Source organism: Methanocalculus sp. MC3 (assembly GCF_054767395.1).
This window is the reverse complement of sequence record NZ_BAABMP010000005.1, coordinates 169,280-573,911: the sequence shown is the minus strand read 5'-3', so window position 1 is coordinate 573,911 and position 404,632 is coordinate 169,280. Positions and strand designations below refer to the sequence as shown.

Annotated in this window: 407 protein-coding genes, 12 tRNA genes, 1 other RNA gene, 1 pseudogene and 3 CRISPR repeat arrays (1 of these 424 only partly in view); of the genes and pseudogenes, 244 read left to right on the top strand and 177 right to left on the bottom strand. The window is 52.7% G+C overall.

The window, feature by feature from the left end:
- Positions 1-792: 792 nt before the first annotated feature.
- Positions 793-1,284 (top strand): MogA/MoaB family molybdenum cofactor biosynthesis protein, encoded by a 492-nt coding sequence (locus ACYUBO_RS11810; protein WP_460374775.1) that lies wholly within the window; start codon positions 793-795, stop codon positions 1,282-1,284.
- 56 nt (positions 1,285-1,340) lie between these two features.
- Here ACYUBO_RS11810 and cgi121 read toward each other — a convergent pair whose 3' ends face one another.
- The 7 genes from cgi121 to ACYUBO_RS11775 form a co-directional block, all read right to left on the bottom strand.
- Positions 1,341-1,913 (bottom strand): KEOPS complex subunit Cgi121, encoded by a 573-nt coding sequence (gene cgi121 / locus ACYUBO_RS11805; RefSeq protein WP_300331295.1) that lies wholly within the window; start codon positions 1,911-1,913, stop codon positions 1,341-1,343.
- A gap of 36 nt (positions 1,914-1,949) precedes the next feature.
- Entirely contained in the window at positions 1,950-4,295 is a 2,346-nt protein-coding gene (locus tag ACYUBO_RS11800; RefSeq protein WP_460374773.1) for an ATP-dependent DNA helicase, read from the bottom strand.
- Between the two features lie 119 nt (positions 4,296-4,414).
- On the bottom strand, positions 4,415-4,957 hold the full coding sequence (locus tag ACYUBO_RS11795; protein WP_300332124.1) for a 16S rRNA 3'-interacting factor aDim2p: 543 nt from the start codon (positions 4,955-4,957) through the stop codon (positions 4,415-4,417).
- A gap of 25 nt (positions 4,958-4,982) precedes the next feature.
- On the bottom strand, positions 4,983-5,789 hold the full coding sequence (locus tag ACYUBO_RS11790) for a serine protein kinase RIO (RefSeq protein ID WP_460374771.1): 807 nt from the start codon (positions 5,787-5,789) through the stop codon (positions 4,983-4,985).
- 5 nt (positions 5,790-5,794) lie between these two features.
- Positions 5,795-6,751: a tyrosine--tRNA ligase gene (locus ACYUBO_RS11785; RefSeq protein ID WP_460374769.1), complete on the bottom strand. Its 957-nt coding sequence runs from the start codon at positions 6,749-6,751 to the stop codon at positions 5,795-5,797.
- A 109-nt stretch (positions 6,752-6,860) separates the two neighbouring features.
- The gene (locus ACYUBO_RS11780; protein WP_460374767.1) at positions 6,861-7,883 is read right to left on the bottom strand and encodes a type II glyceraldehyde-3-phosphate dehydrogenase; all 1,023 of its coding nucleotides are present in this window, start codon (positions 7,881-7,883) and stop codon (positions 6,861-6,863) included.
- 95 nt (positions 7,884-7,978) lie between these two features.
- Positions 7,979-8,605, bottom strand: coding sequence for a hypothetical protein (locus ACYUBO_RS11775; RefSeq protein ID WP_460374766.1), 627 nt, complete (start codon positions 8,603-8,605; stop codon positions 7,979-7,981).
- Between the two features lie 98 nt (positions 8,606-8,703).
- On the opposite strand from ACYUBO_RS11775, the gene ACYUBO_RS11770 reads away from it, so the two are divergent.
- Positions 8,704-9,267, top strand: a complete 564-nt coding sequence (locus ACYUBO_RS11770) for a cysteine hydrolase family protein (protein ID WP_460374764.1) — start codon at positions 8,704-8,706, stop codon at positions 9,265-9,267.
- A 116-nt stretch (positions 9,268-9,383) separates the two neighbouring features.
- Entirely contained in the window at positions 9,384-10,580 is a 1,197-nt protein-coding gene (locus ACYUBO_RS11765) for a M24 family metallopeptidase (RefSeq protein WP_460374762.1), read from the top strand.
- Between the two features lie 11 nt (positions 10,581-10,591).
- Here ACYUBO_RS11765 and ACYUBO_RS11760 read toward each other — a convergent pair whose 3' ends face one another.
- Complete coding sequence (locus tag ACYUBO_RS11760) at positions 10,592-12,256, bottom strand: cache domain-containing protein (RefSeq protein ID WP_460374760.1); 1,665 nt, start codon at positions 12,254-12,256, stop codon at positions 10,592-10,594.
- 116 nt (positions 12,257-12,372) lie between these two features.
- On the opposite strand from ACYUBO_RS11760, the gene ACYUBO_RS11755 reads away from it, so the two are divergent.
- Positions 12,373-12,630: a hypothetical protein gene (locus ACYUBO_RS11755; protein WP_460374759.1), complete on the top strand. Its 258-nt coding sequence runs from the start codon at positions 12,373-12,375 to the stop codon at positions 12,628-12,630.
- A 37-nt stretch (positions 12,631-12,667) separates the two neighbouring features.
- On the opposite strand, the gene ACYUBO_RS11750 is transcribed toward ACYUBO_RS11755, so the two are convergent.
- On the bottom strand, positions 12,668-13,384 hold the full coding sequence (locus tag ACYUBO_RS11750; protein WP_460374757.1) for a DNA alkylation repair protein: 717 nt from the start codon (positions 13,382-13,384) through the stop codon (positions 12,668-12,670).
- A gap of 62 nt (positions 13,385-13,446) precedes the next feature.
- Positions 13,447-14,820, bottom strand: coding sequence for an MATE family efflux transporter (locus ACYUBO_RS11745; protein WP_460374755.1), 1,374 nt, complete (start codon positions 14,818-14,820; stop codon positions 13,447-13,449).
- A gap of 156 nt (positions 14,821-14,976) precedes the next feature.
- Here ACYUBO_RS11745 and ACYUBO_RS11740 point away from each other — a divergent pair, with 156 nt between their 5' ends.
- The 3 genes from ACYUBO_RS11740 to truA all read left to right on the top strand — a co-directional run bounded on the left by ACYUBO_RS11740 (position 14,977) and on the right by truA (position 16,896).
- The gene (locus tag ACYUBO_RS11740) at positions 14,977-15,168 is read left to right on the top strand and encodes a hypothetical protein (protein WP_460374753.1); all 192 of its coding nucleotides are present in this window, start codon (positions 14,977-14,979) and stop codon (positions 15,166-15,168) included.
- A 214-nt stretch (positions 15,169-15,382) separates the two neighbouring features.
- Positions 15,383-16,057 carry a CehA/McbA family metallohydrolase gene (locus ACYUBO_RS11735; RefSeq protein ID WP_460374791.1) on the top strand — a complete coding sequence of 225 codons (675 nt, stop codon included), beginning with the start codon at positions 15,383-15,385 and terminating at the stop codon, positions 16,055-16,057.
- On the top strand, positions 16,015-16,896 hold the full coding sequence (gene truA, locus ACYUBO_RS11730) for a tRNA pseudouridine(38-40) synthase TruA (protein WP_460374751.1): 882 nt from the start codon (positions 16,015-16,017) through the stop codon (positions 16,894-16,896). Before ACYUBO_RS11735 ends, truA begins: the two co-directional genes overlap by 43 nt.
- Here the strand turns inward: truA and ACYUBO_RS11725 are convergent.
- The 3 genes from ACYUBO_RS11725 to ACYUBO_RS11715 all read right to left on the bottom strand — a co-directional run bounded on the left by ACYUBO_RS11725 (position 16,828) and on the right by ACYUBO_RS11715 (position 18,527).
- On the bottom strand, positions 16,828-17,475 hold the full coding sequence (locus ACYUBO_RS11725) for a hypothetical protein (RefSeq protein ID WP_460374749.1): 648 nt from the start codon (positions 17,473-17,475) through the stop codon (positions 16,828-16,830). The genes truA and ACYUBO_RS11725 overlap by 69 nt on opposite strands.
- Before the next feature lie 110 nt (positions 17,476-17,585).
- Positions 17,586-18,167, bottom strand: coding sequence for a DUF2953 domain-containing protein (locus ACYUBO_RS11720; protein ID WP_460374747.1), 582 nt, complete (start codon positions 18,165-18,167; stop codon positions 17,586-17,588).
- Positions 18,168-18,527 carry a spore germination protein GerW family protein gene (locus ACYUBO_RS11715; protein WP_300333945.1) on the bottom strand — a complete coding sequence of 120 codons (360 nt, stop codon included), beginning with the start codon at positions 18,525-18,527 and terminating at the stop codon, positions 18,168-18,170.
- 159 nt (positions 18,528-18,686) lie between these two features.
- Here ACYUBO_RS11715 and ACYUBO_RS11710 point away from each other — a divergent pair, with 159 nt between their 5' ends.
- From ACYUBO_RS11710 to trpA, 7 genes are read left to right on the top strand one after another with little or no spacing between them, the layout of a single operon-like run.
- A complete protein-coding gene (locus tag ACYUBO_RS11710) occupies positions 18,687-19,898 on the top strand; it encodes an anthranilate synthase component I family protein (RefSeq protein ID WP_460374745.1) in 1,212 nt (403 codons plus the stop codon).
- Positions 19,895-20,470 (top strand): anthranilate synthase component II, encoded by a 576-nt coding sequence (locus ACYUBO_RS11705; RefSeq protein ID WP_460374743.1) that lies wholly within the window; start codon positions 19,895-19,897, stop codon positions 20,468-20,470. Before ACYUBO_RS11710 ends, ACYUBO_RS11705 begins: the two co-directional genes overlap by 4 nt.
- Positions 20,467-21,480 carry an anthranilate phosphoribosyltransferase gene (trpD, locus tag ACYUBO_RS11700; protein WP_460374742.1) on the top strand — a complete coding sequence of 338 codons (1,014 nt, stop codon included), beginning with the start codon at positions 20,467-20,469 and terminating at the stop codon, positions 21,478-21,480. The genes ACYUBO_RS11705 and trpD overlap by 4 nt, the downstream gene beginning before the upstream one ends.
- Positions 21,481-22,224 (top strand): indole-3-glycerol-phosphate synthase, encoded by a 744-nt coding sequence (locus ACYUBO_RS11695; protein ID WP_460374740.1) that lies wholly within the window; start codon positions 21,481-21,483, stop codon positions 22,222-22,224. It begins immediately after the preceding gene.
- Positions 22,215-22,787: a phosphoribosylanthranilate isomerase gene (locus ACYUBO_RS11690; protein ID WP_460374738.1), complete on the top strand. Its 573-nt coding sequence runs from the start codon at positions 22,215-22,217 to the stop codon at positions 22,785-22,787. Before ACYUBO_RS11695 ends, ACYUBO_RS11690 begins: the two co-directional genes overlap by 10 nt.
- Positions 22,784-23,938 carry a tryptophan synthase subunit beta gene (gene trpB / locus ACYUBO_RS11685; RefSeq protein ID WP_460374736.1) on the top strand — a complete coding sequence of 385 codons (1,155 nt, stop codon included), beginning with the start codon at positions 22,784-22,786 and terminating at the stop codon, positions 23,936-23,938. Before ACYUBO_RS11690 ends, trpB begins: the two co-directional genes overlap by 4 nt.
- Positions 23,935-24,738: a tryptophan synthase subunit alpha gene (trpA, locus tag ACYUBO_RS11680; protein WP_460374734.1), complete on the top strand. Its 804-nt coding sequence runs from the start codon at positions 23,935-23,937 to the stop codon at positions 24,736-24,738. Before trpB ends, trpA begins: the two co-directional genes overlap by 4 nt.
- On the opposite strand, the gene ACYUBO_RS11675 is transcribed toward trpA, so the two are convergent.
- Positions 24,689-25,204, bottom strand: a complete 516-nt coding sequence (locus ACYUBO_RS11675) for a helix-turn-helix domain-containing protein (RefSeq protein ID WP_300334324.1) — start codon at positions 25,202-25,204, stop codon at positions 24,689-24,691. The genes trpA and ACYUBO_RS11675 overlap by 50 nt on opposite strands.
- Positions 25,205-25,254: 50 nt before the next feature.
- On the bottom strand, positions 25,255-25,743 hold the full coding sequence (rimI, locus tag ACYUBO_RS11670; protein WP_460374732.1) for a ribosomal protein S18-alanine N-acetyltransferase: 489 nt from the start codon (positions 25,741-25,743) through the stop codon (positions 25,255-25,257).
- Between the two features lie 42 nt (positions 25,744-25,785).
- Here rimI and ACYUBO_RS11665 point away from each other — a divergent pair, with 42 nt between their 5' ends.
- From ACYUBO_RS11665 to ACYUBO_RS11635, 7 genes are read left to right on the top strand one after another with little or no spacing between them, the layout of a single operon-like run.
- The gene (locus ACYUBO_RS11665; protein WP_460374730.1) at positions 25,786-27,042 is read left to right on the top strand and encodes a DUF1015 domain-containing protein; all 1,257 of its coding nucleotides are present in this window, start codon (positions 25,786-25,788) and stop codon (positions 27,040-27,042) included.
- Positions 27,043-27,086: 44 nt separating this feature from the next.
- Positions 27,087-27,503: a hypothetical protein gene (locus tag ACYUBO_RS11660; RefSeq protein WP_460374728.1), complete on the top strand. Its 417-nt coding sequence runs from the start codon at positions 27,087-27,089 to the stop codon at positions 27,501-27,503.
- Entirely contained in the window at positions 27,500-28,492 is a 993-nt protein-coding gene (locus tag ACYUBO_RS11655) for a hypothetical protein (RefSeq protein WP_460374726.1), read from the top strand. Before ACYUBO_RS11660 ends, ACYUBO_RS11655 begins: the two co-directional genes overlap by 4 nt.
- Positions 28,486-28,992: a DUF7288 family protein gene (locus tag ACYUBO_RS11650; RefSeq protein WP_460374725.1), complete on the top strand. Its 507-nt coding sequence runs from the start codon at positions 28,486-28,488 to the stop codon at positions 28,990-28,992. The genes ACYUBO_RS11655 and ACYUBO_RS11650 overlap by 7 nt, the downstream gene beginning before the upstream one ends.
- Positions 28,980-29,345, top strand: coding sequence for a hypothetical protein (locus ACYUBO_RS11645; protein WP_300330180.1), 366 nt, complete (start codon positions 28,980-28,982; stop codon positions 29,343-29,345). The genes ACYUBO_RS11650 and ACYUBO_RS11645 overlap by 13 nt, the downstream gene beginning before the upstream one ends.
- Positions 29,323-29,757 carry a hypothetical protein gene (locus ACYUBO_RS11640; protein ID WP_460374723.1) on the top strand — a complete coding sequence of 145 codons (435 nt, stop codon included), beginning with the start codon at positions 29,323-29,325 and terminating at the stop codon, positions 29,755-29,757. Before ACYUBO_RS11645 ends, ACYUBO_RS11640 begins: the two co-directional genes overlap by 23 nt.
- 3 nt (positions 29,758-29,760) lie before the next feature.
- Entirely contained in the window at positions 29,761-30,522 is a 762-nt protein-coding gene (locus ACYUBO_RS11635) for a DUF7289 family protein (RefSeq protein ID WP_460374721.1), read from the top strand.
- A gap of 16 nt (positions 30,523-30,538) precedes the next feature.
- Here ACYUBO_RS11635 and eif1A read toward each other — a convergent pair whose 3' ends face one another.
- The 3 genes from eif1A to ACYUBO_RS11620 all read right to left on the bottom strand — a co-directional run bounded on the left by eif1A (position 30,539) and on the right by ACYUBO_RS11620 (position 33,079).
- The gene (gene eif1A, locus ACYUBO_RS11630) at positions 30,539-30,871 is read right to left on the bottom strand and encodes a translation initiation factor eIF-1A (RefSeq protein ID WP_460374719.1); all 333 of its coding nucleotides are present in this window, start codon (positions 30,869-30,871) and stop codon (positions 30,539-30,541) included.
- A 119-nt stretch (positions 30,872-30,990) separates the two neighbouring features.
- The gene (locus ACYUBO_RS11625) at positions 30,991-31,905 is read right to left on the bottom strand and encodes an aspartate/glutamate racemase family protein (protein ID WP_460374718.1); all 915 of its coding nucleotides are present in this window, start codon (positions 31,903-31,905) and stop codon (positions 30,991-30,993) included.
- Between the two features lie 136 nt (positions 31,906-32,041).
- Positions 32,042-33,079, bottom strand: a complete 1,038-nt coding sequence (locus ACYUBO_RS11620; protein ID WP_460374716.1) for a PDDEXK nuclease domain-containing protein — start codon at positions 33,077-33,079, stop codon at positions 32,042-32,044.
- A gap of 496 nt (positions 33,080-33,575) precedes the next feature.
- Here ACYUBO_RS11620 and ACYUBO_RS11615 point away from each other — a divergent pair, with 496 nt between their 5' ends.
- Positions 33,576-34,682, top strand: a complete 1,107-nt coding sequence (locus tag ACYUBO_RS11615; protein ID WP_460374715.1) for a DUF362 domain-containing protein — start codon at positions 33,576-33,578, stop codon at positions 34,680-34,682.
- Here ACYUBO_RS11615 and thiC read toward each other — a convergent pair.
- Together thiC and ACYUBO_RS11605 are read right to left on the bottom strand one after the other, a co-directional pair.
- Complete coding sequence (gene thiC / locus ACYUBO_RS11610; RefSeq protein WP_460374713.1) at positions 34,679-35,923, bottom strand: phosphomethylpyrimidine synthase ThiC; 1,245 nt, start codon at positions 35,921-35,923, stop codon at positions 34,679-34,681. The two genes, ACYUBO_RS11615 and thiC, sit on opposite strands and share 4 nt — an antisense overlap.
- A gap of 107 nt (positions 35,924-36,030) precedes the next feature.
- Positions 36,031-36,741, bottom strand: a complete 711-nt coding sequence (locus ACYUBO_RS11605) for a response regulator (RefSeq protein ID WP_460374711.1) — start codon at positions 36,739-36,741, stop codon at positions 36,031-36,033.
- 139 nt (positions 36,742-36,880) lie between these two features.
- Between ACYUBO_RS11605 and ACYUBO_RS11600 the strand changes: the two genes are divergently transcribed.
- Positions 36,881-37,423: a GNAT family N-acetyltransferase gene (locus ACYUBO_RS11600; RefSeq protein ID WP_460374709.1), complete on the top strand. Its 543-nt coding sequence runs from the start codon at positions 36,881-36,883 to the stop codon at positions 37,421-37,423.
- 75 nt (positions 37,424-37,498) lie between these two features.
- On the opposite strand, the gene ACYUBO_RS11595 is transcribed toward ACYUBO_RS11600, so the two are convergent.
- Both ACYUBO_RS11595 and ACYUBO_RS11590 read right to left on the bottom strand, forming a co-directional pair.
- Entirely contained in the window at positions 37,499-38,893 is a 1,395-nt protein-coding gene (locus tag ACYUBO_RS11595; protein WP_460374707.1) for a response regulator, read from the bottom strand.
- 157 nt (positions 38,894-39,050) lie between these two features.
- Entirely contained in the window at positions 39,051-40,874 is a 1,824-nt protein-coding gene (locus ACYUBO_RS11590) for a PAS domain S-box protein (protein ID WP_460374705.1), read from the bottom strand.
- A gap of 250 nt (positions 40,875-41,124) precedes the next feature.
- Between ACYUBO_RS11590 and ACYUBO_RS11585 the strand changes: the two genes are divergently transcribed.
- Positions 41,125-42,216, top strand: a complete 1,092-nt coding sequence (locus ACYUBO_RS11585) for an iron ABC transporter substrate-binding protein (RefSeq protein WP_460374703.1) — start codon at positions 41,125-41,127, stop codon at positions 42,214-42,216.
- Positions 42,217-42,401: 185 nt separating this feature from the next.
- Positions 42,402-43,544, top strand: a complete 1,143-nt coding sequence (locus ACYUBO_RS11580) for an iron ABC transporter substrate-binding protein (protein ID WP_460374701.1) — start codon at positions 42,402-42,404, stop codon at positions 43,542-43,544.
- Positions 43,545-43,583: 39 nt separating this feature from the next.
- On the opposite strand, the gene ACYUBO_RS11575 is transcribed toward ACYUBO_RS11580, so the two are convergent.
- The 3 genes from ACYUBO_RS11575 to ACYUBO_RS11565 all read right to left on the bottom strand — a co-directional run bounded on the left by ACYUBO_RS11575 (position 43,584) and on the right by ACYUBO_RS11565 (position 46,179).
- The gene (locus ACYUBO_RS11575; protein WP_460374699.1) at positions 43,584-44,339 is read right to left on the bottom strand and encodes an ABC transporter permease; all 756 of its coding nucleotides are present in this window, start codon (positions 44,337-44,339) and stop codon (positions 43,584-43,586) included.
- Positions 44,336-45,283 (bottom strand): efflux ABC transporter ATPase subunit, DrrA-related, encoded by a 948-nt coding sequence (locus ACYUBO_RS11570; RefSeq protein WP_460374697.1) that lies wholly within the window; start codon positions 45,281-45,283, stop codon positions 44,336-44,338. Before ACYUBO_RS11570 ends, ACYUBO_RS11575 begins: the two co-directional genes overlap by 4 nt.
- Positions 45,284-45,417: 134 nt before the next feature.
- Positions 45,418-46,179 (bottom strand): 4Fe-4S binding protein, encoded by a 762-nt coding sequence (locus ACYUBO_RS11565; RefSeq protein WP_460374695.1) that lies wholly within the window; start codon positions 46,177-46,179, stop codon positions 45,418-45,420.
- 324 nt (positions 46,180-46,503) lie between these two features.
- On the opposite strand from ACYUBO_RS11565, the gene ACYUBO_RS11560 reads away from it, so the two are divergent.
- Positions 46,504-47,655: an iron ABC transporter substrate-binding protein gene (locus tag ACYUBO_RS11560; RefSeq protein WP_460374693.1), complete on the top strand. Its 1,152-nt coding sequence runs from the start codon at positions 46,504-46,506 to the stop codon at positions 47,653-47,655.
- A gap of 43 nt (positions 47,656-47,698) precedes the next feature.
- Here the strand turns inward: ACYUBO_RS11560 and ACYUBO_RS11555 are convergent, their stop codons facing one another.
- Positions 47,699-48,673 (bottom strand): radical SAM protein, encoded by a 975-nt coding sequence (locus ACYUBO_RS11555; RefSeq protein WP_460374692.1) that lies wholly within the window; start codon positions 48,671-48,673, stop codon positions 47,699-47,701.
- Between the two features lie 325 nt (positions 48,674-48,998).
- Between ACYUBO_RS11555 and ACYUBO_RS11550 the strand changes: the two genes are divergently transcribed.
- The 12 genes from ACYUBO_RS11550 (at position 48,999) to ACYUBO_RS11495 (ending at position 62,131) form a co-directional block, all read left to right on the top strand.
- Positions 48,999-50,069, top strand: coding sequence for a FecCD family ABC transporter permease (locus ACYUBO_RS11550; RefSeq protein WP_300331567.1), 1,071 nt, complete (start codon positions 48,999-49,001; stop codon positions 50,067-50,069).
- Positions 50,066-50,899, top strand: coding sequence for an ABC transporter ATP-binding protein (locus ACYUBO_RS11545; protein ID WP_300331570.1), 834 nt, complete (start codon positions 50,066-50,068; stop codon positions 50,897-50,899). The genes ACYUBO_RS11550 and ACYUBO_RS11545 overlap by 4 nt, the downstream gene beginning before the upstream one ends.
- Positions 50,883-51,518: an FmdE family protein gene (locus ACYUBO_RS11540; protein WP_300331573.1), complete on the top strand. Its 636-nt coding sequence runs from the start codon at positions 50,883-50,885 to the stop codon at positions 51,516-51,518. The genes ACYUBO_RS11545 and ACYUBO_RS11540 overlap by 17 nt, the downstream gene beginning before the upstream one ends.
- 93 nt (positions 51,519-51,611) lie before the next feature.
- The gene (locus ACYUBO_RS11535; RefSeq protein WP_460374689.1) at positions 51,612-52,520 is read left to right on the top strand and encodes a glycine betaine ABC transporter substrate-binding protein; all 909 of its coding nucleotides are present in this window, start codon (positions 51,612-51,614) and stop codon (positions 52,518-52,520) included.
- A gap of 31 nt (positions 52,521-52,551) precedes the next feature.
- Positions 52,552-53,673 carry an ABC transporter ATP-binding protein gene (locus ACYUBO_RS11530; RefSeq protein WP_460374687.1) on the top strand — a complete coding sequence of 374 codons (1,122 nt, stop codon included), beginning with the start codon at positions 52,552-52,554 and terminating at the stop codon, positions 53,671-53,673.
- A 13-nt stretch (positions 53,674-53,686) separates the two neighbouring features.
- A complete protein-coding gene (locus ACYUBO_RS11525) occupies positions 53,687-54,322 on the top strand; it encodes an ABC transporter permease (protein ID WP_460374685.1) in 636 nt (211 codons plus the stop codon).
- Positions 54,316-54,936 carry an ABC transporter permease gene (locus ACYUBO_RS11520; RefSeq protein WP_460374683.1) on the top strand — a complete coding sequence of 207 codons (621 nt, stop codon included), beginning with the start codon at positions 54,316-54,318 and terminating at the stop codon, positions 54,934-54,936. The genes ACYUBO_RS11525 and ACYUBO_RS11520 overlap by 7 nt, the downstream gene beginning before the upstream one ends.
- Before the next feature lie 111 nt (positions 54,937-55,047).
- Entirely contained in the window at positions 55,048-56,214 is a 1,167-nt protein-coding gene (locus ACYUBO_RS11515) for an META domain-containing protein (protein ID WP_460374681.1), read from the top strand.
- 487 nt (positions 56,215-56,701) lie between these two features.
- Positions 56,702-58,768, top strand: coding sequence for a formate dehydrogenase subunit alpha (gene fdhF / locus ACYUBO_RS11510; RefSeq protein ID WP_460374679.1), 2,067 nt, complete (start codon positions 56,702-56,704; stop codon positions 58,766-58,768).
- A gap of 5 nt (positions 58,769-58,773) precedes the next feature.
- Positions 58,774-59,928, top strand: a complete 1,155-nt coding sequence (locus ACYUBO_RS11505) for a Coenzyme F420 hydrogenase/dehydrogenase, beta subunit C-terminal domain (RefSeq protein WP_460374677.1) — start codon at positions 58,774-58,776, stop codon at positions 59,926-59,928.
- A 266-nt stretch (positions 59,929-60,194) separates the two neighbouring features.
- Positions 60,195-60,701, top strand: a complete 507-nt coding sequence (locus tag ACYUBO_RS11500; RefSeq protein WP_460374675.1) for a hypothetical protein — start codon at positions 60,195-60,197, stop codon at positions 60,699-60,701.
- Between the two features lie 329 nt (positions 60,702-61,030).
- A complete protein-coding gene (locus tag ACYUBO_RS11495) occupies positions 61,031-62,131 on the top strand; it encodes a helix-turn-helix domain-containing protein (protein ID WP_460374673.1) in 1,101 nt (366 codons plus the stop codon).
- 146 nt (positions 62,132-62,277) lie between these two features.
- Here ACYUBO_RS11495 and ACYUBO_RS11490 read toward each other — a convergent pair whose 3' ends face one another.
- Both ACYUBO_RS11490 and ACYUBO_RS11485 read right to left on the bottom strand, forming a co-directional pair.
- Positions 62,278-64,344 carry a histidine kinase N-terminal 7TM domain-containing protein gene (locus ACYUBO_RS11490; protein ID WP_460374671.1) on the bottom strand — a complete coding sequence of 689 codons (2,067 nt, stop codon included), beginning with the start codon at positions 64,342-64,344 and terminating at the stop codon, positions 62,278-62,280.
- A gap of 117 nt (positions 64,345-64,461) precedes the next feature.
- On the bottom strand, positions 64,462-65,637 hold the full coding sequence (locus ACYUBO_RS11485) for an AAA family ATPase (RefSeq protein WP_460374669.1): 1,176 nt from the start codon (positions 65,635-65,637) through the stop codon (positions 64,462-64,464).
- Positions 65,638-66,642: 1,005 nt separating this feature from the next.
- A CRISPR array of direct repeats spans positions 66,643-68,617; the repeat unit is 37 nt; unit sequence GTTGCAATCCTTGTTTTGCTGGAACACCTTCTGCTAC.
- 303 nt (positions 68,618-68,920) lie between these two features.
- On the opposite strand from ACYUBO_RS11485, the gene cas10 reads away from it, so the two are divergent.
- From cas10 to ACYUBO_RS11450, 7 genes are read left to right on the top strand one after another with little or no spacing between them, the layout of a single operon-like run.
- Positions 68,921-71,344, top strand: coding sequence for a type III-A CRISPR-associated protein Cas10/Csm1 (gene cas10, locus ACYUBO_RS11480; RefSeq protein ID WP_460374667.1), 2,424 nt, complete (start codon positions 68,921-68,923; stop codon positions 71,342-71,344).
- Positions 71,345-71,854: a type III-A CRISPR-associated protein Csm2 gene (gene csm2 / locus ACYUBO_RS11475; RefSeq protein WP_460374666.1), complete on the top strand. Its 510-nt coding sequence runs from the start codon at positions 71,345-71,347 to the stop codon at positions 71,852-71,854.
- Between the two features lie 5 nt (positions 71,855-71,859).
- Positions 71,860-72,600: a type III-A CRISPR-associated RAMP protein Csm3 gene (gene csm3 / locus ACYUBO_RS11470; protein WP_460374664.1), complete on the top strand. Its 741-nt coding sequence runs from the start codon at positions 71,860-71,862 to the stop codon at positions 72,598-72,600.
- 16 nt (positions 72,601-72,616) lie between these two features.
- On the top strand, positions 72,617-73,555 hold the full coding sequence (gene csm4 / locus ACYUBO_RS11465) for a type III-A CRISPR-associated RAMP protein Csm4 (RefSeq protein WP_460374662.1): 939 nt from the start codon (positions 72,617-72,619) through the stop codon (positions 73,553-73,555).
- A complete protein-coding gene (gene csm5, locus ACYUBO_RS11460; RefSeq protein WP_460374660.1) occupies positions 73,552-74,700 on the top strand; it encodes a type III-A CRISPR-associated RAMP protein Csm5 in 1,149 nt (382 codons plus the stop codon). Before csm4 ends, csm5 begins: the two co-directional genes overlap by 4 nt.
- Positions 74,694-75,899, top strand: coding sequence for a TIGR02710 family CRISPR-associated CARF protein (locus ACYUBO_RS11455; protein WP_460374658.1), 1,206 nt, complete (start codon positions 74,694-74,696; stop codon positions 75,897-75,899). Before csm5 ends, ACYUBO_RS11455 begins: the two co-directional genes overlap by 7 nt.
- Complete coding sequence (locus ACYUBO_RS11450) at positions 75,896-76,600, top strand: CRISPR-associated endonuclease Cas6 (RefSeq protein ID WP_460374657.1); 705 nt, start codon at positions 75,896-75,898, stop codon at positions 76,598-76,600. The genes ACYUBO_RS11455 and ACYUBO_RS11450 overlap by 4 nt, the downstream gene beginning before the upstream one ends.
- Here ACYUBO_RS11450 and ACYUBO_RS11445 read toward each other — a convergent pair.
- The 6 genes from ACYUBO_RS11445 to ACYUBO_RS11420 all read right to left on the bottom strand — a co-directional run bounded on the left by ACYUBO_RS11445 (position 76,533) and on the right by ACYUBO_RS11420 (position 83,058).
- Positions 76,533-77,300 (bottom strand): CRISPR-associated protein Csx14, encoded by a 768-nt coding sequence (locus tag ACYUBO_RS11445; RefSeq protein WP_460374655.1) that lies wholly within the window; start codon positions 77,298-77,300, stop codon positions 76,533-76,535. The genes ACYUBO_RS11450 and ACYUBO_RS11445 overlap by 68 nt on opposite strands.
- Positions 77,301-77,433: 133 nt before the next feature.
- Positions 77,434-78,883: direct repeats of the CRISPR family, unit length 37 nt; unit sequence GTTGCAATCCTTGTTTTGCTGGAACACCTTCTGCTAC.
- A 261-nt stretch (positions 78,884-79,144) separates the two neighbouring features.
- On the bottom strand, positions 79,145-79,453 hold the full coding sequence (gene cas2 / locus ACYUBO_RS11440) for a CRISPR-associated endonuclease Cas2 (protein ID WP_460374653.1): 309 nt from the start codon (positions 79,451-79,453) through the stop codon (positions 79,145-79,147).
- Positions 79,453-80,442, bottom strand: coding sequence for a CRISPR-associated endonuclease Cas1 (cas1, locus tag ACYUBO_RS11435; RefSeq protein ID WP_460374652.1), 990 nt, complete (start codon positions 80,440-80,442; stop codon positions 79,453-79,455). Before cas1 ends, cas2 (ACYUBO_RS11440) begins: the two co-directional genes overlap by 1 nt.
- Before the next feature lie 1,399 nt (positions 80,443-81,841).
- On the bottom strand, positions 81,842-82,504 hold the full coding sequence (locus ACYUBO_RS11430; RefSeq protein ID WP_460374650.1) for a hypothetical protein: 663 nt from the start codon (positions 82,502-82,504) through the stop codon (positions 81,842-81,844).
- Positions 82,504-82,659: a hypothetical protein gene (locus ACYUBO_RS11425; protein ID WP_460374648.1), complete on the bottom strand. Its 156-nt coding sequence runs from the start codon at positions 82,657-82,659 to the stop codon at positions 82,504-82,506. The genes ACYUBO_RS11430 and ACYUBO_RS11425 overlap by 1 nt, the downstream gene beginning before the upstream one ends.
- A 66-nt stretch (positions 82,660-82,725) precedes the next feature.
- Positions 82,726-83,058 (bottom strand): hypothetical protein, encoded by a 333-nt coding sequence (locus tag ACYUBO_RS11420; RefSeq protein WP_460374646.1) that lies wholly within the window; start codon positions 83,056-83,058, stop codon positions 82,726-82,728.
- A gap of 85 nt (positions 83,059-83,143) precedes the next feature.
- On the opposite strand from ACYUBO_RS11420, the gene ACYUBO_RS11415 reads away from it, so the two are divergent.
- Positions 83,144-83,392: a hypothetical protein gene (locus ACYUBO_RS11415; RefSeq protein ID WP_460374644.1), complete on the top strand. Its 249-nt coding sequence runs from the start codon at positions 83,144-83,146 to the stop codon at positions 83,390-83,392.
- A gap of 102 nt (positions 83,393-83,494) precedes the next feature.
- On the opposite strand, the gene ACYUBO_RS11410 is transcribed toward ACYUBO_RS11415, so the two are convergent.
- On the bottom strand, positions 83,495-84,373 hold the full coding sequence (locus ACYUBO_RS11410; RefSeq protein ID WP_460374642.1) for a proline iminopeptidase-family hydrolase: 879 nt from the start codon (positions 84,371-84,373) through the stop codon (positions 83,495-83,497).
- 80 nt (positions 84,374-84,453) lie between these two features.
- Between ACYUBO_RS11410 and ACYUBO_RS11405 the strand changes: the two genes are divergently transcribed.
- From ACYUBO_RS11405 to ACYUBO_RS11325, 17 genes are all read left to right on the top strand, one after another.
- Complete coding sequence (locus ACYUBO_RS11405; RefSeq protein ID WP_460374640.1) at positions 84,454-85,119, top strand: SdpI family protein; 666 nt, start codon at positions 84,454-84,456, stop codon at positions 85,117-85,119.
- Positions 85,116-86,588 carry a RecQ family ATP-dependent DNA helicase gene (locus tag ACYUBO_RS11400; RefSeq protein WP_460374638.1) on the top strand — a complete coding sequence of 491 codons (1,473 nt, stop codon included), beginning with the start codon at positions 85,116-85,118 and terminating at the stop codon, positions 86,586-86,588. Before ACYUBO_RS11405 ends, ACYUBO_RS11400 begins: the two co-directional genes overlap by 4 nt.
- A gap of 76 nt (positions 86,589-86,664) precedes the next feature.
- Entirely contained in the window at positions 86,665-88,026 is a 1,362-nt protein-coding gene (locus ACYUBO_RS11395) for a TrpB-like pyridoxal phosphate-dependent enzyme (protein ID WP_460374789.1), read from the top strand.
- The gene (locus ACYUBO_RS11390) at positions 88,023-89,129 is read left to right on the top strand and encodes an ATP-NAD kinase family protein (protein WP_460374636.1); all 1,107 of its coding nucleotides are present in this window, start codon (positions 88,023-88,025) and stop codon (positions 89,127-89,129) included. Before ACYUBO_RS11395 ends, ACYUBO_RS11390 begins: the two co-directional genes overlap by 4 nt.
- A 70-nt stretch (positions 89,130-89,199) precedes the next feature.
- On the top strand, positions 89,200-90,729 hold the full coding sequence (locus ACYUBO_RS11385) for a class I adenylate-forming enzyme family protein (protein WP_460374634.1): 1,530 nt from the start codon (positions 89,200-89,202) through the stop codon (positions 90,727-90,729).
- Positions 90,726-91,250, top strand: coding sequence for a hypothetical protein (locus ACYUBO_RS11380; RefSeq protein ID WP_300329895.1), 525 nt, complete (start codon positions 90,726-90,728; stop codon positions 91,248-91,250). The genes ACYUBO_RS11385 and ACYUBO_RS11380 overlap by 4 nt, the downstream gene beginning before the upstream one ends.
- A gap of 3 nt (positions 91,251-91,253) precedes the next feature.
- Positions 91,254-92,651, top strand: coding sequence for an ABC transporter ATP-binding protein (locus ACYUBO_RS11375; RefSeq protein ID WP_460374632.1), 1,398 nt, complete (start codon positions 91,254-91,256; stop codon positions 92,649-92,651).
- Positions 92,652-92,654: 3 nt separating this feature from the next.
- Positions 92,655-93,443 carry an energy-coupling factor transporter transmembrane component T family protein gene (locus ACYUBO_RS11370; protein ID WP_460374630.1) on the top strand — a complete coding sequence of 263 codons (789 nt, stop codon included), beginning with the start codon at positions 92,655-92,657 and terminating at the stop codon, positions 93,441-93,443.
- 21 nt (positions 93,444-93,464) lie between these two features.
- Complete coding sequence (locus ACYUBO_RS11365) at positions 93,465-94,028, top strand: RAD55 family ATPase (RefSeq protein WP_460374629.1); 564 nt, start codon at positions 93,465-93,467, stop codon at positions 94,026-94,028.
- Positions 94,029-94,396: 368 nt separating this feature from the next.
- Positions 94,397-94,798, top strand: coding sequence for an IS200/IS605 family transposase (gene tnpA / locus ACYUBO_RS11360; RefSeq protein WP_460374627.1), 402 nt, complete (start codon positions 94,397-94,399; stop codon positions 94,796-94,798).
- 1 nt (position 94,799) lies between these two features.
- Complete coding sequence (locus tag ACYUBO_RS11355) at positions 94,800-95,843, top strand: RNA-guided endonuclease InsQ/TnpB family protein (protein WP_460374625.1); 1,044 nt, start codon at positions 94,800-94,802, stop codon at positions 95,841-95,843.
- Positions 95,844-95,868: 25 nt separating this feature from the next.
- Positions 95,869-96,138 carry a PIN domain-containing protein gene (locus ACYUBO_RS11350; RefSeq protein WP_460374623.1) on the top strand — a complete coding sequence of 90 codons (270 nt, stop codon included), beginning with the start codon at positions 95,869-95,871 and terminating at the stop codon, positions 96,136-96,138.
- Entirely contained in the window at positions 96,113-96,322 is a 210-nt protein-coding gene (locus tag ACYUBO_RS11345; protein ID WP_460374621.1) for a hypothetical protein, read from the top strand. Before ACYUBO_RS11350 ends, ACYUBO_RS11345 begins: the two co-directional genes overlap by 26 nt.
- Positions 96,323-96,730: 408 nt before the next feature.
- Complete coding sequence (locus ACYUBO_RS11340; RefSeq protein ID WP_460374619.1) at positions 96,731-96,970, top strand: antitoxin VapB family protein; 240 nt, start codon at positions 96,731-96,733, stop codon at positions 96,968-96,970.
- 52 nt (positions 96,971-97,022) lie between these two features.
- Entirely contained in the window at positions 97,023-97,349 is a 327-nt protein-coding gene (locus ACYUBO_RS11335; protein ID WP_460374617.1) for a type II toxin-antitoxin system VapC family toxin, read from the top strand.
- 161 nt (positions 97,350-97,510) lie between these two features.
- Positions 97,511-97,957, top strand: coding sequence for a hypothetical protein (locus tag ACYUBO_RS11330; protein WP_460374615.1), 447 nt, complete (start codon positions 97,511-97,513; stop codon positions 97,955-97,957).
- A 64-nt stretch (positions 97,958-98,021) separates the two neighbouring features.
- Positions 98,022-98,591 carry a DUF6155 family protein gene (locus ACYUBO_RS11325; RefSeq protein WP_460374613.1) on the top strand — a complete coding sequence of 190 codons (570 nt, stop codon included), beginning with the start codon at positions 98,022-98,024 and terminating at the stop codon, positions 98,589-98,591.
- Between the two features lie 220 nt (positions 98,592-98,811).
- On the opposite strand, the gene ACYUBO_RS11320 is transcribed toward ACYUBO_RS11325, so the two are convergent.
- Both ACYUBO_RS11320 and aspS read right to left on the bottom strand, forming a co-directional pair.
- Positions 98,812-99,723: a methionine synthase gene (locus ACYUBO_RS11320; protein WP_460374611.1), complete on the bottom strand. Its 912-nt coding sequence runs from the start codon at positions 99,721-99,723 to the stop codon at positions 98,812-98,814.
- 3 nt (positions 99,724-99,726) lie between these two features.
- Positions 99,727-101,019, bottom strand: coding sequence for an aspartate--tRNA(Asn) ligase (gene aspS, locus ACYUBO_RS11315; RefSeq protein WP_460374610.1), 1,293 nt, complete (start codon positions 101,017-101,019; stop codon positions 99,727-99,729).
- Between the two features lie 113 nt (positions 101,020-101,132).
- Here aspS and ACYUBO_RS11310 point away from each other — a divergent pair, with 113 nt between their 5' ends.
- Together ACYUBO_RS11310 and ACYUBO_RS11305 are read left to right on the top strand one after the other, a co-directional pair.
- On the top strand, positions 101,133-102,479 hold the full coding sequence (locus ACYUBO_RS11310) for a PAS domain-containing protein (RefSeq protein WP_460374608.1): 1,347 nt from the start codon (positions 101,133-101,135) through the stop codon (positions 102,477-102,479).
- A 2-nt stretch (positions 102,480-102,481) separates the two neighbouring features.
- Positions 102,482-103,030, top strand: a complete 549-nt coding sequence (locus ACYUBO_RS11305) for a DUF7504 family protein (protein ID WP_300332631.1) — start codon at positions 102,482-102,484, stop codon at positions 103,028-103,030.
- Positions 103,031-103,032: 2 nt separating this feature from the next.
- On the opposite strand, the gene ACYUBO_RS11300 is transcribed toward ACYUBO_RS11305, so the two are convergent.
- Genes ACYUBO_RS11300 through ACYUBO_RS11290 form a run of 3 tightly spaced genes read right to left on the bottom strand, consistent with a single transcriptional unit; the run spans position 103,033 to position 106,722 of the window.
- Positions 103,033-104,832: an MASE3 domain-containing protein gene (locus ACYUBO_RS11300; RefSeq protein ID WP_460374606.1), complete on the bottom strand. Its 1,800-nt coding sequence runs from the start codon at positions 104,830-104,832 to the stop codon at positions 103,033-103,035.
- Positions 104,819-105,469, bottom strand: a complete 651-nt coding sequence (locus ACYUBO_RS11295) for a response regulator (protein ID WP_460374603.1) — start codon at positions 105,467-105,469, stop codon at positions 104,819-104,821. Before ACYUBO_RS11295 ends, ACYUBO_RS11300 begins: the two co-directional genes overlap by 14 nt.
- A 38-nt stretch (positions 105,470-105,507) precedes the next feature.
- Entirely contained in the window at positions 105,508-106,722 is a 1,215-nt protein-coding gene (locus ACYUBO_RS11290) for a hypothetical protein (RefSeq protein WP_460374600.1), read from the bottom strand.
- Positions 106,723-106,781: 59 nt separating this feature from the next.
- Between ACYUBO_RS11290 and ACYUBO_RS11285 the strand changes: the two genes are divergently transcribed.
- The 3 genes from ACYUBO_RS11285 to ACYUBO_RS11275 are packed head-to-tail and all read left to right on the top strand — an operon-like array spanning position 106,782 to position 108,868.
- The gene (locus tag ACYUBO_RS11285; protein ID WP_300332791.1) at positions 106,782-107,624 is read left to right on the top strand and encodes an MBL fold metallo-hydrolase; all 843 of its coding nucleotides are present in this window, start codon (positions 106,782-106,784) and stop codon (positions 107,622-107,624) included.
- A gap of 51 nt (positions 107,625-107,675) precedes the next feature.
- Positions 107,676-108,221, top strand: coding sequence for a pyruvoyl-dependent arginine decarboxylase (locus ACYUBO_RS11280; protein WP_300332793.1), 546 nt, complete (start codon positions 107,676-107,678; stop codon positions 108,219-108,221).
- A gap of 44 nt (positions 108,222-108,265) precedes the next feature.
- Entirely contained in the window at positions 108,266-108,868 is a 603-nt protein-coding gene (locus tag ACYUBO_RS11275; protein WP_460374595.1) for a DUF2179 domain-containing protein, read from the top strand.
- Positions 108,869-108,870: 2 nt separating this feature from the next.
- On the opposite strand, the gene ACYUBO_RS11270 is transcribed toward ACYUBO_RS11275, so the two are convergent.
- Entirely contained in the window at positions 108,871-110,043 is a 1,173-nt protein-coding gene (locus tag ACYUBO_RS11270; RefSeq protein ID WP_460374592.1) for a HEAT repeat domain-containing protein, read from the bottom strand.
- Positions 110,044-110,117: 74 nt separating this feature from the next.
- A complete protein-coding gene (gene cofD, locus ACYUBO_RS11265; protein ID WP_460374589.1) occupies positions 110,118-111,023 on the bottom strand; it encodes a 2-phospho-L-lactate transferase in 906 nt (301 codons plus the stop codon).
- Positions 111,024-111,094: 71 nt separating this feature from the next.
- Here cofD and ACYUBO_RS11260 point away from each other — a divergent pair, with 71 nt between their 5' ends.
- The 6 genes from ACYUBO_RS11260 to ACYUBO_RS11235 are packed head-to-tail and all read left to right on the top strand — an operon-like array spanning position 111,095 to position 118,555.
- Entirely contained in the window at positions 111,095-113,458 is a 2,364-nt protein-coding gene (locus ACYUBO_RS11260) for a sensor histidine kinase (protein ID WP_460374586.1), read from the top strand.
- 41 nt (positions 113,459-113,499) lie between these two features.
- Entirely contained in the window at positions 113,500-114,732 is a 1,233-nt protein-coding gene (locus ACYUBO_RS11255; RefSeq protein WP_460374583.1) for an HD domain-containing protein, read from the top strand.
- Entirely contained in the window at positions 114,729-115,280 is a 552-nt protein-coding gene (locus ACYUBO_RS11250) for a UbiX family flavin prenyltransferase (RefSeq protein WP_460374580.1), read from the top strand. Before ACYUBO_RS11255 ends, ACYUBO_RS11250 begins: the two co-directional genes overlap by 4 nt.
- Complete coding sequence (locus tag ACYUBO_RS11245) at positions 115,273-116,517, top strand: UbiD family decarboxylase (RefSeq protein ID WP_460374577.1); 1,245 nt, start codon at positions 115,273-115,275, stop codon at positions 116,515-116,517. Before ACYUBO_RS11250 ends, ACYUBO_RS11245 begins: the two co-directional genes overlap by 8 nt.
- Positions 116,517-117,698 (top strand): aconitase X, encoded by a 1,182-nt coding sequence (locus ACYUBO_RS11240; protein WP_460374574.1) that lies wholly within the window; start codon positions 116,517-116,519, stop codon positions 117,696-117,698. Before ACYUBO_RS11245 ends, ACYUBO_RS11240 begins: the two co-directional genes overlap by 1 nt.
- Before the next feature lie 47 nt (positions 117,699-117,745).
- The gene (locus ACYUBO_RS11235; RefSeq protein ID WP_460374571.1) at positions 117,746-118,555 is read left to right on the top strand and encodes a methyltransferase domain-containing protein; all 810 of its coding nucleotides are present in this window, start codon (positions 117,746-117,748) and stop codon (positions 118,553-118,555) included.
- An 8-nt stretch (positions 118,556-118,563) separates the two neighbouring features.
- On the opposite strand, the gene ACYUBO_RS11230 is transcribed toward ACYUBO_RS11235, so the two are convergent.
- Genes ACYUBO_RS11230 through ACYUBO_RS11210 form a run of 5 tightly spaced genes read right to left on the bottom strand, consistent with a single transcriptional unit; the run spans position 118,564 to position 123,329 of the window.
- Positions 118,564-119,121, bottom strand: coding sequence for a DUF6691 family protein (locus ACYUBO_RS11230; RefSeq protein WP_460374568.1), 558 nt, complete (start codon positions 119,119-119,121; stop codon positions 118,564-118,566).
- A 10-nt stretch (positions 119,122-119,131) separates the two neighbouring features.
- Positions 119,132-119,656 carry a YeeE/YedE thiosulfate transporter family protein gene (locus tag ACYUBO_RS11225; protein WP_300334129.1) on the bottom strand — a complete coding sequence of 175 codons (525 nt, stop codon included), beginning with the start codon at positions 119,654-119,656 and terminating at the stop codon, positions 119,132-119,134.
- 29 nt (positions 119,657-119,685) lie between these two features.
- On the bottom strand, positions 119,686-121,056 hold the full coding sequence (locus ACYUBO_RS11220; RefSeq protein WP_460374564.1) for an MBL fold metallo-hydrolase: 1,371 nt from the start codon (positions 121,054-121,056) through the stop codon (positions 119,686-119,688).
- A gap of 15 nt (positions 121,057-121,071) precedes the next feature.
- Positions 121,072-122,850 carry an SLC13 family permease gene (locus tag ACYUBO_RS11215; RefSeq protein ID WP_460374561.1) on the bottom strand — a complete coding sequence of 593 codons (1,779 nt, stop codon included), beginning with the start codon at positions 122,848-122,850 and terminating at the stop codon, positions 121,072-121,074.
- Between the two features lie 44 nt (positions 122,851-122,894).
- Complete coding sequence (locus tag ACYUBO_RS11210; protein ID WP_460374558.1) at positions 122,895-123,329, bottom strand: metal-dependent transcriptional regulator; 435 nt, start codon at positions 123,327-123,329, stop codon at positions 122,895-122,897.
- Between the two features lie 614 nt (positions 123,330-123,943).
- On the opposite strand from ACYUBO_RS11210, the gene ACYUBO_RS11205 reads away from it, so the two are divergent.
- From ACYUBO_RS11205 to ACYUBO_RS11180, 6 genes are all read left to right on the top strand, one after another.
- The gene (locus ACYUBO_RS11205; protein ID WP_460374555.1) at positions 123,944-125,122 is read left to right on the top strand and encodes a HEAT repeat domain-containing protein; all 1,179 of its coding nucleotides are present in this window, start codon (positions 123,944-123,946) and stop codon (positions 125,120-125,122) included.
- A 79-nt stretch (positions 125,123-125,201) separates the two neighbouring features.
- Entirely contained in the window at positions 125,202-125,915 is a 714-nt protein-coding gene (locus ACYUBO_RS11200; RefSeq protein WP_460374552.1) for a DUF432 domain-containing protein, read from the top strand.
- A complete protein-coding gene (locus tag ACYUBO_RS11195) occupies positions 125,916-126,875 on the top strand; it encodes a mechanosensitive ion channel family protein (RefSeq protein ID WP_460374549.1) in 960 nt (319 codons plus the stop codon).
- Positions 126,865-127,368 carry a HEAT repeat domain-containing protein gene (locus ACYUBO_RS11190; RefSeq protein WP_460374546.1) on the top strand — a complete coding sequence of 168 codons (504 nt, stop codon included), beginning with the start codon at positions 126,865-126,867 and terminating at the stop codon, positions 127,366-127,368. The genes ACYUBO_RS11195 and ACYUBO_RS11190 overlap by 11 nt, the downstream gene beginning before the upstream one ends.
- 7 nt (positions 127,369-127,375) lie before the next feature.
- Positions 127,376-131,272, top strand: a complete 3,897-nt coding sequence (locus tag ACYUBO_RS11185; RefSeq protein ID WP_460374544.1) for a DNA-directed DNA polymerase II large subunit — start codon at positions 127,376-127,378, stop codon at positions 131,270-131,272.
- Positions 131,273-131,319: 47 nt separating this feature from the next.
- Positions 131,320-131,402 (top strand) — tRNA-Leu (locus ACYUBO_RS11180).
- Between the two features lie 75 nt (positions 131,403-131,477).
- Here ACYUBO_RS11180 and ACYUBO_RS11175 read toward each other — a convergent pair.
- From ACYUBO_RS11175 to ACYUBO_RS11165, 3 genes are all read right to left on the bottom strand, one after another.
- Complete coding sequence (locus ACYUBO_RS11175; protein WP_300333139.1) at positions 131,478-132,107, bottom strand: RloB family protein; 630 nt, start codon at positions 132,105-132,107, stop codon at positions 131,478-131,480.
- Position 132,108: 1 nt separating this feature from the next.
- Positions 132,109-133,368, bottom strand: coding sequence for an AAA family ATPase (locus ACYUBO_RS11170; RefSeq protein ID WP_460374540.1), 1,260 nt, complete (start codon positions 133,366-133,368; stop codon positions 132,109-132,111).
- A 180-nt stretch (positions 133,369-133,548) separates the two neighbouring features.
- Positions 133,549-133,863, bottom strand: coding sequence for a hypothetical protein (locus tag ACYUBO_RS11165; protein ID WP_460374537.1), 315 nt, complete (start codon positions 133,861-133,863; stop codon positions 133,549-133,551).
- Between the two features lie 198 nt (positions 133,864-134,061).
- On the opposite strand from ACYUBO_RS11165, the gene ACYUBO_RS11160 reads away from it, so the two are divergent.
- Together ACYUBO_RS11160 and ACYUBO_RS11155 are read left to right on the top strand one after the other, a co-directional pair.
- Positions 134,062-135,378: an ATP-binding protein gene (locus tag ACYUBO_RS11160; RefSeq protein WP_460374534.1), complete on the top strand. Its 1,317-nt coding sequence runs from the start codon at positions 134,062-134,064 to the stop codon at positions 135,376-135,378.
- Positions 135,379-135,570: 192 nt separating this feature from the next.
- Entirely contained in the window at positions 135,571-136,740 is a 1,170-nt protein-coding gene (locus ACYUBO_RS11155; RefSeq protein WP_460374532.1) for a response regulator, read from the top strand.
- Between the two features lie 34 nt (positions 136,741-136,774).
- Here the strand turns inward: ACYUBO_RS11155 and ACYUBO_RS11150 are convergent, their stop codons facing one another.
- Together ACYUBO_RS11150 and ACYUBO_RS11145 are read right to left on the bottom strand one after the other, a co-directional pair.
- Complete coding sequence (locus ACYUBO_RS11150) at positions 136,775-140,137, bottom strand: response regulator (RefSeq protein ID WP_460374529.1); 3,363 nt, start codon at positions 140,135-140,137, stop codon at positions 136,775-136,777.
- A gap of 64 nt (positions 140,138-140,201) precedes the next feature.
- A complete protein-coding gene (locus ACYUBO_RS11145; RefSeq protein WP_460374526.1) occupies positions 140,202-144,668 on the bottom strand; it encodes a PAS domain S-box protein in 4,467 nt (1,488 codons plus the stop codon).
- A gap of 192 nt (positions 144,669-144,860) precedes the next feature.
- Between ACYUBO_RS11145 and ACYUBO_RS11140 the strand changes: the two genes are divergently transcribed.
- Positions 144,861-146,465 (top strand): PAS domain-containing protein, encoded by a 1,605-nt coding sequence (locus ACYUBO_RS11140; protein WP_460374523.1) that lies wholly within the window; start codon positions 144,861-144,863, stop codon positions 146,463-146,465.
- Positions 146,466-146,509: 44 nt separating this feature from the next.
- Here ACYUBO_RS11140 and ACYUBO_RS11135 read toward each other — a convergent pair whose 3' ends face one another.
- Positions 146,510-147,001 carry an AraC family transcriptional regulator gene (locus tag ACYUBO_RS11135; protein WP_300330552.1) on the bottom strand — a complete coding sequence of 164 codons (492 nt, stop codon included), beginning with the start codon at positions 146,999-147,001 and terminating at the stop codon, positions 146,510-146,512.
- A gap of 96 nt (positions 147,002-147,097) precedes the next feature.
- On the opposite strand from ACYUBO_RS11135, the gene ACYUBO_RS11130 reads away from it, so the two are divergent.
- Both ACYUBO_RS11130 and ACYUBO_RS11125 read left to right on the top strand, forming a co-directional pair.
- The gene (locus tag ACYUBO_RS11130; RefSeq protein WP_460374519.1) at positions 147,098-148,516 is read left to right on the top strand and encodes an RNA-guided endonuclease InsQ/TnpB family protein; all 1,419 of its coding nucleotides are present in this window, start codon (positions 147,098-147,100) and stop codon (positions 148,514-148,516) included.
- Positions 148,517-148,710: 194 nt separating this feature from the next.
- Complete coding sequence (locus ACYUBO_RS11125; protein WP_460374516.1) at positions 148,711-149,112, top strand: cupin domain-containing protein; 402 nt, start codon at positions 148,711-148,713, stop codon at positions 149,110-149,112.
- Positions 149,113-149,143: 31 nt separating this feature from the next.
- On the opposite strand, the gene ACYUBO_RS11120 is transcribed toward ACYUBO_RS11125, so the two are convergent.
- Together ACYUBO_RS11120 and ACYUBO_RS11115 are read right to left on the bottom strand one after the other, a co-directional pair.
- Complete coding sequence (locus ACYUBO_RS11120) at positions 149,144-150,004, bottom strand: class I SAM-dependent methyltransferase (protein WP_460374513.1); 861 nt, start codon at positions 150,002-150,004, stop codon at positions 149,144-149,146.
- A 164-nt stretch (positions 150,005-150,168) separates the two neighbouring features.
- Positions 150,169-151,371, bottom strand: coding sequence for a hypothetical protein (locus tag ACYUBO_RS11115; protein WP_460374511.1), 1,203 nt, complete (start codon positions 151,369-151,371; stop codon positions 150,169-150,171).
- 97 nt (positions 151,372-151,468) lie between these two features.
- Here ACYUBO_RS11115 and ACYUBO_RS11110 point away from each other — a divergent pair, with 97 nt between their 5' ends.
- Both ACYUBO_RS11110 and ACYUBO_RS11105 read left to right on the top strand, forming a co-directional pair.
- Entirely contained in the window at positions 151,469-151,714 is a 246-nt protein-coding gene (locus ACYUBO_RS11110) for a hypothetical protein (protein WP_300330563.1), read from the top strand.
- Between the two features lie 37 nt (positions 151,715-151,751).
- Positions 151,752-152,015 (top strand): hypothetical protein, encoded by a 264-nt coding sequence (locus ACYUBO_RS11105; protein WP_460374508.1) that lies wholly within the window; start codon positions 151,752-151,754, stop codon positions 152,013-152,015.
- 50 nt (positions 152,016-152,065) lie between these two features.
- Here ACYUBO_RS11105 and ACYUBO_RS11100 read toward each other — a convergent pair whose 3' ends face one another.
- Both ACYUBO_RS11100 and ACYUBO_RS11095 read right to left on the bottom strand, forming a co-directional pair.
- Positions 152,066-153,055 (bottom strand): BMP family lipoprotein, encoded by a 990-nt coding sequence (locus tag ACYUBO_RS11100; protein ID WP_460374505.1) that lies wholly within the window; start codon positions 153,053-153,055, stop codon positions 152,066-152,068.
- Positions 153,039-155,105 carry a C13 family peptidase gene (locus ACYUBO_RS11095; protein ID WP_460374502.1) on the bottom strand — a complete coding sequence of 689 codons (2,067 nt, stop codon included), beginning with the start codon at positions 155,103-155,105 and terminating at the stop codon, positions 153,039-153,041. Before ACYUBO_RS11095 ends, ACYUBO_RS11100 begins: the two co-directional genes overlap by 17 nt.
- Before the next feature lie 165 nt (positions 155,106-155,270).
- Between ACYUBO_RS11095 and ACYUBO_RS11090 the strand changes: the two genes are divergently transcribed.
- The gene (locus tag ACYUBO_RS11090) at positions 155,271-156,017 is read left to right on the top strand and encodes a hypothetical protein (protein WP_460374499.1); all 747 of its coding nucleotides are present in this window, start codon (positions 155,271-155,273) and stop codon (positions 156,015-156,017) included.
- 60 nt (positions 156,018-156,077) lie between these two features.
- Here ACYUBO_RS11090 and ACYUBO_RS11085 read toward each other — a convergent pair whose 3' ends face one another.
- Positions 156,078-157,289: an ISL3 family transposase gene (locus tag ACYUBO_RS11085; protein ID WP_460372181.1), complete on the bottom strand. Its 1,212-nt coding sequence runs from the start codon at positions 157,287-157,289 to the stop codon at positions 156,078-156,080.
- A 107-nt stretch (positions 157,290-157,396) separates the two neighbouring features.
- Here ACYUBO_RS11085 and ACYUBO_RS11080 point away from each other — a divergent pair, with 107 nt between their 5' ends.
- Positions 157,397-158,134 carry a hypothetical protein gene (locus ACYUBO_RS11080; protein ID WP_460374496.1) on the top strand — a complete coding sequence of 246 codons (738 nt, stop codon included), beginning with the start codon at positions 157,397-157,399 and terminating at the stop codon, positions 158,132-158,134.
- A gap of 113 nt (positions 158,135-158,247) precedes the next feature.
- A tRNA-Ile gene (locus ACYUBO_RS11075) sits at positions 158,248-158,321 on the top strand.
- Between the two features lie 87 nt (positions 158,322-158,408).
- On the opposite strand, the gene ACYUBO_RS11070 is transcribed toward ACYUBO_RS11075, so the two are convergent.
- On the bottom strand, positions 158,409-158,741 hold the full coding sequence (locus ACYUBO_RS11070; protein ID WP_460374494.1) for a type II toxin-antitoxin system PemK/MazF family toxin: 333 nt from the start codon (positions 158,739-158,741) through the stop codon (positions 158,409-158,411).
- Positions 158,742-159,246: 505 nt separating this feature from the next.
- Here ACYUBO_RS11070 and ACYUBO_RS11065 point away from each other — a divergent pair.
- The 3 genes from ACYUBO_RS11065 to ACYUBO_RS11055 all read left to right on the top strand — a co-directional run bounded on the left by ACYUBO_RS11065 (position 159,247) and on the right by ACYUBO_RS11055 (position 161,579).
- Positions 159,247-160,275 carry a hypothetical protein gene (locus ACYUBO_RS11065; protein WP_460374491.1) on the top strand — a complete coding sequence of 343 codons (1,029 nt, stop codon included), beginning with the start codon at positions 159,247-159,249 and terminating at the stop codon, positions 160,273-160,275.
- Positions 160,276-160,290: 15 nt separating this feature from the next.
- Positions 160,291-160,600, top strand: an RNA gene (gene ffs / locus ACYUBO_RS11060) — signal recognition particle sRNA.
- A gap of 13 nt (positions 160,601-160,613) precedes the next feature.
- Positions 160,614-161,579 (top strand): malate dehydrogenase, encoded by a 966-nt coding sequence (locus ACYUBO_RS11055; RefSeq protein WP_460374489.1) that lies wholly within the window; start codon positions 160,614-160,616, stop codon positions 161,577-161,579.
- 17 nt (positions 161,580-161,596) lie between these two features.
- Here ACYUBO_RS11055 and ACYUBO_RS11050 read toward each other — a convergent pair whose 3' ends face one another.
- The 4 genes from ACYUBO_RS11050 to ACYUBO_RS11035 all read right to left on the bottom strand — a co-directional run bounded on the left by ACYUBO_RS11050 (position 161,597) and on the right by ACYUBO_RS11035 (position 164,182).
- A complete protein-coding gene (locus ACYUBO_RS11050; RefSeq protein WP_300333236.1) occupies positions 161,597-161,857 on the bottom strand; it encodes an elongation factor 1-beta in 261 nt (86 codons plus the stop codon).
- Positions 161,858-161,859: 2 nt separating this feature from the next.
- Entirely contained in the window at positions 161,860-162,021 is a 162-nt protein-coding gene (locus ACYUBO_RS11045) for a zinc finger domain-containing protein (protein WP_300333234.1), read from the bottom strand.
- Positions 162,022-162,329: 308 nt separating this feature from the next.
- Positions 162,330-163,427 (bottom strand): transposase, encoded by a 1,098-nt coding sequence (locus tag ACYUBO_RS11040; protein WP_460371484.1) that lies wholly within the window; start codon positions 163,425-163,427, stop codon positions 162,330-162,332.
- Positions 163,428-163,585: 158 nt separating this feature from the next.
- Positions 163,586-164,182 (bottom strand): uridylate kinase, encoded by a 597-nt coding sequence (locus ACYUBO_RS11035; protein WP_460374486.1) that lies wholly within the window; start codon positions 164,180-164,182, stop codon positions 163,586-163,588.
- A 50-nt stretch (positions 164,183-164,232) separates the two neighbouring features.
- Between ACYUBO_RS11035 and ACYUBO_RS11030 the strand changes: the two genes are divergently transcribed.
- The gene (locus ACYUBO_RS11030) at positions 164,233-165,933 is read left to right on the top strand and encodes a phospholipase D-like domain-containing protein (protein ID WP_460374483.1); all 1,701 of its coding nucleotides are present in this window, start codon (positions 164,233-164,235) and stop codon (positions 165,931-165,933) included.
- Here ACYUBO_RS11030 and ACYUBO_RS11025 read toward each other — a convergent pair.
- Both ACYUBO_RS11025 and ACYUBO_RS11020 read right to left on the bottom strand, forming a co-directional pair.
- A complete protein-coding gene (locus ACYUBO_RS11025; RefSeq protein ID WP_460374480.1) occupies positions 165,930-166,253 on the bottom strand; it encodes a transcriptional regulator in 324 nt (107 codons plus the stop codon). The two genes, ACYUBO_RS11030 and ACYUBO_RS11025, sit on opposite strands and share 4 nt — an antisense overlap.
- Positions 166,250-166,486, bottom strand: coding sequence for a winged helix-turn-helix domain-containing protein (locus ACYUBO_RS11020; RefSeq protein ID WP_300334521.1), 237 nt, complete (start codon positions 166,484-166,486; stop codon positions 166,250-166,252). Before ACYUBO_RS11020 ends, ACYUBO_RS11025 begins: the two co-directional genes overlap by 4 nt.
- Positions 166,487-166,554: 68 nt before the next feature.
- Here ACYUBO_RS11020 and ACYUBO_RS11015 point away from each other — a divergent pair, with 68 nt between their 5' ends.
- The gene (locus tag ACYUBO_RS11015) at positions 166,555-166,914 is read left to right on the top strand and encodes a hypothetical protein (protein WP_300334520.1); all 360 of its coding nucleotides are present in this window, start codon (positions 166,555-166,557) and stop codon (positions 166,912-166,914) included.
- Here the strand turns inward: ACYUBO_RS11015 and ACYUBO_RS11010 are convergent.
- The 3 genes from ACYUBO_RS11010 to ACYUBO_RS11000 form a co-directional block, all read right to left on the bottom strand.
- On the bottom strand, positions 166,911-167,102 hold the full coding sequence (locus ACYUBO_RS11010) for a hypothetical protein (RefSeq protein WP_460374477.1): 192 nt from the start codon (positions 167,100-167,102) through the stop codon (positions 166,911-166,913). The two genes, ACYUBO_RS11015 and ACYUBO_RS11010, sit on opposite strands and share 4 nt — an antisense overlap.
- Before the next feature lie 43 nt (positions 167,103-167,145).
- Complete coding sequence (locus ACYUBO_RS11005) at positions 167,146-168,660, bottom strand: SLC13 family permease (RefSeq protein WP_460374474.1); 1,515 nt, start codon at positions 168,658-168,660, stop codon at positions 167,146-167,148.
- Between the two features lie 122 nt (positions 168,661-168,782).
- Positions 168,783-169,301: a HEAT repeat domain-containing protein gene (locus ACYUBO_RS11000; protein ID WP_300334702.1), complete on the bottom strand. Its 519-nt coding sequence runs from the start codon at positions 169,299-169,301 to the stop codon at positions 168,783-168,785.
- Between the two features lie 134 nt (positions 169,302-169,435).
- Between ACYUBO_RS11000 and ACYUBO_RS10995 the strand changes: the two genes are divergently transcribed.
- On the top strand, positions 169,436-169,822 hold the full coding sequence (locus ACYUBO_RS10995) for a hypothetical protein (protein WP_460374471.1): 387 nt from the start codon (positions 169,436-169,438) through the stop codon (positions 169,820-169,822).
- 4 nt (positions 169,823-169,826) lie between these two features.
- On the opposite strand, the gene ACYUBO_RS10990 is transcribed toward ACYUBO_RS10995, so the two are convergent.
- The 4 genes from ACYUBO_RS10990 to ACYUBO_RS10975 are packed head-to-tail and all read right to left on the bottom strand — an operon-like array spanning position 169,827 to position 172,731.
- Positions 169,827-170,663, bottom strand: coding sequence for a metal ABC transporter permease (locus ACYUBO_RS10990; RefSeq protein WP_460374469.1), 837 nt, complete (start codon positions 170,661-170,663; stop codon positions 169,827-169,829).
- Positions 170,626-171,396, bottom strand: a complete 771-nt coding sequence (locus ACYUBO_RS10985; RefSeq protein WP_460374466.1) for a metal ABC transporter ATP-binding protein — start codon at positions 171,394-171,396, stop codon at positions 170,626-170,628. Before ACYUBO_RS10985 ends, ACYUBO_RS10990 begins: the two co-directional genes overlap by 38 nt.
- The gene (locus tag ACYUBO_RS10980; protein ID WP_460374463.1) at positions 171,393-172,313 is read right to left on the bottom strand and encodes a metal ABC transporter solute-binding protein, Zn/Mn family; all 921 of its coding nucleotides are present in this window, start codon (positions 172,311-172,313) and stop codon (positions 171,393-171,395) included. The genes ACYUBO_RS10985 and ACYUBO_RS10980 overlap by 4 nt, the downstream gene beginning before the upstream one ends.
- On the bottom strand, positions 172,297-172,731 hold the full coding sequence (locus ACYUBO_RS10975; protein WP_460374461.1) for a metal-dependent transcriptional regulator: 435 nt from the start codon (positions 172,729-172,731) through the stop codon (positions 172,297-172,299). The genes ACYUBO_RS10980 and ACYUBO_RS10975 overlap by 17 nt, the downstream gene beginning before the upstream one ends.
- 108 nt (positions 172,732-172,839) lie before the next feature.
- Between ACYUBO_RS10975 and ACYUBO_RS10970 the strand changes: the two genes are divergently transcribed.
- Positions 172,840-173,841 (top strand): YbgA family protein, encoded by a 1,002-nt coding sequence (locus tag ACYUBO_RS10970; protein ID WP_460374458.1) that lies wholly within the window; start codon positions 172,840-172,842, stop codon positions 173,839-173,841.
- On the opposite strand, the gene ACYUBO_RS10965 is transcribed toward ACYUBO_RS10970, so the two are convergent.
- Positions 173,834-175,063 (bottom strand): MiaB/RimO family radical SAM methylthiotransferase, encoded by a 1,230-nt coding sequence (locus tag ACYUBO_RS10965; protein WP_460374455.1) that lies wholly within the window; start codon positions 175,061-175,063, stop codon positions 173,834-173,836. The two genes, ACYUBO_RS10970 and ACYUBO_RS10965, sit on opposite strands and share 8 nt — an antisense overlap.
- Positions 175,064-175,206: 143 nt before the next feature.
- On the opposite strand from ACYUBO_RS10965, the gene ACYUBO_RS10960 reads away from it, so the two are divergent.
- Positions 175,207-175,827, top strand: a complete 621-nt coding sequence (locus ACYUBO_RS10960) for an HD domain-containing protein (RefSeq protein ID WP_460374452.1) — start codon at positions 175,207-175,209, stop codon at positions 175,825-175,827.
- Here ACYUBO_RS10960 and ACYUBO_RS10955 read toward each other — a convergent pair.
- Complete coding sequence (locus ACYUBO_RS10955; RefSeq protein WP_460374449.1) at positions 175,824-176,414, bottom strand: MerR family transcriptional regulator; 591 nt, start codon at positions 176,412-176,414, stop codon at positions 175,824-175,826. The two genes, ACYUBO_RS10960 and ACYUBO_RS10955, sit on opposite strands and share 4 nt — an antisense overlap.
- Positions 176,415-176,551: 137 nt before the next feature.
- Between ACYUBO_RS10955 and ACYUBO_RS10950 the strand changes: the two genes are divergently transcribed.
- Genes ACYUBO_RS10950 through ACYUBO_RS10940 form a run of 3 tightly spaced genes read left to right on the top strand, consistent with a single transcriptional unit; the run spans position 176,552 to position 180,554 of the window.
- Positions 176,552-178,759 (top strand): Yip1 family protein, encoded by a 2,208-nt coding sequence (locus ACYUBO_RS10950; protein WP_460374446.1) that lies wholly within the window; start codon positions 176,552-176,554, stop codon positions 178,757-178,759.
- The gene (locus tag ACYUBO_RS10945; protein WP_460374443.1) at positions 178,756-180,267 is read left to right on the top strand and encodes a PKD domain-containing protein; all 1,512 of its coding nucleotides are present in this window, start codon (positions 178,756-178,758) and stop codon (positions 180,265-180,267) included. The genes ACYUBO_RS10950 and ACYUBO_RS10945 overlap by 4 nt, the downstream gene beginning before the upstream one ends.
- Positions 180,268-180,308: 41 nt before the next feature.
- Positions 180,309-180,554 (top strand): DUF5654 family protein, encoded by a 246-nt coding sequence (locus tag ACYUBO_RS10940; RefSeq protein WP_460374440.1) that lies wholly within the window; start codon positions 180,309-180,311, stop codon positions 180,552-180,554.
- A gap of 14 nt (positions 180,555-180,568) precedes the next feature.
- Here ACYUBO_RS10940 and asnB read toward each other — a convergent pair whose 3' ends face one another.
- The 10 genes from asnB to ACYUBO_RS10890 are packed head-to-tail and all read right to left on the bottom strand — an operon-like array spanning position 180,569 to position 190,575.
- Positions 180,569-182,395 (bottom strand): asparagine synthase (glutamine-hydrolyzing), encoded by a 1,827-nt coding sequence (gene asnB / locus ACYUBO_RS10935; RefSeq protein ID WP_460374437.1) that lies wholly within the window; start codon positions 182,393-182,395, stop codon positions 180,569-180,571.
- A 31-nt stretch (positions 182,396-182,426) separates the two neighbouring features.
- Positions 182,427-182,864, bottom strand: coding sequence for a carboxymuconolactone decarboxylase family protein (locus ACYUBO_RS10930; RefSeq protein ID WP_300333100.1), 438 nt, complete (start codon positions 182,862-182,864; stop codon positions 182,427-182,429).
- Between the two features lie 6 nt (positions 182,865-182,870).
- On the bottom strand, positions 182,871-183,809 hold the full coding sequence (locus ACYUBO_RS10925; RefSeq protein ID WP_460374434.1) for a methanogenesis marker 7 protein: 939 nt from the start codon (positions 183,807-183,809) through the stop codon (positions 182,871-182,873).
- Complete coding sequence (locus tag ACYUBO_RS10920) at positions 183,806-184,390, bottom strand: methanogenesis marker 17 protein (RefSeq protein ID WP_300333105.1); 585 nt, start codon at positions 184,388-184,390, stop codon at positions 183,806-183,808. The genes ACYUBO_RS10925 and ACYUBO_RS10920 overlap by 4 nt, the downstream gene beginning before the upstream one ends.
- A 6-nt stretch (positions 184,391-184,396) precedes the next feature.
- A complete protein-coding gene (locus tag ACYUBO_RS10915) occupies positions 184,397-185,641 on the bottom strand; it encodes a methanogenesis marker 15 protein (RefSeq protein ID WP_460374431.1) in 1,245 nt (414 codons plus the stop codon).
- The gene (locus ACYUBO_RS10910; protein ID WP_460374429.1) at positions 185,638-186,087 is read right to left on the bottom strand and encodes a methanogenesis marker 5 protein; all 450 of its coding nucleotides are present in this window, start codon (positions 186,085-186,087) and stop codon (positions 185,638-185,640) included. Before ACYUBO_RS10910 ends, ACYUBO_RS10915 begins: the two co-directional genes overlap by 4 nt.
- A 2-nt stretch (positions 186,088-186,089) precedes the next feature.
- Entirely contained in the window at positions 186,090-186,548 is a 459-nt protein-coding gene (locus ACYUBO_RS10905) for a methanogenesis marker 6 protein (RefSeq protein WP_460374426.1), read from the bottom strand.
- Positions 186,545-188,071 (bottom strand): methyl-coenzyme M reductase-associated protein Mmp3, encoded by a 1,527-nt coding sequence (gene mmp3 / locus ACYUBO_RS10900; protein ID WP_460374423.1) that lies wholly within the window; start codon positions 188,069-188,071, stop codon positions 186,545-186,547. Before mmp3 ends, ACYUBO_RS10905 begins: the two co-directional genes overlap by 4 nt.
- A gap of 1 nt (position 188,072) precedes the next feature.
- Complete coding sequence (atwA, locus tag ACYUBO_RS10895; protein WP_460374420.1) at positions 188,073-189,689, bottom strand: methyl coenzyme M reductase system, component A2; 1,617 nt, start codon at positions 189,687-189,689, stop codon at positions 188,073-188,075.
- 46 nt (positions 189,690-189,735) lie between these two features.
- The gene (locus ACYUBO_RS10890; RefSeq protein ID WP_460374417.1) at positions 189,736-190,575 is read right to left on the bottom strand and encodes an HAD-IC family P-type ATPase; all 840 of its coding nucleotides are present in this window, start codon (positions 190,573-190,575) and stop codon (positions 189,736-189,738) included.
- A gap of 43 nt (positions 190,576-190,618) precedes the next feature.
- Here ACYUBO_RS10890 and ACYUBO_RS10885 point away from each other — a divergent pair, with 43 nt between their 5' ends.
- Both ACYUBO_RS10885 and dapF read left to right on the top strand, forming a co-directional pair.
- Positions 190,619-191,548, top strand: a complete 930-nt coding sequence (locus ACYUBO_RS10885; RefSeq protein ID WP_460374414.1) for a ribose 1,5-bisphosphate isomerase — start codon at positions 190,619-190,621, stop codon at positions 191,546-191,548.
- A 108-nt stretch (positions 191,549-191,656) separates the two neighbouring features.
- Positions 191,657-192,481, top strand: coding sequence for a diaminopimelate epimerase (gene dapF, locus ACYUBO_RS10880; RefSeq protein ID WP_300328936.1), 825 nt, complete (start codon positions 191,657-191,659; stop codon positions 192,479-192,481).
- 553 nt (positions 192,482-193,034) lie between these two features.
- On the opposite strand, the gene radB is transcribed toward dapF, so the two are convergent.
- Complete coding sequence (gene radB, locus ACYUBO_RS10875) at positions 193,035-193,709, bottom strand: DNA repair and recombination protein RadB (protein WP_300328939.1); 675 nt, start codon at positions 193,707-193,709, stop codon at positions 193,035-193,037.
- Positions 193,691-194,869, bottom strand: coding sequence for a nickel pincer cofactor biosynthesis protein LarC (gene larC, locus ACYUBO_RS10870; RefSeq protein ID WP_460374410.1), 1,179 nt, complete (start codon positions 194,867-194,869; stop codon positions 193,691-193,693). Before larC ends, radB begins: the two co-directional genes overlap by 19 nt.
- 46 nt (positions 194,870-194,915) lie before the next feature.
- On the opposite strand from larC, the gene ACYUBO_RS10865 reads away from it, so the two are divergent.
- The 3 genes from ACYUBO_RS10865 (at position 194,916) to ACYUBO_RS10855 (ending at position 199,336) form a co-directional block, all read left to right on the top strand.
- A complete protein-coding gene (locus ACYUBO_RS10865) occupies positions 194,916-197,324 on the top strand; it encodes a CDC48 family AAA ATPase (protein WP_460374407.1) in 2,409 nt (802 codons plus the stop codon).
- A 35-nt stretch (positions 197,325-197,359) separates the two neighbouring features.
- Complete coding sequence (locus ACYUBO_RS10860; protein ID WP_460374404.1) at positions 197,360-198,607, top strand: sodium-dependent transporter; 1,248 nt, start codon at positions 197,360-197,362, stop codon at positions 198,605-198,607.
- A gap of 117 nt (positions 198,608-198,724) precedes the next feature.
- Positions 198,725-199,336 carry an SIS domain-containing protein gene (locus ACYUBO_RS10855; protein WP_460374401.1) on the top strand — a complete coding sequence of 204 codons (612 nt, stop codon included), beginning with the start codon at positions 198,725-198,727 and terminating at the stop codon, positions 199,334-199,336.
- On the opposite strand, the gene ACYUBO_RS10850 is transcribed toward ACYUBO_RS10855, so the two are convergent.
- From ACYUBO_RS10850 to ACYUBO_RS10835, 4 genes are read right to left on the bottom strand one after another with little or no spacing between them, the layout of a single operon-like run.
- Positions 199,333-200,568, bottom strand: coding sequence for a BaiN/RdsA family NAD(P)/FAD-dependent oxidoreductase (locus tag ACYUBO_RS10850; protein WP_460374398.1), 1,236 nt, complete (start codon positions 200,566-200,568; stop codon positions 199,333-199,335). The two genes, ACYUBO_RS10855 and ACYUBO_RS10850, sit on opposite strands and share 4 nt — an antisense overlap.
- Before the next feature lie 7 nt (positions 200,569-200,575).
- Positions 200,576-201,235: a thiamine phosphate synthase gene (gene thiE, locus ACYUBO_RS10845; RefSeq protein WP_300334247.1), complete on the bottom strand. Its 660-nt coding sequence runs from the start codon at positions 201,233-201,235 to the stop codon at positions 200,576-200,578.
- The gene (gene thiM / locus ACYUBO_RS10840; RefSeq protein WP_460374395.1) at positions 201,225-202,031 is read right to left on the bottom strand and encodes a hydroxyethylthiazole kinase; all 807 of its coding nucleotides are present in this window, start codon (positions 202,029-202,031) and stop codon (positions 201,225-201,227) included. The genes thiE and thiM overlap by 11 nt, the downstream gene beginning before the upstream one ends.
- A 59-nt stretch (positions 202,032-202,090) precedes the next feature.
- Positions 202,091-204,514 (bottom strand): PAS domain S-box protein, encoded by a 2,424-nt coding sequence (locus ACYUBO_RS10835; RefSeq protein ID WP_460374392.1) that lies wholly within the window; start codon positions 204,512-204,514, stop codon positions 202,091-202,093.
- 138 nt (positions 204,515-204,652) lie between these two features.
- On the opposite strand from ACYUBO_RS10835, the gene ACYUBO_RS10830 reads away from it, so the two are divergent.
- The 6 genes from ACYUBO_RS10830 to ACYUBO_RS10805 are packed head-to-tail and all read left to right on the top strand — an operon-like array spanning position 204,653 to position 208,634.
- Positions 204,653-205,888 carry a COG1361 S-layer family protein gene (locus ACYUBO_RS10830; RefSeq protein ID WP_460374389.1) on the top strand — a complete coding sequence of 412 codons (1,236 nt, stop codon included), beginning with the start codon at positions 204,653-204,655 and terminating at the stop codon, positions 205,886-205,888.
- 7 nt (positions 205,889-205,895) lie between these two features.
- Positions 205,896-207,098 carry an ABC transporter permease gene (locus tag ACYUBO_RS10825; protein WP_460374386.1) on the top strand — a complete coding sequence of 401 codons (1,203 nt, stop codon included), beginning with the start codon at positions 205,896-205,898 and terminating at the stop codon, positions 207,096-207,098.
- Between the two features lie 4 nt (positions 207,099-207,102).
- Positions 207,103-207,771 carry an ABC transporter ATP-binding protein gene (locus ACYUBO_RS10820; RefSeq protein ID WP_460374383.1) on the top strand — a complete coding sequence of 223 codons (669 nt, stop codon included), beginning with the start codon at positions 207,103-207,105 and terminating at the stop codon, positions 207,769-207,771.
- A 7-nt stretch (positions 207,772-207,778) separates the two neighbouring features.
- On the top strand, positions 207,779-208,003 hold the full coding sequence (locus ACYUBO_RS10815) for a type II toxin-antitoxin system HicB family antitoxin (RefSeq protein WP_300334634.1): 225 nt from the start codon (positions 207,779-207,781) through the stop codon (positions 208,001-208,003).
- Complete coding sequence (locus tag ACYUBO_RS10810) at positions 207,897-208,145, top strand: type II toxin-antitoxin system HicA family toxin (RefSeq protein WP_460374380.1); 249 nt, start codon at positions 207,897-207,899, stop codon at positions 208,143-208,145. Before ACYUBO_RS10815 ends, ACYUBO_RS10810 begins: the two co-directional genes overlap by 107 nt.
- Positions 208,146-208,181: 36 nt before the next feature.
- On the top strand, positions 208,182-208,634 hold the full coding sequence (locus tag ACYUBO_RS10805; RefSeq protein ID WP_460374377.1) for a hypothetical protein: 453 nt from the start codon (positions 208,182-208,184) through the stop codon (positions 208,632-208,634).
- Positions 208,635-208,788: 154 nt separating this feature from the next.
- Here the strand turns inward: ACYUBO_RS10805 and ACYUBO_RS10800 are convergent, their stop codons facing one another.
- The 7 genes from ACYUBO_RS10800 to ACYUBO_RS10770 all read right to left on the bottom strand — a co-directional run bounded on the left by ACYUBO_RS10800 (position 208,789) and on the right by ACYUBO_RS10770 (position 212,256).
- Entirely contained in the window at positions 208,789-209,430 is a 642-nt protein-coding gene (locus tag ACYUBO_RS10800; protein ID WP_460374374.1) for a type 1 glutamine amidotransferase family protein, read from the bottom strand.
- A 262-nt stretch (positions 209,431-209,692) separates the two neighbouring features.
- A complete protein-coding gene (locus tag ACYUBO_RS10795; RefSeq protein ID WP_460374371.1) occupies positions 209,693-210,061 on the bottom strand; it encodes a HEPN domain-containing protein in 369 nt (122 codons plus the stop codon).
- Positions 210,062-210,064: 3 nt separating this feature from the next.
- Complete coding sequence (locus ACYUBO_RS10790; RefSeq protein WP_460374368.1) at positions 210,065-210,631, bottom strand: hypothetical protein; 567 nt, start codon at positions 210,629-210,631, stop codon at positions 210,065-210,067.
- Entirely contained in the window at positions 210,632-211,372 is a 741-nt protein-coding gene (locus ACYUBO_RS10785) for a TIGR04255 family protein (RefSeq protein ID WP_460374365.1), read from the bottom strand.
- A gap of 125 nt (positions 211,373-211,497) precedes the next feature.
- Positions 211,498-211,570: transfer RNA gene (locus ACYUBO_RS10780), tRNA-Asn, on the bottom strand.
- A 36-nt stretch (positions 211,571-211,606) separates the two neighbouring features.
- Positions 211,607-211,906: a hypothetical protein gene (locus ACYUBO_RS10775; protein ID WP_300332225.1), complete on the bottom strand. Its 300-nt coding sequence runs from the start codon at positions 211,904-211,906 to the stop codon at positions 211,607-211,609.
- Positions 211,907-211,986: 80 nt separating this feature from the next.
- The gene (locus tag ACYUBO_RS10770) at positions 211,987-212,256 is read right to left on the bottom strand and encodes a hypothetical protein (protein ID WP_300332228.1); all 270 of its coding nucleotides are present in this window, start codon (positions 212,254-212,256) and stop codon (positions 211,987-211,989) included.
- Between the two features lie 210 nt (positions 212,257-212,466).
- Here ACYUBO_RS10770 and ACYUBO_RS10765 point away from each other — a divergent pair, with 210 nt between their 5' ends.
- From ACYUBO_RS10765 to ACYUBO_RS10740, 6 genes are read left to right on the top strand one after another with little or no spacing between them, the layout of a single operon-like run.
- Positions 212,467-213,096: a hypothetical protein gene (locus ACYUBO_RS10765; protein WP_300332230.1), complete on the top strand. Its 630-nt coding sequence runs from the start codon at positions 212,467-212,469 to the stop codon at positions 213,094-213,096.
- Positions 213,097-213,113: 17 nt separating this feature from the next.
- A complete protein-coding gene (locus ACYUBO_RS10760) occupies positions 213,114-214,244 on the top strand; it encodes a M24 family metallopeptidase (protein ID WP_460374360.1) in 1,131 nt (376 codons plus the stop codon).
- Positions 214,241-215,116 (top strand): type II methionyl aminopeptidase, encoded by an 876-nt coding sequence (gene map / locus ACYUBO_RS10755; RefSeq protein ID WP_460374357.1) that lies wholly within the window; start codon positions 214,241-214,243, stop codon positions 215,114-215,116. Before ACYUBO_RS10760 ends, map begins: the two co-directional genes overlap by 4 nt.
- A 44-nt stretch (positions 215,117-215,160) precedes the next feature.
- Complete coding sequence (locus tag ACYUBO_RS10750; protein WP_460374354.1) at positions 215,161-216,447, top strand: ATP-binding protein; 1,287 nt, start codon at positions 215,161-215,163, stop codon at positions 216,445-216,447.
- Positions 216,444-217,172 carry an MBL fold metallo-hydrolase gene (locus tag ACYUBO_RS10745; RefSeq protein ID WP_460374351.1) on the top strand — a complete coding sequence of 243 codons (729 nt, stop codon included), beginning with the start codon at positions 216,444-216,446 and terminating at the stop codon, positions 217,170-217,172. Before ACYUBO_RS10750 ends, ACYUBO_RS10745 begins: the two co-directional genes overlap by 4 nt.
- Before the next feature lie 35 nt (positions 217,173-217,207).
- Positions 217,208-217,477, top strand: coding sequence for a DNA-directed RNA polymerase subunit L (locus ACYUBO_RS10740; RefSeq protein WP_460374348.1), 270 nt, complete (start codon positions 217,208-217,210; stop codon positions 217,475-217,477).
- Between the two features lie 120 nt (positions 217,478-217,597).
- Here ACYUBO_RS10740 and ACYUBO_RS10735 read toward each other — a convergent pair whose 3' ends face one another.
- Positions 217,598-218,209, bottom strand: coding sequence for a translation initiation factor IF-2 subunit beta (locus tag ACYUBO_RS10735; RefSeq protein WP_460374345.1), 612 nt, complete (start codon positions 218,207-218,209; stop codon positions 217,598-217,600).
- An 89-nt stretch (positions 218,210-218,298) separates the two neighbouring features.
- On the opposite strand from ACYUBO_RS10735, the gene purL reads away from it, so the two are divergent.
- Entirely contained in the window at positions 218,299-220,374 is a 2,076-nt protein-coding gene (gene purL / locus ACYUBO_RS10730; protein WP_460374342.1) for a phosphoribosylformylglycinamidine synthase subunit PurL, read from the top strand.
- On the opposite strand, the gene ACYUBO_RS10725 is transcribed toward purL, so the two are convergent.
- Together ACYUBO_RS10725 and ilvC are read right to left on the bottom strand one after the other, a co-directional pair.
- Entirely contained in the window at positions 220,371-220,859 is a 489-nt protein-coding gene (locus ACYUBO_RS10725; RefSeq protein ID WP_460374339.1) for a flavodoxin family protein, read from the bottom strand. The genes purL and ACYUBO_RS10725 overlap by 4 nt on opposite strands.
- Positions 220,860-220,907: 48 nt before the next feature.
- Positions 220,908-221,900 (bottom strand): ketol-acid reductoisomerase, encoded by a 993-nt coding sequence (gene ilvC / locus ACYUBO_RS10720; protein ID WP_300334496.1) that lies wholly within the window; start codon positions 221,898-221,900, stop codon positions 220,908-220,910.
- A 123-nt stretch (positions 221,901-222,023) separates the two neighbouring features.
- Here ilvC and mptA point away from each other — a divergent pair, with 123 nt between their 5' ends.
- The 6 genes from mptA (at position 222,024) to ACYUBO_RS10690 (ending at position 227,942) form a co-directional block, all read left to right on the top strand.
- Positions 222,024-222,959, top strand: a complete 936-nt coding sequence (mptA, locus tag ACYUBO_RS10715; RefSeq protein ID WP_460374336.1) for a GTP cyclohydrolase MptA — start codon at positions 222,024-222,026, stop codon at positions 222,957-222,959.
- Between the two features lie 486 nt (positions 222,960-223,445).
- Entirely contained in the window at positions 223,446-224,813 is a 1,368-nt protein-coding gene (gene frhA, locus ACYUBO_RS10710; RefSeq protein ID WP_460374333.1) for a coenzyme F420 hydrogenase subunit alpha, read from the top strand.
- An 8-nt stretch (positions 224,814-224,821) separates the two neighbouring features.
- The gene (frhD, locus tag ACYUBO_RS10705; protein WP_460374331.1) at positions 224,822-225,301 is read left to right on the top strand and encodes a coenzyme F420-reducing hydrogenase, FrhD protein; all 480 of its coding nucleotides are present in this window, start codon (positions 224,822-224,824) and stop codon (positions 225,299-225,301) included.
- A 136-nt stretch (positions 225,302-225,437) separates the two neighbouring features.
- Positions 225,438-226,202: a coenzyme F420 hydrogenase subunit gamma gene (gene frhG, locus ACYUBO_RS10700; RefSeq protein WP_300332169.1), complete on the top strand. Its 765-nt coding sequence runs from the start codon at positions 225,438-225,440 to the stop codon at positions 226,200-226,202.
- A 13-nt stretch (positions 226,203-226,215) separates the two neighbouring features.
- Positions 226,216-227,082, top strand: a complete 867-nt coding sequence (frhB, locus tag ACYUBO_RS10695) for a coenzyme F420 hydrogenase subunit beta (RefSeq protein WP_300332165.1) — start codon at positions 226,216-226,218, stop codon at positions 227,080-227,082.
- A gap of 80 nt (positions 227,083-227,162) precedes the next feature.
- Positions 227,163-227,942, top strand: coding sequence for a hypothetical protein (locus ACYUBO_RS10690; protein WP_460374302.1), 780 nt, complete (start codon positions 227,163-227,165; stop codon positions 227,940-227,942).
- A gap of 41 nt (positions 227,943-227,983) precedes the next feature.
- Here the strand turns inward: ACYUBO_RS10690 and ACYUBO_RS10685 are convergent, their stop codons facing one another.
- Positions 227,984-228,466, bottom strand: coding sequence for a DUF2124 family protein (locus ACYUBO_RS10685; protein WP_460374299.1), 483 nt, complete (start codon positions 228,464-228,466; stop codon positions 227,984-227,986).
- 124 nt (positions 228,467-228,590) lie between these two features.
- Here ACYUBO_RS10685 and ACYUBO_RS10680 point away from each other — a divergent pair, with 124 nt between their 5' ends.
- The 10 genes from ACYUBO_RS10680 to ACYUBO_RS10635 are packed head-to-tail and all read left to right on the top strand — an operon-like array spanning position 228,591 to position 235,753.
- A complete protein-coding gene (locus ACYUBO_RS10680) occupies positions 228,591-229,073 on the top strand; it encodes a Na+/H+ antiporter subunit E (protein WP_460374297.1) in 483 nt (160 codons plus the stop codon).
- A complete protein-coding gene (locus tag ACYUBO_RS10675) occupies positions 229,070-229,333 on the top strand; it encodes a monovalent cation/H+ antiporter complex subunit F (protein ID WP_300332529.1) in 264 nt (87 codons plus the stop codon). Before ACYUBO_RS10680 ends, ACYUBO_RS10675 begins: the two co-directional genes overlap by 4 nt.
- A gap of 5 nt (positions 229,334-229,338) precedes the next feature.
- Positions 229,339-229,644, top strand: coding sequence for a monovalent cation/H(+) antiporter subunit G (gene mnhG / locus ACYUBO_RS10670; RefSeq protein WP_300332531.1), 306 nt, complete (start codon positions 229,339-229,341; stop codon positions 229,642-229,644).
- The gene (locus tag ACYUBO_RS10665) at positions 229,641-229,886 is read left to right on the top strand and encodes a Na(+)/H(+) antiporter subunit B (protein ID WP_300332533.1); all 246 of its coding nucleotides are present in this window, start codon (positions 229,641-229,643) and stop codon (positions 229,884-229,886) included. The genes mnhG and ACYUBO_RS10665 overlap by 4 nt, the downstream gene beginning before the upstream one ends.
- Positions 229,883-230,158: a hydrogen gas-evolving membrane-bound hydrogenase subunit E gene (gene mbhE, locus ACYUBO_RS10660; protein ID WP_300332535.1), complete on the top strand. Its 276-nt coding sequence runs from the start codon at positions 229,883-229,885 to the stop codon at positions 230,156-230,158. Before ACYUBO_RS10665 ends, mbhE begins: the two co-directional genes overlap by 4 nt.
- Positions 230,155-230,586 (top strand): MnhB domain-containing protein, encoded by a 432-nt coding sequence (locus ACYUBO_RS10655; protein WP_300332537.1) that lies wholly within the window; start codon positions 230,155-230,157, stop codon positions 230,584-230,586. Before mbhE ends, ACYUBO_RS10655 begins: the two co-directional genes overlap by 4 nt.
- Positions 230,583-230,960, top strand: a complete 378-nt coding sequence (locus ACYUBO_RS10650) for a cation:proton antiporter subunit C (protein ID WP_300332541.1) — start codon at positions 230,583-230,585, stop codon at positions 230,958-230,960. Before ACYUBO_RS10655 ends, ACYUBO_RS10650 begins: the two co-directional genes overlap by 4 nt.
- Positions 230,957-232,465: a monovalent cation/H+ antiporter subunit D family protein gene (locus ACYUBO_RS10645; RefSeq protein WP_460374291.1), complete on the top strand. Its 1,509-nt coding sequence runs from the start codon at positions 230,957-230,959 to the stop codon at positions 232,463-232,465. The genes ACYUBO_RS10650 and ACYUBO_RS10645 overlap by 4 nt, the downstream gene beginning before the upstream one ends.
- Position 232,466: 1 nt before the next feature.
- Entirely contained in the window at positions 232,467-233,957 is a 1,491-nt protein-coding gene (locus tag ACYUBO_RS10640) for a proton-conducting transporter transmembrane domain-containing protein (RefSeq protein WP_460374289.1), read from the top strand.
- Complete coding sequence (locus ACYUBO_RS10635) at positions 233,954-235,753, top strand: proton-conducting transporter transmembrane domain-containing protein (RefSeq protein WP_460374285.1); 1,800 nt, start codon at positions 233,954-233,956, stop codon at positions 235,751-235,753. The genes ACYUBO_RS10640 and ACYUBO_RS10635 overlap by 4 nt, the downstream gene beginning before the upstream one ends.
- A 23-nt stretch (positions 235,754-235,776) precedes the next feature.
- Here the strand turns inward: ACYUBO_RS10635 and ACYUBO_RS10630 are convergent, their stop codons facing one another.
- Complete coding sequence (locus tag ACYUBO_RS10630; protein WP_460374282.1) at positions 235,777-236,919, bottom strand: TIGR04083 family peptide-modifying radical SAM enzyme; 1,143 nt, start codon at positions 236,917-236,919, stop codon at positions 235,777-235,779.
- A gap of 196 nt (positions 236,920-237,115) precedes the next feature.
- Entirely contained in the window at positions 237,116-237,271 is a 156-nt protein-coding gene (locus ACYUBO_RS10625; protein ID WP_300330472.1) for a hypothetical protein, read from the bottom strand.
- Positions 237,272-237,412: 141 nt separating this feature from the next.
- On the opposite strand from ACYUBO_RS10625, the gene ACYUBO_RS10620 reads away from it, so the two are divergent.
- Genes ACYUBO_RS10620 through ACYUBO_RS10605 form a run of 4 tightly spaced genes read left to right on the top strand, consistent with a single transcriptional unit; the run spans position 237,413 to position 241,041 of the window.
- Positions 237,413-239,191, top strand: a complete 1,779-nt coding sequence (locus tag ACYUBO_RS10620) for a Na(+)/H(+) antiporter subunit D (protein ID WP_460374279.1) — start codon at positions 237,413-237,415, stop codon at positions 239,189-239,191.
- A gap of 50 nt (positions 239,192-239,241) precedes the next feature.
- On the top strand, positions 239,242-239,661 hold the full coding sequence (locus ACYUBO_RS10615) for a hypothetical protein (RefSeq protein ID WP_460374276.1): 420 nt from the start codon (positions 239,242-239,244) through the stop codon (positions 239,659-239,661).
- Between the two features lie 26 nt (positions 239,662-239,687).
- On the top strand, positions 239,688-240,404 hold the full coding sequence (locus ACYUBO_RS10610; RefSeq protein WP_460374274.1) for a YkgJ family cysteine cluster protein: 717 nt from the start codon (positions 239,688-239,690) through the stop codon (positions 240,402-240,404).
- Positions 240,405-240,456: 52 nt separating this feature from the next.
- Positions 240,457-241,041 carry a YIP1 family protein gene (locus tag ACYUBO_RS10605; protein WP_460374271.1) on the top strand — a complete coding sequence of 195 codons (585 nt, stop codon included), beginning with the start codon at positions 240,457-240,459 and terminating at the stop codon, positions 241,039-241,041.
- Positions 241,042-241,125: 84 nt separating this feature from the next.
- Here ACYUBO_RS10605 and ACYUBO_RS10600 read toward each other — a convergent pair whose 3' ends face one another.
- Positions 241,126-241,398: a hypothetical protein gene (locus ACYUBO_RS10600; protein ID WP_460374268.1), complete on the bottom strand. Its 273-nt coding sequence runs from the start codon at positions 241,396-241,398 to the stop codon at positions 241,126-241,128.
- 117 nt (positions 241,399-241,515) lie between these two features.
- Here ACYUBO_RS10600 and ACYUBO_RS10595 point away from each other — a divergent pair, with 117 nt between their 5' ends.
- Positions 241,516-242,427 (top strand): HdeD family acid-resistance protein, encoded by a 912-nt coding sequence (locus ACYUBO_RS10595; RefSeq protein ID WP_460374265.1) that lies wholly within the window; start codon positions 241,516-241,518, stop codon positions 242,425-242,427.
- A 9-nt stretch (positions 242,428-242,436) separates the two neighbouring features.
- Here the strand turns inward: ACYUBO_RS10595 and rbcL are convergent, their stop codons facing one another.
- The 4 genes from rbcL to ACYUBO_RS10575 all read right to left on the bottom strand — a co-directional run bounded on the left by rbcL (position 242,437) and on the right by ACYUBO_RS10575 (position 247,058).
- Positions 242,437-243,729: a type III ribulose-bisphosphate carboxylase gene (gene rbcL, locus ACYUBO_RS10590; RefSeq protein ID WP_300330492.1), complete on the bottom strand. Its 1,293-nt coding sequence runs from the start codon at positions 243,727-243,729 to the stop codon at positions 242,437-242,439.
- A gap of 86 nt (positions 243,730-243,815) precedes the next feature.
- Entirely contained in the window at positions 243,816-246,011 is a 2,196-nt protein-coding gene (locus tag ACYUBO_RS10585; RefSeq protein WP_460374262.1) for an elongation factor EF-2, read from the bottom strand.
- Positions 246,012-246,033: 22 nt separating this feature from the next.
- Entirely contained in the window at positions 246,034-246,624 is a 591-nt protein-coding gene (locus tag ACYUBO_RS10580) for a 30S ribosomal protein S7 (protein ID WP_460374259.1), read from the bottom strand.
- Positions 246,625-246,629: 5 nt separating this feature from the next.
- The gene (locus ACYUBO_RS10575) at positions 246,630-247,058 is read right to left on the bottom strand and encodes a 30S ribosomal protein S12 (protein ID WP_460374256.1); all 429 of its coding nucleotides are present in this window, start codon (positions 247,056-247,058) and stop codon (positions 246,630-246,632) included.
- Between the two features lie 166 nt (positions 247,059-247,224).
- Here ACYUBO_RS10575 and ACYUBO_RS10570 point away from each other — a divergent pair, with 166 nt between their 5' ends.
- The 8 genes from ACYUBO_RS10570 to sepS all read left to right on the top strand — a co-directional run bounded on the left by ACYUBO_RS10570 (position 247,225) and on the right by sepS (position 254,892).
- On the top strand, positions 247,225-247,629 hold the full coding sequence (locus ACYUBO_RS10570; RefSeq protein WP_460374253.1) for a 6-pyruvoyl trahydropterin synthase family protein: 405 nt from the start codon (positions 247,225-247,227) through the stop codon (positions 247,627-247,629).
- 2 nt (positions 247,630-247,631) lie between these two features.
- Entirely contained in the window at positions 247,632-248,246 is a 615-nt protein-coding gene (locus tag ACYUBO_RS10565; protein WP_460374250.1) for a 7-carboxy-7-deazaguanine synthase QueE, read from the top strand.
- A complete protein-coding gene (queC, locus tag ACYUBO_RS10560; RefSeq protein ID WP_460374248.1) occupies positions 248,247-248,918 on the top strand; it encodes a 7-cyano-7-deazaguanine synthase QueC in 672 nt (223 codons plus the stop codon).
- Complete coding sequence (locus ACYUBO_RS10555; RefSeq protein ID WP_300333625.1) at positions 248,915-249,418, top strand: NUDIX hydrolase; 504 nt, start codon at positions 248,915-248,917, stop codon at positions 249,416-249,418. Before queC ends, ACYUBO_RS10555 begins: the two co-directional genes overlap by 4 nt.
- 69 nt (positions 249,419-249,487) lie before the next feature.
- On the top strand, positions 249,488-250,765 hold the full coding sequence (gene prf1 / locus ACYUBO_RS10550; protein WP_460374245.1) for a peptide chain release factor aRF-1: 1,278 nt from the start codon (positions 249,488-249,490) through the stop codon (positions 250,763-250,765).
- Entirely contained in the window at positions 250,765-252,432 is a 1,668-nt protein-coding gene (gene argS, locus ACYUBO_RS10545; protein ID WP_460374242.1) for an arginine--tRNA ligase, read from the top strand. Before prf1 ends, argS begins: the two co-directional genes overlap by 1 nt.
- Positions 252,413-253,309 (top strand): 4-demethylwyosine synthase TYW1, encoded by an 897-nt coding sequence (gene twy1, locus ACYUBO_RS10540; protein ID WP_460374239.1) that lies wholly within the window; start codon positions 252,413-252,415, stop codon positions 253,307-253,309. The genes argS and twy1 overlap by 20 nt, the downstream gene beginning before the upstream one ends.
- Positions 253,306-254,892, top strand: coding sequence for an O-phosphoserine--tRNA ligase (sepS, locus tag ACYUBO_RS10535; protein ID WP_460374236.1), 1,587 nt, complete (start codon positions 253,306-253,308; stop codon positions 254,890-254,892). Before twy1 ends, sepS begins: the two co-directional genes overlap by 4 nt.
- Before the next feature lie 56 nt (positions 254,893-254,948).
- Here the strand turns inward: sepS and ACYUBO_RS10530 are convergent, their stop codons facing one another.
- The 4 genes from ACYUBO_RS10530 to ACYUBO_RS10515 are packed head-to-tail and all read right to left on the bottom strand — an operon-like array spanning position 254,949 to position 259,961.
- Complete coding sequence (locus ACYUBO_RS10530) at positions 254,949-255,653, bottom strand: ABC transporter permease (RefSeq protein WP_460374233.1); 705 nt, start codon at positions 255,651-255,653, stop codon at positions 254,949-254,951.
- Positions 255,650-256,582, bottom strand: coding sequence for an ABC transporter ATP-binding protein (locus ACYUBO_RS10525; RefSeq protein WP_460374230.1), 933 nt, complete (start codon positions 256,580-256,582; stop codon positions 255,650-255,652). Before ACYUBO_RS10525 ends, ACYUBO_RS10530 begins: the two co-directional genes overlap by 4 nt.
- A gap of 38 nt (positions 256,583-256,620) precedes the next feature.
- Positions 256,621-258,888, bottom strand: coding sequence for a DEAD/DEAH box helicase (locus tag ACYUBO_RS10520; RefSeq protein WP_460374228.1), 2,268 nt, complete (start codon positions 258,886-258,888; stop codon positions 256,621-256,623).
- Entirely contained in the window at positions 258,885-259,961 is a 1,077-nt protein-coding gene (locus ACYUBO_RS10515; RefSeq protein ID WP_460374225.1) for a ribonuclease H-like domain-containing protein, read from the bottom strand. The genes ACYUBO_RS10520 and ACYUBO_RS10515 overlap by 4 nt, the downstream gene beginning before the upstream one ends.
- Positions 259,962-260,105: 144 nt before the next feature.
- On the opposite strand from ACYUBO_RS10515, the gene ACYUBO_RS10510 reads away from it, so the two are divergent.
- Genes ACYUBO_RS10510 through glgP form a run of 7 tightly spaced genes read left to right on the top strand, consistent with a single transcriptional unit; the run spans position 260,106 to position 271,524 of the window.
- Complete coding sequence (locus ACYUBO_RS10510) at positions 260,106-260,885, top strand: TIGR01458 family HAD-type hydrolase (protein WP_460374222.1); 780 nt, start codon at positions 260,106-260,108, stop codon at positions 260,883-260,885.
- Positions 260,886-260,924: 39 nt separating this feature from the next.
- Complete coding sequence (locus ACYUBO_RS10505; protein ID WP_460374218.1) at positions 260,925-262,379, top strand: hypothetical protein; 1,455 nt, start codon at positions 260,925-260,927, stop codon at positions 262,377-262,379.
- A complete protein-coding gene (locus ACYUBO_RS10500) occupies positions 262,361-263,506 on the top strand; it encodes a glycosyltransferase family 4 protein (RefSeq protein WP_300329842.1) in 1,146 nt (381 codons plus the stop codon). Before ACYUBO_RS10505 ends, ACYUBO_RS10500 begins: the two co-directional genes overlap by 19 nt.
- Before the next feature lie 18 nt (positions 263,507-263,524).
- Positions 263,525-265,417, top strand: a complete 1,893-nt coding sequence (gene glgB / locus ACYUBO_RS10495) for a 1,4-alpha-glucan branching protein GlgB (protein WP_460374215.1) — start codon at positions 263,525-263,527, stop codon at positions 265,415-265,417.
- Positions 265,414-267,819, top strand: coding sequence for a DUF3536 domain-containing protein (locus ACYUBO_RS10490; protein ID WP_460374213.1), 2,406 nt, complete (start codon positions 265,414-265,416; stop codon positions 267,817-267,819). Before glgB ends, ACYUBO_RS10490 begins: the two co-directional genes overlap by 4 nt.
- Positions 267,816-269,306 carry a 4-alpha-glucanotransferase gene (gene malQ, locus ACYUBO_RS10485; protein WP_460374211.1) on the top strand — a complete coding sequence of 497 codons (1,491 nt, stop codon included), beginning with the start codon at positions 267,816-267,818 and terminating at the stop codon, positions 269,304-269,306. Before ACYUBO_RS10490 ends, malQ begins: the two co-directional genes overlap by 4 nt.
- A 49-nt stretch (positions 269,307-269,355) precedes the next feature.
- Positions 269,356-271,524, top strand: coding sequence for an alpha-glucan family phosphorylase (gene glgP / locus ACYUBO_RS10480; RefSeq protein WP_460374208.1), 2,169 nt, complete (start codon positions 269,356-269,358; stop codon positions 271,522-271,524).
- 122 nt (positions 271,525-271,646) lie between these two features.
- On the opposite strand, the gene ACYUBO_RS10475 is transcribed toward glgP, so the two are convergent.
- Positions 271,647-271,805 carry a hypothetical protein gene (locus tag ACYUBO_RS10475; RefSeq protein ID WP_460374205.1) on the bottom strand — a complete coding sequence of 53 codons (159 nt, stop codon included), beginning with the start codon at positions 271,803-271,805 and terminating at the stop codon, positions 271,647-271,649.
- Between the two features lie 186 nt (positions 271,806-271,991).
- Here ACYUBO_RS10475 and ACYUBO_RS10470 point away from each other — a divergent pair, with 186 nt between their 5' ends.
- The 11 genes from ACYUBO_RS10470 (at position 271,992) to ACYUBO_RS10420 (ending at position 282,480) form a co-directional block, all read left to right on the top strand.
- Positions 271,992-272,723 (top strand): ABC transporter ATP-binding protein, encoded by a 732-nt coding sequence (locus tag ACYUBO_RS10470; protein ID WP_300334093.1) that lies wholly within the window; start codon positions 271,992-271,994, stop codon positions 272,721-272,723.
- Entirely contained in the window at positions 272,708-273,820 is a 1,113-nt protein-coding gene (locus tag ACYUBO_RS10465) for a SufB/SufD family protein (RefSeq protein ID WP_460374202.1), read from the top strand. The genes ACYUBO_RS10470 and ACYUBO_RS10465 overlap by 16 nt, the downstream gene beginning before the upstream one ends.
- Position 273,821: 1 nt before the next feature.
- Positions 273,822-274,478, top strand: coding sequence for a protein-L-isoaspartate(D-aspartate) O-methyltransferase (locus ACYUBO_RS10460; RefSeq protein ID WP_460374199.1), 657 nt, complete (start codon positions 273,822-273,824; stop codon positions 274,476-274,478).
- Positions 274,465-275,070 carry a cyclase family protein gene (locus ACYUBO_RS10455; protein WP_460374197.1) on the top strand — a complete coding sequence of 202 codons (606 nt, stop codon included), beginning with the start codon at positions 274,465-274,467 and terminating at the stop codon, positions 275,068-275,070. Before ACYUBO_RS10460 ends, ACYUBO_RS10455 begins: the two co-directional genes overlap by 14 nt.
- Complete coding sequence (locus ACYUBO_RS10450; protein WP_300332687.1) at positions 275,067-275,672, top strand: hypothetical protein; 606 nt, start codon at positions 275,067-275,069, stop codon at positions 275,670-275,672. Before ACYUBO_RS10455 ends, ACYUBO_RS10450 begins: the two co-directional genes overlap by 4 nt.
- A gap of 34 nt (positions 275,673-275,706) precedes the next feature.
- Positions 275,707-276,963 carry a phosphopentomutase/phosphoglucosamine mutase gene (locus ACYUBO_RS10445; RefSeq protein ID WP_300332689.1) on the top strand — a complete coding sequence of 419 codons (1,257 nt, stop codon included), beginning with the start codon at positions 275,707-275,709 and terminating at the stop codon, positions 276,961-276,963.
- Entirely contained in the window at positions 276,963-278,177 is a 1,215-nt protein-coding gene (glmU, locus tag ACYUBO_RS10440; RefSeq protein WP_460374193.1) for a bifunctional sugar-1-phosphate nucleotidylyltransferase/acetyltransferase, read from the top strand. The genes ACYUBO_RS10445 and glmU overlap by 1 nt, the downstream gene beginning before the upstream one ends.
- Before the next feature lie 6 nt (positions 278,178-278,183).
- Complete coding sequence (locus ACYUBO_RS10435; RefSeq protein WP_460374191.1) at positions 278,184-279,347, top strand: sugar phosphate nucleotidyltransferase; 1,164 nt, start codon at positions 278,184-278,186, stop codon at positions 279,345-279,347.
- Positions 279,348-281,096 carry a glutamine--fructose-6-phosphate transaminase (isomerizing) gene (gene glmS, locus ACYUBO_RS10430; protein ID WP_300329932.1) on the top strand — a complete coding sequence of 583 codons (1,749 nt, stop codon included), beginning with the start codon at positions 279,348-279,350 and terminating at the stop codon, positions 281,094-281,096. It abuts the gene before it with no gap.
- A gap of 70 nt (positions 281,097-281,166) precedes the next feature.
- Complete coding sequence (locus ACYUBO_RS10425) at positions 281,167-282,144, top strand: histone deacetylase family protein (RefSeq protein ID WP_460374187.1); 978 nt, start codon at positions 281,167-281,169, stop codon at positions 282,142-282,144.
- A gap of 48 nt (positions 282,145-282,192) precedes the next feature.
- Positions 282,193-282,480, top strand: coding sequence for a DUF2098 domain-containing protein (locus ACYUBO_RS10420; protein WP_460374184.1), 288 nt, complete (start codon positions 282,193-282,195; stop codon positions 282,478-282,480).
- Positions 282,481-282,483: 3 nt separating this feature from the next.
- On the opposite strand, the gene nikR is transcribed toward ACYUBO_RS10420, so the two are convergent.
- Positions 282,484-282,912: a nickel-responsive transcriptional regulator NikR gene (gene nikR, locus ACYUBO_RS10415; protein WP_300329923.1), complete on the bottom strand. Its 429-nt coding sequence runs from the start codon at positions 282,910-282,912 to the stop codon at positions 282,484-282,486.
- A gap of 189 nt (positions 282,913-283,101) precedes the next feature.
- On the opposite strand from nikR, the gene ACYUBO_RS10410 reads away from it, so the two are divergent.
- The 10 genes from ACYUBO_RS10410 to ACYUBO_RS10365 all read left to right on the top strand — a co-directional run bounded on the left by ACYUBO_RS10410 (position 283,102) and on the right by ACYUBO_RS10365 (position 288,812).
- On the top strand, positions 283,102-284,337 hold the full coding sequence (locus ACYUBO_RS10410; RefSeq protein WP_300329920.1) for a translation initiation factor IF-2 subunit gamma: 1,236 nt from the start codon (positions 283,102-283,104) through the stop codon (positions 284,335-284,337).
- A complete protein-coding gene (locus tag ACYUBO_RS10405; RefSeq protein ID WP_460374179.1) occupies positions 284,301-284,714 on the top strand; it encodes a type II toxin-antitoxin system VapC family toxin in 414 nt (137 codons plus the stop codon). Before ACYUBO_RS10410 ends, ACYUBO_RS10405 begins: the two co-directional genes overlap by 37 nt.
- A 9-nt stretch (positions 284,715-284,723) precedes the next feature.
- Positions 284,724-285,305 carry a DNA-directed RNA polymerase gene (locus ACYUBO_RS10400; RefSeq protein WP_460374176.1) on the top strand — a complete coding sequence of 194 codons (582 nt, stop codon included), beginning with the start codon at positions 284,724-284,726 and terminating at the stop codon, positions 285,303-285,305.
- Positions 285,292-285,498 carry a transcription elongation factor subunit Spt4 gene (gene spt4 / locus ACYUBO_RS10395; protein WP_300329911.1) on the top strand — a complete coding sequence of 69 codons (207 nt, stop codon included), beginning with the start codon at positions 285,292-285,294 and terminating at the stop codon, positions 285,496-285,498. The genes ACYUBO_RS10400 and spt4 overlap by 14 nt, the downstream gene beginning before the upstream one ends.
- Positions 285,498-286,001: a GTP-dependent dephospho-CoA kinase family protein gene (locus tag ACYUBO_RS10390; RefSeq protein ID WP_460374173.1), complete on the top strand. Its 504-nt coding sequence runs from the start codon at positions 285,498-285,500 to the stop codon at positions 285,999-286,001. The genes spt4 and ACYUBO_RS10390 overlap by 1 nt, the downstream gene beginning before the upstream one ends.
- Positions 286,002-286,029: 28 nt before the next feature.
- Entirely contained in the window at positions 286,030-286,323 is a 294-nt protein-coding gene (locus ACYUBO_RS10385; RefSeq protein ID WP_300329905.1) for a 30S ribosomal protein S24e, read from the top strand.
- 2 nt (positions 286,324-286,325) lie between these two features.
- A complete protein-coding gene (locus ACYUBO_RS10380; RefSeq protein WP_300329903.1) occupies positions 286,326-286,481 on the top strand; it encodes a 30S ribosomal protein S27ae in 156 nt (51 codons plus the stop codon).
- A 7-nt stretch (positions 286,482-286,488) separates the two neighbouring features.
- Positions 286,489-288,057: a bifunctional N(6)-L-threonylcarbamoyladenine synthase/serine/threonine protein kinase gene (locus ACYUBO_RS10375; RefSeq protein WP_460374169.1), complete on the top strand. Its 1,569-nt coding sequence runs from the start codon at positions 286,489-286,491 to the stop codon at positions 288,055-288,057.
- Positions 288,054-288,602 carry an RdgB/HAM1 family non-canonical purine NTP pyrophosphatase gene (gene rdgB / locus ACYUBO_RS10370; protein WP_460374787.1) on the top strand — a complete coding sequence of 183 codons (549 nt, stop codon included), beginning with the start codon at positions 288,054-288,056 and terminating at the stop codon, positions 288,600-288,602. Before ACYUBO_RS10375 ends, rdgB begins: the two co-directional genes overlap by 4 nt.
- A gap of 63 nt (positions 288,603-288,665) precedes the next feature.
- Positions 288,666-288,812 (top strand): 50S ribosomal protein L40e, encoded by a 147-nt coding sequence (locus ACYUBO_RS10365; protein WP_460374166.1) that lies wholly within the window; start codon positions 288,666-288,668, stop codon positions 288,810-288,812.
- Positions 288,813-288,836: 24 nt separating this feature from the next.
- Here the strand turns inward: ACYUBO_RS10365 and ACYUBO_RS10360 are convergent, their stop codons facing one another.
- Positions 288,837-289,496 (bottom strand): putative phosphothreonine lyase domain-containing protein, encoded by a 660-nt coding sequence (locus tag ACYUBO_RS10360; RefSeq protein ID WP_460374164.1) that lies wholly within the window; start codon positions 289,494-289,496, stop codon positions 288,837-288,839.
- 15 nt (positions 289,497-289,511) lie between these two features.
- The gene (locus tag ACYUBO_RS10355; RefSeq protein ID WP_460374161.1) at positions 289,512-290,279 is read right to left on the bottom strand and encodes a sulfide-dependent adenosine diphosphate thiazole synthase; all 768 of its coding nucleotides are present in this window, start codon (positions 290,277-290,279) and stop codon (positions 289,512-289,514) included.
- A gap of 113 nt (positions 290,280-290,392) precedes the next feature.
- On the opposite strand from ACYUBO_RS10355, the gene htpX reads away from it, so the two are divergent.
- The 3 genes from htpX to ACYUBO_RS10340 all read left to right on the top strand — a co-directional run bounded on the left by htpX (position 290,393) and on the right by ACYUBO_RS10340 (position 292,476).
- Complete coding sequence (htpX, locus tag ACYUBO_RS10350; RefSeq protein WP_460374158.1) at positions 290,393-291,274, top strand: zinc metalloprotease HtpX; 882 nt, start codon at positions 290,393-290,395, stop codon at positions 291,272-291,274.
- Positions 291,275-291,351: 77 nt separating this feature from the next.
- Positions 291,352-291,422, top strand: a tRNA-Gly gene (locus ACYUBO_RS10345).
- A 58-nt stretch (positions 291,423-291,480) separates the two neighbouring features.
- A complete protein-coding gene (locus ACYUBO_RS10340) occupies positions 291,481-292,476 on the top strand; it encodes a cache domain-containing protein (RefSeq protein ID WP_460374155.1) in 996 nt (331 codons plus the stop codon).
- A gap of 133 nt (positions 292,477-292,609) precedes the next feature.
- On the opposite strand, the gene ACYUBO_RS10335 is transcribed toward ACYUBO_RS10340, so the two are convergent.
- Together ACYUBO_RS10335 and ACYUBO_RS10330 are read right to left on the bottom strand one after the other, a co-directional pair.
- Positions 292,610-292,837 (bottom strand): hypothetical protein, encoded by a 228-nt coding sequence (locus ACYUBO_RS10335; RefSeq protein WP_460374152.1) that lies wholly within the window; start codon positions 292,835-292,837, stop codon positions 292,610-292,612.
- Positions 292,838-292,988: 151 nt separating this feature from the next.
- Positions 292,989-293,234: a hypothetical protein gene (locus ACYUBO_RS10330; protein WP_460374149.1), complete on the bottom strand. Its 246-nt coding sequence runs from the start codon at positions 293,232-293,234 to the stop codon at positions 292,989-292,991.
- A gap of 192 nt (positions 293,235-293,426) precedes the next feature.
- Between ACYUBO_RS10330 and ACYUBO_RS10325 the strand changes: the two genes are divergently transcribed.
- A tRNA-Val gene (locus ACYUBO_RS10325) sits at positions 293,427-293,500 on the top strand.
- A gap of 580 nt (positions 293,501-294,080) precedes the next feature.
- Here the strand turns inward: ACYUBO_RS10325 and ACYUBO_RS10320 are convergent.
- A pseudogene (locus ACYUBO_RS10320) lies at positions 294,081-294,461 on the bottom strand (IS1634 family transposase); the annotation flags it as partial.
- A gap of 18 nt (positions 294,462-294,479) precedes the next feature.
- Between ACYUBO_RS10320 and ACYUBO_RS10315 the strand changes: the two are divergent.
- On the top strand, positions 294,480-294,635 hold the full coding sequence (locus ACYUBO_RS10315; protein ID WP_460374792.1) for a hypothetical protein: 156 nt from the start codon (positions 294,480-294,482) through the stop codon (positions 294,633-294,635).
- A gap of 125 nt (positions 294,636-294,760) precedes the next feature.
- Positions 294,761-294,901 carry a hypothetical protein gene (locus ACYUBO_RS10310; RefSeq protein WP_460374146.1) on the top strand — a complete coding sequence of 47 codons (141 nt, stop codon included), beginning with the start codon at positions 294,761-294,763 and terminating at the stop codon, positions 294,899-294,901.
- A 224-nt stretch (positions 294,902-295,125) separates the two neighbouring features.
- Positions 295,126-298,894: a CRISPR direct-repeat array (repeat unit 32 nt; unit sequence ATTTCAATCCACGTGCCCACGGGGGGCACGAC).
- Between the two features lie 194 nt (positions 298,895-299,088).
- Here the strand turns inward: ACYUBO_RS10310 and cas2 (ACYUBO_RS10305) are convergent.
- The 3 genes from cas2 (ACYUBO_RS10305) to cas4 are packed head-to-tail and all read right to left on the bottom strand — an operon-like array spanning position 299,089 to position 301,075.
- Positions 299,089-299,379, bottom strand: a complete 291-nt coding sequence (gene cas2 / locus ACYUBO_RS10305; RefSeq protein WP_460374143.1) for a CRISPR-associated endonuclease Cas2 — start codon at positions 299,377-299,379, stop codon at positions 299,089-299,091.
- 3 nt (positions 299,380-299,382) lie between these two features.
- Positions 299,383-300,417 carry a type I-C CRISPR-associated endonuclease Cas1c gene (gene cas1c / locus ACYUBO_RS10300; protein WP_460374140.1) on the bottom strand — a complete coding sequence of 345 codons (1,035 nt, stop codon included), beginning with the start codon at positions 300,415-300,417 and terminating at the stop codon, positions 299,383-299,385.
- On the bottom strand, positions 300,401-301,075 hold the full coding sequence (cas4, locus tag ACYUBO_RS10295; protein ID WP_460374137.1) for a CRISPR-associated protein Cas4: 675 nt from the start codon (positions 301,073-301,075) through the stop codon (positions 300,401-300,403). Before cas4 ends, cas1c begins: the two co-directional genes overlap by 17 nt.
- A 144-nt stretch (positions 301,076-301,219) precedes the next feature.
- On the opposite strand from cas4, the gene cas3 reads away from it, so the two are divergent.
- The 6 genes from cas3 (at position 301,220) to ACYUBO_RS10265 (ending at position 308,034) form a co-directional block, all read left to right on the top strand.
- Positions 301,220-303,457, top strand: coding sequence for a CRISPR-associated helicase Cas3' (gene cas3, locus ACYUBO_RS10290; protein WP_460374134.1), 2,238 nt, complete (start codon positions 301,220-301,222; stop codon positions 303,455-303,457).
- 100 nt (positions 303,458-303,557) lie between these two features.
- A complete protein-coding gene (gene cas5c, locus ACYUBO_RS10285) occupies positions 303,558-304,223 on the top strand; it encodes a type I-C CRISPR-associated protein Cas5c (protein WP_460374785.1) in 666 nt (221 codons plus the stop codon).
- On the top strand, positions 304,220-305,983 hold the full coding sequence (gene cas8c, locus ACYUBO_RS10280) for a type I-C CRISPR-associated protein Cas8c/Csd1 (protein ID WP_460374132.1): 1,764 nt from the start codon (positions 304,220-304,222) through the stop codon (positions 305,981-305,983). Before cas5c ends, cas8c begins: the two co-directional genes overlap by 4 nt.
- Positions 305,984-305,986: 3 nt before the next feature.
- Positions 305,987-306,853 carry a type I-C CRISPR-associated protein Cas7/Csd2 gene (gene cas7c, locus ACYUBO_RS10275; protein ID WP_460374129.1) on the top strand — a complete coding sequence of 289 codons (867 nt, stop codon included), beginning with the start codon at positions 305,987-305,989 and terminating at the stop codon, positions 306,851-306,853.
- A 672-nt stretch (positions 306,854-307,525) separates the two neighbouring features.
- Positions 307,526-307,792, top strand: coding sequence for an AbrB/MazE/SpoVT family DNA-binding domain-containing protein (locus ACYUBO_RS10270; RefSeq protein ID WP_460374126.1), 267 nt, complete (start codon positions 307,526-307,528; stop codon positions 307,790-307,792).
- Positions 307,786-308,034 (top strand): type II toxin-antitoxin system RelE family toxin, encoded by a 249-nt coding sequence (locus tag ACYUBO_RS10265; RefSeq protein WP_300330282.1) that lies wholly within the window; start codon positions 307,786-307,788, stop codon positions 308,032-308,034. The genes ACYUBO_RS10270 and ACYUBO_RS10265 overlap by 7 nt, the downstream gene beginning before the upstream one ends.
- 408 nt (positions 308,035-308,442) lie before the next feature.
- Here ACYUBO_RS10265 and ACYUBO_RS10260 read toward each other — a convergent pair whose 3' ends face one another.
- Both ACYUBO_RS10260 and ACYUBO_RS10255 read right to left on the bottom strand, forming a co-directional pair.
- Positions 308,443-309,570: a Fic family protein gene (locus ACYUBO_RS10260; protein ID WP_460374124.1), complete on the bottom strand. Its 1,128-nt coding sequence runs from the start codon at positions 309,568-309,570 to the stop codon at positions 308,443-308,445.
- A gap of 153 nt (positions 309,571-309,723) precedes the next feature.
- Positions 309,724-310,743, bottom strand: a complete 1,020-nt coding sequence (locus tag ACYUBO_RS10255) for a hypothetical protein (protein ID WP_460374122.1) — start codon at positions 310,741-310,743, stop codon at positions 309,724-309,726.
- A 226-nt stretch (positions 310,744-310,969) separates the two neighbouring features.
- Here ACYUBO_RS10255 and ACYUBO_RS10250 point away from each other — a divergent pair, with 226 nt between their 5' ends.
- The gene (locus ACYUBO_RS10250) at positions 310,970-311,836 is read left to right on the top strand and encodes a tetratricopeptide repeat protein (protein ID WP_460374120.1); all 867 of its coding nucleotides are present in this window, start codon (positions 310,970-310,972) and stop codon (positions 311,834-311,836) included.
- A 9-nt stretch (positions 311,837-311,845) separates the two neighbouring features.
- Here ACYUBO_RS10250 and ACYUBO_RS10245 read toward each other — a convergent pair whose 3' ends face one another.
- The 3 genes from ACYUBO_RS10245 to ACYUBO_RS10235 all read right to left on the bottom strand — a co-directional run bounded on the left by ACYUBO_RS10245 (position 311,846) and on the right by ACYUBO_RS10235 (position 314,605).
- On the bottom strand, positions 311,846-312,265 hold the full coding sequence (locus tag ACYUBO_RS10245; RefSeq protein WP_460374118.1) for a rhodanese-like domain-containing protein: 420 nt from the start codon (positions 312,263-312,265) through the stop codon (positions 311,846-311,848).
- Positions 312,266-312,329: 64 nt separating this feature from the next.
- Positions 312,330-313,034 (bottom strand): glycerophosphodiester phosphodiesterase, encoded by a 705-nt coding sequence (locus tag ACYUBO_RS10240; protein ID WP_460374116.1) that lies wholly within the window; start codon positions 313,032-313,034, stop codon positions 312,330-312,332.
- A 5-nt stretch (positions 313,035-313,039) separates the two neighbouring features.
- Positions 313,040-314,605: a beta-ribofuranosylaminobenzene 5'-phosphate synthase gene (locus ACYUBO_RS10235; protein WP_460374114.1), complete on the bottom strand. Its 1,566-nt coding sequence runs from the start codon at positions 314,603-314,605 to the stop codon at positions 313,040-313,042.
- Positions 314,606-314,692: 87 nt separating this feature from the next.
- Between ACYUBO_RS10235 and ACYUBO_RS10230 the strand changes: the two genes are divergently transcribed.
- From ACYUBO_RS10230 to ACYUBO_RS10205, 6 genes are all read left to right on the top strand, one after another.
- Positions 314,693-315,139: a PPC domain-containing DNA-binding protein gene (locus tag ACYUBO_RS10230; protein ID WP_300334645.1), complete on the top strand. Its 447-nt coding sequence runs from the start codon at positions 314,693-314,695 to the stop codon at positions 315,137-315,139.
- 118 nt (positions 315,140-315,257) lie between these two features.
- Positions 315,258-315,512, top strand: a complete 255-nt coding sequence (locus tag ACYUBO_RS10225) for a FeoA family protein (RefSeq protein ID WP_460374112.1) — start codon at positions 315,258-315,260, stop codon at positions 315,510-315,512.
- Positions 315,513-315,514: 2 nt separating this feature from the next.
- Positions 315,515-315,754: a FeoA family protein gene (locus ACYUBO_RS10220; RefSeq protein ID WP_300334705.1), complete on the top strand. Its 240-nt coding sequence runs from the start codon at positions 315,515-315,517 to the stop codon at positions 315,752-315,754.
- Positions 315,751-317,751 carry a ferrous iron transport protein B gene (feoB, locus tag ACYUBO_RS10215; protein WP_460374109.1) on the top strand — a complete coding sequence of 667 codons (2,001 nt, stop codon included), beginning with the start codon at positions 315,751-315,753 and terminating at the stop codon, positions 317,749-317,751. Before ACYUBO_RS10220 ends, feoB begins: the two co-directional genes overlap by 4 nt.
- Before the next feature lie 3 nt (positions 317,752-317,754).
- Positions 317,755-318,195 carry a hypothetical protein gene (locus ACYUBO_RS10210; RefSeq protein WP_300334579.1) on the top strand — a complete coding sequence of 147 codons (441 nt, stop codon included), beginning with the start codon at positions 317,755-317,757 and terminating at the stop codon, positions 318,193-318,195.
- Positions 318,196-318,459, top strand: coding sequence for a hypothetical protein (locus tag ACYUBO_RS10205; RefSeq protein ID WP_460374106.1), 264 nt, complete (start codon positions 318,196-318,198; stop codon positions 318,457-318,459).
- On the opposite strand, the gene ACYUBO_RS10200 is transcribed toward ACYUBO_RS10205, so the two are convergent.
- The gene (locus ACYUBO_RS10200) at positions 318,456-320,210 is read right to left on the bottom strand and encodes a serine hydrolase domain-containing protein (protein ID WP_460374103.1); all 1,755 of its coding nucleotides are present in this window, start codon (positions 320,208-320,210) and stop codon (positions 318,456-318,458) included. The two genes, ACYUBO_RS10205 and ACYUBO_RS10200, sit on opposite strands and share 4 nt — an antisense overlap.
- A 144-nt stretch (positions 320,211-320,354) precedes the next feature.
- Between ACYUBO_RS10200 and ACYUBO_RS10195 the strand changes: the two genes are divergently transcribed.
- Complete coding sequence (locus ACYUBO_RS10195) at positions 320,355-320,825, top strand: peptidylprolyl isomerase (protein ID WP_460374101.1); 471 nt, start codon at positions 320,355-320,357, stop codon at positions 320,823-320,825.
- Positions 320,826-320,829: 4 nt separating this feature from the next.
- On the opposite strand, the gene ACYUBO_RS10190 is transcribed toward ACYUBO_RS10195, so the two are convergent.
- The 3 genes from ACYUBO_RS10190 to ACYUBO_RS10180 form a co-directional block, all read right to left on the bottom strand.
- Positions 320,830-321,663 (bottom strand): ATP-binding protein, encoded by an 834-nt coding sequence (locus tag ACYUBO_RS10190; protein ID WP_460374098.1) that lies wholly within the window; start codon positions 321,661-321,663, stop codon positions 320,830-320,832.
- The gene (gene cooS / locus ACYUBO_RS10185) at positions 321,653-323,620 is read right to left on the bottom strand and encodes an anaerobic carbon-monoxide dehydrogenase catalytic subunit (protein ID WP_460374095.1); all 1,968 of its coding nucleotides are present in this window, start codon (positions 323,618-323,620) and stop codon (positions 321,653-321,655) included. Before cooS ends, ACYUBO_RS10190 begins: the two co-directional genes overlap by 11 nt.
- Before the next feature lie 186 nt (positions 323,621-323,806).
- Positions 323,807-323,879: transfer RNA gene (locus tag ACYUBO_RS10180), tRNA-His, on the bottom strand.
- A gap of 180 nt (positions 323,880-324,059) precedes the next feature.
- Here ACYUBO_RS10180 and infB point away from each other — a divergent pair.
- Together infB and ACYUBO_RS10170 are read left to right on the top strand one after the other, a co-directional pair.
- On the top strand, positions 324,060-325,835 hold the full coding sequence (gene infB / locus ACYUBO_RS10175) for a translation initiation factor IF-2 (RefSeq protein WP_300329219.1): 1,776 nt from the start codon (positions 324,060-324,062) through the stop codon (positions 325,833-325,835).
- 69 nt (positions 325,836-325,904) lie between these two features.
- The gene (locus tag ACYUBO_RS10170; protein ID WP_300329216.1) at positions 325,905-326,306 is read left to right on the top strand and encodes a 30S ribosomal protein S6e; all 402 of its coding nucleotides are present in this window, start codon (positions 325,905-325,907) and stop codon (positions 326,304-326,306) included.
- Between the two features lie 9 nt (positions 326,307-326,315).
- Here ACYUBO_RS10170 and ACYUBO_RS10165 read toward each other — a convergent pair whose 3' ends face one another.
- The 4 genes from ACYUBO_RS10165 to hypB all read right to left on the bottom strand — a co-directional run bounded on the left by ACYUBO_RS10165 (position 326,316) and on the right by hypB (position 328,497).
- Complete coding sequence (locus ACYUBO_RS10165) at positions 326,316-326,795, bottom strand: DUF2240 family protein (protein ID WP_300329213.1); 480 nt, start codon at positions 326,793-326,795, stop codon at positions 326,316-326,318.
- Positions 326,792-327,214 carry a hypothetical protein gene (locus ACYUBO_RS10160; RefSeq protein ID WP_300329211.1) on the bottom strand — a complete coding sequence of 141 codons (423 nt, stop codon included), beginning with the start codon at positions 327,212-327,214 and terminating at the stop codon, positions 326,792-326,794. The genes ACYUBO_RS10165 and ACYUBO_RS10160 overlap by 4 nt, the downstream gene beginning before the upstream one ends.
- Positions 327,215-327,363: 149 nt before the next feature.
- On the bottom strand, positions 327,364-327,741 hold the full coding sequence (locus ACYUBO_RS10155; RefSeq protein ID WP_460374091.1) for a 30S ribosomal protein S8e: 378 nt from the start codon (positions 327,739-327,741) through the stop codon (positions 327,364-327,366).
- 105 nt (positions 327,742-327,846) lie between these two features.
- Positions 327,847-328,497 (bottom strand): hydrogenase nickel incorporation protein HypB, encoded by a 651-nt coding sequence (gene hypB, locus ACYUBO_RS10150; RefSeq protein WP_300329205.1) that lies wholly within the window; start codon positions 328,495-328,497, stop codon positions 327,847-327,849.
- A 50-nt stretch (positions 328,498-328,547) separates the two neighbouring features.
- On the opposite strand from hypB, the gene ACYUBO_RS10145 reads away from it, so the two are divergent.
- The 5 genes from ACYUBO_RS10145 to ACYUBO_RS10125 all read left to right on the top strand — a co-directional run bounded on the left by ACYUBO_RS10145 (position 328,548) and on the right by ACYUBO_RS10125 (position 330,901).
- Positions 328,548-328,823, top strand: a complete 276-nt coding sequence (locus ACYUBO_RS10145) for a signal recognition particle subunit SRP19/SEC65 family protein (RefSeq protein WP_300329202.1) — start codon at positions 328,548-328,550, stop codon at positions 328,821-328,823.
- Entirely contained in the window at positions 328,820-329,473 is a 654-nt protein-coding gene (locus ACYUBO_RS10140) for a histidinol phosphate phosphatase domain-containing protein (RefSeq protein WP_460374087.1), read from the top strand. The genes ACYUBO_RS10145 and ACYUBO_RS10140 overlap by 4 nt, the downstream gene beginning before the upstream one ends.
- A 100-nt stretch (positions 329,474-329,573) precedes the next feature.
- Positions 329,574-329,822 (top strand): H/ACA ribonucleoprotein complex subunit GAR1, encoded by a 249-nt coding sequence (locus ACYUBO_RS10135; protein ID WP_300329196.1) that lies wholly within the window; start codon positions 329,574-329,576, stop codon positions 329,820-329,822.
- Entirely contained in the window at positions 329,810-330,817 is a 1,008-nt protein-coding gene (locus ACYUBO_RS10130; RefSeq protein WP_292733884.1) for a transcription initiation factor IIB, read from the top strand. The genes ACYUBO_RS10135 and ACYUBO_RS10130 overlap by 13 nt, the downstream gene beginning before the upstream one ends.
- 12 nt (positions 330,818-330,829) lie before the next feature.
- Positions 330,830-330,901, top strand: a tRNA-Ala gene (locus ACYUBO_RS10125).
- 35 nt (positions 330,902-330,936) lie between these two features.
- Here the strand turns inward: ACYUBO_RS10125 and ACYUBO_RS10120 are convergent.
- The 3 genes from ACYUBO_RS10120 to iorA form a co-directional block, all read right to left on the bottom strand.
- Positions 330,937-331,173 carry a ChaB family protein gene (locus tag ACYUBO_RS10120; protein WP_460374083.1) on the bottom strand — a complete coding sequence of 79 codons (237 nt, stop codon included), beginning with the start codon at positions 331,171-331,173 and terminating at the stop codon, positions 330,937-330,939.
- 104 nt (positions 331,174-331,277) lie between these two features.
- Positions 331,278-331,859, bottom strand: a complete 582-nt coding sequence (locus ACYUBO_RS10115; RefSeq protein ID WP_460374080.1) for an indolepyruvate oxidoreductase subunit beta — start codon at positions 331,857-331,859, stop codon at positions 331,278-331,280.
- On the bottom strand, positions 331,856-333,625 hold the full coding sequence (gene iorA / locus ACYUBO_RS10110) for an indolepyruvate ferredoxin oxidoreductase subunit alpha (RefSeq protein ID WP_460374077.1): 1,770 nt from the start codon (positions 333,623-333,625) through the stop codon (positions 331,856-331,858). Before iorA ends, ACYUBO_RS10115 begins: the two co-directional genes overlap by 4 nt.
- 172 nt (positions 333,626-333,797) lie before the next feature.
- Between iorA and ACYUBO_RS10105 the strand changes: the two genes are divergently transcribed.
- Positions 333,798-333,871, top strand: a tRNA-Ile gene (locus ACYUBO_RS10105).
- Between the two features lie 63 nt (positions 333,872-333,934).
- Entirely contained in the window at positions 333,935-334,396 is a 462-nt protein-coding gene (locus ACYUBO_RS10100) for a hypothetical protein (protein WP_300331238.1), read from the top strand.
- Between the two features lie 6 nt (positions 334,397-334,402).
- Here ACYUBO_RS10100 and ACYUBO_RS10095 read toward each other — a convergent pair whose 3' ends face one another.
- The 4 genes from ACYUBO_RS10095 to ACYUBO_RS10080 all read right to left on the bottom strand — a co-directional run bounded on the left by ACYUBO_RS10095 (position 334,403) and on the right by ACYUBO_RS10080 (position 336,649).
- Entirely contained in the window at positions 334,403-334,939 is a 537-nt protein-coding gene (locus ACYUBO_RS10095; protein WP_460374074.1) for a hypothetical protein, read from the bottom strand.
- Positions 334,940-335,023: 84 nt separating this feature from the next.
- Positions 335,024-335,857 carry a CPBP family intramembrane glutamic endopeptidase gene (locus tag ACYUBO_RS10090; RefSeq protein WP_460374072.1) on the bottom strand — a complete coding sequence of 278 codons (834 nt, stop codon included), beginning with the start codon at positions 335,855-335,857 and terminating at the stop codon, positions 335,024-335,026.
- A gap of 470 nt (positions 335,858-336,327) precedes the next feature.
- Complete coding sequence (locus ACYUBO_RS10085; protein ID WP_460374069.1) at positions 336,328-336,528, bottom strand: peptidylprolyl isomerase; 201 nt, start codon at positions 336,526-336,528, stop codon at positions 336,328-336,330.
- A complete protein-coding gene (locus ACYUBO_RS10080; protein WP_460374066.1) occupies positions 336,521-336,649 on the bottom strand; it encodes an FKBP-type peptidyl-prolyl cis-trans isomerase in 129 nt (42 codons plus the stop codon). Before ACYUBO_RS10080 ends, ACYUBO_RS10085 begins: the two co-directional genes overlap by 8 nt.
- A 117-nt stretch (positions 336,650-336,766) precedes the next feature.
- Between ACYUBO_RS10080 and ACYUBO_RS10075 the strand changes: the two genes are divergently transcribed.
- Entirely contained in the window at positions 336,767-337,978 is a 1,212-nt protein-coding gene (locus tag ACYUBO_RS10075; protein WP_460372181.1) for an ISL3 family transposase, read from the top strand.
- A gap of 225 nt (positions 337,979-338,203) precedes the next feature.
- Here the strand turns inward: ACYUBO_RS10075 and ACYUBO_RS10070 are convergent, their stop codons facing one another.
- A complete protein-coding gene (locus tag ACYUBO_RS10070) occupies positions 338,204-338,806 on the bottom strand; it encodes a superoxide dismutase (protein ID WP_460374063.1) in 603 nt (200 codons plus the stop codon).
- A 357-nt stretch (positions 338,807-339,163) separates the two neighbouring features.
- On the opposite strand from ACYUBO_RS10070, the gene ACYUBO_RS10065 reads away from it, so the two are divergent.
- The gene (locus ACYUBO_RS10065) at positions 339,164-339,859 is read left to right on the top strand and encodes an FkbM family methyltransferase (protein WP_460374061.1); all 696 of its coding nucleotides are present in this window, start codon (positions 339,164-339,166) and stop codon (positions 339,857-339,859) included.
- An 85-nt stretch (positions 339,860-339,944) separates the two neighbouring features.
- On the opposite strand, the gene ACYUBO_RS10060 is transcribed toward ACYUBO_RS10065, so the two are convergent.
- On the bottom strand, positions 339,945-340,889 hold the full coding sequence (locus ACYUBO_RS10060) for a transglutaminase-like domain-containing protein (protein ID WP_460374058.1): 945 nt from the start codon (positions 340,887-340,889) through the stop codon (positions 339,945-339,947).
- A gap of 497 nt (positions 340,890-341,386) precedes the next feature.
- Here ACYUBO_RS10060 and ACYUBO_RS10055 point away from each other — a divergent pair, with 497 nt between their 5' ends.
- Genes ACYUBO_RS10055 through ACYUBO_RS10045 form a run of 3 tightly spaced genes read left to right on the top strand, consistent with a single transcriptional unit; the run spans position 341,387 to position 346,956 of the window.
- Complete coding sequence (locus ACYUBO_RS10055; RefSeq protein WP_460374055.1) at positions 341,387-344,224, top strand: type I restriction endonuclease subunit R; 2,838 nt, start codon at positions 341,387-341,389, stop codon at positions 344,222-344,224.
- A gap of 6 nt (positions 344,225-344,230) precedes the next feature.
- Positions 344,231-345,445 (top strand): restriction endonuclease subunit S, encoded by a 1,215-nt coding sequence (locus ACYUBO_RS10050; protein WP_460374053.1) that lies wholly within the window; start codon positions 344,231-344,233, stop codon positions 345,443-345,445.
- Entirely contained in the window at positions 345,442-346,956 is a 1,515-nt protein-coding gene (locus ACYUBO_RS10045) for a type I restriction-modification system subunit M (RefSeq protein ID WP_460374051.1), read from the top strand. The genes ACYUBO_RS10050 and ACYUBO_RS10045 overlap by 4 nt, the downstream gene beginning before the upstream one ends.
- A 189-nt stretch (positions 346,957-347,145) precedes the next feature.
- On the opposite strand, the gene ACYUBO_RS10040 is transcribed toward ACYUBO_RS10045, so the two are convergent.
- From ACYUBO_RS10040 to serA, 5 genes are all read right to left on the bottom strand, one after another.
- A complete protein-coding gene (locus ACYUBO_RS10040) occupies positions 347,146-347,676 on the bottom strand; it encodes a Panacea domain-containing protein (protein ID WP_460374049.1) in 531 nt (176 codons plus the stop codon).
- Positions 347,639-348,502, bottom strand: a complete 864-nt coding sequence (locus tag ACYUBO_RS10035; RefSeq protein WP_460374047.1) for a hypothetical protein — start codon at positions 348,500-348,502, stop codon at positions 347,639-347,641. The genes ACYUBO_RS10040 and ACYUBO_RS10035 overlap by 38 nt, the downstream gene beginning before the upstream one ends.
- A complete protein-coding gene (locus ACYUBO_RS10030; protein ID WP_460374044.1) occupies positions 348,474-348,668 on the bottom strand; it encodes a hypothetical protein in 195 nt (64 codons plus the stop codon). The genes ACYUBO_RS10035 and ACYUBO_RS10030 overlap by 29 nt, the downstream gene beginning before the upstream one ends.
- Positions 348,669-349,161: 493 nt before the next feature.
- Positions 349,162-349,235 (bottom strand) — tRNA-Val (locus ACYUBO_RS10025).
- A 110-nt stretch (positions 349,236-349,345) separates the two neighbouring features.
- The gene (gene serA, locus ACYUBO_RS10020; protein WP_460374041.1) at positions 349,346-350,932 is read right to left on the bottom strand and encodes a phosphoglycerate dehydrogenase; all 1,587 of its coding nucleotides are present in this window, start codon (positions 350,930-350,932) and stop codon (positions 349,346-349,348) included.
- Between the two features lie 119 nt (positions 350,933-351,051).
- On the opposite strand from serA, the gene ppsA reads away from it, so the two are divergent.
- The 7 genes from ppsA to ACYUBO_RS09985 are packed head-to-tail and all read left to right on the top strand — an operon-like array spanning position 351,052 to position 359,353.
- Positions 351,052-353,349 carry a phosphoenolpyruvate synthase gene (gene ppsA / locus ACYUBO_RS10015; protein ID WP_460374038.1) on the top strand — a complete coding sequence of 766 codons (2,298 nt, stop codon included), beginning with the start codon at positions 351,052-351,054 and terminating at the stop codon, positions 353,347-353,349.
- Positions 353,327-354,424: a tyrosine decarboxylase MfnA gene (gene mfnA, locus ACYUBO_RS10010; RefSeq protein ID WP_460374035.1), complete on the top strand. Its 1,098-nt coding sequence runs from the start codon at positions 353,327-353,329 to the stop codon at positions 354,422-354,424. The genes ppsA and mfnA overlap by 23 nt, the downstream gene beginning before the upstream one ends.
- Positions 354,417-354,968, top strand: a complete 552-nt coding sequence (gene hpt, locus ACYUBO_RS10005) for a hypoxanthine/guanine phosphoribosyltransferase (protein ID WP_300330672.1) — start codon at positions 354,417-354,419, stop codon at positions 354,966-354,968. Before mfnA ends, hpt begins: the two co-directional genes overlap by 8 nt.
- Positions 354,946-355,896 (top strand): diphthamide biosynthesis enzyme Dph2, encoded by a 951-nt coding sequence (gene dph2 / locus ACYUBO_RS10000; protein WP_460374032.1) that lies wholly within the window; start codon positions 354,946-354,948, stop codon positions 355,894-355,896. Before hpt ends, dph2 begins: the two co-directional genes overlap by 23 nt.
- Entirely contained in the window at positions 355,893-356,489 is a 597-nt protein-coding gene (locus ACYUBO_RS09995; protein WP_460374030.1) for an METTL5 family protein, read from the top strand. The genes dph2 and ACYUBO_RS09995 overlap by 4 nt, the downstream gene beginning before the upstream one ends.
- Positions 356,490-357,641, top strand: coding sequence for an MFS transporter (locus ACYUBO_RS09990; protein WP_460374027.1), 1,152 nt, complete (start codon positions 356,490-356,492; stop codon positions 357,639-357,641).
- 38 nt (positions 357,642-357,679) lie between these two features.
- On the top strand, positions 357,680-359,353 hold the full coding sequence (locus ACYUBO_RS09985; RefSeq protein ID WP_460374025.1) for an ABC1 kinase family protein: 1,674 nt from the start codon (positions 357,680-357,682) through the stop codon (positions 359,351-359,353).
- A gap of 85 nt (positions 359,354-359,438) precedes the next feature.
- On the opposite strand, the gene ACYUBO_RS09980 is transcribed toward ACYUBO_RS09985, so the two are convergent.
- The 7 genes from ACYUBO_RS09980 to ACYUBO_RS09950 all read right to left on the bottom strand — a co-directional run bounded on the left by ACYUBO_RS09980 (position 359,439) and on the right by ACYUBO_RS09950 (position 364,401).
- Positions 359,439-359,714 (bottom strand): ferredoxin-thioredoxin reductase catalytic domain-containing protein, encoded by a 276-nt coding sequence (locus ACYUBO_RS09980; protein ID WP_300329969.1) that lies wholly within the window; start codon positions 359,712-359,714, stop codon positions 359,439-359,441.
- Positions 359,715-359,726: 12 nt separating this feature from the next.
- Positions 359,727-360,422: a phosphoribosylformylglycinamidine synthase I gene (gene purQ / locus ACYUBO_RS09975; protein ID WP_460374023.1), complete on the bottom strand. Its 696-nt coding sequence runs from the start codon at positions 360,420-360,422 to the stop codon at positions 359,727-359,729.
- Positions 360,422-360,664, bottom strand: a complete 243-nt coding sequence (gene purS, locus ACYUBO_RS09970) for a phosphoribosylformylglycinamidine synthase subunit PurS (RefSeq protein WP_300329977.1) — start codon at positions 360,662-360,664, stop codon at positions 360,422-360,424. Before purS ends, purQ begins: the two co-directional genes overlap by 1 nt.
- Entirely contained in the window at positions 360,661-361,377 is a 717-nt protein-coding gene (purC, locus tag ACYUBO_RS09965) for a phosphoribosylaminoimidazolesuccinocarboxamide synthase (protein WP_300329980.1), read from the bottom strand. Before purC ends, purS begins: the two co-directional genes overlap by 4 nt.
- Positions 361,374-362,357 (bottom strand): 7,8-didemethyl-8-hydroxy-5-deazariboflavin synthase CofG, encoded by a 984-nt coding sequence (gene cofG, locus ACYUBO_RS09960; protein WP_460374783.1) that lies wholly within the window; start codon positions 362,355-362,357, stop codon positions 361,374-361,376. The genes purC and cofG overlap by 4 nt, the downstream gene beginning before the upstream one ends.
- A gap of 31 nt (positions 362,358-362,388) precedes the next feature.
- Entirely contained in the window at positions 362,389-362,868 is a 480-nt protein-coding gene (locus ACYUBO_RS09955) for an RDD family protein (RefSeq protein ID WP_460374021.1), read from the bottom strand.
- Positions 362,869-362,946: 78 nt separating this feature from the next.
- Positions 362,947-364,401, bottom strand: a complete 1,455-nt coding sequence (locus ACYUBO_RS09950) for a SulP family inorganic anion transporter (RefSeq protein WP_460374018.1) — start codon at positions 364,399-364,401, stop codon at positions 362,947-362,949.
- A 218-nt stretch (positions 364,402-364,619) separates the two neighbouring features.
- Between ACYUBO_RS09950 and ACYUBO_RS09945 the strand changes: the two genes are divergently transcribed.
- Entirely contained in the window at positions 364,620-365,048 is a 429-nt protein-coding gene (locus tag ACYUBO_RS09945; RefSeq protein WP_460374015.1) for a universal stress protein, read from the top strand.
- 24 nt (positions 365,049-365,072) lie between these two features.
- On the opposite strand, the gene ACYUBO_RS09940 is transcribed toward ACYUBO_RS09945, so the two are convergent.
- Genes ACYUBO_RS09940 through ACYUBO_RS09915 form a run of 6 tightly spaced genes read right to left on the bottom strand, consistent with a single transcriptional unit; the run spans position 365,073 to position 367,864 of the window.
- On the bottom strand, positions 365,073-365,429 hold the full coding sequence (locus tag ACYUBO_RS09940) for a putative zinc-binding protein (RefSeq protein WP_460374012.1): 357 nt from the start codon (positions 365,427-365,429) through the stop codon (positions 365,073-365,075).
- Between the two features lie 2 nt (positions 365,430-365,431).
- Positions 365,432-365,839, bottom strand: a complete 408-nt coding sequence (locus tag ACYUBO_RS09935) for an arsenate reductase ArsC (protein ID WP_460374010.1) — start codon at positions 365,837-365,839, stop codon at positions 365,432-365,434.
- A gap of 53 nt (positions 365,840-365,892) precedes the next feature.
- Positions 365,893-366,291: a putative zinc-binding protein gene (locus tag ACYUBO_RS09930; RefSeq protein WP_460374008.1), complete on the bottom strand. Its 399-nt coding sequence runs from the start codon at positions 366,289-366,291 to the stop codon at positions 365,893-365,895.
- 2 nt (positions 366,292-366,293) lie between these two features.
- Positions 366,294-366,530, bottom strand: a complete 237-nt coding sequence (locus tag ACYUBO_RS09925) for a thioredoxin family protein (RefSeq protein ID WP_460374006.1) — start codon at positions 366,528-366,530, stop codon at positions 366,294-366,296.
- Positions 366,527-366,787, bottom strand: a complete 261-nt coding sequence (locus tag ACYUBO_RS09920) for a hypothetical protein (RefSeq protein WP_460374005.1) — start codon at positions 366,785-366,787, stop codon at positions 366,527-366,529. Before ACYUBO_RS09920 ends, ACYUBO_RS09925 begins: the two co-directional genes overlap by 4 nt.
- Before the next feature lie 6 nt (positions 366,788-366,793).
- A complete protein-coding gene (locus ACYUBO_RS09915; protein WP_460374002.1) occupies positions 366,794-367,864 on the bottom strand; it encodes a permease in 1,071 nt (356 codons plus the stop codon).
- Between the two features lie 255 nt (positions 367,865-368,119).
- Between ACYUBO_RS09915 and ACYUBO_RS09910 the strand changes: the two genes are divergently transcribed.
- The gene (locus ACYUBO_RS09910; RefSeq protein ID WP_460374000.1) at positions 368,120-368,521 is read left to right on the top strand and encodes an ArsR/SmtB family transcription factor; all 402 of its coding nucleotides are present in this window, start codon (positions 368,120-368,122) and stop codon (positions 368,519-368,521) included.
- A 270-nt stretch (positions 368,522-368,791) separates the two neighbouring features.
- Here the strand turns inward: ACYUBO_RS09910 and ACYUBO_RS09905 are convergent, their stop codons facing one another.
- A complete protein-coding gene (locus tag ACYUBO_RS09905; RefSeq protein WP_460373998.1) occupies positions 368,792-369,949 on the bottom strand; it encodes a Fic family protein in 1,158 nt (385 codons plus the stop codon).
- A 198-nt stretch (positions 369,950-370,147) separates the two neighbouring features.
- On the opposite strand from ACYUBO_RS09905, the gene tnpA (ACYUBO_RS09900) reads away from it, so the two are divergent.
- Both tnpA (ACYUBO_RS09900) and ACYUBO_RS09895 read left to right on the top strand, forming a co-directional pair.
- Positions 370,148-370,549, top strand: a complete 402-nt coding sequence (gene tnpA / locus ACYUBO_RS09900; protein ID WP_460373997.1) for an IS200/IS605 family transposase — start codon at positions 370,148-370,150, stop codon at positions 370,547-370,549.
- Position 370,550: 1 nt separating this feature from the next.
- Positions 370,551-371,594: an RNA-guided endonuclease InsQ/TnpB family protein gene (locus ACYUBO_RS09895; RefSeq protein WP_460373995.1), complete on the top strand. Its 1,044-nt coding sequence runs from the start codon at positions 370,551-370,553 to the stop codon at positions 371,592-371,594.
- 181 nt (positions 371,595-371,775) lie between these two features.
- Here the strand turns inward: ACYUBO_RS09895 and ACYUBO_RS09890 are convergent.
- The 3 genes from ACYUBO_RS09890 to ACYUBO_RS09880 all read right to left on the bottom strand — a co-directional run bounded on the left by ACYUBO_RS09890 (position 371,776) and on the right by ACYUBO_RS09880 (position 373,482).
- A tRNA-Ser gene (locus tag ACYUBO_RS09890) sits at positions 371,776-371,859 on the bottom strand.
- Between the two features lie 31 nt (positions 371,860-371,890).
- The gene (locus ACYUBO_RS09885) at positions 371,891-372,799 is read right to left on the bottom strand and encodes an RNA-guided pseudouridylation complex pseudouridine synthase subunit Cbf5 (protein ID WP_460373993.1); all 909 of its coding nucleotides are present in this window, start codon (positions 372,797-372,799) and stop codon (positions 371,891-371,893) included.
- Positions 372,796-373,482 carry a uroporphyrinogen-III synthase gene (locus tag ACYUBO_RS09880; RefSeq protein ID WP_300334046.1) on the bottom strand — a complete coding sequence of 229 codons (687 nt, stop codon included), beginning with the start codon at positions 373,480-373,482 and terminating at the stop codon, positions 372,796-372,798. The genes ACYUBO_RS09885 and ACYUBO_RS09880 overlap by 4 nt, the downstream gene beginning before the upstream one ends.
- 62 nt (positions 373,483-373,544) lie before the next feature.
- Here ACYUBO_RS09880 and ACYUBO_RS09875 point away from each other — a divergent pair, with 62 nt between their 5' ends.
- Positions 373,545-374,765 (top strand): tripartite tricarboxylate transporter permease, encoded by a 1,221-nt coding sequence (locus tag ACYUBO_RS09875; RefSeq protein WP_460373991.1) that lies wholly within the window; start codon positions 373,545-373,547, stop codon positions 374,763-374,765.
- Here the strand turns inward: ACYUBO_RS09875 and ACYUBO_RS09870 are convergent.
- On the bottom strand, positions 374,762-375,688 hold the full coding sequence (locus tag ACYUBO_RS09870; protein WP_460373989.1) for a calcium/sodium antiporter: 927 nt from the start codon (positions 375,686-375,688) through the stop codon (positions 374,762-374,764). The genes ACYUBO_RS09875 and ACYUBO_RS09870 overlap by 4 nt on opposite strands.
- Positions 375,689-375,742: 54 nt before the next feature.
- Between ACYUBO_RS09870 and ACYUBO_RS09865 the strand changes: the two genes are divergently transcribed.
- Entirely contained in the window at positions 375,743-376,609 is an 867-nt protein-coding gene (locus ACYUBO_RS09865) for an NOP5/NOP56 family protein (RefSeq protein WP_460373988.1), read from the top strand.
- Positions 376,606-377,232, top strand: a complete 627-nt coding sequence (locus ACYUBO_RS09860) for a fibrillarin-like rRNA/tRNA 2'-O-methyltransferase (protein ID WP_460373985.1) — start codon at positions 376,606-376,608, stop codon at positions 377,230-377,232. Before ACYUBO_RS09865 ends, ACYUBO_RS09860 begins: the two co-directional genes overlap by 4 nt.
- A gap of 20 nt (positions 377,233-377,252) precedes the next feature.
- Here the strand turns inward: ACYUBO_RS09860 and ACYUBO_RS09855 are convergent, their stop codons facing one another.
- From ACYUBO_RS09855 to ACYUBO_RS09845, 3 genes are all read right to left on the bottom strand, one after another.
- Positions 377,253-377,477 (bottom strand): type II toxin-antitoxin system HicA family toxin, encoded by a 225-nt coding sequence (locus tag ACYUBO_RS09855; protein WP_460373983.1) that lies wholly within the window; start codon positions 377,475-377,477, stop codon positions 377,253-377,255.
- Complete coding sequence (locus ACYUBO_RS09850; protein WP_460373982.1) at positions 377,446-377,679, bottom strand: hypothetical protein; 234 nt, start codon at positions 377,677-377,679, stop codon at positions 377,446-377,448. Before ACYUBO_RS09850 ends, ACYUBO_RS09855 begins: the two co-directional genes overlap by 32 nt.
- 66 nt (positions 377,680-377,745) lie before the next feature.
- Entirely contained in the window at positions 377,746-378,072 is a 327-nt protein-coding gene (locus tag ACYUBO_RS09845) for a nucleotidyltransferase family protein (protein ID WP_460373980.1), read from the bottom strand.
- A 374-nt stretch (positions 378,073-378,446) separates the two neighbouring features.
- On the opposite strand from ACYUBO_RS09845, the gene ACYUBO_RS09840 reads away from it, so the two are divergent.
- Both ACYUBO_RS09840 and ACYUBO_RS09835 read left to right on the top strand, forming a co-directional pair.
- The gene (locus ACYUBO_RS09840) at positions 378,447-379,172 is read left to right on the top strand and encodes a DUF1614 domain-containing protein (RefSeq protein ID WP_460373979.1); all 726 of its coding nucleotides are present in this window, start codon (positions 378,447-378,449) and stop codon (positions 379,170-379,172) included.
- 10 nt (positions 379,173-379,182) lie between these two features.
- A complete protein-coding gene (locus ACYUBO_RS09835; protein ID WP_460373976.1) occupies positions 379,183-379,401 on the top strand; it encodes a hypothetical protein in 219 nt (72 codons plus the stop codon).
- A 494-nt stretch (positions 379,402-379,895) separates the two neighbouring features.
- On the opposite strand, the gene ACYUBO_RS09830 is transcribed toward ACYUBO_RS09835, so the two are convergent.
- Together ACYUBO_RS09830 and ACYUBO_RS09825 are read right to left on the bottom strand one after the other, a co-directional pair.
- Positions 379,896-379,968: transfer RNA gene (locus ACYUBO_RS09830), tRNA-Gln, on the bottom strand.
- Between the two features lie 191 nt (positions 379,969-380,159).
- Positions 380,160-380,897: a thymidylate synthase gene (locus tag ACYUBO_RS09825; RefSeq protein WP_460373974.1), complete on the bottom strand. Its 738-nt coding sequence runs from the start codon at positions 380,895-380,897 to the stop codon at positions 380,160-380,162.
- 389 nt (positions 380,898-381,286) lie between these two features.
- On the opposite strand from ACYUBO_RS09825, the gene ACYUBO_RS09820 reads away from it, so the two are divergent.
- The 3 genes from ACYUBO_RS09820 (at position 381,287) to ACYUBO_RS09810 (ending at position 385,952) form a co-directional block, all read left to right on the top strand.
- Positions 381,287-382,384, top strand: coding sequence for a transposase (locus ACYUBO_RS09820; protein WP_460371484.1), 1,098 nt, complete (start codon positions 381,287-381,289; stop codon positions 382,382-382,384).
- 410 nt (positions 382,385-382,794) lie between these two features.
- A complete protein-coding gene (locus ACYUBO_RS09815) occupies positions 382,795-385,212 on the top strand; it encodes an MEMAR_RS02690 family S-layer glycoprotein (RefSeq protein WP_460373973.1) in 2,418 nt (805 codons plus the stop codon).
- A 557-nt stretch (positions 385,213-385,769) separates the two neighbouring features.
- On the top strand, positions 385,770-385,952 hold the full coding sequence (locus tag ACYUBO_RS09810) for a hypothetical protein (RefSeq protein ID WP_460373971.1): 183 nt from the start codon (positions 385,770-385,772) through the stop codon (positions 385,950-385,952).
- A 24-nt stretch (positions 385,953-385,976) separates the two neighbouring features.
- On the opposite strand, the gene ACYUBO_RS09805 is transcribed toward ACYUBO_RS09810, so the two are convergent.
- Positions 385,977-386,141, bottom strand: coding sequence for a type II toxin-antitoxin system HicB family antitoxin (locus ACYUBO_RS09805; protein ID WP_460374781.1), 165 nt, complete (start codon positions 386,139-386,141; stop codon positions 385,977-385,979).
- 41 nt (positions 386,142-386,182) lie between these two features.
- Positions 386,183-386,308: a hypothetical protein gene (locus tag ACYUBO_RS09800; RefSeq protein WP_460373970.1), complete on the bottom strand. Its 126-nt coding sequence runs from the start codon at positions 386,306-386,308 to the stop codon at positions 386,183-386,185.
- 59 nt (positions 386,309-386,367) lie between these two features.
- On the opposite strand from ACYUBO_RS09800, the gene ACYUBO_RS09795 reads away from it, so the two are divergent.
- The 3 genes from ACYUBO_RS09795 (at position 386,368) to ACYUBO_RS09785 (ending at position 392,601) form a co-directional block, all read left to right on the top strand.
- On the top strand, positions 386,368-387,906 hold the full coding sequence (locus ACYUBO_RS09795) for an AMP phosphorylase (protein WP_460373968.1): 1,539 nt from the start codon (positions 386,368-386,370) through the stop codon (positions 387,904-387,906).
- A 28-nt stretch (positions 387,907-387,934) separates the two neighbouring features.
- A complete protein-coding gene (locus ACYUBO_RS09790) occupies positions 387,935-389,317 on the top strand; it encodes a peptidase associated/transthyretin-like domain-containing protein (protein ID WP_300331974.1) in 1,383 nt (460 codons plus the stop codon).
- A gap of 80 nt (positions 389,318-389,397) precedes the next feature.
- Positions 389,398-392,601 carry a VWA domain-containing protein gene (locus ACYUBO_RS09785; RefSeq protein WP_460373967.1) on the top strand — a complete coding sequence of 1,068 codons (3,204 nt, stop codon included), beginning with the start codon at positions 389,398-389,400 and terminating at the stop codon, positions 392,599-392,601.
- Positions 392,602-392,626: 25 nt separating this feature from the next.
- Here the strand turns inward: ACYUBO_RS09785 and ACYUBO_RS09780 are convergent.
- Positions 392,627-392,698 (bottom strand) — tRNA-Arg (locus tag ACYUBO_RS09780).
- A 157-nt stretch (positions 392,699-392,855) separates the two neighbouring features.
- On the opposite strand from ACYUBO_RS09780, the gene ACYUBO_RS09775 reads away from it, so the two are divergent.
- On the top strand, positions 392,856-393,296 hold the full coding sequence (locus ACYUBO_RS09775) for a dCTP deaminase (protein WP_460373965.1): 441 nt from the start codon (positions 392,856-392,858) through the stop codon (positions 393,294-393,296).
- Positions 393,283-394,242 carry a DUF128 domain-containing protein gene (locus ACYUBO_RS09770; RefSeq protein ID WP_460373964.1) on the top strand — a complete coding sequence of 320 codons (960 nt, stop codon included), beginning with the start codon at positions 393,283-393,285 and terminating at the stop codon, positions 394,240-394,242. Before ACYUBO_RS09775 ends, ACYUBO_RS09770 begins: the two co-directional genes overlap by 14 nt.
- Positions 394,243-394,291: 49 nt before the next feature.
- Here the strand turns inward: ACYUBO_RS09770 and ACYUBO_RS09765 are convergent, their stop codons facing one another.
- On the bottom strand, positions 394,292-396,376 hold the full coding sequence (locus tag ACYUBO_RS09765; RefSeq protein ID WP_460373962.1) for a tubulin/FtsZ family protein: 2,085 nt from the start codon (positions 396,374-396,376) through the stop codon (positions 394,292-394,294).
- 237 nt (positions 396,377-396,613) lie between these two features.
- On the opposite strand from ACYUBO_RS09765, the gene ACYUBO_RS09760 reads away from it, so the two are divergent.
- Both ACYUBO_RS09760 and ACYUBO_RS09755 read left to right on the top strand, forming a co-directional pair.
- Positions 396,614-397,600 (top strand): 5,10-methylenetetrahydromethanopterin reductase, encoded by a 987-nt coding sequence (locus tag ACYUBO_RS09760; protein ID WP_300334264.1) that lies wholly within the window; start codon positions 396,614-396,616, stop codon positions 397,598-397,600.
- An 80-nt stretch (positions 397,601-397,680) separates the two neighbouring features.
- Positions 397,681-398,613 (top strand): galactose-1-phosphate uridylyltransferase, encoded by a 933-nt coding sequence (locus ACYUBO_RS09755; RefSeq protein WP_460373959.1) that lies wholly within the window; start codon positions 397,681-397,683, stop codon positions 398,611-398,613.
- Between the two features lie 107 nt (positions 398,614-398,720).
- Here the strand turns inward: ACYUBO_RS09755 and ACYUBO_RS09750 are convergent, their stop codons facing one another.
- Positions 398,721-399,563 (bottom strand): F420-dependent methylenetetrahydromethanopterin dehydrogenase, encoded by an 843-nt coding sequence (locus tag ACYUBO_RS09750; protein ID WP_460373957.1) that lies wholly within the window; start codon positions 399,561-399,563, stop codon positions 398,721-398,723.
- Positions 399,564-399,709: 146 nt separating this feature from the next.
- On the opposite strand from ACYUBO_RS09750, the gene ACYUBO_RS09745 reads away from it, so the two are divergent.
- From ACYUBO_RS09745 to ACYUBO_RS09710, 8 genes are all read left to right on the top strand, one after another.
- Entirely contained in the window at positions 399,710-400,114 is a 405-nt protein-coding gene (locus tag ACYUBO_RS09745; protein ID WP_300328403.1) for a Tfx family DNA-binding protein, read from the top strand.
- A 530-nt stretch (positions 400,115-400,644) separates the two neighbouring features.
- Positions 400,645-401,658: a 50S ribosomal protein L3 gene (locus tag ACYUBO_RS09740; RefSeq protein WP_300328406.1), complete on the top strand. Its 1,014-nt coding sequence runs from the start codon at positions 400,645-400,647 to the stop codon at positions 401,656-401,658.
- 7 nt (positions 401,659-401,665) lie between these two features.
- Positions 401,666-402,415: a 50S ribosomal protein L4 gene (gene rpl4p, locus ACYUBO_RS09735; protein WP_300328409.1), complete on the top strand. Its 750-nt coding sequence runs from the start codon at positions 401,666-401,668 to the stop codon at positions 402,413-402,415.
- 1 nt (position 402,416) lies between these two features.
- Entirely contained in the window at positions 402,417-402,665 is a 249-nt protein-coding gene (locus tag ACYUBO_RS09730; RefSeq protein ID WP_300328412.1) for a 50S ribosomal protein L23, read from the top strand.
- A gap of 10 nt (positions 402,666-402,675) precedes the next feature.
- Positions 402,676-403,389, top strand: a complete 714-nt coding sequence (locus ACYUBO_RS09725; RefSeq protein WP_300328415.1) for a 50S ribosomal protein L2 — start codon at positions 402,676-402,678, stop codon at positions 403,387-403,389.
- A 6-nt stretch (positions 403,390-403,395) separates the two neighbouring features.
- Positions 403,396-403,809 carry a 30S ribosomal protein S19 gene (locus tag ACYUBO_RS09720; RefSeq protein ID WP_300328418.1) on the top strand — a complete coding sequence of 138 codons (414 nt, stop codon included), beginning with the start codon at positions 403,396-403,398 and terminating at the stop codon, positions 403,807-403,809.
- A gap of 5 nt (positions 403,810-403,814) precedes the next feature.
- Positions 403,815-404,282, top strand: coding sequence for a 50S ribosomal protein L22 (locus ACYUBO_RS09715; protein ID WP_300328422.1), 468 nt, complete (start codon positions 403,815-403,817; stop codon positions 404,280-404,282).
- A protein-coding gene (locus tag ACYUBO_RS09710) for a 30S ribosomal protein S3 (protein WP_460373952.1) crosses the window boundary here: on the top strand, positions 404,282-404,632 show its beginning. It continues 366 nt past the right edge of the window; 351 of the gene's 717 nt are visible here — the first part of the coding sequence; the start codon lies at positions 404,282-404,284; the stop codon falls past the right edge of the window. The genes ACYUBO_RS09715 and ACYUBO_RS09710 overlap by 1 nt, the downstream gene beginning before the upstream one ends.

Genomic DNA, 404,632 nt, shown 5'->3' with positions numbered 1-404,632 from the left:
GGATGAAATCCGGAGTGATAAGCGGATGGTAAGCGGGATTTTCTAACCCCCTCCCTATCATTTCGAGTGGAGTTTTTTTGGGGGGAAAAGAGGGGATGAGAAGTAAGATCATAGGCAGATAGGTAAACTGGGGTTTTTATGTCCTTTTTTTCCAAAAAAAAGGAAAATAACCGCTCAGAAGAAAATTGATATAAAAACAAATAACAGAAGAAGCCATTTTCATATTAGACATTGATACTATATAAACATACTGAAATTGTATTCAACTATACAATTTTATTTTATTTATAAATATTCAACTAAATTAAATCCAGCACTTTTCATAACACCCATAATGATCCCTCTCTTCCACTCTGTCCATCCTCTCCCCCCCTCTCCCGTTATTATCTCCAGTGGAAACAAAGGGGTACCCCTAACCTACCCTCCAATTGGCAATCATCTCCATCGAATTTCCCCTTCTTTATCTTCACTTTGGCTCATCGAAAAAAATAACCCCGAATATGGATTATTTCCCCTAGAAAGTTTATTAATTGGGTTTTTTTCCGGGTATGTCTGACAATTGGAGATCAATTCCCTCAGATAATGAACCCCTTGGTTTCCACTGGAGCTCCACCCGGAACCCCGTTTCCACCATGGATAGATACGAGATCCAGGGCGGTTTTCGGGGTAATAAGATGGAACTCTCTATGAGATGTATCAACCCTCCCTCCTCCCTCCTCCCTCCCCCCCCCAATGCTGGTATCAGTCCTTCATATCGAAGATCAGATAACAACCCACGATCCATTCTCTCCTATGAGCAGTCATCATGAGAAAGCGATCACCATCACCGGAGCAGTGATCACCGTATCGACCACCAGGAAAGAGGCAGATGATACATCCGGCAAAACCGCAACCGACCTCTTTTCAGGAGCCGGAATACCGGTATCCTTCTACCGGATCGTCCCGGATCAGGACGAGGCGATCAGAGCGGCACTTGATGAGGCACTCCTGAAGGCAAACTGCATTGTCTTCACCGGAGGCACCGGCCTTACACCCGATGACCGGACGATCGAAGCTGTCGCTCCACAATTTGAGAAGGTGATGGATGGATTTGGCGAGATCTTCCGGCAGAAGAGTATCGCTGAAGTTGGAACCGCAGTCATTCTCTCACGGGCAACAGCAGGAGTGATCCAGGGAAGGGCGGTCTTCTGCATCCCGGGATCCACAAAGGCGGTCCGGCTTGCAGTTGAAGAGATCATCATTCCCCAGATCCGGCATATCATCTCACATGCCGGACCCAGGTGATATCCCCGGATAGCCCGTCTCTCCGGCTATACCCGGAATATAAAAATTCAAAAAAATTACTTCAGGATGTTCAGAAGAGCGGTTCTCTCGATCACCAGATCGGCGATCCGCTCTCTTCCGACCGTTCCAATCTCTTCATCAGTGATTGAATAGAGCTTCTGGAGGGCCGGGATCCGGCCTGCCGGGATCTCACTCTCATCCCGGCATGGCGTGATCAGATCCCCGATCATTCTCCATGCCTCCTCAGAGGGGGGCACCATCCCGATCCAGGCGAGCATCGCGCCTTCATGAAGCCCAAACCCCATCGCAATACTCGTCTGCCGCTGGCCTGATGCATAGAGGAGCACCTCCATCTCAAGGCTCCGTGCGGTCATTGAACCCTCTATTTCGGCACGGAGAGCCTGCCGGATCGCCTCTTCTGCGTGTCTTTTTCCGGCCATCATCTCCGCGTTCATGCAGATGATCCGGACATCGGCCTGATCAGCTGCTCTCCTCAGTTCTGCAAGATGGCCGGGAACCGATGCAATCTCCATCCGGGCCATCCTCACCTCATATTCCTGATCCGGGTTCTGCGCAGGCCCCTGCACTGTGGCTCCTGCTTCATCTCCCTGCATCTTATCCTGCGTCATATGATCCCCTCTGATCCCCTTCTCTTTCATGACCACTCAGCTCTCCCAGTAATCGAGTATCGTCTGTTGTCCGCTCTTCCTTTCATCATCGCTTCCTCCCCTCTCTTCTGCATCCTTTCTTCTCCTTCCTCTCCCCTTCTCTCTCCCAAAACCTTCTTCCCGGGATAAATCGCCGTCATCTCTGCTTTTTTTTCCGGTTCCTTTTTGGATCTGATCGATGATTGATTCTGCGGTCTTCTGACCGATGATCCGTGCAATCTTCGGAGCACCCGCATCAGCAACCTCCGCCGGGGTGGTATACCCGCTGTTGAAGAGTGAGCGTGCACGCACACGGCCAATCCCCCGGAGCTTGATTAAGGGAAGAAGCTCCTCTTTGACACCGTGCCGGATCCTGATCTCGAGATCAGCGACATCCTTTTTGAGAGCGGGCATCTCCCGCCTGGAGATCTCACGGGCACCGTGGACGAGCCACCCTATCCCGTCAACGAGGCCGTGGATATCTCCGGGGCCGATAGAATACCGCTCGGCGATCATCTCGATGGGGACCTCATTTGTCCAGTCCAAAAGGACAAGAGCGGTTTTTATCGCCTGGAAAAACTCCTCATACCCGAGCCAGGGGAAGGAGTGCTCACCTTCGCCAATGAGGATCTCGTCTCCCTGCTCTTCAAGCACCCGCTCGATTATCTCATGATCGGCTGATTTCAGGAAGAGCCGGAACATATCAGGGGTGGCTGAGAGGAGATGAAGAATCCCAAATGCAGTGACCGTATCCTGTTCATGGAATGCAGCCTGGATCATCACCGAGGATCTGGGATCAAGGTAGAGCTTTGAGGTGAGTTCCCCAAACTCCGTTGCCTCGATCCGGTTCCCCAGATCAACAACCATCCCCATCTCCTCAAGTTCCGTTGTGACACGGCTGCATATTCTGGTGAGATAGTTCAGGTTTCTATGCCGTACCGCATAGAAACTGCCCTTGAAGAAGGAGAGGATCGCATCATTGTCTGTTGCCTCCCTGCTTGCGACCAGTGCCAGGATCCGGGAGAGGAGTGTTGATTTCTTTGCACACTGCGAATCGATCTCTTCGGCAGGTGCGGTGATGAACTCATCGAAGAGCTCTTTGACGGCAGGCTCGCTCTTTCCGATTAAGACCGCCTCGCCATAGGGATCAAGCCCCGGCCTCCCTGCACGCCCTGCCATCTGGCGGTACTCGCGGACAGGTATTGCGACCTGCCCCTCTCCCGGGACGAACCGGTGGAGGCTGTTGATGATGACACGCCGGGCAGGGAGGTTCAGCCCGGCAGCAAGGGTCGGGGTGGAGGCGATCACCCGGATCGCACCTTTCCGAAACCCTTCTTCCACCAGCCTTCTTGCATCCCGTGAGAGGCCGGCATGGTGGAAGGCGGCCCCGTTCCTGATACAGAGTGCCAGTGCCTGTGCAACCCCGGTGTCGTCGGTTCCAAGGATCTGATCGGCAATATCGTTTAAGACGGGCTCCTCGAGCCGGAGGGCAGATGCGATCCGCTTGGCAGCACCCTCTGCATTCCTCCGTGACGAGACGAAGACGAGGGCCTGGCCCCCCTCCTGGATTGTATCGAGGCAGAGGTTTGTATCCGCATCCTTCTTCAGAGAAGGAACATTCCTCTCGCTTCCATCAAAGTGTATCTGCCCCTTGAAGTAGACGCCCTCCCTGAGATCAACCGGCCGCCAGTCTGACTGGATGAGCCCGGCCGAGAGCCAGCCCGCCAGCTCTTCAGGGTTCCCTATTGTTGCGGAGAGTCCGATCACCTGGAGATCGGGATTTCTGTTCCGCATCGTGGTGATCACCATCTCAAGGGTTGCCCCCCGCCCCTCATCCCCGATCAGGTGCATCTCGTCGATGACGAGGAGGGTGATCCGGCTTACCCATCCTGTCTTATTCCTGAGGAGCGAGTCCACCTTCTCGGAGGTGGCAACGATGATATCAGATCGCCCAAGGAGCTCATCTTTCCTGTCAAAGTCGCCGGTTGCGATCCCGACTCTCACCCCCTTCCCCGAGAAGTCCTCGAACTTCTCGCTGGCAAGGGCCTTCAGCGGGACGACATAGAGGCATTTTCCACCTGATGCAATCTGGTGGTGCATCGCCATCTCGGCAACAAGAGTCTTTCCGCTTGCGGTAGGAATGCTTATAATAAGGTTTTTTCCAAGAAAGAGCCCCTCCTCAACGCAGGCTTGCTGTGGCGGGTAGAGGGATCGGATTCCGGTTGCGTAGTACTGCTCTTTCAGAGCGGGTGGGATCGGGAGCGAATCAAAAGCAACCTCGCGAACCCCTTTATTTCCATTGGAAACCTCTTTTCGCACACCGATCACTTCGAAATCTTTATCAGGGCATTGCGGAAATCCCAAACACTTTCCCCTGAAGGCTCCATTCGCAATACTATCCCGAAATAATCATTCGTTTCTGCAATGCATCCAGTATTGCCGGGCACCCAAACAGGTGCCGGTAACACCGATTCGTACAATCGTCAGTAATAGTAACTGATCAGATCCTCTTTCGCCTCTTTCTTCCTCCGTTCAAGGAATGCAAAGACATTCGCATGATCGGATCCCTCAACGAGCATCTCGATACCCTTCCGGGCAGTCTGAACCGGCTCCGGGAGCCCGATAATACCAACTGTCTTTCCATAGATTGAGATGGAAGTCTGGGTCATATTCTCTATCTGGCCGCGTGCCTTACCGTCACGGCCGATGATCCGTCCCCTGATCCGGTTCATCTTCTGGGGTGTATCGGCGACATTCGAGAGATCGATGATATCAAGGAGGATATCCTCATCATCAAAGAGGTGGAATGCCCGCTCCGGAGAGAATCCCCTTCCAAGAGCCCGGACCACTTCTGTTGCCCGGAGTACGCCGACTGCGTCTTCTCCCTCGATGGTGACCAGTCCTTCTGTGCTGTCGATTGTGATCGCAACTTCGGCCTTCTCTTCGATGGCTTTGCGGGTTGCTCCGCCTTTTCCAATAATGACACCGATCCGATCGGATGCCACTTTCAGTTCCTGCATTGTCATGGCTGATTCTCTTTATGGTTAGTTTTTATGGTGTGAAGAAATCTTCACCGACGATCCCCCTGAGGATCTCGTGTTCATCGAGTATGGTGCATCGGTTCCCAAAATACCTGTTGATGTTCTGGATATCCCGAAAGAGGAAACGGTGGGCGGATGGATGGTCCGGTGTCACTGCCTGGCCCATATCGATGAGCCAGAGCCGGCCGCCGCCGCTTAGGATATTGTACTCTGAGAGATCCCCGTGGACAAGCCGTGCCTTCTGGTAGAGCCGGGTGATGAGATCGAGGCACTCTCTGTATGCTGCCTTTGGATCGTCAGGGGGATCAAGCCTGAGCTGGGGATAGGGAACCCCGTCTTCACCGAGGAGCCCCATGATCAGGATATTCCGGTCAAAGGCGATCGGCTCCGGAACAGGAAGGCCTGCTTCCTGCGCCCGGTTGAGGTTTGAATACTCCTTCTTTGTCCAGGCAAAGATGATATTCTTCTTTGTCTTCCTGATATTCGAAAAGCGGGGGTCACCCAGGATATAATCGCTCATCGCATTGAAGTTCCCGGTCCTGATCCGGTATATCTTGATGACGCAGTCTTCTCCCTCTCCCCGCCCTGCAGCGAAGACATTCGCTTCTTTTCCTGTTGATATGGATCCGCCGATGGCGGTGATCACCTTTTTGTTTGCGAATTTGTAGAGAGCAAGGAGGGTGACATCATCAAAGACCTCATCAAGGACCTTCCGCTGATCATCATCCCGAATCCGGATCCCAAGTTCCGAGAGCTTCCGATCGAGCATCTCGATCCGGTCATCAGTCTTCTTTGTCTCCTCTCCCCGTCTTCCCATCGTCTCTATCCCCGCTTACAGCTCATGATGAACTCATATGCCGGTGCGAGCACCTCGACGAGCCCCTCTGCACAGGCATTCTTCAGATCCATCGCGTGGATCTCCCCGGCCGCATATGCCGCCTCAAGTGAAGCAAATGTGTCAAATTCACGGTCTCCGCCATATTTCTCGGGCCGTTTTATCTCCACATTTCCGAGGCGGGGGAAGATATGGTGGCAGAAGATCTCGATGATCGGGTTTTCTGCGGTCTCAGGGGGGCAGAAGGCCTTCCTGATCTTCTTCCTGATCTCATCCTCGGAATCTGCAACAGAGACGACATTTCCGGCAGACGAGGACATCTTCTTCCCGTCAAGCCCCTGCACGATCGGGGTATGGACACATACCGGGGGTTTCCTGCCGATGGCACCGAGATGTTCCCGGGCGAGCATATGGATCTTCCGCTGGTCGATCCCCCCGACTGCGGCATCGACATCCAGTGCGGCAATATCGACCATCTGCATGATCGGGTAGACCATCTGTGAGACTGTCGGGTTCTCCATGGTCCGCCCGACCTCATCCATACTCCGCGTTGCCCTGTTCAGGGTCACCTGCTGGGAGAGTTCAAGCACATTGAGCTGGTATTCCGGGTTCAGCTGGAGATCGGTTCCGATAACAAATTCAGCACCTTTCAGTCCGACCGCCTCGATACATGACCGGTTATACTCGGCAAGCTCTCTCACCTCTTCAAGCGTTCCTTTCCGGTTCAGGAAGGCATGGAGGTCTGCCAAAAGGACGATCACATGGAATCCCGCCTCTTTCATATCGATCAGCTTATTGATGGTGACGAGATGGCCGAGATGGATCTCCCCTGATGGTTCGTATCCGGCATAGACCCGCTTCACTGGTTCTGCAAGGGTGCTCCGAAGCTCCTCTTCCGTGACGATTTCAACGGTATTCCGTGCCACGAGATCATATGGATCCATAGCATACTATTGACACTCTGAGGTGTTTAAGATGGTGGGAAAAAGAGTGTGGGAACGGTATGCTCCGCTCCCCTCTGGGTGGCCGCCTTCTCTCCTCTCCGGGACTGTTTCACCTGATCGGCGTGAACCCGAGTGAGTGGTTCGTGAGCGCGATCGACTCTTCAGGAACCGTAATCGTTCCCATCATCGCCCGGATACAGTCGATCGTCTCAACAACAACATCCGCCTCCTGGTGGATCGCCTGGAAGAGGCAGAGATCGTCTTCGTCAACTGAGATCGAGCCTTCAAAGACCCCGTTCTCCCAGAGATCCGATCTCGGCCGGCCGAGATCCATCACATACTCCTTCAGTTCAGCCGTGGAGGTGATACCGGTCTCTCTTCGCACCAGCCCGATCCTCGGATTCTTACTGATCAGCTCGATGATCCGCTCCCGTGTCCCCGGCCGCTTCAGATCCATCTGTACAACATGCATATGCATCATCGTCGTCGGGACGATGAGGGCGGTGGTGGTGATCCTGATATCCGGAAGTACAGACTGGACATCGGGTCCGTGGTGGGAGGGGATCGTGACCGGATTTAAGACGATCGCGTCGATTGGGCCCCGCTTGATATCACCGGGATCGCCGCCGCGCCGGATCATCGTTGCTCTTACCTTTTTGACACCGTACTCACTGTCTACAAGCCTGATGATCCGGCAGAGCCCTGTTGTATTGCAGGAGACGACACGGGCATAATCCCGCCCGATTGCGTCCTTGAAATTACATGACGAGGAGAAGGAGAAGCCTGCCACTTCATGATCCTCGCCGCCCTGCCAGATCGCCTTGATTCCCGCCTTCTCATAGAGGGCGCGATTCTTTGCCCCGATTCCGCCCGGTGTTGCGTCCACGACGATATCGCAGGCAGAAAGCATCTCTTCAACCGTTCCCGCAACCGGAATACCTGCTTTTTCAAAGGCTTCCTTCTTCGAGAGATCGGCTATATACAGGGGAAATTTCCGTTCTCTTGCGATAAATGCCTCGGCAGAGGGTTTTGTCTTTGAAACCCCGATGACCGTCATATCCGGCTGGCAGGTGACTGCATCGGCGACACGTTTGCCGATTGTTCCATACCCGTTGATGGCAACCCTGATCATATTCATCCATACTGGTTCTGAAAATATTAAAGTACCCTGTATTGAGCTTCAGGCTCAAACCCCTGTCACAAACCCCGGTGGAGATTGAATTCCTTCTATTGGGACTCTTCAGCTTCGCCCAGAAATTCGTTATAGAAGTCATCAGAGACGAGTTCGCAGTTACCTTCCGAATCGACCGCAAGCAGGGTGTCAAAGACGATCCATGCCTTTGTCTTATGAACGGGGTTTGTCCTGCAGAACCCTTCCGATCTGAAGAGGAAGGGGATCCCTTCCGGCGTCCTGAAGTGAATGGCATCTGCTTTTAGGGGATAGAAGGATATTCCATCCTCTTCGAGGCAGGGGATCTCGCCATACCTGAGCCCGTCGATATCAACGAGAACAGCATCATCAAAGAGTGTCAGGAGATCCTGCCTGATCACTGAATCGATCTGGTCGATTCCTGCCTCAGAATCGGGGCTGTAGCGGCTTCCCCGTATGAAAAGAGCAATTCCACCCTCCCCGAGATCGCTTCTGTCCTCGAGGCAGAACCCGCCGCAATCGAGGGTGATCGGGAGGGCATCGGTCGATCTCAACCGAAGATCGGTGAACCAGAGCCGGACACCGCGGGTGGTGGTGCAGTCATATTCATAGGCAAAATCGATCACCTGTGTTCCCTGGAATGTCCCGGTGATCTCGTCTATGATCTCCTCGTTTTCGGGGGCAGCCGCCTCATCTGTCGTCACGATTCGCACCTGATACACTCTCTAACCCTCCAGCACATCAAGATGCCGGATGGTGATCCAAAAGGATATCCCAATCAGCTGACAAAAACCAGATCATCATGAAGAAGACTGCACTGTTGATCATCGATATGCAGAATGATTTTGTGGGGGATTCTGCTATTCTCCGTGTCGCAGGGGCTGATGCGATCATTGCACCCCTCAGATCCATCCTGAACCATTTCAGGGAGCAGAAGCTCCCGGTGATTCATATTCTCCGCATCCACCGCCCCGGCGGATCCGATGTCGAGTCTTTCAGGAGAGAGATCTTTTCGAAAACCCCGTTTGCGGTTGCCGGGACAAAAGGAGCAGAGGTGATCGATGCAATTGCCCCAATTCCAGGCGAACATATCCTCTCAAAGACGCGAATGAGCGGTTTTCTCGGAACCGATCTCGATCTCCTTCTCCGCTCTCTTGACGTTGAAAGGGTTGTTGTTGTCGGGATACAGACGCCAAACTGCATCAGGACGACTGTCTTTGATGCAATGGCATATGGATATGATACCGTCCTCGTCTCAGATGCCGTTGCCGCGGCAACACCGGAGATTCACGTAACAAATCTCCGGGATATGGCGGCGATCGGGGTCTCGATCATAACAACCGACGAATGCCTGCGGATGATCTGATCCCACGATTTCCCCCTTTGTCCCTTCTTTTTCAGATCTTCATTCAGATGAGTTGTATTGAGCGGTGATTCTGGTGCGGCGTGACACTCAAGTAGTCACCCCGCATACATAAACGCATGCAGGCGAAGGTACCGGTATCGGAAGAAATAGACCGTATTAAGCGTTTCAGACAGCGAATGGAGAGTGATTTCCCGGACTGGGAGATGGCGGCATTCTTTGGAAGAGTCAACCAGTACTACTTCTGCGGCACTATGCAGGACGGCGTCCTTCTGATACCCCGTGACGGTGATCCTGTATACTGGGTGAGAAGGAGCTATGAACGGGCACGGGCAGAATCCCTTTTTCCTGATATCCGTTCGATGCAGAGTTTCCGGGATCTGGCAAAAGAGATGGGGAAAGTCCCGGATACCTGTCATATTGAAGCTGAACTGGTACCAATCGCACTCCTTGAGAGATTCAGAAAGCATATTCCCGCAAAAAGCTTCGCCTCTCTCGATAAGCAGATCGCGTATGTCAGGGCAGTGAAGAGTCCCTATGAGATCGCACTCATGAGAAAGTCGGGTGAGATCCACCGGCATGTCCTTGACGATATCGTCCCTTTGATCCTTCGGGAAGGGATGAGCGAGGCGGATCTGGGGTGCGAGCTCCATTCCGCCCTGATTGCAGAAGGACACCACGGGATCGTCAGGTTCTCGATGTTTGGAAACGAGATCGTCCTCGGCCAGATCGCATTTGGCGAACATTCCCTTGCCTCCACCTCGTTCAATGGTCCCGGCGGGGCAGTCGGGCTCTCAGCCGCAGTACCACTCCTCGGATCGCGTGACCGGAAGCTTGGGAAGGGCGATCTCGTCTTCCTTGATGTCGGATGCGGGTATGAAGGCTACCATACCGATAAGACAGCCGTCTACCAGTTCGGCGCCCCCCTACCGGAGCGGGCAGTTGCAGCACACCAAAGATGCCTCGCTCTCCAGCAGGAGATGGCGTCCCTCCTCCGCCCCGGTGTCATCCCTGGAGACATCTACCGGACGGTGATTGCGGATATTCCTGAGAAATACCAAAAGGACTTCATGGGGTATTCCGGCCGGCAGGTTCCCTTCCTCGGCCATGGGGTCGGGCTTGAGGTCGATGAGTATCCGGTACTGGCAGAAGGGTTTGACGAACCGCTTAGTGTGGGGATGGCGATCGCACTTGAGCCGAAGATCGGGATCTCCGGTGTCGGCATGGTCGGGGTGGAGAATACCTTCCTGGTCAGGCCCGGTGGTGGCGAATCGATCACAGGTCTTTCAAAAGGGTTGATTGAGGTGGGGTTTTAGCCCTGATCCTCTTATGCACCTGCATAGATCCCGGATCCGATGAGCCAGTCAGGACCAGCCGGAACCACGTAACAGAGTTTTAAGCTTTCAATGCCGGTTGCGGGGCTGGTATAGGTGACATACACAAACCCGCCGCCAGCCCGTGCGACTTCAATCTCCCATTCTATTGCATTGACCCCGTAGCTGTCCTCAAAGCCAAGCCGTTTTGATCCGATCAATTCAGGCTGGTAAGGGAGGGCAAGGGTGGTGCCATCGAAGCCATATGCAAAGATATAGGCGTCGCCGAGCCCGAATTCGCCCTCCTGATCATTGAAGTCCATAAGCGCCTGCTCTTTTCCATGGTCTCTGGCATAGTCCCGTGCATTGTGGACACGGAGCACCAGGTCATCACGATCGGCTTTATTGAATTCTGCCCTGACTGAGGGGAGGTAGATCCCTGAGCCAACCCACCAGGTATCATCGACGGGGAGCAGATATGAGAGTTTCAGCTCGTTCTGTAAGCCACGTTCCGGGTTTGGATAGATATAATATACAGCTCCTCCTCCGGTCCCGGCTTTCCTTGTCATTTCGCTGATATAGAGGATACCGTTTGGATCGGTGTTTGCAAGACGGTTCTCGCCGATGAATCCCGGCTGGAAGGGGAGGGCGAGGCAGGTGCCGTCATCTGCATAGGAGAAGATGTAGAGCTCTCCCCTGACAAAGTCGCCCTCCGGATCATTGAATGCCGCAAGTGCCGCTTCCCGGCCGTGTTCACGGCCATATGCGGCTGCTTCTGCAACAAAGGTCTTCATTGCATCGATCTCCTCCTCGGTCCGGGGCGTGATCCGATCGCCGTTCTCGTCGACCCTCTCACTGCCCGCGTTCCATGTGATAACAACCCTCCATTCGGCCCCGTCAACCCCGGCGGTTCCCCAGAGAGCGGTCTTTGTCACTTGCTCCTGCCAGTTCGTGTCCCAGAAGGTGTAGGTTGTCTCTCCGGCAGGATCAGAGACGATTCTCTGGAATGCCTCCTGAAGTCCGGGTTCCTGGTATGCGGGATCAGTAAAGAGGTTCCTCCCGATCTCTTCTGCGGTTGCATCATAGATCACCCGTCCGCCTGTCTCTGTAACCCAGATATCGTATGGTGTCCCGGTAAGCACCGGGTCGATCTGCCGAGAGATCATCTGCTCGGGGCGGTAGGTGATATCGGTATAGCCGAGATATTCTCCATCGGCTGAAAAGATCGGGCTGCTCTGTGAGATCCCGTAGAACCCTTCGACGAGCCAGAAGACATCGGAGACGATTTTAACCTGTTCGGTATTTGCCCGTTCAACCTCCGGCTGGTATGCCCAATCCAGGCCGGCAAGATCGGCATACTGCTCGGGAACGGCGGCGATGACGATTCCATCAGGTGCGATCACAACCGAGGAATGGGCATATACATATTTCTGGAGCGATTGTTTCAGGAAGTCCAGTGCTTCAGGAGAATCAAGCCCGAGTATGGCGAGCTGATCTGCGTTCTCTGTGGTTGTCAGGGAGAGACTATTCAGCTCTTCGTTTATTGAGTGTATCGATTCATCCAGTATCCGGCTCATCTCATCATGATGAACGGCATCTTCATCCACCCCGCCGAGACATCCGCAGATACAGACAAGAAGGATGATAATCGGGAGTAGCAGTGCATTCAATGGTCGCATAGAAGAGTATTAGTTACACCCTTACTAAAAAGGCGATTGGTGTGCAGTTCCCGTTCCCGGAGAGGGAAATATTTATGATTTGAATGGTTCAACCCTGATATTACCAAGTGAGAGAGATGTCGCGACGGAATACGCGTTTTTCACGGGATATCCTGTATCAGGAAGAATATTTCGGGGGCTTCCCGGATGCACCAGAGTACCTGGCTGCAAAAGATCCGGAGAGGTACAATCGAAAACAGAAACGAAATGAGAAGGCGCCGAAGAAGTCCCCGCTGCGGGTAAAAGGCGATCCCCTCCCTGAAATCGATCTCTTCCCGGCGAAGAAGAAGATACGAGGTAAGTCTGAAAGTTTTGATTCTGATCGATTCTTCTGAGATTATTGTAAGGAATTAATAGCAGGGCTTCTGATCCCTACTTCCAGTCCTTCTTCATCGCCTCTCTTCGCATCTCCTGCGGCATCAGCTCGATTGCGTACCGGAGAGCCGTCCGGGGCATCGTCCTCTTCTTTGCCTGGACATAAGCGAAGACTTCGTCCCGGTGCTTCCTGCTCTCCTCTTTCAGCAGCCACCCGTATCCTTTCTGCACCAGATCCTCGCAATCCTCAAAGAGGAGATCTGCGATCCGGAACGCTTCTTCGAGGAACTCTCCCTTCTTTGCAGGGACGATCAGGGAGACGGCGGCAGCGCGCCTGAGCCATCGGTTCTCATATTCTGCCCATTTGTAGAGCTTTTTGATGCAGTCCGGGTACTGCACCAGGAGATCGCCGACGGTATGGTTGCAGAAGGTGTCGCAGGTTGCCCAGTTTGTCACATACCTCTCGATCCAATCTTCGAAGATGACCAGATCCGCGGGCTCGAACCGGTCACTGAAATGTGGAAGCCATTCGGATGCTATGAATGATTCCTCAAGGTAGCCTGAGGAGAAGAGGTCTTCGCAGAGGGAGAATACCTCATCTTTCCCAAGTGTTTTCAGGGCAGGGAGATGGGATCTCGCAATTTTTGCAACCTCAGCCGTCTTCATGCCGTAGGAGGTGACCTCCTCCTTAAAGAACCGTTTCCCACTCTCTGCGAGTGCCGGATCCGCTCTCTCCCTGAGGGTGGATCGGATCTCTTCAAGCATGGTATCCATACCAGAGATCTCCATTTTCAGGCAATAGAGGTTCCTCTTATTGCATCATCCGGACAACCCCCTCATTGATACCTGATCAGCCTGGTGATGTACCGGTGTGCCCAGAAGAGGGCAAAGAGACCCCCGCAGGTGTTCCCGGCAACAACCCCCCACCAGACCCCCACTTCTCCATAGGAGAGCGAGATGCCGAGGATCCAGATGAAGACTGCGATAAAGACGATGTTTCGGAAGAACTCAAGGATCAATGCCGATATCCCTCTGCCTGTTCCCTGGAAGATGGCGGAAGAGAACATGCCTGCCGGGACAAAGGGGAAGAACCAGCAGATGGTCCTGAGAAATGCCGTGATACCCGGTGCGAGATGTGCACTTTCAGCTGAATAGGTGAAGAATACTGCAAGGTATGGTGCAAGCAGCCAGGTGGCGGCAGTCAGGACGAGGGAGATGAGAAGGCCGTATCCCAGCGCAATTCTCTGGACAGAGCGCAGCCGCTCGAACTGCCGTGCTCCATAGGATGCCCCGGTAATTGATATGAGGGCAATCGAGATACCAATCAGCGGGATGATCGAGAAGAGCACCACCCGCCATCCGGCAGTATAGACCGCCACCGCATCGTTCCCGGTCGTGGTCACCAAAAGGGCGTTGATCAGGATCGCCACCGCCGACATCATCACGAACTGGAGGCTGCCGGGGATGCCGACTTTGATGATATCCATTGATATCTCCCGCTCAGGCCGGATCTCTGATCTCCTCAGGGTGACATAGGTGGAGCGCTCGATAAAGAGCCAGTAGAAGATCAGGCCCGATACCAAGAGGATCGAGATGAGGGTTGCCCACGCAGCACCAGCAACCCCAAGCCCCATCGGGTAGATCAGGATCGGGTCGAGGATACAGTTGATCACAGCCGATGCACCCATCGCATACATCGTCTTCTTTGTTGACCCTTCTGCATTGAAGATCGCATAGGAGATGGAGGCAAAGAGGAGGAACGGAGTTCCTGCAAAGACGATCCTCGCATACTCGGCAGTCAGTGCCGTTGCATCCCCGGCACCAAGAAGTGCGGCAAGCGGTTCTGCCCGGAAGACAAGAACAGGGGTGATCAGGGCAGCGATGATCAGGATGAGGCCGATCCCCTGCATCGCTGCCCGGTCAGCACCTCTCCGATCTCCTGCTCCGATCCGCCTTGCTATGGCGGAACTGACACCGGCGCCAAGCCCGTTCCCAAGCCCGATCAGGATCAGGAAGAGCGGCGTGACAAACCCGACTGCGGCGAGTGCATCTTCCCCAAGACCCGCCACCCAGATCGCATCGACAAGGTTGTAGATGGACTGGAGGAGCATTGCGATGATCACCGGGATTGAAAGAGCAATGATTGCCTTCTTCGGATCGCCGGTGAGGATGGAGACTCCCTTATGGATGGACTGATCGGTGGGGTTCATAGTATCATGGAATTATAAAATTTGTCTTTAACTGTATTCATCTCAAGACAAATAATCTCTCCGAAACCAGAATCCTGCATATCATATCATCTCACCACATTTTCCCAATGTGAACTTCCGGGAAACCTTTTTGATGAAGTATACAAAAGAACCTCTATGGATAGTCCGCCCCGATGGGTGCTTCGATTCATGACGATCCTGGCTGCATGCATACCAGCCTTTGCATTCGGCACTCTTCTGAACCTCCCGATTCCGGCAATCATTCTTGCTGCACTGGGGTGTTACATTCTGGGCGATATCATCATTCAGATTCCAAAAGGGACCTATCAGCGCAGGCGGAGGGTGTGAAAGATACAGGTGTGATCCGGGCATGCAGCTGAAGAGCATCAGCTCTGGTGTCCGGGATGCCCCGGTGCTCCATTTAATAAATCCGATTTGACCTGCATTTTCCCGGAAAAGAGTGCAATAGAGGGATTATGTTTTTCTTTTCAGGGATCACCTGCCTGATTGGCAGGAATAGATGGGTTTCTTTATCTTGGCGTGAGAATAGTGAGTATCAATGATGCTCCGGTGTGACCTCCATATTCATACCAATCATTCGCGTGACGGTGAGAGCCGTGTTGAGGATATCCTCAGGAGGGCTGAAGAGATAGGCCTCGATGCGATCGCAATCACCGATCATGATACCGTAACTGGTGCCAGATATGCCCTTGAACTGAAGACACCAGTCATTATCATCCCCGGAATTGAGGTCTCGACAAAAGAAGGGCATCTTCTTGTCCTCGGGGTGACCGATCCGATTCCTGCCGGATTATCGGTCCGGCAGACGATTGCGATTGCAGAGCAGATGGGCGGGGTGACGATCCTGCCCCACCCGTTCCATATGTGGCGGCATGGGGTCGGGCTGAAGCTGAAAGATGCTCTTGCCCTTGTTGATGCTGTGGAGGCATTCAACTCGCGGTATATCGTCGGTGCAGCAAACCAGAAGGCGGCACGGCTTGCCAAAAGGTTCGGGAAGCCCTGTATCGGAGGGAGCGATGCCCATCACTGGCGGTATGTCGGGTACGGCTCAACGCTTATTGATGCCGAACCGACAGCGGAGTCGATCCTACACGCCATCTGCGAGGGGAAGACCATCGCCTCCTGCCGGATGACGCCACTCCGCACTTATACCCGCCAGTCCCTTAAAAGCACATGGAGGAGGTTGCAACGGCGGATACCGAACCTTCGCCGGTGAGAATCGCTCTTCGGATAAGCTATCCCGGGCGGCGATTCTCAGGCTCACAGCAGCAACCTGATACCAGGACTGTTGAGGGGGTGTTCATCGACACCTGTCTCCGCCTGGGCCTTTTTGAAGATTTCCGTTCTGCGGGATTCGTCTCTGCCGGGAGGACCGATGCGGGTGTCTCGGCACGGGGGCAGGTGGTCGCGTTCACAACACCCTGTCCTGAGCGTATCGTCTCTTCATTAAACCGGATGCTGCCTTTCGACTGCCAGGCAACAGGCTGGGCGGAGGTTCCTGATGATTTTAATCCCCGGTACCAGGCAACAAGCCGGACATACCGCTACCTCTTCGCGGAAGAGGGTCTTGATCTGCATCAGATGGAGGCGGCGGCATCCCGTTTTGTCGGTCTCCATGATTTCCGAAGAATTGCACGGGTGGAGGAGGGGCGGGATCCGATGCGGCGGATCCTCTCAGCAGGGATCTTCAGGGAAGAAGATCTGATCATCTTTGAAGTGAGTGGAGAGAGTTTCCTCTGGAATATGGTCCGGGGGATGGCAACCCTCCTCCTGGCAGCGGGTGCAGGGGTGATCCCCCCGGAACGGATCAGCACCCTCCTTACTGAAGAAGGGAATCGGATCCCGGCAGCCCCTCCTGATCCACTGATACTCTGGGACGTGGACTGCGGCCTTCTGTTTCATCCTCTCACCAGATCAGAACGGGCAGATCAGAAGCTCAGGAATGAGGCCGTCCGACTGCGGATCGAAGAAAAAATGGTTGGGTGGTTAGGCGGGAACCGCCTGGATATCCTTCGGAAGGAGGAGATTCACGATAAACTGCGGCACCTGTTGTGATGTCCTCACTGCAAGGAAGAAGTTTGCCGTTGCCGGGTCTGAGAGCCCTCGATAGGTGAGGTATATCTGGAAGTTCGTGTCGACGACGGTGATACCAAGCGTCTTCACAACCGCACGCCGCTCTGATATAAGTTTATTCTCTCCTACATCGAGTTTTTCGGTCTGCCCGCCAACTGCGATCAACATCTCATTCTGGGTGGAGAGGGCGACCATATCGATCCCGCCGACGTTCACGGTCTTTCCAAGCGGGAACCAGACATTATAGGTGGTGGTGTAGGGGTATGACTGTCCCTCCACCGGTGCATACATCGTCACGTTCAGGGTGGCGAAGACTGCGATCACACCGATGAGGAGGATCAGGATGAGCACGCCGATGATCTTCAGCTTATTGCTCTTCTTCTTCTTCTCAGGCTTATCCATATACCGGATCTCATGGATCGTCTCCTTCTCATGTCTGACCGTTGGTTCCGGAGCGGGTTTTGGTTTTTCTTCCGCAGCGGGTGCCTGGGTGCTGACAGGAGTAGTCAGGGGATCCTGAGTCACCTCCGGTTCATTTGTCTTCTTTTCATCATCTGTCATAGTGTATCACACACATGTGAAAAGAGGCGATCAAAATATTTAAAAGATATGGGTAATGGCAGTATCTGCAATCAATGATAATTGAGTGGCATATATGCGGTCAATGACCGCTATCTCTTCACAAATGGGACAAATGCAAGCACCAGATGTACAATCGATCGTATCCGGATACGGACCCGGACATTCGCTGACCATCCCGCATATGCAAAATCAGGGGTAACATTGAGGTGAATCCGGGTTGTCCGGAGTGCACCCCGGAGGGCAGCAGCCCAGCCGTAGAGCTTCCCCGTCTCACCGGCATCGCCTGTTCCGATCCTGCCGGAGATCCAGACCGAGTCGATTGAGATTGGAAGCTTCAAAAGGGCAGAGAGGGGAAAACCGGTTTTTCCCTCTGCTTCCTTCAGAATGTCGCTGCCTTCATCATCTTCCCCATCTGCTGCCTGCTCCTCCTCTTCACCTGTTGTCTCCTCTGCCTCTTCCGGGATGATATACGTGTACACGAGCCTCTCAAAGAGCCGGAGCTCAAGAGTCCGTTTTGGGAGGAGGAGGAGGGTGATCGGGCCGAGGCCCCCCCCGGCGTACCATCCATCAGGGCTGATCGATCCGGTCAGGGTGATACAGAACGAGATCAGGACGAGTGTTGCTCCCCCTCCGATGCATGCGAATGCGAGGAGTATGGGGTAGAAATCCATTCACTCTTTCTTGGATCCCCGGATCGCCTCGATCACCGAGGGGAGGGATTCTGCGGCAGTCGAGATCGCCTGTGCGACCTCACCCTTCTTTCCCAGAGTAAAGATCTGGATTCCCTCAGGTCCCGGAATGTCCTGGTGAATGACCATCACCGCTACCGGGGTGACGCCCGCTCCTGCACCTCCGCCGGAACCAACACCATCTTCGGCTTTCCCTTCCCCTCCGCCAAATCCAAATCCAACTGAAGAGATGGTGAAGATCGAGCGGTTCCCCGAGATGATCGGATTTGATACCAGGATGTCCGAGGAGACCATCGTCCTGAGGTGCTCCAGGATTGCATCAAAGACATTTCTCTCTGTCATGGTAGTGAAGTATAACCAGGTGATTATTAAGGATGTGTGTCAGTCTATTGGACAAATGTGATCAACAATGTATAAATATATACAGAACTTACCAGAGTATATGCAAACAGAAGTACACAAGACGGTGATGCCATCGGACTGGCAGCCGCCGCACCCGGATTGTTCCTCTCGATAAAGGAAGCAGATCCGGTTGCGGTCTACCGGGCGCTTGCCGATGGCCCCGGTTATATTCTCGAATTCCCCGGCCTTCCGGTAATGGTCGGGATTGGATCTGAAGTACTGGATTGTCCGGGTGATCCTTGTGATACTCTCAGGGCAATGGCAGCCGATCCCCCCTTCTCCCCTGTCGGATATCTCAGGTACGAAGGAGGGGGCAGGTTCCTCTCATGCCGTGATGCCGTCTCAATCGATCGAAACGGGATCACGCTCTTCTCACGTGATATGGACGAAGAGGCAAAAAGCCGGATCCAGATGATGGCCGAAGTCCTTCTATCGCGTGATCTCTTCTCTCCTCCACCACCACCAGGTGATCTACCAACAGCATCGAACACCACAATGGAGCGCCCTCTCTTTACAGATGGCGTCAGGCAGCTCAAATCCCATATCGTTGATGGTGACTGCTATCAGGCGGTCCTTTCAAGGAAGATCCAGCTCCCATTCACTGGCGATCCCCTCAGGATCTATTCCGCTCTCCGGTCACAGAACCCCACCTGTTATGGGTATTTCCTCGATTTCGGTGATGAACAGGTGGCAGGAGAGAGCCCGGAGATGCTGGTTGCAGCCAGCGGGAGCACCCTCACCACCGTCCCGATTGCAGGTACACGGCCGCGGGGCTGCAACCCGGATGAGGATGAAGCGCTCGCAGCAGATCTGCTTGCCGACAAAAAAGAGCGGTCAGAACATCTTATGCTCGTTGACCTTGCACGGAACGATATCGGGAGGGTCGCAGCGTTTGGATCTGTCTCTGTTCCCCGGTATGCGGAGGTGGCGAAGTACCAAAAAGTCCAGCATATCGTATCAACGGTGACGGCAGAGGCAGCTCCCGGAGCTGATGGCTATGATGCGCTCCGCTCCTGTTTTCCCGCAGGCACTGTAACGGGAGCCCCGAAGAAGCGTGCAATGGAGCTGATCGCAGAACTGGAGCAGGAACCCCGTGGGATCTATGCCGGTGCAGTCGGGTATGCCGGGAGATCGGCATTCGCATTTGCAATTGCAATCAGGACCGTTGTTGTCAGGGATGGTGTTGCATCGGTGCAGGCGGGGGCCGGGATCGTCGCAGGATCTGATCCAGATCGCGAATTCGATGAGACTGCAATCAAGGCCGAAGCCTGTCTCCGTGCCATCGACTCAGCCGGGAAGGAATCAGCATGAAGGTCGTAATCGTGGACTGTTTTGACAGCTTCAGCTATAACCTCCTCCAGCTTGTGGGGAGCCTCGGAGCCGATCCGGTGGTGATCCCCGCAGACCGCTCATGTGCGTCTGTGGAGAAGGAGGAGCCTGATCGGATCATCCTCTCACCGGGACCCGGAAAACCGGGGGATATGGCACTCCCGATGGAAGTCCTTGCCACCCTCTCAAAGACGGTGCCGACACTCGGCGTCTGCCTCGGGCACCAGGCGATCTGCTCTGCTGCCGGCGGGCGGATCATCCATGCCCCACGCCCGGTGCATGGGGAGGTCTCGGAGATCTCCCATAATGGTTCCGGGATCTACTCCGGTCTTCAGAACCCGTTTCCGGCTGTCCGGTACCATTCTCTTGTTCTTGATGAAGGTTCTCTCCCGGAGGATCTGATGATCACCGCATACTCCCTTGACGATCACCTTCCGATGGGTGTCCGGCACCGCCGATTTCCGATCGAAGGGGTGCAGTTCCATCCCGAGAGTCTCCTCACCGGGATGGGAAACCGCCTCATCGCCGCATTCCTTGATGGAGGGATCGCATGATCCAGGAGGTCTGCGTTGCGATGGCAGAGGATGCCCCCCTGCCCCGGGGAGGACTCGGCCTTGCCTTTGATGATCTCATCTCGGGGTTAGCAACACCTGCACAGGCAGGAGCGTTCCTCTATGCACTGAGGAACCGCACCCTGACGGGAGAGGATCTCGCCACCTGTGCATCGGTGCTCCTCTCCCATGCGAGAACGATTGTGATCCCCGGATCAGATCGTGCGGTTGATACCTGCGGAACAGGCGGCGACCACTCGATGACGTTTAATATCAGCACCGCCGCCGCATTTGTCGCGGCTGGTGCAGGGGTTCCTGTCATAAAGCACGGGAACCGTGCGCAGACAGGCAGGTCAGGTTCTGCGGATCTCCTCACCGCACTCGGTGTCTCTATCGATGCTTCTGAAGAACTGGTGATTCGATCCTTTCATGAAGCAAATATTGCCTTTCTTTCTGCCCCGAAGTACCATCCCGCCCTGAAGACCCTTTCGGGGTTGCGTTCAGAGCTTGGATTCAGGACGATCCTCAATATCTCAGGACCCCTCTGCAACCCGGCAGGCCCGATCAACCGGATCATTGGTGTCGCCGATCCCGCCCTCCTCGGTCCGATGGCAGAGGCGCTCCAGGCACTCGGGGTTAAGAAGGCGCTGATCGTCTCGGGGGATCAGCTGGATGAGCTCTCCCTCACCGGGGAGAACCGGATCTGCGAGCTCTCTTCGGGTCAGATCGATTATTATACGCTGAATGCAGCCGATCTCGGACTTGCTGAAGCGCCACGTAATATGCTTCGTGCGGAAAGCCCGGGAGAGAGTGCTGCGATCATCAGCCGGGTGCTTCACGGCGGCGAGGGGCCTGCACGGGATATCGTCCTCCTGAATGCTGCGGGGGCGATCCTTGCCGGGGAAGGATCAGCAACCTTCTCCTCTGCCCTGAAAATGGCAGAAGACTCAATCGATTCGGGAAGGGCTCTTGAATCACTCAGGCTTCTTGCGGAGATCAACGGGGGTGCCTGAATGATCCTGGATGCACTTATCGCGTCATCACACCAGCGGGCTGCCAAACTACCGGATACGTTTCCGCGGGATTTCTTCCCTGTCCGGAGCCTGAAGCGGGCGCTCCTCTCCCGATCGCCTGCGGTGATCGGTGAGGTGAAGTACGCCTCGCCGGGGGGACCAACGGGTGCAACCCTGCCTCCGGGACGGCTTGCGGCAGCAATGGCGGCGGGTGGTGCGGTTGCGATCTCGGTTCTGACCGAGCCGACGGTCTTTGCCGGTGATCCCTCCTTCATAGGGGAGGTCAGGCGGCATGTAAGCCTCCCCATCCTCAGGAAGGATATCCTGGTACACCCGCGCCAGATCAGGGAGAGCAGGGCACTGGGTGCGGATGCGGTTCTCCTGATCGCTTCAGTGCTCGGGGACGACCTCCCTGCATATGTCGATTACGCGATCGAATGCGGTCTTGAGCCACTTGTCGAGGTCTTCTCCGCCGGGGAAGCAGAAGATGCCATTGCCACACGGGCCTCACTCATCGGGATCAATAACCGCAATCTCAGGACACTTCAGATCGATCCCGGCACTTCTGCCCGGATCGCCCCGGCAATCAGGGCAGCAGGCAAAATCCCGATTGCAATGAGCGGGATATCGACCCAGGCCGAGGTTCTGGAGGCGATGAAGACCTGTATGGGTGTATTAATCGGGACCTCGATCGCGTCAGCTGCGGATCCAAGGGAGGCGACGGAGGTGTTTGCATGTACGTGAAGATCTGCGGGATCACCTCTCCCGCCGATGCCAGGCTTGCGGTATCTGCCGGAGCCGACGCGATCGGCATACTCCTCTATACCGATTCACAACGATCAGTTACCACGCGGAGGGCTGAGGCAATTCTTAAGGCGATTGCCGGAAGGGTGGAGACGGTCTGCGTCACCACCACAAGGTCACCTGCCTATCTGCGGGAGATCTGCCGCCTCTCACCGGATGCGATCCAGACCTATCATCAGCTGAATGTACCGGATCGGTTCATCTCTGTCTCGGGCTGGGATGGGATCAGCCTGCCTCCTGAAGATGCCGACCGCCTCCTCCTTGATGTCTCGCATGGCAGGGGTGTTATGCTTGACACTGTGGTTGCGGAAGCAGCGATTGAAGAAGCAACGGTTCCTGTGTTGGTATCAGGCGGGCTCACGCATTCATCTGTTGCGGGCGTGATACGATCGCTCCATCCTGCCGGTGTCGATGTCTCAAGCGGCGTTGAATCATCTCCGGGCGTGAAGGATATGCACCGGGTGCAGGCATTTGTTGCTGCCTGCCGGGGGTGTTCACCATGAGGTTCGGGGAGTACGGGGGGAGGTATGCTCCTGAGATTTTGATCGAACCCCTCAGGGAGCTTGCTGAATCATATGCTATCTTCAGGGAGGATTCCGATGCACAGGCAGAGCTTATAGCACTCCTCACCCGCTATGCCGGGAGAGAGACACCGCTCTACATCTGCAGGAACCTCGGGAGAGAGACGGGGGTCGGAATCTGCCTGAAACGGGAGGATCTGCTTCATGGAGGTGCCCATAAGATTAACAACACACTTGGCCAGGCGCTCCTTGCGAAGCGTTCCGGAAAAGAACGGCTGATCGCAGAGACCGGTGCAGGCCAGCACGGGGTGGCAACCGCCATGGCGGGAGCAGTCCTCGGCCTCCCGGTCGAGGTCTTCATGGGTGCAGTCGATATGGAGCGGCAGGCGCTGAATGTTGCACGGATGGAGCTTCTGGGTGCCACTGTCACCCCGGTATCAGGCGGATCTGCCACCCTCTCCGATGCCGTTGATTGCGCGCTCCGGAACTGGGCTGCCACCGCAGAGACCTCGCATTACCTGATCGGATCCTGTGTCGGGCCTGACCCGTTTCCGACACTGGTCCGCGACTTCCAGTCTGTCATCGGCAGGGAGCTGTATCATCAGTCGCTTGCACTGGAAGGAAGGCTCCCCGATGCAGCTGTCGCCTGTGTCGGCGGTGGATCAAATGCGATCGGGACCTTTTTCCCGCTCCTTGATACCCCGGTCCGGCTGATCGGGGCAGAGGCGGGGGGCCGGAGCCTCAGCCCCGGCGATCATGGCGCCTCCCTCTCCTGTGGAACCCGGGGGGTGCTCCATGGCGCCTTCACCTCGGTTCTCCAGGATGCAGAAGGACTGATCTCCCCGACGCACAGCATCTCGGCAGGGCTCGATTATCCGGGCGTCGGGCCCGAACATGCCCATCTCCGTGATATCGGCAGGGCAGAATATGTGACGGTTACTGACAACGAAGCCCTCTTGGCATTCCGGCTCCTCTCAAGGAAAGAGGGGATCATCCCGGCACTTGAGTCTGCACACGCGGTTGCTGCGGCACTCCGGCTTGCAGAAGAGATGGATCCCGGAAGCCTGATTGCAGTCACCCTCTCGGGACGCGGGGACAAGGATCTTGGCACTGTCACTGGAGGCGGGGCATGAGCCGGATCGAAGAGGCATTCAATAAGGGGGACTCTCCCCTCCTGATCGCCTGCACCGTGGCCGGTGATCCGACCCCGGAACTCTCGCTTGAGGTGATTCTGTCGATGATCGAATCCGGTGCCGATATGATCGAGCTGATCATTCCAAACACAAACCCGGTTGCCGACGGTCCCGTGATCTCGCGTGCCCATGAACGGGCTATCAGGGGTGGGATTGGCATCGAAGGTGTCTTCTCTCTTATCGGTGCAATCAGGAGAAAGAGCGATATCCCGATCTGCCTGATGACCTATGCAAACCCGGCAATTGTCAGGGGAGAGGCAAAATTCCTCTCTGATGCCGCGGCTGCAGGAGCAGACGGGATACTGATTGTGGATATGCCGCCTGAGGAAGGAGGTCTGCTCATCTCCCAGAAGAAGATCGATCCGATCTTCATCATCGCACCGAACACACCGCCGGAACGGAGAGAGATGATCGGGGGGATCGGGCGGGGTTTCCTCTATCTCGTCTCGGCACCCGGTGTCACCGGAACACGGCAGCATCTTCCGGATGATCTGGGGGATCGGGTCTTGGAGGTGAAGAAGAGTACCGTGCTGCCGGTTGCAGTCGGGTTTGGGATCGGATCGGCAGAAACCGCCCATGAAGCAGCAGCAGCCGGAGCAGATGCCGTGATTGCCGGATCGGTGATCTCCGGGGCGATCGAGAGGAACCCGGATTATCCCGCTCTCTTTGTGGGAGAAGCCGTGCGGGAGATCAGGTCCGGAATTGCCCGCCACCGATCCTCTCGATCCGCCGGGCAATGATGTTCGCAGCATCGATGACGGTATCGGGATGCGGTTTCAGAATAGCGACGGGGATATCGACGATCTTCTCGATGATGGAGGCGATGATCGGGGCACAGATGATCCCTGAGGCCCCATCTTTCTTGGCTTCGACCGCTGCCATCATGCACTCGTCTATCGAATTTGCGGCATATCCTTTCAGGATCACCTCTTTTCCTCCGATTGATACCCGTGCTCCCTCGATCTCGTCAAGGAGGAACTTTGCCGCAACAACGGCGATGAATGTCCCTTCATGCGGCTCAAGGGCGGCAACGATCCGCCGGACTGTCGAGAGCCGGGGATCCCGTTCCCCTGAAGCGATCTTATAGAGTGTTGCGGGGGGTATGCCGGTCTTCTCGGAGAGCTCCCGGATCGTCATATCCCTCCTCTTCAGCTCCTCGTCAAGCGCTTCTGCAAAATCGGTCTCAAAGATCCGGCGTGAGAACATAACAAGTAGGATCTCTTCTCCGGGAGATAATAAGGATGCATCCTGACAATTTATGTGGAGAACCATCTCATCATGACGAGGCCGTCTTCGCCATCCTTGTAATAGCTGTCATAGCAGAAGATCTCCTGGTATCCGAGCCTTTTGTAGAAGGTGATCGCATTCTGGTTTGAGATCCTCACCTCGAGCTGGATGGCTGCGGCTCCTTTCTGGCGGAGGTCATCCTCGATCCAGCGGAGCAGTTCCCGGCCAACCCCCTTGTGGCGGTACTCATCTGCCACAGCGAGGGTGCAGAGATGCCCATAGATCACATCGCCGGTATCCTCGATGCCGCCACCGCAGAAGCCGATGATCTTCCCGTGAGCAACTGCCACAAAGAATGAGGAGAGGTACAGCTCCATGGCTTCACGAATACCGCTCTCTCCCCAGGGATCAGTGAACGCCATCACTTCAAGGGGGACGATCGCGGGGATGTCGCCAGGGTTTGCCCTCCGGATCAAAAAAGTGATCCCATGTTCCGGATGAAAACCTGCAGTCACCATCTTTCAATAGAGTATAGCACCTACACCTACGTGGAGTTTTCCATGGTTTCCATCTATCCGTTCAGAGCCCTCCGTCCGGCAGCGGAGGAGTCTGCCGCTATTGCATCCGTTCCCTACGATGTTGTCAGCAGGGACGAGGCGGCGGCATGTATATCAGAAAATAACCTGAGTTTTCTCAGGGTGATCCGATCCGATGCAGAACTCCCGGATCTCAATCCCTATGATGATATGGTCTATGCCCGTGCCCGCGCGGTCTTTGATGAGATGCAGGCAGAGGGCCTCCTCAGGCAGGATTCTGCAGAGAGCTACTCGGTGTACCAGGTGGAGGATGAGGGCCGGGTTTTTACCGGCCTCGTCGCATGCATCGGGGTCTCCGAGTACCAGAACAAGGTCGTGAAACGGCATGAGCTGACCCGTTACGATAAGGAGGAGGATCGGACACGGCATATCGATGCTGTCGGTGCCAATACGGGGCAGGTCTTCCTGCTGTACCGTGATACAAAAGGTATCCACGATCTGATCGCCTCACAGGCAACCGGAGAGCCGGTTGCAGAGACGAGGACGAAGTCGGGTGCGGTGCACCGGATCTATCCGATCACCGATCCCGATCTGATTAAAAAGATCACCGTAACCTTTGCAGATGTGCCGTCCCTCTATATTGCTGATGGCCATCACCGGGCAAAGAGTGCCGTCAATGTCTATGAGCGTAGGAGTGAACGCGGGGATGCTCATCTGGAAGCCAGCCGGTTCATGGGCATCCTTTTTGCCCATGATTCCGTCCTGATTCATGGGTATTCCCGGCTCGTCCGTGACATAGCCGGGATGACGGAGGATGCCTTCCTCCAGAGGCTCGGGGAGATCTTTTCGATCCGGGAACTGGATTCTGTGGATACGCTGGCATCTTCCATTCCTCCGGCTTTCGATTTGGCGGATCAGCATATTATGCACCTCTATATCGGCGGCCGGTTCTATGAGCTGACGAGACCGGTTGCTCCCTCGGCAGATGCAATCGCAAGGCTCGATGTATCGATCCTCCAGGAGAAGGTCCTCTCCCCGATGCTTGGGATCACCGATCCACGAGGCGATGAGCGGCTTGCGTTTATGGGTGGCGCCCTTCCGATTGCTGATCTGATCGCCGGGGTTGATTCGGGCGAGTATGCGTTTGCGATCCTGATGCAGCCGATTGGCGTTGATTCGATCTGCGATATTGCAGACAATGATATGATTATGCCGCCGAAATCGACCTGGTTTGAACCAAAACTCCTCTCCGGTCTTGTGATCCATGGGATTGACAAGTAAGGGAGGGGAGAGTATCCCATATTTTTTCCCAAAAGCTCTTACGGTTGGAAAGAGATGAATCTCTTGTGCTCCGGCTGTACCTTCTGACCATCACCATACTGCTGATCTCTGCCACCGGCTGTGTCATGGCTCCCGGAGGAGACGCTCCGTCTGATCAAATGGTTTATGAAGCGCCACCCTCCTTCCAGATGCGGATCAGCCTTGACGAAGCCCTCACCCATGCAGAGCCGCCGGTGTACCTGATCATCGGCCGGGATCTCCTCCCCGATGGCATGGCCGCCTCCTGGCTCATCCTGGCAACCGATCCTGAGGGAGGCTTTCTCTTCCTCTTTGTAACAGCGGACAGGGCAGATTCTTCCCGGTGGGAAGGGATGGTTCCTGGGGATCCAATCGATCCGGAAGCATTCCCATACCCGGATCGTCCAGCTGATCAGGTGGTCTTTTGGGAGGAAACGGGATGAGGGATGATGCGGTTGCGACCTTTGATTTTCTCGTTGGTTTCACCATTTTCATCATCGCATTCATCTTTGTTGCAGCGATGATCCCCCATACGCTCTTCTCGGTCCAGTCGAGCAGGATCGATTATGATGCGGTTGCCTACCGGACCGGGGTGATCCTGACTGAAGATCCCGGTATGCCCGCCTTATCAACGTTTCCGGTCTGGGAGCAGAAGGCGATCCCACAGGATGTGATCCGGATGGGGCTCTCGGTTGAACCGGGGTCTGCCCATATCCTCTCGAAAGGAAAGGTGGAACGGTTCTTTAATGATACGTTCTTCACTTATCCGGATGATTACCGGAGATCGCTTCTCTTCGGCGATTATCCGTACTCTTTCAATATCACCCTGACGATGCGTAACGATCCACCCGTTCGCTCGATCGGCCCCGCCCCGCCCGAGTCGTACGGAGCGGTGCGGAGGGTGGTGGTGGTGAAGGAGCCGTCACTTCTCTTTGTGAGTGATTCTGTTCCCGATCACAAAAAATTCCGACATGAAGGGAACGAAACCCCTGACCAGAGGTTTACCGTAGAATTGCCGATGATTGAGCTCCTGGATCGATCGGTTGATCCCCTCTTCAGGATCGATCCGAGAACCGATCCGATCCGGATTGAGATTTTGAACTTCTCCTATTACCTGAATTCATCGGCAACAGAGGCAAGACTGCACCGGGTGGAAATAACCCGGGATGGTGTCCCGATCACCTTTCCGGCATATGAGATCCGGCTGGATGGGATCCAGACAACCCTCCCGGCAGACATCTCTGATTCACTCAACTTCACGCTCAATCCCGTGCCTGAACCGCCCTGGGGGAGTGATCATATGATAGGAATCACCTTCATTTTTCAAGACGATCCCCCGGCTTCATTGATGACAGGGACTCATATCTATGATTACCGGAATGCAACCTTCCCTGATCCGGGGCAGGGTATTCTCGAGGTGGCGGTATGGTAGGGGATGGTGGATCTCTCTATACGATCGAAGGGCTGGCAGCAGGGCTCCTGATGATTGCAACCGCAGCAATTGTGCTCCAGTCCGTCTCTGTCTATACGCCCGGGGATACCCATATCGATGATATGCTCCTCGAGCAGCTCGGTGCCGATGCACTGGCGGTGCTGGATATGCCGGTTGAGCCGGGTGGGGAGACTGAACTGGAGCAGCTGCTGTATTCATGGGATGCTGCAGGTTTCCATAATGCATTCTATCCGCTTCTCAGGGAACGATCGTTTGCCCCGGATGATCCGGTTCAGTATGCTGCCTCGATCTCGTACCGTTTTGCTGCTGATGATAGTGTGAACCAGTTGCCTTTCACTGAAAGTGCCTCCTATACCGGCTATGATCCGGCAATCAGGGTGACACGATGGGTGCATCTGGATTCCGGGCATACTCTTCCCCCACCGGTTCCTTCCAGAGAGCAGATGGTACTTCTGGAGGTGATTCTGTGGCGGGGCTGAACGATAACGGGCAGTGGATCGTCCTGATGGGATTTCTGATCAGCATCGCCCTCCTCTTCCTGATGGTGATCATCAACCAGGCGACACTTGTCGGGCAGACAACGGCAGAAGGGGTGCTCGAGTTCCCAAAGCATGAGATCCGAGATCTCAGGGGGGAAGTCTTCAGGGCAGGCGGAGAGATGAATGACGTTCTGTATGATGATATCCGGGTGATCTCATTGAAACGGAATCACGCGATTGTATCTGTCAGTTCTTTAAAAGACTCGGTAGTATTTGGAGATACAACCGCCACGATGGTGACCATACGGTTCAATAACGGAGTATGTGTATATGAAGAGACATTCCTCGTCTGATGCGGTTGCGAATCTCATCGGCTACATCATCATCACCGGCGTTTTGATGGTGCTCCTCGTCTCGGTGATGATCCTTGCAAACGATGCCCTTATGGTGAAGCCTGCCGAGCGGTTTACCTACCACAGTTATGTGGATATCGGGAACGGGATGTCGGTTCGGATCGTTGATATCTATACGATTGCTCCGGTGAATGGATCAATTGTCTCGGATATTGATATCCCCTATGATGTCCTTGGAGAAGGGTATATCATCACGGTCCGGCGCCAGGGGGTGGATCAGGAGATCCTGATGAAAGGCGATCGGATCGAGACGGTGATCTCGCTTGCCGGGATCGGGGCAACAAAGGCCGTCCGCGGAACGACGACCGGAGGGGGCGCAAACCGGGTGATCTATGATTCAGGGGGTGTCTGATTGATGAAGAATGATGATGGGGTTTCTGAAGCGATCGGATTCATCCTGATCTTCTCTATCGTGGTGCTTGGAATTGCAATTGTTGTCCTTTATGGCTTCCCCCTCCTCATTGCGGGCCAGGGGAGCGCTGATATGAGGAATATGGAGCAGACGATGATCGTGCTCCAGAATGATCAAAAATCGATCAGCTACAAGATGGTTCCCTACAAGGAGACGGCTTTGCAGGTGCAGGGTGGGATGCTCTTTGTTACCGGAGAGTCCGGAGTATTTACCGTTTCATATCGTAAACCCGATAATTCTATCGAAATTCTTCCTCTCTATGAGGTCGGGCAGATCCGGTATGTATCTGATCTCGATTCCACCCGGATTGTGATCGAGAACGGCGCCGTCCTCACCCGCCCCGAGCGTGGCAGCGGTTCAGCGATGCTCGCGGAGCCACGCTGGTACTATGATGATCCATCGAATACCCTGATCCTCTCCATCATCAAGATAGAAACGGAGAAGGAACGGGCGCTATCAGGTGTCGGAAGGATCGAGATGAAGAGCGATCCTGAGAAGAAGGTCACGAATGGATATGATGCTCAAACCGGCTCTATTGAGATCCAATATTCCCCTCTCTCTCCGGAACATGACTATTCGGTTGCCTGGGAGAATTACCTGACCGGGAGGCTTGGAATGGTGCAGAATAGTGAGAACGTCTATACTCATCCATCTGCTTCGAAACTCGTCGTTCAGGAGACGGTTATTACCATAACAGGTTTTTAGGTTCAAAAAAAGGAGTTCAGAGGTAGTTATGTGCCCTGAGCCAGTCCACCTGGGGTTTGGTGTAGCGATAAATGATGTCGGCCTTTTCATCCTGGAATGACCATGGGATGACGATCAGGATATCACCTTCGCGGATCCAGACACGCTTCTTGATCTTGCCTTTGATCCTACCCATCCGGGTGATCCCATCGCCACACCTGACACGGATATGGTTTGACCCAAGCATCAGGTCTGCAATAGCAAACTGTTCTTTTAAGCGTCTGTTCGGAATTCGTACACGTACGACCCCTTCTGGTTCTCCGGTTCGTTTATTGTTATCAGTCAGAAAATCTACCTCTTTATCCCCCACGTTAGAATATCATAATGGTAGCCACCAGGCATCCGGCACGCGAGTATCTGCTAAAGTATGGATTCCGGAGTTACTTAAAGTATTGCCCCCATCAAAGAGAAGGGAGGGGTTGCTTCTCTTCAGGCAGGAGTATGATTCAATGCATACCTCACCGCAGCCTCTGCATGGATCCTGGTTGTATCAAAGATCGGAACGTCCACATCCTCCTGCCGGATTAAGAGGGGGATTTCGGTACAGCCAAGGATGATTCCTTCTGCACCCTCATCGATAAGATTGCTGATTATCCTCTTGTACTCTTCCTTTGATGCCGGATTGATATAATCCACACAGAGCTCATCGAAGATGACGTTGTTGACGATCTCCTGATCTGCCATATCCGGAACGAGGACAACAAGGCCGAACTCTTCTCTCAGCTCCTCCTTGTAAAATTCCGCTGACATCGTCTTCTTTGTGCCGAGCAGACCGACGGTTGTGATATTCTTCTCCCGCACCCTCTTCCCCGTCTCATCGATGATGCTGATGATTGGGATATCGACTGCGGCTTCGATGGCAGGGATTGTTGAATGCATGGTATTTGAGCAGATGATGATGCAGTCTGCACCGCCGCGCTCAAGCCGCTCTGCGGCATCGACCATAATCATGGTGAGCCCCTCCCAGTCTCCTTCATCGGCGAGCCGTTCCTGCTTTGAAAATTCCCCAAACTCGATCGAGTAGAGCAGTATATGAGCCGAGTTCTGCTCGCCGTATTCGTCCTGTACCATATGGTTCATCATCCGGTAGTATTCAGCAGACGAGACCCAGCTGATCCCGCCGATCATGCCTATAGTCTTCATTTTCTGATCCTGCGGGTGGAGGATTACAGGCGTATCCTGAGGGGAGGGGGCAGAGGCAGGAGCAACACAGCCCGACACAACGAGGGTGAGGACGAGAGCAAGGAGGAGCACGTGCACGGAGAGCGGAAGGAGAGATCGGGCTGGAGGGGTGTGCCGGGCCTGTGATTGGGAGTATGGTTTACAGTGATCACTTCGAATCATCAGGGTACCTCAGTGGTATATATCAATTAGTCTAATTCAATAATGTCATATTAACCCGGTATAACCCTATCCCCCCTCCACATTCGGTCGCTCCGAAATCAAGCGGATTGCCGGACATCTTCGTTGTCACTCTCTCTCATGCACTATGCTCCTCATGCTCTCCAAGCTCCTCCTCTAGCTCGTCTACTGTCGGCAACCGCCCGGACATCTCCCTGGGGAGCGATGACGTCAGGGTGTATCCTGCAACCCCGATTGGTCTGGCCATATCCCGCAGGGCATATTCGGCGATCACGCGATTCTTCGCCTTGCAGAGCACAATCCCGATGCTCGGATTATCTGATGGATGGGCAAGGAGATCATCGACTGCCGAGAGATAGAAGTTCATCTTTCCTGCATACTCCGGGATAAAATCACCAACCTTCAGATCGATCACTACATAGGAACGGAGTTTCAAATGGTAGAAGAGGAGATCCAGATAATAGTCCTGGTCAGCTACCTCCAGATGATACTGGTTTCCAACAAACGCAAACCCCAGACCGAGTTCCAGAAGGAACTCGCGGATGTGTTCGATCAGCCCTCGCTCCAGTTCGGTCTCCCTGATCTTCTCTCCCATCTGTAAAAAGTCAAAGATATATGGATCTTTCATCGTCTGGAGGGCCAGGTCAGACTGTTCCTGAGGGAGCGTCGCAGAAAAGTTCGTTACGCCCTTCCCCTCCCGATTGATCAGACGGTTCTCGATCTGGTGTACGAGTACGTTCCTTGACCAGCCGTTTGCTATAGTCTTCTGGATATACCACTCCCGATCCGCCGGTTGGGTAAGCTTGTCAAGGATCACGCAGTTATGGAACCAGGGTATTTGTGCAGCAACCTGCTGCACAAATTCAGGATCGGGCCATGCCTCTGCAAATGAGCGCATATATTTCAGGTTTCTGGGAGAGAATCCTTTTATATCGGGAAACTCACCTCTGAGGTCATCAGAGAGCCTGTTGATCACCTTCGCACCCCATCCCTCCTGTCCCTGCCTCACCAGGATATCCCTCCCAATCTGCCAGTAGAGAAGAATCAGTTGCTGGTTAACTGAGAGGGCCGCCTTGATCTGCGCATCTTGAATCAGCAACTTCAGTCTTGAGAGAAAAGCCGGATAATCAGCCGGGAGTGTATCACTCGATGGCAAACTCGATCCTCCGCAAGATAGCTGGCTTGATCTCCAGGAGCTCGATTCTGAACTGGTAAACCGTTGAAAAGATTCTTCTCATGATGCACCTCTCTCTATTGAATGACTATTCAATCATTTTTACATCCATCGGATGAATAGCATGCGGTTATCGTTGTATTATTATTGGATTTACTATATCAACCGCACCTATTTCCAAAATGGAAATAACTGCATCAAAAATCAATACTTCTGATCTTTCCTTTAGATATCTTAAAGATAATTTTCTCGAATAATATGCCTTAAAAATTAAAAATGGTCGATAATTTTACGTTTTATGTGTATGAGTAGTACCATCTTATAGATACTATTAGATTTTTTGGAGGTGGATAATGGAAACGGCTCATGTTTTCAGCCTATCTTTTTTCCTTCCCTTCCAACCCGAACTGTTTCCAGAATGGAAATACTTCCCCCCCATCCCCAAGTATCTTCTCCCATGAACGCCCCACCTTTTCACATGGCTGTTAAGGTGTGGTTCGTCTCTTCTGAGGCGGGGTGTTGTGGCGAGAGCCTCCAGGCAAAGTGCCTGCGGCTCCTTGATGAGGCAGGGCTGAATGAGATAATCCCCGAGCAGGGGCTTGTTGCCGTGAAGACGCATTTCGGTGAAGAGGGGTGCGACAGCTTCGTCTCGCCCCTCTATATCCGGCAGGTTGTTACGAAGGTGAAAGAGGCGGGAGGTGTGCCGTTTGTGACCGATACAAACACCCTCTATCCCGGGGAGAGGCATGACGCCGTCTCCCATCTTGCGCTTGCCATCAGGCACGGATTTGGGTCCGAGGTGATCGGCGCCCCCGTCTTCATCGCAGATGGCCTGCGGTCAAAGAACGATGTCGTGGTGGGGATTCCCGGCGTGCACCTGAAGGAGACGCGGATTGCTGCGGGGATTGCTGAGGCCGACTCCCTGGTCGTCGTATCGCATCTGAAGGGCCATTCGATGGCAGGATTTGGTGGGGCGATCAAGAACCTCGCGATGGGCTGTGCATCGGCAGCAGGAAAACATGATCAGCACAGGACGTTTCCGGCAGTTGTCAGTTCTGAAGAGTGTGAAGGCTGTGGTGGATGCATCTCCGTCTGCCCTGAGAAGGCGATCACTTTTGATGGAGCCGCTGTTGTTGATCCCGATTGCTGTATCGGGTGCTGGAACTGTGTTGAGGTCTGCCCATCAGGTGCGATTCATTTTGATTACGAGCGTGATGCAGAACAGTTCTCAGAGCTCCTCGCCGAATATGCCCTCGGTGCCGCCTCTCTCTTCCCGGAGAAGGTGCTGTACCTGAACTTCCTTCTCAGGATCACCCCGGACTGCGACTGTGTACCCTTCAGCGACCGGCCGGTCGTCCCGGATATCGGGATACTCGCCTCGGCCGATCCGGTGGCAATCGATGCAGCCAGCCTCGATCTGATCGATGCCCAGCAGGGGTTTGCCGGAACCCGGCTGGCAACGCACCATGCTCCGGGTGAGGATAAGTTTGCAGGAGTCTGGCCTGAGATCCCGATCAGGACACAGATCCGGCATGGAGAGCGGATCGGCCTTGGTACACCTGAGTATGAACTGATCCGGATCTAATCTCCACGGGAGAGATACTCCCGCATAATCTTTATAGCGCAATAATCGCCGCACATCGAGCAGGGGCCGGCATCAGGAACCCGTGCACTGAGCCCGTCGGGATCGATAGCCTGTTCGATCTGTCCCTTCCAGTCGAGCTCTGCCCGGCATGCCGAGAGTGCTGCATCGAGATCATCTGATCCCAGCCTGACGGTATCGCCGATATGGGCTGCGATCTTAAAGGCGATCAGCCCCTCCTTCACCTCTTCCCCGGTCGGGAGGCCGATATGTTCGGCAGGGGTGATCGCACAGAGATAATCCGCACCCGCAGAGACTGCAACGGATGCCCCGATTGATCCTGCGATCTCATCGTGGCCGACTGCCCTGTCGGTGGCAAGGGGCCCTGCAACAAAGAGGGGATAGGGGGATGCATCCTTGTAGAGCCTGACACAGACGGGGATGCGGTCGATCCTGAGATGGCCGCCGCAGCCTTCGACGATCACCTGGACGCCATGCTGATGGCACCGGTCTGCGATATCGATATTCTGCTTCCGCTCAACCGCGGCGGCGGCATCCCCGCCATCCACGATACTCCCGCCCCGCATGGTATTTCCGAGTGAGATGACGATCTCATGCTTCCGGGCAATCTCCATCACCTCGTCGAAATATTCGAGGAACGGATTCTCGCGTCCCGAATGGAGCATGTATGCGGCGGTCATGGATCCGCCTTTTGAGACAACGCCGAGTACCCGCTGGCTCCTTCCGAGTGCTTCGAGGGTCTTTTTGTCAGTCATATGGAGGACACACGAACTCACTCCTTCTGCTGCATGGCTTCTGAATGTATCAAGAATGAAATCCCCATCAAGGCAGTCGATCCCCCCGGCATCCACGACTGCCTGATAGATAGGAACGGTTGTCAGGGGAAGTGCCGTCTCCTTCAGGATAGCGGCCCGGATCTCCCTGATATTCCCTCCCATCGAGAGATCGGTTAAGGTGTCCGCTCCATATCGTTCGGCAACGGCTGCCTTCGCGAGCTCGGCTGCGAGATCCGATCGAACCGTTGAGGTGCCGATATTGACATTTACTTTTGCAGAGAATCCCTTGCCAATCCCAACAGCCCTCTTCCCTCCAACCATAACAGTGGCACTGCCATGTGCGATATGGTGTATGAGAGGATCCGGATCGAGCCCTTCTCTCTCTGCTGCGGCTTTTAAGGCCGGAGGTACCTTTCCTTCTGTTGCATCTTCAATAATAGTCCCCATCTGATGAAACTCCGGGCTTTGCTGGTACTATGTCTGATTCCAATCAACAATGAAGGTGTGCATGGGAGGTTGCCGGTTCTCTGAAAAAAGGTGTTTAGCAGGATAACTTATTTAATCTGACCCTTATTCTGGTTTTTCCTCTCCAACCGTATCTTCTCCTGAATCTTCAGGGAAGCAGCCTGTATCTGATCATGGTAGTCTGTCTGTGTTCCATTCACACACATCTCCCTGCTCAGTCCGAGTGTGTGGAGGATCGTCGTCACCTCGTTTAAGATGTCATCCCGGGTGATAGCCGGAAGGATCATCCCGTCGAGAACAGGTGCATCCTTTATACCAGCACTCACCCGCTCATTCTCCAAGGAGTGCTTATGCAATGCCATCTCGATGGTGGTCTTCAGTTCCTGTTCGCGAACCGGTTTTAAGAGATAGCCATATGGGCTGGTCTTTTTTGCTTCATTAATATAATGGTCATCTGAAAAAGCAGTCAGGTACACAACCGGAACACTCTGGTGTGCCAGTATCTCGGTTGCGGCATCAATACCGGTCTTCTTCCCGATAAGCTTGATATCCATCAGGATCAGATCGGGGTTCTGCTCCTTTGCCTTCTGGACTGCCATATCCGCGTTTGAAGCAATCCCGCAGACGGCATATCCGAGATTCACCAGGGTCTTTTTGATGGCCATTGCAGTGATGGCTTCGTCCTCAACGATCAATATCCTTTTAGTATTCAATTGCCGCCTCCTCTCCTTTGGAAGGATCAGAACAGATGTCTGGTATGGAACAGGGAGACGCTCCTCTTTAATAAACGTTGTGCTCACTCCAGGTCCTCTGGTGGGATCTATTATTCGCAATCCGATCAGCCTGGGCTGATTCTCCCTTCTTCTCTTCCACCTATCGAGTACGGGAAAGCCACTCCTGGGATACTATCAAAGAAGAGATCATATATACACTATTCCAATGTCATTGCCGCGGATACATACAGATCGTCTGGATCTCATCCCTGCAACGGTTGAGATCCTCAGAGGCGATCAAAATGACAAGGCAAACCTTGCTCGTCTCCTCAATGCCCATATCCCTGCAGGTTGGCCGCCACCGCTCCTTGATGCGGAGACACTCTCTGCATTCATAACCATACTCGAAGAGGAGCGTGATCCATTCTTCATCTGCTGGTACTGGGTACGGGATGAACCGGGCCACAGGATGCGGGATTTAATCGGAAGTGGGGGGATTGCTTCATCACCGTGCTCAGGTGACACTGTTGCCATTGGATATTCAATACTTGATGAGTACCAGGGCAATGGATATGCCACTGAAGCCTTGAGGGGATTGATACCGGTTATCTTCTCGATGCCCGGCATACGCCAGATCATCGCAACCACCTATCCGGATCTCATCGGATCGATCCGTGTACTTGAAAAGAACGGTTTTATCAATGCTGGTACAGTCCGATCAGGGGAAGGCATTGAGGAAGGATCTGAACTCTACATCCTGAGGAGATGACCTGTTTGGGTAAAGATGATGGGGATTTGGAGAAGAAGATCCAAACTCCATTACCAGAAACCGGGGAGACCTGCTTCATCCTGATATTCTGAACCGCCCTTCAGGAACACGGATCTCGAACCTCGCCCCTTCTCCGGGAATGCCGGTTTCATGGATGGTGATATCGGTGATTCCGAGGATCTCGCGGGAGAGAAAGAGCCCAAAACCGGTATTTTTGCCAAAACTGCGGGCAAATATCTTCTCTTTATAATCTGCCGGGATGCCTTCCCCATCATCCTCCCAGACTATGACGAGTTCACCCCTCTCTCTCCTGCAATGAATTTTGATCCCTGTTGCACCCCCTGAATGCCGGATTGTATTATCATAGAGGTTGTAGAAGACCTTCTCTGCCATCTGATCTGCATAGATCGATCCCTCCTGGCAGTCATTTGTGATTGGAATGTCGCCTTGTGGAATCTTTCTTATCATATCATGGAGTGAAAGCCACGCAGGTTCCTTCACGCCGAGCTCCTCGTACTGGTCGGTAAAATCGATCTGCCGCCTGATGTTCTGGGATGCTCCCATAATCCTGTCGGTATAGTCTTTCTCCTCGGGATCGCCCCTCTCATCCACGCTACACTGCAGTATTCCAAGGTAGCCGATGATCATGGTGATCTCGTTTAAGATGTCATGGCGGGTGATACTCGAGAGGATCTGGAGTTTCCGGTGTGCAAGAGAGAGGGCTTCTGCTGCCGCCTTCTCCTCGGTGACATCCATCCCGAAGATGATGGCACCGTCTGGTTCTCCCAACTCATTATAGACGGGGCATCCCTTCAGGTGGAAGATCCTCCCGTCCGGAAGCGTCACATCACCCTCCTCGATCCTGCCGGTCTCGATCGTCCTGAGCACCGGGCAGTCCCCGCACCCAAAGGCATTCTCCTGCCAGATCTCATGGCAACGGGCTCCGATGAGATCGTCAGGCTTCCTTTGGGCAGAGGCTGCTGCCACCCTGTTTGCGTACCGGATGGTATAATCGGAATTGATATAGGTGAGCATCACCGGCATCGCATCAAGAATGGTCGCCTTCTCCTCCTCAGACCGCCTGAGTTTCTTCTCCATGGCATGCTTGTACAATGCCATCTCGATGGTGGTCTTCAGCTCCTGCTCCCGGACCGGTTTCAGGATATACCCGTATGGCTCGGTCTTTTTTGCCTCTCTGATGTAGTCGTCATTTGAGAAGGCGGTCAGATAGATGATCGGAATTTCACTTCTGGCTTTTATCTCAACTGCCGCGTCAATGCCGGTTCTCCTGCCCGCGAGCTTAATATCCATCAGGATCAGATCAGGCATCTCTTCCATCGCCTTTTGGACCGCGAGCTCTGCGGTCTGGGCAATCCCGCAGACAGAATATCCAAGATTTGTCAGATGCTTTCTGATTGCCATCGCGGTGACGGCTTCATCCTCAACGATCAATATCCTGGCAGTACTCATCAGTCTCTTCTCTCCAATGAAAACCCCTAAATGAATTTACTATTTATGATGGATCTTTTTTTATAAAAGATCTTGTGATCAGAGATCGTTGCTGGTTTTTCCAACCGAATGGTGAATAGCATTATTCATGTACTGGAATTGGATGATGGAATCATGATCATGCCGCTTTCTCAAAATGCCCTTTCCTGACCCTGATCTCAAATCGTGCACCCTTGCCGGGTATCCCGTTCTCGGTGATGGTGGTTCCGGTGATCCCAAGGATCTCCCGGCTGAGGAAGAGGCCAAAACCGGTGTTCTTACCAAATCCACGTCCAAATATCCTCTCTTTCATCTCCTCCGGAACACCTGTTCCGTCATCCTCCCAGATGATCAGCAGATCCCAGTCATCTGTCTCGCAGTGGATCAGAATCCCGGTTGCTCCTTCTGCATGCCGGAGGGTGTTGTCATAGAGGTTATAGAAGACCTTCTCGATCATCGGATCTGCGAAGACCCGGACTTCCTGACAGTCATTTTCGATTGGGAGTTCTCCCTGGGATACTTTGTTGATCAGGCTGGTGAGCTGAAGCCATCTGGGCTCCTCGATCCCGAGGTTCTCGTACTCCCGTGTGAACTCGATTGCACGCTGGATGTTTTTGGATGCAGTCTTAATCCGATCGAGATAATGTGCCTGTGTTTCATCGACACTCATTCCTTCTGCGAAATCCAGGAAACCGAGGACGGTGGTGATATGATTGAGGATATCATGGCGGGTGATGCTCGAAAGGATCTGGAGCTTTTCGCTGGTCAGCCTGAGTGCATCCTCTGCTTCCCTCTGCCTGGTGATATCCATCCCGAACTCGATGATCCCCTCGAAGTTCCCGTCATCATCATAGACCGGGCAGCCCTTCAGATGGAAGATTCGCCCGTCCGGGATCTGCACCTCTCCCTCCTCGATCCTGTTGCTCGCCAGTGAGCTGAGCACCGGGCATTTATCGCAGGATTCTGTCCGCCCATGCCAGATCTCAAAGCAGTGGTGCCCGATCAGATCCTGCTGGCTTATGCCAACTGCGTCTGCCGATGCCCGGTTCGCATACCGGACGGTCAGGTCGGGATTTAAGTATGCGAGCATCACCGGCATCGAATTGAGGACGGTGGATTTCTCCTCTTCCATCTGTCTGAGCGCCTCTTCTGCGGCTTTCCGTTCGCTGATATCACGGACCACCGAGAGGATGAGCGTTTCATCCGGATGCCTGATGACGCGTGAGCTGACCTCAACCGGGAACGTTGAGCCATCTTTTCTCTTATGATCGGACTCGAATATGGAATGCCCCCACTCCAGGAGCTCCTGCATTCTATCCGGTGCCTCGCGGATTGCCTTCTCCCCGGCGATATCGATGACGGTGAGCCCGAGCAGCTCTTCCCTTGTATAGCCGAGGCTCTCGCATGCCCGTCCGTTCACCTCGTTGAATTTTCCGGGCATGCCGTCTGCATCGATCTCATGGAGGAAGATCGCATCGCCTGCCGCCTCAAAGAGTGCGAGGTACCGATCCTTTGTGTCAGTGATGATCTGCTGCGCTGAATACAGCTCATCGACATGGGATCTGATCTCCTCTTCAGATGCCAGCAGCTCTTCGTTTGTTGCCGTCAGCTCGTCATTTGACAGGCTGAGCCGAGTGGCAAGCTCGGCTCTCTGCATCGAGAGCCAGGTGATCACGCCTGCGATCAGGATGAATAAGAGCACCCTGATGGCCGCCCCCTGCAGAAGGGCGGGATCGGCGGTTGTTGCGGCAAAGAGGATAAAATAAAGTCCGGCAAGCAGGATGGAGAAGAGAAGCCCGCGTTTGTAATAGTAGACACACGCGATGATGATCGGGATATAGAAGAGGTTCTGGTGGATGATGAACCAGCCCGTTGAGAGGGAATAGAGGGTGATGATGATACAGATCGCTGTCGTTAGAGTGAGGGCGATAAAAGGTATGCTTTCTTTCTCTTTGATTGCCATTGGGCTTCCAATCCTGTGGTAAAGCAGTGTTTGCGGTTCTCTGGCTTAATATCTTCCCTTTAACATATGGTTTATATTGATGCAATCTTGTGAAGTTGGGAGGTTCTTCATACAAAAAAACTCATACTATTACCTTATTTTGTAATATTTGACGATCTTCGGGATATTTTAAAATATATCCGCACCAAACTAAATATTAATGGATAATACTAAGATTAACTTTAGTTGTGGCTGGACACCTCTCCTGTGTATGGTGATCCTGCTCATATGCGCAGCAACCGGATGCGTTGCGGATGCATCCCCGGAAGATTCACGGATAATCACCGACCAGTACGGGCGTGAGGTCTCTGTTCCGTCTGATGTGAAGTCTGCCCTCTGTTCTGGTTCAGGCTGCCTCAGGTACCTCGTCTACCTCCAGGCAGAGGATCTGGCTGTCGGTGTGGACTCTGCCGATAAGGTGCAGGAAGATGCCCTCGGCAGGCCCTATTCGATTGTTCATGCTGGGATGTTTGAATCTCTGCCGCTCTTCGGTGAGGCGCGTGGCAGGGACGATCCCGAGAAGATCGTTGCTCTTGGCCCTGATATCGTCTTCAAGACCACCTCTTCAGGAGTAGCGGTCGGGACGGCTGAAGCAGAGGCGCTCCAGCAGAGGACGGGAGTGCCGGTGATCGGGTTTCAGTACGGATCGGTCCGGACAGAGGCTGACCTGCTCCTGATGTACAACTCCCTCCGCCTGATGGGCAGCGTGATCGGACGGGAAGAACGGGCAGAAGACGTGATCGACTTCATTGAGAAAGAGATAGCCGATCTGGAGGAACGGACACGTGATATTCCGGTATCTGAACGCAAACGGGTTTATATTGGTGGTATCGGGAACAAGGGTGCCCACGGTATCATCTCAACCGAGCCTGCATATGGGCCATTTGAATGGGTGCATGCGGATAATGTGGCTTACGGACTTGGTACTGACCACGCCGATGTTGCCAAAGAAGCCCTTGTGGACTGGGATCCTGAGTATCTCTTCATTGATCTCTCTTCAACGCATCTTGGAGAGGGTAATGCCCTCGATCAGCTGAAGACCGATCCGGCACTTGCCGGGCTTTCAGCTGTCCGGAGCGGAAAGGTGTATGGCGTACTGCCCTACAACTCATACACGACAAATTACGGAACCGTGATTGCTGATGCGTACTTCATCGGATCGGTTCTGTACCCGGAGCAGTTTGCAGATATCGATCCGATTGAGAAGGCTGATGAGATCTATTCCATCTTCGTCGGAGAGCCGGTATTCTCCCGGCTGAACAGCCAGTATAACGGGCTTGGTTTTTCGCAGATCCAGCTCTGAACCATACCCCTCTCTTCTCCATAACGGGGGATTATCCCCCGGCCCTTCTCTCACCGTGACCCTCGAGTACTCTTTCTTCACCCGATTTGTTAAAACATCACATAATTTGATTATTTTTGTTCTATTCAAGACCAAATAGGTGTGTTTAAGTAAGCGTATCTCGTATCCTCATACGATGTGGTGTTATGAATAACCGTATTCTTATTATTTTCTGTGGGGCGGTGCTTCTTTCCCTCCTTGCAGTTGCCGGATGTACGACAGATGCCCCGGCTGCCGGCTCTTCCGAATCGGAGATCACCGTCACCGATGGATTTGGGAGATCTGTTACCGTTCCTTCCCCGGTTGAGAGTATCCTCTGCTCGGGATCAGGCGGTGTCCGGTATGCGGTATACCTGGAGAGTATTGACAGGATCGTCGGCGTAGACAGCCAGGATAAGAATTACCGGGAGTTAGAGGGGAGGCCCTATGCTCTCATTCATCGCGATTATCTGATGACCCTCCCCCTCTTTGGGGAGCTGCGGGGAAAGGATGATCCCGAGAAGATCATTGCACTCAACCCTGATCTCGTCTTCAAGACCGGATCAACCGGCACAAGCTACGCTACAAGCGGTCCCGAAGCAGATATGCTCCAGCAGAAGAGCGGTGTGCCGGTGGTTGCGTTCCCCTACGGCTCTCTCAGAAATGATGCCGAGAAGGAAGAGATGATAATTGCCCTCCGCCTGATGGGAACGGTTCTTGGCAGAGAGGATCGGGCTGAAGCGGTGATCGCCTATATCGAAGATACCCTGGCGGATCTCGAATCACGTACCGGTGATATCCCTGCCGCAGAACAGAAGCGGGTCTATGTCGGCGGTGTCAGCAGTGCCGGAAACCAGGGTATCATCTCAACCGAGCCTGCATATCCCCCATTCCTCTGGGTGCATGCGGATAATGTCGCGGGGGGCCTTGGGATTGGACATGCCGATGTTGCCAAGGAGGCCCTTGTGGACTGGGATCCCGAATATCTCTTCATCGATGTGAATACCATGACCGCGGATGATGAAGGCGCCATCGGGCAGCTGAAGCATGATCCGGCATTGAAAGGGCTCACTGCCGTGAAGGAAGGCAGGGTCTATGGCGTCCTTCCCTACAACTTCTATAATGTGAATCACGGAACTGTGCTTGCAGATGCGTATTTTATCGGGAAGATTCTCTATCCCGACCGGTTTGAGGATATCGATCCGGCAGAGAAAGCAGATGAGATCTATTCCTTCCTGCTGGGAGAGCCGGTCTTTGAGCTCATAAACAGCCAGTATGGAAACCTCGGGTTCTCACAGATACAGATCTGATCCCCTCTCTTCTTTTTCCACTCAGGACTCTGGTCTCTCTCAGATCCGCCTGCTTATGGTTCGTGCATGAAGCCTGATCGCAAGTATGGTAAAGAGTAAAGAGAACACCGCCAGTGCCGCAAAGTTGACGAACAGTGGAAAAGTCTCTGTTCCCATGATGCAGTATCGGGCGATATTGGTGAAGTAAGTGAGGGGTGAGCAGATCGCAAGCACCTGCCCTGCGAATGGCAGCTGCTCCACCGGGATGAAGACGCCGCTGATGAAGATGAGCGGGAACTTCAGGAGTGATGAGAGCATCATGATGTTTGATGGCACATTCGTCGCCGGTGTCGAGAGGAGGAGTCCGAGCGCCGAGAAGCAGATCGAGGCGAGGATGATCCCGGCTGCGAGTATGAAGGGGTGGAGAGGGATGATCCCAAGGATCACCCCGATTCCAATCGGGACTACGGCGATTCCAATCCCGAAGATAACAGAAGCAAACATGTCGCCTGCGATCAGGGTCTTCATTGTCACCGGGCAGGCGATCAGCCGCTCTAAGGTCCGTGCCTGTGCTTCCCAGGGCTGGATCACCGGCGAGACAGCGGTTGCCGTGAAGAAGATCGTCATCGCCAAAAGCCCCGAGATGAGAAAAGGCATCGACAACCCGCGGTTTCCGGCTGCGAATGCGAGGAAGAGGAAGAGCGGCATGAAGAGGCCGAATATCACAACCGGCCCTTTCGCATAGTAGATCCGGATATCCTTCTTCGCAATCGCAAAAGCCCGTTTTGCCTGTTCGGTGATGCTCTCCGGGTTCATGCGGAATCAGCTCCCGTGAGCCTGAGGAAGGCTTCATCCAGTGTTGGTGCCAGTGTCCTGAGCATCTGGATCTTAACTCCCTTTTCTGCTCCGTATGCGGAAATCGCGTGGATTGCGGAATCGACATCCCCTGTCATGATCACCCACTTGTCCCCCTCCCGCCGGGCGGATTCGATCCCGGGGAGAGTGGCGAGATCCTCAGCCGATCCGGCAGGATCGAAACTGACCTCGATGGTATGCAGCCGTTCTATCGCCATCTTCAGCCGCTCGGGCGAGTCGATGGCAGCTATCTGCCCCCTCCGCATGATCGCGATCCGGTTGCAGAGCCGGTTTGCTTCTTCCATGTTATGGGTCGTGAGGAAGATGGTGGTGCCGCCATCATTCAGCTCCCTGAGCATGCCTGTGATCAGCTGGGTGCTCTGGACATCAAGGCCGGAGGTCGGCTCGTCAAGGAAGAGGAGATCCGGTTCATGGAGGAGTGCCATGGCGAGGATCAGCCGCTGTTTCATCCCTTTTGAGAAGCCCTGCACCTTCTGATCGCGCCGTTCAAGGAGGCCGAGGCTTTGAAGGAGTGTTTCTGCACGCTCTTCCGCATAACGCCGCGGGACGCCATAGAGCTCTCCCATCAGCATCAGGTTCTGCCAGGCAGAGATGTCGGTATAGGCATTTGCGGTTTCAGGCACCACCCCGCACCGCTGTTTTGCCCGGATCGGGGAGGATACGATATCGTGGCCGAAGATCACAGCAGATCCCCCGTCCGGCTGCATCACCCCGGTGAGCATCCTGACAGTCGTCGTCTTTCCTGCACCATTTGGGCCGAGGAATCCGAATATCTCTCCTCGTGCAACCGAGAACGATATGGAATCGACCGCAACGATCCTGGAGAAGGTCTTCCTGAGATCGGTTGCGGTGATTGCGTCTTCATGATGATCTGCTTCTTTCACACTCACTTCTCTCCGGCTGAATTGCTTCTCTTTCTATTACTATTAAAAGAAAAGGAATGTATCCATAAAATATGTCAGGGTGATGTACAGGCATGATGCCCGCAATGCAGGTATCCCTGAACCCTTCAGGGGATTTACTTCCCCCGTATCGAGTATTGTATAACTCCCTCAGGGCAGACATCGGCACAGGTTGCACAGAGGATGCAGTCGGGATCCTCCATCTTCCCTTCCCGGACCATGTGGTGAACATCAAGCCCCATCGGGCATCTCTTCGAACAGGTGTTGCAGTCGATACAGAGATCCGCATCTGCACTCAGCTGAAGAGCGGGCCAGCCTGCAAGGTTCCGGATCTTCCGCCCGGCAACCATGATGCCGGCAATCGGGCAGAAGATGTGGCAGGTTCCCCGCTTTCCGGTGAGGAAGGCAATAATGAAGATTCCTGCAAAGATCATCACGACCATCATGAGGATCTCGACAGATGTGACCGAGATACCGTTTACCGTTCCATACAGGGGATCCACTCCCTTTATTCCACCTGCTGCGAGGAATGCCCGGGCGATCGCTGCAATCCAGAGCACCGTGACACCGTACTTGACCCAGTTGGGCCATCCCTCCTTTACGGTCTTTTTAATGAGGGGAGATCCGAGCTCCTGGCATGCACCCATCGGGCAGAGCCATCCGCACCATAGCCGTCCGGCAAAGAGGGAGAGGATAAAGAGGATAATATAAAGCAGGAAGGCACCCGTGACTATTCCCTCGGATGCACCCATCATGATGACTATCGGGGAGATATAGAAGATCGTGACAGGGATGAGAAGGAATGTGATGATGAGGATCCATCTACGGATGTCTGGGCGTGAGGATTCTTTTTCTTGTAACTGGTCTGGTTTTGCCATTGTTTTTCCCTTCAGGAATGTGGAATGTTCCGGGGCTTATATTCTCCCATACATTCATTATGCCATCTCCAGGTTTGTACTTCCGGTGTCCCGCAGATAGTGTGGGCAGCAGATAGGAAAGGGTCAGGGCGCAGGGAGTGCCCTGCCTGCATCCGGAAACTCTCAATCGGGTTGGAATCTCCACTCATGATGCTCTTCTTACCCTGCATCAATTCTTTCGATTATTGTGTTACTCTTTTTAAATTTTATTTATTTTGATAATACTAAAAATCAAATAGGTATGTTTAAGTTACGTCATACGAGATCTCAGTATGGTGTGATGTTATGAACAATCGAATTTTTGGTATCATATCCGGAGTGCTTCTCGTTGCACTCCTCGCAGCGGCTGGTTGTGTCGGCGAAGCCGTCCCCTCCGCTGATCAAAAGGCTGAGCAAAAAGAGATGACCCTGACCGACGGCTTCGGCCGGATCGTGACGATCCCGCAACCCGTAGAGAGTGTCCTCTGTTCCGGCTCCGGCACGCTCCGGTACCTGGTGTACCTCCAGGGTGAGGATCTGGTTGCCGGTGTCGACAGCATCGAGAAGCAGGGAAGGGATGTTGAAGGGCGTCCCTATGCGCTTATACACCGGGATTGGCTCCAGACATTACCGCTCTTTGGCGAGTACCGTGGAAAGGATGATCCCGAGAAGGTGATTGCAATCGGCCCTGATCTCGTCTTCAAGGGCGGATCAAGCGGTACTGCATATGGCACAAGTGCAGCCGAGGCAGATACCCTCCAGGAGAAGACCGGCATTCCCGTGGTGGCATTTGCATATGGTTCGCTGAGGAACCAGGCTGAGAAGACAGAGATGTACACCGCCCTCCGGGTGATGGGCAAGGCGATCGGACATGATGCCCGTGCTGAAGAGGTGATCGCATACATCGAAGCGGCGATGGCAGATCTGGAAGCACGTACCGGCGATATTCCGGCAGCCGAACAGAAGCGTGTCTATATCGGCGGTGTGAGCGCTGCCGGTGCCCATGGCATCATCTCGACCGAACCGGCATACCCGCCATTCCTCTGGCTGCATGCAGATAATGTCGCATCGGGCCTTGGAACCGCACATGTCGATGTGGCGAAAGAGGCGATCGTGGACTGGGATCCCGACTATATCTTCATTGATGCGGGTACAACCCGGATGGATAATGAAGGCGCTGTCGGGCAGTTGAGGGATGATCCGGCTCTCAAGGGGCTCTCTGCCGTGAAAGAGGGACGGGTCTATGGAGTGCTTCCGTACAATTTCTATAACACTAACTATGAAACTGTCCTTTCAAATGCCTACTATATTGGCAAGGTGCTCTATCCCGACAGGTTTGAGGATATCGATCCTGTAGAGAAGGGTGAGGAGATCATGGCCTTCTTCGTCGGAAAACCGGTCTTTTCCGAGCTGAACAGCCAGTTCAACAACTTCGGATTCCATCCTGTATCGATCTGAGAAAAGATCCTCCTCTCACCCATCTTTTCGTGCAATGGTGTCTTCAGTGGTTCTCTTCTTCCTTCGGATCCGATTCATCAGGGAGCGTACTGCTGTAAAAAGTGCCGCGGGCGCCCCGGTATGACCTGATCTCTTCTGCCTTATCGAGATCCCGCAGAATCTTTGCCACCTCGCCGCCGGACATGCCGGTGAGTGTAATAATATCCTCAATTGTCGAGGGGCGGCGGGAGAGCATCGCGCTGATCATCTCTTTCTCCTCCCCCAGTACGCCCGCTGATCCCGAAACCGGCGGTGAAAGGTTGATGATCTGAGTGATCTCTTCTCCAAGGAGCAACCGTATCCTGTTGAGGTCGGTTTCAGATGCCGCCTGTACCCAGCTCTCCGGGGCGGGGCGGTCGAGCGTGTTCAGCTGTACGCGATCGGGATTGATCGTTTTGATTGCGTCACTGAGCAGGGCGAGCTCTTCATCTGTCGTATTGATCTTTGGAATGATGAAGACCTCAAGCCAGATCTCCCCCCGGTACTCCCGCCTGAACTCTTCCATCCCTTTGATTATTGCGTCGATCGAGAGGGATGGATGGGGGCGGTGGATCGCTTCAAATGTCTCCTGTTTTGCCGAGGTGAGTGTGGGTATCACCCGGTCTGCTGCCATCAGCTCTCCCCTCACATCCGGCCGGGTGAGGAGGCTCCCGTTTGTGAGAACACTGATAGTGTATGCAGGAAACTCCTCTTTTACCATAGCAATCACGTTTCCAAGCGAGAGTGAGAGGGTCGGCTCACCTGATCCGGCAAAAGTGACCGAGTCGAGATCCGGGCTTGTGGAGAGGAGGCTCCTGAGCTCTTCCATCACCTCGTCTTCTGGGATGAATGCGGCCCGCTGAACCGTCTGCATGGTGGTCTCCCCGCATTCGCAATAGACGCAGTTGTATGAACAGGTCTTATACGGGATGAGATCGATCCCAAGCGATCTGCCGAGCCGGTGCGATGCTACCGGGCCAAAGATATGCCGATATTTCATCTGCTCCTCCTGCCTCTGGTGACTTGGGGTTCTCCTGAGATAACTGCTTCTTTTGCTGCATGGTATATACCGGCCTTTCGCCATTTTTTCACCAAAATATGCTAATTATTGCTTATTTTCCAGTAAATGCCGTATGTTGGTTACAGAGACATACTCGATTCATAACAAATTCAAAAAGGATATTCTTATTTAGTCCTTTATCCTACATTGATCTGAGGGAGTATAATGAATATTAAAATTCGTATTAAATTACTCCATAACCAACCAGCCGGACTCCGGGGCATCTCCGGCACAATACAGGCAGAGATCAGGGGTGGATAATCCATTGCATTTCGCAGATGGCGAGCTCCCCGAAGATTACCTGAAATATACCCACCGGAAGGTTCTCTGGATACTTGGTGGGATTCTTGCCCTCTTCTTCATGCTCATCCTCTCGATCTCGGTCGGGGCCGTCCAAATTCCTCCCTATGAAGTCTTCATGACCCTGATCGGCCAGAACCTCACCGATAAGTGGGATCGGATCATCTGGAATATCCGTCTCCCCCAGGCGCTTGCGGCGATCATCTGCGGAGCAGGGCTTGCGGTTGCCGGGGTTGCGATGCAGTCGATCCTGAGAAACCCGCTTGCCTCGCCTTTTACGCTCGGTATCTCAAATGCGGGTGCGTTTGGTGCGGCGGTTGCTATCATCTTCCTTGGAACCGGAAGGATGACCTCGACGACTGCGGGTGCGGTGATCATCAATAATCCCTATGTAACAACCATCTGTGCCTTCATCTTCTGCATGCTCGCAACCGTTGCGATCATCGCGATCGCAAAGATCAAGGCTTCATCGCCGGAGGTCGTGATCCTCGCCGGGGTCGCTCTCTCCTCGCTCTTTACCGCAGGGGTGATGTTTCTTCAGTACTTCAGCGATGACGCCCAGCTTGCCGCGGTTGTCCACTGGACATTCGGCGATGTAGGGCGTGCCGGATGGCCTGAAGTCTACCTGATGGGGGCGATTGTGATCGTTGCATGTATCTACTTCATCGCAAACCGCTGGAACTACAATGCGATGGATGCCGGTGACGAGACAGCAAAGGGGCTTGGGGTGAATGTCGAGCAGCTCAGGAATGTCGGCATGATCGTTGCTGCCCTTGTCACAGCTGTCCTCGTCTCGTTCCTCGGCGTGATCGGTTTTGTCGGGCTCGTCTGCCCGCATATGGTCAGGCGGATCATAGGCGATGAGCAGCGGTACCTGATTCCGGGATCGATTGTGATGGGAGCCCTTCTCCTCCTTGTATCTGATACCGTTGCCAGGCTGATTGTCGCACCCTATGTCCTCCCGGTTGCAATCTTAACAGCGTTCATGGGTGCTCCGGTCTTCATCTACCTGCTGCTGCGGGGGTATCACCGATGATCCTCAATGTTGATGAACTGAAGTTTATGTACCGGAACAAGGGGATCCTCGACGAGATTGCATTCTCCATCAACGAAGGCGAGATTGTTGCGATCCTCGGCCCAAACGGTGTCGGGAAGACAACACTCCTCAAATGCCTAAACCGGATCCTTGTTCCGAAGCAGGGTGCGGTCTCTGTCTGCGGCGATATGATTGATTCGCTTGAACTGATGGAGATAGCACGGCGGATCGGCTATGTTCCCCAGCGGGTGGAGACCGGCAGATTAACCGGCTTTGATGCCGTCCTCCTTGGCAGGAGGCCGCATATCGGCTGGAATGTTTCTGAGAAGGATCTCAGGATCGTCGAGGCGGCATTCCGGACATTTGGGATCGAGCGCCTCCGCCTCCACTACATCGACGAGATGAGCGGTGGCGAACTTCAGATGGTCGCCATTGCACGGGCGTTTGTCCAGGAGCCGAAGATCCTTCTGCTGGACGAGCCGACGAGTGCGCTTGACCTGAAGAACCAGATCGAGATTTTACATCGGATCACCCATATCGTTACAGAGCACAACATTGCTGTTGTTATGACGATGCATGACCTGAATACGGCTCTTCGGTATGCAGACCGTTTCATCCTTTTAAAGGATCAGTCTATCCATACCTGTGGCGATAAGAATGTTATCACCGCAGATGAGATAGAGGCGGTTTACGGCGTCCCGGTGATGATCGGGGAGCTTGAAGGGGTTCCTTGTGTCATCCCCCGGTGCCTCTGCAATGGAAATGGGAATGGAAAGAAAACGAAGATACCACAGGACGAAGAAGGTAGTACTTATGTGCGAAACTCATGATCACCATCATTTTGACTCAACCGGGAAATACCCGGCATTTGAAGAGTGTGTGACATTCCACGGCCATTCATGCCCCGGACTAGCAACGGGGTACCGTGCCGCCCTTGCCGCAATGCAGGCGCTTTCTGTTGCCCGCCCCTATGATGAGGAGCTTGTGACGGTTGCCGAGACCAATGCCTGCGGTGTTGACGCAATCCAGCTTGTGACCGGCTGCACTGCCGGGAAGGGAAACCTGATCATCCATGATTATGGCAAGCATGTCTTCACCTTCTATTCGCGTGAGAAGAACAAAGGGGTCAGGATCCTGATCAAAAACCGCGATGCGCCAGACAGGGAAGAGATGGATACCCTGCGGAAGAAGGTCTTCTCCGGCACTGCGACTGAGCCGGAAGAGAAGCGGTTCTATGAGCTGATGGCAGAGGCAACCGAGGCAGTCCTCTCAATTCCGCAGGACGAGATGCTCACCGTCACCGAGGTTTCGTTCAATCCGCCAGAGAAGGCCCGGATCTTTACCACCGTCATCTGCCCGGACTGCGGTGAGCCGGTTGCGGATGCAAAGATGCAGACGGTGAACGGCAAGACTGTCTGTGCCACCTGTGCTCTGCCGAAAACAGATTAAAATCCCTTTTTTCCCACGTTAAATGGCCGGATGTTTGTTCGGCGATATCAAAAAAGTCTATATGCTCTCCTCTCCTCTCTCTCCTGTGGTCTGATGTCTGGAAAAAAATTCATGTATGTGGGGTTTGCTGCTATCCTGATCATTGCCTGCTTTCTGGCAGGGTGCATGGGATCTGATGGTACCGGTAAAGAAGAGACGATTGTCATCGGCGGGAAGCCGTTCAATGAACAGTATATCCTTGCCAATATGATTGCCCTTCTGCTTGAGGAAGAGGGATACCAGACAGATATCAGGTCCGGTATGAATGACGCAACCCTTTTTGAGGGGATCAAAAGGGGGCAGGTGGATGTCTATGTCGAATATACCGGTACTGCCTACTCACAGCTGTTGAAGCTTGAGCCGCCTGAGAGCTGGGAGCCGGATTTCGTCTACCAGCAGGTGAAGGACGGCCTTGCAGCAGAGGGAATTGACGTTCTCTTCAGGCTTGGCTTCAGGAACGACTATGCAATCGCAGTCAAAGAGTCATATGCCGAAGAGAAGAATCTCAGAACCATCAGCGATCTGGTGCCTCATGCCGGAACGCTCGTCTTTGGATCCGATCTCGTCTTCCATGAACGCGAAGACGGTCTTCCGGGGTTGAAGGAGGTCTATGGTCTCACATTTGCGGATGTCAGACCGATGTCGCCGACCCTGATGTACGAAGCGATTGCAAATGATCAGGTGCAGGCGATCCCGCCATATACCACCGATTCACGGGTTGATCTCTATTCCCTGAGAGTACTTCAGGATGATAAGGCGGCGCTCCCTCCCTATGAGACGATGCTTCTTCTGAGATCAGATCTCGCATCAGATGAACGGCTCGTCTCTGCCCTCTCTCTGCTCGATAACCGGATCGATACTGATGAGATGAGGGCATTAAATGCCGAGTTTGATAATGACAAGCGTGAAGCCAGGGATATCGCCCGTGACTATCTCAGGAGGGAGGGATTAATCTCCTCCTGATTTTTTTGCCATATCGATCCAGGGAGCTGGTGTGACTCTGAAACGGCCGTTTGATCGTATCGAAACGATCGATATCCACGGAGTTAGGAAGAGGTTTGGTGAGACGGTTGCAGTTGATGGGATCAGCCTTGATATCAGGGGTGGCGAACTCCTCATCCTGATCGGGGGATCAGGGTCAGGGAAGACGACCACCCTCAGGATGATCAACCGGTTAATCGATCCGGATGAAGGGACGATCGCAATCAACGGGATTGATACCCAGACGATCGATGGGATTGTACTGCGGAAGAATATCGGGTATGTGATCCAGCAGATCGGCCTCTTCCCCCACATGACGATCCGTGAGAATATAGGTCTTCTCCCTACAATTGAGGGGTGGAGCAGGGAGGAGATCGATTCGCGTGTTGCAGAACTCCTTATCCTCGTCCATCTCCCCCCTGATCAGTTCATGGACCGGTATCCAAAGGAGCTCTCAGGCGGCCAGCAGCAGCGGGTCGGCCTTGCCCGTGCCCTTGTAATGAACCCTCCCCTCCTGCTGATGGATGAGCCGTTTGGAGCGCTTGATCCGCTTCTCAGGCGGCAGCTCCAGGATGAGTTCATCGGGATCAAGGAGGATATCGGCAAGACGATCGTCTTTGTGACCCATGATATCAATGAGGCGTTCCGGCTCGGTGATCGGATCGCGATCATGCATGAAGGGCAGATCGTCCAGCTTGGTACTCCGCGGGATCTCATCCTCAATCCGGCAGACAAAATGGTCTCTGATCTCGTCGGATCTGATCGCCTCTTTGGGCATATCGCATCACTCACCGTATCGGATATGATGGTTCCTGCTTCTCCAATTATATCAGGAGAGATGGAGGTTCAGTCGGCAATCGGGGTGATTGTACAGAGCGGATCAAAGATCGCCGTTGTGAGGGATAGAGCCTCCTCCTTCTCTGTTGCGCAGCTCTCCACCCTTCTCCAGATGAGGGATGAGGTGAAAACGGTTCTGGAAGCAACAGATCCACCATTCTTCCTCTCCATGGATGCATCTCTCCTCTCTGCCCTTGAAGAGATGAAGGCCGCCTCCGTCTCTCTGGGTCTTGTGATGAAGGATGGGGAGCCGGCAGGGCTGCTTCTGCCGGATGATCTGATCAGCCGGCTTGTCTGAAGGGGTGGTTCTGGTGATAGATGAGATCACGGCTGTCTGGATCACCTACAACCTCACCGAACGGACAATAGAGCATCTCTGGATCTTCTCTATCGCGCTTATCGCTGCGATCGTAGCGGGTGTTGCAATTGGCTTATTCATCTACCGGCGGAGGCGGTATGCCTCTCCCGTCTTCTCTTCCCTAAATGCGGTTGAGACATTCCCCGATGTCGCACTCCTCGTCCTGCTCATCCCGCTTGCCGGGATCGGCACTGTCCCGACGATCATCGCCTGTGTCCTGTACTCGATCCTTCCGATCGCACGGAACACCTATACCGGTCTCATCTCTGTGAGTCCTGATCTCCTTGAGGTGGGCCGGGCAATGGGCCTTTCCGAACGATTCATCCTCCTCAAGGTCAGGTTTCCGCTGGCATTTCCGATGATCGCCGGTGGGATCAGGATCGCGATCGTCTTTACAATGGGGATCGTGACTCTCGGCGGTATCTTCGGGGCAGGGGGCCTTGGTGCCCCTCTCCAGACCGGGATCAACCTGATCCGGCCGGATATCATCTTTGTCGCCGGGATCTGGGTTGGGATCCTGGCGGTGATCCTGGATGGCATCGCCGGTGGAATTGAGGCTTCGCTGAAGAGGAGGTTTGGATCATGGTGAGCGGCCTCCTGCTGACCCCGATCTTCCAGCATATCGTTCTTGCCTATACCGCACTCTTTGTGAGTATCGCCCTTGGAATTCCGCTTGCTATTCTCGCGTTATATAGCAGGACACTCCAGAAGATCGTGATGACGCTGGCAAACCTGATGCAGGCGGTTCCGACCCTGGCGGTTGTGGCGATTGTGGTTCCCTTAATCGGGATCGGGTTCTGGCCGGCAATTGTTGCGATTATCCTCCGGGCGCTCCTCCCGATCATCAAAAATACCTGGATCGGCCTCTCGTCTGTTGATCCGGTGCTGATAGCCTCGGCTGAGGGGATCGGCCTCTCGGAATGGGAGATCATCCGGTATGTCAGGCTCCCCAATGCCTATCCCGCCATCTTTGCCGGGGTGAAGTTTGCGGCGATCCTGGCAAACAGTGTCGCGATCCTGACAGCGATGATCGGGAGCGGCGGACTTGGATCGCTCGTCTTTGAAGGGCTTGCCGGGGTGAATATGATGAAGATGCTCTCCGGTGCCCTGCCTGCGATCGGGATCGCTCTCTTCCTTGATGCGTCCTTCTCATGGATGGAGAGGCGGCTTCTGCCGCGATCCGGACAGAGTGGATTGGAGTGAGTTCTTCTCTCTCCTGGCTTCCCTCTTTTTGAAGATACCCTGATTTTCATTGATGCGAAAAAAGTTGAAGTTTACGATGAACTTTTCATCTTCACCGCCAGATCAGATCATATGAAGTTACTTCCGATACTTGCATGCCTCTTCCTGGCAGCGTGCCTGGCGGTTGCCGGATGCGTCGGGGATCAGCAGGCGCCATCCCCGGATGGTAAAGCCGTTCTCGCTCTCCCCGGAACAGAATGGGAACTGACCGCGATTGCGATCACCTCGGTGAACCTTGTCGAGGGAACAACTATCACCCTCGTCTTCGATGAGGAGAGCCTCGGCGGCACTGCCGGGTGCAACCTCTACTTCGGCGGCTACACCCTTGATGAGTACAGGATCGCCGTTGAGGGGATCGGCTCCACCGAGATGTACTGCGGAGAGGCGGGTGTGATGGAGCAGGAGCAGCTCTACCTCACGCTCCTCGGGGAAGCGGCATCGGTCCGGATTGATGGCGATACCCTCACCCTCTCTGATGCAGACGGGGTGCCGAGCCTGATCTTTGCGAAGATTCCTGAGAAGGTGCCCATCGCCGCTGCCCTGCCGGGAACGGCATGGGAGCTTGGGACGATCGGATCGAAAGATGGAACCGCCTCGTCAGTTCTGAGCGGGACCATAATCTCCCTCGTCTTTGATGAGGAGACACTCAGCGGCTCTGCCGGATGCAACCGGTACTTCGGATCCTTTGAGGCTACCGGTGACGGAATCGCAATTGGAGCGATTGGATCGACGAAGATGTACTGTGGTGAAGCAGGGGTGATGGAGCAGGAGCAGCAGTACCTTGCATCACTTGGCGAGGTCTCATCATTTGAGATTGGATCAGAAACCCTCACCTTCTTTGATGAAGAGGGAAATGCCAGGCTTGTCTTTCATCCAAAACCCAATGAAATAACCCTTGGGAACGGAAAGTGGATGCTCGAATCGATCACCGAAGATGGAACCGTGACAGAGGTGCTTCCAGACCGTGCAGTGACCGCAATCTTTGATAACGGTTCTGTCGGCGGCACCGGAGGCTGCAACAGTTACTCGGCAGCATACGAGGTTTCTGAAGATGGAAGACTGAGGATCGAGCCGCCGATCCAGACACTCGTCTACTGTATGCCTGAATCCGTGATGGATCAGGAGAGCAGGTACTTCTCACTCCTGACTGAGATGACGAAGTATGAGATTGAAGAGGATCGGCTTCTCCTCTCATCATCAGATTGCGGGATCATACTCTCGTTTACCCTGATTGTGTAACTCTGCTCCGGATGGATCAACACAATCGATCATTCCTTTTTTCTCGAAAATTATAGCGCTATTACGTGTTCTTTCACTTTATCCCGCCTCGCCGCATCTGTGGATATTTTCACAATCCATTGGTTTTCCGGAGAATGCAATCTGCCCAAATAACCCGCATTGATCGTTGAATAAAGGCGCCATCCAACGCGCAGTACCTGTTTGGTTTATATGCTGTCAAAACATGGCTTATAAGTGTTTTTATTATCTTTAAATAGACCTCAAAAAAGCGATACCTCCATGAAATGGTCTTCTCATGATCTGATCTGCTCCCGGATGGAAAGTGCCCCTCTCCTTACGCCGCCTCTCCTGCTTCCTCTGCTGCACCCTGTAAAATAAGTTAAATATGTTTAGTAAACCTGAATACCGCCTTTAAAATTGCCCGAATGACAAATCAACAGCTTTAAGCTCTGAATCTGTCACCTCTCACATATCCGAGGTAAAACCTATGGAAATGAAGTATGTACCAACGACCTGCCCGTACTGCGGGACAGGCTGCACATTCAACCTCGTCGTCGTTGACGGCAAGGTAACGGGCGTTGCCCCCTATCAGCGTTCCCCTGTCAATGAGGGAAAACTCTGTCCAAAGGGTATCTATGCCCACGAGTTCGTGAACCGCGAAGATCGTCTGAACACCCCGCTGATCAAGAAAGACGGGAAGTTCGTCGAAGCCGGCTGGGACGAGGCATATGACCTCATCGCCCAGAAGCTGAAGTCGTACAAGCCCGATGAGATGGCGGTCCTTGCCTCCGCGAGAACCTCGAACGAGGACAACTACGCGATCATGAAGTTCGCCCGTGGTGTCTTAAAGACCCGTCACATCGACCACTGTGCCCGTCTCTGCCACGCCTCGACCGTTGCCGGCCTTGCCGCGACATTCGGCTCCGGTGCAATGACCAACTCTATCGGTGACATCGCCGACTCGAAATGTGTCTTCATCATCGGGAGCAACACCTTCGAACAGCACCCGCTGATCGGCCGGAGAGTCATGCAGGCAAAGAAGAACGGCGCGAAGATCATCTACGCCGATCCCCGTCTCACCCCGACCGGCAAACAGGCTGACCTGTACCTGCAGTTTAGATCCGGCAGCGATGTCGCTATTCTGAACGGTCTGATGCAGGAGATCATCAGAAATGGCTGGGAAGACAAGGATTTCATCGCCAACCGGACAAAAGACTTCGAAGCGATGAAAGAAGTCGTGATGAAGCCCGACTACAGCCTTGAGAACGTCTCGAAGATCTCCGGCATCCCGGTCGACCAGCTGAAGACCGCCGCCGAGTGGATCGCGAAATCCGGTGCCACCGCAATCCTGTACTCGATGGGTATCACGCAGCACACCACCGGTGTGGACAATGTCAAATCCGTTGCCAACATCCAGATGCTGACCGGCAACCTCGGCAAAGCCGGTGCCGGCGTGAACGCGCTCCGTGGCCAGAACAATGTGCAGGGCGCCTGTGATATGGGCTGTCTGCCAGTCGTCTTCACCGGGTACCAGAAGGTCATCGATGAAGCCGCCCACAAGAAGTTCTCAGACGCCTGGGGATTCCCCGATGGCATCTCAGCACCTCAGAACGGGTATGAAGTCACCACCATGATGGATGTCCTAACTGAGAAACCCGGTGAACTGAAAGCGATGTACATCATGGGCGAGAACCCGATGCTCTCCGACCCTGACCTGACACATGTCGAACACGCAATCAAGAGCCTTGACTTCCTCGTCGTCCAGGATATCTTCCTGACCGAGACCGCCCAGCTTGCCGATGTCGTGCTTCCGGCGACCTGCTATGCAGAGAAGGACGGCACCCAGACCTCGACTGAGCGGCGTGTCCAGATGTGGCGGAAAGCCCAGGACCCGCCAGGCGATGCAAAACTCGACTGGCAGATCCTCGCCGAACTCTCGGCAAAGATGGGATATGCAGCACAGTTCCCCTGGCAGAGTGCTGAAGATGTCTTCACCGAGATAGCGAAAGTCACGCCATCCTATGGCGGTATGAACTACGAGCGTCTCCGCAAACCCGAAGCGCTGCACTGGCCCTGCCCGGCAGGCGACCACCCCGGCACCCCGATCCTGCATATCGGCAAGTTCTCACATCCCGATGGGCTTGGTGTCTTCTTCCCGATCGAGTTCAAGTACCCGGCCGAAGTTCCGGATGCCGAATACCCGTATATCTTCACAACCGGCAGGAACCTGTTCCACTGGCATACCGGTTCGATGACCCGGCGTTCAATCTCGCTTGAGAGCGAGGTTCCAACCGGCTGGATCGAGATCAATACTGAAGATGCAAAAGATCTCGGTGTTGTCGACGGCGAGATGGTAATTGCCAAAACCCGCCGTGGCGAGATCAAGGTGCCTGCCCGCGTGACAAAGGAGATTATGAAGGGTGTGATGTTCATGCCGTTCCACTTCGCAGAATGTGCGGCAAACATCCTGACCAACAACGCACTTGACCCGATCGCAAAGATTCCGGAGTTCAAGGCCTGTGCTATAAAGATTGAGAAGATACAGGAGGCCTGATTACGATGGTAGCAAAAGGCGATATGCTCTATGCATGGGCATCAACAGATGAAGGTGTCAAAAAGGGTGAGTGTGGCGGTGCGGTCACAGCACTTCTTAAATATGCACTTGAGAGCAGGATGGTTGATGGCGTTCTTGTCGTAAAGAAGGGATCTGACATCTATGATGCAACGGTTGAGATCGTGACCGATCCGGCTGAAGTTGAGAAGGGGTCCGGATCGCTTCACTGCGGAACACTCCTCCTCTCGAAGATACTGACAAAATATCTCGAGGGAGCAAATGGCATGAAACTCGCCCTGCCGGTGAAAGGGTGCGATACGATGGGTATCCTTGAACTCGCAAAGCGGGAGAAGATCAATCTCGACAACCTGATCTTAATCGGCCTGAACTGTGGAGGCTCGGTCTCTCCGGTCGATGCAACGAAGATGATCAGAGAGAAGTTCGGGACGAATCCCGCCGATGTCGTGAAAGAGGAGATCGACAAGGGCCAGTTCATCATCATCAAAAAAGATGGTTCTCACCAGGGTATCTCCATTGATGAGCTGGAAGATGAGGGATATGGCCGGAGGAGCAACTGCCGCCGCTGCCTCTACAAAGTTCCCCGCCAGGCGGATCTTGCCTGCGGGAACTGGGGTGTCATCGGTGACAAGGCCGGAAAGGCAACCTTCATCGAGGTCTGCTCTGAGAAGGGAGCAAACCTTGTTGAAGAAGCAACTGATTCAGGCGCACTGGCAACCGCCCCGGCTGATCCGAAGGGGATTGCGATCCGGAGCAAGGTTGAAGGCGCAATGCTGAAGCTCGGTGAGAAATGGAGGAAGAAGAACTTCTCGGCACTCTCAGGAGATCTCTGGGATACCATAAAGGAAGAGACCTCCCGGTGCATCAAATGCTACTCCTGCATCGAGAACTGCCCGGTCTGCCTTCCAATTGAAGCTGAACTGAAGAAGGCAACCACGATGGTCCCAACCGGCCAGGTTCCGCCATCCCCCATGTTCCACATGCGGAGGTTCGCCCATATCTCTGACTCCTGTATCAACTGCGGCCAGTGCGAGGAGCTCTGCCCGATGGATATCCCGCTCGCCCTCCTCTCCCATGCGGTCAGGGCGGAAGGGGATGCGACATACAATTCGAAACTAGGGTCTGCCCCCTATAAAAACTAATATTTTCTGTGCGGAAAACAATGGCACGATCCGGGGAGGTTTATCATTTCCTCCCTCTCTCTGGTTTTTTTGTTCTTCTTCCTTTTCTTACGCTTTGTCGTTTCTACCTTGATTCAGAGAGAACTCTCCTCATAAAACACTCACGCCCCGCAGACTCCGCTCATCCCCATTGCCCCTGTTTCTGACATAGTATGTGCCGGAGCAGGCGGGGGGTGGGCTGCCTCTTCTTGTGCAGAAGCCCCCCCTGCCCGGCAGGAGCCACCACAATGGCAGTAGATTTCGAACAGATACGGAGCAACAAGACAGCGGTCCGGGACCTTCCGGCACCGCTCGTTGATACCGCGGCCCTTGAGGCTGTGGTTGCGCATGTACTTGAGAACAACCCCTTCGGCTGTGTGCCGTACGAGTCCGGCGGCGAGACGATCGCGGGCGTGGTCCGGGGCCGCGAGCAGTATACCGCCCGGATCGTGTACCTTGACGGAGATGGGAAAAAGGTCGGCGCAGCAAACGTCACCGCCGGGACAACCGCCGGGATGAATGCGGCAGCTGCTGCCGTCCTCGCAGATGCAGCACTCACCGCCGCAGTCGGCGGGACACCGGAGCGTGACCAGAACAAGGATTCGTACTCCTGCCAGCTGAAGTGCCGCGATCCAAATGGCGAGAACTATACCCTCACATTTGGCAGAAAGGCCGTCCGGCTGACCGGCTACGATGATGCGGCGATCCTCGCAGCAGTCGAGGACTGGGCAGACGAGATGGCAGCCCTGAGCTGAGTGGAGTGGAGAGGGGAGAGGGATCTCCTCACTTTTCCTCTTTGAGACGATTATTTTCTTTCTTTTGTGTAGAAACTATTGATTTTGAATGGGCAGCATCTCCTCTGGTATGCCCTTTTGCAGGTGGAGAGTGGGGAATTTTATTCCGACGGAGATGAGGAATTTTATTCCGATGAAACATGTGATGTATGCTTTCATACATTCGGGATAACGGAATTCTGTCTTGATTCTCTCCTTTCGGGAATAGTATTTATATCCTGATGTGTAAGTTTACTCTACCTGATTAATTATAATTTTTGTAAACTAAATCAGAAGATAGGGGGTAGGTGATGATGGTGTCAAAGGCCATAATCGGTGAGCGGATCAGGGCTGCGAGGAAACTGTCGGGCCTTTCGCAGCAGGCGCTTGCCGACCAGGTGAAGGTCTCGAAGATGGCGATCTCCAAGTATGAATCCGGTGATGTGATACCCGGCTCCGGGATGCTGCTTGCCCTTGGAAAAGCTCTTGGCGTGAAGGTGGAGTTTTTTCTAAGGCCAGTATCCGTAACACTGAGGCTGCCGCAGTACCGGTGCAGAAAGGCCCTTACAAAGAAGGAAGAGGCGATGATCCTCGGGAGGACAGAGGACTGGCTTGAGCGTTACCTGACAATCGAGCGGATCACCGGGGCAGAGGCAGGCCTTGATCTGTCTTCTCAGGATGAATGCAGGATCCGGAATGTTGAGGATATCGAAGCTCTGGCTCTGTCAGTCCGCACAAAATGGGATCTTGGTCTTGATCCGATCGAGAATGTGATGGATGTCCTTGAGCAGCATGGGATTAAGGTTGGTGTTCTTGCTGCGTCAGAGAAGTTTGATGCCCTGACCCTCTGGTATAATCATCATCCGGTTATCATTGTGAACAAAGAGATGCCGGGAGATAGGCAGCGTTTCAGCCTTGCCCATGAACTGGGCCATCTCCTTATGCAGCTGGAATCTGATTTAGGTACGGGAGCAATTCCAGAGAAGGTTGACGAGATGGCGGCAAACCGGTTTGCCGGAGCATTTCTGGTACCTGAAGAGGTGGCAGTTCGTGAACTGGGAAGGGAGCGGACACGGCTGGATCTCCGGGAGCTCTATCTCCTGAAGCAGAAATACGGCCTGAGCATGGCCGCATGGATCTACCGGGCACTCGATCTTGGGATCATCACGCGGGATGGAGCAGACCGGCTCAGGAGAGAGCTCAGCATACGCGGATGGCGAAAGATAGAGCCGGGGAAGCAGATCCCATCCGAATTCCCAACACAGATGAGGCTTCTGCTCCTGCATGCCCGAAGCGAACGGATGATATCGGAATCGAGGTTCGCCGAATTGATCGGAGATGACGGGATAGAAGGTACTGACTGGATTTGTTCAGGGGAGGTAAAAACGAGAGCGGGGGAGATGTGTGGGTGAGAAGAGAAAACGCTGGCTTCCGCGAAAAGAGTGTGAGAAACGGATAGTGTCCTGGGAGGGGATGGAATGAGCCGGGAGCTAAATCAGATTATTATTATGCTCTCTCGATATCCATCCTTTCTCACTTAATTCAGAGATTCTGATGGTTATTCCCGCCGGTACCCATCCCGTGGCACCAGGATCTCAAACCGTGCCCCCTCTCCATACACCCCGGTCTCGGTGATGGTAATCCCGGTGATCGCAAGGATCTCCCGGATGATGAAGAGCCCGAATCCTGTGTTCTTCCCAAAGCCCCTCATGAATATCTGCTCCTTATCGCCATCGGGGATCCCGGGGCCGTTATCCTGCCAGCTGATCAAGAGGGCGCTATCAAGGGGGGTGCAGCCGATTGTCACGGTGGTTGCCCCCTCTGCATGCCGGATGGTATTGTCCATTAAGTTGTAAAAGACCTTCTCGATCATCGGATCGCAATAGATCGAGTGTCCCACGCAGTCGCAGGCAACAGCGATATCTCCGCTCCTGTTCATCTCTAACAGATTGTGTACCGGGAGCCAGATCGGCTCTTTCACCCCGAGCTGTTCGTACTCGCGGGTGAAGGCGATCTGCTTCTCGATCACATCGGCTGCATCGTGCACCCTGCCGAGATGCCGGGTGAGTTGGGGATCGTCGCTCAGATCTCCGGCAAAATCGAGGAATCCCTGGATCACCATGATCTGGTTTAGAATGTCGTGCCGGGTGATCCTGGAGAGGAGCTGGAGCTTCTTATTGGCAAGCCGCAATGCCTCTTCTCCCTGTTTTCTTGTGGAAACATCTGTGTGGGTTCCAAGAGCCCGAACCGGTCTTCCTTCCAGATCCCGCTCAACGATCATCCCGCGGGTGAGGAGCCAGGTAACTCCTCCATCTTTTCTGAGTGCCCGAAACTCCAGTTCATAGGTATCACCTGTGCTGATCTGGCGCCTTATTTCAGCATCAATGAACTTCCTCTCTTCCGGGTGGATAAGTGAGAGGAATGATTCGTATGATCCTTCGAATTCTCCCGGCTCGTATCCGAGCATTGTATAGTAGACGGGACTGAAAAATGTCTTCCCGGTGCGGATATCCCACTCCCATATCCCATCGTTTATCGCGTTGATCGTGCGTTTATAGAGATCATTGACCTCGATGAGGTCCATCTCGGCCTTCCGCTCCCGTGTTATGTCCTGCAGAAGGATCAGCCTGCCCTCCGTCTCACCGGAGGGGCTTGTGAGGAGATCCACTGTCCCGGTATAGAAGCATACTCCGGTATCTGTCTCTCTCTGGAGGCTTGCTGTTGCCTTCTCTTCTTTTGTGGAGAGCTCAAGAAACTCCGGCCAGCTGCCAGCCGCCTCGTCTATCCGGATGCTTCTGGTTGGTCCTGTATTCAGTGAAAAGTATGCGGCGGCGGCTGGATTTGCATCGATGATATACCCATCCCTGTCAAGGACGAGCATCAGCTGGCTCATCCTGTCGATGAGGTGGCTCCGGGCGACCGGGATGATATCGAGGAACCGGTACCGGAAGAGTGCAATCGTGAAGAGGAATGCACTAATCCAGAAGAGCGGTGCGGACATGTTGATTCCCGGAACAGGAGTGATCCCGAGGACGAAGAGGTAGGTGATGACGCTTGGTATGATGAGAGCCGCAAAGAGGAGGATCGTCTGTATCTCAATGAGGGTATGCCTCTTCCGGCTCTCGTAAAAGAGGATTGCATAGCCTGCGATCAGGAGTGCGAGCGAGAACCCGGAATAGAGATGGAAGAATGCAGATTCTGTATACCCGAGGACGGGAACCGGGCCGGCAGAATCCAGTGAGAAGTTATACCGAAAGAGGGTGTGCCAGGGGCTCGTCAGGGCAAGGATCGTGGCAGCCACCGGAATGGCGAGGACGGCAAGTGCAATTCCTCTCCTGATCCATTCGGTCTTCCTGACGTACTCGAGGATAAGCCATATCTGGAGAACTGCGATATACGGCAGGAAGAGGAAACGGAGGTTATGAAAGAGAATTTTGTACTGGAGGGTCTCTGAGAGGAGCTCGAGTGTATTTACAGATGCAAATCCGGTTGCTGCGATCATCAGGAGGGTATAGGGGAGTGCTATCCGGATTCCCGGAATGAGCCTGCTTCCATAGAGTGCCAGGGCAGCTGTACTGATCGCAGAGAAGATGAGCATCCAGATGATGAGCGAATGGGTTTCCATGGTCAGATCTCCCCGTTTCTACGTAGGTTATGGGGTATCGGCGTATATAAATACTCATATTGCTGGAAAAAGCTAAAACCGCCATTTCCTCACATCTGATGGCGATTGTGAATGATACTACTCATAATTCCCGAGGATATTCCGTGCAATCCATACCCGGAAGACAGAGTCGAGTATGCCATATCTCCCCTCGCCGGGCTTGTCGATGGTCATGGTATTGGTGAGATCTCTCATCGAGGCGGTGAGCGAGGATGATTGCGTCTCCATATCTGCCGCTATCTCTTTCAGCCTCCGGGTCTTTGCGGCAGAGAGGTACTTCAGGATATCCTGCTGCTGCCTGCTGAACTTGCAGGAGTACCGTGATTCAAACTCGCTGTCGAACTCATCAAGCATGGAGGAGAATGCGAGTTCTGTGTCGTCTGAGGTGATCGAACCTTTCCCTTCAAGGATGGCATGCTGGTACAGTAAGAATCCCATCTTCTGGAAATAGAATGGGAAACCGTCAGTGTAGCTGTAGAGGGTATGAAGGGCATCGCCAGTGATTGTGATCTTCTGCATCAGGAGCCGGGAGCGGATGTACCTGCTGACTGCCTCCTCTCCGATCGGCTCGAGCCGGACTTTTGCGGCCATCAGGTAGAGGGGAGAGTCCGGCTTCAGGAAGACCTTGTTCAGGAGTGCAACTGAAGATCCCGAGAAGATGTACCGCACATCCGGCCGGCTGTCCATATGGGTCTTGAAGAGGCTGAAGATTGCGGGATTGAATCTGCTCAGCTCCTGGAACTCGTCAAAGGCGATGACGATCTGCTCTCTGCTCTCATCTGCCAGGTTTCCGATGAATGCAAAGGTCTCTTCGATGAGCTCGGATTCGCTCACCTCGCTCTCCCGGAACCGGAGGTATATCTCTCCGATATGCTCGATACTGCCTCCGATCTCCGCAATCGAACGGGTGGCACGGGTGATTGTAGCCTTGAAGATATCAGAGAACTTCCGTGCAAGCCCCTTTGCCCGGTGCTTCTCCTCATAGGCTTCGACCATTGCCCGTGAGGTGATCCTGAAGAAGTCGGCCGGGTGGGTGATCATCCGGCAGTTCACCTGGACGAAGAGGACCTCGTTCCCGATGCTCGTCCTGAGATTTTTCAGGAGCGAGGTCTTCCCGATCCGGCGTGGGCCGATGATGACGTTATGCTGTGCCCGGGAGAGGAGATCGAGCCTGATCCGGCTCACCTCCTCATCCCTGCCGATGAAGTAGGGGGGCTCGACCTCGCCCCCGACGATGAATATCTGTTCAGCCATGTGATCTGATCCTTTGGTTTTGGTGGGTGTGTCTGGTTTTCACGATAGTGGATTCTGGCGATTGAGGGAGTTGGGGGGGTTTTCAGGGATATGCATGATAATTGCATGGAGTATGTAAAGTGGTGATGCGAGGGGAGTGAATGTGATTTCAATTGTCTCTAGGCTGTCGGGGGAATTGGAGAGGGAGGGGAATTTTGCGGATCAGCTTACGGGGTACCTGTGGGGTACCTGTGGGGTACTTGTGGGGTACTTGTGGGGTACTTGTGGGGTGTTCATCCTGTCTGGTAGTGATGAAATGGCGGTTTAGGTGAGCTCAATTCTCTCTAAAATGTCGAAATAATTGGAGAAGGGGGGATACTCTTACCGGCTCAGCCTGCGGGGTACTTGCGGGGTACCTGCACGGTGCTTTCGCTAAAATTATCGTGTAATTTGTGGTTTTTCCCTCCTGTTAGGTGGTGATAAAAGGAGCGATTATAAGGGTTCAATTGGCTTTATGAGCTTTAAAATTGGAATATGGAGGATTCTTTTACCCTCTCAGCCTGCGCGGTACTTGCACGGTGCTTGCACGGTGCTTGCATGCTACTTGCATGGTGCTTTCGCTAAAATTATCGTGTAATTTGTGGTTTTCCCTCCTGTTAGGTGGTGATGAAATTGGCGTGAATACGGGTTTAATTGGCTTTAAAGGGCTTTAAAAATGGAATATGGGGGATTCTTTTACCGGCTCAGCCTGCGCGGTACTTGCACGCAACTTGCACGGTGCTTTCGCTAAAATTATCGTGTAATTTGTGGTTTTCCCTCCTGTTAGGTGGTGATGAAAGTGGCGTGAATATGGGTTAATTTGGCTTTAAGGGGCTTTAAAATTGGAATATGGAGGTTTCTTTTACCGTCTCAGCTTGCGCGGTACCTGCGCGGTGCTTGCATGGTGCATGCATGGTGGTGTTGGGCTGGGTTGCGGGGCGTGTGCCCCGTAGGTTGGGATCAATGATGAGAAAATTTCGAAACGGATTTGCAATCCTTGTTTTGTTGGAACACCTTCTGCTACATGACTACCTGGAACGGCTCGGAGATGAGAAATTTCAGTTGCAATCCTTGTTTTGCTGGAACACCTTCTGCTACAAGAACTTCTGTATGGTGATGTAAAGATAAATCATATGGTTGCAATCCTTGTTTTGCTGGAACACCTTCTGCTACAGAGAAGAGGATATTTAAAGAGCTGTCTAAAGTGACGTTGCAATCCTTGTTTTGCTGGAACACCTTCTGCTACAAGATCATTCGGATGCATCAAGGACACACTCCGACAACCTGTTGCAATCCTTGTTTTGCTGGAACACCTTCTGCTACGAAACAATATACAATGATACAAAAGCCGCATTGGTATTGTTGCAATCCTTGTTTTGCTGGAACACCTTCTGCTACAAGAATACGCTCCAATTTATTCAGAGATGACAAACATCAGTTGCAATCCTTGTTTTGCTGGAACACCTTCTGCTACACCCCGCTGAAGACCATCCTCAGGAAATTATAATTTTTGTTGCAATCCTTGTTTTGCTGGAACACCTTCTGCTACAAAGATCATCGAGGATCAGGGCAGGCGCATAGAAGCGTTGCAATCCTTGTTTTGCTGGAACACCTTCTGCTACTAAAGAGCTGATCGAACTGAGATCAGAGTTAACCAGGTTGCAATCCTTGTTTTGCTGGAACACCTTCTGCTACATATTCCATGTAGTCCTTCCCACAGGGGAGGAATGCCGTTGCAATCCTTGTTTTGCTGGAACACCTTCTGCTACAAAACGTTCCTGACTTGATTAAGCCGGAAAAGTATAAGTTGCAATCCTTGTTTTGCTGGAACACCTTCTGCTACTAAAGAACAGATGAATGGATTTGAAGATATGTCCGTCGGCAGTTGCAATCCTTGTTTTGCTGGAACACCTTCTGCTACTAAAACGCATTCTGATTATCCTGAAAGAAAAAACGGAGTTGCAATCCTTGTTTTGCTGGAACACCTTCTGCTACCAAAGGGTTATGATCGTATTGTAAACCGGGAAACACTGTTGCAATCCTTGTTTTGCTGGAACACCTTCTGCTACGAGTTTTGTTTTTGATAACGTTGATGGAGAAAGACATGTGTTGCAATCCTTGTTTTGCTGGAACACCTTCTGCTACTGAAACAGAAAGGCGGACTGCTAAATGACATTTGAACTTGTTGCAATCCTTGTTTTGCTGGAACACCCTCTGCTACAACCTTTGTGGATATACATCAAAGGTGCGATCCAACTTGTTGCAATCCTTGTTTTGCTGGAACACCTTCTGCTACATACCGCTAGTAGAGAAGTACGCCTTTGTTTTGAGAGTTGCAATCCTTGTTTTGCTGGAACACCTTCTGCTACTGTTTATACCGAGATCCACATCAAGTTGAAAGGTGTGTTGCAATCCTTGTTTTGCTGGAACACCTTCTGCTACGAATCGAGGAAGATAGTGCAATCTCAGTTCCCGATAAAGTTGCAATCCTTGTTTTGCTGGAACACCTTCTGCTACTCCTTTTAGCCATAGTAGGTAATACACCCTTACAGGTAAGTTGCAATCCTTGTTTTGCTGGAACACCTTCTGCTACAATGATTGAGTCAGTTCATGCAATGGATAAGGGAGTGTTGCAATCCTTGTTTTGCTGGAACACCTTCTGCTACGAGCTGGGGGGAAGGCCTATCCAAACGAGATGATGAATGGTTGCAATCCTTGTTTTGCTGGAACACCTTCTGCTACTAACTCCCTTTTTCCGTCCGTGAATTGGTGATATCGTTGCAATCCTTGTTTTGCTGGAACACCTTCTGCTACTGGAGAATACCACACCTATCATGGTGTTGGAAGCGGCGTTGCAATCCTTGTTTTGCTGGAACACCTTCTGCTACGATATCAATTTACGATGATGCTCCCGGCAACGAAAGTGTTGCAATCCTTGTTTTGCTGGAACACCTTCTGCTACAGGGTCAAATTTTGTCCTTTTCGCCTATAATCTTTTCTATCGCTTCCGATTTTTCAGACTATATAAAGCGGACGAGCCTGGTATCTTCAATATCCTCATATATCGTTCAATTCTCCGAAAATAACGCTCCCCTTGCACAATCTAATAATCCGTTTGCTTATTTGTTATCCTCCCACTCAACTCTCACCACACATATCCAACTACTTCATCTGTTCCAGTGGACTCACACTCTCCCCTTCAAGTGATGAAATGGTAGCAGATAATAATCGAAACTTATTACATGCCTGAATACAATCCGGAACTGTGGAGCCTAAATTACAAACATTGGTCTATGCCGCCCTCCTCCACGATATCGGAAAGTTCTATCAGAGGACGGGGGCGTCACATGGAGATGAATTTGGGGGGCTCACGGCTAAGGATCATGGTTTCAGTGGCGCGCACGCCAAATGGTCGGCTGATCTGATCCGGTCGGTTTTTCAGAACAATGAGATTGAGGATCTTGTCCTTCACCACCACGCACCTGAGCAGTCAAAAAACCGGGAAATGACAACAATTCTCCAGAAAGCCGATTGGATCTCAGCAGCAATAGATCGAAGCAAACGGGATCTGGGGGAGAAAGGTGATCCAAAGAAAGAACACCTCTGGAGCATCTTCACCCAGGTATCACTCAGGGGAAAGGCACAGGCTGCTTCATTGAAGTGGCATCACCGGTTGGGAATTCTCTCTCCAACACGCGATCTTTTCCCAACAGATGAACCCGATCCCTATCACTGGAATAATGAAGCGGCATATGATCGCCTCTGGAAGGAATTTGTCGATGAGTTATCGGCGGCGGGAAAGCCGCCCCACCCGACAACCCTTCTTGCCCTTCTCCGTAAGTACACCTCAACCATTCCCTCGGCAGCGTATGTTGACTACCCGGATATCCCGCTCTATGATCATGCAAAGACAACGGCAGCACTTGCCTCATGCCTCTGGCTTTCAAAAGAAGCATCTCCATTCCTGCTTGTGCAGGGTGATCTCTCGGGAATCCAGAATTTTATCTTCAATGTTTCAACGCCGGAGGCCGCCCGGAAAGGAATGGCAAAGCGGCTGAGGGGCAGATCGTTCTGGCTCTCGCTGCTTGCGGATGCTGTTGCACAGGATATGATCAAGACCTCGGCAGTATGTGAAGCAAATGTCCTCTGGAATACTGGTGGGAACTTCCTGCTCGTTCTTCCAAACAATCCCCGGACTAATGAAGCTGTGGAGAGGCTCTCTTCCTCTGTTAATGAGGGCCTGCTGAAAGAAACTGATGGCGGGCTCTATCTCGCTATTGGAACCCTCGCTGTCTCAGAAGAGGAGATAAAGGATTTTGCCGGATGCCTTGAACGCCTCCATCTTGAAACCTCCCGAAAGAAACTGAGGAAGTTTTCAGAATGTAATCTCACAGCAGAAACATATGGAGAAGCCCGAGATATCGAGGGTTTCTGCCCGATCTGTGAGCACACTCTGTCTGATAACCATTCCTGCCCGATGTGTAGGCAACATGAAGATATCGGCCGCGATCTGGCTCACGCGAAGTTCTTTAACAGGGGTAAGAATCTTGACTTTGGCTTTTCCGAGTATGGTCTCTCCTCGTCATATGCCCTGACAGATCAGCCAATCCGGGAGCCGGATATCTTTACTGCTGCAATCAACAGTACGAATTTCCTTGTGAGCGGTGTGTATGAGCGAAGTTTCATTCTCCTTGGCAATAGCGTTCCGCTCCATAAGCATCGTATTCTGACCTTCAGCGAGATGGCACAGATTGCCCGTGGCGATCAGAAGCTTGGGCTGATTAAGGCGGATGTGGATAATCTCGGAAAAATCTTTGCACTCGGGCTTGAGAGGGAGAAGCGTTCCATATCAAGAATCTATACTCTCTCATCGCAATTTGAGTTTTTCTTCAGCGGGTACCTCAATGAACTCTGTAAAGAGTATGGCGTTTATGATGATCTCTGTCCCGAATGCCGATCAGATGCCCGTGAGATCAATATTGAACGGGAGGTTGAGGATCAGGAGAGCGGGGATTCGAGAACTGTTACCTGGACTGCTTATGACTGCGATGATCCCTGTGAGAGATGCCAGCGGTATTTCATCCCGACGCTCTATATTACCTTCTCAGGCGGGGATGATCTCCTGATCATCGGGCCATATGATCATATCATACGGTTTGCTGACCGTCTCAGGAAGGAATTCTCCGAATTTGTCTGCAAAAACCCGGATATCACCCTTTCAGCAGGTATCGTTGCCGTTCCACCACGAATGCCGCTTGCCCATGCGGTGAAGGCAGCAGATGATCATCTCGAAGAGGCAAAGAAGGTATTAGGAAAGGACAGGGTTTCGATCTTCAGGGAATGCCTTCCATGGTCTGATCGGTCTTCTGAAAAGGGATACTCATCCCTGCTTTTACAGGGAGAGTCGATGGAGAAGGCATTGGCTGATGGATCTATCAGCCGGAGTTTTCTGCATAATGTACACAGCATATGGGAGATGGCATTTACAAAATGCGACAATATCCATGAAAATGATAAGAAAACCGCAGAAAGAACAAGGATTAAACGCTATCTTCCGTACCTGAAATACCAGATTGCACGGAATGTGAAGAGCAGTGAAAAGAAACGGATCGAAGAGATGCTTGTCCCGTCATTTGGATGGGCACGGTTTCCGATTCAATGGACGATGATGAGAACCAGGAGGAAGTAAATGTCACGTGATTTGTATAATAATCAGAACCAGAGGCAGTCAGGATCGAGGAATTATGGATCAAGTACAAGAGATGACTATTCTCAACCTGCATTTATGGAGGGCATTAAAAACGTCGTCAACCTCTCTGATCTGAAGGTCGATGATATTGCCAAAGAGAATGGTATCGCAGAGCTTGCCGCAAGAGAGTTTAAAAAAGCTCAAAAAGAACTCAAAACAACGCAACTAAGGAAATTTTTCAGTCAGGCAAAGTCAATCGAAGCAAACCTGAAGGAGAAAGGGTGGGATGCTGTCAGTGCAGAGTTTGCGATGCTTCGTCCAATCCTTGCTTATGCAAAGGGGAGAAAGGCAATCCCAGACTCATTCTATACGTTCATGACCCTCTGTATGGGTAAAGTCGTGGCTCAGGATGGGAACGAGGAGCTGACAAGGAAAAATTATACGCGTTTTATGCAGATCCTGGAATCGGTGGTTGCATACCAGAAATATTATGAGGATAAGAGGGAGTGATTGGAATGGTTGAATTTGAAGAGAATTACCGGATATCCGGAGAGATCGTTTGTAAAACCGGACTGCATGTCGGTGGTTCAGCAGATACGCTTGGAATCGGAGGTTCAGACAGCCCTGTCATTCTTGACAGGCTCAGGAAAATTCCGTATATCCCTGGCTCCTCACTCAAAGGAAAGATGCGTTCTGCTCTTGAGCTGAAATATTCGGACAGGTGGCTCGATAAGAGCGGTGGTGAGGTTCATGGTAGTAAATGTACTGATTCTGGCTGTGATCTCTGCACTACATTTGGCAGAGGTGCAACAGATAAGATCAAATCCGGTCCAACCCGCCTGATCGTCCGGGATGCATATCCTACCGAGGAAACCACTCACTCATGGGAGGATAAGGAAGGGATTGCCCATGGTACAGAGATCAAAGGTGAGAACTTCTTAAACCGGATCACCTCAATGGCCACTCCCCGTTTCATTGAGCGTGTGCCAGCAGGTTCGATATTTGCATTTGAGATGGTCTTCTCGGTCTATTCACCAGATGATCGTGCCCGGCTGAAGCTTGTCCTTGAGGCGATGACTCTCCTTGAGGACAGCTATCTTGGAGGAAGCGGCACCCGTGGCTATGGGAAGATCGAATTTCAAAATCTTTCCCTCCAGGTAAAGACGCCGGATGCGTATCGTGAAGGAAAAGATTGGGAGCAATCTTCGGTTGCAGAAGGAAAGATGACAGCACGCGAGATCCTTGCATCCCTCTGAGCCAGGAGAATTGGACATGCGTGCAGTCTATCTGAGACCGCGATCGCTCTTTCCGGGCTCGCTCCCCTCAAATTCCCTCTTTGGTGCAATCTGCCATGCAATGGCTGACCTGGGGGGGCCGGTGGATGAGCTCATTGCAGAGTATGCCTCCTCCCCCCCGTTCCTCATCAGCTCGGCATTTCCTTTCATTGAAGGGGATGGGAAAAGTGGAAAGATCCATTTTCTTCCAAAGCCTATCCAGCCGATCACAAAGCTGCCTGATCCAGAGCTGTTTGATGCAGCCAGGAAAGTGAAGAAAATATCGCTTCTGTCTGCTCCTCTCTTCTCGGCACTCTTAAGTCAAGAGATGACAGCCGATGCCCTCGTAAAAATAATCGATAAGTACATCATCAGGTATGGAATGTGTTATGATGGAGAGGAAAACCGGGATTTTAAGATCGAACCGGCTGAGATTCCACATAACAGGATCAACCGCCTCTCATCTGCATCTGAGGCATTCTTTGCAACCAGTGGGTACCGGTTTAAAAATGCCGGCCTCTATTTCCTGATTGATATGAAAAACCAGAAGTGGGAATCTGAGGTTTTGGGTGCTATACGCCTGCTGGAGGATCGCGGTTTTGGGCCGAAGATCTCCTCCGGAGGTGGGCAGTGTTCAGTATCTGTTGAAGATTGTGATATCCTTCCGAAGACAACGGGCAATCGTATTGTGACACTCTCCCGCTACTCCCCATTGAACTTTGGTGATCTGGGAGCAGAGACATATTATGAGCTCTGCCGGATCAGGGGGAGAAGTGCCGATGGAGTGATGAAGAAACCGGTGATGATGCTTGGAGAGGGTTCAGTTTTCCCTGATACCGGAACCCCGTTCTATGGCAAAATCGTTAGGGTACGGGATGAACCCCCTGTTGTTGAGTATGGATATGCATTCCCCATCAGGTTTGGAGGTGTTGCATGAAGCTCGAATTAAAGACCGTAACGCCGGTGCATATTGGTACCGGTGATAAGTATGGCGGTGCTGAGATCTATCGATCTGGCTCTGGTTATATGAGGACTTCGATCTCGGATATTGCCCGAAACCTTGAGGGAAGGGCATATGAAGAGTTTCTATCGGGCCTTGAAGAACCTGGATTCATGCTGGATGAGTTCCTTTCCCGCCATCCCGGTGTAAAGCCAAAAGAGCGGTATCTATTGAAATCTCCTGAAAAGGCCATATCCGATGAAGTCCGTGAGTGTATTAAAACCGGCTTTGATATCCCCTATATTCCGGGATCAAGCCTGAAAGGGGCAATCCGAACCGCCCTGATATGGAAGGCATGTAAGGATGATCCGATGTTTCCCCCGGACTCATGGGGGAGGCAAAGGCCGAATAAGAAGTGGATCGGTGCGGAATATTTCAGTAGTATCCTGAATCTGCATCCAAGAAAGAATGATCCAAAATACGACCTTCTCAGGTTCCTTGAGGTTTCCGATTTTATGCCGGTGACACCTCATATGTACCTCTACGAGTTGAAGACCTGGTCTCTTCAAAAAAATCGAGGGATGATACAAAAGCCATTCAGCATCTACTGCGAGACACTGTGGGCACGTTGCGAAGGGACGATTACGTTATCCCCGGATATCGCTCATGCACTTAACCACCGCGATTATACCCTCCTACAGAAGAAGCTCCCGCTCCTTGGTATTACTGAATCTGATCTGGCAGGAATCGATGATCCTGTACGACACGGGAAGGCTGAGCAGAAAGTGATGACACACCTGAAGAAGATCATGAAGGAGTTTATCGCCGCAGCACTTGAGCATGATCTGGCACTCTGCTTTGAAAATGGGGGTGAAGAGTTGCAAAAAGTGATTCAGAGAATGCAGGGTGAGCACCAGAAAAAGGATCTGATCAGGCTTGGTTTTTCGATTGGGACTACATATCAGACGGTGATGGATCTCATTGAAAAGCGGGATGCCGAACTTGCCGCTGATCTGATTACCGCTATGAAGCTTGGACGATATCCGCGTAATAGTGACGGTGATTCCGTATCTCCACCGTATCCAAAGAGTATCGAGTTTATCACTTCCAAAATGGAGATGCCTGGGTGGGTTGAATGGTAACCCTCTTTATGACAGTCGGCACCGGAGTGGGCGAAGATCGCCTTGAGCGGATGCGGAATCTTGCCCATGGGCTTGCGCATGGTATTGCATACCTGAAAGCCGATCAGCTGGTATTCTTTGGATCTCAGGAGAGCCATCCGATGATCGAGCATATAGGGGAGTGCTATGTCCAAATACATGGTCATGATCTTCCCCCCCATACCTGGGTGCAGTTGAAGAATATCGATTCATTTTCTGACTGTTTTGAACAGATACGTGATGAGATCAGGAAGAGGGAAGGCGAAGAGATCCGGATTGATTATACATCCGGGACAAAGACGATGACGATGTCGGCGGCAATAGCATCAATGCTGCATCAGAAACCCCTGACGTTCATTAATGGGAAGAGAGGGAGTAATGGCCTTGTCATCCTTGGAACAGAGAGCGTCTCCGAACAGTCCCTTTATCTTGCATATAATATTGTCATTCGGGATATGGCGGTTGCGGAGTTTAATGCGTACCGTTTTGATTCTGCAATTGCCTCATTGAAGAAGCTGGTTGCAGAAGAGGATAAGAAGGAACTCCTGATAATTGCCGAGGCATACCGGCTCTGGGATCGGTTCGATCATGCCGGAGCAGCGGCTCTCTTTGACAAAATTCATGATCAGAAGTTCAATGATAACAAGGGTTTTGTCAAGCAGCTCCATACGGCAACTGATCCAAAATACCGGTACAAGCTGGTTTTAGCCGACCTTCTGAATAATGCAGGCCGCAGGATTGAGGAAGGAAAATATGATGATGCAACCGCCCGGCTCTACCGTGCCGCCGAGCTCGTCACGCAGATCCGCCTTCTTGAATATGATATCGATGATATCAATGGAACAATCAGGCTTGACCTGCTTAAGAAAAAGAAGATGAATCCCGAATATTATGCCCGATGCGAAGGCAGGGCCGATCCCGAAGGCCGTTTAAGGCTTGGAATCCGGGATAAGTTTGGGCTTCTTGAAGCACTTGGCTGGACCCGTGCGATGCGGATCTATGAATCGATTGCTGATGATCTTACCAAAAGGAACAGCTCAATTTTGGCGCATGGGATCACATCTGTTTCTGAAGATGATGCAAAGCGCCTGTATGAAAAGATCCTTACTCTCTCTAAAGGTTCCTGTGGAGATAATGACATTCCGCAGATGATCCGGCGTTCAAAATTTGAGAAACTATGACATTCCCTGTTCTCTATTGCGTCCTGAAGACCGACCGGCCTGTTATGGAGAGTGGAGCAATGCTCCGGGGGTGTGTTGCAGGCAGGCATCCGGATCGCCCAATACTTCATCATCATGCCCCTGCACTCATCTACACATATCCGAAGGTACAGTACCGGGTGATTGAAGGAACACCTTCCATTCTTGGAATTGCTGAAGGGGCAGAGGAGGTGAGATCCATTGTCGGGGAGATCGATGAGCTGACTCTTGGACAGAACAGGTACCGTGTTGACCAGAAGGTGACCTATGATATCAAAGGGTCACTCTATCCGGTGCGTGATCTCAGGTCATACCGGTTTACGTCTCCCTGGATCGCCCTTAATGAGAAGAATTACGAAAAATATCAGTTGGCAGAGGGATGGAAGGAGAAGAAGGATCTGCTGAACAGAATTCTCATTGGCAATATCCTCTCGATGGCGAAAGGGCTTGATATTGTGATCTCACGTGAGATCCGGGTCCGAACGCATCTTGATCCAGTAATTATCCATTACAAAGGTCTTGCGATGACCGGGTTCACCGGGGAGTTCCAGGCAAATGTCGTCATCCCTGAATTTTTTGCTCTTGGAAAAGGGGTTTCCCAGGGATTTGGGACCGTTATCCCTGATCGTTCCAGTCCCGTTTCCCGAGAAGGATCGAGAGGAACTTCCGGCCATAGGGAGTGAGGTTCTGCTCCTGCCCACTCTTTTCAAGAATGCCATGCCGTATCAGCTGTTCTGCGTCACTATAGGCAAGCCGCTCCCCGGTGCCAAAGCATGTCCTGACAAGGTATCCAATATGATCAGTAGGATAGGGAAGTGTTGGTATTCTTACAACCTGGTATGAGGTTCTGGATGGGAAGAGGATTTGATCAAAGTTTTCGCGGTGCTCTTCATACATTGCAATCCCCTCTTCGCGTGATTGCACCTCGCCAAACATCCCGATCTCACGCCTGTATCGTTCAAGAAGGGTGTTCATATGCTGAATTTCAGGGTTGACAACTGAGAAAACACCGTCTGCACCAAGGATCTGTCCGATGAGTGTCAGTACAACTGACATATTTTTCCTGCCCCCGGTGATATTCAGGTAAATCGTATCGCACTTATGCTCATCTCGTTCCTCACGAAAGATCCTGGCTGCCTCTGCCATGAATCGAAGTGTATCATCCTCAGATGCGACATCATCAAAAGGTAGGATCACAGGGTGGATTCGGAGCCACTGGTATCTGAGAGAGAGACCAGCATCGAGAAACTTGGTCCCTGCAAGGACAAAATCATCCTGAGTGGCAAGTATTACAAGATCGGATATAGGTTCCCCTATGCCGTCGATGAAGCTGCTGACGGCGGGGGGGCTCATACCGACAGGAGCGATGACTGCTGTCTTCATATGAATAGTCCTTTCTCTCCCCTTCCATGATGAATGCTTCCTTTTTGGTGGGGGAGGAGAGGAGCCTTGTTTTGGTGGAACGCTTTTTGCTACAAGTTTGTACTGGCAGACGACGAAGATCCAATTGAGTCGTAGTTGCATCCTTGTTTTGCTGGAACACCTTCTGCTAAGGCACGTAAACACTCCTCATTAGTGTCTCTCCAATAAAGTTGCAATCCTTGTTTTGGTGGAACACCTTCTGCTACTGAAATTGAAATCGAGCTTATCTAAGCTTGATTCGCGTTGCAATCCTTGTTTTGGTGGAACACCTTCTGCTACTATATGGTGGTATACAAGAGAACCGCCCGCATCTCGGGTTGCAATCCTTGTTTTGCTGGAGCGCCTTCTGCTACTGCGTTCAGGTGCCGGGGTTTCGGGTGCCGGGGTTGTTGCAATCCTTGTTTTGCTGGAACGCCTTCTGCTACGACTGTTAGATCGGGTGCTCCTCGGAACACCACCAAACGAGTTGCAATCCTTGTTTTGCTGGAACGCCTTCTGCTACTTTATCTCAGGTGGTAAAGTAAAATGCGTGAAATGCAGTTGCAATCCTTGTTTTGCTGGAACACCTTCTGCTACGAAGCTATCAAGAAGACGATTAAGCGTGAATTACCGTTGCAATCCTTGTTTTGCTGGAACACCTTCTGCTACAAACTGTACACATATCTTATCGAAACAGATAAGGGATCAGTTGCAATCCTTGTTTTGCTGGAACACCTTCTGCTACCTTTTTGGAGCAACACATGGATTATTTTAGCGCACTTAAGTTGCAATCCTTGTTTTGCTGGAACACCTTCTGCTACAAACAGATAAGGGATCGTATGAAGTGCAGTGGGAAGAAGTTGCAATCCTTGTTTTGCTGGAACACCTTCTGCTACATTAAGAGAGAGCTTCCTAAAGAGCTTCACAAATTCCTGTTGCAATCCTTGTTTTGCTGGAACACCTTCTGCTACAAGAGCTTCACAAATTCCTTACGATCTCAATCAATACGTTGCAATCCTTGTTTTGCTGGAACACCTTCTGCTACACGGAACAGTGGGACGGTACGAGTTGGACTGCAAAAAAGTTGCAATCCTTGTTTTGCTGGAACACCTTCTGCTACGATAGACAAGGGTTGATGCTGAGTGAACCGCGTGATCTCGTTGCAATCCTTGTTTTGCTGGAACACCTTCTGCTACTCCTCCAAATCGACCTACCTTCAAGTTGATTCGATTTGGTTGCAATCCTTGTTTTGCTGGAACACCTTCTGCTACAATATTCATGAATCAAGCGTGCCGCTATAGGTGTATGTTGCAATCCTTGTTTTGCTGGAACACCTTCTGCTACGATTGGGCGTATCCTCAGGACGTGTTGGATGATGACGAGTTGCAATCCTTGTTTTGCTGGAACACCTTCTGCTACGATAATCCGAGGTTCGATGAAGAAAGATTTAGGAAGTTGCAATCCTTGTTTTGCTGGAACACCTTCTGCTACTTGTTGTTTGGAAGTGCGAATCGTGCGAACATAAATGGTTGCAATCCTTGTTTTGCTGGAACACCTTCTGCTACAGGGTCAAATTTTGTCCTTTTTGGCTATAATCTTTTCTATCGCCTCCGATTTTTCAGACTATATAAAGCGGACGAGGTTTTCTCGCAATTTATTGTCCATTGAGGGATTTAAATCCAATACGAACATATTCATTCCTGATACCTCCTCATCACCAGTCCACCAGATCTTCAAGATGCCATGCCTCTCCACCCAAGCTCCACCCCACCTTCATCCCGCGTTCCAATCCAGTCTTTGATTCACCTATTGCCACCACTCACCCCTTATAGGATCACAAATGCCTGTTTCCTGTAGGTATCCTCATTAAATGTCCTTCCAATGACTATCTTCTCATTAAGGCATGAGTCACAGAGGGAGAAGAGCAGGACACTGTCAGCTTCAGTCTTGTCATCTGATGGATAGCCTCCAAATATCCCTTCAATTCGTGAGCCGAGCTTTTTCATGCGGGGAGTTGATAACTCTCCAAAGAAGATGCTCTTCTGGAACCGGGTCAACCCATCATCCATACAGGCGTCTGCAATCTGCTGGCGGAGTTTATTGGAGGTTATGTCGTAAAATACCCAGACGAACATTACCGCCACCGGTGGATGTAGGGTGTGAAGGTTTTCCCCTCATTGATCGTGTGTACGGCTGATCTCATGGTATTCAGAATCAGCTGTGTAAACGTCGTATTGATCCCATTGAGCTCCCGCTCTCCGGTGAGCCGCCCGATGACCTCCCCGATGATTACCTTACGTGAATCCTGTGTCAGGAATCCTTTCTCATCGAGATCGGATGAAGAGATCCGACCTCTTACAGCAAGGGTTATTATTGCCCGATCAATGACTGGCTGGCGGAATTGCTCGATAACATCATACACAAAGGGTGTCTTGCCATACCTGTCGGCATGGAGATAACCGATTCCGGGTTCAAGCCCTGCAATCAGGCATGCTTTCTCGACTTCGTGGTAGAGGATGCCATACCCATAATTCAGGGCGGCATTGAAGACATCACCTGCGGGGCGGTGTGTACGTGACCCTTTGTATACATCTTCCGGGAGCACATGGGTTAGAGCCTGGAAGTACCGCCGTGATGCTTCTCCCTCGATTCCCCGCAGGTGGGGTGCATCAGCTGGAAGGGTTCCTGTTTGTTGAAGGTGCGCAGCAGAAAGCGCAATAACCTGTCCTTCGTCGATAAGTAAGCCATCGTTCTTACGGCGTCCAATAGCTTGCAGAAGCAGCCCCATATTCTGTATCTTTGCAGAAATAATCCGGGAAATGAAGTGATATGCCTGCTCTCCTTGTGAAAAGAGAACCTGATTCTTTCTTGTTGCTGCTGTTCCAGTACCAGCACAGGAGATGAACCGGCAGATGGGTGTTCCATCACGCCCAATAATGGCAATATCTGTTCCACTCTCTGCCGCAAGGCTCAATGCCCCGGTTGTGATCATTGCTGCATCAGTAAGAAGGATCTGCCTGAGATCAACTGCAGGAAATTCCTTTGATTCACCCTCGGATTCGACTACAAATCTGTTTTGCTTCTTTCTGACAACTGCTCCATAACCATTAATTACACAGTACATATCGATCACCGGCTCCTCTAAGTCGAGCTATGAGAAATACAGTGTTCCAGATTGTTCATAAATGAATGTCCTATACTCCATTCTTCAGTACAGGTGCTTATTCCCTCTAATCAGACTTCATTCTCAAATTCGAATGGTCTTCTTAAAGCAGAGATAACCAACGCCTCTGTCTGGGAGTCCTCATTTCCAAATGACATCGGTTCTTTTAGTTCTACTATTTGCTCTATCAAATACAGAATTGCCCTGATCTGCGATTGGGGGTTGAATTGGGGTTTTCTTGTTTATGCTGTCAAATAGCCATCAAATACAGAATCGCTTGGATCTTCGATTGGAGGTTGAATTGGGGTTTTCTTGTTTTTGCTGTCAAATACCTGTCAAATAGCCATCAAAACAGAATCGCCTGGATCTGCGATTGGGGGTTGAATTGGGGTTTTCATGCTGTTGCTGTCAAATACCCGTCAAATAGCCATCAAATACAGAATCGCCTGGATCTGCGATTGGAGGTTGAATTGGGGTTTTCATGCTGTTGCTGTCAAATACCCGTCAAATAGCCATCAAATAGAACCACAATACAAGTTGGTAAGTCCTGAATTTTGTAAGTGCTGAAGTTCGGAAGTCCGGGAGTCAGGCAAACGTGATGATGAAGAGGAAATATGTGCCGGAATATTTCCTTGCAACAAGGATTCCTCTTGAATTTTGAAAAGGAGTGAATGTGGGCGAATTAATGGTTCATCTAAAACTACCCGGCAACTAAAACTGGTCACGGTGCGAGGGTGAAAACCGGGATCAGATGTGCGAAAATATCGCTCCGAAATGCCCATGCAACAAGGAATTCTTTTTGATTTTGAAATAGGTGGTAAATTGGGCAGAAAAGTGGTTGAAGTGAAACTACCCGGCAACTAAAAACGGACTATATTCTGTGGTTGAAAACCTGGATGTAAATGTGGAATTGCCGCCTGGAGATTTCTCTGCAACAAGGATTATCGTTAAAATTTGAAACCGGGGAAACTGAGCGGGAATAATGGTTTTAGTGAAACTACCCGGCAACATCAAATGGGCTACATTGTGGGGTGAAAACCGGGATCAGAGGTGCGAAAATATTGCTTCGAAATGCCCCTGCAACAAGGAATTCTTTTTGATTTTGAAATAGGTGGTAAATTGGGCAGAAAAGTGGTTGAAGTGAAACTACCCGGCAACTAAATGGCAACGAAAAACGGGCTGCATTGTGTGGTTGAAAACCGGGGTGTAAATGTGGAATTGCCGCCCGGAGATTTCTCTGCAACAAGGATTATCGTTGAAATTTTAAACCGGGGAAAATGAGGGGAAATAATGGTTTATGTGAAACGACCCGGCAACTACTCGGCAACGAAAACCGATACTCTTCGTAACTCCCCCCCCCTCACCTCGCCTCCCCGATCCCCGGCAGGTGCCGGTACACCGCCTCCCTGACCTCGGCCGACGGCCGGCCGGTGCGGGTGGCGATGGCGGCGATTCTGTGGTTGATGATGCTGATGGGATCAGATCCCTCAAGGAGGAGGCCCCGGGCCCAGGCACGGTAGCGGGCGGCCGCCTTCTTTCTGCTGTCCGGATCTGCACCTAATTCGCCTGCTGCACCTACACTCGCACCACCCCATTCGCCCGTGATGTCGGCAAACTCGCGGCTGATCTCATCCCGGAGCAGGTTTTCCTGCTCGTGCCTCCGGGCGTTCCTTTGCTCGGCTGCCGCCTGGAAGGTGGTGTTCGCCTGCCTGAGCTCCTGCTCGATGGCTTGAATCTCAGCCCTGACGCGGTCGAGATCCTGCTGTATCAGGGCGTACCGGATGCCGGCCATCTTCCCGGCCATAGCTTTTTCTTCCTCTCCGGCAGCTCCATATGCCCCGTTTGCCCCGCCGATACCGGATGTTCCGGCTGTTAGCGCAGTTCCGCATATCCCCGATGCCCCGGTGAAGTACTCGGTGAAGAGCCGGGAGGCGAGTGCCGAGATGGATCGGCCTTCTGCATGGTAGGATTCGAGATAGGGATGGAGATGATCGGCAAGTGAGAGGGATTTCGTGAAGGCCATCAGCAGATCCCCCCTGCAAGGGTCTCTCCCGCAGATGGCTCATCTTCCGCAACTGGTTTCCCTTTCAGATGGCGTTCTTCCCAAAGGATGGCTTCTATGCCCGGAATATCATTTTGAAACCCTGAAAACTCGTCTATCACATGTGTTCTTTGCATACAATCCCGTTTGCAGAGATAGATAAAAGGCATTAGCCGTGCGGGGTGTGAGTGTTTTTTCCAAGATCAAAAAAACGGGTCAGAGGGGGTGGGCACCCACCAGACAACAACTGCTATCGTGTTATTCGTGTTGGCTATTCTTCGGTTTTCATAGCGTACACTCCTTCTGATGGAAAACTCTCTTCTGTTCAGTCCGTTTCTGCTCCCTTCAGGGTCGCCCTCCCCGGTATATAGAGCCTCACCGTGCATGGTGTGAGTGTTTTTGTGGCTTCCCGGGCAGAAAAAAGCAAAGGAAAAAGATCGTATTATTGTTGTGAGCAGTACTAGTACAAGAGATAGGTAACCCCCCCTGTCACCTTTCATGCATCTTCCTCTCATCTTTCTGCCATCTGCTCTCATCACCACCTCTTTATCTCCCTCTCGCCTTCCTCAGTGATGCCGGATATGGACATTTATATATACATAAAAAACTGTATCTCTGACTATGGCACTCGCTGAGATGCTCACACCGGTTTCTATCGCCATTCAGCTGATTATCGTTATCCTCGGATGCTATGCGGGGTACAGACTGAAGATAGAGGCAGGATACCTCTTTGCCCTTGCATTCCTGCTCTTTGCAGTCTACGATATCACCTCGATGATGGGATATGGAGATGACATGCTCTCGATCATCAATATCCTCGCCTCCCTCTCAGCACTCGGGGGCATCTACCTGCTCGTGAAGCGGGCATAAATCTCTCCTTTCTCTCTTCCTTCCTTCCTCCCTCCCTCTCTCTCTCTCTCTCTCTCTCTTTTCTTTCTGCCCGCTCCTTTGTTCTTTGATCTTCCGGGCTTCCTACCGATCCGCCCCCTCAAGAAACGCCGAGAGCACCGCCATGAACTCCTCTTCCGCCTCAAGGAAATGCATGTGCGATGCACCGGCAAAGATCTTCATTACCGCTCCGTCTGTCAGATCGCAGAAGTCCCGGACCGTCAGGGGTGTCGCCTCATCAAACTCGCCGCAGGTAAAGAGCACCGGCAGCCGGAGCAGTGGCAGGACGCTTGTCAGATCCTTCTCCCGCAGGCTCCCCCGGACCGTGAACTCGGACGGCCCCCACATCGCCAGGTAGATCGGGGCCGCCATATATTCGAACATCCGGTTCAGGCAGTCCGGCCAGGGATCCATCCGGCAGAGGTGGCGGCGGTAGTACGCCATCATCGCCTCCTGGTATGCGGGCGAGTCATAGACCTCGCATGACTCGTGCATCTCGATCACCGCCCGGACATCCGGCGGCATCCCGGCGAGCAGCCGCCGCTGGTCTGCCTCCCAGCGAGGCGAGGAGATCAGGGGGCCGGCAAGTGTCAATGAAACAACCCCCTCCTGCCCGTACCGCTCGATATATGCAGCCACCAGCATCGCCCCGAATGAATGGCCGAGGAGATGCACCCGCCCCGGTGCAAGCGCTGAAATGACCGCATGCAGCTCATCGGCGAACCGTTCAAGCGACAGAAGCGAATCATCAACAGGTGCGGGTGAGCGGTATGAACCGAGCTGGTCATAGAAGATCACTGGCCGGGATTGTGCCAGCGCAACGAATGGCTCAAATGCATCACAGCTCCCCCCCGGCCCTCCGTGAATCAGGATGAGCGGGCAACCGGGCTTATCACTGCCTGCAATACAGTACCCGACACTGCCGCCGGGAACTGAAATAGTGCCTTTTATTCGGGTATCCATAGGAGTTCATCTTCCTTTCTCCTATACAATTCTTGAGTTGCGATCCCTTCGGCTCAAAAGAGACAGCATCTCTTTTGAAGGTGTGCGATCAATACAATGATATCATCATGGAGACGTACCGGATCGCCATCCTCGCACTCATCGCCGCATCACTCCTCATAGTAGTCCTCATCTATCCGGCAGCACCGGACCAGATCCCAACCCACTGGAATATCGGGGGCGAGCCTGACGCATGGTCAGATAAGGCATTTGGGCTCGCAATCATCCCGGCAATCCTCCTCGCAACCGCCCTCATCTTCGGAGCCATGCTCAGGTACCTCGGTTCAGGCGACACAAAGACACGGCGGGCAACCGGCTGGTTCATCGTCCTCATTCTCGCCCTCCTCTTTGCAGTCCAGATCTTCCAGAGCCTCACCATCCTCGGCTCTGCAATAGACCCGGCGTTCTTCTTCCCGGTCCTCTTCGCCCTCTTCTATCTCGGTATATCGATCATCCTCCCCCGGATCATGAAAAGGAATAAAATGATGGGGATTCGGACCCCCTGGACGATGAGGAGCGACGAGGTCTGGGTACGGACACACCAGAGGAGCGCAAATATCTTCCGTATCGCCGCAGGACTCACCCTCTTTGGCGTATTCTATCCCGATTCTATCTTCCTCTTTGTTCTTGCCCCCGCCATCATCGCTCTCCTCTGGTGTGTACTCGTCAGCTATATCGAGTACAAAAACCTCAGGGAGATGCCATGAAGGCAGAGACTTCCTGCCAGAAGACCCTTGAAGCATTCTTTGGCCACACCACATTCCGGCCCAACCAGGAGAGGATCGTCGAAGATCTCCTTGCAGGCAGGGACGTCCTCGCCGTCATGGCAACCGGCGGCGGCAAATCCATCTGCTATCAGCTCCCAGCCGTCCTTCTCGGCGGCACCACCGTCGTCGTCTCCCCACTTATAGCCCTGATGAAAGATCAGGTCGATGATATGAACCGGCAGGGAATCAGTGCGGCACTCCTCACCTCGAACCAGACCTATGACCAGAGAAAGGCGGTCGAAGCCGAACTGACAGACGGATCGATCACGATCCTCTATGTCTCACCCGAGCGCCTCGCCCTGCCGGCATTCCAGGACCTCCTCCGGAGAATCAACCCGAAGCTCTTTGCAATCGACGAGGCGCACTGCATCTCCCAGTGGGGCCACCAGTTCAGGAAAGATTACCGTTCCCTCTCCCTCATCCGCGATCTCTTCCCAAAAACCCCGATCATCGCCCTCACCGCAACCGCAACCGAAGAGGTGCGGGATGATATCATCACCCAGCTGCATCTCAGATCTCCCAAAAGGTATGTCGGCGGCTTTGATCGGGAGAATATCGCCTACACGGCAATCAATGAGAAGCGAGAGTCCGAACGTATCCGCCTCCTTGCACTCCTCATCTCCCGGCACTACAAAAAAGCCGGGATCGTCTACTGCCGTTCCAGAAAAGCAGCAGATGAGATCGCACACGAACTCAGGAGACGCGATATCCGGGCACTCGCCTACCATGCAGGACTCTCCGGAAATGATCGCTCCCGTACCCAGGACTCTTTCCTCAAAGGCAGGACAGACATCATCTGCGCAACTGTCGCCTTCGGGATGGGGATCGACAAGCCTGATGTCCGGTTCGTCGTCCATTTCCATCCTCCAAAGGATATCGAGTCCTTCTACCAGGAGAGCGGGCGTGCAGGAAGAGACGGAAAACCCGCAGAATCCCTCCTCTTCTACTCAAAACAGGACTTCGCCATCTCAAAAAAACTGATAGATAAGGAGTACACAAGCCACACCGATCTCTCGATTAGAATCAACAAACTCAGCACCATGCAGGCATGGTGCGAGAGCGCCGGATGCCGCCGCCGGAGCCTCCTCGACGTCTTTGGCGAAGAGTATCCGGCGATGAGCTGTGGAAACTGCGATATCTGCAGATCTGCAACCATGAGCCTTGAAGATCGAATAACAAAAGGCATTGAATCCATATCCGGCCGTTTTGGGATTGATACCGCCGCAGCCATTCTCACCGGGTCGTCAAAAACAGCTGCCCATGCCTCTCTTCCGGCGTTTGGTATCGCTACCGAATGGACCGGTGATGAGGTGAAAAATGCAATTCACGCCCTCATCCGGGATAAAAAGCTCATGCTCTCTAAAAACATGCGGGTAAAGACACAACTGAAGAAGAAGAGACTGGGCTGATCAGAGATACTTTTATTACTCTGATGTACATATTCATACATTACAGAACAATGATGTGTGTAATTGGAGGAATATGATGCAGACCAAGATCTACCTTGATGAGGAGAGCCTCCCAAAGACCTGGTACAATATCCAGGCGGATCTCCCCTCACCCCTTGACCCGCCGCTTCACCCGGGAACCGGAAAGCCGGCAGGCCCTGAAGACTTTGCCCCCATCTTCCCGATGGAGCTGATCGGCCAGGAGATGAGCCAGCAGAAGAATATCCCAATCCCGGAAGAGATCAGGGAGATCCTCCAGATCTGGAGGCCGTCCCCCTTAATCCGGGCTCACCGGCTTGAGAAGTTCTTAAAGACACCTGCAAAGATCTACTACAAGTGGGAAGGTGTCAGCCCCGCAGGCAGCCATAAGCCAAACACCGCTGTTCCCCAGGCATACTACAATATGAAGGAAGGGATCGAGCGGATCGCCACAGAGACCGGCGCCGGGCAGTGGGGTTCCGCTTTAGCCTTCGCAACGAGCCTCTTTGATCTCGAATGCACAGTGTACATGGTCAGTTCGAGCTACTACCATAAGCCCTACCGGAAATCAATGATGGAGGTCTGGGGCGCAGAATGCATCCCAAGCCCTAGCCCGAAAACCGCATCAGGCCGGGCAATCCTTGAAAAAGATCCAAATACCTCGGGATCGCTTGGGATCGCCATCTCAGAAGCAGTCGAAGACGCAGCCACCCATGCAAACACCCACTACTCGCTTGGGTCTGTCTTAAACCATGTCTGCCTCCACCAGACGATCATGGGGCTCGAAGCACGCGAACAGCTTGCGATGGAAGAGCTGTACCCGGATGTCGTCATCGGGAGTGTCGGCGGCGGATCAAACTTCGCCGGGATCAGCTTCCCCTTCGCAGGCGATATCCTCACAGGAAAGGCAAAAGATACCGAGATCATCGGTGTCGAGCCGGCTGCATGCCCGACACTGACACGGGGGCTCTTTGAGTACGATTACGGCGATGTCGCAGGGCTCACCCCGATGCTGAAGATGTACACCCTCGGCCATGATTTCATACCTCCGGCACTCCATGCAGGAGGGCTCCGGTACCATGGCGACTCCCCGATCGTCTCCCGCCTCGTCCATGACGGGATCATCACGCCGCGATCCTATCTCCAGAACGAGGTCTTTGAAGCGGCCATCACCTTTGCACGGACAGAAGGGATCATCATCGCCCCCGAGGCAGCCCATGCGGTGAAAGGCGCAATCGATGTCGCCCTTGAGTGCAGGAAGACAGGGGAAGAGAAGACGATCCTCTTCTGCAACTCGGGCCACGGCCACTTCGATATGACTGCATATGATGCCTACCTTGCAGGTGATATCATCGATTACGACTGCCCCGACGACCTGATCAGGGAATCGCTTGCAAACCTCCCGAAACAGAGAGGATGACAACGACAATCGGGCTTCTGATCAATCCGATCGCAGGGATGGGGGGGACCGTCGGGCTGAAAGGAACCGACGGCCTCTCGGGAGAGGCACGTGCACGGGGGGCAACCCCCCGTTCCACCATCCGGACAAAGGAGACCCTTTCCCTGCTCAAAAATGACACACTCTCCTTCCTCACCGCCTCCGGTGCAATGGGCGAGGATGCACTCAGGGAATGCGGGATCAAAGCGTTTACCGTCCTCCACGAATCCGGTGACCCGACCACGGCAGAGGATACGCGCCGTGCAGCAGCTGCATTCAAAGAAGCAGGAGCAGACATAATCGTCTTTGCAGGCGGTGACGGCACCGCACGCGATATCCTCGGGGCTGTCGGAAGAACGATCCCGATCCTCGGGATACCGGCGGGGGTGAAGATGTACTCTGGCGTCTTTGCAAACGATCCGGTTGCAGCCGCCGCACTGATCCGTGATGCCGGTTCCCTCCCGCTCCGTGATGCCGAGGTACTGGATGTCGATGAGGAGGCATACCGGGACGGCCGCCTCAGCACCCGGCTCTATGGGATCGCACGGACACCGTACCGGACAGGCTATGTCCAGAACGCAAAAGAGACGGTCTTCACAACCGAAAACGAAGATGAGGATCGGCAGGAGATTGCTAACTTCATGGCAGGCGTCCTCGCCTCCCCCCGCCCCTTCATCCTCGGCCCCGGCTCGACGACAGAGGCGATTGCAGATGCGATGGATCTGGAATGCACCCTCCTCGGCTTCGATGCCTATTCTGCCGGAAAACTCGTCCTCCGTGACGGGAATGCGAACTCACTGCTTGCATTTCTTCGGGAGAACCCGGAAACCCGCCTCATCATCAGCCCGATCGGCTCCCAGGGCTTCATCATCGGGAGGGGCACCCAGGTGATCACGCCTGAGATCCTCGGGATCATAGGAGATAAGAACCTCATCGTCGTCGCAACACCCGGCAAGCTGAGGGCAACGCCCAGGCTCCATATCGATTCAGGGGATCGGAATCTTGATGCATCGTTTCCCGATTCGATCCGCGTGATCTGCGGGTTCGGGCTTGCGGAACGGAGAAAACTCCACCGATCAGCCTGATCAGAACCGGCTCTTTTATACCCAAATTGTACAAATATATACATTATACTACAATAATGGAGAATTTAACGTGCCAAACATCACCGCATTTCTTGACATCGGGGCGGCCCGATCCGATAAACCCGCCCTGATCGTCCCCACACGGGGCGAGTCCTATTCAATGCGGGATCTCCTGGATGCCACCTCTTCTCTCGCCTCGCTCTTCACCTCGCTTGGTGTTTTGAAGGGGGACCGGATCGTCATCTACCTGGAGAGCTCCGCCGAGTACCTGATCGGGTACTCTGCGGCATGGCGGATCGGGGCAGTCGCTGTCCCGACCGGCCGGGTCTATACCAGGGATGAGCTTGCCTATGCGGTGGCAAACTCCGGTGCACGTCTTCTCATCACCGATCCGGAAGGGGTGAAGGTGGCAGAAACCATCCCCGGCATCACCATCATATCAACTCGCGATGCACCTGAGGGCACGGTTCCCTGGCCCGTGCTGCGGGAGGCAGTACCAGTATTCCCCCCCGTGAACTGCTCGCCCACCGATCTCTGCCAGATCCAGTATACCTCCGGTACCACCGGAAGGCCGAAGGGAGCGATGCTCACCCATGGCGGATGGATGGCGGCCCTCGATGCCGAGGCAGAGGCGCTCGCCCTCACACCGGATGATGTCTATCTCGGCATCTACCCGATGGGCCATGTCGGCATATCATGGGGAATAGCAGCACTGAAGGCGGGAGCCGCCTTTGTTGTGATGGAACGCTTCGAGCTCGAAGCCTACCTCACGCTGACAGAAGAATACCGGGTCACCGTCCTGGCAGGGATGCCGCCGGTGATCCACTCCCTCCTCACCTCGCCACCCGGAACAGAAGAGCGGCTTCTCTCTGTCAGGGAGATCATCTCAGGCGGCGGCCCCCTCCATCCCGAGGTCTGGAAGCCGTTCCATGAGCGGTTCGATATCCCGATCATCAATGCATACGGCCTCTCGGAGACGATCGTGATCGGGACCGGCACCGCGATACGGGCAGCAGACTATCCGTTTGCAGACCGGTTCCTCTCGGTCGGCCATCCGGTCGGGTACTCGGAGGTCAGAATCGTCGATTCCGATGATCCCGAAAAGATCCTCCCTGTTGGAGAAGAGGGGGAAGTTGCCCTCCGTGGCCCCGCAGTCGCCCTTGGGTACTATGGGATGGAAGAGGAGACCGAAGAGGCCTTCCTCAGATCAGGCTGGTTTTTGACCGGCGACATCGGGTTCATCGATACAGAGGGCCGACTCTCCATAACGGATCGCAAAAAGGATATGATCATCATGTCGGGCTGGAAGATCTACCCGACCGAGGTCGAGGATATCCTCCTCCGCCACCCCGCCGTTGCCGATGCCGCCATCTTCGGGGTCCCGGATCCACGAAGGGGCGAGATCCCGGTAGCAGCAGTCGTCCCAAAGGAGGGGAAAACGATCACGGGAGAACTGATCACCGAATACTGCCGTTCCCATCTTGCAGGATACAAGGTGCCGAGGGAAGTGATCATCACCGATTCCCTTCCAAGGATGAATGGCTGGAAACTGATGCGGAAAACGCTCAGAGAAGAATATACCAGAGAGAGATTATCATGAAATCAAGAGATATAGCACTTGTCGGTATCCTGCTTGCAGCAGGAGCCATTGTACGGTACATGTCGCTCGTCATACCGGGCCCGATCGTCGCGAACCTTGTGATCGCGTTTTACTCGCTTGCGATCATCCTGGTCGTCCCAAAGATCAGTGAAGCTCTTGGGATAGGCGTCATCGCCGGCCTGATATCGGCACTGATCAGCCATTCGATCTTCCCGCCCGCAAACCTTATATCCGAGCCGATAGGCGCAGTCGTCTGTATACTGGTCTTCATGGCGCTGAAAGACAGGATGAAGCTGGCAGCACCCGGGATAACCGCCCTCGTTACGACACTCGCCTCAGGCTTCTCCTTTGTCGGAGTCGTCGTCATCCTGCTCCTCGCAGCACCGGGAATGCTCGCACAGGCAGTGACCCTCACCGGCTTTGTGATGGCAGTCGTCCCGATCGTCGTCATCACCGCAATAGTGAACGGGATCATCGTCTCGATGCTCTACCCCGCCGCCTCACGGGTTCTAGAGAGGTAACTGATGATCAGGATCGATCACTTCAGCTACACCTACCGGAACAGGGAACACCCGGTACTCCGGGATATCTCCCTCTCCCTTCCGGAGGGTTCGATGACGCTTGTCACCGGCCCCTCGGGTGCGGGCAAGACCACCCTTTGCCGGGCAATGTCGGGTATCCTCTCCCATATCTATACCGGCACCTCCGTCGGATCGATTGCGATTGCCGGACGGGATATGATGGAATATGATGGGATCGAAGAGCTCTCCCATACCATCTCGATGGTCTTTGATGATGCCGACGCACAGCTGATCTTCACCACCGTCGGGGAAGAGGTGATGACGAGCCTTGAGAACAGCGGCCTCTCAAAACAGGAGGCAGAATCCGAACTCATCAGGATCCTCGATCTCCTGGAGATCTCCCATCTCGCAGATCGTGCCCCCTATACCCTCTCGGGAGGGCAGAAGCAGAAGGCGGCGCTTGCCGCAACCCTTGCCCTCGGAACACAGTTCCTCATCCTTGACGAGGCGACCTCTGAGCTGGATGAGGAGGCACGCACCCTGATCTTCTCCATCCTGCGGAAGCTTGCAGATGATGGGAAGACGATTGTCCTTGTCGAGCATATGATCGATGAGGCGGCAGCATATGCAGATACCTGCGTGCTGGTGGAGGATGGGACGATTACCGCATCAGGCACCCCGGAAGAAGTCTCCCGGATCATCCGGGATGCTCTTCCCCCGATCACCAAACGGCCCCGGAAGGCAGGTGGTGCACCCCTCATCGAAGCAGAAGGGCTTGTCCACTGCTATGGTGATCTCCGTGCAGTCGACGGTGTTGACTTCACGCTCCATAAAGGCGAGATCATCGCAATCGTGGGGGAGAACGGGTCAGGTAAGACCACCCTCGTGAAGCATTTCAATGGCCTGTTGAAACCGACTGAAGGAACCCTCACCATAGCCGGGACACCCTGCAACGGCCACTCCATTTCGGTCCTCTCCCGGCACACCGGCCTCGTCTTCCAGAACCCCGATACGATGCTCTTTGAAGATACCGTCAGAAAGGAGATCGCATTTGGGATGAAGAATATCGGGAAAGACCCAAACTCCATCGGGGAGGTGCTGGAAGAGGTCGGCCTCACCGGAAAAGAGGAGACCAATCCCCGCCACCTCTCGCGGGGTGAGCGGCAGCGGCTTGCCCTCGCCTGCGTCGTTGCGATGGGACAGGAGGTCTTTGTCCTTGACGAGCCGACAACGGGACTGGATCTTGCAGAATCACTCCAGATCATGGAAATTCTGATGCGGCTCTCTGATGAGGGGCACGGGATTGTGATGATTACGCATAATCCAGGGCTTGCAACGGCATTTGCAGATCGGGTACTGAAGATGAGCAACGGGAAATTCATCGCAGCAACGGAGGGATAAAAGATGCAGGAAATTATGCAGTATATACCCGGAAACGGGATATTCCACCGGATACATCCGATCACAAAACTCCTCTTCACGGTGATACTCGTCATCCTCGCCGTCATGACAAGCGACCTCCTGCTGCTTGGATTCCTTCTCGTTGTGGTCTTCCTGGCCGCATGGGCAGGGGGGCTTGGGCGGGGTCTCACTGAACAGATTCCGTTACTCCTCGTCCTCGGCGTGATGCTCGTCCTCTTCACGGTGCTGACGATGCCTGCGGGCGAGGTGCTCTTCCCGCTTATTCCGGCAGCAGTACCGATCATCGGAGGCGCCCTGCCGGTGACTGCCGGAGCCCTCCTCTTTGGAACCATCCTCTCGCTTCGGTTTGCGGTGATGCTTTTTGCATTCCAGCTCCTCGTCGTCTCTACAAAACCAGCAGAGCTCGTCACCACGCTCCGGCAGCTGAAGATGCCGATCGACTATACCCTGATGTTTCTGATAGCGCTTAGGTTCATCCCGACCCTCCAGAGGGAAGGTATCCGGATCAGCGAGGCGCAGCTTGCCCGCGGGTATGCACCCGGCGACGGGCTGATGGGAAAAGTCCGGGGGCTGAAGCCGGTGATCCTTCCCCTCATCTTAAATTCTCTTGGAAAGGCTGATACCCTCGGGCTGACCATCGATATGCGTGGATACCGCCGTGGGAAAGCCGAGACCGGAGCAATATCGGTCGGCGCCCTTGACGGGCTCGTCCTCTCTGCCGCTCTTGTACTTGCGGCAGGCGTGGCGGCGATCCAGATCATCGGACTATAATAGAATGGAGGAATTGGTAATTTGAGAGCAAGCGGTGTTCCCGGACTTGATCCGGTTATCGGCGGCGGTTACCTGGCAGGGAGCCGGATCATCATGGTCGGATCCCCCCTCTCCGGGATGGATGCCCTCGCGGCCCAGTTTGCGAGAGCCAATGCCGGGGTGTACCTCATCCTTGATGAAGAGATGAGGGATGGGATGATCCCCGCAGCCGGCCTCTCTATTGAGGATCTCGCCCATGATATCCGGGGGGATGCCGCGGTTGTCGATTCTTTCTCGACCCTCATCCTTGACCGGGGTATTGCCCAGGCACTCCGGCTCCTCACGACCGCAACCGCTGCCTTCAGGAAGGATGGCGGTTGCCTCCTCTGCACGATGTATGAAGGCATCCATACCCCCTATGAAGAGGCACTCATCTTCAGGCATGCGGATATTGTCATCAGGCTGACAGCCGAGATCCACCAGTCCCAGATCGAACGCAGGCTCCAGATCATGAAGTACCGGGGCATGCGGATCCCTGACCGGACGGTTCCCTTTGTGATCACCGGGGACGGTATCGAGCTCTCGACGACGTCAAGAGTGGTGTAAAATCTGAAAGCACTTGTTTCTGCTTTCATTCTTTCACTACAGTAATCACTTAATAGATCATAGGTTAAAATGAACGAGAGGCTTCTGTGAGACTATATCTTGATGTATGTTGTTTATGCAGGCCGTTTGATTCACGGAACCATCCCAGAATAAATATGGAGATGGAAGCAGTAATTGCAATTCTTAACCGGTGCAGGAGTGATTGGAATCTCATATCAAGTGACATAATTTCATATGAGGTTCTTCAGATACCGGATCAGAAGCGGTTACGATCATAGCAGCAGAAAGCCCACAACTTTAGTCGTGGGATGAATGCGTCAATGCCGAACCCCAAACAATATCTATTGTCCTCGCATATAATTATATAGATGGCAAAAGAACGGTGGACGCACTCGAATACAACGGTATACAACATCGGATACCATATCATATGGTGCCCGAAATATAGACGTAAAGTGCTCCAATCCCCGGTATCTAACAGGTTAGAAGTTCTTCTCAGGGAGAAGGCAGATGAGATCGGAGTTGTCATCGAAACAATTGAGATAATGCCCGATCACCTCCATTTATTTATCAAAACAAAACCTACTGCAAGTCCACACTGGATCGTACAGCAGTTCAAAAGGTATACATCAAGGATACTCCGACAGGAATTCGAACCGTTGAGGACTCGTTTGCCGTCATTGTGGACTCGCAGCTATTATGTTGAATCGTGCGGGCACATCTCCGAAGATGTCGTGAAAAAATACATCGAAGATCAGAAGCGGAATTAGCATGATCTTAACCTACAAACTCCGACACAACCGCGATCTCAGCGATGAATTAACGAAAGCGTTCGCTGTAGCGGAGTTTGCTGTTAAAAATCCAAAATGTCGTTCCTCTGCTGCAGTCAAGGGGATTGGGTTAAAATCAGCCATCTCAAACCAGATCCTCAAAAAGTACGGAAACCAGAAGACAATCAAACGGGTACGGAACGTCAATCTGGTTGTACCGGGGCAGTCAATCAAAGTGGATCGGGATACTCGAACAATCCGGGTCGTCCCTTTGAAATTGACTCTTAACTACCAGTTTCCAGAGTTCGAGAAGATTAATCAGATCGAGATTGATGCCGAATACGCATATGTGTCCTGTACCGTCATGGAAGAACCGGAGATGATGCCCAGACAGTTTATCGGGGTTGATCGGAACACAACAGGGCATGTGGCGGTAGCGGCGAACCCCGATACCGGGAAGATTGAGAAACTTGGCAAGAAAGCACTCCACACGCACCGGAAATACTCCGCGATCCGAAAACGCCTTCAGAAACAAGGAAAGTTCCGCAAACTGAAAGCGAACAAAGATCGTGAGTCCCGTATCGTCAAGGATCTGAACCATAAGATCAGTCGAAAATTGGTTGATATGGCAAAAGATCAAGACGCAGCACTCGTATTTGAGGATCTGGACGGTATCCGCAAAACGAGGAAACAACACCGTTCGTTCAAATACGCCCTGCACAGTTGGTCGTTCTATCAACTACAATTGTTTGTAGAATACAAAGCCAAGCTGCTCGGCGTTCCTGTCCTCTACATTGATCCAGCATACACCTCGCAAGATTGCTCTCGGTGTGATGGAAGAGGTCAACGGCGAGGAAAAGAGTTTAAGTGTCCGGTCTGCGGGCACGTTGATCATGCCGATGTGAATGCAGCATTCAACATTGCACTCCATCAAAAAGGCATGGTTGATCGTGTACAGAAAGAGATGTACACGATGGGAGCACTGATACCCCACGACGCAATGCTTGAAGAATGCCGAGCAACGTCAGAACCCTACGTGCTTTAGCCGTGGGAGTATGTCAGAGTGTGTCATGGATATTGTCACATATGCGAGTGAAATTATCGAATGGGATGATAGTCTGGAAGATCGGGCCAGTGAAATAATGGATCATGGTATTGATGCAATGGATGCTTTGCATGTCGCATGTGTTGAGCGTGCCGATGCTATTCTTGTGACAACTGACAACTCACTCATAAAAAAAATCAAGAGGTCGCAACCATTATGTACTACTGTGCAGGTATGTAATCCAGTTGACCTGATGTTGGAGGTGAATAATGATGAGGACGAAGACTCTCCATGAAATTCATACTGAGGGTATGGAGGCGCTCCTGAGAACCCTTGGTCCTGTTGACATGATCAGGTTCCTGATGATGTTTGATCAGGGAGAGGGAGACTATACAAAAGAACGGAAGAAATGGTTGAAAATGGATCTTCATGAAATATCTCGTGAGATCAGGGATCTCAAGAAGAAGAAAATCATCTAATATGGTTCTTCTCCATATTTCTGAAGGTCGTACATATATAAAGTGGATAATAATATAAGGATAGGCTCAAATCGCCAACTTTTGACCAATATGCATAAGTAAAGGACGTACTATTTTTCTACATTCATATCAGTAACTCCATCTTCAGGCTTTACGATTATTGGTGGTAACGAGTCAGAGATTGGCCTCATGTTACCTTGGAGCGGCTATAGTGATGAATATCAGAACCCCTCCCGCCGCGCCGATACCCGCACCGCACCAGGTTCAATCACTCCTGATGAATCCGGGTGTTGCATCGGGATCTCGAACGGGATCAGTCCCACGCTCCTAAGAATTCAGGAAAACCATGAAGATCAGAATTTTGGTGAAGAGTCGTTTTTATATGCACATACATACACATACACAGATATGGGAACTAAAACAATAAGCATCAGTGATGATGCCTATGAGCGTCTCTCCAGATTGAAAGGTGGGACGGGAATGAGTTTCTCAGAAGTAATCCTCAAATTTACTCCCCCCAGGAAAAAGCTCTCTGAAATACTCAAAGAGCTTGGTCCAAATCAGGAGCTTGCAGATTCGATTGAAAAGGCCTCCCGTGAGATGAGAAAAGCCAGGATGCGAGAGGTCGACTTTGATGCCGGTACTTGATACCTCATTAATCATTGATCTGATCCGACACAAACCCGAGGCGCTCAGGGTATTGGAAACAATTGAGAAGGAAGGTCTGACTCCTGCAACAACATCGATCACCATTCTCGAATTGTATAGAGGTGCTTACCTATCATCATCCCCGGAAAAAAACCTGGAAGAGGTGGAGGCGATCACACAGCATCTCATTACCGAGAACATTAATGACGAGATATATAGGATCTTTGGAGCTCTGTCTGCAAGATTGAGGAAGGAAGGCAACCCGGTTGGAGATTTTGATGAGCTAATCGCCGCAATATCACTTGGATATGATAGTGAGATTGTGACGCGGGATCATCATTTTGAAGGTATTCCGGGGTTAACGGTCAGGAGATACTAACGGGTTGTATATACCAGATAGCCTGATGATGGCTCGCATCCAAAAAACCCAAACGGATCCACGAAGAGCCGGATTTTGAGTCCAATACTTGAGAACAGAGTGACATATATGTATGAATAAAGAATGTTTATAGTACCGAATAAGTCAGGGATTTCATTATTATGTCCTCTGAAGATTTCGAAGGCGAAAATGATGCTATCAAATCATATAACAAAAACCTTCTTGCCGAATTCAGGGAGTATCTTACAAAAAAGGAGCTTACTCCAAGAACCATTGAAAAACATCTCCAAAATGTCGATTTTTACATAAATGTGTTTCTGCTGTACTATGAAGAGCAGGATGCCCGGGATGGTGTCACTGAGATTAGCATGTATCTGGGATTCTGGTTTATCAAAAAAGTTCACTGGAGTGGTATTTCAGCAATAAATGAGAATGCTTCGAGCCTTAAGAAGTTCTATCAGTTTATGTTTGAGAAAGGTGAGATTACCAAAGAGGAGTTCACTGAACTGAAAGAAACAATAAAAGAGGAGAAGCCGGAATGGATTGCAACTATGGAGAGATACCTTGATGAAGATATTGAGGATATGGATGAAGTATGGGGCTTTTAGCGCCAGAGTATCATCAATGACGTGTCTGAAAGCAGGACGAATTCAGTAATTATCAAACCGGGCTATGACAGAACTGAAGAAAATGGCATGGAGCGATGTAAAGAACGTTCTTTCAGAGAAAGAGAAGAAGGAACTGATAACATTAATAGGTGATCTTTACAGGCTGAATAAGGATAATAAAACGTTTCTCCACTCCCGTTACCCAACTGGAGAGGCGTCTCTTGAGCCTTACTGTAAAAAAATCTCAGATGCACTGTATCCCCCCATAACAGGGAGGAGGAGTGTGAATTTCTCTGCTGGAAAAAGGGTTATATCCAGTTATTTTAAGGCAACAAACGATATAGTCGGGAAATTAGAACTCATGGCCCATTATGTTGAGATGGGCACAAAGTACACTGTCGACTATGGTGATATGTGGGAAAACTTCTATCTCAGCCTTGAAAGAATGTTTGAGAAGATTACAGAAGAGCTTGACTCACAGCCTGATGGTATAGTCGATCATTTTCTACCCCAACTTGAAAAAATTGTTGATATGGCATCAGGCATGGGGTGGGGCTATTATGACACCCTGGTTGAGTTACTGTGTGATTTTTGTGATAGGAATGGGAGAGAACTGTCATTGTTCGAGGACTGAACAATCTGATGAAGGATCATTAAATGTCTGCATGTTTTCGCACAAACCAGAGAACAGGGGAGAGAATTAATCCTTTATCCTGGATAATGGGACGTAGGCATCTTTGCTGCGGCTTCTCCAGATCCTGAACTCTTCTTCAAGCCTGCGTCTCTTCTGATCCCCGTTCATCTCTGCAGGCTCCGTGTTGACGTGTTCAGGTGATGAAATCAGCATCCCCGCCCTACAGGTACTCTCTCCGTACCAGCTGTACAGCCTCGCACATCCGGGAGAGTTTGGCAAATGCACCCTCCGGCGTATGCATCCGAAGCCCGCAGTCCGGGTCGATCAGGATCGTATCATGCGAGAATATATCGACACACCGCTCGATCCTCTGTTGTATCAGTTCAACTGGCTCCACCTCGTGGTCAGAGGAGGCGACACACCCGCAGCCGACCATCTTTCCTTTAAGGTCTTTACCAGTGAAGATCTCAAGATTCTCAGGCTGGGTCGCTGCCTCGATATCAAGGATCGCGATCGGCAGCCTGAGGAGGTGATCGATGATCCCTGCAAGCGGTCCGCAGACATGGAGGCAGACCGGGAGATCCACCTTTTCTGCGATGATTCCAATCGCCTCTGCCCCTGTTCCGATATCGGCAGCTCCTGTTGAGAGGATCGGCTCATCGATCTGGATGATACAGACCCCTTCTTTTGCGAGTGCCTGTCCTTCTGCGGCAAGGGCATGCGCAATATCGATCACAAGCTCCTCCCGGTTCCGGTATGCGGGCGTCTGGATCCGGAGGGCATGGGCAATTGACGAGGGGCCGGTGAGGATGCCTTTCACCCTCTTCGTTTTCGTAAGCGCATACCGGGTATCAGAGACGGTGATCCCGGTTGGCGCTGCCTGCACAGACGAGATGACGGAATCATCCCGTATACCGGGCAACTTTCCCGTGAATGCCTGGATCATCCCCTCCCGGACCTGCCCGTCGGAGATGATATCGATCCCGGCACGTATCTGCTCGGAAACAGCAAACCGAACCGCATGCTTGTAGGGGTCGAGGACTGCTGAGAGTCCTGTTCCTTTCACTGCGGGGAAGCTTCCGACAACGGTTGTCGGGAGGATCATACCGGGATCGAAGACAGGCGAAGACATGGCTTATGGGGTGACACGGTGGCGATCCCGTGGGAAGAGGACCGCTTCACGGATATTCTGGAGATTGCACATCGTCATGACGAGCCGCTCGGCACCAAGCCCCCAGCCGGCATGCGGCGGCATCCCGTACTGGAAAGGCTTCAAATAGAACTCGAAGCCTTCGGGGGAGAGTCCCTTGGACTTGATCTGCGCAACCAGCTGGTCATAGACATGGCACCGCTGTGCACCGGATGAGAGCTCCATCTTCGGGTGCATCAGGTCGAATGCATTGCATATCGAAGGATCGGCAGCAGAGGGCATCGCATAGTACGGCCGGATGGCGGTCGGCCATTCGGTGATGAAGTAATGGGTGCCCATCTCCTCGCCTACCGCCCGCTCAGACGCAGTTCCGAGATCATCGCCGTATGCGATCGGCTCTTCCATCTTTCTGGCCGCAATCTCGATTGCTTCTGCATAGGGGAGGCGGGGGAGCGACTTCTCAGGCACCTGGAGATTTGGGATTCCGAGGAGTTCAAGCTCGGCAGTGCAGTTCTCTGCAACCGAGGAGTAGATCTCGTGCATAAGCCTCTCAAGGAGCACCATCACATCATTATGGTCGGCAAAGGAGACCTCGACATCGATCGAGGTTGCCTCATTTAGGTGCCGGACGGTGTTATGCTCTTCAGCCCGGAAGATCGGGCCGATCTCAAAGACCTTCTCGCAGCCAGCTGCCATCATCATCTGCTTGTAGAGCTGCGGGCTCTGGCTCAAAAACGCCTCCTTCTCAAAATATGCGATCGGGAAGAGTTCGGTGCCCCCTTCGGTTGCAGCTGCCACCACTTTCGGGGTAGTGATCTGGAGGAACTCCTCCCTGAAGAGGAAGCTGTGGGTTGCTTCCATCACGCGGGATCTGATCGAGAAGATTGCAGCGATCCTCGGCCGCCTGACATCGAGGAAACGGGCATCGAGCCGGGTATCGATCTCAGCAGGCACCTTCTCGGCGACATCAAGGGGGAGCGGGGAGGCCGCCTTTGCGAGGATCTCAAAACTTTCGGGGACAAGTTCCCGGCCGCCGGGCGCCTTTTCGGTTGCCTTGATGATCCCTGAGACGCGGACCACAGACTCCCGTGATACCTCTTTGATTGCAATTAATACCTCTTCGGGAACTTTCTTCTTTGGAACCGTCACCTGCATGATCCCGGTCCGATCCCGGATCAGGAAGAAGGCAAGGCCCCCAAGATCCCGCTCTTCATGAACCCATCCGGCGATTGTGGCACGCTCAAGTGTGGGCGTTACGTCTCGTATTGGTATGCGCATAAAATCCAGTACTGGTACTTCGTGCAAGGTGAAGAGGTTTGTGCCATCAGGGATGCAACCCGGCAATTACAGGGTTAAATATATCTGCCTCTCTCCCAATCATCGATCGATATATGATGACTGCCGATCTTGCCCTCTTTCACCAGACGATCATCGAGCGGATGAATGCCCTGGTCACCTTCCTCGCGCCGGATGGAACGATCCTCTTCTGGAATGTTGCTGCCGAACAGATTACCGGCTATCCTGCCGGGGAGGTGGTCGGAAAGAATGAGGTCTGGAAGCGCCTGTATCCGGATCCCGGGTACCGGAAAGAGATCACGAAGCTGATCACGGATGTGATCGAGGAAGAGGCATATCTCCGGAATTTTGAGACGCGGATCATCACAGAGGATGGCAGAGAGAAGCATATCTCATGGAACACAAGCGAAGTCAGATCACCCGGGGGCACCATCACCGGGTATGTGGCTGTCGGGGTGGATATCACCGATAAGGTTCAAAACAAACGCCAGCTCCGTGAACGCGAGGAGCTCTTCCACGGGATCACATCAGCAGCCTATAACGGGATCATCCTCCTGGACGAACACGCAATCATTACATACTGGAATCCGGCGGCAGAGCGGATATTCCTGTATCAGAAACAGGAGGCAAGAGGCAGCACAGTCATCGACCTCCTTGCGCCGGATACTGACCGCAACAGATGGCAGTCGGTGCTTGCAAAGATCGGCTCCTATGAGCTTGATGCCAGAAGAAAGGATGGCAGCCTGATCCCGGCCGAACTCAACATCTCACGGGTCACGATCAAAAACCGTCCTCATATCATCATCCTGATCCGTGATATGACCGAACAGAAGCGATCAGAGTCGCAGATGCGGCTCCTCTCGACGATCGTACAGACCTCACAGGAGGCGATCGTCAGCGTCTCCGTCTCCGGCACCATACTCTCATGGAACAAAGCAGCAGAAGAAATGACAGGTATTCCGAAAGAGAACGCCCTTGATGCGCCGATTCTGGATCTGATCCGGCTGAAGGAGGGAGAAGATCGGATTGCTGAGGCGATCTCACAATCGGATCATGCGTTGGTCTCCGCCATCCTGCCGGACAGCCGGGGAATGGAGCATGACGTGATCATCTCTGTAACGCCGCTCTCCGGTGGTGAAGGCTTCTCGCTTCTCATCCGGGATATCACAGAGGTGAAGAAGGCGCAACGGACGATGATCGCGTATATCAGGGAAGCAACAGCCCGTCTGAAGATGCCGGTTGAGGTTGTGCATGAGAATATCGAGGATATCCTCGGGATGTTCGATGATGATACCATTGATTGTGATAGTGCCGCCCTCAGGCTGAGGGTGCAGATGACCCACCTGGCACAGATTGCAGAGACGATCCGGGAACTCAATGCCGCCCTCACTGGTGAGGGCACAGATATTCCTGAGGCATACCGATTGTTCCTCCTGGAGTGACCATGTCAGATGCAAAAGCTCCTCATCTGATCGAAGAGGGGGAGATCTATCTCCTCCTTGCAGAGCCAAAAGATATGAAGAAGGCCTCGATCCAGCTGGCTGGTGAGATCACCGCTGCCGGCTATGCCGCGATCGTGATCACCACTAACCAGCCCTCGCCGATCCTGAGAATGCTCTACAAAAAAGCCGGAATCGATCCACAATCAGTCTGGTATATCGATGCGATCACCCGGTACTCCCTTGGAAAGGAGCCCGACTCCGATCCGATGACGACCTATGTCAACCACCCCTCAAACCTGACCGATATGGGAATTGCCGTCACCACCATCCTGAAGCAGATGGAAGGGAAAAAAGCCTGCATCATCCTTGACTCGGTATCGACGATGCTGATCTACCTCCCCACCCAGAACATCTCAAAATTCATGCATTTCGTGACGAACCGCCTCCGCCTCGCCGGGGTGGCAGGGGTCTTCCTTGCAGCAGAGAAGGGGCTTGATCCCGATCTCCTGATGCAGCTCTCCACCTTCGTTGATACTGTCCTTGAGGATTAATGTCAGGAGATCCTCCTGAATTTTTCCGTGGGCACATTTATCTCAAACCTGGCCCCCTCTCCGTAGGTTCCGGTCTCTCTGATTGTGATCCCTGTGATCGAGAGGATCTCGCTCACAAGATAAAGTCCAAACCCATGGCTCCTTCCAAACGCAGGCCTGAAGATCGTCTCCTTCTTTCCGTCAGGAACACCCGCGCCATCATCTTCACAGATGATCCTGAGTAGATCTGCGCTCTCCTCGGCATACCACCTGATGTATGTGAGCGTCTTTCCATGGATGAGTGCATTTCCAATGAGATTTTCGAAAACGCGGGGCAGCATTGGATCCGCATAGATCTCGTAGCCGGCAAGTTCATTCTCAATTCCAATAACCACGTTTTCTTTGTGATCAGCACGGTACTGCTCGAGAATCTGCTCAAGCGACTGCCATGTGGGCGCATCAATCCCCATGTCCTGGTAATCACGTGAAAACTCATTCTTCCTCTGTATCGCCCGGATCTGTTCGCGAAGGCCATTGATGTACCGGATGGTATCCGGCGGCATACCTGTTGTATCGATCAGGTACAGGTACCCTTCGGCGGCTGTGATATTGTTTACAATATCATGCCGGGTGAGGCTTGTCAGTAGATTCAGCTTTTTATTGGCGAGATGGAGTGCTTTTTGATCTTCGACTGATCTGGTGATGTCTGTAAAAATGGTGGCAAATCTATCTTTCTTTTCAGAGAAGACAGATATCTTGAAGTACCGGTTCAGATGCGGGAGATACTCCTCAAAGGTGATTGGCTGTCCATTATCTGCAACAGTGGCGTATCGCTTCAGGAATGGCGGCTCTTCCAGTCCATAGAGATCACGGGATGTTTTACCGATCGCATCTGCTGCCGGAATGGAGAGGCTCTCTTCAAATGCCGGGTTCACCTCAAGGATCCGGTAATCAACAGCATTCCCCTCATCATCCCTCATGATCTCATGGAATGCAAACCCTTCGGTCATCGCATTGAAGAGCCCCCGGAACTTCCCCTCGCTCTCTGCGAGATCACGGTACAGGATCTCAAGCGGACGCCTGATCCCGGTATCTACAAGTGCGAGGTAGATGAGGGCAAACGAGATGATCTTGAAGAGATGGCCAATGAGATTCGAGAGCCCGTAGACATCGATGTAGAAGGTGAATGCAAGTTCTGCGATAATGGTTGTTCCAAGCGCTGCGATCATCAGGTGAAGTATCCGGGGCTCGAAATATGCCTTCTTCTGGTAGAGGAGTAGTACTGTGGCGGCGAAGAGGATCGAGAGGAGGTATTCCATATAAATCTTGAAGGGTGTCAGCCCGCTCCCCTCGATGAAACAGTCAGGGAATACCCCAGGTGAGAATATTGACCAGATGAGGGCGGTGACGAGGGCCAGATAGATCCCGAACTGAATTTTCGGGTTCACTCTTCTCGGGATAAGTACCGCTGCGATCAGGAGTGTTGCCGCCTCGAGGCTCCGGGCTGCTATCCAGAGCTGTGTTGGGAGGTTCGCATCGTACCCGGCAAAGATATTCATCCCCTTAAAAGCGAGGGTGTGCAGGAGATCAATACCCACGATGAAGAGGTATCCGATCCCAATGAAGAGGAGGTAGCTGTTCTCGATCCGATCCCGTGCCGTCCACGCGATCATAAAGATGAGGCATCCGATAACAATCGAGAAGAGCTCGGCTATAGTATGGAAGAGGAGGTAATTGACAAGCGATGTCAGTGTTGTTGCAACCAGAAAAATGAAGAGCGTGAGGAAGAAGAATCGCAGGCGCCTATCGTCAGATGAGCCCATGAGCCCTGCACCACTCCTCTTCCTGTGCGATCAGTTCATCCATCTCTTTGATATCCTCATCCCACGCTTCACAGGAATCACCCGATGGTGTTACGCACTGGGCATTGATACCCTCATAGATCTGGCGGAGCACCCTGAGGCGGCGGCGGTGCAGGGAAATCTCATGCCGCTCCTCCGGAGATGCCGTCCCCTTCATCTCTTCTGCAACCTTCTCATCCTCGGAAAGCTCGGTAAATATCTGCTGTATGGCCTTTGTGAAGGGCTCCATCCGGATCGGCTTTTTAATCCACCCGCAGATATGGGGTCCATAGGCGAGCATCTCAGAGGGGAGGAAGATCTTGCCGGTCATAAGGACAATCGGTATTGTTCTGTATTCCACATTAGAGTAGATCTCCCTGAGGGTATCCCACCCATCCATCGGTTCCATCATAATGTCGAGGAGGATCATGTCCGGCCTGATATCGACGAGGGTATTGAGGCAGGCTCTCCCCCCGTCCGCGGTGATGACAGTATACCCGCACCGTCCCTCCAGCACCTCGGTTATGATCCCCCTGAGCACCTCGTTATCATCGACAAAGAGGATCAGGGGATGTCCGTTCTTTCTCCTGGGTGGCATGCTCCCGGATTCGGTTGCCATGACGATTCATTCTCCTCTCTTCTTTAATAAAGCATTGCTCATGATCCGATCCCGGCGATCCGTTCAATGAGCGGCATCAACCGGTTGACAAAGAGTGTTCCATGATCGATGAGTTCACGGATGAGATTGAGAATGCCATCGATGGTGATGCCATCAGGGAAGATCTCGCCCTTTGGAGGTGGTGGGAGCGGGGTCATCTCCGGGGTCGGCAGGGGTGTGGGGCTCTCTGTTCCTGGTGGTGTGGTGGCCGGGGTGACTGTTGGCACCGGGGTGGGCAGATCGGTTGGTGCCGGAGTCTCTGTCGGGATGATCGTGACAACTCCTGCGGGATGGGCGAAGATCGCACCCTCCCTTACATAGCCGTCAGGACCGCACTGGGTGATCTCGAGGAGCGGCGCAGTTACTCCGGCGGGCACCACTCCGGTGACGGCAACAGAGAGGCCGAGGTTCTCGCGTGCCGGATAGGAGAGTTCAAAACCCGTGATGGTATAGAAATAGCCGCTCCGGGGGTTTCGTGGGATTTCAGCTCCCCCCTTGTGGATGCTGACCGCCCATGTAGCATTTATTAAACGGGTCTGGAGCCTGAGCGTATCACTTGTTGGAAACGTGATGTGGGGGATTCTGTCGAAGTAGAGGTATGTCCTGAGCGTTGTGGTCTCTCCGGGATTAAGGAGTCCGGTAGGGGTGGTTGATCGCTCAGACACCGTGAACGCCGAGAGATCCGGAGGGGATGGGGCGGCGACCACCGGATCCGGTGGTGTGCCTGAGGGGACGCTTCCGACAGGATATGCCGTCTGTGCGATCAGGTACTCATTCTCCCCGCGGAGCGTATAGGAGCCGTCGAGCTGGCGTACTGAGAGTATGGTGATCTTCCCCGGCTCAGCCAGCTGGGGAACGGTGCCCGATACGCGGATAGTCAGGGCGATATCGTCACCGGATGGATACGAGAGTTCCCATCCCGGGATCATCTCCCTGCTCTTACTGCTCTGCCTCAGGGTGCTCACGCCACCCGATCGGTGCATATCAACCGTCCAGCGGGGATTTGTGAGACCTGTCCTGAGTTCCAGTGTGTCTTCTGATGGGAACGAGCGTGGGTCAAGGCCGGGAAATGTGATGAAGATCTCAAGCTCCAGCTCCTCACCATAGACGGGGTACCCTTCCGGGACCCCCTCGGCCCTCTCCACAAGGAAGGCTCCGGCAGAGGAGACCAGAAGGAGCAGCAAGGTAATGCAGAAGGCTCCTCGTCTGAACATACCCAGACATCATCGCCGTGATGAAAGAGGCTTTCGTTTCATACAACAAAGTTTCGTACATGCATCTGACGGTACTCATAGAGAACACCACCTTGATTGACCGGTACTTCCGGAGTGAACCCGGACTTTCATTGTATATTGAGGATGGCGATACCCGCATCCTCTTTGACTGCGGGTATTCGGATCTCTTCATCGGGAATGCCGCTGCAATGGGCATCGATCTCCTTGATCTTGATGCAGTCGTCCTCTCCCATGGCCATATCGATCACACCGGCGGCCTGCCGCCCCTTGCTGCACTTCATATCAGGGCAGGAATCGAGGGGAAACCAGCCAAAGAGCCTCTCTTCATCACCCACCCGGCAACCTTCGGGAGGAAGAAGGCAAAAGAAGGCGGAGATGCCGGCTGCCCGGTCTCCCCTGAGTATCTCTCAATGTTTGGGGAGGTGAAGATCTCCGTCTCTCCGCAGAACGTCTCAGATCGGATCACCTTCCTCGGCGAGATTCCAAGGACTGATCCAAAACAGATAGCACAGAGCAGCGCCTGTGTCAAGACCCAAAACGGGTGGGTACCCGATCCTGTCATCGAGGATTCGTGCCTCGTGTACCGGGGAAGTGAGGGGCTTGTACTCATCTGCGGCTGCACCCATGCAGGGATCGAGCATACGGTTGCATACGCGCGGAGTGTCTGCGGGGATGATCGGGTTGCAGCAATCATCGGAGGTCTCCACCTCTATTCGGCAACACCTGCCCGGATCGATGAAGTCTCCCGATGGTGTGCAGAGTCGGACATTGGCGTCATCTTTCCCTGTCATTGTACCGGGCTTCCTGCAACCATTGCACTCTCTCATCACCATGCAATCACGCCCATCGGGGTGGGATCATACCTCTCATGGGATGAATAATGCGGTTTTAGCCGGACAAAGTTTAAACTCTCTGCAGTTCGAATGATGCATATGGTTGTTCCCTCAAAGGTATTCTTCACAAAAGGGGTGGGTGTCCATAAAGACAAACTCGCCTCATTTGAGCTTGCACTCAGGAAAGCCGGGATCGAGAAGTACAATCTTGTGTATGTCTCGAGTATCTTCCCACCAAACGCAACGATCGTCTCCCCGGAAGATGGTCTCAAAGAACTCAATGCAGGCGAGATCGTCTACTGTGTGATGGCACGGAATGAGACGAAGGAGCCAAACCGCCTGTTATCATCTGCAATCGGACTCGCACTCCCAAAAGATGCAAATGAGTACGGGTACCTCTCAGAGCACCATGCCTATGGTGAGACTGCGTTTGTCTCGGGTGAATATGCAGAGGATCTTGCCGCAACGATGCTTGCGACCACCCTTGGGATCGAGTTTGATCCCGATAAGGCATGGCAGGAACGGGAACAGATCTATAAGGCGAGTGGAAAGATCATCAAGACGACCCATATCTGCCAGTCTGCAGAAGGTGATGCGGATGGTAAATGGGTGACCGTCCTTGCAGCCGCTGTCTTTGTCCTCTGAAGCAGGATAATCAGCATCCAACTTTTTTAGAAGGTGGTCAGAATATGGAGATCATAGGCATTCCTCTTACAGATCTCTACACCTGGGTTCTCATCCCCATCTTCATCGTCATCGCACGTATGTTCGATGTCAGCATGGGAACCCTCCGGATCATCTTTGTTGCACGGGGGTACCGGTTCCTTGCACCTGCACTTGGGTTCTTTGAGGTGATCATCTGGCTCCTTGCCATCGGGGAGATCATGAAGAACCTGAATAATCCTGCCTGTTATATTGCCTATGGGCTTGGGTTTGCGCTTGGGAATTATCTGGGCATCATCATTGAAGATCACCTCTCCATCGGCCAGGTGATCGTCAGGGTGATCACAAACCGGGATGCATCACAGCTGGTAGATGCATTAAAACAGAAGAATTTCGGTATCACCTCGATCAATGCCGAAGGTGTAACCGGGGATGTCAAACTGATCTTCTGTGTCATCAACCGTTCCCGGCTCACCGAAGTGATCGAACTGATCAAACACTTTAATCCAAATGCCTTCTACTCGATTGAGGATGTCCGATCGGTAAAAGAGGGGATATTCCCCCTTGAAAAACCGGGTTTTCTCAGTTCACGGCTGAACGCGATGAAGGTCCGGAGAAAACAGAAGTAGCCTCACCTTCTTTTGATCTGCTCGATCGCCTCGAATGCCTCACGGCGTACAGAAGGATCGCTGTCATGGAGGAGATCAGTCAGCGGCTCATGTGCCTCGAAGCTCCTGATCTCACCAAGGATCACCGCGGCACGTTTTTTGACCGAGGGGTCCTCGTTCTTCAGGTACACGATAAGCGATGGAATCGCAGGCTCTCCGATCCCGGCCAAAATCTCCATTGCACCTTCACGGATACGGAGATCGCTGCTCTCGAAGGCGGCGGTGATCTCCGGGAGTGCCATTTTTCCAAAACCGGAGAGTGCGGCAATAGCAGCATTTCTCACCTCGGGATCGGTGTCTGCGAGTGCCCCGACAAGATGTGAGACGGTATTCATATCCCTGATTCCGCCGAGGATCCGAACACCGGACCGGCGCATCAACGGGTTTTCGTGATGCAACAGCTCGATTACCTCTGTCCGCCCGGCAGATCCAATCCCAATCAGTGCCTCTTCGGCATAGGGGGATATTCCCCTCTCCGGGTCTCCCAGTGCCACAATCAGCGGTCCAACGGCGGGTTTTCCGATCCTGATACATGCGAGGATCGCAGCATTCCGTACCCTCTCGACAGGATCGGCAAGGAGTCCCAGTAGAACCGGTATCCCCTGTTTCTCAGGAAGATGCCCGAAGGCTTCTGCGGCTGCCGCCCTGACTGACTGATCGGAATCGCTGAGGGCTTTTGTGAGTGCTTCCCCACGCTCTGGTGCGTTTATTCTGGCGATCGCGCCGACTGCGCCTGCCCTGATATCCACGGAGGGGTGATCAAGTGCCGCTGCAAGGGCAGGAAATGCCGGCTTTCCGATGAGGGTGAGTGACCGGATCAGCTCTTTCCGTACATCTGTCCGGGCACCATCCAGTGCGGCAATCATCGGACCGATTGAAGGCTCCCCGATCCCGGCAAGCCCTGATCCGGCAGTTCTCCTTACTCTCCAGCTCTCATCATCGAGGCAATTGATCAAAAGCGGGATTGCCGGTGCGCCGATTCCGCTGATCGAATGAACCGCAGTGATCCGCACCTCGGGATCGGAGTTGCCGAGTGAATCATCCAGTGAGAGCCGCGGAAGATGTGACTCATCCACGCTCTCTGTTCTCTCCTCTTTCTGTTCATCACGTGATCTGAGCCATCTGAATAAACCCATGGTAGCACCTCTCTGAGAAGGTATCGTCTGATACAGGGTATAAAACTACCTTTTTGGTTCCCTAAAAAGCTGCCCTACCTCTGACCCCGGATGATCGAAAGCAGATCCCAGGCAAGGGATTCGCTCTGTTTCTGCGATGTCATCATCGTATTGAGCCGGAGGCTGCCCGGAACTTCAATCTCGTCATTGAGATCCTGGATGAAGAGATCAACGACATCACCATATGCTTCACGCGTTCCCCGCGAATCGGGAGTCTTTCCCCAGGCTTTCATCAGTGCCGCAGCCGGGCCGGATACCGGCCGGCTCCCGATGAACGGGCTGATTGCGATGACAAATACTTCGCTGAGTGCATCCCTGACCCCTTCACACTCAAGGATCGGCCCGATGCTTGTCACCGGGTTTGAAGGGCCGATGATCACGGAATCACTCTTCTGAATCGTTTCGATGACGGCATCGGTTGCAACAGGCGGGATCGTACACTCACGGATGATCCCCGAGATTTCGACATTGCCCCGGTGGGTTACCCAGTACTCCTGGAAATGCATGGGGCCGTTCTCTGTTGCCACATGGGTTGCAACCGGGGTGTCACACATCGGGAGCACAGTGGCTTCAACACCAAGAGCAGCAGCGACCTTCGCTGTTGCTTCGGTGAGTGTCTTTCCCTCCCGAAGGAGGTTTCCGCGTGCGATATGGATGCCCCGGTCCCGGTCGCCGATTGTGATTGATTCGGGCATCCCGATCCGCTCCAGGTACCGGTTCGTCTCAAGGCTATCGCCCCGGATCCCCCACCATGTCTCTGTGTTTAAGATCCCGGCAAAGAGGTACAGTACGGTATCGATATCGGGGGAGAGGTGGTTTCCGGAGATCCAGACATCCTCGGCTGTATTGACGATGACAGAGAGTTCGGAATCATGGAGCACCTGCCGCATGCCCCGGATCAGCTTCGGGGTTCCGGTGCCCCCCGAGAGGAGAGTAATCATACAGATGATCTCTTCTTCAGAAGTGAAGAGCCTTTGCGGGTGATCCAATATAGGCAGGTTTTTCGTATCATATGCCCATTATCGATGATAGGAATCCTGTTGTTATGGAAGGATATCCCGCTCCTTATCTTACGTTCTTTGCCGAAAAAACAGAGGATCTCGTCTATCGGCTCAGGCTCCCGCGCCGGGGAGAGCCGGAGGTACTCTTTATCTCGGGATCTGTCCGCACTATACTCGGCTACACTCCCGAAAATTTCTCCGATGATCCCTCCCTGCTCAGGCACCTCCTGACAGATGATGATCCCGGCTTCTTCAGCGAGTTGTCCCGGAAAGATGGTGAGTGTACATACACCCTTCACCTCAGGGCAAGGGATGGATCTATACGGGTGATCGAGACGAAGAATGCCATGATCACCGATCCAGAGACCGGAGATCTGATCATTGAGGGTATCGGAAGGGATGTAACTGAAAGGATCGGGCGTGAGAAGGAGATTGTATCAAGGGATTGCATCCTTGAAGCAGTCGGGTATGCGGCATCCGGTTTCCTCTCACAAGGAGACTGGGAGAGCCGGATACAGACTGCGCTCAGGAGGCTTGGGGAGGCGGCGGATGCCTCGGGCGCCTATCTCTATATGCTTGACCGGAATAGTAAGAATCCGGTTGCCTGCCTGAAAGGTGAATGGGCTGCTGAAGGAATCCGTTCAAAAAACCCGGATCAGCTTGATGCCTCGATCTATGGGGAAGGTTTCGACCTCCTCCGTGGCGGAGATGTGATCTTAGGATCGGTAGCCGATCTCGGATCCATTGGAGAACTGGTCCGGATCGCATCTCCTGATACACATTCGGTTCTGGTCGTCCCGATCATCGTCCATGGGACCCTCTCCGGATTCATCGGCTTTAATGAATGCCGCCATGCACGGGCCTGGAGCCAGCAGGAGATCCAGGCGCTTGAGACTGCGGGCAGGATAATCGCAGCTGCAATTATTCGTGATGCCGATCACCGGGCACTTGCCGAAAGCGAAGCCCGGTTCCGGGGTATCTTTGAGCACGGCCCTGTGGGCATTGTCCTGGCAGGCCCCGATTATATGATCATCGAAGCAAACCCCGCCTTCTCCCGGATGATCGGGTACTCAAGGGACGAGCTCTTGTTCTTCTCTTTCAGGGATATTACGCATCCTGATGACATTCCCGGAAACGAACGCGGGATTATGGATCTGATGCAGGGGAAGCTGCCGATCTACCGGATGGAGAAGAGGTACATCAGGAAGGGCGGGAGCGCCTTCTGGGCGGATGTGACAGTCGCACCCGTTGCCACACCGGATGGAAGAGGCTATATCGCAATGATCCGGGACATCTCACTCCGGAAGGAAGCAGAGCAGAAGCTTGCCGAGAGCGAGGAGATGCACCGCTCGTTCCTCCAGCATTTTCATGGTATCGTCTACCGGTTTGTTGAAGGAGAACCCGTCTTCCTCCATGGTGCCGTCACCGGGATCACCGGATACCGCCCAGACGAGATCGGCACCGGCAATCCCTCATGGTCATCGCTGATCCATCCTGCCGATGCACCGGATATCATGAGCCGGTACGATCATCTCTATGCCTCCCCAGGCGAACATTTCAGTGCAGATTACCGGATTATTCATCGGGATGGCAGTATCCGATGGGTGCATGAGGTGATCAAACACAGGATCGGAGAGACCGGCTGCTCCATCATCGAGGCATCGATCTTTGATATCACCAGCAGGCGGGAGATGGAAGAGGAGCTCTCCCGTTCAAATGAGAAGCTCAACCTCCTCCAGAGCGTAACACGCCATGATATCTTCAACCAGCTCAACAGCCTCTCCGCATACACGGAACTGATGAAGGATCTGATCACCGACCCACAGGCATCCGAGTATTGTGCAGGCCTTGAGGCAACCATCGAGCGGATCCACAGGATCTCTGCATTCACCCAGGATTACCAGAGGGTCGGGGTTCATGGGCCTGCCTGGCAGGATCTCCGGATGGTGATCAACCGGGGATTTGGTACAAGGAGCCCGGATGGGATCACGCTCGAGAACGAGGTATCGGGATACGAGATCTATTCTGATCCCCTCCTTGAGAAGGCGATGTACAACCTCGTCGATAATACGATGAAGTATGGGGGGAACTCGGTATCCCGGTTCCGGGCCTCGTGCCGTGAGGCCGAAGGGGATCTCTGTATCTGTCTCGAAGATGACGGGGATGGGATCGATTCATCACTACAAGCCCATCTCTTCGAGTATGGGGCGGGGAAGGGTACCGGTCTTGGTCTCTTCCTGATCAGTGAGATCCTCTCGATCACCGGGATCTCGATCAAAGCTGCCTGTGGCACTCTTGGGGGTGCAGCCTTTGAAATCCGGGTTCCGCATGGCAGCTGGCGGGGAGGGGTATATAATACCTCTCGTGCCTCATAGATCTCACTATGCATACACAAGGGGCACCGGCTCCAGGATCCATGCGATCCAAGATGATCAAGGATCCGGTCCATGGGGATATCGAGGTGGACGATCCGATCCGCCTCCTCCTTGATACTCCCGCCCTCCAGCGGCTCAGGATGATCCGGCAGCTCGGCTTCTCATTCCTTGTCTATCCGGGTGCAAACCATACCCGGTTTGAGCATGCACTCGGGACAATGCATCTGGCGACACGCCTCTGTAACCATCTCTCTCTAGATCAGGATGACTCCCTCCTTCTCCGGGCATCTGCCCTCCTGCATGATATCGGCCACGGGCCGTTCTCGCATGCGATCGAACCGTTGATGGAGTCGATCTGCGGCCATGGCCATGATGCTGTCGATGATCTGCTTGAAGAGCCCTCTGCCGCATCAGCACTTGCGGCAAACGGCCTTGATCCCGGTGAGGTTGCCGCCGTGATTGGGGGTAATCACCGGCTTTCGGGAGCGATCCACGGGGAACTTGATGTCGACCGGATGGATTACCTGCACCGGGATGCCCACTACACAGGCGTTCCCTATGGTGCGGTTGATTCCCACCGGATCATCAGGAGCACGGTCCTGACGCCATCAGGCCTTATCCTGGATGATTCCGGCGTCCAGGCAGCAGAGTCGCTCCTGGTTGCACGAACCCTGATGCGGCCTGCCGTCTATTTTCATCATGTATCCCGGATAGCTGAACGGATGTTCCTCATTGCCGCACATGAGCATTGCGTAAGTGGCGGTGACCCGGACCGTCTGGTGGCAATGGATGATTCCGAATGTATCCAGGCGTTTCGGGAGTCAGAAAGCGGGATTGCACAGGAGATGATCCATCGTCTCCTGACCAGGAATCTCTACAAGCGGGCCGTGTATGTCGGGGTTGGCTCAATCAACCGTGCCCGTATCCCCCAGCCGGATCTGAGCGCCTCTTTTACGCTGGCAGAAGAGATAGCCTCACATGCCGGTGTTGCATCACATGAGGTCTGTGTGGATATACCCGGTTTTCCCACCGATATGGTGATGGGAGTGCTGGTGCAGAACCGGCATGATATCGTCTCGCTTGATGAGATATCGCCTCTGATCCGGGGGATGAATGAGATCCGGCGATCGCAGTGGCGGCTTGGCATCTATTGCCCCGGGGAGCACCGTGAAGCGGTTGCTCTCGCAGCAGCCGGGGTGCTTTCGATCCGTCCGGCAACAAAACAAGATAAGCTTCCAATAGAAACAGAAGATGAGAGGGGAGAGGTACCATGAAGGAACTGGTTGTCGGGGTGACCGGCGCAAGTGGCATGATCTATGCAGAACGGCTTTTGATGGAACTTGAGAAACAGTGCCGGGTGCACCTGGTGGTGAGCGGAACCGCGGAGACGATTGCAGCCCTTGAAGGGATCTCGTTTTCGAATGTCAGGGTTATCCGTGAGGAAAATTCGGATCTGGCAGCGGCGATCGCAAGCGGATCATTCCGGTTCGATGGAATGGTCGTTGTCCCATGTTCGATGAAGTCTCTTGCCGGAATCGCACATGGGATCTCGGATACCCTGATCGGAAGAGCCGCAGATGTCTGCCTGAAGGAACGGCGCCCGCTGATCCTTGTGCCGCGGGAGACGCCGTACTCGCGGGTGCATCTCCAGAATATGCTCGCAGCCCATGATGCCGGAGCAGTTATTCTCCCCGCATCGCCACCATTCTACCAGAAGCCGGAGACGATCGAGGATCTGGCGGATATGATCGTCTCGCGGATTCTTGACCACCTTGGAATCGAACATTCGATCGGGTCCCGATGGAGTGGATATCATGCGTGAATTTATCGAGAGCCTGCGGGAAGCGGGTCTCCTGAAAGAGATAGATGAGGAGGTGCAGACGACCTTTGAAGCGGCACAGATGGCATATCAGACAGACAAGCCGATCCTCTTCCATCATCTCAGTGGAGGGCATCGTGGTGTGATGAACCTCACTGCAAACCGTGAGACCCTGGCGCTAGCCCTCGGAATGGATCCAAAGGGCATGGTTCCGAAGCTTGCCGGGTGCCGGTATGACGGTGCAGTGATCGATGAGGGTTCACTTGCGACATCCGCACCCGATCTCGGCGATATCCCGGTGATGACCCATTTCCCAAAGGATGCGGGTGCCTATATCACCGCGGGAATTGTCTTCTCCTCCTTCGGCGGGGTGGAGAATGCTGCCATCCACCGGATGCTCGTTTCCGGAAAAGACCGTCTTGTTGCCAGGATCGTTGAGGGGCGGCATACCTATCAGCTGATGAAGGCAGCCCATGCAGCAGGCGGGAAGCTTCCCATCGGAATTGTAATCGGTGTTCATCCGGCTGTGACATTCGCCTCATGCACCCGTGTTCCTACCGGAAAAGAGCTTGCCTATGCCTCGGAACTGCTTGGCGGCGGGATCGGGGTGAAGACGCTTTCAAACGGCGTCCGCGTGCCTGATGCCGAGTATGTCCTTGAAGGATACCTGACAGCAGAGACTGCCGCTGAAGGGCCGTTTGTCGATATCACCGGCACCTATGACCCGGTCAGGAACCAGCCGGTGATCGAGATCACCGGGGTTGCCGCAAAACCCGACCCGATCTATCACGGGATTCTCCCGGCAGGTGCGGAACACCGCCTCCTGATGGGCGCTCCCTATGAGCCGCGGATCTATCAGTCGGTTGCCGGGGTGACGAAGGTGAAGGATGTCCTCCTGACACGGGGCGGAGCCGGATACCTCCATGCAGTGGTGCAGATCGAGAAGCAGACGGAAGGAGACGGGAAGAACGCGATCATGGCGGCGTTTGCCGCACATACCTCGCTGAAACATGTGGTCATCGTTGATCCCGATATTGCGATCCATGATCCAGAGGATGTCGAGTTTGCGATAGCAACCCGTGTCCGGGGCGATTGCGACATCATGGTGATCTCAGGTGTCCGGGGCTCGTCGCTTGATCCGTCCCGGATTGCAGATGGCCTGAATGTGAAGGTCGGGGTGGATGCAACAATGCCCGTTGGGCGGGAAGACGAGTATATCAGAGCAGGATGGGATGCATAATGGAGCTTGACAGATCAGATGAAGAGATCCTTTCAGGGGAGTTTGGAGAGACACGGAGGGTGATGCTTGAGATCTTAATCGCCCTCGGAAAGATATACGATGCAGAGCGGCTGATCCCGGTATCGAGCGTCCAGGTGAGCGGGGCATCATACAAGACGATAGGCGATGCCGGTCTTGAATGGCTGGAGGGGCTTGATGCCCGTGCAGTTGTTCCTGCATTCTTAAACCCGATCGGGATGCCGAGGGAGCAGTGGAGTGAGATGGGGATCGATGGCGTCTTTGCCGGGAAGCAGGAGGAGATCCTGAATGCCTACCAGCGGCTTGGGATCCGGCTCACCTGCACCTGCACACCATACTATCACCAGATCGTGCAGTACGGCGATCATCTTGCCTGGTCCGAGTCGTCTGCGGTTGCCTATGCAAACTCGGTGCTTGGTGCCCGGACGAACCGTGAAGGCGGCCCCTCGGCTCTTGCTTCCGCATTAATCGGGAAGACCCCCGAATATGGCCTGCATATCATGAAGAACCGCCTGCCGAATGTGATCGTCACGCTTGACGATCCGGCTGCGGCAAAGGAGTGGGGTCCGGCAGAGTACGGGGCGCTTGGATTTGTTGCCGGAAAAGAGGTTGGAAACCGTGTTCCGTTCTTCCGCGGACTGCGGCCAAACCGTGACCGGCTGAAGGCGCTTGGAGCGGCAATGGCGGCAACCGGTGCTGTTGCCCTCTTCCATGTCGAGGATATCACCCCCGAGGCACGGGTACCGTTCTTCAGGAAGTCGTTCTCGGTGGATGAGAAGGAGACGATCGAGATTGCCGTCTCTGACATAAACGCCGTCTTCTCGGATATCGAGGTGAATGCGGTTGCAGTCGGCTGCCCGCACCTCTCGGAAGACGAACTGCGGGTATTAGCGGATCTCCTCGCCGGGAAGAAGGTTAAAAAGCCGTTCTTCGTCTTCGTCTCGCAGGAGATGCTGAATGAGCACCGTGATCTCGTCACCACCATCGATCGTTCAGGCGCCCATGTCTATGCAGACACCTGCATGGTCGTCTCACCGGCAACCGATAAGCTCGGCTCGGTGATGACGAACTCAGGGAAAGCATTCTCCTATCTCCCGGCGATGTGCGGGGTTCTTCCCCGGCTTGGGACGATTCAAGACTGTGTCCGGGTAGCCACAGAATAACCTCTCCCAATATACCTCTTTTATCAGCTTTTGGGTTAATCCAGACTATGGATAGAATGAATAGTCATAATTCAGAAGAGAAAGCCTATCCTCCTGCACCACCGGAGGCGATCGCACGGGAAGTTATCATCAGGCTCGGCCTCAAAGGGCATGAACGGGTGCTGCATATCGGATCAGATGACGGCACCCTGACCGCTGCCATCGCCGCCTGCCTCCCGAGGGGGAAGGTGACGGGTATCGAGTCCTCTGTTGCTCTTCTTACTTCATCAGAGGTGGCATATGGAAAGAACAGGTACAATAATGTCGTCTTTCAGAAGGGAGAGCTTGCCGATATGGCATACCAGTCCGAATTCGATTCCATCATCTGCCTTGATGCACTGAACCGGGCTTTGGATCCAGCCCGTGCAATCGGCTCCATCAGGAATGCACTTGCAGATGGCGGCCGCCTCCTTCTCCAGGTGGAGGGAACCGGCCCATCAGAGGAGATGCTTGCCGGGATACAGGTAATCATCTCCGATCCCGCATGGAAACAGTATTTTACCGGCGATTCCCATCAGTTCCTCCTCTTCGGGAAAGATGAGGTGGCAAGGCTCGCCGAGGCAGCGGGGATCACCCTCTCACGGGCCGATCTCGCCCGCAGGGTGGTTCTCCTCCGGGATGCGGGCGCACTCTCCCGGTGGATAGAAAAGAGCTGGCGGCCCCTGATCGGGCAGGTGCCGGGGGAGCGGAGGGAGGAGTTTATCTCAGCACTGGCAGAGAGATACCATGTCCTCTATCCGCCATCAGGTGACGGCTCCTTCCAGATCCCGGTCTCCCGGATCACCCTTGAAGGGAGGGTGGAGCAGGGCTCCACCTGATCTCTTTTTTAGAACCCGATTGCCTGGAGCAGGTACAGCACTCCCACAATCAGCACTGCGACAACCGGAACGATAAATGCCGCCCGAACCCCGAGCAGTTCCGGTATCGTCTCTGCCGGGAAGACGCCTTTATTCAGGATCATCCTGTCTAGCCGGGGATAGAGCCGGGCGAAGATCCCTGCGCCTATTACTATTCCGATCATCCCGACGAGTGCATCAAGGGCACCGGAGCCGACCGCGGCTGCTGCGGTGCCTGGGCAGTACCCGAGGACGGCGAAGCCGGCACCAAAGATCAGGCCGCCGATGATGGTGGCACCGGCTGATCCCAGTTTTGTGTGCAGATGGACAAGTCCTGCCGCCTTCATTACGTAGACACCGATCATTCCGACGAGGATCGCGGTCATCATGATCTTCACAACCGTGAAGTCGGTGAGGAGGAGCTGGCCGAGGATAACATCATAGGTGGCAACCCCTCCTTTCTGGAGGAGGAAGCCGAAGATGATTCCGAAGAGGAGCCCGAGAAGTACCTGGGCTTTTTTATTGGATCTCAGTTCATCAAATACCATATCTGCCACCTCAGAGGAATGCGAACCCATAGATCATCCCGGCGACAAGGATGCCGCCGATGAAGAAGAAGATCACTGCCACCCAGCTGGCAAGGCCAAGCTGAAGTGTGCCGGATATACCGTGGCCTGAGGTGCAGCCGCCTGCCCACCGGGCCCCAAGCCCCATCAGGATGCCCCCGAGAAGCGCTACTCCCGCCCTGAGAAGGGCATCTGTTCCAAATGCCCCTGCAAAGAGCGGCGGCACCGTCAGCAGGGAGAAGGCACCGGAGAGATATGCGGATATGAATCCCCCGATCAGAATCCCGATCACAATAATCCACTGCCAGTCAGCAGTCGGCGTGATCTTCTGGTAATATGCCATCGATTCGGCCTTCTCACGTGAAATTGCCGTCTCCACCATCCCGGCGGTCTTTGCATATGCAGTCGATGCCCCGAGGGGCCGGTCAGAGAGGAGGAAGGTGATCCAGATGAGGACCCCGATTCCCGCTCCGACAATATAGGGCGACCATGTCGCCGCTGTAAACCATTCGATCATCTTTCATCTCCCGTCTGATCTCTCTTCCTTTACGGAACCTGTGCAAACCCGGAACGGCTGTATGCGGTATAGCCGCCGCCGAGGTTCATCACATGGCTGATACCGTTCATCTTCAGGATGCTCGCGGCAATGCTCGCCCGCTGCCCGCCCCGGCACATGACGATGTAGTGCTTTTCCTCCTTCAGCTCTGTATAGCGGGTCCTGAGATCATGCCAGGGGATATGAATTGATCCCTCTGCATGGGTGTGATCCCACTCCTCCTGTGATCTGACATCGATTAAGGTCGCCTTGCCGCTCTTCACCAGTGTATCTGCCTCTTCAGGCGGGATCACCGGCACCCGTGAGATCGGGAATGCTCCTGTTCCCCAGGCAAGCATCCCGCCTTCGAGGAATCCGCTGATGGTGTCAAACCCGACACGCCTCAGCTGGAGGGCGGCTTCCTCTGCCTGCTGCTTTCCCTCGACAACCAGAACAATCTCCTGATCCGGAGGGAGCACCCAGCCCGCCTGTGTGGCAAAACTCCCGGTGAGATCAATATGCCAGGTCTTTGGGATATGCATACCAGAGAATGCGGGATAGCTCCGGACATCCAACAGCAGTGCACCACCCTTGATCTTCTCGGAGAAATCCTTCGGTTCAATGGGGGCGGGCTGCCTGAGATTTCGCATCAGCTCCGGCCCCTTCCTGTTGATCTCGGAACAGCGGGCGAAATGGTCAGGTGCTGCGGGCATATCCGAGGTGAGGGCACGGATGAACTCCTCTTTTGTCTTAATCAGGAGGGCGTAGTTGTACTTCTTCTCATACCCGATTGTGCTCGTCCGCTTTGCCGCCATCGCCCTCCCGCAGAGAGAACCCATGCCATGTGCCGGATAGACCTCAACCTCGTCGGGGAGGGCCATGATCTTTGTATGCAGGTTGTCATAGAGGGAAGATGCAAGTTCCTCTGCCATTCCGGGGAAGAGATCCGGCCTCCCGACATCCCCGACAAAGAGGGTGTCGCCCGGGAAGAGGGCAACCGGTGTCTCGCCACGGGCGAGATCGGTGGCGATGTAGGCGATATGTTCAGGGGTATGGCCTGCGGTATCGATCACTGCAAACCGGATATCTTCAAGCTCGATTGTATCGCCTTCGGCAACAGGGGTGTGCGGGAAGGCACAGTTTCCGGATTTAGGTGCAAAAATTGCAGCACCGGTCAGATCAGCGAGATCGAGATGGCCCGAGACAAAATCCGCGTGCAGGTGCGTCTCGAGGATATGGGTGATCTTCAGGTTGTTCTGCATTGCATACCCGATGTACCGTCCGATATCCCGTGATGGGTCGATGACGGCACATGATTTGTTCCCGGCAACGATATAGGAGCTGTGGGCGATGCCGGGAGTAAAAAAATGCTGGATGATCATAGGCGCTTCAACTGCCTATGCGATGAGGAGGTAAATGAGTGTTGTGGCGATTGCGATAAAGATCACTGTCATCACACTGCCTGCTTTAAGATAGTCTTTTGTGCTGTATCCCCCGGGACCCATCAGGAGGGCGTTTACCTGGTGGGTCGGGAGGATGAAGGAGTTCGAGGCACAGACTGCCACGAGGAGTGCAAGGGCGGTCGGCTCGATCCCGGTTCCGGAACCGGTGAGCATCACGAGCGGCACCAGCAGGACGGTTGCGGCGACATTTGAGATGATCAGTGAGAGAAGGGTTGCAAGCACCGCAACTGCTGCGAGGATAATTATCGGGTGGGTGCCGATGAGCGCTTCTGTGAGAGATCCTGCGATGAGAGCGGCCGCTCCGGACTTCTCCATCGCTATCCCAAGGGGAATCAGCCCGGCGATCAGGACAACCGTCTTCCATTCAATGGCGTGGTATGCCTCATCGATCGAGAGGACACCAGTGATCACCATTCCCGCAGCACCGGTAAGGAGTGCAAGCGAGAGGGGAACACCGGTCATGGTCAGGGATAATGCGAAAGCAAAGATAAGAACCGCGAGTGTGCCTTTGCTATGTCGCATCTCCTCGCCTTCGGGATGGGTGAGCAGGATCAGATCGCGGTTTCCGGCAAGAAGCCGGAGTGTGTCCCATGAGCCGAAGGCAACGATGGTGTCACCGGCGGCAAGCGGGATATCCGAGAAGTCGACACGGTTCTCGGTCTCTCCGCTGACATGGAGGATCGGCTCAATTGAGAACCGCTGCCGAAACCCGATCTCACGCGGGGTCTTCCCGATGATGGAAGCCTTTGGCCGGACGGTCAGTTCTGCAAACCCGAATCCCTCGCCATCCAGGATCTCTTTCAGCCTGCTGTCGTCGACGGTGGGGATACAGCCTGAATCCTCGATAAACCTCTCAAAGTTCTCAGCAGATCCGAGGAATGCCAGCTCCTGGGAAGGCTCGAGACGGGTTGAGCGTGACGGAGCGACTGTGATATCCTTGTAGGTCCTGACCGCGAGGAGATCGAGCCCGTACCGGACCTTGAAGAATGCCTCTTCACGGGTCTGCCCGATAAAGGGGGATTTTGGAGGGAGCGTGCAGGTACGCACCGGGTGGTCGATCTCCCAGATCTCTGCCACGGTCGGGCCAGGTCTCTTCTCCTCCTTCTGCGGGAGGATTGCGTTCCCAAAGAAGGCGAAGAGTGCGACCCCGGCGATTAAAAGGACAAGGCCGATCGGGGTGACGGCGAAGAGGCCGAAGGGCTCTGCACCTGACTGGCTGAGAAGGTCGTTTAAGACGATCAGGGGGCCGGAGCCGATCATCGTGATGCTCCCACCGAGGATGGCGGCAAATCCCATCGGCATCATCAGCCGGGATACCGGGATCTTTGTCTGTTTGCTGATCCTTCTCATCGCCGGGAGGAAGAGGGCGGCTGCCCCGATATTCTGCATCACCGAGGAGAGGAGGCCGACTGTGATACCGATCGTCGAGCTGACACGCCGCTCTTCTGTTCCGGCATACCGGACGATCGAGCGGGCGAGTCTGGAGGTGATACCGGTCCTCTCGATCCCATAGCCGAGGATCATCACCCCTGCCATCGCCATAACCGCATTTGAGGCAAAGCCTGATACCGCTTCCATTGGTGTGATGAGGCCAAGCCACGCAAGAGCAATTGCAGCGCCGATTGCGACAAGATCGATCCTGATACGGTCACTCACAAAGAGGATGATCGTGACAAGAAGGACAATCCCAACAAGCAGGATGCCGGTATCCATTGAGAACAACTGGTAATACGGTGGATAGAATAAAAAAGGTTGCCTCAGGCACGGGAGAGCCGTGCTGCTGTCAGGTGGCGTCTTAAGGTTTCTGCTGCTTCGGTATCTGAACCAAAGCAGTCGAGGAGGGAACGGATCTGCTGGATCGTTTCCGGATGCAGCTCGTGCTCCATGAAACAGGCGTCCTTCTCGGCAACAGATTCAGGAACTTTCAGGAGCAGAAGAAACTCCTTGAGGGTCTCATGACGGAGATGAACCGATCTTCCGATCGACTCGCCTTCCGGCAGGAGGACAACCCCTTCGTATCTCCGGTACTCAATTAAGCCGAAGGAGTGGAGTTTCCGGAACATCTCAACAACGGTTGATGGCCTGACTCCGAGTTCATGGGCGACATCTTTTGTCCGGGCATATCCCTTGGTGCTCGTGACCCGATAGATTGCCTCGAGATAGTCTTCTGCCTTTCGTGAGAGGTTCTTCACGTTACATCCTCTGTTTCTGAGAGGTATAGAATGTTCGCCTCCCTGGTGCCGGTGCTGCATATACAATAATCTCCTGAACTGGTGATATATCTGGTATTTGGTTGATAAGTATGTCGACCGAAAAGTATTCGGATTAAGCGTAAGAACCGGGATATAAACTCAAAAGGGAGAACGGAGAAGAGTGCCCGGTGGCTGGTGCATTCAGCATATCATATCGGGGCACCTGGATGAGGTTTTGGTAACCATTGGCTGAAGTGATGGTATTCCATTGAATAGCCCGGACAGCAGGGCCTCCGCAAGCCTTCGTCCGGGAGGGTATGATCTTCTTCTTTTCTTCACCTCCTGTCTGTTCTGTCCTGCGACCCCGCCAGATCCCCACTACTTCCCCATATGCCGGGGACTGCGGGTCGCTATTCTACTCTCTGTAGTTTGGGAGAGATGAGGTGATCCCAAACATGATTGGTTTTTTCCCAAATCTCCGAATGATCAGTTGGTGAAACGCCTGCTCCCGAACGGGTGATGGCTCCTCCCTTCCGATTGACCCATGCTCTCCCTGATCATTGTTTTGTGGCCCTTTCGATGGACATATATCCCACAATGCATGATAGAAAGGTATGGATCAGCCCGGAGATCGGAATCTCCAGATCACCATTGTTATCCTTGCCCTCCTCCTTGCCTCAGCAGCAGAGCTGATCTTTCATGCCGGATATGGTGTTGTAACGGCCTATACTCATCTTTATTATATCATTATCATCGTCTCAGCCTTCTATTTCAGGTACTATGGTGTGGCCGCTGGCGGGTATCTCGCAGTCGTGCATCTCTACGCGGAGTTTGTGCTGACAGGAACGGTGACGACGGATGCGGTTCTCCGTGCGGGTTCCTTCATCACTACAGGGGTTCTCTCAGGGTATCTCTTTTCGACATATATCAGGCAGGGCCATGTCAGGGAAGTGCTGGAGGATAGCATGTACCGGGTGCGTGCGATGATGGTGAGCGAGGGTGATATCGTGAAGATGAGAAAGGCGGTTGATCTCCCGGCTCTTCTGAATGTCCTTGCTCATGGTGAGCTGGATCAACGCTATCTGGCAATCGATGCCCTCGGCCTCCTCCGCGACCCCCGTGCGATCGAGCTCCTTGTTGAGACCCTGAAAAGCGATGCATATTCGGGGCTCCGGTGGAAGGCGGCAGAAGCGCTTGCCCGGATAGGTACGCCTGCTGTTGGTCCCCTGATAACGCTCCTTGATGATCCTGATGAGGATGTCCGGTGGAAGGTGGCGATCGCTCTTGGGGAGACCGAAGACCCACGGGCTGTTGCACCCCTCCTTTCACTTATTGATGATCCGGATTCCTATGTGAGGAGCAGGGCCGCGCTTGCCCTCGGCACGATTGGCGAACCTGCTCTTCCCGGTCTGCTTGCCTTCCTGTCATCCCCTGATCCGGCGAAAAGGGCAGCTGTTGTTGTTGCACTTGGGGGAATCGGATCAGATCAGGTGATCCCGCCCCTCATCGATGCCCTCTTTGATCCCGTCGATATGGTCAGCCTTGAAGCGGCAATGTCTCTCGCAAAGATCGGCTCCCCGGTAATCCCCCTGCTCCATGGTGCCCTTACATCTGCCTCTCTCAAAGATCGGCGTTCTCTTCTGCTGGATCGGGGCCTTGCTGAAGCCATCACCGGGATCTATGCGGATGCAGATTCCAACCAGCGTATGCAGCTTGCATCTTCTCTCGAAGAACTCGCCGATCCAACCCTCTTACCTTTCATTGAAGAACTGATGGCTGGGAAATCAGAATAAATGCCTATATTGCCTTTTTTTTGAGAAATATGCCTGATATCGGTAACCTTTATTGGCTGGGGAATACCAGATCTCTCCTGTGTACGGGAAATACGGGTATGAATATTGTGTCGAGAAAGAGGATCTGAAGGTCTGTTTCTCAAAAGACGATGATTTTCTCCGGTACCACCGCAACCTCGGCGGATCGATTGTGGAGCGGATCATCGCCTCTGAATCCGGGACGGTGATCATCAACCCCGTGGAGCCTTTGAACCTGCCTGATGAGGTAACCCGGTTCCTTGAGATCCGGTTCGAGCCGATCGAGATCGAGCCGGAGGCAACACGCAGGATTTATGTCACCTTTCCGATCGAGATCGCGGTCTTCCTCATGAAGAACGATGCGTACCGGTGCATTGATATCTTCTCAAGGCTTCCGCAGAAGTACTCTCTCTATGGACCGACCGATTCCGGTGTGATCACCCGGTATCATTGGAGTAAGGTCTTCTTCAGGCGCCCCGATCCTGATCCAAGCCTTTATGGAGTCGTTGAGCTGGATCTGATGAATACGACAAAGAACTGGGTAGAGGTCTCCCGTGTGGTCTTTGAGAGCTATGGGATGAAGATCTATTATGATCAGGATCTCGTCTCATTGAGTGCCGGTTTGAAGATTGTCAAGCCGAAACTTGCCTATACCGCATTTGAGGACAAGCCAATCCGGACCGGTATGCAGAAGTCGATCGAGCTGTATTACTCCCGGAAACTCTCTGTCGTTGATAATATGGCGTACTATACAATGGAGGAGGGGCTGGTCTAGATGAGTGCCATTGATGATACGGTCGAAAGTACCGGGTCGGTCTTTGATCTGCTTTCAACATCTGTTCTTGGGGAGATCACCCTTCTCGACATCCTCTGGGTCGCAATCATCGCCATTGCCGGTGTTATTATTGTGCGCATCGTCAGGATGTGGCTAAAACGGAGTCTGGGTGAGAAGATGCCGAAATCGGATCTCGATCTCGCGATCACCCTGGTCTCATACTTTGTCTATATTGTGGTGATCCTCACTATCCTCCCCTATCTCCACTTCGATCTCTCCGGCCTCTTTGTTGCAGGAGGTATCATCGCAGTCGCCATTGCGTTTGCCACCCAGAATATCGTAGCGAACCTGGTATCTGGAATTTTCCTGCTCTTTGAGCGGCCGATCAAGATCGGTGACAATGTCTCCATCGGATCGCTGACCGCAACAGTCCAGAAGATCCAGATCATGTCGACGATTGTCCGGACATATGATGGTACCTATGTCAGGGTTCCAAACTCCAAGCTCTTCACAAGCGATATCACAAACCTTGTGATCCACCCGGCACGCCGGTTTGATTACACGATAGGTATCCGGTACCAGGATGATGCAAAGAAAGCGATCGCAATCATCAAGGGGATGATCGAGAAAGAGCCGTATGCCTTGAAGAGCCCCGGACCATCTGTCTATGTGGACAAGCTCGATGAATCGAGTGTCAATATCGTGGTAAAGATCTGGGCGCCATCCCTCTTCTGGTGGGGGCTCCGGACAGAGCTTCTCTGGAAGATCAAGGTTGAGCTTGAGAAGAACGATATCCAGATCCCCTTCCCGCAGCAGGAGGTCTGGTTCAATAATATCCTCAAGACAGATATGAAAGCAGTAAGAGGTCCCCCCCCGATAAAGGATATTCCCTTCCAGGAGGGGGCGGAGCCCGATGCAGAGATCGGAAAACCCAGGCCCGGGGATACCCATGACTGGTAGGATAGCGATCCTTGAACTGAAGAAAACGGTCGGTGAGCCCGATCTTGCTGCCCGGCGATCAGCAGAGGAGGCGCTTGCCGCCCTTGGCCCTGATGTGGTACCGGAGATCGCGAGCGCACTTCGAGAGGCTCCGCAGACGATGCGGTGGTACCTTGCACGGGCGATCGCCCGGATGGGTATTCCAGCATTTGAGCCGGTTCTTGAGGCGATCAGGAGTTCTGATGATCCCGAGGTGCGGCGGTATCTGACTGCATCGATTGCGGCTATGGGTGAAGCGGCAATACCGCTCCTTGTCAGGCTGCTCGTGGATGATGATGTCGCAGTCCGCGGGGCAGCGGCACTGGCACTCTGCCGGATTGGTGGACCCGCAATGCCTGCATTGAAAGAGGCATCTGAGGGGGATGATCCACTCCTTCGGAACTCAGCCGGGCTCGTCCTCTTCAGGATGGGTGAAGAAGGGATACTTACGCTTCTTTCAGAAGACGAGGAGTAACAGAGCCATGGAGCTTCCAGCGATGTCGCCAGCGATGGAAGCCTATCTTGCTTCCCTGAACCGTCAGCTTGAGGAGGCCCTCTCGATAGCAAAGGAGGCACGATCACGGGGTATTGATCCCGCAATAACCCCGGAGATCCCAATCGCGAGCGATCTTGCCGATCGGGTTGAAGCACTTCTTGAGATCCCCGGTGTGGCGGCACGGATCCGTGAGCTTGAATCCGGGATGTCCCGTGAGGAAGCAGCTCTTAAGATCGGGGATGATTTTGTTGCCCGGAAGTTCGGCGAGACATCGCGTGAGGAGGTCGTTGATCACGCGATCCGGTGTTCGATGGCGCTCCTGACTGAGGGTGTCGTCTCTGCTCCCAAGGAAGGGATTGCGAAGGTGGGGTTTGGCAGGAACGATGACGGTACCGAGTACCTCAAGATCTATTATGCCGGGCCGATCAGGTCCGCCGGTGGTACTGCACAGGCACTCTCGGTGCTTGTCGGCGACTACGTGAGGCAGGCGCTTGGGATCAACCGGTATATCCCGCGCCAGAATGAGATCGAGCGATATATCGAGGAGATCAGGCAATACAATAATATCCTGAGCCTCCAGTATTCACCGACAGACGCAGAGCTCCGGCTGATCATCGGGAACTGCCCGGTCTGTATCGATGGCGAGCCGACCGAGAAGGAAGAGGTCTCGGGGTACCGGAACCTTGACCGTGTTGAGACAAATGCCGTCCGCGGCGGGATGGCGCTTGTTATTGCAGAAGGGCTCGCCCTGAAGGCCCCGAAAGTCCAGAAGAATGTCAGAAAAATGAAGATGGAGGGCTGGGAATGGCTCGATCAGCTCGTTTCAGGTGCGAAATCAGGTGATGATGAGGTAGTGAAGGGGATCAAGCCCAAAGACAAGTTTATCCAGGATACCATCGCCGGCAGGCCTGTCTTTGCCTACCCGATGCGGAAAGGCGGGTTCCGGCTCCGGCTCGGCCGTGCGAGAAATACCGGGCTTGCCGCAGGCGGACTTCATCCTGCAACGATGCACATCCTCGGAGAATATCTCTCCCCCGGTACCCAGATGAAGGTGGAACGTCCCGGAAAGGCGGCAGGGATTGTGCCGGTCGATTCGATCGAAGGGCCGACGGTCCGGCTCAGGTCAGGTGAGGTGCGTCGGATCGATTCCGAGAAAGAGGCAAAGGCGGTTGCAAACGAGATCGAGTATATCCTTGATGTGGGTGAGCTCTTAATCAGTTACGGGGAGTTTCTTGAGAATAACCATCCCCTGATCCCTCCCTCCTACTGCGAGGAGTGGTGGCTCCAGGAGGGCGGCCCCCGGCATCCCGCACATGAGATGGAGGCGATCAGCTTTGCACTGAATGGTGCATATCTTCATCCCGACTATACCTGGTATTTTGATGATCTTACCCAGAAGGAGTTCTGCCGGCTCGCTGATCTTGTGGTGGAGCGTGGACGGATGGAAGATGGCGTACTGAGAGTACGCCATGATCCCGAGGTGAAGGGGCTGATCGAGGAGACGCTTGTTCCACACACGTTGGAGGGGGATGAGATTGTTCTTCGTACCTGCTATTCATTCCTCGCCTGCCTCGGACTCGGCCTTGATCTCTCGCGCCGCCCCGGCTGGGAGAGCCTGCCTGATTGCACAAACGGCCTTCCCTGTGCGGCTCACCTGAGCGGGTTCAAGCTTCGTTCAAAGGCAGGAACCCGGATCGGCGGCAGGATGGGCCGGCCCGGAAAATCCGCCCCAAGGAAGATGAAGACCGCACCGCATGCCCTCTTCCCGATCGGAAACGATGGCGGTGCCCGGCGTTCTTTCCAGGGTGCGGGCGCAAAGCGGCGGCAGGAGACGATGGGGGATGGGGATCTCTATATCGATATCGAGACGCAGGGGCAGATCTCAATTGAAGTGGGTGAGCGGCGGTGCACCGTCTGTGGTGAAAAAACCTTCTGGAACCGGTGTGCCTGCGGAGGCCACACAGTGCCTGTTTTCCGGTGCGTTCACTGCAACAAGGAGGTTACAGACGGTGACCGCTGTCCCCGGTGCGATGCCCCCCTCAACTGCAACTTTGAGGTTGAGGTGAATATCAAAAAGGAGTATGAATCGGCGCTTACCACTCTCGGGATGGTTCAATCAGACCTGAAGCTCCTGAAGGGCGTGAAAGGGCTGATCTCCCGTGAGCGGTCGGTTGAGGCGATTGAGAAGGGGATCCTCCGGGCGGTCCGGGATCTCTTCGTCTTCAAGGACGGAACCGTCCGCTATGATATGATCGATCTTCCCCTCACCCATTTCCGGCCATCCGAGATCGGGGTGTCGCCTGAGAGGCTCCGTGAGCTTGGATACCTGAAGGATTATGAGGGGAGGGATCTGGTGGATAGCGAGCAGATCTGTGAGCTGAGGCCCCAGGATATACTCGTCTCAGAGGATTGCGGCGAGTATCTCCTGAAGGTGGCAGGGTTTATGGATGATCTCCTCGAGAAGGTGTACGGCCTGCCCCGGTTCTATAATGCAGAGAAGCCTCAGGATCTCGTCGGCCAGCTCTTAATCGGGCTTGCTCCGCATACGAGCGCGGGTGTGCTTGCCCGGCTGATCGGTTACTCGAAGGCACTTGTCGGGTATGCTCATCCCTTCTTCCATGCGGCAAAACGGCGGAACTGTTTCCACGGCGATACCGAGATCGAGGTGTACGGGCAGTCCGGCTGGAAGAAGATGCCGATCCGGGAGTTTGTCATTGAGAATTTTGATATCTCCCAGCCGGGATGCGACCGGCTTGGGACCTTCTATTCAGATCCGGCCTCCCCCCACATGCTGATTGCAGTGGATACGAACGGAAACCAGAAGATGCGGAAGGTCACCTCGGTCTCGGTACACCGTGCCCCGGCACATCTCATCCTCTTTGAGACAGAACGTGGAAAAAAGCTCGCGGTAACCCCGGATCATGCGATGCTTGTCTGGGACTGTGCGTATCTCCGAAAGATCCGGGCACTTGAGGTGAAGCCGGGGGCACGGGTGCCGGTGCTGGAAGGGGGAATAGTGATTGCAGATACGATCAAGACTGCTGAACCTGTTCCCTGCCTTGATGACCGGGTGTACTGTGTGACGGTGGCAGATGATCACACCCTCCATGCAAACGGGATCTTCTGCGGCCAGTGTGATGGTGATGAGGACTGCGTGATGCTGCTTCTGGATGGCTTAATAAACTTCTCGCGGTCGTTTCTGCCGGAGACACGGGGCGGCTCGATGGATGCCCCCCTTGTCCTGACGAGCCGGATCGATCCGAGCGAGGTCGATAAGGAGACGCTGAACGTGGATGTGATGAGCCGGTATCCGCTCTCTGTCTATGAAGCATGCCTCACCTATACGGCACCAAAGGAGCTTGAGCGCGTGGTGGATCACGTGGAGCTTCGGATCGGCACCCCCGGCCAGTATGAGGGGTTCTCATTCACCCATGATACGACCGATATCTCGGCAGGGCCCGCAACGACGATGTATACCCGGCTTGGGTCGATGGTTGATAAGCTGGATGCGGAGCTTCTCCTTGCGAAGATGATCCGGGCCGTGGATGAGGACGATCTCGCAGAGCGTGTCCTGACAACGCACTTTATCCGCGACATGATCGGGAACTTAAATGCCTTCTCAAAGCAGGGGTTCCGGTGCGCCCGGTGTGGGTCGAAGTTCCGGCGGATGCCGCTTGCCGGGAAGTGCCGGTGCGGAAACAAGATCATCGCCACCGTCTCGGAAGGATCAGTGAAGAAATACCTGGCGGCATCGCTCTCGATCTGCGAGCAGTTTAAGGTCTCCGAGTACACAAAACAGCGGATTGCCGTGATCGACGCCTCGATCAACTCGACATTCGGGGAAGAGGTGAAGCTCCAGCTGGGGCTTGCGGATTTTATGTAGATCGAGGAATGTTTTTTGCATTGGAGCGCAAATATATGTCCTTCAGTGCGAGTGTTACCGAGAGGCCAAAGGTGATCGACTCAAGATCGATTCCCGTAGGGGTTCGCAGGTTCGACTCCTGCCACTCGCATCAGGATATCAGGCTCGATTCTTACCAGGTAGCAGTGTCTGCTTTTAGACCTCCCAACTTCTCAATTTGAGAGGGTTATTCTCTTATAGAATTAATAAATAGCACGATTTCATCGACATTAGTATATGGGTTTGTCAGGGTGGAGAAGAGGTTCGATCCGTTTTCCTGATGATACTGCCTGAGCCTTCGAGCGTTCTCCAATGCCTGATGCTCATTCCCCATTAAATTCTCAAATATATTCTCGACATTGGGTTTTGTGTAATCCTTTTCAAACACACGGAGTTTAGCTGTTGCCTCTTGTGATCCGAGTGAATCCTGAAGATACCGATAATGGAGCAGGAGCCACACTTCAAAATCCGGGTTAGAATGGATTAAATGCATATGGGATCTCAGTGGTTTATGTAATTTCAGCTTATTTCGAGCATTATCTATCTCCGAATCTGAAAGGGTATCTACATCAAATACACAAAATATCCTGTCCTGGCCATTTAGAGGGGGTAAATGTGTTTGAATGTAACCCTCGGCATATTTGATATATTGGGATGGAGATTTGATGTTTGGTTGTACCGTCACGATTCTGATATTCCTGTTTCCATGAATATTCCTCTTCTTTAACTCGAAATAATTGAGTTCTGTCTCTCCATCAGAGAAGATGATGACAAGGGTTCGTAAAGGGCGCTGCTGAGATCTCCGCGTATGTGCCACATTATAACCCCCTTTCCATGATATCCGGCACTCCCCCGTATCTTCCGGAAAAATAGTTCTTCTCTATTGACCGATCCAGCCTCTTTTCGTAATCAAAAAGGGAATACAGATCGGTATTTCTGGTATTCTTCTTCTTTTCAGTAAACCAGATCTGTTCCCTTCGGAAGATATCGGCTGATAAAAGCCGCGTATTATGGGTAGTTACAATCAACTGTGAATTCATCCTGTTGATCTTATTGCTATGGAAGAGACGGAAGATGTACGTGATTAAATCCGGGTGGAGCCGTGTATCAAACTCGTCAATAATAAGGACTCGCTGATGATTCTCAAATGCATCCCGGAATAATCCAAGCAGGTTAAAGAAGATCTGGGTTCCAGCAGATTCAAATTCAGAGAATGTATTTGTGATCTGATGGCCGTCATCCCGGGTATGTACGCTCTTTAATTCTGATGTCATTATAGCTCCATCAGGAAGAGGTTTTTTCGTATCTTTTTCAATGAATTGAATGACGATATCGGGAATATCTGTTCTCTTCAGGGTTTTTATAGTGCCTGATACATCATGAATATCAAAATCGGCAAAGTTTAGCAGATTAATTATTTTATCCTTATTCTCCTGTGATCTGTTCATATAGTTAATCGTGTATCGGTCACCAATATCCATGATGGAATCCAGATAATTTAAATTCTCATTAAACCACTTAAATGCCGGTCCAAAGGGTTTGTATTCATTATTTGCTTTTGAGAGGAAGAGGACATTATTTCCTGTGTGGCGAAAAAGCCCCTGTTGCTCATCATCATCCTGGTATGCCTGGAGATCATTTTGATTCCGGATAAAGATCGTCTTTTCGCTTTTTCCTTTGAAATACACGAGTTCCTCGGATATTATTTCATCTGCATTATAGGAGAATGAATAGCGGTATTCCGTTTCATCGATGATGAAGTTAAGTGAGAAAGTTGTTGGTTTCTCTGCATACTCAGAATTCAGGATGAATGGAAAATATGGGATTTTATCTCCTTTATTGAAATTTCGGGACATACGAACAATAAATTGCATCAGGTCAAGAGCGCGGATCTGGTTTGTCTTTCCCGATGCATTCGCTCCAAAAATGACAGCGCTTTTCAGTAATTTCGTTACCCCCGTAACTCCATCAACCCGGATTAAGTTCTCCGCCTTCTTCCTCTCTTTCGAAGGTACCATGCTAAATGTTGTCTTTTCAGAGATGGAACGGAAGTTTTCCACACTATATTCTATCAGCATATACTATACTCAGATCTCCTGAAAGATAATGGTATTGGTAGATTATACGATTTTTTCGTAGAATCTCTCAATATTCTAACGTCCCTGAAAACCCATGCATTTGCCATCATATTGTATTATCTATCCAAAATGCACTTCTCTCTCCAAAACTGTGCAATGATGAAAGGATCAGGTGATCGATCATTTCCGGGTATTCTCCAGCAACTCCAAAAGCTCCATACAGTAAAACCCCTCTTTCTGAAACTCTGCGACATCTTCAATTTCACGGGCAACAACGCCGGGCGAGACCTGGTAGGAGAGCCCCTTCACTGCGGGTAGTTTTGCTTTTAATGACGTGAGAATGGAATATGCCTCGGAGCGGGTGAGTGCCGTGTTCATGATCTCAACTGCAAGATCTGCCCCCTCGGATATTGCGAGGAGATCGATCTCGTCGCCCCGGCGGTTCCACCATGAGCCGACTGCCGGTGATAAAGAGGAGCGAGAGGTTCTGTGCATAAAGGTGTTCCATCAGCCTGAGCTCTTCTCTCCTGCCCTAGAATTTGATAATGATTATAATTACAATTATTATGGGTATAATTATTGTTGGGGGTTTACCGAGGAGCGACTTATAGTATACTATAACAAAAAGCCTGAAAAACTTTCAGTATACTATAAGTTTTATCATCCCCCGGCACAATAGTATCGTAGAGGTGCATGATGCAGGAGCTGTCAAAACTCGCGATCCTTGAGATCCTCGGGGAATGGAACTACTGGGATCGGGACTTTGAAACATATGTGCAACGACCGGCATATCGTTCCATCCTTGAGCGGTACAGGAGATCGAAAGAGATCGTCGTCCTGACAGGAATACGGAGGAGCGGAAAATCAACGCTTTTGAAACAGGAGATGGAAGCACTTGCAATGAGCCGTGATAAGAAAGAGCTCCTGTATATCAATTTTGAAGATCCCAGGCTCTCTGAAGATGCAGATCCACATACCCTCGACCTGATTCTTGAGACATACCGGGAAGCGATCAACCCTGACGGCGAGGTCTTCCTCTTCCTTGATGAGGTACAGTATGTTGACCGATGGGAGAGGTGGGTTCGAACAGCCCATGATCTTAAGAAGGCAACGATCTATATTACCGGATCATCATCAAAGCTCCTATCCGGCGAGGTGGCATCATCGATCAGCGGGAGATATCTTCAGATTGCCGTCTATCCTCTCAGATTTTGGGAATTTCTCTCTTTCAATGGCATTGAATGCCGGACTATCGCTGATTACTCAACGAAAAGGAGAGAGATTAATCAGCTTTTTGATAATTACCTTAGATATGGTGGTTTTCCAAAGGTCGTCCTTGTTGATGAGGATCTGAAGAAGGAAGAGCTTCTGTCGTATTTTAACACGATCCTTTTGCATGATATTCTGGCACGCTATGGTCTGAAAAACTATGATATGCTGAAGAAACTCGTTGAATACATCCTGACAAATGATACGAAACAGAACAGTGTGAACAGTATCAGTAAGGCGCTTTCGTACAATTATGCCACCGTATCCGATTATGTCGATTACCTCAAAGCAACCTACATGATAGCGGAGCTTCGAAATTATGATCACTCCCTGAAGAAACAGCTGAGAAGTGATGTGAAATATTATTGCATCGATACCGGTTTTGTCAATGCAGTTTCTTTCCTCTTCTCCGAGAATATCGGCCGTTTATACGAGAATATCGTCTTCAATGAGTTCGTCCGCCGGGGGCAGGGGACAGGTCTCTTCTTTCTGAATGAAGGGGGGTATGAATGCGATTTTATCACGCAGGAGAAGGGCCGGATCACCGGTGCATACCAGGTCTGCTATGAGCTGCATGACAATAATATGGAACGGGAGGTCGCCGGTCTCGTCATGGCATGCAGAAAGTTCGGTCTGACGGAAGGGACGATCATCACCGAACACCAGCAGAAGACGATTGAAGTGGATGAAATGAAAATTGAGGTCGTTCCGGTGACGGCGTTTCTGGTGGGTTTTAGGTGATACTGTGGTTAAACTGATAAATATTTTTTAGAATGTGGCTGTTTGCTGGTGAAGTGGTCGGCTGAAGAACTAAAAACGAACTCTTAAAACAGGAATGGCTGGAGAAATAAGAGGAAAATGATCCTACGCCCACATTTCCTATCATATACACCATATCGGAACAGTTATGGTCTTATACCCGTATTTTCTTATATGCCGCCTGCCGGTAAACCGGTTTTTCGGATCCTCCTCGTGGATGACGAACCCGCTCTTCTGGATGTGGGAAAGCAGTTTCTCGAAGAATCCGGAGACTTTTCAGTAACCTCCGCAAGCAACGCAGAGGAAGCTCTCTCCCTCCTCAGGGAGCAGGATTTCGATGCGATCGTCTCGGACTACCAGATGCCGGGGATGGATGGTATCTCGCTGCTCCAGTATCTCCGGGAGATGGATAGCTCGACTCCCTTCATCATCTTCACCGGGAGGGGAAGGGAAGAAGTGGTGATCGACGCCCTAAACTGCGGCGCAGATTTCTATATCCAGAAAACCGGGGGATCAGCTGCCCTGTTTGCAGAGCTCCGGAAGAAGATCGAGTACGCGATTGGGAAGAAACAGGCAGAAGACGCACTCTGGAGAAGTACTGAGATATTCAGGACATTGGTGGAACAGTCAAACGAAGGGATCATCATCGTGGATTTCAATGCACGAATCCTCTTTGCAAACCCCCGTGCATCAGATATCATCGAGAGCGATCCGGATATGGACACAACCGGCAGTATCAATGCCCTGGATTTCATTATCTCCCCTGACGAAAGGGAGAGTGCCGTTGAAGCTCTTGCTAAAATCCAAAGCGGGAATGAGCCTTTTGATCTGAAGTACCGGATCAAAACACTCAAAGGCAATGAGAAGGTTGTGGAATGTGTCGGGAATCTCATTGAATTTGGTTTTATCCCGGCAATTCTCCTCTCTGTCAGGGATATATCAGGACAGATCAAGGCTGAAAATGCACTCAAAGAATCCGAAAAGAGGCTGAGAATGCTCTTTAAGCATACCCCGGTCTCACTGGCAGTCGTCTCCCTTGAAGGCGGGGTCTTTCTGGATATCAATGATATGTTTGAGGAGCGTTTCGGGTACTTGCGGGATGAGGTGATCGGAAAGACTGTGGAAGAACTTGATCTTCCTGTACCCGGTTTTGAATGGGATGCCTTTTACTCGGCAGTCAGGGAAGGCAGGCAGGTCAGGGGCATGGAGCTCTGCTGCCGGAGACGGTCCGGCGAGATCTGCATCTGCCGCCTCTCTTCATCATTTGTCACGATAGATGACAGGCCCTGCATACTCTGTTCAGTTGAGGATATAACCGATATCAGGGCTGATGATGCGGCGTAAGAGAGACTGAGAAAGGTGGGCTCCGGGCCTCCGCCTATCCCTGCCGCCATCCCCCTTCAGGCACCAGCATCTCAAACCTTGCTCCTTTCCCATATTCCCCGGTCTCGGCAATCATAATCCCGGTGATCGCCAGAATCTCCTGTGAGAGAAAGAGCCCAAGGCCTGTATGCTTCCCAAAACCCCGCTCGAAGATCCGCTCCTTCTGGTCGTCAGGAACACCCGGCCCATCATCCTCCCAGATGATGTCGAGCCGGCCATCCCGCTCTTCGCACCGGATCTCCACCCGGCTCGCCCCTTCGGCATGCCGGAGGGTATTCTCCATGAGATTTTCGAAGACCTTCTGGATCATCGGATCGGCAAAGACGGCGGTTTCATCAGAGAGATGCCGGATGATGGGTAGCCGGCCATCATCAATCACCTCGATTAAACTGGCGATCGAAAGCCAGGTGGGTGCCTGCACCCCCAGGTTCTCATACTGGCGGGTAAACTCGATCTGCCGTTCGATCGATTTGACCGCCTTCTCAATATCAGCGAGGTACATATCCTGCTGCTCACCCTCTTTCTCTCTCTTCAGCCAGATATAGCCGTCAATCACCATGATCTTGTTCAGGATATCGTGCCGGGTGACACTGGAGAGGATCTGGAGTTTCTTGTTGGCGGCCTGAAGCGCCTTCTCCTCTCTCTTTCGGCCGGTGATATCGATACAGGAGCCCATCATAGCGATAGGAGTTTCAGAAGCATCACGGACAAGGCTTGTGGCAAGCTCAAGGATGATCTCTGATCCATCTTTTCTGGTTCCGGACACCTCACCCGACCAGCTGCCGTTCTTCTGTATTGATTCAGCTATCTCCCGGCCACTAGCTTCAGCCGTCCACAAGGAGAGGATAGACCGGCCAAGTACCTCGTCCTGATCAGAAGCCCCCCACATGGCGATGAATGCGGGATTGGCATAGGTGATATCTCCGGAGAGATTGGTGATGACAAGGCCGTTTAATGATGCGCGAACGGCGGCATCCTTTAACAGAAGCTCTTCTTCAGCGAGCTTTTGTTCGGTGATATCTTCAAATATTGTGGCAAACCTGCCCTCCCCTGTCCGGTATGCCGAGATGATGAAGTGCCTCTTCAGGGGTTGGAAGTAGGTTTCAAAGATTACCGGTTCTCCAGACCGGACCACACCTGCATACTCTTCAAGATAAGGCGGATCACCGGCACCGTATATCTCCCGCCCTGTCTTCCCGATGGTATCCTTCCACCTGACTCCAAGTACCCTCTCATACGAGGCATTGATCTCAATGATCCGATAATCTTCTGGTTTCCCATCCTCGCTGTAGATGAGTTCGTGGAGGGCGGATCCCTCGATCATATTCATAAAGAGGGACTTGAACTTCTGCTTGCTCTCCAGAAGCGCCTTCTCTGCCTTTTTTTGTTCTGTGATATCATGGAGGACTTCGATTAAAAGCTCGATCTCGCCGTTCTCATCAAGGACCGGGTTGCTTGTACATTCCATGAACCTCCCAAGCTCCGGTACATACCGCTCGACTGTCTCCTGCTTCTTCGAGAGAACCGCCTGTGTGGTGGCACAGAGTTCACAGGGGCTGCTCCGTCCGATGATCTCATAACATCTCCTGCCCTGAATCTCCTCAGGTCTCAGGCCCAGGATCTCGTATCCTGCCTTATTGTACCTGACAATGGTATGATCGGGGAGCTGGAGGCCGACGATATCGGGGATGCCATCCAGCATCGCTTCGAGAAGCCTTTTGTTCCTATCCGCTTCAAACCCAGCTCTCTTCATCTCTGTCACATCGCGGCCCACAATGAGGATGGCAGTGGCAATCCCGTCGCTGTCACGGAGGAAGGTCATGGTATTATTCACCCAGATGCTTGATCCATCCTTTCTATATGTCTCAAGATCAAGGCTGACAACACCAACCGGTTCTCCGGCAGCCTCACGCTCCATTGCCTCCTGGAATGTCCGTTGGGCAACTATCAGGGATTCCGGTGCCAGCACCTCCCCAAGAGACTGTACTACAGCCTCATCCATAGAAAACCCTCTCAGGGATTCAACAGACGGGCTGACATAGGTAAACCTGAGTGAGAGATCGAGAATCGAGATCGTCTCGGTCATATTCTCGGTGATCAGCCGGTACAGCCGTTCGCTCTTCTGTAATGCTTTCTCTGCCTCCTTCTGCTCTGTTATGTCGGTATGGGTGCCGAGGAGGCGGAGAGGCCTCCCCTCTCCATCCCGGCTGACGATCTTTCCCCTGGCAAGGATCCATCTCCATCTGCCCTCTTTTGTCTGCATCCGGAACTCCAGGCGGAAACTCCCTCTTCCTTCCCGGATATGGTTCTGGATATGCTCTTCAGCCCGTTCAAGATCCCCGGGGTGAAGGAGCGATCTCCACGTTGCATAGGATCCCGGTAGCTCATCCGGTTCATACCCAAGCATTGTATACCAGCGTGAGCTGAAGAAGGCGTCTCCCGTGTTATAATCCCAGTCCCAGATCCCGTCATTGGCAGCATCCAGCGTGAGCCTGTACCGCTCCTCGCTCTCCTGAAGTGCCTCTTCTGATCGCCTCTGTTCTGTGTTGTCCCGGATGGTCTCGATCGCCCCGACGATATCCCCGCTCTCATTATAGAGTGGGGATGCCTTGCCTGCAAGGACAGCATACCTTCCCAGCGGCCGTGGCAGGGAGGTCTCTGCAATCAGTACATCCCGTTCCCGTGTGACTGATGCATACTTTGATCGCAGAAGCTCCTCATCAGAAAAGGAGATGAGATCGATCAGCAAGGGGCGGCGTTCCCCGTAAAAGGGGATTGCATATTCATAATTGCCCTTCCCGATCATATCGCCTGCAGGAACGCCGGTCATCTCCTCAATCGCCTGGTTCCATGCGATCACAATACCTTTGGAATCAATAGCGAAGGTGGGGTCAGGGAGGAACTGTATGATATCATAGAGCCGCTTTTCTGTCTCTTTAGCGAGCTTCTCAGCATTCTTATGGGCAACAGCGGAACGGATCATATTGGCAAGCTCGGCAAACTGGGACTTTGGATCGCCGCCCTTCTGGAGGTAGAAGTCCGCACCGCTGTTTAAGGCCTCGATCACAACATCCTCCCGGCCTTTTCCGGTGAATATGATGAACGGTATTGTATTGGCCGACTGCCTCAGGTGTTTGAGAAACGCGATCCCATCCATCCCCGGCATCTGGTAGTCTGAGACGATCGCATCAAATCGGTGTTCATCCATGAGCCGGATCGCCTCCCCGGCACTTCCTGTCGTAGTGACGGCGATATCTCCTGTCCGCTCAAGGAAGAGCTGCCCTATATCGAGGAGCGAAGGCTCGTCATCTACATAGAGAACAGAAATTGGTTGTACCTCAGCCCCGGTGGATGTCATCTCTACTCTATGATGAGCATTAAGGGTGAAAATACCTTCTCACCGATCAGGCTCTAAAAGAAAATCAGGACCTTGCATCACTTTTCTGCCAGGCCCCGGCAGGCACCAGCATCTCAAATCTCGCTCCTTTTCCATATTCACCGGTTTCTTCAATCGTAATTCCGGTGATTGCCAGGATCTCCCGTGAGAGGAAGAGCCCAAGTCCTGTATTCTCTCCATACCCCCGCTCAAAGATCCGCTTCTTCTGGTCCTCAGGAACACCTGCCCCGTCATCTTCCCAGATGATCGCAAGCTGCCCGTCCCGCTCTTCGCACCGGCATCCGACTCTTGTTGCATCATGGGCATGCCGGATGGTGTTATCCATCAGGTTGGAAAAGACCCTCTCGATCATCGGATCGGCAAGTACCTGGTATCCGGTGCAATCAGCAATAAGAGGCAGCTCTGAACCGGATATCGGAGAGAGGAGATCGTCAATAGCATGCCATGCCGCCCTCTCCACACCGAGCTCCTGATAGGTGCGGGTGAACTCAATCTGCCGCTGGATATCACTCCCTGCTCTCTCTATCTCACCCAGATACTTAGATAGCCTTGGATCATCAATCTCCATCTTTGTCAGATCGAGATATCCCAGAAGAGCCATGATCCTGTTCTGTATATCATGGCGGGTGATACTCGCGAGTATCTGGAGTTTCTTGTTTGCCATCTGCAGGGCATCTTCTGAGAGTTTTCTTTCAGTGATATCGGTATCTGTTCCCCAGTATCCAATAAGGCGGCCTGAATCGTCCTCAATTGGAATGCCGCTTGTGCTGACCCAGATGGTCTCACCATTCTTTTTATGAGCACAATTCTCAAACTCTGTGAAGGTCTCTCTTCTGGCAATGATCCCCATTGCTCTCTGTTTGAATCCCTCACGCTCTTTCTCTGGATGAAGCTCGTAAAAATGCATTCTTCCAACGATCTCTTCTGGCTTATACCCGGTTATCGCCTCCGCCTCCGGACTGATTGAAGTATAGAGGCCTTCTGCATCTATCTCCCAGGTATAGGCACGGCTCTGGTTTGCCATGATCGAAAAGCGGTATTCATTCTTCTCTTTCTCTTTTTCCGCTCTCCTCCGCTCTGTCACATCCGAGATCGTCACAATGATCCTGCCATCTGTGAGAAATACTGCATGAAATTCGATATCCTTTATCGTGCCATCCTTGCAGGTGACCTTAAATTCACGGCTCCTGACCTCCCCTTCTTTATCACTTTCCCATGTTGCGATCACTTCATCCCGGTAAGCAGGATCCGGGTATGTCCTGAGGAACCAATCCCCCACAGTCGGAATCTCTTCAGCAGAATATCCGGTGATCTCCTCAACTCCCCTGTTCATGCGGAGTATCGTCCCGCCTGTATCAAAGATGATCACTCCAAGCGGGAGGCTCTCAAAGAGCCCTTCGATCAGGTCAAGCTGGCTTTTGAGGGCTCTCTCCATCTCCTTTCGTTTCGTGATGTCACGTGATACTCCGAGTATTCCAACAGGCTTCCCCTCCTCATCCCGGAGCAGCCGTGTCGAGTTCTCAACCAGTATTGTCGATCCGTCCCTGCAGTATTCTTCAGTCTCAAATGATACGGTTCTGTCCGGATCAGCGGTACCTAATGCTTCGGCTTCCATCTCCTTATTAAACCGATCCCGAAGTGCTGCATATGATGCAGGAGTCATCACCTCTTCGATAGTCTGTGCGAGCGACTCCTCCACGGTGAAGCCCTTCATCAAGAGAACCGAGGGGCTGATGTACCGGAGCGAAAAGTCCATATCAAAGATCCAGATATTATCAGCGGTATTATCTGCGATGAGCCGGTACTTCTCCTCGCTCTCTTTGATCCTCTCTTCAGCCTCTTTTCGTTCGGTGATATCTGTTGCGATCTCCATCCGGACAATGCGTCCGTCAATCCACTGAATTGCCACATCCCGGCATTCGTACCATCGTCCATTTACCGTATTTTGGAACTGCCAGATGTATACCCCGGCAGGTTTCCCGTCTTTATCAAGCAATTTATCATTTGTGCAGAACGGACATGGACCATCCTGGCCGTGTTGCAGGGACTTCCAGCAGATAGCACCTTCTACATTGCCCCAGGCATTTCGCCCGTGTTCGTTCTGAAAGAGAACCTCATATGTCTCCATGTCAGCAATATAAATGAAAGCATCAATGCTGTTAATGACGGTTTTCAGGCGATCATTGGATTGTTTGATGAGTTTCTCAACCTCTTTCCGCTCGGTTATATCCCGTGATACCCCGATAATACCAGTCGGCTGCCCATCATGATCGCGGAGGAACCGGATCGCATTCTCAACCAGTATCGTCGATCCATCCTTCCGGTACTTCTCAAACTCTATGTGAATCGTCCTCTCCGGATCTGCCTTTCCTGTAGCTTCAAGCGCCATCTCCGCGGCAAATTGTTTCTGTACCGATTCAAATGACCCGGGCGTCAGCATCTCCTGTAAGGACTGCCCCATCACCTCCTCCGGGGTATATCCCCGCATCTTCAGGACAGACGGGCTGATATACTGGATTTTGAGGTTGAGATCAGCGATCCATATCGTATCTGCGGTATTATCTGCGATGAGCCGGTACTTCTCCTCACTCTCTTTGATCCTCTCTTCAGCCTCTTTTCGTTCGGTGATATCCCGGATAACTCCCTCAATTCCTGCTGGTTTTCCGGAACCATCATAGATCTGGCGGCAGGATACTGAAACAGGGAGGAAGCTTCCATCTGCCTTTTTGAGCGTGACCTCATAGTCCCGCACTCCTCCCTCCTCTGCAATACGCCTTAAAATCTCCTTCCGCTCTTCAGGATATACCCAGAAATCAGAAGCAGGCTTGCCCATCATGGTATCCGGTGTATCATACCCAAAGATTCCGGCTGCCGAGGGGCTCAGCATCGTGACAATTCCATCTGCATCGGTTCTGTAGTAGATATCCTGGAGATTCTCGATGATGCCACGGAACTTCCCCTCACTCTCCTGAAGTGCCGCCTCCTCCTGTTTGCGGCTGGTGATATCGGTTGCGAGTCCCATGATGCAGGGCTCACCCGCAATAGTTACCCTTGATGCATGCACTTCGGCTGGGTAGATCGATCCATCCTTCCGCCTGTGCCGTGTTTCAAAGAACCTCTCCTCAGTGAGTGGTGTTTCCTGCCAGATCAATCGTTTATCATCTCTTTTATCTGCATCGGGGTCGATATCCGCGACATTCATCGAAAGGAGCTCTTCACGGCTGTACCCGGTGCTCTCTATCGCCTTCTGGTTGACATCAAGGATTGCTCCGTATTGATCGTGGAGGAAGAGCATCTGGCTTGCCCTGTCAACCAGTGTCCGGTACTTCTCCTCGCTCTTGCGGAGAGCCTCCTCTGTCATTTTCTGATCGCTGATGTCATGAAGCCGCTCAATGACGAGTTCCAGGTTTCCATCTTCCCCGAATACGGGGTTGCTTGTGCACTGGAAGTACTTCTGCATTTCGGGGACGAACTTCTCGATTGTCACGGCTTTTCCTGTAGCAACCGCCTCTGTTGTTGCACAGATCTCGCAGGGCTCATCTCTTCCGATCAGCTCATAGCACCGCCTGCCATCCACCTCTTCAGGCGTCAGATTGAGGGCATCGTATCCGGCTTTATTGTACCTGATAATGGTATGATCCGGCCGTTGCAGTCCGATGATATCCGGAACACCATCCAGCATCCCTTGAAGGAGCCGCTGAACGTCAGATATTTCAGAATTCGAACGCTTCATCTCTGAGATATCCCGAACCCATTCAAGGAAGAAATCGACGTTTCCATCTGCATCCAGAACCGGTATCACCCGGAGATCGATCCATCTGCCATCGGGGAGGAGCACCTCCCGATGAACCGGCTCCTTTGAGGCAAGAACCTCTTTTGCCTGGCAGTCCGGGCAGATGTCATCATAATCCCTGTATGTCCTGTAGCACTTTGTCTGTACCTGCCGTTTTTCTTCCGGTACAGCCCCAAAGCCCATCCAGTTGCTGTAGAGGATCGTCATCTCAGGATCGTGGATTGAGATCATATCCGGAACAAGGCTCATCACCCTCTTGAACCGCTCCTCACTCTCCCTGGTTGCCCTCTCTGCCCGGTGGAGATCAACCGCCCTCCGTACTTTCCTCTCAAGTTCGGCAAACTGGGATCTCGGATCCCCTCCTTTCTGGAGGTAGAAGTCTGCACCTGCATCAAATGCTTCGATGACGACCTCTTCCCGTCCTTTTCCGGTGAAGATGATGAACGGGGTTGTGTCGCCCCTCTCCCTCAGGGCCTTTAAAAATACGATCCCGTCCATGTCGGGCATCTGGTAATCAGAGACGATTGCATCATAGGATTGCGTCTCCAGCAGGCGAAGTGCATCAATTGCCGTCTCCTGTGTATCGACCCGGATCCCGGCGCTCCGCTCAAGAAATGCCTTTCCAATCTCAAGGAGCGCCGGCTCGTCATCCACATAGAGGAGTGAAATCGACGGATCATCGGATCCGGGGGATTGCATATCCTTGAATTGGTACCAAGAACAATAAACCTTCTTCAATGAATTTCCAGCCAAGTGGTTGATCCACATCCCTGTCCATACAGCCTTCCCGGTAGCACCGTGGGAACGCTTCCTTCACCCTTCTGAAAATCACTGTCCCTCCATCCGAATCAATGGAAATAATTATTGTCTCCATTCTCCTAATGACACAATATGCCGATCCCGGGTGAGATCTCCTCTCTCATTGAGACTCTATGGAAGCGGGAGATGCACCTGCCTGTTGATCCAAGGGTGGCGCTTTTAGCTGTCATCTGCTCCACCATTCTCAGCATTCTGCTGAGCATCCTCCTTCTCACCTCAGGCTTCTCAGATATTGCCCAGATCCTCTTCTTCATCCCGATCATCCTTGCCTGTCTCTTCTATCTCCGGCAGGGCCTCATCTACTCGATTATATTAGCGCTTCTGTACCTGATCATCCTCATTTCGGCAGCGGGTATCGATCATCTCGTAAACGGTGTAATCCGGGTTCTCATCTTTATTATCGTCGGCGCAGTCGTCACCTTCCTGATGGAAGGATGGATGGTAACAGAGCGGGGGCTCCGGGCACGGACCCTCGAGATAAATGCGATAAACGAGGCGCTCCAGAGGAAGAACGAGCAGCTTCTTGCACTTGAAGCCGAGATGCAGGCAAACCGTGAGCAGATCCAGCGGATGCAGCGGGAACTCCTCGAGACAAATGACTTCCTGAATAACCTTATCTCCTATACCAATGCCCCGATCGTCGTCTGGGATGCAGAAGGTACAATTACCCGGTTCAACACGGCCTTTGCACGACTCTCCGGTATCACTGCCGAGGAGGCGATAGGATCCGATCTCAGCATCCTCTTTTGCTCCGACACCTGCGAGTCTGCGATGGATCTGATCCAGGCGGCGAGTTCAGGCTCATCCTCCTGGGAGGCATGTGAGATACCGATCCGTACACGAAACAAGGATATCCGTGCCGTTATCTGGAATTCCTCAAATATCCTTGCAGATGACGGGAAGACGGTGATTGCCACTATCGCACAGGGCCAGGATGTGACTGATCTGAGGAAGACCGAAAAAGCCCTCGATTCAGCGAACAAGCAGCTAGAGATCCTGATGAACCTCACCAGAAACGATCTCAGGAAGGTTGCCCTGCTTCTGATCATCACTATTGCCACCTACATCTTCCTCTATGACTTCGTCTTCAGGATCGTGCAGGGGGGGCTCACGCTGGATAACATATTCTTCGGCCTTGCGGGCCTCTTCGCGGGTATCCTCGCCATCGGAGTTGCCCTTATTGCGGTTGTGAAAGCTGTCCTGATGGTGATGAGGAAGCGGGGTATGGTGATCCCGGAGATGCCGCAGATCTTCTCTGAGAAGAGTGTGGAACGTACACCCGGCGGTGAGGAGCCTGGCATGTCCCTGACACAATTCCTCACGCGAACCGAGGATAGTACTCTTGGACGGATCATCATCTACCTGATCATCGCAGAGTTTGGCATATTCTCGTCACGGACGATCGCTGCAGTAACAGCCGAGGCAGGGCTGACCTTCTTCATCATGTATGTCGGAGCCTGCTTCATCTTTATCAGGCTCGTCTACACAGACTATCTCGTCGGGTTGAGGCATTTCGGCATCGTATTCCTCCTCGGACTGATCCTCTCACTGATCCTCGGTCATTTCTGGGGAGGAATCCCGCTTGAGATCCTCTTCTCTCCCGAATACTTCGGATCAGAAGCCCTTGTCGCACTGATCACCGGGATCTCGCTCAGCCTGTTTATGTCAAGTAAATAGGGGATTGAAGGTTTTAACTTCTCAAAAGCTCTTCTTAGCCTGCCTCATTTCACGCCAAGGCAGATCTCAACACGATGGAGCTTCTCCGGATCTTCGTCCGGACAGTTGAGATAGTGCTCATATCCCGGCCTTGAGAGATCGAGTTCGACATTATTCTCCCCAAGCCATTCTGCCAGTGCACACCAGACGGGACCATACTCCTCAGGCCCGGTGAGTTCGGCCTTCATAACTGCATACTTTCCTCCGGGGAGGGTCTGCTTCCGTACCTCTCCCTCCGTGGGGATCTCTGTTCCGGGGGGGATCGTCATACAGACATCGACCCTCAGCTCTTCCGGCGGAGTGGTGTCGGGGTCATTGTAATAGGCAGATAACATCTGAGTCTCCGGCGAAATCAGCTGCTTTTCGCCTGCCCATCCGCAGAGCGTACCAAACAGCTTTTCAAAAACGCTCGCATTTCCAAGATAATTCCCTACAAATGTGACCGATGCGACCTCTCTCGCATCGATCTCCTGAATTTCCGGTGTAGATACATTCATCTAAAAGGGCGAGGAGACCCCGGCATTCATGCCGGGGAGGAATCGCCCGGAATTGAAACATAACGTATAAAATATGGTACAACCCATACCGATATAATGGCTATTCGAACGGTGTCAAACTATCTGCGACTGTCACAACGGCAGTATCACATTATCGACACACTCGCATACTATTCAAAGAATTTGTACAATGTTGCATTGTACAATACCCGGCAGCATTACTTCGAATATTGCGAAAATGCTCCGATCTTCCAAGCGGTTCGACCGGATATTGCTGCAAACGTCACCATCTGTATCGGTTCCTTTCTCCCCTATACCCGGAAAAAAGACTTTCCCTACAAAGATGTCTCAAATTATGTCCTGTCCCGCCAGAATGAGAACTATCCGCTGCTCCATAGTGATGTTGCGCAACAGACGATTAGGAGTGTTGAAGAAGCGTACACCTCGTATTTTGCACTCATGCGGATGTACCACTGTGGTGAACTCAGCAGCCAACCACGATCCCCGCGCTATCTGGACAAAAATGGCAGGTACAAACTGGCATTTCCTGCATCGCATATCACAATGCGGAATGGATATGTCACTCTCGGCATGTCACGGATGTTTAAAAAACAGCATAGATTAACCGGGAAAGAACTGACATTCAAAATTCCGCCACACATTCAACCAAACCAGATCCGTGAGGTGACCATTGTGCCACACCATAACGGGAAGGTATACACGATCGAATTTGCGTATATGGTTCCCCTTCAACCAACACGTCTTAATCCTGACCATTATCTTGCGATTGATCTCGGCGTTACCAATTTTGCAACAATCGTTGACACTGCTACCGGGACTGCCTCGATTATCGATGGTACGTATCTAAAATCAATCAACCGGTGGTACAACAAAGAAAACGCCCGATTACAATCGATTAAAGATAAACAGGGATTAACCGAGGAGTTTACGCACCGCCAGTCACGCCTCCTCATCAGACGAAATAACAAAATCGATGAGGCGATGAACCGATTTGTCGCTTATCTCATCAAATTTGCATGTGATCACGAAATCGGTACCATTATTGTGCCAACATGGGATGGGATCAAACAACAGATCAACCATGGTGCTCAAAACAACCAGAATTTCGTCCAGATTCCCTATGCGAAATTTCGACGGAAATTACAGGCAAAATGTGAGATATTCGGGATACACTTTGACGACTCCCATGATGAACGGTACACATCGCAGGTTGATGCCCTGGCACTCGATCCGATCCAAAAACCATGGTATGGAAGATGCCGTCGGATCAGCCGGGGACTGTATCAGAGCAGTTCCGGTACCGTGATCAATGCGGATGTCAATGGTGCGTTAAACCATTTGAGAAAAGTAGCTGGTGATTCGGTTATGACACCGATAATCAGTAGCGGTCGCGTCAACCGACCGGTACGAATAAGGCTCAACTACGAGCAACCTTCGTGCACATTAAATTGCAATGTCTGTGGGAACACCGCTATTGCAAGCCCCGCCGTTTAGGGCGGGGTAGTTGACTCAATAACACCTCACTGTGTGTCATATCAATCTTCTCCACGGGATGCAATAAATCCCCAACCGCTGAGTGTGAAAGTGAACGTAGCAGGTAATTGCCATCTCCAAAACCCTGATATAATCCCCACACCCAGTGGTAACTGAGCGGCTTTGCCGTACAAAAAAGATTGGAGGAATACGATATGAAGAAAGGATTTGCAGCAGATATTGAGACAGAGACCGTAAAGAACACTGATTTCAGGAGAGTCCTGTATACCGGGAAGTACAGCCAGCTCGTGCTGATGTGCCTAAAGGCTGGCGAGGAGATCGGATCAGAGGTGCATGATGATATTGATCAGTTCTTCCGCTTTGAAGAGGGTGAAGGAAAGGTTGTCATCGATGGTGTTTCACATGCAGTCAAAGACGGCAGTGCCGTGGTTGTTCCTGCGGGTGCAGAACATAACGTGATCAACACCTCAAAGACAGCTGATCTGAAATTATACACCATCTACTCCCCGCCGGAACACCAGGATAAGACGATCCATAAAACAAAGGCAGAAGCAGAAGCTGCCCACGAGCATTTCGACGGGAAGACGACCGAGTAACTCTATTTTCAACAACCCCTCGTTTTTTTGTTTACCTGTTTGAATGCACAAGATCCGTCTTCTCCCACCAGATCCTGACACGGGTCGAGTTGCCGGGAATGATGATCGTGCCGTCATCCGGAAGGGTATGTCTCTCAAGGTATCTCCTGATCAGATCCTTCTGGTCATCAATCTCTGCAAAGAATCTCCCGGAAAAGTGTTCGACCGCCTCTTCAAGGGTCTCGAACCGGTTGATATGCCGGAAGGGGAATGACTCGATATGTGGGTAGATTCCCATCGAGTAGAGGACATTATAGAGGATATCGCATTTCGGGGAGGGCACATACTCACATCCATGAAGTTGTGGCCAGAGATCACGTGACATCGCATCCCAGGAGGTCTCGCCCGCAAACCAGTAGATCGCGATATATTTTGATGCAGCCTCCTCAATCTTCTGAATCGCTCCGCGAATGTCGGGGAGATCAAGAGAGTAGGAGGCAAAGACAATGTCGTATGGCGGCTCCAGATCCGCTTTCACATGGACATCCTCCCATCGCTTGTTGATGAGGGTGATATTGCCGCACTTTTCCTCCCCGATCTTCTCGGTAAAGACCGCAGCCATTCCTTCAGATGGCTCAACCGCGGTAAGATGCGCCACCTGCTTTGCAATCGGGATGGCTATTGCCCCCGGTCCCGAGCCGATATCGAGGACCCGCGAATCCGGGGTCAGCGGGAGTTCCTTCAGGGTTTTGTTGATCCGCTCGCCATTGTTTTCGTGCGCCATCGCATAGAACCTGCGTGCGGCATCCTTTGCATCCCAGAAGCTCGCATCGTTCTTCTCCATGTTGGTCGCATGGTGCTCTCTCTGCTGTTCTCTCCAGATCAAATTCCAGTCGATTGTCGTGGGCTGCATCAGGTATCACCGGCATACAAAAAGGATGGCAGGAGCTTTGAAATGGCATAGATTACTCTGCCACCGTTCTCCTATTAATGTAATTAGTTATTGTATGCATTAAGTATTACGAAAAACATCTCTAGTTTTACAAAACCGCTTTGCGAATGGTGAGCCGTCTCCCTTTATACTATCCCAAGCAGCATAGACGCCCCTATTCCGATCATGAAGATGCCGATTACAAGCCTCACCGGACGGTTGTATCGGTACCTCAGTGCCTCCACACGGTCAGGGGATGTACCGGAGTAGACGATTCCAAGGGCGATTGCAAGGGGGAGCACGAAGATGATATTGTAGAGGATCAGGTATGGCAGCCCCTCTGCAAAGGTCATCCGATCAGAAATCAGTCCAAGGATCGCAAGATAGATCCCGCCTGTGCAGGGGAGCTCGACGAGGCTGACGAGTGCCCCAAGCGCAACTGCCGAGGGGATGGTGGCACGCCGAATATTCCTGCTGATCTTCTCTTTTACCGCTTCCGGAATCGAGAGGGAAAAGCCGTTCTGTTTCAGCACCAGATCCATAATCTGAATGAAACCGGCTCCTATCACCACAAGAGCGGCGATGGTTAGGACCGGTCCTGAAATCCCAAGGCTATGGACGAACCCAAGGAGTGCGAGCCCGGCAACAAGGTATACGGCAAAGACAACCCCGATATAGGTGAGCCCGACAATAAGCAGCCTTCGTCTGTCATGGAGGGAGGTGAGGTATGCGAGGAGGATAAAGAGGACGGCGAAGGCACAGGGGTTGATGCTGTCGACAGCCGCCGCTGCTAGTACTGAGAGAACAGTCACCTCAAGCCGCCCGGAAGAGCCGGGAGCCGGTGCAGTAAGGTTTCCGGTGCCCTCTGTTCCCCCGGATGGGTGATCCGGGATCACGGGGCCCGCGAAGGCGATCGGCTTTTTGGCATCAGCAACGAGATCTCCCTCATGCCTCAGGTACGGTAGAAGGGAGATGCGGATCTCCTCCTCTCCGGAGAAGGTCATGTTCCCGAGAAGAAGGAGGGGAATGATATATGATCCGATGGAGCGGTTCTGGATGGTATCATGGAAGAGATCCAAGTTCGTCCTGTTGTATGCGATCTCAATGGAGAGGAGACGAACTTCCGGATATTCATCGGCAACCGCCTCCACCAGAGGTTGCATGCGGGTACAGCTTGCGCAGGTGATGCTATGGAAGAAGATCGCATCAATCGTCTCAACAGGTGTATCTGTCGATTGAGGTTTTGGAATGGCATCAGCTGCTGTACCGGTGGCAACAAGGAGGCAGAGGAGCATGAAGGTGATGGCGGGGATTCGAAGAGAAACACCCCCCCTCTTTTCACGCATCATCTTCTGTCTCCATTCATTGTCTCCGTATAGGGAAGATCTCTCTTTTTGTTTTGATGTGAAGAACTAATAAATACCTCTTCATTGGTTACCTGTATTCATGAATGAGTCTCTGAAGCAGTATGGGATCTGGGCTGCAATCATTCTGGTTATTCTGCTTGTTGCGGGAATCTCCTGGCAGGCGGGGTCCCAGGCAGGATATGCAGGGGGATTTGTAGATGGAATGGATTCGGCAGAAGATGTCTACAACTCTGCTATCAGTACAAAATGTAAGAACTGCTTATTCAAATGCAATTATGCAGAAAACAGATTTGAATGCCTATCTGATTGCGATCTGATCTGTTGAGGAATGAATAAATAGCTTGCAGGTATTCTCACTTCCAATGGATGAGCAGACAAAAAAGTATGGAGCCCTGGTTGCAGCAATCCTGATTGCTATCGCAGTCGGGGTGGTTTCGTACCAGGCAGGTGTCCAGTCGGGCTATTCTGCCGGCTTTGAAGATGGCGAACTCGCAGGCGCAGCTGTGCTGAATCTACCCGGCTCCACCACCTACAATAAATGCCTGAATTACTGTTACGTAAACTATGCAGACAGGCAAACAATCCTCGATTCCTGTCTCCAGAACTGCGAGATTACGTACAAATGAATGAGCCGGGGGGAATGCCTGCTTCTCCCCCGTCGTATTTTATTCTCTCTTCAAACGTCTTCTTTCCCGAGCAGATACTCAGCCTCTCTTTCGGCTGCTTCTGAATACCTATCTTCAATAAGATTGCTAAGATCCTGGTAACGCGGGTTTATGATGAGTGCTGAGCCCCCATCCGAGAGGCCGATCACGTCTGCACTCCGAACCAGCCTTCCCGAAAAGGCAGCTTCAATTTCGAGATAGACAACATGATCGACCCGTTTTACAACAGATGCGATCACTGTCCGTGGTGCCAGCTCAGACTGGTCGGAATCAACCCCGATGATGAAGAGGCCCGGCAGGTCTTTTGCGGCAGTGATCGCCCCCGGTCCGGACCCCCCGGCAACCGTGAAGATCAGATCGGTTCCCTCTGAATACATACTGCGGGCAAGATCCCCTGCTTCATCCGGCATCGTAAAACCGCTGTCGTCATCGGCCAGATAGATGATTGATACCTCTGCATCAGGATTCATGCTATATACTCCATCCATAAACCCGTCGGTGAAGGAGCTTATAACCGGGGCATCCTTCGCAGCGATCACACCGATCTTATTGGTCTTTGTCTGGTTTGCTGCAAGCACCCCGGCAAGATAGCTTGCCCCGTACATTGAGAAGGAGACCGAACGGATGGCGTCCCCCCGAACAGATCCGGCATCGATGACGACGATCGGCGTCTCCGGATACTTCTCTGCAACGCTCTCTGCATACCCGCCCATCAGATCTCCGAGAATCAGCACCAGATCCGCCCTCTTTCCCTCCTCGCCGATCACCGGATCCTGCCTAAATGATCCATCCCAGAGTATCTCACGTGAGATGAAATCAATGTCATCACGTGCCCGGATCAGCCCAAGGTATGCGGAATCGAGGTACCCGAAATCTCCTTTCTCCCCGATATAGACGAAGGTTACAACCGGCCTCTCAGGGCCCGGAACAAACAACAGCAGAGCCCCTGCAATGCAGATAAGGATGCCTGCAATGATAATTGAACTATAGACTCTCTTCATGCAAAAAGAACTCCGCAATGGGTATATTCAGGTCAGTTGTATTCCCGGCAATGATCCGGGGGTGCGATCCTGATACCCGGTCGTACGTCATCTCGTAGAGTCCCCGGAGGGTCTGGTCAGGATGCTGAACGATTATGTCTGTCATGCTCATCGAAAAATCATTTGAGAGCCATTGCCTGAGGGTGATGTCATACTCAGCCCCCTTCGACGGCTCATGGTATGATGCTCCTGTCATGAAGATAACACCCGGAACATCAAGGCCGATGCCCATACTCTCTCCATAACAGGCTTCAACCACGATCAGGATACGGGAGAACCTCTCCTGTTCCATCATCTCCCTGAGCGTCTCCTGGAACCGCGAGCTTGTGAGATGATCGCCATTTGGGAATTCGAGGAATCCCGGCCCTCCATGACCTGTAATATACAGGAGCAGGTTGTTCTCTCCATCACTATCCAGTCCGAACGGGATCTCAGGGCTGCTCTCTCCAAGGAGGAATGATACAAATGCGTCAGAGGTGATCGGGTTCTGTGTCACCGTTGCCGGGATATAGATGTTCTCACCCCCAACCCGGTGATAGAGTTGCCCTGAATCGGGGTTCATCGCTAAAAATGGCACATCTTCCTGGCTGATCACGACGATATTCTCCTCGGAAATCCCGTTCTCAAGGAGCAGCGAGTACATATATGCGACATCTGCCTGGTGCCGGTAGTTCTCCCAGTCTGAAGAGGTGGTTACCAGGACTGCACGGGGTTCCTTTCCCTCCTCCAAAATGAAAGCCTTCTCTCCTTCAATCATTGTCTTCGGCATCTGCACGGCTCTTTTTACGCCAAAAGATCCCGGAATATAGGTATTTGAACGGAAATCAAGATCTTCAACCCGCCAGTGTACATACCAGGTAACAAGCGGCTCTCCGGGTTGATCCAGGTGATACTCAAGCGGCCCCGATGCGCCATTCAGGTCGGGAAGCCGCCCGGATCGGATCATCCGGATCGCAGCTGCCGCACCCTGCCGATCCCATCCGTAAATGCCGTCCTGTCCCGAAACGACCGCTTTCATCGCTTCTGCCGGAGATTCGGATGGGACAGCCTCCATCCGGGCAAGGGCGGCAACGGCGAGGATGAGGGAGTCATAGGTATGGGCGGCATAATCGTCAGGCATTCTGCCAAAATGCTCTTTGTATGCGACAAAGAACCCGGTCTTCCGGTCAGCTGTCGGGCTGATCCCTTCGGTTCCCTCCGCCAGTTCTCCTGCTGCCTCAAGGAAGGTGCCTGTCCTGACTGCATCGGTGAAGATAAGGCGGGGAGAATTGTCTTCTTCATCCATGATCCGGATCACCTCTGCGGCATCTGACCCACGGGCAGCGACGATGATATACTCGGGATTTGAGAGGCAGGCAGCAGCTACCGCCTCACCGGGATCCCCTCCCCTCTCGAAGGGAACTGTTGCTGTAAGCCCGATCCCGGACTCGATGGCATAAAACGCAGCCCAGTCCTGGAATGTCTTCCCATAGGTACTCTCCTCGTACAGCAGAGCCGCAGATCCAACTCCTTTCTCTTTTAAGATAGTGAAAAGAATCCGTGTCTGGGCACGATCCCCTGTCGTTGTCCGCCAGATATACCCAAACCTCGAGAACATCCTCAGAAGATCCCCGGATGTGGCGGAGGGGGTGATCAGGAGCTTCTTTGCCCTGATAAAATCCGGTGCGATCAGGAATGCCTCGTCACTGGTGGCTGGACCGATAACCACCCTGATTGACGGATCCCCGATCATCTGCCTGGCAGCCGCCATGACCGGCACCTCGGCCGTATCGATAAAAACGAGTTCAATCCTCCGCCCGACACCCTCCCGGTTCAATCCCGCAACAGCCCACTCAAGCGTCTCGAAGTACCCCGAATCATCATCACCGGAACCGGGGAGGAGGACGCCGACCCTGTATGGCTGGGCAGACTGCCAGGAGAGATATCCGCCTGCTGAAACGAGGAGAAACAGGAAAAATATCACTCCTATCCGGCATTTCCGGGATGAGAGGCATGAAGTGATAGTGGACATTCGTTATTCTTCATGTAACGGCAAGGGATATAGCGGTATCCAACCCCGAAACCTCTATCCAACCAAAACGCCGCATCCCTGCGGCCTCATGATCCTCCCCTGTCTTCTCTCAGAAACAGGCAGAACCAGAACCTTTATTCTTCCCGATATCCTCATCCTATCTGAATGAAGACGATCTCCCTCCTTGTAATCACAGTCTGCATCTTCTGCCTCCTTGCCGCCGGCTGCACCGGCTCACCCGAATCACTTGATTCTTACCAGAGCAGCTACTCCTACGAGGCTACACTCAGCTTCACAGAACCGCTCTCTAATGTGACGCTCCTCCTCCCGTATCCTTCACCGGGATTTAATCCCCTCCTTTCTGACTTCTATGGCATGCCTGAGGATTGGGAGGCTGAGGTGATCACCATCAATGGCACACCCTTCCTCTCGATCACAGCAGACAGAATGATTCCCGTGTACCGTGGAATGCCGATCGCAATCGAGCCGGGCGAGGAGAACCTGCCCCCGACGCTTGCCCCATCAGATCGCTCCAGCGAAGAGACACCGATCCTGATGCCGGAGAGTTTCGGAATCCGGTATGATCCCGGCAGGACGGTCCGGACGAAGCATCCTGAAGGGAGCGAACCGCTCCTCCCCTTCACCCCCTCTGAAGGTGGATGCACCATTCTGGGCATGGGCAGGGATCCCTCCCCCTGTACTGCAATCATAAGCCCTGTGTATCTCTCCTATGAGTCCACTCCAGACACAAGCGTCGAGGTCTGGGTTCGGTTCTCAGGCAGCAACGAGTGGTGGAGCCTGGGGTGGAGCGGGAATAGCTACTCCCAGCTCTCGTCATTACAACTCAGAGGCCCGTATGACGGGTGGAATGAGATGCAGGGGGATATGGTGACTGGAACCGGGAGATACTAAATCTCTCTTCCGGCAGCCCTTTCCCCCTCCTCTTTCTGAAAACTATGCCTCTTCGCTATTTCATGTGGGTAGTTTGAAATCCAGCTTCCCCAGTTTCAAGTAGATTGTGGCCATCAGATACTTCGTTGATCGATATCCCCTTGCAGCTGTTTTTGCTGACTGAATCAAGCTATTTAACCCCTCCAAAAGACCGTTCGTTACGCGATATCTGAAATAATTCACAATACCATTCCAGTGACTCTTCAACGTTTTTGCAACCTTAATCATCGGGTCTAACTTACTGTGGGTTGCCCAGAAATACCAACGTTTGAAGTAGGCTTCTGCAGATTCCTGACTATCAAGTGACCAAAGCATTTGAAGCGAGAGTTTCAGATTATAGGCTCGTGATGTCTTGAGATTCATATCTTTTAAAGAACCAAGCTGTTTTTGTTGTTTTACAGTCAGATTATGCGGATTCTTCAGCCAGATGTATCTGGTCTTCTTCAATGCTTTATTGGTCCCTTGTTCTTCACGTCGTACGTCATCCAAGCCACTGTTCACCAACTTCATGATATGGAATTTATCGTAGATTATTGCAGAATTCGGGAAATTCGTTCGTATTCCCTTGATATAGGCAGGTGACATGTCACAACAGATGCTCTCAATCATTTCAGGATCACCATGATGAGCAACAAAGTCCAGGTAAAATGATGTGAGAGCATCTGAACTCCGACCTTCACACACATGGATGATCTTTGATTGGTCAAGATCCGCAACTACAGTGATGTACTTATGACCTTTTGCACTGGACTTATCATCAATTCCAATGGATACTATATCAGAGAAATCCTCGTCCTTTCGAGCTTCTTGAACATAATAGTGGATAACACGCCATATTCGTGTATCATGTTCATCGATCAGTTCAGCAACGTTTGCAACAGGCATATCCTCAGCCATGAGCAGGATCATCGCATCCATCAGAAGCGTAAAGCCACTCTGCTTCCTGGCCCAGGGAACGTGTACCTGGTGGACTCCACACGATTCACAGATCACTCGAGGTACGCGGCAATGGAGATACGTCTTGTTTTGAAAGAAGTTGAGATGACGCCAGATCTTTTCATTGGTATCATGAACCGGCTTTCCTCCGGAACCACACTTAGGACAGTCGAATTTTGAACCGGTGACAAAGTCTATCCAGATATCCAATCTTCGTTCATTTTTGTCAAATTCCACCCGTTTGACCATCCATGGTTCCTGAATATTCAGAGCCAGAGTGAACAGTTCCTCGTGCATGATTCAAACCCCGATTAGCAAATTGTTGAATCAAACCCTATTTAAAACCCACACTGATTAGCGAAGAGCCAAAACTATTATTATGTCAGCGGCAGAGAGAGGAGCGTATGAAAACTCTGTCAATTATTCTCTGCCTCTTCCTCCTTCTTGCCGCTGCAGCTCCTGCTGTTGCCGCAGAGCAGGGGGGGAGGCCGGATCAGGTGGCGGGCGCAAAGGGTCCGCCGGATGACACGGGGAACCAGTCTGTGGGGCCTCAGTCTGTAACGCCAGCACATGCCGGTCCTTCGGTGGAATCGCCGGGTGCAGCAGTCAGTGTGAGAGTTTTAGCAAATACTTCCCGCCGTCCGGAGAATCCGGCAGAACTGAGAGAGATGATCCGGGTCCGGCAGGAAGTACAGGCAGAAGAGATGCAGGGGCTCCCGTTGCAGGCACGGGCACGGTATGCCCATGAGAATCAGGTCAGGAATGCCGTTTTTGCCCTCCTTGCCGCTGAGAACATGACCGGCATCGGCCCGTTCGTTGCCGAAGTTGCCCGCGAATACAATGCCTCGGTGAATTCCCAATGGGGAGATGAGGTGGCAATGGAGCAGAGATCCGGTATCATGCTGGCGCTCTTCGGCGGTGACAGGGAGGCGGCTCAGCGGATCAGGGTACAGGCAGAAGAGAATGAGCGGCGGATAGCAGAGGTTCAGGGCATCATCCTGACAAGCTCTTCAACCGATCCGGCGCTCTCAGCGATCCTACTTGAACAGCTCGGCCAGATGGAGGAGGAGCAGCTCCGCCTCATGGAGAGGGTGATGGTAGAAGAGCAGAAGAGGGGATTCTTCAGCTGGATCTTCGGCTGAGAAGAATCCATGGAAAGGCAGGGCAATCCCCCATCATACATCTTTTTTAGTCTATGGGTCAACAGATACTGGTACATTGCCACACCTGTTCTCTGGTGATGTGATCCAGAACAGGGCCTGTAGCTTAGTTGGTTAGAGCGCCCGGCTCATAACCGGGCGGTCATGCGTTCAAATCGCATCAGGCCCATCTCTTTGTAAATGGTTCTCATGTAGATCCTGTTTCATACCAAAAACAGATCAAACCAGCCTAATCTACAAAAAAAGGCAATAATTGTCAGGCTTTAAGGATCTCGATTATTCGATTGATAACGGATATTACTGCTTGATCATTGAGATGCCCAGCCCTATAGAGGATCAGATCGGAACTTGCGGAAAATAGCCTATTTGGACGGATATTACTTATTCTGTCAAGTGATCCTTCTGCAAAGTCTGAATCATTGATGCGGATGGTATGGCTATCTCTGATCTGTTGGCTTGTAATCTGGCATAGGATGATATCTTCCCCGCCAGGTACAGCAACAACAAGGGCTGGTCGGCGCTTATATGTAGAGAGATCCGAGAAGGGAAATGGGACTATAACGACATCGCCCTTTACAAATCGCTCCAAGCCTCGTCCTCCTCAGGCAGAAGCCAATCTTTCCTTAGTAATGCCTCACTTACGGTGACAGTTTCCGGAATGTTTCGTCGACTCCGGGATTTGAGAAAACGGATGAAGTCAAGGACTTGATAGTACTTACCTGGAGGAAGACCGTTTAACTCACTTATTATCTCTTCCCTTGTCTGGCTCATTGCAACATCACTTCAGGTACCGATCATCTGGCAGCTCTACTTATATAATTCTCTCCCGAATCTGACTTGTCAGAAGACAGGAGCATAACCATTTCAATTTCAGCAAAGTGGTGATTATTTGAGATAAAAAGGTCTAATCTTTAACAGGAACGGCGCGCATACAAAACCCCTCCGATCCCTCTTCGCATAACTCCCCGGATCATGGGTTGCCATAAAAAAACTGCATTTTTCTTCTATTCTCCATTCAATCCGGAGTAATCGTGCATCCACCTCCAATCCACAAGACGCTGATCCTTTATCTTCTCCCGCTCCAAGTGGGGTGTATGAAGTGCCCGGTTTGTGGTGATGACTGCGTCTCCGATGCCTTTGACCTGATCAATACGATGGAGACGATCTTCTCGCCCTGTCCCCGGTGCAGGGGCAGGCATCTTGACAAGAAGATTCCTCCGCCAGATTATATCCCTCCCGATACCTGCTCATGCGGGAAGCGGTTCATTGACGATGTCTATGCGGTGATGTATAGGATTGGTGTTGAGGAAGGGGATCTCACCGGTTCCGAGCCGCTGAAAGAGGTCGGCACACCACTTATCCATCCTGGCTTTGTCCTGCATGAGGCGCCATACCTGCCCCGCCACTCGCTCGTCCTCCTCACCGATCAGCTCGGGAAAAAAACCGCAGAACGGATCATCGCCGAAGTGCCGGAGGTCAGGGGGATTATTCAGGATAATCATATCATACCCGGCATCACCGATCCCGATTCGGATCTTCCTCCAAAGACGCATACCCTCCTTGCAGGCTGCGATGTCAGGGCAAATATCTTTGCAACCCAGGTCGGCCCGATCGTCATTTACAAACAGTCATCAATGATGCATATCGAATTCCCTCGGCCAATCAATCCAAAGATCATCTCTGTGGATCGCAAGGTCTTTACAAAACGGCCGAAGGTCTTTGTTGATGCCTGTTGTGGAGCAGGAACACTCGGTATTGCTGCCGCACGGCTCGGTGTCAGGCACCTGATCTTCAATGATGCCTGGTATGCTGCTGCCTTCTGGACCGCATTCAATCTCAAGGTGAATCATGCCTACCTTGGGATTGATGATGTGGAGATATTCGAGAGTTATACTGCGATGGCGGATACGCCGGTGAGGAGTGAACCCCGTCTTGTTGCAACCGCCCGTGGCGGAATCTCGGCAGAGGTCTATCAGGGCGATTTCAGGCATCTTTCTCCACATATCCCCGCAGAAAATGTCCTTGCGGTGATCGATCTCTTTGACAAGGCCTCCCGTGAGATGGTGGAGGATACCATCACGGCCTGGAAGGCAAAAAACCATGGGGATGTATTTATCCCATAAAAAAACCAATATTTTACGGGAACTAGCCTGGGTGGTTAGACGTCACCTGTCACCCGAAACCGTCGACATGCGGGGGGCGAAGTCTGAGGAAGGCTGAGGCAGCTTCCGGGAAGCAGTATCTTCCGACGTAGAAGCCTCGTCCTATGAGGTCAACGGCCAGGGACCAATCCTCCGGAGGGGGGTGAGGCCTGTTGCTGCGGGTACCGGTTCAGGCCCGGAAGGGAGCAGACTTACCGCAGACGTCTGGCGCCCATGGGGTGGCGGGGTGGAGAAGGGGGGTCTGTGGAACGGCGGTATGTGCTGTCGACCGATGACGTGTTCCCAATCTGCTGATTTCTATGGTGAAAGTAACGATCATCGGAGCGACAGGCCAGGTCGGTTCATATGCAGCTCATGCGATATCACAGATTCCGCATGTGAAAGAGGTGAGCCTCTTTGGCCGTGATGGAAACCAGCTGTTTCTCGAAGGGCTGGCCCGCGATCTCAAAGACTCATTTGCGGCACGCGGAACCAATACCCGTATCTCATGGAGTTGTGATGAGAAAGACCTCCGTGGATCTGAGATCATCATACTGGCCTCGGGTGCTGCCAGAAAGTCCGATCAGAACAGGCTCGATCTCGCAGTCGATAATGCACGGATTGTCGCAGGATATGCGGAAAAGATCGGTAGGAACGCATCGGAAACACTTCTCTTTGTCGTTTCAAATCCGGTCGATGTCATGACCGCAGTTGCCCTCAGGTACTCAAATCTCCCGCCACACCGGGTATTCGGGCTTGGAACGCATCTTGACTCGATGCGGCTGAAATCCTGTATTGCAGAGTTCTTTAACGTTCACGTTTCCGAAGTCCACACACGGATCATCGGAGAACATGGCGATTCGATGGTGCCTCTCTGGTCTGCAACAACGATCGGCGGTATCCAGATTAACAACCTGCCTGCATTCTCGCACATCCCCAAAGAGGAGATGATGGAGCGGGTAAAGACGAGCGGATCGCTGATCATCCGGAACAAGGGATCAACCGTCTACGGTCCGGGCGATGCGATTGCCACTATCATCAGGACAATCGTCGAGGACGAACACCGGATATTGACCGTCTCTGCCTTCATCAGGAAAGAGGTGCATGATATCGGGAGCGTCTGTATCGGTGTTCCTGCACGGATCACGCGGGGTGGAGCATTTCCAGTGCCTATCAACCTATCTGACGATGAGCTGGAGGCATTCAGGTTCTCAACCGAACAGATCCGCGAAGTTACGCATCATGTCTTCAAGACTCTTGAAGAAGATGAAATACGACCCGTTTAATCTCTTTTAAAAAAAGTTTAGATCATCCGGCTGAGATCGACGATCTCTGCACGGTCGATTCCGGGGATATCATTGAACTGTGATTCAATCCCTTCTGTTGCACCTTCTTCATCCTGGATGACCGTTGCAACCTTTAATGCAACAAGGCCAAACCCGATCGGCTCGTCCCTGATATCAGAGACGCCCGGTATCTTCTCACGGATTGCAAGTTTTAATCCTTCGAGATCAACATCGGTCGATTCCGGCATTACTCTCAGAATAACTGCTACTGCTCCCATCTTCAGGGCCCCTGGAATCCGCACTTCTGGCAGACATATGGTATGCTCTGAAGTCTGCACCTGGCACACCGGCGGATAACCTCGGAGCACTCTGGACATTTAAATTCGGTAGCACCTCGCTCAGCGAGCGGGGCATGGCATGATGTGCACTTTACTGTTGACATAGTCGGACTCCCTTATATGGTTGGGATCAATCGGTTATAATCCCTCTGTCCGGGCGGGGATATGAGCCCATCAAAACAACACCCCTCCTGATTTGATGGGATGAAATTCTGGGTCATTTGTTCCGTCAGATCTCCATAATGAGCCCTGAATATATCATTCAACTGCTCAATATCCCTGCCCTTGTCTTGAACAGCGATACGGTTCCACTGCCAGATTACCCAAAAACCCATTGAAAAGACAAAGCTATCGCTCTCTTTATTCCCCTCTCACCAAGGGGTTTGCCTCTTCTGACTGCAGGAATCAGTCCTCAGAATAACGTACTCAGGTGTGTCGGGTTCTTCACCCCGGCACGCAACCCCGTCAGGAGGAGCATTTGATAAACAACAAAGTTGAGGATTATATAGAGTTCCCGGCTTTCATGCTGAATCCTCCTGAGGTGAAAGGTAACTGATGCCTTCATCCGGGCATGTACCCGTTCACACTCACCACGGCTTCGCATGATTGCTGAGAATTCAGGGTCGAGAAGATTCTTGTTTCGGAAATGCATCCCGACCTGTTCCACTCTTCCGTTCTGGAAGAGGAATCTCAACTGTTGAGCCAGGGGAGCGTGGATATCTCCCCCTGCTCTCCAGAGCTTGTTGACCCAGTGTCTGATTCTCTCAACATTTCCTTCATTCTGGAGAACTGCTCCCTCCCGGATATCGATACAGGGTCGGGCATTCAGATGATACCAAACCTGAGCATGTGCTTCAAATGAGTCATATCCTGCATCAAGCAGCACATTGATGAGCCGTGGATTCAATGTCTTCACCCGTTTAAGAAGAGGTAGAAGATGAGATGGATCAGCATCGGTTCCATACGAATAGACCATTGCAAGAGGGTATGGTCCCAGATGGAAGATATGCGCTTTATCCATCTTCACCGAGTAGTGCGGATGAAACGGAGCATATTTGTCGTACCGGGAAGCTTCAATCGGAGTTGAATCAATGATACCTACCATCTCATTCTGTGCCCAGAGAAGGATTGCCTCGCCGACAAGGTGCATGAGCCGTTTCATCCCCTTGACTCCGAGACGGTATTTCACGAAGTAGTGGAGTGTTGCTGAATTGGGTATGATGTACCCATCTTCGCCCAACTCTGCCCCAAGATGAAAACAATCCTCGTCTGTCAGGAGAAGAATTGTCCGGGCATAGGATTGTTTCCTGAAACACTTGATGATAAGGAGTTTCAGCAGGAGATGAACCGGATAACGGAATCTGGTGCTTCCTGTGGGGTAGTATTCTCGTTCAATGGTCTGTGCAATTGTGTGCAGATGCGATGAACTCAGGAATTCTGAGATAGAGGTTCCCTGTTCAATCTCTTTAATTCGACCTGCTTTTTCCGAGAACTCAATGCTGGAGTCCATGAGCCAGTCGTACGCTGAGTATATAAACCTGACTGAAAACCCCTCTTAGGGGCGCAAAAAAGGTGAGAAGACCAGGAAAAATGAGGGAAATAACGTATAAATTGATGGGATTTTTCAGAAGAGCGCAGAATGACGGAAAAATGGGGAGGTTTTATAAGTCAGATCGGTGGTTTGATGGGCTCGATATAAGTGCCCTTCGAAAAATCCCCGGAAAGTGCCTCTCGGAGCCTCCCCTCCTTCCGGCCGTTCACAACAGCAGCCCTCACGTTATGCTCGAGGATGAAGGGAAGGAAGGCAGTATCAACAGTATCGGTTGCGATGGGGTCTGTGACGATATCAATCTTTTTTCCATCCAATAGCAGTCCATCAACAGATTTGAGGACGATCAGGGGAAGTCCTGATCGCCATGCAACCCATGCGGCAATGGTATCGGATGTCACATCCCACGTATGCGGAAGGGGATCTTCTCTTCTGAGAAGGCAGTATGGCAGGAGGACCGATGGTGTGTTGATCTCCCCCGGTTGATCAACTGCGGGGATGCCAAACGATGCGATTCTGTGGCCATACTGCTCCATTGCCGAGATTGCCATCCAGTGCGCGGCATCGGGTTCGGGATCGATCAGCCGGACTGCATCGGCTCCCGCTCCCCCGCCTGGAACGATCAGGAGCCTCTTCCCAGACTCAAGAAGTGTCTGCACCAGTTCCGGCAGTATATCGGCGAGGCTTCCTCCAACCTTCACCACATACCCATCCATATGAAGAATAAAACCGTGACGGCAATAAAGGAATAGATCGAAAACTCTTCATGCGCTCACCTCTCCTCCTTCTCCTCTTCATTCTCCTTCTCATCCCTGCTGCCGCCACCGCCGGGATCACCGTTACTGCCTTCTGCCCGGATCCATATCTCCCCAATGATCCCGATGAATTCATTCTCCTCACCGGGCAGGGGAGCCTGGAAGGCTGGACGATCACCGATGGCGAAGGGACACTCGGCTTCCCGCCGGGTAGCCGGATCGATGGGGATCTCGTCCTTGCCCGCCAGGCAGAGGCATACAAAACCACTCATGGTGTGTACCCGGATTTTGAATGGGAATATTCAACAGACGCGGTCCCGGTTCTTATCCACAACGGCCGCTTCATCCTGGCAAATACAGAGGATGAGCTAGAGCTCTGGTATCGTGGCAACAGGCAGTTTGAGATCGCCTGGCCACGGGATGTAAAGCCGCGTGAAGGGCAGATCCACCGGATCATCGATGGCGTCTGGAACCCGCGCCCGTTTCTGATCGGGCAGAGCGACTTCTCGCCGATCCATATTGAAGGCGTCTCTGCCACCCTCTTCGTCTCCCCAGACTCAGCCTATGAGGTGATGGAACAAGCGATACGATCAGCAGAACGCTCAATTGAGGTGAGCGTATACGAATTCACACATCCGGGCATCGGAGAGCTCCTCATGGATGCGCAGAAGCGGGGTGTCGTGATCCGGATTCTCGTGGATGGATCTCCGGTCGGCGGCGTCTCCCCGGAACAATCTGCCCTCCTGACTGTCCTGAACCAGAGTGGAATTTCTGTCGATTATATGGGTATCTCTGGTGGTGAGAGATCGAGGTATCGATTCCTCCACTCCAAGTACCTTATCATTGATTCCGAATCTCTCCTCATAACGAGCGAAAATATCAAGGAGAGCGGGATGCCTCTCCCCGGATATGCCGGCAACCGGGGATGGGGGGTCTGGATACACGATGACCGGCTTGCAGACTATTTCGGGATGGTCTATTCCGAAGACAGCATCGGGAGGGATGTCGTTCCGATCTCCCCCATGCGGAACGCAGAGATTCCGGCCCCGGGTACATCCGATGCCCATACACAACGCTACAGCCCCCTCTTCATCGAAGGTGCAACCGTAATCCCGGTGCTCTCGCCAGATACATCCCACCTGGTCCCGGAGATGATCGCGGGAGCAACCCAAACAGTTGAGATTCAGCAGGCATACATACGGAACTGGACAAAAAATGCACCAAACCCCTGGCTTGATGCGGCAATTGATGCTTCGGAACGGGGGGTGAATGTCCGGATCATCCTTGATGCCAGCTGGTTCAATATTGAGGGTGATGCTGATAATGATGAGATGGTGGCATTCATCAACAGGCATGCGGAAGCAGCAGATCTCCCGCTTGAAGCACGGTTATATCTGGGAGATCGTGCCGGAATCACGAAGATCCACACCAAAGGAGTGATCGTGGATGGCAACTCCGTTCTTGTATCGAGCATCAACTGGAATGAGAATTCTCCCATGAACAACAGGGAGGCGGGGGTCATCATCAGGCATCCTGATGCCGCCGCATACTTCCTGCGGATCTTTGAAGAGGACTGGAAGAACGAGTATCGCCCGGCGGGGCAGATCGCCCTCCCCCTCCCTCCCGGTGACTGGTCAAAACCGGCAATCGCTATTGCTATCCTGCTCTTTTTTTCGGGAATTATCCTGGGAAAGCGTATCAGAAAAGATTAGGGTAATTTTTTCTTTTTCTTTGTACAATAGCAGATATCACAGATGGTGATAGCGGAAGACTTCTCTTCGTTCATCACGGCAAATGCCCATCTGTCAAGCATGGCAGCGATATCATCAGAGAGTTCAATCTCTTTGGATCCACGCTTCCTGCTGAGGTACTGTGATATGGCGGCGCGGGATATCCCGAGACGGCGGGAAACTTCGCTCTGCCTGACACCCTGTTCGTTCACAAGCCGGTACACAAGCTCCGCCCTCATGCGGGGAAGCACGTTCCGTGCCAGTTCGTCACAGTGGGTGATGTCGCAGAGCTGCTTCTTCATGCCGTAGCCCTCTGGCTATCAGCAACCCTGCACTCATAGATGATCTGCCGTGCATCCCGGAAGTTGAATTTCTCAAGGATCAAACCCTGTTCCTTGAGACGCTTCAATGCATACCGGACTGTACGGGGTGCAAGGCTGCTCTCTTTGACGATATCCTTGTGTGTCATTGAACCACCCTGCCGGAGAAGGTGAAGAACCTTCTGCGAGGATGGTGGCAGCATATGGGGGTGCATAGCAGTATGTTAACGCTGTTAACATATCAACCTATCGCTTCATAAGAGATCAGGTAGAATTTTCTTGAATGGCTTATCCATCGGAAAAGAAGGCAGGGATTCTTATTGTTGGTTCTCTTCTGGTGATCCTTCTCTTTCATCTCACTATCCAGGGAGCAGGTCCAGCGTTCTTCTCCCATCCCTATGATCCCGCTCTTCCTGATGGGAAACTGGTTGTGTATTCAGGAATAATAGATGATATCAGGACCACCTGGAGCGGCGGCCATACAATCATCATCCTCTCGGATGTAAAAGTCTTTATTCCGGGGGGAATTGATCCCCCTCCCCTCAGGATTGGTGATCCGCTCAAAGCATATGGTCTTCTCTCGACCTATGATGGTGAAAGAGAGATAATCATTCGGAAGGGATCTGACCTCATCCCCGGTTAACGGGGTTCGGACTCGAAGATATCGGCATTTTTTTGTGTATCGAACTTCAGGCTGCCGAAACCCTGAATCTTTTTCTTCTTCCCCCGTTCGCCTTCGATATCGGTATCAAAACCCTTCTTCTGCTGCCGCCCCTCGACGCCGGCTCCGGCAGAAAGGCTCTCATCGTCTTTAATCGTAATACGTGACATATGCAGGCTATTGATCTCTCCATAGATAAGGGTGCTGGAGAGATCAGGGGTTTACTGCCCATGCCGGGAGATCAGGGCTGAACCCGATCGCCCAGATCACAACCGTGAAGAGGAAGAATGTCCAGAAGACGACACCCATCAGGTTCAGCGCCCATCCTGATTTGAAGAGTGTCTTCATATCGATATACCCTGTTCCATAGGCAACTGCATTTGGCGGGGTGGCAACCGGGAGCATGAATGCAAGGGAGGCACAGACCGCGGCAGTCAGCATCAGCATGTAGGGGTGGATTCCCATTGAGACCGCTGTTACGGCCATGATCGGCATCATCACCGATGCAATGGCGGTATTTGAGGAGACCTCGGTGAGGAGGGAGACTGCGATTGCCACGATCAGCACGATTGCAACGATCGGGAGGAGCGAGAGCATCGTGAAGGAGTTGACGATCAGCTTTGCAAGGCCGCTTGAGATAAATGCAGCAGATAAACAGAGGCCTCCTCCAAAGAGGATGAGAATGCCCCAGGGGATCTTCTGTGCCCATTCCCAGTTCATGGTGAAGATCCCCTTCTTCATGTCTACTGGAAGGAAGAAGAGGAGGAGTGCTCCAAAGATTGCAATCACCGTATCATTGATTCCGGGGAAGATCTGGTCAAGGCCGGGGATTGTTGTGCCTCCGATCACCTTGGTGGAGGCAAAAATCCAGCTGAATGCAGTGAGGAGGAAGACGAAGAGGGTCCATTTCTCACCTTTGCTCATCGGCCCGAGCTCTTCCATCTCCTGTTCGATAACGTCCTTTGCCTGGGAAAGTTTCTGTGGCAGGTGGCGGTAGGGGACTTTAATCAGCCAGAGCCAGACGATCGGTATGAAGATCGCGGCAAGAGGGACACCGAACTTCATCCAGGTGAAGAAGTCGACTGTCGGTGCCAGGGGGAAGAGAACCTTCATCTGTGCGATGAAGATCCCGTTTGGCGGCGATCCGATGATGGTGGCAATGCCTCCAATGTTTGCGGCATAAGCAACTGCAATAACAAGGCATCCTGCAAAGTCACGCTGCTCTTCGTTCATCTCATCAAGTTTGGCATTCACCGCGGGCATCACGGTTGCAATGATCGCAATGGCGATTGGGATCATCATCATTGCGGTTGCGGTATTTGAGATCCACATCGAGAGGAATCCGGTTGCAACCATGAATCCAAGGATGAGCCTTCTTGGGCTTGTTCCAACGATATTGATGATGGAGAGTGCGATCCTCCTGTGCAATCCCCATCTCTGCATCGACATCGCGATGATAAACCCGCCGAGGAAGAGGAAGATGACAGGATCTGCATACGGGGTTGTTGCTTCACGTATCGAGAGGACGCCAAGAAGCGGGAAGAGAACGATTGGAAGAAGTGCTGTTACTTCAAGGGGAACTGCCTCTGTGACCCAGAAGATTGCCATCAGGAGTGTGACGGCAGCAACGTATCGCGCCTCAACCGGGATAACTGCCGGATCTACTGGTGCAAGGAGTAGTGCGATAAACACCAGTATGCCAATAATCTTCCCGATCTCTTTCTTCATTCCTTCAACATTAAGGAGTCAGAGAATATTAGTATTCCTTTTTGGAACCTCCCCGTTCCGGGAGTGGTGTGGAAGGTAAAATAAGCCTATATGGGAGATAAAATAGAAAAATAGTGTTACTACTACTTTTTCGATTTGTTCTCTTTCATCATCTCCAGTGCCTCGAGAACGGCTTTTCGCACCCCCTCATCCTCTTCATCCTTCATCATCTCAAGCGCTTTTTGTGCCGCATCGCCTCCGATTCTGGAAAGTGCCTTTGCTGCCTCCTTTCTGACTTTTCGTTCAGCATCATTCCTCAGGAGATCGGAGATCGGCTCCACTGCCTTTTGATCACCGATCCCGGCAAGTCCGATGACGGCACCAAGCCGGTTCCATTTATCCTCATGTTTCAGCAGTTCGATTAAGTGGGGCACCGCCTCGGGATCACCGAGCTTTCCAAGTGATTTTGCTGCCAGCCAGCTGACATCCACATACTCATCAGACAACGCCTCAATGAGGGGGCCGACAGCCCGGAGATCCCCCTCTTTTCCCAGCGCCTCAGCTGCCCGCCACCGGAAATTCAACGTTCCTGTCTGGAGAAGCGTTATCAGCTGAAAGAAAAGCTCTTCTTTTTTGGTTCCCTCTTCATCCATCTCCGCCATCAGTCACACACCTAAACGGCACTTTCATCCATGCCTACATAAAGGTGTTGATCCCTTCTGCCCCGGAGAAGAAGATGCAGGTTTTGATTGTGGAATCGTGACTCTCATAAGGTTCAGGTTCAAACCTATTGGCTATGGAGACGAAGAGAGATGGTGAATGCAACACTTTTGCAGTTGCGCCAGGTGAGAAGGTCGATATACTGGAGCTTGAGGAGCTTGGCTCCCGGTATGGTATTGATATGTATCTCTATTTTGAGGAGGATCTCGCCCGGAACTCAACACTTCAGAAAGATATGGAGGATTTTAATGCGGTCCCCGAGTATGAGCGCCCCTTTATACTGCTTGATAAGTTTATTGCCTTTGCTGCCAGCCAGGATCCACAATTCCGGGAAAAGCTGAAGGAGCTGCCACTGATCCTTGAGGTGATCGCGTGCGGGGAGATGACTATTGCAGGTGCAGATCACCGGTACATCACCACACTGATGCCATTTCTCCAGGATATGGAAGCACTTGAGATCTGATCCCTCAGTGCAATTGGAGGTGCCGCCCGGCAAGGGCGCCTCCATAGATTGCAGCCCCGAGAATGATGATCGTTGCGCCTGAGGGGAGGTTGGATGCATAGGAGAGGGCGATCCCGATAAGGACCGTTACGACGCCGATCAGCACTGCTGTTATCATCATCGTTTTGAGGGATTGCGTGTACAGGCGTGCAGTTGCCGCGGGAAGTGTCAATAATGCAATCACCAGGATGATCCCGACAACCGAGATGAGGGGGACGATTGTAAGTGCGATTAAGAGGAAGAGCACCAGTTTCAGCGCAGACACCGGCAGCCCCATCACCGCTGCATATTCGGGATCGAAGGTGACTGCCACAAGCCGGGGGAAGAGGGTGATCACAACTGCCAGTATCACTCCAAGCAGGAGTGCCATCAGGAAGATGTCTGTTAATGGAACAAGCAGGATGTTTCCGAAGAGATAACTGAAGAGATCCGGGGGATATCCGGGTGTTATCGAGATGAAGATTATACCAAGCGCCATACCGACTGCCCAGACTGCGGCGGTGATCGTATCAGTCTCCTGCATCTCGCGGACATTCAGGTACCAGAGAATGCAGGCTGCACCGATGGTGAAGATGACCGCACCGATCAGGGGGTCGATGCCGAGGAAGAATCCAAGCCCGACTCCCCCGAATGCAGCATGGGAGATACCTCCGCTTGTTGCTGCCATCCGCCTGACCACAACAAAGCTCCCGACAATGCCACAGGCAATAGCGGCAAGAATACCGGCTATAATGGCATTCTGGAAGAATCCGAGCCCGAGGATCTCAATCATCCCGGCCACCCCGATGATCGCGGAGGACACGATGGGGAACACCGTGGGCGATCAGATCAACCGGGCACCCGTACACCGACGTGAGCATATCTTCGGTGATGGTCGCATCCCCATGCGTATACAGCCGACGGTTTAAACAGGCGATTCTGTTCACCTGCCCGGATATCGCACTGATATCATGGGTGACTATGATCACGGCCATCGTTTCCCGGAGTTTCCCGATCAGCGAGAAGAAGAGCTCTTCTGCCGGAGCATCGATGTAGACGGTCGGTTCATCGAGGATGAGGAGGCGCGGATCGCCTGCAAGCGCCCGTGCAATAATTGCCCGCTGCTGCTGGCCGCCCGAGAGATCGGCAATCGGGTGATCTGAAAGCCCTGAGAGTCCGATCAGATCCATGGACATCTCCATTGCCTGGTAATCCTCCTCTGAATATCCCGACAAAAACCTCCTCTTCTGTGGGAGACGGCTCTGGAGGATCATCTCCGAGACGGTGATCGGAAAGGAGAAGTCGAAGGTATGGAACTGCGGGACATACCCGATCAGATCCCGGCCTTCCGAAGGCGGGTGGCCGAAGATACTGATGCTCCCGGCTGCGAGTGGGAGGAGGCCGAGGATTGCCTTGAGGAGGGTGGTCTTCCCGCCGCCGTTTGGCCCGATAATGGCGGCAAAATCATGCTCTTCCACCTCCCAGGTGACATTTTCGATGGCAACATGCCTGCCATAGCAGACTTTTACATCATTCAGAAGGAGGGCAGCTGTCATCTGTGGCCTCCCTGAAGTGCTTCTGCAACCCTGATAAAGTTCTCAAGGTATGCCTCTGGCAGGGGATCGATTACAACTACATCTCCGTTTATCTCGGCAGCAATGACACGGGCGGATCTCTCAGGGAACTGCGGTTCGATGCATACGATTCTGATTCCATCTTCAACAGCGATTCTGACAACCTCCTGTATCTCCCTTGCTGTCGGCTCCTTCCCGCCGATATGAACCGCAACCTGCTCGAGATCATATTCACGGGCAAAGTATCCCCATGCATCATGGGTTACGATGAACCGGCGGCCTGGGAGGGCGCCCAGTATCTCACGCACCTCTGCATCCACAGAAGCCGTTCTCTTCTGGTATTCATCGAGGTTCTCCTGATAGATCGCCTCCCCCTCCGGATCGATTGCGATGAGGGTACGTGCGATTGTTTCTGCCATCAGGGCACCATTTGTGGGCGAGAGCCAGATATGGGGATCTGCCGATTCCGTTGAAAGATGGTTCTCCTCATGCTCATGCCCTGCATCTCCTTTAATTAAGTCAATTCCTTCTGAGAGATCAACAACAAGCAGGCCGGGGTTCTGGGATGAGAGGCGGCTGACAAGCCGGTCTTCAAAAGGAAGCAGCCCATAACCGACCCTGAAGAAGATCCGGGATTCTGCGATAGACACGATCTGTCCGGGTGTCGGCTCGAAGGTATGGGGTTCGGTTCCAGGTGGTACAATTACGGTTACGGCGATCCTGTCGCCCCCGATTGCAGAAGCGATCTCTTTCATCGGAAGGATCGTCACCGCTACCGGAATCCTCCCATCCTCTTCATCACTCGTCGTCTCTACACATCCGGAGGAGAGGCATGCAATGAGGATCACCACAATGGCAAGAATCCCCGGATACCACAGGGAATCATTCTGCAGGCTCAATGCAACATCCCTCCTCATGCTCGATCCGTCCGCATACCGACATCATCGGGTGGCCAAGTGAGGCGCAGATCCGGTTCACCGCATCTCTTGAGACATGATATTCAAACCTCTTCACCTCGGCACAGGCTTCACCGGGGGTAAAACCATAGTGGGAGAAGAGGAGTGCCAGTATTCTATGCCTTCTCATGATGAAATGTGCAATATGCTCCCCTTTTTCTGTAAGGGTAGCTCCTGCATACGGCGTATGGATCAGAAGCCCCGCCTCTGCCATCTCACGGATCGCCTTGGTTCCGGTTGATGGCGATATGCCAAAATTATTGGCAATATCTGTTGTTTTTACGCATCCGCCAGATTCAAGGATGTATTTCAGGTACTCTGCCTTCCGTGGCGATACCTCATCTTCTCCCTGGAACTCCATATCTGGACTTTGGTTTTGGGAAAATAAAAGTTTCGGTTGGGTAAAAATCTTCCCGACTGCTGGGTATATATTTGTCCGTGTTCAGTAAGGGGTGAGGATTTCTGGATTATGGGAGTGAAGAGAAGCTTTTGGAGACCGGCCCTTGTTGTCAGCCGGTGTATAGAATTTGATCCTGTCAGGTACAACGGGGATATGATAGGAAGTCCACTCGTCCGTTCTATGAAGCCGGTAGTCACCTTCATTCCGGTCTGCCCTGAGGTTGAGATCGGGCTTGGCATCCCCCGTGATACGATTCGGATCGTAGAACAGAATGGCAAACTGCATCTCATCCAGCCATCCACAGGACGGGATCTGACCGAACTGATGCAGGGATTCTGCCGGGGCTTCCTTGATGAGATCCCGCCTGTTGATGGCTTTATCCTGAAGAACAAGTCCCCGACCTCAGGAATATCCGATGTGCGGCGGTATCCCTCCGCAGAGCCGTCCTCTCCCATAGGTAAGGGTCCGGGTTTCTTCGGGGGCATGGTACTGGATCGCTTCAGCGGCTATCCGATCGAGGATGAGGGGAGGCTGAGGAACCGGAGGATCAGGGATCATTTTCTCACACGGATCTTCCTTCTGGCCGATCTCAGGCATGTGGAAGAGATCGGATCCATGAAGGCGCTCATCCGTCTCCATACAGAGAACAAGCTCCTCTACCTCTGTTACAGCCAGGTGTTGCAACAGAGGCTCGGCCGGATTGTTGCGAATGCCGGGAAAAAGCCTCTCCCCCTTCTCATTAAGGAGTACAGGGAGACTCTTCTCGGCGGTATGAAGGCAGGACCCCGGTATACTGCCGAGATCAATGTGATCCTCCATGCATTCGGGTACCTGAAAGACTCATTATCCAGGGACGAGAAGGCATTCTTCCTTGAAGAGCTTGATTCGTACCGGAAGGGCAGAGTGCCGGTCTCTGTCATGAAGACGCTTCTTGCGGCATGGATTCTCAGAAGTAATGCCCCGGCACTTGCCGGACAGACATGGTTTGCACCATTCCCCGATGAGTTCATGGTCCTTGATCCGGAGGATACCGAGCGGGGGCGGGATATGTGGGAGTCGGAGATCAGCTGATCCGGGTCCCCACCAGGTAATGGCGGCGATGGCCGGTGATCCGCACACGGCATCTGGTTCCGATCGGAAGGGTCTCACCGATGATCACCGGCCGGTATGCAGAATCCCGTGATGAGACTGATCCTTCCTGCACAACTTCTGTGACGAGCACATCCAGCTCTTCTCCGATGAATCCGGAATAGATCCGATCGAAGATCTCCCCGGCAATCGCAGTTGCCAGCCGGGATCGGTCTTTCTTGAACCGATCCGGCATATCAGCCCTGCTGGCAGCCGGTGTCCCCGGCCGGTTCGAGTACCGGGTGATATTGATCTTCTCAGGCTCAATCACCCGGAGGAGATCGATCGTCTCTGCAAAGTCTTCATCTGTCTCACCTGGAAACCCGCAGATGATATCGGTTGAGATCCGGGCAGAGGGGAACCTTGAACGGATTGCACGGACAATCGCAATCACATCATCGCGGCAGTACCGCCGCCCCATCTGCCCGAGAACCGCATCTGATCCTGATTGCACCGGGATATGGAAGAATAAGAAGATCTGATCGTTTCTGCAGGCATCAAGGACATCATTGAGGATCGGCATGAGGGTGTCCGGGTTCATCATCCCAAGCCGCACCCGGTACGATCCCGGCACCCTCCCGATCGCCTCCAGCAGTCCGGCAAGGCTCTCCCCCCGGTCCATCCCCCATGCAGAGAGATCCTGTGCTGTCAGCTGCACCTCTACAGCACCCTCTCTCACCAGTCCTTCAAGCTCATTGACAATCTCTTCCAGGGGATGGCTCAGAAGCGGCCCCCTTGCTTTCCGGGTGATGCAGTACGTGCAATGGCCCGGACATCCCTGTGCCACCTGGAGGATGGCAGGGTTCCCGGAGGGGTAAACTCCCGTCTTCTTGAAATGGCCGTGAATGGTATCCGGATCGATCACGAATCCCCCGCAATCCGGATCGATCTTCGGGAGGCAGCCGGTGACGAAGAGGTTCCGATCCCGGCATTCGGCAATCCTCTTCCTCATCTCCCGTTCTGTTTTTTCGATTACAATACAGGTATTTATGAGAATGCAGTCTGCATCATCGGGAGACGGGGTAATAATACACCCTTGTGACTCCAGAATGATCCTGATCTTCCCTGTATCGCCGTAATTATAGGTGCACCCGTAGGTCTCGATGTAGACTTGTTTATTCCATATCCCGGTGATTGAATCCGGCTGTCCTTCTGCGGGTTGCATATCTCCTCTATCAGATCGGTGCGGACCTACAAAAAAGAGATGATACCGGATCATCCGGCTCCCTATCATCTCCGCTGATCCCGCCCATGCCCGGAGAAGTCTATATCTCTTCCGGGGATAAGGTTGAGATGAGGTGCAGGAGAATGCAGCAGAACACCCTCTCCGGAGATGGTTCCATAAGTGGCAGGCTTGAGAGGATACGCGTATTTGCCGCAAAATACACCCCGGATCAGGATCATGACGAGCAGGTGATGAAGAATGCCCTCATGCTCTTTGACCAGCTCGCCCCCCTGCACGGCCTATCGGGAGAGGAACGCTTCCTCCTCCAGGCAGCAGCCATCCTGCATGATATCGGGTGGAGCCAGCCGGACGCGGCCCATAACAAGACCGGAGCCCGGATGGTCCGGGCAGACACCTCCCTTCCCCTGAAGAGGGATGAGCGGGAGATAATAGCTCTGCTTATCCGGTATCATAGAAAAACTCCGCCCTCCCTCCGGCAAAGGCGCTTTGCTGAACTGAATCAGGGAGACCGGGAACGCGTGCAGAAGCTCGCCTCCCTCCTCAGGATCGCAGACGCCCTCGATCGCTCACACCAGTCTCTTGTCGATACCATCACCGCCACGATAGGTGGGGATGAGGTGATCCTCCACTGCTCTTCACGGAGCAAGGGGTACCCTGAATGCGAATATGCACTGGAGCGTTCAGATCTCTTCACCGCCCTCTTCTCCCGCGAGGTGGTCATCGACTGGAGGGTAACTCCTTAACGGGAGAAACGCTCTGCCACCCGTTCAAGCCAGGACTTTCTGAGTTCCCGCTCCCGGAGATCCTCTTCAAGCTCCCTCACCTGTGACCAGAGTGTTCTCAGTTCCGATCGCGAGAGGGCGACCTCTTCCCGGAGATTTGCGATCTCACGGAGGATCAGGCCGGTATCTGCTTCCATGCCGTCACGGATTGCGCCAAGCCGGTGATCGATTGCGTTTGTCCTCTCCCCGGCCAGCCGGGAGGCGATGGCGATCTCATCCAGCAGATCAGATCCCTGTGGGGATGGTGGCAGGGTTGCTGATCGCACCCCTCCATGCTTCTTCTCTCTCTCCTCATCCATCCCGATCTCGTGAAGGGGCTTTCCACCACGGAGAACTGCCACAATCCCCTCATGGCTTAATCCCTGTGATGTCAGATCGGCGATCACACGGAACCGTTTGAGGGCACTCTGTTCATAGATCCTGACTTTTCCGATCGTCCGATGCGGAAGAAAGTCATTATATTCATCTGCATACTGCCGTACCAGGTCTTCTGACAGGGAGAGAAGGCTTGCAATCTCCGGTATCCTGATCGAATCGTCATCAGGCAATGATATCACCGCTCATACTCTCTGTTGGAGGAGTACAAACATAAACCCTTATCATTCAGCCGTGATCAAAACAGGGGCGGATGATAACCGGGGAGAAAGGACTTATCTGTGCATTGAGTATATATAATAATTAGATAATGGAAGGCGACAGCGCAGCACAGGGGAATCAGCCGGGTCACAGGTTCTCCGGTGTCTCAATCAAGAATGAACCCTTCACCGTCTCGGCAGCTCGCGGCATCCTCCGGCTCGAGCCCGAATCAACAACAGGAAATGTTCGGGAATTTTCCCGTGATGCCCTCTTCGATGCAGTCCCCGAGATCGATAGCGAAGGCCTTCCCGCCCTTGCCCTTGCGATCAACACGTCGAACGGTATCCGGCGTATGGTCCTTTCCTTTCCCGAATGGGCAGGGGGTACCCAGGGCCGTGACAGGCTTGAAGCCCTGATCCGGGCGATTATTCAGGGAAAAGGTGATTCGCCTGCGGGTATTGCCTCGAAGAATGATCAGATCTTTTCCGGTGTTCTGATCAAGGGTGAGCGGTTTGCTATCGGGATTGACCCCTCCGGGATCACGTTAACATCCGGAGATGGAAAAGGGAAACGGTCCGGTTTCCCCCTCTCTGCCATTACCGGGGTGGAGTTGGAACCCGGAAATGGAGATTCCCCCTCCCTCGCCCTTGAGATCAGCACATCCGGTGGTATCAGGCGGATGATCCTCTCCTTCCCGGGTGATGCCGGAGGATCATCCGCACGTGACCGGGCGATCAGCATGATCCGTAATATCAGGGGGAACAGTGCCCCCGGACAGGAGATCCCTGCTCCAAAAAAAGCTCCTGCCACTCCCTTTTGTTCAATCACCGGTATCACCATCAAGGATATCCCCTTCAGATCCGATCTCTATCTCGACCGGATCTGCCTGATCCCGGAAGCAGGTGAAGGCGCACCCCGTGAATTTCAGAGATCTGATCTCTTCGATATCGTCCCTGAGTTTACACCGGACGGCCACCAGTCTGCGGTCCTTGCCATTGCAACCGGAAGTGGCATCCGGCGCCTGATCCTCTGTTTCCCTTCAGAGAAAGGGGGTTCATTTGAGCGGGACCGGTTCATTGTACGGGTTCAGGAGATCATCGACGGGACAGCCGGGAGCAGGCCCGAGACTCTTTCAAAGAGAGGACGGGCTCCTGCAAAAACAGAATATCCGATATGCCAGAGATCCGAACTCCTGATGGATAATGAGCCAGTCGGCCTTCTTCTCACCTCAAAAAGGCTCATCATCTATGAAGGTGACGGCACCTCGGCGTCGGTGCGGGAAGAGTTCCGTTCATCACAGGTCCTTGATGCATCCCCCACAATCGATCTCTTCGGGATGCCGGCAGTCACCATTTCGCTCATCTCAAGGGAGAAAGAGATCTTCCACCGGATCATCGTCTTCGAGGAGGAAGACGAGCGTGATACCTGGATTGCGTATCTCACCGCGGATGAAACCCCTCCCCCCATGATCGAGGGGGAGTATGATGATCTGGAATCGGCTGGTCGTGAGTACCCGGACGAGATAGTGGATGAACCCGAAGAAGAATCGGAGGAAGAGGACGAAGAGGAGGAAGAGATTCCTCCACCTCCAAAAGACGATCAGAAACCGCCACCTCCTGTATGCCGGTGCCCGGTATGCGAGACGATCATCGCTCCGGGAAGCCCGTGGTGCGACACCTGCGGCGTACGCCTCTCCCCTGACCATGACTGGAGGGGACTCTCGGAATATGTGCTCCTGACGACGGAGGACGACCCCCTTACCCCGCGCCCGAAGCGGGAGCATGGCCGTATCCTGACATTTCTCTTTGCACCGTCCGGTGCTGCGAGGTTCCAGGATGATCCCCTCCCGCTCCCGCTCACCTTCTTCCTCACCTCGATGCTCGTCTGTATCCTCGGCACCATCGGGATTATCAGCTTTCTTGCAGGGCGTGCCGGAGTTGATCCCGCCCTCTATCCGGTCATCTCGGAGCTGATCACCGACCCTGCGACAATGGCAGTCTTCACCATCACAACCCTGATCGCAGCAGGAGCAGCGGTTCTGATCGCCGCGTTCCTGGCATTTCTGATCACCGGGAGGGTTGAGGGGAGTTTCGGGAGGCTGCTCCGGATAACGCTCTACGCTGTACTTCCTTTTGGAATAGTGGGGCTTCTTCCTGTTGCAGGTCTTTTTATCGCCGGCATATGGTCGATTCTTGTACTCTCGGGCGCACTCAGGAGCACGTTTGACTTCTCGATACCTGCCTCCCTCTTTCCCCCGGTTGCCAGTTACGGTGCCGCTCTCTTTGCGGGCATTCTCCTCTCGGGAGGGATTCTATGAGGCGTTCTCTGCTCCTCTCCTTTCTCATTCTGGCCTTCTTTATATGCGGAACAGCATCTGCTGTGAATGTGATGATCGCAAGCGATACCACATCCGTCGTCGTTCCAGGCACCATCACCTTCACCGGATCGGTCTTGGGAAACGAGACAGACGTGAGTGAATGGTCATGGCAGTTTGCAAGGGTGGGTGATCCCTCGTCTGCAACGCGGATGGTCGGGAGTGGCAGGGTGGTGACAAAGACCTTCGATCGTGCCGGTACCTATCGTGCAGTCCTCTATACGATGGTTGACGGACAGAACTTCCAGAGCAATCCCTATGACGTGATGATCTATGAGAGTGATTTTGTGCCGGTACCGGAGTTTGAGGCATCTCCTGTAACCGGAACAGCTCCCCTCACCGTCATCTTCAGGGATACGTCACAACACCTTCCGACAAACTGGCACTGGACATTTGGTGATGGGGCAACGGGAACCGGCCAGACAGTGGTACATACCTACACAGAGCCGGGATCCTACTCGGTCATCCTTGCAATCGAGAACCCTGCCGGAAGGTTTACAAAGACCTTCTCAAATCACATCACCGTCACCACTCCCCCGGCCGCCCTCTTCTCTGTTGACAGGACAAGCGGCGAGCTCCCGCTCACTGTTCAGTTCACCGATGAATCAACCGGAGGCATCACCTCATGGCATTGGGATTTTGGTGATGGCTCAACCTCAACACTTCAGCACCCCTCGCATACCTACACCAAAAAAGGAGAGTACACGGTTACCCTGAAGGTCGAAAACAGGCATGGAACGGCAACCACCGAAAAAAACAACTTGATCACACTTGATAAAAATCCGGTTGTGGACTTTGGTGTTGACCAGCAGAGGGGAGGAGCTCCCCTCACTGTCCGGTTCACCGATCTCTCCGGCGGCAGCCCGAACCAGTGGCGATGGGATTTTGGTGATGGACGGAGTTCCATCCAGCAGAACCCAACCCATACCTATACCCACCCCGGAACATTCCGGGTACAACTCACCGCATCAGGAACGAATGTTGCGGGATCGCTCACCCGGACCGGGTATATTGTTGTACGGGATCAGCCGACTGCTGCCTTTGATGCCGGGAAAACATTTGGAAACGCTCCCCTCACCATCCGGTTCTCGGATCGTTCGATCGGCGGCCCTGAAGAATGGCGATGGGAGTTTGGCGATGGTTCCGGCAGTTCAGAGCGGCACCCGAGCCACACCTACACAGAAGAAGGCACCTACTCTGTTCTGCTGACGATAAAAAATTCAGATGGATCAGACTGGCACCTGGAGGAGAACTATATCACCGTCCTGAAACCGACACCGGCTCCTGCGGCTATGCTGATGGCTGATCCGGCAGATAATGGCAGTCAGGACGGTGCAGAAGATCCCATCCCCTCCCCGACGCTCAATATCTCGCTTGATATCCCGATCGTGCAGCCACGGGATCTCCTTCGGGAATATTTCAATCTGATAATGGCTCTTCTTGGAAGATAATAGCAGGAAAAACTATCATCATCCCGGTATCATTACAGCCTATGAGCATCAAAACCGAGGTTATTGAGAAGGTTGGAGCCCTGATGACTGTTGCATTCGGGCTTGTTGCGGCACTTGCCTGGAACTCATCGATCCAGGCCCTCTTTCGGGAAATCTTTGGGACTGCGGATAATCTCGCTGCAATGTTTGTGTATGCAATCATTGTAACGGTGATCGCAGTTATCGCCACCACCTGGATAGCCCGCCTCCAGGCAGCAGCCACCCGTGAAGAGGAGGGCAACGACTGAACCTGCAAGCCTGATCAGGCAGGCGGCCTGTTGTCAAAGAACATCACAAGCCACCGCTCGACACAGGCGAAGCGCCAGAGATCTGTTGAGTATGGCGCCTTCCCGTATAGGAATGCCTCGAACTCATGGAGGAGACAGTCAGCGTCCCAGTAAGGCCGTGATCTGAACCGATCAGTTGTAAAGAGTGCAAGGATCTGATCGGCAAGCACTTCTTTCATCCAGATGGCTTCCGGTGTCGAGAACCCCATCTTATCCCTCCGGTGCACGATCTCATCCGGTACAAGACCAGAAATTGCCTGCCTGAGTACATGTTTCGTCTCGCCATCTCTTACCTTCTGGTCAAGGGGGAGGGAGGCGATATATTCAACGAGCCGGTAGTCAAGGAATGGCACACGCGCCTCGATAGAGAATGCGCTTGCATTCCGATCCTCGTAATGGAGGAGTGCAGGCAGGTTCGTCTCGGAGATCTCACGTCTCAGAATCTCAGAAAGCGGCCCATGATATCGGTCGATTACCGGATAATCCCCCCGGATGCATGCCCTTCTCCTCCGCCTGACCGCAAGCTGGGATCTTGCATCCAGGAAGAACGGGAGGTGCCGCCTGAGGGCATGGAACCATGCGGTGATTGCAGCAAGCGGTTTTCCAGATGCCCAGAGCTCCTTTCCAAGCGAGGGGAGATACCCGATATATCCGGCAAGCTCCTCATCCGCACCCTGCCCGTCGAGGACGACTTTCACATGGCTGCTTGCAGCCTGCATCACACAGTACTGGGAATAGCAGGTGAGTGAGCCAAACGGCTCGTCCATCATGTAGAGGAGCCTGGCGAGATCTTCCTTCAGGCAGGCGCCATCCGGGAAGATCCGATCGTTTGATGCCCCGGTCGCATCAAGGATGATATTCATATACCGGCTCTCGTCAGATGCCGGATCATCGAAGCAGGCAGAGAAGGTCCTCTGCCGTTCGCCGACACTTTCAGGCGATTCCCTTTTGATCAGGCGGTTGATCAGGGCTGTCACCGTGGATGAATCGATCCCGCCGGATAGGCATGTGCCAACCGGGACATCTGATCTGAGCCTGAGCCTGACCGCATCCTCAAGCAGTACAAGGAGCTCTTTTGGGGCGGCTGTATTGATCTCATCTGTTGAAACTGTCTCGGAACTCACGGTGAGCTCGAAATAACGTATCGCCTCTCCTGCTCCCTTTGGCGAGACGGTGATGAAATGTCCGGGCGGGATCTGGAATACCCCTTCAAACATCGTCTTTTCAGTGTGATCGTGAACCCCCCATGCGAGGAATGTCCGTACCATCTCGTCATCGGGCCTCCTCCCGACCTCAGGGTGGAGGAGAAGTGCCTTAATCTCGGATCCAAACAGTATCCCGCCGTTTATCGGCGCATAATAGAAGGGCTTGATCCCAAAGCGGTCACGGGCACAGAAGAGGCTTTCATCATGGGTATTGTAGATGGCAAACGCCCACATGCCATTGAACCGGGAGAGGCAGTCTGCACCCCACTCCTCGTATGCATGGAGGATCACCTCGGTATCCGTCTCTGTGGAGAACCGGTGGCCGCTTCGGATCAGCTCAGCTCTCAACTCGATATAATTGAAGATCTCCCCATTATAGACGATCCAGAGGGTACCGTTCTCATTAGCCATCGGTTGGATGCCTGAATCAGAGAGGTCGATGATCTTTAAGCGGCGATGGGCGAGCGAGACCCTCCCCGATGTATAGATGCTCCCGCCATCAGGTCCCCTGTGCCTGAGGATCTCGCTCATCCTCCTGACCAGATCCTTGTCAGGGGATCCGGATCCAAAACGGTAATCGCCAGCTATTCCGCACATGAGAGAACCTCGGGAAAGTATATGGGATGGATCACTCTTTTTTCTGCTTCTTTGGAACCCCGGAGAGATCGCATGATGCATCGCAGGATCCGTTTACGACCCGGTATGCATCTGCCAGTACTGCGGCATTGGCGAGGAGTCCTGCGATCAGCACCGCCTCAAGGATCTCCTCCCGTGTTGCGCCTTTGGACTGGGCTGCCCGCATGTGGTACTCGACACAGTGGCTGCATTTCAATGCTGCACCAACAGCCATGCTGATCAGTTCGACCACTTTTGGATCGAGTTGGGAGAGCTGCGTGACTGAGCCTTTGTAGAGGAGATGTGAGATGAGTACCTCGGGCTTCTCGCTCATCCGCTGGAATATCAGGGGGACTGTGCCATACTCCTGCTCGATCTGTTCGAGCCAGCACCGTGCGGTCTCCTCTGATCCATCCTCTTTGATATGCTGAATAATATCCTCGAAGTCCATCTCCATCTACACCACGATATGAGTCTCTGAAAAAGGTTTGATCTGCACCAATATGTAATCACGCATTCGTGATGGTGAAATCCATGCGGTATCGCCGATCGTCACATCCTCCTCAACAGGAAGCGATCTGATTGTATCATGATACCGATCAAAAGGCAGTTTTATCCGAAGTCCGGTGAGCTGGACGGTGACCGGTGTCGGGGAATAGACCTGATGAATATCGGGTATTCCGTCTTCGATCACCTCTTTCAGCCGTGCGGGAGAGACCGAGAGGGGGTCATGGGTGATCTCGTCCCGGATCTGATTTAATACCCGTGCAGTCTCTTCGACGACCGCATCAAGCCGTCCGATATCCGCTTCGGTCCGTGTCCTGTGCATGAACCTGCCGAGGTTGCCGACATAGCCTGCTGCCGGGGGATCGGTGATCCGTTTCAGTGCCTCGAGCGGGGGTGCCCCGGTCAGGATGATCGGGACATTCACGCCCCTCCTGAGTCCGTTGAACTTCTGCTCGATACAGGTCTCGAAGTTGCCGAGGACATAGATGGCAAGATCGTGTTCATTGATCACATCCCGCTCCTCATCATTCAGCTGTGAGATCCGCTTCCCAAACCCGCGTGCCAGGCCGACCATATTCGTCTTGGCGCCGACAGTCCTGAGATATTCGGCAATGTCGCAGGCGGAATGGGGGAGGTGATGGATCTCAAGGCTCGGGATGACGACGGCTATCTCACAGCCGACAAGCGGCGACTCGGCCACCTCTCCGGCGAGCGGCTTTGTGAATGCGGTGAACCGTCCGATATCATCTTTTGGGATGAATGCCTGAAGCACCATCTCCTGTGCCATCTCATGTTTCTGGACGATGTATCCGCCGAGATCCTCGATATAGTCAATAACCTCGTCATGCCGGTACACGCCGCCCGTATAGGTGATCGGAACAAGGATCATGCCATCTCCTCCCCGATCAGCTTAAACTGTGCAGATACCAGATCCCCGACGACATGTTCGGGGAGCGTATTCTCACTTGCGGCATAGAAGAACTGCCGTTTTCCATAGGATTCCCTCCGTACTTTAAAGCCCTCGGGTGCGATTACGGTCATCGCGTAGATTAAGTCACGGAGCACGGTATCGGCACGGTTCACAATCTCGATCTTCTCGAAATCCTCTGGGATCTCCACATCCGAGATGATGATGGTGAACCGATCGGGCTGATCGACATTATCATGCCCGAAGATCTCATAGAGGCGGGTGAGGAATTGTGCGAGATAGGTCTCGTCCCGGATGGAGATGACTGTATCATTCCCCTGCACCTGGATCGATCCGATATCAGAGATCCGGACGGCAGCACCCGCATCCCGGATCGTTCCGACAGCAACAAAGATCGGTATCCTCGGATCGATGAAGATCCGGAGTTTTGAGATGACCGCTGTGAGGTTGTGGTCTGAGAGGACGGTCTCGGTGATCTGCTTGTAAAAATCCCGGCCTGTCTCTTCAAAACATTCGACCTCAAACGCATCCAGCAACGTCATGGCAATTCACTCCTTCTTCCTGTCAACAAACCCGGATGCAAGGAGTGCGGCTCCCGTGGCACCGATATACTGCGAGTGGTGCGGAACGACGATCTCGGTCTGGAGGAGCTCTCCCATTGCCCTGACAAGACCCTGGATCAGCGAAGTACCGCCAACCATGATCACCGGCTCCCGGATATCAACCTCCTGAAGCTGCTGTTCGAAGACCTGCTCGGCAACCGAGTGGCAGGCAGCTGCTGCTACATCTTCGGGTGTGCTGCCTGCTGCAAGGGCATTCACCAGGCTCTGCGTTCCAAAGACGATACAGTAGCTGTTCATCGGAACTCCGGCTGACATCCCTTTCATTGCAAGGGGTCCAAGCTCGGTGATATCGATACCGAGCCGTTTTGCGGTCATCTCAAGGAACCTCCCGCTTGCTCCGGCACAGATCCCGCCCATCGTGAAGGTGCCGGGGATCCCATCCATCACCGAGATTGCCTTGTTATCCATTCCTCCGATATCAATGACCGTTGCGGGGCCGTGCTGGGTGTCAGCAAGATAGACGGCACCCTTTGAGTTGACGGTCAGCTCCTCCTGGATGAGATCGGCATTGAGGTGTTTCCCGATCAGAAACCGTCCGTAGCCGGTTGTTCCTATCGCCTCGATATCATTTATGGTGAGTCCGGCTTCGGCGAGTGCTGCCTCAACAACCAGATCCGAGGATCGCAAAACCTCGGTTGTCGGCTCCCAACCGGTTCCGATGATCTCGTTATCCTTCATCACGACACATTTTGTCGTGGATGATCCCGAATCGACGCCCATTGTGATCCCGGTCTGTTCCTCACGTGCGAGGAGGGCACGGCGGCGTGCTATCGTTGTCAGCGCCTCCATCCGTGTCAGAAGCGTCCCTGAGGTCGTCCGCTCCGTAAATGAGTACGAGACGACTGGCAGGGTGGAGTTCAGATGGATATATCGCCTGAGCTCGGTCCTGACGATTGCAGCTTCGGCACACCTAAAACAGCTCCCGATGAAGACCGCATCGGCCTCCACCTTACCGGTGACAAGTGCCTTTGCCCTTGCAATGGCGAGCTTCAGATCCGGGCTCTTCACATTCAGCCCAAATGCATCGAAATCCCGTCTCAGATCATTGAGCGAGATGTCGGGATAGAAGACTTCAGCATCAACTGCCCGTGCAGCTTCAGCGATCTCGTTCTGGACGCCGGAATAGTCGGCACCGCAGGTGAGCTGGGCGATACGCACCGGCCTGCTCATGCCTTTTCACCCCCGAGTTCTGCGAGGAATGCCTTGATGGAAGCGACAAAGGTGACTCCCTCTTCTTTAGTCTTTGGGTATGAAAGCTCGAGGACTGGTATTCCCTTCTGTTTCAGGAGGAATATCAGCAGCTCGTTTGTCCGTGCACATCCCATGCAGCCGAAGGCAAAGTCGGATTCCTCAATGATGATGGCCGCTTCTGCCTCTTCGATCAGGGGTCCGTACAGCGACATCCGCCCCCGTACTCCTGAGGGCACCTCAACCGCTGCCCAGTGAAGACCCTTCTTAGGGTCTTCAGGCGTGATCTGGAGGGGCGGGGAATCGAAACCGCCTGCCTGGATATGTTCGCGTACTGAGAGTGCAGATCCAAGCGGCTTATGCCCAAATCGTGCAACGAGGTCCGAGAGCATCAGGCTTGTTGCCGGATAGATGAAGACCTTTGCCATACTCAGGCCTCCTCCTTGATGATGGATGAGAGCTCCTCAATATCGAGGGGTGGCTCCCGTTTGAAAGGCTGTGCAGTCTTCTTTAGATCTTCTGGCTTCATGGTATCCGTCTCTTTCAGTCCGTATGAAATAAATCGCGAAAGTCCGATCTCGTATTCATGCCCGAGGTATCCGGGCCTTGATCCCCCGAGGTTCGCCCTGCATCTCCGCGGATCTCCCGGAGGAAATCCCCTGTCCTTGATGAAGATATGGAAGGGATCCAGCTTCCGGAGGCGTTCAACCACCCTCGCAACTTCGTCCGGCGTCCCGGTAACCTGCACCCCGAAACAGGTCTCCTTGATCATAATGCCCATCGCAACCTCGTAGGCGGCGATAGCAAGATCCTGCGGGGTGGTCGTTGGTGATTCGACGAAGACATATTTCGTCTCGGTGCCGACATACTCGGGATTGTACTCTTTCATCTCTTCACCTCCCTGATATAGACGGGCATTCCTTCCTTGAGCTTCCCAAGCTTCTCCAGATCGTGCATGGTTCCGATGATGTTTGTTCCCTCAAAAGGCTCAGCAGTCGGGCCGAACTCGGCATTCTCCGAGTCACGCACCCCGACAAGCCCGGCCCCTCTCCGGGATGCATTTGTCATCCCAAGCGAGCGCTTCGGAACAGAACCAACAGGTATATTCTCCGGGATGATATTGATCTTCTCGGGGATATCCGGTTCAAACAGCCAGACATCATCAAAACTGAAGAAGAACGGGAGCATCCCGATCGAGTACCTCTTCAGCCCTGTGAACCTGCGGAATATATCGACGGTGCGGGGGGCCATCTCATCAAAGAGCGTGACATCGATGACATCATTCTGATCCATCGTTGTGACGGTGACCTGCTTCTCTTTCAGCACCAGAAGGGTGGTGCCCGGCTCCTGGCTGATGACAACCCGTGTGCCGGTCTCTGAATCGGCATTCACTGAGATGCCCCGGTTCTCTGCATATGCGAGGGCATCTCCAAGATACATACCCAGCAGATCGAACCGCTCAGGCTCACAGATAACAGCACATGATTCTCCTTCTGAGATCAGCCTGATGAGTTCGATCCCATGGGTCACCTGCCCGATGACGGTGTGGTGCGGACTCGTTGCCACATCATCACGGTAGATATAGATCGCACCGGAGAGCTTCCCTTTCGTCCGGGCGGTTACCGCACCTTCACGCCGGGGGGCTTTCTGTTCGAGCCTGATATCCAGGCGGCCGAGATGCGCATCCATGCAATGGGTGGATGTGGTCCTCTCTGCACGAAAGACCCCGGATTGCAGGGAGAAGAGGAGGTGATCCACAGAATCTGCAAACGCGGTATTGATATCCTCTTTTGAATAGCCATCAGCCCGGATGCGGATATGGGAGATGATCTCCATCTCCTCTTCAAGAGGGATGGAGAGATCGGTTGTCGTAATCGTATGGGTGCTATCAGCCCAGCTGATCATCCGCTCGATCCCGGTGATCCGATCCCCGGTGTCAAGCCTGTCGATTGCACCACGCCCGGCAACAACACGGCCGATGATCCCTCCGCCTTCTGCTGCACCGTGATCTGCCTGGTGCTCTTTTCTGGATACGATCAGGTAGGAGCGTTGTGTTTCATAGCCTCCACACCCGATCAGGATATCTCCGCGTGCATACCGGGAAGGACGGCGTGAAGGTTTGAAATCGGATGGAAAAGGCCCAAATGCCGCGGCGTACCGGTCAGACCAGTGGAGAGCCGGGTTGAAGGATGCATCATGCGGATCGGGAAGGCTCACGCTGCCATCCGGGATCTCGGCAACAAACTCCCCTTTGGTGGTGGTGATCCGGAAATGGCGTGTCACCTCTTCAGAGACGACACCGGGCCTGATGATTGCAAGGGATAATGCCGGGTTATGATCGGGAAGGATATCCTTCAGGCATGCTCCATCATCTGCCTGGATTGCCGTGCCATCCAGAGTGACCCTGACCATGCTATTCTCCCGCGATAGCCTTGTTCATGATGTCGCGTTCTTCTGCGGTGAGAAGATCCATAATCTCCTGTGTCGGACCGATAGCAACGATCTTGCCTCCACGCATCAGTGCGGCGCGATCGCAGACCTCCTGCACAAACTCCATGTCATGTGAGACGATAACAAAGGTTTCGTCCATCTCCTCACGTGAGTGAAGAATTGAATGCTTTATATCGACTTTTGTGATCGGATCCATGGTTCCGGTCGGCTCATCGAGGATGATGATCTTCGGCTCACGTATCAGGACCTGTGCCAGCGCAACACGGTGGCGTTCCCCTTCAGAGAGGGAATCAGGCTGCCGGTTCAGGATTGCCCGCCCCTTCTCTTCAGTGAAGCCTGCCATCTTCAGGGTGATCATCGCCTTTCTTATGGCAAGCTCCTTTGGAAACTCAAGACCGATCGAATCTGTCAGGTTGTCAAGGACGGATCTGTGCGGGAAGAGGTCGTATTCCTGGTGAAGGAGGCCGATGTACATCTTGGCACGGCCACGGAACTGGTATCCCGGACGGGTCATATCGACCCATTCATCACCGATCTTGATATCGAGCCTGCCGCTTGTAGGCTCAAGGATCCCCGAAATAATCCGTGAGAGTGTCGTCTTTCCTGCACCGCTTGTCCCGATGATGCCGAAGATCTCCTTCTCCCGGATCTCAAAATCGACCCCGTCAACGGCCCGGATCACACCCCGGTCAACGGATATATAACGCTTCTTTAAATTTTCAGATCGAATGAGGGCATTACCAAACTCAGGTGCTGCAAAGACCTCGTCATCATGGTGATCTTTCATGAAGGTGGCGATAACCTCTTCCGGGGTTCCGGTGGCGGTGATCTCGCCGTCTGCAATGAGGATCGCACGATCCGCGACATCCTTGATTGCCTGGGCAAAGTGGGAGGTGATGATCATCCCCATAGATGCGGAGCTTGCAGCCTCTTTCAACATCTCATGAACGACACGAGCCATCTTCGGGTCGAGGGTTGCGGTTGGTTCGTCAGCGAAGAGGAGGAAAGGTTCTTTTGCAAGCTGGCGCGCAAGAACCACGCGCTGTTTCTCACCGCCGGAGAGATCACGGGCAATATGCATCATCCGGTGCGAGAGCCTCACCTCATCGAGGAGATCAGCGGCCCGTGATACTGCTTTTCCTGAGGGATAGCCGGTATCTTCGAGTGCCCTGAGGACATTCTCGATGACACGGTCGTTTCCATACAGCGCAAATGTCCGCTGGAACATAATCGCGGTTCTCTGCATCAGTTGGCGTTTTAATGAATCATCATCATTCCAGAGATCCACATCTTTCTCCTTCAGGGTTCCTGCCTTACAGCGGGAACAGGTGGATTCAGCCTTGCTTGCAAGCTCAATCCGACCGCAGGAATCACACCTCGAGATGTGGTATATGACCCGCCCCCCAGTCGGCGGTTGATCGATTCCACGGATAAGGTGAATCAGGACGGTCTTTCCTGCACCGCTCCTGCCGATGATACCGACGGTTTCACCTTCTGAGATCTCAAGATTGATGTTATTGAGTACTCTCGTGCCATTAAAGTCCATGCAGAGGTTTTCGACTGAGATAAAGGGTTTCATGAAGCAGCCTCTTGAGTAGTATGTAGAAGAAGGAGCATATTAGTCTTTATATGTGAACAGTCTTCCCGGGATCTGATCGCAAAATCTCTTCAATAATACAGATTACTTCATGGAGTTCATGAATCGTATAGTTGGCAGCAGCTTCCAGAGCTTCAATCCGCTCTCCCGGCTGCTGCTCCGAAAGGATGGCAATATCCGCCTCCCTCATCGCCCGGAGATCATTGATCCCGTCTCCGACCATCAGGACGGTATCATAATTGTCTTTTAATCTCCGTACGATCTCCGCCTTCATCGTCGGGGTGGCAACGCCGAAGATCCGGTCATGCGGGATGCCGAGATAATCTCCCATCCGCTCAAGTTTTGATCCCCTGTCCCCTGAGGCGATGAAGGTGGCGATCCCCATCTGGTGGAGCCGGGTGATCGTCTCTTTCGCACCGGGAAATGGGCTTCCCCCGGCTGTTATTGCGAATTCGATCATCCTGCTTCTGACATTGAGGATCACGCCCGAGTTGATCGCTATCACCGGCTTGATGTGGCTGCACCGGTTCCAGACACTGCGTATCGTCTCCTGGAGATCGCCAACAGCGGCATACTCTTCGTGATAGAGGATATCGGCCACTTCATCCTGGGTGATCACGCGGCGCCCGCAGGATATGCCAAATTCAATTTTTTTCCTGCAGAGAAATGCAGAGAGAAGCTCGTCTTTGTCTGCTTTAATGACATCCTCGGAGTGTACATGGAGAAGCACCAGGATTCGATCGGGATCATCAAAGGTGAGAGTGGTTGTCTCTATCTCCTCGATGATCTTTCCTGCTGCAATCTCTTTTGCAACCCGGTAGGTACGGAGGAGCGTCCCGGCACTGTCAAAGACTACTGCGATCGTCATCCAAAAGCCACCTTTATCAATGATAAGTACCGTCGATTGATATATGCCACTGATCAGGACAGCAGATGCCATCCGCTCGATGGAGATACGGGGTGCCGGACGGATTGCGCGTGCAGCAGCAGCAGCACTCAGGGACCATGCCGGGGCAACAGAAACAACAGTGAAGGCTGCTTTTTGTGAAGAGATGAACCGGGCAGCAGCCCTCCTCCGTTCCACCCGCCCGACAGCCGTCTCACTCCCCAATGCGATTCATATCGTCATGCGGGGCCTTGAGGATGCAGCAGATGTGGAAGATGCGCGCGGTATTGTCCAAAGAAATGCAGATGCCTTCATCCGGTCCTCAGAAGAGGCTGTTTCGATGATCGCCACAATCGGTGCGAACCAGATCAGGGATGGAGATGTGATCCTCACCCACTGCAACTCAGAGGCGGCACTCGCCTGTATCATCGAGGCGAAGCGGCAGGGAAAAGAAATTGAGGTCTATGCGACCGAGGTCAGGCCCTGGAACCAGGGTCTCCTGACAATCAGGGTACTGAACCAGCATGAAATCCCAACACACTATATCGTCGATTCAGCTGTCCGCGCCTTCATCAATGATGTCGATATAGCGATCGCCGGAGCGGATGCAGTCTGTTCCGATGGGAGTGTCATAAACAAGATCGGGACCTCCCAGATCGCCCTTGCTGCACACGAGGCACGTACCCGGATGATCGTTGCTGCCGAGACCTACAAGTTTGCACCCCGCACCCTCGCCGGGCATCCCATCCCGATCGAGGAGCGGCCGGGCTCTGAGGTGCTTGCTGAAGATCTTGCATCTGAGCTCCCTTTTGTAAGAGTTCGAAATCCGGTCTTTGACATAACGCCGGCAGCATATATCGATGCAATCGTGACGGAAACAGGCCTGATCCCTCCGTCATATGCCCCGTTCATCATCAGGGATCATCTCGGATGGGATCTTTCGATGATCAGATAAGACGGTGTCTGAGGTATCCGGATGCCGGATCACCCTTCGATTCCGTGGATGATACATTTTATAGCTCCCCGGACAAGGTAAATGAGAAGATTACATGAGGAGATGTTCATGGGAGTACAATTTGTAAAATTACAGGGAAATGGCAATGATTTCATCCTGATCGATGAGATGGAGAACGAGATCATCCCTGAAGAGATGAAAGCCGCTTTTGCGATGCTCTTCTGTGACCGCCGGTTTGGTATCGGGGGCGACGGTGTCCTCTTCATCTCAAAGTCCGAATCTGCGGATGTCAAAATGCGCCTCTTCCAGCCCGACGAATCTGAGGCAGAGATGTGCGGAAACGGGATCCGCTGCCTTGCACGGTATGCATATGATCAGGATTACATCAAGAAGGAGAGCACGGTCGAGACGCTCGCCGGTATCATGCCGGTTACTCTTGGATACCAGAATGATGAGTTCTATGCAACGATCACAATGCCAACCCCGGCATTTGCAAGGAGCAAAATCCCCGCAACCGGGACAGGCGAAGATGATTACTCGGAGCATATCGGCACCTATCAGGTTTATGCCGTCAATACCGGTGTTCCCCATGCGGTCGTCTTTGTCGATGAGATCGGGGCGATCGATCTGATGAAGCTTGGACCAACCATCCGGAACCATCCCACCTTCCCAAAGGGTGCGAATGTCAACTTTGTCGAGAAGGTTGATCAGAACCTCCTCAGGATCAGGACATTCGAGCGGGGTGTTGAGGCCGAGACCTGGTCATGTGGAACCGGTGCTACAGCATCTGCGGCGGTTGCCCACAAGCTCGGTTATGTTAAGAGCGATTGCATCGTTGAGACGAAGGGTGGTCCGCTTAGGATCCGCTTTAATGAGACGGTCACAATGACCGGCCCCGCCGAAGTCGTCTTCATCGGGATGATCGAGCTCTGAAGAAAGAGGTATATTCGCTGATTCCGGGAGATCCCGGGATTATACTTTTTTTCGGCTCGTTGCTGATCCGTGTTGTTTATTAATAGGGAACAGGTCATCATCGGGCCATACGGTGTTTTAATCATGCTTTGTGATCTGTTGATTCAGGCGTAGAATATGCCTTCATAAAACCGGTTCATGGAGAAGAAACCGTGCAAATTCCCACCGCCCTGTCCCCGTCCGCATGTGCTTCGCAGGGAGGTTGTCATGGGTGGCCCCGCACATGCAGCACGTGAGGGGGCGGGAATGTTTTGTGGGCTGCCAGAGGAGATAAAAACCCGGTTCTGATGAATCGCCTTTCAGGTTGCTCTGATAAGCAAGGTTTTATCATCTCTGTCAGCCTCATTCTTCGACAACCCGCCCCCAGATACCCGCGCCGCACGTGCTTCAATCACCCCTCATGCCTGGATGTTGTGTCGGGATCAATCCCCCGGCCTCTCTATTCCCCTGAGGAAAAGCCGGATCTCTAACATCCTGCATGAAATAGCCAGAAAGCTTCTTTCCGCATCCGCACTCAGCAGGAACGAATCCCATCTTCTGTAATGGCAAAATCAAATGATTCCCCTTCCGGGCGGGATCGATGCTTCATGACGATCGCCCGGCGGGTGCTGTCTCTCCGTTCGATCCTGATGATCGCCTTTGAGATATGTGACAGGGTCGTTCCGCCGAGACCGGAGAATGTGCCGGTTGACGGATCCATGTACACCTGGTTGGTAATTAAGACCGGAACCTGGTTTTTTCGCGCAATTGCCAGAATCTCGATCATCTGTTTCCCAAGCATCCGCTGCACATCGCCCCGTTTCTCCAGTTCTGATCTGTAAAGGGCGGTTGCCGAATCCATCACGATTAAACCGATCCTCTGTTTTGTGAAGATCTTCTGTGATTCAATGATCATCAGCCCCTGTTCGGCAAAATCGATCGGCTCATACAGGTAGAGACGGGTGGCAAGTTCCGGTGCGGCATCCTCGCCACCGCAGATCTGGACGAACCGATCGGGTGAGAATCCTTCGGTATCAAAGAAGATGACCCCGGCACCCTCCTTCAGGGTGGCAACCGCCGCTATGATGGCGAGCGTGCTCTTGCCGCTCCCCGGCTCCCCATAGATCTGGGTGATCATCTGCCTCTCAAGGCCGCCACCGAGGATCCGGTCCAGATCCGGGCTGCCTGTGCTTACGCGTCCTGTCTCCACCCTTCCAGCTCCCGGTATGCGATCTCCTCGGCTCTCCTCTTCAGATCCCGGATGCTCAGCCCATGCCGCTCAGCGGCGGTGGCAACAGCATCGAACTCTGCTTTTACGGAGATGATCTTTCCCTGTGAGTACCCGATCTTCACGGGAATCTCGTCTCCTTCCGGTATCCGGATGGTGATCACCAACCGATCCGCAATGAACCGGTGAACCGACGGGATGCACCGGACTCCGAGCGTTCCCAGCTCTTCTGCCATGACTCCCGCAAGCCGCTCAGAATCCTCCCTGCGGCAGATCACCCGGATCAGATGGCCGGGCCTACCCTTCTTCATGATGATCGGAATGGCTGATGCATCCCGTGCACCCTCGCGGTGGAGACGGGCGATCGTATAGGCGATCACCTCGCCATCGACATCGTCGACATTCGTCTCCAGGATATCCACCGTCGGGAGGCTCTCACTGCTCTCAAGGATCATCACCCTGAGGACATTCGGACGGTCTTTTGGGTCTCGTGTACCCGCACCATACCCGACTGCGGCGATGGTGCCGTTCTCGTCTCCTCCCGGAAAGGCTGCCGTGAACTCTGCGAGAAGTGCAGCCCCCGTCGGGGTGACCAGCTCCCCGGTCTCTTCCTCCGTCCTTCTGGTGAGAAGCCCTGAATCTTGAAGGATATATGCGGTTGCCGGTGCCGGAACCGGCATGATCCCATGCAGAGACCTGACCGTCCCCCTGCCAAGCGGGATCGGGAGGACTGCGACAGCATCCGGTGCAAGTGAGAGGAGGGCGGTGCATGCCCCGATCACATCCGCAATCGCGTCATCCGCTCCGACCTCGTGGAAATGGGCATGGTCACCATGGACGCGGGTCTCTGCATCATGGATTCTTGAAAAGATCCGCGCCGCCATCTCCTTTACCCGGGCTGTCGCATCAGCCTCCCTGAGGCGGGTGAGGACCTCATCCAGCGTCCGGGTACTCTCCCCCGCATGCGTCCTCAGGTATGTTGCCCCGATACCACACCGCAAAACCAGTGATATCTCCGGTTTTCCGACAAGTGAGGCCATTGCCCGGATCACCGCCTCCTCATCAGCACCAGCGGCAAGGAGGGCTCCTGTGATCATATCTCCCGCAGCACCATTCACCGGGTCAAAGAGGATCGTCCGCATCGAAAAAACACTACTTATATGTCCGGGCACCGTTGACAATAAAGTAATGCCTGAAGTGTACCTGAAGGTCGATTCGGCCTATCCTGAAGATCTGGGTGGAGGGAAGGCACGCCTCGATCCAGAGACGATGCTCGCACTCCGTGTCTCCCCCGGCGATCTGATCAAAGTCGAGGGGAAGAAGGAGACGCTCGCAAAGGTCTGGCGTGCGATGGCGAAAGACTGGGATCAGCAGAAGATCCGGATCGACAAATTCACCCGTGAGAATGCCGCCGTCACCATCGGCGATCGCGTGAAGATCTCGAAAGTGGAGGCGGTGATCGAGGCAAAAGAGGTGGTGATCGCGCCGCCCGAGAACCTGCCCCCACACCTGACCATTCATATGGAGCATGCCGCACAGGGTCTGATCAACTACCCGGTTTCGATCGGCGATGTAGTTCCGATCCGTGCGATGATGATCCCCCAGCTGATCGAGTTCAAGGTGATCTCCCTTGAACCAGAGGATGCTGTAATCATCACCAGAAATACCACCATCACCGTATCCGACAAGCCCGTTCCCGGATTTGAGGGGCTGAAGCGGATCAGCTATGAGGATATCGGCGGATTAAAAGACGAACTCCAGCGGCTCAGGGAGACGATCGAGCTCCCGATCCGCCATCCCGAACTCTTCAAGACCCTTGGGATCGAGCCGCCAAAGGGTGTCCTGCTGTATGGGCCTCCCGGCACCGGAAAGACCCTGATCGCACGGGCTGTTGCCAATGAGTCGGGTGCGAACTTCATATCGATTGCAGGGCCCGAAGTGATCTCGAAGTACTATGGCGAATCCGAACAGCGGCTCCGCGAGGTCTTCGAGGAGGCAAACGAGAATGCACCCTCGATCATCTTTATCGATGAACTCGACTCAATTGCGCCGAAACGCGAGGATGTGACCGGCGAGGTGGAGCGGCGGGTGGTTGCCCAGCTGCTGACGATGATGGACGGGCTTGAGGAACGCGGGCAGGTTGTTGTGATCGGCGCAACCAACCGGCTGGATGCGATCGATCCCGCCCTCAGGCGCCCCGGCAGGTTCGACCGCGAGATCGAGATCGGGGTGCCGCCGCATGCAGATCGCCAGGAGATCCTCAATATCCATACCCGTGGCATGCCGATTGACGAAGGTGTCAGGATCGATCTGATTGCCGGCCGGACACATGGTTTTGTCGGGGCTGATCTCGCCGCCCTCGCACGGGAAGCTGCGATCCGGGCCCTGAGACGGTATCTGCCCGAGATCGATCTCGAGCAGGACTCGATACCGCAGGAAGTACTTGATAAACTGAAGGTGACCGCGGATGATTTCCGCGAAGCACAGCGTGAGGTCTTCCCCTCAGCGATGCGTGAGGTGATGCTGGAGGGAACCAACATCACATGGGCCGATGTGGGCGGCCTTGCTGCTGCACGGCAGGAGATTCGGGAGGCAGTCGAGCTTCCCCTCACCGACAGGGAGAAGTTTGAAGAGCTTGGGATACAGTCTCCAAAAGGTATCCTTCTCTATGGCCCTCCTGGTACCGGGAAGACCCTGATCGCAAAGGCTGTTGCAACCGAGTCGGGTGCGAACTTCATCCCGATCAAGGGACCCCAGCTCCTCTCCAAATGGGTTGGGGAGAGTGAACGGGCGGTTCGTGAGATCTTCAAGAAGGCCCGGCAGGTGGCACCTTCGATCATCCTCTTTGATGAGATGGATGCCCTCACCCCGGCTCGCGGGGGCGGGGATTCCAATCATACCATCGAGAGTGTTTTAAACCAGATCCTAACCGAAATCGACGGGATCGAGGATATCCGCGATGTGATCGTGATGGGAGCAACCAACAGGCCGGATATTGTCGATCCCGCCCTTCTCCGGCCCGGCAGGTTCGATCGGCTCGTCTATATCGGGGAGCCTGATGAAGAGGATCGGAAAAGAATCCTCTGGATCCATATGAGGAGCATGCCGATTGAAGGGGGAACGATTGAAGAGCTCATCACTCTCCTTGAAGGCTGTGAATATGGCTGCATCGAGAAGATATTCGAGTCAATTGGAGAAGGAAAAGAGATCACAGCTGATGCAGTCAGGGAAGCTGCATCTGAGATGCCGAAGAAGGAAGGGGCAGGATTGAAGAGGAGCGAGATCCGAAAACTCATCCACGATCTCGCCTCCCGGTTCAATCAGCAGTCCCCTGATCCGGCACGTGATGCGATCATCGCGGCGGTTGCAGCCCGGACTGCCGGATATGTCGGATCCGATCTCGAAGGGCTCTGCCGTGAGGCAGGAATGCTTGCGATGCGGGAGGGGGTAACAGTCGTCTCCACCCGCCACTTCGAAGCTGCTCTGGAGAAGGTACGGCCGACGATGAACGAACGGCTGACTGAATACTACTCCCGGATACAGCAACACTTCAAAGGCGGGCTTCCCCGGCAGTCACAGCCGGTCGAATATCAGTAACACTCTTATGATACCGGGGAGATACCCCTCTCCCTATGTCTGCTGAAGGGATAGAGGAACCACAGGAGCACTGGTCATCGGGCCTTGGATTCATCCTCGCTTCCATTGGTGCTGCGGTTGGTATCGGAAATATCTGGCGTTTCTCCACTGTTGTCGGGCAGAACGGTGGTGGAGCCTACCTCATCCCGTTTCTGCTTGCCGTCTTTCTGATCGCCCTCCCCCTGATGGTGATTGAGATCAAGGCGGGCCGTGCCCTTGCCGCCGATGTTGTCACGGCTCTGGAGAAAGTGCATCGCCACCTCTCAAAGGCCGGCTGGCTCCTGATCGCAGTCGGGTTTGTTGTGCTGAGCTATTATCTTGTTATCACCGGCTGGACGCTTGCGTTTGTTATCTTCTCACTGATTGGAACCGATGGAAGGTTCGCATCATTTACTGCCGGATACCTGCCGGTCCTCTTCTTCATCATCTCAGCCCTCCTGACCGGAGGGGTGGTAGCGCTTGGGGTCAAAGAGGGGATCGAACGGGTGACCCGGTGGCTCATTCCGATCAGCTTCTTCATCTTAATCGGCCTTGCCATCTATGCTGCCACATTGCCGGGTTTTGCCGAGGGACTCGCATTCTTCTTCACCCCGGACTTCTCGGTGCTTGCTGATCCCACACTCTGGGCGGCCGCATTCGGGCAGTCGTTCTTCTCATTATCGGTTGGGACCGGAATCCTCCTCACGTACGGTTCATATCTGAGACGATCGGTTCCCATCGCGAGATCGGCAGTCTATATCACCATAGCCGATCTCTCGGTTGCGATACTCGCAGGATTGATCATCTTCCCGATCGTCTTCACATTCGGCTTCTCTCCGGCAATGGGTGCAGAACTCACCTTCACGATCCTGCCCGAGGCATTTGCACTGATACCATTTGGCGCAATTATAGGATTCTTGTTCTTCCTCCTCCTCTTCTTCTCTGCCCTGACAGCAACGGTATCGATGATCGAGATGCCCCTTGCCTCTCTTGTCGCCAGAAAGGGCTTCTCCAGAAAGAAGGCAAGCCTTCTTCTTACCGGAGGTGTAATCGCAATCGGCCTCCCCTCGGCTCTCAGCTACTCGGCGATGAAGCTCACAATAGGTGGCATCCCGGTGCTGGATCTTCTTGATGAGACGGCTGGCTCATTTGGCCTTCCCCTGACGGCACTGTTCATGGCAGTTGCATTCGGCTGGATACTCGATCCCCATCTGCTCAGGGAGAAGGGCGGGCTGAAAGGTTTCATTCCGCATCTCATCCTTTGAATATGCAGGTATCTGATCCCCCCGGTGCTGCTGATCACCCTGATCCTCCTTGGCATCGGGATGGTCAGGGGATGACCGATATCCTCTTACCCCGTCATGATCCAGAAGTGATCAGATATGACAGGGGATAGCGTGAATATATCGGATTATATGCTCAGGACGGCGGAGATGATCATCCGTGTTGCCGAGGTGATTGACGAGGAGGAATCACGGCAGTTCATCTCCGAGATCCTCTCCGGAAGGAGGATATATGTCACTGGCGCCGGGAGATCCGGGCTTGTTGCCAAGGCGTTTGCGATACGGCTGATGCACCTTGGGTTCCCCTGTTATGTGATCGGTGAGACGATTACCCCTGCCTTTGATTCCGGCGATATGCTCGTTGTTTTCTCCGGCTCCGGCGAGACGAAATCGGTGGTGAGCGCGGCTGAGAAGGTGCGTGAACTTGGAGGGTGGTCCTGCCTTATCACCGCAAATCCGGACTCACAAGCAGCCGGGTATGTTGATCTGGTCATCGATCTCGGTGAATCGTCCGGAAATAGTGCTGATCTTCCACCTGAGTATGAGGTGAGGCAGATCTCCGGACAGTACCGCTCGGCGTCGGTTCCTATCGGGAGGGGATCAGCCTTTGAGATGGTTGCGCTCGCCCATTCGGATGCAATCATCTCCGCCCTGATGGAAGCCCGCCACCTGGATCCCGGTGAGGTCAGGCTCCGTTTCTCGAATATCTAAATTTCCCCTGTTTTTGCAGAGATTGATTCCGCAGCTGCATATGCGGTTGAGAATGCTGCCTGAAGGTTATATCCCCCGGTATCGCCGTCGATATCGAGCACCTCTCCGATAAAATAGAGATCTGGAAGAAGCCTCGATTCCATCGTTTTGTTGTTGATCTCCTCAAGTGCAACGCCCCCGCGGGTAGCCATTGCAACGTCAAATCCGCCGACCGTTTTGATCTGAAATATCCAGCCTGTGAGGAGCGAAAGGAGTTCTTTCCTCATCTTTTTTGTGAGGTGGGCCACTGTACTGTCCGGAGACAGCCCCGCCTCTTCGGTGAGCCGCTGGATGAAGCGTGCAGGAAGGGGTAGTTCTGAGAGGATCGTCTTCACAAGACGCTTCCCATATGCCTGTGTTCCATGGGTGATAAGAGATGCGATCGCCTCCCTCTCTTTTTCCGGAAGAAATGCGATGCTGAGGCTGTCGCCATCCCTGATGTACCGGGATGCATGCAGGATGGCGGGGCCTGAGAAGCCATTATGCGTAAAGAGGAGATCCCCTGTCACTCTCCGAACAATCTTTTTCTCCCTGAGGACCGAGACCGTGATATCATCAAAGGAGATCCCGGCGAGATCTGAAAACGGATACTGGTCCGGGTGTACCGGGGCAAGGGCGGGTCCAATCCCAATGATCCGGTGGCCGAGGGATTCGGCAAAGCCATACCCGTCACCTGTTGATCCGGTTGATGGGTATGATGCACCGCCGGTTGCAATGACGAGGTGATCGACCAGCACCTCCTGATCGTCTGTCCTGATCAGAAAGCTGCTCCCTGAGCGCTCCACGGCACGAACCTGGCTGTTCTGCCTGAAGATCACCCCGTTCTCCCGGCATGCGGCCATCAGTACAGAGAGGATATCATCTGCCTTTTCTGATACAGGGAATATCTTCTCGTTCTCATCTGTATAGAGTGGGCATCCCCGATCTTCGAAGAACGCGATCAGATCCCGGTTCGTAAAATTCCTGAGTGCTGGTTTCAAAAAAGTCCCGTTCTCACCGTAATGTTCTTCAAAACTGCGGATATTGCCCGCATGTGTGATATTGCACCGCCCGGATCCGGTGATTAAGAGTTTCCGACCTGCCTCCCTCTTCTTCTCAAAGAGGATGATCCGGCTTCCCTCTGACTTTATCGTAGCTGCACAGAAGAGTCCTGCCGGCCCGCCTCCGATAATGCCAATCACAGGCCGGGCCATTTTGCAATCACACCTTCTGTAGAACGGGTGGTGTCCTGCCAGGATTTTTTGCCACTGCAATCTGCCGCTTCAGTTCTGCTGCTGCTGCTGCTACATCTTCCTCTCCGACAACCGCAGAGATGACGGCGGCCCCGTCTGCCCCCGCACCGATCACAGATCCGATATTCTCCCATGTGATCCCGCCGATTGCGACAAGTGGGAGGCGGGTTGCGGCACGGATGGCGCCCAGTGTTGAAAGGCCGTGCCCGCATCCGGCATCATCTTTTGAGGTGGTGGCAAAGACCGGGCTGAGTGCAAGGTAATCGGCACCTGATATCTCTGCCTGTATCGCCTCATCAACCGATCCGACAGAAGAGCCGATGATAAAGTCCCTTGGAACAATCCGTCGGGCTTCGGATATCGGCATATCCTGCTGGCCGAGATGAACTCCGTCTGCTCCGGTTGCAAGAGCGATATCAAGCCGGTCATTCATGATGAAGCAGGCACCGGCATCCCTGGTCATGGCCAGAATCTCTGTTGCTGTCCGGTAGAGGGATGCAGCATCCATCCTCTTGTCCCTGAGCTGGATGATATCCGCTCCGCCCAGAAGCGCCATCCGGGCGAGTTCGGTATGGGATCTCCCCCTCCCGATCTGCTCGTCGGTGATGACGTAGAGATCATATGCCACGGTACTGCTCCACCTGTGCCTCAGCCGATACCGTCTCCGGTGTCAGTGATGCGAGTTCGTCAAAGAGTGCGGTTCTGAATGAGTATGGTCCCGCAGATTGCCTGGCTGCCCGTTCCCCGGCAAGCCCGAATGCGATGAGTGCAGCGGCGGCGGACTTCACCGGATCGTCGCCTGCGGCTGCAAACGCCCCCACAACAGATGCTGCCATACAGCCGGTCCCCGAGAGCCGCTCCATCATCGGGCTCCCGTTTAAAATCAGGTATGCCTCACCATTCCCGCAGACGATATCGGTCTTTCCGGTCATGGCAACGGCTGTGTTCCACCTCCCGGAACACCGAAGGGCAACCTCAATGGGATCACCCGTACAGCCGCCCGAATCAACCCCCCTGACAGAGCCGCCGCTTCCGGCAAGGACACCGATTTCACCGGCGTTTCCTTTCAGGATCGCAACCCTGCATTCATTCAGAATCCTCTCTGCACTCTCTGTCCTGAGTGTTGTTGCACCGACTCCGACCGGATCAAGGATCACCGGGATGCCATGTGCATTTGCGGCTTTCCCTGCGGCAACCATCGCATCTACCTGTGCGGGTGTAAGGGTTCCGATATTGAGGACAAGGGCGCCTGCAATCCCGGCCATCTCGGCAACCTCTTCGATTGCGCCTGCCATCACCGGTGCTGCACCGATGGCAAGGGTTGCATTTGCGCAGTCATTGATTGTGACGGTATTGGTGATATGGTGAATGAGCGGACGGGTTGATCGAACCCTGCCAAGGAGTGCTGCTCCGTAATGATTCATGCTGGTATATATTGCCTGCCGGAAGAGAAAAGTGATATGGAAGAGAGGGGCGGATTCTTCTATCCGATCTTCCATCTGCCTGCCGGAACCAGGATCACAAACCGGGCACCCTCGCCTTCGATCCCTTCCTCATGGATCGTGATCCCGGTGATTGCCAGAATCTCCCGGATCAGGTAGAGGCCATACCCGCTGTTTTTTCCGCATTTATATTCAAAAATTCGCTCTTTCATGGTTTCAGGGATGCCTGCTCCATTATCCTGCCACAGAATCCTCAGGTTGCCATCGCTCTTTTCGCATGAGATCGTGATCTCTGTTGCATCTTCTCCATGCCGGATGGTGTTGTCCAGAAGATTTGAGAAGACCTTGGTGAGGAGGGGATCGGCGATGATCGAGACGTTCCGGCAGGTGTTTGTGATCGGAATTTTGGATCCGGCGAGAGGTTCGAGCGAGGCGCTGATCTCCTGCCATGCCGGTCCGCTCGTTCCGATCTTCTCGTATTCCTTCATAAATTCAAAGGATTTTGAGATCTGTGCGAGGCAGAGTCCGATCTTTTCGAGATACTCAGCTATCCCGGTTTCAGGTTCCCTCCTTCTGATCAGTTCGATATACCCGTCAATGGCCATCATCTGGTTCCTGACATCATGGCGTGTGATACCGGCGAGGAGGCGGATCTTTTTATTGGAGAGCTTCAGTGCCTCTTCCGATCGCTTCTCCATGGAGACATCACGGTTGACGACGATCGCACCCTTGAGTGTTCCGTCATCAAGGATCACCGGTGCGGTATAGTTGTATATGAGGCGTTTTTTGTCGTCAAAACAGTCGATCTCGAGAAGTTCATCGGTGATGGTGACCCGATCCTGTATGCTCCGGGCTAGTGCCCAGTCTTCTGGTGCGATCTCCTCGCCAGACGGGTACCTGCGGGCTTTGAAGATCCCATACTCTTCTATCCCCACGTGGGGTTCAGCACCCCAGATGGCAACCCCTGCCGGGTTCCCCATGGTGAGCTTCCCCTCGCTATCTGCAAACCAGAGCCCGATCGGGAGGATCTCCATCACCTTTGAGAGGATATTCTCGCGGATCAGTAATTCTTCTTCAGCACGCCTCCATTCGGTGATATCCACAAGTGAGGCGACGGAAAGCCGTTCTTCTGGTAAAACCCCGATTGAGATGAAGATGATCCGCTCCTCCCCGTTCCGCCTGATAAACCGGAACTCGTAGCTGAGTGGAGCGTCACCATTCTGGTAGCGTGCATGATGATACTCCATTATCCGATCGATATCCTCTGGATGGATGAATGCAGTGGGTTTTAATTTTCCTTCGATCTCAGCAGCCGTATATCCGGAGAGCTCCTCAAAGAGGGAATTGACTCTTAGGATGGTCAGATCCTGCCCGAAGATGGCAAGTGCAGAGCCGGTATTCTCGAAGATGCCCCGGTACCGCTCCTCGCTCTTTCTGAGTTTTTCCTGTGCTGTGATCGCCTCATCCAGATGCTGGCGGATCTCCTCCTCTGTTGATGCCAGTTCCTCATGCATCGAGAGGAGTTCGCGTTCCTGATTCCTCTGCTCGGTGATATCGCGGATCGATTCGATGGCACCCGCCACCTCTCCTTTATCATCATAGAACCGTGATGCCGTTGCCCAGAGGACTCTCTTATTTCCCTTCATCCGGGCGGAATCGGTCTCGATGATCGCACTCTCACCCCTCTTTTGGATCTCCGGGTAGTGCCCCTGTATATTGTCAAGCTCCCCTTTGAGGATATAGTCGATGAGAACGGGCCTTCTCTCTCCATAGAAGAGGAGGGAGTATTCGTAATCTCGTTTTCCGATGACCTTATCCGCTTCGATCCCGGTCATCTCCTCGATGGCCTTGTTCCAGGCGATAACAATGCCATCCGAATCGATCGCAAATGTGGCGTCAGGGAGGAAGTTGATGATGTCTGAGAGCCTCCGCTCGCTCCTCCTGATCTCCTGCTCCCGTATCGAAAGCTCCTCGAAGCTCGATCTCAGCTCTTCTTCATTGGCGGTGAGCTGTTCATATGCGGCATTCAGTTCATCAAGGCTCTCGGCGATCTTCTTCTCAGCTCTCCTTGAGGCAACAGCCATCTCTATCTGGTGGGAAAGTTCTGCAAACTGGGCACGGGGGTTGCCGCCTTTCTGGAGATAGAAGTCGGCACCATTGTTCAGTGCCTCGATAACGATATCCTCTCTTCCCTTTCCGGTGAAGATGATGAACGGGAGAGTCGATCCGGCCTCCCGGAGCTCCTTTAAGAGAGTAATCCCGTCCTTTGACGGCATCTGGTAATCAGAGACGACTGCGTCATAGTCGCCATCCATAATAATCTCCATCGCCTCAAGAGAATCTTCGAGGATATCGACCGAATACCTGCCTTTCTCTTCGAGGAAGAGTTTTGTCAGGTCAAGGAGTGCAGGTTCGTCATCGATATAGAGGATACGGATCGGGGAGCTGGCGCCAGGATCGGACATGAACTACTTTGAATATCTATCCTTCTCGAAGTTAAGGAGATCGGTTCTGATTTATTTGTACATGGCTCTCTCCGGGAGGGTGAAGAGAGCTATTATATATACCGGGGGTCGTTTTTCATGGTAATGAGGATTCTGTTTATGGCGCCTGTACCAATTCCCCTCCGCCTTTGTATGCTCCTTCTTCTTCTGAGTGCCCTATTAACAGGGGTTGCACAGGCTTCCGGGCAGTCCGTTATTATCACCGATCACACCCTTGTCCCCTCAGTCGTGATGCCGGGCGATCAGGCGATTGTGTATGTTACGATCATGAATGCAGCTTCCACCTCAACCCAGACAGAGTCCACATACCTCTCATCAGTCTATTCTGTGAGTACATCGGAAAGCCAGGATGTTTACCTGGTGATAGGAAGCGTCTATTTTGATGGCCGGGGGGATATCCGGGTATTGGAAGGGAACTCGGCCTTCACAGGGGTGCTTGGACCCGGACAGTCGATGGATCTGGTATTTCTGATTCAGGCGCCGGAGAAGAGCGGGATCTATTTCCCCCAGCTCCGTATCAGGGTGAGGGGCGGGGAGAGCGTCATCTACCCGATCCCGGTGAATGTGAATATGCCGATCTTCTCGATGAAGGTCCCGGTGATCGAGGTGTCGCAGGCGGCACTTCCTTTTGTCAGGCCCGGTGAGACATTTGAAACAGGGCTTGCTGTTGCCAATACCGGGCAGAGTGCTGCACAGGAGATCACGGTTATCGTTCAATCCGGGGATCTGATGATCGCCCCTGTCGGGCCTGCATCATCTTTCATGCCCGTGCTTGCTCCCGGTGCGGAGATGGTGATCCCACTTTCGTTCCGGGTCAGCAAAGAGATCGCACCCGGCCTCTATGAGCTGCCGGTTGTGATCGGCTACCAGCAGGCCGACGGATCGACTGTGTCAATCACCACTGCCTGTGCAGTCGATGTCCGTGGAGCATCATCTCTTGCAGTCTCTGCGGTGAGAACGGATCCAATTACCGTTGATGCGGGTGAGCCATTCGACCTGATTGTCCGCCTCGAAAATACCGGAACCGGACGGGCAGAATCTGTTGTGGCGTATCTCGATGCCCCCCTTTCAGGGCAACGGGAGACGTTCATCGGCTCGATCAGGCCCGGAAACGATGCCCCGGCAGTCTTCCGGCTGACTGCGGCTGAAGGCGGCGAGATCCCCGCGTCTCTCACTGTCGGGTATTCGGATGATTATGGCGATCACCGGATGGAACAGCCGCTTACACTGGTCGTCAGGGAGCAGGGGGTTGCAGGTGCCCTTGTTGCCCTTGTCATTCTCGTGCTGATTGCAGGAGCAGGGTACTATCTCTATTCACAACGGAAGAAGGAGTGAATCACTCATGCTTTCCGGAGCACGCGTCTCCATATTTCTTGCCTCACGGGCGATTCTCCGTGGGGGAAAGGTGGGGACGCTTCTGAATATCCTGATCATCGCGATGGTCTTTACGAATATGATTCTCCTCTCCGCAATCATCGGGGGGGCAGTGAACCTCTTCCATGATCAGACGATCGATTATGTCACGTCTGATATTGTGATCCGCCCCGAACGTGATGAGCGAACCCTCTTCCATGTGGACGAACTCCTCGATCGCGTGAACCGGGTGCCGGGCGTTGCCCGGGCCTCGGCACGCTACTCCATCGGGGGTACCCTGAGCCATAAGGGCTCGATGGTGAGCATCCCGATCACCGCGTTCAATCCCCGCGATGAGATGGAGGTCACAAAGATCCATGAGCATATCGTTGAGGGTGATTTCCTCTCGCCTGCCGATGACGGCATCCTTCTCGGCCAGTTTGTAGCAGGCCATGAAGATCCCGGCCTTGATTTCTTTGAGTCGCTCGGCGGGGTGAGGGTTGGGGATTCGGTAGAGGTGATGTTTGCAAACGGGGTTTTGAAGACATACCGCGTGAAGGGGATATACTCGACAAAATCCTACCAGGCCGATTATATGGCATTCATCTCGTGGGAGGAGATGGATGCTGTACTTGGTACCCGGAATACCGAAGCCACCGAGGTGCTTGTCAGGGCACAATCAGGAGAGGATCTTGATCTGGTGAAGCTCCGCCTCCTTCAGTTCGGGGTGCAGGAGCGGGTGGAGACCTGGAATGAAGCGATGACACAGGTGATTGCCGATTCGATGGAGACGTTCTCGATCATCGATAAAATCTCGCTTGCCGTCAGCCTCATCATCGCGATTGTTGTGATTGGGATCGTCTTCACGATCAAGACGATCAACCAGCGGCGGCAGATAGGCATCCAGAAGGCAATCGGGATATCCAACCGGATTATCATCGGGAGCTATGTTGCACAGGTGCTCTTTATCTGGCTCTTCGGCTCACTTGCCGGGATGGTGGTCGTGAACCTGCTCCTCCTCTACTTCTCGGCAAACCCGCTTGAGTTCCCTGATGGCGATGTGGTTCCTGTCTTTGAGATGGCAACGATGCTTGAGAATGCCGGATGGCTTGCAGGAGCCTCTGCACTCGCAGGCTTTCTGCCGGCATGGCGGATCACACGGGAGAATACGCTTGATGCGATGAGGGGCTGATTTCGTGATTGAGGTGACAGATCTCCAGAAGACATACAGGATGGGGGACGTGCTCGTACATGCATTGAACGGGGTGAGTGTCACAATCGCCAAGGGGGATTTTATCGGAATCACGGGAGCATCGGGGAGCGGCAAATCGACGCTCCTCCATATGATCGGCCTCCTCGATCTCCCGACAAGCGGCTCTGTCACCATCTCGGGAGAGGATGTGACCGCCCTCCCTGACTATCAACGCACACTCTTCCGGCTGGAGTGGCTTGGGTATGTCTTCCAGGAGTATGCCCTTATGCATGATCTGACGGCATTTGAGAATGTGGCTCTCCCGATGATGGCACGAGGGTTATCTGAAGACGAGATCCGGGATCGGGTTCTGCATATGCTCGACCAGGTCGGGCTTCGTGCCCGTGCCGATCATCTCCCAAAGGAGCTCTCGGGCGGGGAGCAGCAGCGGGTTGCCGTCGCCCGGGGCCTCGTGAATGATCCTGAGATCCTGATCGCTGACGAGCCATGTGCGAACCTTGATTCAGAGAACTCAAAGGCCGTCCTCGACCTCTTTGCCGAGATCAACCGGGAGCGGGGGCAGACGGTGCTGATGGTCTCACATGAGGAGTGGCACCTGCCGTACTTTGATCGGATAATCCGGCTGAAGGATGGGAAGATTGTGGAGGGGTAGTGGGAAAATGCAAAAAGAGCTTACAGCCATTATTCAAAAGGAGGGCGATGGCTATGTCTCATTCTGCCCGGAATATGACATTGCAAGCCAGGGTGGTACTGTAGAAGAAGCCCAAAATAACCTTCATGAGGCTTTGGAGCTCTTTTTTGAAACCGCATTCCCACAGGAGATCCAGTCACGGTTCCACGGGGAGATCTACATCACACGGATGGATGTGGCTTTTTTTGGTTAACTTCGTACTATCGGGAAAGGACGTCTGCACCATTCTTGAAAAACATGGTTTTTCAGAAGTCAGGCAGAAGGGAAGCCATATAATTATGCAGAAAACTCTTCCCGGTTCTACAATTACGTTACCTGCCGTTTGCGCTGATTGATCATATTTATCTCCTTTCTCGATTCTATACAGATGTATGGAAATGAAAACAATCTTGTGTGCTGGTATTCTTCTGGCAGCCGTGTTGTTCTGTGGATGTACCACCAGCTCCGATCAGAGCACTGTTGCAGCTGATATCCCGACTCCAAACCTTATCGGGGATTGGACCGGCACGATGACCGGGTATGTGGATGGAATCGGGTATACCGACTATTCCGGGTATACCCTGACTCTCAGGATCACTGAACAGAAAGACCGGGTATTTTCGGGAGAGGCAACCTTTTCTGAGCAATTAGGATGGGAGAGTGTTCCATTTGCCGGGGTGATCGGCCGTGACGGCAGGACAATAAGCATGGTCCAGAGTGGGGGATCAGATGGAGACGGGGGGTATTCTTCCGGGTACCTTACCGGTCCTGATGAGATGGAAGTCATCTACTCGGTTGTGAGCAACCCCTTCTCCATTACAATCGATGTGCTGAAAAGGAGTTGAGAGAGACTCTCCTTATTTTTTATTCCTGATCGGACTATCCACTTACCAGGACAACAAAATCCCCTTCTGATATTCAATCCACGTGCCTGTGTGAGGGAGTCCTTCCTATATGGTGTGCAGGTGAGAGGTTCAGCTGCCTTCCTGATTGTGCTCGTTACGGGGCTTTGGCTCTTTGTGAGAGCGATTCCATGAGTGCGTAAAAAAACCCGGGTTTTCCTGTCGTGAAGAGCCCGTGCCATGCAGCAAGGGTTTCCGGGCTCATCACATCCAGTCTCCTGAATATGTGGGTGGCAAATTCAACTGGTGCAAAGCTGCCTGCCGTGATCAGGTTTCCGTCTGTAACCGCAGGTTCGTTTACGTAATATTGTTCGCCATGATAGCCGGGGCAGAACATTTTGAGTGCCGCTTGATCATTGCTGGTGTGGCTGCGTTCATCCAGCAGCCCGGCATTGGCAAGGGCCATCGTAGCCCCGCAGATTGCGGCAACAACCACGCCTTCATCGAGCAGCATCCGGACCTTTTCAAGTATCGGGCCCTGCACCGGGTCAAGCCAGGTGTCTGCACCGGGCAGGAGCACCAGATCTCCGGCCCCGGGCCGGATATCCTGAAAAAGAACCTTCGGCACCATAGGCAGCCCGCCCATCGTGGTTACCGGATCCATTGTCCTCCCGCAGAGGACAAGATCGTAACGAGAATCCGGATCCTTCAAGTACCGCCCGGAATGGAGTTCGGCAAGAACGTGTCCACACTCCCAGTCCGCGAGCGTGTCTGTGATATAGAGAAAGATTGCAGCCATTGTTATCTCATTATCTCCCCTGCATTAAGAGTTTGGCTTTTCTCACGATATGGGACAATATATGTGCCTGCGTGGGGCACGACTTTTTTTGGGGTGAGGGAGGGTTGAAGGGATGTGACGAAAGCTCCGCCACTGACGCCTGTAAGCCCATTAGATTGAGGATATGCTGGAGTCGGGAACCCCCTGCCCAGCAATCTCTTCATCATATCTTGAAATATCCCAAGTTGCAGGGCAATGGCGAGAGGTGGTTTCAATTGCCTTATCACTTGAGCGAAATTACGACCTTTTCAGCGAGTTTTAGGGCTGACTGAACCTTTTGTGGATTTGCATTATATGCTGGATCATCATAGTCGCTTTCATTTCTCCATTGTCTGAGATGGGTGAGATGTCGGGCGATCTCCACTCTCCCGGTATCCTTAAGAAAATCACGGAGGAGAAGATGATCCTTGTCATTGTCAGCCGGTGAAAATGAAAAATTATCTTTAGCGTAGTATTTTGCATGGCAGAAGGCAGCATAATATGCCCTGCTGATTGCACTTCGGTAGCCAGCTTCCGGGGGTATTTTCTGGTCATTTGCGCTGGCAAATAAAAATTTAGCCACTTCGATATAATGAGACCACTGAAATTGCATTTATTACACCGTTGGAGGTCGGAAATCTGTTGTGACGATAAACCAGCCCGTCTGATCGGTTAAGGCCTTTTCATACATGCTGCATATGCTGTCGATTTTTTCCATTATGTCAGCATCATAGTGGGATTGGCGAATACAAAGGGTCAAATATTTGTCATCTATTTCGGGATCAGAGTAGAGTTCAAGTGTAACCTGGGCAGTGTTGCCAAAAGTCTCTTTTGTCAGCATGCATGCATAGAGCACCACGTCATAAAGCCCGATATTCTGACGGAGATAGCTGGCTACCTCTCCGGGGTTTGGGAAGATAAATTCAAGGTACTGTTGCAATGATAGGAGCGATTGCTCAATATCAAGAGGGAAGGTTGTACTTTCCCCGGGATAGGATGATAAAAACTGGTCTTGATTGAATATTTCACAGAAGCTCATACAGGTATGGCCAATGTATTTTTCTAAAAGCTGTTGAAGGTGAATTCTCCATGAGTATTCATCTTTATTCAGGTAAGAATCACTTGTGCTATGCCATATTGTTCGCGGTGCATGATATTGATTGATTAACCAACCACTCTCCATCTAATTGCCCTCCAGCTCAAAGCGTGTTCTCATTTTATCGGTAATACTCCCTTCGAATATCTCTCGCACCTCTCGGTGTGCATTTTCGAGCCATTCATCCACTTCCTCATGAGAAATCATCTGCCGTTTTGCCAGATAGTAATCTGTTGAGAGAATAAATGTTGAGTGCCCCTGTCTCTCCTGAATTCCACGTGTAAGTTGGAGTCGGCAGATATCGCGCATATTGGCATAGGGAAATTCGCATCCAACGATAAAATTGACAAAATCTTTTGGGAGTTTCTCTCCAAGAAATGGATGAAAATTAAAGTATTCACTAAGTGAACCTCCATCTTGAGGAATCTCGATTTTATCTAGGTATAATAGGCCAATCCGGTCTATTCCTGTAATGGTTGTGATCTTCTGGATTGTATTGAATGCCATTTGAATACTGGGGAGGAATACTGCCCATGATGGATATGGTTGCAAACAGTGAATAGAGAGAATACGGTTTCCTATATGAAGCTGGATTCTGGGCTTTTCAGATTGGAGTGTAACACGCTCTATTGGTATAATTTTATGCCCGATATTATCTTCTTTTGCTGTTATCTCAAGTTCCTGGACCTTATGTATTTCTTTGTGAGGGAATGCATCTTTCACTTTCTCATAAAGTTGATCTGCAATGTCCTTTGGCCATTGCGTATCTTGTTGGAATCGAAACTCACAGACCGCTTCGATAACAGGGGGATTGCGATATGAAACCATTTCAATTCTCGTGATTTAAGTGTAGTTTTAGGTAGTTATCTTGACCTGTACCTGATTTGGATTATCGATGGGATGGATAATGAACCTTTTGAAAAGAAGTATGAGTCATCCTCAGGATGAATTGACGCCGCCAACAGGACTCGAACCTGTGACATGCTGGTTAACAGCCAGCCACTCTACCAACTGAGTTATGGCGGCACTCAAGTTGCCTAATTACATTGCCAGTGCCAGAACTTAAAGATTGTTAACCAATCCCCGTTTCATATCCTCGAGAGCCCGGATGAATGCATCCAGCTCGTCGGGGATGCCCTTCAGCATCTCCTTCATCTCAGGAGTCGCATATGCCCCCGTGGAAGACGCGCGAATGTACCCCATCTGCTCGAGGACGCGGAGGGAATACCGCACCCGGTGCTGCGGCTGGTTCAGCACTTCTGCGAGCTTGATGATCCCGATCGGCTCATGCTCGACAACCGCACGTGCTATCATCAGGTGCCGTTCAATCAGTTCAATCTCGTCACGGAGCTTTTCAAGCATGAGCATCCCTCACTGTCTGCACGATCCCTCTCTCCCATTCATCTCCCAACTCTGTATATTCGTTCCCAATCCTCTTCCACTCAGGAACTCCCATCTGAATCAGGTGATTCCACGGGTTTTGCGTGAATCTCAAGCCATTCCTTTGTGGCGGTGTAGTGCTTCTTCGTAAAAAATCCTGACAGGACTGCGATTATCACGAGGACGATCAGGACCGGATTTTTGTATCCGGCCTCTGCCGGAACAATGAAGAAGATTGCAACCGCGGCCGCAGCAGCAAATAAGAAGATATTGAGAAGTATCACGACGGTAATATACTTGATCTTGAAGACCTGTTTTGCCGATTCTTCCATATGCAGGTATATGGTCTTCACAGAATATATGCCCTGCCACTCTGTGGCATGCAGGATGCAGGTGAACAGGAACACTCTGCTGCCTGTGGCCTCACTTGTATGGAACGCTTCCTTCTCCCGGAAAACCCTTCGGGGAGATTTCTGGCGGTAAACCGGTTGAATTGAGAAGATATTGATTTATAGTGATAATTACTACTCTTCTGTCAGGATATGCGGGGACATTCTTCTGCCTGGGTGACACTTCTGCTCATCATTCTGGTACTGGCAGCCCTCAGTACCGCAGGGTGCCTCTCTGATGATGATCTCGATTCCCTCTGGGATGACTGCATGCAATCCATCCCTCCCCACCGTGCATCCCTTGACAACTACCTCCTCGTCTATACCATAGGAATCGATCTCTGGAATGTCGAGCTTGCCGGAGATACCCCGAATCCACGGACGCTCAGGACACAGATTGCCCGCGAAGAGGCCTTCCTGGCAGAACTGTCAGATAAGCACTGGGTGCTCACCGGGGCAGTCAGCAGGTTCTCGGATTATGCCCGAACCCTTGAAGGGAGCCGCGGCGAATGGGCTGTCGGGGTTGCCTCTGATCTTCGTCTCTATGATGAAGAGATGTGGAATACGCAGAATACATTCAAGGGGCGTCTTGCGGCATTAAGCCAGTATCTTGATCTTGCAGACAGCGGAAGAGGAGATACGGCTGAAGCGCTCTCGTACCTTGAGAGTGCCAATTCGCTCTCAATAAATGCCGGAGCTTCGATTGCCCGTGCCGATGCCGCCCGGAACCGTGCCGAATCACAGTATGCCGATGCCCCCTTTCCGAAGATACATCTTCTCTGATTGCAAATACGTATAGAATGGATGCTCTCGATCAGGCTCTGGCAACTACCGGTTCCAGGGCATATGCCGCATATGGCACCTCATCAGATGCCAATGTACGGTACCTCACCTCATTTCGGACGAGCGATCCGGTCATCTATATGAAACGCCTGAATGAAGAGGGCATCATTGTTGTTCCTGCAATGGAGGTGGAACGGGCTGCCCTTGAGTCGCCATGCACCGTCATAAGCCGGGCAGATGCAGGTTTTTTTGATATTCTGAAGGAAGAGCCTGATCCCCTGAAGGCAACGGGCCGGGTGATAGCTGATCTGGCAGGCGGCCCGATTCTTGTCCCGCCCGAGTTTCCCCTCGGCCTTGCAAAGGCGATTGAAGCGCACCAGCCGGTGGATGTGGAGATGGATGCCCTGTCCGCCATGCGGTCGCAGAAGTCCCCATCCGAGATCGCGATGATGCGTGAGTCGCAGGCAGCAGCAGAAGATGCGCTCGAAACAGCGCTTGCCCTGATCAGGAGGTCAAAACCCACAGGAGAACTCCTGGTGACCCCGGAAGGAAAGATCCTCACTTCAGAAGATGTCAGATATGGGGTTCATTCCACACTCCTGAAACACGGGTGCAGGGGTGTTGATACGATCGTCGCCTCGGGCAGTGAGACATCTGTGGTGCATCTCCGGGGAACCGGTCCAATTGCAGCCAACGCTCCAATCATCATCGATATCTTCCCGCAGAATGAAGAGACCGGATACTTCGCCGATATGACGAGGACGGTTGTCCGGGGAGAACCAACTCCTGAGATCCGGGAGATGTATGCCGCGGTATCTGATGCAAAAACGCTTGCCTTCTCCCTCCTCCGCGCAGGTGCAGATGGTTCCACTCTCTACCAGGCAGTCGTCTCCCTCTTCGCAGATGCAGGGTATGGGACAGAGCCGGATGGCTTTGTCCATAGCCTTGGCCATGGTGTGGGACTTGAGGTGCATGAAGCCCCGTCCATCAGCTCACGGGTTAGTCCGCTTGCCGCGGGCAATGTCGTCACCATCGAACCCGGCTTATACTATCCCGGGATCGGCGGTGTTCGGATTGAGGATATGGCACTTGTCACAGATGGCGGCTATGAACGAATCACCCGGTTCCCGGAGGTCTTCTGCATATGAACGATGAGATGATAGATCAGTACAAACAATCCGGCAGGCTCGCGAAGAAGATCCTGCAGAACGGTGCACGCATGATTGTCCCGGGCGCAACCCTTGCCGGGGTCGCCGATTGTGTCTGTACCATGATCCATGAGGAAGGGGCAGGAATTGCGTTTCCTCCAAACCTCTCCCTGAATGAAGCAGCCGCACATGATACGGCAGGCCCCTCCGATGATCGCATTTTTGCAGCAGGCGATCTGGTCAAGCTGGATATCGGCATTCATATCGACGGATGTATCGCAGATACCGCACTCACCGTCGATCTCGGGGATCATCCCCTGCTGGTTGAGGCATCACGTGTGGCACTGGACTCAGCCCTCTCACTGGCAAAACCCGGTGTCCGTGCAGGTGAATTAGGGGCTGCGATCCAGGAGGCGATCGTCTCACGCGGATTCCAGCCGGTTGCAAACCTCACAGGCCACGGACTTGATCTTTACTCCCTGCATGCTTCCCCATCTGTTCCAAACATCGGATCCGGTGGCGGCACTCTCCTGAAGGAGGGGATGGCAATCGCCATTGAGCCGTTTGCCTCGACCGGCCATGGCCGCGTCACCGAGGGCTCAAGAGCCGAGATATTCTCCCAGATCGCAGTAAAACCAGTGAGAACCCCCGCCGGAAGAAAGATCCTCGAAGAGATACGGGATCGCCGCGGCCTCCCCTTTGCCCGGAGATGGCTGAAAACTGATCGCGCCGATCTCGCCCTGACCGCACTTATCAGGCAGGGTGTGCTCCGATCGTACCCAGTTCTCCAGGATGTTCCGGGGTCATTTGTATCCCAGGCAGAGCATACGATCATCGTCACTGAAGATGGATGCATCATCACCACGAAGTAGAGATACTCTTATTCCGATTCCCAGACAACATATAAGGTTAAGATATGGAGATGGCTGATCACACCACCCTCCGGCTCATGGAGCTCCTTCTCACCGCAGAGATCGTCAACCGTGAGGAATCCCTCGGCATTGCAGATCTTACCCCTGCATGCCGCGAGGCGTTTAGCATCGGCAAGAACGGACCGGATCTCAAAAGGCCGTTCATTGTGAGCAACAGCCTGGCAAAGCGAGCTCTCGGCATTGAAGAGGCTCATACGTTTGTCTCATCGAATCCTTTCATCGGGTTCGATGACTTCGGCCAGCGCCTCTCGGTGACCGCACTCGATCCGGCGGCCCGCTGGTTCCTTGACCGTGGTGGCAGGGATCTGGCAGCCTCAAATCCGGTTCTTGCCTTCTATTATGAGAAGAGCGGGGCCGGTGAGATCAGGTACGGGGATGCCTCTGCCCAAAATCCGCTCTATGAAGACAGCCGTGCGTTTCTCCAGCCACGGATCGATGCCATGAAAGCCGAATCCGAGGAGATCCGCGATGCACTCGGGCTTGTTGCAATCTATGCCCCTGAAGAGATCGAAGAGTCATTTGAGACCTTTGTTGCCACCCCGGAACAGCGTGAAGTGATCGAAAAGATCAGGGTTGCGCTGAAAAACCGCCAGTTCCTGAAAACCCATCAGATCTACCAGGTTGGCAGGCTCCTCTTTGTCGGACCCCCCGGAACCGGAAAAACCTCGTTTGCACTCTCGCTTGCACGTGAGCTGCATATGCCGATCCTCGAGGCCCGCCTCTCGATGATCACCTCCCAGTACCTTGGAGAGACATCAAAGAATATTGACAGGATCTTTGAGATAGCAAAACGGCTGTCTCCCTGCATCCTCTTCATTGATGAGTTCGATTATGTGGCACGCACACGGGATTCAGATGATCACGGTGCGATGAAGCGGGCGGTCAATACGCTTCTGAAGAGCATCGACCAGATCAGCCTGGTCAAATCAGAAGTCCTCTTCATCGGGGCGACAAACCACCCGGGAATCCTTGACGAGGCTGCCTGGAGAAGGTTCGATGACGCAGTTCCCTTCACCATACCAGACGCATCCATGCGGGAGGCGATCCTGCGTACGATCACCCGGAGCCTCCGGATTGTTCCCGATATCCCGCTCCTCGCAGCCAGAACCGAGGGCTTCACTGGTGCCGATCTCCGCCTGATGATAAAAGAAGCAGTTATGGCCGCTCTCATTGAAGGGCGGGACGAAATTACCGATATTGATATCGAACAGGGGATGCTCCTTGTGGACCGGAGGAATGCGCTTCGGAAGACCGGATGGATCGGGGCATGAGGGTCACCTTCCTTGGAACCGGTGACGCCATCGGCACACCCAAGATCGGGTGCAACTGCGATCACTGCATTCAGGCATGGAAGGAAGGCAGGGAGCGGCTCAGGACATCCCTTTTGATCGAGACGGGTTCACACCACCTGCTCATCGATACCACCCCTGACCTCCGCAGACAGCTCCTGTATGCCGGCTCTCCCCATATCGATGCCGGAATCTGGACTCATGGCCATTACGACCATTTCATGGGATTTGGGGATTTTTATCGGATTCAGAAACCGCCTGCCATGTATGCGGCACCGGAAGTGCTCGACTATTGCAGCAATGTTTTTTCATTCCTCCCTTCACCGGGGCATCCAGTATTACCCTATCAGCCATTTGCGCTCTTCGATCTCACGATCACCCTCTTCCCGGTTGACCATCCCGGCGCTCCGACATATGGTGTAAGAATTGAATCAGGTGATTCTGTCCTCGTCTATTCGTCAGATACGCGCAGGGGGATCCCCGACGAGAGTATCGATTGTATGAGGGATGCGGATCTTCTCATCCTTGATGCGATGGCGCCGTCGCACCTCACGATCTCAAAACATATGAACTACACCGATGCGCTTGACCTCGCAGATGAGTTGAAACCAAAAGAACTCAGGTGCGTACACCTGAGCCACATGGTCTCATGGGATCAGCCGTATTCGGCATATGATATGGAGACCTTTGATCTCAGCCTCCGCTAATGGCTATATAGTCTCCCTGCCAATTGATATACAGTATGAACATAAAAATTCTTGAGCTTGAAAAAAATAAGGTTAAAATGGTGTTAGTTTCAGAGAAACACACCTTTATGAATCTTCTGACCGATGAGATCCTGAAAGATCCGGCCGTTGATGTTGCCAAATACCAGATCGAGTACCAGTTCTCTGACCCCGAACTCCTCGTCACAACCGACGGCAGTAAGGATCCTGTCACAATCATCAGGGAAGCATGCGAGCGGATCAGCCGCTCCTGTGACGAACTGCTGACACAGGTACAATCTGCATAAGGTGTTCTTTTCAGGAGAAGTCTTCGATACCATATCCGGATCTGATGCTTTGGAGAGAGCATTGGATCCCGGAAAAACTCTCTTTTACGTATTTTGGGTTGAAAAAAAAGACCTGGCGCATTACACCCGCTGGGTGAATGCAACCTGACCTGATATCTTTGATATCTTGACTTTGATCTTCTGCCCCGGCTTTCCGTTGGTGACATAGAGGATATATTTACCCACCTTGGCAACCCCGTCACCACGGCGGCTGACCGACTCGATCTCCACCTCGATCTCCATCCCTTCTTCGAGGCTGGTTCCCTTCACCTCGGTTCTGGCACGCCGCTTTCTCACCGGACGGTGACTGCCGCAGGCATCACACCGGAGCATCTGGATACGATCGTCCTTGACAAGCCGGGTATCGGGCCGCCCGCACTCGGAACAGATGACATAATCGTCGATGTAATTCCTGACGATCGCTTCAAGGACATCTGTTTCAAATTTGCCATTAAAGATTGCACGGTTTCCGTCAATCTTACCGGCAGTTCCAAGCTCCCCGAGCATGAATTTCATCACGTGATCGGGTTCCCGGTTCAGTGTCCCGACAATATCCATGAAATTTTCAAGGATCGTCGTCTTTCCTTCGGGGTATGATTTGACCTGTGGCACGACAAACCGCTCCCCCGTATCCGACGGTTCGGTGATGCCGGTATATGCCTTCTTCAGGAGATCCTCGTAACTATCGACCATGCAGAGTATATGGGGGTCATAGTGCTAAAAAGTGTAGTATGGGCAGGGAGAGTGATCCTTATTTCTTCTCTAAAGATGACCTCTAAGGAATGCTGTCCGCCGAAGATCTCACGATCATCCGCTCACGCCTCGGACGGGATATCACCCCCCTTGAGGCGGTCGCTTTTGAGAACCTCTGGAGTGAACACTGTAGCTATCGCTCAACACGGGCTCTTCTGAAGACTCTCCCGACAGAGGGGAGAAACGTCATCATCGGGCCGGGAGACGATGCTGCTATCGTCAGATACAATGAGAAGACCGCGCTTGCGATCGGGATGGAGAGCCATAACCATCCAAGCTATGTTGACCCCTATGATGGTGCCGCAACCGGTGTCGGGGGCATTGTCCGGGATATCATCTCGATGGGTGCCCGCCCGATCGCCCTGATGGATCCCCTCTGCTTCGGAACCCTCGATTCCGAGAAGACGCGCCACCTCTTTGAGCATGTCGTCTCCGGTATCGGGGATTACGGAAATTGTATCGGCGTGCCGGTTGTCAGGGGAGATCTCATCTTTGACGAGAGTTACCAGGGCAACCCGCTTGTCAATGTTGTTGCTGTCGGTGTCGTTGACCCCGAACATATCATCACCGGCAGGGTGCAAAAGCCCGGTAACCATCTCATCCTCTATGGCTCCCGGACGGGCCGCGACGGGCTGGGCGGCGCCTCCTTTGCCTCGCGGGATCTGAGTGAGGATTCGGAAGCAGAAGATCGCCCGAGCGTGCAGGTTGGCGATCCCTATACCGAGAAGCTCCTCATCGAGGCGACGATGGAGATGTGCGCAACCGGGAAGGTGCTCGCCTGCCGTGATCTCGGCGCGGCCGGGTTTGCCGGTGCGTCAAGCGAGATGTCAAGCACATTCGGGGCCCGGATCAGTGCAGATCGAGTCCCTCTCCGTGAGACCGGTATGAATGAGATTGAGATCATGCTCGCCGAATCACAGGAGCGGATGCTTGCCGAGGTCGCACCGGAGGATGTGGCTCTGATCGGGGCGATCGCCGAAAAGTATGATCTTGCCTGGGCAGATGTCGGAGAGGTGATCGCAGAGCCCCGTTATATCATCGAATTTAATGGAAGAACCGTCTGCGATCTCCCGATCGATCTACTCGTAGGCGGCACTCCCGCCTGCCGATGGGAGACGAAGGCATATAGTGCAGAAGAGCCTTTCCGCCGCCCTGAAGAGGATCTCCGCACCCTCTGCCAAAAAGTGCTCTCCCACCCCGAGTGTGCGGCAAAGGACTGGGTCTTCTCGCAGTACGATCATGATGTCCAGCTCAGATCCGTCTCTCTCGGTCCCGATGCTGCGGTGCTCCGGCTTGATGGAAGCGGCCTCTACTTCACCAGCGGCTGTAATCCCCGGCATATCTATCTTTCACCGCGTGATGGGACAGCGAATGCCGTTCTTGAGAATGCTTCAAACCTTGCCTGTTATGGATCCGATCCGCTCTGTATCGTTGACTGCTTAAACTTTGCAAGCCCGGTGCACCCGGAGATCAGCTGGCAGATCGAGGAATCGATCATTGGGATGGGGGAGATGTGCCGCCGTCTTGATGTCCCGATCGTCGGCGGGAACGTCTCCCTCTATAATGAGAGTGATGAATTTGATACCCGGATAAAGCCCACCCCGATGCTCGGTATGATCGGAAAGGGCGATCTCCGCACCTTCACCCCGCCACAGGAGGGTGCAACCCTGGTTCTTCTTGGAACAACCTCCCCTGATCTCGGCGGATCAATTCTTGATTGTGTCACCGGATGCGGTGGCCCTGCTCCTGCAACCGGGGATGTGGAGTTGGTTGTAACAGTCCGTGATCTCGTCCGGAAAAATGCGCTGGGTGCAGTAACCGACCTTTCCCGTGGCGGGCTTCTCACTGCACTTGCAAAGATCGCCCCCTGCTCTTCGGTCTCAATAGAGGGCGATCCGGTTGCAGCACTCTTCTCGGAATCCTATGCCCGGTTCCTGGTGGCAGTTGATGATCTGTCTGTTCTACAAGGAACTCCGCATACGGTTCTTGGAACCGTCGGCGGCGATGCGCTCAGGATCAGATCCGGTGATGAAGAGATCGTCCTCACACCATCCGACCTGCGGGAAGCGTCGCGCACTATCACGGACCTGATGCGGATCGATTAGGCTTCCGCCAACTCAGTGACCGCCTGTACAAGGGCGGCCATCTCTTCTTCATTTCTGCCGCCTCTCATTGAAAAGCGAACATGGAAACTGCCGGCGACATCCATTCCGCGTTCCTTTGCATGGGTCTCCATGAGCGTGAGCGTCTCGCCGGGAGTGCTCCGTGAGGTGCAGACGAGCACCGCCTTCTTCCCCGAACAGTTCTTCATTGCCTGTATCATTGCGTTTGCAGCAGGTGACGGGCGGGATGCCCAGACCGGAGATCCGAGTATAGCGAGGTCATAACCGGATAGATCGATTGCATTCGGATCGATTGCGGCAATGCCTCCCTTTCGGGCGCGGGGAGCGCCAAGCAGGTACATTGTTGTCTTTCCGTATCCGGCAAGATCACGGACCCTGATCAGTTCGGCTCCTGTGGCTTTTGAGAGTGTTTCCATCACAGAATGGGTGTTGCCGGTCTCGCTATGGTAGATGCAGAGGATCTTCATACTCTGCGTTATGGGATCTGGTACTATAAAAAATATGGAAAAAGAAGATTAAAGATTCTTGAACTGGGGCATATCCTTTCTCAGTTCTGCCCCGATATGCTCGATCTCATGCTCTTCATCGGCACGGGTCAATGCATTGAAGACGGGCCTGCCCACCATATTCTCAAGGATCCACTCTTTTGCAAAGGTGCCGTTCTGGATCTCGGAGAGGATCTCCTCCATCTCCATCCTGCTCTCGGGTCCGATGACACGGGGTCCGCGGGTGATATCCCCATACTGGGCGGTGTTGCTGATGTATCTGCGCATCTTGGTGAATCCACCTTCGTAGATGAGGTCGATGATCAGTTTCGTCTCGTGGAGAACCTCAAGGTATGCCATCTCCGGGCTGTACCCGGCATCAACGAGGGTCTCATACCCTGCCCTGATCAGCGAGGTGATACCACCGCAGAGAACTGCCTGTTCCCCAAAGAGATCGGTCTCGGTCTCCTCGCGGAATGTTGTTTCGAGGACCATGGCACGGGTGGCACCGATGCCTTTTGCATAGGCGAGCGCAAGTGCGCGGGCATTACCCGAGACATCCTGGTACACTGCGATGAGTGCGGGAACGCCCATGCCTTCGGTGTAGGTTCTCCTGACCATGAATCCGGGCCCTTTTGGAGCGACCATGAAGACATTCACCGTCTCCGGCGGGACGATCTGGCCGAAATGAATGTTGAATCCATGTGAGAAGACCAGCGATGCACCCTTTTTGAGGTTCCCTGCAATCTCTGACCTGAAGACAGCCGCCTGGCTCTCGTCAGGGAGGAGAATCTGGACCAGATCGGCTTTCTTTACTGCCTCGGCAACGGTAAGGACTGTAAACCCGTCTTTCTTCGCCTCATCCCAGCTCTTGCCGGGGCGGAGGCCGATGATAACATCGAGTCCGCTGTCACGAAGATTCAAAGCCTGGCCGCGGCCCTGCGAGCCGTAGCCGATCACGGCGATCGTCTTTCCTTTTAAATGAGAGAGATCGGCGTCTGCGTCATAGTACTTCTGGACCATAGCTTTACCATTACGTAATGCGGTGCGAGCCTACATAAATATATTATACTCAGGCTCATACCTGACTGTACTTTTATAGCTCGATCTTCTGTGAAGAAGATATAATGATAGAGGTCTTTTCGCATGGAACTGTCTGATATTCAGTCCACTATCCCCGATATCCGGATCAACCTGAGCCGGGTGGGTGTCAGGAATGTACGAAAACTCGTGGAAGTAGCACGTGTCGGGAAACGTCCGGCGATCTTTATATCGAAGTTTGATATCTTCGTTGATCTCCCCGGCTCCCTGAAAGGTGCAAACCTCTCACGGAATTTTGAAGTGATCGACGATGTGCTCCAGGAGGCAATCGGTGGCGAGGTGAAAGAGATTGAGGAGGTCTGCAGCAGGGTTGCACGGAAACTCCTTGATCGCCATGAGTACGCCGAGAGAACCGAGGTCCGGATGGAGAGCGCCTACATGGTGAAGAGGGAGACGCCGGTCACCCAGACACAGTGCCATGAAGTGGTTACGGTGCATGCCCGTGCGATTGCCCAGCGGACAAGCCGCCAGCCGATCATCAGGAAGAGCATCGGGGCAGAAGTGACCGGCATGACCGCCTGTCCCTGTGCCCAGAATATCATGAAGGATCATGCCATGATGGTGCTTGAATCACTTGATATGGAAAAGGACAAGATAGAGAAATTCTTTGACGAGGTTCCAATGGCAACCCACAACCAGCGTGGCAAGGGTTTCCTCTGCATCGAGACAGACGACGATCAGCATGTTCCGCTTGAAGATGTGATCGATGTCCTCAAAGATTCCATGAGCGGCAGGATCTATGAACTCCTCAAACGTGGTGATGAGAGCTACGTGGTGATGGAAGCTCACAAGAACCCGCGATTTGTCGAGGATTGTGTCCGGGTGATGGCAAAGAAGGTGGTCAGTACCTTCGGCCATCTTCCCGCTGATGCCCGGATCACCATCCGCCAGACAAACGAGGAGAGTATCCACCAGCATGATGCATATGCAGAGCGGCATGCAACCCTTGCCGAGCTGTATGCAGAATTAAATTGTGAATAATCCGTAAAACCGGGCATGGGCGGGTGATATTTTTTACCCTCTCCGGAATCATTCTCTCTTCATATATTGAAGAGAGATCCGCTCTTTTCCCCTCGGGAGTATATCTGCTATTCTTATAAATGCCATATTCATTGGTATTAATGCATAATGGGTAAGTTATTTATAATGCTCTTCTCTTTATCTCCGTCAGCATATGGTGGGATATACCGTAAAAAAAGCGCATAAGTAATTTTTAACAAAAAAGCGGGGATATTCTTGTTATTTTCGCCGGGTTCCGGCACTTTTGCTATAATGCTAAAAATTGTAATACTATTTGTTATTTTATCGATATACTTTAGAATTTATTGGAGTGTACTATCACAAACTATAATTAACGATATCGTTCTAATTCACTTTAGCGTACTTTCATGTACGTGTCATTAACCGCACAGGATAAATATTGACGTATAGCAGATCGACCACCACATTTTGGATGAGGCGATAACATTGTCGAAAGTAGTAGAAATTTCCCCAACCACAAGGCATGAAGGCCATTCCAAGCTCGTCTTAAAAGTCAATGATGACGGCATTGTCGAGCGCGGAGACTGGCTCTCCATTACTCCTGTCAGGGGTGTTGAAAAGCTTGCCATCGGTAAGACGATGGAGCAGGTTCCAAAGATCGCATCACGTGTCTGTGGTATCTGTCCGATTGCACACACCCTCGCAGCAACAGAAGCGATGGAAGCATCGATCGGATGTGAGATCCCAGAGGATGCATATCTTCTCAGGCTGATTCTCCAGTGCGCAAACAGGCTGCACAGCCATGCACTGCATAACATCCTGACCCTGCCGGATATGTACTTACCCGGAACAGACACAAAGATTAACCCCTTCACACCAGAAGAGCCGGTCAGAAGCGTTGCAAAACGCCTTCAGACTCTCCGTATGGTCGGCCAGACGATCGGCGAGATCGTCGGCGGCGAAGCAATCCACCCATCAAACCCCCGTGTCGGCGGTATGTACAAGAACATTACCCCACGGGCAAGGGCAAAGGTTGTTGATCTTGCAAAGATGGCACTCCCCCTTGCACGCGAGCAGATGGAGTTCATGATTGCAATCCTCAGGAACTACCAGAAGCGTGACTGGGCAGAAGTCGGTGGCAAAGAGATTCCTATTCCAAAGGATCTCGGATACCACAACCAGGGATACATGGCAGCAGACCCGTGTTACGGAAGCAGCTCACTGGACGAATGCCCCCGCTGGTTCCCCGAGCGCTGGACTGAAGTCCGGCCATGGGACTGGTACATGGGTGAGGAAGAGATCACACTCGAAGACCCATCATACCCGGTCGGCGGCACCACAAAGGCAGGCACCAAGGCCTGGCCACAGATGGAAGCCTGCACCGGTGTTCCGCTCTATGACGGCCAGCCCGTTGAGGTCGGTCCCCGTGCCCGTCTGGTTCAGTTCAAGAACTATGACGAGAAGGGTGCAATCGGCCTGCAGATCGCACGGCAGATGGAATACATGGATGCTGTGTACAAGATGATTGAGGCAGCAGACGCTATCGACTGCTCGGCTCCGGTTGTAGCAGATGTCATCCCGCAGGGTGACGGTTCCATCGGATGGGCAGCAAACGAAGCCCCGCGAGGCTGTGACGTTCACCTTGCAAAGGTCAGGAATGGCAAAGTCGAGTTCTTCTCGATGCTTGTCCCGACCACCTGGAACTTCCCCACCTGCAGCCGTGCACTCACTGGTGCACCCTGGCAGCTCGCCGAGGTCATCATGCGTGCCTATGATCCCTGTGTCTCCTGTGCAACCCACATGATCGTCATAGACGAAGACAAGAGGCTCGTTGCAGAGAAACTCCTCGAGTGAGTGCGTTCATGGATGAGCTGTACCCCGAGATTGTCATCGCCGGCTGCGGCAACATGCTGTTTGGTGATGACGGCTATGGACCGGAAGTTGTGGAGCGGTTGAAGGAGATCTCTCTCCCCGACAATGTGAAAGCGGTTGATGTGGGCCTTGGTGGCCCCCATTTCTGTTTTACCATGCTCGACAACGAAGTCACTAAAAAGCTCATTATCATCGATATCGTCGATTTTGGTGCTGAGCCCGGAACGCTTACAAAGCTCCGGATCGAGGATCTGCCTCCGGGCAGCTACCGTGATGCCCATTCTTGGGATCTTACTGAACCTCTGCACCGGCTGAAGGATAAGGTGGATATCACCGTAATCGGGTGCCAGCCAAAGAACGTACCCGCCCCCGATGTTGAAATAGGCATTTCAACTGAGGTCGAGGATGCTATACCCCTGACGATTCAGGTTGTATTGAAGGAAATAGGGGTGAACAATGGGAATACTTGAATCCCTGAAGGCCCTGTTATTCGGTAAACACGACGTCGGTGGGGAAAAGCAGGATCAAAAACCGGCTGATAAACCGGCTGACGTAATTGTCGAAAAGAAGGCGTCAATCATAAAAGAACCAAAGGAGGAGAAGCCAGTGGCTGATAAGATTACTGTAGGACACGTGCACATGAGCGGTTGTACCGGGTGCCTTGTGTCCTTTGCAGATAACTATGAAGGATTGTTAACAATTCTTGACAAATATGCGGACCTCGTCTACTGTCTCACATTAGCAGATGTCCGGCATATCCCAGAGATGGATGTAGCCCTCGTTGAGGGATCTGTCTGTATTCAGGATCACATTGCAGTCGAGGAGATCATCGAGACCCGAAAGAACGCGAAGATCGTCGTTGCACTCGGTGCCTGCGCCTGCTATGGCAACATCACCAGATTCTGCCGTGGTGGCCAGCAGAACCAGCCCCAGCACGAGTCGTATCTGCCAATCGGTGACCTGATCGATGTGGATGTCTACATCCCCGGATGTGCACCGACCCCGCAGCAGATCAGAAACGTCTGTGTTATGGCGTACCTGCTGCTGAAAGGAAACGATGAGCAGAAGGCGCTTGCAGGTGCATACCTGACACCCATGATGAACCTTGCAAAGGCAGGCACAGAAGCCTGCGGATGCGACATCATGACCCAGGTGATCAACCAGGGTCTCTGCATGGGCTGTGGCTCATGTGCAGCAGCCTGCCCGGTACGTGCAATCACCATGCAATATGGCAGACCACAGATCGAGCGCGATCTCTGTATCAAATGCGGAGCATGCTATGCCCAGTGTCCACGGAGCTTCTTCAGCTTCGATGTGGTCAACCAGTATGAGGGTATCATGGAAGCAATAGATGCTGCTATGCAGCCCTGAGGAGGGAGAAGAAATGGTACTTGGTAACTACAAACAGGCTGTTGCTGCACGCAGCACAGACCCCGATATTCTCCGCAAATCACAGGACGGCGGCATTGTCACCCAGCTCTTTGCTTATGCACTTGATGCTGGCATCATTGACGGTGCGATCGTCGCAGGTCAGAGCGATGAGCCATTCAAACCCGAGCCGATGGTTGCGACCACCCGTGAGGAACTCCTCGCAGCACGTGGCACCCGCTACTCCATCTCCCCGAACATGTCACTCATCAAAGAGGTGACCCGGAGCTATGGACTTGACAAGGTCGGTGTTGTTGGCACCCCCTGCCAGATGCAGGCACTCAGGAAGGGACAACTCTATCCTGTCGGCCTTCGTGATGTCGCGGACAAGATTGCACTCGCAGTCGGTATCTTCTGCATGGAGAACTTCCCCTACCAGGGTATTCTCCAGCTCGTGGAAGACCACGGTGCGACCGCTCTTGAAAACGTCTCAAAGCTTGATATCGGAAAGGGCAAGTTCTGGATCTACACCGAGCGCGGTGCAACCGTTCAGCTTCCGCTGAAGGTCACCCACAAGTACGAGCAGCCAGGCTGCCACGTCTGCCTCGACTATGTCGCAAACTTAGCTGACATCTCAACCGGCTCAGTCGGAACCCCCGACGGCTGGTCGACGGTCTTCGTCAGGTCAGCAAAGGGTGATGACATCTGGGCAAAGGCGATCGCAGCAGGCGCATTCGAGACAAAGCCGATTGACTCCGTCAAGCCAGGCCTCGAACTCGTCACAAAGCTCGCAACCGAGAAGATCACAAAGAACCAGAAGTACCTTGAGTCCCGTGCAACAGAGTACGGTGTCGGAAAGGCGCTTCGGAACCCATACATCTAATCTTTTTTTTTGCTTATCCCCGCTTCTGTCACAGGAACAGAAGAAAAGGGGTTTAAAGATACTGCATCTACATATCAGCAATGGCAGATGATATCGTTGAAGAAGATGCTGCTCTTCCAAAAGATCCCGTTCTTCAGGAAGAGCATGTTCCGGATATGCCTGTTTCAGAGGAAGTAACAGATGCCGGTGGAGATGAGGCTCCCGATGTACCTGAGAACGGAAGCATGGTCCCCGAAGCATTCATCCGCGATCTGAAGGCATTTGGCGAGAATATCAGAAAGAGCCCGGCCCTTGTCGAGCAGATCCGGGATGTCTTCGAGTATCATCTTGTTGATATGACCGATCGCCGGACATTCTCCCGGATCGTCAATGCCCTGACGATGATTCTTGGCCACAGTTCAACGATGGTTGTGGCAACAGCCTGCCATATCAATGCCGCTGCCTTCTTTGGAGATATAAAAAAGCAGGCGGGTGAGGGGGAGGAAGAGACCGAAGCAATTGCCGTTCTCCAGCATCTCACTGCGCTCTATGGAAACCGTGTGCAGGAGGCATATGCCCTCTCCGTCGGATCCCTTGATGAAGACTGGTTCACAGCGGACATCAATACATTCAGGCGGGAAGGCGAGCAGAGCTGGATGATTGAACTCCGCCTTGCCCAGTACAACGGGACGATCGCACACCTGAAGATGACCCCCGAATCACTCTTCCAGCTGACCCTGATCATGATGAACGAGGTGAAGAAACTCCCGGCAGAAGCCTTTGATCAGGAGATGATCGGGAGGTATGGGGATGATATCCAGTCGTTTGCAAAACGGTTCTCTCTTCAAAGAGACGATGGCGCCCCTCCCGGATATGCGTGAGAGGGATCACATTTCCCTCTCCCAAAATCCGCAAACACTTTTTAATCGGTTCTGGTAATTGTCACCGGGTCGATCTTCGCGTCGATCAGAAGCTCAAAAGAGATCTCCGCAAGCCACCCTGACTTCTCAAACATACTCTGGAAACAGACGCCTGCCACAGGAACGCCATGCTGTGTAACGATGGCCTTTGCCTCCTCAATCGTCACCGGCACTCCCGGCATGGCAAGGCCGCCCATCAGGACGATGATTGCCGGGTGCACTGCCGCACCCTCTCCCGCCTGCATGCCGACACCGGAGACGGGCTTTAACATACGGGCACTCTTCTCATCAAAGAGCGGAACAAAGAGATGTTTCAGATTCATATCGCGCGTTGCAAAGGCGAGCAGCTCGACAAACGGGGTGCAGGTTCCGGCACAGCCATAGTAGACGATCTGCGATCCTTCAGGGAGGCTCTTTTCTTTCAGGTACTCCTTAAAGGGCCTGAGTATGCCTGGGACACCGCTTAATGTGGTTATCGTGGTCATAGTCTTTCTCCGAGAGAACCATAGGAAACACAGGTTTATAAATACGATTCTCCAATGTAAAAGAAACGATTCTTCCGGAGGGTTTGGAATATCTTCAGAGAATAGGCGGTCTTCACCAGGAAAAATGATCGTGATCTTTATGATCCTTCTGATCTTCTGGTATATACTGTCCGGTTACTTCGATCTCTTTCATATCGGGGCCGGGATCATCTGCTGTGGGATTGTGACACTCATATCGGGGGATCTGATGCTGCGATCTGATCGGAGCCTCATCCAATCAGGACGGGTTTTCATCAGTTTCATTCTGTTCCTGCCACGGCTGATGGTGGAGATCCTCTATGCGAACCTCGATGTTGCATACCGGATTCTGCATCCGAAGATGCCGATCGATCCCGACATCCTCATTGTTGATACCAAATTCTCAGGCGATGTGCTGAGGACTGCATTCGCAAATGCAATGACCCTTACACCAGGCACCGTTACTGTGGCTGTTGAAGGAGGGCGTTTTACTGTGCATGCACTGGTCAGGAGCGTTTCAGAAGAGGATCTCCTGCAGAACCGGAGTATCCAGAAGAGGCTTTCAAGGATATTTGGTGAAGGTCCATGATCGATATCTTCCTGGCAAGCGGGATCATTTTGATCCTGACGATCTTCCTCTGCTTCTATCGCGTGGTCTTTGGCCCCGGTGTTGAGAACCGGTTGATCGCGGTGAATACCATTGGTACCAAGACGATCATCATTCTTGTTATCATCGGGTTTATATACGAGCGGCCGCTCTTCATCGACATCTCGATCGTCTATGCGATGATCAACTTCATCGCAACCCTTGCAATCGCCAAGTACCTGAAGAGGGGGTGTATATCCTGAGTCCTTTGAATATCCTTGCCCTCATCTGTATCGGAATCGGCCTCTTCTTCATGGTCGTCGGTGCAGTCGGGCTGATCCGGCTGCCTGATTTCTATACCCGTGCCCATGCAAGCGGCAAGTGCGATACGCTCGGGGAGGGGATGATGCTGATCGGGTTCATACTCTACGAAGGAATGACGCTCATCTCGGTGAAGCTGCTCCTCCTTGCAATCTTCATCTTCATCTCATCCCCGACAGCCGTTCATGCCCTCGTAAATGTTGCCCATTCGCGTGGGGTAAAACCCTGGAAGAAGGGGGATGAACGGCAATGATCTGGGAACTTGATTTTGCTCTTCTCGTCTTCATGATCATCTGTGCAGTCGCCGCGATCACGGTGAAGGATCTCCTTCATGCAACGATCGTACTCGCTGCATATTCACTGATCATGACAGTACTCTGGGCAGAGATGAATGCCGTTGATGTTGCATTCACCGAAGCAACTGTCGGCGCAGGAATTACGACTGTACTCTTTATTGCAGCAATCGCACGAACCAGAAGGAGTTCATCAGATTGAAGACGAAAGCACTCATCGCGGTTCTTTTCATCGGTATCATCCTCTTCTGGGCAGTTGAGGATATGCCTGCGTTTGGTGATCCGGATGCTCCGGCAACTCAGTATACCGGGCAGCTGTATGTGGATTCTGTCCTTCCCGATATCGGGATTGACAATATTGTGACGGCAATACTTGCCAGCTACCGTGGCTTTGATACGCTCGGGGAGGTTGTCGTGATCTTCACAGCCGGGATTTCGGTAGCCCTGCTGCTGCGAAGGGGTGGGCGGCTATGATGGAGAATGTCGTCATCAGGACGGTGTCCCGGCTTGCGGTACCCTTCATCCAGATCTTTGCCCTCTATGTGATCGTCCATGGCGCATCCGGGGCAGGCGGCGGCTTCCAGGGTGGTGTCGTCTTTGCCGCTTCATTCATCCTGATGATCATCGCCTTTGGAATGGCGAATGTCCGCCGCCGGATCGATAACAGGGGCATTATGTGGCTATCTGTGATCGGAATTTCCATCTATGCGGGGATCGGATTTCTGGCACTCCTTATGGCAGGTAACTTCCTCGAATACGCTGCAATAGAAGCGGCACTCGGGATCCCGCACCTCCATGGCATCCTGATCGATCTGGTTGAAGCCGGTATCGGAATCGCTGTCATGGCGGCGATGGTCTCGATCATCTATGATATTGCAGGAAACGGGGAGGAATCATCATGATTGAGTCATTCTATGAACTCTTCCTCTCCCGGTACAACTACTGGATGGCAATCATCCTGATGCTGATCGGGCTGTATGCCCTGATTGCCAAACAGAACCTGGTGAAGAAGATCATCGGGCTGAACATCTTCCAGACGGCGATATTCCTCTTCTATATATCGTTCGCCGAAGTCAGGGGCGGCACCGCACCGATCTATACGGCTGAAGGAGTCCATGCCCTCTATGTGAATCCTCTTCCGCATGTCCTGATCCTAACCGCAATCGTCGTCGGGGTGAGTGTGACAGCCGTTGCTCTCTCGTTAATCGTCCGTATCTACGAGGAGTACGGTGTTCTCGATGAGGATGAACTGATGCTGGCGGTGAGGAAAAGATGACGATCATCAATCATGTTCCGGTTCTGCTGGTTGCAATCCCGATCATTGCATCGCTTCTGATACTTGCTGCCGGGTGGTATGACCGGAGGTTCTGCTATCCGATAGCACTCATCACGATCCTCTCCCAGTTTGTGGCTTCAATAGCCATTCTTCTGCAGGTGCTTGATGGAGGAACCATCCGGTACCATCTTGGAAACTGGGCGCCCCCGCTTGGGATCGAGCTCGTCATCGACAGCTTCAACGGGTTTATCCTCGTTGCTATCCTCCTTCTTGCCGCAGCAACGATCATCTATGCACGGCGGAGTGTCGAGAAGGAGATTACCCCTGATAAGATCGTCTCCTTCTATGTCCTCTTCCAGCTCCTTGTCACCGGGCTTGTGGGAATGACGATCACAGGCGATCTCTTCAATCTCTATGTATTCCTGGAGATATCCTCGATCGCAGCATATACCCTGATCGCTTCTTCACGCAAGTCCCACTCTTATGTGGCAAGCTTCAACTACCTGATCCTCGGCTCAATTGCAGCCGGTTTCATCCTTCTTGGTATCGGCAACCTCTATGTCGCGACCGGGACGCTGAATATGGCAGAGCTTGCAGCGATGCTTCCGGCATCGTACCATCTTGCAACAGTCCATTCGGCATTCCTCTTCCTTATGATCGGCTTCTCGATAAAAGTGGCATTCTTCCCGCTCCACCTCTGGCTCCCGGATGCATATACAGAATCTCCCTCGGCGGTGACAGTGCTCATCTCGACGGTGATGGCAAAGGTGAGCGTCTATGCACTCTTCCGCATCCTCTTCACGGTCTTTACGACCGCATACATCATCGACAGCTTCCCGGTGACCGGCTTCATCCTCCTGATGTCAACGGTGGCGATTGTTGCGGGTGCGGTACTCGCAATTGCCCAGGAGGATCTGAAGCGGATGCTTGCATACTCAAGCGTCAGCCAGATCGGGTATATCATGTTCGCCCTTGGAGTTGCAAACGAGATTGCGCTCGAAGGCGGCCTCCTGCATATCCTCGGCCATGCGGTGATGAAAGGCTGCCTCTTCATGGTGGCAGGGATGATCATCTACCGGATGGGTACTTCCCGCTTAAGCGACATGAAAGGGCTCTCAAAGACGATGCCGATATCCTGTGCCGCCTTTGCACTTGCCGGAGCATCGATGATCGGGATTCCCCCGACGATCGGGTTCATGAGCAAATATTACCTGGTGCTCGGGGCATTTGAAGCCGGGCTCTGGCCATATGCGGTGGTGCTCCTGATCGGATCCCTTCTTGCCGCCATCTATATCTGGCGTTTCATCGAGATCGCCTACTTCGGCGATCCGCATGGAAGGCATGACGAGGATCATGCCACTCAAACGGCAGAACGCGAAGGCCCTCTCTCGATGCTCGCCCCGATGGTCGGCCTTGCCCTCCTCTGTCTCATATTTGGCATCTTCGTCGAGGTGCTGATGAAGGCAGTCGCCCCTGCTGCACTCATGCTCCTTGGAGGTGCCTGAGATGGCGGATATCGAATGGGTACTCCCTGCTGTTGTGATCGCAATCCCGCTCCTCGCATCGGTTCTGATACTTGCGACTGGGCGATATGAGAATCTCCGCGAAGGTGTCACGATCACAGCGGCATCTGCCATGCTCGGCTCAGTCCTCCTGATGCTCCCCGGCGTGCTTGCCGGAAACCGGTTTACGTTCACGCTCCTTCCTATGGTGCCGGGCGGTGACTTTGCCCTGAAGGTGGATGCATTCGGGATGGTCTTTGCGCTTGTTGCAGCGTCTCTCTTCCTCCTGAATTCATTTTATGCAATCGGGTACATGCGATCCTTAAAAGAGCATGCCCAGACGAGGTTCTTCTTCTGCCTCGCAGTTGCGATAGCCGCTGCAATCGGGATCGCATTCTCGGCAAATCTTCTGACACTCTTCATATTCTATGAGATCCTGACGATCATCACCTATCCGCTTGTTGTCCATGTCGAGACCCCGGAGGCGATGAAAGCAGGAAGAAAATACCTTGCCTATCTCTTAATTGGTGGTATCTTCCTCCTTGCCGCGGTCATCCTGACCTATATCCTCACCGGAACAACCGACTTTGTGGCAGGAGGATTCCTTGCAGGTTCGGGCTCAGATCTGACGCTCCAGATTCTCTTTATTTTATTCCTGGTCGGTTTTGTGAAGGCGGCATGGATGCCGCTCCACGGGTGGCTCCCCGCGGCAATGGTTGCCCCGACGCCGGTCTCGGCGTTCCTTCACGCAGTTGCGGTTGTTACCGCCGGTGTCTTTGGGATTGTCAGGATTGCCGGGTGGGTCTTTGGGATGGATCTGATGGCCATGCTTGGGCTTGGCACCCTCCTTGCGGTGATCGCCTCCTTCACCATCATCGTAGCCTCCCTCTTCGCACTTGCCGAGGATAACCTGAAACGGCGGCTTGCCTACTCGACGGTGAGCCAGCTCTCCTATATCCTGCTTGGCGTCTCGATGCTCTCGATCGCCGGGATGACCGGGGCAATGGCGCATATCCCGATCCATGCGTTCCTGAAGATCACGCTCTTCTTTGTTGCAGGTGCTGTCATCGTCTCTGCCGGGAAGGAGAGCATCTCCGGGATGAAAGGGATCGGGAGGAAGATGCCGGTGACCGCAGTCATGTTTGCTATCGCTGCAATCGGCATCTGCGGACTTCCTCCGCTTGCAGGCATCATCAGCAAGATCTACCTTGCACTTGGTGCGGTGGAGGGCGGGGTGCCGGTGCTGCTCATTGTGATCATCGCAAGCGCCGTCTTAAATGCGGCATATTTCTTCCCTATCATCTACACGATGCTCTTTGAGACTCCCGACGATCCGGGGGCCCTCGAATCGGTAAGTGAACCCCCGCTCACGATGCTCGTTCCGATTGTCCTGACTGCGGGTGTATCGGTGTTGATCTTCTTCTTCCCGTCAATGCCGTTTATGGATCTGATTGAGATCGCCATTGCCGAGATCACTCACCAGGTGATGCCATGATCGGACTTCCCCCGGCATTTCTCTTCCTCATCGGCCTCCTCCTCGTTCCTATCCTGAAAGGAGCTGCACGGAAGTGCTGGACGGTTCTCCTTGGCGCAGCAGGGCTTCTGATGGTGGTTCTGATCGGCTCTGGCTCCCCCGATCTGGTGGTGGCGATCATCCCCGGTATCGAGACGATCCTCCTGACAACCGATCCCATGCGGCAGCTTGCCGGGATCATCTTTGCAACAGCCGGGTTCCTGGTTATTATCTATGCAGCATACCGCGATCTTCCCCGGATAGAAACGATCGGCATCCTCGCATCAGTTGCCGCGGCACTTGGAATCGTCTATGCAGGCGATCTGATCACAGTCTTTGTCTTCTGGGAGCTTTTGGCGCTTGCCTCCTTATCGATCATCTGGTCTTCAAAGGATCCAGAATCATCTGGTGCCGGGTACAGGTACCTCCTCTTCCATATCTTCGGCGGCGCCTGTCTCCTCGGGGGAATCGTCTATACCATTGCGACAACAGGAACCGCGGCAATCGGGGCGGCAGGGGAAGGCATGGGCTTCCTGCTGCTCTTCATCGGGATCGGGGTGAATGCCGCATTCATTCCCCTCCATACCTGGGTTCCGGATGCGTATCCGAGGGCATCAGTCGTCGGATCGGTTGCCCTCTGCATATTCACGACTAAAGCGGCAGTATTCCTCCTTGCCGCTATCGGCGGGTGGGGCGTTGCCATTGCATATATGGGCGGTGCGATGGCACTCTATGGCGCCGTCTATGCCCTCATGCAGGATGATATCCGGCGCCTCCTCTCGTACTCGATCATCAGCCAGTGCGGCTATATGGTTGCGGCAATCGGGGTGGGAACAGTTGCCGGGATCGATGCCGGACTCGCACATCTCGTCAATGATATCCTCTTCAAGTCGCTCCTCTTCATGGCAGCCGGTGCTGTGATCCTGAGGACGGGATCTTCCCACCTTTTTGAACTTGGGGGTCTTGCACGAACGATGCCGAAAACAACAGTCTGTGCGGTGATCGGGGGTCTTGCCCTTGCCGGTGTGCCGGGTCTGAACGGTGCTGTCAGTAAAGGGATGGTGATCGAAGCAGCCGGAGCAGTCCCATATCTTGCTCCCCTTCTCATCATCTCGGCTGTGATCACCGTCATCTATGTCGTCCGTCTCCTCTACCTCGGCTTCTTCAGGCCGGTCTCCGGGACGAAGGAAGGGCGGCTTCCTGAGGATGCCCCCTCCCTGATGATGATTGCAATGGCTGCAACCGCCCTTCTCTGTATTGTCATCGGTCTCAATCCGACTCTCCTGACCAGTCTCCTCCCGGGGATGACCGCAGCCCATCCGTTTGCAACCTCACATCTCCTGGAATCGGCCATGATCTTTATTGGTGCCGGAGTTCTCCTGCTGATTATCCGGCCCCTTCGAAAGCCCTGGCATGGATTTGAAAGAGATATTGACTCACTCTATGTCCGGGCAGGGAGACTGGTTGCATGGATTGCCAAAAACCCGCTTGTTCATGGGGCTGATCTGATTGGTGCTTGCCTTCAGCGCTTCGTTTCTGCTCTCAGAACCATCGCTTCCAACCCCCCGGTTGCCTGCCAGATCGCATTCCGGAGCATTGCACTGCCTTTTGTCCGGGCATTCTCCGATCCATCAAAAACAAGGGCATATGAAGATCGGCTTTCCCATATGAGGAATCAGTACCCGGACGAACAGATCTCGATCTGGGGTGGCGGGTATGGGATCATCTTCATCAGTATCATCGCGTTTCTGTATTTCCTCTTTGATCTGATAAAATAGGGGAGGAGAGGAAACCTTTTCCGTTATTTTGAGACGATCTTCTGCACAAGCGCCATGACACCCGGTTTTGCCCGCTGCCTCCGCCGTGCACTCACAGGGGGTGTCTCAAACATCTCATTGTTCATCCGAAGATTGATCTCTTCAAAGATCCGCTTATATGCGGTGCAGTGGGGATCAACCCCTTCAATCCGCCCCTCGGTTGGTGCAATCGCATTGTATGGGCATCCCCCCCGGCAGTACCGGATGTGTGAGCAGTCACCGCATGCGGAATCGACATAGGCTTTGTACTCCTGCATCAGCTTCCATGCCTTTGACTCTGCGAGCTCCTCAAGTGACGGGCAGTCAGCAACATTCCCCATCACATACTCCGGCATCCCGACAAACCGGTAGCATGGATAAATCCCCCCGTCCGGGCCGATTGCGAAGGTGTTTGCCATGCAGTCGACATAGGTGCAGACCGTTCCGTGCCTCGTGAAGACGCATTTGACGAGATCGTTGATATTCATCACTTCAGAGCGGTCGATGTTCTCAAGGTACCGGTCAAGTAAAAAGACGAGGAGCTCCCCATACTCTTCTGGTGGAAGTGCCCATTCCTGCGGCTGGTCGCCCCGGAGCGAGGGGAGGGCGGGATGCAGCTTCATCGGGAAGCCATTCTCCATGAAGAAGTTGAAGATCTCTTCCTTATGCTGGACCGACTTATTCGTGAAGGTGCAGATGAAACGGACCGTCAGCCCATGCGATCTCGCAATCTCATACCCTCTCATCGTCTTCTCATAGTAGCCGTCTCCTCTCTGTGGATCGTTTATCTCCTGCGGACCATCAATAGATGATCCAATCGGGACATGGTATGCGGCAAGAGCGTCTGCAATCTCCGGTGTCATCCGCCAGAGATTAGACTGGAGTGCAAAATCGGGGTTAAGTTCGGAGAGCCCCTCTGCAAGGATCGGGAGTGCCTGACGGTAAAAATCCGCACCTGCAAGGAGCGGCTCCCCCCCGTGAAAGGTGAAGGTGACGGGATCGGTCCGGAAACTCTTCAGCCACCTGACGATATCGTGGATCGTCTTGATGGACATGACAGGCGATCCCTCCTCGGAACTCCAGCAGTAGGCACAGTTGCCCGGACACCCGAGGGTTGGTATGATCATCACGTGGAACGGATTTTTCATCGTATTTCAGTATCTGGTCATCCATACAGCTCCTTAATGCTATTCATTCATGCAGGGCAACCCTACCCGGAAAAACCCGATTGGGAATTCCTGAAATGACAAATAATGTCCCGAATGAGTTATCTGTGTAATATTTGGCGTTTTTTCATCAGGTTAAACTTATTATCTGTCGGGTATATGTATCATCATGAGTCTCTCACTGATCATGCATCGAATTGACAGAGACAGTATCACAGAGTATCGTCTGCCCCTCTTCTCTCCTGACGATAGATGAAACCGGCAGGTGCTGCATGAGGGTCTGACTTGCGATCCACGATGCCGCGTATCCGGGTATGATCCACAACCTTCTCATTCACGATGAGTCGGGTGTATGTACAATCAGGCAGTTTCCCGGCTGGAAGTGAAGGAGTGATATGATGACACAAGTTATCGGGCAGAAGATGAGGCACCCAATGCAGGAGCGGATGCTCTCACTCTTCAGGAGGCAGCTCTCATGATTGCCATCCCTCCGTTCCTAATCTATATCATAGGTGCCGCCCTCCTCCCTCTCCTCCCGAAGAGGGTGCGGCATGAGTGGATGCTTTTTGTCACAATAGCCGGGCTTGCCGCAATCAGCCTTCAGGAATACGGGATGGTGGTCCCTGTCCTTCAGCTTCTCCCCGGAATAGAGCTCTCCCTCCTCTCGGTTGACGGCCTGTCACGGGTGGTTGGCTATATCTTTGCAGGAATCAGTGTCCTTGCCGTCATCTATTCGAGCCAGGAGGAGCGTATCTCCCACCAGATGGCATTACTGGTTCAGGTCGCATCAGGAATGGGTATCGTCTATGCAGGCGACTTCATCACCCTCTTCATCTTCTGGGAACTGCTCGCCCTCTCCTCACTTGCCCTCATCTGGCATGGATACGAGGGTTCACAAGGTGCCGGGTATCGGTATGCCCTGATGCATATCCTCGGAGGGGTCTTCCTCCTTGCAGCTATCGCCGTTCAGTTTGCTGAAACCGGTTCGCTTCAGATCGGCCTCGCCGCCCCTGGTACTGCTGCATTCCTCTTCATTATCGGGATCGGAATGAATGCCGCGATCATCCCGCTCCATGCCTGGCTTCCCGAATCATATTCAAAGGCATCGATTGTGGGATCGGTCATCCTCTGCATCTTCACGACCAAGGCAGCGGTGTACCTGCTGGCACGTACCCTCCCCGGATCCGAGGCGGTGATGTACCTGGGAGCGATCATGGTCGTTTACGGTCTCGTCTTTGCGATCCTTCAGGATGATATGCGGATGCTCCTCTCCTACCATGTGATCAGCCAGGTCGGGTACATGGTCGCTGCTGTCGGTATCGGCACCACACTCGCCTTGAACGGGGGTATTGCCCATCTCTTCAACCATATCCTCTACAAGGCCCTCCTCTTCATGGTGGTGGGGGCGATCATCTACCAGACCGGCAGACACCGCCTCTCCGAACTCGGCGGACTCGGGAAGCAGATGCCGATCACTTTCTATGTCTCCCTGATAGCATCTGCTGCCATTGCAGGTGTACCGGGGTTCAATGGCTATGTCAGCAAGGAGATGATCGTCGGAGCGGCTGCTGAGAGCGGTCTTTTAACCCTTGAGTTGCTCCTTCTGATAGGGTCGATCGGTACCTTCCTCTCCTTTGTGAAACTGAACTACTATGCATTCATCAGGGAGAAGCTTGATCTAATTACACGTGACCCTCCGGTTCCGATGCTCATTGCAATGGTGATGACCGCATCTGCCTGCGTAATCTATGGTGTCTATCCCTGGATCCTCTTCTCGATCCTCCCTTATCCGGTTACCCATGATATCTTCAGCATCTCGCATATCCTTGAGATGATCCTCATCTTTGCTGCAGTGCTGCTGAACCTCTGGATCGTGAGGAGCATGATTCAAAAACCAACCTATATTCCCCCCGATATGATGGATCTCTATCGTGCCGGAGGGCGGGGTGTCCTCTATCTCTCCCATACCCTCCTCCCCTGTCTCCAGAACAGCATCTCGGGTTCTCTTGACAGGTGTGTGAACGGGGCTTCATGGCTCTCAAAAAACCCGGTCATGGCAGTGGATATCCTTTCACATGCGATATCTGTACCCCTCTCATTCAATCCTGAAAGGCGGAGAGAGAAGGAGATCCGGCTCTCAATCCTGATCAATACATATCCTCAGGCAATTCCGCAGTCCACCAATGCCGGATATGGGATCTTCCTGGTGGCAGCAATCGCCTTTGCCTATTTTCTGATGGTTTTTCTCTTCTGATGCACTGAAGCGATCCTTTATTCTCCTCTGGTACTGAATTACTATTACCTATGATCGAGTCCTCCGGATGTGCAGAGCCCCTGAAACCCTATCGCGAGATACCGGGAAGAACACCTGGAGAAAAGTGCGAGACCATCGGGATTGTCCCCGGAAAGCTGATGCCGCTCTCTGAACTCAGGCAGATTCAGGAGCAGTGCAAAATTACCGTATTTCTCTTCTTTGACGAACGGATCGCCAGGCATTCGACCATGCAGAGCGATATCGATAACTATTCCCTGCTTCCCCCAAAGGCACGGCCGTATCTTGAACTTCATCAGTTCTACCGGGTAATCGAGGAAGAAGGGCTTGAACTCATCGATGGTGAGTCGGTCTCTGTTGAAATTCTGACTGTTGGCGAGCTGGAATGTCCATCATGCGGGGGAATTCGTTTTGACCCATATATCCGGGCTCTCCTCCTCTCTGATGAATAAAACCTGCGATTGCTATGAGCAGGAACATGAGCATACAGGACCACATTATCACGCTCAAACAGGATGAAGCAGCACTTCTTGGGTATTCTGAAGATGAGCTGATCAGCATCATCCGTGATGTCGGATTCTCCTGTGACGGATGCGGGCGATGCTGCACCGCATCCTATAACGGCCATGTCTTCCTCCTTGACAGCGATCTCCCCTATCTCCAAACCCATCATCCCAAAGCCCTCATTCCGGCGCCTGACTTTGAATATGGCGATTCAAATGGCACCCTGTATGTCTCGGGATATGCCTTGAAAGTCCATGAGGATGGGCGGTGTCTCTTTCTGGATGCAGGCAACCGGTGCGAAATCTATGAGAACCGGTTCTCGATCTGCCGCATCTATCCCTATATGCTTCACCGGGAACCTGATGCCAACGGGGTGGTGGAATGGCGGCAGATATCTGGTCTTGGAGAACACGGGGAATATCACGGTGAGATCACTGAAGAAGAGGCAACAACGATCGCTAACCAGGTCCTCTCCTATGAACTGGACTTTGTCCGGCAGCAGATCGGCTTCTGGGAAGCGATCTCCTTGTACTTCGACGAACAGAACCTCCGGCATGTCAGGAAGATCTATGATCAGGCACTCCGGCGGTTCCGGAAGGGTGAGCCGGTGCGGGTGATGGTCTATGCGGGAGGATCATTTGAAGAGCATATTGTAGGAATTGGGGAGTACCGCGGCTTCTCGTCCCCATAACACATTCAAACCATGGAAAGGGTATTTATAGGGGCATATCATTTCTTTATATATGTCACTTCCTTTCATTGAGACATTCAAGGGGATGATCACATCCCCCGGTGAAACCATTCAGAAGAGCAGTTCCGGGACGCTCACAGATTCAATCATCTACTTTTTGATTGTCATCTTTGTATATTCAATACTGACTGCTGTTATCACGTATCTCCTTGGAGCATCACACCCAATGCCACTTAAGCCCATCAATGACATCATGGGGATGATTGAATTCATCATTGGATTTGTTATCCTCTGGACGATCATTCTAATTATATTTGCAACAATCATCCATATCTGTACGAAGATCCTCGGCGGCAAAGGCGATTATGGCGCATCAATACGTGCATACGCACTCGCACAATCACCGACCGCTGTGATAGGCTGGATCCCGTTCATCAACCTTCTCGCAGTAATATGGATTTTTATCCTGATGGTAATGGGTATCCGGGACTATCATGGGATATCAACGATCCGGGCAGTTATTGCGGTGCTCCTGCCGGTCATCGTCATCATCATCCTGGCAGTCCTCGGGCTCATGTTCTTCATGATCGATCCGACAAGCGTAACGGTGACTGAGATCCCATCAGTCACCTTCTAGATCCATTTCCCTTTATATGAGGTATGGCTGACCCGTTACCATTTTTTTAATTGTTTTATCTACCCCCTAATTGTTTCCTCCTCTTTAATCTTCTTTCTTCTTAATCAATAACCAGAAATAGCCTACGATTCCCCCAAGAAGGCAAATAGATCCATAAGCAATAGGCTTGATTTGCAAAGATGGCTGCAGAAAAATAAGAGATACAGAAGGACCTATAGAATACGGTGATGCTTTTGCATCCTCCATTTCTTTGTTCCAATTGTAGTCATCCACTGCATAAATTATAAAAGTAGCGAGTATTATTGTTACACCTACCACCACGAGAAAAAGGTAAATATCTTTTTCTTTCACTTCCATTCTAATTCTCCCATCTGTTTTACATTCCAATTCATTTTATTTATTAATAAATGTTATTAATGGGAAAATATTTTTCCAATAGATACGCACAAATAATCCCAAAACAAGATTTTATGTATGCAGAGGCTTGAGGATCTCCTTGCTCCCCTCCATGAAGGAGTCTGGGAGGTGGTGGTGCCAAAGAGCGGGGTTGCCTCTCCGCTCTCGGAGAGCTGGGTTCTCTCCCGCATGAATATCCCCTCCCCCGGAACCCTTGCAAGCTACCGGTTCGGCCAGTACCACCTGCATGAGACTGCCACCGAATACCGGGTGCACCTTGACCGCTATGATCCAAAAGAGCATCCGGTTCTGCATCTTGCAGATGATGCGCCGCTCGTCCTGATGGTGATAGATACCATATCCGCTCTCCTGATCGATTCAAAAAAAGCTCTTGTGCGGGATACTTCAGAAGTGCTCTCGGAGCAGACAAAGGCCTGGAAGCTCGTTGCCTTCTGCGGCATCTTCATGCTCCTCTTTGGCATCCAGATACTTACTGAACCATTCATCACATTTGACAGCCTCACCCGGCTCATCATCCCTCTCCTCTTCCTGGCTCTTTCTTATCCTTTCCTGAGGTCTGCGTTTGTAATCAGGCCATTTCGACTGCGATCGATTGGGCGTTTTGTTATCGGGCTTGGGATTGCTCTCCTTGCTCTTAGCACATTCTTCTCTGAACCTGATGAACTTGCAGGAACCTTCCTTTTTGTCCTGGCGATATGGACCTTTGCAAGTGCCTGGATCTCACTAAAAAGAGTTTTAAGGGGGAAAAAAGCCGTGCCTGAGGGGTTCTGGCTGAGGCTTGCGGTTGGTATCCTCTCGCTTGCCGTTGCGTTCATGGCGATCATTGCACCGGAAGCAATCATCGCGATCCTGATGTATCTCCTGGCAGGGATTGCCCTCCTTATCGGCATCTACCTGATTGCAGAGGGGATGGCACTGAGAAAAAGGATGAGGGTTCCGGATCCCTCCCGAGAAGAGATCCTGGCATAATCTGTCTGGCTATACCGGCTTATAGGCGCCCCATTTCTCAAGGGCTCGTGCGAGCTCAGGTGCCTTTTGAGCCTTCTCTTCCAGTGAGAGGCCGTCCTGCCATGCCTCGATCGCCTGCATGGTAGCAGCTGCCCCGGCACGGGTGCCGTCCGGGTGGCCGTGAATGCCGCCTGATACGAGGAGCACGAGTTCTTCTCCATAGATGTCAAGGACATCGGGGACAAGTCCGGGGTGAAGGCCGCCTGAAGAGACCGGGAATGCACTTTTGATATGTCCCCAGTTCTGCTCAAGCGCCATCCCGGGAACTGCCTGCACCTTCTCCTCCCGCAGGACATCTGCGAGCACTTTCGCTTCCTGAGAGGTACCGACGAGCTTTCCGACTGCTGTTCCGGTATGGATCTGCGAAACGCCGATCAGACGCATCATCTTCGCAAGGAACTGCATGGTGATCCCATGCCGGGGATCGCGGTCAAATGCCGCATGCATCGCCCGGTGGGCATGGATTGCAATGCCGAGGTCTGAGCAGTAGTCACGGAGCGTCATGACAGCGGCAAACCCGGCGACGACCACATCGATCATCGCATAGTTCCATCCGTTGGCTGCGAGTAGATCTACCCGCTGTTTCATCGTCTCGGTATCAGCGGTGATATTGATGAACGCCGACTTCTTCTCGCCAGTGATCTGCTCGGCCTTATCGCGTTTTTCCGTGAGTGCGGCCACCCGGTCATCGAACCGGTTGAAGGAGGTGGAGGTGAGGTTCTCATCATCCTTGACAAAATCAAACCCTCCCATCCATGTCTCAAACCCGATCTCGGCATGTTCGGCTGCCGAGAACCCGATCTTTGGTTTTGGCACTGCTCCGGTCAGGGGGCGGCCATGGATCCCCGTCAGCTTCCTGATCCCTTCATTGCCGAAATGCGGGCCATCGAAGTTTCTCAGATATACCTCTGGCAGAGTAGCATCGATCAGCCTGAGCTGGTTGACAGCTTTCATACCGAAGATATTTCCGGCGATACCGCTTAAGAGCTGGACAGCATTCCCCTCTTCCCAGAGACCGATCGGATAGGCGATCTTCAGGAACTGTCCGTCTATCTCAAAGGCGGTTGCCTGAAGATCCTTCATCCTCGGCGGGAGAGAATAGAGGGTTGTCCATGTCCCCGTGGAGCTTTCAGATGCAACCCTGCCTGCTGCTTCCTTCATACTGATCCCGGATGCCGGGGTGCAGGAGAAGAGGCAGATGATATCATCCTCTGCGGGGGTATGGCTCAGATCAACAAATTCATCGTACCAGTCGATTGGCATACTCACTCACTATGTGAAAGAGGTAGATAAAGGTCGCTCTCGTGATATGAGGACGAAAAAAAAGGACAGGGTGGAGGTGATCCCTCTTATGCGAGGTAGTCGCCAGGTGTTGGGATCTGTTCTTTCAGACCCTTCCGCTTCCGGATACCCATAACAACTTCACCGACAAGGCTTGCAGGAACCAGCTGGAACCCGGCAAACTCGGTGCTCCACATTGCACGTCCTTCGGTTGCTGACCTGAGGTCGCCTGCGAACCCGAAGAGTTCTGCAACCGGGGCAGTGCCATTGACCACAATCTGGTCGCCTTCCGAATCGGTGGTGGTGAGCTGTCCGCGCCGACCCTGGATCTGGGAGATTGCCGCTCCCATCTGGTCCTGCGGGACGGTGATCTGGATCTTCTGGACTGGCTCGAGGAGCTGGTCGTTTGCCATCAGGCATGCAGCTTTCACAGCAGCTCTTACTGCCGGGATGACCTGTGCAGGGCCACGGTGGATTGCATCCTCGTGGAGCTTCACATCCATCAGCCGGATCTTGAGGTTCTGCACCTGCTCGTCTGCGAGCGGGCCGCCGTCAAGGGCCTCGTGGAGACCATCAAGGACCAGTTCCATCGTCTCGTTCAGGTACTGGATACCCTTTGTCATGTCGAGGAAGACATTGGTGGTGTAGATATCCTTGACATTCTTCGCCTCATCCTTATCCATGCCAAGGCCGACAAGCACATCACGCCGCTCGAGCTGGCTCATGTTCATCGAGACATCGCCGTTCTGGATTGCATCGACAATAGCCTGGTCAAGGGGCTCAACCTCGATATAGAACCGGTTGTGGCGGTTTGGCGACTTTCCTTCGACAGGCCCTGCCTTTGTGGTGACTGTCTCACGGTAGACGACGATAGGTTCAGACGTCACGATATCGACGTTCTTGTCACGGCGGATACGGCCGGTGATAACCTCAAGGTGGAGTTCTCCCATACCGGCGATTAAGTGCTCACCGGTCTCTTCATTGATGTTGACACGGATCGTCGGATCTTCCTTGGCAACCTGACGGAGCACTTCGACGAGCTTTGGCAGATCCTTCATGTTCTTTGCCTCGACTGCAACAGTCATGACAGGCTCTGAGTAGTGTTTCAGCGACTCAAATGGTGTCATCTCTTTGCTGGAGGTGACAGTCGATCCGACGATTGCATCCTTTAAGCCGGTTACAGCAGCAATATTGCCTCCGACGATCTGTTCGACCTCAACACGGCTTGGGCCCATGAAGATGCCGACCTGCTGGAGGCGGTTGCCCTTTCCAGCTGTTCCGACAACAAAGAGCTCCATCCCACGGCTGAGCTTTCCTGAGAAGAGACGGCCGGTTGCGACCTCGCCTGCATGGGGATCAAAGGAGATGTCGGTGACCATCATGGCAACTGCGCCTTTCGGGTCGCAGGTGAGCATCGCCTTTCCTTCGGCGGATTCCTTGTCACCATGCCAGATGATCGGGATACGCCGTTTCTGTGCATCGATTGGGTTTGGAAGGTGCTTTACGACGATATCAAGGATCACTTCGTGAAGCGGGCTTGACTTGGCAAGCGCTTTCATGTCACCGGCATTGCACTTGTCGATGACTTCCTTGAAGGAGACGCCGCTCTTCTGCATGTATGGGATTGAGACTGCCCAGTTGTAGAGAGCAGATCCAAAGGCAACGGTGCCGATCTGGGCATCGAGCTTCCATCCGCCTTCGGTGTACATCTTCTCGTTCATCCCTTTGATCAGTTTGTTGACCTTGTCAATGACACGGCCGAGCCGGATCATCATCTCCTGCGGGTCGACCTTCAGCTCGTTGATAAGGCGATCGACCTTGTTGATGAAGAGTACCGGCCTGACACCCTCTTTCAGTGCCTGCCTGAGAACGGTCTCGGTCTGGGGCATCGGGCCTTCGACTGCATCGACGAGGACGATGGCACCATCGACTGCACGCATTGCCCGTGTGACGTCGCCACCGAAGTCGACGTGGCCGGGGGTATCGATCATGTTGATCAGGTACTCATTCCCGCCGTACTCGTGGACCATCGAGACGTTCGATGCATCGATTGTAATTCCTCGAGCCTGCTCTTCCTCATCGGAGTCCATGAAGAGCTGTCTGCCTGAGAGCTCTTCTGAGATCATCCCTGCTCCGGAGAGGAGATTATCTGAGAATGTGGTCTTCCCATGGTCGATGTGTGCAACGATACCAATGTTACGGATAAATTCGGGCTTGTCCATCAGCTCCGAAACTTTCTCCACCATCTTTTTGCCGCGTGACATAATTCACCAAAAAAAGTATTGATTAGCGGGCGGACTTTGCAATCCGCTCGACTTCTTCCTTCTTACCGACAGAGAAACATTTCGAGTCGCCTTTTGATGCGGCGATCAGCTCATCGGCAAGCACCTGGGCTGCTGAGCGCTTCTTTTTGTGGGCTCCCTTCCAGACACCGGTTGCGATATATTTCATTGCGGTGTTTACCCTTCGGATCGGTGCGGTGTCAACAGACTTTGGCACGTTGATACCACCGTACTTCAGACGAACCGTCTCTTCACGGGGTCCGGCATTGGCGACTGCATCGACGAGAACCTGGATCGGGTTCTGCTTGGTCTTTGTGTGGATGATATCGAATGCATCCATCACAATCCTTGTGCAGAGCTGCTTTTTTCCGCTGTTGTGCTCGACCTGCATCAGGCGGTTGATCAGCCGCTCGACGATTGCCATTGAGGATTTGGTGAACTGCTGCTGGGTGAGTCGTCCACAGCTGTGAGGAACAGCCATTGATTTGAAACTCACATACCGCTCAAGGCCGGGATCATTGATGACAACTTCTGATGAGTCCCACTTGTTGAAGAGAAGGACTGCTTTCTGTGTACTCTGTGCTTCTTCGGTCATCCTAATCACCTGCGCGCCTTCTCCTTGCGTCCCATGACAAGCTCGTGGAGACATACATTGTTCACAGCGGTAACGACGAAACGAACTCCCGGGATATCTCCCATGGAACGTCCCATACGTCCGCCGATTCCCTCAATCGTCACTTCATCGTGTTCATCGATGAAGTTGATTGCACCGTCGCCGACTGCAAATGCGGTCACCTGGCGGCCATTTTTGATCAGCTGCACACGGACGCACTTCCTGATGGCAGAGTTTGGCTGTTTTGCCTCAACACCGACCTTTTCGAGGACGATACCGCGGCCCTGAGGCGATCCCTTCAGAGGGTCGGCCTTCAGTTTCAGTTCAAGTGCACGTCGTGCATATTTGGAATCGCTCCAGCGGAACTTTTTTGAGTCGCGCTGGAGTTTTCTCGCTGCAAATTTTCCCTGTCCCATGTATAGACCTCTATTTTCTGGTTTTTGATCCGGTGGATACTCCAGAATCTGGAATACATATTGCGCGGAAGTGTTTTATTATACTATCCGCAAGCCACTCGTTCCTACATTCATGAGTGGTCTCTAATAATAACCTTATACGTTCTCTTCTCCAATGGATAACAACATGTCAGTCCGCATATACAAGGAGGTCCACTTCGATGCAAGCCACCGTCTCCTCAATTATGACGGGAAATGCGCCCGTCTCCATGGCCACCGGTGGCGCACCGAGGTCTGGCTTGAGGGGAATGTGGATGCAGGAACGCAGATCCTGATTGATTATAATTGCATAAAAAAGCTGGTCGAATGCTATGACCACCAGGTGATCCTCAATGTTGATGATCCGATGGTGGAATGCCTCTCGCAGTTCCAGGATGTCGTCACCACGCATGGAGATCCGACAAGCGAACTTCTGACTGTTGAGATTGCCGATATGATCGATGAAGCCTGCCGCTCAATGGGGCTTGACTGCCGGGTTTCAAAGGTGCGGGTCTGGGAGTCTGATGGCTGCTACTCAGAGGTTGAACGCTGAATATGCAGGTCTGTGAGATCTTTCCGAGTCTGCAGGGCGAAGGGAGAAACCAGGGGCTGCGCTGCTGTTTCCTCAGGCTCGCCGGATGCAACCTCAACTGCCGGTGGTGCGATACCCCGGGTGCGCGGGACCCGCATACAGGCGAAGATCTCACTACAGACGATATTCTGCGCCGGATAGAAGAGACCGGAATCCGGTATCTCTGTGTGACGGGGGGGGAGCCGCTCCTCCGGCAGGATGAGCTTCTTCCTCTTCTACAAGAACTCTCTTCCAGAGGGTATACAATCGATATCGAGACGAATGGGACGATCCCCTTTAGGCAGGTTCAGCCATATGCTTCCATCTGCATGGATGTCAAATGCCCGTCATCGGGCGAGCGAAGCGATCTCAGTCTTCTTGCTGATATCAGGCCTACAGATTCGGTCAAATGTGTCGTGGCGGATGATGCGGATCTCGATTATGTTTATGAACAGATCCGATCTATTCCGATCAGGGGTGAGATCTACATCTCGCCTGTCCATGGATCGAATTACAGAGGAATTGCAGAGGTGCTGATGACATGGGATCTTCCCGTCCGTCTCCAGCTCCAGCTTCATAAGCAGATCGGGGTGCAATAAATGAAAGCAGTATGTCTCCTTTCAGGCGGGATGGACTCGGCCACCCTTGCCTACTATGCAAAGAATATGGGATATGATATCCTCCCTCTCCATATCACATATGGCCAGAGGACGGAATCACGGGAACTCGGATGCGCGCAGAGGATTGCCGATCTGCTTGGTGCAGAGCCTCCTGTCGTGATCTCGCTTGACTATTTCAAAGCGTTTGGGGCAAGCAGCCTCACGGATTTTGCAATAGAAGTTGAAACCTATGAAGAGTCCCCCGAAGAGCGCCCGAATACCTATGTTCCCTTCAGGAATGCGAATCTGCTTGCCATCGCCACCAGCTTCTGTGAGGCGAGGGGGGGCGATGCCATCTTCATCGGTGTGCAGGCAGGAGACTATATCGGGTACCCCGATTGCAGGCCGGAATTTATTGAGGCATTCCAGTCGGTCATTAACCTCGGTACGATGTCTGAGAAGCCGATTGCGCTGAATGCTCCGTTTGTCGGGATGAACAAGGCGGAGATCCTGAAGGTGGGTTTTGATCTCTCTGTTCCCTATGAAGAGACCTGGTCATGCTACCAGAATGATGACCTTGCCTGCGGCACCTGTTCGTCCTGCCACTATCGGCTTGAGGCGTTTCGTGCCGTTGGCAGATCTGATCCGATCTCATACCGGAGGCTCCCTTGACGATCATCTACCAGGGAAAGCGCCTCTTTGTTGAGCTGAAGAGCGTCGATCTTCCAAACGGCAGGACAAAGGAGACGATCATCGTCCACCCCGGCGGTGCTGTTGCGATGCTGCCATGCGACGGCGATGACTGTTACCTGATCCGCCAGTTCCGCCCGGCAATTGGCGATTACATCTATGAAGCGCCAGCAGGGACGATGGAGGATGGAGAACTGCCGGAAGAGACGGCATCGCGTGAACTGATCGAGGAGACGCGGATGCGATCTGATGAACTCATCCCCCGTGGTGTCCTCATGACCTCTCCCGGCTTCACCGATGAGGTGATCCACCTGTATGAGGCACGAACCCTTTCACCGGCAGACAACTTCAAGCCCGATGACGATGAGGTGATCGATGTCGTCTGCCTCCCCCGGAAGGAGGCAGAATCTATGGCGCATGATGGGAGGATAATCGATGCTAAGACGATTGCTCTTCTTTTCAGGTGCAGACAGAAGAGATAATGCCCAATAATCATCTTTATTGGAGCAGAAGAACAATAATTACCCATTTTATAATGGTGACATACCCCCATGGCCGAAACAGTACAGACCGAGAAGGATGAGGCACGCCGACGGTACGAGTTCAAGAAGATGCTCGAGCGGCTTCAGGAGAAGGAGGGGAGCGGAACCGAGCTGATCTCCCTCTATATTCCTCCAGATAAGCAGATATACGATGTAACTGCACAGCTCCGCGATGAGTTCGGGCAGTGCGCAAACATCAAGAGCAAGCAGACGAAGACGAATGTGCAGAGCGCCCTATCTTCGATCCTCTCGCGCCTGAAGGGCTATAAATCCCCGCCACCGAATGGGATGGCGGTCTTCTCAGGTGCCGTTAATGTCGGAGGTGACAGGAGCACATTTGAGACAATAATCGTTGAGCCGCCCGAGCCGCTTGGCACCTATATGTACCGGTGCAGCTCGAACTTCGAGCTGGAACCACTCAGGCTGATGCTTGAGGAGAAGTTTGTCTATGGCCTGCTTGTCCTCGATCGCCGTGAATCCTACTGGGGATTCCTCCGTGGCAACCGGATTGAGCCTATCAACGGAACCACCTCGACTGTTCCGGGCAAACAGCGGAAAGGCGGCCAGTCGGCAGCCCGTTTTGAGCGTCTCAGGCTGATCGCAATCAATGAATTCTATAAAAAGGTCGGAGAGCGTGCCAGCGAGACGTTCCTTGCCGAGAAGGATTTCTTCAATCGTTTCAAGGGGCTCCTCATCGGCGGGCCGACCCCCACGAAAGAGGAGTTTGCCGATGGAGACTATCTCCACCACGAGGTGAAGAAGCGGATGATCGGCCTCTTTGATGTCGCTTACACAAACGAGAGCGGACTCGCAGAACTCGTCGATGCCGCCGCCGATGCCCTGAAGGGTGTTGACCTGATGAAGGAGAAGAACATCATGTCAAAGTTCTTCAAGGAGCTCACCAAAGACGACGGGGTTGCGGCATATGGTGAAGCGAGTATCCGGAAGAATCTCGAAGCCGGGTCTGTCGATATCCTCCTCCTCTCAACCAGGCTCCGGGAACTCCGCCTCCTGATCAGGTGCGGTGCATGTAATCATAGTGAGGAGCGGACGATCCAGATCGAGCCGGGGAAGAAGGCTTCTGCTATCGACTTTGGCAACTGCCCGAAATGCACATCCCCCCTCTTCCTTGAGGAAGAAACAGATATCATCGATGAGCTGACGACTCTCGCCGACCAGAGCAACACAAAAGTTGAGATCATCTCGGATGATTTTGAGGAAGGGGCTATGCTCTACAATGCGTTTGGCGGAATTGCTGCGATCCTGCGGTACCGGACGGGGTTATAATGTATCTTGAAACAGTTGAGATGATTGGGCGTGTGCTGATGGCATGCACCGGTGAGGAAGACCCTCTCCTTGTTGATGGCGGCGACCATGCGGATATCGCATCCACGATCGCGTTTGCCTGCGCTAAAAAAGAGAAGAAGTCACCAGCGATCATTGCACAGGATCTTCTGGAGAAGCTGAAAACCCGCCCGGAGATGGATGGCATCTCGGTTGCCGCCACCGGGCCGTACCTGAACTTCACCTTCGGCAGTGACTATGTCGGAAAGTCAGTTCAACTGGCGCGTGAATCCGGGTATGGATCACTTCCAAAACGGCCTGAACGGGTCATGATCGAGCATACCAGTGCAAACCCAAACGGCCCTCTCCATGTCGGCCATATCAGGAACACCATCATCGGTGACACGCTTGCACGGACGTTTCGGAAGGCCGGGTATCCGCTTGAAGTGCAGTACTACGTGAATGATATGGGCCGCCAGATCGCCATTGTCGTCTGGGGTCTTCAGACACTTGGTATTACCCGAAATGACGGCGAGAAGGGCGATCACTTCATTGCCCGCGTCTATATCCAGGCAAACCGCGAGATAGAGAAGGACGAGTCGATCAACCGTGAGATCGAGCGGCTGATGCAGGAGATCGAACGTGGAGGGAAGGATATTGAAAAGGTCTTCCGTGATGCGGTCGATACCTGTCTCGACGGAATTAAGAAGACTCTTGCTGATCTGAATGTGGTGCATGACCGGTATGTCCGGGAGAGCACCTTTGTCAGGATCGGGGATATGCACCGCGTGCTCGATATCCTCTCCCGCATGGATGAGGGAGAAGATGATGGAGAACTCTTCTCCGTGAACCTCTCGGCATATGGGATTGAGAAGAAGTACATCCTCAGGCGTGGCGATGGTACCAGTGTGTATGCTGCCCGGGATCTCGCATACCATGTCTGGAAGAATGCCAACTTTGGCCGGATCATTGATGTTCTGGGAGCGGATCACAAGCTGATCGGAGCCCAGCTCTCCTCGACACTCAGGCTGATGGGTGAGCGTGAACCTGAAATCCTGCATTTCGAGTTTGTCTCCCTGCCGGAAGGGTCGATGAGCACCCGTGCAGGGAAGTTCATCTCCGCAGACGAGCTGATTGAAGAGGTCACCATAAGGGCATTTGAGGAGGTGACGAAACGGAGGCCGGAGCTGACGGAGGAAGAACGGCAGGCAATCGCGGGATCTGTTGCCGTTGGCGCAATCCGGTATGATATCGTCCGGGTCTCCCCAGAGAAGAGCACCGTCTTTGACTGGAAGCAGGCACTTGATTTCGAGCGGCAGAGCGCCCCCTATATCCAGTATGCCCATGCACGGGCCTGCTCGATCCTGGCAAAGGCTGGTGAGTTTGACGGGATCTATGAGTATGAGGATCCCCACGAGGTAGCGCTCGCAAAAGCGATCGCCCGGTTCCCGGCAGTGCTCGATTCTGTGGTCTCGGATCTCCGCCCACATCTCCTCGCCACCTATGTCCGGGATCTTGCGGATCTCTTCAATACCTTCTACCGGTTTGTTCCGGTCTTAAAAGCCGAAGGGAAGAGCCGGGATGCCCGGCTTGCGCTGGTTGACGCAACACGGAACACCCTCAGGGAAGCCCTGCAGACCCTTGGTATCGATGCGCTCGAAAGCATGTGATGCCCTGCGGAAGCAGGGATATCTCTTCTTCTCTCCGGAATCATCAGCCGCGGTAAAGCCCTGCATGTGGAGCAAACGGGCACTTCGCGGCGGGGATATGTGCTATAAACACCAGTTCTACGGGATCGAGAGCCACCGGTGTATCCAGATGACTCCGACACTCCGTTGCAACCAGCGGTGCCTCTTCTGCTGGCGTTCGATGGAGCATGAGGTTGAGAACGAGATCGAACTGACACCTGAAACAATCGTCTCGGGGGCCCAAAAACTCCATAAGAAGGGGCTTGCCGGATACAAGCCGCACCCGGATGTCACCCCGGAGCGGTGGCAGGCGGCTTCCGAAGCCCCGAACCAGGTGGCAATCTCCCTCTCCGGCGAGCCGACCTGCTATTCACAGCTCCCGGCCCTTGTCGATCTCTTCAAAGAGAACGGCTATACCGTCTTTGTCGTCTCAAACGGGACCCGTCCGGAGGTGGTGGAGAAGCTCCATCCGACACAGCTCTATATCTCGCTGGATGCGCCGGATGAGGAGACCTATACGATGCTCTGCCGACCAAAAGGGGATTACTGGGAGCAGGTGCTCCAGAGCCTCTCACTGCTTTCATCCCGGAGATCGGCTGTACGGGTGACGCTGGTGAAGGGATTGAATGATCATTCGCCCGAGGCATATGGGCGGATCATTGCTGATGCCCATCCGGACTTTGTCGAGGTCAAAGGATATATGTATCTTGGATACAGTCGAAGCAGATTATCAATGGATCAGATGCCTGAACATGCCTATGTCCGCTCCTTTGCGGAGAAGATAGCGGAATCAGCAGGGTACCGGATCAGGGACGAGAGTCCGGTATCACGGGTTGTCTGTCTTGAGGAGGATCTATGAAGTTTGATGCAGAAGAGTTCAGGAAACGCTCGAAAGAGGATTTTGAAGGGGCATGGCATGACGGGCCGAAGGTGCTCTCCACACCGCCGGTATCACGGCAGTACCCGCGGTATATGTACCGGCGCGCCCGGCCGCACCCGGTCTTTGATACCATCCAGAAGCTCAGGCAGGCATATCTTTCAATGGGCTTTGATGAGGCGATGAACCCGGTGATCGTCGAGGAACAGGAGGTGTACCGGCAGTTCGGTCCCGAAGCGATGGCTGTTCTGGATCGTGTCTTCTATCTCGGCGGCCTGCCGAGGCCAAATGTCGGGATCGCACGGAAACAGATCGAGGGGATCGAGGGGATCACCGGCAAATCCATTGATTCTGAGAAAGAAGAGGCGCTCCGCACCTGCCTGCATCGGTATAAGAAGGGTGACTTTGATGGCGACGATCTCACCCATGAACTCTCGGTGGTGCTTGACATCGATGATGCGACAGTGGTGCATATCCTCGATTCCGTCTTCCCCGAGTTCCGGGAACTCGCACCGGAGTCATCCCGATCCACCCTCAGATCCCACATGACCTCAGGCTGGTTCATGTCCCTTGGCGAATGCTGGATGAGGAACCCCCACCCGATACGGATGTTCTCGATCGACCGGTGTTTCCGGCGCGAGCAGGAGGAGGGGGCAACCCGGCTGATGAGCTACCATTCGGCATCCTGTATCGTCGCAGGCGAGGATGTCACCCTCGATGAGGGGATGGCGGTTGCAGAAGGCCTCCTCTCAGCCTTCGGATTCACCGACTTTGAGTTTCGGCCTGATGAGAAGCGGTCGAAGTACTACATGCCCGGTACCCAGACTGAGGTGTATGCACGCCACCCGGTGCATGACTGGGTGGAGGTGGCGACCTTTGGGATCTACTCGCCATCCGCACTTGGGGAGTACGGGGTCGGTATCCCGGTGATGAACCTCGGCCTTGGCGTCGAGCGGCTTGCGATGATCCTCCACCAGGCAGATGATGTCAGAAAGCTCAGCTTCGGCCAGTTCTATCCACCGACCCTCACCGATCGGGATCTCGCACGGGCGGTCTCTGTCCGCGAAGAGCCGTCAACAGAGGCAGGCCGCGTCCTTGCACAGGCAATCGCAGCGGTTGCCACAGAACATGCGGCAGTGCCATCCCCCTGCTCGTTCCCCGTCTGGTCAGGCGAGATCGCAGGAACTGCACTCGATGTCACTGTCATTGAGCCGGAAGAGAACTCAAAGCTCCTTGGGCCTGCCTGCGGAAACGAGGTCTTCATCCATGAGAGTGCAATCCTCGGGGTGCCCGATACCGAGAAGTTTGCGAATATCAGGGCAAACGGCATCGAAACCGGCATCAGGTTCATCGATACCGTCGCCCTTCTCGCAGCCGCCCGGATCGAGGAGGCGGCACGGTGCGGGGAAGGGACAACCGTGCAGGTGAAGATGGCAAAACTCCCATCAGACGTGAATATCAAAATCGCCGATCATGCGATGCGCTTTGTCACCGATAACCGGAAGAAGATCGATCTCCGTGGCCCGATCTTCATGACGGTGGAGAGCAGGGTGCGGGAAGAGTAAGAGATCTCTTCGCAGATCCTTACTTTCCAGAGGCAAATCCCCATTTCTTTTTTTAATCACGCTATTGTCCTGACAATACGCTCTTTTGAGAGCCGTCCTGCCCATCTCCTTCCAAGCAGAAGCAGCACGAGCCCGAGAACGAAAAAGAAGAGTTCGTTCTGGATCGTGATCCCGCCTTCAGGGGAGATGAGTGTCTGGAGTGAAAAGATGAGGAAGATGAAGAGGAAGACAAAGCCCATCCCGAGGAACTGGTTCTCCCGCATCCCGAGGTAGAGCTGTGCGGCTCCGATGATACCTGCGGATGCTGCGGCATAGATCGGGAGGATGATTACGAGATGCACCAGCAGAAGCCAGGGGAGGGTGATCCCGACAGGTGAGAAGGCGAAGGCGACTGCCACGGTGATCAGGACAGAGAGGAGCGTCATCCCATATGCTGCTGTTGCGACGCCGAGGACTTTCCCCTCCCAGATCTGCCGGAGGGAGACGGGGGCACAGAGGAGGGTCAGGATCGTTCCGTCCTTCTTCTCCCGGAAGAAGGCATCTGCAGAGAAGAGATATCCCATGAAGATCGCAAGCACCACCGAGAGGCTTGCAAGATGGCCTGCAAGAGCCGTGCCGGGATCGCCTGATATGCCTGCCATGATGCCGAGGGTGGTGAATACCGGGAACCAGATCGCAAAGATGAACGCGGCAATCAGGACTCCCTTGTTGGTGATCGCCTGGAGAAATTCCTTCCGTGCGATCGTACGCAGTTCGTTCATGACGCCTCCTCCCCTGAATGGACATACCTGAGATAGATCTCCTCAAGGTTTGCGGATCGCTTCTTTGCCTCATCGATCCGAAATCCTGCCTCCACGAGGGCAGAGATGAGATCGGCGGCACTTCCATCGCCTGTCAGGGTGCAGATGATTCCCTCTCCCTCCCGCTCCACTCTCTCTACCATCGGAAGGGCATGAACTGCCAGAAGCATATCTTCTGATACCTCTCCTTCCTCAAAGGCGATCCAGATCGATGATTCGTTTCCGGAGGCAGTGAGCCGGGCAACAGAATCCTCTGCCCGGATCTGTCCTCTGGCAAGGATTGCCACACGTGTGCAGATCCGCTGCACCTCATCGAGATGGTGCGAGTTGATGAAGACGGTCATTGCCCCGGATGCAGAGAGGGAGAGGATCAGGTCACGGACCATCCGCTGGGCATCGGGATCGAGGCCGGATGATGGTTCATCAAGGAAGAGGACCTCTGGTTTGTGGAGGATCGCACGTGCGATCCCGAGCTTCCGTTTCATGCCGGTTGAGAATGTACCGACGGGATCATATGCACGGTCATTCAGGCCGATCATCCCGAGCAGCTCATCTACCCTGTGATCCGGATCATCCATCCCATAGAGCAGGGCATAGTACCTGAGGTTCTCGTAGGCACTCTGCCGCTCTGAAAAACCGTTATTCTCAAAGAGCACCCCGATTCGCCGCCGTGCCTCGTCATCTGAACCTAGATCGGCGCCATTCACCGTGGCAGTCCCGCCATCAGGAGTGAGGAGCCCGAGGAGGAGATTGATCGTCGTTGTCTTTCCTGCCCCGTTTGGGCCGAGGTACCCGAAGATCTCCCCCTTCTCAACGGAGAATGATACTTCATCGAGCACCATCCGCCCATCAAAGGATTTCGAGAGGTTCTCTGCCCTGATCGCATGCATGGTACACCACAATGTAAAAAACTATTTACATTTATGGATTATGAAGGCACCGGTTCTGCCCCTTTCATCCTCTCACAAAGAGAACCGAGCAGCACCCCTGCACCTGCCTTGTCGAGCGGCTGGTTATCATTGCCGCATTTTGGCGAGAAGATGCAGGCGGGGCAGCCGTCAGTGCACCGGCACTCGCTGATAATCGCTTCTGCAAGCGAGGCGACCCGGAAAACCAGATCATATGCCTTCTGAGAGAGCCCTGCTCCCCCGATATAGCCGTCATAGATGATGATCGCAGGAGTGCCTGTTGCCGGATGGCAGGCAGTTGAGATACCGCCGATATCATACCGATCACAGATGACAACACCCGGCATTGCCGCGATCAGGGCATGTTCGGCGGCATGGAGGGCGCCATCCGGATCACCGATTCCTCCATCTGCTAACATATTCTCATCAATTGCGATCAGAAGCCCCTGTGTCGGGAAGGAGAGCGGGGGTGCATCAACCTCGGCAGATCCGATCACCCGGTCATACCTGACGATACGAAAGCCATAGAGCTCTTCGGTGACGGTCACCCCGGCAGATGAGATGGTGAAGCCTCCGTGGGAGACGCTCCTTTCAATCGTGCCGACCTCGACACTCTTCCTCATCAGGGGGCGGGTATGGTAATCGACATCGGCTGCCTCAACCCTGATCTGGCGATCCTCACGGTTCACCGACCGCACAATGTAGCTCTCCCCCTGGTGGAGGATGATCGCACCCGGATATGCCTCGCGATATGCCTGTGAATCATCCATCGTCTCGATAAGATACCCGTTATGGGTGATCCGGTATCCACCTGATGCCGATCCCGAGAGGGAGACAAGTTCGGATGCACGGGAGGAGCCGGCATAGACGATCCCCCGCTTCGTTTTTGCCAGAATCTCCTGTTCCATGAGGGTTGCAAGATAGTCGTTCATCTCTGCTCCGAAATACCGGCAGTCAGAATCGCGTATCGGCACCTCGGCTGCCGCACAGAGGAGATGCCCCGAGAGGGCGATCGGGTTTCTGCAGTCGATTGCCGCATGCTCGTATGCAGTCTCAAAGAACCGATCCGGGTGGTGCATGTAGTACTGGTCGATCGGATCGTACCGGGCTACCATCGCGACGATACTCTCTCTTCCGCTCCTTCCGGCACGCCCTGCCTGCTGCCAGAAGGAGAGGGTGGTACCGGGATACCCTGCCATCACCACCGAGTCGAGGGTGCCGATATCCACCCCGAGCTCGAGTGCATTTGTCGATACGATACCCCGGATACTTCCCTCCTTTACTGCTGACTCGATCTCCCGGCGTTCATCTGCGAGATACCCGGCACGGTAGGCACAAATCGTTGTCTCCTGAGCTTGTCCGGCTGGAAATTCTTCGCGGGCCCTGAGCGCAATCACCTCGGCAAGCCGCCGGGACGATGAGAAGCAGATCGTCTGGTACCCCTCGCGTATTGAAGCGGAGAAGAGATCAGTTGTTTCGGAGACGAGAGATGCCGTCGGGTCGCGGGCATAGGGGTTATAGAAGACGATTCTACGCGCATTCTGCGGAGACCCGTCCTCACTGATGAGGCGGCATGCTCTGCCGGTGAGCTGCTCACCAAACTCTCCGGGATTGCCGAGTGTGGCCGTTGCCAGAATGAATGCAGGATTGGCATCATAGAATGCGAGGACACGCAGAAGACGCCGGATCAGAAGGGCGATATGCGAGCCGAAGACCCCCCGGTACCGGTGCGCCTCATCGATCACGATGAAGGAGAGCCCGGCGAAGAAATCTGCCCACTGCCGCCGCCAGGGGAGGATATGGTGTATCTCATGCATATTCGAGATGATGATCCGCGACTGTGCCCTGATGCCGGGGCGGGCATCGCGGGGAGTATCTCCATCATAGACGGCGGGCCGCATACCCCCTCCGATCGCAGCATCGATCTCCTGAAATGCCCGGAGCTGATCACGGGCAAGCGCCTTTGTGGGGTAGAGCAGCAGGGCACGGGCATCGGAATCGGTGAGGAGGCGATCGATGATCGGGAGGGCAAAGGCGAGGGTCTTTCCTGACGCAGTCGGGGTTGCAAGGATGATATCCTCACCATCAGCGAGGGCTTCATATGCCAGGGCCTGGTGGATATAGGGTTTAATCCCCGATTTGGCGAGATACTCTTTCAGGCGGGGGTGAAGCCGATTTGGCACCTCCGCATACTGCGCCTCCCGTCCCGGCAGCGTTTTGATGAAGAGTGCATCATCCGGGTACCCGTACCGTTCCTGAAAGGATCTGAGGAGCGGGGATGTACTCACCCTGCCATCTCCCGGTAGAATCGGAGGAGTTCGATGAGCGAGAGGACATCCTGCCGGTTATGTTTCAGCACCGGGAGAAGGGGGCCCGGATTCTTTGTCCTCCGGTAGATATCGTAGAATTCGGGAACAAGCGCCCCCGGAAGATCTGATCCCCTCTCTATTCCGAGCAGCTCTTCTTCGACCGTGCCGAGGCGGCAGTCGGAAAGCGTACTCCTGTGCATCCTCCGGGTGATATGGAGGAGATCGATCTGGTCCCTGGCAATTTCATGTTCTATACCATAATAGGCGAACCGGTCTGCCAGGTACGGGAGATCAAAGGATCTTCCATTATAACTGATGACTGTTGCATCCTGTGGCACCGAATCTCTCCAGGCAAGGAGTGCGGGGAGCTCCTCGTCGATATCGCGGGCGAGGAACTGATGGAAGGAGATCCGGCCGCCCCTGAGCTCAGCCGATCCGATCAGAAAGACCGGGCGGGAGAATACCCCGAGCGTCTCGATATCCAGAAAACAGAACCGCTCATCCGGCGAGAAAGCGGATGCCATAATGATATCGGGATGTGTCCGGCCGAATCGTTCTGCAATTAACGCCACAACTGCTCCAAAGTCGCCCTCTTCGATGATCCGAAGCACCTCTTCTGCATCTTTTTGGAACCGCCTGATATGGCGGAGATCATGGATTGTCCTGCACCCCTTCCTGATAAGCAGCCGCTCGGTGGCAGGCCCGATACCGGGTATGAGCCTGAGCCTTCTGATCAGGCGGTGCTTTGCTTCTTCCGGATGAAGCGGGAACTGCTGATGGTCATGCTCTTCGGTGATCCTGAGGCAGATCCCCTCATCCGTCTCAATCTCGGTTCCCTTGCAGATATCAGCAAGGTCAGATCCCGCATAGCTCCGGAGGAGTGTATCGCGATTCTCCATGCATCTCTGGTATGCAGATGCGAAGACCGGGGATCGTGCGATATGTGCCCGGAACCGGTTGTCATGATCGATGACGGAATAGCCGGGTGCTGCACTGATCCTCTGCCGCCAGAATGTACCAGCATCCGTAAAGGCACCCGCAGATCGTCCCATATGTACTCATCCGGGTGATCTCAGATAAATCCCTTGAGCGGGGCGTGAAAGTGAACTTCAAACGGCTTATTGCAGAAGAGGAACGAGTATCTTCATGGCGTTTCTCATCTCGCTCCGCGAAGAGGCTGGCTCAGGGGGTATCTTATGCAGATACAGGCACTTCTCATAGATATTGACGGGGTTCTGGCAGTAGGCGGAGTGCCGATCCAGGGCGCACCCGAAGCGATCCGGTGGATTGAAGATCAGGGAATCCCCTATCGGTTCGTTTCAAACTCGACCCAGCGGAGCAGGCGGCAGATTGCGGAGCGGCTCAATAAGGCCGGCTTCTCCATCTCTCCCGATCAGATCGCAACCCCGGTCGTTTCTGCACTCCGGCTTCTTGAAGAGAAAGGTATCAGCGCCTGCCGCCTCCTGATGACCGATGCTGCCAGATCGGAATTTTCCGAGGGGGGCATCACCGAAGCCCCAAATGGCGCAGAAGCCGTGATCGTCGGTGATGCCGGATCAGCCTTTTCCTTCAGCGTCCTGAATGAGGCGTTCCGCGAGATCAATGACGGTGCCCTCTTCATCGCCCTTGAGCGGGACCGGTACTGGATGGCCGAAGATGGACTCACCCTCGCTGCCGGACCGTTTGTCGCGGCACTTGAATACGCAACCGGAAGAACCGCAGTGGTGATGGGTAAGCCCTCGCCTGATGCTTTCCTTTCTGCATGTACGATGATGGGTGTAGAGCCTGGGAAGACTGCGATGATTGGGGACGATATCAGAACAGATGTGGGTGGTGCACAGAACGCAGGGCTTGTTGGCGTGCTGGTAAAAACCGGCAAGTATTCGCCTGTGGCTGCCCGGGAGTCGGGAGTTCAACCGGATATGATCCTGCCTTCAATAGCGTATCTGAAGGAGTTGTTTGCGAGATTTATATGATAAAATATTATATATACTAAACACTCCTTATCCCTCCTCATGCCCGGTGAGGTATCTGGTGTTCCACAGGTCTGCATGAGCTTTGTTCTTCGCCATCAGCAGCGGGTGGATTCCCTTTATATTTTGGGGGTGAAGACAGGTGAACAAGGTCCTTCTTCATTCCCTTCCCCTGATGAAGAGAGACGGATCCGGCACCTTTCGCGTTCCTGTTATATCCCGGCAACAGAATGCCTGATCCGGATGATGGATGAAGGCTTCAGATGCGGCCTGCTGTTGTCTGGTGTCCTCCTTGAATACCTTGAGGGATCTGAGCCGGATCTCTGCGATCTGCTCCGGGATGCCGCCAGCCACAGGCAGGCAGAACTCCTGACCGAATCGTACTATTGCTCTGTAGTGGCTCTCTTCGGGGAGGTTGAGGAGTATCAGCACCAGGTTGAGATGCACCAAAGAGCGATGGAGGACTTTTCCGGACGAAGGCCGGCGATACTGGTTGCAACTGATTCGATATTCAACTGGACGGTGATCACAGCAGCAATGAACATGGGCATCCCGGCTGTCTATACCGATGTGTTTGGGAAAAACACTCCTTTTATAAATCCCCTGAAGAGTTATCAGGCTGGTGGGATGCCTGTTTTAATCAGGCACTGCGAACTTTCGGATGATATCGCCCTTCGGTACGGAGAGGTGGACTGGATACATCATCCCCTCTCTCCTTGTACTTATGCAGGCTGGCTCTCTGCAATCAGGGGGGGTATCGCCCATATCATGGTTGATATGGAGGTTTTTGGCGGCCGCTTCCAGCCAGAAACAGGTATATTCGCATTTCTTGAAGGATTGCCCGCAGCATTCCATGATACTGGCGTACGCAGTATCCTGCCTTCTGAGGCGGTTGCACAGGCCACTTCACCGGATCAGATCCCGGATGAACTGATCGAGAGCGCATCGGTTGCATGGCCGGTCAATATGATGCAATGCACGACTCTTGAGGCTCTCAAGGCTGCGGGACAATGGGTTCCAGACAGAACGACCCTCCGTCGTTTCCAGGCACGTGATCACTTCTCGCAGATGGCAACAACATCAGGATCATGCGGGATGCTGACAGACTACCGGACACAGGCGGATGCATACCGGTACTTTTCTGATTATATCGCGGCTCTTTGCAAATTTGAAGAGGATCAGATCGGTTTTGTCAGGGCAAAGACCGCTGCCCGCATTCTCCGTTGCATTCCCCCAAATCAGGCATTCCACTTCTGCAGCCCATATCACAGGGAGGGCTTCTCTGCCCATTCACTGGAAGAGTTTGTCAAACTTCTCAATGTGGCAACTGATGAATGCATCCTCCACCATTGCGAACGCCTGGATTTTGAACACTGGGTACGGGATGTGATCCATGACGAAAAGCTTGCCGACGCGATCCATCCCCTGACGACTCGTGAGGATATACAGAAAGCAGTTATAGAGAGGGTTCGGTTTCTATGGAATCGCTTAAAATAGCTTTCTTTGCCTGGGAATCCGTCTATACGGAGAAGGTTGGCGGGCTCGCCCCGGCCGCAACATATCTTGCCGAAGAGCTGGCGAAAACACATGAGATTCACTACTTTACGAGAGGTAAAGAGGATTTTACAAGGAATGGCGTACACTTCCACTCACTCTCCCCACACCAGATCGATATTCTCTCCCATTGCAGGGAGATGAGCGAAGAGGCAATCGACCGGTTCCTCGAGTTTGACGACCCTCCCTTTGACCTGCTCCATTTCCATGACTGGCATTTTTACCAGACACTCCGGCAGTTCCAGGACCGGGTAACTGTTCTCACATTCCATTCAACAGAGTATGGAAGAAACGGGGGCTCTTTTGGTGGATGGAAAGAATTCATCGAGATATCCGGGATCGAACAATCGATGGCCTCCCTTGCCCGTGAGATCATAACTGTCTCAAAGGTGATGAAAGTGGAGCTTATGTGGCTCTATGATGTTCCTGATTGGAAGATATCCATCATCCCGAATGGAACAGATCCGTCTCTTTACATGCTGGATGTTGTCCCCGGGCTCATCAAGCAACGATATGGGATCCATAAACTCGCCCCGCTCGTCCTCTTTGTCGGCCGTATCGGATGGCAGAAAGGCCCGGATATACTGCTTGATGCAATCCCGCACGTGCTTGCCAAAAGGGAGGATGTCAGGTTCATCTTCGCAGGCAAAGGTGATATGCTGCCTGCCTTGCAGGAACGATCCCGTGGCCTTCCGGTACAATTTACCGGCTATGTCTCTGATCCCGAACATCTCGAACTCCTGAATGCGGCTGACCTTATCTGTATCCCGAGCAGAAACGAACCTTTCGGCCTCGTGCTCACCGAAGCATGGAGTGCCGGCAAGGGAGTGGTTGCGTCTGATGTGGGCGGCCTCTCGATGAACATCGAGAACCTTGTCGACGGGATCAAGGTACCCCCGGCACCTGATCCGATTGCATGGGCGATCTGCTACTCGCTCAACAATCCGGATTTCCTCATCTCAATGGGGATTGCAGGCAGGCAGAAGGTGATGGATCAGTTTAACTGGAAGAGGGTGACAGAGAAGCTCAACCATGTATATGTGAAGGTGCTTAAGCCTCCACTATGCTGATCCTGGGGGACTATGGTCATGGATAGGAGAAACCTGACCGATTATGATATCTACCTCTTTAAGGAGGGATCACACGCCCGCATCTATGAGTGCCTTGGATCGCATTCCTCACGGGACGGGGTGCACTTCGCAGTCTGGGCTCCCGAAGCCAGAAGCGTATCGGTTATAACAGATCAGAATAACTGGACGCCCGGAATTGATCCCCTCTGCCCTCGGTGGGACAGCTCTGGGGTTTGGGAGGGGTCAGTTGATGAGATTGAGATCGGCTCGATCTACAAGTATGCAATAGAAACATCATCCGGTAAGATACTCTTCAAAGGCGATCCTTTCGCGTTCCAGTGGGAAGAGCCTCCAAAGACTGCCTCCAGGATCACCTCCCTCTCCTATGACTGGGGAGATTGTGCGTGGATGGAGGAGCGCATCTCCATAAATGCTCTTGATACCCCCCTTTCGATCTATGAACTCCATATCGGCTCGTGGCGGCGTGTCCCCGAAGATGGGGGGCGGATGCTCGGGTACCGGGAGATGGCTCCACTCCTCTCAGATTATATCCATGAGATGGGGTTTACCCATGTCGAGTTCCTTCCATTAATGGAACACCCGTTCTATGGATCGTGGGGCTACCAGACAACCGGATACTTCGCGCCCACGGCCCGGTATGGCTCGCCCGAGGATCTGATGTACCTGATCGATCACCTTCACCAGAACAGAATCGGTGTGATTCTGGACTGGGTACCCTCTCATTTCCCCTCGGATTCCCATGCGCTTGCCCTCTTTGACGGGTCGCATTGTTATGAACACGCCGACCCAAAACAGGGGTTCCACCCGGAATGGCAGAGCTGTATCTTTAATTATGGTCGGAACGAGGTTCGTTCCTTCCTCCTCTCCAGTGCCCGGTTCTGGCTTGATCGCTATCACGCAGACGGCCTGAGGGTGGATGGGGTTGCCTCGATGCTCTACCTTGACTATGCACGTCCTTCAGGCGAATGGGTGCCGAACAGGTACGGCGGCAAGGAGAATATGGAGGCAATTTGGTTCCTGCGATTGCTAAATGAGACCGTTTATGCTGAGTTTCCAGATGTGCAGGTGATTGCTGAAGAGTCAACGGCATGGCCGATGGTCACCCGCCCGACTTTTGCAGGGGGACTCGGTTTTGGCCTGAAATGGAATATGGGATGGATGCATGATACGCTTCAGTACATGAAGCGGGATCCGATCCACCGGCGGCACCATCATGATAATCTGACCTTCTCGATCATCTATGCATTCACTGAAAACTATCTCCTTCCACTCTCCCATGATGAGGTGGTCTATGGCAAGGGGTCGCTGATTAAAAAGATGCCCGGCGACTGGTGGCAGCAGTTTGCTAATCTCCGGCTTCTCTATGGATATATGTACACCCATCCGGGGAGAAAGCTCCTCTTCATGGGAGATGAATTTGCCCAGTGGAATGAATGGGATCACGAATCAAGCCTCGACTGGCACCTCCTCTCTGGTGACATGCACAGGGGTATCAGCACATTAGTTGCAGATCTCAACCATCTCTACAGGAGTGAACCCTCACTTCATCGTGCTGATGACAGAAGCGAAGGATTCTCATGGATCGATCACGGCGATTGGGAACAGAGCGTGATTGCCTATCTCAGGAGAGCCGATGCAGAAGCCCCGGTTGCCTGTATCTGCAATTTTACACCTGTTCCCCGGCATGGCTACCGGATCGGCGTGCCTGAAGGGGGTGTCTGGGAGGAGCTGATCAACACCGATTCCGGCTGCTATGGTGGGAGCAACTGCGGGAACAACGGCTCTGTGGTGGCAGATACGTATCCATGGCATGGCTTCCCCTCTTCCCTCTCCCTGACACTCCCGCCGCTTGGAGCCGTCATCCTCAGGCCAGAGAGAGGTGAATCATGAGCCGCTTTGCCTGTATTCATGGCCATTTCTACCAGCCCCCGCGAGAAAACCCCTGGTTCGAGAGGATAGAAGTTCAGGATTCGGCATATCCGTTCCATGACTGGAACGAGCGGATCACCGCCGAATGCTATGCGCCAAACTCCGCTGCCAGGATCCTCGATGAAGATGGCCTGATCACGAGAATCGTGAATAATTATTCGATGATGAGTTTTAATGCGGGTCCGACGCTCCTTTCATGGCTTGAGGATAATCACCCGAATACCTATCTTGCACTCATCGAAGCCGACCATATCGGATCGAATCGTTTCAGGGGGCATGGCCCTGCGATCGCCCAGTGCTACAACCACATGATCATGCCGCTTGCAAACAAACGCGATAAAGAAACCCAGGTCCGCTGGGGTGTAGAGGACTTCCTTGACCGGTTCGGGAGGGAGCCTGAAGGCATGTGGCTCCCTGAAATGGCGGTCGATATGGAGACGCTTCGTATCATGGCAGCTGAAGGCATCCGGTACGTGCTCCTGGAGCCCCACCAGGTGGCCAGGGTGAGAGGACAGAACGGCACCTGGAGCTCTCTTTCCGATGGATGGATCGATCCGAAGGTGCCGTACCGGGTGGATCTGGGAGAAGGGCAGGAGATTGCTGTTTTTCTCAATGATGTCGGAATTGCCCATGAGGTAGCATTTGGCAACCTTCTTGTGGACGGATACAGGCTTTCGGCACGTCTAGCCGGGGCATTTGACGGAAGGGAGGAGGATCAGCTCGTACACTTTGCAATAGACGGAGAAACCTATGGGCATCACTTTCATTTCGGTGAGATGGCACTTGCATACTGTCTCTCACGGCTCGGAGAAGAGGGCATCATTCCAACAATATATGGCGAGTATCTCTCCACTCATCCCCCTCAACATGAGATAGAGATCAGGGAGGATACTGCCTGGAGCTGCCCTCACTCACTTGCCCGCTGGAAGGGCGGATGCACCTGTTCAACAGGCGCCCATCCCGGCTGGTCGCTTGACTGGAGAATGTATCTTCGCCGTGCATTTGATCTCCTCCGCGACCGTGCCTCCATCCATTATGAGAATGTTGCATCCCCGCTCCTCCTGGATCCATGGGCGGCGAGGAATGAATACATCAGTGTCATCAATGACCGGAGCCGGAAGATGCGGGGGGCGTTCCTTGAAAAACACACTTCACGCTCCCTGGATGGTGAAGAACAGGTTCTTGTGCTCGAACTCCTTGAGATGCAACGAAACCTGATGCTGATGTATACCAGCTGCGGTTGGTTCTTTGATGATATCGCGGGAATAGAGGCGATACAGGTGATGTGGTATGCGGCACGGGCACTTCAGCTCTATCGTTCAACAGGTGGTGACGATTCCAAAGATGATCTCCTACAGATCCTTGCTGAAGCGAAATCAAATACCACCGGATTTTCTGACGGCGCCTCGGTATGGCAAAACCGTGTTCTTCCGCATGTTACGGATCTGAGAAAGGTATGCGGACACTTTGCACTCACCTCGCTCTTCTGTCCCTATCCTGATACAAGCATGCACGCAATCTACAGGGTGACCAGGTTTGATGAATGCCAGGAACAGGAAGATCGGCGGAGGATTGCTGTCGGGGTTGCCAGGATCCAGTCACTCCTGACATGTGAATCAAAGGAATTCATCTACGCGGCAGCCTATCCCGGCGGCCCGAATCTTCTTGCCGGTGTTGCGCCATATGCGGGCGGGAAATCATTCTGCGAGATCCGCGATGCGGTATGTGCTGCGTGGCGTGATCCGGCATCTTCATTCTATGATGAGCTCACGCGCTGGTTTGGCGAGGGATGCATCCGGGGGACAGATCTTCTCCGTGATGAAGCCCGCACAATTGTGAGTCTGATCTTAAAAACCAGTATCGGGAGGATTGAAGGTTCATTTCAGGATATCTACAGCCGGTATCTTCCACTGATGGAGTCGATGCATATGCTGGAGATGCCAATACCAGCCGCAATAGCAGTTCCGGTAGGGCATATTCTAAACCGCGACCTTATCGCAGTCCTTGAGAGCGAATACCCCGATCCCGTGGAAATGTCCCGTATTTCCGATGCCATGCTCCGTTTTGCAATACCTCCTGAAAAGGAGAAGATATCGATGGTAGCTGGATCCCGCCTCTGCAATCTTCTTCAGGATCTCCTGGGCAGTCCCGGAGATGCCTCCATTATGGCATCGATACTCGGGATTCTGAATATCATAACTGCCCTCTCCCTCTGCCCGTCTCTCTGGGAGGCTCAGAACGCATTTATTCAATTGAGGGATGCATACATGCCGGTACGGAATGGAAAACTGGTAGATCGCCGGTTCCATTCGCTTCCCGAACAGATAGAGGAGATCGGGCGGTTCCTTGGGGTGAAGATATGAACTCCCGCCGTATGGGAGGGGTTCTCCTTCCGGTATCCGCTCTCCCTTCATCACATGGGATCGGTGACTTCGGCCCTGCTGCGACCGGCTTTATCGATCTCCTCAGGAGCGCCCGCCAGGGAATCTGGCAGGTTCTTCCCCTCCACCCGGTTGGTCCCGATGGTTCGCCGTACTATGCAAACTCCTCTTTTGCAGGAAACCCGCTCCTGATCAGCCCGGCTGCACTTGCGGAGTCCGGCCTCCTGACCCGGGAGGAATGCAGGCAGGCTGAACTGCCAATTGATCAGGTACGCTATTCTGAAGCAGAAGAAGTTCGGAAACTCCTCTTTGGCCGTGCAGTGGAACGGGTTTTGAGAGAAGGTTTTCGGGAGGAAGTAGACGAATTTTCCGCCAGAAACAGGGAATGGCTTCCTGATTATGCCATATTCTGCATCCTGAAAGAACGCCACAATGGTCTGCCCTGGACACTGTGGGATCGCCCTTACCGTATCAGGGACAGACTGGCACTTGGGGAGGCAGAAGAGCGGTACGTGGATACAATCCGTGAGATCGAGGTGATCCAGTGGCTGTTTGAAAAGCAATGGGAGGCGCTCCGATCCCATGCCCGGGCAGGTGGGATTCGGATCATCGGAGATATGCCCATCTACCCGACCCATGACAGTGCGGATGTGTGGGCGCATCAACACCTCTTCTGCCTGGATGCCGATGGCACACCGATCGATGTTGCTGGTGTTCCTCCCGATTACTTCAGCAGAACCGGGCAACGATGGGGCAATCCCCTCTACCGCTGGGAAGAGCACCAGCAGGAGGGATTCTCCTGGTGGCTCTCAAGGATTGGGCGGGCGCTCTCCCTCTACGATCTGGTGCGAATCGATCACTTCCGGGGGCTCTCGGCATACTGGGCAATACCGGATGAGCACCGGACTGCTGTAAAGGGACGCTGGCTCCCCGCCCCGGGAGATGCGCTCATTGATGCCATCAGGAAGAGATATGGGGCTGATACCCTGATTGCCGAGGACCTCGGGCTGATCGATCAACCGGTCCGCACACTGATGGAGAGGGCGAAGATCCCGGGGATGCGGGTTCTCCAGTTTGCTTTTGGCGGGGACACTGACAATCCCCATCTCCCTTTTAACCACCCTGAGAATGCGGTTGCCTATACCGGCACCCATGATAATCCCCCGGTGAAAGGCTGGTTTATAGATGATGCAACCACAGCTGAGCGTTCATACCTCAACCGGTATGCAGGCAGGATAATTGAAAAAGATGAGGTGTCAGATCTCTTCATCAGGCTTGCATTCTCTTCGGTTGCAAGGTATGCGATCATTCCCATCCAGGATCTCCTGAACCTTGGATCGGAAGCGCGTATGAACCGTCCCGGAACCGAAAAAGGGAACTGGCTCTGGCGTCTTCATAAGGACTGGCCTGCTGAAGAGGCCGCCAAACGCCTGCGCCATTATACTGAAACATATGGTCGTCTGGAATGAGAGGATCTGTACAATCACATAAGTACCTGAATCGATCAATAGATGGCTGATGATCCATGGTGAATTGACAGGTGAGCGGCTCTTCACTCTTCCGGATCGAATCTCCGGCCTGGGCGAACTTGCCTATAACCTCTGGTGGAGCTGGCACCCCGAGGCCAGGATGCTCTTTAAACAGCTGAACCGTGAGGCATGGCGTGAGAGCGTGCATAATCCCGTCCGAATGCTTCGGGAGATTCCATACCGGTATCTTGAAGCTGCAAGTAAAAATCCCCGGTATCTCCGTGAATATGACATCATTATGGCGAGGCTTGGATCCTATATGCGGCAGAGGCAGGGCTGGTTCGGGGAACATTACCAGAAAGGCCCGTTCAATATCGCGTATTTCTCGGCGGAGTACGGCCTTCACCATTCGCTTCCCTTTTATGCAGGTGGCCTTGGCTTTCTTGCAGGCGATCACCTGAAGGAGTGTTCTGACCTGAATGTGCCGGTTGTCGGGATTGGGTTTATGTACTCACAGGGATACCTCCATCAGCATATCCGTGTTGATGGATGGCAGGAGGAGATCACTCTCCCCTTAAACCGCGATCTCACGCCGATCAAACGGGTACGGGATGAACACGGGAGACACCTGATTATAAAGGTCCCTGACATCGATCCGGCGATCTATGTTGCTGTATGGAGGGTCGATGTCGGGAGGGTTCCGCTCTATCTTCTTGACACCGATATACCAAAGAATGATCCAAAGAGACGAAGTATCTCCTCACACCTCTATACCGGTGATCGGGAGATGCGGCTCTTACAGCAGATTGTCCTTGGCATTGGTGGCCGCCATGTCCTCAGAATGCTTGGAATCAACTTTTCAGGAATCCATCTGAATGAAGGGCACTCTGCGTTTGCTCTCCTCGAACTTGCACGTGAACATGTGGAAGAGGGCGTACCCGTGCATGAGGCCTTTGAAAAAATCCGCGGACTCACCATCTTCACCACCCATACGCCGGTTCCTGCCGGACATGATATCTACGATCCTGTGCTGGTCGAACGTCACCTGGGCCACTACATTCAGGCGCTTGGTATCACGCGGGATGAGTTCCTGGCGCTGGGCAGGCACCCGGTTCGTTCGAATGAGGGCTTCAACATGACTGCCCTTGCACTTCGGCTCTCCAGGTTCCACAATGCAGTTTCACGGCGGCATGCCGGGGTGACACGGGATATGTGGAGATCCTGCTGGCCGGATCGGAATGATGATGAGATACCGATTGACGCGATCACAAACGGGGTGCATCTTCCCACCTGGCTCAACCCCAGGATGGAGATGCTCTTAAATGGCTATTTCACCCGGATATGCCCGCACTGGCAGCACGAGCATGATAACAGGGAGATCTGGGAGGTGATCGATGAGATCCCCGATAGTGAACTGTGGGAGCTGCATATGCGGCTGAAGATAAAACTCTTCAACAGGATACGGGAGTATAAACGGAGAAAGTGGGCGGAGGGGCTTGAAATGCCTGAGAATCTGGTAGCAGAAGGGACGCTGCTCAACCCGAGCGTTCTGACGATCGGGTTTGCCCGCCGCTTCTCGACCTATAAACGAGCAGATCTCCTCCTGCATGATACATCGCGCCTTGCCAGTATCCTGAATAATCCCTGGTATCCTGTCCAGATTGTATTTGCCGGGAAAGCGCATCCCGATGATACGGAGGGAAAGAAGATACTCCAGCGGATCTACCAGCTTGCTGAAAAACCAGAGATAGCCGGGAGGATTGCCGTCATCGAAAATTATGGCGAGCAGATTGCACAGTATATGGTTCATGGAGTTGATCTCTGGCTCAACACCCCGCTTCCGCCCCTTGAAGCATCGGGCACGAGTGGGATGAAGGCAGCGATGAATGGTGTCCTGAACTGCAGCATCCTTGACGGCTGGTGGTGTGAGGGATACAATGGCAGAAACGGGTGGGTGTTTGGATCCGGGGATGTGTTGGGGGATCGGACTTCACAGGATGCAGAGGAACTCTACCGGCTTATTGAGAGCGATATAGCCCCGCTCTATTATACGCAGTCGATGGATGGCATACCTCATGGATGGGTGGCGATGATGAAGGAGTCCATGAAGACCATACCCCCGGTTTTTTCCGCACGCCGGATGGTGAAGGAGTATGTCCGTAATTACTACCCGCTGATGGTGGAGTGTGCAGAGAAAAACCTCTGCAATATTCATTGAATTGAAAAGAGTGGTTGTAAAGAACAGAATCAGACTATCAAAGAGGCACACTGGATCATGTTTGAGTGAGATCACCCGGATCAGACCGGGTATCCTCATCACCGGTGCCTGTTCTGCCCGGTTCAGGCGATGATGATTCTGCTGCTCGTGTTCCTGTGCATTCCTGATACTCTCCCCGCTCTCATTACAGAGTCTTTCTCCTCTTTCTTATGTCCCTGACAGAGCATCATGGCATTCTCTTCTGAACGTGCAGTGAGGTAGATGAATGTTCTCGATTGCATAATGAACAATTGAAAACCCCTATATGAATATCCTCCGGGCGGGGCGCGAAAGTGAAGGCGGGTGGCAACAGCCTGCATAGAAAGCCCGTTCTCTCCTTCAAATATGAGACGGTCTTGTTTCCGTCTCTTTTGATCCCCCAAAAGAAGCCTTTTTCATCCCGGATACCGAATATATCATGATTTCAAATGCTCGTTATAGAAGACCTTCATGTCGAGGTTGAGGGGAGAGAGGTACTCCACGATATTAATCTCACGATAAATGAGGGAGAGACGCATGTCCTCATGGGGCCCAATGGCTCCGGGAAGACGACCCTTCTCCGTGCGATCATGGGCTTTGGCAGCTCACGCATCACGGAAGGATCCCTCATCTACAAGGATCATGATATCACCCATGTCCCGATTCATGAACGGGCACGCCTTGGGATTGGCCTCCTCTTCCAGCGTCCACCGACTGTTTCGGGACTGAAACTCGGGAAGCTGCTTGCGGTCACCTCCGGCGGCGACACTGAGCGTGTCGATGAGTATGCACGGCACATGAATATGGATACTTTCCTTGAACGGGATATCAACAAGGGGTTCTCCGGCGGTGAGATCAAGCGGAGCGAGGTGTTGCAGCTGATGATCCAGAAGCCTGACCTTGTCATGCTCGATGAGCCGGAGAGCGGTGTTGATCTTGAAAACATGTCCCTTGTCGGGAACGCCATCGCAGCCCTTGTCGAGAAGGATCAGCATATCGTGAACCGGAAGAAGAGCGGCCTGATCATCACCCATACCGGATATATCCTCGATTATATCGATGCGGATTTCGGGCATGTGATGTGTGACGGCACCTTCAAATGCCATGGCAACCCGCGTGAGATCTTAAAAAGCGTCCAGAGTAAAGGATACAAGGAGTGTATCGCATGCCAGAGAGTATGAAGGGATATTCAGATCTCGGAGAGGACGATCTGAAGCGGATCGAGATGACCGGTCTCCAGACGGGATCCCTTGACGGGAGATCCGGGAGTTTCCTCCAGGTGGATGAGCATATCCACCATGCCCAAACCGATACAAAAGGTGTCGAGATACTTGCCCTGTCAGACGCGCTTGAAAAGTATGCGTGGCTTGAAGACTATTACTGGAAGGCGGTGCCGCGTGACAAGGATGAGATTACGCAGTATGTTGCTGCCCGTGAACCGAAAGGCTATGTCATCATTGCACGGAAAGGCAGCCAGACCACCTTCCCCCTTCAGACATGCCTCTTCCTGGCAAAAGATGACATCCAGTATGTCCACAATATCATCATCGCCGAGGAGGGAGCCGAGCTCCACCTGATAGCAGGCTGTGCCAGCTCGATGAAGACGAAGAACGGTGCACATTACGGGGTGACCGAGATCTATGTCGGGAAAGATGCAAAAGTCACCTCCACGATGATCCATACCTGGGGCGAATCGATTGAGGTCTATCCCCGGAGTGTAACGGTCATCGAGGAGCGGGGTATCTTCCTTTCCAACTATGTCTGCATGGTTCCGGCAAAGAAGGTGCAGATGTACCCGACAGCAGAACTCAGGGGAGATGGTGCGGTTGCACGATTCTCGAGCATCATGCTTGCCACACCCGGCTCCTACCTTGATACCGGCTCCCGTGCCATCCTCTCTGCGAAGGGTGCAACGGCTGAACTGATCACACGGGCAATAACGACCGGCGGCACCATCATCTCACGTGGCCATATCCTCGGTTCTGTGAAGGATACCAAAGGCCATATCGAGTGCCGGGCTTTAATCCTCAAAGATGGAATCATCCATGCCATCCCCGAGATTGAAGGGCGGGTTGTTGACTGTGAACTCTCCCATGAAGCGGCAGTCGGCAAGATTGCACGGGATGAGATCGAGTACCTGATGGCACGGGGCCTCTCTGAGGATGAAGCGACTGCAACAATCATCCGCGGATTCCTTGACGTGAAGATCAGCGGTCTTCCCGAAAGCCTCCAGGCCCAGATCGATGCCGCAATTGACGCGGCCGAGAAGGGATTCTGAGATGGATGACCCGTTTGTCCGGATGCGGCGTTCAATGGTCAATGACCAGATCCGATCCCGTGGGATAACAGACGAACAGGTTCTTGTTGCGATGGAAGAGGTGCCCCGCCACCTCTTTGTCCCTCCTGATCTTGAGAGGGATGCATACCGCGATCACCCGCTCCCGATCGGGCATGGACAGACCATCTCCCAGCCTTATATCGTTGCCGGGATGACCGCGCTTCTCCAACTGAAGCCGGGTGACTCCGTCCTTGAGATCGGGACCGGAAGCGGGTACCAGGCGGCGCTTCTTGCCAGAATTGCCGGTCGGATCATATCGATCGAGCGTATACCGGAGGTTGCACGGCGGGCAGAGGAGAATCTCAGGCGGGCAGAAATTGATGGTGTCAGAATCGTCATCAGTGACGGGACCGCCGGGTACCCGGAAGAAGCCCCCTATGATGCCATTCTGGTGACCGCAGCCGCACCCTCCCTCCCGTCTCCGCTCCTCTCCCAGCTGGCGGATGGCGGACGCCTTGTGGTACCTGTCGGGGATCGAAACATCCAGCATCTAATCAGGATCACGCGCCATGGTGATGAATTCATGAGGGAGACATTCGAGCCGGTCCGGTTCGTCCCGCTGATCGGCGAGTACGGGTGGCAGAATGAAGATCTATGATGCAACACACCTTCTCTCAGGGGAGGGATACTGTTATCCCGGTGATCCGCCGGTAGTATTTGAGCCTCGAGGGGATGGTGGGATCCGGATCACCGGAATCAGGATGGGAAGCCATTCCGGCACCCATATCGATGCACCTCTCCACTATCTTCCGGATGGGCAGTCGATCGACCAGATCCCGCCAGATCTCTGTATGGGTCCCTGTCTTGTATTGAATACTCCAAAAGGCCCGCTTTCAGGGGATATCACGGCAACCCCCCCCGAAGGAACAAGCCGCCTGATCCTCTGCTCGGGCTGGTCCCCGACACATCCTGATGAGTATGGGTACCTGACCGAAGAGGGTGCCCGCCGTGTGGTGGAGCGGGGCATATCGGTGATTGGAACCGATGCCCCGTCGATTGAATCCCCGGAGGGTGACGGCTCGGTTCACCGGATCCTTCTCCGTGCCGGTGTCATGATCATCGAACTCCTCAGGCTGGACGCTATCCCGGAAGGAGTATATATGATGGTTGCCCTGCCTTTACTATTGAAGGGTATTGACGGATCACCAGCGCGGGTGCTCCTCATTGATTCTGAAGAGATGATGCCATGACAGTCATTCATGATGCAGTACACAAACTCAAAGAAAAGCTTGATGGGAGCGGTTGCGACGATGGGGTCGTCTCCCTCTGGATAAACTCCGATGTGCCGATCTGCCAGTATCCAAAAGGTGTATGCCTCGAGGCTGTGTATGGTGGAAGGACAGCAGAGATGGTGACGACAGATCCGCTTGAAACGAAGACGAAGGTCTCATTCCTGTATGGAGCGCCACTGAAGAAACTGAAGACCCGGGCTGCTGCTGCTGCAATAATCAATGTTGTGACAGGCTTTGCCTGTCTTTCGCGCAAACTCCATTCATGCTCCCCCTCTGATCGCCTGGAATGCCAGGAACTCCTCCAGAAGTTCTATGATTCCGGAAAGATCTATCCTGTCGGGGATCTCAACCATATCCCTGATCTCTTCCCCGGGAGGATCGTTGATCGTCCGGAGGATGCGGATATCATCATCATCGCCGGCGACGGTTTTGTCACCGATGAAGGGATTGCCATCCAGGAGAATTTCCTTGAGGAGAAAGAGATCGTCTATATGGGTCCGTCGACCGCAGGAGTTGCCACACTCCTCGCTCTGAAGCACTGGTGCCCCTTTGGCAGATGAGTAACCATAATACCATCAAAATCACATCTTCAGTATGCTCTTTGGTTCATCCGGTATCAGGATGCAGTATGGAAAAACCCTCCTTGACCTCTCTCTCCGGGTCGGCGCCTCTCTTGGTGCAGGCAGGGAATGTGTGGTTCTCGGGAGCGATACACGAACCACACGGGATATCCTTACCCAATCCCTCATCTCCGGGATCCTCTCCTCCGGGGCGGACGTCATCGCCGGTGGCATCGCACCGACACCGACTGTCGCCTATGCAGCACGGGAAGCCGATGCAGCGTGCATGGTGACCGCATCGCATAATCCTGAGATGTATAACGGACTGAAAGTCTTCAATCCGGATGGCTCTTCCTTTACCATTGCCCAGCAGAAGCAGATGGAGGAGTCACTTGAGGACCCTGGCTGGACGGACTGGAAGGCCATTGGCTCCCGGAGAGATGCGGATATCATAACACCCCACTCCGATGCCATACTCGGGTCTCTTTCACCTCAGGAAGGCATGACGGTTGTGCTGGACTGCGGTGGAGGGGCGGGATCCCGGATCACCCCCTCCCTTCTGGATGAGGCAGGCCTGAGGACCGTCTGCCTCAACTGCGATCCAACGGGAACTTTCCCCCGCCCCTCAGAACCCCTCCCCGAAAATCTCTCATATATGCCTGCGATCATCAGGAGTTCTGGTGCTTCATGCGGTGTTGCCCATGATGGCGATGCGGATCGGTGTGTTGCTTTTGATAACCGGGGCCGGTTTATTTCTGGTGAACATCTCCTGATGCTCTTTGCGCGGTATCTCGACCTGCATGAGGTGGTGACCACAGTCGATGCCTCGATGGCAATTGAGGAGGTTGCTACTGTCAGGCGGACTCCTGTCGGTGACAGCTATGTCTCCGAAGCCCTCCTCTCCTGGGGAAGCCTCGGCGGCGAGCCCTCGGGAAGCTGGATCTTCCCCGCCCACTCTTTCTGCCCTGATGGAATCTATGCCGCCACCCTCCTCTGTGAGATTGCCGGTGAATGGGATATTGCCGAAGAAGTTGATACCATGCCGGTTTATCCGATCCTTCGCTCATCTCTTGCGACTGTAAACGGTGATGCAGCACTCCGATCTCTTGGCGCGGAGGTACCAACAGATGGCATCCGGGTTGAGCAGGAAGATGGCTGGTACCTGATCCGGGCAAGCGGAACCGAGCCGAAGGTAAGGGTGACCGCAGAAGGAAGGACAAAGGATATCGCAGAGAAACTCCTCTCTGAAGGAGAGGATCGATTAAAAAAAGTACTCAGGGAGGTCTCCTGATGGAACCGGTAACAGAATGTATTCTTCTTGCGGCAGGCGAAGGGAAGCGGATGCGCCCCCTGACGACCAGCCGTCCAAAGGTGATGATCCCACTCGCCAATCGTCCCATGCTCGAACATCTCATCCTTGCAGCCCATAAGGCGGGGATCAGGCGTTTTATCCTGGTCGTCGGATATGGCGAACAGGCGGTCAGGGAATATTTCGGTGATGGAAGTGCCCTTGGTGTTGAGATCGACTATGTTGTCCAGAGGCATCAGCTCGGAACCGCCGATGCACTTCGATCTGCAGCAGGGCTGGTATCAGGAAATTTCCTGATGATGAATGGCGATATGATTCTCGGATCTGATGAAATCCGGGCGCTCTGTACTATGCCGGAACCTGCACTTGGTGTCTCTGAAGTCGATCACCCCGAGGAGTACGGGGTGGTTCTGCTTGAGGGTGACCGGGTGGTCAGCCTTGAGGAGAAGTCGAAGAATCCTAAAAGCAGGATGATTAATGCCGGTGCCTATCTCTTCTCTCTTGAGATCTTCGAACGGATCGAAGCAATCGGCCTCTCGCGGCGGGGAGAATACGAACTGACCGATGCATTGATGGACTATATCAATGAAGGAATGCTCTCTGCTCTCACGCTTCATACGTGGATGGATGTCGGGTATCCCTGGGATATACTCGCAGCACACGAACTCCTTCTTACTGATCTGAAGGAAGAGATTGCCGGAACCGTTGAGGAAGGAGCGGTCATCAAGGGTGCGGTTGTCATCGGGGAAGGGACAACCATCAGGGCCGGGAGCTATATCGAAGGCCCCTGCATCATCGGAAAGGACTGTATCATCGGTCCGCATGCCTATATCAGGCCGAAGACTGCGATCGGGGACTCCTGCCATATCGGTCATGCGGTCGAAATCAAGAACTCCGTCATCCTGCATGGAACCAAGATCCCGCATTTTAATTATATCGGTGACAGCGTGATCGGCTCAGGGTGCAATTTCGGTGCAGGGACAAAAATTGCCAATCTCAGGCATGACTCCGGCATCGTGCAGGTCGGAGGAGTCCTGACGGGAAGAAAGAAGTTCGGTGCGGTCATCGGGGATGATGTCCTCTTTGGGATCAACTGTTCGGTGAATACCGGTTCGAGTATCGGGTCCGGGTGCAGGATTGCGCCCCATTCATTTGTCGAGGGTGTGTGTGATGATGAGACGATCGTGTCGAGGTGAGCGTGAATGCAGGCAGTAATTTTGGCAGGCGGCGAGGGGTGGCGGCTCCGCCCATTGACTAAGAACCGGCCGAAGGCATTGATCCCTGTCGGTAACCGTCCCTTGATAGACTATTGTATCGAGGCCCTTCTGAAGGCAGGAATACGGGATATCATCGTTGTCGCCGGATACCGGAGAGAACAGGTGATCCGGCATCTCAATACTCTCGATCATGAAGTCAGGGTGGTTTTCCAGGAGAAGCAGCTTGGATCCGCCCATGCACTTGCTTCTGCGGCTCACCTGATTCATGAGACGACCCTTGTCCTCTCAGGGGATAATTACGTGGATGCTGCATCCATCGAGGAGATGGGGACAGAAGGCAATGCAATCATGGTCTCCGGCTCGCTCTCTCCTTCCCATTATGGCGTTGTCCGGATGCAGGATGGTCTCGTCACGGACTTCTTCGAAAAACCCGATGAAAAAGGTCCCTGTCTTGTGAGCAGCGGCCTCTATCTCTTCACACCGGAGGTGATCAGATCCATCAGGGAAGCGGATCTCTCGGATCTGCTCATTCGCATGATCGGAGACGGCATCCCTGTCCGGGGAGTCCGGGGCGGCCAATGGTATGATGCCATTCATGCCTGGGATCTCCTCGGACAGAACCGCCACCTGCTCCAGACAAACGAATCCTTCCGCAGCGGGACGATCAGCCGGCTTGTCACGATCAGCGGCAGAGTCTCGATTGGAGCAGGGAGCAGAATCGGGCCCGGCTGCTGCATCACCGGTCCGGTCCGGATCGGGGAGGGCACCGCCATCGGACCGAATGCCGTCATCGGGCCTGATGTGAGCATCGGCAACCGCGTCACAATCGAGCCTTTCACGGTTCTTGAAAACTCACTCATCATGGATGATGTTCGGATCGGCTCCCATTCCAGGGTCATGGATACGGTAATCGGGGAACGATGCAGTATTCTGGATCATCTCTCAACGATCACTGCCGAAGGGCTTTTCCCTCTTGGCGAGAGCGATGCGAAGATACTCCACCGGGGAACCTTCGGAGCCATCATCGGCGAGGGTGTCTCACTGGAGTCATCCGTTGTCCTGAAAGGATGTATCCTCGGGAACAATTGCCGGGTTCAATCCGGCAGGCGGCTTGAAGGAGTGATTCCTGATGGCTCGCAGGTGATCTGAATGTGCGGGATCGTCGGGTATATCGGCCGCCGAAAGGCCGCCGGTATCGTGATCGAGGGATTGAAGCGGCTTGAGTACCGGGGGTATGACTCATTTGGCCTTGCCACAAAGAACGATACCCTTCACATCTCGAAAAAGAGCGGCCGGATATCAGATGGAAGTTCCAATGCAGCTGTTTTGCCGGGAACAATCGGGATTGGCCATACCCGCTGGGCAACCCACGGCATACCGAATGATCAGAATGCCCACCCTCATATCGACTGTACCGGAAAAATTGCTGTTGTGCATAACGGTATCATCGAAAATTATGCAGAACTCAGGCGTGATCTCACTGCCCGCGGCCATATATTCAGTTCAGATACCGATACCGAGGTGATTGCCCATCTGGTGGAGGAGCAGTATAAGGGCGATCTCGCTGCTGCTGTCAGGGCAGTCCTCCCACATCTTGAGGGATCATATGCCATCCTTGTGATTGCCGAGGGGGATGACCGGATTATCGCTGCACGGATGGCAAGCCCGCTTGTGATCGGGGTGGGGGATCGGGAGTTCTTCTGTGCCTCGGATGTCACACCTCTGATTGATCATACACGGAGAGTGATTTATCTGGAGGATGGCGATTATGCCGTTCTCAGCCGATCAGAGTACACAATAACTCATGACGGCCAGCTGGTTGACAGACCCGTCGAAGAAGTGGACTGGGATATCCAGGATGCCCGGAAAGGTGGTTTCTCTCATTTTATGCAGAAAGAGATCTTCGAACAGCCGCAGGTCTTCTACAACACAATTCATGCGGTGAGGGAATCTCCCGATGCCCTTGCGTACCTTGTCAGGAGCAGGATGAGCATAATGGTGGTTGCCTGCGGCTCCTCCTATCATGCAGCCCTCCTCTGTAAATACCTGATCGAGGTATACTGCGGCATCCCGGTGCGGGTGGAGATCGGCTCGGAATTCAAGTACTATACTCCTCCCCTGAAGGATCCGGTGATCGGGATTACCCAGTCCGGGGAGACGGCGGATACCCTGGCTGCCCTGAAGATGGCAAAGGCATGGGGATGCCCGACGATTGCGATCACCAATGTGGTCGGGTCATCTGTGACGAGAATTGCCGATGCGACCATCTATACCCGTGCCGGTCCCGAGATCAGTGTTGCAGCAACAAAGTCGTTCATCGCACAGCTTGCAGCTGCCCTCCAGATCGCAGGCAGCCTTTCAGACGATTCAGCACTGGAAGAGGCCCTTGACCGGGTCAATATCGGGATCGAGGAGACCCTCACTGTTCCAATCGACGAGGCAGTCTCAATCTGCAGGAAGGCACACTCGATCTTCTTCATTGGCCGCGGTTTCTACTATCCTGTCGCCCTTGAAGGTGCCCTGAAGATGAAGGAGATCTCCTATATTCATGCAGAGGGGTACGCTGCGGGAGAGCTGAAACATGGTCCTTTTGCCCTCCTCTCGCCTGATACTCCGGTTGTTGCTCTTGCGATGCCGGGGAAGACCTATGCAGTGATGATCTCAAATATCAAGGAGATCAAGGCACGCGGGGCGCCCGTAATCGGGATCGGCACTGCAGGGGATATGGAACTGCCTGAGATCGCCGATATCTTCATCCCGCTCTCCCCCTCGCATGAGGTGGCAGGCATAGCAATGGTCTCTGTCATCCTCCAGCGTCTCGCATACCATGTCGCCGATGCACTCGGGTGCGACATCGACAAGCCGAGAAATCTTGCAAAGAGCGTGACGGTTGAGTGAAGGATGCACCTTCTCTTATGAAGAGGAGAATGAAAGCTATTTATCCCAAATTGAGGAATAGTGTATCGTAATGCCGAAAACCTCAGCAGTATCGGGGGAGATATTCTTCCTCCACCACCTCGATAATCATCCGGAATGTGCTCTCCGGCTGGATACCCTCCATGAGTGTATTCCAAAAGGCGTTCTGATCCATCCTCCCGTGTTGGCCGGAGTGGAGGAACTTGAACTCGTTCATACTCCGGCTCATGTGAGGATGATTTCCCAGCTCTCGGAGTTTGGTGGTGTGAGGTTCATCGATCCCGATACCTATGTCACCTCACATTCATATGAGGTGGCTTCATATGCTGCCGGCTCTGCCGTCTATGCTGCTGAGCGTGCCATGGATGGCGAGCGATCATTTGCACTGGTCCGCCCCCCCGGCCACCATGCCGAACCCGATCGTGCAATGGGATTCTGCCTCTTCAACAGTGCGGCAATTGCGGCTGCCTCACTCCTCAAAGAGTGTGATCGGGTTGCTATTCTGGACTGGGATGTGCATCACGGGAACGGGACCCAGAAGGCATTCTATACCAGTGATCGTGTCCTTGTGATGTCAATCCACCAGAGCAACAGTTTTCCAAGAACCGGGTGGATCGATGAGATCGGCGCAGGTGCCGGGAAAGGCTATAACCTGAATGCACCGATTTTGCCCGGTGGCACTATTCTGGATTATCTCTCTCTTCTCAGGGATGTCTTCATCCCTGCAATTCTCAGGTTCAGGCCGGATGCCCTGATCATCTCCTCGGGGCAGGACGGTCTCAGCGACGATCCGCTTGCCGGTATGCATCTTGCACCCCGGGATTTTGGCATACTGACACGGACCATCACCGATGCACTCGATCTGCCGGTTGCCCTTGTGCTTGAAGGCGGATACGGTCCGTCGATGGGGAGATCCCTCTCTTCTATCTTCTCTGCGCTGAAGGGAGATCCGATCCCCGTTCCTTCGCCCGGAGAGCCTCAGGCGAGCACCATGAGGATAGTAAAACTCCTGCAACGGGTATTGATCTGAGTCGGTACAGTCAATACTTTTATCCGCTTTGAAATCGAGAAACCCGGTATGGCAACAGAGATCATCCCGGGACAGGCGGTACGGTACGGGAGGACCGGAACAGTTGGAACAATTACCCGGATAGAAGAGATTGGGGGTGTCCTCTTTGGCTGCATCGACACAACCGATCTCCTCTACAGAATCGATCTCCTCACTCCGGTTGAGCTGAGGGAGGGGAAGGTGGTAAAAGTGAAAAAAGATGCACGGGAGTCCATTACTGAAGAGCGTCTCCGTGAGACAGTCGCTGCAGAGAGTGCCTGGCTTAATGTTGATGGTGCCTGTGAAGGCGGGGGATAATCTTCAGAGTTTATCCTTTACCGGAATCGTTGTCAGTTTGACGGATTCCACACCTTTTTGTGCCATCAGCCGCTCGGCAATGCTCTTGAGATCCCCGCCATCGCCCCTGACCAGTATAACTTCAAGGCAGCGATCGTGGGTGACATGAGAGTGGAGGGATGCCTGAATCACGGTCATATATTCGTGCTGGATCTCGGTGAGTGTCTGGATCAGGCCCCGGTGTTCATGATCGTACACCATTGTGATGACACCCTGACGCTCCCCTTTCACATCAGACATCCACTGGTAGTAGGTGATATAGCTCCTGATCGCATCCCTGATCCCCTCGGACCGGGATGAGTACCCACGCATGTTTATAATATCATCAAATGTGTCAAGCAGGTTCTTTGGGAGTGATATTCCAATTCGGGATAATTCTGAATCTCCGGTCATATGCGTTCCTACCTGTATCTATTGCATGCAACAATATTACTATTTCGGAAAAACCCTCATGGTAATGACATACATTGTATTCCATGGGGCTTGAAAAAGAGCGGTACATCAGCGATGAGGGAACACTCAGGCACTGAGATATTATCTATGAGAAGAACGATTATATAGGCTAAGGAGGTTTGAGTTTCTTTGCATGATCCAACAATACCAAGTGTCAATATAGGCGTTGTCGGCCATGTCGACCACGGGAAGACGACGCTCGTCTCGGGGATAACCGGCACATGGACCGATCGCCATAGTGAAGAATTGAAGAGGGGGATATCGATCCGCCTCGGCTATGCTGATGCAACATTTTACCGTTGCCTCACCTGTCCCGAGGAGGATGCGTATTCTGCATCTGAGAAATGTCCGGTTTGTGGTGGGAAAACAGAACCCATCCGTTCGGTCTCCTTTGTGGATGCACCGGGGCACGAAACCCTGATGGCAACAATGTTGTCCGGTTCTGCCATAATGGATGGTGCAATGCTCGTCATTGCAGCCAATGAACCCTGCCCGCAGCCACAGACAAAAGAGCACTTAATGGCACTTGAGCTGACCGGGATTACGCGCATCGTCATTGTCCAGAACAAGATCGATGTGGTTACCCAGCAGGCAGCGCTTGAGAATTACAAGCAGATAAAGAAATTCATCCAGGGCACTGTTGCAGAGAATGCACCAATCATTCCTGTCTCAGCGCAGAAAGGGATCAATTATTCCTCACTCATCGCAGTTTTGAATGAGAATATTCCCGATACCGATCGTGATCCCGATCGTCCTCCCGTCCTTTTAATCGCGCGTTCCTTTGATATCAACAAACCGGGTTCGCGATGGAAGGATATTCGTGGCGGTGTCATCGGCGGATCACTCATCAGGGGTCTGCTCCATGATGGCGAAGAGATCGAGATCCGTCCCGGACGCCAGCATACCATCGAGAATAAGACGAAGTGGGAGCCTATCCTGACGAAGATCAGCTCGATGCATATGGGCTCGAAGAAGATTGCCGTGGCAACACCTGGTGGCCTTACCGGTATCGGGACGAAACTCGATCCGGCGATTACAAAGAGCGACACCCTTGTCGGGCAGGTTGCAGGACACCCGGGCAGGCTCCCGCCGGTCTGGGAGAAACTCAGATTTGATGTCACCCTGATGGAGCGGGTTGTCGGTGCCACTTCCGAGCAGGTGATCGAACCGCTGAAACACAAGGAACCCCTGATGCTCTCTGTTGGAACTGCGGTGACTGTGGGTGTTGTTACCGGAACAAAGAAGAATTCCGTCGAAGTGGTCCTGAAACGCCCTGTGTGTGCAGAGGTTGGATCCCGGATTGCGATCTCAAGGCAGGTAGGTGGACGATGGCGGCTTATCGGAATGGGGGTTCTGACAGAGTAAGTGTCCTCCTGGATACAAATGCCCTGCTGATCCCCTCCCGTTCAGGTGTGGATATATTCTCCTGCCTGCAGGAGATCTTTGGTGCATTTGAACCGGTTGTTCCATCAGAAGTGGTGAATGAACTGCGGGCGCTCTCGCAAGGCAGGGGAAAATCTGCGGCGGCTGCCCGCTTCGGACTTGCCCTTGTCCGGGAATGCAGGGTTCTTCCGCCATCTGATGTCATGGCACCTGTCGATGAGATTGTTGCCCTTCAGGCTGAATCTCTCGCTGTACCGGTTCTGACAAATGACAGAAAATTAAAAGAACTCCTCCTTCAAAAGGGGATCGCGGTAATAGTATTAAGAAATCAGAAACGATTGGAATTGATCAGAAAGTAGGTATGGGATATGTATTACAAGCTGAAACTAGCCGATAAGGTACGGGTTCCTGCCCACCGCCTTGGTGAGGATCTCAGTGTTGTTCTTCTGGATGTTCTCCAGGAACAGCTCGAAGGGAGTATAGATAAGGAGATCGGGATCTTCATCGTCGTCACCGATATCGATGAGATTGGAGAGGGTGAGATTATTCCCGGTGATGGTGCGGTGTACTATGATGTCAATTTCGAGGCACTTGCGCTCCGGATCGCTCTTCAGGAGATTGTTGAGGGGATTGTTGTCGAAACGACAGGATTCGGTGCTTTTGTGAGCCTTGGTCCAATCGATGCAATGCTGCATGTGAGCCAGATCTCAGATGATTATATCAATCACGATGAGAAGAATTCACGGCTCGTCTGCCAGGAGACGAACCGGACGATCGGTGTCGGGGATATTGTCAGGGCACGTATCGTCTCCCTCTCATTAAATGAGCGTGAGCCCCGTGAGAGCAAGATTGGACTGACGATGCGGCAGGCAGGTCTTGGAACCGCGCAGTGGCTTGAAGACGAGCAGACGAAGCAGGTTGCCGAGAGGAATGCAGATGCCCGCGCGTAAGAAACAGGATAAGGTATGCAGGCAGTGCCACAGGGTGCTTGATTCGGATAAGGAGTCCTGTATCATCTGTGGCGACTCCAATCTCTCGACAGACTGGCAGGGGTATGTCGTCATCATCGATCCAAAACAATCTGAGATCGCAGAAAAGATGAACATCGACCTTCCCGGAAGGTATGCTCTGAAGGTTCGTTGATGCTCCGTCTTCAGGATGAGTTCCGCGATCTCTTCAGGAGACCGTTTGGAATCCTCTTCCCGGATATGAGCGAGGTTATACCGCTCCTCTCCGGAAGAGTGGTGTATACCGTCGGGGATGTGGTGACAGACTCTCTTCTCTCGCGCGGCATCTATCCTGATATCGCAGTTATCGATGGATACACAATGCGTTCACCTTTTCTCAGAACTCCTCTTTATGCGGGCGCAAGCCACATCAGGGTGACTAATCCTGCCGGAATGATCACCCCCGATCTGATCTCCGGGCTTCGCCGTGCCCTTGCAGATCCTCCTGCTCTTGTATTTGTTGACGGCGAGGAGGATCTTGCGGTGATTCCACTGGTTATTGCAGCCCCCCTCGGTGCTCTTGTCCTCTATGGACAGCCGGGTGAGGGGGTTGTCCTCAGGGAGATTGATGACGCTGCCCGCGAAGAGGCACAGGTTCTCCTCTCATATTTCACCAGTGAGAACGCCAGTATTAAATAACTACCATGATAATAATTCTGGGATACCGATGGATATTCAGATAACAGCCAATACCAGAAACGAACTCCTGCTGAGAAATGAGGTGGAGTTCACCCTGACGTTTGACGGCGCAACTCCGTCAAGGAAAGAGATCATTGGAAAGCTCGGTGCTCTTCTGAATGCGAACGAGGAGAAGATGGCACTTGATTCGATCAAGACCCATTATGGTTCATGTGTCGGAAAGGGCCTTGCAAGAATCTACGATTCACCGGAAGCCCGTGATCGGACGGAACGCGAGTACCTCATCGCCCGTGGCCAGCCAAAGGCAGAAGCGGAGGAGTAATAATGGCTGATGGTCGTTACAAGCACTATGCAATCGAGGGTGACAAGGCAGTTTCACAGAAACGCCACTGCCCCCGCTGCGGACCCGGTGTTTTTCTTGCCACACACTCTGACCGTGTATCCTGCGGCAAGTGTGGTTTTACCGAATTCAACAAGTAACTGATCCATGCCTCATGTAGGGCAGGTACTGGGTATTGAGGGGACTGCATGGAACCTCAGTGCCGCTGTTTTTGATGATGATCTTGTCAGCCTGTCGTCTTCTGCGTACTCGCCTCCACAGGGAGGGATTCATCCGCGGGAAGCGGCAAGGCATCATGCAGCTGTGTTAAAGGATGTGATCTCATCTGCTCTTGCTGATGCAGATGAGATCACCGGTGTTGCGTTCTCACAGGGTCCCGGCCTTGGCCCATGCCTCAGGACTGTTGGTACTGCTGCACGCTCACTGGCGCTCCGTCTCGGGGTTCCGCTTATTGGTGTCAACCATTGTGTTGCACATATCGAGATAGGGCGGTTTGCCACAGGATATGATGATCCGATTGTGCTCTATGCGAGCGGTGCGAATACGCAGGTGCTCGGCTACCTCAATGGAAGGTACCGCATCTTCGGCGAGACCCTTGATATCGGGATAGGCAATGCCCTTGACAAGTTTGCACGCCATCACAATCTTCCCCATCCGGGAGGGCCGATTGTCGAGAATCTTGCAAAGAAAGGATCCTATATCCCCCTCCCCTACACGGTGAAGGGGATGGATCTTGCCTTCTCCGGGCTTGTTTCCGCTGCAAAAGATTCCCCTGCCTCTCTTCCCGATGTCTGTTACAGCCTTCAGGAGACGGCGTTTGCCATGTGTGTGGAGGTCACGGAGCGGGCACTTGCCCATACCGGCAAGGATCAGGCGATCCTGGTTGGTGGTGTCGGTGTGAATTCCCGGCTTCAGGAGATGCTCAGGATCATGTGCGAAGAACGGGGCGCATCATTTGCTGTTCCCGAGCGGAAATACATGGGAGACAATGGGGCGATGATCGCCTATACCGGGAGGATCATGCTCGAGAGCGGGCAGACGATTTCTGTCCCTGCATCCGGTGTGAACCCGTGTTACCGGTCCGATCAGGTGGAGGTAACCTGGAGGAATGAAGCCGGGTCTATCTTTGATCGAAAGGAGGCCGATCAGCTGCTCCGTGGAGCTGAAGCCGAGGTTGATCTCAACGGCGCTGTTGCCCGGAAATATCGCCTGAAGAAGGGATACCGCCACCCTGTCCTTGATGCCGAACTGATATGGGAGAGGACCCGTGCCGAGGCACGGATCATTGCATCTGCACGTCGCGCCGGTGTGCCTACTCCGGTGATTACAGATCTGACTGAAGATACCATCGTCATGGAGTTGATCGAGGGTGAGACCTTAAAGTATGCCCTTGATCGGTCCTCTGCGGAGATGGCCGGTGCAATGATCGGGAAACTTCACTCCGGCGGAATCGCACATGGTGACCTGACAACGAGCAATATGATTAAAAGAGGCGATCAGATCGTCCTGATCGACTTCGGGCTCTCGCAGATCACCTCCGAGATAGAGGCGCGTGGTGTCGATCTCCATGTAATCTTCCAGACGCTCGAGAGTACCCGTGAGGATGCAGAGGAGCTGAAGGAGGCATTCGTGAAGGGGTACCGGAGCACCTTTTCCGGAGCGGATGATGTTTTGGTCAGGGAGCATGAGATTGAGCTGCGGGGGCGGTATCTCTGATCATCACCGCTGTCACCGGCAACCTTCACAAGGCAGATGAGATCGCCTCGTTCTTCTCAGGTATTGCCGAGATCGAGCATGTGAATCTCGATCTCCCCGAGATCCGGCATGATGAGGTCGCCGCAGTTGCCTCCGGGAAAGCGAGGGCTGCATGGGATCAGCTGAAGAGGCCTCTGATTGTTGATGATACAGGGTTCTTCATATCGGCATTGAATGGCTTTCCCGGCACCTGTGCGGCATACTGCATGAAGACGATCGGCAATCCCGGCATCCTCAGGCTGATGGACGGGGTTTTGGATCGGTCGGCATATTTTGAGACTGTTATCGCATATGCATCGGAGGAGGGGATACAAACCTTCTCTGGCAGGATTGATGGCGAGATCCTCGAAGAGCCACGTGGGAGTGAAGGGTTTGGCTATGATCCGATCTTCCTCCTGGGAGGCCGTTCGCTTGCTGAATATCCTCTCTCCGAGAAGAGCGCTGTCTCACACAGGGGAAAAGCCCTCGCTCTTTTCCGGGACTGGTTCGCCTCCACGATGGACTGAATACAACAATGGTTAAGAGGTCGGAACATCCACTTATAAGAAGCATATCTCTTGGTGTTTACTATGGCACGTTTTCCAGAAGCTGAAGCAAGACTCCTCAATGTCAAGGTCTGCATGAAATGCAATGCCCGAAACGCAATCCGCGCATCTACCTGCCGGAAATGCGGTTCAAACCAGCTCAGAACGAAGAACAAGGAACGGAAGGCATAATCTCTTCCGCTCATCTTTTATTTTTTACGCGTTGTAGTACGTGACTCTCTTCCCGGCAGAGCTGTACTCTCCGGCAAAGGTTTCGATATTCCGCTTGTACCCGATACGATCGGTGATCCCAAAGGTTTTCAGCTTCTCCCGCACCCGCATCACCTCATCAATGTCTTTCCAGTCGCTCGTATAGACATAGATGACAAGCCGTTCATCACGTGATTGCGGGTTCTCTTTGATGGTGCTCACCTTTGCCGAGATGCCGAGGGTTCCTTCCCATGTTGCATCCCGGATCAGTGACCAGATGGCATCTGCCTGATCCCGTGCGAGGAAGATGAGCCATTTTCCCGCATCTTCTGCATTGACGGCATCGGGATGGATGCCGGGTGCATCCTGGATGATCCAGTGCATCTTATGTGTCTCTGATGGAAGAATGCCCTCCCCCATCTGGTAGAGGCAGCAGATCTCGTCACATCCCCCGATACTCGATCGGATCGTATCCCCAAGCTCTGGGTATTCCCCGCCGAATTCTGCAAAGGTCTTCTGGCAGCAGGTTACGAGCTCATCTTCATTGGAGAGAAGCAGAAAGAGGGGTCTCTCTGCTGCTTCCATAGCCTTTCCAAAGTATATTGTAAAGATGCCAAAGGCGAGATCTGCGAGCCCTTCGTCCATATCCTGTTCCATCGATTCCATCGTCTCATTCCTCCCTCACATCCGATCAGACACTTCCCTGGCAAGGATGGCTGCATGCTCTCCTGAGAGGAGCATCCCGCCGAAGACGGGTCCCATCCGCGCTTCGCCTGCGACTGCATTTGCTGCCATGCCGCAGGCAATAAGGCCCGGAAAGATCTCGCGGGTATGGCTGATGATATTAGTCTCTGCCCGCTCTGCCCACATGAAACTCTCTCCATGGATTGTGATGTCGCCTCCCTTCCTGAGGACGCAGTTGGCGACGACGGCATCATGGCCGGTTGCATCGACGGTCACTTTTGCTGCAAGGGTGAGCGGATCGACATGGAGCCCGGTCATCTCAACCGGTGATGTGGTGATGACGAGGCCCGATACCCGTCCGTCCCCCTTGATGACGACATCTTCAACCGAGGTAAGGTTGAAGAATTCTGCCCCCGCATCACAGGCTGCTGCGGTTAATCTGGCAACAGACTCTACTGATGATGCGACATGGTAGCCGGGTTTGTATGCCCTTGATCTGATCCCAAACTGATCAAGGAGCCGTTTTCCCTCCTCCTGGACCACAATCCGCGGGAAGGTCATGCCGCCTCCCCACATTCCCCCGCCTACAGAGAGTTTCTTCTCGATGATGGCGACCTTCCTCCCATCTTCTGCAGCAAGGGCGGCACAGACGAGACCTGAGGGACCCCCGCCGACGATGGCGATGTCAAGATCGAGGTATCTCGAAAAGATCTCCGCATGTGTCTCCAGTATTGCCCTGCTGATCGTCACTTCATCGAGTTGCATCTGATTCCTCAATCGTATTAGGTGCGCTGATCTTACTAATATTCTCTTGATTTATGGTACTGTGAATGGTCTTGTTCGCAGGTATTATGAAGGCGAAAGGCAAAGATAAGGGTATGAAATGGAAGCGCGACTATGGCCTCACCATGAGGATGATCTTCACCTGGGCACTTCTGCTCCTCGTGTACCTCATCTTCCTCACCGTGCTACAGGCGGTTCTGGGGCTGTCCCTTCAGCTTCTGATAGGTATTGCCTTTGTGATGGCCTTCTCACAGTACTTCTTCTCAGACAAGCTGGTGCTGATGAGTACCGGTGCAAGGGTGGTTGCCGAAGACGAGTACCCGGAACTTCACCGGATGGTTGAACGGCTTTGTGCAACAGCCGATCTCCCGAAACCGAGGATTGCGATCATGCAGTCTCCGGTGCCGAATGCATTTGCAACCGGCCGGAGCCCGAAGCACGGGGTTGTTGCGGTGACTGATTCGATCATGCGGATTCTTTCAAAGGAGGAGCTTGAGGCGGTCGTTGCACACGAACTCTCGCATATCAAGAACCGTGACGTGATGACCCTGACTATTGCCAGTTTCCTGGCGATGGTTGCGGCACTGATCGTCCAGAACGCCATTTTTGCCTCTCTCTTTGACCGGCGGGATGGGAATCCCTGGATCATCGCATGGATCGTTGCGATCCTGGTCTGGGTGGCGGCAACGCTTTTGATCCGGACGCTCTCACGGTACCGCGAGTTCACCGCAGATCGTGGTGCAGCATATATCACCAATAATCCAAAGGCGCTTCAGAGTGCACTGATGAAGATCAGCAACAGGATGGATGCTGTGCCACGGCAGAAGAAGCAGGAGGTGGAGGGTGCAAACGCCTTCTTCATCATCCCTGCCCTCTCGGGGCAGTCCTTAATGGAGCTCTTCTCGACCCACCCGCCTCTTGAGAAGCGGATTGCGGCATTAGAGAAGCTGAATGAGGAGATCAGGGGTGGCTGGTAACCCCTCTTTTCCCATCCCGGTTGGGATGCAATTACGTAATCCTTAAATCTCTTCAACGAGAACATAAAAGACGCATCGCATCGATGGTCTAGTGGTATGACTTTGGCCTTCCAAGCCAATAGCCCGGGTTCAATTCCCGGTCGATGCATTTTCCACTTCTTTTCGCATTCGTTATCTTTTTCTCTCTTCTCATTGAACCATTCTTAATGAAATGCTGGATTATGGGTCTGTTTTTCTGCCTTATGGTACTGCTCGCCTGTGCGGGTTGTGTTGCTGAAGAGGGTGCGAAACCCGTGGTTGAATCCCCCGGCGATGAGCTCACTTCTCCAACTGAAGAGGATCGATATGCTGCAATGGTAATGGCGACATTGGAGTCGTCCATGCAGGATGCGGTTTTATATGCGGCAGGTGCCGGGAAAGACGAGGCACTGGCCGCATTTGGCGATCCTTTGGGTGAGTACACTCATGACGGCTGGTACATCTATGCCTATGATAATGACTGCGTCCTGCTCGCCCACCCCTATGAGCCGGGCAGTGTCGGGCTTGACCGATCCGGCTGGACAGACAGCAGGGGCCTGCCGGTGATCCGGATGGGTCGGGATGTCGCGGCCAGGGGCGGCGGATTCATCACCTACCTCTATCCGAAGCCCTCTGGGGGCGGAATTGATGAGGCGGCATATGCAACCTATGAGCCGAAGCTCGGGTACGTCCTCCCGGCAGGCGAGGGCTGGTGGATCGGATCCGGTGTTGCCCTCGCCGATCTCAGTCCCGGTGAAGGGTATCCCGGGGTTGTCGGCGATATGATTGATCTTGTCGGGGACGGGGCCGCGTATGCCCTCTCGGAAGGGGATGAGGCGGCCCTTGCTGAGATCTCGGATCTCAGTGGCCGGTTTGTGAATGCCAATGGCCACTATCTCTATGCATACACGTATGACGGCACCCTGATCGGGCATCCCTATCTCCCTGAGAAGATCGGATCAAACCTGTATGGTCGTGTGGATATGTACGGGATGCGGAATATCGAAGCCCTTGCCACAACTGCCGGGGAGGGTGGCGGCTTTGTCGTCTTCATCTGGCCAAACCCCGATGAAGGGAACCGCGAGGAGCTGAAGATCGGGTATGTCCTCCCGGTGAATGATGAGTGGTGGCTCGGGTCTGGGGTGTACCTGAGCGAAGTGACAGGAGAGTATACGCCGCTTTGAGGGTCATGCTCTCACCTTTTTATTTCCGGCTTGCCCTTTTTTTTCGCTGATTCCTTTTGAAAGTCTTATCTCCGAGCATGAAGTATAGAATGTGAGCACCCGGAACACCCTGTTGTCTTTCGGGAAGATACGGTTATTTCTCCACCTTTTGCTGATTTTGCTCGGCAACCTGCTCTGCTTTCTTCTGATGTCCACTCTCCTGCAGAACCTGTTGTTCAATCTGCTGTTGCTGTTCATTTTGCTCCGGGATCTGTTGTTCCTGGGCTTTTTGCTCCTGATGCTGCTTTGCCTGTTCCTCGTGTTTGGTGGCCTGCTGTTTGGCAGCATCTTTCTTCTCATCCTGCTTTGCTTTACGTACCATAGTTTCTCACCTCGCCCTATTTTTATTTTTAATCAAGGGGATACGTTATACCTGGCTTCAGAGGAGATAACAATATCGTAAACCTAAGGCTTAGATTTGATATCGGGCGAATTATTGAGTTTTTTTAATCCCTCATCCTCCCCAAAGATCCTCATAATCGCCGCCACCGTTCCTCCAGGAATCCCTCCGGTACTGTCCCGATCACCGATCGCCTCCGCTCCTCGGTCCGCGTTTCTAAACGCCAGTCCTTATGTGCCCGGATCCCAGCAGCACACTCTCTATTCTCTGATTCGAACCCCTCAAGAGCCGGGTATATCCATTTCACATCCCGGTACGCCTTGAGGGCGATGTTCTCCTTTTTCATGAGCGCCTCTGCGATAGCATCGGCATGCACCATCTTCGCAACAGTGGTCTGTGGGGGTGCATGATGAGTGGTGGCTTGGATCAGGTCTGTACCTGAGCGAGGTGACCGCGGAGAGTATACCCCGCTCTGAAGGGTCTGCTCTCCCCTCGTTCTTTCCGGCTCGCCCGACCGGTTTCCTTTTGAAAAGCCTTATCCCCGAGAATGAAGAATAGAATAAGAGTACCGGGACTCGTGGTCTAGCTGGTTATGACGTCGCCTTCACACGGCGAAGATCTCGTGTTCGAATCACGACGAGTCCACTCTTATCTTCGCTCTTTTCGTTATCGGAGCTCGTAAAGGTCGTTATTTGTAACTCTGATATTGAAATATTCATTTTAAGCGCAGGAGGAGATTGAACGTCTCGGACAGACCGTTACTGAGTTTGAGATAGGGAGTTCTTAAAGGGGCCTGAAAAACTGCGACAAGAGGGAACTGTCAAGATATGTCCTGTTTTACAATCGTTATCCCGATGTTGGCTCACTGCTTCCAGAGTCTGTAAAAGATCACTATTTGTCAATATGCTCATCGGCTGAGGATGATCAAAATCCTTTTATTATACGAATTGAGGGTACACCGTCCCCCCAAATGAGAATTCCTCCTGAAAAACTGATTGGCTCTCTTTCGTTTTCTCATTTTGTAGAGATTATGGAGATTGATGATCCATTAAAACGCCTATTTTATGAGATTGAATGTATAAGGGGATGCTTGGTCTGTCCGGGAGCCTAAGTTTGCCACTTTGGGTTCAGCCACCCAATAAGGGCATCCAATATCGGGATCTAACATTTCCAGAATTTCATCAGGAAACTGTATTTGACAGTTGACGATTTTTCCATCAAAATTTCATGTAACTGCCCAATTATGCCGTAAAACCATCGTGTTAATGGCATCAAAATTGGAGTGAATGAACCTTTTTGTCTTCCTCATCCACGAATCAACCGTAACTGTCAAATTCAATAGCGCCGTTTTGATGAATTTTGTTGATGTATGCTTCAGTTCCGGGATCTCAAATCGGATCAGGGAGACAAACAACTGTGCGATAAACCCAATGATTAGAGCGCCATAAATGCTATTATCAGTCCATACGCGCAATGGTTTGATCTCGATCCCGTTCTTGAGTGAGTTGAATATCTTCTCAATCGAGTCCTTTTTCCGATAGGTTTGAAGAGCTTCGATAAGTGTCAAATTCTCACTCGATTTCAGGCAGAAGAAGCCCTCTCTCCCCGTAGTTGGGATATAAATTTGATCTTCCACCTGGAAAACCTGGGAATATCCGCTGGAAATGATGGAATATGTTTTGGAATCCACGGAAAGCCACTGGAAATTCTGGAATTGCCGGTTGGAAAAGATGGAATATGTTTTGGATTCCATGGAAAACCACTGGAATACTTGGATTAATAAGATATCTCCACCGCTGACCGTGTTACACCGGATTGTAAATCAAAGATATGCTCGCATGTCTATCGACATGCTCGGCTGAACATCCCCCATCAAAGCATCATATTTGCTGGCCCCCTATCCGTTTGAATGTAGCTCTTCCGGAGTGGCGTCTGATCGATGAGACGACGTATCTGACAGCGAAGCTGCGGGCCCTTGATCGGGAGATCGACGGTGTTTTGACGCAGGAGATGCTGATTACGGAATGTGATATGGCGGAGGGGTGAGAGCGGCGGGCATCACACGAAACTCACGAAAAAAATACTAAAACACGAAAATATAATGAATGAAAAAATGGTGGGAATGATATCGTTCCCTCCCCTGTCCCCCAACACGAAACCCACCATTTCGCAAACCCTCGGTTTGCTCGGCTGAGGTCGACCGCTTTCAGCGTCCAACCCGCAAACTCAATTCACGAAAAGGGGGACAGGGGTGGAAGGATTTGGCTATTCTTTGGATCCACGTGCCCACGGGGGGCACGACCTCGATGCCCTGCAGCAACGGGTGCCACCGGTATTTCAATCCACGTGCCCACGGGGGGCACGACAACGAGAACGGCCACACAGAGATCCCGGAAAATTTCAATCCACGTGCCCACGGGGGGCACGACGATCTGGCAGGCAGTAGGATCAAGATCTCCAGGATTTCAATCCACGTGCCCACGGGGGGCACGACATTAACCGGGCTGATCGGACTGGTGGACGAAATTTCAATCCACGTGCCCACGGGGGGCACGACCCGGTGTCAGGATTTCATGGAGGCGTCTATCAAAATTTCAATCCACGTGCCCACGGGGGGCACGACTTGGAGTGAATATAGGAGGGTCAGGATAGGCAAATTTCAATCCACGTGCCCACGGGGGGCACGACTTTTACTTTCCCGGTCTTATGATCGGGATATCGATTTCAATCCACGTGCCCACGGGGGGCACGACGTCCCCCCAAAACCGCGCAAAGATGCATGGGCAATTTCAATCCACGTGCCCACGGGGGGCACGACACGCCGGAACCAGAACCAGCACCCGCCCCGAAATTTCAATCCACGTGCCCACGGGGGGCACGACGGAAGATCAGTTAATACCACTGATCGGAGAAATTTCAATCCACGTGCCCACGGGGGGCACGACCGGCACGATCAGATCACAACAGAACCTCATGAATTTCAATCCACGTGCCCACGGGGGGCACGACCTATTCGACCGGAGAAAGGGTGTCGTACTACGAATTTCAATCCACGTGCCCACGGGGGGCACGACAAAATTGAAAATTCAATCGATAACAACCGATTATTTCAATCCACGTGCCCACGGGGGGCACGACTCGTTGATAGTGATGATCTGGTCGTCGGGGCTATTTCAATCCACGTGCCCACGGGGGGCACGACTTCACCAAATCTCTCGTTGGTGTGCGTAGATAATTTCAATCCACGTGCCCACGGGGGGCACGACCTGCCAAATCGAGATCTGCATCTACGATCAACATTTCAATCCACGTGCCCACGGGGGGCACGACGAGGTCTTCAATCCCATCAACTGCCAGCGCAATCATTTCAATCCACGTGCCCACGGGGGGCACGACCTACATCATGGACTCCACCGAGCGGTATTGATATTTCAATCCACGTGCCCACGGGGGGCACGACGATACTCTCCCTGATGATTGGCAGAAATAAGCATTTCAATCCACGTGCCCACGGGGGGCACGACGATTTATCTAGGGTGAAGTGGTAAACCACTTTTATTTCAATCCACGTGCCCACGGGGGGCACGACCGGTAATGCGAAAGCAGATGGCACACTCTCAATTTCAATCCACGTGCCCACGGGGGGCACGACTACGCACACGAGATCACACGCAGCGGAGAGGTACATTTCAATCCACGTGCCCACGGGGGGCACGACCACCTGCTGCCATTCGACACCGAGGCCGGATGATTTCAATCCACGTGCCCACGGGGGGCACGACTCCTGCTGTTGCAGGGGGTGCAGGCATCGTTCAATTTCAATCCACGTGCCCACGGGGGGCACGACAAAAGATCATCAATATCGACCCATTTATAAACATTTCAATCCACGTGCCCACGGGGGGCACGACGTCAGAGACGGTATTGCAGAGATCGTGTATGATTTCAATCCACGTGCCCACGGGGGGCACGACAACCACCAGAGGAGGTTGAGACTATGACAGATATTTCAATCCACGTGCCCACGGGGGGCACGACATAGATTATGGTAGACTGGCAAAAACTCAGAATTTCAATCCACGTGCCCACGGGGGGCACGACCGCCCCTGTGATTCATGAGGAGATCAGCTGTATTTCAATCCACGTGCCCACGGGGGGCACGACCCGGATCCCGTATATCCGGGTCGTCGAATTCATATTTCAATCCACGTGCCCACGGGGGGCACGACCTGGATACATCGCCATGTAATAGACCGGGATATTTCAATCCACGTGCCCACGGGGGGCACGACCTGATGTTCCCCTCTGCAGCAACCTCTGCGATATTTCAATCCACGTGCCCACGGGGGGCACGACCTTCACCGCCACATCATACCTGTGCCTGTCTTTATTTCAATCCACGTGCCCACGGGGGGCACGACTTGTAGTGTAATCCTCTGTCCCCCCACCGGAATTTCAATCCACGTGCCCACGGGGGGCACGACTATCGGGACGCGGCATACGGGATCGGGGGGTTATTTCAATCCACGTGCCCACGGGGGGCACGACGTTATTATGATATCAAGCTCACCGCAAGCAACATTTCAATCCACGTGCCCACGGGGGGCACGACTCGGAGCATATAGGGTTGTGGGCTGATACTGTTATTTCAATCCACGTGCCCACGGGGGGCACGACACAAGCACCCTGTATAATATCGTCAACAACCACATTTCAATCCACGTGCCCACGGGGGGCACGACATGAGCACCACAACGACCGCCCGATTATCGACCATATTTCAATCCACGTGCCCACGGGGGGCACGACGGAAAGCAAGCCATTGATGATTTTATTCGACAAATTTCAATCCACGTGCCCACGGGGGGCACGACTTGTTTTTGACAAAATACGTCTTACCTGACCCCTATTTCAATCCACGTGCCCACGGGGGGCACGACGCTATACACGGGAGCGTTTCGGGATTGAGGGAATTTCAATCCACGTGCCCACGGGGGGCACGACAGCTATACACGGGAGCGTTTCGGGATTGAGGGAATTTCAATCCACGTGCCCACGGGGGGCACGACCGCCGGACGCAGGCAACGCCGGAGCCGAGCCGGATTTCAATCCACGTGCCCACGGGGGGCACGACGAGATTTTATCTCCGATATCTTCCAGTAGTTTATTTCAATCCACGTGCCCACGGGGGGCACGACTTCCTCCACTTTTTCAGAGCCATACCATCCTAATTTCAATCCACGTGCCCACGGGGGGCACGACCACAGAAGGAGGAATAGATTATGGTAGATTTTATTTCAATCCACGTGCCCACGGGGGGCACGACAGCGTACCGAGTGCGGCGGTTCCGGGTGCGCGTATTTCAATCCACGTGCCCACGGGGGGCACGACGATTGCCGCAGTATGTAACACCCGGAAAGGAGGAATTTCAATCCACGTGCCCACGGGGGGCACGACCATCGCCGATAACGGGAGTCAAAGCGGACTCCAATTTCAATCCACGTGCCCACGGGGGGCACGACATCGCCCGCGATCTGTACAGGGGTAGCTTCCTATTTCAATCCACGTGCCCACGGGGGGCACGACATCATCTTCGGTATCGTATATCGGGGACACACATTTCAATCCACGTGCCCACGGGGGGCACGACAAGCCATTGATGATTCTTTTCGACCAGAAGCGCGATTTCAATCCACGTGCCCACGGGGGGCACGACATCACCCGCGATCTGTACGGGAGTTGCTTCCTATTTCAATCCACGTGCCCACGGGGGGCACGACATGGTCTTTAATGCGTTATATCCCACCTGCTTATTTCAATCCACGTGCCCACGGGGGGCACGACCGCCACCGTATGGAGGACGCGGAAAGGGGGTATTTCAATCCACGTGCCCACGGGGGGCACGACCTTTGGGGCTCAGGTGCAGCAGGGGATCTGTCGTATTTCAATCCACGTGCCCACGGGGGGCACGACATCAAGCGCCGAACTCTTTGCCGGCCAACTGCTGATTTCAATCCACGTGCCCACGGGGGGCACGACTCTAACTCTAATATACGATAACCACACGCATATAATTCTCTCCCTCCCTCATCAGGAGAAATTTCCACACGCAAAGCTGAAGGCTCCATTGGAATTGTTCGATATCTTCACCAAACTTAAAAACAAAACAAAAATCTGCGACATCGCGAACTCCCCGGTAAAATCATGTGCACAACCCCTTCGCGAAAAAAAATCTAAAAAATCAGCGCATCATCCACATTCAAACCCGGTTTTGCTCCCACATGTTCAACATGCTCCCTTCCATGCTTTCCGAGATTATAATATCTGACACTATCCGTCTCAGGATTAATAACCTCTCCTATCTTGAACTTCAGATCCATCAGCTGTACTGAATCCACCACGCACTCAAACACCGAGTTCTGCACCCTCACCCCAAAATTTTTACAAATCTTTGCGACCTGACGAAGCCGACGTCTTCCCTCCGGCGTCTCTGTATTCACATCATATGTAACCAAAACAAACATCTCTCACCTCACCACAAACGGCGGATACCCGTCGATATCTCCCCTGAGGGATCGTGCGAGAAGCATTGCCTGGGCATACGGCAAAAGACCGATCGGAATCTTCTCCTCCAGATATCCGTGCATTACCTCCTCCTTCTTTCGCTTCTGCCATGCCTGCAGAACCGTCTTTCGTGCATCATCAGTCAGCAAAACCGCTCCGTTCTCCTTCACCCTGAAATCACCTGCCTTCACCACACGATTATTGATGAGACTCAGCACAAACCGGTCCCCCAGATACGGACGGAACTCCTCCATCAGATCGAGAGCCAGACTCGGCCTCCCTGGACGGACCCTGTGCAGAAATCCCACCTGCGGATCAAGACCCACCGATTCCAGAGCAGATGCACAATCGGCAGCGATCAGCGTATAGGAAAATGAAAGCAAAGCATTCACCCGATCCAGAGGCGGACGCCTCGACCGGTTCTCAAAAGAAAACTCCGGCTCCGTCGACAAAATCAGATCATCGAAACAATCAAAATAATACTTCGTAAATATTCCCTCAAACCCTCTCAGTTCATTCAGCGAACCGCAGGTCCCGGCACGTATTTCGAGGATCCCCTCCGACAGCCGTTTGAAATTCCGCTCGAACTCACCCGACACCATATCAGGATAATCGCGGGAAAATCTCTGAAGAACCGTCCGGCAATTCATCAGCTTCCCAAGTATACAATATGCCGCGATCTTCTTCGACGCATCCTCATCATCTGAAACGGCATACTGACGTTTGCGAAGCAGGACATTTCCCGAAACCTTACCGCCGACCCGCGCCATAAACTTTCCATATGGCGAAACAAAACACATACCCACATCATTTTCCGTACAAAGCGCCATCATTCCAGGACTTGCTCCCATAAAACCAAAACATACGACCCCCTCCAGATTATGGATCGGAACTCTGGCAAGCTCCTGATTCTCAACGGACACGACGATACTCTCCCCATCCCGCGAAAGATAGGACTTTGGATTTGTCACATACAAAACATTACGCAGTTTTCTCATGAGCATACTCCTGGAGTACTGAATCAAGATATCGGTCAACGGACTTTTTTCGTGAAGATATGACTGGAACGCAGAGATCTCGGATCGAACAACTGGTACACTGATTTTTCAGTTCGGCGGCGGGCGTGATCCCGTTTTCGTAGAGAGCATACATTTCCCGGATAAGGGAAACGACATGCTCCCGTAATTCTTCGTCAAAGATCACCTCCGTTCGGTGCCGGGTTTTTCCGTAATACAGATAACCTTTGGGAATTTTTGTCCCATACATCTCTTCGAGACACATCGCCTGACAGCAGAGCTGGACCTCGTCACAGTCATCCTCCTTTTTCTTACCCCGCTTGTATTCTATAGGGACAACTATCCATGATCCATCCCTGTTTGGAATGGTTACCCCGGATGAAGACCGGTGAAACTCTACGACATCTGCAATACCATAGATCTTCAAATCGTGGGATACGAGCGGGATACTGCGGGAAACAAGGATATCGCCTCTTGCCTCCACAAAAAAGGGATCGTCGGCTTTTTCGTGCATGAGTTTTCCCGAAAATGTGAGTGCGTTTTCCGCCCAGAGCTGTTCTACGTGGATCAGTGCCCACTGGCGCGGGCAGAATGCAAAATGCTGGATCCCGCTTACCATGAGATAATCATCCGGGTTCATTAATTGATAATACGGGATGAAAAAACATGAAAGTATCTTGGTAATTATGATAGAATGCCGTCCAATTACAGATACTGGCGATTTTTTTTTTGCATAACTATTTCGTCACTGCGATGCAAAAGAAGAACATTCCAGACTGATACGATGACCGAATACTATGCGCGATGTAATGAAGACCAAACAAAATTTCAAACCCTTCTCGATCATTTGACAAACGTATCCGTTCTTGCCGGAACATATGCGGAAACCTTCACCACCAGGGAAATAGGTGAAGCCTGCGGTTTGCTCCATGATATAGGCAAATACTCCGATGACTTCCAGAAACGCATCAGAGGAGAAAACATTCAGACGGATCACTCGACCGCCGGAGCGAAAACTGCCTATCTTCTTGCAGCAAAACAGCAGGATCTGCATTCATCGCTTGCCTATCATCTCATGTCCTATGTGATCGCGGGACACCACGGCGGACTGCCGAATCGCGGAAATGCCAATGCATCAGGATTATTTCAGCGTCTCCAAAACTCTGACCCGGAATTATTTGCCGCATGGAAAACCGAGATCTCCCAATCGTTTCCGGACCTCTCGGATTTTTTCAACACGCAAACCTTCTTCCCGAAAGATCAATCCAAACTCGATCAAAACGAATTCGAAAGCGAATTCGCTCTCTCGCTTTTTCTCTACACCCACTTCCTTTACTCCTGTCTGGTCGATGCAGACAGAACTGATGCTGCACGATGGGATGGATATGTAACGGAAGGAATGTTTCCCTCGTTGAGAGAATATAATAACAAACTTGATGCACGGATGGCAGAGTTCAAGGTAGCCTCTGACCTTGACAAGATCCGAAACGACATCCTCACATCCTGCAACAAAGCAGCTCAAACAGAACCCGGGATCTTCACTCTCAACGTTCCGACAGGCGGAGGGAAAACTCTCTCCTCCCTCTCTTTCGCGCTGAAACACGCCATAAAAAATAACCAGACCCGGATAATCTACACGATCCCCTTCACCTCGATCATCGAACAAAATGCCAAAGTCTATGCCGATATTTTTGGTCGGAACAATATCGTTGAACACCACTCAAACTTCGTTCTTCCGACCGGGACTGCGGTCGAACCTGACTCCCCGGAAGGAGAAAATAAAAATCTCTCACTCGCAGCCGCAAACTGGAATGCCCCTCTTATTCTCACCACGAATGTTCAGTTCTTTGAATCGCTCTTCACCTCCCACCCGTCACGGGCCAGAAAAGTCCACAACATCGCAAACAGTGTAATAATCTTAGATGAAGTCCAGGCTCTTCCTAACGAATTTCTCCTTCCCTGCATGTATGCACTCTCTGAACTCGTGAACAATTATCACTGTACCGTAGTTCTCTGTACGGCGACCCAGCCTGACTTTGTAGAAAACGAGGTTTTCCCGAAAGGCACATCGGTCAGGAACATCGTTCCAAACTACCAGGAACTTGCAAAGATAATGAAACGGGCAGATGCATACGACCTCGGTTATAAAACAATAGACGAAATCGCTTCCAGCCTCAAATCCGAACAACAGGTCCTTTGCATCGTTAATACAAAAAAGCATGCAAAAGATCTCTACGATCTGGTGAAAGAAGCGGGAGATACCCTGCACTTAAGCACAAACATGTGTCCGAAGCATCGAAAACTGGTCATCGAAACGATACGGAAAAAACTCAAAAACAAAGAACCCTGCCGTGTCATCTCGACCCAGCTCATCGAGGCTGGAGTCGATATCGATTTTCCGGTCGTGTATCGTTCTTTGGCAGGAGTTGATTCAATAACTCAGGCTGCAGGAAGATGTAATCGTGAAGGTAAACTTCCTAGCGGGAATGTGTACATTTTCACTCCCGAACAAACGCATTCCGGAGCTGGATATGTAAAACAGACTGCAGAAATATCTCACAGTATCCAGACCGAGGATTATCTGTCTCTTGATACGATAGCGAAATACTTCTCTAAAATCTTTGATATCCGAAAAGAACAGCTCGACAACAAAGAGATCCTCGGACTTTGCCGACAGGGAATTCAGACCAAGACCACGGAAACGGCATTTCCATTTGCCGATATTTCGGATAAATTCAAACTGATATCCGACAGCGGATGTGCGGTCATCATTCCCTTCGACGATGGAGCGGAGAGACTCATAAATAATTATTCTCCTGATTTCATCCGCAGTTTTATCAGAAAGATCTCACCCTACTGTGTGAACGTGAGAAAAAAAGACCTTGATCACCTTAATGACGAGGGCGCATTAAGCTTAGTTGGCGACAGCTTCGTTGTTTTGAAGAATCAAAGCCGATATTACGCCCGGGACACAGGGATCCATCTTTCCGGAAACCCGGAAATGTTTGATTATATTCTCTAAATCCTAGGTAATTAGGATATATTTACATACCCTTGGTTTTAATTTACTTTTACTGAATAAAATTTTATTTTTTATTCTCGTTTCTTAAGGAGGTGATACTATCTACGGAATTACATTACGAGTATGGGGAGATTACGCATGTTTTACCCGGCCTGAAATGAAGGTCGAACGGGTAAGTTATGATGTGATGACCCCATCAGCAGCACGGGGGATCCTGGAGGCGATCCATTGGAAACCCGCCATCCGCTGGGTGATCGATGAGATTCAGGTCATGCAGCCGATCGCATTTTCCAATATCAGACGAAATGAAGTCTCCTCCATCATGAAAAATCCCGGTTCATTAATGAAAACTGTTTCTGAAAAAGGGTCTGCAGAACCCTTCTATCAAAACACCCAAAAGGACCGGCAGCAGCGGGCGACCCTGATGCTCAAAAATGTTGAGTACATTATCAAAGCTCACTTTGAACTGACCAATAAGGCAGGCAAAGATGACACTGAAGAGAAACATTACAATATATTTCTCCGAAGGGCACGGAAAGGTCAGTGTCATCACCAGCCTTATTTCGGATGCAGAGAGTTTCCCGTTTCATTTGAACTGGTGGAAAAACCGCTCTCGAAGATCCCCATTGATGAAGACCGGGATCTTGGATGGATGCTCTACGATATTAATTTCAGCGATGAAATGACGCCCAAATTTTTCCGTGCGCAGATGCATAAAGGTGTCATTACGATCCCGGAATCGTTTCATAAAGAGGTGAACGTATGATTCTTACAGCCTTGTGTGAGTTATACGACAATCTCGTTTTGGACCCTGGATCGGGAGTTGCACAGCCTAGTTATTCGAGTGTGCCGTGTTCATATGCGATTGAATTGTCCCGAAACGGGAATTTTAACGGCATTATCACTCTGGTTGAGAATAAACAGCGGGTGATGATGAGGGTCCCGGAACAATCCGGTCGGTCAGGAAAAAATCCGCCGCCCTACTTCCTCTGTGATAATGCGAAGTATCTCCTTGGTTTCGAGTATGATAAAAAGGAGAAAAATCTGAAACCGATACCCGAACGTTTGCGCAGTGCGTATGATGCCTATCAGAAAATCATCGGTTCATCCGAGGATGCCGGACTCAGGGCGGTAATCGCATTTCTCAAAAACAGGGTGGATGGTATCCCTCTCGATATTCTGGCAGATCATCCGGTCTATCAGAGCGGGAACATCGTGTTCCGCCTCACGGATGAAAAAGGCTACATCCACGACCGATCCGAAGCAAAGAACGTCTGGGAGACGTATTGCAATGCTTCATCCTGCTCGGAAGAACGCGGACAGTGTCTGGTTACCGGACTTTCGAATCAGCCTCTTGCAAAAACACATAACATACTCAAAGGAGTGGCAGACGCAAATCCGATGGGTTGTGTTATCGTCGGGTTCAATTTTCCATCGGTCACTTCATATGGAAAAACCCAGAGTTACAATGCACCCGTTTCAGAAAAAGCGATGTTTGCATATACGACCGCTCTGAATTATCTTCTTTCTAAAAATGACAGCAGGATCCAGATCGGGGATTCGACCGTTGTATTCTGGACAGACAAGAAAGATGACAGCAAGGCCTTATCTCTTATTTCGGCACTACTTGGTGCAGATTCTCCAAAGGAATCTGACACTTCGGATCGCTTAACCGAACAGCACATTCTTGACATCCTGAAAAAAGTCAGATCAGGTCAGGCAGTGAACGATCCTGATTTTAAGGTGAAGACGTACATCCTGGGTCTTGGTCCAAATGTCGCCCGGGCATCTATCAGATTCTGGTATGAGGACACTCTTGAGAATTTTATTCTGAAGATGGGCGAACATGCCGAAAATATGGATGTGGTGAAATCCGCGAAACTCAAAACGAGGATCGTGTCGATAGGGGATATTCTGAGAAGTATTACCGTTAAGTCCAGTAAAAAATGGTGGGAGAATGTCCCCTCATCATATGAGACCGCTTTGTTTCGGGCAGTCATCTCCGGAGATATGTATCCGACATCGGTATATTCAGCTGTTTTGATGAGGATACGTGCCGAGGCAGGCGATGATTACGGTATCGATTTTATTCGCGTAGGATATCTGAAAGCTTATCTGAGACGGTATTATCAGAAACAGAACATGGCGGAAAAAATGGAGGAATTAACAGTGAGTCTAAATCAAAAATCAACAGATACAGCCTATTCTCTTGGAAGGCTGTTCGCTGTGATGGAGGCATTGCAGCAGAAAGCGAACGGCACATCAACCATCCGGTCTCGTTTTTTTGCATCGGCTTCGGCGAACCCGAAACTGGTGTTTCCAACGTTGCTGAATTTATCGCAGCATCATATCGCAAAGACCGACGGAAGGTATCACGATAAACAGATGGAGGCGATTTTGTCCGGAGTTACCGAATTCCCGGCGGCATTCAATCTGGAAGAACAAGGAAAGTTTGTTCTGGGTTACTATCACCAGCGCGAATTTATCTACACGAAAAAAGAAGACAGAGAATCACAGGAGGCTTGAAAAATGGCAATTGAAAACAGATATGAATTTGTAATGTTGTTTGATGTGGAAAACGGTAACCCGAACGGCGATCCGGATGCAGGAAATATGCCCAGGATCGACCCGGAGACGAGTTACGGAATCGTGACGGATGTTTGCATCAAGAGAAAGATCCGGGATTACGTGGCAACGGTCAAGGAGGAAGAACCGGGTTTCCAGATCTATGTTCGCGACGGAGCTGTTTTGAATGCTCAGCACGAGCTTGCCTACAAGAAATATGACATGAAACCTGAAGAGAAGAAACTGCCGAAAGATGAAGCGGATGCAAAAAAGATCACGGGATTCATGTGTGAAAACTTCTACGATATCCGGGCTTTTGGTGCGGTCATGACGACAAAGGTGAACTGCGGACAGGTCAGGGGTCCGGTCCAAATCAATTTCGCCCGAAGTATCGATCCGATCGTGCCTCAGGAGATCACGATCACCCGTGTCGCGGTGACGAGTAAAGAGGATGCAGAGAAGAAGGAGCATGAAATGGGAAGAAAACACATCGTCCCATATGCTCTTTACCGTGTTGAGGGGTATATTTCTGCAAATCTTGCACAGAAGGTCACCGGTTTCAATGATACAGATCTTTCTTTGCTCTGGGAAGCTTTGATCAATCTGTTCGAACACGATCACTCGGCAGCACGCGGTAAGATGGCAACGAGAAAGTTGTTCGTGTTCAAACACGAATCGGCTCTCGGCTGTGCTCCGTCTCACGTATTATTCGATCTGATCTCCGTGAAGAGAAAGGATGCAGCAAAACCTGCACGCAGTTTTGATGATTATGCGATTAAGGTGGAAACGGGTAAAGTGCCTAAATCTGTAGAACTGATCGAGAAACTCTAAGCCGGAAAATTATCCCTGCATCTTCATCTTTTATTGAAGTCGTGTCTTTCGAGGGCACGTGGATTCAATGAAGCGCCAAGTAGTCAAGGAAGATCTTTCCTTGACGATGAACTACCTGGAAACAAATACGGGTCTCAGGAAATAGGATACCTCACCGCGGATCGCTCCGCGCCGGAGTCGCGGTCCATTTATTTCTCCTTTGCAAAAGTAAACTATTTCCCATTTACATTTAGGGGTTACACACGAGGGGGTTGAAAAATCCGAATCGTCATAATTTGTCTTATTTCCCAAAACGGAGCTATTTAAGAATTGCCTTCACATGGCAAAGATCTCGTGTTCGAATCACGATGAATCCATGTTTTCCTTTTTGCGTTTCCAAGAAAGAGAGAGATGCTGACTCTGGGCACTCCTCAGGTACTGGTATTACGACCTTAAGCTGATGGTGAATAATCGTCGATTATAGTCGATGATTTCTGGAAAAACTGTCGACTATACTCGATGATTTTGGGGGGTGGTGAGTTCGCTCCTGCTTATGTGCCGCCTGTTTCAGAAATACTGCATCGATGCTCCTGAACTGATTCGGGGATGTGGCGACACGCTCGTGAACAGTTTCCATATCCAGAATGCATAGGCTCATATATGTGTGTGTAAGATATATCTTACTGATTGCATATGGAGATCGGAATTATCAGAATGAGTTCAAAGGGTCAGATCGTCATCCCGGCATCGATGAGGAGAGATCTTGATGAGGGGGAACAGCTCGTCATCATCAGGGATGGAGGCCGTTTTATCTTAAAGCCGCTTGATGATCTTGAACCGGCACTGGAAGATGATCTCAGGTTCGCCGAGCGGACAGAGAAAGCCTATCTGGAGTTTGAGAAAGGAGAATTTACCAGAGAAAAGGATGTTGACTTCCTTCATAAGCTGAAGTCATGGTAACCGTTGCATATGATGTATCGTTTGAAAAGACGATTAAAAAGATACGGGATTCCAGAACAAAGCAACGGTTGAAGCAACAGATTATCAGGATCATCGGGGATCCTGAGATTGGAAAACCAATGAGGTATGCCCGGAAAGATACGCGGGAGGTGTATATTCCTCCATTCCGGCTATCATATTGCTATGATGCCAAGGAGGATCTGCTCATCTTTCTTGATCTGTATCATAAGGATGAGCAGTGAGGAGTAAGGAGTATTCCTTAGTACCCTGTACATTGTGTTTAGACAATCCCGGATCTCTTCATTTTATGGATAAAGAGAGGGGATATCTTCTCCCCTCTCCCAAAACGCCCTGTGAAAAACTCATTTCCTGAGGACGATCTGGCCTGGCTGGATATTGATCTCTAGAGGTTTTGATGAATACGGGTTCGTGTTGTTTGTATGTCATCTGTGTCCCACAATCTGATTTGTGGGACACATTGTTCTTTTCATGTCCCGCAAAAGACTTTGTGGATCGTAGATGACCCACAATATATCCCGGCGGCCTGGTTTTTCGAGATGATCCGGTGGCTGCAAAAGGTGTCCGGGATAAGAACTGTTTCGTTCTGTAACATATGCAGGTACGGTGATCGTAAGTACTATCATCCTCTCCTACAGTCTGTCTCCTTCTGTGATGGCAATCAGCCGGGGGAAGAGATAGGTTGTAGCACGACGCCCGCTTCCTTCAGCCAGGATGGTAATGATCTCCTGTTCACGGAGTTGTTGAAGTATCCGATTCGCTGTCTTCTTTGGGATCCCTGTTTGGTCGTAAAATTCAGATGGGGTGAAGATTGGTGTTCTGAAGAGGGCATCGATTGCGGCAACGGCATACTGCGATCGTGTTATCTCTGGAATTGTCTGTTTCATCTCATTATGGAGATCCAGAATGGTCCTTGCTGTCCTGCCGTTGGTTTCTGCCTGCTCCTCAATGGCATGGAGAAAGAATGCAATCCATCCGTTCCAGTCCCGATCCCGTGAAATGGCAAGGAGCCGTTCGTAATAGAGTGGTCTGTTCCTCTCAAGATAGTCACTGATGTAGAACATAGGGCTTCCTATCAGTGCTTTTTTGTACAGGATCAGCGGGACAAGCATTCGGCCTATTCGTCCGTTTCCATCGGAGAACGGGTGAATAAGTTCAAATTGTGCTTTGAGTATTGATAACTGGACAAGAACATCCCTCTCTTTATAGTTCAGGTAGCTCTCCCAGTCTGCAAGCACTTTTAACACACAATCTGGTGAAGGTGGGACAAAGATTGCATGCTCAATATCTGCATCCCGCCCGATAAAATTCTGGATTGAGCGGATGCATCCTGGTTCACGGTTCATACCGCGGCTGCCTGTCAGGAGAATCCTGTGCAGATTGCAGATAAGTGGTATATCCAGATTTTGGGATTTAAGGGCATCAACCGCCGTGCGAAGTGCTTCCCGATAATTGATGATCTCCTGGATATCGGCAAGGCTTGCATCGCTGATCGGATCTTTTGGGTTTGCCTCAAACTTCATGACATCCTTAAGCGATGCCTGTGTACCCTCGATTCGTGACGAGATCACTGCTTCCTGTGTCAGGAGTGGGGAGAGGAGGAGTTCGGGGTTTGGGATCGCATTGAGAATGCCGTCGTACCTGGCAAGGGCACGGTTTGCTGATGCTATCTGCGGGATATGGCTCTCCCAGTTGATTGTATCCGGGGGCAATTCATCGGGGATATAAGGCTTTACTGTCATCATCTCATGGGATTGCATACAACAGTCCGGGTACTGGTGGTGATCTGGGTCGCCATTTGTCGGACTTTGTATTCTATGGTACTGAAGATACTTGCTAAATGGTTGTTGAAAACCTTTATGTTTTTGCTGTAATCAAATGAATGGTCTCACCTTACTCCTCTTCATCTCCCTTCACCCCCGCCTCCATGCAAACACCGCCACTACAAAGAGGGCCGCTATGGTTGCATAGATGAGCGGGCTCTTTTCGGGCTCAGGCTCAGGTGAGGGGGTCTCCGGTTCCGGCATGGTTGGTATTGGTGCTGGCAGATCTGTAGGTGGCTCTTCAGTGGGTGGCATGCCATCGAGCACGGTGATGGTTGTGGTGGCAGCCTGATCTGTCTTCAGCGACGTAACCTTCACCGTGTACTCATCAGGGAGGAACGCAGCCGGGTCGACCTCAAAGAAGAACCTCTGTGAGAAGGCGTCGCCCGGAACCACCTTTGCTATCCCGGAGGCTCCTGAGAAGGGCTCAGGTTTTGTCTTGCTGGTGTGTCCAAATGCTGATGATACGACCTCGACGAGGAGATCATTTCCAACAGCCAGGTTCGTTCTTCCCCTGATCATAAACCTCTCTGCGGTGTATATGGTATTAATCGGGTCAATTTCGATCCGGGGTTCTTCCATGAGAAATGTCGTTCTCATGTAGGTATCGTCGATATTCTGGTTGTCTAAAAGTCGAATGAGGGCTTCTGCTGCATTGGATCCCTGGAGGCGGCCGGGCCCTTCTGCTATGAAGGCACCGGCACCCGGTGCTCCCGCACTCCCCACCATCCGCACATAGGTTGTTCCGGCAGTCGTGGTTGTATCCTCGACCACATCGAACCGGTTATTTGCCATAGGATGCTGGACGACGGCGAAATACTGCCCCGATGCCATCTGATTTGTCCGCGTGCCTGTGAGCTCGTATGAGAAGCTTGCATCAGTTTCGACCTGCTGCGTATCCCTGAGATAGTAGTTGTGCCCGAAGATCCAGACTGCAACACCCGCACTCGGGCTTCCGTACGCATGCCCTTCAATGAAGACGCTATCGCCTTTTGCTGTCGAATGGAGTGATCCCGGCATGGAGGCGGCAGCAGTTGCGGGTATTCCCAGGATCGCAATCAGCAGGATCAGGGCGAGAACCGATCGTTCTTTCCAGCTTTTCTGTTTCATGGTAATCTCCTCTATCATTCTCTTTTATTTTAATTCTCATTCTGGTCTTGTATCAACGATTCCAATGACGGCAGATTCCAAATAGTTTCTTCTGCCCGTCATCTGCCAGCCCCGCCGCGTGGTATCGTGGTGAATGTTCGTGTGAATTGAACATATGGTATCATCAGTATTATCAGGCGGCAGTAAAAACTGAGATCTGCGGAGGCGTATACATATCAACCCAAAAGTGCTTCAGAGAAAGATCGAACGGGCAGAGATCGCCCTGAATACCGGAAAATATGAAGAGGCTCTTCGTACCTATGATGAAATCCTGAAGAAGAGGCCGGATCATGCCGGATTCTGGATGAAGCGTGCGGCTGCCCTCGTCTGCCTCGAACGTGATCAGGAGGCGATCGAGTCGTTTGACCGCTCAATCGCGATACATCCGCTTGATGCCGCTGCCTGGATCAGCCGTGGTGTCCTCCTGCATGAGATGGGCAGGGGGGAGGAGGCGGCAGCCTCACTTGCGAAGGCAGAGGAGATCGATTCCGATCATCCTTCCCTTCGAAATGCACGGGAACGGCTGAAGAAACCAGTTATCTCTTCAGTTTCTGCACCTAAAACCGATCAGGATCCACGGAATTCAAAGAGAGAATTCCTTCTCTGGTGTGATTCACTGAAACAAGCCCGGCGGTTCGATGAGGCGCTCAGGGCAGCAGAGGAGGGTCGGAAGAGATGGCCGGGCGATCTGAATTTCCAGAATATCATGGGTGCGGCGCTGGTGGAGCTGGGGCGGCCAGAAGAAGCCCTCCCTCTTTTTGAGCAAAGTCTCTCACTCGATCCAGAGAGCGGGTATGCCTGGCATTTTCATGGACGGGCTCTGATGGACTCTCACCGGTATATTGAAGCGCTTGAATCCTTTGAAACCGCCCTTAAGTATAACCCTGAAAATGCAAATACCTGGTTCTATCGAAGTATCACCCTTCAAACTCTTGGGCAGATACAGGAGGCAGAAACCTCAATGAAAGAGGCGGCAAGGCTTGATCCGGTAAACATCGGGTTGACCGCCTCACGGTATCTGGCTATCTTCTCAGATCTGCTTAGAATGAAATGATCCTCCTCTTCACCTGGCAATGGATCCTCCGGCCCTCTGCCAGGCGGAGATCCCTCCTCCAAGATTATAGACCTCGGTGAAACCAAGATCTCCCATCATCCGGAGTGCAGAACTGCTCTTTCCGCCTGCTGCACAGTAGATGAGATATGATCCATCCCGATCGAGCCTCCCCGCCTCCTCAGCAAATGATGAGGAGATATCGATATTCACTGCGCCCGGGATATGTCCGGCAGCATACTCATCAGCTCTTCTGAGATCGATGATTGTAAGTGTGGGATCTAATCCGGTCAGGAGGATCGCCTCACTTGCAGTAATCGTCTGGAGTTTTGGAACCGGATCATTCTCTACGGATTCCCCCGGAGCAGTACATCCGGATGCTGCAAGCAGCATGATAAGGATTAGTCCTGCTGACAAGACCGCTTTTCGCATAGCTCTCTATTGTCTCACCCGGATATCTGTTTTTGCTGCCGGGGTGTTGGAACTTGGAATCCAATCAAGCCTGTTCTGTATCTCTTGCATTCCTCAATGAGCCGAAGAATGTCCGTGCTGAATGCGGATCATCTGTTACTATCCCGTCAACTCCGATTTTGGAGGCTTCTTCGAACACTTCTTCCGAATTGAGGGTCCATGCAAAGGTTTTGAGGCCGGCTCTCCGGCTTGTATCTATTTGCTCCTGAGTTGTGTCAATAAACCGCAGAAGGATATATGATGCAGGGATCGATGCCGCCACCCGGACCGGATCAGCACCGGGAGACCGGAAGATGTACCCGATTCCGGCATCAGGGAGCAGGGGAGCGATCCGGCGGAGGCAGTCTGCATCAAATGAGGCGACAAGCACCTTCGAAAGCCCTGCCTCTTTCACAAGAGCGGCAACCTGATCCTCATAACCTCCCTCCTTCAGTTCGATCACAAGCCCGCATTCACCAAGATCAAGGGCGAGCACCTCTGCGAGTGTCGGGATCGGCTCGCCCTCCCCGGCATCCAGTGCCTTCAGCTCAGCGAGGGTATAATCCCGGACAAAACCGGATCCGTCTGTTGTCCGTTCAAGGGTTGGATCGTGGATTACAACCAAAACACCATCCCGGCTTATCCGTACATCTATCTCGACATAGTCTGCCCACCTGCTCCCCTCCCTGAGGGCAGTGATGGTATTCTCAGGACGGGTGGCACGGGCCCCCCGGTGGCCGATGATGATCATCTGTCTCACCCCATCCTCACAATCGCTCCACTGTTCCTCGCGGAGACCTCCTCCACCGTGCCGCCAATTCCCTCAAGTGCACAGCGGGCGGCCTCCGCAACCTGTCTGTCGCCCCTGTCGATGATCGCATAGACGGTCGGCCCAAATGATGAGAGGCCCGCCCCGTATGCCCCTGCCTCACAGAGCAGGGCGGGGAGGTTCCGGAGGTTCTCCGGCTGAAGTGATGCCTCCACCCGCTTGAAACCGATCTCCTGCATCCGGCTCACCGCCGCCCCAAAGCGCCTGATATCACCTTCGACAACAGAGGGAAGCATCTGCATCATCACGAGATGGCAGATCTCCTGCACTTCGGCAAGAGGCACCGGGCAGTATTCAGAGAAGATATCCACCTCGGCATCCTCCGAGGCGCCGGGCTCTGTCTCCGGCGTGACCAGCAGGATTCCCCAGTCTTCGGGGAATGGATGCCGGAATATGACCGGTGCCGGTGCTACCCCGCGTGAGGCAGATGAAGGCTTAAAAACTGTTTTCTCCTGATCCGGTCCGAACCGGTGCCCCCCGTCGATGATGATTCCCCCGTCATCAAAAGCGGCCGTTCCAATGCCGGATGTCCCTCCACGGCCGGTGATCCGGGCGAGATCCAGTGCTGTTGCCTCTCTTCCGAAGAGCTCTGCCACTGCTTTTCCTGCTGCAAGTGCAATCTGTGTTCCGCTCCCAAGCCCCGAGTGGCGGGGGAGGAGGGTATGGAGGATGATTGTGGCACCGCCGGTGAGCCCGAAGTGTTCGATCACAGCAGCTGCTGCCTCCGCCGCACGCCGCCTGCTCTCCTCATCCCCTCCATGCACCGAAATCCGGCCGGCAGCACGCGCCTCAATGAGGAGATGCGGCCGGTCAAGGGTGATCCCGACCCCTCCGTCAACGCGGCCGATGCTCCCGTTTAGGTCGATCAATCCGATATGAAGGCGGGATGGGGTATCCACGATGACCCGCTTTGTATCTGAGAATGTGCCTGACGAAAAGATCTCGGTGATCACCATGAGGGGCTCATCTTTGTGGATGATCCTGTACCTCCGGGCAAAGAGTGGCTCACCAGGAAGAATGCCGAATATTCCGGCGAGATGCTCATCTGCCGGATATGAATCGATCGTCAGGATCTCGCGGCGGGATTCTATTTTATGTTTTTTGAGGATGATTCCGATCGGAATATCGGCCTTCATCATATCAGTTCTCATCTCAGGAGCAAGCCGGTTGATCGGGGTGTATGAGATGGCATAGATGAGCGGCCGCCCCTCCTCACCAATACCGAGATCGACAATCCGGTGGTTCACCGGGTCATCCGGACAGATGTCAAGCAGGTCTGCAACCTCATGATCAGCAGGGAGGACCTCCTGAAGCCGGGTCTTCACACCCACATTCGACTCGGTTGCAAGCGACAGGAGATGGGTGACCGACCCGTCCGTTCCAAGGAGCACTTTCTGGAAGGGAGACAAATCCCCGGTATTCACCTCGATCTCACCGATACGAACAGCGATCTCGGTTGCGCCAAGCGGGTGGATCTCATGACCAGTATTCATTATGATGAGGTACTGATCCTGAGGTTCTTACCTCTATTGATCCAAAAATCCCAAACCATAACCACGATCAGATGCACACTACTCTGTATGCAGTATTCGGAAGGCACAGTTGGCCGGGTCTTCTTCCTCCGCTTTGATGATGGCGAGGATCTGATCGAATCGGTCAGTTCATTTATTCAGGAGAAGCAGATCAGCCACGGAGTCATCTCCTTTCTTGGAGCGCTCCATTCTGCCGGGCTGGTAACCGGCCCTGAGGAGGCGGTGATCCCCCCGGTGCCGCATAAGGAGCAGATCGAGGGCGGCTGGGAGTGCCTCGGCACCGCCACCATCTATCCGGGTGAGGGCGGCCCCTCTCTCCATCTCCACGCAGCTGCCGGACGGGGCCGTGATGCAGTCTGCGGCTGCCTCAGGACAGACTGCCGTGTCTATCTTGTGGTTGAGGCGGTCATCTGGGAGGCTCTCGGAATAGAAGGAGAACGCATCCATGATCCGCGGATCGGGGCGGCGCTTCCGGTGCTGGCAAACCGCCTGTAGTGTGTAATCAGGATCTTCGGTTTTCCTATGAAAACCGAATACTTTTCTGTATTCTCCTCTCTTTTCGAATCTTCTTCGACTCTGGGTTATCCCTACCAAACAACAGAACAGACTGGTAATGAGTTCACCAGATCACTCTCCAGTTACCCTTGACACTGTTATATCCGGAGATAAGGCACGGATTGTGAGTGTCAAAGCGAAGGGGCATCTCAGGAAGCGGCTGTTAGAGATGGGCATCATTCCGGGTGCCATCATCGAGTCGATCCGGGTTGCCCCTCTCGGCGATCCGGTTGAGTTCCGGGTCAAAGGCTATAACCTCTCCATCCGGAAAGGGGATGCCGCCTGCATCGAAGTTGTGATGGAGGTGGAGTGAGAATGGCATCCTGCCCTCTCTCTCTTCTCTCTCCCGGAACTGCCGGGAAGATTACGGCCGTCCATGCAGGCCAGGGTCTTCGCCTTCGCCTCTATGCACTCGGCCTTGTACCTGAGGCGACAGTTACGGTTGTCACCCGTGACCGGGGATCGATCATCGTCTCTGTCTGCGGCTGCCGGTATGCCCTCTCCCGCGGGATGGCAATGAAAGTCCTGATTGCACCGGAGGTGGCAGCCCAATGAAGAAGACGATCTCGGTTGCCTTAACCGGAAACCCGAATGTCGGAAAGACGACCGTCTTCAATACCTTAACCGGCGCCCGCCAGCATGTCGGGAACTGGCCCGGTGTCACTGTCGAGAAGAAGATGGGGAGATGCGAGCATGCAGGCACTTCAATTGAAGTGACCGATCTCCCCGGCACCTACAGCCTCACCGCATACTCGGCAGATGAGGTGATTGCCCGGAATTTCATCACTCAGGATCGCCCGGATGTTGTTGTCCAGGTGGTGGATGCTTCAAATCTTGAACGGAACCTCTACCTGACGATGCAGCTTGCCGAACTTGGCCGGCCGGTGATCATCGCCCTGAATATGGTTGATGTGGCGGAGGGACGGGGCGATACCATCGATGAGAAACGCCTCTCCGAACTGCTTGCAATGCCGGTTGTCAGGACGGTTGGAACAAGCGGCAGGGGGCTTGATGAGCTTCTTGAAACGATCGCCGCAGTCGCTGCAAAAGGTGAGAAGCATACCCATACCATAGGGTATGGAGATGATGCTGAAGCCCATATCTCGGATCTTGTCAGGATTCTTGACGACGATCCGGCTCTGGCTGGCGGATATCCGCTCCGGTGGCTTGCTGTCCGGGCAATCGAAGGGGATTCTGCTGTCCTGGCATTGATTGGAAAAAGCAATGTTGCAGAAGCCGTGCAGGCAAGACTTCAGCAGATTGATCTTGATGAATATGAAGCACTTCTCGCTGATAAGCGGTATGAGGCAATAGGTGCGATCCTCCCGCAGGCATGCACAGTCTGCGTAAGGAAGATGACCGGATCGGATATGATCGATCGTGTCGTCACCAACAAGTACCTCGGCATTCCGATCTTCCTCGCCCTGATGTGGGGGGCATTCCAGCTCACCTTCGCGGTTGCCGAGCCGTTTATGGCAGGAATCGAGTATGTCTTCGGCTGGCTTGGTGAAGTTGTGGCAGGCTCAATTGGAAATGAATGGCTGGCATCGCTCCTTGGAGACGGTGTGATCGGCGGGGTCGGCGGTGTCCTCGTCTTTGTTCCCAATATCTTCATCCTCTTCCTGATCCTCTCGATCCTTGAAGGGAGCGGGTATCTTGCCCGTGCCGCCTTCATTATGGATCGGCTGATGTATGCGATAGGGTTGCCGGGCAAGTCATTCATCCCGATGCTGATGGGCTTTGGATGCAATGTCCCGGCGATCATGTCGACCCGGACGATCGAGGATGATCGTGACAGGCTCATCACCATCCTCGTAAATCCGTTCATCTCCTGTGGTGCCCGGCTTCCGGTGTATATCCTCTTTGCAGGGGTTTTCTTCGGAAGGGATGCAGGGAATGTGATCTTCGGCCTTTATGCCCTGGGTATCCTTGTAGCGATCCTCTCGGCAAAACTCTTCAGGAGCACAGTCCTTCCGGGTGAATCGTCACCATTCATCATGGAGATGCCCCCGTACCGGATTCCGACCTTTAAGAACGCGATGCTGAATATGTGGGAGAAGGGATCGACCTACCTGAGGAAAGCCGGAGGGATCATCCTTATAGGCTCGTTAATCGTCTGGTTCCTTGCTTCATATCCCGCCGGTGTCGGGTATGGAAGCGAGGAGAGTTTCGCCGGGATGATCGGGCATGTACTTGAACCGCTCGTTGCACCGCTTGGCCTTGACTGGAAGATCGCCGTTGCACTCCTCTTCGGCTTCATTGCCAAGGAGATCGTTGTCAGTTCGCTCGGTGTCCTCTATGGGGCAGACGAGGGATCAGCCGCCCTCTCTGACGCACTGCTTGCAGATCCCGCCCTCTCGATGGCAGGAGCCCTTGCTGTGATGGTCTTTGTGCTCCTGTATATGCCCTGTCTGGCAACACTCGCGGTTATTAAAAAAGAGACCGGATCCTGGCGCTGGGCCGGGTTCTCGGTTCTGTATGGACTGGTGGTGGCATGGATATTGGCGTTTGTCACCTTCCATCTCGCCGGATACTTCCTCGGAGGTGTATAAACGATGTCGGAATACAGGAAACAGTTGTTTGCAGGGTTCCTTGGACTCCTGTATCTCACTACCGGATTGGCTGCGTTCATCGCCCTGATATCTCCGGAGATAGAACTCTTCGCACTCCTTGGGATCTCAGGTGATCCGGCGATGGGCTTTATTTCAATCATCATCGGGCTCACCCTTATCTTCGGATACCGTGAGCTCTCAAAAGGCATCCATGAGGGTGTTGCATACCTGCATGTCGGGATCGCCCTTGCTCTCGTCTTTGGGTTGATCTGGCTCCTCTCGACTGGTGCTGGGTTTGCCACACTCGCCATCTTTGAAGGCGAGGAGATCACCTTTGAAATGATTCGGGAAGCGATTGTACCGCAGCTCTACCTTGCAGTCATTGCCCTCTTCGGGTTTATTGTATGGGGCAGGGAGTTCTCTGCCGGACTCCTGAGGGATTAAATGTTTAAGGATATTCTTTTGAAACTTGCAGAAGGAGGGGTTGCAGTCCCCCTGCTTGCTGCCGATCTTGGCATCTCTCTTGATCAGCTCCGTGAACGGCTCAGGATGATGGAGCATATGGGCTATATCGCCGGGGATATCGCATGCACCCCCGGAGAACCATCCCCGCTCTGCGCATGTTGCAGCGGGTGCAAGTGTAGTTCTAAGGAGCTGCCCATGCGTTTTCTCCTGACTGAGAAGGGGCGGCGCCTGATCCGCTCCTAAACCGGGAGCAGCAGGTTCCAGGAATAGAGCCATACAAGGAACAGGATTGCCACAGCTCCGATGAACACCCCATCAATCTCTCTCTTCTGCCTGTTCCGGATAATATGGAGGATCAGGCATGACGTCAGCACCAGAGTGGCAGCCGGTATGCAGCGTATCGCACCAAATCCGGGCGGGAGACCAAAGAGTATGCCGACTATCCTGATAGTGCCAAAGAAGAGGAGCATGAAGAGGATCGCCGTTCCTGAAACAAGGGCGATCAGGATGTATCCCTGCTTCTGAAATGGATCGGTCGTTTCAATTGCCCGTTTTCCACCGATGACTGCCCCGGAGAGGAAGACTCCTGCAAAGAAGAGGAGGAGGAGATAGTTAAGGTGCGGATCCCAAGGCCAGCCTGCCCGCTTCCAGCCAATCGAAGGGATGCTGTCCATAAACATCCAGTTTTCACCTTCTGTTTCTGCGAAGACAAGCTTTTCATAGGTATTCACCCCTACAAAATAGCCCGGCTCCACCTCCTGAAATACAGAATCTCCGATCCTTATCCTGTCACCATCCGAATGAACCTGTATCGACAGCTGCTCCCGTCCGATTATGAGCAGTATCCTTTCAAATCCGGCTACAGGAGCACGTGATGAGATGTATGTTCCTGCATAGGCCCTTGTTGATTCCTCCCGGTATGGAAAGGGCTCTTCTTCCTCTGCACGGAGATATGTGTCGAGGAAGGTATGCAGAAGCAGAAACCGCTCAGCCGATCCTCCTGCTCCTGTATAGCAGATAAAGATCCCGAGATTCTCTTCAGGGACAAGGGCAAGAAGGGCGGAGGTTCCGGGAACATCCCCGGCATGCCAGAGAACCCGTCTCTCTCCATGGGAGCGCTCAAAAAAGCCTCCACGGGTGATCCCTGAAAGCCGTTCGTCATGGGAGAAGATCCGGGGATGGGCGTCTTCTCCTGCTTCCAGTGCATGGATCATATAGAGCCCCATATCATGCGCAGTCGTATGCATACCACCGGCCGGGGGATACCGTGAGTAGATAGGGATGCCTTCGGTGAGGACTGTACCGGGGGATCTGGCTGAGAGATGATCCGGGAGGGGTTCACGTACTGTTGTTGCCTCCATCCCGATTGGGGTGAGAATCTCCCGCTCGATATATTCCTGGTAGGAGGTGCCGCTCGCCTCCCCGATCACCGCTCCGGCGAGGAGAGCGCCGATATTCGAGTATGAGGCGATCCTGCCCGGTTCACGAACCCGCACCGGCTGCGTTTTTGTATAGGTTTCAAATGCGGGGAGTATCTCGAGAGGATTCTGTGTGAAGATACCGACTGCCACTTCATCCAGGCCGGATGTATGGGTCATCAGGTGATTGAGCGTTATTGGTTCGGCATAGGTCTCCGGGATCACTGGTCCCGGCAGGAACAGATTGAGATCCGAATCGAGATCGAGCAATCCCTGATCTGCCAGCCGGAGTGCCGCCTCCCAGGTGAAGAGTTTTGTGACTGAACCGATCGGAAGGAGTGTATCCTCAGGATCGAGCGGATAGCTCCCGTCAGCATCTGCGAATCCGTATCCGAGGAGAGCGACTATCTCTTCATCAGCGACAACTGCAATAACCGCACCGGATATATCCGGATCCCGGAGATCTTCTGCCAGATGTGCGGTGAAGAACTCCTCAAGGCTCTCTTCCTCAAGTGCTGCTGTGATCCCGCATACCCCGGCGAGGAGAATGAGTGAGAGGAGGAGAGCCCGGATCATATCCTCTTCCCGACCGCTTCTTCATCAAAGGCGGTGACTATCCGGATCGATCGCACCATACACGCTCCACTTGTCCTGAGCCATAAAAAAGGGTATGGGTACTCTTGAGAAGCATTATCGATAACAATCGCATACCCAGTATACATGACTGATGTACAGAGTGGACAGAAGGTTCTCCTGAAGACGACGATGGGGGATATCACCATCGAGCTCTTTGATGACATGCCGGTGACAGCCGGGAACTTTGCAAGCCTTGTGAAGAAGGGTTTTTATGACGGGATCGTCTTTCACCGTGTGATTGCCGGATTCATGATCCAGGGCGGCGATCCAAAAGGCACAGGTACCGGCGGACCCGGATACACCATCAAAGATGAGTTCTCGCCAAAGAGGAAGAATCTCCGCGGGACGATTGCAATGGCAAACGCCGGACCAAACACCGGCGGCAGCCAGTTCTTCATCAACCTGGTTGACAACACCTACCTCGATTCAAAGCACCCGGTATTCGGGCAGGTTGTAGATGGAATTCAGGTTGTCAATGCCATCGGCAAGACGAAGACCGGTGCCAATGATCGTCCAAAGCCGGAAGTGAAGATCATCTCGGCAACGCTTGTCTGAATAATCATTCCCTCTCTTTTTTCATCAGCAGGGTGGCGATCCCTGCGATTGCTTCTGTGAGCGGACTATCCTCTCCGGCTGTGAGTTCTGTCAGTTCTTTCTGTCCCGGGAGCCTTTCATCATACGGAAGCCGGAAAACCTCTGCAAAAAGGTCTGTATCTCCGAGAATCTCACGGGATCTCTGGAACTCATCTTCATTCCGAATTTTGTTGATGACAAGGAACCGGTTTTGAATGCCAAGTTCGCCTGCGAGTTCGGCGGTCCTGCATGCAGTTCTGAGTGCCTGTTCGGTTGGCTCGGATACTGCGATCAGGTGCGAAAAGCCCCTGCCAAGCCCACGTCCGAAATGCTCAAGTCCGGCCGGGGTGTCCATCAGGATCGCCTCACCATCCTTTACGCGAACCTGCCTCGCGATACTCCTGATGATGGTATTCTCAGGGCAGAGGCAGCCGCCACCGGCAGAGTCCACAGTTCCCATGACGAGGAGGCCTATTCCGTCTGCTCTTCTGGTACCACAGCGGGTGACGATATCCGAGAGATCGGGGTTGAGATTAATGATCCCTCCGGATCCGACCTTCTCCTCAAGATAAGCCCTGTTCTTTGTTACCGGTACAATCTCAGCGGAAGAGAATCCCAGTGAATACGCGAGATCTTCCTGTGGATCGGAATCGATCGCAAGCACTGAGAGGCCTCTTCGTCTTAATTCACCTGCAAGGAGGGCGGTGAAGGTGGTCTTCCCGACACCACCTTTTCCGGTGACGATCACCCGGAGACCGGATAAAGGCCCCTGTATTCTCCGTCTTCTCAGCTGAGCCGGCTGTTTCATCTCAGATGCCAAGCGCCTTCCTCTTCTCTTCAATATGCGTGATGATCAGTTCTGCTGCCTTCAATGGATCGGGCTCGACTGCAAACTTCGCATTCACCACGCCTTCAAGTCCGTTGGTCAGGAGATCGATAACAGCGGGGCTTCCGCTGATATTCGGCATCGGTCCAAGCACGGTGTAGACACCCGATGCAACAAAGTATGATCCTATGGATACCGCCTTCTGCGAATACCATTCTGGTGCCGCACCCGCGACCGGGAGCTGGTGGATACCAACGCCGAGATTGTTTGCAAGAGCTGCCAGAAGGACAAGGATTCGTGAGCAGTCTACGCAGGAGCCCATGTGGAGCACCGGCGGTATGCCGACTGCTTTGCAGATCCCTTTCAGGCCGTCCCCTGCGAGGAAGCATGCATCGGGTGTGAGGAGGCCTGCTTTTCCTGATGCAACAGCGGCACACCCGGTTTCGACACAGAGGATATCATGCTTGATCAGCTCCTTTGCAAGGGTTACATGGCCATAGTCATGCTTGATCTTTGGGTTATTGCATCCTACAATCCCCACCGCACCTCTGATCTTCCCGCTTGCGATCGCATCGACAAGCGGCTGGAGCGTTCCGCCGAGTGCCTTTGTAATCGCTTCCACCGAGAAGCCTGCAGTCACTGCAACGGGTTTTCCCGGTATGAAGATCCTCTCAGGAATCCTGTTTTTAAAGTTCTCAACCGCTGTCCTGACGATTATTTCGGCGGCTTCAATGGCATTCTCTGGCGAGAATCCGACATAATAGGATCCGGGTATCTTTGCTTTTGGGCTTGTTGAGATGATCTTTGTATGGAAGCAGCTTGCGGTTCGTGGGAGTGATGGGAAGATACACTGGTAATCCACGATCATCGCATCAAGCGCACCTGTTGCGATCACAAGCTCCTGGTTGAAGTGGTTCCCTGCCATCGGGATGCCGCGCCGCATCAGCAGTTCATTGCCGGTACAGCAGAGGCCGATGAGGTTGATGCCGGTTGCCCCGTTCTTCTTTGCCATGGCCTGCATTGCCTCGCTCTCCGCAGCTTCAACGATCATCTCCGATAACATCGGGTTATGGCCATGGAGCGTGATATTGACCTGATCCTCCTTGATGACGCCGAGGTTCATCATCGACTCAACAGGTGTCGGTGTACCGAAGAGGATGTCGGATACCTCTGTCCCGATCATCGATCCGCCCCAGCCGTCTCCAAGTGCGGTTCTCAGACCATGGAGGAGCATGTTGGCGTAGTGTGCCCCGACACCCATGTGGACGCGGTGCATCGCCTCAACGATCTCCCGGTCAATGCCACGCGGCAGGATCCCTGCCTGCTCCCAGATGGCGTATGTGGCATCCGGGGCACGGCGGCAGAGTTCTAATTCACCTTTGATCGTCCCGAACTCCTCAAGGAAAGCAAGAGCAAGATCGTGGGCCACCTCGATTGCCGCACGGTCAGTCGGGATATTGTACTCTTCTGCAATGGCAAACAGCTTTTCAGTGTCCTTAATAGTATAGCCGCTGCCTTCTCCTTTACCTACAAGCAATAGCGTTTCTGCAATTTCCCTCCCATGATCGGAATGGGCGGCTGCACCAGTTGTGAGCATATCAAGCAGATTCCGGGCGACGATCAGATCTGCATCTGCTCCGCAGACGCCCCGCACGCGGTTCCGTTCGGGGATGATCCGGCACGGCCCCATCGTACACCTGCTGCAGGAGAGGCCGGTTGAACACCATTTGCACTGCGGCTCCTGCATCTCGCTCCTGTCCCATACGGTCTCTATACCTTCTTTCAGGCAGTGCTCAATGGTCTTCTTGGCCAGCTCATCGATCGACCGCTCCTCCACCTTCTCGTGAATCACTTTTGGGTTCATGAGCGACATCTTTGCCCGATCCATCTCACAGGTTTCAATCTTTTCACCTACAAGCTGCGGTTTTGGCTTTTTTGTTTTATCAGACAATTTAATCCACTCCAGACTGGTGAGATGCACCTTCGTCATCTCTTAGCGATGAAAGAGCGCATGGGCTCTTATAGATAACGGTCAGGGCGAGAGGGGGCGGCGATGTGTGACAGATCTGTACCTTTTGCATATAATACAGAAAGAGGGAATCCTGAAACAGATGAATTGTGTCAAAAAGGTGATTCAGGCCAGGGCCGGGACTCGAACCCGGGTCAAAGGATCCACAGTCCTATAGGATGTCCAGCTACCCTACCCTAGCATAAATGCTCATTATAATTGATGGTAAACATTATTTAACCTAACGGATTGCCCCCAGCCAGTCTCTCATACCAGATTCATAAAGGACTCTCAAAAGAATATTAATACTCCGAATGCGTTATAGACTATCACTTTTCGGGGTTATCCGGTATATAACGGCTTTTCGGAGGGAGATGGAGAAATGGCAAAGAAGAATATCAGAACACCGATCGTCTGTGTACTCGGCCATGTCGACCACGGCAAGACATCGCTTCTGGATAAGATCCGGGGCTCCCAGGTTGTTGACTCGGAAGCCGGAGCCATCACCCAGCATATCGGGGCAACACTGATACCTATTGAATCAATACGCGAGATGAGCGGGGTTTCGGCTGCAACCGAGATCAATATCCCCGGTCTCCTCTTCATCGACACTCCCGGCCACCGTGCCTTCACCACCCTCAGGGCACGGGGCGGCGCACTAGCGGAGATTGCCATCCTTGTTATTGATATCAATGAGGGGTTCAAGCAGCAGACCCAGGAAGCCCTCCAGATCCTGAAAAACTGCAAGACTCCGTTTGTCATTGCGGCAACGAAGGTGGATCGGATCCCCGGATGGCGGGTTCATCCAAACGAACCCTTCCAGAAGACATTTGCCAAACAGAATGAAAGGGTGCAGGGTATCCTTGAGACCCGCCTTTATGAGCTTGTTGGCACACTCTCGGATCTCGGGTTTAATTCGGAACGCTACGATCGCGTCAGGGATTTTGCACGCAATATTGCCATTGTCCCGTCTTCGGGGATCACCGGCGAGGGTGTGCCGGATCTCCTGATGGTGATGATCGGCCTTGCCCAGCGGTACCTTACCGAGTCGCTCAGGATCACTGCTGAGGGTCCCGGACAGGGAACTGTGCTTGAAGTGAAGGAGGAGCGGGGCCTTGGGATGACCCTTGACCTGATCCTCTATGATGGTACCCTCTCGGTCGGCGATGAGATTGCTGTTGCCGGATCAAACGGGTGTATCGTCACAAAGATCCGCTCACTCCTAAAACCGAGGCCGATGAAGGAGATCTTAATCGAGGATCGGTTCGAACGGGTGAAGTCCGTGACCGCGGCAGCCGGAATCAAGCTCTCTGCCCCAAATCTTGATGACGTGATCTCGGGATCGCCCCTCAGGGCAGTCAAAGGAAACCGGCAGGAGGTGATCGATGCAATCGATGCCGAGATGCAGGATGCAAACATCTCCCTCTCGGGCATTGGGATCAGTATCAAAGCCGATACGATCGGGGCGCTGGAGGCGCTCTCAAAAGAACTGGAGGCAAAGGAGATCGAGATCATGCGTGCCGATGTGGGTCCTGTCAGCAGGCATGATATCATCGAGCTTGAGACGATGCGCGATCCTCTCCATAAGGTGATCCTCTGCTTCAATACCGATATCCTTCCCGATGTCTCCGAGATGCTGAAAGATAGCCGGTATTCAGATATCGTCGTCTTCTCCGGGGATATCATCTACCGGGTTATTGATGATTATACTGAATGGCGCGATGAGCAGATCAGGCGCCAGAAGGCCCAGCAGTTTGAAGCGGTGGTCATGCCTGCAAAGTTCCAGCTCCTCCCCAACTGTGTCTTCAGGCAGAGCGGGCCTGCTGTTGTCGGGGTACGGATTCTCGCCGGACTTCTCAGGCCGAAGGTTGACCTGATGGCACCTGACGGCCGCACTGTCGGGTCGATCAAGATGATGCAGGATAAAGGGGAAACTGTCACCGAGGCGAAAGAAGGGATGGAGATCGCCGTCTCAATAGATGGCCCGACGGTTGGCAGGCAGATCAATGTCGGGGATACGCTCTATGTCCAGATCCCTGAGCGGCATGTGAAGGTGCTTGAGACCGAGATGCTCTCTCATATTAATATCAGTTCCCAGGAAGCCCTCTCTGAGTATGCAATGATCAGGAGGAAGGAGAATCCGTTCTGGGGTAAGTAGTATAAACCCGGACACTCAAACAATATGGGTACTTCGGTTTCGAAATAGAACGAGGAGTTGTTTCAATACATGGTTGATTTAAAAATTGTTGTATCAGACCCACAGACCGGCCACTCCTACAATACTGTAGCTGGTGGAGGTGCTGCTGGTGCCTTTATCGGAAAGGCAATTTCGGCCCAGATAGATGGTAACGCAATCGGTCTTGCCGGGTATCGCGTTGAGATCACCGGAGGCAGTGACAAAACCGGAATTCCCGCACGAAAGGGGCTTCCAGGCTCTTCCCGCCGCCACCTCCTTATTGGAGGCGGTATCGGCTTTAATCCGACAAAGAAGGGTGAGCGGAGACGAAAGACCGTCCGCGGATCAGAGATCACACAGGACTTTGTCCAGATCAATGTGAAGGTCGTCGAATACGGAACTACTCCTCTTGCTGATATCTTTAAACCAAAAGAAGAGAAGGCTGAAGAGTAAGCCTCTTCTCTATCCTGTTTTTTCTGGCGAATTTTCTATGAGCTGACTGATGAGTTCGGCTCTGTACTTCCCGGAAGGTACCTTGTATCTCCGGGCAAGGATCACGACTGCCGCTTCAGGCATCAGGTTGCCATGGAACGAATCTGAAATGATCCTGTTCATCTCGGCGTAGATCGATTTTGTATCGGCTCCTGCCTTCTGTGCGATCTCAGCAACGAGCCGTTCAACCGGATCATGTTTTTCAAGCACCCCGGCTGAAGGCTTGAAGCCAAGCGGGATCTCCACTTCGGCGGGATCGAATGCAGGCACCCAGGCACCCTCCACAAGGGTGATCAGCCCCTCGTCACGTGCCCGTTCGAGAAGGAGCGCAGCCTGATCCTTATTCATCCATTTTCGGTCGATTGAGATGTAATAGATGAACTCAACCTTTTGAAGCCGCTCTTTTCTCAGATGCCTGAAGGCTGCTGCCACGACTGTTTTGAGGCTCAACTGAGTGCACCTTTCAGCAGGTTCTTCAGATCCAGTGAGTCGATCTCGCCTGATCTCCCCTCATGGACGATGAAGCATTCAATCCTGCCTCCCTTGTCATCAATTCTGAGGAGGAACGTATAGTCTGCTGCGGGATACCGCCCGTCACCTTTTAAGAGGGTGTCTCTCACCCTGAACGTGAAGTCTGCCCGCTCACTGATTCCTCTCAGGAACTCGTTGTCTGTTCTGACAGGTTCAAAGCCTGTCTTCTCCGAGGCGATCTCAACTTTTATCTCACGTTTGAAGAGGCCGAGGTCAGTCCTGAAATTCGTCTGCTTTCCATCCATCCTGCATATCGAGGAGATTGCACGGGAGAATGGAACATCGTGATCGAAGGCGAGATCACAACGGTTTGGAAACTGGTAGGAGATACGACGCATAATACTCGTATATGGGACGATACAGGGCTTAAACTCTCTCCCCAAATGGCAGATGAGCCTTCGCCGGATACCGATCTCCGATCATATCGATGGATCTCCGGTTGATTGACAGCTCCCGTAAAAGAGAATGAAAAAAGAAAATTATGGGATTATTCGATCAGAACGGCGTTGACTGTTCCGTCCTGGCTTGGGCGGGAGATGATCTGGGCGCGCCCGATCTCTGTCTTTATGATCGCGCCTTTCGTGAGAAGATTTCTCCGGACATAGTTCGGGTTTGCGGCATTTGACTCGACCTTCTCAATGGCGACCTTCTTTGTAATTCCTGTCTTTCTGTCTGAGACAGAAGCGAATTCTGCACGGAGTGCCCGTACCTTGCTGTTGCCGCCACGGGTGCGGATGATGCGGATGCGGGTGGTTCCGACGACGGTGTCTGCCGGAGATCTTCCGATCTCAAAACGCTTCTTACCTTGTGCGGAATGGTAACGTCCGCCAGATGGTTTTCGAACTGATCTTCCTTGCCAGAGCATTGATTCTCCTCGTATCTGATAGTATCTCGCGTATGGGTTTTCCCAAGTGGAGTTCTCTATATATCACTTTACGAGATATTTAAGTTTGGGTTCTTCTGTGACCGGCTATTCAGCAAGGATGGCATCGAGGAGTGCCTCCGTACCATCGCCGGTCTTCAGGTTTGTCCGGAATATTGGCATTTCCGGGTTGTATTTTCGGATGTCCGCTTCCATCCTATCAAGGTTGGATCCCACAAGCGGCGCAAGATCGACTTTGTTGATGACTGCTATGTCGCCACCCCGAAACATCATCGGATGCTTGTTGACGACATCATCGCCTTCTGTTGAGCTGATGACGATGATCCTCTTCTCTGCACCGAGCTGGAAGTCTGTCGGGCAGACCATGTTCCCCACATTCTCGATGAAGAGGATGTCGATATCGTCAAGGGGGAGATGTTGAAGGCCATGTTCGACAAGATGCGCGTCCAGATGGCATTCTTTTCCGGTATTTGCATTATATGCCGGGATGCCGGTCTTCACAATCCGCTGAAAATCGTCATCGCCATAGACATCGCCTGCAATGGCTCCCGGCGAGAGTCCACGCGCACGCAGAAGCGGCACCAGCTTCTCAATGAGCGCGGTCTTTCCGGAGCCAATGGCTCCGAGGAGATCAAAGGCCCTGATGCCGTGGTCTTTGAGGTGGCGTGCATTTGCCCCGGCAAGACGGGTATTCCCATCAAAAATATCTTTCTCCATATGGATGTCGATATGATGCATAGAGGTACTTGGCGTGATCTGTTTATAGGTTCATCGCGAATCTAGTAGGTATGGGAACGCGCCGGATCCTGTACCCCTGTTACTTCAACCACTCCCTGACACGTGCCGAAGGGAGAAGAGTTGATCGTGAGCATGCACTGAAGTCTCCAAAAATCCAGGATATTGAGCGTGCCGCCCGGAGAACTGGTGCCACCAATGTTGTGATTGAGCCAAACTCCCACCCTGCACACTGGTTCAGGAGAGAAGGCCGTGTTGTCCTTGAGTGGAAAGGGAGCAAGGAATCGCTGATCAAAAAGGTTGCACAAAAAATGGTGGAGAAATCATGATCGGCATGTACGATTTCCACTGCCACAGCACCCTCTCTGACGGCGATATGCTTCCCATCGAGATGGTCCGGAGGATGGCGGTTCTTGGCTATTCAACTGTTGCCATCTCGGATCACGTCGATGCGACCAACCTTCTGGAGGTGATCGGTGCTGTCAACCGCCTGAAGAAGTCTGCGTCGCTCTTTGATGTCAATCTCCTCTGTGGCGTTGAGATCACCCATGTGCCTCCGGAAGAGATCACGGGAATTGCGCGTGAGGCAAAGGAGATGGGGGCAGATGTCGTTCTTGTGCATGGTGAGACGGTCGTCGAGCCGGTGGCTCCGGGAACAAATCACGCAGCGGTCTCCTGCCCGGATGTTGATATTCTTGCACATCCCGGCCTGATCTCTCGTGAAGATGCACAGATTGCAGCAGATCACGGGGTATATCTTGAGATCACGTCAAGGAACGGGCATAACAGGACAAATGGCCATGTCGTTATGGTAGGACGCGAGCTCGGCTGCGAACTGATCGTACAGTCTGATGCCCATGAACCGCGTGATCTCCTCAATAAGGAAAGCAGGTGGCTTGTTGCCCGTGGTGCGGGTCTTACCGAAGAGGAGGCTCTCCGGGTGCTCAGCCCCGAGAGAAGTATATTCCACCGCTTCTGACTTTTATAGGTTGTCGATACTTTTATATGGTATTGGCAACTCATATATAATTATATAAAGGTTCCGAATTGTATTCGGATCTCCCGTTTGAGGCTGAAACTTGAAATTTGCAGGTCGGATACATCGTAATTGTAGTGATCGTCTTCTGGTTGCCACGTGTGACGCGGGACAGCTGCCCCCCCTCTTCTGTGATGTGGTGGACAGCCGTATGAAACCGGTTGGGCGGATCGTTGATTTATTTGGAAATATTGCTGCTCCCTATGCGACGATTGTATGCCAGAACGATTGTCGTGTCCTGGAAGGGGAGAAGCTCTTTGTGAAGGAGAAGGTGAACAAATGCAGGAGATAGAGAAGTTAAAACAGCTAAAATCCGAGAGAGAAGCACAGAAATTACGCCAGAAAGAGGTGGTTGTCGAGAAGCAGAAGCACGAGGAGCATATCCAGACGGTCTGCCCCGAGTGTGGAGGCAGGCAGCTCATCCACGATTATGAGCGGGCCGAACTCGTCTGCCAGGGATGCGGGCTTGTGCTTGATGACGACTTCATCGACCGTGGTCCCGAATGGCGTGCATTTGACCATGACCAGCGGATGAAGCGTTCCCGTGTCGGTGCACCGATGACCTTTACCATCCACGACAAGGGTCTTTCGACGATGATCGACTGGAGGAACCGTGACAGCTACGGCCGTGCCATCTCCTCGAAGAACCGTGCACAGCTGTACCGTCTCAGGAAATGGCAGCGGCGTATCCGTGTCTCGAATGCAACCGAGCGGAACCTCGCATTCGCCCTCTCCGAACTTGACAGGATGGCATCTGCCCTCGGTCTTCCACGAAACGTCCGTGAAACCGCAGCGGTCGTCTACCGTGATGCTGTTGACAAGAACCTGATCCGTGGCCGTTCAATAGAAGGTGTTGCAGCAGCAGCCCTCTATGCAGCCTGCCGCCAGTGCAGTGTGCCACGTACCCTTGACGAGATTGCCGAGGTATCCCGTGTATCGAGGAAAGAGATCGGCAGGACATACCGGTTCATCTCCCGTGAACTCGGTCTCAAGCTCCTCCCTACCTCCCCGATCGACTATGTGCCGAGATTCTGCTCGGGCCTGACCCTGAAGGGTGAGGTGCAGAGCCGTGCCGTTGAGATCCTCAGGCAGGCAGGAGAGCGTGAACTGACGAGCGGACGGGGGCCGACCGGTGTTGCGGCTGCCGCCATCTATATCAGCTCGATCCTCTCGGGCGAGCGGCGGACCCAGCGTGAGGTTGCCGAGGTTGCGGGCGTCACCGAGGTCACGATTCGGAACAGATATAAGGAACTGGCAGAGAAGTTAGATATAGAGATAATTCTCTAATTTTTTTGCCAGGGGCTCGTAGATCAGGGGTAGATCGCTACGTTCGCAACGTAGAGGCCGCGGGTTCAAATCCCGCCGGGTCCATTCGTTTTCTCTCTTTATTTTTTAAAAATGGGTTTTCAATCGCTTTTTTTCTTCCAGTTACCTGTTTCTTCGTCTTTCTCATATTTGTTCTTTACAGCAGCCCAGGCAACCCGATGCGCAGTTTCTTCACGGGATGCATCATTCCGCCTTTTCTCAGGGTCGCGATATTCGTCCCATGCGTTGTTAAAAGCCGCCATATATATCTCCTGAGCATGATTGGGGAGATTATCTTTTACAGAATCTGGTAACTCATCAATGTTTTTGTATGGCATTATCGATCAACTCCTCTTTCATCCCCGTTAGGAAAGAATGGGTTGATAAATATTTCGGTGAAAAGAGCGCTTGAATGCTATTATTTCTGTAAAAAAAAGGGTTTTCAGGGAGCTACTTCTGCCCTGCCATCCAGGAATGCCTTCTCATTGATCGGGATCGTCTTCTTCGGAACACACCGCCTGACCCCTTCAAGGAGCGATTCAAGGCCGAGGGGGATGGTGTGGGATGCTGCACCGAGAAGGGCGATATTTGCAGCCAGAGGGCTTCCTGCCGCGGTTGCAATCGCGGTTGCGTCAACAATTGATACCTTCCATCCCTTCAGCATGCCGATGATGTCGTCCTCTGTGGGTGGTGCCTGCCCTGAGGTGAAGGTGGATGTCGGGAGGACGAGCTGGTTGTTCACGATCATCTCTCCACCCTCTTTCAGGAAATGCCGGTACCTGACCGCTTCCAGAAGATCAAAGGCGATCAGAAGATCTGCTGTTCCCGGTACGATGAGCGGGCCGAACCCGCAGTCGATCCGGATCTGGCTCTCGACCGAGCCGCCTCTCTGGGCCATGCCATGCGTCTCTGCTCCCCGAACGCTCCGTCCCTCGACAAGGCATGCCTCCCCGAGTACGTTTGAGGCGAGGATCGTCCCCTGGCCGCCGATGCCGACGATCATGATGTCAAAACCCGTCTTCATCTCTTCACCTCCCGCCGGATCGCACCCGCAGGACAGATGTCGGCACAGACCGCACATCCGCTGCAGAGGTCGTTTATGGATGCCTTCTCATCATGGAACTCGATTGCCGGGCATCCGTATTTGACGCAGAGCTGGCAGCCGGTGCAGGTCTCGGTCTCCACCATGAAGCGGCGGCGTTTCATCCCTTCGCGTTTGGCAACGATGATGCAGGGCTGGCGGGCGATGATCACCCGGACGCCCTTCTCCTCTTTTGCCTTCTTCATCGTATCGAGCAGGAGCGTGAGATCATAGGGATCGACCGTCTCGACAAATGATACGCCGCAGGAGCGGCAGAGTGCTTCAAGTGAGAGCGGGGGGCTGTCCACGCCGCATGCAGTCTTTCCGGTATTCGGGTTTGGCTGGTGTCCGGTCATCGCGGTGATCCGGTTGTCCAGGATGACCACGACCATATCCGCACCATTATAGACTGCGTTGATGAGCCCGTTTACGCCTGTATGGAGGAAGGTCGAGTCACCGATGGTGCAGACCACATCGCGCTCCTCTCCACAGAGATTGATCCCGCTTGCAACGGTGATGGATGCGCCCATGCAGATGGTGGTATCGACTGCGCCGAGCTGGAGGCCGAGCGTATAGCACCCGATATCGCTTGGAAAGATCCCGTCTTTGAAGACCTTCTTCATCGAATAGAAGGTGGATCGGTGCATACAGCCTGCACAGAGGATAGGGGGCCTTACCGGGAGGTTCTCTGCCGGGGTGACAGCAGGATAGAGCTCGCCGCTGATAAATCCGGCCTTCTTCAGCGCACCTGCGATGACTGCCGGGGAGAATTCGCCCTCATAGGGGAGATAGCCGTTCTTCTTGCCATAGATCGCCTGGTCGCAGGCAACTTCGAGGACAGCTCCTTCAATAACAGGCATCATCTCCTCGATCACCAGGATCTCGGTATGAGCGGAGACGAATGCCCTGAGCCATTCTTCATCAATCGGATATGCCCCGATTGTGGCGATTGAGACATCATCCGGGACGACTTCACGGGCATAGGCGGCACTGATCCCGCCGGCGATCACTGCTTTTGTGCCCCGGATGATCTGTGTATTGAAGCCCTCTTCGATGAGCCGCTTCTTTATGCCGGGCTGTTTCTCATTCAAAAGCCTGTGCAGGATCCGGGTATGTGCGGGGATGACGACATACTGCCTTGGATTTTTGGTGAATGTTCCGACACGGTGTTCGGTTGCCAGCTCACCGAGTGCGATATCGCCCTTGCTGTGGCAGATCCGGGTGGTGGGGCGGACCATCACGGGAAGGCCGAACTCTTCGGAGAGGCCAAATGCCCGCTTCATCCCGTCATGCGCCTCCTGTATCCCCGAGGGGTCGATACAGGGAATCTTTGCAAATCCTGCATAGATCCGCGAATCCTGTTCGTTCTGTGAGCTGTGGGCAAAGGGATCGTCTGCTGCCAGCAGCACAAAGCCGCCGGTGACGCCTGTGTAGCTGCTCGTCATCAGGGGATCAGCTGCAACATTGACGCCGACATGCTTCATCGTCACAAGGGCGCGGCACCCGCACCAGGCAGCTCCAAGGGCATTCTCGAATGCGACCTTCTCATTTACCGACCATTCCAGGTGGGGGATCTCATCTGCTACCGTTCTCAGGCTTTCAATGACTTCAGATGATGGTGTTCCCGGATAACCGCTGACAAAATCAACGCCCGCTTCCCTGCATGCGTGTGCGATTGCAAGGTTTCCGAGGAGATATTTTCGTTCCATGTCTTCCTCCGGCTCGCTTAATGGTACATGTGTCGTCCTCTCACCATAAATAACAAAACGTTCGGAAATGTACCGGAACCTCAATCCCGGGGGGTGTGATCTTCCGAAGCCCGGCAGAAGGAAATTGACAATCTATAAATGCAGTAACTGAGAATGTATTAAGGTAACATCTGGGCCCGTAGCATAGCCCGGTGGTGCGCTCGGCTGATAACCGAGAGGTCATGCGTTCGAATCGCATCGGGCCCACTTTTCTTTTTCTTGTTCGATCGAATTGCTATTGCTTATATTCTCTGAGCATAGAATGTCTCTATGGATTCGCGGCAATCTCTACTCATCATCATCGGTGCGATCGCCTGTATTGCGTCTGCATTCATTGATATCTTCCTCGCTCTTGGTGTTGCAGTTGTTGTTGGCGTCGTGTATATGATGCTCTGGATCATGCAGGATGCGGCATACCTGCCTCATGTTGTCTGCTCGCTGTCTGAAGATGCAAAGTCAATAATCGTTCGAAATATCGGGACCGCACCCGCCAGAAAGATCCATGTCGCACTTGTTCCGCTTGATATCGAATTTGATTTCAAAGAGATCCAGCCTGATGAAGAGGAGATCTTCACGCTCGAAAAGATGATTCAGCAGGCGAAGGTGGTTGTCAGGTATTCACCTGTGGAGAGCGACTCGGTTATTGAGAACTCATATCCGATCTCAAGTGTTGACGGAGCAGCATATGATCCCCTCAAACCGATGTTCCCGATCTTTGGATGGAAAAAATAAGGGAAATTATTCTTCTTTTTGCTGGATGAAGGCGAGTGTTGTGTCAAGTGCCACAACCAGCTCTTCCTGCAGGTTTCCATAGTCGTGGAGTGCCCGGTAGAGCATGAAGAGCAGCTCAGGCCCATAGAGATCGATTGCTTCTCCGGGTGTGAGCAGGTTTAGGTAGCTGTCGATGATGAACCCGTCATCAGAATACATGAGTTCTGCAAGGACCCCATCCTCGGTGAGGAGGCAGAACTGTTTCTGCACCGACTTCTTCGGATCATCGGGCCGGTAGTGTACCGGCTCTTCCGCCCGGCCGATGACGATCATCTTCTTCTCATAATGCACAGTGTCATAGAGCTCACCCTTTGCATCCTGCTTGCTCCTCTCAAGGAACTGGTTTCCAAGAGTTCCGACAAGCGGGGTTGCGAGGCTTGCCATCTTCTCAAGAAGTCCTGAGAGATCTGAGAGTATCTCTGTTTCCAGTGTCCCTCTCCTCTCTCCAAGCTCCGCTATCGTCTCGGTGAGACGGGTAAAGCCTTCCTCGATTATGGTATCCATGGTTTATGCCTCCTGAAACTTTCGTGTACTATTGATAGACTCCGTCTGATATGGTTCTTCTGATTCCCGGATCAACTGAAGCTTCTAAACGTCCTTTGCTCCCGTGTGAGCGTGTTTGTGCTCATAATTTTGCCCAGACAGCCTTTTAGCTACAAGAGTACTGGCTTTTTCCCAGATGTCGAGCCTGAGAAGGAGGAAGATCGCTATGATGCCGAGAATGGCAACTCCGTATATTCCCGTTCCAAACGAGTTTATCATATCTGACGGATACGAGAGATACAGCCATGCAAGTGGCTCCATGGTATCCGTGATCAGGTGCAGTATGACTGCAATCCAGACACTCCCTGTTTTCAGGACTGCAATGGAATAGAAAACTCCCATCACGATTGCGAAGAGAATCATTATACTATTACCGAGTATTGGCTGGCCAGGATAGTTCATCCCCATCAGGATCAAGCCGCTGTGCCATAGGCCCCAGATTATCCCGATCACTATCACTCCCTTCAATCCTCCGAGGATAGTAAATAGTCGATCCTGCAAGTAGATTCTCCATCCATACTCTTCACCGAAGTAGAACTGCCATCCTACCAGAAAACCGATGAATAAATTAATACAAAGGGCTGTGGTAAACGCCTCGAGGCTGAATTCCAAAATGGGATCCCCGGAATTGGAGATATGATTCAGGAAATAGACTGCAAAAAAGAGCATCCCGAAGAGGACGGGAATGATGCCGTACCATTTCGGGCCGTGTCCGAAGGATAGTCCGGCGGGGTAGAGCTCTTCCCGACTCTTTTGTACGAGGTTCATTGCAATCAGAATCAGGACGCTGATGGATGAAACAATAATGGAGAGGGTGGGCATGAACCGGTAGATCGGCAGTTCAAAGAGTGTAACCGCTAAGATCGGTGATATGCCCATCTCCCAGAGAAATACTGCGGCATTGATAAAGACGAGTGCAAAAAACAGCTTTACAGATGGCGAAAGGGTTTGATCCCGGAAGATACAGATACAGAATATTGCCACCAATGCAGGTATCATCATCTGGACGAGGGTGCTGTAGGGTGGAACATTATTGATTGTCCCAAATGCAAGGATAAGCCAGAGATTGTAGGCATATGTGAGAAAAAAAGTGATGCCTATGAATGTAATAAGTTCTTTATGGATTCTCCTTATCCTTCCCTGTTCAGAAAGTGGTGAATTCATAGTTATACTCCTATGAGATCGTATTCTCTGGTATGAGTTTACCTTTATAAAAGTTCTGATCCCCTCATTGTCATACACCTTTACCTGAAGGTTCGGATGGGTAGTTCTCTCTCAAAAAAACTCTCTGGTTGATTATTTTCTGTTTTTGTTTGAAATTGGATGAGAAAAAAAGTGAGTATTGTGGCTCAGAGGATCTCAACGAGGGTGATGGTAAACGTCAGATCCTCTCCTACAAGGCGGTGGTTCTGGTCGATCATAACGACCTCATCGTCAACATGGATGATTGTTCCCCTTGGCTGATAGAGGGATGTACCGACAACTGCGATCTCGTCCGGCACCATCTCCCTTGGAACAACCAGGATCAGATCCTCATCATAATTATCCATATGCCTCTTCGACCGGGATTGTCACGGTCTTCTCTTCACCAACAGCCATTCCCAAAACAGCATTATTAAAGCCGGTTATGACCTGACCGGTTCCAAGTGTAAACTCATGCGGCTCTCCCACGGCAGAGCTTGAGAAGATGGTTCCGTTGGAGAGGGTTCCAATAAAATGGCTCTTCGCTAATCAGTGTGGGTTTTAAATAGGGTTTGATTCAACAATTTGCTAATCGGGGTTTGAATCATGCACGAGGAACTGTTCACTCTGGCTCTGAATATTCAGGAACCATGGATGGTCAAACGGGTGGAATTTGACAAAAATGAACGAAGATTGGATATCTGGATAGACTTTGTCACCGGTTCAAAATTCGACTGTCCTAAGTGTGGTTCCGGAGGAAAGCCGGTTCATGATACCAATGAAAAGATCTGGCGTCATCTCAACTTCTTTCAAAACAAGACGTATCTCCATTGCCGCGTACCTCGAGTGATCTGTGAATCGTGTGGAGTCCACCAGGTACACGTTCCCTGGGCCAGGAAGCAGAGTGGCTTTACGCTTCTGATGGATGCGATGATCCTGCTCATGGCTGAGGATATGCCTGTTGCAAACGTTGCTGAACTGATCGATGAACATGATACACGAATATGGCGTGTTATCCACTATTATGTTCAAGAAGCTCGAAAGGACGAGGATTTCTCTGATATAGTATCCATTGGAATTGATGATAAGTCCAGTGCAAAAGGTCATAAGTACATCACTGTAGTTGCGGATCTTGACCAATCAAAGATCATCCATGTGTGTGAAGGTCGGAGTTCAGATGCTCTCACATCATTTTACCTGGACTTTGTTGCTCATCATGGTGATCCTGAAATGATTGAGAGCATCTGTTGTGACATGTCACCTGCCTATATCAAGGGAATACGAACGAATTTCCCGAATTCTGCAATAATCTACGATAAATTCCATATCATGAAGTTGGTGAACAGTGGCTTGGATGACGTACGACGTGAAGAACAAGGGACCAATAAAGCATTGAAGAAGACCAGATACATCTGGCTGAAGAATCCGCATAATCTGACTGTAAAACAACAAAAACAGCTTGGTTCTTTAAAAGATATGAATCTCAAGACATCACGAGCCTATAATCTGAAACTCTCGCTTCAAATGCTTTGGTCACTTGATAGTCAGGAATCTGCAGAAGCCTACTTCAAACGTTGGTATTTCTGGGCAACCCACAGTAAGTTAGACCCGATGATTAAGGTTGCAAAAACGTTGAAGAGTCACTGGAATGGTATTGTGAATTATTTCAGATATCGCGTAACGAACGGTCTTTTGGAGGGGTTAAATAGCTTGATTCAGTCAGCAAAAACAGCTGCAAGGGGATATCGATCAACGAAGTATCTGATGGCCACAATCTACTTGAAACTGGGGAAGCTGGATTTCAAACTACCCACATGAAATAGCGAAGAGGCAATAAAATTAACCTTTACGGTATCGCCGTCACCTGCTGTTGGTGCCGCTCCCGTGCAGCCTGCGATGAGCAGGAATGCTGCCAGCAGACCAAGCAGGCATATGAAAAATCTGGTCTTTCCTTTCATCAGAAAGATCGTTGGCGCCCCGTCCATAAAAGGGTGAATGGTACAATGCCTTTCCATCCACCTATCCGGTAGTTGTTCCGAACAATCAGAGTCTCCGGTTTACCTCGTCCCAGTTCACGATATTCCAGAAGGCACCGATGAATGCCCCGCGATCATTTTTGTAATCGATATAGTAGGCATGCTCAAAGAGATCAAGCACCATCAGCACCTTGCATGCCGGGAAGACATTGGTGTTGTGCTTCTCAACCTGCATGATCTGGAGGCTCTTTGTGAGCGGGCATTCGATGAGGGCTGCCCATCCTGATCCTTCGACACTGGCTGCTGCCTGGGTGAATTCTGCCTTGAACCGTGCAAAGCTGCCAAAGCCGGTTTTGATCTTTTCAGCTGCCGCCCCTGTCGGCTCCCCTCCGCCGCCTTTTCCGGCGGGAGCCAGGTTTGCCCAGAAGAGCGAGTGGAGATAGTGGCCCCCGAAGTTCCATGAGAGATCTTTTAGGACCGGTTTCATGTTGGGGTCTGTTCCCTTCTTCCTCCCATCATCCAGTGCGGCAAGGTTGGCATTGGCGCCGTTTACATATGCCATGTGGTGCTTGTCATGGTGTATGGTGAGCTGTTCCTTTGAGATATACGGCTCAAGTGCATCTGCTGCATAGGGCAGGTCCGGTAACGAGTACTTTGCTTCTCCTTCCATTCTGTTCTTCCTCCTGTATTTCTCCTGGTATGGAGATGCACCTTCTGGGTGCAGATATCCGGAGCGGGCAATTCTGTCTCTCCCTCTCCGTTATCCTCTCTTCCCTCTTTCATGCACTTGAAGGTAACGGATGAGAAGGCATCCCCAATCTCTGTCTGCGCAACCTTCGCATAATTGAGGGCAAGCTTAAGGGCAGGCCTCCCCCATCGGAATATTCTGTCCGGGGTATGCGATCACGCTCGAAAGCGGAAATGTGATACGTCTGTACGGTGTATATAAAAGCCACAACTGTTGCCGGTGCGCCCCGGACAGGAATCAGGCTGGATGGCGCAACCGGACTGTCAGGAGAACTCCGGTATGAGTCTGTTACGGTACGCACACACAATCTATAAGTATAATGATTTTGTCGATCTCTTCTTCGGTGCCTGCCGGTATGTCTCCGCAAACGGCCTCTCTGAAAAGGGGATAGCCGACGCCCATCAACGGCTCACACAAACCGGTGACCGGGTTGTTATCATCGGTGGAGGAGACGGTGTAACAGCGGTCACTGCGGCAAAGAAGGTGGGGAGATCCGGATCTGTGCAGGTCTACGAAGGGGGAGACCGGGCCGCCGGCAGGCTCACCACGCTCTGTGCACGGGAAGGCATCAGCGGGATCTGTACCATCCACCACGCGGTCGTCGGCCCGCATATCGATGTGTATGGCGGGGATTTTGCGACTGCGGCCCATGTTGCACCGAATGAGATCCCGGACTGCGATATTCTTGAACTTGATTGCGAAGGATCTGAAGTGGAGATACTCAGATCGATGGCAATCCGCCCCCGTGCGATCATCGTCGAGATCCACCCCTTCCTCTTTGCAGAAGACCCGGCATGGGTCACTGACCGGCTTGTGGAGCTTGGATACCGGATTGTCTACAGAAGCGGCCACGATGGGATCGAGATCGATGACGGCGATCTGAAAAAGCTCCTCAACAGGTCAAAGAAGTGCGGCGTCATCTACCTGAAGAACGGGGCACGATCGCCGGCTGTTGTGGCGGCGGTCAGGGGATAGTTGGGTTTTGTGTATAATCCACTGTGAAGTTGAGTTGACTCCTTGATATCTATAACTTAATTAAATTATTAATATTCTATTATTCTCAATATAGAAGAAGAATTATCGATTCGCTTTCTAACGGCGCTAAACTTATTATTTTAATTCCTTTATGAACGCCATTATTGCCTATAATCACATATTCTTTCTCGACATTTAAAACCAGGTTACATTCGCCATTGATGTCGGTTGTGCCTACGTAAACCAATGGATCTCTTCGATACTTTGTCGTGTATACCTCGATATTAGTATTTGCCAGAGGAGTATTCGGCTCTGAATCGTTGATTGTATCAAAAAGAGCTGAAATTGTCACATTTGAAGCGTTGAATCCGTGCTCAATCAAGGTAGACTCTCCTTGCTTAATCTCCTTCAGATCTGCAATGGAGAGATATAAATCAAAATTTGTGTCACTCAAATGTGAGGCATAATCTCGTGCCTTAATCGGGCTATAGGATGTAGTGTAAGTTTTATCAAATACCCACCAAGCATCTTCATAGTATATTTCCGGGAGTGCGTGATCGGCGCCTTCCATCTCAATTATTCTGGTATTCATGCCAGTCACATCTCTAATCATTAAGGCAGTTGCTCCTGCAAATTCACCACAATTACCTGTCTTCTGGAGGAAAACCAGTTTGTTTTGAGAATTAAAATCGCAGAAATAGATCAGAAGAAGTGGATTTGCCCCCAACAGCATAGCTCTTATGGGTGTGTCTACCATTGCTCGATTTGGCAGTAATGTTTTTTGACCATACGTATTATGCATTCCATCATAGTATTTTTCTGTAAGAAGCCATGAAGCATTTAATGGTGTATTTTTTTCTGTATTGATCGCATCGGCGTATTCACTCTGGTAATCACCAATGGCATTCTGATATTGGTATTCGATGTTAACGATAATTGATACTTGCAGGATAAGCCAAACTGAGATGATGAAAATATATGCTATTTTGAGAGCTTTTTGATTTTTTTTAAAATAGAGGTATGTTACCAAACATAATCCCGCCACTATTGAGATTATCAATAACATCAAACTGCTTAACACTTGGAAAATAAAGAAACAGTAATATATTGCCAATATGAAGGCACAAAGAGATAGCCAAATTAGTATCTCACGTCCTACATTTATAACGAATTCTCGCCAATTTTTGCAGGTTTTCTGTCGAATTTCTACGAGAATTCTGGAGAATGTTCTTTTCTCCCCAATTCTCTCCTCTTCAGTAAACAAAGAAATCACTCAATGGGATTTTCTAATACAATATATTTTTGGGCTTTATAAATAAAACCAGCCCTCTCTCAACAGATCCTTTCTATTCAATGCTCTCCTTTGGGACTGTTAGGGGTTACTCTTATTTACAGAGGAGAATACTACAAAGACTTCTGGAGCGATCTACCTGCCAAATCGATATCACAAGCCTTATGTAGAGTTCCGTTTTGAGTAACTATTGAATAGGGTTCGTTACCTTTCAATTCTCCGATGAGAAGTGCTCTATGGATTTAAACGAATTTCAGACGCGAAAGGAGAAAATAGACGTCTACCTCCGGGAGCAGGGGTGGGATGTTTTAAGCCGGGCGTCTGTCATTCCAGAAGTCGATACCAAGCAGTCCGACTTTCTTGCACGCTCCTATAAGACCGTTGCCGAGACCCTGAAGAACGATCTGGAGAGCACGTATGTCGATTACCTCCTGCTCGATAGTCTGGGTGCTCCTCTTGCGATCATCGAAGCAAAACGGACACTCAAAGATCCGCTCATAGGGCAGAAGCAGGCTGAGCAATACGCAGATGACATCAAGCGGCAGACAGGCAGGGATGTCTTCATCTTCCTCTCCAACGGCTATGAGATATGGTTCTGGGATCGGGAGCGTTACCCGCTCAGATTGCTGAAAGGCTTCTACGCGCAGAAAGATCTTGAGCGGCTCCGTTTCCAGAACGATACGATAGATCCCACACGGACAATCGAGATCGACACCCGGATCGTCGACCGCTCAAAGAGCATCGAGAATGTCAAGCGGGTGCTTGAGCATCTTCGCAAAGGCCATCGAAAGGGTCTGATCGTCATGGCGACCGGAACAGGCAAGACCCGTGTGGCAATGGCGATCATCGATGCCCTCCTGCGGGATAACCGTATCCAGAAGGTGCTCTTCCTTGCCGACCGGAAAGCACTCCGCAACCTGGCGTGGAATAAAGGTCTCCTTGAGTTCTTTCCCCATGAGGCAAAGGATAAGATCCTGCATGGCAGATTCAACAAAGAGAAGCGGCTGTATGTCTCCACCATCCAGACATTCCAGGAGATATATACTCAGAAAGACGAGCGAGGCCAATATATCCTCTCCCCCGGCGAGTTCGACCTGGTCTTCTCTGACGAGGCGCACCGGAGCATCTACAACAAGTGGCGTGATGTCTTCACCTATCTTGATGCCATACAGATCGGGCTGACGGCGACACCTGCCGAGCTGGTTGACCGTGATACCTTCCGTTTCTTCCATTGCGATGACAATATGCCAACTGCTCTCTATTCATACGACGATGCGGTGAGAGACGGTGTAATTGTTGACTTCCGTAAAAGCATTCTCGGAGCGCAGACGCACTTTCAGATCGAGGGTCTCCGACCGTCCGATCTTACGGAGAGTGAGCGTAATAGGCTGATAGAGAAGGGCATCGACCCGGACGAGATCAACTTCGAAGGGACGGAGCTTGAGAAGAAGGTTGCCGTCAAAGGAACATCTGAAGCGATAGTACGGGAATTCATGGAGGGCTGCCTGATGGATCAGGCTGGAACGCTCCCGGCAAAGTCGATTTTCTTCGCCATCTCCAAGAGGCACGCCCGACGGCTGCATGAGGCATTCGACGACCTCTATCCCGAATACAAAGGACGGCTGGCACGGCTCATCGTATCAGACGATCCCCGTGCCGATGCGCTCATCCGTGAATTCGAGCATGAGTCTTTTCCCCGTGTGGCGATCTCGGTTGATATGCTTGATACCGGCATTGATGTTCCTGAAGTATGCAACCTCGTCTTCACAAAGCCTGTATTCTCAAAGATCAAGTTCTGGCAGATGCTTGGACGCGGCACACGATCAGATGCCGCATGCAAACACCGGGAGTGGCTGCCGGACGGGCATAAGGAATTCTTCAAGGTCTTTGACTTCTGGAATAACTTCGAATACTGGAATATGAACCCCGAAGGGGTGAAGAATGAGCCGACAGAAGCCATCACGAGCCGTATCTTCTTCCTTCGTCTGAAGCAGCTGGAACAACTCCTGAAGCAGGGCGATGGGGAGAGGTCAGCGCTTGTCCGGGAACGGATAGAAGAAGATATCCGCTCGCTTCCAATGGATTCGGTGAGTGTCAGGGAACATGAGCAGGAGATCGCCAAAGCTCTTTCACCAAAGCTCTGGGATAATGTCGGGCTTGACCCGCTTGAGTACCTGAAGAGTACAATCCTGCCTCTTATGCGCTTCCAGACTGGCATTAACCTCAAAGAGGCATCATTCACAGTCAAGGCAGAACGGCTGGCACTCGCAGTGCTGGAGGGTAACGGGAAAGAGATCGAACGGCTGAAGCCTGAGATCGGGGAGATGGTTGATCACCTCCCCCGCACGCTCAATCTCGTAAGAGAGAAGGAGGAGCGGCTTGATGAGGTGCTGACTCATGCCTTCTGGAAGGGTTTGTCGTTTGAGGACGCAATCGGGCTTGTGGAGGAGATCGCCCCGCTCATGAAGTATATGACAAAGGAGGCGTACGATCCGATTGTCATCGACATGGGCGATATTATTGAGCAAAGAACACTCTGGGCGTTTAAAGAGGATGCACCCGAATATGTGGTGGCGTTTAAGGATAAAGTTGAGAGGCGGGTGACGGAGCTTGCGGATCATAGCCCGGTTATCCAGAAGATCCTCCATGATGAAGCGATCACCGAAGCCGATCTCTCTGATCTCGAAGAGGCGCTCTCTGAGGCAGGCGTGAATGTAACCGAAGAGATGTTGCAGACATCGCCACGCCACCCGTACGGCTCGCTTGTAGAGTTCATCCGGTCGCTCTTCGGTCTCTATGAAGCCCCAGATCCGAAGAAGATGATCGAGGAGGCGTTCCAGACCTATATGATCGAGAACAGCAAGCACTACAACGCCGACCAGCTACACTTCATCAGGACGATTCAGACCGTATTTATGCGGAAAAAGCGTATAGAAATGGACGATCTCTTCCTTGCTCCATTTACGAATTTTGGGAGTACTGCACCGATGCCGATGTTTGACGAGGGCGATCTGAAGGCATTCATCGGCATCTGCCAGGGGCTGGAGCGGGAACTGTTTGCGGTGGAGGCGTGAGAAGGAGTGCTGAAGAAGGAATTACCTGATGGGTGGGAATGGAAAAAATTGGGAGAAATTGGAGATATTTTCTCTGGAAGCACGCCTTCTACGAGCGATAGTGAGAATTTCGCGGGTAATATCCCTTGGATAACACCTGCCGATCTGTCTAATCATGGCAGTATGTATATTGAGAGAGGAAAGCGAAATCTCTCCGAGAAGGGATTAAATAATTCTTCGGCAACTCTCTTGCCAAAAGGGGCGATTCTTTTTTCCTCAAGGGCTCCTGTAGGATATGTTGCAATAGCCGCCAAGCCTCTTACAACAAATCAGGGCTTTAAAAACCTTGTTTTAAAAAAAGATGATATTTTGCCAGAATATGTGTGTTATTACTTGAGAGCCAATACAAAATTAGCTGAAAAGTATGCGAGTGGGACAACATTTTTAGAAGTGCCCGCCTCTCGCTTTGCACAGATACCTATCTCCATACCTCCCCTCGAAACTCAGCGCAAAATCGTCGCCATTCTTGAAAAAGCTGAGACAACGCAGCGCCTGCGGGCAGAGGCGGATGCGCTGACGCAAGACCTTTTACAAAGCGTATTTCTGGAGATGTTTGGCGTTCCGTCAATAAAATCGACGGATTGGCCTTTTGAAAGGCTAGGAAACGTTATTGGCGTGACATCAGGGCATGGGTTTAAGTTTGAAGAGTACAGTGATGATGGAATTCGACTACTAAGAATAAATAACGTGAGTTTTGGTGATATTAACTGGGAGCAGGTAGCTTACCTCCCCTTTGAGTATGGCGATAATTTCCCAAACTTGGTGTTAAAAAAAGATGACATATTAATGGCCTTAAACCGTCCGATTTTAGGGAATAGATTAAAAGTTGGAATGATGGATGAGGAAGATGCCACTGCAATATTGTATCAAAGGGTTGGACGGATTGACATTCTGGATGAAGAGAGAGTAAACCGGCAGTATTTGTTTCACTTATTACGGACTCGGTATTTCTTGAGTGAATTATCAGCGAGGCTTTCAGGGTCTGATCAGCCTTATATAAACCCTACGGCAATGGTCAAAATCAAGATCCCTCTCCCTCCGATTGCAATTCAAAAAATGTTTGCAGATATCGCTACAAGTATTCAACTCGTTTATAATAATGGAGATATGTCCCGAAATAAGATGGAGATTCTCTCTAAGGTGATTATTGATCGAGCATTTACAGGGGAGATAGTGGCATGAGGCTCGCATCCGACCTTAAATCAAAAATTGACCTTCTCTGGGATCGCTTCTGGAGTGGCGGGATGTCCAACCCGCTGCAGTCCATCGAGCAGATGTCGTACCTCATCTTCATGAAGCGGCTGGAAGATATGGATGTCGTCGAGCAGAACCGGGCACGGGCTCGTGGTGTTCCGTACACCTCAGTCTTTGAGGGGCATAAGGAGTCCCGGTGGTCGCACTGGAAGCACTATCCAGCTGAGCAGATGCTTGAGCATGTCCGCGATACGGTCTTTCCGTTTATCAAGTCCCTCCATAATGGTGAAAAGACGCTCTTTACCCGTCAGATGCGTGATGCCATCTTTATCATCTCCAAGCCCTCCCTCCTTCAGGAATCGGTTGCCCTCATCGATGAGATGAATATCACCGCCCAGAACCGCGACACTCAGGGTGACATCTACGAATATCTCCTCTCACAGCTCTCCACCGCCGGAAAGAACGGACAGTTCCGCACTCCGCGCCATATCATCAGGATGATCATCGAGCTGATCGATCCCGACATCACTGATCGCATCTGCGATCCGGCATGCGGCACGGCTGGCTTCCTCATCAACTCATACGAGCATATCATCAGGAAGTACACAAGCCCTGACCTGCTGGAGGTTGATAGCGAGGGAGAATGCCATAACCTCATCGGAGACAACATCACCGATCAGAAGCATTGGGAGAAGCTCTGGAGCGATACCTTCTACGGATTCGACTTCGACTCCACGATGACCCGGATCTCACTCATGAATCTGATGCTGCATGGCATCAAAGCGCCTCATATCGAGCTCAGGGATACACTCTCCAAGGGATACACTGAGGAAGAGCGATATACCGTTGTGCTCGCCAATCCTCCCTTCAAGGGGAGCATCGATAAGAGCGACATCAATGACCTTCTCTCCCTTAACACGACGAAGACAGAGCTGCTCTTAGTCGAGCGGATGATGCAGCTTCTGACGATAGGCGGGAAGTGCGGCGTCATCGTACCTGACGGTGTGCTTTTTGGGAGCTCTAGGGCGCATAAGGAGCTTCGCCGGATGCTCCTTGAAGAGAATCAGCTGGAGGGTGTCATCTCCATGCCCTCCGGCATCTTCAAGCCGTATGCGGGGGTGTCGACTGCTGTCCTGATCTTCGTGAAGGGTGGGAAGACCGGGAAGGTCTGGTTCTATGATATGGAGGCAGACGGCTACTCGCTCGACGACAAGCGGACATTCATCGACGGTAAAGGCGATATCCCTGATATCATCGAGCAGTTTAGGAACCGAAGAGCTGCAGAACCGACTGATCGGAAGGCGAAGTGCTTCTATGTGCCGGTCGAAGAGATTCAGGCAAATAACTATGACCTCTCTATCTCCCGCTACAAGGAGATCGAATACGAAGAGATCGAGTATGACTCTCCGGTAGTCATCATTGAGAAGATTCAGGCTCTTGAGAGTCAGATTCAGCAGAATCTTGAGGAATTGAAGATGATGCTAAGGGATAGCACATAATTGGATCTGAATCTGGCAATCGATAGGTATTAAATCCCGAAAAAAACGATGGAGCCGCCAGCCTCGTTATGAGTGAGCGGGAATATGGGTGTTTTCGCTCATTTAATTTTGATCCACTTGGCTCATTTTTCTCGTAGAAAGTCCTAAATCAGCTCTTTCACTTCAAGGGGTGCGGATTCTGAAGTGAGCTCAAAGTTTTGTAGCAGCTTGAGCGGCTTGTACTTTAGCTTGTCCGGCGAGGGACTTTTTTTCTTGCGCCAATTTGATTAAGTCGAGTTCAGAGTAACGCTCTGAAGTGAGTATCGGGAATGTAGAATAGACCAATTGGATAAATTTATCCCAATTGAGATCTTTTGTGGTGTTGATGACGTAGTCTAGTATTTCTTTTTCATCATCTGACAATTTATGCGTATATTCTTCTTTTAACAATGATATCAATGTCTTTTTAGCTCCAAATGAATTTGTTGTATCCTCTACAGTAAAAAGATCGGGATGCTGATTAGCGGTATTTAAGATATCACGGACGAAGGGTCCATAGTTATTGAAGACCCAATTTGTATCTGTTATCTGTCTCCCATGTTTTAATGCGAATTTCCAATCCGCAAGATATACCATTTTTGTCAGTCGGGCATTTGAGAGCTCATCCTTATATGGATATTTTTTTATGAGGTATACCATCACATCAACGAGGCTGTCCATTATCTTCCCACTCTTCTCCAATGTTTGGATTAGGTAATCTTAACTTTAAAAGGATTTCGATGCATATCTGTACGTCAGGACTTTCTGTGAAAATATTCTTTAAATCCGTCTTTCTATACCTTTGTTTGCTTGTTGATTCTACAATGAAGATTGCAACAGGATTATCCGGATCTCCAATCCGAAATCCATAGATAAGCCATGGTTTCATTTTAAATTGTCTTGATACTTCTTGTGGTATGTTTTCATCTCGTTCTAAGAACTCATAGTATTCCTCAGTTCCCGGTTTTTGAGTGTATTGCTTGAAGTATTCTCCATTATGCCACGCCTTACTTATTATACCTTGATCAATGGGATACCATTTCCTCGATTTTTTATTGTACTCAGGGTTTTGTGAAAAACGGGCGATTGGAAAGAAACCCTTACCATCATGGACGTACAAACTGATCCGCTCATTATTTTCTCGCTCTGTTCCAAATTTTAGATGTTGAGATCCAATATGTCGAATTAAAAAATCAACAATTTGAAGGGCATCTTGTTGGTGGTTTGTGTCTTCAGCCGTTAAATCACCAAGGCGTTTTTTAAATTCAGTGTTTTCTGCCTCAAGTATTTTTGCACTTTTTTTGTTTTTATGTTGTACTACTAAAGTGACACCAAATAGGATAATGAAAATTATCCCCGCAATGGATGAGGTTATATCAAGAGGTGAATTAGAATTCCCTAAATAATACATTAGAGTCGAGTGGAGTGGCGTTGCAACTAAGGAAATTAAGATAACCAGAAGTCCGAGAATTACCTCCGAATAATCTGAAAAAACAGATTCAAGCTTCTGTAATGGTTCCCATAGCATTGATAAGCGATATCTCCATTTGTTTCCAATCTCTTAAAGATCTAATATTATTAAAAGCAGATATGAACCTTTTGATTTCATTCCCCTTCCACCTCAAATTTGGCAACCAATTGAGATCCAATCTATCCGTGTCTTCAATACCTCGCTCACCCAGCCTCTTCTTCAACTGGATGATTCTCCTCCAAATTTTCTAAGATCTTCGAGTGCGCCCGCATTCGGTGCCTAAACTTGGACTGGAGCTTATAGTCCTCGATCGGTACCAATCACCGTTAGTTGCGATTATGCCCTCTGGTAATAATCTTCGAGCTCTTTCTTGATGTATTGTCGGATTTCATGTATCAGATAACCATTCCAGAGGAACCTTGGTTGCTATCATTTGACAAATTTTGGTGGATAAAAAAGTGTGATCACACGTGACTCCTGAAGAAAAAAATGAAATCAAAGGCAAAACCAAAAAAGCAGGGTATAGAGGAGAGAAAGAGGAAACAGATAACGCTAACGATCGATCCTGATCATTATACATTCATCAAGAACGCAGGCTTTAAAGCATCCCGATTCTTCGATAGTGCAATATCTGCGCTTAAAACAAATGTTCAGTATGCACCGATCTTAATCACGACAAACAAAGTTCAAATTATGGACGAATCCCGAAAAGAAGATGGGCCCGCTGAGATTCGAACTCAGGACCTCCGCCATGTCAAGGCGACGTCATAACCAGCTAGACCACGAGCCCAATGCCTTGCGACCTTACGATATTGGCTTTTGCAGTATAAAAGAATTGGTTTTTGCTCCAGTGATATGTATGATCCACTGAAGCTCTCTTCCCTGTTTACGGTTCCGTCCTCAGAGCGTTGCAAATGTTGCCGAGATGATGCCGGGGACCGCCCTCAGCTCGTCCATGACATTCTCGGGAACATCCGAGTCCACATTCAGCACCATGAGCGCCTCTTCACCGGCACTCACCCGGCCGACCTGCATCCCGGCAATATTGATTGATTGTTTGCCAAGGACCGTTGCGGCAGGCCCGATGACGCCGGGGCGATCGACATGGCGGGAGATGACGACTGAGCCCTCGGGAACGAGATCCATCGTGAACGAGCCGATCTCAACGATCCGCACCCGCTTCTTCCCAAAGACCGATCCGCTGATCGTCTCTTCGCCGTCTTTTGTCCGGACAGTGATGCTGATTAGGTTCTTAAATCCGTGAGACTCCTCGGTCATCGTCTCGGCAACCGCAATCCCCCGCTCCCGTGCAACGAACTCGGCATTCACGATATTGACCGGCCGCTGGAGAACTGGGTCAAGGATGCCTTTGATCGCCATCCGGGTCACAAACTTGAGGTTCTGCCGCATCTCGATGAGATCGCCTGCATAGGTCACCTCAACCTTTGTTATTGCGCCGCTCACAATCTGCGAGACAAGCCGCCCCATCTTCTCGGCAAGCCGGGCATACGGCTCGATCGTCTCCTGGAGCTCTGTTGGGATCATCGGCGCATTCACGACATACTTCGCGGCCCCGCCTTTTAAGACATCGATGCACTGGTGTGCAATCGAGATGGCGACATTCTTCTGCGCCTCGACAGTGCTTGCCCCGAGATGCGGGGTGACAACGACATTGTCAAGCCCAAGGAGCGGAGACTCGGTCGGAGGCTCCTCCTCAAAGACATCAAGTGCCGCACCGGCAACCTTCCCGCTAGCAACTGCATCGGCAAGCGCTTTCTCATCGATGATGCCCCCGCGTGCACAGTTGATGATCCGGACCCCGTCTTTCATCGTTGCAATCGAGGCAGCATTCACCAGGTGCTTCGTCTCCTTGATGAGCGGCGTATGAACGGTGATCACATCGGCGACCTTGAAGAGATCCTCGACACTCATCATCTCGACACCAAACTGCGCACCGCGCTCAGGCGTGATGAAGGGATCATAGGCAACCACCCGCATATTGAAGGACTGGGCACGCTGTGCCACTTCCCGCCCGATACGGCCGAAGCCGACGACACCGAGCGTCTTCTCGTTCATCTCGACACCCATGAACTTCGACCGCTTCCACTCACCTTTCTTGAGAGAGGCATTTGCAGATGGAATCCTCCGGGCAAGCGAGAGCATCATCGCCATTGTGTGCTCTGTTGCGGCGAGGGTATTTCCTTCAGGAGCATTTGCGACGATGATACCTTTCCGGGTTGCGGCATCCGTATCGATATTGTCGACCCCGGCACCGGCCCGGCCGATATACTTCATCTTTGTTGCTGCTTCGATGACCCGTGCGGTGACCTCGGTTCCTGATCTGACGACGAGTGCGTCATAGTTGCCGATTATGCCGACCAGCTCGTCCTCGGAGAGCCCGATCTTTTCATCGACGTTACAGAAATTTTTCAGTATTTCTATACCCTCTTCAGCCAGCGGATCACTGACAAGGACGTTATAACTCATGTGAAACCCGAGTACGATTATATAACCCAGAGGTAATGATGGTTGTTCTTACCGGGATTCCAGGTGAACACCTTCACCCTCTTTTATGTATCTTCGGGTCGATTCATACCTGAGATGCTATGAAGGACGCGCCGAACATTCTCTGGCTAGAGGAGATAAGAAAGAACGATCTGCCATCGGTTGGTGGCAAGGGGGCATCCCTTGGCGAGATGTCCTCAATCGGCCTGCCGGTACCCAAGGCTTATGTCGTGACAGCCCAGGCTTTCCGCCGTTTTCTTGTAGAGACCGGGCTTGAAGAATCGCTCTATTCGATCCTTGAGGGACTTGATGTGGATGATAACAGCGCACTGGAGTCTGCTGCGGCAAAGGCCCAGGACCTCATCATGTCAGTTCCGATTCCCGATCATATGATAGCAGACATCAAATCTGCGTATGCACGTATGGGTGAGGGTTCTGTTGTTGCAGTCAGGTCAAGTGCAACCGCAGAAGATCTTCCAGATGCAAGCTTTGCCGGGCAGCAGGAGACGTTCCTGAACATCCTCGGTGAAGATGATGTGATCGAAGCGGTCCAGAAATGCTGGGCATCGCTGTATGGGGCACGGGCAGTATACTACCGTTCCAAGCAGGGCTTTGATGACAGAAGCGTCAATATTGCAGTTGTGATTCAGCAGCTTATCTTCTCTGAGAAGGCTGGTGTGCTCTTCACCTCCCATCCGGTCACCGGTGAATCTCTCACCATCATCGAAGGGTCATGGGGGCTTGGGGAGGCGGTAGTATCCGGCTCTGTATCACCTGACAATTATGTCTTTGACCAGTCAAAGCAGAAGGTCGTTGATACGATCATCGCCAGCAAGGAGACCGAGATCATACCTGACGGCAGGAAAGGCACAAAGGAAGTTCCCATCTCTGAGAAGAGGAAGAATGCCCGTGTCCTCTCTGAAAAGGAGATAGGACGTCTCGCCGCCCTCGGCAAACTCTCCGAGGATCACTATGGCACCCCGCAGGATATTGAATGGGGCATTGTTGGTGATGATGTCTATATTCTTCAGTCACGCCCGATCACCACGATCAAACCCGCTTCATCCTCGCAGAAGAAGGCTGATGCCTCCACAGGTTCAGGGAAGATCCTCATTGAGGGGCAGGGTGCATCCCCCGGTATTGCAACCGGCAGGGTTGCCATCATTCAGAGCGTGAAGGATTCGGGATCGGTGAAGGAAGGCGATATTCTCGTTGCAAAGATGACGAACCCCGATATGGTGCCTGCCATGCGGCGGGTGAAGGGGATCATCACCGATGAAGGCGGAATGACCTGCCATGCGGCAATCGTCTCCCGCGAACTGGGAACGCCCGCTGTTGTCGGGACAAAGAAGGCCACTTCAACACTCAAAGACGGCCAGATCGTCACCATCGACGGTGACAAGGGCATCGTCTATGAGGGTGAGGTTCAGAAAGCCCATGAGGATACTCCCACTGTTGTGCAGGCAGGATCAGCCCCAATCGTCACGGCAACACTTGTCAAGGTGAATGTCTCGCTCCCCGAGGCGGCACAGCGGGCAGCTGCCACCGGCGCAGATGGTGTCGGGCTCCTCAGGATCGAACACCTGATCCTCGGCTTAAACCGGACTCCCCAGTGGTTCATCGCCAATAATAAGGAAGAGGAATTTATCGCAGAACTCTATGATGGTATCAAGACCATCCTCGATGCATTCCCCGGAAAACCCGTCTGGGTCAGGACACTGGATGCACCGACTGATGAGTTCCGCAATATGGAAGGCGGAGAGGATGAGCCGATCGAGCACAACCCGATGCTCGGATGGCGCGGAATCCGCCGCGATCTCGGAGCGCCAGAACAGTTCAGGCTCCAGATCGAGGCATTCAAGCGGCTCTGGAAGTCCGGGTACGAGAACCTTGGCCTCATGTTCCCGCTTGTCAACCACCCGCGGGAGTTTATCCAGGCAAAAGAACTCCTCCGTGGATGGGGCGTTCCTGTGGAATCTGTTACCCTCGGTATCATGGTCGAGGTTCCCTCATCAGCCATCATGATCGATGAGTTCATCCAGGCCGGTATCAAATTCGCCTCATTTGGAACAAATGATCTCGTCCAGTACACCCTTGCGGTTGACCGGAACAACGAACATGTTGCCTCGATGTATGAGCCGACGCACCCGGCAGTCCTGCGGCTGATCGACTACGCAATACGCCGGTGCCGTGCGGCAGGTGTTGAATGCTCCATCTGCGGGCAGGCAGGATCTGATCCGAAGATGGTTGCCTGGCTTGTCGAACACGGAATCCGCAGCGTCTCTGCGAATATCGATGCAGTACAGGCGATCCGTGAGGCAGCAGCCCGGACCGAAAAGCGGATGGTTCTTGATATGGCGTTCTCGAAGGGTGGAAATGAAGGAGAACGGTTCTTCTGAGGAGGAACTCTTCTCTTATCTCTCTTCTGTCAGGGAAGAGGACCTGAAGTACGGCCGGATTCTCTCATCAATGTGTACACAACCCCACCCGGTTGCAATCCGTGCACATATGCAGTTCATCGAGACGAACCTTGGAGATCCGGGTCTCTTCCCCGGAACAATGGGGCTTGAGGATGAACTGATCAGGATACTTGGCGATCTCCTCCACCATAGCGGCGCAGGCGGATATGCCACGTCAGGTGGAACCGAGTCGAATATCCAGGCACTCAGGATTGCAAAGAAACAGAAACCTGTTGAAAAACCCAATGTCATCATCCCTGCATCAGCACACTTCTCCTTTGATAAGGCATGTGATATGCTCGGGCTTGAGATGCGTTCGGTTCCGCTTGACAGCAACTACAGGATGGATCCCGTCTCCGTCAATGAAGCAGTTGATACCAATACGGTCGCAATCGTCTCGGTCGTCGGGACCACCGAATATGGGATGATCGATCCGGTCAAAGAGATCGGATCGGTGGCAGCCGAGAACGGGATCTTCTTCCATGTTGATGCCGCATTCGGGGGCCTCGTTGCACCCTTCCTCTCAGGTCTTGCACCATGGGACTTCCTGGTTCCATCGGTATCGAGCATCTCGGTTGATCCGCATAAGATGGGTATGAGCACCATCCCCTGTGGCGCACTCCTCCTCCGGAACCCGGAGGCGTTTGGATGCCTGAATGTCGATACCCCGTACCTGACGGTGAAGAAGGAATGCACGCTGGCGGGAACCCGCCCCGGTGCGCCTGTGGCAAGTGCATATGCAGTACTCCGGTATCTTGGCCGTGAAGGGCTCTCTGCACTCGTGAAGGGGTGCATGGAGAATACCCGCCGCCTCATCGAAGGGATGGAGGCATATGGGTATCTGCGTGCCGTTACACCGGATGTGAATGTCGCCACCTTTGACTGCCCCCTCACGCCAACCGGCTGGCGGGTCTCCCGGACACGATGGGGCCATATGCGCACGGTGCTGATGCCCCATGTGACACGGGATGTTGTGGAATCATTTTTAGAAACAATTGGTGAATCTCATGCTTGAAGTACTCAAGAGATCTCTGGAAACCTGTCCGATCGTACAGCGGGGTGAGTACAGCTATTTTATTCACCCGATAACCGATGGTGTTCCGCTCGTTGAACCAAATCTCCTCAGGGATGTGGCATGTGCCCTCTTCAAGGCGCTTGATCTGAAAAATGTCAATAAGCTCGTTGTCAGCGAGGCGATGGGTATCCATATTGGAACCGTCCTCTCCCTGATGACCGATATCCCCTATACCATCGTCAGGAAACGTGAATACAAGCTCCCCGGCGAGGTGGTGATCGGCCAGACGACCGGGTACTCGAAAGGAACGCTCTATTTGAACAGTGTCTTTGAAGGCGACCGGATCGCATTCATCGACGATGTGATCAGCACCGGCGGCACGATACGGGCACTTCTTCCTGCAATTGAATCAACAGGTGCAGAAGTGGCTGATCTCTGTTTTGTGATCAATCGCGGCAACCCCGATATCGGGCGGCCATACAAATCCCTGGTCACCATTGACGTTGACAAAGACGGCGTACATGTCCTTGATTCCTATTACTGATATCATTGAACGGGTACGATCCCTTTCTGTCAGGAAAATCGCCCTCCAGGCCCCTGAAGGCCTGAAGAGGGAGCTCCCCGTCCTTGCCGAAGCCCTCCGGGCAGAGGGATATTCGGTGATCATCTCAGGGGATCCCTGTTACGGGGCATGCGATCTCGCCCTTGATGCACTTGAGTATGCCGATATCCTGATCCATTTCGGGCATACGCCACTTCTGGATCATCCACGGGTGCTTGTCGAGCCGATCCTCCAGCCTGAACAGATCCCCCCCCTTGATTCCGTGCTTCCCCTGCTGACAGGGAATAAAATCGGTCTCATCTCAACCGCACAACATGCAAACTCGCTTCCCCTGCTAGCAGAAGAACTCAAAAAGCATGGGTTCATCCCGGTGATTGCACCAGCCTCACCACGGACTCCGCTTCCGGGGCAGGTCCTCGGCTGCACCTATACGGCAGCACGGGAGACGGCAGCAGACTGCCTCCTCTATCTTGGAACAGGCGTCTTCCATGCGATCGGATCAGGGATTGCAGGCAGAGTCCCTGTCATATCCCTTGACCCCTATACCGGAGAAGCAGGTCTTGTCGAGACCGATCGCCCCCTCAGAAGACGGTTTGCAGTTATCGAAAAAGCCCGTTCAGCTGACCGTTTTGGGATCATCGTCTCGCAGAAATGCGGGCAGAACCGGATGAAACTGGCAGAAGAGCTCCTCTCGCTACACCCACGTGCGGAGATTGTCCTCCTCCGCGAAGTAACCGCTGATCAGCTCCAAAATCTCGGTTTCCCCTGTTATGTCAATACCGCCTGCCCCCGCCTCGGACTCGATGATCAGGTCCGTTTCCCGGTTCCGGTCCTCTCGCCACCGGAATTTGAGATCCTCTGTGGCAGGCGGGAGTGGGATGACTACGAAATAGATGAGATCCGGTCATGAAACTCAGAACACTCGAGATCAAACTGGAACGGGTTGCCGGCATCCCAAATCCCGATCCGGCACAGGAGCAGTACATGACTCCTGCCCCACTTGCGGCACGGCTCCTCTTTGATGCGTATCTTGCAGGAGATATCGAGGGGTGTTCTGTCTGTGATCTTGGATCAGGAACCGGCATCCTCTCGATCGGTGCGGCACTCCTCGGTGCGGACGAGGTGGTTGGCGTGGAAGGGGATGCCCGCCTCGTTGCCGCTGCCCGTGAGAATGCAGAGAAACTCTCAGCAGACTGCAGGTTTATCGCAGATGACATCAGATCTATGAGAGAATCCTTTGATACCGTGGTGATGAACCCGCCGTTTGGTGCACAAAGCGAGCATGCGGACAGGCCGTTCATCGATGCTGCTCTCAGGATCGCACCTGTCACCTATGGAATCTTTAATGCAGGAACGATGCCATTCCTCGCTTCGTATATCAGGGGCAGGGCCGAGATCGTCGGCGCGGTATCAGCGTTGTTTCCAATAAAAAGAATGTTCTCCTTCCATTCCCGGGATCTCCTCGAGATCCCGGTTGAAATTGTCTGTCTGAGGCGCATATAAATGATAAAAATCCCCCGTCCCATTGCCGGGTATACCTTCGGCCATATTGTCATCGATCTCTACAGTCCGGTGATTCCGGCGCTAATTCCTCTGTTGATCCTCTATCCGGGAATAGGATACTTCCTTGCAGGCCTTCTCGTCAGTGTCTTCCAGATCACCTCATCACTCTTCCAGCCGGTCGTCGGCTGGCTCTCTGACCGGAGCGGGTGGTCGGCTCCGATCTGGCTCTGTATCCTGACGAGCTCAATCTGTATCGGTCTCTACGGTGTGGTTCAGGACTACTATCTCCTCATCATCTTTGCAGCAGCAGCCGGGATCTCCCATGCCCTCTTCCACCCTTCCGCCCTCCTCCGGGTGCATGGTGAAACAACAGACAGAAACCGGGGTTATCTCACCTCGATATTTGTCACCGGCGGAAACCTCGGTTTTGCGATAGGACCTGTAATCGTCGGTATCCTTATCGGGTTTGGAGGGATGACTGCGCTCACCCTGATCGCAATCCCCGGCCTTCTGACAGCTGCGTTCCTCTATTACCTGACAAGAGGAACTGAACAGGAGAAGATAGCCAGAACCGTCCCGGTCACGCAGACGAAGATCCCTCTTGGGCCGGTCAGCCTGATCGTCACCATCGCCGCTCTCCGGTCATGGGTGATAATGTCGTCTGTTGCATTCTTCCCCGCATACCTGATCGTCACATCCGGGGTATCGATCGTCTTTGCAAACACGATGCTCACGCTGATGCTCCTTGCCGGGGTTGTCGGCCAGGTGACCGGGGGTTTCCTCTCTGACAGGTACGGAAAGAAGGAGGTGACGATCATCGGCCTCTTTGCCTGTATCGTCCCGTATATTCTCTTCTTCACCACAACCGGATGGGTGGCGCTCCTCCTGATGCTCGTCATCGGCTACCTGACCTGGTCGACCTTCTCGGTGACGGTGACGATGGCACAGGAGTATCTTCCCGGAAGAGTCGGCCTGGCATCCGGTCTCCTCCTCGGATTTTCAATCGGAGCAGGCGGGCTTGGTGTGGCAGTTATAGGAATTGCAGCCGATATCACAGATCTCTACACGGCACTCTTTGCCCTTGCGGTTCCATTGATCCTGGCTGCCCTCCTCTCCCTGGCTCTTCCCAGATCTCCGGTTGCCACTGACTGATCCCCTCCACAACACCTTTTATGCAGGAGAGCAATCCAATGCTGATTGCTATGCTTGCGGGGATGAAACGGTATGCCCAGATTGCCGATATTCTGGTGAAGCACGGGTTTGGGATCGTTGTCGATGAACTCTTTCCCGGTCTTCCCGGACGTGGCTTTAAATTCAGGGCGGGAGAGGATTCGCCTTCAATATCGGTCTATGAGCGGATCCGCCTCGTATTTGAGGAGCTTGGCCCGACATTCATAAAATTTGGCCAGATCATGAGCACCCGGCGTGAACTCTTCCCTCCTGATCTGATTGATGAACTCAGTAAGCTCCAGGATCAGGTGCCCCCCCTTTTGTTTCCTGAGATTGAACCTCTCCTTGATGAGTCTCTTCCTGGCTGGAGGGAGATCTTTCTCAACCTTGCACAATACCCGGTTGCCGCCGCCTCGCTATCACAGGTGCACCGGGGAGTGCTGGCCGATGGAACACAGGTTGCGGTGAAGATCCAGCGTCCGAAGATCGACGAGGTTATCGAGACCGATCTCCTCATCCTCTCCTCGCTCGCTGAGCGGATTGAGGTGGTATCGCCGGATTATCGTCTGTTTAATCCGACCGGCCTCGTCCGTGAATTTGCAGGCCAGATCCGAAAAGAGCTGGATTTCACCCGTGATGGAAAGAATGCCGAACGCATCCGGAGAAATATGGCTGAATTAGAGGGCATAAGGGTTCCCCGTATCCACTGGAATGCCAGTTCACGACGGGTACTGACGATGGATTATATCGAGGGTGTCCGGATCGATGATGTTGAGTCCATCAGGGATATGGGTCATGATCCGGTGGTCATTGCAGAACGCGGCTTTGCTGCATATATCAAACAGATCATGATTGATGGTTTCTTCCATGGCGATCCCCACCCCGGCAACCTGCTTGTCATGGAGAATGGCGATCTCGCATTCCTTGATTTTGGGATCTGCATGGTGCTCAGGCCGGAGCGGCGGGAGACATTCATCAGGCTTCTCTCCGGGATTGTGAATACTGATGTAGAAGCCTGTATCTCTGCATTTGCCGATCTCGGCGTGATAGTTTCAGATGAATACAGAGAGCTCTTCCGTGATGATCTGTATGTTCTCCTGCTCGACTACGCAGATTATGAGGTTCAGCAGTATGATTTCTCGAAGATGGCGATCGAACTCTCTGAGATCCTGAGAAAGTACCAGCTCCAGGTTCCCGGAGAGCTGATGCGGCTCCTGAAAGTGATCGGGATGGTGAGTGAGATTGCGCTTGCGCTTGATCCTTCGTTCTGTTTTACCAACCGGGTCCGTCCGTACCTTGAGATACTTGTAAAAGAGCAGTATTTCTCCTATGATACTCTCAAAAAAGAGGTTTCAACCGGGATTGGTTCGTTTCGGACACTTCTCCGGATCCCGGATCAGGTCTCCTCAGCCCTGAAGAAGTTGAGTGAGGGGAAGATCCGGATCGATGTGGTTGCACATGATATCCGGCGGCTTCAGGAGACGATGGATCGCTCAACTGATCGGATCATGGTGGGGCTGATCGTCTCGTCGGTTGTGATCGGATCATCTCTCCTGCTCCTTGCCTCCGGGTCAACGATCCCCTATGGCGAGATTATTGCCCTGCTCGGATACGGTGCTGCGGTGATTGTGGGGATCTATGCGATTATCCATGCGTTCCGCGTATCACGCCGCGAAGATCTCAGGCTGAGATGATCAAAAGGGTTAAGGGGCTTGCACCGGCCATAGGGCAGGTATCTTCTCAGAAATAAAATAAAAGTGGTAGAGGGAATGCCTGATATCATTCCCTGAAGAAGAGATTGCAGTGGCAGTGCCCGTCCCTCTCAATCTCATCCTTATGGTAGATGCAGGGGCAGATGATCTGTTTATCCACATCGGGATCCCCGCTCATAACCCTGCATGGGCAGTACCGCTCGCCATTCCTGACCATCCTGCGGGCAAGCCCCCTGATGACCGCGTCAAGCTGTTTGGGATCGGAATTGAGTTTCAGATTATTCTCTGCCGCATATCGTTTTACCCAGTCCCGGATCAGCCGGGCAGCTTCAAGTTCATCCATGCTTACGATCTCCTAGGACTCTTCCACATAAGCAATCATCGAATCGAAGATCTTCTTCCCGTCAGCTGATCCCAGGATCTCTTCAGCTGCCCGCTCGGGATGCGGCATCATGACAAGGACATTCTCCTTCTCCGAGAGGACGCCGGTGATATTGCCGGTGGCGCCATTTGGGTTTGAAGATGCGGTCACGTTTCCGGCCTCGTCGCAGAACCGGAATGCGATTCTCTTCTCCTTTTCAAGCCGTTTCAGTTCCTCTGCCGGGATGATGTAGCGGCCTTCCTTGTGGGCAATCGGGAACCTCACAACCTCGCCTTCGGAATAGAGCCGGGTGAAGGGGGAGGTGGTATTCTCAACCCTGAGATATGCCGGCTTGCAGAGGAACTTCGGATAGGCATTGATGGTGAAGACACCGGGGATCAGGCCGCTTTCAGCTGCGATCTGCGCTCCGTTGCAGATCCCAAGGACGAGGCATCCTTTTTCAGCTGCCTTGATGATATCAGCCATGATCGGTGTCCGGGCAGCGATTGCACCTGCTCGGAGATAGTCGCCATAACTGAAACCTCCCGGGAGGACTATGGCGTCGTAAGCTCTATTCAACCCATCCTTATACCAGACCAGATCGGCGTCGGCACCACAGACCTCTTCGATCACATGCACGACGTCACGGTCACAGTTGCTCCCCCCGAACTGGATGACCGCCGCCCGCATCAGATGACCTCAATCTCGTATGTGTGGATCACCGGGTTTGCAAGGAGCCGTTCACAGATGGATCCGGCAATCTTTTCGGCCTCCTGCTTATCAACGGCATCAAGGGTGATCCTGTACTGGTCTCTCTTCCGGAGGTGGTCTACTCCAAAGCCAAGATGTGCAATTGCACGCTGGATGGCCTCTGCCTCGGGGTTCAACATCCCTTCCTTTAAGCTGATTGTAATGACAACCTCGAATTTCATAGCCCCTTACTCCCGGTTATCCTGGCCGATACGGCGCGGTATGCCTCCATGACATCCCCTTTCTCAAACCTGTAGACATCCTTGTCCATGGATTTCATGGTGCCTTTCTCCCAGAGCCTCATCGAATCCATGCTGATCTCATCGCCGAGGATGATGGTATCGCCATACCTGCCGTACTCGATCTTGAAATCAACGAGATCAAGGCCGATTCCATCAAAGAATGCCCTCATTACCTCATTCACCTTCAGGGCGGATGCCTTCACAGCGGCAATCTCCTCATGGGTGAGGAGGCCGAGTGCAACGATGATATCGTCATTAATCATCGGATCATGCCGCGTATCATCCTTATAGTCGGTGACGACGACAGGCGGGTTAAAGTACTGCCCCTCGGTGAAGGGATAGTTCCTGACAATTGATCCGGCGGCACGGTTCCTGACGATCACCTCAAGCGGGATCATCGTGAGTTTCCGGACCCGCATCGTTATTGGATCTTCCATCCGGATGAAATGAGTTTTAACTCCGGCTTCTTCAAGGAGCCCGAAGATGAATGCCGAAACACCGGCGTTCGAGGCGCCCTTGCCTTCCAGCTGATCCTTCTTGCCGCCGTCAAATGCCGTGATATCGTCACGAAATGAAACGATCAATTCGTCTGGCTTTTCAGAGAGGAAGATGGTCTTAGCCTTTCCACTGTAGAGAATGTCGCCCTGGGTCATAGGTGATACTCCTGTACCTGTTTGTCAAGCTGCATGATAAGTGGTGCGAGTGCCGGATCGAACCACCCTCTTTTGATGTACCGGGGATAGATGCAGAGCCGCTCCCGGAGCGTATATCCGGCTGCAATCTCCTTGAGCCGCTCGATCTCCGGCCACGGATGTTCCGGGTTGATGTAGTCGACGGTCACCGGGGAGACGCCGCCGAGGTCATTTACTCCGCATTTCAGGAAATACCGGGCATCCGCAAGGTTTGGTGGTATCTGAACACTCACATCCTCTGGAAGGATCGCGCGCGCCATCCGGATTGTCTCTGCAAACTCTTCCTTTGTGACAGTTCCGTCTTCGCCCATCGGGGTGCCGGGTTTTGGGCAGAAGTTCTGGATGATCACTTCCTGGATATGGCCATAACTCCGGTGAATTGAAGCTATTGTTCCAAGAGATTCTCTTCGATCTGCTGATGTCTCTCCGATCCCAACCAGAAGCCCTGTTGTGAAGGGGATCTTCAGCCGTCCTGCATCTTCGAGCATCCGGATTCTCACATCAGGATCTTTTCCCGGTGAATTGGCATGCGCAGGTATTCTTGCTGTAGTCTCAAGCATCAGTCCCATGCTTGCATTCACCGTCCTGAAGCGGGCAAGCTCGTCAGCGGTCATGATGCCTGCGTTTGTGTGGGGAAGGAGGCCGAGTGCAAGTGCCTCCCTGCAGAGGTCAAAGCAGTAGTCAAGGATGTCGCCATAGCCAATCTCGCTCAGGTAGCGTTCGAATCCTTCCTCCTCGCCCGGCCGCTCGCCGAAGGTGAAGAGCGCCTCGGTACAGCCTGCCTCAGCACCCAGCCTGAGTATCTCTCGGACCTCTTCCGGAGCCATAAGGCAGCCGTCTCCAACAGGCTTTCTGAAAGAACAGTAGCCGCAGCGGTTATGGCAGACTGATGTCAGCGGAAGGAAGACGTTCTTTGAGTAGGTGATTGTTCTCCCCTGCATGCTGATTCTCTTTCTCCTAAAACCACTTGAATCAGTCGTCTTCATGGATATAGGTGACACCGTCCGGCGGCGTGTAATCGCATCTGATCACGATTGTATCCGAGAGGCGGTTGAAGAGCCTAAGGCCGCTCTTCTCCATTGCAAACCACCCGATCAGGCAGTCAAGGGGGAGGAGGAATGCCTTTCCAAATGCTGAAAGTGCTGCTTTTGGAATGCCCGCTGCGTCACCGGCTCGATCGGTGAGCCTGAGGTTCAAGACCATCTTCCCGACAGACTGGCCGTTTGTCCCTTCCATGATCGTCCAGTACAGGAACAATAGCACGGTGTTGGATGCAAACGGGACAGATAAGCCGGCAAGAACAGGCAGGGCAAGTGCAAAAACCTGAGGACTCCACCCGGTAAGGGTGGATATTGTTGATTCTATGACTGCGACCAGGGCGTATATGAGGATGATATCGATGATCCATGCAAAAAGCCTGCTCTCCCAGCTGGCAATGCGTATCTCAACCATGATACCTGATCTGTTTTGGGTGGCATCAAATGTTTCCCTGATGGCGGGTGGGGAGGTCAGTCCGCAGCCCTGCCCGGCTCAGGAGAAACCGCGATCGAGTGTCTCCTGGCTCTCCGGGTTCAGTCCGATCACATAAACTGATTTTCCCTGCTGCTGGTACCGGTGGATCACCCGCGTGATCGCTTCAACCCCGGACTGGTCCCAGATATGTGAATTCGAGAAGTCTATCTCAATCTTCTCCGGGTCATTTGTGTAGTCGAAGAGATCCATAAACGCCGACATGGTGCCGAAGAAGAGCTGGCCTTTCATCAGGTACACCTTTACGCCATCCTTCCTGATGGTCGAGGTTGCCGAGATGACCGAGATCTTCCACCCGAAGATGAGGAGGGCAAGAATTACTCCGGAAATAACTCCTTTTGCCAGATCATGGGTATAGACGACGATGGCGACAGTGACGATCATAACAGCGGCATCGCCACGGGGTATCTTATGGATGGTTTTGATCGAATCCCATTCGAAGGTGCTGAAGGCAACGACGATCATGACGCCGACGAGTGCTGCCATCGGGATGATCGAGACGATATCCCCAAAGACGATGATGAGGATTATCAGGAATACGCCTGCCACAAGCGATGAGAGCCTGCCGGTTGCACCTGATTTGATATTGATCATCGATTGCCCGATCATTGCACATCCTGCCATCCCTCCGAAGAAGCCGGCAACACAGTTTGCAAGCCCCTGTCCGCGAACTTCCCTGTCTTTATCACTTGGTGTATCGGTCATTTCATCGACGATCGAGGCGGTGAGGAGGGATTCGAGCAGCCCGACGATGACGAGGGTTATTGAGTAGGGGAGGATGATCAGCAGCGTCTCAAGGGTGAGCGGTATTTCTGGCAGGTGGAAGAGCGGGAGCGATTGGGTGATCTCACCCATACCACCGACGGTGAGCATGTCAAGTTTCAGGAGAACTGCAATCACCGTGGCGACGATGATTGCGACGAGTGCCGGAGGAACTGCTTTTGTGAGTCTTGGAAGGATGAGGATGATCGCTATTGTGATCGCAACGAGAATGTAGACTGCAAGGGATACCCCGATGAGGAACGGGATCTGGGAGATGAAGATGAGGATAGCGAGTGCGTTGATGAACCCAAGGACGACAGAATAGGGGATGAACTTCACAAGCCGCCCGACATTAAGAAATCCCAGTGCCAGTTGCAATATCCCGGTCAGGATGGTGGCGGCGAGGAGGTACTCAAGTCCAAAATCCCGGACAAGGATCACCATAACAAGGGCCATTGCCCCGGTTGCTCCTGAGATCATCCCGGGCCTTCCGCCTGCAAAGGCGATGACAACGGCAATACAGAATGAAGCGTACAGACCGACCATCGGGTCGACACCGGCGATGATGGAGAAGGCGATCGCCTCGGGGATGAGGGCCAGTGCAACCGTCATACCAGCAAGCGTATCGCCCCGGATATTCGAGAGCCAGGTTTTTTTCAGCGCGTTAAAAGAAAGGGTATTGTTCAAATTCACTGGATATCCTCTTGTTTTTGATCAGTAATTTCTGACAGATCATGTGTATCTGTTGATTGAGGGGGTTCATTTCATATGGTTATCTCTCCATTTTAAGGTATCCTGATTTATGAAAATATTGTGCTCCGACATGGTTTTATGGACTCGAGTTCCTTGAGGTACCACATGGAGTTCTGATATTCTGCACACTATGGCCTGCCTGATACCCGCCCGGAGGAATGATGTTTAAAACGATACTGCTTGCAATAGATGGATCAGAGAATGCGAGGCGTGCAGCCGAGTCTGCCTGTGGGCTTGTCAGGGAAATCGACGGTGCTTCACTGGTGGTTGTCTATGCCTCGCCCAATCCGCCCTCCCAGTCACGCATCATGAAGGCGGATTTTGATGTCCATACCCTTCTCATCGAGGATGCTCATGCGGTTGCCGGGCAGACACTCGACTATATCAAAAACTCCGGAACTGCCTATACCCTTGAGGTGAGTATGGGTGCCCCGGCACTAGAGATCATCAAGATTGCAGAGAAGACAAAAGCCGGGCTGATCGTCATGGGGAGCCGGGGGCTTGGCTCACTGAAAGGGGCTGTCCTTGGGAGTGTCAGCCAGAAGGTGGCACAGCATGCCGCCTGCCCGGTAATGATTGTAAAATAGGTCTGCCGTAAAGAGGTTGATTGGTCATCCCCTTTTTGATCGTAGTCTCTTTACTATGGTCCCGGTGAGCTCTTCTATCTCTGAAAAATGCGGCTCTTCCATCCCATTTTTAACAATCCCACATTCGGTTGCGATGATATGGTGATCCGGGTGTCGCCTGGAATGCTGAATCTTCTTCAGTGCACAGCAGTCGCTGCATCCGTCGATTATGAGGAGTTCTTCTGCATCCCGGAGTGCCTCATCGATTGCTTCTCTCTCCCGTGTTGCCGGGATGCAGCAGTCGATCTCGCCAGCGCATATCCGGTGGAGGTTCATCGCACACCTGGTGGTGAGTTTCCCGGTATTTGAGATCCCGGAGCAGGTGATGATGGTATATGCCATTCCTATGCCTGTCCAAGTGTTTGATCGATCCAGCCGGTGATTGCATCGCGGATCGCCCGTATGGCAGCGAGGCGTTCTTCCTCAGTCCCGGAGATCGCCTTTGGATCGGGGAAGGTCTGGTGAATCGTCTCCTTTGCCCAGGGGAAGAGTGGGCAGGTGCCGGAGTCACAGAGGGTGACGAGCAGATCCATCCCGATACCATCGAACTCATCGATCAGCTTCGGTTTTGCATTCGAGATGTCGACTCCGATCTCCTGCATCGCCTTTATTACGAGCGGGTTCACCTCACCAGCCGGCTCTGATCCGGCAGAGAATGCAGTGTAGCGGTCGCTATACGTTGCATTTACATACCCCTCAGCCATCTGGGAGCGGCCTGCGTTATGGGTACAGACAAAGAGTATCCTCTTCATAGTGATCAACCTGGCAGTATTGTTGGGAGAATATGTATTTCTATAGGATTTGTTCAGATTCGCCCTTTCCCTTCCCAGGCAGCAGAGACGATCATCTCTACATCGTCATCGGTATACTCCCTGGATCCGGCTTTTATGATGCCGAGATCGGTTACGATGATATGCTGGTTGATGGGTATCTTCTGGTCTTCTGCAATTGTTTTTGCACACTGAACAGGACAGCCGTCAAGGATGAGTATCTCATCTGCTGATTCGATATTCTTCAGGAGGCCGTCTGCCCCGGTGGCAAGGAGTGCCACGCAGGCAGCCCCGCCGTACCCCTCTTCAGTGAGCTGGATGGCGGCGGCGTTTGTGATCTGGCCGACATTTGCAACTCCCGCGCAGGGGAAGATGATCCGTTTAACGGTCAGTTCATCAGTCGTTCCACATGAACAGGTCGGCTGTTCTGCCATTCTTACGCACCTCCGAGGAGTTCTTTTAATTCAGCCACATCGGCAACCCGTCCGGAGATCTTCAGTTCTCCATCAATCATAAGTGCGGGTGTCAGCATCACATCCCGCTCCATGATCGCGGTGATATCCTCTACCTTAACAATGTCTGCTGATATGCTGAGTTCAGCGACTGCTTTTTCGACATTCTTTGCAAGGCGTTTACATTTCATGCATCCGGTTCCAAGGACTTCAATCTTCATAATGTAACCTCGTGTGTGTATTCTCTTAAAGTTGCAGAGCGGTACTGCTGTTCTGCGGACTTTGGGATATAATTGTATATTCTCAATCTTTTCATCAGTTCGTCTGCAATCTCTTCATCTTTGATAAGGTTCATCCGAGCCACCTCATGAATTGCATCATCAAGCATCGTAAGCCCGACGTTTATGCCGCCAACATCGATCTGCCTGATCCTTCGCATCGCCTCAGCCGCACAGCATGGCTTTTTCATCTCTGCCATCTCTCTTCACCCGATAATAAGTCCATAGGTAAACCCTGCAAGGGCCGAGAAGACGATCACAAGGATTGCATAGACGATAGTCTTCTTCATCCCCATTATCCGTGAGATGACGAGGAGCGACGGCAGGCTGACGCTAGGTCCTGAAAGAAGGAGGGCAAGTGCCGGCCCCCCCGCCATCACTCCTGATGTGTATCCGAATGTCGTTCCGATCACCGGCACCTCAAGGAGTGTCGGCATATAGAGGATGGTACCGACGAATGAGGCAAGCAGGTTCGATTGAAGTGTGTTCGTCCCGAAGAATGGCGCGAAAGTCTCCGGGGGGAGGAAGAAGGCGAGCATCCCGAGGGCAAATGTTCCGATGAGGAGGATCGGAAAGATCTTCTTTGTGAGATCCCATGTCTCCCATCCCCACTCGGTCACTTCGTCTCTCTGGAAGAAGTATATCAGAAGATATGCCACCCCGAGAGTGAGGGCATAGATTATCGGGAACTTGATCATCCAGTCAATCTGTGCTGTACCTGTGATCAGGATGCCGATTAAGAGGATGAAGAAGAGTGGGACGATCCACTGAGGCCGTTCCTCCTCAGATGCGGGTGCCGGTGGCATCGCCGCCATCTTCTTCTTTGTTGCGTCATCATCTGATCTGAAGAGCGCTGCCATGATCAGGCCGATTGCAATAGCAAGAATGATCGCAAAGGCGGCCCGTGCAAGGCCGAGATCAAAGCCGAGCACTTTTGCGGTATACACAATTGCCAGGATGTTGATCGCCGGTCCTGCATAGACGAAGGTGATGGCAGGCCCAATCCCGCTTCCCCGCTTGAAGAGGCCTGCGAACATCGGAAGGATGGTGCAGGAGCAGACGGCAAGGACAGTGCCTGAAACTGATGCAATCCCGTACGCGATCTTTTTCGGCGCATCCGGGCTGAAGTACTTCAGAATGGCATCCTTTCTGATGAAGGCGGCGATTCCTCCGGCGATGAAGAACGCCGGGATGAGGCAGGTGACGACATGCTCAGCGAGGTATTCTGCGAGTGTCGTCCATCCCATCATAAGGGAGCCGATGAAGAGGTCAATCATGGTTTTCTCCTGGCTGAATGCATCCTCTGAATCATATCCTGTCTTTCTCCGGGAGGTCTGGGGTTCGCAACATTACGTTTGAATGGAATGGACGAACTCATTATTTCAAAACCTCTTGAAATCATATCGGTCGTTCTGAAATAAAAAGGCTTCTATTTCAACATATGTTGAAATATCTGTGGCTGGCATCAGCGTTCCCTTAACTCATACCCGCTCGAAATGCTTATCTGATGGTATTTCATATTCATTTGAAGTATGGCAGGCGTACCGAAAGACGAGTGCAGTGGTGTGGCTGTGCCTGGAAAGGGATGTGGCATTCCGCCGGAGGTCGAAGCATCCCTCAACGCTTCAGGGGGCCTTGGGGGGCTTGTTTCCCATCTGCCTGAGGATGATGAAGCCCGGGCTGCCGCCTCCCTCTTCCGTGCCCTGGCTGACCCTTTCAGGCTGAAAATTCTTGCCCTGCTAGCAGTACAGCCACTCTGTGTCTGTGTGATCCGCTCTGTTCTCGAAATCTCAGATTCCAGGCTTTCATACCATCTCTCCATCCTGAAGAAAGCAGGCCTGATCGCGGGGGGGCAGTCCGGCACATGGATCATCTACCGGCTGACTGAGGATGGGGAGCAGGTGAAGGGGATGGTGCAGGGGAGAACAAAATGAATCACTCCTGTGGGGAGTCAGGATAAGGTTTAAAGTTTTTTAGGGGAATGGGAGCTAACTTTGGACGAGAGAGAGCAGAAATAACTCCCCAAATGATTATGTCACAATTCGCTCACATTTCTCTCCAGAAAATGTGATGTAAATGTGATAATTGCGTTCCCGATCACATATCATTTTTAGATATTCAAAGACCCTCTCTCAGGATTCTGCCTGAAAATGTTCCGATCCGGATTCATATCTACGGGCAGGATCTTGTTGTCCAAAATAGAGTTATATCCGTGTTCCCTCCTCGATTATCCTGACATAGTCCACAAACATATACTGCTTATATCGTTCTTTCCCGGTAATCTCTTCCAGTATTCCAATTTTCTCAAATTTCCCCACGAGATTGGTTGCAGACTGGCGGCTTATTCGTAACTCCTCTGTCACCTGCCCGATCGTGATGATCGGGCGATCAAAGAGTGTATCGATCAGCTTTACCGCATGCACGCCGCCGATATTGTTCTCCAGCAACCTTTCAATCAGCGTCTCCTTGAGCTGGATAATTTTCTTTGCTGTTTCAATAGAGTTATTAGATACGTCAATGACTCCCTGAAGGAAGAAAGCCAGCCATGCTTCCCAATTCCCCTGATACCGGATACCATTAAGGAGTGTATAGTAATCCTCCCGATATCTCTTCAGGTAATAACTAAGATACAACAATGGCCTTGCCAGAACACCTTTTGAGCAGAGGTAAAACGTGATCATCAAACGGCCCATTCTTCCGTTACCATCCAGATATGGATGGATTGTTTCCAATTGGGCGTGAATGAGAGCGGCCTTGATCAGCCTCGGCGTTTTATCATCGTTCTGGATAAAACGTTCAAGATCCTGCATTAATTCTGGGACCTGCTCTGGTGGAGGAGGAACAAATACCGCATCCTGAATCGTCCCTCCCGGTAGACCGATCCAGTTCTGAACATGCCGTAGCTGACCCGGAAGTTTATGCGATCCCCGTGTTCCGTGAATTAAAAAGCGATGAATCTCATTGATCAGATCCAGAGTGAGTGGCGAGAACTCCAGTTTCTCTATACCATGATGAAGTGCTTTTATGTAATTCAATACTTCCTGTATCTCGTTGATGTCGTCTTTTGGCCGCATATGGGCTTCGAATTCAAGAACTCCCTGAAGTGATGCCTGCGTTCCCTCGATCTGGGAACTTAACAATGCCTCTTTCTTGATGTACATCGCCACGAAGAGATCGGGGTTTGGGAGTACCTGGGTGACTCCGTCAAGGCGGGCCAGAGCTCCGTCGGCTTTCGATAACAGATAGAGAAGTCCCTCATCGAAAACCAGATCCCCGGGGGGTAAAGAATGGGGGATAAAGGCTTCATATCCGCCTTTCTGGCGGACGAAAACCCCTGCCCGATTATCGGAATATTTTCCCATATGTGGTATTTCAATGTGTAATGCTATAAAGTGTCTTGTAAGTCAACCTATGTTGACTTAGACGACTACTGCTCTCTCTAACGCAACCAGGCATGACTTACGATCATAGCAGCAGAAAGCCCACGACTTTAGTCGTGGGATGAATGCGTCAATGCCAACCACAAACAATATCTATTATCCACCCATATTATTATATGGATGGCAAAAGAACGGTGGACGCACTCAGATACAACGGTATACAACATCGGATACCATATCATATGGTGCCCTAAATATCGACGTAAAGTTCTCGAATCTCCGGTATCTGACAGGTTAGAAGTTCTTCTCAGGGAGAAGGCAGATGAGATCGGAGTTGTCATCGAAACAATGGAGATAATGCCCGATCACCTCCATTTGTTTGTCAAAACAAAACCTACTGCAAGTCCACACTGGATCGTACAGCAGTTCAAAGGGTATACATCAAGGACACTCCGACAGGAGTTCGAGATATTGAGAACTCGTTTGCCGTCATTGTGGACTCGTAGCTACTATGTTGAATCATGCGGACACATCTCTGAAGATGTTGTGAAAAAATATATCGAAGACCAGAAGCGGAATTAACATGATCTTAACCTACAAACTCCGGCACAACCGCGATTTCAGCGATGAATTAAAGAAAGCGTTTGCTGTAGCGGAGTTTGCAGTTAGAAATCCGAAATGCCGTTCGTCCGCTGCAGTCAAAGAGATTGGATTAAAATCAGCCATCTCAAACCAGATCCTCAAGAAGTATGGAAGCCAGAAGACAATCAAGCGAGTACGGAACGTCAATCTGGTTGTACCGGGACAGTCAATCAAAGTGGATCGAGATACTCGAACAATCCGGGTTGTCCCGTTGAAATTGACTCTCAACTACCAGTTTCCAGAGTTCGAGAAGGTTAATCAGATTGAGATTGATGCCAACTACGCCTATGTATCATGTACCGTCTTGGAAGAACCGGATATGATACCTCGACAGTTTATCGGGGTTGATCGGAACACTACGGGGCATGTGGCGGTAGCAGCGAATCCTGATACCGGAAAGATCGAGAAACTTGGTAAGAAGGCAATCCACACGCACCGAAAATACTCCGTGATCAGAAAACGCCTTCAGAAGCAGGGAAAGTTCCGCAAACTGAAAGCGATCAAAGATCGTGAGTCCCGTATCGTCAAGGATCTGAACCATAAAATTAGCCGCAAGGTTGTCGATATGGCAAAGGATCAAGACGCAGCACTCGTATTTGAGGATCTGACCGGTATCCGCAAGACGAGGAAACAACACCGTTCGTTCAAATACGCCCTGCACAGTTGGTCGTTTTATCAACTACAACAGTTTGTGGAATACAAAGCCAAGCTGCTCGGCGTTCCTGTCCTCTACATTGATCCAGCATACACCTCGCAAGATTGCTCTCGGTGTGATGGAAGAGGTCAACGGCGAGGAAAGGAGTTTAAGTGTCCGATCTGCGGGCACGTTGATCATGCTGATGTGAATGCGGCATTCAATATCGCACTCCGTCAAAAAAACATGATTGATCATGTACAGAAAGAGATGTACACGATGGGAGCACTGATACCCCACGACGCAATGCTTGAAGAATGCCTAAGCAACGTCAGAACCCCACGACTTTAGTCGTGGGAGTATGTCAGATGCCACAAAGCCATGTAAGTCAATCTAACCTGACTTAGCAGTCTTCCTCCTCTCCTAAGGTATCATACCTTGAGTTAGAGAAACAGTATATCTGGCTGAGAAAGGGCGGGGGATCGTGAATAATGAATGAATGATCAGGTTGTACAGAAAAGTGATTTCAAAACGCTGAGGGGGAGATTTGAACTCCCGAGAGACAAACGCCTCACGAGGTTTCCAGCCTCGCGCCTTTCCGCTAGACTACCTCAGCAAAAGATGCAGTAAATTAATTGTTCCGGGTATTACTTAATCCTGCTCTTCTTCTTCCAGCCCCGGGGGTACCTGCCGGGCTCCATCAGGATCGATTTTGGGCGTGCAACAAAGCCTTTTTTCCCTGGCACGCATTTCTCTGACGGAATACGGGCGGTGCCAAGGCCGATACATTCGCCCGCTTCGGTCATCAGCGCAACCGTGTCCCCTTTTGCAAATGTTTTGCAGGAGAGAACCCCGGCGCCTGCAAGCTGTGCGCCCCGGCATATCGCATCAACGGCAGAACTCCTGATGGTAATCGATGGAAGATCGGCAACTGCCCGCTCCACCGGGAGGATCATCTGCTTAAGCGGTTCTGGATCCCCTTCATCTGCTGCGGCTTTTGCGTCTGCAAGTTCATGGAGGGTATGTGCATCTGCTTCTCCGAATCCTCCCGAGAGGGTGCGCCGGAGCTCGACCATCTGCCCCCGCACTCCGAGTGCGAGGCCGATATGGACGCAGAGTGTCCTGATGTAGGTGCCTGCCTCGCACCGCACCCGGAAGAGGACAAGCCGCCCTTCGATATCCAGCACCTCGATCTCATGGAGTGTCCTGATACGGAGCGCCCGCTTCACAGCACTCCGGCGTGGGGGGCGCTGATAGACCCTGCCACAGAAGCTGCTGACCACCTCCCGGATCTCGTCTTCGGCTACATCGCCATGCAGCTTCAGGAGGCAGATGTACTCCTTATCATGGGCGAGGAGATGCTCTGCGATCTTGGCAGCCTTTCCAAGCATCACGATCAGGATGCCGGAGACCATCGGGTCAAGGGTGCCCCCCTGCCCGGTGCTGACACCGAGGATATCCCGCACCCAGGCGGCAACCTCGTGGCTGGTGGGGCCGGGCGGCTTATCGATGATGATGATTCCTGACTGTATGGTGGTCTGCTTCTTTCCGGTCATGATCTCTTCACTCTCAGGTAGGTATTCAGTGCTTCAAGGGTTCCGGCAAGTGATCCGTCACCGATAACCGCCGGCTCCACTCCCCCTTTCCGCATTGCGTCTGCGGTGATATCCCCGATTGCAATCGGGATGATATCTGCATTCTTCTCCCAGACAGCCATCAGAAACGAGTTTGCGCTTGTAAAGAGGATCGCATCTGCCCCATCTGTGTCAAGTGGTGTATGCGTCGGAACAAGCCCATAGCACCGGTACTCATATGCCGTGCCTCCGGCATCTTCAATGCCCTGAATGAGGGTGGGGTTTGGGACATCGGCACGGGGAATGCCGATCGCCTTCCCCTCAATCCAGTCGCCGAGGTAGGGAACAAAATCCCGGGAATAGTATGTGGGGAGCGTTTCGACCTTCAGCCCTTCCTTCTCCAGCATCCGGGCAGTCTGGGGTCCGATTGCGATGATCCGGGCATCTGTTTCGAGCAGCGGGGCAATCCGCTCGGCAGGAAGCGCGCTGGTGAAGAAGATGCAGTCGAAGGCGCCGCGGTTTGCCTCCAGCACAAACGCCTGGATCTGGTTGTCATAGACATCTGCAGCCAGAGGCGAGACAATCCGGCAGGAATGGCCGTATTGCTCACAGGTAGCCCGATCCCTGCCTGCCTTCTCCGGAAGCCTGGTTATCGCAATGATCATTGATCTCTATAGGGACGGATGCATGATATTCTTGTCTTCTCTGGTTCAACCTTCATCTTCGCATGATGGATGGGATCCTGATCGGAGCGGCAATCGGTGTGGTACTCGGTACCATCAGCGGGTGTACGCCGGGGATCCATTCAAACACGATGGCAGGTATCCTGCTCGGGGTGCATCCGGCACTCCTTCTCCTCTTTGGTCCTGCCGTCTTTGCAGCATCTGTCACAGCAACCCTGATCACGCATACCTTCCTTGATGCAGTTCCTTCCACCTTCCTCGGCGTGCCCGATCCAGATACTGCAATTGCGGTTCTGCCTGCGCATGATCTCTGCATGAAAGGGCTTGGTGAGGAGGCGGTCCGGATCTCGGCACTTGGATCTGCTGCGGGTGCCGCATTCGGGCTGCTGCTCTTTCCCCTCTTCTTCTCTCTCCTGCCCCCGCTCCAGCCGTACCTTGACTGGTGGATCGGCCTGCTCCTGATGACGGTTGCCGGGGTGCTTGTGGTCAGGTCAGAGGCGCCGGAATGGGCGGCTGTTGTCTTCATCGCATCGGGGATCCTCGGTTCATTCACGCTTGCCTATTCATACCTCTCCTGGCAGGTGCTCCCCGGCGGGAGCCCGCTCCTCCTCCCGCTCTTAACCGGCCTCTTTGGACTGCCGATCCTCCTGAAAGGAGCAACAGGCACAATTCCCGAGCAGATATACCGGGGGATCAGGATGGAGCGGCGGGAGATCGCCGGGGCTGCTGCTGCCGGTTCGGTTGCGGGTGCAGTCGTCGGGTGGATGCCCGGTTTCTCAAATGCAACTGCAAACGCGGTACTTGCTTCATTTATCTCATATACCCGGAATGGGAGGGGGTATATCCTTGCAACCGGTGCGGCGAATACGGCAAATGCGTTCCTCGGTATCGCCGCCCTCTATGCCCTTTCGCGGGCGCGGAACGGTGCGATGGTGGCAATCGCAACAGATGAACTGCCGCCGCTTGCCGGGATCATGCTTGCGGCCTGTCTCGCTGCGGTGGCTGCGTATCCGCTGACAATTCTCTTCTCAAAAGGCTCACGGTACCTGGCAGCCCTGAATGTCAGGCGGCTGAATCTCACGGTCATCATCTTCCTTGTGGCATTGACCGCTCTTGTGACGGGGCCGTTTGGGCTCCTGATCCTCGCGCTTGCAACCGCAATCGGGACGGTGCCCCCGATGGTCTCGGTGCAACGGGTCTTCTGCATGGGGGCGATCATGGTTCCGATCATCGTCTGGTCGGTTCTTGGGCTTCCACTCTTTTAGATGAGACCTGCCAGTATCCCGATATAGGCGAAGTACCCGATGAGAACAACCGCCGATATAGGGCGTTTTACCCGTTCGCCTGCATAGATGAGGGGGATTGCGGCTGCCGAGAAGACTGCCATTATCAGGAGATCTCCTATTTCTGCTACCTGGATAGGGACAATCAGGGCGATGATCCCCATCACGAAGAGGAGGTTGAAGATGTTGCTCCCAAGCAGGTTGCCAACCGAGATACCGGATTCGCCTTTCAGAATTGCCGCGGCTGAGGTGGCAAGCTCAGGTAGCGAGGTGCCGATGGCGACGATGGTCATCCCGATCACAAAAGCAGAGATCCCAAGGGCGGTTGCAATTCCGACAGCGGAGGTGACAACAAGTTGTGCGCCGATGATGACTGCGATAATCCCTCCTGCAGTCAGGATATAATCGAGGCTGCCTTTTGCCAAAATGGGCATTTCCCCCTCGATCCTGCCTTTTCTCCAGAGTGATCTCAGGATTAGGATAAATGCGATCAGGAATATGGCTCCTGCTGGTACGGAGAGGGTCCCGGACCATGCAACGACAACAAAGAGGGCGGTTGCCGCAAGCATCATCAGAGCCTGTCTCTTCACCCCGCTGTTGGCAGGATCATGCCTGTTGAGTGCATGGGGGTTGAGCAACCCGCAGATCGCCAGTACAAGCGCGATATTGGCTATATTGCTCCCGATGATGTTTCCGGTTGCGATTTCGGGGTTGCCGGTCAGGCCTGCATTCATGCTGACGACGAACTCAGGCAGCGAGGTTCCGAATGCAACAACAGTGAACCCGATGAGTGACGGGGTGATCCCAAACCGTGAGGCGAGCCCGCTCCCCCCGCCGACAAAGAGGTCCGCACCCTTCACAAGGAGTATGATGCCGACTACAAAGAGTGCCGCCTCGATGATCATACCCAAAGATTCGGTCGCCGGATATATAGGTGCTGAGGTATCATCTCTTCTGCAATGACGGAGTACTGGTGCGGGAGCGTAGATGATGGGGGGGTTTTTGTTCCTTCCCGCGGGTCACCGGCTGAGCTGCTGGCGAGGGTGGAGTCATTAAAGACCAATATGCAGGTATACCACCCTCTTACGCCCGCTCTGATCGAAGGAAGCGGCATCTTCCCTGATCGTGCTGCATATATCCGGCAGCTCCGGGAGGTCACCATTCTCCAGGCACAGGGGGTGATCGAGGCGGCGGCATCGGGGAAGGATGCAGAACTCCTCCAGATGGTCAGGATGCTCGACCAGTTGGATGAGGTGATCAATCTCCTCTCCGAGCGACTGGTTGAATGGTACCAGGTGACGAACCCGGCATTCTCACAGAAAGGGAGGCAGGGTTCGGTGAGGCGGGTTCTTCCGAAGATCAGGCGGAGCAGATCCCGTCCCCTGCGAGGAATGGCTGATGAGCTTGAAGGGCTGATTACCGCCCGGACATCACTTGCCGCTGATGTCTCGCGGCTCGCAGCACTGGTGATCCCAAACACAAGCGAGCTTGTCGGCGGCCTTGTTGCGGCACGTATCATGGCCCGTGCCGGGGGGCTTGAGAAGCTTGCCCGGATGCCCGGCAGTTCTGTTCAGGTGATCGGGGCTGAGGCCGCACTCTTCTCCCATATCCGGGGGAACTCGCCCTCCCCAAAACACGGGATCATCTTCCAGCACCGCCGGGTGCATAACGCACCCCGTGAGATCCGGGGGAGGGTTGCCCGGGTGCTTGCTGCAAAGCTTGCGATTGCGGCCAGAATCGACTTCTATCGTGGCGAGGCGGATCCCGGCTTCCTCTCGTCGGCACAGGCATTGATCGATGGAATCGCAGGAGGTGGATCCGAATGATTCGAATTGATGGACAGCTCGTCTCGTCGGGGTCAGGCGGGGTCTATAATGAAAGGATGGTGAAAGGGTACCGGGTCTGGGATCCCTACCGCTCAAAGCTTGCTGCCCTCTGTATGCTGGATGAGTCTCTGGATCTTGCGGCTGACATGAAGGTCTTGTATCTGGGTGCTGCAAACGGGACGACGGTCTCGCATGTGGCCGACTATGTGGATTGCGTGTATGCGGTTGAGTTTGCTCCACGACCCTTGCGGGATCTGCTGGTGGTTGCAGAGAAGCGGAAGAATATCGTTCCGATCGCTGGAGATGCGACCCGCCCGGACCGGTATGCGCCGTTTCTGGAAGAGGTTGATCTGCTGTATCAGGATGTTGCCCAGCCCGATCAGGCAGGAATTCTGATTAAGCACCTGCCGTTTCTAAAACAGGGTGTGGGGATCGATGGCGGGATGACGGCGATTCTGATGCTGAAGACGCGGTCAGTTGATATCAGGAGGACACCGGAAGAGGTCTTTGCCGAGACGATCGAGCGTTTGGAAGGTGCAGGGCTTTCTATCCTGAACACCTGCTGGCTTGAGCCATACCATCATGATCATGCGGCGATTGTGTGTGGTGTTGGGGAGAGGTGAAGGTGAGGGTTATTCTCACTTTATTTTGTATGGCTGAGGAACTCTTTCTTTTCAATACCTGCCTGCTTCAGAATTGATAGGAGTGTTCCCGTTGCCACTTCCCGGTAATTTGGAATTGTAACCAGCCGCCTGGTTTCTTCATTGAATAGATGAATGTGGCTTCCAGTTTGCCTTACCTGTTTGAATCCAAAATGGTAGAGAATTTTGATAATCTCACGAGATGATAGAGGCGGAATTTTTGACAAGGTTATCTACTTCAATATCGATATAGGTCAATTTGTGATCTCTGGGGCTTAATTCGATTAACAGCTTGTAGTGTTCTTCAAGCCCTTTTTTTAAGTTGCTTATTGCTTCCTCCTCAGTGAAACCCTGATCAGCGACATGCGTAAGAAGATCAATAGCAACGTAGTATTTTCCTTCCCTGTGTACTTCGATGAGGGTTTTCATACTATCAGGAGTATCTCTGTTTCTTTCCAATAATAATGGTTTTCCATGTGATCTACTCCTCCAATATCAGGCATATATGGCATCCTTTTCGATATAGCTCATCAGGCGTGGCCGGGTGGCTATGCCGCCTTTCAGAACAAGATCGACGTCTCTGTTGAGGATATCTTCGAGTTCGTCTTTCAGGTCGATGACATCCCATCCAATCGGTCTTTCAAATGAGACCAGAATATCAAGATCACTCTCTTCTGTTTGTTCGTTTCGTGCGAATGATCCAAAGATGGCTATCTCTTTTATCGGGTATCGGCGTAGTAATTCAGGCTTTGCTCTCTGGATCTTCCGGATAATGGAGTGAACCGTCCATGTTTTGGGTATATCCTCAGGCTTTTGTGGCATCACTCATCACTCTCCTATTGGATTATTGGTAAATATGATCTTGTGCATGATAATGATTCTTGCTACATGGAGATCTCTCTCTCTCTCCCAGCTGTCTGTTTTGTTCCTTTTAACGGCTTTCTGAATTGTATTTATGGATTTAGGGTTCAAATCTCTACAAAAACGAGCGGTCTTCCTCTGGTTTGCATTTTCGCCAATAAACTATATGCAGGTTTATGATGGGGATGTCTGGCTGGATCCCGCCCTGCTTCATCCACTCATGAAAACCTGTCTTCCTGCAATCTCCGGGTACAACCCCATCGCCTCCATCGATACTCTAATAATACTGCTAATGCAAGAGAATGGATTATACGAATTATAAGGATCATCTGCCAATGCCCCGCTACGTCTTCTTCAATCCTTTCTCCATCCTGATGGTGATCATTCTCTTCGCCGCACTCATCCTCTTAATCCCGCTCCTTCTTCTCGGCATTGTCGGGGGTGCCCTCACAAACCTCGGCTTCTCTTGGTTCCAGGCGATCGGGCTCCTTCTCCTGATTTTGATCGGGAGCCTGGTGAATATCCCGGTGACTGAGATCCGGGAGAGAGCGCCTGATCCGGTGGAGCGTCCTGAAAGGCGCCAGTTTGCCCCGTCACTCTATGATGGGATGTATAAGGTGCAGCCGCCTGCACAGGTGACGAAAGTGGCCCTTAATCTCGGTGGTGCAGTGATTCCTGTTCTGATATCGGTTTTCCTGCTTCTTCATGCACTCATCGGGATGGGTGATGTACGGCTCTTCACTCTTGCCTGTGTGGGGGCCCTTGCTGTCACTATTGTCGTCAATCGATATGCACGGCTCATCCCCGGAGTCGGTATAGGGACGCCGTTCTTCCTGCCGCCGCTTGCTGCTCTTATCTGCGGGATCCTGCTTGCAGGAGGATTTGGGCTGAGTGCCGCTATCATTGCCTATGTAAGCGGGACAGTCGGAACGCTTGTCGGGGCAGATCTCTTAAATCTCAGGAAGATCGGATCCCTTGGAGTGCCTATTGTCTCTATCGGGGGTGCCGGGACGTTTGACGGGATCTTTTTGTCAGGGATTATCGCGGCGTTTCTGGCTTGAAGGGGATTGGATGTGTAAAAGGTGTGAGTGCGGGTTTGGTGGATCGGGTATTGAAGAAGAGAGGGGTGGAACCGGGCTTGCAGAATTTGAACGGGGTTTGGAGAGTGAATTGGATGATGAACCTATCACTGATGAGGAGATTGCCGAGATCCAGGAGGCTCTGGAGGAGGTTGAACGGGGTGGGTTCGTCACCCATGAAGAGCTGAAGCGTGATCTGGGGCTTGAGTGAGTCTAACTAATGGGATGATTTTGAGTGGGATCTCATTATCTCATATTTTATCTTGTAAACATCGAATTATTTTGTGTAATCTTTGATTGAAAGCCTCTCTGTCTTCTGAATGAGTTTAAGGGCCTCGCTCTTTCTTCCTCCTTCTATATCTGGCAGTTTTAAACCTCTTATGGTTCTTATTCTGGCTATGAGGGCCTTTCGACTGTCTGCAACTCTTGTGTTTTCCTTGTATCGTCTCCTCTCTCTTCTTTCGTTACCGTCTCTTCATAAACCTGCATGTGGTTTATTGCGCATCATGAGAATAGATCAGGGGGTAATGGATCTAACGAATTTATAAGCTATATTCATCAATTTAAGCATTATTTTCGAGGGGAGTTGACGGAATTACACTGTTAATGGTGGTGTAAGAATCGCCCGGACTCTTCATGGTGGAGATGTTCGGAAAAAGGCTGAATTACTATTGTTAGAGCAAAAAATTTGAAAGAAAAGGAAAGTAGTCCGGAGCAGATTCGAACTGCTGTCGGGGGATCCAGAGTCCCCCATGATTGACCGCTACACTACCGGACTATTGTGCCATAATATGTGATTCCTGATGATTAATGAACCTGACGGAAATCCCCGGTCTGGTGGAGTCTTCAGGGAGTTTTTCTTCAACAATAATCCCGTATCCCGCAGGAGATCACATATGGAATCTCTGCATGTGATATGGCGGGAATAAGACGAAAAAAGAAGAAAATAGCGAGAAACAGCGATGAGGGTTAAATATTCTCCGCTCTCCGGCATCCCCGGCATGCTGCACAGACAAATTCCATGGGCCGGATCAGTGTTCCTTCACCACAGAATGGCGGGATGTCAGCTACATCTCTCTTATAATATATGTGCGGGACAAGCGAGATATGGGTGTATGCACCAACCGGCACGCCGACTGCCTCTGCAATACACTGCTGGAGGCGTGCCAGTGCATACATATTTGCACCTGCTGCCGAGAGCATGTCATTTGAACGGAAGACGACCTTCATATCAAGGAGCCGTGCATCTCCTTCCTTCCGGATGACGCACTGGATCAGCTGGAGGCAGGGGCAGTCGTCCAGTGTTTCGTCAATTGCGGGGTTCCATGTGACGGCGACTGCCCGCCTGCTGACTGGCTCATTCTTTAGCTTCTCTATAATGTACCTGATCTGGTCGGCATGGATGTCGCCTTCCTTGATTTTGAGTCCCTGCCCCCAGTCGAAGAGGCGTGAATGGTAGTCATATTCAAAGACGGCATCAGATCCCTTGATCAGGCCGTCTGCATAGCTCTCCAGAAACGCGTTTCTAAACCGTGAATGGGCACTTGCCATCGGCTCAGCTAGCGGATTCTCGACCCGGAGTGCAATCTCGTCGGTTTCAAGTGTTTCCTCGCCGTTCTCGGTTCGCCGCTCCCTTCCCTTCTCAAGGATGTGTTTGATGATGAGTTCGTGGGCACGGCCAAGGCTTGCAGCACGGATGATCTTCATGATCATACTAATGGTGCGGGGGGTAGATAGTAATAGTGCGAAAGTGGGTTGTAAGGGGTGTCTTTCGGTGTGTTCTTGCAAGTATACCAGCGCCCTTTTCTATCCAGATGGGGAGATGATCTGTTGTGTGGAGATCCCGGTGATCAAACTCGTCAGATCTTACGGCTCTCCCCGATTGCCCGCGCCCTGTTTTTCATTATGACTTCTGAGCCCATCAAACCACCGATCTGACTTATAAAACCTCCCCATTTTTCCGTCATTCTGCGCTCCTCTGAAAAATCCCATCAATTTATACGTTATTTCCCTCATTTTTCCTGGTCTTCTCACCTTTTTTGCGCCCCTAAGAGGGGTTTTCAGTCAGGTTTATATACTCAGCGTACGACTGGCTCATGGACTCCAGCATTGAGTTCTCGGAAAAAGCAGGTCGAATTAAAGAGATTGAACAGGGAACCTCTATCTCAGAATTCCTGAGTTCATCGCATCTGCACACAATTGCACAGACCATTGAACGAGAATACTACCCCACAGGAAGCACCAGATTCCGTTATCCGGTTCATCTCCTGCTGAAACTCCTTATCATCAAGTGTTTCAGGAAACAATCCTATGCCCGGACAATTCTTCTCCTGACAGACGAGGATTGTTTTCATCTTGGGGCAGAGTTGGGCGAAGATGGGTACATCATACCCAATTCAGCAACACTCCACTACTTCGTGAAATACCGTCTCGGAGTCAAGGGGATGAAACGGCTCATGCACCTTGTCGGCGAGGCAATCCTTCTCTGGGCACAGAATGAGATGGTAGGTATCATTGATTCAACTCCGATTGAAGCTTCCCGGTACGACAAATATGCTCCGTTTCATCCGCACTACTCGGTGAAGATGGATAAAGCGCATATCTTCCATCTGGGACCATACCCTCTTGCAATGGTCTATTCGTATGGAACCGATGCTGATCCATCTCATCTTCTACCTCTTCTTAAACGGGTGAAGACATTGAATCCACGGCTCATCAATGTGCTGCTTGATGCAGGATATGACTCATTTGAAGCACATGCTCAGGTTTGGTATCATCTGAATGCCCGACCCTGTATCGATATCCGGGAGGGAGCAGTTCTCCAGAATGAAGGAAATGTTGAGAGAATCAGACACTGGGTCAACAAGCTCTGGAGAGCAGGGGGAGATATCCACGCTCCCCTGGCTCAACAGTTGAGATTCCTCTTCCAGAACGGAAGAGTGGAACAGGTCGGGATGCATTTCCGAAACAAGAATCTTCTCGACCCTGAATTCTCAGCAATCATGCGAAGCCGTGGTGAGTGTGAACGGGTACATGCCCGGATGAAGGCATCAGTTACCTTTCACCTCAGGAGGATTCAGCATGAAAGCCGGGAACTCTATATAATCCTCAACTTTGTTGTTTATCAAATGCTCCTCCTGACGGGGTTGCGTGCCGGGGTGAAGAACCCGACACACCTGAGTACGTTATTCTGAGGACTGATTCCTGCAGTCAGAAGAGGCAAACCCCTTGGTGAGAGGGGAATAAAGAGAGCGATAGCTTTGTCTTTTCAATGGGTTTTTGGGTAATCTGGCAGTGGAACCGTATCGCTGTTCAAGACAAGGGCAGGGATATTGAGCAGTTGAATGATATATTCAGGGCTCATTATGGAGATCTGACGGAACAAATGACCCAGAATTTCATCCCATCAAATCAGGAGGGGTGTTGTTTTGATGGGCTCCTTCTTAAAAACGGGCTCGACCACAAAGGATATATTAATTCTACATCTAATAAGGAAGCATATTCCGTTGATCGGAGTATGATCCTTGCAGAACGGTTTTTCGGCACATGTCGAAAAGCCCGGAATCGCATGTTGATTAAGGAAAGTATTGAGGTGTAAAAACACATGAAAAACACAACTAAGATGATGGTCGTCGCCATTGCTCTGTTACTTGCTACGGCACTGCTGGTTGCACCGGCAGTAGCACGGTATCCAGGTATCGGTGATATAAAAAATGGTGACACCATCTTTGTTTATGAAAAATCGCTTAATGTGACAGGTCTGAATGGATCAGCTGCAACCGATGTTACAGCTTTCAGAAGGTATTCTGAAGACAATCCGTCAAAGGCGCTTTTGAATGAGATTCCTGTTGACACGGCCACAAATTTTGAGCTTCTTGAAGCTGCTGTTTCTGGACAATCTGGGGTCTACTATGCATGGAATGGAACCGCTGTAATAACTGGTAATGGTGGGGCGCTTGATTATCAATCTATTGTCATTCGCCAACCTGCGCTTACAGCTGATGTCAGGCTTTGGGTTACAACCGCTACCCCACAAATGAAGCCCGATTCACTTGATGGTAAGACAGTGACAAAAGATACACTGCTTGCTTTTAAAGTAGGTAGTCAAGTTGGATCGTATTACCGTGCCGCAGGTTCAACTGTCAATGCGACTGTGAAAGTCGAGATTACAACTCCTGGTGGAGCCAAGCTGACATCCTTTGGTGGATTGGACTTGGCAAGTCTCAATGTCTCTTCATCGGAGTTTAACACAACGGCTGCAGTCCTCACTGACGTTGCAGCAGGTACCTACACCGCACAGGTGAAGTGGGTGTCTCCAGATGGCTTCTCGGACTATGCAGCGTCATCAAACACTGCTTCATTCACCGTTGAGTCACGTGTGACCAGCATCACGTCAAACAAAGACACTCTCGTCAGAGGCAACAACTTTGTTGTGACGATTGCCGGTGAATCATCTGCAAACTATACTGTGTTTGTTAAAAACGCTGAAACAGATGGTGATACTAGCAATCCAGGTCTTACACCAGGACAACCAAATGTATTACCTAGTGCAACGAAGCCTTACTACACTGCATTTGTTATGACCAATGCTGCTGGAACACGCCCGATTGAGTTCAACACTACTGCTAACACCAAAGACAAGACTTTTACAATCAGAGTCGAGAAAATCGTGGGTGGAGTCGCTGATACTGCTGATTATGACGAAGTAAAGGTTAAAGTTGAGAAAGGTGGAGTCAGTGTCACAGCCTCCGGAACTGGGAGCTATTACATTGGTGAAGAGATCAAACTCACCGGTACTAACACAGAAACCGAAAATACTTACTTCTTCATTACCGGTCCAAACCTTGCATCAAAAGGTGTAAACCTCACAAACATTCAGGCAGTTACAAATAACACTGCAACTACATTTGACAGTGCAGCTGTCAAAACAGATGATACCTATGAGAAGAGGTGGGATACCTCTAATGTTGGACTAGATGCAGGCTCTTACACGATCTACGCAGTATCTGCTCCACGTGACAGAGATAACCTTGCTAATGTTCAGTATGCAACCGTTTCAATCGTTGTCAAGAAGCCATTCGTTTCCGCAACAACCTCTGCATCTACTGTAGCAAAGGGTGATAAACTCTTTGTCCGTGGAACCGCTGAAGGAAAACCTACATCAGGTGTTCAGATCTGGTTCTTTGGAAAGAATTACTATGATATTCAAACTACATCTGTGAATGATGACTCAACATTTGAGCATGAAGTTACTACGCAGACAACAAAGGATCTTGCATCCGGCCAGTACTTTGTAGTTGTTCAGCACCCGATGCAGAATGATAGGTTTGATGTGGTGCGAGACACAACGAGTGTTGCAAACATTGAGTATGCTAAGATGAGAAATGCCATCATAAGTTCAGGTAACACTTCGACAGATTGGTTTGTCCTGAAAGGTGCTGGCCGTCTTCAGGGTTCTGATGCAGCACAGGCACTCATAGATCTCCTGAACAACGCAAACATTGACGACACATATGCAAAACTGACCTTCCTCGTTGAAGAGCCATGGATCAGGATTGACACTGTTAATGACAAGTATGTTGGCTCTCAGTTCTCAATCACTGGAACAACAAACCTTGCAGTCGATAATGACTTCCTCATTGATGTCCTCTCCTCAGCTTTCAAGCCAACTGAGAAGACAACAACGGGCGAATTCGCCGGACAGTCCGGAACTATAAAGGTTACCAAGGGTGACGCAGGTTACAACACCTGGTCATTCGAAGTCGATACAAGTTCCTTCCTGCCTGACGAGTACATCGTCAAGGTTGAATCAATCGAAGCAGGTACAACTGCAACCACCACCTTCAACGTCCTTGAGGGTGTCCCGGTAACACAGCCACCTGCAACCCCGGTGCCAACCACACCACCGGCAACCGTTGTCCCAACCCAGCCACCAGCAACCCCGGCATCACCCGGATTTGGTGCGCTTGTTGCGATTGCAGGTCTTGGTGCGGTAGCGTTCCTCGTTCTTCGCAGGGACTAAACCTAACCAACCCTAACTTTTCTTTTTCTTTGTCAGAGCAAAACAGCTGAGCGATAGCTCTTTTCTTGTTTAAACGCGCTTCTGAGTTTTTGAAGCTATTCTTCTCTCTCTCTCTCTCTCTCTCTGCTCCTCGCGGTAACGTGTGGGTTTTCAATACGGAACGAGTCATCATCCGGCTATCGGGTGGCTTGAATCATGTATTCGAATCTGTTCACTGAGGCATTTTCCCCACCGCCCCTGTCCTGTCCGCACGTGCTTCGCAAGGAAGTTGTACTGGCTGACCGCAGATGCAACGCTGGAGGGGCGGGAATACTTCGGTGGCTGCCAGAAGCAGATAAATCCCCGATTCTTAAGAATCGCCTTTCAGGTTGCTCTGATGAGCAAGGGTTTATCAGCTCTGTCATCCTTATCCCTTCGCTCGCCCCGCCCCCCTATACCTGCGCCGCACCTGCTCCAATCAGTTCCCATGATCCGTTTGTTGGATCACGAAAGAGCAAGGGAGGGTGTTTTCTTACCGGAATCACTATCCGGATTGAAAACAACATTCCTGTATTCTCATGAAGGCTCCAAAAAAGATTATTCTCAGGGAGGATATCGTTGAGGATCTCCTTCATATGCGAAAACCCGGAATGACGCTCTCCGGGGTTATTGAAGAGATGATCGAGCACGAAAAGAAACAGCGTCTTCTTGATGATATCAGGCGTATTCAGGAGAGAGAAGAGCTTGTGGAGCTTTTTTAGTGGGATTGCTATAGAATAAGCAGATTATTCAACAGGAATAGCTTTTCCAGGCTTTCCGGCCACTTCAATATACCCGGCAATTGCCTCCTCGATATGATATAATGCCTCTTCCCAGTTTGATCCTTCACTTATACCTCCCGGAAGGAGGGGTACTGTTACGGTATATCCTCCATCTTCATTTTTTTCCAGGAGTACGGTATAGCGAAGTATGCCAATGCCGGATTATTTCCTCACCCCTCCTCTTCCAATCTTCCTCCTCCTCTCTTTCCCAACCCCTCACCTTCCACCAAACTGCCAATATCCGGAAACTCCTCTCTGACAACCCTCCTTCCGGCAACCCTTATCTCTCCCGCCAACCAGATCCTCTATATTATACCGGTTACTACCGGTACAATTCAAAAAGGTAGTGTGATCTATGGTTCGTCTCTCTGGAAAAGTGATTGATATCGAATACCGGGGCATCCTCCTGAACCGGGACGACGCCCGCACCATCGGCGTCCTGGACGGTGATCGTGTCGAGGTGATCAATGAAGAGAAGAAGACCGCCGCACAGGCATTTGTCACAACAACCACCACCCTGCTGCCGCAGGGAACAGCCGGCGTTTACCAGGTGACAAACCGGCGGCTCGCCCTTGAAGGAGGCGAACCAATCGAGATCCGGGCTGTCGGAAGGCCTTCCTCAATTGATTTCATTAAGAAGAAGATGGACGGCGGCAAACTCTCGATGGAGGAGACCCAGTCGATCGTCCGGGAGATCGTCGACGATACCCTTTCCCCTGGCGAGATCAGCGCATACATCGTAGGCACCTACATCAACGGTCTTGATATGGACGAGATCGAGTATCTCACCCGCTCAACCGTCCAGACTGGCGAGAAACTCTCCTTTGCCTCGCACCCGATTGTTGACAAGCATTCAATCGGCGGTGTCCCCGGCAACAAGATCACCCTGCTTGTGGTGCCGATCATCATGGCAGCGGGCCTGAAATGCCCAAAAACCAGCTCAAGGGCGATCACCGGCGCAGGCGGGACAGCCGACCTGATGGAAGCAATCGCCCCGGTTGCCTTCACCGGATCTGAGCTTCAGGAGATGACAGAGAAGGTCGGGGGCGCCATCGTCTGGGGGGGTGCAACAAACATCGCCCCCGCAGACGACAAGATCATCCTCTATGAATACCCGCTCAAGATTGATCCGCATGGCCAGATGCTCGCCTCGGTGATGGCAAAGAAGTTTGCAGTCGGTGCAGATCTCGTCGTCATCGACATCCCTGTTGGCAGGGATGCAAAAGTCACCACCGTCGAGGAGGGAAGGAAACTCGCCCGTGACTTTATGGAACTTGGGGATCGGCTCGGGATGAAAGTCGAGTGCGCACTCACCTATGGCGAGACCCCGATCGGCCATTCTATCGGCGTCAATCTTGAAGTCGCAGAAGCTCTCTCCATTTTAAAGGGAGGCTCCGGCCCCGACTCCCTCATGCAGAAGAGCGCCGCAATTGCAGGGATAGCTCTTGAGATGGCAGGCAAGGTGCAGTATGGCACTGGAACAGAGGCGGCGCTTGATCTCCTCTCATCTGGCAAAGCCGATCTGATGATGCAGAAGGTGATTGAGATTCAGGGCGGCGATCCCGTTGTGAAAGCTGAGGATCTCCCACCCGGTGAACATTCCTTCACCATCAATGCTCCTGAAACCGGGTACGTGGTCGAGATGAATAACCGGGCTCTGATCACGATTGCGCGCGCAGCTGGCGCCCCGCATGACCACGGCGCCGGGATCTTGTTCCATAAGAAACAGGGGCAGCATGTGAAGAAGGGGGAGCCGATCTTCACCATCTATGCGGATCGCGGCTGGCGGCTCCAGAAAGCCCTTGAAGAAGGCAGGCGCCTCATGCCGATAGCTGTTGAAGGAATGCTGATTGACAGGGTGCCGGGGAACCGCTGGCGGACACCGATGCACTAATAGGTGAGAAAACAATACTAACCTGTATATGCGTGCTATGCGGATTGTCGTTGCTCTCATCCTGCTTATTACCCTGGTGGTAACAGTGCAGGCGGTGGTCACCCTGCAGATCACCGTAGAGGATTCACAGGGAAACCGGGTTCCAGGTGCTGATATTTATGTTGCTGGTACTCATGTCGGAACAAGTGATGGTTCTGGGCTATTTTTGTATGATCACGCAGGCACAACAGCTTTCAACCTCATGGTGAGCAAAACGGGATATCAGAGCACTACCGTCTCAGTTCTGGCAACCGAGAGAAACCGGACTATTACCCTGCCACGGAGTACTGTCGTTTTGACTGTGCTTGTTTATGATGAGAATGTGGCCCCTCTTCGGAACGCTATTGTCAGAGTGGTTGGTCCGGATGCCGAGAAGACGGGTGAAACCGGATTTGATGGAAAAGCTATTTTTACCCTTAAAGACGGCGAAACATACCAGATATTTATCACCGCTCTTGATTACCGTGATGAACAGAGATCTGTACTCATATCCGGGGCACAACCTGAGCCGATCACGGTTGTGATGGTGCGTGGTGACCGTTTTGCCTTCCGTGTTACTGAAGTGGAGACAGCTCTCCCGATCAGCGGGGCTTCGATCTCGATTGATGGTAATCTCAAAGGAACGACCGGAGATGACGGGGTCTTCTCATATAATCTCCGGAAAGGATACGAATACCAGATTCTGGTGGAAAAACCCGAGTACCAGTCCTTTGCAAAACGTGAATATATCACCGGCGACCAGCAGGTTCTTTCGATATCCCTTTCGAAGGCATATCACTCTCCATTTGTATCGGCCTTTGATCCCGTGAAGAAGGTTGTTGATAGCGCTGATGTCTATATTGATGGAATGCTCCTGAGAAAGACTGACAATTATGGGCGTGCGAGCCTGGGAAGGCTCACTGCTGGTACGTACCTCCTTGAGATTAGGAAGGGGGGATTTGAACCTTATAGCCAGAATATCACGGTTTCTGAAGATTCGCTTGATTTTGTTGCAAATCTTGCTTATTCTGCGGTTCCGATTCGTGTGCTTGTTGAGGATCCTTCACACTCGATCCTCCCCGGAGCAATCGTGTCGGCAGATGGGGTGGTGGAAGGTACAACCGATGAAAGGGGAATTATCTTCATCTCTCTAACACCGGGTTCCGTTCATACCCTCTCAGCGATAAAAGACGGGTATCATCAGGGAACTACACAACTTGTGATACCAGTGGATGGACAGCAGGATTCAGTCACGATGACTCTTGAGCCTCAGTTCAACCCGATCCTTTTAGGTGGTATTGTGCTTGCTCTTGTGCTCCTCGGAGGGGGCGTGTATATCTCCAGGAACCGTGGGCGAAAAGGAAGTAAAAGCAAGCGGTTTAAAGACTGGTGATGCTTTTATTCTGGTAATTTAATTATATCCTCTCTTTTATATCGCGAGCAGTTAAATAGGAGAATGGATGAATCTATGCTATGAACTCACCATCCCGGCTGCTCATTCTTCTTCTCATCATCGCAGCAGCCGGAGCAGCACCGGCAGCAGCCCTTCTTCCTGATGAAATCGTCATCACAACCGATACGGAATGGCTGGTGGCGGGATCATCCACACCTGCAACACTCACGGCAGTGGTCTATAACCAGAGTGTCCCGCTCCCCGGTGTTCTGCTCACCTTCTCACTCCTTGATCCAGATACCGGATCTCTCACAAACCCCTCTCCCACAACTGATGGTGCGGGGGTGGGCACAGTCTCCTTTTTCCCCGGTACAACAAGCGGAAATGTCACCATCAGGGTCGAAGCCTTGTATGCGTCAGGGGATGAGATGGAAGCAATCGAAGCTCAGCTCATCCAGCCTGTCGATCATGGTGAACCTGTGGCAATCGATTATACCTCCTATCCACAGGAGGCGACTGTCGGCGCAACAGTGCCGATCTCTCTTCTGCTCATAGATGCCTTTGGAAACTCCGTTGATAACCGGAGGGAAACGGCTCTCTCTCTTTCTCCGGAGTATGTGACGATGACGGTCACATCGCCCGGAGGGAATGCAGTTTTCCTGGGTGCAGGTGAAAACGGTGCAACTGTCTCTGTCCCGGTAGATGCAGAGGGATTTGTGAATACAAGTCTCGGGCTCGAAACAGAACCTGTTGATCATGTCATCCTGATCGATCCATCTCCTCCGCAAATCCCGTCCCGATGGATAACAATCACCGCAATTGCTGATGGGATCCCACACTCTGTCCATCGTGATCCCTCTGCATCCCCCCTGTATGCTCCGGCAGATGGGGCATCAAAGATCGATCTCTTCTATACATTCTATGATGAGTACGGAAATCGTGCAGGGAACAGGAATATTCAGTTCACCGCAACCACCGGCACCGGAACAACCACTGCATTGTATTCCACAAGCAGTGCCGGGGAGATCCGGATCAGCTATGGTCCGGTCATCACCGTCGGGGAGGTGACGATCACCTGCACTGCCGTTGATAACGAGACAGTCCATGATACTGTAGCCCTGCAGTTCTACCATACCGAACCGGTGGCGATGCTGCTGACCGCAAACCCTCAGGTGATTCCAAGTGCGGATCTGGACTCAGGGATCACCGCAGATATCCGGGCAAAGGTGATCGATGCACGGGGAAACCCGGTGCCCGGCGAGACGGTCAGCTTCTCTATCCAGTCGGTTGATTGCGGCGACTACATCACAACAAGTGATGCATCACTGGATGGAACAGAAGCTGTCACAAATGATGATGGCCTTGCTATTGTAACGTTCTCCCCATCAGGATTCACAACCGATCCGGATCACCCCGGTTATAGTAAGAACGCAACCGGCACCGCTGTCATAGCAGCTGTCTGGGAAGGTGAGGAGAAGACGGTCTCTGTAACCTGGAAGAACTATCCCTTCCTGAGCATCAGCACGATGGTCGAACCGGAGACGGTCGCAGTGAACGAGACGATCACCGTGACGGTGACGATCATTGGGGACGGGTGGGCGCTCCAGCCGGATCCCGTCGATGTGGTGCTTGTTATCGACACATCAGGCAGTATGGCGGGAACGGATGTATCGCCAAACCGGATGACAGCTGCAAGAAATGCAGCGAAAGAATTCGTCGCGCAGATGGATCTCGAATCCGGACGGGATAGGGTGGCAGTGGCATCCTTCTCCTCCGCTGTCACCATCCACCAGCCGCTCACTGATGATCCGGCCACAGTCAACGCCGCAATCGATGGCCTGACGGCAAGCGGCGCAACGATTATGCGGGGGGGATATTATGAGGGCATCAGGCACCTGAAAGAGGATGGAAGGCTAAGAGCAGTCAAAGCGGTGATCCTGATGGGTGATGGAGACTGGAACCTCCATGGCTCTCCGCTCGCAATTGGAATTGGTTTTCCTGATACCGATCTGGAAAAAACTGTCTATGATCGGAGTTATGAGACCACATATGGAATTGCACGTTCGGCATATCCATGGAGTGGCTCTGTGTATTCATTCAGCCCTGGTGAATGTCAGGTGCGAACAACACGCTATGGGACAACCCTCTACTCTGAGGGGTATGAATGGTACAGCGATCTCCCTGATCCAAAAGGAACATTGGGTGCAGAATACTGGTGGTACCGTCGGTATCCAGTCAACGACTGGCGGCAGGGCTCCGTCTCTCTTGACGGGCAGCATACCAACCAGAATATGTCAGTTTATGCGATGAGCGGCACCCCGGACGAACAGGTGCGGGTGTATACTATCGGATTTGCTGCGGACCTCGCCCCGAGGGTGGTGCAGGATGTCACCATCCTCTCGGAAGCAACCGGCGGCAGCTATGTCTGGGCAGGCAATGAAGAGGATCTGACATCAGTCTATACGCAGATTGCCGGTGAACTGATTACAGAAGCCGGGGTAAACACCACGCTTCATCTCTCCCATGACAATATCGTCATTAACATGACCGTATATCAGGGAGGCGATCTCTTCGAGTATGTGCCAGAGACAACAGTATCACACTACAATACGAAAGGAGGGGAGATCGTATGGGTTGAAGGCTATCCGCAGGAGATCGATCAGACCAATGACTGGCTCGGAATCACCCCGCCGGCAGAGAATTCCCCTGCATACACACTCTCCTTTGATATCGGCACCATCTATCTCCATGATCTCTGGAAAGCGGAATATCAGCTCCGCCTCATCAAAGATGGAACCTTCGAACTCTTCGGTCCTGCCGCATCGGTCATGTTCGAAGGAGACACTCTCACCCTCCCGACAACCCTCATCAGCGTGATACCGCCGATAGCAGTCATCGGGCTGGATCGCCATGAACTTAAGGTGGAAAGACTCATGTCAACCGCGCCCGGTCCGGTAACCGATATCCTCCCCATTGCATGGGATCTCACCTATGGAGGGAGTGACAGGGTAACACAACTGGTCAGGTATACGGTCGTCGATCCAATGGTATACGATAGATTCCTGATGATGGGTCCCTACGATTGGACGGTGGCAGGCATAATCTATTCTGATACCGGCCCCCTGGTATCCCAAAACCAACAGTACTCAATCGATGTGTCCGGGCTCTCAGGTATTTGTCTTGTGAAGGTACATGCATCGGCATCGGGATCCCCTGACAGCACCACTGAGATGATGGTGGAGATAGGTCAGGATCCCGATCAGGCATATATCCGAATTGAATGATCTTCCAAAATCAATGAAAAATGAACGGATCCACCGGGAATCGAACCCGGGTCCTTGGGTTCGAAGCCCAAGAGGATATCCTCTACCCCATAGATCCAGATTACCATATAGTATATGCCGAAATCCTATTTCAATGCAGAGGGGCATCCACCCCCATCTTCACCCGGGAGTGCCACAAACCTCCCTTGGAGTGCTCTCGTGCCTCATCATTCATTCCCCACTCTTTTTCATCTCTTCCGCCGATATGATATCATATGGTGTTATCAGCGGGAGTGATCCGAAAGAGGCTTGGTGATGACAGCAGAGACGGCGATCTGGTAATTCGTCCCTTTGAAGACGCCTGCCTCCAGCCCGCCTCCTATGATCTCAGGGTGGCAGAAGAAGTGAATCTCATCCGGGGTCAGTGTACGCTCGTTCCAACCCTCGAATGGGTTGAACTGCCTTCAGATCTCGCCGCAACCCTCAGAGGCCGTTCTTCCTATGGAAGGCGGGGTCTCCTCCTCGGCGCAGGGTATGTCGACCCCGGATTCCGGGGGCAGCTCACCCTCTGCTGCACAAACATGGGTGGAGAGGATATTCTTGTACCCCAAAGCACCCGTATCGTCCAGATGATCTTCCATGAAATCAGTGGCGGGGATGAACTCTATTCGGGCCGCTATCAGGACAGCAGGGGTATCGTGCATGCGCGAGACTGATCCCGGAACGGAACGCAAATGCCTTGAGATTCTCAGGATCCTCAGGGATTCACGGGATCCAATGGGTGCAAAACACCTCTCCGAGCGGATGGCCGAACAGGGTTTTATCCTCTCCGATCGGGCAGTCCAGTACTATCTCCATCATCTCGATGAACTCGGATTTACCCGGAAGATAGGGAACCGGGGGCGTGTCCTGACCAACCTCGGGATTGCCGAGAGCGAGAGCGCACTTGTCGGGGATCGGATCGGTTTTGTCATCTCACGACTGGAGAGGCTTGCCTTCAGGAGCACTCTTGATCCGACAACATGCACCGGCGATGTCGCCTATAACCTCTCCTATGTGAGGAATGAGGATATTGATTCTGTGCGTTCAGCATTTGATGAGGCAATCTCTGCGGATATCGGTTTCTTTGGGACCTATGCCGAGACAACAAATGATCCACGGGTTCCAAAAGGCCATACCGGTTTCATGACCGTCTGCAGCATCACGATGGATGGCATCTTCCAGCATAACGGCATCCCTGTCAGGATGGCATATGGGGGATGTCTCAACCACAAACAGCGAATTCCTCTGGGTTTCAACCACCTCATCGGATATAAGGGCACGACGATCGACCCGCTTCAGCTCTTCCTGTATGCGGAGATGGTCTCAATAGGCAACCTAATCCGGACCGGAGACGGGGTTGCCCTTGCCAATATCAGGAATATTCCGATAACGGCAATGGAGAAGGCTGACGAGATCATGGAGTCACTCAGGCAGAACGGCTTCCATCTCCCGGTTGCAGCAGGTTCAGGGATTCTGAATGTCCCAAAAGATCCCTACCAGTCATCCATTGTCATCTACAGCGGGATGAACCTGATCGGCAGGGCATATGAATCCGGAATCAGAATGAAGACAGAGATTGGTGCAGGCACAATCCCGATATCCCGGATCCTCTCAGAATAAACTGGTGCTGACCTTGCGAACAGGAGCACCCACTTCTTATCTTCCTCTTCTATATCCAGGTGATCCCGTCATCATCGTCATCGGATTGTTGTTCTGTTGACGAACTCCCACCTATGGCCACAAACCTGGAGCGGCTCTTCACCTCATCACGCGGACGGGGCAGACTCCTGTTGACACGGCCGCCTGAGACCTCATCTTTAGGTGCAGGCTGTTTTCCAACCTGGATCGATCCCGTTCGACCGATGTATGCCGAATCATCGGGCCTCGCGGTGTTGCTGAAACCAATACGCCCGCGTCCGATCAGCGCATCATCATTTGGCCGGGATGCGGCTCTCCTGACGGTGATCTCTCCTCCTTCAAACGCGGTATCGCTTGGACGGGAGAAGTGGGATTTCAGGGCGATTGCCTTTGCCTCAAACGAATCGTCCCGTGCACGGACGTTGGATGGGAGAGAGAAGGCACCCTGTGCGGGATCAACTTCATAGCGCCCTTTTTCTGCCGGGGCATCCTTCATCCGGATGGCACCGGCATCCATCGACCGGTCATTCGGCTTCACCGGTCCCCCTATCATCGTCTGGCGCGAGATATCGGCCACTTCTTTCGACTGCCTTCCCGGGAGGGCGAGTTTCTTCTCGACCTTTCCCTCCCCGCGTCCCGGAAGGATCACCTCCTCATTCCCATTCACCAGACCTTCCCCGGAGATAATCTCCCATCCACCCGGTCTCTGTTCTTCTGCTGCAAAGGCTATCCCGGTTTGATCGTCTCTGCCCATTGGGATTTCGTCATTTGCGATAAACTGTACCTCGTCCTCTTCATCATCCCAGATATCGTCTTTCTGGAGAAGGGCTGCACGTTCAGCCCGTTCCCGTGCTGCCCGTTCCATCTCTTCTTTCTCCCGCATATACTGCTCCTGCTCTAACCTGAGGGCTTCCTCGCGCATCCTCTCCTCTCTCTCTTCCTCGCGGCAGGTATCCCGTATCTCTTTCAACTCATGGATCCGCGGGATATTTTTGATACCTGCAAGGACGATGATCACACCGACATATTTTGTACTCAGAACCGGGTAGTCACCGGCACGCATCTCAAGGCCGCTGATACTCCTGTCAATCCACTTCCTGACATTCTGAAAGCCTTTCATCGAGAGCTCTTCAGATGGTCCTGCGATCAGTATGAGTGCCTTATCCGCACTGGTAAGATCGCAGGGAACTGATATCTCCTGGTAGATCGCCCGCTTTGCAAGCTCAACAACCCGTGATGCCCTGAGATGACCCTCTTCAAAATCTGAATAGTCTCTCTTCAGTCTGTTCAGGAGTGAAAATTTCTGTTTTGGGATCATCTCGGTTGCGTACCCGATGGCAACCATGCCCATGCCCGAGATGGTATTGATCACTTCGCCTGCATCCAGAACCACCTCTGCAACCGGACGTCCGCCTTCGACAAACTCTCCGGCACGGAGCAGTAACCCGAACCGGCGGGCAATACGCTCATTCAGAAGATCGTTTCGTTCGCGTGGATTCAGTGGAGTCCTGCTGAGATGTTCGTCATCAATCATCTCATATCCATCTGATGTCTCATTCCCCGCATGATCCTCTCCTCCGGCTTCGTTTGTCCGTTCAAGCCTGAGGAGTTCGGTTGCAATCTTCCGGAACCAGGTTTCATTGTCAAAGATGATACACCCGTCAACAACACGCTCAATCGCCTCGATCTGGTCTGCTGCGCGAGCAGAGATCCGTTTCCCCTCATCCCGCATGGGGAGTGTCAGTATACTGACAACCGGTTCATAAAACGAGTCCCTGATCTTCCCGACCAGCAGGGGGATGGCACCGGCATGCCTTCCGCCAAGTCCTGAGCAGATGATGACTGCATCAATCTCAACGGTACTGCACTGCTGGATATGCTGGATCATCTCCGCAACATCAAGGATCTCCCCATCAATTTGATCTGTGTTATTATCAAGCATAGGAAGAACAATCCGTTGTGTATGGGGGATGTAGTTCAGTTCTTTTATGCTTGAGAGATCGGTATCTATTGCAACAGCCAGCACACTGCTGGTTCCACTCCTCCTGTCGTGATCATAGAGAATATCGGTGATCCGTGATCCGGCTCCACCAAGTCCGATGATAAGTGCTTTCATATCTGATTATTCCATTAATGCATGGAGCAGCGGGGTGCCGGCGTCCATGGTACTGGTATTCTCATATTATCCCGAAGACATAAAGCCTTTCACTCCGGGTTCTTGAGATCTTTATCTCGTAAACCTACTTTTCCGACCATTTTGCACAGGGATTTTCCTTCTGTGGGAGCAGTATCAGGGGTAAATGATAATGATTATAAGTGTGTGTGTGAAACAACTCACTGAGGTGAATTTACCTTGAGCTATGGAATTGAATTCGTCCCCGGAAACCTCTCTGTCAAACAGGTAGTAAATTACTGCAAACTTGCAGAGACGAAAGATATTGACTATGCCTGGATTACCAACCACTACAACAACAGACACTGCTACCCGATCCTCGGAGCAATTGCAGCTGCCACAACCGAACTGAAGGTTGGTCCCGGTATCATGAACGCCTTCACCGACACTCCAGCGGCGATGGCATCATTCATATGCACCTTAAACGAGATCTCAGACGGACGCGCAATTTTGGGTATCGGTCCTGGTGACCTGTCAACACTCCCAAAACTCGCAATCGACCCTGCAAAGCCGGTTGCTCGCCTGAACGAAGCCGTCACTCAGATCAAAGCCCTTTGCTCCGGCGAAGAAGTGAAGAAGACCGGTCTTGAGTTCTTCGACTATGATGGTGCAAAACTCACCGGTGTCCAGCTTCCCGGCAAAAAGGGCATTCCGATCTACATCGGTGCACAGGGTCCGAAGGTCCTTGAACTTGCAGGCACAATCGGAGATGGTGCACTTATCAACGCATCAAACCCCAAGGACTTCGAAGTTGCTATCCCGATCATCAAAGCCGCCAACGAAAAAGTCGGCAAGAAGGGATTCGATATCGGTGCATACACCGCGATGTCCATCGACATGAGCGAGAAGAAGGCGCGCAATGCAGCAAAGATCGTTGCCGCATTCATCGCCGCAGGATCGCCACCCGCACTCCTTGAGCGCCACGGTCTTGACCTGAACAATGTCGCAAAGATCAAGGAAGCCCTCTCAAGATTCGACTTCAAGACGGTCGGCGGGCTCGTCGGCGATGGTGAGATTGACGCATTCACCATTGCAGGCACACCTGACATTGTCAAACAGAAGTGTGAGGACTTAACGAAATCCGGTGTCACCCAGATCATCTTCGGCTCCCCACTCGGACCCGACATGGTCAACTCGATCCGGCTCCTCGGCAAGTACGTCGTATAATCTTCCTGATACAGGAATATTCATACCTCTCTCACAATTTTTTCAAAACCTTTTTAGCTTCTTTTGATCACCCTTTTAACGTGTCGTTCTTCTCCACAACAGAGATCCGTGTCCCTGGCTCTGTGATCAGTTACAGGACGGAATTCGCAACAGGCATCTCCTCAAGGATCAGCCCTTTCCGTGGAACACGAGGGATCAACGCCGGTGCCATTCCCCCTTCACATCAGGATAACGACCCGGAATGTCCTTTCTGCCGGGAACAGATCTTTACTGCGACATCGGGTTTTTCAGATGGCACCTGGATTGAATCCGGTGAGAGTGTGACATTTCCAAACCTCTACCCCTTCGCCGATCGCCATACCGTGACAGTGATCACAGAAGCACATATGGTCGAATCATTCTCAGCCCGCCAGCTCTCCGATGCAATCATCGGATCAGCCAAATCACTCATGGATCACCCCGGGTACCCATCGATCCACTGGAACTTCCTACCATCTGCTGGTGCGAGCATACTCCACCCTCATATGCAGGGAATGGCTGACAACCGGCCGGTCAGTCTCTGTGCAGACTATCTTCTGGCATCGGCACAGACTGCATCCGGAAATTACTGGGAATATATCCGTGATGAGGAGGCTGGTGGTTCCCGCCATCTGTTTGGTGAAGAGATCTTCTGGTACGCAAACCCGGTTCCAATAGGGGAGTGTGAGATCAGGGGAATACTGCCGATCAGGACTCTTGAAGATATCTTTACCATGACTGATACTCTTGGGAGGGATATCAGGCGGATCATCGATCTCTACAAGTCTTTTGGTCTGTATGCATTCAATATGGGTATATTCTTCCAGAAAAACGGTCATTTTGCCCATGATGGGATGTGCGCGTTCTGTACCATGATTGCAAGGATCAATCCAAATCCAAAATCCATCAGTGACTCAGCCTTTATGGAGCGGATCTGCCGGGAACCGGTTGTTATGACCCTGCCTGAGGATATCCGTAAAAATATCTCTCTTTAATCCGGGCAATTTCGATATGCTGGATACCAGATGATTGCTGCCATGTCAGATTATGGTGTAGAAGCAACGCTCTGGATAGTGCGTCAGTGAAAAAAAAGAGAGTGGGTTTATTCTGGCTTGCTGATCAGCTTTGTCTTGGTGACGATGACGCCGTCTTTCTTGTGGGGGCTTCTGATGATGCAGTCTGCTCCCTTCTCAAGCTCACGTGCCTCGTCACAGAGGACAGCTGCCTGGCGCATCATTTCGTGTGCTGAACAGACGATTGGAATGTACTTCTCCCATTCCTTGGTCATGAAACAGCCCTTCACATTGACGCCTGCAACAGACTGTGCAATCTCATATGCTGCACGTGCCTTTGCCATTGCATAGGGGTTCACAAATGCTCCCTCAACTGCCTTGTCGGAGGTCATGACAACCTTCGGAAGGACGAGGTCTGCACCCTTCTTGCCTGCCTTCACCTGGTCGATGACCTTGTCGAGCTCCACCTGGAGTTTGGTGAATGCGCCGGTGAGTGCAAGAACCTTCACGAGGTTGCCGTTGTAGTCAGCCATCTCGACGGGGTCAAGGAATTCACGGCGGGCACCGATCATTGCGTCGGCCTTCATGATGATGTAGCCGAAGCTGCTTGCCTTCAGTGCATCGAACTGCTCTTTCTTGGTGGTGATGTCATCGGTGATGACGACAACGGGGATGCCTGCCTTTGCAAGCTCCTCACGTGCACCGGTTGGTCCGGGAAGAACACCGTTTGGTGAGACGACGACACAGAAGTCAGGTCCCCATGCCTTCATGTTGGTGACGACACGGTCGATATCTTCGGGCTGAAGTTTGGTACCGGAGGTTGCCATGAAGGTCTGCATGTCTTCACGGTCTGCACGCTCATCGAGGAGCAGCTCGGCCATGACACCGGAGGCGATATTGCCAAGTTTTGCTATGCCTACTTTTACTACCATAGAATTACACCTCTCAAAAAATTTGAGAACACTTCCTTTTTTGATAAAAAGGCATATAAACATTTTGAAACTGCTTTTAATGAATCACCTGTGAGAAAGTCGGTTAAGGTAAAATGTTTAAACTTGTGGTGCAATATAGTACATTAATGAAAGACGGCCTCCTCACCGAGCGGCAGAAAGAAGTACTCAGGTACAGAAAACAGGGAATGACCCAGCAGCAGATCGCAGATCTGATCAATACTTCAAAAGCAAATGTCTGTACAATAGAGAAGTCGGCAACAGAGAATATCAGGCGTGCACGGGAGACACTTGATTTTGTGAACACGCTTGATGCACAGGAACTCTGCACCATAACAGCAGAAGAAGATCTGCTTGAAGCGATCAATACTATCTATGAAGAGGCAGAGAGGTGTGGCATCAAAGTCCGGTACGACACGGTCACTCTTATTAACCGGGTGAAAGATGCAAATCCCAATAAGATACATGCCCGGTATATTCAGGATACGATACAGGTGTACATCAACGATAAAGGAGACCTCTTCTTTGAATGAGCCTGGTCGGTTCATTCCCCGTTCTTCATTATCTTTATAATCTCTTCCTGTCAATAGTATAGGGAGCCGGATCAGGCTGTCACAGAATGGACCGGGTACTATCACCGGATTCATCTGCGCGAAGAGATCATTCATCCTGCTGTCTTGATGGCAGGTTGATGAATGTTGCGAATAATTCGCAACGAGACGACCATAAGCAGGTCTGATTACACGCGCCGGGCCAACGCATCGTCGAGCCCATTTCCCGATCATCCGGGAAGCGCGGTATGGGTCAGGAACTCTTAGAGAGAAAAAATAACCTGATAATACGAGCAGAACAACTCCGTTCTGAGGAGAAATTGAGATCTCCGGAAGGAATATTCCGTAGATGGCATTTTTCATCCATGCTCAATCGTCAGGTGCCAGATCTCTTCCCATACTGTTCCTACCAACGTATCCCGCTCATCTGTCCCCATTGGGGTGATAGAGCGGTGCAGGATGGACTTTTCAGATAAAGTCCAGATAGATAGACTTGAAGGATTGAAGAATACATGCCGAAAACTCACAGGCCACGCTCAGGTTCACTTGCATTCAGCCCAAGGAAACGAGCAAAGAGTGAAGTTCCAAAGTACAAATCCTGGCCAGAATATTCCGGTTCACCGGTATTACAGGGATTTGCAGGGTATAAGGTTGGCATGACCCATGTCATCATGGTTGACGACCACAAGAGCAGCCCAAGCGAGGGGAAGGATATCATGACCCCTGTTACGGTTGTTGAGGTTCCGTCAATGAAGGTTGCCGCCATCCGCGCGTACCGCAAAGATACCTATGGGAAACACCCCATGACCGAAGTCTGGGCAGACTCACTGAGCGAAACCCTCGCAGGCAGGATCACGATGCCGAAGAACCACGATCGCGAGGGAACACTCAACGCGATCAATGAAGCGGTTTCTGCCGATTCAGTCGTTGAGATTATGCTTCTGATGCACACCACCCCCGAGATCATCTCCGGTGTTCCGAAGAAGGTTCCGGATCTGATGGAGATCCGTGTTGCAGGTGGTTCAATGGCAGAGCGTCTTGCCTATGCACAATCCCTCCTTGGAACTGAAGTTGATTTTGCTTCAGTTCTGAATGAGGGAGCATATGCCGACATTACTGCCATCACGACTGGCAAAGGGACACAGGGAGCTGTGAAACGCTGGGGTATCAGCCTCAGGAAGCGGAAACATTCCCGTGGCAAGAAGGAACGCCATATCGGTACCCTTGGTCCATGGACGCCCCACCATGTCCGCTGGCAGGTGCCAAACGTCGGTCAGATGGGATACCAGCAGAGGACAGAATATAACAAGCGGATCATCAAGATCGGCCAGGAAACAGAAGAGATCAACCCCGAGGGCGGATTCCTTCACTATGGGCTTGTCAGGAACAACTATGTCCTGATTAAAGGCTCAATCCCTGGTCCGGTAAAGCGGATCATCAGGTTCCGGCCTGCAATCCGTCTGGGTGAACACCAGGTACGGGTTCCGGTTGTCGAATATGTCAGCCAGAAGAGTAAGCAGGGGTGAATGAGAGATGAAAGCAGCAGTAAAAACACTAGATGGCTCGCCCCTGAAGGAGATTGACCTTCCGGATACTTTCAGCACACCTTACCGTCCCGATATCATCAAGCGGGCAGTTCTGGCACTTCAGAGCACCCGGTACCAGCCACATGGCACCGATCCCTTTGCAGGAATGAGGACCTCTGCGGTAAGCTGGGGCTCAGGCAGGGGTGAATCGCAGATCCCGCGTATCAAAAACGGCTCACGTGCAGCGAAAGTTCCACAGACCCGTGGCGGCAGGGCATGCCACCCACCGGTTACCGCGAAACACCTGGTCGAGAAGATCAATAAGAAAGAGAAGGTAATCGCCATCCGTTCAGCCATAGCAGCAACGGCAAATCCCGACCTTGTCAGGGCACGCGGACACCTCTTTGAGCAGGATGTTATCTCGGTCGTTGATGACTCTTTTGAGAAGATCGAGCGCACAGCCGAAGTCATCGCTGTCCTTGAATCACTTGGCCTGATGGGCGATGTGATCAGATCAAAGCTCAGCAGAAACAGAAAGCCGGGCCGTGGCAACCTTCGTGGAAGGGGAATGAAACAGAGGAAGAGCCTCTTAATCGTCACTTCAGAGACTCCCCTCCGTGCAGCAGCCAACCTTCCCGGTGTTGACTCGGTATCTGTTCATGAACTCAATGCCGAACTCCTCGCTCCGGGTACCCATGCAGGACGCCTCACCGTCTGGACTGAATCGGCACTGAAGCAGCTATCGGAGGTGAACTGAGATGGTTCTGAATCATCCTTCTGTTACGGAAAAGGCAATGGCGATCCTCGAAAACGAGAACAAACTCGTCTTCATCGTCAGAAAAGAGGCCAACAAGGAGATGATCTCTCGTGACATCGAGAAGACATTTGGAAAGGCCGTCACCGAGGTCCGGACCCTGATGACGAATAAAGGAACCAAGAAGGCCATTGTGAGCTTTGAAGATGACAGAGCCGCAGAAGAAATCCTGAGCCGTCTTGGAATCGTGTAGGTGATTTGAGATGGGACATAGAATCAGCAGTCAGGCGCGTGGTAAGGGAGGCCCTTCGTACCGCGCCCCATCACACAAGTACAAATCAGATCTCAAGCATCCCGGCACCGGCGATAAGACGGTTCGTGGAACGATCATCGATATCGAACACGATCCGGCACGCCATGCACCAATTGCCCGTGTTGCCCTTGAAGATGGTGAGAAGACGTATCTTCTTGTCACCGAAGGCATGGGAGTTGACGATGTCATTGAGATTGGATCCGATGCAGCAGTAAGAAACGGAAACACCCTCCTTCTCCGGGATATCCCGACAGGAGCTGCGGTCTGCAACGTCGAAGCACGTCCAAATGACGGCGGCAAGTTCGTCCGCTCAAGCGGTGTTCAGGCACAGGTCATCGGAAAATCCGAAGATCGGGTTGGCATCCGGATGCCAAGCGGGGCAATCAAATGGTTCAACAGCCACTGCCGTGCTACCATCGGCATTGTTGCAGGTGGCGGCAGAAGTGAGAAGCCCTATGTGAAGGCCGGAAAAGTCTTCCACAAAGTAAAATCACAGGCAACCCGGTGGCCACGTGTCCGTGGTGTTGCAATGAACGTCATCGACCACCCATTTGGTGGCGGTGGGCACCAGCATCCCGGAAGGCCAAAGACCGTATCGCGTGGCACACCGCCAGGGCGGAAGGTCGGACATGTTGCCGCACGGAGAACCGGATACAAGAGGTGATCGGATATGGCAAAGAAACAAGTTAAGCGAATGCCGAGACGGCGTGAGGAGTTTACCTATCATGGGTATACAATTCCAGCCCTCCAGGAGATGTCGATCAATGATCTCATTCCGATCATGCCATGCCGCGCCCGAAGGAAGATGCAGCGTGGACTGACCCGGGATGAAGAGAACCTCCTTGAGAAGATCCGTTCCGGCGATGAGAAGATCAGAACGCACAGCCGTGCGATGGTCATTCTCCCGGAAATGGTTGGAAAGACGATCGAGATTTACACTGGAAAAGAGTTTCAGCGGGTCGAAATCCCGGTTGAGGGTGTCTTCCATTATCTTGGAGAGTTTGCCCAGACCCGGCGGAAGATCTCACACGGAAGTGCCGGTATCGGTGCAACCCGGTCGAGTAAGTACGTTCCCCTGAAGTGATCTCTATGGCACGAACAGATTATATCATGAAGCTCGAAGGCGAGAACATCGCACGAGCCAAAGCAAACGAGCTGAACTGCTCCCCAAAACACGCCATTGAGATTGCGAACTTCATCAGGCACAAGGATGTTGATTCAGCACTTGAGTACCTGCATCAGGTTGTCGCGAAGAAGAAAGCGATCCCCTTCAGGCGGTTTAAGCATAATGTTGCTCACCAGAAGAGCCTCACAGGCGTTGTATGTCAGGGCCGTTTCCCGGTGAAGGCATCACACGAGTACATCCGCCTCCTTGAATCGGTGAAGAAGAATGCAGAATATGCCGGGCTTTCAACAGAAAACCTCGAGATCGTCCATGCCGCAGCAAACAGGGGCCGATCCATGAAAGCTATCTTCCCCCGTGCAATGGGGCGTGCGACTCCGAAAGCCCGTGAAACCGTCACTATCGAAGTGATTGTGAGGGAGGTTGAGGAATAATGTCAGGAGAAAAGAAGTTCATCTCAGAAGGCGTCCGGAAGGTCCGTGTTGAAGCGTTCTTACGGAAAGAGCTGAAGAGAGCAGGGTACGGAGGCATGGATATCTTCAGGACTCCAATCGGAACCCAGGTTGCAATCTTTGCCGAGAAACCCGGTATTGTTATCGGGAAAGGTGGCAAGCTTGTCCGTCAGATCACCTCTGATCTCCAGACAATCTATGGCATTGAGTCTCCACAGGTGGAGGTTCAACAGGTCGAAAACCCCAACCTGAATGCGCAGATTCTCGCAGAAAGGCTCGCAAATGCTCTTGAACGCGGCTGGTACTTCAGGAAGGCCGGAACAAGCGTTATC

What these genes read in the sequence shown, in the direction of transcription:
- cofG (WP_460374783.1), bottom strand. Translation starts at nt 362,357, where the DNA reads ATGCAGGGGAGAACAATCACCTACTCAAAGAACGTCTTCCTTCCGCTG.
- ACYUBO_RS10580 (WP_460374259.1), bottom strand. Translation starts at nt 246,624, where the DNA reads ATGACCGAAGAAGCACAGAGTACACAGAAAGCAGTCCTTCTCTTCAAC.
- ACYUBO_RS11565 (WP_460374695.1), bottom strand. Translation starts at nt 46,179, where the DNA reads ATGGCAAAACCAGACCAGTTACAAGAAAAAGAATCCTCACGCCCAGAC.
- ACYUBO_RS11375 (WP_460374632.1), top strand. Translation starts at nt 91,254, where the DNA reads ATGATCAGGATCGATCACTTCAGCTACACCTACCGGAACAGGGAACAC.
- ACYUBO_RS09870 (WP_460373989.1), bottom strand. Translation starts at nt 375,688, where the DNA reads ATGATCATCGAGGCGGCACTCTTTGTAGTCGGCATCATACTCCTTGTG.
- ACYUBO_RS10085 (WP_460374069.1), bottom strand. Translation starts at nt 336,528, where the DNA reads ATGGATAATTATGATGAGGATCTGATCCTGGTTGTTCCAAGGGAGATG.
- ACYUBO_RS10195 (WP_460374101.1), top strand. Translation starts at nt 320,355, where the DNA reads ATGACTGATGTACAGAGTGGACAGAAGGTTCTCCTGAAGACGACGATG.
- ACYUBO_RS10375 (WP_460374169.1), top strand. Translation starts at nt 286,489, where the DNA reads ATGCCTCATGTAGGGCAGGTACTGGGTATTGAGGGGACTGCATGGAAC.
- ACYUBO_RS10200 (WP_460374103.1), bottom strand. Translation starts at nt 320,210, where the DNA reads ATGATCCGGGCTCTCCTCCTCTCACTCATTCTCCTCGCCGGGGTATGC.
- ACYUBO_RS11355 (WP_460374625.1), top strand. Translation starts at nt 94,800, where the DNA reads ATGATCTTAACCTACAAACTCCGACACAACCGCGATCTCAGCGATGAA.
- ACYUBO_RS11665 (WP_460374730.1), top strand. Translation starts at nt 25,786, where the DNA reads ATGGTTTCCATCTATCCGTTCAGAGCCCTCCGTCCGGCAGCGGAGGAG.
- ACYUBO_RS09885 (WP_460373993.1), bottom strand. Translation starts at nt 372,799, where the DNA reads ATGACCGGAAAGAAGCAGACCACCATACAGTCAGGAATCATCATCATC.
- ACYUBO_RS10960 (WP_460374452.1), top strand. Translation starts at nt 175,207, where the DNA reads ATGCAGCAGAACACCCTCTCCGGAGATGGTTCCATAAGTGGCAGGCTT.
- ACYUBO_RS10130 (WP_292733884.1), top strand. Translation starts at nt 329,810, where the DNA reads ATGCAGGAGATAGAGAAGTTAAAACAGCTAAAATCCGAGAGAGAAGCA.
- ACYUBO_RS10860 (WP_460374404.1), top strand. Translation starts at nt 197,360, where the DNA reads ATGTCTGCTGAAGGGATAGAGGAACCACAGGAGCACTGGTCATCGGGC.
- ACYUBO_RS09835 (WP_460373976.1), top strand. Translation starts at nt 379,183, where the DNA reads ATGTGTAAAAGGTGTGAGTGCGGGTTTGGTGGATCGGGTATTGAAGAA.
- ACYUBO_RS10725 (WP_460374339.1), bottom strand. Translation starts at nt 220,859, where the DNA reads ATGAAGATCCTCTGCATCTACCATAGCGAGACCGGCAACACCCATTCT.
- queC (WP_460374248.1), top strand. Translation starts at nt 248,247, where the DNA reads ATGAAAGCAGTATGTCTCCTTTCAGGCGGGATGGACTCGGCCACCCTT.
- ACYUBO_RS10405 (WP_460374179.1), top strand. Translation starts at nt 284,301, where the DNA reads ATGGCGGCTTATCGGAATGGGGGTTCTGACAGAGTAAGTGTCCTCCTG.
- ACYUBO_RS10790 (WP_460374368.1), bottom strand. Translation starts at nt 210,631, where the DNA reads ATGGAGAGTGGTTGGTTAATCAATCAATATCATGCACCGCGAACAATA.
- ACYUBO_RS11590 (WP_460374705.1), bottom strand. Translation starts at nt 40,874, where the DNA reads ATGGCAATCAAAGAGAAAGAAAGCATACCTTTTATCGCCCTCACTCTA.
- ACYUBO_RS09925 (WP_460374006.1), bottom strand. Translation starts at nt 366,530, where the DNA reads ATGAAGATTGAAGTCCTTGGAACCGGATGCATGAAATGTAAACGCCTT.
- ACYUBO_RS11695 (WP_460374740.1), top strand. Translation starts at nt 21,481, where the DNA reads ATGATCCTGGATGCACTTATCGCGTCATCACACCAGCGGGCTGCCAAA.
- ACYUBO_RS10425 (WP_460374187.1), top strand. Translation starts at nt 281,167, where the DNA reads ATGCCGAAAACCTCAGCAGTATCGGGGGAGATATTCTTCCTCCACCAC.
- aspS (WP_460374610.1), bottom strand. Translation starts at nt 101,019, where the DNA reads ATGCGCATACCAATACGAGACGTAACGCCCACACTTGAGCGTGCCACA.
- ACYUBO_RS11245 (WP_460374577.1), top strand. Translation starts at nt 115,273, where the DNA reads ATGCGTGAATTTATCGAGAGCCTGCGGGAAGCGGGTCTCCTGAAAGAG.
- ACYUBO_RS09995 (WP_460374030.1), top strand. Translation starts at nt 355,893, where the DNA reads ATGAAACTCAGAACACTCGAGATCAAACTGGAACGGGTTGCCGGCATC.
- ACYUBO_RS10095 (WP_460374074.1), bottom strand. Translation starts at nt 334,939, where the DNA reads ATGGATACCATAATCGAGGAAGGCTTTACCCGTCTCACCGAGACGATA.
- ACYUBO_RS10245 (WP_460374118.1), bottom strand. Translation starts at nt 312,265, where the DNA reads ATGCGAAAAGCGGTCTTGTCAGCAGGACTAATCCTTATCATGCTGCTT.
- ACYUBO_RS10810 (WP_460374380.1), top strand. Translation starts at nt 207,897, where the DNA reads ATGAGGCTTTGGAGCTCTTTTTTGAAACCGCATTCCCACAGGAGATCC.
- ACYUBO_RS10460 (WP_460374199.1), top strand. Translation starts at nt 273,822, where the DNA reads ATGGATGACCCGTTTGTCCGGATGCGGCGTTCAATGGTCAATGACCAG.
- cgi121 (WP_300331295.1), bottom strand. Translation starts at nt 1,913, where the DNA reads ATGACGCAGGATAAGATGCAGGGAGATGAAGCAGGAGCCACAGTGCAG.
- ACYUBO_RS10680 (WP_460374297.1), top strand. Translation starts at nt 228,591, where the DNA reads ATGATCGTGATCTTTATGATCCTTCTGATCTTCTGGTATATACTGTCC.
- glgB (WP_460374215.1), top strand. Translation starts at nt 263,525, where the DNA reads ATGGATAGGAGAAACCTGACCGATTATGATATCTACCTCTTTAAGGAG.
- ACYUBO_RS11515 (WP_460374681.1), top strand. Translation starts at nt 55,048, where the DNA reads ATGAAGTTACTTCCGATACTTGCATGCCTCTTCCTGGCAGCGTGCCTG.
- map (WP_460374357.1), top strand. Translation starts at nt 214,241, where the DNA reads ATGAACGATGAGATGATAGATCAGTACAAACAATCCGGCAGGCTCGCG.
- ACYUBO_RS11025 (WP_460374480.1), bottom strand. Translation starts at nt 166,253, where the DNA reads ATGAAGAAGCAGCTCTGCGACATCACCCACTGTGACGAACTGGCACGG.
- ACYUBO_RS11760 (WP_460374760.1), bottom strand. Translation starts at nt 12,256, where the DNA reads ATGCGACCATTGAATGCACTGCTACTCCCGATTATCATCCTTCTTGTC.
- ACYUBO_RS10785 (WP_460374365.1), bottom strand. Translation starts at nt 211,372, where the DNA reads ATGGTTTCATATCGCAATCCCCCTGTTATCGAAGCGGTCTGTGAGTTT.
- ACYUBO_RS10635 (WP_460374285.1), top strand. Translation starts at nt 233,954, where the DNA reads ATGATCGGACTTCCCCCGGCATTTCTCTTCCTCATCGGCCTCCTCCTC.
- cas4 (WP_460374137.1), bottom strand. Translation starts at nt 301,075, where the DNA reads ATGAACCCGGATGATTATCTCATGGTAAGCGGGATCCAGCATTTTGCA.
- ACYUBO_RS11575 (WP_460374699.1), bottom strand. Translation starts at nt 44,339, where the DNA reads ATGAACCCGGAGAGCATCACCGAACAGGCAAAACGGGCTTTTGCGATT.
- ACYUBO_RS11100 (WP_460374505.1), bottom strand. Translation starts at nt 153,055, where the DNA reads ATGAAGAGAGTCTATAGTTCAATTATCATTGCAGGCATCCTTATCTGC.
- ACYUBO_RS10585 (WP_460374262.1), bottom strand. Translation starts at nt 246,011, where the DNA reads ATGTCACGCGGCAAAAAGATGGTGGAGAAAGTTTCGGAGCTGATGGAC.
- ACYUBO_RS10625 (WP_300330472.1), bottom strand. Translation starts at nt 237,271, where the DNA reads ATGAGAAGGTTGTGGATCATACCCGGATACGCGGCATCGTGGATCGCA.
- htpX (WP_460374158.1), top strand. Translation starts at nt 290,393, where the DNA reads ATGAAATGGAAGCGCGACTATGGCCTCACCATGAGGATGATCTTCACC.
- ACYUBO_RS10400 (WP_460374176.1), top strand. Translation starts at nt 284,724, where the DNA reads ATGTATTACAAGCTGAAACTAGCCGATAAGGTACGGGTTCCTGCCCAC.
- ACYUBO_RS10490 (WP_460374213.1), top strand. Translation starts at nt 265,414, where the DNA reads ATGAGCCGCTTTGCCTGTATTCATGGCCATTTCTACCAGCCCCCGCGA.
- ACYUBO_RS11450 (WP_460374657.1), top strand. Translation starts at nt 75,896, where the DNA reads ATGACATTCCCTGTTCTCTATTGCGTCCTGAAGACCGACCGGCCTGTT.
- ACYUBO_RS10825 (WP_460374386.1), top strand. Translation starts at nt 205,896, where the DNA reads ATGCTTTCCGGAGCACGCGTCTCCATATTTCTTGCCTCACGGGCGATT.
- ACYUBO_RS10655 (WP_300332537.1), top strand. Translation starts at nt 230,155, where the DNA reads ATGATGGAGAATGTCGTCATCAGGACGGTGTCCCGGCTTGCGGTACCC.
- ACYUBO_RS10965 (WP_460374455.1), bottom strand. Translation starts at nt 175,063, where the DNA reads ATGCAACCCGCAGAAGGACAGCCGGATTCAATCACCGGGATATGGAAT.
- ACYUBO_RS10995 (WP_460374471.1), top strand. Translation starts at nt 169,436, where the DNA reads ATGGAGACGAAGAGAGATGGTGAATGCAACACTTTTGCAGTTGCGCCA.
- ACYUBO_RS09715 (WP_300328422.1), top strand. Translation starts at nt 403,815, where the DNA reads ATGGCACGAACAGATTATATCATGAAGCTCGAAGGCGAGAACATCGCA.
- ACYUBO_RS11140 (WP_460374523.1), top strand. Translation starts at nt 144,861, where the DNA reads ATGCCGATCCCGGGTGAGATCTCCTCTCTCATTGAGACTCTATGGAAG.
- ACYUBO_RS11195 (WP_460374549.1), top strand. Translation starts at nt 125,916, where the DNA reads ATGAGTGCCATTGATGATACGGTCGAAAGTACCGGGTCGGTCTTTGAT.
- ACYUBO_RS10795 (WP_460374371.1), bottom strand. Translation starts at nt 210,061, where the DNA reads ATGCAATTTCAGTGGTCTCATTATATCGAAGTGGCTAAATTTTTATTT.
- ACYUBO_RS10255 (WP_460374122.1), bottom strand. Translation starts at nt 310,743, where the DNA reads ATGAAACAGAAAAGCTGGAAAGAACGATCGGTTCTCGCCCTGATCCTG.
- ACYUBO_RS10565 (WP_460374250.1), top strand. Translation starts at nt 247,632, where the DNA reads ATGCAGGTCTGTGAGATCTTTCCGAGTCTGCAGGGCGAAGGGAGAAAC.
- ACYUBO_RS10235 (WP_460374114.1), bottom strand. Translation starts at nt 314,605, where the DNA reads ATGAATACTGGTCATGAGATCCACCCGCTTGGCGCAACCGAGATCGCT.
- ACYUBO_RS10525 (WP_460374230.1), bottom strand. Translation starts at nt 256,582, where the DNA reads ATGCATGCGATCAGGGCAGAGAACCTCTCGAAATCCTTTGATGGGCGG.
- spt4 (WP_300329911.1), top strand. Translation starts at nt 285,292, where the DNA reads ATGCCCGCGCGTAAGAAACAGGATAAGGTATGCAGGCAGTGCCACAGG.
- ACYUBO_RS11300 (WP_460374606.1), bottom strand. Translation starts at nt 104,832, where the DNA reads ATGGGCTCATCTGACGATAGGCGCCTGCGATTCTTCTTCCTCACGCTC.
- ACYUBO_RS09955 (WP_460374021.1), bottom strand. Translation starts at nt 362,868, where the DNA reads ATGGTTGAGATACGCATTGCCAGCTGGGAGAGCAGGCTTTTTGCATGG.
- ACYUBO_RS09920 (WP_460374005.1), bottom strand. Translation starts at nt 366,787, where the DNA reads ATGGCAGAGATGAAAAAGCCATGCTGTGCGGCTGAGGCGATGCGAAGG.
- ACYUBO_RS11005 (WP_460374474.1), bottom strand. Translation starts at nt 168,660, where the DNA reads ATGAAGAAAGAGATCGGGAAGATTATTGGCATACTGGTGTTTATCGCA.
- dph2 (WP_460374032.1), top strand. Translation starts at nt 354,946, where the DNA reads ATGTCCTTGATTCCTATTACTGATATCATTGAACGGGTACGATCCCTT.
- ACYUBO_RS10650 (WP_300332541.1), top strand. Translation starts at nt 230,583, where the DNA reads ATGATTGAGTCATTCTATGAACTCTTCCTCTCCCGGTACAACTACTGG.
- ACYUBO_RS10510 (WP_460374222.1), top strand. Translation starts at nt 260,106, where the DNA reads ATGCAGATACAGGCACTTCTCATAGATATTGACGGGGTTCTGGCAGTA.
- ACYUBO_RS09810 (WP_460373971.1), top strand. Translation starts at nt 385,770, where the DNA reads ATGAAGGCTCCAAAAAAGATTATTCTCAGGGAGGATATCGTTGAGGAT.
- ACYUBO_RS10760 (WP_460374360.1), top strand. Translation starts at nt 213,114, where the DNA reads ATGGATGCTCTCGATCAGGCTCTGGCAACTACCGGTTCCAGGGCATAT.
- ACYUBO_RS10805 (WP_460374377.1), top strand. Translation starts at nt 208,182, where the DNA reads ATGGAAATGAAAACAATCTTGTGTGCTGGTATTCTTCTGGCAGCCGTG.
- ACYUBO_RS11030 (WP_460374483.1), top strand. Translation starts at nt 164,233, where the DNA reads ATGCGCTCACCTCTCCTCCTTCTCCTCTTCATTCTCCTTCTCATCCCT.
- ACYUBO_RS11225 (WP_300334129.1), bottom strand. Translation starts at nt 119,656, where the DNA reads ATGATCGAATGGTTTACAGCGGCGACATGGTCGCCCTATATTGTCGGA.
- malQ (WP_460374211.1), top strand. Translation starts at nt 267,816, where the DNA reads ATGAACTCCCGCCGTATGGGAGGGGTTCTCCTTCCGGTATCCGCTCTC.
- ACYUBO_RS11765 (WP_460374762.1), top strand. Translation starts at nt 9,384, where the DNA reads ATGCAGGCGAAGGTACCGGTATCGGAAGAAATAGACCGTATTAAGCGT.
- cas2 (WP_460374143.1), bottom strand. Translation starts at nt 299,379, where the DNA reads ATGTTTGTTTTGGTTACATATGATGTGAATACAGAGACGCCGGAGGGA.
- ACYUBO_RS11580 (WP_460374701.1), top strand. Translation starts at nt 42,402, where the DNA reads ATGAATAACCGTATTCTTATTATTTTCTGTGGGGCGGTGCTTCTTTCC.
- sepS (WP_460374236.1), top strand. Translation starts at nt 253,306, where the DNA reads ATGAAGTTTGATGCAGAAGAGTTCAGGAAACGCTCGAAAGAGGATTTT.
- ACYUBO_RS10985 (WP_460374466.1), bottom strand. Translation starts at nt 171,396, where the DNA reads ATGACAGCTGCCCTCCTTCTGAATGATGTAAAAGTCTGCTATGGCAGG.
- ACYUBO_RS11345 (WP_460374621.1), top strand. Translation starts at nt 96,113, where the DNA reads ATGATGAGGACGAAGACTCTCCATGAAATTCATACTGAGGGTATGGAG.
- ACYUBO_RS11585 (WP_460374703.1), top strand. Translation starts at nt 41,125, where the DNA reads ATGGTGATCCTGCTCATATGCGCAGCAACCGGATGCGTTGCGGATGCA.
- ACYUBO_RS11395 (WP_460374789.1), top strand. Translation starts at nt 86,665, where the DNA reads ATGCAGACCAAGATCTACCTTGATGAGGAGAGCCTCCCAAAGACCTGG.
- ACYUBO_RS11790 (WP_460374771.1), bottom strand. Translation starts at nt 5,789, where the DNA reads ATGGGAAGACGGGGAGAGGAGACAAAGAAGACTGATGACCGGATCGAG.
- ACYUBO_RS11110 (WP_300330563.1), top strand. Translation starts at nt 151,469, where the DNA reads ATGAATGAGTCTCTGAAGCAGTATGGGATCTGGGCTGCAATCATTCTG.
- csm2 (WP_460374666.1), top strand. Translation starts at nt 71,345, where the DNA reads ATGTCACGTGATTTGTATAATAATCAGAACCAGAGGCAGTCAGGATCG.
- ACYUBO_RS11545 (WP_300331570.1), top strand. Translation starts at nt 50,066, where the DNA reads ATGATCCTCAATGTTGATGAACTGAAGTTTATGTACCGGAACAAGGGG.
- ACYUBO_RS11720 (WP_460374747.1), bottom strand. Translation starts at nt 18,167, where the DNA reads ATGGATTTCTACCCCATACTCCTCGCATTCGCATGCATCGGAGGGGGA.
- ACYUBO_RS11535 (WP_460374689.1), top strand. Translation starts at nt 51,612, where the DNA reads ATGTCTGGAAAAAAATTCATGTATGTGGGGTTTGCTGCTATCCTGATC.
- ACYUBO_RS10850 (WP_460374398.1), bottom strand. Translation starts at nt 200,568, where the DNA reads ATGGCCCGGCCTGTGATTGGCATTATCGGAGGCGGGCCGGCAGGACTC.
- ACYUBO_RS11020 (WP_300334521.1), bottom strand. Translation starts at nt 166,486, where the DNA reads ATGCACCCCCATATGCTGCCACCATCCTCGCAGAAGGTTCTTCACCTT.
- ACYUBO_RS11705 (WP_460374743.1), top strand. Translation starts at nt 19,895, where the DNA reads ATGAAGGTCGTAATCGTGGACTGTTTTGACAGCTTCAGCTATAACCTC.
- ACYUBO_RS11430 (WP_460374650.1), bottom strand. Translation starts at nt 82,504, where the DNA reads ATGGCCTTCACGAAATCCCTCTCACTTGCCGATCATCTCCATCCCTAT.
- truA (WP_460374751.1), top strand. Translation starts at nt 16,015, where the DNA reads ATGGAGGAGGTTGCAACGGCGGATACCGAACCTTCGCCGGTGAGAATC.
- ACYUBO_RS10735 (WP_460374345.1), bottom strand. Translation starts at nt 218,209, where the DNA reads ATGGTCGATAGTTACGAGGATCTCCTGAAGAAGGCATATACCGGCATC.
- ACYUBO_RS11655 (WP_460374726.1), top strand. Translation starts at nt 27,500, where the DNA reads ATGAGGGATGATGCGGTTGCGACCTTTGATTTTCTCGTTGGTTTCACC.
- ACYUBO_RS10835 (WP_460374392.1), bottom strand. Translation starts at nt 204,514, where the DNA reads ATGTCCGATCCTGGCGCCAGCTCCCCGATCCGTATCCTCTATATCGAT.
- glmU (WP_460374193.1), top strand. Translation starts at nt 276,963, where the DNA reads ATGGAACCGGTAACAGAATGTATTCTTCTTGCGGCAGGCGAAGGGAAG.
- thiM (WP_460374395.1), bottom strand. Translation starts at nt 202,031, where the DNA reads ATGAATCATTACGGAGCAGCACTCCTTGGCAGGGTTCGATCAACCCGT.
- ACYUBO_RS10365 (WP_460374166.1), top strand. Translation starts at nt 288,666, where the DNA reads ATGGCACGTTTTCCAGAAGCTGAAGCAAGACTCCTCAATGTCAAGGTC.
- ACYUBO_RS11050 (WP_300333236.1), bottom strand. Translation starts at nt 161,857, where the DNA reads ATGGGAGCAGTAGCAGTTATTCTGAGAGTAATGCCGGAATCGACCGAT.
- ACYUBO_RS11520 (WP_460374683.1), top strand. Translation starts at nt 54,316, where the DNA reads ATGGTGAGCGGCCTCCTGCTGACCCCGATCTTCCAGCATATCGTTCTT.
- ACYUBO_RS09985 (WP_460374025.1), top strand. Translation starts at nt 357,680, where the DNA reads ATGCTGATTGCTATGCTTGCGGGGATGAAACGGTATGCCCAGATTGCC.
- ACYUBO_RS10665 (WP_300332533.1), top strand. Translation starts at nt 229,641, where the DNA reads ATGATCTGGGAACTTGATTTTGCTCTTCTCGTCTTCATGATCATCTGT.
- tnpA (WP_460373997.1), top strand. Translation starts at nt 370,148, where the DNA reads ATGGCAAAAGAACGGTGGACGCACTCAGATACAACGGTATACAACATC.
- rpl4p (WP_300328409.1), top strand. Translation starts at nt 401,666, where the DNA reads ATGAAAGCAGCAGTAAAAACACTAGATGGCTCGCCCCTGAAGGAGATT.
- ACYUBO_RS09770 (WP_460373964.1), top strand. Translation starts at nt 393,283, where the DNA reads ATGCGCGAGACTGATCCCGGAACGGAACGCAAATGCCTTGAGATTCTC.
- ACYUBO_RS10575 (WP_460374256.1), bottom strand. Translation starts at nt 247,058, where the DNA reads ATGGGACAGGGAAAATTTGCAGCGAGAAAACTCCAGCGCGACTCAAAA.
- ACYUBO_RS09785 (WP_460373967.1), top strand. Translation starts at nt 389,398, where the DNA reads ATGAACTCACCATCCCGGCTGCTCATTCTTCTTCTCATCATCGCAGCA.
- ACYUBO_RS11235 (WP_460374571.1), top strand. Translation starts at nt 117,746, where the DNA reads ATGGATAGAATGAATAGTCATAATTCAGAAGAGAAAGCCTATCCTCCT.
- infB (WP_300329219.1), top strand. Translation starts at nt 324,060, where the DNA reads ATGGCAAAGAAGAATATCAGAACACCGATCGTCTGTGTACTCGGCCAT.
- atwA (WP_460374420.1), bottom strand. Translation starts at nt 189,689, where the DNA reads ATGAAACCCTTTATCTCAGTCGAAAACCTCTGCATGGACTTTAATGGC.
- ACYUBO_RS10450 (WP_300332687.1), top strand. Translation starts at nt 275,067, where the DNA reads ATGACAGTCATTCATGATGCAGTACACAAACTCAAAGAAAAGCTTGAT.
- ACYUBO_RS11555 (WP_460374692.1), bottom strand. Translation starts at nt 48,673, where the DNA reads ATGAAATATCGGCATATCTTTGGCCCGGTAGCATCGCACCGGCTCGGC.
- ACYUBO_RS11785 (WP_460374769.1), bottom strand. Translation starts at nt 6,751, where the DNA reads ATGGATCCATATGATCTCGTGGCACGGAATACCGTTGAAATCGTCACG.
- ACYUBO_RS09915 (WP_460374002.1), bottom strand. Translation starts at nt 367,864, where the DNA reads ATGATTGACCTCTTCATCGGCTCCCTTATGATGGGATGGACGACACTC.
- ACYUBO_RS10615 (WP_460374276.1), top strand. Translation starts at nt 239,242, where the DNA reads ATGATCGAGTCCTCCGGATGTGCAGAGCCCCTGAAACCCTATCGCGAG.
- tnpA (WP_460374627.1), top strand. Translation starts at nt 94,397, where the DNA reads ATGGCAAAAGAACGGTGGACGCACTCGAATACAACGGTATACAACATC.
- ACYUBO_RS11350 (WP_460374623.1), top strand. Translation starts at nt 95,869, where the DNA reads ATGGATATTGTCACATATGCGAGTGAAATTATCGAATGGGATGATAGT.
- ACYUBO_RS11135 (WP_300330552.1), bottom strand. Translation starts at nt 147,001, where the DNA reads ATGAATGTATCTACACCGGAAATTCAGGAGATCGATGCGAGAGAGGTC.
- hpt (WP_300330672.1), top strand. Translation starts at nt 354,417, where the DNA reads ATGCTTGAAGTACTCAAGAGATCTCTGGAAACCTGTCCGATCGTACAG.
- ACYUBO_RS10930 (WP_300333100.1), bottom strand. Translation starts at nt 182,864, where the DNA reads ATGGACTTCGAGGATATTATTCAGCATATCAAAGAGGATGGATCAGAG.
- ACYUBO_RS11595 (WP_460374707.1), bottom strand. Translation starts at nt 38,893, where the DNA reads ATGAGTACTGCCAGGATATTGATCGTTGAGGATGAAGCCGTCACCGCG.
- csm4 (WP_460374662.1), top strand. Translation starts at nt 72,617, where the DNA reads ATGCGTGCAGTCTATCTGAGACCGCGATCGCTCTTTCCGGGCTCGCTC.
- ACYUBO_RS11380 (WP_300329895.1), top strand. Translation starts at nt 90,726, where the DNA reads ATGAAATCAAGAGATATAGCACTTGTCGGTATCCTGCTTGCAGCAGGA.
- ACYUBO_RS10465 (WP_460374202.1), top strand. Translation starts at nt 272,708, where the DNA reads ATGCCAGAGAGTATGAAGGGATATTCAGATCTCGGAGAGGACGATCTG.
- ACYUBO_RS10910 (WP_460374429.1), bottom strand. Translation starts at nt 186,087, where the DNA reads ATGGCAAAGGTCTTCATCTATCCGGCAACAAGCCTGATGCTCTCGGAC.
- ACYUBO_RS10905 (WP_460374426.1), bottom strand. Translation starts at nt 186,548, where the DNA reads ATGAAAGAGTACAATCCCGAGTATGTCGGCACCGAGACGAAATATGTC.
- ACYUBO_RS10260 (WP_460374124.1), bottom strand. Translation starts at nt 309,570, where the DNA reads ATGCAATCCCATGAGATGATGACAGTAAAGCCTTATATCCCCGATGAA.
- ACYUBO_RS09865 (WP_460373988.1), top strand. Translation starts at nt 375,743, where the DNA reads ATGACGGAGTACTGGTGCGGGAGCGTAGATGATGGGGGGGTTTTTGTT.
- asnB (WP_460374437.1), bottom strand. Translation starts at nt 182,395, where the DNA reads ATGTGCGGAATAGCTGGCGATTACCGTTTTGGATCCGGATCCCCTGAC.
- cas8c (WP_460374132.1), top strand. Translation starts at nt 304,220, where the DNA reads ATGATTCTTACAGCCTTGTGTGAGTTATACGACAATCTCGTTTTGGAC.
- ACYUBO_RS10230 (WP_300334645.1), top strand. Translation starts at nt 314,693, where the DNA reads ATGCAGTATTCGGAAGGCACAGTTGGCCGGGTCTTCTTCCTCCGCTTT.
- ACYUBO_RS11370 (WP_460374630.1), top strand. Translation starts at nt 92,655, where the DNA reads ATGCAGGAAATTATGCAGTATATACCCGGAAACGGGATATTCCACCGG.
- ACYUBO_RS10975 (WP_460374461.1), bottom strand. Translation starts at nt 172,731, where the DNA reads ATGGAGTTCCAGGGAGAAGATGAGGTATCGCCACGGAAGGCAGAGTAC.
- ACYUBO_RS10155 (WP_460374091.1), bottom strand. Translation starts at nt 327,741, where the DNA reads ATGCTCTGGCAAGGAAGATCAGTTCGAAAACCATCTGGCGGACGTTAC.
- purC (WP_300329980.1), bottom strand. Translation starts at nt 361,377, where the DNA reads ATGACCCAGGGCGACATTCTCTACAGTGGAAAGGCTAAGACCATCTTC.
- ACYUBO_RS10220 (WP_300334705.1), top strand. Translation starts at nt 315,515, where the DNA reads ATGGCATCCTGCCCTCTCTCTCTTCTCTCTCCCGGAACTGCCGGGAAG.
- ACYUBO_RS10530 (WP_460374233.1), bottom strand. Translation starts at nt 255,653, where the DNA reads ATGAACGAACTGCGTACGATCGCACGGAAGGAATTTCTCCAGGCGATC.
- serA (WP_460374041.1), bottom strand. Translation starts at nt 350,932, where the DNA reads ATGAGTTATAACGTCCTTGTCAGTGATCCGCTGGCTGAAGAGGGTATA.
- ACYUBO_RS09930 (WP_460374008.1), bottom strand. Translation starts at nt 366,291, where the DNA reads ATGGCAGAACAGCCGACCTGTTCATGTGGAACGACTGATGAACTGACC.
- ilvC (WP_300334496.1), bottom strand. Translation starts at nt 221,900, where the DNA reads ATGGTCCAGAAGTACTATGACGCAGACGCCGATCTCTCTCATTTAAAA.
- ACYUBO_RS10240 (WP_460374116.1), bottom strand. Translation starts at nt 313,034, where the DNA reads ATGATCATCATCGGCCACCGGGGGGCCCGTGCCACCCGTCCTGAGAAT.
- hypB (WP_300329205.1), bottom strand. Translation starts at nt 328,497, where the DNA reads ATGCATCATATCGACATCCATATGGAGAAAGATATTTTTGATGGGAAT.
- ACYUBO_RS11600 (WP_460374709.1), top strand. Translation starts at nt 36,881, where the DNA reads ATGTCATTGCCGCGGATACATACAGATCGTCTGGATCTCATCCCTGCA.
- ACYUBO_RS10940 (WP_460374440.1), top strand. Translation starts at nt 180,309, where the DNA reads ATGAGCATCAAAACCGAGGTTATTGAGAAGGTTGGAGCCCTGATGACT.
- rimI (WP_460374732.1), bottom strand. Translation starts at nt 25,743, where the DNA reads ATGGTGACTGCAGGTTTTCATCCGGAACATGGGATCACTTTTTTGATC.
- ACYUBO_RS10645 (WP_460374291.1), top strand. Translation starts at nt 230,957, where the DNA reads ATGACGATCATCAATCATGTTCCGGTTCTGCTGGTTGCAATCCCGATC.
- ACYUBO_RS11155 (WP_460374532.1), top strand. Translation starts at nt 135,571, where the DNA reads ATGCCGCCTGCCGGTAAACCGGTTTTTCGGATCCTCCTCGTGGATGAC.
- ACYUBO_RS11320 (WP_460374611.1), bottom strand. Translation starts at nt 99,723, where the DNA reads ATGTCTTCGCCTGTCTTCGATCCCGGTATGATCCTCCCGACAACCGTT.
- ACYUBO_RS10225 (WP_460374112.1), top strand. Translation starts at nt 315,258, where the DNA reads ATGAGTTCACCAGATCACTCTCCAGTTACCCTTGACACTGTTATATCC.
- ACYUBO_RS11615 (WP_460374715.1), top strand. Translation starts at nt 33,576, where the DNA reads ATGGCTGTTAAGGTGTGGTTCGTCTCTTCTGAGGCGGGGTGTTGTGGC.
- ACYUBO_RS11220 (WP_460374564.1), bottom strand. Translation starts at nt 121,056, where the DNA reads ATGATCATCCAGCATTTTTTTACTCCCGGCATCGCCCACAGCTCCTAT.
- ACYUBO_RS11290 (WP_460374600.1), bottom strand. Translation starts at nt 106,722, where the DNA reads ATGTTCAGACGAGGAGCCTTCTGCATTACCTTGCTGCTCCTTCTGGTC.
- ACYUBO_RS09740 (WP_300328406.1), top strand. Translation starts at nt 400,645, where the DNA reads ATGCCGAAAACTCACAGGCCACGCTCAGGTTCACTTGCATTCAGCCCA.
- ACYUBO_RS11105 (WP_460374508.1), top strand. Translation starts at nt 151,752, where the DNA reads ATGGATGAGCAGACAAAAAAGTATGGAGCCCTGGTTGCAGCAATCCTG.
- ACYUBO_RS10950 (WP_460374446.1), top strand. Translation starts at nt 176,552, where the DNA reads ATGGAAGGCGACAGCGCAGCACAGGGGAATCAGCCGGGTCACAGGTTC.
- ACYUBO_RS10640 (WP_460374289.1), top strand. Translation starts at nt 232,467, where the DNA reads ATGGCGGATATCGAATGGGTACTCCCTGCTGTTGTGATCGCAATCCCG.
- ACYUBO_RS11150 (WP_460374529.1), bottom strand. Translation starts at nt 140,137, where the DNA reads ATGACATCCACCGGGGCTGAGGTACAACCAATTTCTGTTCTCTATGTA.
- ACYUBO_RS11560 (WP_460374693.1), top strand. Translation starts at nt 46,504, where the DNA reads ATGAACAATCGAATTTTTGGTATCATATCCGGAGTGCTTCTCGTTGCA.
- rbcL (WP_300330492.1), bottom strand. Translation starts at nt 243,729, where the DNA reads ATGCCAATCGACTGGTACGATGAATTTGTTGATCTGAGCCATACCCCC.
- ACYUBO_RS11455 (WP_460374658.1), top strand. Translation starts at nt 74,694, where the DNA reads ATGGTAACCCTCTTTATGACAGTCGGCACCGGAGTGGGCGAAGATCGC.
- ACYUBO_RS09860 (WP_460373985.1), top strand. Translation starts at nt 376,606, where the DNA reads ATGATTCGAATTGATGGACAGCTCGTCTCGTCGGGGTCAGGCGGGGTC.
- ACYUBO_RS11095 (WP_460374502.1), bottom strand. Translation starts at nt 155,105, where the DNA reads ATGTCCACTATCACTTCATGCCTCTCATCCCGGAAATGCCGGATAGGA.
- cas3 (WP_460374134.1), top strand. Translation starts at nt 301,220, where the DNA reads ATGACCGAATACTATGCGCGATGTAATGAAGACCAAACAAAATTTCAA.
- ACYUBO_RS10920 (WP_300333105.1), bottom strand. Translation starts at nt 184,390, where the DNA reads ATGACGTTGCTGGATGCGTTTGAGGTCGAATGTTTTGAAGAGACAGGC.
- ACYUBO_RS11215 (WP_460374561.1), bottom strand. Translation starts at nt 122,850, where the DNA reads ATGGATACCGGCATCCTGCTTGTTGGGATTGTCCTTCTTGTCACGATC.
- ACYUBO_RS10435 (WP_460374191.1), top strand. Translation starts at nt 278,184, where the DNA reads ATGCAGGCAGTAATTTTGGCAGGCGGCGAGGGGTGGCGGCTCCGCCCA.
- ACYUBO_RS11640 (WP_460374723.1), top strand. Translation starts at nt 29,323, where the DNA reads ATGAAGAGACATTCCTCGTCTGATGCGGTTGCGAATCTCATCGGCTAC.
- ACYUBO_RS10140 (WP_460374087.1), top strand. Translation starts at nt 328,820, where the DNA reads ATGATCGGCATGTACGATTTCCACTGCCACAGCACCCTCTCTGACGGC.
- ACYUBO_RS11495 (WP_460374673.1), top strand. Translation starts at nt 61,031, where the DNA reads ATGATGGTGTCAAAGGCCATAATCGGTGAGCGGATCAGGGCTGCGAGG.
- ACYUBO_RS11115 (WP_460374511.1), bottom strand. Translation starts at nt 151,371, where the DNA reads ATGATGCGTGAAAAGAGGGGGGGTGTTTCTCTTCGAATCCCCGCCATC.
- ACYUBO_RS10925 (WP_460374434.1), bottom strand. Translation starts at nt 183,809, where the DNA reads ATGATCCTTGTTCCGATCACCTATACGGGCGGCGTGTACCGGCATGAC.
- glgP (WP_460374208.1), top strand. Translation starts at nt 269,356, where the DNA reads ATGATCCATGGTGAATTGACAGGTGAGCGGCTCTTCACTCTTCCGGAT.
- ACYUBO_RS10160 (WP_300329211.1), bottom strand. Translation starts at nt 327,214, where the DNA reads ATGCGTCGTATCTCCTACCAGTTTCCAAACCGTTGTGATCTCGCCTTC.
- ACYUBO_RS11165 (WP_460374537.1), bottom strand. Translation starts at nt 133,863, where the DNA reads ATGCACAGAACCTCTCGCTCCTCTTTATCACCGGCAGTCGGCTCATGG.
- ACYUBO_RS11125 (WP_460374516.1), top strand. Translation starts at nt 148,711, where the DNA reads ATGAAGAAAGGATTTGCAGCAGATATTGAGACAGAGACCGTAAAGAAC.
- mmp3 (WP_460374423.1), bottom strand. Translation starts at nt 188,071, where the DNA reads ATGGTCAGGGTCACTCTGGATGGCACGGCAATCCAGGCAGATGATGGA.
- ACYUBO_RS11415 (WP_460374644.1), top strand. Translation starts at nt 83,144, where the DNA reads ATGGCACTCGCTGAGATGCTCACACCGGTTTCTATCGCCATTCAGCTG.
- ACYUBO_RS11500 (WP_460374675.1), top strand. Translation starts at nt 60,195, where the DNA reads ATGGCAGTAGATTTCGAACAGATACGGAGCAACAAGACAGCGGTCCGG.
- ACYUBO_RS10610 (WP_460374274.1), top strand. Translation starts at nt 239,688, where the DNA reads ATGAGCATACAGGACCACATTATCACGCTCAAACAGGATGAAGCAGCA.
- ACYUBO_RS10070 (WP_460374063.1), bottom strand. Translation starts at nt 338,806, where the DNA reads ATGGAAGGAGAAGCAAAGTACTCGTTACCGGACCTGCCCTATGCAGCA.
- ACYUBO_RS11130 (WP_460374519.1), top strand. Translation starts at nt 147,098, where the DNA reads ATGGCTATTCGAACGGTGTCAAACTATCTGCGACTGTCACAACGGCAG.
- glmS (WP_300329932.1), top strand. Translation starts at nt 279,348, where the DNA reads ATGTGCGGGATCGTCGGGTATATCGGCCGCCGAAAGGCCGCCGGTATC.
- ACYUBO_RS11010 (WP_460374477.1), bottom strand. Translation starts at nt 167,102, where the DNA reads ATGTCACGTATTACGATTAAAGACGATGAGAGCCTTTCTGCCGGAGCC.
- ACYUBO_RS09935 (WP_460374010.1), bottom strand. Translation starts at nt 365,839, where the DNA reads ATGAAGAGGATACTCTTTGTCTGTACCCATAACGCAGGCCGCTCCCAG.
- ACYUBO_RS09910 (WP_460374000.1), top strand. Translation starts at nt 368,120, where the DNA reads ATGGCAGGCGTACCGAAAGACGAGTGCAGTGGTGTGGCTGTGCCTGGA.
- ACYUBO_RS11810 (WP_460374775.1), top strand. Translation starts at nt 793, where the DNA reads ATGAGCAGTCATCATGAGAAAGCGATCACCATCACCGGAGCAGTGATC.
- ACYUBO_RS11340 (WP_460374619.1), top strand. Translation starts at nt 96,731, where the DNA reads ATGGGAACTAAAACAATAAGCATCAGTGATGATGCCTATGAGCGTCTC.
- ACYUBO_RS10505 (WP_460374218.1), top strand. Translation starts at nt 260,925, where the DNA reads ATGCCCGGTGAGGTATCTGGTGTTCCACAGGTCTGCATGAGCTTTGTT.
- ACYUBO_RS11740 (WP_460374753.1), top strand. Translation starts at nt 14,977, where the DNA reads ATGGATAGTCCGCCCCGATGGGTGCTTCGATTCATGACGATCCTGGCT.
- ACYUBO_RS09850 (WP_460373982.1), bottom strand. Translation starts at nt 377,679, where the DNA reads ATGAAAACCCTCATCGAAGTACACAGGGAAGGAAAATACTACGTTGCT.
- ACYUBO_RS09730 (WP_300328412.1), top strand. Translation starts at nt 402,417, where the DNA reads ATGGTTCTGAATCATCCTTCTGTTACGGAAAAGGCAATGGCGATCCTC.
- ACYUBO_RS10885 (WP_460374414.1), top strand. Translation starts at nt 190,619, where the DNA reads ATGCCACTGATCAGGACAGCAGATGCCATCCGCTCGATGGAGATACGG.
- ACYUBO_RS09895 (WP_460373995.1), top strand. Translation starts at nt 370,551, where the DNA reads ATGATCTTAACCTACAAACTCCGGCACAACCGCGATTTCAGCGATGAA.
- ACYUBO_RS09725 (WP_300328415.1), top strand. Translation starts at nt 402,676, where the DNA reads ATGGGACATAGAATCAGCAGTCAGGCGCGTGGTAAGGGAGGCCCTTCG.
- ACYUBO_RS10765 (WP_300332230.1), top strand. Translation starts at nt 212,467, where the DNA reads ATGCGGGGACATTCTTCTGCCTGGGTGACACTTCTGCTCATCATTCTG.
- ACYUBO_RS11755 (WP_460374759.1), top strand. Translation starts at nt 12,373, where the DNA reads ATGTCGCGACGGAATACGCGTTTTTCACGGGATATCCTGTATCAGGAA.
- ACYUBO_RS10815 (WP_300334634.1), top strand. Translation starts at nt 207,779, where the DNA reads ATGCAAAAAGAGCTTACAGCCATTATTCAAAAGGAGGGCGATGGCTAT.
- ACYUBO_RS10205 (WP_460374106.1), top strand. Translation starts at nt 318,196, where the DNA reads ATGTTTAAGGATATTCTTTTGAAACTTGCAGAAGGAGGGGTTGCAGTC.
- iorA (WP_460374077.1), bottom strand. Translation starts at nt 333,625, where the DNA reads ATGGAACGAAAATATCTCCTCGGAAACCTTGCAATCGCACACGCATGC.
- ACYUBO_RS10090 (WP_460374072.1), bottom strand. Translation starts at nt 335,857, where the DNA reads ATGGGCATATCACCGATCTTAGCGGTTACACTCTTTGAACTGCCGATC.
- ACYUBO_RS11240 (WP_460374574.1), top strand. Translation starts at nt 116,517, where the DNA reads ATGGAGCTTGACAGATCAGATGAAGAGATCCTTTCAGGGGAGTTTGGA.
- ACYUBO_RS10595 (WP_460374265.1), top strand. Translation starts at nt 241,516, where the DNA reads ATGCAGAGGCTTGAGGATCTCCTTGCTCCCCTCCATGAAGGAGTCTGG.
- ACYUBO_RS10170 (WP_300329216.1), top strand. Translation starts at nt 325,905, where the DNA reads ATGGTTGATTTAAAAATTGTTGTATCAGACCCACAGACCGGCCACTCC.
- ACYUBO_RS11145 (WP_460374526.1), bottom strand. Translation starts at nt 144,668, where the DNA reads ATGCAATCCCCCGGATCCGATGATCCGTCGATTTCACTCCTCTATGTG.
- ACYUBO_RS09795 (WP_460373968.1), top strand. Translation starts at nt 386,368, where the DNA reads ATGGTTCGTCTCTCTGGAAAAGTGATTGATATCGAATACCGGGGCATC.
- ACYUBO_RS10065 (WP_460374061.1), top strand. Translation starts at nt 339,164, where the DNA reads ATGAGTCTGTTACGGTACGCACACACAATCTATAAGTATAATGATTTT.
- ACYUBO_RS11310 (WP_460374608.1), top strand. Translation starts at nt 101,133, where the DNA reads ATGATGACTGCCGATCTTGCCCTCTTTCACCAGACGATCATCGAGCGG.
- ACYUBO_RS10035 (WP_460374047.1), bottom strand. Translation starts at nt 348,502, where the DNA reads ATGCTATGGGAACCATTACAGAAGCTTGAATCTGTTTTTTCAGATTAT.
- cas1c (WP_460374140.1), bottom strand. Translation starts at nt 300,417, where the DNA reads ATGAGAAAACTGCGTAATGTTTTGTATGTGACAAATCCAAAGTCCTAT.
- ACYUBO_RS11270 (WP_460374592.1), bottom strand. Translation starts at nt 110,043, where the DNA reads ATGGGTTTATTCAGATGGCTCAGATCACGTGATGAACAGAAAGAGGAG.
- ACYUBO_RS10675 (WP_300332529.1), top strand. Translation starts at nt 229,070, where the DNA reads ATGATCGATATCTTCCTGGCAAGCGGGATCATTTTGATCCTGACGATC.
- purL (WP_460374342.1), top strand. Translation starts at nt 218,299, where the DNA reads ATGCTGTCCGCCGAAGATCTCACGATCATCCGCTCACGCCTCGGACGG.
- ACYUBO_RS09790 (WP_300331974.1), top strand. Translation starts at nt 387,935, where the DNA reads ATGCGTGCTATGCGGATTGTCGTTGCTCTCATCCTGCTTATTACCCTG.
- ACYUBO_RS11505 (WP_460374677.1), top strand. Translation starts at nt 58,774, where the DNA reads ATGGTAGCAAAAGGCGATATGCTCTATGCATGGGCATCAACAGATGAA.
- mfnA (WP_460374035.1), top strand. Translation starts at nt 353,327, where the DNA reads ATGAAGGAGAACGGTTCTTCTGAGGAGGAACTCTTCTCTTATCTCTCT.
- ACYUBO_RS10360 (WP_460374164.1), bottom strand. Translation starts at nt 289,496, where the DNA reads ATGGAATCGATGGAACAGGATATGGACGAAGGGCTCGCAGATCTCGCC.
- ACYUBO_RS11390 (WP_460374636.1), top strand. Translation starts at nt 88,023, where the DNA reads ATGACAACGACAATCGGGCTTCTGATCAATCCGATCGCAGGGATGGGG.
- ACYUBO_RS10335 (WP_460374152.1), bottom strand. Translation starts at nt 292,837, where the DNA reads ATGGTACGTAAAGCAAAGCAGGATGAGAAGAAAGATGCTGCCAAACAG.
- ACYUBO_RS10970 (WP_460374458.1), top strand. Translation starts at nt 172,840, where the DNA reads ATGGGAGTGAAGAGAAGCTTTTGGAGACCGGCCCTTGTTGTCAGCCGG.
- ACYUBO_RS11065 (WP_460374491.1), top strand. Translation starts at nt 159,247, where the DNA reads ATGAAGTGCCCGGTTTGTGGTGATGACTGCGTCTCCGATGCCTTTGAC.
- ACYUBO_RS10445 (WP_300332689.1), top strand. Translation starts at nt 275,707, where the DNA reads ATGCTCTTTGGTTCATCCGGTATCAGGATGCAGTATGGAAAAACCCTC.
- ACYUBO_RS10075 (WP_460372181.1), top strand. Translation starts at nt 336,767, where the DNA reads ATGCACGAGGAACTGTTCACTCTGGCTCTGAATATTCAGGAACCATGG.
- ACYUBO_RS11280 (WP_300332793.1), top strand. Translation starts at nt 107,676, where the DNA reads ATGGTTGTTCCCTCAAAGGTATTCTTCACAAAAGGGGTGGGTGTCCAT.
- ACYUBO_RS11690 (WP_460374738.1), top strand. Translation starts at nt 22,215, where the DNA reads ATGTACGTGAAGATCTGCGGGATCACCTCTCCCGCCGATGCCAGGCTT.
- ACYUBO_RS11735 (WP_460374791.1), top strand. Translation starts at nt 15,383, where the DNA reads ATGCTCCGGTGTGACCTCCATATTCATACCAATCATTCGCGTGACGGT.
- purS (WP_300329977.1), bottom strand. Translation starts at nt 360,664, where the DNA reads ATGAAATTCGAGGTTGTCATTACAATCAGCTTAAAGGAAGGGATGTTG.
- ACYUBO_RS10470 (WP_300334093.1), top strand. Translation starts at nt 271,992, where the DNA reads ATGCTCGTTATAGAAGACCTTCATGTCGAGGTTGAGGGGAGAGAGGTA.
- nikR (WP_300329923.1), bottom strand. Translation starts at nt 282,912, where the DNA reads ATGACCGGAGATTCAGAATTATCCCGAATTGGAATATCACTCCCAAAG.
- ACYUBO_RS10690 (WP_460374302.1), top strand. Translation starts at nt 227,163, where the DNA reads ATGGCAGATGATATCGTTGAAGAAGATGCTGCTCTTCCAAAAGATCCC.
- ACYUBO_RS10775 (WP_300332225.1), bottom strand. Translation starts at nt 211,906, where the DNA reads ATGCTTGAAAAGCTCCGTGACGAGATTGAACTGATTGAACGGCACCTG.
- ACYUBO_RS10475 (WP_460374205.1), bottom strand. Translation starts at nt 271,805, where the DNA reads ATGCAATCGAGAACATTCATCTACCTCACTGCACGTTCAGAAGAGAAT.
- ACYUBO_RS11080 (WP_460374496.1), top strand. Translation starts at nt 157,397, where the DNA reads ATGAAAACTCTGTCAATTATTCTCTGCCTCTTCCTCCTTCTTGCCGCT.
- ACYUBO_RS11675 (WP_300334324.1), bottom strand. Translation starts at nt 25,204, where the DNA reads ATGTTCTCACGCCGGATCTTTGAGACCGATTTTGCAGAAGCGCTTGAC.
- ACYUBO_RS10745 (WP_460374351.1), top strand. Translation starts at nt 216,444, where the DNA reads ATGAGGGTCACCTTCCTTGGAACCGGTGACGCCATCGGCACACCCAAG.
- thiC (WP_460374713.1), bottom strand. Translation starts at nt 35,923, where the DNA reads ATGGGGACTATTATTGAAGATGCAACAGAAGGAAAGGTACCTCCGGCC.
- ACYUBO_RS11205 (WP_460374555.1), top strand. Translation starts at nt 123,944, where the DNA reads ATGGATCAGCCCGGAGATCGGAATCTCCAGATCACCATTGTTATCCTT.
- ACYUBO_RS10265 (WP_300330282.1), top strand. Translation starts at nt 307,786, where the DNA reads ATGGTAACCGTTGCATATGATGTATCGTTTGAAAAGACGATTAAAAAG.
- ACYUBO_RS10620 (WP_460374279.1), top strand. Translation starts at nt 237,413, where the DNA reads ATGATTGCCATCCCTCCGTTCCTAATCTATATCATAGGTGCCGCCCTC.
- ACYUBO_RS10685 (WP_460374299.1), bottom strand. Translation starts at nt 228,466, where the DNA reads ATGACCACGATAACCACATTAAGCGGTGTCCCAGGCATACTCAGGCCC.
- ACYUBO_RS11625 (WP_460374718.1), bottom strand. Translation starts at nt 31,905, where the DNA reads ATGATTCGAAGTGATCACTGTAAACCATACTCCCAATCACAGGCCCGG.
- ACYUBO_RS10055 (WP_460374055.1), top strand. Translation starts at nt 341,387, where the DNA reads ATGGATTTAAACGAATTTCAGACGCGAAAGGAGAAAATAGACGTCTAC.
- ACYUBO_RS11170 (WP_460374540.1), bottom strand. Translation starts at nt 133,368, where the DNA reads ATGCTGATAGAATATAGTGTGGAAAACTTCCGTTCCATCTCTGAAAAG.
- ACYUBO_RS10120 (WP_460374083.1), bottom strand. Translation starts at nt 331,173, where the DNA reads ATGCCATACAAAAACATTGATGAGTTACCAGATTCTGTAAAAGATAAT.
- ACYUBO_RS11000 (WP_300334702.1), bottom strand. Translation starts at nt 169,301, where the DNA reads ATGGCGGAGATGGATGAAGAGGGAACCAAAAAAGAAGAGCTTTTCTTT.
- ACYUBO_RS11250 (WP_460374580.1), top strand. Translation starts at nt 114,729, where the DNA reads ATGAAGGAACTGGTTGTCGGGGTGACCGGCGCAAGTGGCATGATCTAT.
- ACYUBO_RS11085 (WP_460372181.1), bottom strand. Translation starts at nt 157,289, where the DNA reads ATGCACGAGGAACTGTTCACTCTGGCTCTGAATATTCAGGAACCATGG.
- ACYUBO_RS09845 (WP_460373980.1), bottom strand. Translation starts at nt 378,072, where the DNA reads ATGCCACAAAAGCCTGAGGATATACCCAAAACATGGACGGTTCACTCC.
- trpA (WP_460374734.1), top strand. Translation starts at nt 23,935, where the DNA reads ATGAGCCGGATCGAAGAGGCATTCAATAAGGGGGACTCTCCCCTCCTG.
- ACYUBO_RS11540 (WP_300331573.1), top strand. Translation starts at nt 50,883, where the DNA reads ATGTGCGAAACTCATGATCACCATCATTTTGACTCAACCGGGAAATAC.
- ACYUBO_RS09765 (WP_460373962.1), bottom strand. Translation starts at nt 396,376, where the DNA reads ATGAAAGCACTTATCATCGGACTTGGTGGAGCCGGATCACGGATCACC.
- ACYUBO_RS11650 (WP_460374725.1), top strand. Translation starts at nt 28,486, where the DNA reads ATGGTAGGGGATGGTGGATCTCTCTATACGATCGAAGGGCTGGCAGCA.
- ACYUBO_RS11285 (WP_300332791.1), top strand. Translation starts at nt 106,782, where the DNA reads ATGCATCTGACGGTACTCATAGAGAACACCACCTTGATTGACCGGTAC.
- ACYUBO_RS10570 (WP_460374253.1), top strand. Translation starts at nt 247,225, where the DNA reads ATGTCAGTCCGCATATACAAGGAGGTCCACTTCGATGCAAGCCACCGT.
- ACYUBO_RS11015 (WP_300334520.1), top strand. Translation starts at nt 166,555, where the DNA reads ATGGCTTATCCATCGGAAAAGAAGGCAGGGATTCTTATTGTTGGTTCT.
- twy1 (WP_460374239.1), top strand. Translation starts at nt 252,413, where the DNA reads ATGCGCTCGAAAGCATGTGATGCCCTGCGGAAGCAGGGATATCTCTTC.
- ACYUBO_RS10515 (WP_460374225.1), bottom strand. Translation starts at nt 259,961, where the DNA reads ATGGGACGATCTGCGGGTGCCTTTACGGATGCTGGTACATTCTGGCGG.
- ACYUBO_RS10830 (WP_460374389.1), top strand. Translation starts at nt 204,653, where the DNA reads ATGGCGCCTGTACCAATTCCCCTCCGCCTTTGTATGCTCCTTCTTCTT.
- ACYUBO_RS09815 (WP_460373973.1), top strand. Translation starts at nt 382,795, where the DNA reads ATGAAAAACACAACTAAGATGATGGTCGTCGCCATTGCTCTGTTACTT.
- trpD (WP_460374742.1), top strand. Translation starts at nt 20,467, where the DNA reads ATGATCCAGGAGGTCTGCGTTGCGATGGCAGAGGATGCCCCCCTGCCC.
- ACYUBO_RS11185 (WP_460374544.1), top strand. Translation starts at nt 127,376, where the DNA reads ATGGAGCTTCCAGCGATGTCGCCAGCGATGGAAGCCTATCTTGCTTCC.
- ACYUBO_RS11770 (WP_460374764.1), top strand. Translation starts at nt 8,704, where the DNA reads ATGAAGAAGACTGCACTGTTGATCATCGATATGCAGAATGATTTTGTG.
- ACYUBO_RS10945 (WP_460374443.1), top strand. Translation starts at nt 178,756, where the DNA reads ATGAGGCGTTCTCTGCTCCTCTCCTTTCTCATTCTGGCCTTCTTTATA.
- ACYUBO_RS11035 (WP_460374486.1), bottom strand. Translation starts at nt 164,182, where the DNA reads ATGGATGGGTATGTGGTGAAGGTTGGAGGAAGCCTCGCCGATATACTG.
- ppsA (WP_460374038.1), top strand. Translation starts at nt 351,052, where the DNA reads ATGAAGGACGCGCCGAACATTCTCTGGCTAGAGGAGATAAGAAAGAAC.
- csm5 (WP_460374660.1), top strand. Translation starts at nt 73,552, where the DNA reads ATGAAGCTCGAATTAAAGACCGTAACGCCGGTGCATATTGGTACCGGT.
- ACYUBO_RS09880 (WP_300334046.1), bottom strand. Translation starts at nt 373,482, where the DNA reads ATGATCATTGCGATAACCAGGCTTCCGGAGAAGGCAGGCAGGGATCGG.
- ACYUBO_RS10600 (WP_460374268.1), bottom strand. Translation starts at nt 241,398, where the DNA reads ATGGAAGTGAAAGAAAAAGATATTTACCTTTTTCTCGTGGTGGTAGGT.
- ACYUBO_RS10865 (WP_460374407.1), top strand. Translation starts at nt 194,916, where the DNA reads ATGCCTGAAGTGTACCTGAAGGTCGATTCGGCCTATCCTGAAGATCTG.
- ACYUBO_RS11420 (WP_460374646.1), bottom strand. Translation starts at nt 83,058, where the DNA reads ATGAGAGCAGATGGCAGAAAGATGAGAGGAAGATGCATGAAAGGTGAC.
- cas7c (WP_460374129.1), top strand. Translation starts at nt 305,987, where the DNA reads ATGGCAATTGAAAACAGATATGAATTTGTAATGTTGTTTGATGTGGAA.
- ACYUBO_RS11485 (WP_460374669.1), bottom strand. Translation starts at nt 65,637, where the DNA reads ATGGCTGAACAGATATTCATCGTCGGGGGCGAGGTCGAGCCCCCCTAC.
- fdhF (WP_460374679.1), top strand. Translation starts at nt 56,702, where the DNA reads ATGGAAATGAAGTATGTACCAACGACCTGCCCGTACTGCGGGACAGGC.
- ACYUBO_RS10100 (WP_300331238.1), top strand. Translation starts at nt 333,935, where the DNA reads ATGGATTCGCGGCAATCTCTACTCATCATCATCGGTGCGATCGCCTGT.
- ACYUBO_RS10750 (WP_460374354.1), top strand. Translation starts at nt 215,161, where the DNA reads ATGGAGATGGCTGATCACACCACCCTCCGGCTCATGGAGCTCCTTCTC.
- cas1 (WP_460374652.1), bottom strand. Translation starts at nt 80,442, where the DNA reads ATGTACTGTGTAATTAATGGTTATGGAGCAGTTGTCAGAAAGAAGCAA.
- ACYUBO_RS10045 (WP_460374051.1), top strand. Translation starts at nt 345,442, where the DNA reads ATGAGGCTCGCATCCGACCTTAAATCAAAAATTGACCTTCTCTGGGAT.
- ACYUBO_RS11045 (WP_300333234.1), bottom strand. Translation starts at nt 162,021, where the DNA reads ATGTCAACAGTAAAGTGCACATCATGCCATGCCCCGCTCGCTGAGCGA.
- ACYUBO_RS09905 (WP_460373998.1), bottom strand. Translation starts at nt 369,949, where the DNA reads ATGGGAAAATATTCCGATAATCGGGCAGGGGTTTTCGTCCGCCAGAAA.
- ACYUBO_RS11055 (WP_460374489.1), top strand. Translation starts at nt 160,614, where the DNA reads ATGGTGAAAGTAACGATCATCGGAGCGACAGGCCAGGTCGGTTCATAT.
- ACYUBO_RS10340 (WP_460374155.1), top strand. Translation starts at nt 291,481, where the DNA reads ATGAAATGCTGGATTATGGGTCTGTTTTTCTGCCTTATGGTACTGCTC.
- ACYUBO_RS10385 (WP_300329905.1), top strand. Translation starts at nt 286,030, where the DNA reads ATGGATATTCAGATAACAGCCAATACCAGAAACGAACTCCTGCTGAGA.
- ACYUBO_RS10500 (WP_300329842.1), top strand. Translation starts at nt 262,361, where the DNA reads ATGGAATCGCTTAAAATAGCTTTCTTTGCCTGGGAATCCGTCTATACG.
- ACYUBO_RS11725 (WP_460374749.1), bottom strand. Translation starts at nt 17,475, where the DNA reads ATGACAGATGATGAAAAGAAGACAAATGAACCGGAGGTGACTCAGGAT.
- ACYUBO_RS11120 (WP_460374513.1), bottom strand. Translation starts at nt 150,004, where the DNA reads ATGCAGCCCACGACAATCGACTGGAATTTGATCTGGAGAGAACAGCAG.
- ACYUBO_RS10455 (WP_460374197.1), top strand. Translation starts at nt 274,465, where the DNA reads ATGAAGATCTATGATGCAACACACCTTCTCTCAGGGGAGGGATACTGT.
- ACYUBO_RS10355 (WP_460374161.1), bottom strand. Translation starts at nt 290,279, where the DNA reads ATGCAACTCGATGAAGTGACGATCAGCAGGGCAATACTGGAGACACAT.
- ACYUBO_RS11305 (WP_300332631.1), top strand. Translation starts at nt 102,482, where the DNA reads ATGTCAGATGCAAAAGCTCCTCATCTGATCGAAGAGGGGGAGATCTAT.
- ACYUBO_RS09745 (WP_300328403.1), top strand. Translation starts at nt 399,710, where the DNA reads ATGAAAGACGGCCTCCTCACCGAGCGGCAGAAAGAAGTACTCAGGTAC.
- dapF (WP_300328936.1), top strand. Translation starts at nt 191,657, where the DNA reads ATGGGAGTACAATTTGTAAAATTACAGGGAAATGGCAATGATTTCATC.
- ACYUBO_RS11330 (WP_460374615.1), top strand. Translation starts at nt 97,511, where the DNA reads ATGTCCTCTGAAGATTTCGAAGGCGAAAATGATGCTATCAAATCATAT.
- ACYUBO_RS10890 (WP_460374417.1), bottom strand. Translation starts at nt 190,575, where the DNA reads ATGACGATCGCAGTAGTCTTTGACAGTGCCGGGACGCTCCTCCGTACC.
- ACYUBO_RS11795 (WP_300332124.1), bottom strand. Translation starts at nt 4,957, where the DNA reads ATGACAATGCAGGAACTGAAAGTGGCATCCGATCGGATCGGTGTCATT.
- ACYUBO_RS09945 (WP_460374015.1), top strand. Translation starts at nt 364,620, where the DNA reads ATGATGTTTAAAACGATACTGCTTGCAATAGATGGATCAGAGAATGCG.
- frhB (WP_300332165.1), top strand. Translation starts at nt 226,216, where the DNA reads ATGGTACTTGGTAACTACAAACAGGCTGTTGCTGCACGCAGCACAGAC.
- ACYUBO_RS09825 (WP_460373974.1), bottom strand. Translation starts at nt 380,897, where the DNA reads ATGAAGATCATCCGTGCTGCAAGCCTTGGCCGTGCCCACGAACTCATC.
- ACYUBO_RS10145 (WP_300329202.1), top strand. Translation starts at nt 328,548, where the DNA reads ATGGGAACGCGCCGGATCCTGTACCCCTGTTACTTCAACCACTCCCTG.
- ACYUBO_RS10855 (WP_460374401.1), top strand. Translation starts at nt 198,725, where the DNA reads ATGACAGGGGATAGCGTGAATATATCGGATTATATGCTCAGGACGGCG.
- ACYUBO_RS10420 (WP_460374184.1), top strand. Translation starts at nt 282,193, where the DNA reads ATGGCAACAGAGATCATCCCGGGACAGGCGGTACGGTACGGGAGGACC.
- purQ (WP_460374023.1), bottom strand. Translation starts at nt 360,422, where the DNA reads ATGCGGGCGGCGGTCATCCAGTTCGGGGGGAGCAACTGTGACCGTGAC.
- ACYUBO_RS10800 (WP_460374374.1), bottom strand. Translation starts at nt 209,430, where the DNA reads ATGGCTGCAATCTTTCTCTATATCACAGACACGCTCGCGGACTGGGAG.
- ACYUBO_RS11715 (WP_300333945.1), bottom strand. Translation starts at nt 18,527, where the DNA reads ATGACAGAGAGAAATGTCTTTGATGCAATCCTGGAGCACCTCAGGACG.
- ACYUBO_RS11750 (WP_460374757.1), bottom strand. Translation starts at nt 13,384, where the DNA reads ATGGATACCATGCTTGAAGAGATCCGATCCACCCTCAGGGAGAGAGCG.
- ACYUBO_RS10115 (WP_460374080.1), bottom strand. Translation starts at nt 331,859, where the DNA reads ATGAAGACGGGTTTTGACATCATGATCGTCGGCATCGGCGGCCAGGGG.
- ACYUBO_RS09750 (WP_460373957.1), bottom strand. Translation starts at nt 399,563, where the DNA reads ATGGTAGTAAAAGTAGGCATAGCAAAACTTGGCAATATCGCCTCCGGT.
- ACYUBO_RS11160 (WP_460374534.1), top strand. Translation starts at nt 134,062, where the DNA reads ATGATGCAGGAGCTGTCAAAACTCGCGATCCTTGAGATCCTCGGGGAA.
- ACYUBO_RS11745 (WP_460374755.1), bottom strand. Translation starts at nt 14,820, where the DNA reads ATGAACCCCACCGATCAGTCCATCCATAAGGGAGTCTCCATCCTCACC.
- ACYUBO_RS11325 (WP_460374613.1), top strand. Translation starts at nt 98,022, where the DNA reads ATGACAGAACTGAAGAAAATGGCATGGAGCGATGTAAAGAACGTTCTT.
- ACYUBO_RS10210 (WP_300334579.1), top strand. Translation starts at nt 317,755, where the DNA reads ATGTCGGAATACAGGAAACAGTTGTTTGCAGGGTTCCTTGGACTCCTG.
- trpB (WP_460374736.1), top strand. Translation starts at nt 22,784, where the DNA reads ATGAGGTTCGGGGAGTACGGGGGGAGGTATGCTCCTGAGATTTTGATC.
- frhD (WP_460374331.1), top strand. Translation starts at nt 224,822, where the DNA reads ATGGATGAGCTGTACCCCGAGATTGTCATCGCCGGCTGCGGCAACATG.
- prf1 (WP_460374245.1), top strand. Translation starts at nt 249,488, where the DNA reads ATGGCCGAAACAGTACAGACCGAGAAGGATGAGGCACGCCGACGGTAC.
- ACYUBO_RS11190 (WP_460374546.1), top strand. Translation starts at nt 126,865, where the DNA reads ATGACTGGTAGGATAGCGATCCTTGAACTGAAGAAAACGGTCGGTGAG.
- ACYUBO_RS10770 (WP_300332228.1), bottom strand. Translation starts at nt 212,256, where the DNA reads ATGGAAGAATCGGCAAAACAGGTCTTCAAGATCAAGTATATTACCGTC.
- ACYUBO_RS09775 (WP_460373965.1), top strand. Translation starts at nt 392,856, where the DNA reads ATGGTGTTATCAGCGGGAGTGATCCGAAAGAGGCTTGGTGATGACAGC.
- ACYUBO_RS11425 (WP_460374648.1), bottom strand. Translation starts at nt 82,659, where the DNA reads ATGCAAAGAACACATGTGATAGACGAGTTTTCAGGGTTTCAAAATGAT.
- cas2 (WP_460374653.1), bottom strand. Translation starts at nt 79,453, where the DNA reads ATGTTCGTCTGGGTATTTTACGACATAACCTCCAATAAACTCCGCCAG.
- ACYUBO_RS11090 (WP_460374499.1), top strand. Translation starts at nt 155,271, where the DNA reads ATGAAGACGATCTCCCTCCTTGTAATCACAGTCTGCATCTTCTGCCTC.
- ACYUBO_RS11230 (WP_460374568.1), bottom strand. Translation starts at nt 119,121, where the DNA reads ATGGTATTTGATGAACTGAGATCCAATAAAAAAGCCCAGGTACTTCTC.
- mptA (WP_460374336.1), top strand. Translation starts at nt 222,024, where the DNA reads ATGGAACTGTCTGATATTCAGTCCACTATCCCCGATATCCGGATCAAC.
- ACYUBO_RS11445 (WP_460374655.1), bottom strand. Translation starts at nt 77,300, where the DNA reads ATGAAGACAGCAGTCATCGCTCCTGTCGGTATGAGCCCCCCCGCCGTC.
- ACYUBO_RS11295 (WP_460374603.1), bottom strand. Translation starts at nt 105,469, where the DNA reads ATGGCAACCGAATCCGGGAGCATGCCACCCAGGAGAAAGAACGGACAT.
- ACYUBO_RS11260 (WP_460374586.1), top strand. Translation starts at nt 111,095, where the DNA reads ATGCCCATTATCGATGATAGGAATCCTGTTGTTATGGAAGGATATCCC.
- csm3 (WP_460374664.1), top strand. Translation starts at nt 71,860, where the DNA reads ATGGTTGAATTTGAAGAGAATTACCGGATATCCGGAGAGATCGTTTGT.
- ACYUBO_RS09990 (WP_460374027.1), top strand. Translation starts at nt 356,490, where the DNA reads ATGATAAAAATCCCCCGTCCCATTGCCGGGTATACCTTCGGCCATATT.
- ACYUBO_RS11780 (WP_460374767.1), bottom strand. Translation starts at nt 7,883, where the DNA reads ATGATCAGGGTTGCCATCAACGGGTATGGAACAATCGGCAAACGTGTC.
- ACYUBO_RS10330 (WP_460374149.1), bottom strand. Translation starts at nt 293,234, where the DNA reads ATGGTGCATGCCGATGCTATCGCAGAGGCGCTCATGAAAAAGGAGAAC.
- ACYUBO_RS11040 (WP_460371484.1), bottom strand. Translation starts at nt 163,427, where the DNA reads ATGGACTCCAGCATTGAGTTCTCGGAAAAAGCAGGTCGAATTAAAGAG.
- larC (WP_460374410.1), bottom strand. Translation starts at nt 194,869, where the DNA reads ATGCGGACGATCCTCTTTGACCCGGTGAATGGTGCTGCGGGAGATATG.
- ACYUBO_RS10390 (WP_460374173.1), top strand. Translation starts at nt 285,498, where the DNA reads ATGCTCCGTCTTCAGGATGAGTTCCGCGATCTCTTCAGGAGACCGTTT.
- ACYUBO_RS10380 (WP_300329903.1), top strand. Translation starts at nt 286,326, where the DNA reads ATGGCTGATGGTCGTTACAAGCACTATGCAATCGAGGGTGACAAGGCA.
- ACYUBO_RS09875 (WP_460373991.1), top strand. Translation starts at nt 373,545, where the DNA reads ATGATGGATGGGATCCTGATCGGAGCGGCAATCGGTGTGGTACTCGGT.
- ACYUBO_RS09840 (WP_460373979.1), top strand. Translation starts at nt 378,447, where the DNA reads ATGCCCCGCTACGTCTTCTTCAATCCTTTCTCCATCCTGATGGTGATC.
- ACYUBO_RS09820 (WP_460371484.1), top strand. Translation starts at nt 381,287, where the DNA reads ATGGACTCCAGCATTGAGTTCTCGGAAAAAGCAGGTCGAATTAAAGAG.
- ACYUBO_RS11410 (WP_460374642.1), bottom strand. Translation starts at nt 84,373, where the DNA reads ATGGATACCCGAATAAAAGGCACTATTTCAGTTCCCGGCGGCAGTGTC.
- ACYUBO_RS11255 (WP_460374583.1), top strand. Translation starts at nt 113,500, where the DNA reads ATGCGATCCAAGATGATCAAGGATCCGGTCCATGGGGATATCGAGGTG.
- ACYUBO_RS10915 (WP_460374431.1), bottom strand. Translation starts at nt 185,641, where the DNA reads ATGAGCAGGCCGGTGCGTATCGCCCAGCTCACCTGCGGTGCCGACTAT.
- ACYUBO_RS10270 (WP_460374126.1), top strand. Translation starts at nt 307,526, where the DNA reads ATGGAGATCGGAATTATCAGAATGAGTTCAAAGGGTCAGATCGTCATC.
- ACYUBO_RS09940 (WP_460374012.1), bottom strand. Translation starts at nt 365,429, where the DNA reads ATGGCATATACCATCATCACCTGCTCCGGGATCTCAAATACCGGGAAA.
- ACYUBO_RS10630 (WP_460374282.1), bottom strand. Translation starts at nt 236,919, where the DNA reads ATGAAAAATCCGTTCCACGTGATGATCATACCAACCCTCGGGTGTCCG.
- cofD (WP_460374589.1), bottom strand. Translation starts at nt 111,023, where the DNA reads ATGATTACTCTCCTCTCGGGGGGCACCGGAACCCCGAAGCTGATCCGG.
- ACYUBO_RS11490 (WP_460374671.1), bottom strand. Translation starts at nt 64,344, where the DNA reads ATGGAAACCCATTCGCTCATCATCTGGATGCTCATCTTCTCTGCGATC.
- ACYUBO_RS11275 (WP_460374595.1), top strand. Translation starts at nt 108,266, where the DNA reads ATGGAGATCATAGGCATTCCTCTTACAGATCTCTACACCTGGGTTCTC.
- ACYUBO_RS09720 (WP_300328418.1), top strand. Translation starts at nt 403,396, where the DNA reads ATGGCAAAGAAACAAGTTAAGCGAATGCCGAGACGGCGTGAGGAGTTT.
- feoB (WP_460374109.1), top strand. Translation starts at nt 315,751, where the DNA reads ATGAAGAAGACGATCTCGGTTGCCTTAACCGGAAACCCGAATGTCGGA.
- argS (WP_460374242.1), top strand. Translation starts at nt 250,765, where the DNA reads ATGTATCTTGAAACAGTTGAGATGATTGGGCGTGTGCTGATGGCATGC.
- ACYUBO_RS11400 (WP_460374638.1), top strand. Translation starts at nt 85,116, where the DNA reads ATGAAGGCAGAGACTTCCTGCCAGAAGACCCTTGAAGCATTCTTTGGC.
- ACYUBO_RS11635 (WP_460374721.1), top strand. Translation starts at nt 29,761, where the DNA reads ATGAAGAATGATGATGGGGTTTCTGAAGCGATCGGATTCATCCTGATC.
- ACYUBO_RS10605 (WP_460374271.1), top strand. Translation starts at nt 240,457, where the DNA reads ATGTCACTTCCTTTCATTGAGACATTCAAGGGGATGATCACATCCCCC.
- ACYUBO_RS10740 (WP_460374348.1), top strand. Translation starts at nt 217,208, where the DNA reads ATGAACATAAAAATTCTTGAGCTTGAAAAAAATAAGGTTAAAATGGTG.
- ACYUBO_RS09980 (WP_300329969.1), bottom strand. Translation starts at nt 359,714, where the DNA reads ATGGATGAACTTGAAGCTGCCCGGCTGATCCGGGACTGGGTAAAACGA.